The organism is Streptomyces sp. A5-4 (genome assembly GCF_051131715.1).
GTDB lineage: Bacteria > Actinomycetota > Actinomycetes > Streptomycetales > Streptomycetaceae > Streptomyces.
In genome coordinates this window covers 622,063-960,000 of the sequence record NZ_CP178591.1, presented here as the reverse complement: position 1 = coordinate 960,000, position 337,938 = coordinate 622,063, and the positions used below count along the sequence as shown (strand labels likewise).

The window sequence follows — 337,938 nt, the reverse complement described above, 5'->3', positions numbered from 1 at the left end:
CGCGGGAGCGGAGTGAAATAGTACCTGAAACCGTGTGCCTACAAGCCGTGGGAGCGTCGCTGTATGTGCTTGCACATACAGTCGTGACTGCGTGCCTTTTGAAGAATGAGCCTGCGAGTTTGCGGTGTGTTGCGAGGTTAACCCGTGTGGGGAAGCCGTAGCGAAAGCGAGTCCGAATAGGGCGGTTTAGTAGCGCGCTCAAGACCCGAAGCGGAGTGATCTAGCCATGGGCAGGTTGAAGCGGCTGTAAGAGGTCGTGGAGGACCGAACCCACCAGGGTTGAAAACCTGGGGGATGACCTGTGGTTAGGGGTGAAAGGCCAATCAAACTCCGTGATAGCTGGTTCTCCCCGAAATGCATTTAGGTGCAGCGTCGTGTGTTTCTTGCCGGAGGTAGAGCACTGGATAGGCGATGGGCCCTACCGGGTTACTGACCTTAGCCAAACTCCGAATGCCGGTAAGTGAGAGCACGGCAGTGAGACTGTGGGGGATAAGCTCCATGGTCGAGAGGGAAACAGCCCAGAGCATCGACTAAGGCCCCTAAGCGTACGCTAAGTGGGAAAGGATGTGGAGTCGCACAGACAACCAGGAGGTTGGCTTAGAAGCAGCCACCCTTGAAAGAGTGCGTAATAGCTCACTGGTCTAGTGATTCCGCGCCGACAATGTAGCGGGGCTCAAGCGTACCGCCGAAGTCGTGTCATTCGTACACATATCCCCAACGGGAGTGCGGATGGGTAGGGGAGCGTCGTGTGCCGGGTGAAGCCGCCGCGTAAGCGAGTGGTGGACGGTTCACGAGTGAGAATGCAGGCATGAGTAGCGATACACACGTGAGAAACGTGTGCGCCGATTGACTAAGGGTTCCTGGGTCAAGCTGATCTGCCCAGGGTAAGTCGGGACCTAAGGCGAGGCCGACAGGCGTAGTCGATGGACAACCGGTTGATATTCCGGTACCCGCTTTGAAACGCCCAGTACTGAACCCATTAATGCTAAGGCCGTGAAGCCGTCCTGGAGCCTTCGGGCAAAGGGAAGTGGTGGAGCCGCCGGTCCAAGGTGGTAGTAGGTAAGCGATGGGGTGACGCAGGAAGGTAGTCCAGCCCGGGCGGTGGTAGTCCCGGGGTAAGGGTGTAGGGCGTTGTCCAGGTAAATCCGGATGACATGTGCCTGAGACCTGATGCCGAGCCGATTGTGGTGAAGTGGATGATCCTATGCTGTCGAGAAAAGCCTCTAGCGAGTTTCATGGCGGCCCGTACCCTAAACCGACTCAGGTAGTCAGGTAGAGAATACCGAGGCGTTCGGGTGAACTATGGTTAAGGAACTCGGCAAAATGCCCCCGTAACTTCGGGAGAAGGGGGGCCATCACTAGTGATCGGACTTGCTCCGTGAGCTGGGGGTGGCCGCAGAGACCAGCGAGAAGCGACTGTTTACTAAAAACACAGGTCCGTGCGAAGCCGTAAGGCGATGTATACGGACTGACGCCTGCCCGGTGCTGGAACGTTAAGGGGACCGGTTAGTGCACCTTCGGGTGTGCGAGGCTGAGAACTTAAGCGCCAGTAAACGGCGGTGGTAACTATAACCATCCTAAGGTAGCGAAATTCCTTGTCGGGTAAGTTCCGACCTGCACGAATGGCGTAACGACTTCTCGACTGTCTCAACCATAGGCCCGGTGAAATTGCACTACGAGTAAAGATGCTCGTTTCGCGCAGAAGGACGGAAAGACCCCGGGACCTTTACTATAGTTTGATATTGGTGTTCGGTTCGGCTTGTGTAGGATAGGTGGGAGACGTTGAAGCATGCACGCCAGTGTGTGTGGAGTCAATCTTGAAATACCACTCTGGTCGTGCTGGATGTCTAACCTCGGTCCGTGATCCGGATCAGGGACAGTGTCTGATGGGTAGTTTAACTGGGGCGGTTGCCTCCTAAAGAGTAACGGAGGCGCCCAAAGGTTCCCTCAGCCTGGTTGGCAATCAGGTGTTGAGTGTAAGTGCACAAGGGAGCTTGACTGTGAGACCGACGGGTCGAGCAGGGACGAAAGTCGGGACTAGTGATCCGGCAGTGGCTTGTGGAAGCGCTGTCGCTCAACGGATAAAAGGTACCCCGGGGATAACAGGCTGATCTTCCCCAAGAGTCCATATCGACGGGATGGTTTGGCACCTCGATGTCGGCTCGTCGCATCCTGGGGCTGGAGTCGGTCCCAAGGGTTGGGCTGTTCGCCCATTAAAGCGGTACGCGAGCTGGGTTTAGAACGTCGTGAGACAGTTCGGTCCCTATCCTCTGCGCGCGTAGGAATATTGAGAAGGGCTGTCCCTAGTACGAGAGGACCGGGACGGACGAACCTCTGGTGTGCCAGTTGTCCTGCCAAGGGCACGGCTGGTTGGCTACGTTCGGAAAGGATAACCGCTGAAAGCATCTAAGCGGGAAGCCTGCTTCGAGATGAGTATTCCCACCACCTTGAGTGGTTAAGGCTCCCAGTAGACGACTGGGTTGATAGGCCAGATGTGGAAGCCCGGTAACGGGTGGAGCTGACTGGTACTAATAGGCCGAGGGCTTGTCCTCAGTTGCTCGCGTCCACTGTGTTAGTTCTGAAGTAACGAACTGTGCATACACCGGTTTGGTTAACTTCATAGAGTTTCGGTGGTCATAGCGTTAGGGAAACGCCCGGTTACATTTCGAACCCGGAAGCTAAGCCTTTCAGCGCCGATGGTACTGCAGGGGGGACCCTGTGGGAGAGTAGGACGCCGCCGAACAATTATTGTGGGAAAGCCCCGCACCTTATGGTGCGGGGCTTTTCTGCGTTCCCGACCTGGTCTGGCCCCGCCACCCCTGTGCGCCTGCCGGTGGTGGCTGAGGGTAGGCTCAGGGAGCATCATTGACACGTTCCCACAGGAGGCCCCCGGGTGGAGGTCCAGGAGACTCGCGTTCAGACGGACCGGGTCCTCACCATCCCGAACATGCTCAGCATGGCTCGCCTCGTCGGCGTGCCCGTGTTCCTGTGGCTGATCCTTCTCCCTGTGTTCGGTGAGCCAAATCGCGACGGCTGGGCGTTGCTGGTGCTGATGCTCAGCGGTATCAGCGACTATCTCGACGGGAAGCTCGCCCGGCGTTGGAACCAGATCAGCAGTCTCGGCCGGCTGCTGGACCCCGCGGCGGACCGGCTCTACATCCTTTCCACCCTGATCGGCCTCACCTGGCGGGAGATCCTGCCCCTCTGGCTCACAGCGGCCCTATTGGCCCGTGAGCTGATGCTTCTGGTGATGGTGGGTATCCTCCGCCGGCACGGTTATCCGCCACCCCAGGTGAACTTCCTCGGCAAGGCCGCGACGTTCAACCTGATGTACGCCTTCCCGTTGTTGCTTCTCAGTGACGGAACCGGATGGCTCTCATCACTGGCTGCTATTTTCGGATGGGCGTTCGCCGGATGGGGTACAACTCTGTATTGGTGGGCAGGGATCCTCTATGTGGTTCAGGTCCGCCGGCTGGTGAAGGCGGACACAGCGGCCGACTGAGCCTGCCGATAGTGGCGCACTGCAGCGCCTGGTTGCCCGCGCGCGATGTCTGCGGGTCAGCCCCGGCTGGGTGAGGTCGGCCAGACCGTTGTCTCTTCAAGGAGGATCCTTCCGACATGAAGGCCGTTGTGATGGCTGGTGGCGAAGGTACACGCCTTCGCCCCATGACCTCGAGCATGCCCAAGCCCCTGCTCCCCGTGGCCAATCGGCCGATCATGGAGCATGTGCTGCGGCTGCTCAAGCGGCATGGGCTCAGTGAAACCGTCGTGACCGTGCAGTTTCTTGCCTCGTTGGTCAAGAACTATTTCGGTGACGGCGAAGAGCTCGGAATGGAGCTGACCTATGCCAACGAGGAGAAGCCACTCGGCACCGCAGGCAGTGTAAAGAATGCTGAAGCGGCGCTGAAGGATGACACGTTTCTTGTTATCTCTGGCGATGCCCTCACCGACTTCGACCTGACCGACCTGATCCGTTTCCACAAGGAAAAGGGCGCGATGGTCACGGTGTGCCTGGCCCGGGTGCCGAATCCTCTTGAATTCGGTATCACGATCGTGGACGAAGAGGGCAAGGTCGAGCGCTTCCTCGAGAAGCCCACCTGGGGCCAGGTCTTCTCCGACACCGTCAATACGGGCATCTACGTCATGGAGCCCGAAGTCTTCGACTACGTCGAGGCAGACACCTCGGTGGACTGGTCCGGTGATGTCTTCCCTCAGCTGATGAAGGAAGGCAAGCCCATTTACGGCTATATCGCCGAGGGCTACTGGGAGGACGTAGGCACGCACGAGAGCTACGTCAAGGCACAGGCCGATGTCCTTGAGGGCAAGGTCAACGTCGACATCGACGGTTTCGAGATCTCCCCGGGGGTCTGGGTGGCCGAGGGTGCCGAAGTGCACCCGGACGCCGTCCTCCGCGGGCCGCTCTACATTGGCGACTACGCCAAGGTCGAGGCCGGCGTGGAGATCCGCGAGCACACGGTCGTGGGATCGAACGTCGTGGTGAAGAACGGAGCCTTCCTCCACCGGGCAGTTGTGCACGACAACGTCTACATCGGCCAGCACAGCAACCTCCGCGGCTGCGTGATCGGCAAGAACACCGACATCATGCGGGCGGCGCGTATCGAGGACGGCGCTGTCATCGGGGACGAGTGTCTGGTCGGCGAAGAATCGATCATTCAGGGCAATGTGCGGGTCTACCCGTTCAAGACCATCGAGGCCGGCGCCTTCGTCAACACCTCGGTGATCTGGGAGTCGCGTGGCCAGGCGCATCTCTTCGGTGCGCGCGGTGTGTCCGGCATCCTGAATGTGGAAATCACCCCTGAGCTGGCAGTACGGCTGGCCGGGGCGTACGCGACCACGCTCAAGAAGGGCGCCACGGTCACCACGGCGCGTGACCACTCGCGTGGCGCGCGGGCGCTGAAGCGCGCGGTGATCTCGGCGCTCCAGACGAGCGCGATCGACGTACGAGATCTGGAGAACGTGCCGCTGCCCGTGGCACGTCAGCAGACGGCGCGAGGCAGCGCCGGCGGCATCATGATCCGTACGACGCCGGGTGTGCCCGACTCCGTGGACATCATGTTCTTCGACGAGCGTGGTTCGGACCTCTCGCAGGCGGGTCAGCGGAAGCTGGACCGGGTCTTCGCGCGTCAGGAGTACCGGCGTGCGTTCCCCGGCGAGATCGGGGATCTGCATTTCCCGGCCAGCGTCTTCGACTCGTACACCGGATCCCTGCTGCGCAACCTGGACACCACGGGAATCGCGGAGGCCGGGCTGAAAGTGGTCGTCGACGCCTCGAACGGCAGTGCCGGTCTGGTGCTGCCTAGCCTGCTGGGACGGCTGGGTGTTGACGCGTTGACCATCAATCCGGGGCTCGACGAGTCCAGGCCGACGGAGACCGGCGACACCCGCCGGTCCGGCCTGGTGCGCCTTGGGGAGATCGTCGCGTCGGCTCGGGCGGCCTTCGGGGTGCGGTTCGACCCGGTGGGCGAGCGGTTGTCGCTCGTCGACGAGCGTGGGCGGATCATCGAGGACGACCGGGCACTCCTGGTGATGCTCGACCTCGTCGCGGCGGACCGGCGGAGTGGCCGGGTGGCTCTGCCCGTCACCACCACGAGGATTGCCGAGCAGGTGGCGGCGTACCACGGGACACAGGTGGAGTGGACGACCACTTCGCCCGACGACCTGACGCGAGTGGGCCGTGAGGACACGACCATCTTCGGTGGTGACGGCCGCGGTGGCTTCATCATTCCGGAGTCCAGCAGCGTCTTCGACGGCTCGGCCGCCTTTGTGCGGCTGATCGGGCTGGTGGCCAGGACGCAGCTCACTCTCAGTCAGATCGACGCGCGCATCCCGCGGGCCCATGTGCTGAAGCGCGACCTGGCGACGCCTTGGGCGGTCAAGGGGCTCGTCATGCGCAGTGTTGTCGAGGCGGCCGGCGAGCGGTCGGTGGACACGACCGATGGCGTGCGTGTGGTCGAGGCTGACGGTCGATGGGTGATGGTGCTGCCCGATCCCGCCGAGGCTGTCACTCATTTGTGGGCCGAAGGGCCGGACGACGAGTCGGCCCAGGCCCTGCTCGACGAGTGGTCCGCGGTCGTGGACGGTGCAGGTCACTGAGGCGTGACCGGTGTGCCGGACAGCGTCTTCACACGACGCCCGGCACACCGGTGGGGCCATTCGGTGGTAGGACCTTCGACGTGCGACGATGTGCGTCATGTCGCAGCAGCCCCCCGTGAGGAGCACCTCCTCCTCCCCACCACGGCGCCCGGACGCGTCCATGTCGCTGCTGACGAATGTGATGGACCACAGCCTCGACGACGGGTACGCGGAAGCGACCGCTCGAAGGCAGGCCGATGGCAGCGCGGGGATGCCGCGCACCCTTCGCGCGAAGCTCGGGCTTGCCGCAGGGCTCGTGCTGGCCGCGCTGGTCGTCACTGTCGGTGCGGCGCAGGCGCGTATAGCGGCCCCCGTGGTCGCCAAGGAGCGCGAGGAGCTCATCGACCGGATCGAGGCGGAGACCTCGGCGGCCGACGGGCTCGAGGGCGATGTGGACAAGCTCAGGGCCGAGGTGGGGGAGCGTCAGCGTAAGGCGCTGCAGGAACACGGCGGAGAGCAGGGTCAGTTGGTCGCTCTGCTGTCCGGTGCGACGGCGGTGCGAGGTCCGGGCGTGAAGCTCATGGTGGACGATGCCAAGGACACCGAGGAGGGTGGCGGCGGGCCGCGCGAGAGCACGAGCTTCTCCGACACCGGCCGGGTACGGGACCGTGACATGCAGCGGGTCGTCAACGGGCTGTGGTCGTCCGGCGCCGAAGCCGTCGCCATCAACGGACAGCGGCTCACGGCCCTGTCGGCGATCCGAGCCGCGGGCGACGCGATACTGGTCGACAACAAGCCACTGGTGCCCCCGTACACGGTGCTTGCCGTCGGGGACGGGCGCCAGCTGAGCACGGACTTCCAGGACAGTGCCGATGGTCAGTACTTGCATGTGTTGCAGCAGAACTACGGCATCAGGACGAGCATTTCCGATCAGGGAGAGGTTCGGCTGCCGGCCGCGCCGAGTCTGATCGTACGTACAGCAGAACCGCTGGTCACGGGCGCCGGGAAAGACGTGGCCAACACAGGGAAAGGCACATCGTGATCGCCGTACTGGGCCTCGTCGTGGGAGTCGTGGTCGGACTGTTCGTTCGCCCCGAAGTGCCGGCGGTGGTCGAGCCGTATCTGCCGATTGCCGTCGTCGCCGCGCTCGACGCGGTGTTCGGGGGACTGCGGGCCATGCTCGACGGCATCTTTGTCGACAAGGTCTTCGTTGTCTCCTTCCTCTCCAACGTCGTGGTGGCCGCGCTGATCGTGTTCCTGGGTGACAAGTTGGGCGTCGGCGCGCAGTTGTCCACGGGTGTGGTCGTGGTGTTCGGCATCCGTATCTTCTCCAACGCTGCGGCGATTCGCCGGCACGTTTTCCGGGCGTGAGGCCGATGAATACGGAAGAGAACCCGCAGGGCGACAACCCGCAGCAGGGCCCGGATGCGCCGGAACCGCAAGAACCGGTCGCGCGGCAGGCGGCGACAGGGCGTCAGCGGCTGATCGCCGGCCTCTGGCCGCCGCGTGTCACGCGGGCCCAGCTCATCGTGGCGCTGCTGCTCTTCGTGCTGGGGCTCGGGCTGGCCATCCAGGTCCGATCGACGAGCGACGACAGTGCGCTGCGCGGGGCCCGCCAGGAGGACCTGGTGCGGATCCTCGACGAGCTGGACGGTCGTACGCAGCGACTGGAGGACGAGAAGCAGCAGTTGGACGATCAGCGCACCGAGCTGGAAACCAGTTCGGACCAGGCGGAAGAGGCGCGTAAGCAGACGCTGGAGAAGGAGCGCCAGCTCGGTGTCCTGGCCGGCACAGTGGCGGCGCAAGGGCCCGGGATCAAGCTGACCATCAGCGACCCGACTTCCGCGGTCGAGGCTGACATGCTGCTCGACGCGATCCAGGAGCTGCGGGCGGCGGGCGCGGAGGCGATCGAGATCAATGACGTCCGCGTGGTCGCCAACACCTACTTCTCCGACGGGGACGGCGGCATCCGGGTGGACAAGCAGAAGATCGGCGCGCCCTACCGCTTCGAAGTGATCGGCAAGCCGCAGGATCTGGAGCCCGCGCTGAATATCCCGGGTGGTGTTGTGCAGACTCTGGAGAAGGAGCAGGCCACCGTCACGGTGACCAGGGCCGAGAAGGTCGTCGTGGATGCCTTGCGACCGGCGAAGCGGCCTGACTACGCTCGGTCGTCATCGCAGTGAGACGGGGGTGCATGGGGGCCGTGGGACACGGGCATGAGGTTGCGGGGGGTCGGCGCATCGAAGGCTCGGTGCGTGGTGGAAACTGTTTGGCGGATACGGACGTTGTGAAGATGTCCGAGTCGGCAGGTGTGTTCATTCAGGGTTCGTCCTGCCCCACGGGCGGGTCTGTTTCGGTCAAGGGGAATCGCCCGTGAAGTTGTTTGCGAAGTTGTTCGGCAAGAGCACACGCGAGGACGGCGCCGCCCGGCATCGTGCCCCGCGCCATGGAGATGCCGAGGAGCAGAGCGGGGAACGCCCGCTGTTCCGTGACGAGGTCGCTGGTCCGGGTGGTGACATCTCGGGTGGACAGGGCGCGTCGTCTGTTGACCCTGCCGGTCCCGGCCGCATAGGTTTCGGGGAATCGTCAGCCTCAAGTACTGGTGGAGGGTTTACCTCCGACCCCTATGCAACCAACGCCTCTGCGGGGCAGCCGCGGCAGGAGGAACCGTCCATGTCGGCCTTGCCGGTTTGTACGAGGTGTGGGCACCGCAATGCCGAGGCCAGCCGCTTCTGCTCCAACTGCGGAGCGCCGCTGCGTGCCGGGGCGTCGCCCGAGCGCCCGTCGGAGACCACGTCGACCATCTCCATCTCCGGGCTCGAGGCGTACGAGGCGGAGGCGACGGGACAGACCGCTGCCCCCTCGCTGTCGCCGGAGGCGCAGGCGGCCGTCGACGCCCTGCCGCTCGGTGCCGCGCTGCTGGTGGTGCGCCGCGGTCCGAATTCGGGCAGCCGCTTCCTCCTGGACGGTGAGCTGACCACCGCCGGGCGCCACCCGCAGAGCGACATCTTCCTCGACGACGTGACTGTCTCGCGTCGGCATGTGGAGTTCCGCCGCGGTGCGGACGGCGGGTTCACCGTCTCTGACGTCGGCAGCCTGAACGGCACGTACGTCAACCGTGAGCGGATCGACGCGCTCCTCCTGTCCAACGGTGACGAGGTGCAGATCGGTAAGTACCGGCTGGTGTTCTACGCGAGCCAGCGGGCCATGTGACGCCTACGGGAAGACCCATGCTGCGAACAGCGTCAGGCGGTGCCGGAAGCGGCACCGCCACCGCGGATGACCGCCTGGTGAGTATCGGCACGGTGCTCAGCCTGCTGCGTGAGGAGTTCCCCGAGGTCACGGTCTCCAAGATTCGCTTCCTGGAGACCGAGGGACTGGTCGAGCCGCAGCGCACGGCGTCCGGCTACCGGAAATTCAGCCCCGAGGACGTCGAGCGGCTCGCTCAGGTGCTGCGGATGCAGCGGGACCATTACCTGCCGCTGAAGGTCATCCGTGAGCACCTGGACGCACTGGAGCGCGGTGAGCAGGTCCAGCTGCCTGCCTCCGTCGGCCCGTGCGACGCGTTCAACGGTTCACCGGCCGACATCGGTGGCCCGACCGCGGTCCGGATCGGTCGGCGCGAGCTCCTCGCGGCGGCGGAGGCCGGCGAGGACGAGCTCGACGCGTGGGAGTCGTACGGCCTGATCTCGCCGATGGCGGGTGGCGGTTACGACGCGCAGGCCGTCACGGTCGCCAGGCTCGTCGCGGATCTGGGGCGTTTCGGCCTGGAGCCGCGGCATCTGCGAGCCGTGAAAGCCGCCGCGGATCGCGAGGCCGGCCTGATCGAGCAGGTGGTCGCTCCCCTGCGTCGGCACCCGAACCCGCAGACCAGGGCACATGCGGAGGAGACCGCGAAGGAGCTCGCGGAGGTGTCCGTCCGGCTCCACGCCGCGCTCATTCAGACGGCCCTCGGGGTGCGGCTGGACTGAGCTTGGAGGAGCCCGACTACCCAAACCTGCCAGGCACGTCCTAGGGTTGCTGTGTGAACGAGCTCGACGTCGTAGGTGTCCGGGTGGAAATGCCCTCCAACCAGCCGATCGTGCTCCTGCGTGAAGTGGGAGGCGACCGGTACCTTCCCATCTGGATCGGGCCGGGAGAAGCGACCGCGATCGCTTTTGCCCAGCAGGGGATGGCCCCTGCCAGGCCGCTGACCCATGACCTCTTCAAGGACGTACTCGAAGCGGTCGGCCAGGAGCTCACGGAAGTGCGCATTACCGACCTGCGGGAAGGGGTCTTCTACGCCGAGCTGGTCTTCGCCAGCGGAGTCGAGGTGAGTGCGAGGCCCTCGGACGCCATAGCGCTGGCGTTGCGCACCGGAACGCCGATCTACGGAAGTGACGGTGTCCTCGATGACGCCGGGATCGCGATCCCGGACGAGCAGGAGGACGAAGTGGAGAAGTTCCGCGAGTTCCTCGACCAGATCTCCCCCGAGGACTTCGGGACCAACAGCCAGTGACCTTCGCGTCGGGACATTCGAGGAGCCGTTCCCGAAAGAGGCACCCGGGAAACCACTCTTAGGGTGATTATCACTCGGCGCGGCGAGCGCGGCGATCGTTGACGCACCCCAAGCGACTGCCTACCGTCGACAAGGGCAGGTCAAGGACGGAGGTCGGCGTGAGAAGCAGCGGCGACGGTACGGTGGCGGGCGGGCCGTATCCGCTTTACGGCAATGCGGTAGAACCCACCGCGAGGCAGCAGGCCGTAGCGTCGGCCACGGGTGAGGCAGCACCGACCGAGAGCGTCGGATACCGGGGGCCGACCGCGTGTGCGGCTGCGGGGATCACGTACCGGCAGCTCGACTACTGGGCCCGCACCGGGCTGGTCGAGCCGAGCGTCAGACCCGCCTACGGGTCGGGCACACAGCGTCTGTACAGCTTCCGGGACGTCGTGGTCCTCAAGATCGTGAAGCGATTCCTGGACACCGGTGTCGCGCTGCAGAACATCCGGACGGCGGTGCAGCACCTTCGGGCCCGCGGGTTCAAGGATCTCGACCGGATGACGCTGATGAGCGACGGCGCGACGGTGCACGAGTGCTCCTCGCCCGATGAGGTCGTCGAGCTTCTCCAGGGCGGCCAGGGAGTGTTCGGGATCGCTGTGGGCGTGGTGTGGCGGGACGTGGAGAGCGCCCTGTCCCAGCTGCACGGCGAGCGGGTCGACACCGGCGAGACCCTCGTCGGGAGCAACCCCGCCGACGAGCTCGCGCGACGCCGCAACAAGGCTGTCTGACCACCTCTTCGCGCTGCCGGCGGCCGATTGTCAGTGCCGTACGGCAGCATCGGTGATGTGAGACCCGTACCGACCATCCTGCATCTGGACATGGATGCCTTCTACGCCGCCGCGGAGCAGGCGTCGAAGCCGAGCCTGCGCGGAAAGCCGGTGGTCGTCGGGGGGATCGGGACGCGGGGGGTCGTCGCCACCGCGTCGTACGAGGCGAGACGATTCGGGGTGCACTCGGCGATGCCGGTCGCGCAGGCCCGGCGCCTGTGCCCGAACGCCGCGTATCTCAATCCGCGTTTCGCCCTGTACCGGGCGGTGAGCGACCAGGTCATGGAGCTGCTCGGGCGGCTGTCGCCGCTGGTGGAGCCGCTGAGCCTGGACGAGGCCTTCGTGGACCTGGAGGCGGGTGGCGTGGCCGACGACGCCGCCTCCGCCCGGACGGCCGGAGAGCGCTTGCGAACGGACATCAAGGCCGTCACCGGGCTCACCGGGTCGGTGGGGCTCGCGGGCTCCAAAATGCTGGCGAAGATCGCCTCGGAGCAGGCGAAGCCCGACGGGCTGGTGCTCATAGAGCCGGGCACCGAGCGGGAGCTGCTGGCGCCGATGCCGGTGCGGATTCTGCCCGGGGTCGGGCCGGCCACCGGGGAGCATCTGCGGCGTGCCGGGATGACGACGGTCGTGGACCTGGCCGGGGCGGGCGAGGACGAGCTCGTACGGCTGCTGGGGAAGGCGCACGGGGCCTCGCTTTTCCGGATGGCCTCCGGGTACGACGACCGGCCCGTCGTCCCCGAGCGGGACGCGAAGTCCGTGTCCGTCGAGGACACCTTCGAGGTGGACCTGCACGATCGGGTCAGGATCAGGGCCGAGGTGGGGCGGCTGGCCGACCGGTGCGTGGTGCGACTGCGGGCGGCCGGTCGGTCGGGCCGGACAGTTGTGCTGAAGGTGCGGCGGTACGACTTCTCGACTCTGACGCGCTCCGAGACCCTGCGCGGTCCCACCGACGATCCCGCCGTGGTGCGGGAGGCCGCGGGGCGGCTGCTGGAGTCGGTGGACACCACGGGTGGGGTGCGGCTGCTCGGCGTAGGGGTCACCGGGCTCGCGGACTACACCCAGGAGGATCTCTTCGCCCAGGTGGCGACGGAGCGGGCGGAGACCGAGAGGGCGGAGACGCAGAAGGCGGCGACAGAGAAGGCAGCGACGGAGGAGGCGGCGGGTGAGGAGGCGGGGGCCGAGGAAGGAAAGACGGGGGAGGGGGAGCCGTACGGGGGCAGAGCGGCGGTGGAGCGGGCGCCGGAGCCGCCGCCGGAGCGGCGGTGGCACGCGGGACACGATGTGCGCCATGCCGAGCATGGAGCGGGCTGGGTGCAGGGCAGTGGTCTCGGGCGGGTCACGGTGCGCTTCGAGGAGCCGACCTCCAGGCCCGGGTGGGTACGGACCTTCAAGGTGGACGATCCGGACCTGGAGCCCTCCGAGCCGCTCCCGTTGGTGCGGGCGGCGCAGGAGCAGGCGGAGCCGGGGGATTCGGCGGGCCGAGAGGATCAGGTGGTGTCCTCGCCCGCCAGCCGGCCGAAGTCGCCGTCGGGCGCGGGCGGCGAGATTTCTAGCCCGTAGTGGTGGTAGAGCTGCAGTTCCTGTTCCGGGGAGAGGTGGCGGCCCACGCCGAAGTCAGGGGCGTCCTTGATGAGTGCCCGCTCGAAGGGGACGCGCAGCGAATCTTCCACGACCTCGCTCGGCTCCAGGGGCACGAAGGCGTCGCGGCTGAAGAGCCCGGTGCGTACGGCCGCCCACTCGGGGACTCCCGTGGCGTCGTCGAGGTACACCTCGTCCACCGTTCCGATCTTGGTGCCATTGCGGTCGTACGCCTTGCGGCCGATCAGGCTGCGCGGATCGATGTCGGTCTGCACGGTCCCTCCAACTGATCGCAACTGCTCCGTAAACACTACGAAAGTGCACATTGGGGACTACGGCCACTTGAGGGATGGGCGACGGGGCTCGCTGGTAGGCTGGCTGACGGCTGCTGACCCCGTGCGGGAGAGTCCTCCGGCGAACGTGAACGTGCCGGAGGCGCCGAAGGAGCAAATCCTCCCCGGAATCTCTCAGGCCCCCGTACCGCATGGACGAGGTCACTCTGGAAAGCAGGGTGGGAGTCGCACGGGCATGTCTCTGCACAGAGCACCGCCCGGACGGAGCCTTCCCTCACCGACGGTGAAAGTCGGAGCGTGTTTTTCGCGCCCCGGTGAAGCTCTCAGGTTGAGATGACAGAGGGGGAGGCCGTCCGGGGTACCCGCAATGGTGCCCCTCGCAGGTCGCGTCAGACCAGGAGGCCTTCCGCAGATGACCGCTAACCGCATTCCGCTCTCACAGCTCGAGCGTGGCATCCCCTTCGAGCAGCGCCACATCGGCCCCGATGCCGCAGCGCAGGCCAAGATGCTCGCCCAGGTCGGCTACGGCTCCCTCGACGAGCTGACCGCGGCCGCGGTGCCGGATGTCATCAAGAGCACCGAGGCGCTGGCCCTGCCGGACGCGCGCACCGAGGCCGAGGTACAGGCCGAGCTGCGCACGCTCGCGGACCGCAACCAGGTGCTCGCCCCGATGATCGGGCTCGGCTACTACGGCACCTTCACCCCGCCGGTGATCCTGCGCAACGTGCTGGAGAGCCCCTCCTGGTACACGGCGTACACGCCCTATCAGCCGGAGATCTCGCAGGGCCGGCTGGAGGCGCTGCTCAACTTCCAGACGATGGTTGCCGAGCTGACCGGGCTGCCCACCTCCGGCGCCTCGCTGCTCGACGAGGGCACCGCCGCCGCCGAGGCGATGGCACTCTCCCGCCGGGTCGGCAAGGTCAAGAAGGGCGTCTACCTGATCGACTCGGACGCCTTCCCGCAGACCGTCGCGGTGATCCAGACCCGCGCCGAGCCGACCGGTGTCGAGGTCGTCGTCGCCGATCTGCGCGACGGGATCCCGGCCGAGGTCGCCGAGCGCGGCGTCTTCGGTGTGCTGCTGCAGTACCCGGGCGCCTCCGGCGTCGTACGCGACATCAAGCCCGTCGTCGAGCAGGCGCACGAGCTCGGTGCGATCGTCACCGTCGCCGCCGACCTGCTGGCCCTAACGCTCCTCACCTCGCCCGGCGAGCTGGGCGCGGACATCGCGGTGGGCACCACCCAGCGCTTCGGTGTACCGATGGGCTTCGGCGGCCCGCACGCCGGCTTCATGGCCGTACGCGAGAAGTTCGCCCGCAGCCTGCCCGGCCGGCTCGTCGGTGTGTCCGTCGACGCCGACGGCAACAAGGCCTACCGGCTGGCGCTGCAGACGCGTGAGCAGCACATCCGCCGGGAGAAGGCCACCAGCAACATCTGCACCGCGCAGGTGCTGCTCGCGGTGATGGCCGGGATGTACGCCGTCTACCACGGCCCGGACGGGCTGCGCTCCATCGCCGGCCGCACGCACCGGTACGCCGTGCTGCTCGCCGAGGGCCTGCGGACGGGCGGCGTGGAGATCGTGCACGGCTCGTACTTCGACACTCTCACCGCGCGCGTCCCCGGCAAGGCCGCCGAGATCCTCGCCGCGGCGCGTGAGGGCGGGGTCAACCTGCGCCTGGTCGACGCCGACACCCTCTCCATCGCCTGCGACGAGACGACGGCCCGCGCCGAGATCGCCGCGGTCTGGTCGGCCTTCGGTGTCGAGGGCGACCTGGAGGCGCTGGACGTGTCGACGGCCGAGACGCTGCCCGCGGAGCTGCTGCGCACCGACGACTACCTGGCCCACCCGGTCTTCCACCAGCACCGCTCCGAGACCGCGATGCTGCGCTACCTGCGCAAGCTCGCCGACCGGGACTACGCGCTCGACCGCGGCATGATCCCGCTCGGCTCCTGCACCATGAAGCTGAACGCGACCACGGAGATGGAGCCGGTCACCTGGCCCGAGTTCGGGCAGATCCACCCCTTCGCACCGGTCGAGCAGGCACAGGGCTACCTGACGCTCATCCGTGAGCTGGAGGAACGTCTCGCCGAGGTCACCGGGTACGACGCGGTGTCCATCCAGCCCAACGCCGGATCGCAGGGTGAGCTCGCCGGCCTGCTCGCCGTACGCGCCTACCACCGGGCCAACGGGGACACGCAGCGCACGGTGTGTCTCATCCCGTCGTCCGCGCACGGCACCAACGCGGCGAGCGCGGTGATGGCCGGGATGAAGGTCGTCGTCGTCAAGACGCGCGACGACGGCGACGTCGACGTCGAGGACCTGCACACGAAGATCGAGCAGCACGGCAATGAGCTCGCGGTGCTCATGGTCACCTACCCGTCCACGCACGGTGTGTTCGAGGAGCACATCAGCGACATCTGCGCGGCCGTGCACGACGCGGGCGGCCAGGTGTATGTGGACGGCGCGAACCTCAACGCACTGGTGGGCCTCGCCAAGCCGGGCAAGTTCGGCTCGGACGTCTCCCATCTGAACCTGCACAAGACCTTCTGCATCCCGCACGGCGGCGGCGGCCCCGGTGTCGGTCCGGTCGGCGTGCGGGCGCACCTCGCGCCGTACCTGCCGAACCACCCGCTCCAGCCGACGGCCGGACCGCGGACGGGCGTCGGCCCGATCTCGGCCGCTCCGTGGGGCTCGGCCGGCATCCTGCCGATCTCCTGGGCGTACGTACGCCTCATGGGCGGCGAGGGCCTCAAGCGCGCGACGCAGGTCGCCGTGCTCGCGGCGAACTACATCGCCAAGCGGCTGGAGCCGCACTTCCCGGTCCTCTACGCCGGCCCAAACGGGCTGGTGGCGCACGAGTGCATCGTCGATCTGCGGCCGCTGTCGAAGTCGACGGGCGTGAGCGTCGACGACATCGCCAAGCGCCTCATCGACTATGGCTTCCACGCGCCGACGATGTCGTTCCCGGTGGCCGGCACGCTGATGATCGAGCCCACCGAGAGCGAGGACCTGTCGGAGATTGACCGGTTCTGCGATGCGCTGATCGCGATCCGTGGCGAGATCGAGAAGGTCGCTTCGGGCGAGTGGCCCGCGGACGACAACCCGCTGTGCAACGCGCCGCACACCGCGGCCGCGCTGGGCGGGGAGTGGGAGCACGCGTACAGCCGTGAAGAGGCGGTCTTCCCGGCCGGAGTCTCGGCCGCGGACAAGTACTGGCCGCCGGTGCGTCGTATCGACGGTGCGTACGGCGACCGCAACCTTGTCTGCTCGTGCCCGCCGCTGGACGAGTACGACAACTGACGTGCTCGCGGCCACTGGGCCGCAGAGGACGGGCGCGGACACGCGTCGGGGCCGGTTCGGAGGATTCTCCGGGCCGGCCCCTCGTTGTACTGCCCGGTGCTACGCGGCGGTCACCACGTCCAGCGGGCGGTGCGGAGCGATGATCTGCCCGTCCGGCAGCAGCTCACCGGTGTCCTCGAACAGGAGGACTCCGTTGCACAGCAGGCTCCAGCCCTGCTCAGGGTGGTGCGCCGTGAGATGGGCGGCCTCCCGATCGGCGGATTCGGCTGATGGGCAGGCTGGCTGGTGCTGACACATGGAAGGGTTCTTTCGCTGCGTTGTAGTGAGTGTCCTGTGGTTCGATGCGGTGTTCATAACCGCCCCCGTATCAATCGGTCCGTTCCCAGTGTTGCCCTACGGACGTCTTTCCGCAGGGATTTCACGGCAGCTCTCGTTACTGATTGATGACGCATCACTCGTGCGGACGGTTCAGCTCAACTGGGGTGTCTCTTTGGGTGGTTCGGGGGGGCCGGTACGGGCTACTCCTTTCGGGGCAGGACTGTGCCCCGTGACCAGTACCGGTCACGGGGCACGAAGAGGTCCGGCGCCGCGGTCAGGCGGGCTGGCCGAGGAGGGGCGCGGGGTTCAGCCGGTTGGTCAGTACGGTCAGCAGGTCGGCGACCGGGTGCGGATGGTGCGACGCGATGCCGGGCGGGGCCGGCGCGAGGGGCACCAGCACATCGGTCGGGAGAGGCATGTCGTCGGAGGCGTCCGCCTCCGGCTCACCATGCAGCCACAGATTGAGCATGTAGAGCTCGGGCACGGACAGGAGCCTTGGCTGGTAGCGGCCGTTCATGGTCTCGGCCTGGCGCAGGGCTCGCTCGCTGGACGCGATGTAGGGGCCCTCGCAGAAGTGCGAGAAGGCCCAGCCGTCGGGGGTGAGCATGGTGTCGGCGGCGGCCACCGTGCGGTCGCCGCTGCGGATGAGGAATCGCCAGCCCGTGAGCCGCGTGCGCGGCGGCCGGCCGGTCGGGACCATGCGGTCCAATACGTGCAGGGGCAGGGCGAGTTCGGGGCTCAGCGGACCCTGGGCGGAACGGAGGGCCGGGGTACGGGCCTCGCGTACTGCGGTGGGGGAACCGAGAGCCGCGAGGACACTGCGCAGAGCCGGCGCGGGAGCCGGGGGGACAAGCAGCGGCATGATGGTGGGTCGCCTCTCACTTGGGAGACACGGTGATGCGTGGGCAGTGCGGACGGCGCTGTCTGCGTGCGGGGCCAGAGGGGGTCGTGGATGGTGGCCGGACGCCAACTCTCTGCCTCGTTTGCGGAGTTTATACGACACGTGTTCACGTGGTGTTTCTGCTAGCCGCCCCGGGTATTACGGGCAAGGCTGTATTCGGCTCTTCTTCTGCGGAGAATCTCCCGTTTCTTCGGGAGCGCAGGGCTGTGGCCTCGAATTATCCCGCAAGAGCGGTAGGCCGAAAATCGTCGGCTTTTTTCACCAGCAGTCACGGGCCCGGAACTGCTTTCTGCCGCATGCCTAGCGAATGTGCCACTGGGAGCCTGCGTCGAGGGTACTCGCCGCGCGGCCGGCCGCGGGGCGTTATTGATCAGACTCTCTGGGCATCATCGATCGTGACGCGAGCGCCCCGTGCTGCGGGACGCCCACCCGAGGAAGGATGATTCGATGGGGGAGAAGGTGGTGGCCGGCGGGTTCGATCTGTCCGATCGGCAGAAGTACCGGCGCAAACTCCAGCTGTGCCTCCAAGGGCTCGATCAGCTGTTGGCCGAGAAGCGGTTCGACCGCCCGAAGAACCTCATGGGTGTCGAGATCGAGCTCAATCTCGCCGGGGCCGACGGCATGCCGAGGATGATGAACGCGGAGGTCCTGGAGCGGATCTCCAGCCATGATTTCCAGACCGAGCTCGGAATGTTCAATCTGGAAGTGAATATTGTTCCGCACCGGCTGGAGGGCCGGGTATTCGATCAGCTCTCGGAAGAACTGCGTACCGGTCTCGCGTATGCCCACCGAAAAGCGGTGGAGGTCGACGCGGGGATCGTGATGATCGGAATTCTGCCGACGCTCGGGCGTGCGGATCTGGTTTCGGCGAATCTCTCCGACGTGGACCGGTACGTCATGCTCAACGACCAGATCGTCGCGGCGCGCGGGGAGGACTTCGAGCTGGACATCGAGGGGGTGGAGCGCCTCACCTGTACCTCCGCGTCCATTACGCCCGAGGCGGCCTGCACGTCCGTGCAGTTGCATCTCCAGGTCACGCCGGCCCGCTTCGCGGAGGTGTGGAACGCCGCGCAGGCAGTGGCCGCCGTACAGATCGTCGTGGGTGCCAACTCGCCGTTCCTCTTCGGCCGTGAGCTGTGGCGCGAGTCCAGGCCGCCGCTGTTCCTGCAGGCCACCGATACCCGGCCGCCCGAGCTGCAGGCCCAGGGCGTGCGGCCCAGAACGTGGTTCGGCGAGAAGTGGATCGACTCGGCGTACGAACTCTTCGAGGAGAACCTGCGCTACTTCCCCGCCCTCCTGCCGATCTGCGACGAGGAGGACCCGCTGCTCGTGCTCGCCGATGGCGGGGTGCCCCGGCTCCAGGAACTGGTGCTGCACAACGGGACGGTGTACCGCTGGAACCGGCCCGTCTACGGGCTGGCAGACGGGGTGCCGCATCTGCGGGTGGAGAACAGGGTGCTGCCGGCCGGCCCCACGGTGACGGACGTGATCGCCAACGCCGCCTTCTACTACGGGCTGGTCCGGGCGCTGGCCGAGGACACGCGTCCCGTGTGGAAGAGGCTGCCCTTCGACGCGGCGGCCGAGAACTTCGACGTCGCGTGCCGCCAGGGCATCGACGCCGAGCTGACCTGGCCGAAGCCCGGCCGCGCGGCCGGCACGAGGAGGGTGTCGGGTGTCTCGCTCGTGCTCGACGAGCTGCTGCCGCTGGCCGCGGCCGGGCTCGACGCCTGGGGCGTCGAGCCCGCGGACCGCGACTTCTACCTGGGTGTCATCGAGCAGCGCTGCAAGCTGCGCGTCAACGGGGCCTCCTGGCAGGTGGACACCTTCCACCGCGCCCTGGACGCCGGGCTGGAGCGCGAGGCCGCGCTGTCCGCGACCACGCGCCGCTACAGCGAGCTGATGCACGAGGGTGAGCCGGTGCACACCTGGGAGGTGGGCTTCCCGGCGCCGAAGTGAGGTGTCCCGGCGGGCTGCGGTGCGGGCGGGCCGTGTCGGCGGGTGGCCGGTGCGGGCGCCGGGGCCGGTGTGGTGGCCGGACGCGCCTGGTGCCGGTGTGATGGTCGGCGGCAGGTGGCTGGGGTGTGCCCGATGTTCAGTTGGCTGGTGCGATCGGATCGCCGCTGCTCGGGTGTGGGCGCCGGCGGTGGTGCTCAGGTGCCGGTCGTGGATGTCAGGCGCCCTGGCCCGCCTCCATGATCGCCTTGAGGATGACGGCGTGGATGTCGGCCGGGTCGGTCACCTGGTACCCGCCGCCGCCGGTGACCGAGGCGATCTGCTCGACCTCCTCGCTGTCGGCGTCCGGGCCGACCGCGATGCCGATCAGCGGGACCGGTCGCTCGGGGTCCACGAGCTGCTTCAGTTCGGCGATCAGGCCGCTGCGGGAGATGCCGTCGGTGTCCTGGTTCGAGCCGTCGGTGAGGATGACGACGGCGTTGAACCTGCCGCTCGCGTAGTCGGCCCGCGCGTCCTTGTAGGCCGCCAGTGTGGTGTCGTACAGCCCGGTCGCCCCACCGGGCACCGGGGCGAGGGCGGAGAAGGCAGCGGAGAGCTTTTCGCGGTGGGTGCGGCCGCCGGGCGCGGGGTCGCCGAGCCGGGTGGTCGCCACCTTCCTGCGGTAGTCGCGCGGACCGTCGAGGTTCGTCGCGAAGTCCCACAGGCCGACCTCGTCGTCCGGGGTGAACTGCGCGAGGGCCTGGCTCAGTGACGCCTTGGTGACATCCATCCGGGTCTGATCGCCGCGGCCCGGCACCAGGGTGGCCATCGAGCCCGAGGCGTCGACGACCGTCGTCAGCCGGGCGCTCTGCACGGTGATGGTCCACATGCCGAGCGTTTCCTGGATGTCCTTCTGGGAGGGCGCCTTTCCGAGGGCCGAGGTGAAGGGCTGGGGCGCGCGGCCGCCCGCCGTCCGTACGACGGCGGGGGAGGCGGGTTCGTCCGGCGTACGGAAGCCGCGCTCCGCCAGGATGCGGCGGCTCTCCCGCTCGTCGAGCAGCGTCATGAAGCGCAGGGCCGCGCGGCTCTCGTCGGTCGACAGCCTGCCCTCGTCGACCAGGGCGTACGGGTAGTCGAGCTGAGTGGCGCCGTCCTTCGGGTAGAAGAGTTCGAGCCCCGGTGTGCCGTCCTCGCTGTTGTGGGCGAAGGCTGCCTGCTCGGAGAGGAGCACGGCCTGATTGCGGCGGGGGTTGCCCTTCTCCGTGCCGGATTCGTCCTGGGCGAGGGTCTGTGTCACCTGCTGGTCGCTGTCCGACATACGTTGTGAGAGCAGCTTCGCGACGGCGGCGACCTTGGTGTCGGCGTCGGGGCCCTCGCTGTGCGTGGACCGGGCGATGCCGGTGAGCCCGAGCAGGCCGGTGGCGCTGCGGGCGGGGTCCGCGGCGCCGAGGCGCAGCGTGCCCTTCTCGGTCGCGGCCTCGGAGAGCTGGGCCCAGGTGTACGTCTTCTCGGGCCAGCCGAGCGACTTGGCGGCGGCGGGCACCGTGGCCAGGGCGACCGGGGAGGTGGCGATATTGCCGACCGGGGTGAGCCGGACGCCGTCGCCGGAACTCTGGGCCCGCTGGACCCACAGGTCGGAGTCGGGGATCCAGATCTGGTAGTCGGGCTCGGCCTTGCCCGTGCTGAGGGTGTCGGCGACCTTGTACGCGTCACGGGCCACGACGTCCACGTCGAGGCACTGCCCGTCGGAGGTGATTTGCTGTTCGCGAGCCAGAGCGGCGACCTCGCGGACGGCGGGGGCGACGTCGGGGGACGCGACCACCTTCAGCTGGACGGCGGAGTCGGCGCACGATCCGGCGAAGGACAGAAATCCCCCCTCCACCGCGACCGCGGCGCCCCCGGCCACACCCAGGACGAGCAGGGTGGCGATGGCGACGGTACGACGGCGTACCGGTGAGCGGGACCTGGCGTCGTCCCTCGTGCCCTCGTCGGGCAAGCTGTGACGTCCCATGGCGGTAGAGCCCCTCCTTGAATCGTGAACAAGGAAAAAGGGGGACTCCGCCGCCGCAATGGCGCTCGTCCCCCGGCCTGTCGCGTGCGATCTTCGCACCTGCATTCGAGACCCTAGCGGGGTGGAGTTGGGGATGAGGCGGGATTGATGAAGTGGAGGCAGGTGTGCAGGCGGAGGCGGGGCAGGTGGCCGATTCTCATCCCGGACACGGGGTGACACGACGGATTTTCCGGACCGAAGTCCTGATCGTGCTCGCGATCTCGCTCGGTGCGAGCGGAGTGTCCTCCCTGATCAGATTCATCGGAGCGCTGACGAAACCCGGCGGTCTCAAGGATCAGGCGGCGAACCTGAACGGGTCGCAGGCGCCGGGGCGGCCGTGGCTGGATCTGGCCTGGCAGCTGTTCGGCATCACCTCGTCGCTGGTGCCTGTGGCGCTGGTGGCGTACCTGCTGACGCGGGAAGGGACGGGGCTGCGCGCGATCGGTTTCGACCGGACGAAGCCATGGCCGGACCTGGGGCGGGGAACATTGGTCGCCGCGGGCATCGGCAGCGCCGGACTCGCCTTCTACCTGGTCGCCATCGAGGCGGGATTCAATCTCACCGTGGTGCCGGAATCGTTGCCCGAGGTCTGGTGGAAGTTCCCCGTACTGATTCTCTCCGCGGTGCAGAACTCCGTCCTGGAGGAAGTCATCGTCGTCGGGTATCTGCTGCGCAGACTCGGGCAGTTGGGGTGGACGCCGATGGCCGCGCTGGTGGCGAGTTCGGTGCTGCGCGGCTCGTACCACCTCTACCAGGGGATCGGCGGCTTCATCGGCAACATGGTGATGGGCGCCGTCTTCGTGCTGCTGTACCGGCGGTGGGGGCGGATCGGGCCGCTCGTCGTGGCCCATGCGCTGCTCGACATCGGGGCGTTCGTCGGATACGCGCTGCTGGCCGGCAACGTGGGGTGGCTGCCGACGGCTTGAGCGCGCGGGAAGGGGGCGTACGGATGTGTCCGTACGCCCCCTTCCCGTGTTCCTCCGCCGACTCGGGCCGGTCCTCAGGGGGAGCTGAGCAGCTCGCCGTCGATGACGGTGACGGCCCGCCCGGTCAGCAGGGTGCGGTCGCCGCACAGCGAGGTACGTACGAGACCGGAGCGGGCCGAGGCCTGCAGGCCCGTCAGTTCGGCGCGGCCCAGCCGGGCCGACCAGAACGGCGCGAGGGCGGTGTGCGCGCTGCCGGTCACGGGGTCCTCGTTGATGCCGACCTGGGGGAAGAAGCCGCGCGAGACGAAGTCGTAGCCGCGCGAGGCGTCCTCGGCGGCGGCCGTGGCGATGATCCCGCGCCGGGAGTGCGCCACGAGCGCGGCGAAGTCGGGTGCGAGGGCCCGTACGGCCTTCTCGTCGGCCAGTTCCACCAGTAGATCCCCGATGTGCGGACCTGTGTCGTGGGCCGAGAGGACCCGCCCGCCCAGCGCCTCACCGACACCGTCGGGGACCGGGACCTCGGTGAGCGGCGCGGTCGGGAAGTCGAGCGTGAGCGATCCGTCCGGGTGCGCGGTCGCGGTGAGGACGCCACAGCGTGCCGAGAAGCGCACGGTGCCGGTCGAGACGCCCATGGTGTGCAGGACGTGTGCGGTGGCCAGGGTGGCGTGGCCGCACATGGCCACCTCAGCGGCCGGGGTGAACCAGCGCAGCGCCCAGTCGGCCTCGCCGCCCGCCGGGAGCGGGTGGGCGTACGCGGTCTCGGAGAGGTTCACCTCGGCGGCGACCCGCTGGAGCCAGTCGTCGTCGGGGAAGGAGTCGGTGTCCAGCAGCAGGACTCCGGCCGGATTGCCGGTGAAGGCGCGGTTGGTGAAGGCGTCGACGATTCGAATCCGCATGACACCGAACGTAGGGGCGGGCAAAGCCGCAGGCCACGGCCAATTTCTGGGGACTGGCCCCTTTTGCTGCCGGGCCGGCGCGTGCCCGATGTGCGCCCGGTGTGTGTTCGGTGCTTGCCGAGCGACCTGTTCCGATATATCGTTGACGCATCGCGACAGATCAATGATGGAAGGAGCGTAGTGATGCGTTCACATGGACATGGGGAATGGGGACCCGGCCATCACGGTCGGGGTGACTCCGAGGGCCGTCGTGCGGCGTTCGGTCCCTTCGGACCGCCTTTCGGTGGGCCGTGGGGCGGCCGGGGCGGACCCCGCGGCAGGGCGCGGCGCGGCGACGTCCGCGCGTCGATCCTGGCGCTGCTGGTGGACCGGCCGATGCACGGCTACGAGATGATTCAGGAGATCGGCGAGCGCAGCGGCGGAGCCTGGCGGCCCAGCCCCGGCTCGGTCTATCCGACTCTCCAGCTGCTTGAGGACGAAGGTCTGATCACCAGCGAGAGCGAGGGCGGCAAGAAGCTGTTCACGCTCACCGACGCCGGTCGCACCGAGGCCGAAGCGGGGCCGCAGGCCCCGTGGGAGGAAGCGGGACGCGGCGTCGACTGGGAGACGATGAACGAGATCCGGCAGGCCGGCTTCGGTCTGATGGAGGCGTTCAGCCAGGTTTGGAAGACCGGCTCCGCCGATCAGCGGCAGAAGGCTCTGGCCGTCATCAACGAGTCCCGCAAGAAGCTCTACCTGATCCTCGCCGACCAGGACTGACACGTCCCGATCGAGCACGGCGGCGCCCCGCGGTCATCCGCGGGGCGCCGCCGTCGTTTCGCCGGGTTGTCGGGTGGGTGGCGAGGCTGCCGGGTGATGGGGGCGTCGGCTGATGGCGGCGCCGCGTCGTCAGGTGACGAGGCCGTCGAGCTTGCGCAGCGACTCGCTCAGTGCCGCGCCCGCCGAGTCCTTGAGCTTGCCCGCCATCATTGAGACCGCGGCGCCGGTGAACTCGCCCTCGATGCGGACGAGAGTGGCCTCGCCCTCGGGCGCGAGCGAGTAGCGCATGGCGAGGTTGACGCCCATGGGCCCCTTTCCCGTGGTCACCAGCAGGCGGTCCGGCTCCAGTTCCTCGACCTTCCAGGTCACCTCGGCGGGGAAGCCCATGAGCTTCAGGTTCTCCGCGTACGTCGCCGATACCTCAAGCGTCGCGGGGCCGCCCTTGGGGAAGTTGGTGTGAGTCGCGTTCCACTGGTCCCAGGACGTGAAGTCCGTCAGCTGCGCCCAGATCTTCTCGGCCGGTGCCTCGATGCGTGCCTCCGCGCTGGCTTCCGCCATGCGACCACCCCTTCTCGTCGGCTCTGTGTCGCGGAACGTAGCTGCGCGGGGCGGAACATTCAATACTGATGAACAGTCAGAAATTGCTGTCCGGAGCGCCCGAAGCGCCGTTGCCGGGGGAGTCGCGTCAGAACTGCCAGATCTCGGCCAAGTCGAAGGCGTCGGACGCCCGCGGGTGCGGCCCCTCGTCGTGGCAGTGGAAGGCCGCCCAGAAGACGTCCGCGAGCAGTGCGTCGTAGGGCGCGTACACCCGGTAGACGTACTGGCGCCCGTCCAGGGCGAGGAGGGCGACCATCCAGCGCATGGACATGGGTGTTCTCGCTCCTCTCCCGGCTTTCCGGTGGCCCGCGTGGCGTTCGTGTCCGTGGGACGAGCTTCGGGAGGGCCGCGGTTGCGCACGGGGCGCGGGGCGGGGCGGCGCGCGCCCCTGGGGGGAAAGTCCCTGCTCTCATCCGTAAGGAGGAGAGTCCGGGCAGGTGTGCCCAACTCCGGTGGGAGGGGCGAATGCTTCCCGGCGGGGATGTTCCCGTCGCCCTCCACTGATGGGGTGGAGAAGTGCAGAGTCGTACTCCCCGGGTGCCCCAGCAGCCCGCTCCCTACCGCCCGGACATCGAAGCCGAGCTCACCGCAGAGCTCGCCTCGGTGGTGGCGGGCGCGCGCAGGCGAGCCCTGAGGGACGGCGACCGGCAGATCGACACCGCCCATCTGCTGCACTCGGTGATCGAGTCCGATCCGGCTGTCAGGGCTGTGTTCGACGGCGGGCCGCAGGTCGCCAGAGTGCTCGGCTATCTCGTCCAGCGCAGCATCGGCTACGGCCTGCGCTGGCAGGGCGTAGTGGAGGACTCCGGCGCCCTGCCCGTGGTGGGGGAGGTGGATGTGGCGGGCTGGTCACCGGGCGCCGCCGCCGCCATGCGGCTCGCCCTGACCCGCGCCGCGGCGCGCGGTGACCGGCGGGCCGGCGGGCCCGATCTGCTCGCGGCTCTCGCGGCGGACCAGGGATGCAGGGCCGTCGAGGTGCTCGTACGGGCCGGGGTGGACACCGATGCGCTGGCCGGGCGGCTTCGCGAGGACTTCCGCCAGGTGTGACAGGTGTGACAGGTGTGACAGGTGTAACAGGGGTGACGCTCCTGACGTCAGCTGGCATGATGTGCCGATGCACGCGTCTCAGGGGAGGAGCGTCGGCCTGGGACTTGCCCTGGTGTCGGCGTTCGCATTCGGTGGTTCAGGGGTCGCGGCCAAGCCGCTGATCGAAGCGGGGCTCGACCCGCTGCATGTGGTGTGGTTGCGGGTGGCGGGCGCCGCCCTGATCATGCTGCCCGTGGCCTGGCGCCACCGGGCGCTGGTCCTGCGCCGGCCCGCGCTGCTCGCCGGCTTCGGCCTGCTCGCGGTCGCCGGTGTGCAGGCCTTCTACTTCGCCTCGCTCTCCCGCATCCCCGTCGGTGTCGCGCTCCTGGTCGAGTACCTGGCTCCCGCGCTCGTCCTGGGCTGGGTCCGCTTCGTGCAACACAGGCCGGTGACGCGCGCCGCCGCCGTCGGCGTGGTCCTGGCCGTGGGTGGCCTCGCCTGCGTCGTGGAGATCTGGGCCGGGCTGAGCTTCGACGCCCTCGGCCTGCTGTTCGCGCTCGGTGCGGCCTGCTGCCAGGTCGGCTACTTCGTCCTGTCCGACCAGGGCAGCACCGGTGAGGACGCCGCCGACCCGCTCGGGGTCATCGCGTACGGCCTGCTCATCGGCACCGCGGTGCTGACCGTTGTCGCACGGCCGTGGGGCATGGACTGGTCACTGCTCGCGGGCAGCGCGGACATGGGTGGGAGCCGGGTGCCCGCCGTGCTGCTGCTCGGCTGGATCGTGCTGCTCGCCACCGTCGTCGCGTACGTCACCGGTGTGCTCTCGGTGCGCAAGCTCTCGCCGCAGGTGGCGGGCGTGGTCGCGTGTCTGGAGGCGGTCATCGCGACCGTGCTGGCCTGGGTGCTGCTGCGGGAGCACCTGTCCGCCCCGCAGATCATCGGCGGAGCCGTGGTGCTGATCGGTGCGTTCATCGCCCAGTCCTCGACGCCCAAGGCCCCGACCGGGCCCGTGGCGGGCGGCCCGCCGGACACCGGTCTCCACGATGCGGACCAAGAGTTGTCCGCCGGACGCACCGCGCCCTAGGATGTCGATCATGCTGCTGACTGTTCTTCCGCCTCCCGCCGTGTGACGCGGGCGGCTCTCCCCTGACGAAGACCGGGCTCGGGCAGTCCCCGAGCGGTTCGTCGCTGCCCGCGTGCGGAGTCGAGTGACCACCAGTCCCGTCTTCACGCGGAGAAGTCACATGCGCAGCTCTTCCTCCCTGTCCATCGGTCTGCCCGCAGGTCTGCCCACCGGGCGCGGCCTGCTCTACCTGATCTTCGCCGGTGTCGCCTGGGGCACCGCGGGGGCAGCCGCATCCCTGGTCTTCCTCCTCAGCGACCTCGGGCCGCTCGCCCTGTCCTTCTGGCGCTGCGTCGGGGGCCTCCTGTTCCTGCTGCCCGCCTGCCTGCTGCGCTCCCGAGTGCGCCGGGCAGCCGCGCACACCGAGCCGCGCGGGCGGCGCGTGACGCGCATCCTCGTCACCGGACTCGGGCTCGCGGTGTTCCAGAGCGCCTACTTCGCCGCTGTACAGGCGACCGGTCTGGCGGTCGGCACCGTCGTCACCCTGGGCGCGGGCCCCGTGCTGATCGCACTGGGTGCCCGGCTGACCCTGGGGGAGCGACTGGGGCGCGGCGGGATCATCACGATCGTCGGCGCGCTCGTCGGGCTCGCCGTGCTGGTGCTCGGCAACGACGGCGGCACGGTGCGCCCGGTTGGTGTGGCCCTCGCGGTGCTGTCGGCCGCCGGGTACGCGGCCATCACGTTGCTGACGCGCCGGCTCGGACGTGACGGGGGCGGGGCCGATCCGGTCGTGACGACGGCCTGGGCCTTCGTGATCGGGTCGCTCACCCTGCTGCCGCTCGCGGCGGCGGAGGGCCTGCTGCCGCACGGGGCGGAACTCGCGCGGGTGGTCTGGCTGATGGCGTACGTCGCCGCGGTGCCGACGGCCCTCGCATACGTCCTGTACTTCGCCGGAGCGGCCGTCGTGCGGTCCGCCACCGTCTCGGTGATCATGCTCCTCGAACCGGTGAGCGCGGCCGTGATCGCGGTTGTCCTGCTGGGGGAGCGACTGACCTGGGCCACCGCGGTGGGAACGCTGCTGCTGCTCTCGGCGGTGGCGGGACTCGCGGTCGCGGAGGCGAGGACCGCCGCCGCGACACGTCGGGCCGCGGTCCCCGTACGGGTCTCCGGAAGCGACCTCAGGATCTGACGGTCCGCCCCCGGCGGCCGGATTCTCGGGCGCTACGCGCGCGTGGGGCCCGAAGTGCGGCGGCGCAGATGATGGGCGTACGCCGCCGAATCGTGCGCCCCCGCCCGCTCGGCCAGACCGGCGGCCGTCCGCTCCTGGACGTCCTGCGGTTTGTGGCTGCCGTACTTGAACTTGGCCCGCACCCCGGTCACTTCGAGCCGCAGCCCTCGGATGCCCGAGAGCATCCGGCCGTACGGCGCCGCACCGACGGTCGCCGGCGCCGAGCCGCCCTCCGGCTGGAAGTGGCCGACCTGGAGGTTCAGCAGATCGGCCTTCCGCGCGGGGTCGTCGACGAGGTGGGCGGTGCAGCGCAGTTGGACGGCGGCGTAGAAGCTGGTGGGCACCCCGTGCTCGGGCGGGGTGCCCACCGGTGCCTGCCAGGGGCCGGGGACGAAGGTGTAGTCGTCCACGACGCTCAGCAGGACGTGCGGATCGGCCTCGACGGCCTTCCACAGCGGGTTCGGGCGGGCCAGGTGGGCGATGATCTCGCCGTGCGTGCCCGGCTCCGGGTCGTACACGAAATGCATCGGCTGGACGTACGGGGCCTCGCCCGGCAGTCCGTTGACGGCCAGTTGTCCGAAGTCATGGGTGGCGAGCCACCGCTGCCACTCGTCGTCGTCGAGCGGTGTGTCCCACGGGTGGATCAGCACGTCAACTCCTCACAGGGTGGTCAGGTAGTCGGGCAGTTGGACCGCCGGGTCGAGATCGGCGGCGGGAATAGGCGCACCGTAACCGCGGACCAGTGGGACGACGCCCGTCCAGTGCGGGAGCGACGTGTCCTCCGGCTCGTCGTTGGGGCCGCCGGTACGCACCTTGGCGGAGACCTCGTTCAGGTCCAGGGAGAGCACGGCGGTGGCAGCGAGCTCCTTGCCATTGGCGGGCCGCGAGTCGTAGGAGCGGCCGGGGACGACATGGTCGACGAGCGCGTCGAGCGCGGTTCGCCGCTCCCCCTCGTCCCGCACCTGGTGGGCGATGCCGTGGACCACGACGGAGCGGTAGTTGATGGAGTGGTGGAAGGCGGAGCGGGCCAGCACCAGGCCGTCGACATGCGTCACGGTGAGGCACACGGCGAGACCGGGATCGGCCTGGCCGGCCATGCGAAGCGGGCGCGAGCCGCTGGATCCGTGCACATAGAGGCGCTCACCGACCCGGCCGTAGAGCGTGGGAAGGACCACGGGTGCGCCGTCCCGGACAAAGCCGAGATGGCAGACGTAACCCTCGTCGAGTATCGCGTACACCAGATCCTGGTCGTACGAAGCGCGCTCCTTGGCCCGGGTGGGTACGGTGCGCCCGGTAGGCGGGTAGGAGATGGTCTCCGGCATTGCGTTCTCCATTGCACTAGTACATAATATTGATTGTGCTAGGAGAATATAGGATCAGCGGGCGGCGCGCATCGGAGATTGCCGCGAGTGTGGAGCGCGCGGTGGGTTCGGGGGAGCTCTCGCCCGGCCAATCGCTGCCGCCCATGCGGGAGTTGGCCGGCGATCTGGGGGTGAATCCCAATACGGTCGCGGCCGCGTACCGCACCCTGCGCGAGCGCGGGGTGATCGAGACCTCGGGCCGCCGGGGCAGCCGGGTCCGCCCCCGGCCCGCGAGCACGGCCCGTGAGTCCATCCGGGTCGACGTCCCGCCGGGGGTGCGCGACCTGGGCAAGGGCAACCCGGACCCCGCCCTACTGCCGCCTCTGCGTGAAGCGCTCGCGGCTGCGGCCGGGCACAACGAGGGTCGGCCCGGCCTGTACGGACAGGAGCCCGTCGACCTGGAGTTCGCCCGGCTCGCCCGGGACGCGTTCGACGCCGACGGAGTGCCGGACGGTCCCGTCGCCGTCACCTCGGGGGCGCTGGACGCCATCGAGCGCGTACTGGCCGCGCACCTGAAGCCGGGTGACGCGGTCGCCGTGGAGGATCCCGGGTGGGGCAGTCTGCTCGACCTCATCCCGGCCCTCGGGCTGCGGGCCGTCCCTGTCGCGCTCGACGACGACGGGCCGCTGCCCGGCGAGGTCGAGCGGGCCCTGCGCGCGGGAGCGCGGGCGGTCGTGGTCACCGACCGGGCGCAGAATCCGACCGGCGCCGTGGTGGGCGCGGCGCGCGCCGCCGAGCTGCGCACCGTGCTGGCCGCGCACCCCGGGGTCCTGCTGGTCGAGGACGACCACGGGCACGGCATCGTCGACGAGCCGCTGAGTCCGCTCGCCGGGGTGACGGACAGCTGGGTGTTCGTACGCTCCGTCGCCAAGGCGTACGGCCCCGATCTGCGGATCGCCATGGTCACCGGAGACGCGGTCACGCTGGACCGGGTGATGGGCCGCCAACGTCTCGGTCCCGGCTGGGTCAGCAGGCTGCTGCAGCGGACCGTCGTGCACCTGTGGGCCTCCGGGGCGGTGGACGCGGCGGCGGTCGCGCGAGCATACGGGCTGCGGCGCGACGCCCTGGTGGCGGCCCTGGAGGAGCGGGGGATTGAGGCGTACGGGCGCAGCGGAATGAATGTGTGGGTGCCCGTGCCGGACGAGACCGGCGCGGTGGCGCGGCTGCTGCACGCCGGCTGGGCCGTCGCGCCGGGGGCGCGCTTCCGGATGGCCGCGCCCCCCGGCGTACGGCTCACGGTGTCGACCCTGGCCCCGGAGGACATCGCTCCGCTCGCGGACGCGGTGGCATCGGCGACCGGTCCCGCGCCGCCCGGTCGGCGCTACGACTGACGGGCGCGCGGGCCGCGACCGGACGTGCTCGCTACGGTCGACGGGCGCCGGGGAGGCCGCGGTCGCGCGGTCGGCCCCGGCTCTGGGTGAGGGCGGCGCCCGCCAGCACGATGACGGCCCCGACGGGTGTGTTCCACCCCAGGTGTTCGCCGAGGACCGCGACGCCCGCGACCGTGGCGATGACCGGGATGAAGTAGGTGACCATCTGTGCGGTCGTCGGGCCGATCTCGGCGACCAGGCCGTACTGGAGAAGCACCGCGAGGCCGGTCCCCAGGGCGCCGAGCCCCACCACGGCCAGCAGCGGAACCATGGGGAACGAGGTCGGCAGGGTGGTGAAAAGCGGTGTCACCAGGGCCAGTTGAAGCGTGGCGCTGAAGAGCTGCGCACCGGTCATCGAGAGGTTGGAGTCCTTGCTGCCCGCCAGGGTGCGGCGGACGTAGATCCAGCCGATCGGATAGCTGAGAGACGCGAGCAGTGCCATCGCCGTGCCGCCGAAGTCCAGCCCGGAGAAGCCCTGCCAGGCTCCCAGGACGGTCAGCACGCCGATGAACCCCAGGCCGAGCCCCGCGACACGGCGGCGGGTCGGCCGGTCCTCGGACAGCGCGACCATCGACAGGGCCATGCCCCACAGGGGGGATGTGGCGTTGCAGATGCCCGCCAGGGTCGAGGGGATCGTCAGCTCGGAGTAGGCGAACAGCGAGAACGGCAAGGCGTTGAGGAAGAACGCGGCCACGGTGAGATGGGCCCAGGTGCGGGCTGAGCGTGGCAGCCGCTCTCGCTTCACGGCCATCGCCACGGCGAGCATCGCCGTACCGAACAGCAGCCGTCCGAACGTGACTTGGAAGGGTGCGTAGGCCTCGGTGCCGACCTTGATCAGCAGGAAGCTGAAGCCCCAGATCAGCGAGAGCACCCCGAAACGGATGCGCCAGTCCACCACCGGACGCCGGGTGGGGGCGGTGGGAGCGGAGGCGGAGGTGTCCGGCTGGGTTCTGGGCGAGGTCGTGGAGCTCATGGGGTCAACCTTCGCGTGGGCCATCTCTTAGCACAAGCAAGATTATTTTGGCGGCATCGCTTAGCATTGCTTACATGTTGAATCTGGAGCGCCTACGCACCCTGGACGCCCTGGCCCGCCACGGCTCGGTCAGTGGAGCGGCCGAGGGGCTGCATGTGACGACGTCCGCCGTTTCGCAACAGCTGGCGAAGCTGGAGCGCGAGGTCGGTCAGCCGCTGCTGGCCAAGAACGGCCGCGGCGTCCGGCTCACCGACGCCGGACGCTTGCTCGCCGACCATGCCGAACGCATCCTCTCGCAGGTCGAACTGGCCCAGTCGGACATCGAGGCCCAGCGCGGCCGGGCCGTCGGTGAGCTCCAGATCGGCGCGTTTCCCACGGCCGCCCGCGGGCTCTTCCCCGCGGCGCTCGCCGCCCTGCGTGCCGGTCACCCGCAACTGGACGTCAGGTCGAGGGAGATGGAGCCCGCGGAGGCGGTACGCCGTGTCGTGCGAGGAGACCTCGACCTGGCGGTCGTGCTCGACTGGTACAACAAGCCGCTGCCGATGCCCGACGGCCTGGCCAAGCGGGCCCTCCTCGACGACCCCGCCGACGTGGCCATGCCCGCGGACCACCCGCTCGCGGACCGCGCCGAGGTGAACCTCGAAGACTTCGCGGACGACGAGTGGATCACCTGGCCCGAGGGGGAGTTCTGCTGCGACTGGCTGCTGTTCACCCTGCGGGGCAAGGGGGTCGAGCCCCGCGTCGCGCACGTCGCCGAGGAGCACGCCACGCAACTGGCCCTGATCGCTTTCGGGCTGGGGGTGTCCGTGACGCCGAGGCTGGGGCGTGGCCCGGTGCCGCCCGGGGTGCGGGTCGTACCCGTGCGGCACGCGATGAGCCGGCATGTGTACGCCGTCTGGCGCGCCGACGCCGACCGGCGGCCGTCGATCCGTGCGGCGGTGGACGCGCTGGCCGAGGCCGCGGCGACGCTCTCCGACTGAGCGCCGCCGGCCCGCCCACCGCTCGCCGGCCCGCCCGACTGTCGGTCCGCGTGCTTGTGTGCTCGCCCGTCAGGCGTCGCCGAGCTTGCGGAAGTCCCACGAGGCGATCGCGTCCGGAGTCAGCCGCAGCCAGGCGTGCCGGCCGTCGTGCGGCATGACCTCCATTCCGAAGTACTTCCGGGTGAACAGGTCCTCGGGCACGCCGAGTTCCGGGCAGGCCTCGCCGGTGCGCGGGGCCTCGCCCACGAAGACGGCGTCGCCGGAGAGCTCGACGCCGCGCAGGTCGCCGTACTCCACACCGTCGTCGACGACCACGGCGAGCCGTGGGTCCTGGGTCAGTTGAGCCCAGCGGCGGCTGCGGGTGATGGAGTAGAGCCACAGCGAACCGCCGTCCCACACGAACCACAGGGCCCCGATGTGCGGTCGTCCGTCGGCGGACACGGTGGCCACCCGGCAGGTGCGCTGATCGGCGAGGTAGGTGTCCCGCTCCGCCTCGGTCATCATGATGCGGCGGCCTCGGCGCTGTGTGGCGACCATGCGTCGTCCCTCCCATAGCTGACTGTGTGTCAGGAGGAGGATGCGGTCTCTTCCTTCACGACGCAATGGCGGTTAGCCTCACGCGCCCGGTCCGGTCCGACCCGAGGGGGAGCCTTGCCGTCCTACGAACAGCTCGTGGAGCAACTCGACCCGGCGACAACCGTGTTGCTCACCGTCGAATGTCAGCAGGGTGTCGTGGGCCAGGACAGCGCACTGCCCGAACTCGCCAAGGAGGCCAGGTCGTCGGGCGCGCTCCAGAACGTCGCGCGGCTGGTGGCGGGGGCTCACGAGACCCGCGTGCAGGTCCTGCACGCGGTGGCGGAGAGGCGCCCGGACGGGCGTGGGGCCAATCACAACGCGCGACTCTTCCGCGCCGCCGCGCGCCTGCCCGTTCAGCAGCTCTCCGGTACCAAGGCGGTGCGGGTCGCGGAGCCGGTCGAGGTCTGGGACGAGGACTTCGTCGTACGCCGGCTCCATGGGCTCTCGCCGCTCGCCGGTACGGACGTCGACGCCCTGCTGCGCAACCTCGGTTGCCGGAACCTGCTGGTCACGGGAGTCTCGGCCAATATCGCCATTCCCAATGCCGTCTTCGACGCGGTCAACCGCGGCTACACGGCCGTCGTGCCGTCGGACGCCATCGCCGGGGTCCCCTCGGACTACACCCCCGCGATGGTCCGCAACACGCTCGCCCTCGTCGCCACGATCACCACGACGGACGCGGTCCTCGGCTGCTGGAAGGGGCCGCGTCGGGGCGCGAGCGCCTGATCGGACCCTCGGGACCGCTCGCCCGTCAGGCGAGGGTGATCGAGTCGCCCTCCACCTTGATCTGCACGGCGGGCAGCGGCTTGGTGGCCGGGTCGTGGGTGACACTGCCGTCCGCCACGGCGAACTGACTGCCGTGACACGGGCAGTTGATCATACCGTTCTTGATCGTCGTCACGGCGCAGCCCTGGTGGGTGCACTTGGACGAGAAGGCCTTGAACTGGCCCGCTGTCGGCTGCGTGACGACGACGCCCTGATCCGCGAAGATCTTCCCGCCGCCCTCCGGGATGTCGGCGGTCTTGGCGAGTACCTCGCCCGCGTCGGCGCCGTCCTTGCCCGGCACCGGTTTCTCGACCGCGGTGTCCGAGGCGTTGTCCGAGTTTCCGCACGCGGTCAGTGCGGTGGCGAGCCCAACGGCGCCCACCGCGGTGACGATCGTGCGGCGCCCAAGCATTCGGCCGGACTCCTGAGATGTGGTCATGTCGGCATTCCCCTTCCACTGCTGGCTATGTGATGTTGTACGCGCGCCAAGGGCATCGTGTTCAGAGGCCGAGCGACTTTTTGAGGAAATCGAGCTCCAGTAGCAGGAACGTGTCGGCCACTCCCTCCCCGGCGACCATATGCCCCGTCCCGGAAAGCGGCAGCACGGTGTGCGGCCGGCCGGCGGCGAGCAACGCCCGGGACAGGCGCAGCGTGTGCGCGGGAAACACGTTGTCGTCCGCGAGCCCGTGCACCAGCATCAACGGCCGGGTCAGCCGGCCCGCGTACGGGAGGAGCGAGGAGCGCTCGTAGTTCTCGGGCTGGACGTCCGGGTGCCCCAGGAAGCGCTCCTCCCAGTACGTGTCGTACAGCCGGCGGTCGCTCGGCGCGGCGCCCGCGACCGCGGCGTGGAAGACATCGGGCCGGTGCAGCACCGCGCCCGCCGCCAGATAGCCGCTGAACGACCAGCCACGGATGGCCACCCGCTCCAGGTCCAGGACGTCGTAACGCCCGGCCGCCGCGTGCAGCGCGTCGATCTGGTCGTCCAGTACGGGGCCCAACCGGTCGCCCAGGATGGCCCGCTGCCAGTCCACGCCGCGCCCCGGCGTGCCGCGCCCGTCCGTGACCAGAACGGCGAAGCCCTGCTCGGCGAACCACTGGCACACCGCCGTGTGCCACGTCCTGGCCCTGGTCACCACCTGCATGCCCGGTCCGGCGTACGGGCTGAGGAGCACCGGCAACCGGCCCGAACCCGTCTCGTACCAGGACGGCAGGTGGAGCCGGGCGCGCAGTTCCCGTGCACCAAGGGTGAGGTGGAGTGGGCGGGGCGCGACCAGCGGTTCCTCGGTGAGCACCGCGATCCGGCCGACGGCGGCGCCGTCCCGCAGGACGGTCACCTGCCGGCCCTCGGGCATCCTGCTGTCGACCACGACCGTGCCGCCCCCGGCCGCGGCGGTGTGCACCCCCGGTTCGTCCGTCAGCCTGACGAAGCCGCCGCGCGGATCGTGCGACCAGACATGGACCTCGGTCGGCTCCTCGCTCGCGGTGAACCACACCCGTTCGCCCACCGCGCCGAGCACCTCGCGGACCTGCAGTCCGGCCGGGCTGTGGGCGTCGCCGATCCGGATTCCCCGCGCGTCACCGCGCGGCGAGGGCTCCACCCGGAGCCCCGACGCGGTGTGCAGCGGTGTGCCCGGCGGGAACTCCACCCACCCGGGGTCGGTCAGTCGCGACAGTGGCTCGAAGGCGCCGGTCAGCGGGTCGATGCTGCCTGTCCAGGCCGTGCGCTGGTCCCGGCTCTGGAGGCTCGCGACGGGACCGTGGCCCTCCCAGGAGGCGGCGACGACGTACTCGAATGCGGGGGCGTTCCAGACGCCCGGCGGGGCCTCCTCCTGCGGCGCTTCGGGCGGCAGCCGGACGGGAGTGCGCGAGCCTTCGACCGTGACGAGGTGCAGCGAGGTCTGTGCGTTGGCCGTGCCCGCCGCCGGGTAGCGGACCGCGCGGGGAGCCGTCGCCGGGTTCGCCGGGTCGGCGACGTACCAGCGGCCGACCATCGATGTATCGACACGGCCGACGAGCAGCGCGTCGCTCCCGGGGGACCACCAGTAACCGCGTGACCTGCCGATGGATTCGGCCGCGACATGATCCGGCAGGCCGTACGTCACATCCGGGCCCTCCGGCTCCGTCAGCGGCCGGTCGTCCGTCCCGTCGGCGTGTACGACGCGCAGGGCGCCCCGGGCGACGTACGCGATCAAGGCGCCGTCCGGTGAGGGGCGCGGGTCCACGACGGGGCGCGCCGTGGGAATGAGGCGGGGGGCGCTCACGTCCGTCCGCACGCCCCAGAGCTCACCACCGGTCGCGTACACGGCGAAGCGCGCCGCGCGGTCCGTCGCGTACGCCGCGACACCCGGACCGGTGAGGGCCCGTTCCTGCCCGGCCTCGTACAGCCAGAGCCTGCTCGCCGCGTCCGTGCCGCTGTCCGTACGGACGAACAGCACGCGTTCGCCGTCGGGCGAGACCGTGAAGCTGTGCGGCGCGCCGAGCGAGAAGCGGCGGGTGCGCGCGAACTGGGGCGGGAAGCCGTGGAGATCCATGGGACACCCTAACGACCTCGGGGGCGCCGGAAGCCCGCGCGCTATTGCCCACGAGGCCGTAAGGGCTGTCCGGCAATCCCGGGCGGGCGCAGGGTGACAGCTATGGCACATCACTGCGTTGTCGGAACGACCGAGTACGCCCAGTACGAGGGTGCTCCTCCGCCTTGCGACGCACCGCACCTGTCGCCGCACGCTGATCCACCAAGGATCACGGGACAGCCCTTGGACAGGCGAAATGGACTGAGCGAAAAGGTCGCTGGGCCGTCGGCTCGGCCTTCGGGTGCCGCGTCTGGTGACGATGCAGCTCGATGCAGCCATCGGCCTCGGCGAGCCCGACCAGGAGGTCCAAGAGCTGCTCAAGGCGAGAGGCACCTGACCCGCTCAACTCGACCGCAGATCAGGGAAGGAGAGCGCCGCACCACCATCCGGAGCCGCGGAACCTAGACGCAGCCGCAGTGACACGCGAGGACCCCACCCGACACCGGGAACGAAAGGGTGAAGCAGACGCCCCACGCGGCGGCAAACTCCACTGATGAGTCGACGTTAGCCCGCGTCATAGACGAAGAGGCTCCGCGCGAATTCGTCGAATTCGTCGATGTTCGCCGTGATCCAGCCGATGTCCTCGCCGATGGTCCGTACGATCACATCGCTGCGCCAGGCGTAGTTGATCGAGCAGCACCGAGTCCGTCGCTCACGGCGTTCAGGGTGTCGTTGTCGCCGAGCGCCTTGTCTCCGCAGTCCGCCGCCGTACCGCCGTACGCCGCGCCCATGGCGGTGTAGTAGGCGGCGTCACCGCCGACCTTCGTCCCGGTCGAGACGCCTTCCCCGAAGAGCCTCTTGTTCTGGTTGCGAGTCGGCAGCCGAAACTCCCCAGATCCTCCCCCGACTTGAAGGCAGGAGTGTTCGCCTCCTGGGAGTTCGGGAGCGCCCCTTGGATCACAAGGTGCCCGTGCCCTATAGCCTGGCGAAATGCTCACCGAAGTCACAGCGACCCGCTACGTCACGCCCCTGCGTGAGGGCGGCTCGCTCCCGGGGATCGTCGAGGCGGACGATCTCGGTACGTACGTCATGAAGTTCACCGGGGCGGGGCAGGGCCGCAAGACCCTGGTCGCGGAAGTTGTCTGCGGTGAACTGGGCCGTCGGCTCGGCCTTCGGGTGCCGCGTCTGGTGACGATGCAGCTCGACCCGGTCATCGGCCTCGGCGAGCCCGACCAGGAGGTCCAGGAGCTGCTCAAGGCGAGCGGCGGGCTGAACCTCGGGATGGACTACCTGCCGGGCTCGATCGGGTTCGACCCGCTCGCGTACGAGGTGGACGCGGCCGAGGCCGGCCGGGTGGTCTGGTTCGACGCTCTGATCAACAATGTCGACCGCTCCTGGCGCAACCCCAACATGCTCGTCTGGCACAAGGACCTGTGGCTCATCGACCATGGCGCCACCATGATCTGGCACCACAACTGGCCGGGCGCGCAGGCCTCGGCCGCCAAGCCGTACAACGCGTCGGACCACGTACTCGCGCCGTTCCGCCCGGACATCGCCGCGGCTGCCGCCGAACTGGCGCCGTTGGTCACCGAGGCGCTGCTGACCGAGGTGGCCGCCGATGTGCCCGACGAGTGGCTGGTCGACGAGCCCGGCTTCGACACCACCGACGCGCTGCGCCGCGCGTACGTCGAGGCGCTGCTCTCGCGTGCCGCGACGATTCATGAACGGATCTCGCTCGACGCGCCCGCCGAGGACCGGCCCTCGCAGGCGCCGGGCTGGCTGACCGAGCACCTCGCGCCGTGGCCGCACCCGACGAAGAAGCACAAGGACGGCGACAAGTGACCCAGCGGCGCGATGTTTTCGAGTACGCGCTGCTGCGCGTGGTGCCACGCGTGGAGCGCGGCGAGATGTTCAACGCGGGAGTGCTGGTCTACTGCCGGGCCAAGTCGTTCGTGGCGGCCAGGACCCATTTGGACGAGGCGAAGCTGAAGGTACTGGACCCGCGGGCAGACGTCACGGGCGTACGGGCCGCGCTGCGCGCCGTCGAAGGCGTCTGCGGGGGCGGTGACGTGGCCGGGCAGGCGGCGGGTGACGACGCGGGCCGGCGCTTCCGCTGGCTGATCGCGCCGCGCAGCACCGTCGTGCAGCCGGGGCCTGTACACACCGGGCTCACGGCCGATCCGCAGGCCGAGATCGACCGCCTGCTTGAGCTGCTCGTGCGCTGATCGGGTGCCGTGCGGCGGCGCCGGGCCATTGTGACGTGCGCTGCTGATTCCTCGGGCCGTTGACACCGGGTGCCATGGCTTCTAGCGTCACGTCTGCTGAAGACTAAGCGGTTGCTCAGCGATCGGGGTGTCCCGGTCGCTTCGGCTGAGCCGCACCCAAGGGCGAGGAGAACCAGCATGTCCACCACCGAGCAGCGCGTCGCGATCGTGACCGGGGCGGCGCGCGGCATTGGCGCCGCCACCGCGGTACGTCTCGCGGCGGAGGGCCGCGCCGTCGCCGTACTCGACCTCGACGAGGCGGCCTGCAAGGCCACCGTCGAGAAGATCACCGCGGCGGGCGGCACCGCCATCGCCGTCGGCTGCGACGTCTCCGACAGCGCCCAGGTGGAGGCCGCCGTGGCGCGCGTCGCCACGGAGCTCGGCGCACCGACGATCCTCGTGAACAACGCGGGTGTGCTCCGCGACAACCTGCTCTTCAAGATGAGCGAGCTGGACTGGGACACCGTGATGAACGTGCACCTCAAGGGCGCGTTCCTGATGGCGAAGGCCTGTCAGAAGCACATGGTGGACGCCAAGTTCGGCCGGATCGTCAGCCTGTCCTCCAGCTCGGCGCTGGGCAACCGCGGCCAGGCGAACTACTCCGCGGTCAAGGCCGGTCTCCAGGGCTTCACCAAGACGCTCGCCAAGGAGCTCGGCAAGTTCGGCGTCACCGCGAACGCCGTCGCCCCCGGGTTCATCGTCACGGAGATGACCGCCCAGACCGCCGAGCGCGTGGGCATGGGCTTCGAGGACTTCCAGGCCGCTGCCGCGACCCAGATCCCGGTGCAGCGCGTCGGCACTCCGGACGACATCGCGAATGCCATCGCCTTCTTCGCCGGCGACGCCGCGGGCTTTGTGTCCGGCCAGGTCATGTACGTGGCCGGCGGCCCGCTCAACTGACCCGCGAGACCGATGAGGCGAGAGACCGATGACGCGAGGGACTGAATCATGACCACTGAGGCAACCGGGGCTCCCGAGGTCCAGGACAGCGGGAAGGTCGCGCTGATCACGGGTGCGAGCCGCGGAATCGGATACGGTATCGCGGCGGCGCTCGTCGCCCGCGGCGACCGGGTGTGCATCACCGGGCGCAACGAGGACACGCTCAAGGAGGCCGTGGACAAGCTCGGCGCAGACCGGGTGATCGGCGTTCCGGGCAAGGCCCACGACGAGGCGCATCAGGCGTACGCCGTCGAGCGCGCCATGGAGGCATTCGGCCGCGTCGACTTCCTGATCAACAACGCCGGTACGAATCCGGTCTTCGGGCCGATGGCGGAGCTCGACCTGAATGTCGCCCGCAAGGTCTACGAGACCAACGTCATTTCGGCGCTCGGATTCGCGCAGCAGACCTGGCGGGCCTGGCAGAAGGACAATGGCGGGGCGATCGTCAATATCGCCTCGGTCGCCGCGGTCTCCGCCTCGCCCTTCATCGGCGCGTACGGCATGAGCAAGGCGGCCATGGTCAATCTGACTCTTCAGCTGGCGCACGAGTTCGCGCCGGGCGTCCGGGTCAACGCGATCGCGCCCGCAGTGGTCAAGACCAAATTCGCCGAGGCGCTTTATGAGGGTCGTGAGGCGGAGGCAGCCGCCGCTTATCCGCTGGGGCGGCTCGGCGTTCCCGAGGACATCGGCGGGGCCGCCGCCTTCCTCACTTCGGACCAGTCGGACTGGATCACCGGGCAGACGCTCGTCGTCGACGGCGGCATTTTCCTCAATGCGGGTGTGGGCTGAGTAAATTTAATCCGGAGTTACGCCGGATTTGAGTCGGAATTGCGCTGGATAAACCTAAGTGCCCTGTCGGATCTGTCCGTTGACCCGGCAGGGCGTTGCGGTATGGTCTGCCGACCCATGGCTGATCGAGGAGCGTGCACGTGTTCAACCGGACCAGATGTCTGCAGTCACTCGCAGCCCTTGCGTCCATATCCCTGCTGAGCGGATGCGGGGTGCTTTCGAGTGACAAGTCCGATTCGGGGCAAAAGCTTGCCGTCGGCACGACGAGCACACCGAGCACCCTCGACCCGGCCGGCGCATGGGACGGCTCCTGGGAGCTCTACCGGAACGTCTTCCAGACGCTGGTGAGCTACCCGAACGGCAGCGCCACGCCGGAGCCCGACGCGGCGGAGAAGTGTGTCTTCGCGGACAGCTCGAACAAGGTCTACACGTGCACACTCCGTGGCGGCCTGACCTTCTCCGACGGCACCAAGCTCGACGCCGCGGCCGTCAAGTACTCGATCGACCGCATCCTCGCGATCGATGCGACGGGAGGCCCGGCGGGGCTTCTGACCAGCCTGGACAAGGTGGAGACCAGCGGCGATCGCAAGGTCACCTTCCGGCTGAACAAGCCCGACGCGACCTTCCCGTTCGTCCTCGCCACGCCCGCGATGTCCCTGGTGAGCCCCGCGGACTATCCGAAGGGCAAACTCCGCCAGGGCAACGCGCTGACCGGTTCGGGGCCGTACAACCTGGAGGCGTACTCGCCGGACTCCGCCGCCGAGCTGGTGAAGAACACGCAGTACAAGGGCTTCGCCGAGCGCAAGAACGACGCCGTCACCATCCGGTACTTCAAGGACTCCGACGCGATGGTGACCGCCCTGAAGACGGGGGAGATCGACGCGACGTTCCGCGGTCTCACCGCGGAGCAGATCGTCGACCTGGAGGGGCAGCCCAAGGAGAAGGAACTCCAGGTCGTCGAGGCGGTCGGCGCCGAGATCCGCTACCTGGTGTTCAACCCCAAGGACCAGGCCGCCCGGAATCCCGCCGTCCGGCAGGCCGTCGCGCAGGTCGTCGACCGCGGCGCACTGGTCGACAAGGTCTACAAGGGCACCGCCGAGCCCCTCTACTCGATGGTTCCGAGCGGCGTCGCCGGGCACACCACCAGCTTCTTCGACGCCTATGGCGAGCCGAGTGTGCCCAAGGCGCAGGACATTCTCGAAGACGCGGGAATCACCGAACCCGTCCCGCTGACCTTCTGGTTCACGTCGGACCGGTACGGATCCTCCACCGCGAAGGAATTCGCCGAGCTGAAGCGGCAGCTGGACGCGTCCGGGCTGTTCCGGATCACGCTCAAGGACCGGCCCTGGAATTCGTTCCAGACGGGCTACCAGAAGGGCGAGTTCCCGGTCTTCGGCCGTGGCTGGGCGCCCGACTTCCCGGACCCCGACAACTTCGTCGCACCCTTCGTCGGTGAGAAGAACGCCGTCGGGACGCCGTACAACACCCCCGAGATCACGGCCAGCCTGCTGCCGCAGTCGCGCCGTGAGAGCGACCGCGCGGCGGTGGCCAAGCAGTTCGAACGGGCCCAGGAGATCCTGCTCAAGGACGTCCGGCTGCTGCCGCTGTGGCAGGGCAAGCTGTACGTCGCCGCCTCCGACGACATCGCGGGCACCGAGCGTGCCCTGGACCCGCAGACGATCATGCAGGTGTGGCAGCTGCACCGGAAGACCAGCTGGTAGCTGCGAGCGGCTGGTGCGGCGGGTGCCGGTCGGTGGGGCGGAGCGGTCGGCCGCGGTCGCTGTCAGTGGCCGCGGGTAGGTTCGTGGTCGAGAACTGATCACTTACCGGAGGTTGTTGAAGTGACCGACACCGACATGCTGCCCGAGTCCTGGCGCGGCGTCCTCGGCGAAGAGCTGCGGAAGCCCTACTTCGAGCAGCTCACCGACTTCGTCGAGGAGGAGCGGGGGCGCGGGCCGGTGTACCCGCCGCGCGAGGAGGTCTTCGCCGCGCTCGACGCCACGCCCTACGACCGGGTGAAGGTGCTGGTCCTCGGGCAGGATCCGTACCACGGCGAGGGGCAGGGGCACGGGCTGTGCTTCTCGGTGCGGCCGGGTGTCAAGGTGCCGCCGTCCCTGCGGAACATCTACAAGGAGATGCACGCGGAGCTGGACACCCCGATCCCGGACAACGGCTATCTGATGCCGTGGGCCGAGCAGGGCGTCCTGCTGCTCAACGCCGTGCTGACGGTGCGGTCCGGCGAAGCCAACTCGCACAAGGGCAAGGGGTGGGAGAAGGTCACGGACGCGGTGATCCGCGCCGTGGCCTCGCGCCCCGACCCGGCGGTGTTCGTGCTGTGGGGGAACTATGCGCAGAAGAAGCTGCCCCTGATCGACGAGGAGCGGCACATCGTGGTGAAGGGCGCGCATCCCTCGCCGCTGTCCGCGAAGAAGTTCTTCGGGTCGCGCCCGTTCACGCAGATCAACGAGGCGGTCGCGGCGCAGGGTCACCGGCCGATCGACTGGACCGTCCCGAACCTGGGCCGGTCCTGAGCCGGATTGTCAGTGGTGGGGTCTAGCGTCGTGATCATCGGAGTAGGCCTTGCGCGATGTGCGGTGACAGGAGAACGCGGCGATGGAGCAGCAGGAAACGTCGGAAGACGCCACGATGACGCGGATCGGCCAGGCGGTCATGCTTCTTCACGCCGGGGACCGCGAGGAGGCCCGCAATCGCTTCGGGGTGCTGTGGGCGGAGATGGGCGAGAACGGCGATGCCTTCCACCGGTGCACGCTCGCGCACTACATGGCGGACACCCAGGACGATCCCGGCGATGAACTGGCCTGGGACCTCAGGGCGCTGGCCGCCGCCGACGGCCTGAGCGACGAGCGGGTCGCCCGGCACGACCCCTCGGTCGCGGTGCGCGGTTTCTATCCCTCGCTCCATCTCAACCTGGCGGCCGACTATCTGAAGCTGCACCGCCCCGAAGCCGCGCGCACCCATCTCGACCGGGCACGGGCGGCGTCCGACGCCCTGGGTGACGACGGATACGGGGACGGGGTCCGGGCCGCGATCGAGCGACTGGGCCGAAGGCTCGTGGACGGGGAGTGAGGCGGGCGCCGGGCGGGGCACTCCGGGGATGCCCCGATCGGATCCCGGGGCGGTATGCCGTCCAAGGAGGCGCCCGGCCCACGCCGGTCGGCGTCCAGGTCAATGCCCGTACGTCTCGCGGCAGATACGGGCCTGGGGGCTGCCGGGCCGCCAGCCTCCGTAGCCCTCACCGAGCGCGCACACGCCCGTCCCCAAGCCGGCCGCCGCACCGGTGGGAACGGGGACGGGCAGGGCCGGCAGGACCCGCGGCGGGCGATCGGCGGCCCTCGGGGGCGCCGCCGGCCCGGTGGGCGCCTGCCGGGGCGGAGCGGGCGCCGGCCGCGCCACGACGGCCCGGCGCGGTGCCTCGTGCTCGGCGCCACCGCCCGGCGGCGTGGGCGACGGCGGGAGCGCGGCGTCCAGTGCCTCCCGGGCCGGCGCCTGCACGACCTGCGGCTGGACGTCCCGGGAGAGCCGCGGCAGCTCCGTCGGCGGTGTGTGGGCGGGCCGCGGCTGGACCGCCACACAACCGGAGACGGCCGAGACCACCACGCCCATCAGGATCAGCGCTGAGGTTTTCGTTCGGTGCATCCGCGCAACTTTGCTGGGCGGGGCGCTGTTTGGGGAGATCGCGGGCGGATTATGGCCCGCACGAGTGACGCCGTCACTCGCCCGTCATGCCGTCGACGCGCTGCCGGATGAGGTCGGCGTGGCCGTTGTGCCGCGCGTACTCCTCGATCATGTGGGTGTAGATCCAGCGGAGGTTGAAGGTCTCCCCGCTGCGGTGCTTCCCCTCCGCGAGGTCGTCGAGCGAGCGGTCCGCCACGACTTCGCGGGCGTGTGCGATCTCGGCCTGCCAGTGGGTGTTCGCCTCCTCCCAGGTGTCTGCCTCGGTGAGATGGAAATCGGCGTCGGGGTCCTCGTCGGTGCAGAAGAGCGCGGGCGCCTCCTCGCCGGCCAGCGTCCGGCGGAACCAGCCGCGCTCGACCTCCGCCATGTGCCGTACGAGACCGAGCAGCGAGAGCTCGGAGGGCGGGACCGCCACCTGGCGCAGCTGTGCGTCGTCGAGTCCGGAACACTTCCAGGCGAGGGTTTCGCGGTGATGGTCGAGCCAGCCGTCCAGCATGCCGCGCTCGTCGGCGGTGGTGGAGGGCTCGGTGCGTTCGGGTGTCTTCATGGCGGCCATCCTCACGTACCGATCATGGACGCGCCACGGCTTATCGGCCCAGGCCCGGTCATCGGCCGAGCATGCCGCGCATCAGTTCACCGAAGCCGACGCGCAACTCCTCGCGGCTGGGCACCGCCGAGTGGTACGAGCCCGCGGCGCAGGAGAACATCAGCCCTTCGCACCAGGCCACCAGCGACAGGGCGTGGCGCTCCGGTTCCCGCGAACCGGCCGCGGCCATCATCGCGATCATCGGCTCACGGAACCGGTCCCTGCCCGTCGCGTCGTAGAACTTCCGCAGCTCCGGCCGCCGGGTGGCTTCGAGCCCCAACTCGTACCGGGCCACGAGAAGTCCGCGGTGGCCGCTCAAGTGCAGGTGCAGGGCCAGTGCGAGGGCGTCGACCAGGGCGTCGATGCCCTCCGACGGGCCGGGCATCGCCTCCAGGGTCAGGACCCGGGCCTCGCGCTCCGCCAGCCTCCGCACCGTGGCCTCCAGCAGCGCCAGCCGGGTGCGGGCGTAGTTCGACGTCGAGCCCTGGGGCAGCCCGGCGAGTTCGTCCACCGCGCGGTGGGTGAGGCCGCGCATGCCGCGCTCGACGAGGAGGGCCAGCGCGGTGTCGGCGATGAGCTCGGCGCGAGGGACCGGAGCGGTGGTGGGAGCGGTCATGAGGCCAACCTACCGGGGCGACTACATCTGTAGTACTTTCACGCCTGTCACTACAACTGTAGTTTCCAAGGGGGAGACAGTCATGCCCAAGTCGCGTGCCGTCGTCGTGGGAAGCGGAATAGGCGGGCTGACCGCGGCCGTCGCCCTGCACCAGCGCGGCTGGCAGGTCACCGTCCTGGAACGCGCGCCCGCACTGGAGGCGCTGGGAGCCGGCATCGGCCTCACCCCCAACGGGCAGCGCGCCCTCGACGTCATCGGCCTCGGCGCCGAGATCAGGGAGCTGGCCGCCTGGCAGGGTGACGGAGGCATCCGTACCCCGAGCGGACGCTGGCTCGCCCGGACGAGCAGCGAAGCCGCCGCCGAGCGCTTCGGCGGACCGCTCGTCCTGGTCCACCGCGCCACCCTGATCGACCGACTCGCGTCCCGGCTGCCCGATGGCGTCGTGCGGACCGGAGCCGCGGCCTCGCTCGCCGACCCCGGAGTCGCGGACGGCCGCCCCGCCGTGGTCACCACCCCCGACGGCGACATCGAGGCCGACCTCGTCGTCGGCGCCGACGGCATCGGCTCCGCCGTACGCCGCGCGCTCCACCCCGAGCACCCCGACCCGGCGTACTCGGGACTGACCACCTGGCGAGTGGTCGTGCCCGCCCCCGATCACCCCTTCGCACCCCACGAGACCTGGGGGCGCGGCGCCCTGTGGGGCACGCAGCCGCTCAAGGACGGCCGCGTCTACGCGTACGCCGCGGCGGCCGTCCCCGCCGGAGGCCGCGCACCCGACGGGGAGAAGGCCGAACTGCTGCGTCGCTTCGGCGACTGGCACGACCCGGTCCCCGGGATCATCGCCGCCGCCGAACCCGACCGGATCCTGCGGCACGACGTGCACCACATGACAACCCCGCTGCCCGCCTTCCACCGGGGCAGGACCGTGCTCATCGGCGACGCGGCACACCCCATGGCGCCCACCATGGGCCAGGGCGGCAACCAGGCCATCGAGGACGGCATCGTCCTCGCCCACCACGCCCCGCCCCACGGTGGACTCGGGGCAGGGCTCGCGGCGTACTCGACCGCGCGGCTGCCACGCACCACGGGCGTCGTCCGCAAGTCCGCGCGCGTCGTCCGCCTGGTCACTCTCGGCGGCGCCCCGGCCGTCGCGCTGCGCGACGGCCTGATGTCCCTCTCCCGTTTCGCCCCCGGCCTGGCCCTGCTCACCCTGGACGGCATCGCCGACTGGCGCCCGCCGCAGCGCACGTATGCTGCCCGGACATGGGACCGCCAGGTCCAGGACCCACACATACAGCGATAGGGAGGCCCCTGTGAAGGTAGGCGTCATCGGGCTCGGGGACATCGCGCAGAAGGCATATCTGCCCGTACTGGCCACCCGGCCGGGGCTCGAACTGCATCTGCAGACCCGCACCCCCGCCACCCTGCACAGGATCGCCGAGACCCATCGCATCCCGGACGGGCAGTGCCACACCGACCTGGACGCGCTGCTCGCCCGGGGCCTGGACGCCGCGTTCGTGCACGCGCCGACCGCCGTGCATCCCGAGATCGTGACCCGGCTCCTGGAAGCGGGCGTACCGACGTACGTCGACAAGCCGCTCGCGTACGAACTCGACGAGTCGCAGCGGCTGGTGCGCCTGGCCGACGAGCGCGGCGTCAGCCTGGCCGTCGGATTCAACCGCCGTCTGGCGCCCGGCTACGCGCAGTGCGCCGAGCATCCCCGCGAGCTGATCCTGATGCAGAAGAACCGGGTCGGCCTGCCCGAGGACCCGCGCACCCTCGTCCTCGACGACTTCATCCATGTCGTCGACACCCTGCGCTTCCTGGTCCCCGGCGAGATCGACCACGTCGACGTGCGGGCCCGGATCATCGACGGCCTCATGCACCACGTCGTGCTCCAGCTCTCCGGCGACGGCTTCACCGCCATCGGCACCATGAACCGGATGAACGGCTCCACCGAGGAGATCCTCGAAGTCTCCGGTCAGGACACCAAGCGTCAGGTCCTCAACCTCGCGGAGATCGTGGACCACAAGGGCCAGCCCAGCGTCCGCCGCCGCGGCGACTGGGTGCCCGTCGCCCGGCAGCGCGGGATCGAGCAGTCCGTCGTGTCCTTCCTGGACGCCGTACGGGCCGGAAAGCTGCTCAGCGCCCAGGACGCGCTGCTGACCCATGAGCTGTGCGAGCGTGTGGTCCGCGAGGCCGCCGAGCAGGCTGCCTGAACAAGCGCGTGCCCTCGGCGGCGCACAGCAGGGCGAGCACGGCCAGCGCGCCGTGGACGGCCCAGTCACCGGCCCTGACGTACCAGGTGCTCCCGCGTGTCAGCGGTACGTCGTACACCGCGGCCTCACTGCGGTCCGTCCCCAGCGGTGAGCCGATGCGCTCACCCTCGGGCCCGTACACCGCGCTCACGCCGGTGAGGGTCGCGTGCGCCACCGGGCGGCCGTTCTCGGCGGCCCGCAGTGCCGCGAGCGACGCGTGCTGCTCGGGCGCCCAACTGCGCTGGAACGTCGAGGTCGCCGACTGGGTGACCAGCAGCTGGGCGCCGCCCCTGGTGAGCTTGCGGCTCATGTCGGGGAAGGCCGACTCGAAGCACACCAGGGGGCCGACGCGCAGGCCGTCCGCGGCGTCGTCGGGCAGCACCATCACCACCGGCCTCGTGCCGCGCATGCGGTCCTCGCTCGCCGCCTTGCCCACCGACGTCGCCCAGCCGAGCAGCGAACGTGCGGGGACGTACTCACCGAAGGGCACCAGCCGCATCTTGTCGTAGCGGTAGCCGGTCGGGCCGCGCGGGCCGACCAGCACAGAGCTCTTGAAGATGCCGGGCCGGTCGGAGCGCCGCGCGTCCACATTGACCAGTACGTCGGCGCCGACCCGCCGGGACAGGGCGGCCAGCCGGTCCGCCAGATCGGGGCGGCGCGCCAGGTCCTCGCCGACACTGCTCTCGCCCCAGATCACCAGATCGAGGTCCTGCCCGGCCAGTTCGCGGGTCAGCGTCTCACTGCGGGCGAAGCGCCGCTCGGCGCCGTCGGCCCCGTCGATGATGCCGGGCTGGACCACCGCGATCCGCGCCCGGCCCGTTTGCTCCGGGCGCGGGGCCCACACCCAGGCCGCCGCCGCCAGCAGCGTGCAGGCCAGCACGCCCGCCGCCGCCGGGGTACGGGCCGTGGGCACCGCCACCAGCACGGTGACGCCGGTGTTCACCGCGACCACCAGCAGGCTCACCAGCCACACGCCGCCGACCGACGCCACCCGCAGCGCCGGAGCGACCTGCCACTGGCTCGACCCGAGCAGCCCCCACGGGCCGCCCAACCCCTCCCAGGACCTGACCAGTTCGACCATCAGCCAGCCCGAGGGGAGCGCCGCGAGCGCCGCTGTCGCACGGGCGGCCGACGGCGCGCCGCCGAGCATCGACCGGACCAGCCAGCCCCACGGCAGCCAGAGCAGGGCGAGCAGCGCGGCCAGCACCACGATGAACACATGCAGGCTCGGCATCAGCCAGTGATGTGCGGCGACCATGAAGCCCGTACCGCCGAGCCAGCCGTCCAGCGCCGCCCGCCGGCCTGTCGGCGCCGAGCGGATCAACAGCATCCACGGGACGAGGGCGACGTACGCGAACCACCACAGGGAGGGCGCCGGGAACGCGAGCGCGGGCAGCGCGCCGAGCACCACCGCGGTCGCACCGCGCCACCAGGGCGACGAAAGCCGCTCCCACCGGCCGACCGGAATCCGCATGCGGTCGCCTCCCGTCGTGCCCCGTGAGAAGTCTCTGCCCCCAGTGTGGGGGAGCGTGACGATCGCGGACAGTGGGCCGCTCCGGGCGTGCGGCCGGGGCTGAGGGGGCGGGCGCGTCAGCGGGCGCCGGGCGCCCCCGTCGTACGCCGCCACTTCTCCTCGACGACCACGGCGAGCAGCCGCCATCCACCCTCCGTCCGGCGCAAGCTGAATGTGTACCGGCCGCCGGACTCGAAGTTGGGGGCCGTCGGCTGTTCGGCCCCCTTGGCGCTGTCGGGGTCGGTTTCGAGGCGCATCGGGTTCAGATAGTCGGCCTGGAGTTCGGCGCGGTCCCCGGTGTCACCGTTGAGGTTCTCCAGCCGCAGGCGCCTGTTGACGATGAAGTGCTGGCGTACCGGGAAGAGGCGCATCGTCTCCGCCAGCCATCCCGCGACCTCGCCGGCCGGGCCCTCGATACCGCCCGCCGTCCGGTAGTCGGCCCGGCCGTCGGTGGTGAACAGGGCCCGGTAGTCGAGCCAGTTGCCGTCGTCCACCGCCACCGCGTAACCGGTGATCACCGAGTCGATGGCAAGTCGGTCCATTACGGTCGAGAGCTCCACACGCTGCGTCATCGGGTCAGTCTCTGGCAGCGGGGGCCGCGCGCCAAGAGCATGACCGCCGGTATCTGACGGAGTCGTGCGGCATCCGACGGACCGGGCCGGGCGCGGCGGTCAGTGCGTGAAGACCTCGCGGAGCCTCGCCTCGGCCTCGCCGTCCAGGTTGCTGTGGAGGAGCTCGGCATGCCCGTCCGGGAACGCCTGCCGTACCCGGTCGGTCACCCCGTCCTGGCAGAGCAGGAACAGCGCCGAAGTGCCCGGGGTCACCCTGGCCTTGACCCGCTCGATGAATTCGTCGTCGATCCCGACGCCGGTGAGCGCGCCGCCGAGCGCGCCGGCGGCGGCGCCGATCGCGGCGCCGAGCAGCGGAATGAAGAAGATCAGGCCGAGGAGCATCCCCCAGAAGGTGCCGGACAGGGCTCCGGTGGTGGCCCGATGGTTGAGCTGTTTGGTGCTGGGCCTGTTCTCGCCCTCGGCCCAGCTCACCACCGCCGCGTCGCTGATCCTGATCAGCTGTTCCTTCTGCAGCGAAAGCAGCGTGGTCTCGGCCCGCTCGGCGGCATCGGGGGAGTCGAACTTCCATACGGTGAAGACGGCCATGGAACCTCCGGAGCTCGGTGGCGGGACACCGTCCACACCTACCCGGACGGCTACTTCTGGTGAGCGACCGCGGGCTGGTAGGAGCACAGTGCCCAGATCACCGCGGCATCCGTCGCGATCATCACGAGTGCCCAGAACGGCTCGTACGGCAGGAAGAGGAACTGTGTGATCAGGCTCAGGCTGGCCAGCAGCACACCGGTCGCGCGGGCCCAGCTCGCGCCCTTGAGCACGCCGTAGCCGGTCACGGCCACCACGAGGCCCAGGGCGAGGTGGATCCAGCCCCAGGTGGAGAGGTTGAACCGGTAGACGTAGTCACCGATCTCGTTCCAACTGCCGTCCTGCACGATGGCGGCGGCACCCTGGAGTATCGCCATCACCCCGGAGACGAGCAGCAGGACCCCGGCGAACAGGTAACTCCCCGACGCCCACCACTGTTGACGGTCGAGGTGGTGTCAGAGGGAGTGGTGTGCGGGGTGTCGGTGGGTGCGGTGTGGCTCATGTCGGCTCCGCTCGGAGAAGGGACGGGGGCGCGTGCGGGTCACGGGGTGGCGATCGGGAGGCCCTTCGGTGGGTCGGGCAGCGGATCGAAGAGACGGCCCGGGGGCTGTGGGTCGCCGCCCTGTCCGGTCCGGACCCCTGCCCGCGAGGGTGGCGAGGGGCTGCGGCTCGGTGGGAGGTGTCGTTGTCCCGGTCTTCCGTCCGCCGACGTGACGACCGCTGGGGGCCGGCCGCCCGGACAGCCACGCTCGGTGTTCTCGAAGCCCCTGGCGTCCGGGACGGGAAGATCACTCATGGAACTCAGTAGACCGTGCGTGGTAAAAAACCGCATTTCGGGAATTCAGGTATGTTTCACTGCTTTCCGGTCGCGTCTGGGGACACGCGGATGAGCATTTCCTGGCGCCTCGTGACCAGGAGCCAGGCAGGCAGCGCGGCGATGCACAGCACGGGTAGCAGACTCAGGTCCATCACCGTCGTCGCGGCCACGAACAGGCTCAGCCGGCCCTGGCGCGTGGTGGCCGGCAGGATGCCCAGTACGGCGCTGGTGATGGCCGGCGAGATCGGCACCGAGTCGACCAGTCGGTGCGCGAGCATACCGAGCGCCACACCGACGAAGACGGCGGGGAAGATCCGGCCCCCGCGGAAGCCGCTGGAGGCGCCACGATCAGCGCCGCCAGCATCACCACGGCCGGCATCAGCAGATTGGCGGCGCCGTGATCCTCCGGACGCAGCGCCAGTTCCTTCATCTCGTCGAGACTCTTGAACATCGTCAGATGCCCGCCGACGGCCCCGAGGACGCCGAGCGCCCACCGTCAGCATGACCAGCGGGCGCCGCGACCGGTGGAAGACGCCGTGCACATGGGGGAAGGCATAGCCGGCCACCGGCCCGACCAGCGCCGCCGCCGAACTGACGACCAGCGCCGACACCCCGTCGATCGGCCGGAATCCGGGATACGCGGCGACATCGACCGACAGCACCGGGTCGGCCACCACCAGGGTGGTGAGCGCCCCCGCCCCGGCAGCGACCAGCGGCGCGAACAGCCGGTCCCACAGGGGCCTGGGTCCTGCGCCACGACCGTCTCGGACAGGATGAGCGCCGCCGCGACGGGCGTCCCGAACAGCGCGCCGACGGTGCCCGCTGCCGCGAGCCCCCAGGCGGCCCCCGGAGTCTTCGGCGTCAGGGTGCGCCCGAGCATGTACGCCAGGGCGATGTTCGCCGCGGTGACGGGATTCTCGGGGCCGGGGCTGACACCGGCGGCCAGTGCGATGACCACGGTGAGCAGGATGCGGGGCAGAACGCGCACGGGCAGCGGCGGGTCGACCAGTCCCGTAGTCGCCGGGTCCGGCCCCGCGTGTCCGGGGAACTGCCACACCAACGCGCCCACCGCGATGCCCGCCACCGTCAGGACGAGCATTGTCCACCACGCCGACGTACCGGACAGGCCGAGCCGGTCGGGGAGCGTGTCCCACAGCAGGCCCTGGAGGCGGTCCGACGCGAAGCTGATGACGAGAAGGGCCAGGCTGGACCCGATGCCGACGAGCAGCGCGGGCAGGATCGTGGGCAGCGGCGCACGGCTGGGCAGGGCGGCGGCAGGGGGGTCTCAGTCGCCATCGTCGTGCTCCGATCGCGTGTCGTGCGGGGTGTGGGGGGCCCGCGGCGCGATCCAACGGTGTTCGCCCGCCGGCGCCGCTCCACGGGGTCGAACGCTGGGGCCTGCGCCGGTACGATCCCGCCCTCGCCGGGCCGGACATCGATGCCCGAGAGCACCCCGTGCGCGCCTCTGATGCCCGGCAACATGCTGTCCGGGTAAGGCAGTTCGGCGAGGGGACGCATGCTCGCGCAGGGGAGGACGGTCACTTCGTGGGGGCGGTGGCACCGCGTCGGCGGGGGTGGGCCTGCCGAGCCGGGGAAGGAACCCCCAGTGACTCCCGGCCCGCCGGGCAGCCGCTTTTCTGACCCCGTAGTCGTGCGCCCCTCCGGATCCGCCGCACCGTCACTGGTGCGGCTACCGACCACCGTGGGTCGGGGGATCGTGGAGTCCCAGCTGTTGTTGGGCTGTACGGGTGGCGGCCCTCAGGCGGCTTCGATGACCTCGCCGCGTACCGCGGCGGCCCACTTCAGCAGCAGCATTTCGTACTCCTCGGCAGGCCATTCCGACCCGTCCGCGCGCGAGTCGACCAGCGCGCGGATTGCCTCGTTCGCCTCGGTCAGGGACCGCACGGAACCAGACGGCGGGGGAGAGGGGTACATGCGATAAGAGTACGGGCAGATACGCACAGTAGGCACCAGGTCGGCGGTGAGTTTCCTTGGAGATGCTGCCTGACCAGGACCTGTCTGCCAAAAAGGGTCAGTGTGCCATGTCGCTGCAAAGCCCCGCACCCCCGAAAACGCCACTTTGCGTGACGACGGTCCCGTGCGGCGGCGGAAGCGGATCTCCCTGCGTACCGTGCACGGGGTGCTCACGTTACTCAAGTTGCACGCGCTCATGGCACGTGCCCGTCAGGAGTTGACCGTACCGGGCGGCGCGCGGGGCCCTCCGTCCGTTGGGGACAATGGGAGTCGACCAGGGCACGCGACGAGCGGTGCTCACCACGTAACAGGAGATCTTCCACCGTGTCCGAGAACCGCGATCATACGGAACCTGCGGCCGACCGGGACCCTCTCGGCCTGCGAGCCGATTGCGAGAGTTGCTTCGGCCTTTGCTGTGTCGCGCTGACCCTCACGGTCTCGGCCGACTTCGCCATCAACAAGGACGCCGGGGACCCCTGCCCGAATCTGCGGTCGGACTACCGCTGCGGCATTCACAACCGCCTGCGGCCGCAAGGCTTTCAGGGCTGCACCGTCTATGACTGCTTCGGCGCGGGACAGAAGGTCTCCCAGGTCACCTTCGAAGGAAAGAGCTGGCGCGAAGCCCCGGACACCGCGCAGCAGATGTTCGCCATTCTCCCGATCATGCGCCAGCTCCACGAGTTGCTCTGGTATCTGAGCGAAGCGCTGACACTGCGACAGGCCCGCCCGCTCCACAATGAGATCGGCCGCGTACTCGACCGGACCGAACGTCTCACTCACTCCACTCCCGACGCCCTGATGGAACTGGATGTGGCGGCGCACCGGGGTGAGGTCAATACGCTGCTGCTGCGTACCAGCGAACTCGTACGCGGAGGGGCCCGGCGGCAGAAGAAGAAGGAACGCCGAGGAGCCGACCTGATGGGGGCCGACCTCAGGAACGCCGACCTCAGCAGCGCCAACCTGCGCGGTGCCTACCTCATCGGCGCCGACCTCAGGGGCGCCGACCTGAGAGAAGCCGACCTCATCGGGGTCGACTTCAGGGACGCCGACCTCGGCGGCGCCGATCTCACCGGGAGCCTCTTCCTCACCCAGGCCCAGATCAACGCGGCGAAAGGCGACTCCGGCACGAAGCTACCGCCCAAACTCACCCGCCCGACGCACTGGTAGCGCGCCGAGCCGCACTGAGCCGCACTGAGCCGCTCCGAACCGCGCCGGGCTTCGCTCGCGCGCGGGTGACTGCCACCGAGCGCCTCCCGGGACTCGCGGTGTCCGACCGGTATGCAAGTCCTGTCCCCCGAAGAACCTTTGGACAGGAGTCCCCCTTGCCCACCATCCCCGTACGGCGCTCGGCCCGCGCCGTCATGTCCGCCTTCGCCGCGGCCACGCTCATGGCCGCGATGTCCCTGGTCACCGCCGGCCCGGCGGTCGCCGCGGGTGACACCGCCCCCGCGTGCGTCGCCCGTGACGTCATCAAGCAGGAGAAGAAGGCCTGGACGACCAACAACTGCGGCCGCCGGATGCACATCCAGCTCGTCATCAAGCACGGGCCCGACGGCCGGTGCTGGTCCACTTCCCCCGGCGAACGCCTCGAATGGAAGTGGTCGAGGGGCTCCTACGGGCGCATCGCCCTCTGCTGACAGAACACGGGAGAGTGGAGTAGAGGGCGAATGGGATGGTTGAGGGCAGTTGGTGACAGTCCGTATGCCTTGCGCCCTCTACGCTTACGCCGGTGATTGAGACCATCGTCTTCGATGTCGGCGAAACCCTTGTCCGCGACGACCGTTACTGGGCGTCGTGGGCCGACTGGCTCGGCATTCCGCGACACACCGTGTCGGCGCTCGTCGGCGCCGTCACCGCGCAGAGCCGTGACAACGCCGACGCCCTGCGCCTCATCAAGCCCGGCATGGACGTGCGCGAGGCGTACCGGGCGCGGGAGGCCGCCGGACGCGGTGAACACCTCGACGAGACCGACCTGTACCCGGATGTGCGCCCTGCCCTCGGCAGCCTGCGCGACCTGGGGGTACGGGTCGTAGTGGCGGGAAACCAGACGGACCGGGCCGGTGAACTGCTGCGTGGCCTCGACCTTCCGGTGGATCTGGTCGTGACGTCGGCCGAGTGGGGCGTGGCGAAGCCGTCGGACGAGTTCTTCACCCGGGTCCTGGAGGCGGCGGGCGCCGACCCACAGGCGACCGTGTACGTCGGCGACCACCCGGCGAACGACCTCTACCCGGCGAAGAAGGCCGGCCTGCGGGCCGCGCACATCCGCCGCGGGCCGTGGGGCTATCTGTGGGCGGACGACCCGGATGTCGTCGCCGCGGCGGACTGGCGCATCGACTCCCTCACCGAGCTCACCTCGATCGTCACCGGCTGAGCCGCCACGGACCGGACACCGTCCGGCGGCTTTTCAACTCACCTGCCGAACCTGCGGGTTACGGTCCGAGCTCTTCGCGCCGGAATCAGTGTCAACGGGTACGGATGGGTATCACAACCTCGGGGCGTCCACCCGCCTCCGCCCCGGCCCACAACGGGGCCTCCCCAACCCGGAGGAGGACGCATGACCTGGTATCCGGGCGCCACGAAGTACGAGTTACAGCCAGGAGCCGGACGTGGCCGACTACTGGGCAGCGTGTCGCTCCAGGTACGCGGCTGCGGCACGCAGGAGTTCCGGGCTGTCCCGGAACTTCCCGAGGCCGTGGTTGCACGCGCTGCACAGCAAGCTGCGCACGCATTCGCCGCAGGAGTCCGCGGAGTCCGGACAGCAGGCGTGGTCATGATCAATGGACAAGGTGAGCCCGGTGGCCTCAGTCCGCTTGCAGATGGCGCACACCCCCCCTTGGCTTGCCAGCATCTCCGCGTAGCGCCCGCGAGGCATCCGGTAGAGCGCCTTGCGCTGGGCGTCCCGCCCACAGCCTCGGCAGTGGCCTTGCATACCGTCAGGTGCGCCGGCGTTCCGGTTGAACATGTCCACATGGAGCCAGCCGAGGCAGGTGCGGCACTGCTTCTCGCCCCGTTCGTTCCGGTCGGTCGGTTTGGCTTCCCGCCGGTCCGGCAGCGGAGTCAGTTCGCGCCCCGTGTTCCGTTGCCAGTTGTGGGTCGCGCACAGCCCCTTGCTGATGTAAGGCCGCGTGCAATCCGGGAACTCGCATCGCCGGGTCTCAGTCGCCGTGCCGGCGTGCACACGGTGCGCGGTTCCGGGGCCTGTATTTCCGTGGCGCTGCCACCGCGCGTAGCGCATGGAGCACAGGCCTCGGGAGCGCACGCGCACAGGGCGGTCGCATCCGTTGACCGTACAGGGGGGCACGTCCATGCCCATGTCCCTTCGGGGGAGAGGAAGGAGGCACCCTGATGGCTTGGTGCCCGTTCGCGCAGAAGCTGGAGCTTCAGCCCGAGAGCAACCAACAACCCGCTATCCGGCCAACGCAGTTCATCATGCACAGCATTGCCGCTCCGTGGAGCGTGCAGCGGCTCTTCGAGTATTGGAAGTCCAGCTCACTCGAGAGCCACTTCGGTCTCGCCTACGACGGTTCCCTCGGCCAGTACATCGGAACGGAGACGCGCGCGGACGCGAACGCCTCGGCGAACCGCAGGCCCGATGGCACAGGCGCCGTGTCCATCGAAACCGCGTCCAATCTGCAGAGCTCCGACCCGTGGACGGCTGCCCAGGTCGAGAAGCTCATCGAGCTCGGCGTCTGGCTGCACCGCGCGCACGGCATTCCGCTGCGCGTCTGCCGTTCCGCGTCTGATCCGGGCTTCGGCTACCACCGGCTGCACCCGGCCTGGGCCGTGGCCGGCACGGCCTGCCCCGGCAACGCACGGGTGAAGCAGTTCAAGGAGAAGGTCTTCCCCGCCATCGTCGCCCGCGCAACCAACCAGGAGGACGACATGCCCGAGACGCTCGGCCGCTACGACGACACCGAGAGGGCCCTGGTGCCCCGCCAGTGGAAGAACGTCACCATCAGCGGCGTCGACCTGCTCACCGGCGCGAAGTCGTACACCGCGTCGGTGTGGGTCAACCTCACCGCGCCGACGGGCGCCACCGTGCAGGGCCGCTTCTACCACTACCGGACCGACGGCTCCCGCTGGACGGCCGGGATCACCGAGCGCCTCGCCAGCGACGGTGGCAGCTTCCTCGACTTCCACAATTCGGGGTCCATCGCGTCCAACGAGAAGCTGCGCTTCGAGGTTGTCTACTACCCGCTTCACGGCTCCGACGATCAGCCGGCCACGATCAGCTCCACCCGGGCCCGCGGCCTGTACTGGAAGTAGGCGCGGCAGGGCTCCGGGCTTCGTCGGAGGGGACGGATCAGAAGGGGATGGTGCCGCTGCCGGAGATCCGCAGCCGTCCGCTGCCGATGGCGGTGGGCGTCGCCACGACCGGGCACTCCTCGCCGCCGGGCAGCAGGAGGGACACGTCGACGTCCTTCATCGCGGTGTAGAAGTCCTCCGTGGTCTCGCGGGTCTGTACGCTGCCGCCCCACTGGCTGAGCGCACCGGAAGGGCCGGAGCTCAGTGTGGCTTCGACTTCGATCTTCGAGTCGCCGGCGATGAGGGTCGCGGGGCCCTGATAGTTACTCATGGCCCCAGTGTGCGCCTGTCAGATGCCCGGCCTTACCCAACTGGCCCGCACCGCGGTCGCGCAGCCCGGAAATGAGGTGCTCGCCAACGGCCGGCCGACTATCGTGCAAGGGTCCGGGAGCGAAGCCCCGGACGTCGGACAGAGGCCCCTCGCCCACGGGGGATATCGGGCGAGGGGCTTCGTCGTGCTCTGTGGCTGCCGCCTACTTGTCGTCGCGGCGCATGGAGTCCTTCATGCCATCGGCGCGCTCGCGGACCTCGTTCGCGGCGTCCTTGGCCCGGCCCTTGGCCTGGTCCGTCTTGCCTTCGGTTTCCTGACGACGGTCACCCGTCATCTTGCCCATGGCTTCCTTGGCCTTGCCCTTGAACTTGTCCTTGGCGCTTTCGTCAGTCACGGCTACTCCTAGAGCGGTACGGTTGCTTACCGTCCCAAAATAGGACATAACGCCTAAACGTGCCCGGGTGCTGCCGCCGTTCGGTAGAAGCGGTCCCCGGTCAGCCCGCCGACTCGCCCGCGTGCGGGCTGAGCACACCCATGCCGACCAGGATGAACAGCACGATGCCGAGGACGATCCGGTAGATCACGAACGGCATGAAGCTCTTGGTCGTAATGAACTTCATGAACCAGGCGATGACCGCGTAGCCGACCACGAAAGCGATGATCGTCGCGAAGATCGTCGGTGCCCAGGACACATGGCCGCCCTCGCTCGCGTCCTTCAGCTCGAAGACCCCGGATGCCAGGACCGCCGGGATGGCGAGGAGGAAGGAGTAGCGGGCCGCCGCTTCGCGGGTGTAGCCCATCAGGAGCCCACCACTGATGGTCGCGCCCGACCGGGAGACGCCGGGGATCAGCGCCATCGCCTGGCAGAACCCGAAAATCAGCCCGTCCTTGACGCTCAGTTCCTTGAGGGTCTTGCGCTCCTTGATCGCACGGTGCTTGCCGCCGCTCTCGTCGCGGGCCGCGAGCCGGTCGGCGATGCCGAGGACGATGCCCATGACGATCAAGGTGGTGGCGATCAGGCGCAGATCGCGGAACGGGCCCTCGATCTGGTCCTTGAACGTGACGCCGAGTACGCCGATGGGGATCGAGCCGATGATGACGAGCCAGCCCATCTGGGCATCGTGGTCACCACGCATCGACCGGTCGGTGAGTGAGCGGCACCACGCCGAGATGATCCGGGCGATGTCCTTGCGGAAGTAGATGAGAACGGCCGCCTCGGTGCCGATCTGGGTGATCGCGGTGAAGGCCGCGCCCGGATCGTGCCAGCCGGCGAAGGCCGCTGTGAGCCGCAGATGGGCGCTCGACGAGATCGGCAGAAACTCGGTGAGCCCCTGGACGAGTCCGAGGATGAACGATTCGAACCAACTCATGGGGCTTGTGCCGTCCCGGATGTGATTGTGCAGCAGCATGCAGGTGCAGCGTGCGATGCAGTCAGGTCAGTTCCGGGCAGCGTATCGTTCGCGGCCTTCACCGCTGCGGGAAGGTCCCGTCTTACGCGTCGGAAGGGTGTCCCGAGTGCGCCTCGCCGTCGCGCAGATGGTGACGCTTGCGCCAGGCGACCACCAGCGCGCCGAGACCCGTCAGCGCGATGAACCCCATCGCGATCAGGAAGGTCGGCGATGTCGGGGAGGCGGCGCTGCTGCCCGCGACGACGTACGCCGCCGTGTTCGGGATGGATCCGAGCCCTGTCGCCAGCAGGAACGGCAGCCAGCCCATGCGCGAGACGGCCGCACAGTAGTTGGCGGCGGCGAACGGCACCCCGGGGAAGAGTCTGATGGCCAGCATCGTGCGGAATCCGTGCCGGCTCAACTGCCCGTCGGCCGCAAGCAGGGCCCGCCCACGCAGCAGTGGCCGCAGCGCGTCCTGGCCCAGCACCCGGCCGAGCCCGAAGGCGATCCCGGCGCCCAGCACCGTGCCCGCGACGGCGGAGGCGAGTCCGGCCTGCGTGCCGAACAGGGCGCCCGCCGCGAGATTGAGGATCGGTCGCGGTACGAACGCGGCCGTGCAGAGCCCGTACGCGACACCGAACAGCACGACGGCCACACCACCGCTCAGCTGTGGTGGCCAGCCCGCTCTGAGCAGCTGCTGCGGCTCGAAGATCAGCACTGTCGTCGCGGCCGCTGCGAGCACCACCACGAGAAGTGAGAGCCGCGACCAGGGGGAGAGCAGCACCCTGGTGCAGCGAAGAGTGAATCCGGCAGGCCGTGTGACGGGGTCGAGCATCGGGGGAGCGTAACCGACAACGGGATGTGATCGCCGTAATGTGCGTCGCACGGCCGCCGCGGGACCTGGCAGGTGAAACGCCCGTACCCCGTCCGAGCAGCGAACACTGCGGTCCCCCCCCGCTCCCGATGTGACACGTGACGCACAGGCCCCGGTGCGCCACGGCCCTGGGCCGCCCGCGGTGCGCGGCTCTGTGGCGGGCGGCGGGCAACTCCCTTGCCGCGGCGCGAAAACCATTCGACGCGCCCCCTCCCGTAGGCCATGATCGGCGCTATGAACAGGTACGCCTTCCTCGCAGCGAGGTCCGCAGTCGCGGACTCGCCGAAGGCTGCCGCATTCCCCGCAGCGGCCGCAGTCGCCGCTGCCGCGGCGTCGCTCGACGGCGCCCGAAGCTGACCCTTCCCGGATCGTCCGGCGGACCCCACAGGGGGAGGGTCGGCGAGGCCCAGGGGTCCCCATCACGCTTCGACCTTCCGAGGAAGATCACCATGCCCAAGACGGCATACGTGCGCACCAAGCCGCACCTGAACATCGGCACCATGGGCCACGTCGACCACGGCAAGACCACCCTGACCGCCGCCATCACCAAGGTCCTGAGCGAGCGCGGGAGCGGCACGTTCGTGCCCTTCGACCGCATCGACCGGGCTCCCGAGGAGGCGCTGCGCGGCATCACCATCAACATCGCGCACGTCGAGTACGAGACCGACACCCGGCACTACGCGCACGTCGACATGCCGGGCCACGCCGACTACGTCAAGAACATGGTCACCGGCGCCGCACAGCTCGACGGGGCGATCCTCGTCGTGTCCGCGCTCGACGGGATCATGCCGCAGACGGCCGAGCACGTCCTGCTCGCCCGCCAGGTCGGCGTGAACCACATCGTCGTCGCCCTCAACAAAGCCGACGCCGGTGACGACGAGCTGATCGACCTGATCGAGCTCGAAGTGCGTGAGCTGCTGTCGGCGCACGGCTACGGAGGAGACTCCGTTCCCGTGGTCAGGGTCTCCGGGCTCAGGGCGCTGGAGGGCGACCCGCGCTGGAGCGCCGCGATCGAGGCGTTGCTGGACGCGGTGGACACGTACGTACCGATGCCGGTGCGCTACATCGACGCGCCGTTCCTCATGCCCGTCGAGAACGTCCTCACCATCACCGGGCGCGGCACCGTCGTCACCGGCGCCGTGGAGCGCGGCGCCGTGCGCGTCGGCGACCGGGTGGAAGTGCTGGGCGCGGACACGGAGACGGTCGTCACCGGCCTGGAGACCTTCGGCAAGCCGATGGACTCCGCCGAGGCCGGCGACAACGTCGCGCTGCTGCTGCGCGGTATCCCGCGCGACGCGGTCCGCCGCGGGCACGTGGTGGCGCAGCCGGGCAGCGTCACGCCCAGTCGGCGCTTCACCGCGCAGGTGTACGTCCTGTCGGCGCGGGAGGGCGGTCGCACGACGCCCGTCGCGACCGGCTACCGGCCGCAGTTCTACATCCGCACCGCGGACGTCGTCGGAGACATCGACCTCGGGGACGCGGCCGTCGCGCGCCCCGGCGACACGGTCGCCCTGACCGTCGAGCTGGGCCGCGACACGCCGCTGGAGCCGGGACTCGGCTTCGCGATCCGCGAAGGCGGTCGCACGGTCGGGGCCGGTACGGTGACGGCGCTGCTCGACTGACCGGCGCGCGGCCACGCGAGCCGTCCCAAGACCCGGCGCCCGCTTCCCCCAAGTACCCCTGGGGAGGCGGGCGCAGGGCCGTACGCGAGACTGCTCGTATGACGGACACGGCACTGGTACTCGGCGGCGGCGGGCTCACCGGCATCGGCTGGGAGGCGGGCATCGTGCACGGTCTCGCCGAGGCGGGTGTGGACCTGTCCGACGCCGATGTGGTCGTGGGCTCGTCCGCAGGCTCGGTTCTCGGTGCCCAGCTCACCTCGGGGCGGCTGACCCTCCCCGAGCTGTACGAGCGCCAGCTCGCCGACCCGACGGGTGAGACACCCGCACACATCGGAGCCGGTACGTTCCTGCGTTTCGCACGGGCGATGCTGACCGCCCGCACCGCCGAGGCGTACGGCGAGAAGCTGGGTCGATACGCGCTCGACGCCGACACCCCGGACGAGGCGGAGCGGCGCGCGGTGATCGCCCGCAGGCTCGTCTCCCACGACTGGCCCGAGCGTTCCCTGCGCGTCACCGCCGTCGACGCGCTCACCGGCGCGCTGCGGATCTTCGACAAGGACAGCGGCGTTCCGGTCGTGGACGCGGTCGCCGCGAGCTGCGCGGTCCCCGGCGTCTGGCCGCCCGTGACCATCGGGGGGCGCAAATGGATCGACGGCGCGGTGCACTCCCCGGCCAACGCCCACCTCGCCGCCGGATACGGGCGCGTCGTCGTCCTCGCGCCGGTCGTGTCGGGCGCCAGGGCGGTCCTCACCCCGCGCACCCAGGCGGCGCTGCTCGCCGCGGACGGGGCGCGCGTCGAGGTCATATCGCCGGACGCCGCCGCGCGGAAGGCCTTCGGCCACAACACGCTGGATCCCGCACGCCGGGCGGCAGCCGCCCGAGCGGGCCTCGCCCAGGCCGCCGCGCACGCCGAAGCCGTCGCCGCGGTCTGGGGCAGGTGATCCGGCGGCGCACAATGGTCGGGTGGACGAGCCGATACCCGTGATCCGGGACGTGGACTGGGGCACCGCCAGGCTGATGCCGGACGTGGACCGGGAGCGGGCCTGGCTCCTCACCGTCGACGGTGCGCCCCAGTCGTACGTCGACCTGGACGAGCCGACCCACCTGGAATTCGAGTACGCGCGCCGGCTCGCCCACGTCGTCGACTGCGCGGCGCCCGAAGGCGACCCCCTCGACGTACTGCACCTGGGCGGCGGCGGGCTCTCGCTGCCCCGCTACACGGCCGCGACCAGGCCGGGCTCCCGCCAGGACGTGGTGGAGGCGGACCGGGGGCTGCTCACGCTCGTCGCCGAGCACCTGCCGGTGCCGGACGGATCGGGGATACGGGTGCACGGCGCCGACGCGCGCCAGTGGCTCGCCGGCGCCCCGGCCGATTCCGCCGACGTACTGATCGCGGACGTGTTCGGCGGCTCCCGGGTGCCCGCGCACCTCACCTCCGTCGAGTACGCGCAACTGGCCGAGCGGGCCCTTCGGCCCACCGGGATCTACGCCGCCAACCTGGCCGACGGCGCGCCCTTCGCCTTCCTCCGCTCCCAACTGGCCACCTTCGCCGCGGTCTTCGCGCAGAGCGCGCTCATCGCCGAGCCGGGCGTGCTGCGCGGCAGACGCTTCGGCAATGTGGTGCTGCTGGCCTCGCACGAACCGCTCGACCTAGCGGGCCTCGCCCGCCGGACCGCCGCCGATGTCTTCCCCGCGCGCGTGGAGCACGGCCCGGCGCTGCGGCGTCTCGTCGGTGACGCGCGGGTGGTGCGGGACGGGGACGCGGTGGAGTCACCCGAGCCGCCCGACGGCGCCTTCAGCATCGGCTGAACCGGGCACGTCCGCCGTGCGCCCCTCGGCCTTCGCCGCCGGCCCGGAGAACCGCGAACGCCGCCGCGATCGGCGCGCCCTGGCCGCCCAGGTTCGTCACGACGGCGGCGGCGGTCAGCAGGGTGCGGTTGCGGCCGGCCCGGTCGGGGCGGCGGACGCGTAGGGGGGCGGCGGCAGCGGATGTCACTTCCGGACTGTCGCTGCCGCCGTCCCCGTTGCCAAATCGGTTGAGCGACCCGGCCGCTCAGGCTCCGGGCAGCCGTACCGTCGCGAGGATCTTCTGGATCGTCGCGTCCGGCAGCTCGTCGGGCACGCCCTTGGCGGTGTACAGGTTCCACACGGCGAAGTCGCCATCGGCGTTCTTGAAGGCGAAGGCGATCGACTTGCCGTCGCTGCTGCACTTGGTCTTCTTGTCGACACCGGTGACCGTGGCGGTGGAGTAGCTGCCCTTGAGTCCGGACGTGGTGGTGAACGGCTTGGCCTTCTCGACCTTCACCTTGCCGGTCTTCTTCTGGTCGTAAGGGCTGAAGACCCACCAACCGGCCACGTTCTGGGCCTCGACCCCGGCGTTCGAGGCGCCGTTCGCACCTCGGGTACCGGCCGCGGCGAGCCTGTTGTCCTCCGAGTCGCCGTCCTTGTCCGAGTCCTCCGTGCACCACTTGCTCTTGTAGTACGCGGGGGCCGACATCGAGATCAGCGGCTTGTCCATCGGGTCCTTTTCGTCCGTGAAGCCGATGGTCATGCCGGGCTTGTCCACCTCCCACTCCGGCGGTACGTCGAAGAGGGTTCCGTACTTCGGGTTGGTGACGGCCTTCCAGCCGGGAATCGACGGCTTGGCCTCCTTGACCGACCCACCGCGCGGATTCTCCGCGGGGGAGGCGGACTCCTCGGGCGGTGTGGGCTGCTCGGTCGACGGGGACGTCTTCTTCTTGTCCTTGCCGTCCGAGGCCTGGGTGGTCTTCTTGCCACCCTCGTCGTCCTTGCCCATCACCACGACACCGGTGATCACGGCCGCGGCGACGACCGCGGTGGCCGCGACGATCGCGATGACCGTGGTCTTCTTCCGGTTGCCCTCGGGCGGCCGAGGGCCGCCGGGCGGCATGGGGCCGCCGTACTGGGCCGGCTGCTGCTGGTACGGATTGGGCTGTTGATAGCCCGGCTGCTGATAGGGATTCGGCTGCTGGTACCCCGGCTGCTGGTACGGGTTCTGGTTCGGGTCCTGCGGGTTCTGCTCGCCCCCGGGCGGCTGCTGTCCTGGCCACATGCCGGGTAACGATAGAGGGGCCGCGTAACAGTCGTCACGCGCGCCCCCTCACAGGGGCGTGCGCCGGGGTGGGCGCGGGGGCCGGCGGGGGCGGTCCGGGGGATGGTCAAGTTGCCTACTGGTGGGTAACATTGCGTGGCATGAGCGCAGATCAGATGTCCGTCGGCGAGATGCTCGTCGCGACCGTCCCCATGGCCCGCACCCTCAACCTCGAATTCCTGGAGACCACCCCGGAGCGCGCCGTCGTACGGCTGCCGGACCAGGCCGCCTACCACAACCATGTGGGCGGCCCGCATGCCGGAGCGATGTTCACGCTGGCCGAGTCGGCGAGCGGCGCGATCGTCATCGCGGCCTTCGGGGACCAGCTGTCGCGTGCCGTGCCGCTCGCCGTCACGGCGGAGATCGGCTACAAGAAGCTCGCCATGGGTGTGGTGACCGCTACCGCGACACTCGGCCGCCCGGTGGCCGACGTGGTCGCGGAGCTCGACGCCAAGCAGCGCCCCGAGTTCCCCGTGCACATCTCCATCCAGCGCGAGGACGGTGCCGTGACGGGCGAGATGACCGTGGTCTGGACCCTGCGCCCCAACGCCTGACGTCGCGTCACGGCCGGTCGTGCCCGGTCGGGGGGAGCGGGTAGGCTGCCCGCCGTGCGCCACGGGGGCGCACGGCGGGCAGTTCTACTCGACGTTAGGAACCGGCGTTGCACATCCAGGAGTGGCTCGAGACCGTTCCCGCGGTCAGCATTTACCTCCTGGTGGGGGTGGTCATCGGGCTGGAGAGTCTCGGCATTCCGCTGCCGGGCGAGATCGTCCTCGTCAGTTCGGCGCTGCTCGCCTCCCAGCACGGCGACATCGATCCGTACGTCCTCGGCGCGTGCGCCTCGGCGGGCGCCATCATCGGTGACTCGATCGGCTACGCGATCGGGCGCAAGGGCGGCCGGCCACTGCTCGCGTGGCTGGACCGTAAGTTCCCCAAGCATTTCGGCGAGCAGAACATCGCCATGGCGGAGCGGTCGTTCGAGAAGTGGGGCATGTGGGCGGTCTTCTTCGGCCGCTTCGTCGCGCTGCTGCGGATCTTCGCGGGGCCGCTGGCCGGTGTGCTGCACATGCCGTACTGGAAGTTCCTCATCGCCAATGTCCTCGGCGGCATCCTGTGGGCGGGCGGCACCACGGCCGTCATCTACTCGGTGGGCGTCGTCGCGGAGGCGTGGCTCAAGCGTTTCTCCTGGCTGGGGCTGCTGCTCGCGGTGCTGTTCGGTGTCGTCTCGATGCTGGTCCTCAAGAGCCGCGCGAAGAAGGCCGCCGCGCAGGCGGAGGCGGAGCGTGCGACCGAGGGGGCGGACGGGGCGGATGCCTCGCCCGCGTCCGAGAAGGTCTCCGCGGTCACCGAATAGGCCCCTACCCGGCATGCGCCTCGCGGTGCGCCTTGGCCAGGTCCAGGTACACCGCGGCGTTCAGCCTGATGCCCTCGCGCTCCTCCTCTGTCAGCTCCCGCCGCACCTTCGCGGGCACTCCGGCCACCAGGGAGCCCGGGGGCACGCGCATGCCCTGAGGCACGAGCGCCTGCGCCGCGACCAGTGATCCGGCGCCGATGTGCGCGCCGTTGAGCACCGTGGCGCCCATGCCGATCAGTACGTCGTCCTCGACGGTGCAGCCGTGCAGGACGGCGTTGTGGCCGACGGAGACCCGCTCGCCCACGGTGACCGGGAAGCCGGGGTCGACATGCACGGTGCAGTTGTCCTGGATGTTGGTGTCGGCGCCGAGGACGATCGGCCCGCAGTCGGCGCGCAGCACGGTCTGGTACCAGACGCTGGCGCCGGCGTGGATCGTGACGTCGCCCATCACGACGGAGGTCGGCGCGGCGAAGGCGCTGGGATCGATCTCCGGCTCCTGGCCGCCCACGCCCGCGATGAGTGCCTGCTGTGTCATGACCGTCTCCCTGTTGCCTTGGTCCGCGCGCTCAACCGCACCGTAAGGGGCGGTGCGGAGCGCGGCGCCCCGGTGGGGCGAAGATCACAGGCCGGCCCGCGCGCCCCGATCGGCCCGGCCGACTACCGTGTGCGCGTGCCGAAGAACAGAAACACGTTCTCATCGCTGTCTGCCTGGCGTCGCCGTCTGGTGACCCGCGCCGTGCACGGCGGGTGGCGGTGGCTGCGGCAGGCCGGAGCGGTCAGCGCGGAGCGACCGGGCCCGCTGCGCTTCGGGGCGATCGGTTTCGGCACGAAGCTCGCGTTCCCGCAGGGCACGGTGTTCGGGGAGGAATGGATCCACCTCGGCGACCACTGCGTCATCGGCGAGCAGGTCACCCTGACGGCCGGCATGATGCCGGGACTCGACCTCGGCCCCGACCCGATCCTGACCCTCGGCAACGGTGTGGTGCTGGGTCGCGGCAGTCACGTCATCGCCGACACCCGGATCTCCATCGGCGACGACGTGTACTTCGGCCCGAACACCTACGTGACCTCCACCAACCACAGTTACGACGACCCGGGCACCCCCGTGGGCAAGCAGTGGCCGCGCATGGACCCGGTGGAGATCGGCCCCGGCTGCTGGATCGGCACCGGCGCGGTGATCCTCCCCGGCGCGCGGCTTGGCCGCAACGTGGTGGTCGCGGCGGGCGCGGTCGTCAGGGGAGAGGTGCCCGACCACGCGGTGGTGGCGGGGGCGCCCGCGCGGGTGGTGCGGAGCTGGGACGCGGAGAAGGGCTGGCAGCCGCCGCTGCGGACGCCGGCGCCGGTGCCGATCCCGGAGGGCGTCACCCCGGAACAGCTGCTGGCGCTGGCGGAGCTGGACCCGGAGGCGGTGGAGTAGGCGGGGCGGTGGGGTGCGGGTGCGTAGGCCGGGGCGGGTTGCCCGCGGCGCGAGTCCCCTGACCCGCCCCTTCCCGAAACCGGGGCCGGCCCCGGACCCCTGGACGCTCTTCGGGCGTGTCCTCGAACGCCGGACGGGCTGGATTTCCCAGCCCGTCCGGCGCTTGAGGACTTCGGGAAGGGGCGGGTCGGGGAACAAAGCCCCGCGCAGCGGCACCCGCCTCACCCCGCCGCCAGCAGCACCGACCCCACCAGCGCGATCCCCGCCCCCGCCGCCTGCACCCCGCGCAGTCGTTCCTTGAGGATCACTACCGCCGCGACCGCCGTGACCACGGGATAGAGGTTGGCGAGGACCGCGGCCACGGTCACCGGACCGTTCTGCGCGGCGATGGAGTACGTACCGTTCGCCGCCACGTCGGCGAGACCGACGAAGGCCAGCGCCGGCAGCGAGGAGCAGAGCGCACGTATACCGGCGCCTCCTGGCAGCGCGGGCGAGCCGCGCTGCACCGACACGTACAACGCCGCCCCGCCGACGGCCACATTGGTCACGCGCTGCACGAACAGCGCGAGGAAGAGCCCGAGGAGCGTCGTGGACGCCTCGGCGATCAGCGCCAGCACCGCGCCGAAGCCGACCGCGGCGATCAGCGTCAGCACGATCGCCTGCCGCTGCACCGGCGCTCCGCGCAGCTGCGGCCCGCTCGCCAGCACCACGCCGGCCACGGCCACCGCGATCCCGGCGAACTGCAGCAGGCCGGGGCGCTCGCCGAGGACGAGCCCGACGGTCACCGGCACCGCGACGCCCAGCGAGCCGATGGGGGAGACCACGCCCATCGGGCCCAGCGCGAGGGCCTTGTAGAAGCTGAGCATCGCGACGGGTCCGATCGCACCCGCGGCGACCGCGAACCACAGCTGCGGTCCGGCCTCGTTCCACGCCCCGGTGGCGACGACGATCGCGCCGAGCACCACCACGGCGATCGACTGGGACGCGACGACCACGGTCAACGCGGGCGTGCGCCGGGTGAGCAGCCCGCCGCCGAAGTCGGCCAGCCCCCACAGCAGGCTGGTGGCCAGGGCGAACAGTGCGGTCATGACAGGCCTCGCAGTACAGTGTGGTGAACGATCCAGTACAGCGGACCATAGTTCACTATGATGCACCCTGTCATTCAAAATATTGGATGGAATGTGTCGGACCTCGACCAGCTCACGCAGTCGCTCGCCCGCAACCTCAAGCGTTGGCGCGGCGATCGCGGCTTCACCCTCGACGCACTGGCCGCCCGTGCGGGAGTCAGCCGAGGCATGATCATCCAGATCGAGCAGGCCCGTACGAACCCGAGTGTGGGCACCACGGTGAAGCTCGCGGACGCGCTGGGCATCAGCATCACCACGCTGCTCGACTTCGAGCAGGGGCCGCAGGTCAGGGTCGTGCCCCAGGACCAGGCGGTACGTATGTGGTCCACGGAGGCGGGCAGTCACACCAAGCTGCTCGTCGGCACCGAGGCCCGCGGCCCGCTCGAACTGTGGTCCTGGCGGCTGATGCCCGGCGAGGCCAGCGCGTCGGACCCGCACCCGGAGGGCACCACCGAGCTGCTCCACGTCAGCGCGGGCGAGCTCACCCTCCTGGTGGACGGCGAGCCGCACACCGTCGCGGCTGGGGCGTCCGCGACCTTCGAGGCGAATGTTCCGCACGGTTACCGCAACGACGGCTCCGAGACGGTCGAAATGGTGATGGCCGTGTCCATTCCGCCCGCCCGTTGAGACACTCAACACGGCCGACCGGGGCGGCTGTTAGCGTGCCTGCATGCGCGCTCCCATCGGTGACTTCGACGACGCCCGACCCGCCCCCGACTGCCTGGAGCTGCTTGTCGCGCCCGTGGCGGACGCCCTGCGCGCGTGGAGCGGCGACGTACCTGCCGAGCAGCTGATCTACGTCGACACCGATCCGGAGATCGCCGACACCGCGGCCTTCGTCGAGCACTACGGCGCGGAGCTGCTCGACGCCTCGGCCAACTGCGTGGTCGTCGTCGGCAAGCGGGGCGGCGAGAGCACTTTGGCCGCCTGTGTGGTCCTCTCCAGTACCCGCGTCGATGTCAACGGCGTGGTCCGGGGACAGCTGGGCGCACGCAAGGCGTCGTTCGCCCCCAGGGACACCGCTGTCCGGGATTCGGGCATGGAGTACGGCGGCATCACCCCGATCGGCCTGCCCGGCGGCTGGCCGCTGCTCGTGGACGCCGCGGTCGTCGACGCAGACTGGGTCCTGATCGGCAGTGGCAGTCGCCGGGGCAAGCTCATCGTGCCCGGCAAGGCCTTCGCGGGCCTGCCGGGGGCCGTGGTGCTGGACGGCCTCGGGATCTGAGCCGGCCCCGTGGTCCGGGGCCGGCGAAGAGCCGGATCAGCCGAGCCGGGGGATCTCGATCGCCGGGCAGCGGTCCATGACCATGTCGAGGCCCGCCGCACGGGTCCGTTCGTACGCCGCCTCGTCGATCACTCCGAGCTGGAGCCAGACGGCCTTCGCGCCGATCGCCACCGCCTCGTCGGCGACACCGCCCGCGAGCTCACTGTTGACGAAGACATCCACCACATCGACGTCGAAGGGGATGTCCGCCAGCGAGGCGTAGCCCCGCTCCCCGTGGACCGTCTCGGCCTTGGGGTGCACGGGCACGACGCGCTTGCCGAAACGCTGCAGCACTTCGGCGACGCCGTACGCCGCCCGTGACTGGTTGCCGGACAGGCCCACCACCGCCCAGGTGTCGCCGCGTTCCGTCAGGATCCTGCGGATCGTCGCCGGGTCGCCATACATGTGCTGCCTCCAGCAGGTCGGGGTGCTCGCGCAGTGCAACGAACGGCGGCGGCCGACGATTCCCGCCCGCCCGCCGCTCCCGATCCGCTAGAAGAACACCCCGCAGCGCAGCAGGACGTTCGCGTAGGGCCGGGCCTCGCCCGTCCGCACCACGAGCCGGGCACCGGCCGACAGTGTTTTGAGCTCCTCGTGCGGGACCAGGTCCAGGCCCGGGAGCCGGACGTCGAGCAGCCGGGCCGCCGTCTGATTGGCCTCCCGTACCTCGCGCGCGGCCGTCGCGCCCTCCACCACCAGCTCGGCCAGCAGCCCGTCGAGCACTTCCGCGAACGACGGGGTGCCCGCCCGGAAGGCCAGGTCGACGACGCGCGGGCCCGCCGGTATGGGCATGCCCACATCGCAGACCAGAACCCCGTCGCCATGACCCAACTCGGCCAGCGCTCCGGCCAGATGACGGTTGAGAATGCCTGACCTCTTCACGCGGCGCCCAGCTCCTCGATCGTCGGGAAGGACTGCTGTGCGCCCTTCCCGGTGACGGCGGCGGCGCCGACCCGGACGGCGAACCCGGCGGCCGTCGTGAGGTCGTCGCCGAGGCTGAGCCGCCAGCCCAGAGCGGCGGTGAAGGCGTCACCCGCTCCGGTGGTGTCCACGGCGTCGACCCGCGGGCTCGGGACCCGTGCGCAGGTGTCCGTGCGGTCGTCGGCGACGAGCGCGCCCGCCGCGCCCAGTGTGATCACCACCGACCGCGGCCCGAGCCGGAGCAGTCCGCGCGCCCAGTCCTGCGGATCCTGCCCCGCCGACCCGCCGAGCATGAACCGGGCCTCGTGCTCGTTGACGACCAGCGGGTCACAGGCGGCGAGCACCTGCGCGGGGAGCGGCGCGGGCGGCGAGGGATTGAGCACGAGCCGGGTGCCCGCCGGCAGCGTACGCACCACCTCGGCCACGGTCTCCAGCGGGATTTCCAGCTGCACCGACACCACCCGGGCGGCGCCGAGCAGATCCCGGGCGGCCCGGATGTCCTCGGGGGTCAGCCGGGCGTTCGCGCCGGGGGAGACCACGATGCTGTTGTCGCCCGAGGGGTCCACCGTGATCAGCGCGACCCCGGTGGGCGCGCCGCCGACGAGGATCCCGTCGGTGTCCACCCCGGCCGCACGCTGGGACTCCAGCAACAGCCGCCCGTGGGCATCGTCGCCGACCCTGGCCAGCAGGGCCGTACGGGCGCCGAGCCGGGCGGCGGCGACCGCCTGGTTGGCTCCCTTGCCGCCCGGGTGGACGGCCAGGTCGGAGCCGAGCACCGTCTCACCGGGCGCCGGGCGGCGCTCGACACCGATCACCAGGTCGGCGTTGGCCGACCCTACGACCAGCAGGTCGTGGTGCTGCATGCGCGGTCTTCTTTCGCTGGAGTTCGTTGGAGTTCGTTGGATTCGCGCTGAGGGACGGAGGCGGTGCGGATCAGGAGAAGTCGGCGACGTTCTTCTTGGTGACGATCTTGACCGGCACCTTCACCGTGCTGTCGACCTTCTTGCCCTGGGCGGCCTTGACCGCGTTCCGGACGGCGATCCTGCCGAGTTCCTTCGGCTGCTGGGCCACGGACGCGTAGAGCGTGCCCGCCCCGACCGCCTTCAGACCGTCGGGGGTGCCGTCGAAACCGACCACGGACACCGGGCCGCCCGCCTTCTTGCCCAGCGCCTTGACCGCGCCGAGAGCCATCTCGTCGTTCTCGGCGAAGACGCCGGTGATGTCGGGATTGGTCTGCAGCAGATTGGTCATGACGTCCAGGCCCTTGGTGCGGTCGAAGTCCGCGGGCTGGGTGGCGACGACCTTGATACCCGGGTACGCCTTCAGGCCGTCGGCGAAGCCCTTGCCCCGCTCGCGGCTGGCGGAGGTGCCCGCGGTGCCCTGCAGAGTGACGATCTCGCCCTTGCCGCCGAGCTTCTCGGCCAGTGTCTTCGCGGCGAGCCGGCCGCCGGCCACATTGTCGGAGGCGACGAGGGTCGCGGTGTCGGCCTTGTTGACGCCGCGGTCGGCGGCGATCACCGGGATGTCCGACTTGTTGGCGGCCTGTACGGAGGGCCCCACCGCGTCGGAGTCCACCGGGTTGACGATGATCGACTTCATTCCTTCGCCGGTGAAGTTCTGAATCTGGTTGGCCTGCTGGGACGCGTCGTTCTGCGCGTCGGTGACGGTCAGGTCGACCCCCGCGGCGCCCGCCTCGGCCTGTGCGCCCTCCTTCATCTGTACGAAGAAGGGGTTGTTGAGCGTGGAGAGCGACATGCCCACCTTGGTGCTCGTACCGGAGGAGCCGGAGTTGAGGAAGGACACGCCTGCCACGACGGCCGCCACACACACCGCGGCGATGCCGAGTTTCGCCGCGTTCCGGCGCCCGGATCCGGACCCGGGCCCCGACGCGCCCGCGGCGGCGGGCGCCGATCCGCCGCCCGCGCGGCGGCGCAGGGTGTCGAGCAGGACGGCGAGCGCGATGACCACACCGATGACGACCTGCTGCCAGAAGGCGGACACGGACAGCAGGTTGAGGCCGTTGCGCAGCACGGCGAGGATCAGCGCGCCGATGAGGGTGCCGGACGCCTTGCCGACACCGCCCGCGAGGCTGGCGCCGCCGATGACGACCGCGGCGATCGCGTCCAGCTCGTACCCCTGCGCGGCCTGCGGCTGCGCGGAGACCAGACGCGATGCGAGCACGATGCCGGCGACGGCGGCGAAGAGACCGGACAGCGCGTAGATGACGAGCTTCTGCCGCTTCACGCGCAGACCGGAGAGCCTGGCCGCCTCCTCGTTGCCGCCGATCGCGTACATCGAACGGCCGATGTAGGTACGGGCCAGGATCAGGGCTGTGATCAGCCCCGTCGCGATCATCACCAGGACGGGTACCGGCAGCCAGCCGCCGAGGGTGTCGCCCAGTACGGAGACCGAGTCGGGGAAGGCGATCGGGCTGCCCTGCGAGATCACGAGCGACAGGCCGCGGGCGATCGAAAGCATGGCGAGGGTGGCTATGAACGGCGGCAGTTTGCCGTAACTCACGAGGGCGCCGTTGACGAAGCCGCAGGCGATGCCGTTGGCGACGGCGAGGATGACGGCCAGCCACACCGGCACCCCCGCGGACGTCGCCGACCAGGCCAGGACGGTCGCGGAGAGCGCGGCCACCGAGCCGACCGACAGGTCGATGCCCGCCGAGACGATGACGAAGGTGACGCCGAACGCGAGGATCGCGGTGACGGCCGCCTGCACCCCCACGTTGAGCAGGTTCTGGGTGGTCAGGAAGTCGCCGGAGAGCAGCGACATCGCCACCACCAGGACCGCGAGCGCGCTCAGCGCGCCGTTTTCGAGCAGGAAGCGGCGGACCGCCGAGGCGCCACCGGCGTCCGTGTTCTTCTTTTTCAGCGTGTCAGTGGCCACGGGGGCCCTCCACTTCGTTCACTGCGGGAGTCGTTACGGGGGCCGCGCTGACGGCGAGTGCCATCACCGCGTCCTGGGTCGCGCTCTCGGCGGGCAGTTCGCCCGCGATGCGGCCCTGCGCCATGACCAGCACGCGGTCGCTCATGCCCAGCACTTCGGGCAGGTCGCTGGAGATCATCAGGACCGCGTGCCCGGAGGCCGTCAGCTCATTGATGAGCTGGTAGATCTCGACCTTGGCGCCGACGTCGATGCCCCGGGTCGGCTCGTCGAGGATCAGCACCTTGGTGTCGGCCAGCAGCCATTTGCCGATGACGACCTTCTGCTGGTTGCCGCCGGACAGGGTGCGGACATGCTGGCCGAGGCCGGCCATCCGTACCCCCAGCTGCTCGGCGATCCGGGCGGCGGCGGTGCGCTGGCCCTTGAGGTCCACGAGCCCGCCGCGGCTCGCCGAGCGCAGCGTGACCAGGCCGAGGTTCTCCTGCACGGAGGCGTCGAGCAGCAGGCCCTGGCCCTTGCGGTCCTCGGGCACCAGGCCGATCCCGGCGCCCATCGCGGCGTTCACGTCGTGTCCGGGGAGCGGCTCGCCCTGGACCTCGATGCTGCCGGTGTCGTAGCGGTCGGCGCCGAAGACGGCGCGGGCCACCTCGGTGCGCCCGGCGCCGACGAGGCCCGCGAGGCCGACGACCTCACCGGCGCGCAGCTCGAAGCTGACGTCGTGGAAGACGCCGCCCCTGGTCAGGCCGCGTACCGAGAGCAACGGCTGCCCGGCGTCCGGGCGTTCGCGGGGGTACTGCTGCTCGATGCTGCGCCCCACCATCAGGCGTACCAGCTCGTCCTCGGGCGTGGACGCGGGGACCTGGCCGATGCTGCGCCCGTCGCGCAGCACGGTGACCCGGTCGCCGAGCGCGGCGATCTCTTCGAGGTGGTGGGTGATGAAGACGATTCCCACGCCGTCGTCGCGCAGTGTGCGCACGATGCCGAAGAGCTTGTCCACCTCCTCGGAGGTGAGGACGGCCGTCGGTTCGTCCATGATCAGGACGCGCGCGTCGAGGCTGAGCGCCTTGGCGATCTCCACCATCTGCAGCCGGGCGATGCCCAGTTCGCGCACTCTGGTGCGGGGGGAGACCCGCACGCCGACGCGGCGCAGCAGCTCCTCGGCGTCCGACTCCATCCGCCCGCGGTCGATCAGCCCGAAGCGGCGCGGCTGGCGGCCCAGGAAGATGTTCTCGGCGACCGTCAGATCGGGCACCAGGTTGAACTCCTGGTAGATGGTGGCGATGCCCAGCCGCTCGGCGTCCTGGGCGCCGTGGATGCGGACCTCGTGGCCCTCGGCGAGGATGCGCCCGCTGTCCGGGCGGTAGGCGCCGGAGAGCATCTTGATGAGGGTGCTCTTGCCCGCGCCGTTCTCACCGAGGAGCACGTGCACCTCGCCGCGGCGCAGGTCGAAGTCGACGGAGTCGAGCGCGACGACGCCGGGGAAGGTCTTGCGGACGCCTTCGATGCGCAGCAACTCGTCCGGGCTGCTCACAGGGTGCTCCTCTGGTCCGAAGCGGGCTCGCCGCAGGAACGGCGTACGACGAGGCGGGCGGGAAGGGTGACCGACTGCGGGGGACGGCCCTCGATGAGGTCGATCAGCGCCTGCACGGCGGCCCGGCCGAGGTCACCGGTCGGCTGGGCGATCGCGGTGATCGGTGGATCGGTGTGCACGAACCACGGAATGTCGTCGAAGGCGGCGAGCCCCATGTCGTGCGGGACGCGCAGGCCGTGCGAGCGGATCGCGTCCAGCGCGCCGAGCGCCATCAGGTTGTCCGCGGCGAAGACGACCTCGGGCGGCTCGTCGAGGGTGAGGAACCGCTCGGTGGCGCGCCGGCCGCTGTCGGCCTGGAAGTCGCCCTGGCCGATGTAGGCGTCGGGCAGCGGCAGCCCGTGCGCGCGCAGGGCGTCACGGAAGGCCTCGACGCGCTCGCTGCCGGTGGTGGTCGCCGCCGGGCCCGCGATGATGGCGAGCCTGCGGTGGCCCAGGCCGTACAGATGGGCGACCAGGTCTCGTACCGCGGGGCAGCCGTCGGCGCGTACGACGGGCACGTCGACGCCGGGGATCCAGCGGTCTACGAAGACCATCGGGGTGGCGCCGCGCGCGGCGTCCAGCATCAGCGGGGACGCCCCGTCGGTGGGGGAGACGAGCAGGCCGTCGATGCGGCGGTCGAGCAGGGTACGCACATGGTGGTCCTGCAGCTCGGGCCGCTCGTCGGCGTTGCCGATGATGACGCTGTAGCCGAGCGCGCGGGCCGCTTCCTCGACGGAGCGGGCCAGCTCGGTGAAGTACGGGTTGAGTACGTCGCTGATGACCAGGCCGAGGGTGCGCGTCCGGTCGGTGCGCAGTGACCGGGCGACGGCGTTGGGGCGGTAGCCGAGAACGTCGACCGCCCCGAGGACCCGGGCGCGTGCCTCGGGGCTGACGGAGGGATGGCTGTTGAGGACGCGCGAGACCGTGGCGACTGATACTCCCGCCTCGGCCGCGACATCCTTGATGCTCGCCATCGCCGGACCACCTCCTTGTGGAATCCGTGCGGCTCGATTCCAGGACCGCGTGGTCATGGAATCGATTACATCGACGATTGGAATCGATTACACGGATGCGGGCAAGACCCTGGCCGCAGAGCGAGACCGGATCGTGACGTGGTGGCGCTCAGATGAGCGCGTCGAGGGGTGTTCGGAATCCGGCCGCTTTCCGGACGTACCGGAGGCTTTGTTGTTCACGGTTGTACCGCTGTGTATCGTCCTGACTGGTGGCTTGAAGTTTCAAGTAACTGGCCACCAGCACCCCCCCCGGGCGGCCCCGCGCCCGGGTCCCGACACAGGAGAGAGCCCCTCACATGACTCCCCCCACCACGCTGCTCAGCCCGGTCACCACCGGAACGCCCCGGCGTCAGGACCCCTCCGCGCACGCCCACGATGTCGGTCTGCTCGTGCTGCGCCTGGCCCTCGGACTGGCCATGGCCGCCCACGGCTCGCAGAAGCTCTTCGGCTGGTTCGGCGGCGGCGGACTCGACGGCACCGCCCAGTTCTTCACCGCGAGCGGTTACCCCGCGGGCAAGGCGATGGCCGTCGTGGCCGGTCTCACCGAGACGTTCGGCGGGCTCGGGCTCGCCATCGGCCTGCTCACCCCGCTGGCCGGCGCGGCCGTCGTCGGCACCATGATCAACGCACTCGCCGTGTCGTGGAGCGGGAAGTTCTTCGCCCCCGAGGGAGTGGAGTACGAGGTCCTCATCATCGCCGCCGCCGCGGCCCTCACCCTGACCGGCCCCGGCGCACTCGCCGTCGACCGCTTCGTGCCGGGCCTGCGCGTCCAGCGGTTCCCGTACGGGGTCGCGGCCCTGGGGCTCGGTGTGGTGCTCGCGGGTCTGACCCTGCTGCTCCGGAAGTAGCGGCAGGAGCGTCGCCCGGGCCCCGGCGGCCCGGTGGGAACCTGCCTGGACCTGGGGCTTTCCCGCCGGGCCGCATAGGGTGGGCCGAATGCAGGAGCAGTACCGGACCGTCGCCCACCCGGGCACGCACGAAGCTGAGATCAACAGATCGCGCTTCCTGTGCTCACTCGCCCCCGCCGCGACCGAGCGTGAGGCGCAGGACTTCGTCGCCCGCGTCCGCAAGGAACACCCGACGGCCTCCCACAACTGCTTCGCGTACGTCATCGGCGCGGACGCCTCCGTGCAGAAGGCGAGCGACGACGGCGAGCCGGGCGGCACCGCGGGCGTGCCCATGCTCCAGATGCTCATGCGCCGCGAGATCCGCTACACCGTCGCCGTCGTCACCCGCTACTTCGGCGGCGTGAAACTCGGCGCGGGCGGGCTCATCAGGGCATACGGCGGAGTCGTCGGCGAGGCCCTCGACGCGCTCGGCACCCTCACCAGGCAGCGTTTCCGGCTGGCCACCGTCACCGTCGACCACCAGCGCGCGGGCAGGCTGGAGAACGACCTGCGGACGACCGGGCGGGCGGTGCGCGACGTGCGCTACGGAGCCGCCGTCACGATCGAGGTCGGCCTGCCGGAGGCGGACGTGGCACCCTTCCGTGCCTGGCTCGCCGACGCCACGGCGGGCACCGCCCTGTTCGAGCTGGGCGGAGAGGCGTACGGCGACGCGTGAGGACACGTGCGGCGGCCCGGGACCGGGCGGGCGCCGTACGCGGCCCGGCCGTGACGCGGGTGGGCGCCGTCGACGGGTCGATCGGCGTGGGGCCTCCTAGGCTGGGCACTCGGGCACGCACTGGTGGTTCCGTCGATGTGTTGGAGGACCCATGGCCGTTCGGCATCAGCTGATCCGTAGCACTCCCGAAGCCGTGTGGGAGGTCCTGGCCGACGGTTCGCGTTACGCGGACTGGGTGGTCGCCACCTCGCACACCCGGCCCAAGGGGAGCGACTGGCCGCAGGTCGGCGCCTCGATCGAGTACACGGTGCGCCTCGGGCCGTGGAAGGCGAAGGGGGAGACGACCGTCCGCCTCAGCGAACGGCCCCGGGTGCTCGAACTGGAGGCCGACAGCGGACCGCTGGGCACCGCCAGGATCGCCATCGAGATCCGCCCCTGGGGAGAGCACACCCTGGTCATCGTCGACGAGCACCCGTTGCGCGGACTGGGCGGCGCGCTGCACAACTCGGCGGTGGACGCCATGCTGCAACTGCGCCACCGCAGCATGCTCGCGCGCCTCGCCAAGGTCGTCGAGAACTCCCCACGGCGGCAGGCGGGGCTGCCGTCCTGAGACCCGCGGACGTCCTGGGGGCTTGCCCCGACCCCCCGGGGCAGCCGCCCCGCGCGACCCCGGGCGCCCCCCGGCCGCGGCAGTGACCTCTCCGCCCTCTCTTCACGCCCCGCCGGCCACCGCCTCCCCGGCGCTGCCGCCCGGCGAAGATTGAGGTCTGTGGTGGATGAGGTGCCGCGCGGCGATAGCGTGGTCCGTGGTGACAACCGGGCCCCGAGCCGATCTACTGCGGGCCCCAGGGGTGGAGAAGGGGAAACATGCAGGTCGGAGCCGTATCTTGAGGATTTTGCACACATCCGACTGGCATCTGGGACGGTCCTTCCACCGAGTGGGTCTGCTGGACGCCCAGTCCGCGTTCCTCGACCACCTGGTGACGACGGTGCGCGAGCGGGACGTCGACGCCGTGCTGGTCGCGGGGGACGTGTACGACCGGGCCGTGCCGCCGCTCTCCGCCGTCGCACTCTTCGACCGGGCGCTGCACCGGCTCGCCGACGCGGGTGTACCGACCGTCATGATCTCCGGGAACCACGACTCGGCACGCAGGCTCGGCGTCGGCGCCGGCCTCATCCAACGGGCCGGAATCCACCTGCTCACCGACCCGGCCGCCTGCGCCACCCCCGTCGTGCTCGGCGACGCGCACGGCGAAGTGGCCTTCTACGGGCTGCCGTACCTGGAACCGGCCCTGGTGCGCGAGGAATTCAAGGCCGCCAAGGCGGGGCACGAAGCCGTGATCGGGGCGGCCATGGAGCGCGTGCGCACCGACCTCGCCGGGCGCCCCGACGGCACCAGGTCCGTCGTCCTCGCCCATGCCTTCGTCGCGGGCGGCGAGCCGAGCGACAGCGAGCGGGACATCACCATCGGTGGCGTCGCCGCCGTCCCCGCCGGAGTGTTCGACGGCGTCGACTACGTCGCCCTGGGCCACCTGCACGGCGCGCAGGCCGTCACCGACCGGGTGCGTTACTCGGGCTCACCGCTCGCCTACTCCTTCTCCGAAGCCACCCACCGCAAGACGATGTGGCTGATCGACCTCGGACCCGGAGGGGAGATCGGCGCGGAGCGCATCGACTGTCCGGTGCCCAGGCCCGTCGCCCGGATCCGTGGCCGCGTCGAGGAACTGCTGGCCGACCCGGCGCTGGAGCGGCACGAGGACTCCTGGATCGAGGCGACACTGACCGACCCCGCCCGCCCCGCCGATCCCATGGCTCGGCTCTGCGCCCGCTTCCCGCACACCATCAGCCTCGTCTTCGATCCCGAGCGGGCCGCCGACGACCCCTCCGCCTCCTACGCCCAGCGGCTCAAGGGGCGCACCGATCAGCAGATCGCGGACGACTTCGTCGCCCATGTGCGCGGCGGCACCGGCCCCGACGAACGGGAGCGCACCGTCCTGCACGACGCCTTCGACGACGTACGGGTGGACACCGCGCTCACCCAGGACCTGGCGCACGAGGTGGCTCGGTGAGACTGCACCAGCTGCGCATCACGGCCTTCGGCCCCTTCGGCGCCACCCAGCAGGTCGACTTCGACGCGCTCAGCTCCGCCGGCCTCTTCCTGCTGCACGGCCCGACCGGGGCGGGGAAGACCTCCGTCCTCGACGCGGTCTGCTACGCGCTGTACGGCGCGGTCCCCGGCGCCCGGCAGAGCCCGGGGGCCGCACTGCGCAGCGACCACGCCGAGTCGGGAGTGGCCACCGAGGTGTGCCTCGAACTGACCGTCGGCGGGCGGCGGTTGGAGATCACCCGACGCCCCGCCCAGGACCGGCCCAAGAAGGGCGGGCGCGCGGGCACGACGACCGACAAGGCGCAGAGCTGGCTGCGCGAGTACGACACCGCCACCGGCTGGCAGGCGCTGAGCCGCTCCCACCAGGAGATCGGCGAGGAGATCGGGCAGCTCCTCGGCATGAACAGGGAGCAGTTCTGCCAGGTGGTGCTGTTGCCCCAGGGCGACTTCGCCCGCTTCCTGCGGGCCGACGCGGAGGCCCGCGGCAAGTTGCTCGGCCGACTCTTCGACACCCGCCGCTTCGCCGCCGTCGAAGACCGGCTGGCCGAGCAGCGGCGCTCCGCCGAGCAGCAGGTGCGCACCGGCGACGAGCGGCTGCTCGCCCTCGCCCAGCGCATGGCGCAGGCCGCCGGAGACAGCGCCGACGCGCGCGACCGGCCGCTGCCCGCGCCGCAGCCCGGCGCCCCCGGGCTCGCCGAGGCCGTGCGGGAATGGGCCGCCGTCGCACGCTGCGGCGCCTTCGAGCGCCTCGACATCGCGGAGTCGGCGGTGGCCGGCGCCGAGAGCCGCCGGGCCGCCGCCCGCCTGGCACTGGAGGAAGAGCGCGAACTGGCCGCCCTCCAGCAGCGGTACGCCGACGCGTACCGGCGCGCCGACCTCCTCGAAGCCGGGCGCCCCGACCACGAGCGGCTGCGCGCCCGCCGGGACCGGGCGGGCAAGGCCGACCGGGTCGCCCCCGCCCTGGCGCTGCGCGACGACTCCGAGCGCGAGCACCACACGGCGAGCGCGACCCGTGAGCGCTCCAGGAACGCCCTCCCGCCGGACCTCGCGGACGCCGGGGCCGAACAGCTCGCCGGACTCGAACGCAAGCTGCGCCAAGACCTCGGCGCCCTCGAAGCCGCCCGCAGGGCCGAGCGGCGCAGCGAGGAGATCGGCCGGGAGCGCACCGACCTGGAGCGGCACGCGCGCGCCGACGAGGACCTGCTCAGGGACGCCGCGGACTGGCTGGCCGGCTGGGCCGTGACCCGGCAGCGCGGTCAGGAGCGCATCGAGGCGGCCCAGGACGCCGTGACCCGCGCCGAGCACCTCGCGGGCCGGCTCGAACCGGCCCGCCACCGGCTCGACGCGGCCCGCGAGCGCGACGCGCTCGACAAGAAGGTGGTCACCGCCGAGGACCGGCTGCGCGCGGCCCGCGAACGGGCGGCCGGCGCGCACGAAACCTGGCTCGACCTCAAGGAGCGCCGACTGCGCGGTATCGCGGCCGAGTTGGCGGCCGGACTGCGGGACGGCGAACCCTGCGCGGTCTGCGGCGCGGCCGAGCACCCCGCGCCCGCCAGGGCCGGGGCCGGCCACGTGGACCGTACCGCGGAGGAGGCGGCGTACACGGAGCACACCCGCTGTGAGGGTGCGCGCGCCGATGCGGAGCGCGCGCTCGCCGTCGTCCGGGAGGAGTGCGCGGCAGCCAGGGCCGAGGCCGGCGGCTCCACGGTGCACGAACTGACCCTGATCGCCGATGAGTTGACGCGGGAGCACGGAGCGGCCCATGCGCTCGCCGCGGACACGCACGCGGCGCGTGAGGCGCTGGTGCGCGCCGAGCGTGAGCACGCGGGGCGCGTCGACGCCCAGCAGCAGGCCGAGCGGCGCACCGCCGCCCGCACCTCGCAGCGCGAAGCACTCGACCGCGAACAGGTATCCCTGGAAGCCGAGTTGACCCGGGCCCGCGGTGGGACGGGCAGCGTCGCCGAACACGCCGCCCTGCTGGAGCGCCGGGTCCGGCTGCTCGGCGAAGCGGCGGAGGCCGTGCGGGGGGTCGAAGCCACCGCGCGGCGCCTCAAGGAGGCCGACGACCGGCTCGCCGACGCCGCGTTCAGGGCCGGGTTCGACACCCCGCGCGCCGCCGCCGACGCGCTGCTCGACGACGCGGCGCTGCGCGACCTCCAGCACCGGATCGACACCTGGCAGAACGAACAGGCAGCGGTGGCCGACCGGCTGGCCGAGCCGCGGACCGCCGCCGCCGCCGAGCGGCCCGAGGCCGCGCCGCAGCGGGCCCAGGTGGTCTTCGACGCCGTCGAGCGCGGGCTGCTCGACGCCACATCGGCCCTCGACGCCGCCCGGGAGCGCCGCACGGCACTCACCTCGCTCTCCCTGCAGGTCGCGGAAGAGACCCGCGGGATCGGCCCGCTGCGCGAGCGGTACGAGCGGGTCGCGCGGCTCGCCTCGCTCACCGCGGGCACCTCGACGGACAACGAACGCAGGATGCGGCTGGAGTCGTACGTCCTGGCGGCCCGCCTGGAGCAGGTAGCGGCAGCCGCGACCGAGCGGCTGCGGCGCATGTCGTCGGGCCGCTACACCCTGGTCCACTCCGACGCCAGAGCGGGCGGGCGCGGCCGGTCCGGGCTGGGCCTGCACGTCGTCGACGCGTGGACGGGCAGCGAGCGCGACACCGCGACGCTCTCCGGCGGCGAGACCTTCTTCGCCTCCCTCGCCCTCGCGCTCGGCCTCGCCGACGTGGTCACCGACGAGGCCGGCGGCGTACGCCTGGACACCCTCTTCATCGACGAGGGCTTCGGCAGCCTCGACGAGCAGACCCTGGACGAGGTGCTCGACGTACTGGACTCGCTGCGGGAGCGGGACCGTGCCGTCGGCATCGTCAGCCACGTGGCCGATCTGCGGCGTCGCGTCACCACACAGCTGGAGGTCGTCAAGGACCGGCACGGATCGGTGGTGCTGCACCACGCGGCGGGGTCAGCGGCTGACCGCGCGCCGGGGCAGCGGTGAGGAGTACACCACGCTCGTGGTGACCGAGCCGAGTGCGCCGAACCGGCCGGACACCTGCTCCAGGTGCCGCATCGAACGGGTCGCGACCTTGACGACGAAGCAGTCGTCGCCCGTGACGTGATGCGCTTCGAGTACCTCGGGTGTCGACTCCAGCAGGTCGTGGAACGGCTTGTAGTTGCCGTGCGGATACCGCAGCTGTACGAACGCCAGGATGGGCAGCCCGAGCCGGTCGTGGTCGACGATGGCCGTATATCCCGATATCACCCCGGCCTCCTCCAGCCGCCGCACCCGCTCGGTCACGGCGCTCGCGGACATGGAGACGGCGCGGGCCAGCTCGGCGAAGCTGGCCCTGCCCTCGGCCTGCAGGGCTTCCAGGATGCGCCAGTCGGTGGCGTCCGGTGAATATCCGGTCATGCCCGAAGACAACAGGGAATTCAACGGCAGATCAAGAGAAGGTCCGGGAGATCTCACTTCACCGGGATGATCGCTGGACGTAAATTTCGGGCCATGAAGACGACACAGCCGACCGGCTCCCGTGCCCCGCTCTCCACCAACGCCGTGCTCCGCGTGCCGCCGGCCTCCTCGGCCGCCGCCGCGTACTTCGGCGCCGCCCTCGCCTTCCACGCCGATGTGTCGGACGTCGCCGCGGTCCTCGTCGGCGGCGGGGCCCCCGGCTTCGTCGTGGTCGACTCCCGCTCCACCGAGTCCTGGGCCCAGGGACACGTGCCCGGCGCCCTCCACTTGCCGACGGCGCTGATCCCCGAGCAGGCGGAGAAGCTCCTGGACAAGGCCGTCCCGGTCGTCACGTACTGCTGGGGGCCCGGCTGCAACGGCGGCGCCCGCGCCGCGCTGGCCCTCGCCGAACTCGGCTACCAGGTAAAGGAGATGCTCGGCGGCATCGAGTACTGGATACGCGAGGGCTTCGAGGTCGAGACGCAGGAGGGCCGCGAGCGCCGCGACGCCGACCCGCTGACGGCGACCATCGGCGCCGACAACTGCGGCTGCTGAGAAGGCGGTTGGCGTACGACGAACCGGTCCGGCCCAGCGCGCGGTCGGCGGCGGACGAGGCCGGCCGGGCAATCAGCTCCGAGTACGGTCGCCGGCCCGCGTGAGCGCGTCGAAGAGGAGGGTGGCGTCCGCCCCGGCGGGCAGGCCGCTCACCGAGCCGTCCCCCACCTCCACCACCCGCCACCTGCCGTCCTCACGCAGCGCGAGATCCGTCGTCACCCAGCGGCAGCCCAGCGCCCGCACGGCGGGGCGTATCGCCGTGAGGTCCGGGACGGGCACCCGGCCGGGAGTGTCGGGGTGGGCGGTGGTCAGGACGGGCTCGCCGTCGACCCACCAGACGCGGGCCTCCCCGCCCGGCACGAACGACTCGTACGCCCGGATCACCAGGCCGCCCGCGAGCGAGTCCTCCTGCAACTCGAAGAAGCGCCGCACCACTGCCGTGAGCCGGGCCGCATCACCGAGCGAGGGCACGAAGCAGGCCTCGTCCCACTCGTGCTTGCGGGACTTCACGAAGTCCTTGACGACGGCCGGACCCGCGCCCAGCGGAGCGGCCATCCTGACGAGTTCGGCGGTGGACGGGGCCGCGCCGGGCGCCAGTGCGCGCCACACGCTGAGCGGAGTGAGATCCGCGAAGAGCCCGTACCAGCCGGGGAGTTCATGGGCGCGGCCGAACAGGTCCGGAGCGGTGAGCAGGGCGCAGCCGCGCTCCCGCAGCCCACTGGCCAGCGCCTCGTATCCGAGTACCGGGACCATCCAGCCCCGATACCAGTACGGGCCCGAGTCGCGCGGCACCCGGCGGAGCGCCAGTGCGGTGTCACCCGCGATGAGCGCGTCATGATCGACCAGCGTGACGTCCGCACCGGACCGTCTCGCGCCGGCCGCCTCATCGGCGAACGCCGGATCGGTCCGGCTCGGCCTGAGCGGATCGGAGGAGAAGAGATAACCGACAGCCAAGAGGTGCCCCCGTAGAAAAGTCGTGGTCGGTGCGGAGCGCGGCCCTGCCTGGCCGGTGGTACCGCGCGGCCTCGGTCGGCCGTCGCACTACACCGGCGGCAGCAGCGGTCCGCAGTCCCACGCCTGGAAGATCAACCTGGTTTCCACCCGGGCGACCTCGCGCTGCGAGGTGAACTCGTCCAGCACCAGCCGCTGCAGATCCGCGGCGTCCGCCACCGCGACATGGACCAGATAGTCGTCGGGGCCGGTGAGATGGAAGAGCGAGCGCGACTCGGGCAGCGCCGTGATGCGCTCCACGAAGGGGCCGATCAGCTCGCGTCGGTGCGGTCGGACCTGGACCGACAGCAGCGCTTCGAGGCCCCGGCCCAGCTTGGCCGGATCGAGTCGGAGCTGATGCCCCAGGATCACACCGGTGCGGCGCAGTCGGGTCACCCGGTCCAGGCAGGTCGACGGCGCCACGCCGACCTCCGCCGCCAGGTCACGGTTAGTGGTCCGGGAATCGTTCTGCAGGAGACGCAAAATGTGCAGATCGACCGGGTCGAGTACGACAGATCCTGCCATGAGCCGAACGTAGCACGGGCAACACCCGCTACTCCCCGGTAAATGTTCAGAGTGCTGACATGAACACGGACGCCTCGACCACACCCAGGGCCCTGGCCACGGAAGCAGTGCACGCCGGCCGCGACGACCTCGCGGGCCTGGGCCTGCACGCCGCGCCGATCGACCTTTCGACGACCTACCCGTCGTACGACAGCAGGGCGGAGGCCGCCAGGATCGACGCGTTCGCCACGACGGGCGCCCAGCTCCAGGGGCCGCCGGTCTACGGCCGGCTCGACAACCCGACCACCGCGCGTTTCGAGACGGCACTCGCCCGGCTCGAAGGGACCGGGAGCGCTGTCGCCTTCGCCAGTGGCATGGCGGCGCTCACCGCGGTCCTTCTCGTACGGTCGAGCATGGGCCTGCGCCATGTGGTGGCCGTGCGCCCGCTGTACGGATGCAGTGACCATCTGCTGAACGCCGGCCTGCTGGGCACCGAGGTGACCTGGGTCGAGCCGGCGGACATCGCCACGGCGATCCGGCCGGACACCGGTCTGGTGATGCTGGAGACCCCCGCCAATCCGACTCTCGCCGAGGCCGACATCCGGGCGATCTCCGACCTGTGCGGGTCGGTCCCGCTGCTCGTCGACAACACCTTCGCCACGCCGGTGCTCCAGCGTCCGGTGGAGCACGGGGCCCGGCTCGTCCTGCACAGCGCGACCAAGTACCTGGGCGGGCACGGGGACGTCATGGGCGGAGTGGTGGCGTGCGACGAGGAGTTCGCACGGTCTCTGCGCCAGGTGCGGTTCGCCACCGGCGGTGTGCTGCATCCGCTGGCCGGCTATCTGCTGCTGCGCGGGCTCGCCACCCTGCCCGTACGCGTCAGGGCGGCATCGGCGACCGCCGCCGAGCTGGTCAGGCGACTGACCGCCGATCCACGGGTGGCGCGGGTGCACTACCCGAAGCTGGGCGGCGCGATGATCGCCTTCGAGGTGTACGGCGACCCGCACGAGGTGATCGCGGGCGTACGCCTCATCACGCCCGCCGTCAGCCTCGGCAGTGTGGACTCGCTCATCCAGCACCCGGCCTCCATCAGCCACCGCATCGTGGCGGAAGGAGACCGGCGGTCCTCGGGAGTGAGCGACCGGCTGCTGCGGATGTCCGTGGGTCTTGAGGACGTGGAGGATCTGTGGCGCGACCTGTGCGAGGCGCTCAGTGCCGGTCGGCCTGTCCATACCGTTCGGTCAGCCGGTCGGGCAGTGCCGACGGTTCGCCCAGGTCGAGCGGGGAGTGCGGCCGCTCCGACGGGGCATCGAGCCGCGCGGTGACGACCAGGGTGCCTTCCTCGATCTGGTAGTCGAGGGGCAGCCCGAGGCCGCGCATGGCCGCGACCATGCCGGTGTTGGACGACTGGGTGACGGCGTAGACGCTTTCGCACCGCGCCTCACCGGCGAGCGCCACCAGGCGGCCCAGCAGCTCGGAACCGATGCCGCGGCGCTGCCAGGCATCCTCGACGAGCAGCGCGACCTCCGTCTCGTCGCCGTCCCACAGGAGGTGGCCGAGGGCGACGAGACGGCCCGACGCCGTCTGGACGGCGAGGGTGCGGCCGAAGCGCGGGCTCAGCAGATGGCTGAGGTAGCGGCCCGCGTCGCCCACCGGCCCGTGATAACGCAGGCTCAGGGTGCGGTCGGTGCAGCGCTCGTGCATGGCGCGGGCGGCTTCGAGATCCGCGGGACCGGCCCTGCGGACGGTGATCTCGTTGCCCTCGGGGAGGGTGAGGACGTGCTGGCTGCGGGGGATGCGGGGGCCCAGGCGGGCATCGAGCTCGACGAGCGCGCGGGCCCGGGCGAACTCGGTCGGGGTGAAGGGGAGATAGGGGCGCTCGATGGTGATCGTCCCGCCGGACGGGTCCCGCAGCTTCATCACCGGGCCGTCGAGCGCACCTTCCACCGGGGCGCTCTCGGCCGACGGCCGGCCGGTGAGGGTGGTCGCGGGCCGCGAGTGGATGGTGCAGCGGCCGAGCAACTGGCGCAGGGCCAGCGGAAGTTCGGCCGCGTCCAGCGCGGTGCGGGTGGCGAGACCGAGCACCCGGGTGGGGCCGTCCACCAGGTCGTGGGCGTCGGCGCGTTCCAGCCAGGTGTCGTTGCCGCCCGCGGCCGACACCTCGCGGGAGAGCTGCGGGGCCTGGAGGGCGGTGGGGGCGCGCAGCAGGAACTCGTCGACGGTGCCCTCGGGCAGCGGATGGGTCTGCAGGGTGAGGATGTCCACCCGGTGCCGGGCCAGTGCGCCGCAGAGCGCCGCCAGGCTGCCGGGCCGGTCCTGGACAGTGGTGCGCATCCGCCACAGCGCGGTGTCCGCGCCGGGCGCGGTGACGTCGCTGTCGGCGCCGGTGCCGGGACCGGCGCCGGTATCGGTGCCGCCGGGGGTCGGCGGCGGTGCGTGGCTGTGCCTCCGTGCCCACCAGGTGTGGAACGCGACTGTGGCGCTCAGCGCCACCGCCGAGGCCACCAGCAGGTATGGCCCGTCCGGGCCGTGCGCGATCGTGTTCGCGATGGCGTCGGCGACGGCCACGGCGGTGAACAGGGCGGCCAGTTCGACGAGGTCCCGCCGCCAGTGGTGCGGGCGGCGGGCGCTCTTCGCGGATTTCGTATGCGTCATGTCCGTCATGGCATCACTGTGACCCAGCGGTGTTGCGTGATCACGAACGTTTTGTGACTGACGGGTTAAGTGTGCTTCTGGATGCTTAGCGACCGGTTTTCAACCAATACCTTCGCGTCGGGATCCCTGCTTCTGTTCGGTTCTGTCGGGGAGCGACGCTTACTGACCGACGCGCCCCGGCTGCAGCGTCTTGCTGAACAGCACCGTGTCGCCCTCGGCCCGCAGGCGCACCGTCAGCTCGCCGCTCCCGCCGTCGATCTCGACCTCGCCGAAGTACTGGGGCGACTCCATCGGCGACACATTGGCCCGCGCCGGCGCCTTCACGAAGACCTGGTCGGGACCGAAGGTCGCGTCGAGTCCCGTCGCCGGGAAGCCTCCGGCGGCCAGCGGTCCCGAGACGAACTCCCAGAAGGGGGCGAAGTCCTTGAAGGCCGCTCGGGACGGGTGGTAGTGCTGGGCCGAGGTGTAGTGCACATCGGCGGTGAGCCACAGCGTGCCGGTGATCCGCGCGTGCTTGATGAACCGCAGCAGCTCGGCGATCTGGAGCTCCCGGCCGAGCGGCGCGCCCGGATCGCCCTGTGCGACCGCCTCGAAGTCGGTCGCCCCGTCCGGTACGACGATGCCCAGCGGCATGTCGGACGCGATCACCTTCCACACCGCGCGCGAGCGCGCCAACTCACGCTTCAGCCAGGCGAGTTGCTCGGCTCCTAGGATGCCGGTCGCGTCGGCCGGCTGCCGGCCGGGGGAGTTGGCGTTGCGGAAGGTGCGCATGTCGAGGACGAAGACGTCGAGCAGCGGCCCCTGCCGAACCACCCGGTGGATCCGGCCGTTGCCCCGGCCGCGTGGGGACAGGGTCGGAATCGGGAAGTACTCACTGAACGCGCGCGTCGAGCGGGCCGCCAGCACATCGACGTTCTTCTCCGTGTAGCGGACGTCGTCGAGGATCTGGCCCGGGTACCAGTTGTTGCGTACCTCGTGGTCGTCCCACTGGACGACGGACGGCACCTGGGCGTTGAACCGGCGCAGATGCGTATCGAGCAGGTTGTAGCGGAAGTTGCCCCGGAACTCCGCCAGCGTCTGGGCGACCCGTGACTTCTCGGGTGTGGTGATGTTCCGCCAGACCCGCCCGTCCGGCAGCGTGACGCTCGGGTTGATCACCCCATCGGCATAGATGTTGTCGCCGCTGCACAGGAAGAAGTCCGGGTCGAGGCGGCGCATCTCCTCGTACACGCGGTAGCCCCCGAGGTCCGGGTTGATGCCCCAGCCCTGCCCGGCGATGTCCCCCGACCACAGGAAGCGCGCGCCGTCGCGCCGTCGTGCGGATGCCGTACGGAACGTGCCGTACACCGGCTCCCCGGTACGGCGGGGGTCGTCGGGGTCGGAGAGGACGACCCGGTAGTGCACCTGCTCGCCCGCGGGCAGGCCCCGCAGCGCCGTCGTCCCGGTGAAGTCCGTGCCGGGGCCGAGCAGCGGCCCCGGCCAGCTGCGCGAGCGGCGGAAGGACTCGGTCGCGGACGTCTCCACCGTCATCCGGGCCGGGCGGTCCGAGCGCACCCACACCAGCCCCGAGGACGCGGTGACATCACCGGTCTGCACGCCCCAGCCGGCGCGCGGCCGGCCGCCGAGCGCCTGGGCGGGCGCCGCGGCGGCGCCGACGGGCAGGGCCAGTGCGGCCGAAGCGGCGAGAGAGCCGCGCAGGAGGGTGCGGCGGTCGTGGGACGGGACGTGCGTGCGGTGCGACATCGATGCGCCTTCCAGGGAACGGGTCGGACGGTCCGGGGTGCGGCAGGCGCCGGGCATAGAGGTGCGCGCGAGGCGCCCGTCGCGTCAGCTCGTCACGCCATGCCTAGTGCCCGGCCGCGGCGAGCACACGAACCCCAAGTGAACAACCGGCCCCGGGCGGCGGGGAACCGGTCCGGCGCCGTCCGTATACGGCCGCCGTACCGCTTCCCCCGCCTCAGCCCCCGGCCGCCCGGCGGCCGGTGTCCAGGACGACGCGGGCCACCAGCGCGGGGTCGTCGTTCATCGGGACATGTCCGCAGCCGGGCAGCCGTACCAGCCGGGCGCCGGGAATGGTGTGCTTGGCCCGGACGCCCTGGCGGCGCGGCAGCAGCCGGTCCCGGCTGCCCCAGGCGACGGTGACCGGGATGCCGGGCACGTCGTCGGTGAACCGCAGGCCGAGGCCCGCGGCGAGGGTCGGGGCGAAACCGGGCGCGTCACGCAGCGCCACCGTCTCCGCGACGACGGCCTCCGGTGAACGCCTGGCGGGCTTGGCGTAGATGCTGCTGGTGAGCGCCGCCCGGCCGGCCGCCGTCCGCGACATCCGCTCGATGACCGGCAACGGCAGCGACTTGGCGCCCAGCCGCATTCCGCGCAGCGTTCCGAAGGCGTAGCGGCGCTCACCCTCCGTCCAGAAGCCCGCGGGGGAGAGCGCCGTGACCGACCGGACGCGCCCCGCGCGGCCCAACTCCAGGGCGAGCAGGCCCCCGAGGGAGTTGCCCGCGACATGCGGGTGCTCGATGCCCAGTGCCGCGCACATCGAGTCGAGCACCGGGACCACCGTCGCCAGGTCGTACGGCGAGCCTTCGGGCAGCGCGGGCGACTCGCCGAATCCGGGCAGATCCACCGCGATCACCTCGCGCTCGGCGGCCAGCGCCGATATCACCGGGTCCCAGGCCTGCCGGTGGTGGCCCACGCCGTGCAGCAGCAGGAGCGGTTCGCCGGCGCCCGTCCGCTCGTACGCTACGGAGACCGTGCGATTCCCCCGGGTGGAGTCGATCGTGAAGGAGACCTTTTCGGCCATGCTGCTGCTCCCTGTGGTCGGGGTGGTCGGAGGGGCTGGTCGAGGGGAGAGTGCTTAGACACCGCGTCAGTAACAATTACCGCTGAGTAGCTTCGAGTTCAAGGGGCTGCGCGGCAGCGGCTCCGCCCGCCAGGTGTGCCGCGTGACGCACCCATGCCGCCTGGACAGGGCGGGAGGCGTCGGCTGGGATGGTGAGGTGACTGCCGACACTGTGACCGACGTCTTCGAAGCGCACCGTCCCGTCCTGACCGGCGTGGCCTACCGGATGCTGGGCCGGGTGGCCGACGCGGAGGACGTCGTACAGGACGCGTGGCTGCGCTGGTCCGCCCAGGAGCGCGATGACGTGCGCGAACCCCGCGCCTTCCTGGTGCGCGTCACCACCCGGCTCGCCATCGACCGACTGCGCCACGCGCAGTCGCGCCGAGAGGCGTACGTCGGCCCGTGGCTGCCCGAGCCGATCGTGACCGACTTCGGTTCGGCGGTTCCCGACACCGCCGAGCGTGCCGTACTCGCCGATTCCGTCTCGCTCGCGGTCCTCGTCGTTCTTGAATCGCTCTCTCCGCTGGAGCGTGCGGTATTCGTGCTGCGGGAGGCCTTCGGATTCCCGTTCGCGGAGATCGCCACCGCGCTCGACCGCTCGGAATCAGCCGTCCGGCAGCTGGCGGGACGGGCGCGCCGGCACGTCGACGAACGCAGGACGCGCTACGACGTGGACCCGGCCGAACAGCGCGACCTCACCGAGCGCTTCCTCGCCGCCGCGTCGGGAGGCGACATCGACGCCCTGCTCGCCCTGCTCGCGCCCGACGCCCGGCTCATCGGCGACAGCGGCGGCAAGTCCAAGGCGCCGCTGCGTGTGCTGCGGAGCGCGGACAAGGTGGGCCGCTTCCTGTTCGCCGTGGCCAAGCAGCCCGTCCCCGACAGCGAGTTCCGCTTCATGGAGCTCAACGGCGGCCCCGCCCTGCTCGTCCTGTCCGGTGGTAAGCCCGACACCGTCTTCCAGCTGGACGTGGTGGACGGACTCATCCAATGCGTCTATATCTTGCGAAACCCGGACAAGCTGTCCGCGCTCGCTCCGTGAACAACGCGTGACAGGAGCGTCCGTCTCCCGGGTATTGGTCTTGACCAAGGGGAGGGTCGGACTTACTCTCGCAGAGTTAGTGCAGGAACCTTTAATAAACAAGGGCGCGAAAATCCGCCGGACACACGGCGATTGCGGAGGATCAGGGTGGGGACCACGCAGCTCGACACGGTGCCGGAGCCCAAGTACTGGCATCTCAAGACCGTGCTCAGCGAGGCACTCGACTCCGACTTCGCGGTCGGCGAGGTCCTCCCCAACGAGCGGGACCTCGCCTCGCGCTTCGGCGTCGCCCGTGCCACGCTCCGCCAGGCGCTCGAACAGCTTGAGCTGGAAGGCCGGCTCCAGCGCCGCCGCGGCGTCGGCACCACAGTCGCCCCGCCCCGCGTGGGTGTGGACGTCGGCGCCTCGCAGCACGGCTGGCCGGGCGCGGTCGGCGACGCCTGGCAGCCCGTCGACTGCGTGACGTCGGTTCCGCCGGCGGCAGCCGCCCGGCTGCTCGACGCGGAGGCCGAGGAAGAGGTCCACACGGTCCGCCGGATCCGGATGTCGCACGGCCAGTCGGTCGCCGCCGAGCTGCTGTACGTACCGGTCGGATCGGTGCCGGACCTCCCCGGCATCGAGGCCCCCTCCGGGCCGGCCCGCGCCCGCAGCGTGCTGCGCGAGCTGCAGCGCCTCGGCATGGACGGTCAGGACCGTGCGGTCGAGCTCGGCTCGGCGCGCGCCGACGACGCGAAGGAACTGGACCGGCTGCCCGGTGCGCCCGTCCTCGTCGTCACCACCCGCTACTTCGCCGCGGGCAGGACCGCCGCGGTATCGGTTGCCACCTACCGGGCGGACACCTGCAAGCTCACCTTCGGCGACCAGGGTGACATGCGGATCAGCCACCACGCGCAGGAGCGCAAGGCCTCCTGAACCGCACCCGTATCGCTCTTCGCGGCCCGTCACTCACTCAGTGGCGGGCCGTCACCGTTCCCTCGACGGCGAAGAGCTGCTCCTCGACATGGTCGAGGGCCAGGCGCAGAGCGCCGGTCGCCACGGCCGCCTCGCCGAGCAGCGAAAGCGCGACCCGGGGCGGCCGCAGGCAGTAGCGTGCCAGCTCGCCGCGCAGCGGCTCCAGTACGCCGTCGAGGCCGGCCGCCCAGCCACCGACCACCACCAGCTCGGGGTCGAGCGCGAGCACCAGCGCCGCGACATCGTGCACGAGCCGCTGAATGAACCTCTCCACGGCCTCCCCGGCCCGTACGTCACCCTGCTTGGCCTGCCGGAACACGGCGGCCACCGCCTGCTCGTCCAGCGCGTGCAGCGGTTCGTCCGTCGTGGAGAGCAGGGTCTCCGGGGTGACCTCGCGGCCCAGCAGATGCAGCGCGCCGATCTCGCCGGCCGCCCCGCCGTAGCCGCGGTGCAGCCGTCCGCCGATCAGCGAGCCCGCGCCCGGGCTCAGCCCGGCCATGACGAAGACGATGTCGTCGGAGTCGGTCGCCGCGCCCTTCCAGTGCTCGGCGACCGCCGCGGTGTTGGCGTCGTTCTCCACCAGGACGGGACAGCGGAAGGACCGGCGCAGCCGCTCGCCCAGCGCCAGCCCGGTCCAGCCGGGGAGCGCGGTGCCCAGCCGCACGGTCCCGTCGGCCTCCACGATGCCGGGGCTGCCCACGCCGACGGCCCGCAGGGAACTGCGCGCGACCCCGGACCGGCGCAGCACATCGGCGACCACGGTGCGTACCCGCTCCAGCCGCTCGTCGGCGCACGCGGTCTCGGACACCTCGCGCGATCCCGCGCCCATGACACGGCCGTCGAGGCCGGAGAGCAGGGCGGCGACCCGGTGCGGGCCGATCTCGATGCCCAGCAGATGGCCCGCCTCGGCCCGGAACCGGAACCGGCGCGCGGGGCGGCCCTGGCGACGCGTCTCGATGTCCTCGGGCGGTGCCTCGACTACCAGGCCGGTCTCCATGAGCCCTTCGATCACGCCCTCGACCGTCGGCCGGGAAAGCCCGGTGACGCGGGTCAGATCGGTCAGCGTGGGGGAGTCCGCCGCACGCAGCGCGTGCAGCACCACGGCGGAGTTGATCCGCCGCAACAGAGAGGGGTCTCCGCCGGTCAGCCTCCCCAACGTGTGTCCTCCCAGCTCGTACGCGTGTCAGGCCGGATCGTACTCGCTGGACCGGGGCGCGGCGAGCGTGGCCCGTGCCGCGCGGCAACGGCCGGGGGGGCGGTCTGCCCGGGCCCGGACATCGCACGGTCGTCTCGTACGCAGGCTCGAAGCCCGTAGGGCTCAGGGGGCGGAACTCACACTCGGTGGTCATCGGTAGAATGGTGTGTGAAAATCACGGGGTTCTGGCATCGTAGATGTGAACGAAATTTCGATTGAGCGGGTTGTCCACAAGGGAGAGCGATGCCGACACGTGATCATGCCGCGACGACGACCGCTGCCGCAGAGGTCGCCTCCCTTCGTGAGGAAGTGAAGCAGCTGAAGCAGGCCGTGACCTCGCACGCCGACGTCGATCAGGCGATAGGCGTCATCTGCGCGGTCGGTCAGCTGACCCCGGACCAGGCCTGGGAGGTCCTGGTCGAGGTCTCGCAGCACACGAACACCAAGGTCAGAAGCGTCGCCGACCGGCTGGTCGAATGGACCTGCGATGGCAGCCTGCCGCCGGACATCGACGTGGCCCTGAAGGCGAGCATGGCCCGGCAGACGCCCTGCGACGAAGCCGACTGAGCCCGCCGCGGCCGCCCCCGGCTGGACCCGCCGCTCGCACAGCGGCACGTCCACCCGGGGGCGGACTCTCAGCGGCCGGTGCGCTCGCAGTTCAGCGCCTTGAGATCGACTGAGTCGGCCATGGCCTGCATGCCCTTGTCGTTGGGATGCGGATGGTCACCGCCGTCGAAGGTGGGCAGCATCCGCTGCGCGTCGTAGGGACTCCTGATGACCTCGTCGAAGTCCGCGACCGCGTCGACCGCCCCGCCGCCGCGGATGAACGCGTTCACCTCCGTACGCACGGCCTCCTCCTCCGCCGTCCACTCGTACCAGCCCTTGTGGGGCAGCACGGTGGCGCCGACCATACACAGGCCCGCCGCGTGTGTCCGGTCGATGACCTTCCGGTATCCGTCCTTCAGATCGTCGGCCGTGACACCGCTGTGCGACGTGATGTCGTTGATCCCCTCGAAGAGAACCACCGTGCGCACCCCCGGCTGGGACAGCACGTCACGCTCCAGCCGTGTCAGGGCGCGCTGCCCCGCGCCGTCCGCCAGCACCTTGTTCCCGGAGATCCCCGCGTTCGCGACGCCCCGGACCCCGCTGCCCGGAGTGTGGTGCAGCCGCCGGGCCAGGTAGTCGGGCCAGCGGCGGTTCTTGTCGGTCGAGCGCTGCCAGCCGTCCGTGATGGAGTCGCCCAGCGTGGCCACCGCCCCGCTCCGTTCCCGGGGTCCACGCTGACAGCGCCGAGGTAGAACCACGACCCGGTCTGCTCGGTGAACGCGTCGGCCACCTCCTCCGAGACATGGTCCCCGCCGGTGGCGTACGACGTCTGGAGCGCCATGCCGTGCCCGGTCGCGGGGTCGCCCGCGCTCCGCACGTACAGGCTGACCACCACATTGCTCTGCGCCGCGACCCGGCCGGGCAGCGGATCGCTGTACCTGGACTCGCCCGGTGCCAGCGTCAGGGACCGGGTCCCGCCGAAGGTCAGCTTCCGGTTGCTGCCGCGCGCGAGCTCGGCGCCGCGCTCCTGCCGGCCGGCGTAGGCGCCGCCGAACTCCAGCGGACGGTCACCGAAGGCGTTGGTGACGCGGACGCGCAGCGCCTTGCCGCCCACGCTGGTACGCACCACGAGCCGGTAGCTGCGGTCGGCGCCCGCCTCGCCCATCCGGTCGTGGCTCGCCGCCCAGGTCACCACCGACCGGTCGGCCCGCTCCGGGCGGTCGGCGGAAGTGGCAGCCACCGCGGACGCGCCGCGGCCGGGAACGCCGGCCGAGGAGCAGGCCGATGACGGCCATCCCCGACTTCTTGGCCAGCAGCGACTGCGCGGCGTCCTGCCACGACCGGCCGCCGGCCCCCTGCTGGTAGTACGGGCTCAGCTCGCGCCACAGGTCGAGTGCGGCGCGTACCCGGCGGTCGGTCCAGCTGACGTCGCCGCGCATCAGCGACATGTGGAAGTCGTAGCCGTTGGCCCGCAGATTCAGGTAGTCGAACGCCCCGAGGATGCTCCAGCTGTCGCCGCCGCCGTATCCGGCGGCGATCGGCGACAGGCCGTCCTTCTTCATCTGCTTGGCCAGGGCGACGAATTCGCTCCAGTTGACCGGGGTTTTATAGCCGCGCTCCTTGAAAACACTCTGCGCGGTAGAAGACGGCCCACGGGTAGTTGTACAGCGGCACGAAGTAGTACTTGCCGTCCTCACCGCGGGAGAGCTGTGTGGCGGCAGCGGCGGCGGACGCGTCGACCTGGGCATACTGGCGCGCACCGACCAGGTGTGGACCTCCGACAACACGGATTCGGCGGACCGCATCGGCATCCAGCACGGCTACGGCCAGCTCTACCCGGCGCGCACCATGGCCGCCTGGGTCACCGACGTCCCCAACCAGCTCACGGCCCGCTCGGTGCCGCTGCGCTTCCGCTTCCATGTGGCGATGGCCGGTGTCCTGGCCGTCGGCGGCGACCTCACCCGCTGGTCCGACGACGAACTCGCCGAGGCCGCCGGGTTCGTGGCGACGTACAAGGAGGTCCGCCACCTCGTGCAGCACGGTGTCCAGCACCGGCTCCGCGGGCCCGTCGACGACGGACCGACCGTCGTGCAGTACACCGCGGCCGACCGCGGGGAGGCCGTGGTGCTCGCCTGGCAGCGGGCCCCGCACGGCGGCCGGCCCCGGCTGCTGGTGCGCCTCGCCGGGCTCGAACCGGGCGCGGTGTACCGCGACGCCGGCACCGGGACGTGCCACCACGCGACGGTGCTGACGGACCACGGACTCCCGCTCGAACTGCCGCCGGGCGACTGGGCGAGCACAGCGATCCACCTGGTACGACGCTGACGGGGGCTGGGCCGGCGTCGTACCAGGTGAAGTCCGGTCGGGTCGCGCCGTCGTGCCGCGCCGGGCGCCGGGTCAGTTCACCGTGAAGGACCTGCTGGTCCCGGTGAACGCGGTGATCTTGCCGAGGAGGGTCTTGGAGTCGCCGTGATGGACGATCCGGTAGGTGCCCGCCGGGGTCCCGGCGGCGACCTTCCAGGTGATGACCGCCTTCGAGGTGCCCGTCACCCCGTTGATCCGGACCCACCGGTACTTGGTGTCCCAGTCACCGTCGTCCTGGTGGCGCACCCACTGGCCGTCCACCAGCCGCTGCACCTCCAGGAACGTGCCTTCCCGGCGCAGGTTGTTCTTCGGGTGCCCCGTCACGAACTCCACCGTGGCGGTGGCGTTCGGCGCGTAGGACTGCGCGGGTTCGGTCAGTACGTCACCGAACGACCTGCCCGCCGGGGGACTGTCCAGCACCACGCCGGTCTGCAGGGTGACCTGACGGCCCGACTGGTCGGGCGGCGTCGGGCCGCGATCGATCGCCGTACCGGACTTCAGGGAGGCGGCGAGCGCACCGAACTCCTGCTGGTACGCGGGGAGTGTGTGCCTGCCGTAGAGCGTCGAGCCGCCCTCGTACTGCTGCTGGTCGTACTCCTCGGGCGTCGTCACGTACTGGCTGTACGCGTTGGCGTAGCCCTGCATCAGCACGTTCCCGATCGGCACACCCAGCTCGGCGGCGACCGTGCGGCGGATGCGCAGGCCCGAGACGACTGTGAACTCGCCCGGCCCCGCCACCAGGTAGAACTGGCCGATCTTGACGATCTGCAGGGGCAGGATCTTCGGGGTGGCGGGCACCGCCTCGGAGATCAGACCGGTCGGCACCAGATTGGCCTTGGGGTACTGGCAGCCGACCAGCCACTCGGGCGGATCGATGTGGAACGGCTCCAGGAGCTTCGCCACGGGGCTGTTCATGCCCTCGGTGAAGCCGGGGATGGCGGGCCCGTCCTCCACGCTGCCGGCCAGGGTGGACGCACCGACCATGGCGGGGCAGGTGCGGTGCTCCTTGCCGTCGGGGGTGTACTTCCCGGCGACGGTGACCTCTTCCATGTTCACGAACCGCATCCGGGAGTCTACGCTGCCGCTCACCGGGGTGCCCGGCTCGCTGTAGATCTCCTGGGCCTTCTTGAACTGGCGGTCGCCGATGATCCTGGTGTTCTCGAACTCGTCCTCGGTCGGCCCCGAGCCGGGCTTCAGATTGAGGTTCGGCGACATGTCACCGGCGTTGGTGTTGGGGAACGCCGCGACAAAGCCCTTCTTGTCGTCGAGGTAGCGCACCCCCTTCGCGCCGTGCTCCCACTCGTACGCCGCGTACCCCTTGTTGTCCGGGCTGAGCAGCGTGTTCTTGTTCGTCAGCGAGGTGTTGTGGGTGGCGAACCAGTTGATCGCACCGATGTCCTCGGAGCCCTGCCGGAAGCGCAGCACGGTCATCGCCGGGTCGATCGCGCCGGGGAAGGCGGCCTTGTCGCTCGCCGGGTTCTTGTCGAACGCCACCTTGGACCGGTTGACGCTGGCGTTGGTCAGCTCACCTCTGCCGAGGGTGATGGTGCCGGGCTTGAGGTCCTCGTGCGCCTCGACGACCGACTCGACGATGCCGTCGACGATCGCGTTGTACGTGTCCTTCTGGAATCCCAGGGAGGCCAGGTTGTATGCGAGATGGTGGGAGTGGCCGCCCGAGCCGGCGTGTGTGTGGGTGGCGGACAGAAGTACGTTCTGCTCGCTGTAGAGCGATCCGTACCGCTGCTTGAGCTTGCCGATCACGCCCTGCTGGACAGACTGGAAGATCATGCCCAGATCGGCGTTGACGTACGCGACCCGGCTGCCGCTGTCCCGGTCGGCCACCACGAACGCGCGGGAGCGTTGGCGCTGATGGATCCCCGTCGCCTTCTGGTCGAAGCTCGAATAGCCCATCATGCCGACTTCGGCGGCCTCCCCGGTGACGTCGGCGATGCCACGGCCGACCAGGTACGTCGTGGGCTCGGCAGCCGCGGCGGCGGCGGTTGGTTCGGTGCCGGGCGCGGCGACGGCTGCGGAGGACAGCGCGGCGAGCACTCCGGCGAGCGACAGGGAGAGCGCTCTGCTCTTCGTACCGGCGAACCTCATGCCTTCTCCCTCGTGTTGATGAACTGCGTGGGGGGTGACCTGCACCACACCTGGGTCAGGTGTGTCGACGGTACGGCGCCGGGGGCGCGATGGAGAGGACCCAACCGGCCAGTAACGGGACTTCAGCGGCCACGCGCACTGTCCGGCCGCTGCCCTGGTGCATACAGTGGCGGCCCGGAGGTGACGTCCAAGGTGCCGCGTATCGCGTTGCGTCCCCAGCCGTCCGCCGGTCAGCACGCCGACCCGCGCTTCGGCTCGGCGACGATCACACCCCACCTGCTGCGCTACCTCACACTCGTGGCCGCCGAGCGGGGACATGACCTCGGACCGGCCCTCCAGCGGGCCGGACTCAGCGTCGCGGCCCTCAACTCCGTGGAACAGCGGGTGTCCTACCGGCAGGGCAGCCGGGTGATCAGCGACGCCCTGCGAGAACTCGGCGACCCCGCCCTGGGTCTGGCAGTCGGGCGCAGACAGCGCGTGACCGCCTGGGGTCTGGTGGGGCTCGGGCTGCTGGCCAGCCCCACGCTGTACGACGCGCTGCGCCTGGGCGTGCGCTATCACGGCATCACCGGCTCCATGCTCGACTACCGCATGGAGCCGGTGCCCGGCGGAGCCGCGATCCTGGCGACGGCCCGCTACGCCGGATCCGAGCTGCAGACCTTCCTCCTGGAGGAGTCGTTCAGCAGCATCGTGGCCCTGATCAGGGACGCCCTGCACGAGGACTTCGCCCCGCACGCGGTGTTCGTACGCCACGCGCGCCCGCCGTACGGAGACGAGTACGCGCGCTACTTCCGCTGTCCGGTGGTCTTCGGCGCCCCGGACGACCGGCTGGTGTTCGCCGCGCCATGGCTGGAACACGCCCTGCCGGGCGCCGACGCGTACACCCTCGCCCAGGTCCTGGAGCTGCTCGGCTCGGCCCGGACACTGGGCCGCGAACGGCAGGACCTGGTGGAGGGCCTTGAGGTGTCCATCGCCCGCCGACTGCCCCAGGTGCCGCCGCTCACTCAGCAGGCACGGGCGCGGGGGATGAGCGAACGCACCCTGCGCCGGCGCCTCGCGGAGTGCGGCACCACGTACGAGGCGCTCGTCGACTATGTACGCCTGGTCCGCGCCGAGGAGTTGCTGACCACCAGGGACCTGCCCCTGCACGCCATCGCCGCCCTGCTCGGCTTCAGCGACGCACGCACCCTGCGCCGCGCGGTGACCCGCTGGTTCGGCAAGAGCCCCTCGGAGATGCGCAGATCCGAACCGCCGCCGCACGCTTCGTGACGTCGCGAGGTCGCGGGGTCGGAGTCAGTCCTCCGCCGCGGCCCGCAGCCGGGCGTACTCCTCGGCCATGGTCTGCGCGGTCCAATGGGCGTTGAGGCCACTGGGGTTGGGCAGCGCCCAGATCCGGGTCGCGCCGATTGTTCGCTCCTGCGGTCCGATCATGGCCTCCTTCTCGCCGAAGGCCGTGCGGTATGCGGTGATCCCCACGACCGCGAGCCACCGGGGCCGCAGCCGCCCGACCCTGGCGGTCAGGAGCCGGCCGCCCTCGCGGAACTCCTCGTCGCTGATCTCGTCGGCCCGCGCACTGGCCCGCGCCACCACATTGGTGATGCCGAGGCCGTACGACGTCAACTCGCCCTGCTCGGAGGGGATCAGCTGCCGGGGGGTGAAGCCCGAGAGGTGCAGTACCGGCCAGAAGCGGTTGCCGGGACGGGCGAAGTGATGCCCCGTCGCGGCCGACATCAGCCCCGGGTTGATCCCGCAGAACAGCACCCGCAGCCCGTCCGCGACCACATCGGGAATGAGGTGGTCGCGGGCGGCCTGGAGCTCTTCCGGCGTCATACCGACATCAACCCGTCCGGTCCGTGCGCGTCAGAGGATCGAACCGGGGGTGTACCCGGCGGCCTCGGGGTGCTGCTTGGTGATCTCCTCGATGCGGGAGATCACGGTCGCGACCTGCTGCTCGGCCGCGCCGGTGAACGACAGCTTGTCCGCCATCAGTTCGTCCAACTGCGCGCGGTCCAGCGGGATCCGCCCGTCGGCAGCCAGCTTGTCGAGCAGCTCGTTGCGCTCGGTGCCCTGCTCGCGCATGGCCAGCGCCGACGCCACCGCGTTCTCCTTGATGGCCTCGTGCGCGACCTCGCGGCCGACTCCGGCCCGTACCGACGCCATCAGCACCTTGGTGGTGGCGAGGAACGGCAGGTAGCGGTCCAGCTCGCGGGCGACGACCGCGGGGAACGCGCCGAACTCGTCGAGGACGGTCAGGAAGGTCTCCAGGAGACCGTCGAAGGCGAAGAACGCGTCCGGCAGCGCGACCCGGCGCACCACCGAGCAGGAGACGTCGCCCTCGTTCCACTGGTCGCCCGCCAGCTCACCCGTCATCGAGGCGTAGCCGCGCAGGATCACCATCAGGCCGTTGACGCGCTCGCAGGAGCGGGTGTTCATCTTGTGCGGCATCGCGGACGAGCCGACCTGGCCGGGCTTGAAGCCCTCCGTCACCAGCTCGTGGCCGGCCATCAGCCGGATCGTCTTGGCCAGCGAGGACGGACCGCCCGCCAGCTGCACGAGTGCGGTGACGACCTCGTAGTCCAGCGAGCGCGGGTAGACCTGCCCCACCGAGGTGAAGGCCTGCGAGAAGCCGAGGTGCGCGGCGATCCGCTGCTCCAGGTCCTCCAGCTTCGCCGCGTCGCCGCCGAGCAGGTCCAGCATGTCCTGCGCCGTGCCGACCGGGCCCTTGATGCCGCGCAGCGGGTAGCGGCCGAGCAGCTCCTCCAGGCGGCCGTAGGCCACCAGAAGCTCGTCGGCCACCGTCGCGAAACGCTTGCCGAGGGTCGTCGCCTGGGCCGCCACGTTGTGCGAGCGGCCGGCCATGACCAGCTCCGCGTACTCACCGGACAGCCTGCCGAGCCGCGCGAGGACGGCGACCGTGCGGTCGCGCATCAGCTCCAGCGACAGCCGGATCTGCAGCTGCTCGACGTTCTCGGTGAGGTCACGGGACGTCATGCCCTTGTGGACCTGCTCATGACCCGCGAGCGCGTTGAACTCCTCGATCCGCGCCTTCACGTCATGGCGCGTGACCTTCTCGCGCTCGGCGATCGACGCCAGGTCGACCTGGTCGAGAACACGCTCGTAGTCGGCGAGGGCGCTGTCGGGAACCTCGATGCCGAGGTCCTTCTGAGCATGGAGCACGGCGAGCCACAGCCGACGCTCCAGCTTCACCTTCTGCTCGGGGGACCACAGGACGGCCAGCTGCGCGGAGGCGTAGCGGCCGGCCAGGACATTGGGGATGCGGGGCTTCGCAGGAGCAGCAGTCACGTGGAGAGATTCTACTGGCGGTTCACGCAGGCCGACGCCCCGGTCCCGTTTGTGGCTTGCTACGAGAGGGACTACGGAGTGTGCGGGTCGTCGTACGGCAGCAGCTCGGGCCGCTTGGCCGGCCGGCCGTCGCCCGAGGAGCGCCCCGTGACCCGTCGCCCGATCCACGGCGCCAGATGCTCGCGCGCGAACCGCAGATCACTGCCGCGCCGCGCCGCCCAGCCCGGCAGCGCGCCCGGAGCCAGCGGCGTCCGCCAGTCGTCCTCGGCCGCCCGGCCCAGGGCCTGCCACACGGCCTCGGCGACCCGTCGGTGCCCCTCGTCCGTCAGGTGCAGTCGGTCGGCGTGCCACATCCGTGGATCGCCGAGCGCGGGCGTCCCGTACAGGTCGACGACCAGGGCGCCGTGCTTCGCGGCCAGGGTGTCGATGAAGTCGAACAGCTCCTCCATGCGCGGCCGGAACCGCTGCATCACGGGGCCGTCGCGTCCGGGGCTGCGCATCAGCACCAGCTGCTCGCAGGACGGCGCGAGCCGTTCCACCGCCTCTTCCAGGTATCCACGCACCCTGCCCATGTCGCACTTGGGCCGCAGGGTGTCGTTGAGCCCGCCGACGAGGGTCACGACGTCCGCCCGCATGGCGACCGCGACGTCGACCTGCTCCTCGACGATCTGCGCGATGAGCTTTCCGCGTACGGCGAGATTCGTGTACCGGAAGCCGGGCGTATTCGCGGCGAGCCGCGCGGCGAGCAGGTCGGCCCAGCCGCGGTACGAGCCGTCGGGCAGTGCGTCCGACATGCCCTCGGTGAAGGAGTCACCGAGCGCGACGAGACTGGTGTAGTTGGCATTCATTTCCATGGCGATGCGATCGTAACCCGGCGGCGCGAGACATGCGCCGGGGGTCTGTCCACCGGTGCCCGCGCGCGGTATCCCACATACAGGAGTCCGCGAGGAGAGAGCGAGCGAGCCATGTTCACAGCCGCATTCTGGAAGGCCACCGGGGAGCGGGCACTCCGCACCTTCGCGCAGTCGCTCGTCGCGGTACTCGCCGCCGGGGCGACGAACCTCATCGATGTCAACTGGCTCGCCGCCCTCTCGACCGCGGGCTTCGCCACCGTGCTCGCCGTCCTCACGGCGATCGGCGCGTCCGGGGTGGGCGGCGGGCACGGCCCGGGTCTCACCGAGACCACGGACCGCGCCCCCACCCCCGTCGCCTAGGCCTGCCGCTGGTCCGGCTGCCGGCCCGGGCGGCCCACCAGCTCGCGCAGCACGTCCTCCATCGTGACGAGCCCCACGGGGTCGCCGTCCTCGCCCAGCACCGCCGCCAGGTGCGTGCGGCTGCGCCGCATCGCCGTCAGGACGTCGTCGAGCGGCGCGTCCGCCCGTACCCGGGCGATCGGGCGCAGCGCAGACACCGGGAACGGGACGTCGCGCGGAGTGGCGTCCAGGGCGTCCTTCACATGCAGATAGCCGAGGATCCGCAGCCCCTCCAGGACGGGGAAGCGGGAGAAGCCCGCCTGGGCCGCCAGCTGTTCCAGCTCCTCCGGTGTGGTGCCGGCCTGGGCGAACACCACCCGCTCCACCGGCATGATCACGTCACGCACCGGGCGGCGGCCCAGCTCAAGGGCGTCGTGCAGCCGCTCGGCGGCCCGGCCGTCGAGCAGGCCCGCATGGCCCGCGTCCGTGACCAGCCGAGCCAGCTCGTCGTCCGAGAACGTCGCCGACACCTCGTCCTTGGTCTCCACTCGCATCAGCTTCAGCAGGGCGTTGGCGAAGGCGTTGATCGCGAAGATCACCGGGCGCAGCCCACGGGCCAGCCCCACCAGTGGCGGACCGAGCAGCAGCGCGGTCCGCACCGGCTCGGCCAGCGCGATGTTCTTCGGCACCATCTCGCCGAAGAGCATGTGCAGATACGTCGCCGCGGCGAGCGCGATGACGAAGGAGATCGGGTGGGTCAGCCCGTCCGGCACACCCACCGCGTGGAAGACCGGTTCCAGCAGATGCGCGATGGCGGGCTCGGCGACCACACCGAGCACCAGGGTGCACAGCGTGATGCCCAGCTGCGCGGCGGCCAGCAGCGCCGAGATGTGCTCAAGACCCCACAGGACGCTGCGCGCCCGCCGGTTGCCCTGCTCGGCCTCCGGCTCGATCTGACTGCGGCGTACCGAGATCAGCGCGAACTCCGCGCCGACGAAGAACGCGTTGACGACCAGCGTGAGCAGGCCGATGAGCAATTGGATCGCGGTCATCGCCGGGCCTCCTCGTCCTCGGTGGAGTCACTGGGCAGCGGCGCGTGCAGCAGCACCCGGGCCGCTCGGCGGCCCGTCGCGTCCACCACGTCCAGTTGCCAGCCGGCCAGCTCGATGTGGTCGCCCACCACCGGGATGCGTCCCAGCTCGGTGGCGAGCAGACCGGCGAGCGTCTCGTAGGGGCCCTCGGGCACCCGCAGTCCGACCCGCTCCAGCTGGTCGGTCCTGGCCGCGCCGTCGGCGGACCACAGAGTGTGTCCGTCGGCGTCCTCGCCCGCCGGGGCGAGGTCGGGCGTCTCGTGCGGGTCGTGCTCGTCGCGCACTTCGCCGACGACCTCCTCGACGATGTCCTCCAGCGTCACGACGCCCGCCGTGCCGCCGTACTCGTCGATCACGACGGCCATGGTGTGCTTGCTCGAAAGCCGGTCGAGCAGCCGGTCGACGGTGAGCGTCTCCGGGACGAGCAGCGGCTCGCGCAGCAGCCCCGAGACGGCGTAGGTCGCCCTGCGGTCCGCCGGCACGGTCAGCACGTCCTTGATGTGCGCGATGCCGACCACGGAGTCGAGGCTGCCCCGGTACACGGGGAAGCGGGACAGGCCGGTCGCGCGGGTGGCGTTCGCGACGTCCTCCGCGGTCGCCTGCAGGTCGAGGGCGCTGACCTGGACGCGCGGGGTCATCACGTTCTCCGCGGTCAGTTCGGCCAGATTGAGGGTCCGTACGAACAGCTCGGCGGTGTCCGCCTCCAGCGCCCCCTCCTTGGCGGAGTGGCGCGCCAGCGCGACCAGCTCCTGGGGGCTGCGGGCGGAGGCCAGTTCCTCGGCGGGCTCCATGCCGAAGCGCCGCACGATGCGGTTGGCCGTGTTGTTGAGGTGGCTGATGAGCGGGCGGAAGGCCGCGCTGAACATCCGCTGCGGGGTGGCGACGACCTTCGCCACGGCCAGCGGCGATGAGATCGCCCAGTTCTTGGGGACCAGCTCACCGACGACCATCAGGACGATGGTGGACAGGCCCGTGCCGATGACCAGGGCCACGGTCGACGCCGTCGCGGGGGACAGGCCGAGTCCCTCCATCGGTCCGCGGATCAGCTTGCCGATGGAGGGCTCGGCGAGCATGCCCACGAGGAGGTTGGTGACGGTGATGCCGAGCTGGGCGCCGGAGAGCTGGAACGTCAGGCTGCGTACGGCCTTCAGGGCACTTGCCGCGCCCCGGTCGCCGCGCTCCACGGCCCGCTGCAGGTCGCCGCGCTCGATGGTCGTCAGCGAGAATTCCGCCGCGACGAAGGCTCCGCAGGCGAGCGAGAGCAGCACGGCCACGACGAGCAGAAGCACTTCGGTCATCGGTTCACCTCCGTCCCATGATCGGGCAGGGCGGGGAGGAACGCGCGATGTCGACTACTGGGAGGCTCGCCCATGGACGGACGCTCACACCTTTCGGAAGTGGGTGATCAATGCTCCGCCCATGGTAAAGGATGGGCAAAGCGCGCCGGGGGCCCGGCCGCCGTCAGTGGGCCAGCGGCTTGACCCACCGGGACCACTGGGGCTCAGGAGCGTAGCCTGCGGCGCCCCACGCGCGGTGGGCGCGCTCGTTGTCGTCCAGGACCATCGCGTCGCCGCGCCGCCCGCCCAGCGCGAGGAACCGCTGCTCGGCCGCCGCGAGCAGCGCGGAGCCGATGCCCTGACGCCGCCGGTCCGGGTGCACCGCGAGCCGGTACAGATGGCAGCGCCAGCCGTCGAAGCCCGCGATGACGGTGCCGACGAGCTCGGCGCCGCGCAAGGCGAGGATCAGCGCTTCCGGATCCCGGGCGACCAGCCGCTCGATTCCAGCACGGTCGTCGCTGATGCTGATCCCCTCGGCGGCCTCCTTCCAGAAGGCCAGTACCGCGTCGAGGTCGGCAGGGCCCGCGGCCCGTATTCGAAGATCATTCATGCCGGCATCCCACCACCGCGCGCGTGTGGCCGTCGACCGGATTCCACCATGTGGTCGGGGCGGCCGGGCGCTGCGTCAGGTGCCGCTGAGCTTCTGGATGACCGGGCCGAGCGCCTCCAGGTACGGGTCGAGCACCACGATGTACGAGATGCCGTACCGCTCGCGCCGCTCACGCAGCTGCCCGGCGATCTGCTCGACCGTGCCGACCAGCAGGCTCGGCAGCTCAAGTACCTGCTTCTCGGTCAGGTACGGCACGTGCTGCAGCATCCCCCGCACGCCCTGTGCGCGGTCGGAGGTGACGGCGACGAAGTGGACGAGCATGTTCAGTTCGGGAGGCGTCCGCCGTCCTTCGGCGAACCTCCGGCAGGCCTCGACGCGCTCGTCCATTTCCACCGCCGACAGCACCCGGAACTGCCCGTCGGGATCTCCCGGCACCTCCCGGGCCCCGCTGAATGCCACGGTCTCCGCCCGCTCGGCCGCCAAGCCGCAGCATCCGGTCCCCGTTGCCTCCCAGGAGCAGCGGCGGCCGTGGCCGCTGGATGCCCTGCGGTAGGTGCTCCTTGTCGGCCAGCAGCCCGTCCAGCTCGTCGATGGTGTGCCGCAGATGGTCGATGCGTCCGCCCGGCGAGCGCCACTCCAGCCCGGCCTCCTCGTGCTCCGCCTGTACATAGCCGGCGCCGAGGCCCACCTCCAGGCGTCCGCCGGTCAGCGCGTCGGTGGTGGCGATCTCACGGGCCAGGAGCACCGGATTCCAGAACGCCGCGTTGAGGACGAAGGTGCCGACCCTCGGCCGCTCCGTCGCCTCGGCCGCGGCGATCAGGGCGGGGAACGGGGCGGGCATGCCCAAATGGTCCGGGAGCAGGATGACGTCGTAACCCAGCTCCTCCGCCCTGCGGCACCGCTTGCGCCATTCGTCACCCGCCGCCGGCGTGATCATGTTCACGCCGAACCGGAACGGCCTTGTCATGAGCTCGCCCCACTCGTGTCGAGCGACCCGCCTCACTCGTGCGCGATCGCAGCCAGGACGTTCATCCGCGAGGCACGCAGCGCCGGAAGCAGCGCGGCCACCAGCCCGACCACGACTGAACCCACCACCACCGCCGCCACCGTGCTCCACGGCACGGCGAACGCGGCCAGGCCCTCCAGCGCGAGAACCTGATGGATGGCCACTCCCCACACCAGCCCCAGCGCAAGCCCCAACACCGCCCCGAACACCGCGATCACCACGGACTCCAGCCGGATCATCCGCCTCAGCTGGACCCGGGAGAGTCCGATCGCGCGCAGCAGCCCGATCTCACGGGTGCGCTCCACCACCGACAGCGCCAGGGTGTTGACCACTCCGAGCACCGCGATGACGATCGCCAGGCCGAGCAGCGCGTACACCAGGTAGAGCATCACCGCGATCTGCTCGCGGATCAGCTCCTTGTAGTCGGCCTGGTCCCTGACCTGGACCTGCGGATACGGTTCGAGAGCCTTCTCCAGGCCCGCGCGCAGCTGCCGGACGTCGCCCTCGGTCGCGTTGACGAACACCGCGCCCTCCTGACCGTCCGGCAGATACTTCTCCACCGTGGCGAGCCCCAGGAAGAGCCCGCCCACCATCCCGGGCCCGCCCGACTGGTCCATGTCGCTGAACGCGGCGACCTTCAGCTCCGCCTTCCGGCCACCGGGGAAGTCGACCGGCAGCACCGCGCCGATCCGCACTCCGTGCTCCCGGGCGTACTCCACGTCCATGGCCAGGCTGCCCGGCGCCAGCGCGGCGGCCGTGTCACCGCTCGCGTAGGTGACGCGCGCGACCTCGTCCAGCCGCGCGTCGTACGCGACGGCCGTCGTCTCGACGCGCCGGCCGTCCGGCAACCGCACGGCCAGCGGCGCGAAGCGCTGACGCACCAGGGTGGCGACGGCCGGCTCCGCGCGGACCTTCTCGGTGACCTCGCGCGGGAACGGCATGAACGAGCCGTTCTGTACGACGAAGTCGGCGCCCAGCGTCTTGTCGATCTGGCTGTCGAAGGACTTGGTGATCGAGGCGCTCGCCACCGACAGCCCGGCCACCAGGGCGAGGCCGACCATCAGCGCCGCCGCGGTGGCGCCCGTACGCCGGGGATTGCGCAGGGCGTTGCGCTGGCTCATGCGGCCCACGGGCCCGTACAGGCGAGGGAACGCGCCGCCGAGCACCCGGATCACCGGCCGCACCAGCAGCGGGCCCGCCACGACGGTGGCGATCAGGGTGAGCACGATGCCGAGGCCGAGCAGCGAGGACGCCGTCGCGGTCTCCTCGCTCGCGGCGGTCCCGCCGAGCGCGCAGGCGCCGGCCGCGCCGAGCAGTGCGCCCACCACGGCCCGGACCTTCAACGGGCGCCCGACGCCCGCCACTTCGACGTCGGCGAGCGCGGCCATCGGCGAAACCCGGGCCGCCCTGCGCGCGGGCAGATAGGCCGCGACGAAGGTGACACCGACCCCGACGACGTACGCGGCGACCGGTGTACCCCAGCCGATCACCATCTCGGCGGCGCTGAGGTTCATGCCGAACGTGCCCATCAGCGCGATGAGTCCGGCCGCCAGGCCGACCCCGGAGGCCAGCCCCAGCGTGGAGCCGACGAGGCCCAGCAGCAGTGCCTCGGTGAGGACGGAGCGCCGCACCTGGCGGCGGTCCGCGCCGAGCGCCCGTAGCAGCCCGAGCTCACGGGTGCGCTGCGCGATCAGCATGGAGAAGGTGTTGACGATCAGGAAGACGCCGACCAGGACCGCGACACCGGCGAACCCCAGCATCACGTACTTGATCACATCGATGAAGCCGCCCAGCTCGGAGGCGGCGGACTCGGCCTGCTCGGCGGCGGTGTCCAGCTCGTACCCGGAGCCCAGCTCGGCGGCGATCCGCTGTTTGAGTGTGGTGTCGTCGACGCCCCTGGCCGCCTCGACCGAGATGGCGCTGGCCGCGTCGGCCCGGCCGAGCAGCCTGCTCTGGGCGGTCGGGGTGTCCAGGAAGACCAGGGCCGCGCCGGGGTTGGTGGTGGTGAAGGTGGCGATGCCCACGATCTCCACCTCGAAGGAGCCCGGCCGGGCCAGGACCGTGAGCGGGTCGCCGATGGCGACGTCCTTCTTGTCGGCGGTGTCCTTGTCCAGCAGCGCCTCGCGCGGGCCGCGCGGCTCACGGCCGCTGGTCAGCTTCACCGGACTGCGGTCGGTGACGTACCAGTTGGTCGCGATGGTCGGGGCGCCGCTCGTCGGCCCCACCGATTCGTTGTCACGGTCGACGACGGTGATGTTCTCGGCGGAGACGTCGATCCAGGCGCGGGCGACACCGTCGACCTTGCCGACACGATCCGCGAGGGACGCGGGGACGTTCTGCGCCATCCCCGACGGCACACTTTCGCTGATCTCCTTCTTGGCCGTGACCGTGACATCCGCCGAGGTGGAGGCGAAGAGCCGGTCGAAGGTACGGGCCACCGTGTCCGAGAAGATCAGGCTGCCCGCCACGAAGGCCACGGACAGGATGACGGCCAGCGCGGACAGCAGCAGCCGCCCCTTGTGCGCGAAGAAACTCCGCAGTGTCGCCTTCAGCATGGAGGCCCCCCGTATCTCAGGTCTTGCGGACACCGTCGAAACGCTTCAGACGCTCCAGCACCGCCTCGGCGCTGGGCGAGGGCATGTCGTCGACGATCCGGCCGTCCCCGAGGAAGAGCACCAGGTCGGCATGGGCGGCGGCGACCGGGTCGTGCGTCACCATCACGACCGTCTGCGCCAGCTCGTCGACGGCCTCGCGCAGGAAGGACAGCACCTCGGCGCCCGCCCGCGAGTCGAGATTGCCGGTCGGTTCGTCGGCGAAGATCAGCTCGGGCCGGGAGGCGAGCGCGCGGGCGCAGGCCACTCGCTGCTGCTGGCCGCCGGACAGCTGGGCGGGGCGGTGGCCCAGGCGGTCGCGCAGCCCCAGGGTGTCGATCACCCGCGCAAGCCACTCCTGGTCGGGCTTGCGGCCCGCGATGTCCATCGGGAGCGTGATGTTCTCGGCGGCCGAGAGGGTGGGCAGCAGATTGAACGACTGGAACATGAAGCCGATCTTGTCCCGGCGCAGCCGGGTCAGCTCGCGCTCCTTGAGGCCCGTCAGCTCGGTGTCGCCGAGCCACACCTGCCCCGCGGAGACGGTGTCGAGCCCGGCCAGGCAGTGCATCAGGGTCGACTTCCCGGAGCCGGACGGGCCCATGACCGCGGTGAAGCGACCGCGCGCGATGTCGACGTCGACGGAGTCCAGGGCGATCACGGCCGTCTCGCCCGTGCCGTACGCCTTCGTGAGCCCCCGCGCGCGGGCCGCGTCCTTGGCATCGCGCGGCGCCGGTTCCTCGGCGCGTGCGGTTGTGTGTGTGGACAAGGCGGCCTCCCGGGGTCGCGACCGAGTCAACTCCCGTACAGCTGCTGAGAGTAGAGGGCGTAAGGCGCCATGGACATCCGTCGTGAGGTCGGTGCGGCCCCGGTTCGTGTAAGGGCCAACAGGGCATTCGGCGCCCGGACCCACTTGCCGGTGCTAGCACTGTCGCGCTAGCGTGGTGGGGTGGCGAAGACACAGCTGAACGTACGGGTGGACGAGACCACCGCCGAGGCCGCGCGACAGCGCGCCCTCCAACGCGGGATGAGCGTGAACCGTTACATCGAGGAGCTCGTCAAGCAGGACGCCGGGGAGGTGGGGCGCACCTTCGTCGAGGCCGCGTCCGACTTCATGAAGCAGTACGAATCGGTGTTCGCCGAGGAGTTCGGCACGGAGCACGAAGGCAAGCGTTGACTCTGAAGATCGATCTCGCCTGGCTCCTCATGATCGCCGAGCACAAGACACCCGGCGACCCGCAGGTCATCGACTGGGGTGCGCTGGTCGCCGCCGTCGCCCGGCACGACTCGGAGATATTCGGCATCCCGGTCTACAGCGACCCGCATGCCCGCGCCGCCGCGCTGCTCCAACTGCTCCTCCACGTACCGGCCCTGGAGCGCTCCAACGCGATGTTCGCGTCGGCCGTCGCCTACGGCTACCTCGTCGCCTGCGGCCTCAAGGTCGTCACCTCGCCCGAGCAGGTGAGGGACTTGGCCAGACTGGTGAAGGAAGGCAAGGCGGACGTGCACACCATCGCCGAGGAGCTGCGCCAGTGGAGCCTCTAGAAAGTGCCGGGCTTGCGCGCGACCCCCAGCACACAGGGTGACGACGGCAGCCTGAGGCCCTTCTTCGGTACGGACAACCGCCGGTGCCGCTCGATCCCGAAGCCCGCCGCCGCGATCGCGGCCAGTGGGTCGCGTGCGGTGTGGCAGCCGCCGAAGAGCAGCGGCCACACGGTGCGGTCCAGTGCGCGCTGGGTCACCACCAGGGACCGGCTCTCACCGATGCCGTGCTCGAAGAAGCGCAGCTCCCCACCGGGCCGCAGGACGCGCGAGATCTCGGCGAGGGCGCGCGGCAGATTCCGTACGGAGCACAGCACCAGTGACACCACGGCCGCGTCGTACGCCTCGCCCTTGACCGGCAGGGCCTCCGCCGCCCCCGGCACCACGTCCACCGGGACATCCGCGTCGAGAGCCGCCTGTGCGGCCAGCCGGCGCAGGCTGCGCTCCGGCTCGATCGCCACCACCTCGGAGACGGCCGACGGGTAGTGGGCGAAGTTCAGCCCGTTGCCCGCGCCGATCTCGATGACCCGTCCCGAGAGCCCGGCGAGCAGCTCCTCGCGGTACGCGGCGACCCCGCCCCTGAGGTCGGCCGCCACGCTGAGCCGGGCGTAGACCCGGGCGAAGAGCGGGTGGTGGACGGCGTCCCGGGGAAATTTGCTGCGGCGCAGCGCCATCGCGCACTCCTGAGGCTGTCGTGGTCGCGTCACCCGATTCTGCCCCCGTACCGGCCGGTCAGCCGCTCACGAAGCAGAACTCGTTGCCTTCGGGATCCAGCAGCACCTGGAAATCCCCGTTCTCGTCGGTGACGACGGGGCCCGACAGGGTCGCGCCGAGCCGCACCGCCTCGGCGCTCGCCGTGTCGATGTCGCCCGCCTGCAGGTCCAGATGGAGCCGGTTCTTGGCGGCCTTGCCCTCCGGCACGCGCTGGAAGGCGATCCGGGTGAACCCCGGAGGATCGATGAAGGACCAGTCCGCGCCGCGGTCCGCCGGATCGCCGCCCAGCAGGGCGGCCCAGAACCGCACCAGGGCGGCCGGCGCCGCGCAGTCGAAGACGATTTCATCGACACGAGCTCGCATGGAGACCACTTTACGGGCGCCAGGTGCCGCCGAGCCGGGGCGCGAGCCAATCGGTGGCGCGCCCCTGGAACACATCGGGTGCCAGCGCCCCCGCGCCCTGCGGAACCACACCGAGCAGCGGGGCGCCCGCGGCCTCCGGCAGGTCTGTCAGATTGCAGCGCTCGGCCAGATCGGGCCGCTGTGGCCAGCTGCCGACCACGACGCCGAGGAGTTCCAGCTGCCGGGCCCGCAGGGCCTCGGCGGTCAGGGCCGTCGCGTTGAGCGTGCCGAGGCCCGCGGGGACGACCACGAGGACCGGCGCGTCGAGCAGCCGGGCGACGTCGGCGAGTGTGGCGCCCGCGTCGTCGAAGCGCACGAGCAGGCCGCCCGCGCCCTCGATCAGCACCAGATCGTGCTCGGCCGCCAGCTTCTCGGCGGCCTCCGCCGCGTCCCGCGGAAGCACTGGGCGCATTCCGGCGCGCCTGGCGGCGGTCGCGGGGGCCAACGGCTCGGGGTACCTGGCGAGTTCGACGCCCCGCACACCGTCACCCGCGAGCCGCACGGCATCGTCGGCGTCGCCCGGCTCACCGGGGGCAAGCCCGGTCTGCGCGGGCTTGAGCACGGCGACCGTGCGGCCCTGCGCGCGCGCCGCCGCGGCGAGGGCCGCGGTGACGACGGTCTTGCCGATGCCGGTCCCGGTGCCTGTGACGACGATGACGGCCATGCGTGCTCCTTGCGGGGGATGTCGCGGGGGAAAAAGAAGAGCCTCTACGCCGCCGACGCGGCCGCGCACACCGCCCGGGTGATGCGGGCCAGGTCCTCGTCGCCCGTCACGTAGGGCGGCATCGTGTAGATGAGGTCGCGGAAGGGCCGCAGCCACACGCCCTCGCGGACCGCGGCCCGTGTCGCCGCCGTCATGTCCACGTCGTGGTCCAGCTGTACGACGCCGATCGCGCCGAGCACCCGTACCTCGCGCACCCCCGGCAGCTCCGCCGCCCGGACCAGCCCCTCGCGCAGGCCGGACTCCAGCCGCTTGACCTCCACCTGCCAGTCCTGGCCGAGCAGCAGGTCGATCGAGGCGCAGGCGACCGCGGCGGCCAGCGGATTGCCCATGAACGTCGGGCCGTGCGCGAGCACAGGGACCTCACCGCGCGAGATGCCGTCGGCCACCCGCGAGGTGCACAGCGTCGCCGCCATGGTGAGATAGCCGCCGGTCAGCGCCTTGCCGACGCACAGTACATCGGGTGAGACCCCCGCGTGCTCGGATGCGAAGAGCGTGCCCGTACGGCCGAAGCCGGTCGCGATCTCATCGAAGATCAGCAACACGTCGTGCGCGTCGCACGCCTCGCGCAGCACCCGCAGATACGCGGGGGAGTGGAACCGCATCCCGCCCGCGCCCTGCACCACCGGCTCCACGATCACGGCGGCCAGTTCGTCCGCGTGGCGGGCGATCAGGTCACCGAGACGCGCCGCGTACGTCTCGTCGTACTCGGCCGGCGGCGCGTCCGCGAAGATCTGACGCGGCAGCGCCCCCTGCCACAGCTCGTGCATCCCGCCCTCGGGGTCGCACACCGACATGGGCTGCCAGGTGTCCCCGTGGTAGCCGCCCCGCCAGGTAAGCAGCCGCTGCTTCGCGGGCCGGCCGACCGAGCGCCAGTGCTGCAGGCACATCTTGACCGCGACCTCGACGGAGACCGAACCGGAGTCGGCGAGGAAGACGTGCCGGAGCGGCTCGGGAGTGATCTCCACCAGCTTGGCGGCGAGCCGCACGGCGGGCTCATGGGTGAGCCCGCCGAACATCACATGGCTCATCCTGTCGAGCTGGCCGCGCGCCGCCTCGTTGAGCGCCGGGTGGTTGTAGCCGTGGATCGCCGACCACCAGGACGACATGCCGTCGATCAGCTCGCTCCGCCCGTGAGCGGGTTCGGCGAGGCGCAGCCGCACCCCCGAGGCGGACTCCACCAGCAGTGGCTCCGCCCGGCCCGGCATCGGACCGTACGGGTGCCACACGTGCTCGCGGTCGAGGCGCAGCAGTTCGGCGGGGGTGAGCGGCTCAGGCATTGGGCGCGAGGTCCGTTCCGGCGCCCCGGCGGCGTACCGACACCAGGTCCGTACGGGCGGCCGGCACCTCCGGAGCGGCCTCTGTCTCGGCCGGCGCGTCGCCGCACGCCGTCGCGCAGCCGCCGCCGCCACGGTGCTGCGGCAGCGTCGTGGTGTCCGTGCCCTCCACCTCGAAGCCGGCGTCCGCGATCATCTCCAGGTCGGACTGGCCCGCCTGGCCCTCACTGGTGAGGTAGTCGCCGAGGAAGATCGAGTTGACCAGGTGCAGCGCGAGCGGCTGCATCGTGCGCAGATGCACCTCGCGCCCGCCCGCGAGCCTGACCTCGACGTCCGGGCAGACGAACCGGACCATCGCCAGGATGCGCAGCGCCCGCTGGGGGGTGAGGTTCCACTCCTCGGCGAGCGGTGTCCCCTCGAAGGGGATCAGGAAGTTGACCGGCACCGAGTCCGGGTCCAGGTCGCGCAGCGCGAAGACCACGTCGATGAGGTCCTCGTCGCTCTCGCCCATGCCCGCGATCAGCCCGGAGCAGGCGGACAGACCCGCGGCCTGGGCCTGCTGGACGGTGTCCACCCGGTCGGCGTAGGTGTGGGTGCTGGTGATCTTCCCGTACGTCGACTCGGACGTATTGAGGTTGTGGTTGTACGCGTCGGCGCCGGCCGCCCGGAGCTTCTCCGCCTGTCCGCCGGACAGCAGACCGAGGCAGGCGCACACCTCGACCTCTTCGTTCTGGTCCTTGATCGCCTCGATGGTCTTCGAGACCCGGTCGACGTCACGGTCCGTCGGCCCACGCCCGCTCGCGACCAGGCACACCCGCTTCGCGCCGCCCGCCACCCCCGCGGCCGCCGCCTTCGACGCCTCGTCGGGCTTCAGCCAGGTGTACTTGAGAATCTCGGCCTTGGAGCCGAGCCGCTGCGAGCAGTACGAGCAGTCCTCGGGGCACAGGCCGGACTTGAGATTGACGAGGTAGTTGAGTTTCACCCGCCGCCCGAACCACTGGCGGCGTACTTTTCCGGCCGCGGCCACCACATCGAGCAGATCGTCGTCGGAAGTCGCCAGTACGGCGAGGGCTTCTTCGCGGGTCGGCAGCTCGCGCCGCAGTCCCTTGTCCACCAGCGTGTTCAGCAGATCCATGGCGTTGATCCTGACGCACGGCACCGCCCCTGGCCAAGGTGGAATCACACAAGAGCACGGTCTTGAGGTGTGGGTATTGCCACACCCTGCCCTCACGTGCCCACCGCTAGTGTCTGTGGGCTGCCTACAAAAGGGACTCACCGATGCCGCAGGGACCGTACGCACCGTTCGGCTGGATCGACGAGCAGGCGCGGCTGCGCGCGGCGGCCGGGCTCGTCAGGACCCTGCGTCCGCGGCCCGCCGAGAGCGCCCTGCTCGACCTCGCGAGCAACGACTACCTCGGTCTCACCCACCGCCCGGAGGTCACCTCCGCGGCGGCCGCGGCCGCCCGCCGCTGGGGCGCGGGCGCCACCGGATCACGGCTGGTCACCGGCAGTACCGAGCTGCACGCCGAGCTGGAGCGGGAACTCGCCGAATTCTGCGGCTTCGAGGCCGCCCTCGTCCTGTCCTCCGGTTACGCCGCCAACCTCGCCGCCCTCACCGCGCTCAGCGGCCATGGCTCACTGATCGTCTCCGACGCCCTGAACCACGCGTCGATCGTCGACGGCTGCCGGCTCTCGCGCGCCGAGACCGCGGTCGTGCCGCACGCCGACCCCGACGCCGTGCGCAAGACGCTCGACGCGCACGACGGCCGCGCGCTGGCCGTCACCGACTCGGTGTTCTCGGTGGACGGTGACGCGGCGCCCCTGGCGGAGCTGGCCGAGGCCTGCCGCGCGTACGGGGCGGCGCTCGTCGTCGACGACGCGCACGGCCTCGGAGTGCTGGGCGACGGGGGCCGGGGCGCCCTGGACGCGGCCCGGATCGCCGGCGCGGACGGTGTTGTGGCGACCCTCACCCTGTCGAAGTCCCTGGGCAGCCAGGGCGGGGCGGTCCTCGGCCCGGCCAAGGTCATCGACCACCTGGTCAACACGGCCCGGACGTTCATCTTCGACACGGGTCTCGCCCCGGCCGCCGCCGGTGCGGCCCTCGCGAGCGTGCGGCTGCTGCGCCGGGAACCCGAACTGGCCGCGCGCGCCCGGGCAGTGGCCATCGCCCTGCACCGCGGGCTGACCGACGCGGGCCTGACCGCGGTACGCCCCGACGCCGCCGTGGTGTCGGTCCTGGCGCCCTCTCCGGAGGCGGCGGTGCGCTGGGCGGCCGACTGCCGTGCGGCCGGGCTCGTGGTGGGCTGCTTCCGTCCGCCGTCGGTGCCCGACGGGATCTCCCGCCTCAGGCTCACGGCGCGCGCCGACCTGACCGACCAGCAGATCGAAGAGGCGGTGGGCACGATCCGCCGGACCGCGCCCACCGGGTGACTCTCAATACCGCTGGCCGATGGTCCGATTTCGTATGGCCGAAAGAAAGCAGGTCCATGCGTCCGTCGCGAAGAGCAGCGCGGGGCGCGCGACGTTCTTGGAATCGCGTACGGCCAGCAGACCGCCGGTCAAACGGGCAGCCTCTACGCAGTTGTTCATACCGGTACTGCGGCTGCTGCGCAGCCACTTGGCTCTGTGCGGAAAAGTGCTGGAAGGAACGTTCGCAAGAGGTGCGGACATGGGGCCTCCCTAGGCGTCGTGCCTGATCCCCCTGATGAGATGCAACGAGTCCTCAGGTGAATGGGCCTGGGCTTGGAGCGTGCCGAATGCGGCGCTGTACGCCCTGAGGTCTTCTTTCCGTTCGAGGTAGAGGCTACTCGTCAAGTGGTCGATAACAACCACATCCAGATCGGCAATGTTCGGAAAGGAGAAAATAACGAAAGGACCGGTGAGGCCGATGTGCTCACCGGCAGCGAAAGGCACGACTTGTAAGCAGACATGGGGAAGTACTGCCATCTCCAGCAACTGCCGCAACTGCCGTGTCATGGTCCCCCCGCCGCCCACCTGTCGCCGCAGTACCGCCTCGTCCAGGACCGCGCTCAACTTCAGCGGGTCATCGGCCCGCAGTACCTCCTGGCGGGCGAGGCGTACCTCCACCAGGGAGTTCACCTTCTCCGCCGGCAGGTCGTACAGCGCGGCCCGGGTCACCGCCCGTGCGTAGTCCGGCGTCTGCAGGAGCCCCGGGACCACGGTGTTCTCCAGCGTGCGCGCCGAACTCGCCTGCGACTCCAGGCTGATGAAGTCCCGGTACTGCGGCGGCAACAGTCCCCGATAGGCGTGCCACCAACGGTTTCCCGCGTCGTTCACGGAACCGGCCAACGCCTCAAGCAACGCCCGGAGCTGCGGATCGCACACTTCGTACACATTCAGCAATCGGGCCACGTCGGTCGCCTTGACCGCGCTGCGGCCCGTCTCGATCCTGCTCACCTTCGACTGGTGCCACCCGACGAGACATGCTGCTTCCGGGCTGGTCAGCCCGGCGCGATCGCGCAGCCTGCGCAGCTCTTGCCCCAGCTTGCGTCGCCGCACCGCGGGACCGTTCCGCATATCGACTCCCTCCGCCCCGCGCCGATGCGCCATTCTGCAACCCAAATACGCTCTCGCGTAGCAGAGTTCACCGCTTCGAGCGACAGATATATGCATATCTTGGATGATCGCCACCTATCACGGCACCATGAGTGTCACTCTGGCGCAGAGCACAATACGGGGCCGCCCTCGAAGTTGAATCCGCTACGAGTCGGAGTCCGGCCCCGGTGGGAAAGGGACAGCGTCGCCATGGCAGACCAGCAGGAATCATCCGTCACTCTGCCGAGCGATCCAGCCTCGGTCTCCGCGGCGCGGAGATACGTCGCGGAGATTCTCGGCGGCTGGGGCATGCCGCCGGATTCTGATGCCGCCGATATGGTCCGGCTGATCGTCTCGGAGCTTGCCACCAACGCGGTGCAGCACACACTCGGACGGTCGCCCACCTTCACCGTGGACGTACAGCTGGAGCGGGACGACCAGTTGCGCATCGGCGTCACCGACAGCCACCCGCGGTGGCCGAAGCGGCTGCCCGCCGCCGTCCAGCAGGACAACGGACGCGGCATGGTGATCATCCGCTGTCTCACCGCGGAGTTCGGCGGACGGCTGTCCGTCACGCCCACGGCCGAGGGCGGCAAGACGGTCTGGATCGCGCTGCCGTGGACCGCCCCGGTCCGCGCCCCTGTCCAGACACCCGTCCAGGCGTAGGCCCGACCAGCCGGCCCGTGCCCGAACAGCACTGATTTCAGGGCGCTTTGACGGGCCGGGGCAGTCCCCGTCGCGGGCCCGGCTCAGCCGGTACCGCCGCCTCGGCCGGTACCGGCGGCCCGCCCGAACGCGCCGCGCAGCAGGGCCCGCAGAGTGTCCGCGGCCGGGCTCCGTTCACCGGTCCTGTGCACCACCGAGATGGTGCGCCGCAGTCCGGCGTCCGCCAGCGCCCGCGATCCCACGGGGGTCGTCGCCATCGCGGCGACCATCTCGGGCACCACGGCCACGCCGAGCCCCGCACTGACCAGCGCGCACACCAGCGCGTACCCGGGCGACTCGCACACCACCGCCGGAGTCGCCCCCGCCGCGGCCAGCGCCGCCTCCACGCCCTGGCGGGGCGGATGGGTCGGCGCACTGCTGATCAGCGGCTGTCCGGCCAGGTCCGCCAGGCGCAGCCGCTCCGAGCCCCCGGCCAGCGCATGGCCGGGCGCCGTCACCAGCACCAGCTCCTCGACCAGCAGCCGCTCCGCCGCCACCCCGGAGGGCGGGGGCGCGGTCGGCGCGGGCTCGTAACTGTGGGTCAGAGCGAGGTCCGCCTCGCCGGCCGCCACCGCGGTGACCCCGTCCGGCGGCTCGTAGTCGGCGACCACCAGCTCCACATCGGGATGCGCCCGGCGGAACGCGCTGAGCACCGGCGGCAGCAGATGGATGCCGGCCGTCGTGAACGTGCCGACCCGGAGCCGGCCGCCGGACAGGCCCGCCAGCTGCGCCAGTTCGTGCCGAGCCAGGTCCAGCTCGCCGAGCACCCGCCGGGCCCGGACCGCCAGCAGTTCGCCCGCGGCCGTCAGCCTGGCCCCGCGATGGTGGCGCACCAGCAAAGTGGCGCCCGTCTCGCGTTCCAGCTTGGCGAGCTGCTGCGACAGTGCGGGCGCGGTGTAGCCGAGGCGCGTGGCTGCGCGTGTGATGGAACCGGCCTCGGCGACCGCGACCAACGCCGCCAGCCTCGTCGGGTCGTACATGCTGAGCTCCCCGGGGGCGGGCCGACCCCCAACAGTTCCTTTAGGCAGACCATGAAGATTGCAAGTACATGCTAAAGCCCCGGCCGGTCCAGGATGGGGAGCATGGACGCACAACTGATCGCCTTCACCGGCGTCGCCGCGGGCATGGTCGCCATGCCCGGCGCGGATTTCACGGTCGTCGTACGCAACGCACTGGCGTCCCGTCGCTCGGGGGTGGCGAGCGCGGTGGGCGTCGCGGGCGGACTGCTCGTGCACACCGCACTGGCCGTCGCGGGGCTCGCCGCCGTACTGGTCGCCGTACCGGCTCTGTTCCGTGCGATCCAGCTGCTCGGTGGCGCCTACATTCTCTACCTGGGCTGCCGTGCGCTGCTGTCGGTGCGTGCTTCCGCGCCCGAGGGTCGGCCGGACGCGGAGCGCGAGAAGAAGGCGGTGGGCGGTGTCGGACGCAGCCTTCGGCAGGGTTTCCTCACCAACGCGCTCAACCCCAAGGCGCCGGTTCTCTTCCTCAGCCTGCTGCCCCAGTTCGTGCCCGAGGGCCGGCCGCCGCTTCCCAGGACGCTGTTGCTCGCCATGATCGTCGTCGTACTGGCCCTGCTCTGGTTCCCCGCGGTCGCGCTCCTGGTGGACCGGCTGGGCCCCTGGCTGCGGCGCCCGCGCGCGGCCCGCACCGTCGAGGCGGTCAGCGGCGGCGCGCTCGCCGTGCTGGGGCTGATCCTGCTGGCCGGGCCGCTGGGGGCGGTGTGACCGCGCCGCCGGGGGAATCGGGAGGGGCTGCGACGGGCGGGCGGTCGGGGTGACGGCGGACCACACCGTCGCCCCGACCGCCCCGGCCGTCACCGGGGTGCGGCCGAGGCCGGTCAGCGCACCCTGCCGTACCAGACGCTCCTGGACCAGATCCTCTCCAGTCGCACCACGGACCCACGCTTGGGGGAGTGCCAGATCTTGCCACTGCCGGCGTAGATGCCCACGTGGTAGACGTTCCGGCCGGAGTGGAAGAAGACCAGGTCGCCCCGGACTCTGCTGGAGGAGGAGATGCGGCGGGTCTTGTTGTACTGGGACTGGGCGGTGCGCGGCAGGCGCTTGCCCGCCTTCTTGAACGAGTAGAGCGTCAGCCCCGAGCAGTCGAACCGGTTGGGACCCGCTGCCCCGTACCCGTACGGGGCCCCCTTCTTCGACGCGGCCACTTTCAGTGCCTTCGTCGAGTGCGCCGGGGCGGCCTGCGCCTCACTCGCTGCTCCTGGCGCCAGCATCGAGGCACCCAGCACGGCAAGGGTGAGGGCCGAAGCCGCTCCGGTTCTGGTCATCAGCGACGGAACATTCATCTGCGCGGTCATACGCGACCCTTCGTCAGCCGCCTGTGAAGGATGACCTGTCGGGTTCGGACAGGCGAAGATGTCCGGCCGCGTCAAGCGGCTTCACCCCAAGGGACGGCCGTGCGAACAGGCCACCCCGACGCGCTTGGGTCTTCCACTCCTGCCGTTGCACTCTGTCGACCAGGCATCCGGGAAGCGGCAGGACTCAGCGTCCACCCGGACCGCCCCGCCGTGTGGCAGGGGCTTGTCGTCCCAGGGATCTTGACCCATGACCCGTCTGTTTTCCGAGCTGAAACGACGTTATGTGAGGCTCCTCACCACTGACCCGTTCGGGTGGACAAGGGCGTTCGCGTCCCCCGCCGTCGGTGCGTGGCGACGGCTGTACCAGCGGCGGAGTGGCTCATTCCGGGCGGTGCGTAGCTGGGATGTGCAAGTCGAGCGGTACCGCTGACCACCCGTTCGCTACGCCATTCGAGGGAGCGCGTGTCGTACTGCGACCGGCTCGCGGGCCGAGCCGCGCGCCGTCAACTCGATGAGAACGGTGGCACGGTGACCCGGCCCGAGCGCCGCTCCCCGTCGAGGACACGCAGCGCCCGCGCCGGCGCGGCGGCGTGTACCCGGGCTTCGTCCCGCTGGTGCATCAGGGTGAGGGCGTCCCGCAGCGCGGGAGCCTTCGATGCGGGGGCCTGCGCGGCGCGCACTGCCCCATAGGTGTCCGTGGCGCGCACCGGGTTGATCCGTCCCAGCAGATCGACCACTTCGAGATAGCGGACGACGAACTCACCCTCGGCGCGGGTCAGTGCGGGCAGTGGCGGCAGTTCGGGCGGCGGCATCGCGGCTCACCTCGGTTGGCAGGCGGGGGTGTCCTTGCGGCTCTGCACGATGTGATCGACCAGGCCGTACGCCTCGGCGGCGCCGGCGTCGAAGATCTTGTCGCGCTGGATGTCCGTACCGATGCGCTCAAGGCTCTGCCCGGTGTGGAGAGCCAGCATCCCGGCGAGTGTCTCGCGCATGCGCAGCAGTTCCCGCGCCTCGATCTCCAGATCCGACGGCTGGCCCCGCACGGGCTCGTCGATGGAGGGCTGGCTCAGGAGCACCCGGGCGCCCGGCAGGGCGAGTCGCTTTCCCGGGGCGCCGGCCGCGAGCAGCACGGCGGCCGACGACGCGGCCTGGCCCAGACAGATCGTCTCCACGTCGCAGGTGACGAACTGGATCGTGTCGTAGATCGCGGACATGGCGGTGAACGAGCCGCCGGGGGAGTTGATGTAGAGCGAGATGTCCCGGTCGGGGGCGGCGTGTTCGAGGTACATGAACTGCGCCATCACGTCGTTGGCCGCGGTGTCGTCGACGGCCGTTCCGAGAAAGACGATGCGCTCCTCCAACAGCCTGGAGTACGGGTCCATGGTCCGGGTCCCGGTGCTGGTGCGCTCGGTGAACTCGGGAAGTACATAGCGGGCGGAGGCGGCGGAAGTGCGGTGCATGGCAGTGGCTCTCCTCATGCTGCTCGGGCCCAGTCTCTGTAAAAAATGTACAGGACGTACAAGCCGTAATATGGCGAGCATGGCCTACGAGATTCCGGTGACGCAAGCCCGAGCAGAGCTCGCCGAGCTGATCAACCGTGTGGTGTACGGCGGGGAGCGGGTGGTCGTGACACGTCACGGGAAGCCGCTCGTGGCGCTGGTTTCCGCCGCTGACCTGCAGCGACTCGAAAGCGATGCGGGGGCGGCCGAGGAGCAGGTGATCAGCTCCGTCTCCACCATCGGCTCGCGCGCGTCCGCTCCGGGCGAACGCCGCCGCTTCGGTATCGCCGCTGAGCATCGTGGTGAGCACGGCAGCGAGCGTGGCGACGGCCGCCGCGAGAGCTGAGCGCGGACGAAAAGGCCGTGTGCCCCGTCCGCTGCGGCGGGGACACGGCCGTCCTTGAGTGGGCGTCGTACCGGTACGACGTCGTGCGTGTCAGCCCACCGGGGCCGGCCGCGGCGCGTCGGCGGCGGCCTCTGCCGGAGCGTCGGCCGCCCTGCGCCGCCCGCCCACCAGCACCGCCGTCAGGCCGAGTGCGGTCCACAGGCCGAGCACGAGCAGCGGCATCGATGCGGCGCTCCCGTCGAAGAAGGCGACCGACCGCAGCAGTGATCCGCCCGCGCCCGGCGGCAGCCACTGGCCGATGGCCCCGGCCGGCTCCGGCAGCAGCTGCGGCGCGCTCGTGACACCAGAGAACGGGTTGCCGATCAGTACCATCAGCAGCGATCCGAGCCCGATTCCCGCACGCCCGACGAGCGCCGCGCACCCCGCCACGGTCGCGCCGATGGCCAGCACGGTCAGCCCCACCACGCCCGCTTCGGCCCACCAGCCGCCGGTGACGATGCCCAGCCAGCTGTCGGCGATGGCCGTGACGGTGACACCCACCAGCGTGCCTGCGCCGAGCAGGGCGACCACTGAGCGTGTCCCGCCCAGGCCCAGCAGGCTCACGAGCGCTCCGGCCGCGACCCCCGCCAGGGCCATGGGCAGCACACTCGCGCCGATCGCGCTGCCGCGCGGGTCCCCGGCGGGGGCGGCGACGACATCGGTGACCCGCACCGGTGTGCCGGGCGGGGCCTGTGCGGTCGCCGCCTCGCGCAGCAGCTGGGCCACCACGGGGCTCGCGGCGGAGGCGGTCAGCAGCTCGGGGCCCTTCGGGGTGACGACCAGCGCGCCGTATACGACCCGGTCCTCGATGGCGGTGCGGGCCGCCGCCCGGTCCTGGTAGCGGTGGACGTCGAACGCGCCCTCCCGCTGTTCGAACCCCTGCTGGACCTGGGCCGCCGCGGCGGCCGGGCCCGCGACCCCGACGGGGAGGTCGCGCGGTGCGATGCGGGCGGCCGGCCAGGCGAAGGCCCACAGGGCCAGTGCCACGACGACGGGGACCAGGACGATCACCGCGACCAGGCGGCGGGTGGGTGCGGCGGACATGGTGCGCCTCGATTCAGGGAGAAGGGTCACTCGGGAGGGTGATTCAAAGGGAAGAACCAAAGAGAAGGATCGTTCGTTTTACGCCGACTTCACTGTCCCGCCGGACCCGCTCCTTGTCAAGAAGGAATGTTCGTTTTAGATTGGGGGCATGGCTCGCGTATCCCAGGAACACCTCGACGCACGCCGCCGTCAGATCCTCGACGGCGCCGCACGCTGCTTCGCCCTCAACGGCTTCCACGCCACCTCGATGCAGGACATCCTGCGTGAGGCGGGCCTGTCGGCAGGCGCGGTCTACCGCTACTTCGGCAGCAAGGAGGAGCTGATCGCGGCCATCGCCGGCGAGGCGTTCGCCGAGATCCGCGCGGCGTTCGACGCCGCGGCGGGCAGTGTTCCGCCACCCACCCCCGACGTGCTGCTCGGCCGGGTGCTGCGCCGCATGCTGGAGGAGCGGGTGCTGGGCGTCGACCGCGGATCGTTCGCCAGGCTGGTCGTTCAGGTGTGGACCGAGACTCTGCGCAACGAGCAGCTCGCCGCCGTTCTGGACGAGGGGTACAGCGGACTGCGCGTCTCCTGGGCCGGGCTGGTGGACGCCTACCGGGACAGCGGGCTGATGGCCGCGGACGTCCCGGCCGACCATGTCGCCCGCACGCTCATCGCCACCGCCCAGGGTTTCATCGTCCAACAGGCGCTCTTCGGCGACGTGGAGGTCGGCGTGCTGGAGGACGGTCTGCGGGGTCTGATGTCCATGCAACAACCCAAGATCAGTTAACGCGCCGGAAAAACTTCGCCCCTAACGTTCAATCCCAGGCCGTGAGGTCCTCAAGCGCAGGTCAACAGAGTGTTGAAGTGGGCTAGGGTCCCGCTGCGCCCCTACGGTCCGGGCGGGACAACTATGAGGTGGACACGTGCAACTGACTCCGCACGAGCAGGAACGACTGCTCATTCATGTGGCCGCCGATGTGGCGGAGAAGCGCCGGGCGCGCGGGGTGAAGCTCAACCACCCCGAGGCGATCGCGCTCATCACCGCGCACATCCTCGAAGGAGCCAGGGACGGCCGCACCGTCGCCGAACTCATGTCGTCCGGCCGCGAGGTGCTCCGCCGCGACGACGTCATGGGGGGCATTCCCGAGATCATTCACGACGTACAGGTGGAGGCGACCTTCCCGGACGGGACCAAGCTCGTCACCGTCCATGAACCGATCGTCTGACGGGGCGTCGGCGATGATCCCCGGAGAGATCCTGTACGCCGACGGGCCGGTGCGCATCAACGAGGGCCGCCCCGTCACCCGCCTCACCGTCCTCAACGCCGCCGACCGGCCCGTCCAGGTCGGCTCCCACTACCACTTCGCCGAGGCCAACCCCGGCCTCGACTTCGACCGCACCGCCGCCCATGGTCTGCGGCTCAACATCGCCGCGGGCACCGCCGTGCGCTTCGAGCCCGGCATCCCCGTCGGCGTCGAACTCGTCCCCATCGCCGGCCTGCGCATCGTCGCGGGCCTGCGGGGGGAGACCGGAGGGTCCCTCGATGCCTGAGCTCCATCGCGCGGTGTACGCCGACCTGTTCGGCCCCACCACCGGCGACCGCATCCGGCTCGCCGACACCGACCTGCTGATCGAGATCGAGGAGGACCGCTCCGGCGGCCCCGGGCGCGCCGGGGACGAGGCGGTCTTCGGCGGCGGCAAAGTGATCCGCGAGTCGATGGGTCAGGCCAGGACCACCCGCGCCGAAGGTGCCCCCGACACGGTCATCACCGGCGTGGTCGTCCTCGACCACTGGGGCATCGTCAAGGCCGACGTCGGCATCAGGGACGGCCGGATCACCGGCATCGGCAAGGCCGGCAACCCCGACACCATGGACGGCGTGCACCCCGAGCTGATCATCGGGCCCGAGACCGAGATCATCGCGGGCAACGGCAAGATCCTCACCGCCGGGACTATCGACGCCCATGTCCACTTCATCTCACCGACCGTGGTCGACCAGGCCCTCTCCTCGGGCACCACCACCCTCGTCGGCGGCGGCACCGGGCCCGCCGAGGGCACCAAGGCCACCACCGTCACCCCGGGCCCCTGGCACCTGGCCCGGATGTTCGAGGCGCTGGAGCACTACCCGGTCAACATCGGCATGCTCGGCAAGGGCAACACGATGTCCCGCGAGGCGATGCGTTCCCAACTGCGGGGCGGCGCCGTCGGATTCAAGATCCACGAGGACTGGGGTGCCACCCCCGCCGTCATCGACGCCTGTCTGAGCGTCTGCGACGAGACCGGCGCGCAGCTCGCCATCCACACCGACACCCTGAACGAGGCCGGGTTCGTCGGCGACACCCTCGCGGCCATCGCTGGGCGCTCCATCCACGCGTACCACACCGAAGGCGCGGGCGGCGGGCACGCGCCCGACATCATCACGGTCGTCTCCGAGCCCTACGTACTGCCCAGCTCGACCAATCCGACCCGGCCGCACACCGTCAACACCATCGAGGAACACCTCGACATGCTGATGGTCTGTCACCACCTCAACCCGGCCGTGCCGGAGGACCTGGCCTTCGCCGAGTCCCGGATCAGGCCGAGCACCATCGCGGCCGAGGACATCCTGCACGACCTCGGCGCCATCTCGATCATCTCCTCGGACTCGCAGGCGATGGGCCGCATCGGGGAGGTCGCGATGCGCACCTGGCAGACCGCGCACGTGATGAAGAAGCGCCGCGGCCCGCTGCCCGGCGACGGCCGGGCCGACAACCATCGCGCCCGTCGCTATGTCGCCAAATACACCATCAATCCGGCGGTCGCCCAGGGCGTGGACCGCGAGATCGGCTCCGTCGAGAGCGGCAAGCTCGCCGACCTGGTGCTGTGGGACCCGGTCTTCTTCGGTGTGAAGCCGCAGCTGGTCATCAAGGGCGGCCAGATCGCGTACGCACAGATGGGTGACGCCAACGCCTCCATCCCGACCCCGCAACCGGTGCTGCCCCGGCCGATGTTCGGTGCGCTCGGCAGAGCCCCGGCGGGCAACTCCGTCAACTTCGTGACCGGTGCGGCGATCGAGGACGGCCTGGCGGAGCGGCTCGGCCTCGGCAAGCAGTTCGTGCCGATCAGCAGCACCCGTGGGCTCACCAAGGCCGACATGCGGGAGAACGACGCGCTCCCGCGCGTCGAGGTCGACCCCGACACCTTCACCGTGACCATCGACGGCGACCCGGTCGACCCCGCACCCGCCGCCGAACTCCCGCTCGCCCAGCGTTACTTCCTGTTCTGATGAGACTCCGATGAGCCGCGCCGCCCTGCTCGTACTCGCCGACGGCCGCTTCCCCGCCGGCGGCCACGCCCACTCCGGTGGGGCGGAGGCGGCCGTCAAGGCGGGCCGCATCCGCAGCGCCCCGGACCTCGCGGCCTTCTGCCGGGGGCGACTGCACACCGCCGGACTCACCGCGGCGGCGCTCGCCGCTGCCGCTGCCGCCGGGATCGACCCGCTCGACCTCGACGAGGCCGCCGACGCCCGTACGCCCTCACCCGCCCTGCGGGCCACGGCGCGCAAGCTCGGCCGGCAGCTGATGCGCGCGGCCCGCGCCACCTGGCCGTGCGCCGAGCTCGACGCACTCGCAGCGGCGCGCCCGCGCGGCGCCCACCAGCCCGTGGTGCTCGGCCTGACCGCCCGCGCGGCGGGGCTGGGTCCCGAGGACGCCGCACACTGCGCCGCGTACGAATGCGTCAGCGGCCCCACGACCGCGACCGTGCGCCTGCTCGGCCTGGACCCCTTCGAGGCCACCGCGGTCCTCGCCCGCCTCGCACCCGAGCTCGACCAGGTCGCGCGCCGAGCCGCCGAGGCCGCGCGGCACGCACTCGACGAAGGCACCGGCGCGCTGCCCGCCGCCTCCGCTCCGCTGCTCGACATCACGGCCCAGGCGCACGCGGCCTGGCCCGTACGCCTCTTCGCGTCGTAACACTCCTTAGGAGAGCCGCACCATGCACCTCGACCACGCGCACACCGGCCCCGCCGCAGTCAGCGCCGACGCCGTACGCCCCGACGGCCGGCGGCGCGCGCTGCGCATCGGCCTCGGCGGGCCGGTCGGCTCCGGCAAGACCGCGACCGTCGCCGCCCTCTGCCGAGCCCTGCGCACGGAGCTGTCCATCGCCGTCGTCACCAACGACATCTACACGCGCGAGGACGCCGAATTCCTGCTGCGCAACGCGGTGTTGCCGCCCGAGCGCATCCAGGCCGTGGAGACGGGGGCCTGTCCGCACACCGCCATCCGCGACGACATCTCGGCCAACCTCGAAGCGGTCGAGGATCTGGAGGACTCGGTGGGGCCGCTCGATCTGATCCTGGTGGAGTCCGGCGGCGACAACCTCACCGCGACCTTCTCCAAGGGGCTGGTCGACGCACAGGTCTTCGTCATCGATGTGGCGGGCGGCGACGACATCCCGCGCAAGGGCGGGCCCGGCGTCACCACTGCCGACCTGCTGGTCGTCAACAAGACCGACCTCGCGCCCTACGTCGGCTCCGACCTCGGCCGGATGGCCCGCGACGCCAAGGAGCAGCGCGGTGAACTCCCGGTGGTCTTCACCTCGTTGACCTCGGCCGAAGGCGTGCGGCCGATCACCGACTGGGTCCGCGCGCAGCTCGCGGCCTGGTCCGCGTGACGCCGCTGAACCTCGCGCCGGCGATCACGGCCGCAGCAGCCGGGGCGAGGACCACCGTCGCCCCGGCCCGCGTCGGGCCGACAGGTGTCGCCGCGAGGGCCCGCATCACCGCCGCCCTCGACGGCCGGGGCGAAACGAGCCTGCCGGTGCTGGAGAGCGACGGGCCGCTCGCCCTGCGCCGCACCCGGGCCACCGGGCCGTACGCCCGGGTCACCGTCGTCGGTGCGATGAGCGCACCACTGGGCGGCGACCGGCTGGCGGTCGAGGCGGACGTGCGGGCCGGCGCGATGCTGCGCGTGGACTCCGCGGCGGCGACCGTCGCGCTTCCCGGGCGGACCACCGGCCACGCCTGTTACGACGTACGCCTGGCGGTGGGGGAGGGCGCCCGGCTGGACTGGCTGCCGGAACAGCTCATCTCCGCGCACGGCAGCGATCTGCGGATGACCACCCGGGTCGAGCTCGCCGTATCCGCTCGACTGGTGCTGCGCGAGGAGCAGATCCTCGGCCGCCACGGCGAGGCCCCCGGTACCCTCACCACCCGACTGACCGTACGCCGGGCGGGCCGGCCGCTCCTGGACCAGGAGCTTTCCTACGGACCCGGGGCGCCCGGCGGCTGGGACGGGGGAGCGGTGCTCGGCGGTGCGCGGGCGACCGGCCAGCTGCTCGTGGTGGACCCGAGGTTCGCCTCCGAGCCTCCCGAAGCGCGGCTGCTGGGGGACGCTGCGGTGCTCACTGGGCTCGCGGGACCCGCGGTACTGGTCACGGCGGTGGCGTCCGACGCGCTGCTGCTGCGGCGCGTCCTGGACGAAGCAGCCCAAATCGTCGTTCCCCGGTAGCTTCCGCCTGCACCGCTCACCGGGACACGGCTCACCGGTTATGGGATTGGTAAAGAAACGCCGGTCCGGCCTGTTGCCCGGGGCACTTGAGACGACAGGATTCAGCCGTACACCGACTGATTGACCACTTGCGTCACACGTGACACAAATGAAACAGGGGGAGGCACCACTTGAGGCGTACGGCAGTGCTCGGCTCGGCCGGCACTCTGATTGCGGGAACGCTGATGGCCGGCGCGATAATCGCGCCGTCGGCCAGCGCCGACGGCAAGCGCCACAGCACGTCGGAGGGCCGGGGGACGCAGATCGCCGCGGACCGCGCGGCGAAGGCGGGCATCGACTGGACCGACTGCCCGGCCGACTGGGGGATCGCGAAGCCCATCCAGTGCGGCTACGTCAGCGTTCCGGTCGACTACGCGAAGCCGAACGGCCGCAAGATCAAGATCGCGGTCGACCGCATCGGCAACACCGGCTCCAAGAAGGACCGTCAGGGCGCCCTGCTCTACAACCCCGGCGGTCCCGGCGGCTCGGGTCTGCGGTTCCCGACCCGGGTCACCACCAAGAACCCGATCTACACGAAGGCCGCCAAGGCGTACGACTTCGTGGGCTTCGACCCGCGCGGCGTCGGCCACTCCTCGCCGATCTCCTGCGTCGACCCGCAGGAGTTCGTCAAGGCGCCGAAGCTCGACCCGGTGCCCGACAGCGAGGCCGACAAGCGCGCCCAGCGCAAGCTCGCCGCCGAGTACGCGGACGGCTGCCAGGAGCGCAGCGGCTGGCTGCTGCCGCACATGACCACGCCGAACACCGCACGCGACCTGGACGTCGTCCGCGCCGCGCTCGGTGAGAAGAAGCTGAACTTCCTCGGCGTCTCCTACGGCACCTACCTCGGCGCGGTCTACGGGACGCTGTTCCCGAACCACGTCCGTCGCATGGTCGTCGACAGCGTGGTCAACCCGTCGAAGGAGAAGGTCTGGTACCAGGCCAACCTGGACCAGGACGTCGCCTTCCAGATGCGCTGGAACGACTGGAAGAAGTGGGTCGCGGCCAACGACGCCACCTTCCACATCGGCAACACCCCCGAGAAGGTCGAGCAGCAGTGGGTCAAGCTGCGCGCCAAGGCCAAGAAGGCGCCGCTCGGCGGCATTGTCGGCCCCGCCGAACTGACCGGGTTCTTCCAGAGCGCGCCGTACTACGACTCCGCCTGGGTGCCCACCGCCCAGACCTGGAGCAAGTACGTCGCGGGTGACACCCAGGCACTCGTCGACGCCATCGCGCCCGACATGTCGGACACCAAGGGCAACGCGGCCTCGGAGAACGGCAACGCCGTCTACACGGCCGTCGAGTGCACGGACGCCAAGTGGCCGACCAGCTGGAAGAAGTGGGACCGGGACAACACCAAGCTGCACAAGACCCACCCGTTCATGACGTGGGCCAACGCCTGGATGAACCTGCCCTGCGCCACCTGGTCCAGCAAGCAGCAGACCCCGCTGAACGTGAAGTCCGGCAAGGGACTGCCGCCGGTACTGATCGTCCAGTCCGAACGCGACGCAGCCACTCCGTACGAGGGCGCCGTCGAGCTGCACAAGCGGTTCAAGGGCTCGCGCCTGATCACCGAGGAGGGCGCCGGCTCGCACGGCGTCACCGGGATCGCCAACCCGTGCGTCAACGACCGGGTCGACACCTACCTGCTCACCGGGAAGACCGACCGCCGCGACGTGACGTGCGCACCGCACGCCACGCCGAAACCGTAACGGTTCACGACAGGCAAGAAGGCGACTAGGCAAGAAGGGGCGGCCGGGCATCCGGCCGCCCCTTCTCCGTAGGGCCCCTTCTCCGGGGCCCTTTCGCCGTCCCGCTACTTCCGCTGTGCCAGCCAGGCGTCCTCTTCGGCGTAGTTGAAGAGATCACCGTCGCGCTGCGCCATCTTGGCGAAGGCGTCCGTCCACTGGCTGCCCCGTAGTTCCCGCACCAGCCAGTCGACCGTCGCCGGCAGTGACTCGTCGTACCCGGTGACGGCCCGGTAGCCGAGCTCGCGCTCGGCGGCGCTCATGTCGAACAGGACGGGATGCTCGATCGCCCAGGGGCTCAGCCCGACGTCCCCGACCGGAGCCGGGCCCTCCACCAGGACGGTCTCGGTCTCCACGCCCATGACCGGGTCGATCGCGGTGGCGATCTCGGCGACGGTCGGGGCCGTCGGATCCCCCGAGTTGAGGACCCGCGAGCCGGGCCGCAGCGCGGCCAGCCGGATCATCTCGGCGACATTGGAGACATGCACCGGGTGGAACCGGCTCTTCCCGCCGAACGCCAGCACCCGGACCTTGCGACCGTCCAGTGCGCGCTTCACGAAGAACAGTTCACGCGGCGTCCGGCAGTACGGCCCGTGCACCGCGCCCGCCCGCAGCAGCGTCGTCGGCAGTGTGCTCGCCAGCAACTCCTGTTCCAGGGCGGCCTTGCAGGTGCTGTACGTCGTGTCTCCCGGCGCCACGGTCGGCTGGCTCTCCAGGATCGGCACCGGGTACCGGGGAAAGCCGCCCGGCTCGTTCTGGGTGTCGAAACTGCGGCCCCGGTCGTCCGCGTAGACCGCGCCGCTGGAGATGACCACCGCGGATCCGATCCGGTCCGCGAGTGCGATCAGCTGCCGGGCGTGGTCCCGGCCAAAGGCGACCATGTCGACCAGCACGTCGCAGCCGTCGCCGAGCGCGGCGGCCAGCGCCCCCTCCTCGGCCCGGTCGACCCGGACGGTCCTCACATCCTCCGGCCAGGAGTCGTCCCGGCCGCCGCCGCGCGAGGCGGCCCGCACGTCCCAGCCGGCCGCGGCGAGAGCCCTTACGGCTGGCCGCCCGATCTGTCCTGTCGCTCCGAGTACGAACGCGGTTCCTCTGCTCATGACCGAAACGCTACGGGGCGAAGGTCCTGCGGGGGCAGGGTCGTTCGCCGTGCGCCGATTCGCGGTCAGCGAAGCAGGCGGGGGAACTTCTTGACCTGCTCGGCCTTCACTTCGGCCGCGTACCGGTCCACGTACTCCTGCCCGGACAGGCCGAGGATCGCGTACATGATCTCGTCGGTGACCGCACGCAGCGCCGCCTTCTCGTTCTCCATGCCCGCGTAGCGCGAGAAGTCCATCGGCTCGCCGAAGCGGACGGTGACGCGCTTGATGCGGGGCACCTTCTGACCGGGCGGCTGGATCTCGAACGTACCGACCATCGCGCACGGCACCACCGGCACCTGCCCCTTGATCGCCATGGCGGCCACCCCGACCTTGCCCTTGTAGAGGCGGCCGTCGTGCGAGCGGGTGCCCTCCGGATAGATCCCGAGCAGCTCGCCCTTGCTCAGGACACCGAGCCCCTCGCGAATGGCGTTCTTCCCCGCCTCCTTGCCCGATCTGTCGACCGGGATCTGCCCGGCGCTGCGAAAGAACGCGGCGGTCAGGCGGCCTTTGACGCCGGGGCCGGTGAAGTACTCGGCCTTGGCGAGGAAGGTGATGCGCCGCTTGATGATCGCGGGCATGAGGAAGTGGTCGGAGAACGAAAGGTGGTTGCCCGCGACGATCGCGGCCCCGTCCTCGGGGATGTGGTCGAGTCCTTCGATGCTGGGCCGGAAGAGCAGCCTCAGCAAGGGGCCGAGAAGCACGTACTTGAGCACGTGGTAGAACATCGGGCTGCTCCTCGTGCTGCCAGGTCAATGGGCATCTCGGGGGAGTCAGTGTAGGGGCAGGGGCCGCCGCGCGTAACTGTGCCCGCGGGGCACCGCCGCACCCCGCGTGCCGCCGTACGGCCCCGGGTCGCACCGGCCGCCACGAGAGGCGGCCACATTACTGACATGGCATCAAATGCTGTCAAGTCCCCATACAGCAACCTCTGCTGAATTTCCGTCAGATACCCAAAGAGAGAGAAATCTGCTTGATCACCACCCCATCGAGTGATGGTAAGGTCATCAACGCTTGCCAGGCGGCGGGGGAGCCGCTATGGCGCGAAACGTACCGCGTCGGCCCAGGATTCTGCCACCCCGGGAGAGCTATGCCATCAGCCGGGCCTATTGAGGCAGTCGGGCAGGAGAGGACGCGCGGCGGCCGATCCTGGAGCCCCGAGAGCGTGAGCGCACCCGGACGCATTCCCCGGACATTCCGCGGACGGCGGCCCAGCCACTCAAAGAGAGCCTTATGAATCAATACTTCCAGGACCCAGCGCTGTGGGCATTGATTGCTGGCACCCCTGTCGCCGCGACCGCGCTGGTCGGCGGCAGGAAAACCATCAAGGGACTGCGCAAGGAAAAGCTGGAACTCGCCTCACACTACGCCACTCTCGAAGAGCATTACGCGGAGTCGGTGCGAGAGGCGAAGGAGCGCGCCGAGGACGACACGAAGACCGCGCTGAAGTCGGCGATGCGTACGCTTCAGGGTCTCGCCAGCGAACAGCAGCTCGCCATCAGCAAGTTGCAGGGCAAGTACGGCGATCAGCAGATTCTTCAGGACCTGCTGGACATCGACCACATGAACTCGCAGTTCGCGCGGCGCGCCCAGTCCATCGCCGTGCTGTGCGACGGCTGGCTCGGGCGCCAGAGGTCGGCCGCGTCACTGTACGACGTGGTGCGCAGCGCCAAGGGCCGGATCCGCCACTTCGCCCGCGTCGAGATCCGCACACAGAGCAATTTCGCCATCGTCAGCAAGGCCGTGGAACCGGTCGCGCTCACCCTCGCGGAACTGCTCGACAACGCCACGAGTTACTCGGCGCCCGAAACGATGATCGAGATCAACATCCGGCCGGTGCCCAAGGGCGTCTGCATCATTGTCGACGACGCCGGTGTGGGAATGAACGAGGAGGAGAAGAGCCGCGCGGCGAAGCTCCTTTCGAGCGAGCGCTCGCCCGGCGTCTCGGGACTCGGAAACCCGCCGCAGTTCGGCTTCACCGTGATCGGTGTACTGGCCGCGCGGTACGGATTCAGCGTCTCCGTCGACTCGACCTCGCCCTATGGAGGAGTGCGCGCCGTGGTGCTTCTGCCCGATGAACTCCTCACCGCCATGCCGGAATCCGATCGCAGGCCCGAAGCACCCGTACGCAAACGCGAGGTGAAGGAGAATCCCCCCGTGGGTGAATTTTCCTCTGCGCCGCTCGAATCCGAAGAGATTCAGGTGGCTCCTTCAACCACATTCGGCGGCCTGCCGAAACGTCGGCGCAGGGGCGCGATTTCGATCGTGCCCGCGGCCGAGACGGATGCCGCACCGGCACGATCGACCGAACAGATCGCCTCTGTCATGGGGGCATTTCAGCGGGGGACGCACTCAGGACGACGTTCGACAAGCTCAAGTAGCGAAGGGCATGAGGCTCAGTGAATTACGACCTGTCGTGGATGCTTGACAGTGCTCTGGAAGTGCCCGAGGCACGCCACGCGATTCTCGTCTCCGCGGACGGCCTGCTCATGGCCCGCTCGAAGGACGTCGGCAAGGACCACGCCGACACCGTCGCCGCGGCGATGAGCGGCATGCAGTCTCTCTCCCGAACGGTGGCCGACTTCTGCGGCAGACCACCGAGCGACCGCCCGACCTGGCGCCAGACCCTCGTCGAATTCGAGCACGGCTGGGTCTTTCTCATATCCGCGGGCGAAGGTGCCTACCTCGCCGTATCGGCCTCCCCCGAGGTCGACATGGCCGAGATCACCTTCCGTATGCAGCAGCTCGTCGGTCAACTCGGCAAGGCCCTGACCAGCCCCCCTCGCGAGATTGCTGATACCAAGGCATGACGACACCGGACGATCCCGAGCAGGGACCCGAAGCGCCTCAATTAGTGCGGCCGTATGTGATCACCAACGGCCGTAGTCTCCTCGACTACGACGAGCTGTCGCTGATCACTCTGATCACCGTGGCCGACGAGGCCCCGAGGTCGGATCATCTCGATCCGGAGAAGCGCCGTCTCGTCGAGCTCTGTTCCGGCGGGTATCTCGCGGTCGCGGAGATCGCCGGACACACGCAGCTGCCCGTCGGCATCGTCAGGCTGCTGCTGTCCGACCTCAAGGCCGCGGGATACCTGTTCACGCGCACCCCCATCCCACGCGCCGAGCCCGTTGAGCGGCGGATACTCGAGGAGGTGCTCAATGGCCTCCAAGCTCGCTTTGGATGACCGCACTTACTTGCGCGATTCGGTACAGACCGCGGCGAAGATTCTCGTGGTCGGGCACTTCGCCGTCGGCAAGACCACGCTCATCGGAACGCTCTCCGAGATCCCGCCGCTGCGTACCGAAGAGGTCATGACGCGGGCCGGCGAGAAGATCGACGATCTCAAGGGCGCACCCGGCAAGACCACCACCACGGTGGCCATGGACTTCGGCCGGCTGACGCTCAGCGAGAACCTGGTCCTCTATCTCTTCGGGACACCGGGACAGCAGCGTTTCGTCCAGGTCTGGGAAGACATGTCCCGCGGCGCCCTCGGGGCCCTGGTGCTGGTCGACCCCGAGCGGCTCGAAGAGTCCTTTCCGGTCATGGACCTGGTCGAGCAGTACGGGATTCCGTACACCATCGCCGTCAACCGGTTCGACGACACCCCGACGCACGTGGACGACGAAATACGGGAGGCCCTCGACCTCCTGCCCGAGACGCCACTCGTCAATTGCGACGCGCGCGACGAACGTTCTTCGGCGAACGCCCTCATCGCGCTCGTCCGTTACCTCCAGTCGCGCCTTTCCTAGGAGTTCGGCATGCAATACCCCCCGGAAGCCCAGGCACCGCCGCCCGGCTGCCCGGCCCACAACAGTGGTGCGAGTGTCCCCCTGCACGGACCCGAGTTCGCCGCCGACCCGCAGGGCTTCTACGAGCACCTGCGCGGTTACGGACCGGTCGGCCCCGTCGAGCTCGCCCCCGGAGTGGAGGCCATGCTGGTCACCGACTACACGGCGGCCTTGCATGTGCTGCAGAACCCCGACGTCTTCGCCCGGCACTCGCGCCACTGGCGCGCCCTGAGCGAGGGACGGGTGCAGCTGGACAGCCCCGTTCTCCCCATGATGGCGTACCGCCCGAACTGCCTGTTCACCGACGGCGCCCAGCATTTGAGGCTCCGTCAGGCAGTCACGGACTCGCTGGCCCGGATCGACACGCACCGGATGAGCCGGCACGTGGACCGCGTCGCCGCCTACCTCATCGACCAGTTCAACGGCCACGGCGAGGCCGACCTGATCGCCGACTACGCGCAGCTGCTGCCTCTGCTCGTCTTCAACGACCTCTTCGGCTGTCCCGCAGAGATCGGCGACCGGCTGCTCCACGGCTTCTCCGGCATCTTCGACGGGGTGGATGTGGAGCGGGCCAACGAGATCCTCACCCAGTCCCTCTTCGAGCTGGTGTCGCTCAAGCGGGCACAGCCCGGCGAGGACATCACCTCGTGGCTCATGCAGCACGAGGCGGGGCTCACCGACGAGGAGATGATCCATCAGCTCGTGATGCTCATCGGGGCGGGCACCGAGCCCACCCAGAACCTCATCGCCAACGCGCTGCGGCTGCTGCTCTCCGACGACAAGTACTCCGGCGGCCGGCACACGGCCGGTCTGCTGGTCGAGGACGCGATCAACGACGTGCTGTGGAACAGCCCGCCGATCGCCAACTACGCCGCGCACTACCCGGTGTACGACGTGGACCTCGGCGAAGTCGCGGTGGCCGCGGGCACCCCCGTGGTCATCAGCTTCGCCGCGGCCAACTCCGACCCCGCGCTGACCTCGAACTCCGCGGGCGGGCAGCTGCTCAGCAAGCGGGCCCACCTCGCCTGGGGCGCGGGAACGCACGCCTGCCCGGCGAAGGACCCCGCGCTGCTGATCGCCGTACTGGCGATAGAGAAGCTTCTCAACAGCCTGCCGGACATCGACCTGGCCGTTCCCGTCGACATGCTCGCGTGGCGGCCGGGGCCCTTCCACCGTGCGCTGAAGGCCCTTCCCGCCCGCTTCACCCCGGAGCGCAAGGAGCGAAGGGCGCCCGCTCCTCATGGCGTCGGCGCCCCGGGGCCCGGGAACAGCCGGCCGCAGGACACGCGGAGCGCTCCGCAGCGGGGCAAGTGGTGGAGCGGATTCCTGACCTGGTGGAAGGTGTGAGGTCCGCGACCTGAAGTTCCACTTTCCGGCGCCCGTTCGGTCCTGCGTTGAGCAGGCACCCGAGCGGGCGCTTCTGTGACCGGCCGCCCTCTGTGAACGGGTACCTCCAGTGAATCTGCACACCGAATACGCAGGCGGCGCACTCCCTGGTACGGACCTGGCGCGCGTCCTGCCCGATCCGGGCGCCGCCGAAGATCTTTGGTGCGGGAATGTCCAGTTCACCGTCGAGAACGCGCCGGGCGTGCGGAAGCCACACCTCCGGTTATGTGAAGGAGCTGCCACCAATTCATGGACGCATGTGCACGTCAGGTAATTCGGCGCAGGCATTCGAAGCGTCCGGGCAGTTGTCCGATTGGCGGCGCAACACGCCCACGTGCTTTGATCGTTCACGTCGCAGCCGGGCCTCTTGACGGGGCCGGTCGCGGTTATTTCGAGATATCCATGTGTGAAGGGAAGCTCATCATGAACTCCGTCCCCCAGGTTGCGACCCAGGAAATCTCCGACGCCGACCTGGACAACGTGTCCGGCGGTCTGCTCGGCGGTGTGGTCGGCACGGCCACCAACACCGTGGACACCACCGTCGGCACGGTCACCGGCCTCGCCGACTCGGCCACCGGCCTCAACACCACCGGTGTCACGGGCCTGGCCACGGGCCTGGCCGCCGGTATTTGAGCCGACTGTGTGCCGCTCGGCGGCACATGAACAACGGTGACAACCGGCCTGTCGGCGCCCCCTCCTTGCCGACCGGCCGCGTGTGCCCCGGATCCTCCCCCCGGCTCCGGGGCACACGGCCGTTCCCTTGCCCTCCGAATTTTCACACCCGCCAGACCATTGTGGTTGAGGGAAGAATGCCGTGCAATTCCGCCAACAGGCCCTTTCCAAGCTGCAATCACCCGAAGAAATTGATTTGCCGGTGCGCTTTGCCCGGCCGCAGGGCCTTCTCGTCCTGACTGTCACCGTCTTCGTCATGATTGCCGCCGCAGTGTGGGCGGTGACCGGCGTGGTGTCCTCCACGCTCACAGCACCCGGAATTCTCACCCACGCCCAGGGCAGTTATGTCCTGCAGAGCCCCGTCGCGGGACAGGTCACCGGCGTACTCGCCAAGGAAGGCGACCGGGTCTCCGCCAATGCCCCCCTGGTGAAGGTCCGTACCGCCCAGGGCAGCGCCCTCGTCCGCACGATCGCCGCGGGCAGGCTGACCACCCTGGTCGCCACGATCGGCTCCGTGGTCACCACCGGAGCGGATGTGGCGGCCGTCGAGCAGACCAAGAGCGCCGACGACCCGCTGATGGCGATGGTGTACGTCCCCGCGGCCGAGGGAGCGACGGTACCCGTGGGCGCGCCCGTGGACCTCACCGTCCAGTCCGTGCCCACCCAGCAGTACGGCGTCCTGCGTGGGCGCGTGAAGGCGGTCGGGCGGACCGCGCAGACCCGGCAGCGGATCACCGCGTTCCTCGGCAGCAGTCAGCTCGGCGAACAGTTCTCCCGGCGGGGGCAGCCCGTGGCGGTCCTGATCCGACTGGACCGGTCGCCGCGCACCACCTCCGGCTACGCCTGGTCCTCCTCCGACGGGCCACCGTTCGCGGTCGACTCCCTGACCCTGGCCGAGGGCTCCATCCACCTGGCCGAGCAGCATCCGATCGATTGGCTGCTTCCATGACCGCACAGCAGCAACTGCCGGCGGGCCGCGGACGCCATCGCCCCGGCAACGCGCCGACCCCGGCTCCGGCCCCGCGCCGCGGCACGCGCCGCGCCCCTTCGGGCAAGCAGCCCGGCGGCAGGAAGCGCCGGGCCGTCCGCACTCCCACCGTCCTCCAGATGGAGGCACTGGAGTGCGGCGCCGCCTCGCTGGCCATGGTGCTCGCCCACTACGGGCGCCATGTGCCGCTGGAGGAGCTGCGCATCGCCTGCGGCGTGTCCCGCGACGGCTCGCGCGCCAGCAACCTCCTGAAGGCCGCCCGGAGTTACGGCCTCCAGGCCAAGGGCATGCAGATGGAGGCCGCGGCGCTCGCCGAGGTCCAGGCGCCGGCCGTCCTGTTCTGGGAGTTCAACCACTACGTCGTCTACGACGGCGCCGGACGCCGCCTCGGCCGCCGCGGCGTGCACATCAACGACCCCGACAAGGGCCGGCGCTTCGTCACGACCGAGGACTTCGACACCAGCTTCACCGGTGTCGTCCTGGTCTTCGAGCCCACCGCGTCCTTTCGCCGGGGCGGTCGCAAACCGGGGATCATGGGCGCCGTACCCGCCCGGCTGAGGGGCACGACGGGCACCCTGCTGGCAGCCCTGCTCGCCAGTCTCCTGCTGGTCGTGGTCGGCGCGGCCGGGCCCGCGCTGAGCCGCACCTACATCGACATGTTCCTGATAGGCGATCAGACCTCGCTGCTCGGGCCCCTCTTCGCCTCGATGGCCGTGCTGGTGGCGCTCACCGCGGCGCTGACCGCACTGCAACAGGCGAACCTGCTGCGCGGGCGCATCATCTCCTCCACCCTCAGCAGCGCCCGCTTCCTGCGGCACCTGCTGAGGCTGCCGGTCACCTTCTACGCCCAGCGCAGCCCGGCCGACCTGGTGCAGCGTCTGCAGTCCAACGACGCGGTGGCCGAAACCCTCGCGCGGGACCTCGCCGCCGCGGGCGTCGACGGAATCGTGGTGATCCTGTACGCCCTCCTGCTGTGGACGTACGACCCCCAGCTCACCGTCATCGGAGTGCTGATCGCCCTGCTCAACGTGGTGGCGATGCGGATCGTGATCCGGCTGCGCGCCACCCACACCCAGAAGCTGCGCGCGGACAGCGCCCGGCTGACCAACACGTCGTACACCGGTCTCCAGCTGATCGAGACGATGAAGGCCACCGGCGGGGAGAACGGATACTTCCGCCGCTGGGCCGGCCAGCACGCGACCACCCTGGAGGACCAGCAGCGGCTCGGTGTGCCGAGCGCCGCGCTGGCCGTCGTCGCCCCCACCCTCGCGACGCTCAACAGTGCGCTGATCCTGTGGATCGGCGGCCTGCGCGCGGTGGATGGAGCCATCTCCATCGGTCTGCTGGTCGCCTTCCAGGCACTGGTGGTGCGCTTCACCGCGCCCATCACCCGGCTCAACGGGGTCGCGGGCCGGATCCAGGACTTCGCCGCGGACATGGCCCGGCTGAAGGATGTGGAGAGCTTCCCGGTCGACCCGCTGTACTCGCGCCGCGAGCCGGCCGCGAGCACCCGCAGGCTCAAGGGCCAGGTGACGCTGGAGAACGTCACCTTTGGCTACAGCCCGCTCGACAAGCCCCTGCTCAGCGGCTTCTCGCTGGAGGTCGGCCCCGGCCGCCAGGTCGCGCTCGTTGGGGGGTCCGGCAGCGGCAAGTCCACGGTCTCCCGGCTGATCTCCGGCCTCTACAGCCCCTGGGAGGGGACGATCCGCATCGACGGACAGCGCCTTGAGGACATCTCGCGCAGCGCGCTGGCCGCCTCGGTGTCCTTTGTGGACCAGGACGTCTTCCTCTTCGAAGGCACGGTCCGCGACAACGTGGCGCTGTGGGACCCGTCCATCACGGACGAGGCCGTCGTCACCGCCCTGCGGGACGCCGCGATCCACGACGATGTGATCGTGCGGCGGCCCGGCGGGATCCACTGCCGGGTCGAGCAGGACGGCCGCAACTTCTCCGGCGGGCAGCGGCAGCGGCTGGAGATCGCCCGCGCCCTGGTCCGGCGGCCGAGCGTGCTGGTCCTCGACGAGGTGACGAGCGCACTGGACGCCAGGACCGAGCAGCTCATCATCGACAATCTGCGGCGGCGCGGCTGTGCGTGCGTCGTCATCGCCCACCGGCTGAGCACCGTGCGCGACAGCGACGAGATCGTGGTCCTCGACCACGGCACGGTCGTCGAACGCGGTCGGCACGAGGAACTGGTCGCGGCCGGCGGACCGTACGCCGAGCTGGTCAAGGAGCACTGAGATGACCACGGCCCCGACCACCGCCGGCGAGCACGACGCGGTGACGCACGCGCTCGGCGGCCTGGGCGCGCCCGTCGACTGCACCGGGCTGCGCAGCCTGCCGCTGGAGGGTCCGCACGTGCTGTGGCTCGTCCTGGGCGGCGCCCTGGACCTCTTCGCGGTCGACACCGCCCAGCAGGGCCACTGGCACTTCCTCGGCCGCGTCGAGAGGGGAACGCTGCTCCTGGGACCTGTCGACGGCCCACTGCACACCCTGCTCGGCAGACCCTCCCAGGACTGTCTGCTGCGCCGCATTCCGCTGCGGGAGCTCTACCGCCCGGAGTACGGCGAGCACGGGGCGTACGACGCGTATCCCCACGACGCGTACCCCTCCTACAACGCGCCCCCGTCGTACGAGGACGGCGGCCCCGCCCCGACACCGCTGGAGCACGCCTTCGCGCTCGGCGTCGGCCGCAGCCTGGGCGTCCTGTTCGAGGCCCCGCTGGACGGCCGGCCCTCCCACGAGGAGGCCGTGGCCGACGACGACATCCTCTGGATGCCGGTCGCCCCCGGCAGCGTGCGGTACGGCGCCGCGTACGGCGCTGAAGCGGCCGACGCGCTGCTGGTCGAAGGCGCGATGTGGCAGCAGATGATCAACCAGCAGTACCGACTGCTGTCCGCGGTGGACCGCTGGATCGAACGGCTGGAGCGTGCCCACGAGGACCGGACGGCCGCCGGTATCAAGGCGGGCGAGACCGTCCGGGCCCGCGCCGACCAGGCGTTGCTGGCCTCCATGGGACGGCCGGAGCGGACCGGACGAGCAGCGGGCGCGGCCGGCCGGGCGGGCGACGACGCCACCTTCGCCGTCTGCCGCCGGGTCGCGGAAGCGGTGGGGATCACGCTCACCGAGCCGTCCAAGGCAGGCTCGCCGAACGACGGCGACCGCGTCACCCCGGTCGAGCGCATCGCGGTCGGCTCACGGATCCGCACCCGCTCGGTCAGGCTCGACGGACGCTGGTGGCGTACGAACTCCGGCCCCCTGGTCGGCCATTGGGCCAAGTCCGGAGCTCCGGTCGCCCTGCTCTGGCGCCGCGGCCGGTACGAGGCGGTGAACCCGGCGTCGGGGCTGCGCAGGCGCATCGGGGCGGACAGCGCACCGGAACTCGAAGCGCGCGCCGTGATGTTCTACCGCCCGCTTCCCGAACACCCCCTGACCACCTGGCGGCTGCTGCGCTTCGGCCTGCGCGGCGCGGGCATGGACCTGCGCACGCTGCTTCTCGGCGTGCTGGTGACGGTCGGACTCGGCGCGCTCGTGCCGATCGCGACCGGACAGGTACTCGGTGTCTACGTACCCACGGCCCGCACCGGTCTCATCGTCCAGGTCTCACTCGCCGTAGTGATCGCGGCCATTGTGTCCGCGGCGTTCCTGCTGCTGCAGAACCTCACGGTCCTGCGGATCGAGGGACGCATCGAGAGCGCCCTGCAACCGGCCGTGTGGGACCGGCTGTTGCGGCTGCCGACCCGGTTCTTCACCGAGCGCTCCACCGGAGAGCTCGCGAGTGCGGCGATGGGGGTCAACGCCATCCGCAGGCTGGCGTCCGGCATCGGACCGGTCGTCGTGCAGTCGAGCACGGTCGGTGCGATGAACATCGCCCTGCTCCTCTGGTACAGCGTGCCGCTGGCGCTGGCGGCCATCGCCATGCTGCTCGCCATCGGAGCGGTGTTCCTCGGGATGGGGCTGTGGCAGCTGCGGTGGCAGCGCCGGCTGGTGGAGCTGGGCAACAAGCTCAACAACCAGGCCTTCCAGACCCTGCGCGGCCTGCCGAAGCTGCGGGTCGCGGCGGCGGAGAGTTTCGCGTACGCCGCCTGGGCCCGCGAGTTCGCCCGCTCCCGCGAATTGCAGCAGCGGGCGGGGCGCGTCAAGAACCTCACCACGGTCCTCGACGCGGTCTATCTGCCGCTGAGCTCGCTCACCATGTTCATCCTGCTCGCGGGTCCGGCCCGCGGCAGCATGTCGGCCGGGGAGTTCCTGACCTTCAACACGTCCGTGACGATGCTGCTGACCTCGGTCACCCAGCTCACCGGGGCGCTGGTGTCCGCCGCCGCGGTCCAGCCCATGTTCGAGCAGCTCAAGCCGGTTCTGGACGAGGCACCCGAGGCCGGCGACGCCAGCGCGCAACCCGGCGAGCTGTCCGGCGGGATCGAAGCCAGGGATCTCTCCTTCCGCTACACCGAGGAGGGCCCGCTGGTCCTCGACGGGGTGTCCCTGACCGTGCGGCCGGGCGAGTTCGTGGCGGTCGTCGGCCCCAGCGGGTGCGGCAAGTCGACACTGCTGCGGCTGCTGATCGGATTCGACCGACCGGTCTCGGGCAGTGTGCTGTACGACGGTCAGGATCTGGCCGCCCTCGACCGGGCGGCCGTACGCCGTCAGTGCGGGGTCGTCCTGCAGAACGCGCAGCCGCTCAGCGGATCGATCCTGGACTGCATCTGCGGCACCGAGGCCTTCAGCCAGGAAGAGGCCTGGGAGGCCGCCGAAATGGCCGGGCTCGCCGAGGACATCAGGGGCATGCCGATGGGGATGCACACGATGATCTCCGACGGTGGCGCCATCTCCGGTGGGCAGCGACAGCGCCTGATGATCGCCCAGGCGCTCGTCCGGCGCCCCCGCATCCTGTTCTTCGACGAGGCGACCAGCGCACTGGACAACGAGACCCAGCGGGTCGTGACCGAGAGTACCCGCCGACTGAGCGCCAGCCGCCTGGTGATCGCCCACCGGCTGTCCACCGTCATGGACGCCGACCAGGTGATCGTCATGGCGGACGGCCGGATCGTCGAACAGGGCCCGCCGGGCGAGCTGCTCGCCGCCGACGGGCACCTCCGCCGGCTGGTGCGGCGTCAGATGACATGACCCGGTCCGACCCTGCTCTCCCGGCGGCTCCTAGGAGACGCCCCCGGGGGCCGCCGAGCCGGACTGCGGGGAAGGCGGCGCCGGGGAATCCTCCGCCGGGGACGCGGGGGGCGGCTGAGATGTCGGCGGTTCGGAGGACGGCGGCGGTACGGGCGGCGAGGACGGCGGCGCCGAGGACGGCGGCGCCGAGGACGGCGGCGCCGAGGACGGGGGACAGCTTCCTGTGGTCCCGCCGGTCTCCGGAGACGTGGCCCCGCCGACGGACGGCGGCGGGCACGGGGACGTGGGCGGCGACGACGTGCCGGTGGGCGGCGAGGGGTCGGTCACCGGCGGCGGGGTCTTCTTGTCGCCGCCGCCCGTGTCGCCCGCGCCGCGCGAGAACCACTGCTCGTTCCGCGGATCGAACATGATGAACACGTTCACCACCTGGACCGCGGGCGCCACCACCACGACCTTCGACGGCTGGTAGGCGGGCCAGTTGTCACCCGTCCGCCGGGGCGTGCCCTGTACGGCGACCGGCGCCAGCAGCGGATTCCCGCAGGCGCAGCGCACCCGCGGCACACCGCGGTCGTCGACCAGGACGGCCGTGCCCGTCTGCAGCACGGCCTGATAGCTGGTGGGTGAGCCGCTGCGGTAGCCGTGGTTGGTCACCCGGGTGTCCATGCGCAGCTGGACGGGCGTCAGTTTCCGCAGATACGCGGGTACGCCGGCGGGCTTGATGCTCAGGACCGAGGCGAATGCCTTGTTCTTGGCCGGTTCGGCGGTGAGCGCGGTGATCTGCTTCTCCACGTCGCAGGTGGCGATGTTGCGTGTGCCGCCGTACAGACCAGGTGCGGACCCGCGCACGCCGCGGGTGACGGTGGACTGGTCCGTCGAATCGGACCGGGGCGTGGACGCTGACGCGCTCGGCGGCGCCGTCTCGGCGGAGCTCTTGCGCGCGGTCGATCCGGTGTACGGATCGGGCCCGGACGAGCCCGCCGCCTGGAGGAAGACCTCGCCGCCCGCGACCGGGCCGCCGTCGGGCCGGGTGAGGACGACGGTCAGCACGACCGCGGCCACCAGGGCGCAGGCGGTCGCCGCCACCCGGGGCACGGACCGCCACCAGGGGCGGCCGGGTTCCTCCCCAGGCCCCTTTGACGCGCCGCCCGGACCAACAGGGCCACCGGAGCCTCCGCCGCTCGGCGGTTCGGTGGGCGGACCGGTCGGCGGCGTGGGCACTTGTTGGGTCGGACCCGGCTGCGAGGGGCCCGAAAGAGGGCCGGACGGGGGCCCTGTGGGGCGGCCTGACGAAGGTGGTGGGGTACTCACGGGCTCTGCTTCCCAACGTAGGGATTCATCCCAATTTAGTACGTACAGTCCCCATTCTGTGCCGGGTACCCGGCAGATCCGCAAGCCGGCAGATCCACAGGCCGAGCAGTCGGCCGCTCGACGGGCGCGGAGCCGAACCCCTGCTTAGCGTTGACAGCGTGAGCCGACAAGAATCCGTCGCGGGAAGCGCCGCACCGCGTCCACAGCTGTGGCGCGACGCCCTGGTGGCGGTGCTCGCCGGGCTGACGGCGATGGTGGTCACGGCGGCCCTCGGCCTGTGGGCCGCCGGTGCGACCGGTCTGCCCGGGGGCGCGTTCCCCGCGGTGGTCGCGGCCGTTGTCGTCATGGCGGCCGGCGGCTGTGTCGGGCTTTCGGGAGACGCCGGGGCGATCGCCGAGACGAGCGCCAGCCTCACGGTGATGCCCCTCTCGGTGACGCTCGTCGGCGCCCTGACGATCGCCGCGGGGTTCCTGCGCCCGCTGCGTCACCGAGCCGTGGCAAGTACCCGCGAACTCGTCGGCCGGGCCGCCCGGCCCGCGGCGCTGTGGCTGCTGACGCTCATCGGCCTCTCGGCCCTGGCCCGCCACAGCTTCACGGTCCCGGTCGAGGACCCGACGGGCGGTGTCATCGGCGACGTACTGGACGATTCCCCCGAGGTCGGGTTCGAGGTCGACATCCCCGCCACCCTCTTCTTCGGCCCGCTGTGGCTCGTGGGCGTCCTCGTCCTCGCCCTCCTGGTGTCACGCAGAGCCCCGCTGCCCGCCCGCCTGGTGCGCTTCCAGGAGACGGTGCGCCCCGCCGCCCACGCCATGGTGGTGCTGCTCCTCGGGTACGTCGCCCTGGGACTGGTGGTCGGACTCGTCGTCGTGCTGACGCGCGGCCACCCCGCCGAGACGGCCGCAGTGATCCTTCTCGGACTGCCGAACCTCGTCTGGCTCGCCCTCACGCTCGGGCTCGGCGCCTCCTGGGAGGGCAAGGTGGACGGCCCCTTCGGGCTGCCGATGCCGCAGGCGCTGGACTCCGTACTCCGTACGCCGGACAATTCCACCCTGAGCGTGCGCACGCTCGCCGAATACGACGGACGCATCTGGTGGCTGGTCGCCGTCGCCGGTGTCGCCCTCCTGGCCGCCGCGTTCCTCATGGCCGTCAGCTCGCCCGCCCGGATGCGGCCGTGGAAGCACGCCGCGCACATGGCGGTGGCACTCACTCTCACGGTGCTGATCGTCTGCCTGGTCGCCCGGATCTCCGCGCACTACGGCCTGTCGCTGCTGGGTGTCGGAGACCTCGGCGGCGGCCTCGGCGGAGAGGTGGCGCTCCGGCCGCGCCTGTGGACCGCGCTCGGTGTGGCAGTGGCCTGGGGGCTGGTCACCGGCTTCCTCGGCGGCCTCCTCGCGTCGCGGGTGCACCGTCGGGGCGAGGAGGAGCCGCCGACCCGCTGAGGTCCGCCGACGTCTACGTCAGGAGGCCGGGAAAGACCGCCCGCGCCCAGCGGGGCGGCGCGGGCGGCGGCCCGGCCACCGGCGTCCGGGCACCGGTGCCCGGGTCCACCCGCGTCCGCGCGTGCCCCCCGCCGACCGGACCGCCGCCCACGGCGACGGCGCGCAGCGCGGCCACGAACTGGAGGCAGGAGTCGTACCGGTCGTCCGGGCTCTTGGCGAGGGCCTTCGCCAGGACACCGTCGACGCCGGCCGGAAGATCGGGGCGCAGCCCGGTCAGGGCGGGCGGCGGGTCGAACTGATGGGCCCACAGCAGCGCCATGTCGTCGTCGCGCTGGAACGGCGGCGCCCCGGCCATGGTTTCGTGGACGACGCAGGCCAGGCTGTAGACATCGCACCTGCCGTCCACCGGGCGCCCCGAAATCTGCTCGGGCGCCACATAGTCGAGCGTTCCGACGAACTGGCCCACGCTGGTGAACCCGGTCAGCGAGAGCGACTTCTTCGTCAGCCCGAAGTCGGTGAGATACACATGCTCGGGGTGATCGCTGTCGGTGCCCTCCGCGACCAGGATGTTGCCGGGTTTGACGTCCCGGTGCACCAGGTCGTGGTCGTGGGCCGCATCGAGTGCGGACGCCACCTGCGCGGCGATGCGGGTCGCCGCTCCGATCGACAACGGCCCCTGCCGGTCCAGCAGGGCGCGCAAATCCTGTCCGGCGACGTAGCGCATCGCGATGTAGAGAACGCCGTCGGTCTCGCCGGCCTCGAAGACCGGGACGATGTGCGGGTGGTCGATCGCAGCGGCCACCCGCGACTCATGGGTGAACCGCCTGCGGAAGGTGTCGTTGCGGGCGAGCTCGGGGGCGAGCAGCTTGAGGGCGACCGTACGGTCCAGCCGCAGGTCCTTGGCGCGGTAGACGACCGCCATGCCGCCGCGGCCGATCTCGCACTCCACCAGGTAGCTCGCGATCTGTTTCCCGATGAGGCCGGACGCGGCGCCCGCGGGCAGGTCCGGTTCGTGCGGGGAATGGCCCATCACCGGTCACCGGCCCTGGTGGGCGGATGTCCGTCCGGCCCTTGGGCGCCTTCGGCGCCGCCGAAGGGTTTCACCAGGCGCGTCGCACCGCTGTCGGCCGCGTCGGCCGGGCCGTGTTCGGCCACCCGGGCCGGGTCCACCACCTGCGTGGGCTCCGGGCCCGCCGCGTCCCGCGGGGCTTGGTCCGCCCCCTCCTGTACGTCCACCCGGGTCGGCTCCGGCCCTGCCGTACTCGAGGGTCGCGGCGCGTCCGTCCGGCGGTGCGCGGGTGCGTTGCCCGAGCCGGGTCCCCCGGAGGCCGCGTACGTGGTGAGCCGCGTCCCGTCGCAGAACACCCAGCGCTCGTGCTCGGCGTCGTACAGCCACACCGACTCGCCGTCGACGACCATCCCGACCCGCAGCCCCCGGGTTCGGCGCCTGAAGCTCTCCTCGTCACCGCGCCCGTCGGCCAGGTCCTGCGCCGCGCGCCGGTACTGGCCGAGCGACTCCTCGACGCGGGCCAGCAGTGGCCGCGGGTCGGCCGTGCGGGCGAGCGGCTGCCCGGCCGATGGCGGTGCCTGGGGCACCGGGACCAGCAGCCTGCCGTCGACCCACGCGGACCAGCCGTTGGCGCACGCGATCTGCCCCCAGTCCCCGCGCCGGTCGAGCAGTTGGACGGGAAGCAGCGGGTCGAGCGGGTCGGTGGGCCGGGACGCGTCCGGTGCCTCCCAGGCGGGCAGGCCGTCCCGGGGGACGACATGGGTCGGGTGGAACTCCGGGGTCGCCATGGGCCCGCCCCTACTTCCGCATGATCGCGGGTTCGTGCCGGCGCAGCAGCTTCGCGACGACGTATCCGAAGACGACGCAGAGCACCACCAGCATCCCCATGTTGACCAGCCACACTCCCGCGGAGTGTTCGAACAGCGGATCCGCAGTCAGCTTGCCGGGAACGATCCGGGCCAGTCCGATCGTCCCCGCCATCGCGCCCACCGCCCACCGGGAGGGAACGAGCCACGACAACTGCTCGACCCCCACCACTCCGTTCAGCTTCAACAGCGCTCCGCAGAAGACGACTTGGATGATGGCCAGGAGGACCAGCAGCGGCATGGTGACCTCCTCCTTGCGCACCAGCGCCGACACGAGGAGACCGAGCATCATCGCGGTGAACGACAGCAACGCGACGGCGAGGGTGATTTCGGCCAGCGGCGGCATGAACACCCCTTCACCGCCCGGTGCGTTCAGATCGACGCCGACCAGACCGACCAGGGTCAGGACGACGGCCTGCAGCACTGTGATGGTGCCGAGCACCACGACCTTGGACATCAGATACGCGGATCTGGACAGCCCGACGGCACGCTCCCGCTGATAGATCACCCGCTCCTTGACCAACTCGCGCACGGCGTTGGCAGCGCCTGTCAGCACACCACCCACACAGAGGATGAGGAGGGCGTTCATCGCCGTTTCCTGGGTCAGCTTCGAGCCCGCCAGAGCGCGGGCCATCGCGCCCATGACGAACGGCAGGGCGATCATGATGGCCAGGAAGGTCCGGTCGGCGCTCAGCGCGGCCGCGTACCGCCGCACCAGGGTCCGCAGTTGCGCACCCCAGCTCCGCGTCCTCGGCGGGGCGGCGGACGCCGGGGCGGGGGCCTGGGGCAGGGCCGGCCGCACCATCGAGTTCGCGATGTACTGCTGGTGGAACGGCGACTGGCGGTACTGCTCCGCCCAGTCGCGCCCGTGGTCGTTCTCGAAGGCCTCGAACGCCTCCGGCCACTGCTCGAACCCGAAGAAGGCGAGTGCGTCCTCGGGTGGCCCGTAGTACGCGATCCGGCCGCCCGGGGCGAGCATCAGCAGCCGGTCGCAGACATCCAGGCTGAGCACGCTGTGCGTGACGACGACGACGGTGCGGCCGTCGTCGGCCAGCCCGCGGAGCATGTGCATGACCGAACGGTCCATGCCCGGATCGAGCCCGGAGGTCGGTTCGTCGAGGAAGAGGAGCGACGGTTTGGTCATCAGCTCCAGGGCGACGCTGACCCGCTTGCGCTGGCCACCGGAGAGGCTGTGGATCGGCTGGTCGGCCCGCTGTTCCAGGCCCAGCTCGCGGATCACCTCGGTGACCCGGGCCTGGCGTTCGGCCTTCGCGGTGTCGTGGGGGAAGCGCAGCTCGGCGGCGTATCCGAGGGCCCGGCGCACGGTCAGCTGGGAATGCAGGATGTCGTCCTGCGGCACGAGCCCGATGCGCTGGCGCAGCTCCGCGTAGTCGCGGTAGAGGTCACGGCCGTCGTACAGGACAGTGCCCCGGTCCGCGGGGCGCAGTCCTGTCAGCGCGTTGAGGAGGGTGGACTTTCCGGCGCCGCTGGGACCCACCACGGCGAGCAGGCACTTCGCGCCCACGGGGAAGGAGACGTGGTCGAGGAGTGTCTTGCGGCCCTTGTCGACCGTGACCGCCAGGTCCTGGACATCGAGCGAGACCTCGCCGGTGTCGACGAACTCCTGCAGTGTGTCGCCGGCCAGGCAGAACGCCGAGTGGCCGATGCCGACGATGTCCCCCGCGGAGACGGGGGCGCTTGCGATCGGCCGGCCGTTGAGGAAGGTGCCGTTGTGGCTGCCGAGGTCGACGATCTCGTACGTACCGTCCGGGTGCGCTCGCAGTTCGGCGTGCCGGCGCGAGACGGTCAGGTCGTCGACGACCAGGTCGCTGTCGCCGCCGCGGCCGATGCGCACGGTGCGGACCGGCAGTGGCCGCACGGTGGTCGGCTGCCGGAAGGTACCGGTGGCCGCGGGCATGGACACGGAGGACGGGCGGTCCGGTGGGCGTGGGGCGTCAGGCGGTGGAGCACGGCCCAGCAGAACGGCGCGCGGTCCGTCGGTGGCGTTGCCGAACCGGACGACACTGCCGGGGCCCACGGTGGACTCGTGGATCCGCCGGCCCTCGGTGTAGGTGCCGTTGGTGCTGTCCTCGTCCTCAACGGTCCAATGGTCGTCCACGGCCCGGATCACCGCGTGGTGCCAGGACACCCGGGCATCGTCGATGGCGATGTCGCTCAACGGGTCCCGCCCGACGTGATAGTCCCGGCTCGGGCTCATCACCGTAGAACCTGCGTCGGTTTCGAGGACGAGTTCGGGGGCACTAGGGGTCACAGCACGCTGTCCCATGTCTGAATTCTAGCTATTCACCCGGGAATGCGCTTGATTGGGCGCCGAGATCGAAGTGGGTCGGCGGGCCGACCGGCCTGCGATTGCCGGGCCGGGGACTGTCGGTGATTGGCTGAATCCGGTGAGTGGCCCGAGGAATCTTTCGGTGGTCTAGACCCTACGAGTGCGCCGGTCGGCGCGGTAAACGCTTTCGATGTCGTGAGCTGTGGCGCAGGCCCGGTGACTGCCCGGTTGGCGCGTGGGGCAGGGGTGCTGGGGGAGTCGATCGGCCGGATTTGGTTATAGGTGAGACGGGTGTGTTTCGCGCCAGGTTTCACGATGCCCTCACAAGACCTCCATTGCGCCCCTCAGTATGTGATCCGACAGAGCGGGACAGGGGGGCGGCTTCGAGAGCGTCCATCCCGCTGGGGGGTGGGGGCATGCCGGCTGTGTATCCGGCATGCCCCTTCCGGGGAGGATCCATACACATGAGCCGTACGGCCAGACTTGCCGCCTTGTCCACGCTGTCCGCAGCCACATTGATGCTGACACTCGTCGCACCGGCCTCCGGCGCCGCCGCGGCGCCGGATCCGCGTATCGACCTGAAAGTCCTGGTGGTGAGCGACGGTGGTCCGGCCACCGCCGCGATCGCCGCCGAACTCGACGGCGCGGGCACGCCGTACACCACCGTCGATCTGTCCCGCCAGGACCGACCGGTGATCAACGGAAGCTTCCTCGCCGACACCGTCGACGGGCGCCCGCGGGCCAAGTACCAGGCCGTGGTGCTGCCCAACGACAATCCCTTCCCCGTGGACTCCGCGGAGATGACGGCGCTCGTCTCGTACGAGAAGGCCTTCGCCGTGCCACAGGTCGACGCCTACACGTACGCCAGGCCGGAGGTCGGGCTCAACTACCCCGCCAACGGCGGCTACAGCGGCTCCCTGGACGGCGTGAGCGCGGGGGTGACCGCCGCGGGCAAGGCCGGGCCCTTCGGCTATCTCGACGGAGCGGTCCCCTTCGAGAACAACTCGCCGACGGTGGGCGAGAGTTACGCCCATGTTGCCAAGCCCCTGCCGGGGACGGCCTTCACCAGTTACGTGGACGCACCGATCCCGGGCACCCAGGAGCGCGGCTCGATCGTCGGCGAGTACCGCCACGACGGCCGCCGCGAACTGGTCGTCGGCTTCGTCTACAACCAGTATCAGAACCAGTTCCGGCTGCTGGCCCGGGGCATCGTCGACTGGCTCACCCAGGGCGTGCGGATCGGCGCCTCCCACAACTACTTCGCGGTCCACGTCGACGACGTCTTCGCCGCCGACGACCGCTGGGACACCGAGCTCAACTGCACCCCGGGCGATGTGGACTGCGCCCCCGGCCAGGGCGGCGAGCCCGACCCGATCCGGATGACGGCAGCCGACGCGCAGTACGCGACGCAGTGGTCCGCGGCCAAGGGATTCACCCTGGACATGGCGTACAACGGTGGTGGCAGCGAGCTCTACAAGGAAGAGCACGCCGGCGCCGACCCGCTGGCGCAGCAGCTCACCGCGGACAAGAACGCCTACCGCTGGATCAACCACACCTACAACCACCCCTTCCTCGGCTGCGTCCAGAACGTCACGGTCGTCCCGTGGATCTGCGCCAAGAACCCCGACGGAAGCACCAAGTACGTCACCCGGGCCGAGATCTCCGCCCAGATCAGCGACAACCGCGCCTGGGGCGAGCGCGCCGGACTCCCGCAGCAGAACGGCGAGTTGATCACCGGTGAGCACTCGGGGCTGAAGATCCTGCCGCAGCAGCCGAACGACAACCCCAACCTCGCGCCCTCGCTCGCCGACAACAACATCACCTCGCTCGGCTCCGACAACTCCCGCGACCGCGTGCAGCGGCAAGTCGGCCCGGCGCTCACCGTGCCCCGCTACCCCATGAACGTGTTCTACAACGCGGGCCGCGTCACCGAGCAGATCGACGAGTACAACTGGATCTACTCCAGTGCGGCCCAGGGCGGCAGCGGCGTCTGCGAGACCGCGCCGGGCACCACCTGCCTGAGCGAGCCCCTCGACACGGTCACCGGATACGCCGACTACATCGTGCCCCTGGAAGTACGCATCGGGCTCAGCCATGTCCTCGCCAACGACCCGAGGCCGCACTTCATCCACCAGTCCAACCTGGCCGAGGACCGGATCGCCTACCCGGTGCTCGACCGCATCATCAACGACTACAGGGCGCTGTACGCCGACAACACCCCGCTGGTCAATCTGCGCCAGCAGCAGATCGGCGAGGAACTGCGCGAGCGGGCCGCCTGGGACACCGCCGTCAAGGCCGGCCAGGTGACGGCCTACCGAATCGGCAACGCCGTCACGGTGCGCGCCCCCAGCGGCATCCGGGCCATCGCCACACTGCCCACCGGCACCCGGCAGAATCTGCTGCTCGGCAGCCAGGCGTTCGGCAGCCCCTACGCCGGATCGCTCTCCGGGCGGGCCACCCCCGGGCTGCTCCAGGACCGGGTGACGCTCACGCTGCCCGCCGGCACGGTCCCGCCGTCCGTGAACAAGGTGAGCCAGCCGGGCAACGCGCAGCCCATGCAGCGCAGCGCCCCCCGTCTGCCGGTGCCCGCCGGAGTCCTCAAGCGGATCCTCTACGGCGTCACGGGCTGACCCGCACGACCGGCGTACCACGCGCCACCCGCATCCCTGTCACCGCACGCATCTCCCGGGGGATCAGCTCGTCATGCCCGATCTACTCCGCCCGCTCTCATCCGGCGCGGCCCGGGTCACTCTCCTCACCGAAGGCACCTATCCGCACAGCCACGGCGGCGTGAGCGTGTGGTGCGACCAACTCGTCAACGGCATGCCCGACTTCGACTTCCGCGTCATAGCGGTGACCGGAACCGGACAGGAGCCGCTCGCCTGGGAGCTGCCCGGCCATGTCGCACCACCCGTCACCGTCCCCATGTGGGGACCCGACCCGGTCGGCGCCCGGCCGCGCGGCCGGCGCAAGCGGCAAGTGATGGCCGCGTACGAGCGTTTCCTCACCGCACTCCTGGACCCCGCGGCGGAGGACCAGTTCGGGCCCGCACTGCATCAACTGGCCCACGCGGCCAGGGACGGCGTGCTCGCGCCCGCCCTGCGTACCGACCAGGCCGTCCGCGTCCTGGCGGCCGTCTGGAACCGCCCGGACCTGGCGGTGCACGCCGCCAGGCCGTCCCTGCACGACGCCCTGACCGCCACCGATCTGCTGGAGCACGCCCTGCGCCCGCTCGCCGCCACGCCGCCCGAGCGCGGGGTGTCGCACGCGGTCAGCGGCGGCCTCGCGGTGCTGCCCGGTCTCATCGGGCAACAGCTGCACGGCGTACCGCTGTTGCTCACGGAGCACGGCGTCTATCTGCGGGAGCGCTACCTCGGCTACCGCACCGGCCCCTACCGGTGGCCGGTCAAGGCACTGCTGCTCGGCTTCTTCCGGCTGCTGGCCGAGGAGACGTACCGCACCGCGGCCCTGATCACCCCGGGCAACCGCTACAACCGGCTCTGGGAGGAACAGGGCGGCGCGGCACCGCACTTGATACGTACCGTCTACAACGGCGTCGACCCTGCGGCCTTCCCGGCCGCCGGGCCCGAACCGGACGTCCCCACCCTCAGCTGGGCGGGCCGCGTCGACCCGATCAAGGACCTGGAGACCCTCATCAGGGCCTTCGCCCTGGTCAGGGCCGAGATACCGGACGCCCGACTGCGGCTCTTCGGCGGCACACCGCGCGGCGGCGAGTCCTACCGGGAGCGCTGCGAGGCGCTCGCCGCGGAGCTCGGGCACGCGGACGCCGTCGCCTTCGAAGGGCGTGTGGAGGACATCCGCGACGCCTACGCTGCAGGCAACGTCGTGATGCTCTCCAGCATCAGCGAAGGCTTCCCCTTCACTCTGATAGAAGCCATGTCCTGCGGACGCGCCACCGTCTCCACGGACGTCGGCGGAGTGCGCGAGGCAGTCGGCGAGACCGGTCTCGTGGTGCCGCCCCGCGAGCCCCAGGCCATGGCCCGCGCGGCCCTGGAATTGCTCCGCGACCCGGTGCGCCGGTCCGCCATGGGAGAGGCCGCGCGGCTGCGCGTCATCGAACAGTTCACCCTCCGCCAGACCATCGACACCTTCCGCGCGATCTACACCGAACTCGCGCGGGGCACCGAGGACACCGCCGTCGACACCGGCGCCACCGCATGGCGCGAGGACCGGCACGCGGAAGCCATCGGATGAGCGGCCCACTGCGCCTGGTGCCGGGGGAGGGCGGAAGCCTGCCCGCCCTGCCCCGTCCCCGGTCCGGGACCAGGGGCCGGCCCAGCTGGGCCGAAGACCCCATCGACGAGCTCGCCGACCGCCTGATCGAGCCCGTCGCCGCGGCCGTCCACCCGTACGAGGTCGCCGCGCTCCTGGAGTCCGACGGCATGACGGGTGATCAGATCAGCGCCCGCTACGCACGACCCGACCTGTTCACACTCGCCGAGGACCTGTACGCCCGGGTCCCCAGGCACTACCCCGAACCACCGCCCACCGCCGACCCCTGGCGCCCCGACCACCTGCGCTGCGCACTCCGCGGAATCGTCTTCGCGCTCCCCGGCCTCGCCTACGTGCTCGGCGCCGGCCTGTGGGCCGGACCGGCCGCCGCCAACGGGCTCATCGCCGCCGGTCTCGCGGCCTGGGCCTGGAACCAGGCACTCAGCCACCGCGCCTTCCTGCGCCTCGGCACCGGAGGAGCGTCCGCCGCGGCCCGCGCCCTGCGGCTCGGCGCCCCGGTCGGGGCCCTGCTCGCCAGTGTGGTCGCGCTGCTCATCGCCGGGCCGGGCCCGGCAGCGGTCTTCGCCGCCGGACAGTCCTGCTACCTCGGCGCGGCGACCGTACTCCTGGTCCTCGGCCGCGAACGGGCCCTGCTGCTCGCGCTGCTGCCCATCACCGCGGGCGCGGTCGCCACCCTGGTGTGGCAGCCGCCGACCGCGGTGGTCCTGGTCCTGCTGTTCGCCACCATGGCGCTGACCGTGCTGGCGGCCGGCCACGGCATACGGGCCGGTCTGCTCTCGGGCCCGGCCCCCACCGCCCCGGCGCCCGGCCTGCGGCGCTCCTTGCCGTATGGGCTGTTCGGCCTGGCGGCCGGGGTGCTGGCGGTGCTCACCGGCGCCGACGACCCGCACGCCGTGCTGCTCCTCACCCTGAGCATGGGCTTCGCCGAATGGCTGCTCTACCGCTACCGCGGCCTCGCGGTGGCGGCCCTGCGCGCCAGCACCGAACCGCGCGGCTTCACCCTGCGCGCCGCCCGCGCCCTCGGACTGTGCCTGGGCGCCTACCTTGCGCTGCTCGCCGTCGGAGCCGTGCTCGCCGGAACCGCACCGGCCGCACTGCTCGGTCTCGGGGCCGTGCTCTGGACCGCCCTGCTGCTGCAGGCGTTCGGGGTGGCCTGGCCGCCCGCGGCCGTGTGTCTCACGGCGGCGGCGGGCGAAGCCGCCGCCGCGGCCACCGGGCTGCCCACCGGCCCCGCCCAACTGCTCTGTCGCTTCATCGCGGCCGTTGCCCTTCTCGTCCTTGCCTGTCGCTTTCTCGGCCGGCCCACAGCGCACCGCTGATCCCCGCATCCGTATTCGGAGGAGCACCCCGTGACCGCATCCGCACCCGCGTCCCCGCTCGTCGCCGTCACCGGCGCCGAGGGCTTCATCGGCTCCCACCTCACCGAGACCCTGGTCGCCGCCGGCTTCCGGGTCCGCGCGATGGCCCAGTACAACTCGTTCTCGTCCTACGGCTGGCTGGAGACCCTCTCCGCCCAGACCCTGGACCAGGTCGAGATAGTCCTCGGCGACGTCCGCGACCCCGGTTCGGTCAACCAGCTGGTCGAAGGCGCCGAGGCCGTCTACCACCTCGCCGCCCTCATCGCGATCCCGTACTCCTACCAGGCCCCGCACAGCTACGTGGACACCAACGTCACGGGCACCCTCAACGTCCTCGAAGCCGTGCGCAGACACGAGACGCCCCGCCTGGTGCACACCTCGACCAGCGAGACGTACGGCACCGCGCAGACCGTGCCGATCACCGAGGACCACCCCATCAACACGCAGTCCCCGTACGCCGCCTCGAAGGCGGGCGGTGACCGGCTGGCCGACAGCTACCACGCGAGCTTCGCCACCCCGGTCGTCACCCTGCGCCCCTTCAACACCTTCGGCCCGCGCCAGTCGATGAGGGCGGTCATCCCGACCGTCATCGGCCAGGTCGCGGCGGGGGAGCGGACCATCACCCTCGGGGACCTGCGGCCCACCCGCGACTTCCTGTACGTCAAGGACACCGCCCGCGCCTTCCTCGCGGCCGGCACCGCGCCCGCCGCCGCCGTCGTGGGACGCACCTTCAACGCCGGTACCGGCGGCGAGATCTCGGTGGGGGACCTCACCCATCTCATCGGCAAGCTGATGGACACCGACCTCGACGTGCGCGAGGACGAACAGCGCATCAGGCCCGCGGCATCCGAGGTGATGCGCCTGGTCGCCGACGCGTCCCGGCTGCGCGCCGCCACCGGCTGGCAGCCCGAACTCAATCTGGAGCAGGGGCTGACGCACACCATCGAGTTCTTCCGCGACCCGGCGAACCTGTCGCGCTACAAGACCGGCATCTACAACATCTGACCCGGCCGGCGCCCACGACGTACGCAGACACGAAATTCCGGCACAAGGCTCACCCGCACACGACGTACAGGGGACTTCGATGCATGCAGTGATCCTCGCCGGTGGCAAGGGCGTCCGGCTGCGGCCGTACACGACCGCGCTGCCCAAGCCGCTCGTACCCATCGGCGACCAGCACGCCATCCTGGAGATCGTGCTCCGCCAGCTCGCCTCGTGCGGCTTCACCACCTGCACGATCGCCATCGGCCACCTCGGCCACATCATCCGCGCCTACGTCGGCAACGGCTCCCAGTGGGGGCTGCGCGTCGGCTACTCCACCGAGGACAGCCCGCTCGGCACCATGGGCCCGCTCCTCACCATGATGGACCGGCTGCCCGACAACTTCCTGGTGATGAACGGCGACATCCTGACCGACCTCGACTACGGGGACGTACTCAAGCAACACCAAGCGTCCGAAGCCCCGTTGACCGTCTCCACGTACGCCCGCAAGGTGTCCATCGACTTCGGCGTCCTGACGACCGAGTCCGGCAAGGTCGTGGGCTTCAAGGAGAAGCCGAGCATCGACTACCGCGTCTCCATGGGTGTGTACGGACTCACCCGCGACACGCTCGCCCACTACACCCCGGGGCTGCCGCTCGGCTTCGACGAGCTGGTCCTGGACCTGCTCGCCGCCGAAACGCCGCCGCACGCCTACGAGTTCGACGGCTACTGGCTCGACATAGGGCGACCGGACGACTACGACCGGGCCAACGCGGAGTTCACCACCCACCGCGGCCTGCTGCTCAAGGGGGCGTGAGCGGGTCATGCGCATTCTCGTCCTGGGCTCCACCGGATTCCTGGGCGGGCACATCGCCGAGCACTTGCGCGCCCTGCCGGGCGTGCGGCTGCTCGTCGGTGGCCGGTCCCCGGCCGCCGATGTGCCGCTCGATCTGACCGCCGACCCCGACGTCCTCGCGGACGCGCTGCATGTCGTCGCACCCGCCGTCGTCGTCAACTGCGCGGGCCTGGTGACCGGCAGCTCCGTCCGGCTCACCGACGTCAACGCCCGCGGGCCCGCCGCGCTGTGCGAAGCGCTTCGCAGGGTGGCGCCCACCGCCCGCCTCGTCCACCTCGGTTCGGCCGCCGAGTACGGGCCGACCCCACCCGGCGAAACCGTCGCGGAGGACGCCGCGACCCGCCCACAGGGCCCGTACGGCGCCACCAAACTCGCCGGCACCACGGCTGTCACCGCCGCCGGTCTCGACGCGGTGGTGCTGCGCGTCTTCAACCCGGTGGGCCCCGGGGCGCCCGCCGCCGGACTGCCCGGACGGCTCGCCGGTGAGCTGCGCCTGGCCGGCCCGTCGGGGACCGTGCGGGTCGGCGACCTCTCGGCGTACCGGGACTTCGTCGACGTACGGGACGTGGCGCACGCGGCGGCCCTCGCGGCGACCGCTCCCGGACCGCTGCCGCCGGTACTCAACATCGGCAGCGGACACGCCACCGTGGCCCGTGACCTCGCCGACGGGCTGGTCGGGGCCGCCGGGTTCGACGGCAGCATCGAGGAGACCAGCCAGGGATCGGCCCGCTCGTCCGCCGTCTCCTGGCAGTGCGCGGACATCACGGCCGCCCGGTCCGCACTGGGCTGGCAGCCGAGGCGCACGCTCGCACAGTCACTGACCGACCTGTGGCAGTCGCTGCCCCCGGTCGCTGTCCCGGCAGCCCGGTGAGCGCGCCGCCGCAAACGGCCCCAGGGCCGCAAGCACTCCCGGGGCCGCCGACCAGGCTCCTCGTCCCCATGTACGTCCACCCCGCCGTCGACCCCGAGGCCTGGTGGACGCTCGTCGACTCCGCGCCGCTGCTGTATGGCGTGGTGCTCAACATCGCGGACGGTCCGGGCACCGCGCCCGAGCCGTCGTTCACCGCCGCCGCCCGCGCTCTGCGGGCGGCGGGGGTGCGTCTCCTCGGATACGCCGACACCGACTATGGCCACCGGTCGCTGCGGTCCATCACCGCCGACTTCGACCGCTACCGCGACTGGTACGCCACCGACGGCTTCTTCCTGGACCAGGCCGCGTCCGAACCGGCCGCGGTACGCCGCTACCGGCGCATCACCCGGGCCGCGCGCTCCCGCGGCGGCCGAACCGTCGTCCTCAACCCGGGGACCTATCCGGCACCCGGCTACGCGGCGTTCGTCGACCTGCTCGTCACCTTCGAAGGCGACTGGACCGCGTACTCCGCCGCGCCCGCAGCGCCCTCCTGGACCGCCTCCCACCCGCCGGAGCGCTTCTGCCATCTGATCCACGGCGTACCGCCCGGCCTGTGCGGTCTCGCCGCCCGCACGGCGGCACTGCGCCGCGCCGCCGTGCACTGCGCGGTCCCGGGCCACGGCCCCAACCCCTGGTCGCTCCTGCCGCCCGCCCTGCACCGGAAGGTTCCATGACCCGCCCGCACGCCCTGTACCCGCTGGTCCTGCTCAGCTGCCTCGCCCTGCTCGCCGCCTGCTCGACGCCCGCGCCCCGCCCCGCACCCGCGCCGCCCCATCACCGGGTGTGGCGCCCTTCGGTGGGCACGGCCTGGCAGTGGCAGCTCGACGGCCGCGTCGACCGCCGGGTCGATGTCCCCGTCTACGACATCGACGGATTCGAGAACGACGCCGCCGCCGTCGACCGCCTGCACGGGGACGGCCGCAAGGTGATCTGCTACATCAACGCGGGTGCCTGGGAGTCCTTCCGCCCCGACCACCGGGACTTCCCGGCTGCCCTCCGGGGGCGCAGCAATGGCTGGGCCGGTGAACGGTGGCTCGACATCCGGCAGTTGGACGTCCTGCGCCCGCTGATGGCCAAGCGCTTCGACATGTGCCGTGAGCGGGGGTTCGACGCGGTGGAGCCCGACCTGATGGACGCCTACCTCAACGACACCGGCTTCCCGCTGACGGCCGCCCACCAGCTCGCGTACAACCGCATGCTGTCCTCTCTCGTCCGCTCGCGCGGCATGTCCGTCGGCCTGAAGAACGACCTGCCGCAGATCCCGCAGCTGGTGGGGGACTTCGACTTCGCGGTGAACGAGGAGTGTGCGCAGTACGACGACTGCGCGGCGCTCGCCCCCTTCGTGAAGGCGGGCAAGGCGGTGCTGCACGTGGAGTACGCGGTGCCGGTCGGTGATTTCTGCGAACGCTCCAGGAAGCTGGGCCTCAGCTCGATGCGCAAGAAGCTGAACCTTGGGGCGTGGCGCCAGCCGTGCTGAGGGCGGGGGCGCCCGTGGCGGGCCCGTCCCCTACCGGCCCCTCCCGAGACCGGGAGCCGGGGTCCGGATCGGAGATCGGGTTTCGGGAGGGGCGGGCGGGGGAGGAGCGCCGCAGGTACGCAACGCATCCCACCCCGCCCTTCCTTTTCGATTGCCCCTCTTGGACACTCGGCATGCTCACGTTTCCCCCCACCCCAAGAGGTCCCCGCACTCATGCCTGAAATCAATCGCCGCCGCTTCCTCCAGATCGCCGGCGCGTCGGCCGGGGCCGCCGCCCTGGCCGGCAGCATCGGCCGGGCCGCGGCCATCCCGGCCAACCGCCGCTCGGGCACCATCGACGATGTCGAGCACATCGTCGTCCTGATGCAGGAGAACCGGTCCTTCGACCACTACTTCGGCGCGCTGAAGGGCGTCCGCGGGTTCGGCGACCCGCGCCCGGTTCAGCTGCCCAGCGGCAAGCCCGTCTGGTACCAGTCGGACGGCGTGAAGGACGTACTGCCCTACCACCCGGGCGCCGACAACCTCGGGATGCAGTTCATCGCGGGTCTCAACCACGACTGGGCGGGCGGCCACAAGGCGTGGAACCGGGGCAAGTACGACAACTGGATCCCCGCGAAGTCGCCGGGCACGATGGCGTACCTGACCCGCGAGGACATCCCGTTCCACTACGCGCTGGCCGACGCGTTCACCGTCTGCGACGCCTATCACAGCTCGTTCATGGGAGCCACTGACCCCAACCGCTACTACATGTTCTCGGGCCACACCGGCAATGACGGCAAGAACGGCGGCCCGGTCCTCGGCAACGACGAGCTCGGCTACGACTGGACGACGTACCCGGAGCGGCTGGAGCAGGCCGAGGTCTCCTGGAAGGTCTACCAGGACATAGGCGACGGTCTGAACGCCGCGGGCAATTGGGGCTGGGGCGAGGACGCGTACCGCGGCAACTACGGCGACAACTCGCTGCTGTACTTCAACAAGTACCGCAACGCCAAGCCCGGAAACCCGCTCTACGACAAGGCCCGCACCGGCACGGACGTCAAGAAGGGCGGAGGTTTCTTCGACCTCCTCAAGGCCGATGTCGCCGCCGACAAGCTCCCGCAGATCTCCTGGATCGCCGCCCCGGAGGCCTTCACCGAGCACCCCAACTTCCCGTCGAACTACGGTGCCTGGTACATCTCGCAGGTGTTGGACGCGCTCACCTCCAACCCGGAGGTGTGGGCCAAGACGGCCCTGTTCATCACCTACGACGAGAACGACGGCTACTTCGACCACGTCCCGCCGCCCCACCCGCCGGCCTCCGCCGCCCAGGGCCTGTCCACCGTGGACACCACGCTGGACAACTTCGCCGGCAACGCCAGCTATGCGGCCGGCCCCTACGGCCTCGGTCAGCGCGTGCCCATGCTTGTCGTGTCCCCCTGGAGCACCGGCGGCTTCGTCTGCTCGGAGGTCTTCGACCACACCTCCATCATCCGGTTCATGGAAAGCCGCTTCGGCGTCGGCGAGCCCAACATCTCGCCCTGGCGTCGCGCGATCTGCGGAGACCTCACCTCGGCCTTCGACTTCGGCTTCCAGGACAACGCCCCCGCCGCGCTCCCGGACACCGACGGATACACCCCGCCGGACAAGGAGCGGCACGACAGCTACGTGCCCAGGCCGCCCGCCAGCCCCGTCCTGCCCAAACAGGAGAAGGGGGCGAGGCCGGCCAGGCCGCTGCCGTACGCGCCCCTGGTGGACGGCTCGGCGTCGCCGTCCACGGGCAAGTTCACCCTGACGTTCAGCGCGGGCGGGCAGGCCGGGGCGTGTTTCTCCGTCAGGTCGGCGAACCGCACGGACGGGCCCTGGACCTACACCACGGGGGCCGGCAAGAAGCTCTCCGACACCTGGGACTCGAAGTACTCCAAGGGTGCGTACGACCTCTCCGTGTACGGCCCGAACGGCTTCCTGCGCACGTTCAAGGGCCCCGGCACCACGGCCGGTCCGGAGGTGAGCGCCCGCCACGACGCCGCCAGTGGCCGCATTGTGCTGACGCTGACGAATGCGACGGGCGCCGACATCCACCTCACGCTCACGAACGCGTACGGCGGGAAGAAGGAGACATTCGCGGTGCGGGCGGGCGGCAAGGTGGTGCACCCGGTGGACCTGCGGGGGAGCAGGCGCTGGTACGACCTGTCCGTGGTGTCCGACAAGGACGCCTCGTTCCTGCGCCGGTTCGCCGGGCACGTGGAGACGGGTGAGCCCGGTGTGAGCGACCCGGCGATCATCACCGGCTAGTCCCACGGCGCCGTTGACGCGCCTCGCGGCGGGGGAGGGGCGCCGGGCCGAGTGGCCGCGCCGGCCCGGTCGACCTGTCGACATCCGGTGCACCCGCCGCTGGTGGTGTCCCGGCCCCCCGAGGAGAGTCGGGGGCCGGGACGTCTGAGGGGAAGGGGGGCCGACGGCTCAGCGGGGCAGCGTGGTCGAGTCCACGAAGGCCGGCACGGCCGCCTGCGGCTGGTTGCGCGCGGGGCCGTCCGGCGGGTCCCAGGCGTTGGTGTGCCAGACGTTCCGCATGAATGCCGAGGGCTTCTTGGGGATCCGGTCGGCCGGTCCGCGGTAGTCCCACAGGACGTTCTTGTTGCCGTTGTCGTCGTAGCTCCAGAAGGTCACCGACCCGGGCTGCCAGTCGAACATGAAGGTGCGGTACTGGGTGGAGGAGTTGAACCCGGGCACCGGGGTGACGCTCGCTGGGCTGCCCGGGGGAGCAGGGGCCGCCGAGCTGCGTGGCGTAGCAGTTGCAGAGGACCCGGCCGGTTGCTGGCGATCTCCACCGAGCTGCCCGGGCCCACACCGGGCCGGGCGTTGAGAAGCAGCCGCAGCGCCTTGCCGTCGGTGGCTCCGGAATCGTTGACGATATCGGCGGGGCCACCGGGGGCCGAGGTCTTCGAGAAGTACGGCGAGGGGCCCGTCCACTGTTCGGTTATCGGTGCGGCGACAGCCTGGGACGTTCCCAGGGCGAAGGCCATGGTGGCCGCCGAGACGGTGGTGAGCCGGCGGGTCCGCCGGGCCCTCCTGGCCGCCTGCGCCGGTGAACGTGTGTGCTTCATGCATGTCTCTCCCTCATGCATGCCGTGCATGCACCTGCCGGTGACGCTGCTCCGAGAACGTCCTTGAGAGCGCTCTCACCGTGCCCCCGGAGTGGCGCCGCGTGGCGTACATGTCAGTGGTCTAGACGAGGCGCGGGGCTCTTGCGGGAGAGACGCGGGCCGTGCGCCCGTACGGGGGACAGTGCGGCGTGGCCGCTTGCGGGCCGCTGTCGCGCCGGATGGCCTGGGCTCTCCCCGCCGCCGAGCCCCCAGGAGTTCCGGATGACACCCCGAGCCGCCCTCTTCGCCGCCGCGCTGCTCACCTTCGCGGCGGCTGCCCCGGCCGTCGCGGTGCAGCCGGCCGAGGGGTCCGCCCCGACCCGCGGTCTGTACCTCGCCCTCTCCGGGGCCGAGCGCACCTGGAGCCGCAGCGTCATCCTCGTCTGCCCGCCCGGCGCCGAACCGCCGCACCCCCATGCCCGCGCCGCCTGCGACGCCATCACCTGGGCGCGCGGCGACCTCGACGCGCTGCGGGGCGAACCGCACGCCTGCACCATGGAGCTCGACCCGGTGACGGTGAGCGCCACGGGTCGCGGGCAGAGCAGGCCCAAGGCCTGGCGCAAGACCTACACCAACGCCTGCGTGATGGACGCGGCCACCGGCCCGGTCTTCCGCTTCTGACCCGCGGCACGCCCGCGTCGCGCGGTGCGGAGACGTTTCAGCTGCTGCGCGACGCGACCATCCCGAGTGTCACCAGACCGAGCACCACCCAGCCGAACCACAGCCAGCCGTTGCTGCCGAGTGCCGCCGTGTACGCCGTGATGACCACCAGCGTCCCGACAGTGAGCACTCCCATGGACTTCGTGGAACCGGGCATGCGCGCCCCCTCCTTCGGAGTGGAGGCCCATCGTCACCCGTGGAACGCTCCGGCGCTACTGTGCCTACCGGATGCGCACGTCCGAAAACCGCTGGAGGGCTACCTGCCCCGCGCGTTCAGCGAGGCCAGGTAGGCGTTGTACGCCACCAGCTCCTTGTCGCCGTCGCGGTCGGCGGCGCGGTCCGAACGCCGCGCCACCCGCTGCTCGGACCGGTACCACTGGAAGACCAGCGCGATCAGGACCAGCACGGACGGGATCTCGCTGAACGCCCAGGCGATGCCGCCCGCCGCGTTCTGGTCGGTCAGCGCGTCGATGCCGAGAGACGCGGGCGGGTTCTCGTACGTGCTGATCATGGGCTGGGTCGCCATCATCAGGGCGATGCCGAAGAACGCGTGGAAGGGCATCCCGGCGAACAGCTCCAGCATCCGCATCACATAGCCGGGGCGGTGCGGGCCCGGGTCGATGCCCATGATCGGCCAGAAGAAGACCAGGCCGACGGCGAGGAAGTGCACCATCATCGCGAGGTGCCCCGGCTTGCTCTCCATCAGGAAGTCGAAGAGCGGCGTGAAGTAGAGCCCGTACAGGCTCGCGATGAACAGCGGGATGGTGAACGCCGGGTGCGTGACGATCTTCATGTAGCGGCTGTGCAGCAGCATCAGCAGGATCTCGCGCGGGCCCTTGCGGTTGCCGCGTCCCGCCACCGGCAGTGCGCGCAGCGCCAGGGTGACCGGGGCGCCGAGCAGCAGCAGGATCGGGGTCAGCATGCTGATGATCATGTGCTGCACCATGTGCACGCTGAACATGACCATGCCGTAGTCATTGAGCTTGGTGCACATCACCAGCGCGATGCTCAGCACGCCGATCACAAAGAAGATCATCCGGCCGGCCGGCCAGCTGTCGCCCCGCCGGCGCAGCCGCGCCACACCCCACCCGTAGAGACCCAGCGCCAGCACACAGCTGATCAGGAAGAAGGGGTCCGGGGAGAACTCCAGGCCCCGTCCCAGCGTGAACGGCGGCAGATCCACGTTCATGCCGTGCCCGCTGTGATCCATCTGTCTCTCCCGAGGGGGTTACCCATTTCGTGCCGGTTGTCCGCTCCAGACTAGAACCGCCCCCGGCCACAGTTGCGGCCGGGGGCGGTCGGTGGAACGGGCAGCGAGATCAGAGCACGCACTCGGCCTCGGCGTACCGCTCGCTCGGTACGGTCTTCAGCGTTTCCACGGCCTCGGCCAGCGGAACCATCGTGATGTCCGTGCCGCGCAGCGCCGTCATCATGCCGAACTCACCGCGGTGCGCCGCCTCCACCGCGTGCCAGCCGAAGCGGGTCGCCAGCACCCGGTCGTACGCCGTCGGTGTCCCGCCGCGCTGGACGTGGCCGAGGATGACCGGTCGGGCCTCCTTGCCGAGGCGCTCCTCCAGCTCGACGGACAGCTGCGTGGCCACGCCGGTGAAGCGCTCGTGGCCGTAGACGTCCTTGACGCCGACGTCGAACTCCATGGAGCCCGCGCGCGGCTTGGCACCCTCCGCGACCACGACGATCGCGAACCGCTTGCCCGCCGAGAAGCGCTTGCCGACCAGCGCGGTCAGCTCGTCGATGTCGAAGGGCCGCTCGGGGACGACGATGGCGTGCGCTCCGGCCGCCATGCCCGAGTGCAGTGCGATCCAGCCGGTGTGCCGCCCCATGACCTCGACGATCAGCACCCGCTGGTGCGACTCGGCGGTGGTCTTGAGCCGGTCCAGGGCCTCGGTAGCCACTCCGACGGCCGTGTCGAAACCGAAGGTGACATCGGTCGACGAGATGTCGTTGTCGATGGTCTTGGGTACGCCGACGATCGGCAGCCCGGCCTCGGCGAGCAGGTTCGCCGCCTTCAGCGTGCCCTCGCCGCCGATCGGGATGATCGCGTCGAGGCCCAGGTCCCTGACATGACCGCGCGCCTGCTCGACGCCGCCGCGCAGCTGCGCGGGCTGCACCCGCGAGGAGCCGAGGATTGTTCCGCCGCGGGCCAGGATGCCGCCGACCGCGTCCAGGTCGAGCTTGCGGTAGTCGCACTCGAGGAGGCCCTTCCACCCGTCGTGGAAGCCGATGACCTCGTCACCGTGGTCGACGACGGCGCGGTGCACGACCGACCGGATGACGGCGTTCAGGCCGGGGCAGTCGCCGCCGGAAGTGAGTACACCAATTCGCATGCCCATAAGACCTTTGCAACGTGGGCCGAAGACCGGACCACGTCGTCCGGGTTGGATCCCGTCACCCTACTCGCGCAGGGTGACGGGACCGAACCGGACGTCCGACTGCTGGACACCGCAAATTCTGTATGAACCCACCAAAGGCCCGCCGGTGGGTCGGGCGGCGGGTCGGGCGCCGGCTCAGGCGGGCTGCGTCGCTGCGCCGATGCGCTCGGCGCGCAGCGCCTCGTACCACCGGTCGTCGGCGGGCGGCAGCGCGTTGACGTCCAGGGCCAGCTTCAGCAGCAGGTCCGCGATGAGCGGGTTGCGCGCCAGCACCGGGCCGTGCATGTACGTACCGAAGACGGTGTCGTTGTACGCGCCCTCCGTGCCGTCGCCCGTTCCGTTGCCCTTGCCGATCTGCACCCGGGCGAACGGCCGCGCCGTCGGGCCGAGATGGGTGATGCCCTGGTGGTTCTCGAAGCCGGTCAGCTGCGGGAGGTTCAGCCGGTCGTCGATGTCGCCGAGGACGTCGCCGACGCACCGCTCGCCCTCACCGCGGGTGCTGACCACGTCGAGCAGCCCGAGGCCCTGCTCGCGCTCGCCGAGGTCGTTGACGAACTCGTGGCCGAGGATCTGGTATCCGGCGCAGACCGAGAAGACGATCGCGCCGTTGGACACCGCGCGGCTCAGACCGCCGTCACGGCGCAGCCGCTCGGAGGCGAGTCGCTGCGGCCGGTCCTCGCCGCCACCGATCAGATAGATGTCGCCCGAGGTGGGGATCGGCTGGTCGCTGCGTACGTCCACACGCTGCACGTCGAGGCCGCGCTGACGGGCCCGGCGCTCCACGACCAGGGCATTGCCCTGGTCGCCGTACGTGCTCAGCAGGTCCGGGTAGATCCACACCAGGCGCAGGCTGCTGTCGCTCATGCTTGCTTGTCCATTTCTTCCGGTGTACGCGGCCTGGTCCTAGTTGCCGACGCGGCGGCGCAGGTCCTGGAAGGCGGTGTAGTTGGCGATCGTCTCGATCCGCCCGGGGGGCGCGAGCTGCACGGCCTCGTCGAGGGTCTCGCAGACCCGGAAGTCCAGGTTCGCGACCTCCAGGCGCACGGCCAGGTCCAGCTTGCGGTCGCCGAGCACGAAGATCGGGTGACCGGCGAGCCGGGTGTAGTCGACGTCCCACAGCCACGAGGTGTCCGTGCCGTCCGCGCCTCGCGCGTTGACGGCCAGGATCACCGGGGTGGGCGGCGGGTCGATCAGGGAAAACGTTTCGAGCCAGCCCGCCGGGTTCTTCGCGAGGAGCAGTCGCAGGTCGCGGTTCTGGAACTGCACCACGTCGTAGCGCCCCGCCACCGCCTGCACCTGGTACATGCGCTCCAGCGCCACCTGTGGCGGCACACCGAAGGTGGCGGCGACCGCGGCCGAGGTGGCGGCGTTCGCCTTGTTGGCGCGGCCCGGCAGCTGAAGATGGATCGGCCAGGCCGAGCCGTGCGGGTCCAGGACGTGATCGCCGCTCAGCACCCAGCTGGGGGTGGGACGGCGGAAGCCGCAGTCGCCGCAGTACCAGTCGTCGCCGGGGCGCTGCATCACACCGCCGCAGGACGGGCAGGACCAGGCGTCGTCCTTCCACTCCTGGCCGGCCGCCACCCACACCACATTGGGGGAGGACGAGGCGGCCCAGACGATCAGCGGGTCGTCCGCGTTCGCGATGACCACGGCCTTGTTGCCCGACAGCCCCTCGCGCCAGTGCTCGGCGAGCATCCGCGTCTCGGCGGCCCGGTCGAGCTGGTCGCGGGAGAGGTTGAGCAGGGCGATCGCCTTGGGCGTCACATCGCGTGCGACACCGGCGAGGTACTTCTCGTCGACCTCGATCACGCCGTACTTCGCGTCCGAGCCGCCGGCCAGAGCGGAGGTGATGCCCGCCGGCATGTTGGCGCCCAGCGCGTTGGAGACCACCGGGCCGCTGGCCCGCAGCGCCTCGGCGATCAGCCGGGTCGTCGTCGTCTTGCCGTTCGTCGCAGAGACAAGCACGACGTCGAGATGCTGGGCGAGCCGCCCGAGCAGATCGGGGTCGAGCCTGAGCGCCACCTTGCCGCCGATCACGGATCCGCTGCCGCGTCCCGCGGCGCGGGACACCGCCGCCGCCGCCTTGCCTGCCGTCACGGCCAGCTTGGCCCGCGGCGACAACGGCTCCGTGTTGCCTGCCATCGTCACTGATCCTCCTTGCATCCGGCGCCGCACTTGCCCCAGGTCCACCGGTCAACAGTCCGGGCTCAGCCTATCGAGATCCGGCCGTGGCCCCGAACCGCGGCACCGCCCGAGAGCTGTGGTATCTGGCGGAACGTAGGCTTACGGCCATGCGACATCGCCCAATTCCCGGCAGTTCCGGGCTCGTACGACCCATGACCATGCTGGGTGATCCGGTGCTGCATGCCACCTGTGAAGCCGTGACCGAATTCGGCCCCCCGCTCGCCGGTCTTGTCGAGGACATGTTCGCGACGATGTACGCGGCCGACGGGGTCGGCCTCGCGGCGAACCAGATCGGCCTGCCGCTGCGCGTCTTCGTATACGACTGTCCGGACGACGAGGACGTCCGCCACGTGGGACACATCGTCAACCCACGCCTGATCGAGGCGGAGGCCGACGCCATCACCGTACGCGGTCCCGAGGGCTGTCTGTCGCTGCCGGGCGTGGAAGCGGGCACCGAACGCTTCGACCACACCATCGTCGAAGGGGTGTTGGTCACGGGCGAACCGGTACGGATCGACGCCACCGGCTTCTTCGCCCGCTGCCTCCAGCACGAGTGCGACCACCTGGAGGGCCTGGTCTATACGGACCGGCTCACCGGGTGGCGCCGGGTGCGGGCGCTGCGGGCCGCGCGGCGGACGGGCCGGGGTGCGGCGCCGAAGGGCTGAGCGGGGCTCAGAAGCCGGGGCCGCCCGCGCGGTCGCCCGCGGCGGCCAGCCTGCCCCACAGCAGGTCCGCGAGGCTGGACACCAACTGGGCGCGGGAGCAAGGCCGTTCGCCCAGCCACCAGTCGCCGGCCGCGTGCATCATGCCGACGATTCCATGTCCCCACACCCGGGCGAGCTGCTCACTGCCGGGGCCCAGGTCCACCCGCTCGGCGATGACTTTCGCCAGCTCCTCGCCGAGCCTGCGCAGCAGTGGCGCCGAGTGCCGGCCGACGTCGAAGCCCTGCTCGGGCTGGTACGCCTCCTCGGAGGGGTGCATCAGGAACCGGTAGACCTGCGGGCGGGCCTCGATCGCCGCGAGGTAGGTGTCGAGCGTCGCCTCCACCCGCTCGCGCCGCTCGGCCGGCGCGTCGAGCGCCGCCCGCAGTGCGTCGAGCAGGGCGTCGGTGTGGCGCTTGGCCAGGGCGCGGTAGAGACCGCCCTTGTCGCCGAAGTGCCGGTAGAGAATGGGCTTGGTGATCCCGGCCTCGGCGGCTATGGCGTTCATGGAGGCCTGTGGGCCGTCCCGGAGAACCACGCGGTCGGCCGCTTCGAGCAGTTCCCGCCGTCGCCGTGCGGCCGCGGAGCGCTGCTGCGCATCCTGCTGTGTGGTGTCCATGGTGTGTCTCCCCGCCCAAGCGATTCCGTAACGCCCCGAAAACGTAACACTGTGGCCAAGGCCCATGCCGATCCGCCCGGCAGTGGTTGACAGGGCCTACTTGCCAGTAACAGACTCGGGTTACCGTAAGTAACGTTTGATTTTGAACGCAGTGCTGGAGGGGACATGGCCGAGTTCACGCTCGAACTCAACGATGACCAGAAGCAGGTCCGCGACTGGATCCACGGATTCGCCGCCGATGTGATGCGCCCGGCCGCCGCCGAGTGGGACGAGCGTGAGGAGACTCCCTGGCCCGTCATCCAGGAGGCGGCCAAACTCGGCATCTACTCCCTCGACTTCTACGCCCAGCAGTTCTTCGACCCGACGGGCCTCGGCATCCCGATGGCGATGGAGGAGCTCTTCTGGGGCGACGCGGGCATCGGTCTGTCCATCGTCGGTACGGGCCTGGCCGCCGTCGGCGTCCTCGCCAACGGCACCGAGGAGCAGATCGGCACCTGGATCCCGCAGATGTACGGCGACGCGGCCGACGTCAAGGTCGCCGCCTTCTGCTCCTCGGAGCCCGACGCGGGCTCCGACGTGTCCGCGATGCGGACCCGAGCCGTGTACGACGAGGCCAAGGACGAGTGGGTGCTCAACGGCACCAAGACCTGGGCGACCAACGGCGGCATCGCCAATGTCCATGTCGTGGTGGCCCTCGTCGACCCCGAGCTCGGCACCAAGGGCCACGCGTCGTTCATCGTCCCGCCCAACACCCCCGGCCTGTCCCAGGGGCAGAAGTTCAAGAAGCACGGCATCCGGGCCTCGCACACCGCCGAGGTCGTCCTGGAGGACGTACGCGTTCCCGGACACTGCCTGCTCGGCGGCAAGGAGAAGCTCGACGAGCGCCTCGCCCGTTCCCGTGAGCGTGCCAAGAAGGGCGGCGAACGCGTGAAGAACGCGGCGATGGCCACCTTCGAGGCGTCCCGCCCGGCGGTCGGCGCGATGGCCGTGGGCACCGCCCGCGCCGCGTACGAGGTCGCACTCGACTACGCCAAGACCCGTGAGCAGTTCGGCCGTCCGATCATCGACAACCAGGGCATCGCCTTCCAGCTCGCCGACATGCGCACCCAGATCGACGCGGCGCGGCTGCTGGTGTGGCGGGCGTCCTGGATGGCGTCGGCGGGCAAGCCGTTCACCTCGGCCGAGGGCTCCATGTCCAAGCTGTTCGCCAGCGAGACGGCCAAGACGGTCACCGCGCAGGCCGTGCAGATCCTCGGTGGCAACGGCTACACCCGGGAGTACCCGGTGGAGCGCATGCACCGGGACGCGGCGATCTACACCATCTTCGAAGGCACCAGCGAGATCCAGCGCCTGGTGATCGCCCGCACCCTGTCGGGCATGCCGATCCGCTGAGCCACGCCCGAGAGTACGAAAACGCCGCCCCCGCCTCATCTTGAGTTCTAACGGTCGTCGCAACACCCGACTTCGGGAACGCGATGGACTTCGAGATCCGCAAGATCCGCTCATCTCAGGGACGCAAGAAGCTGACCCGGGAACGGGAGGCATACTCCCTGCTCATGCAGCAGGGAGTCAGCAGCCGCGAGGCATGCGAGATCGTCGGGATCAACCGGCGGACCGGCATGCGCTGGCGCAACGGATCGGCACCAACGAAAATGAGACCCGGCTTGCCCGCACACAGAGTGCGGGCAAGCCGGGTCGATTCGTTGTCTCGGTACCTGACACAGGACGAACGCCTCTACATCGCCGACGCGGTCCGGGAGAAGACGACGGTCCGCAAGATCGCAGCGAACCTGAAGCGGAGTCCCTCGACCATCAGTCGCGAGATACGGCGCAACCAGCACCCGGCCAACGGCCAGTACAGGCCCTACGCCGCTCAGGCCCGTGCCGAGGCCCGGCTGCCCCGTCCGAAGCCCGCGAAGATAGCCCAGAACGCCGAGCTGCGTGACTACATCCAGGACCGCCTGGGCAGGCGCTGGAGCCCGGAGCAGATCGTTCACCTGCTCCGCAGGGACTTCCCCGACCGCCCGGAGATGCACGTGGTCCACGAGACGATCTACCAGGCCCTCTACGTCCAGGCCCGAGGCGAGATCCGCAGAGACCTCGCCCGCGCCCTCCGCACGGGACGGGCCCGCCGCAAGCCGCACCGCCAGTCCAACAAGCGACAGCCCCGGTTCTCCACACCCATGGTGATGATCAGCGAACGGCCGGCCGAAGCCGCAGACCGAGCCGTCCCGGGCCACTGGGAAGGCGACTGCATCGTCGGCCCCAGTCACCGATCCGCCATTGGCACCCTTGTCGAACGCAGCACTCGCTACGTGATGCTGGTGCACCTGTCATACGGGCACAGAGCCGAGCACTTCCACGTCGCCCTGGCGAACACGGTGAAGTCGCTTCCGCCGCAGCTGAAGAGGTCCCTGACCTGGGACCAGGGCAACGAGATGGCACGCCACCACGTCTTCTCCACCGCGGCCGACATGCCGGTCTACTTCTGTGAACCGGGCAGCCCCTGGCAGCGAGGCTCGAACGAGAACACCAACGGCCTGCTCCGGCAGTACTTCCCCAAGGGCACCGACCTCTCTGCCCACACCCGCGAGGAGCTGGACATCGTGGCCGCTGAGCTCAACAGCCGCCCACGCAAAACGCTCGGCTGGGAAACCCCAGCCGAGCGTCTGTCTAAACTGCTCGCGCCCGCCTCACTCTGACCCCGTGTTGCGTCGATCGCTGGAATTCAAGCATCGGCGGGGGCGGCGTTTTCACACGGTGCGGCGTCAGGTCGGCAGGTGCGCCTCGATGGTGGCGACGACCTCGGGGGCGTCGGGCTCGGTGCGCGGGCGGAAGCGCCCGACGACCTCACCCTGGGCGGAGATGACGAACTTCTCGAAGTTCCACTGAATGTCGCCGGCCTCGCCGTCCGCGTCCTTGACCTGCGTGAGCGCCTGGTACAGCGGGTGACGGTGGTCGCCGTTCACCTCGATCTTCTCCAGCAGCGGGAACGTCACGCCATAGCTCGCCGAGCAGAACGTCCGGATCTCCTCCGCACTGCCCGGCTCCTGACCCGCGAACTGGTTGCACGGCACCCCGAGCACCGTGAAGCCGCGGTCCGCGTAGCTCTTCTGGAGTTGCTCCAGGCCCGCGTACTGCGGCGTCAGGCCGCACTTGGACGCCACGTTCACCACCAGCACCGCCTTGCCCCGGTACGCCTCCAGGGTCACGGGCTCGCCGGTCAGGGTGTTCAGCGGGATGTCGTACAGGCTCATCGCCGTCTCCTCGTGTGCGGGTCGGTACAGGTCGGGCAGTGGTACGTACTGTTCCAGAGGGCCGCCGACACGAAGTCGACGGGCCCGGGTCCGGCGAGTGGTTGCCCGTCGCCCTGTCAGGCGTCGAGCGCGCGGAAGAGCCCCTCCTGGACCACGGAGACGAGCAGATTGCCCGCACGGTCGTAGATCCGGCCGCGCGCCAGCCCCCGCGCGCCGGTGGCGATCGGCGACTCCTGGTCGTAGAGGAACCACTCGTCCGCCCGGAACGGCCGGTGGAACCACATCGCGTGGTCCAGCGACGCGATGTCGAAGCTGCGCGGACCCCAGAGCGGCTCGACCGGGATCCGGACGGCGTCGAGCAGCGTCATGTCGCTCGCGTACGCCAACGCGCAGGTGTGGACGAGCTGATCGTCGCCCAGCGGCCCGACCGCGCGCATCCACACCGCGCTGCGCGGGTCCGCGCCCTTGATCTCCTCCGACGTCCAGCGCAGCCGGTCGACGTAGCGGATCTCGAAGGGCTGGCGCCGCGCCATGCGCTCCAGCGACTCCGGGAGGCCGCCCAGGTGCTCACGGACCTCCTCGGCCACCGTCGGAAGCGACTCGGGGTCCGGCACCTCGCGGGCCGGCGGCAGCTGGTGCTCGAAGGTGCCCTCCTCCGGCTTGTGGAAGGAGGCCGTCAGGTTGAAGATCGTGCGGCCCTGCTGGATCGCGGTGACCCGGCGCGTGGTGAAGGAACGCCCGTCCCTGACCCGCTCGACCTGGTAGACGATCGGCACCCCGGGGCGGCCGGGCCGCAGGAAGTACGCGTGCAGCGAGTGGACCGGCCGGTCGCCGTCCGTGGTGCGGCCCGCCGCGACGAGCGCCTGGCCGGCGACCTGCCCGCCGAAGACCCGTTGCAGGGACTCCTCGGGGCTGCGCCCGCGGAAGATGTTGACCTCGATCCGCTCCAGGTCGAGCAGGTCCACCAGATGCTCGGCGGGGGTCGGCGTGTGCGTCATCGCGGGTCTCTCCACTCTCACAGCCGGCCGACGTCGGTGACCCGGACGACGGCACGGCCCTCCTCGTCGGAGGCCGCGAGATCGACCTCCGCGCTGATACCCCAGTCATGGTCGCCGTTCGGGTCGGCGAAGGCCTGGCGGACGCGCCACAGGTCGTGCTCGGCGTCCTCCTCGATCATCAGAAGCTTGGGGCCGCGCGCGTCGGGCCCCGTTCCCAGGTCCTCGTACTCGTCCCAGTAGCCGTCCATCGCCTTGCCCCAGGCCTCTTCGTCCCAGCCCGACTCGGCGTCCATCTCGCCCAGCTCCCGCACCCGGTCCAGGGCGGCCATCTCCACCCGGCGGAACATCGCGTTGCGTACGAGCACCCGGAAGGCACGTGCGTTCGCGGTGACCGGCTTGACCTGGTCGGCGCGGTCCTGTGCCTGCTCGGCCGTCTCCACCTCGGGGTTGGCCAGCTGCTCCCACTCGTCGAGGAGGCTGGAGTCGACCTGGCGGACCAGCTCGCCGAGCCAGGCCGTGAGGTCTTCCAGGTCCTCGGACTTGAGGTCGTCCGGGATGGTGTGCTCCAGGGCCTTGTACGCACCCGCCAGGTACCGCAGGACGATGCCCTCGGTGCGGGCCAGCTCGTAGAAGGACGTGAACTCGGTGAAGATCATGGCCCGCTCGTACATGTCGCGGATCACGGACTTCGGGGACACCGGGTGGTCACTGACCCACGGGTGGCTCTGGCGGTACACGTTGTACGCGTGCGCCAGCAGTTCCTCCAGCGGCTTCGGGTACATGATGTCCTGGAGCCGCTCCATGCGCTCCTCGTACTCGATGCCGTCCGCCTTCATCTGGCCGATCGCCTCACCGCGCGCCTTGTTCTGCTGGGCGGCCAGGATCTGGCGCGGATCGTCCAGGGTGGACTCCACGACGGAGACCATGTCCAGAGCGTACGAGGGGGAGTCGGGGTCGAGCAGCTCGAACGAGGCCAGCGCGAACGTCGACAGCGGCTGGTTCAGTGCGAAGTTCTGCTGGAGATCGACCGTCAGCCGCACGATCCGGCCCTCGGCGTCCGGGGTGTCCAGACGCTCCACGACACCGCCGTCGAGCAGTGAACGGTAGATGGCGATGGCGCGCCGGATGTGGCGCAACTGCGCCTTGCGCGGCTCGTGGTTGTCCTCCAGGAGGTGACGCATCGCCTCGAAGGCGTTGCCCGGCCTGGCGATGACCGAGAGCAGCATGGTGTGCGTCACCTTGAAGCGCGAAGTCAGCGGCTCCGGTGCGGAGTTGATGAGCTTCTCGAAGGTGGCGTCGGACCAGGCGATGAAGCCCTCGGGGGCCTTCTTGCGGACCACCTTGCGGCGCTTCTTGGGGTCGTCGCCCGCCTTGGCGAGCGCCTTCTCGTTCTCGACGACGTGCTCGGGCGCCTGGGCGATGACATAGCCCGCCGTGTCGAAGCCGGCCCGCCCGGCACGGCCCGCGATCTGGTGGAACTCGCGTGCGCGCAGCGTGCGCACACGGGTGCCGTCGTACTTCGACAGAGCCGTGAACAGCACGGTGCGGATGGGCACGTTGACACCGACGCCCAGGGTGTCCGTACCGCAGATGACCTTGAGCAGACCGGCCTGCGCGAGCTTCTCCACCAGGCGGCGGTACTTGGGGAGCATGCCGGCGTGGTGGACGCCGATCCCGTGGCGCACGTAGCGCGACAGGTTGCGGCCGAACTTGGTGGTGAAGCGGAAGTTGCCGATGAGCTCGGCGATCTGGTCCTTCTCGGTGCGCGAGCACATGTTGATGCTCATCAGCGACTGCGCGCGCTCGACGGCCGAGGCCTGCGTGAAGTGCACGATGTAGACCGGCGCCTGCTTGGTCTCCAGGAGCTCGGTCAGCGTCTCGGTGATCGGCGTCTTGCGGTACTCGTACGACAGCGGGACCGGCCGGGTCGCCGAGTGCACGACGGAGGTGGGCCGGCCCGTGCGGCGCGTCAGGTCCTCCTCGAACATCGAGACGTCGCCGAGGGTCGCCGACATCAGGATGAACTGAGCCTGCGGCAGCTCCAGGATCGGGATCTGCCAGGCCCAGCCGCGGTCCGGTTCGGCGTAGAAATGGAACTCGTCCATCACCACCTGTCCGATGTCCGCGTTCTTGCCGTCACGCAGCGCGATGGAGGCCAGTACCTCGGCGGTGCAGCAGATGACCGGGGCGTCGCTGTTGACGGACGCGTCGCCCGTCAGCATGCCGACGTTCTCCGTACCGAAGATCTTGCACAGGTCGAAGAACTTCTCCGAGACCAGCGCCTTGATGGGCGCGGTGTAGAAGGTGACCTTGTCCTGGGCCAGTGCGGTGAAGTGCGCACCCGCCGCGACCAGGCTCTTTCCGGAGCCGGTGGGGGTGGACAGGATCACGTTCGCGCCGGAGACCACCTCGATCAGCGCCTCTTCCTGGGCGGGGTAGAGGGTGATGCCCCGGTCCTCGGCCCATGACGAGAAAGCCTCGAAGAGGGCATCGGGGTCGGCGGTCGGAGGCATCTGATCGATAAGGGTCACACCCCCCATCTTGCCTGCCTTCCGCCCGGATGAGGGAACCGGACGACGGCGCGAAGATCACGAGCGCTACGCTGCCTTCTCGGCGGGGCGTCGACAGGGCGTCAACTCGGCCTCGGCCGAGGCACGTACGAGAGCAACGGGGCGGAACGACCATGATGGGACCGGCGCACTCACTGTCAGGGGCAGCGGCCTGGCTGGGGGTGGGAGCCGCCGCGGCGGCGGCCGGCCACCCGATGCCCTGGCCCGTCCTGGCCGTCGGAGCCCTGATCTGCGCGGGCGCGGCCCTCGCTCCCGACCTCGACCACAAGTCCGCGACCATCTCGCGCGCCTTCGGCCCCGTCTCGAAGGGCCTGTGCGAGATCGTCGACAAGCTGTCGTACGCCGTCTACAAGGCGACCAGGAAGCAGGGCGATCCTCGCAGGACCGGCGGCCACCGCACGCTCACCCACACCTGGCTGTGGGCGGTCATGATCGGCGCGGGAGCGTCGGCGGCGGCGGTCACCGGCGGTCGCTGGGCGGTCCTCGCGCTGCTCTTCGTGCACCTGGTCCTGGCCGTGGAAGGCCTGCTGTGGAGGGCCGCCCGGGTCTCCAGTGACGTCCTGGTCTGGCTGCTCGGCGCGACGAGCGCCTGGATCCTCGCCGGCGTACTGGACAAACCGGGCAACGGCGCGGACTGGCTGTTCGCGGCGCCGGGCCAGGAGTACCTGTGGCTCGGCCTGCCGATCGTCCTGGGCGCCCTGGTGCACGACATCGGCGACGCGCTCACCGTCTCAGGCTGCCCGATCCTGTGGCCGATCCCGATCGGCCGCAAGCGGTGGTATCCGATCGGACCGCCGAAGCTGATGCGGTTCCGGGCCGGCAGCTGGGTGGAGCTGAAGGTGCTGATGCCCGTGTTCATGTTGCTCGGGGGAGTGGGCGGGGCAGCCGCGCTGAACTTCATCTGATCCCGCTCTCCCCGCGGGATCCGGCGACCGCGTCCTAGTACTACAGGGCTAGATCTGTGTCATCTGGAGTCGCATGCGGCGGCGGAAGTGGCCGCGTCGTGCGTCAACTTGGTGCTGTCGGCGGAACGTTGACCAGTGCAGAGCGTGGTGGATCTCGTTGAGCGGGCGGCGGGTCTCGGCGAGGGTCACTGGTCGGCGCCGCATGCGGGCCTGGGTGGGCTGTTCATCCGGTTTTGACCGATGTGTTTCATCCAGGTCCGGAAGTTTTCCACAGGTCGAGGTTCCCCTTTTGAAGCATCTGGCGCATCACGGCCAGGACGCAGAGGGCGAGCATGGACAGGGTGATGTGTCGGTACCAGGCGTCGTAGCGGCGGACCTGGTACTGGTCCAGGCCTGCCTCCTGCTTCGCGGCCTCGAAGCACTCTTCCACCGGCCACCTCGCGCCGGCGGCGCGCACAAGCTCACCGATGGGTTCACGGCGGGGGTTGAAGCAGTGGAAGTAGGCCCTCTCGCTCCCGTCCATGCTGCGGCGCACGAGGAACTGATGCTCTGCATCAGTGGTGTTGACCAGTGCCCAGTCGTAGGTGCGAAAGCCCTTGGTGCCGATCCCGCAGGCGCGCCGGGTGAAGGCGCGTTCGGGCAGAGCCTCCACCAGGACATCGATCCGGCCGGCGCCTCCCGCCGCGTCGGTGACCTCGGTGTTCTTGGGCACCGCCATCACGTAGGCGACCCGCTCGCCCTCCAGCCAGGAACGCAGGGCGGGGTTCTGCCCGAACTCCTCATCAGCCAGGAACCAGGCGAAGGGAATCTTCGCCGCCAGGGCCCGCTCGACCATCAGCCGCGCCTGCTGCGGCCGGGTCTGGAAGACCACCTCATCGGGGACACCGGCCTCACGGCAGCGCTCGCGGTCCTCGGCCCAGGAATGCTCGGGCAGGTACAACTCCCGGTCCAGCAGAACACGGTGGCCATCCGGCGTCGCGTACGCCAGGAACGTGCCGATCTGGCAATTGTCGATCCTCCCGAGCGTTCCGGAGTACTGCCGCTGCACCCCGGCCGATTTGCGGCCCTTCTTCGCGAACCCGGTCGGGTCCGCGATCAGCACCGCCCGCTCATCGGCGAAATGCTCCATCGCGTACCCGACCAGCACCTCACGCAACTGGCCCGCATCCCACGGGGTCAGGTTCAAGAACCGCTGCACCCGCTTGGGTTCCGGCGCCCCGGCATACTCCGCGATCGTCCAGGCGTTCTTCTTCTGCAACGGTGCCAGCAGCCCACGCAGATACCCCCGCGCATGCGCCCGCGACTCCGGACGGTAGAACAACGGCTCCATCCGGGCGTAAACCGCCTCAAACTCGCCATCCAGGATCTCGAGATCCTCCGCAGCCATCTCGCCCTCGCCCTGAACCCGACCTCGCATGCTCACGGCAGACCATCATGCCGCACGCACCGATCAAGATCTATCCCTGTAGTGCTAGAGGTGGGACGGGGTGCCGGTCAGCGGCAGTTTGTGCACGAACGCGCGGCGCAGTGCGTGGTACGGCGCGTCCGGATCGTTGAAAGTGCGGGCCATCCGCGCCAGCTCGTCCTCCCGGTACGCGGCCAGCGGCCTGACCGCCTCCTCGCGGTCCAGTTCCGCCTTCTTGGCCGCGGCCCGCGACTGCGCACCGGAGGACAACGCGAGGAGCGTCGCCAGCCGGGCGACCGCGGCCGGGAAGTCCTGCGGCCCGCACTCGACGATCCGGTCCACCAGACCGATGCGCTGCCCGGCAGCCGCGCTGACCGGCAGGGCCCGCCGCATCAGCTCCCCGGCGGCATCCGCACCTGCTCGGCGCGGCAGCGTGCGGGTCCAGTACTCGGATCCGTACAGCCCCATCAGCCGGTAGTGCGGATTCAGCACCGAGCCCGCCCTGCACCAGACCTCGTCGGCGGCCAGCGCCAGCATCGCTCCTCCCGCGGCGGCGTTGCCGCCCACGGCGGAGACCACCAGCCGGTCGGCAGTCGTCAGCACCGCCTCCACCAGGTCGTCCATGGCGCTGATATTGGCCCAGGACTCCGCCGCCGGATCCGCGGCCGCCTCGATCACATGGAGATGGATGCCATTGCTGAAGAAGTCCCGGCCGCCGCCCAGCACCAGGACCGAGGTGGGCCGGGCGAGGGCCTTCCGGTACGCGGCCAGCAGCCGCCCGCACTGGGCTGTGCTCATCGCGCCGCCCGGGAAGGAGAACGTCAGGAACCCCGCCTGCCCCACCTCCCGGTAGCGGATGTCGGTCCAGGTACGGCGTTCCCCGTCCGGCTCCAGGGGCGCGTACAGCTCGGGCAGTTCCGGGAGCCGGACGCCGAGTGCGCTGACCGCGGGCAGTTTGTACGTGGGCGGCTCCCCGGGCCTGCGCCGGGGCCGCAGCTCCGGGATCCACACGGCCCCGTCGGCCGTCGCCCGGCAGACGGCGCCGGCCCGGGTGGCCAGCAGCTCTCCCGGCCAGCCGCGCAGCTCGTCCTCCGGATGGCCGCCGTGCAGGAACCACTCGCCGCCGAGCAGTTCGTCCAGCACCCCGGGGTTCGAATCGGCAGCGCGGAGCTTACGGACCACTGTCCCGGTGGAGTCCGCCCGCCAGTCGATGCGCCGCTGCTCCTGTCGGAGATACGGCCGGGTGCGGAAGCGCCCCTGCTGTGGTTGCTGAGCCTGTGGTTGCTGTGGTTGCTGTGGTTGCTGTGGTTCGGGGGAGTACGTTCCTGACGCGAAGCGCTCGACGGCCAGCAGCACCGCCCGCAGCGCGGCGTCGGAGATCTCGTTGCGGTACAGGTCGCTCTTGCCGACCGGAGGTACCGGGCAGTCGGCGGTGGCCCAGACAGCGCCGGCGTCCATGACCGCGTCGGCCTGCAGGACGGTGACTCCCCAAGACGACACACCCTCGTGGATCGCCCAGTCCAGCGAGGAAGGGCCCCGGTCGCCGACGGGTCCCGGATGCACGATGAGGCAGGTGTGTGCCGTCCAGATGTCCTGGGGGACGGCGGTCTTCAGCAGAGGGGCCACGATCAGCTCGGGCTCGTGGCGGCGGACGGCCTCCCGGAGAGCCGCGTCGTGCAGGGCGGGGTCGGGCAGCGCGAGTGCGACGGCCACCGTGTGACCGTGATCTCTCAGCTCCGCGTGCACACGCTGCGTCAGGCTGTTGAAGGCACTCGCGACGAGCAGGATGTGCACGGCGGTCTCCCAGTGGTCAGGCGGTCCACGGCCGGGGTGGGGCCAGCCGCCTGTGATCGTGGGGCATACGGACGGCGCAAGGTGGACGCCGGGCTGCGGCGTCGCCCGAAAGCGGAGCGCTCTGGGCCGTCTGCGGTGCGCCGGACAGCCGTTGCGCCGCCGGGAATGGCCCGGTCCGCGCGCATGTTGACCAGGTGCGCAGGAGGCCTCCTGCGCCGTACGACCCCTGGAGAGATGAAGAACATACGCGTCGAGATCTGGAGCGACATCGCCTGGCCTTGAACCAACGGAACCCTGTACTACAGGGCTAGATCTGTGTCATCTGGAGTCGCATGCTCACGGCAGACCATCATGCCGCACGCATCGATTAAGATCTATCCCTGTAGTACTAGACGAACCGTCACCGCCCGAACCGTCACCGAATGACGTCACCGCCTGAACTGTCACCTGCTGAACCGTCATCTGCTGAGGGGAACGAGAAGTGACCACGGAACGTCCGGCCCCACCGCTCACCGGCGGCGAACGCGAGATGCTGCGCGGCTTCCTCGACCACCATCGCGCGACGCTCGCCATGAAGTGCGACGGACTCGGCGACGAGGACCTGCGGCGCCGGTCCATGCCCCCGTCGACGCTGTCCCTGCTCGGCCTGGTCCGGCACATGGCCGAGGTGGAGCGGGTCTGGTTCCGGTTGGTCATCGACAAGCAGGACGTCGGGCGTGTCTGGACGGACGACGGCGACTTCCAGGTGGCGTACGACGCGAGTGCGTCGACCCGTGCGGAGGCGTTCGACGCCTGGCAGGCCGAGGTCGCGCACGCGCGCCGGATCGAGGAGAGCGCCCCCTCGCTCGATGTGACGGGCTTCCACGCCAGGATGGGCGGGGAAGTGTCGCTGCGCCTGGTGATGCTGCACCTGATCCACGAGTATGCCCGGCACAACGGCCACGCCGACTTCCTGCGCGAGGGAATCGACGGGACCGTCGGGTTCTGACGAGGCGCGTCCCGGCGTACCGGGCGAGTCGGGGGGCAGCCCTCGGTGGATGGTGCGCGGCTGCCGTCGAGGGCCTGGGTCAGGCCCGGCGTGCGGCCCACACGGTGCGTTCCGTGCGAAGGGCGAGGTCGCCGCGGCGCAGGATGCTCAGGGGGCTGTTGGTGTCCAGCAACTGGTCGAGGACGGTGAGGTCCTCGGCGCTGAGCGCGTGGGCCGCGCCGGCGCGCAGGCGCTTCAGGCCGGTGAGCGCGTAGGGGCCGACCGCCTTGCTGCGGGAGCTGTCGACGTTCACGGTGATCGTGCGTTCGCCCTCGACGCTGAACCCGGCGGCCGCCAGCATGGGACCCCAATCGGCCCCGCGGTGCGGCAGGTTCTCCGCGGCGTGGTGGGCGAGGGCCGCGTGGCAGCGCTCCTCAAGGCCGGGCCGCTCCTCGGGAGCGTCGCCGGGCAGGAAGCGCGGGAAGCCGGCCAGCTCGACGACGGTGAACAGGCCGCCGGGCGCGAGCAGTTCGTGGACCTTGCGCAGGGTGCGGTCGGGGTCGGCCATGTGGTGCATCGACGCGGACGCCCACACCAACTCGGGTCGGCCGAGCTCGGGCCAGTCCGCGTCGAGGTCGGCGGACACCGTGCGCACCCGGTCGGCCACACCGAGCGCCTCCGCCCTTTCCCGTAGGCGTTGCAGATGGCCGGCCGACGCGTCGACGGCGGTCACTTCCGCCTCGGGGAAGCGCGTGAGCAGGGCGAAGGTGCCGGCCCCGGTCCCGCATCCCAGGTCCACGATGTGGCGCGGGTCCCTCTCGACGGGCAGCCCCGCGGTGATGGACGCGATGTGCTCGGCGAGCACGTCCGCGTCCAGGTCGAGGATCTCCGCCTGGACCTCGGAGTCCGGGGTGTGCTGGGGCGCGGGGTGCGCGCCGTGGTGTGCCGCGTGCGGGGAAGAGTGGGTCATGTCGGCCACGCTAGGAGGACCATGCCGTCGCGGCACCATGGTTCCCGGGATGCGCAAGACGATGGCCGGTTGAGCTGCCGTACGCGCAAGCTGCTGCCGCGGGTAGGCGCGCGGCGCGTGCTACACCGGCGCCCTTCGGCGTGATCGGGCGGGGCGCCCGCCGACGGCTTGCTCGGCCGGCGCCTCAGGCGTCGTCACCGCGCGGGTGGCCGCGGCGGGCGTCGCGGTCGAAGATGCCCATGATCTCGCAGGGTCCGCCCTCCGCGCCAATGGCGTGCGGCAGCATCGTGGGGAACTCCGCCGCCTGGTTCGTCTCCACGCGGATGCGCCGGTTGCCCAGCAGCAGGATCGCGGTGCCGGACAGGACGACGAGCCATTCGCGGCCCGGATGGGCGCGCATGCGTGCGGGGCTGTCGGGCGGCGGGTTCGTCATGCGCCGGCGTACGACGCTCATGCCCGGGTCCGCCCTGATGGGCCAGCGCATGAGCCCATGGGCTCCGTCGATCGTCGGGCTGGTGATGACGTCGTCGGTGGCCGTCTCGACGAGCTGGTCCAGGGAGGTGTCCAGGGCCCGGGCGAGGGTGACGAGCTGGTCCAGGGCCAGTCGGCGCGGGCCGTTCTCGATGCGGCTGAGCGTGGACTGGCTGACCTGGGCGCGGGTGGCCAGTTCCTCCAGGGACCAGCCCTGTGCCACCCGCAGGGCGCGGATCCGTTTGCGTACCAGGCTGTCCAGATCGTCATTGTCTTGCGTCATAGGCAACATTGTATGCCCTCGGCGCAACACGTGCTTATGGTCGTGACCGTGGCCCCCGGACGGACCGGGGGCCCGCGAAGAAGAGGGTGGCGACGCCATGTCTGTGACCACTGCCGCGTGTCCGACCGACGAACTGCCTGGTGAGACCGTCGATGCCGTGGTGATCGGCGGCGGCGCGGCGGGCTTGAACGGGGCGCTGATGCTCGCCCGGTCCCGCCGCTCGGTCGTCGTGATCGACAGCGGCACCCCGCGCAACGCACCCGCCGAGGGCGTGCACGGCCTGCTGGGCCTGGACGGCATCCCGCCGGCCGAGCTGCTGCGAAGGGGCCACGAGGAGGTGCGCCGCTACGGCGGCCTGGTCGTGGCGGGGGAAGTGGCCTCCGCCACCCCCGCTGCCACCGGTGACCCGCGCTTCACGGTCGCGCTGACCGACGGCGGCATCCTTCGGGCGCGCCGGCTGCTCGTCGCCACCGGACTGCGCGACGTGCTGCCCGAGGTGCGCGGGCTTGCCGAGCACTGGGGGCACGGTGTGGTGCACTGCCCGTACTGCCATGGCTGGGAGGTGCGCGACGAGCCCATCGGGATCCTGGCCGTGGGCCCGGCCTCGATTCATCACGCCCTGCTGTTCCGCCAGTTGACCGAAGACCTCGTATTCTTCACCTGCGACGCCGATCTCGACGAGGACACCCGCGCGCGCTTCGCCGCCCGCGGCATTCAGGTCGTCGACACCCCGGTGGGCGAGGTCGTGGCGGGTGAGGACGGCGGCATCACGGGCGTGCGCCTCGGGGACGGGCGCCTCGTGTCCCGCCGGGTTCTCGCGGTCGCGACGGCCATGCAGGCGCGCACCGAGGGCCTGGACGGCCTGGGGCTGCCGATGGAGGACCTTCCCGCCGGAATGGGCCGCCGCTTCGCGTCCGGCGCGGCCGGCGCCACCGAGGTGCCCGGGGTGTGGGTGGCCGGTAACGCCACCGACCCGACCGCCAAGGTCGGAGCCTCCGCAGCGGCAGGCGCCCTGGCCGGCGCCCGTATGAACGCCGACCTGGTCACCGCCGACACCGAGGCGGCCCTCGCCGCCGCACAGCGCGGCGCGGCCCCGTCCCCGCCTGACGCCCGCACGCTCACGGGCCCCCGCAGCCCGCCGCGCCAGGCCATGTGGGCGGGTGACGCCGTCCTGGTCGTCCTGTTCCGCCACGTCCTCAGCCGAGGGCCGCCGCGCTCCACGCGCTCACCGGCGGACCGGGCGGAAGTCGCCGACCCGGCGCCTTGTGACGCGGCGGCGAGGCGCCGGGGGCAGCAGCACGCGCTGTCCCCGGCGCCTGTCGCGCGCGCCTACCCGTGCCAGGAACGCCAGAGCGCCGCGTACGCCCCGTCCGCGGCCACCAGTTCGTCGTGGCTGCCCAGCTCGCTGATCCGGCCCTCCTCGACCACCGCGATGACATCCGCGTCGTGCGCGGTGTGCAGCCGGTGCGCGATGGCCACGACGGTGCGGCCGTCGAGCACCCGCGCCAGCGAGCGCTCCAGATGCCGGGCCGCCCGCGGGTCGAGCAGGGACGTCGCCTCGTCCAGGACGAGGGTGTGCGGATCGGCGAGCACCAGCCGGGCCAGCGCGATCTGCTGGGCCTGCGCCGGGGTCAGTACGTGCCCGCCCGAGCCGACCTCGGTGTCCAGGCCCTCGCTCAGGGCCCGCGCCCAGTCCTGCGCGTCGACCGCGCCCAGCGCCGCCCACAGCTGCGCGTCGTCGGCGTTCATCCTGGCCAGCAGCAGATTGTCACGCAGGGACCCCACGAAAACGTGGTGTTCCTGGTTGACCAGCGCCACATGCTCACGCACCCGCTCGGCCGGCATCCGCGACAACTCGGCCTTGCCCAGGGTTACTTCACCGGTCCGCGGCGCGTAGATCCCGGCCAGCAGCCGCCCCAGCGTGGACTTGCCGGCGCCCGAGGGCCCGACCAGCGCGAGTCGGGTCCCGGGTGCGACGTCCAGCGTCACCCGGTGGAGCACGTCGACGCCCTCGCGGTAGCCGAAGTGCACCGCGTCGGCCCGCACCGCGCGGCCGTCGGGCTTCACCAGCGCGTCGCCCGCGTCCGGCTCGATCTCCCGGACGCCGACCAGTCGGGCCAACGACACTTGGGCGACCTGGAGTTCGTCGTACCAGCGCAGGATGAGGTTGACCGGGTCGACCAGCATCTGGGCGAGCAGGGCGCCCGTCGTGAGCTGGCCGACGTTGATCCATCCCTGGAGGACGAAGATGCCGCCGAGGAGGATCGTCGAGCCCAGGATCGTCATGTGCGTGACGCTGATGACGGGGAAGAGCACGGACCGCAGCCACAGTGTGTACCGCTCCCAGGCCGTCCACTCTTTGATCCGCTGCTCGGACAGGGAAACCCGGCGGTCACCGAGGCGGTGCACCTCGATGGTCCGGCCCGCGTCCACCGTCTCGGCGAGCATCGCCGCGACCGCCGCGTACCCGGCCGCCTCGGAGCGGTAGGCCGACGGGGCCCGCCTGAAGTACCAGCGGCACCCGACGATCAGCACCGGCAGGGCCACCAGCACGGCCAGCGCCAACGGCGGCGCGGTCACCGTGAGTCCGCCGATCAGCAGGCCGGCCCAGACCACGCCGATCGCGAGTTGTGGCACCGCCTCGCGCATCGCGTTCGCCAGCCTGTCGATGTCGGTGGTGATGCGCGACAGCAGATCACCGGTGCCCGCCCGCTCCAGCACACCGGGCGGCAGGCCGACCGACCGTACGAGGAAGTCCTCGCGCAGGTCGGCCAGCATCTCCTCGCCGAGCATCGCGGCCCGCAGCCGCATCTGCCGGGTGAAGAGAGTCTGGACGACCAGCGCGATCCCGAACACCGTGGCGACCCGCCCCAGATGCAGCTCGCGCACCCCGTTCGCCAGGTCCTCGACGAGCGAGCCCAGCAGATAGGGGCCCGCCATCGAGGCGAGTACCGCGAGCGCGTTGAACACCACGAGCACGGTGAACGCCCGCCGGTGACGCCTCATCAGCTCGCGTACATAGATCCGTACCGTCGCCGGACTGCCGACGGGCAGCGTCGTCGACGACTCCGGTGCTGCCGGGTCGTACTCCGGAGGTGCCACGCCGATCATGCCGATTCCTCGATCTCTTCCCGTACGGACCGCTCCTGCACGGCCTTCTCCTGCGCCCGCGCGATTTCGATCTCGACCTCGGTCTCGCGTGTGACGACCGCGCGGTAGCGCGGTTCGGTGCGCAGCAGCTCGCGGTGCACACCCACCGCGGCCACCTCGCCCTCGTGCACGAACACCACCCGGTCGGCGTGGTCGAGCAGCAGCGGCGACGACGCGAACACGATGGTCGTACGTCCCGTCCGCAGCCCTTTCACGCCCGCCGCGACCCGCGACTCGGTGTGCGAGTCGACGGCGGAGGTCGGCTCGTCGAGGATGAGGACCTGCGGGTCGGTCACCAGTGAGCGGGCCAGTGCCAGACGCTGGCGCTGACCGCCGGAGAGCGAGCGCCCGCGCTCGGTGATCCGGGTGAGCATGGGGTCGTCGCTGTTGTCGGGCGAGGCCTGGGCGAGCGCGGCGAGCACATCGGCGCACTGCGCCGCGGTCAGCGCGTCCTCGGCGCTCACCTCGCCGGACGCCGGTACGTCGAGCAGCTCGCTGAGCGTGCCGGACAGCAGCACCGGATCCTTGTCCTGGACCAGGACGGCTTCGCGTGCCGCGCCGAGCGGCAGATCGTCGAGCGCGATCCCGCCGAGCAGCGCCGAAGGAACGGTCCTTCGCGCCGGTCCGGCCGTGGTGTCCGGGGCGCCCTGTGCGTCGCCGTCGGTCGTGGCGTGGCCGCCGAGGCGCTCCGCGAGCCGTCCCGCCACATCCGGGTCGCCGCACACCACGGCGGTGAACCGGCCCGCCGGAGCGAGCAGTCCGGTCGCCGGGTCGTACAGGTCGCCGGAGGGGGGCTCCCCGCCGGAGTCCGCCGTACCGTCCATCGTGTACGCCGAGCGCTCCAGCGCCAGCACCCGGGCCGCCCGCACGGCGGACGGCCGTGAGAAGGAGTACGCCATGGCGATCTCCTCGACGTGGCGCAGCGGGTAGAGCAGCAGGGTCACCGCGCTGTACACGGTGACCAGTTCGCCCACCGTGATCCGGCCGTCCAGGGTGAGCCGCGCGCCGTACAGGACGACGGCGATCAGCAGCAGCCCCGGCAGCAGCACCTGGATCGCGGAGATCAGCGCCCACATACGGGCGCTGCGCACGGCGGCTTCGCGCACCTCCTGGGAGGCGCGCCGGTAGCGGCCGAGGAACAGCTCCTCGCCGCCGATGCCGCGCAGCACCCGCAGCCCCGCGACGGTGTCGGAGGCCAGCTCGGTGGCCCGGCCGGCCTTGTCGCGCTGGATGTCGGCCCGCCGTGTCGCCCTGGGCAGCAACGGCAGTACGGCCAGGGCCAGTACGGGCACGCCGATGGCGACCACTATGCCGAGGTCGGGCTGGTAGAAGAACAGCCCGACACAGACGATCACGAGCGTCAGGGCGGCGGCGGCGAAGCGCGAGAGCGCCTCGACGAACCAGCCGATCTTCTCGACGTCACCGGTGGAGACCGCGACGACCTCGCCCGCGGCGACCCTGCGGGTCAGCGCCGAGCCCAGCTCCGCCGTCTTGCGGGCCAGCAGCTGCTGCACCCGTGCGGCGGCGGTGATCCAGTTACTGACGGCGGTCCTGTGCAGCATGGTGTCGCCGAGCGCGACGGCCACGCCGAGCAGCGCGATCAGCCCGGCGGCGACCGCGAGGCCACCGCCCGAGCGGTCCACCACGGCCTGCACGGCGAGACCCACTCCCAGCGGGAGGGCGGCGACACCGCACTGGTGCAGCAGCCCCCAGGCGAGCGCCTTCAGCTGCCCACCGAGCTGATTGCGCCCGAGCCACAGCAGGAATCGGGGCCCCGACCGGACGTCGGGGACGCCTGGATCGGAGTACGGAAGATCGCGAATCTGCATGACGTCCCACGGCTCGGTTGCTCGGTGTACTGGTGTATTCGGGTGGCTCAAACCGTGCAAGGTTCGCCTTTCGGCACCCCCGAAGGCAATCGATTTACGGGCCGGGAGCACCAGATCCAGCCACCTCGGGGCAGCTCGCTCTGGTGCTCCCGGCCCGTCCCGCGCTTCACTCCGGTCGCATGGGACAACAGAGAGTCATGTGCATGATCGCGGGCCTGGTTCTGGCGGCGGGAACGCTGCTCGGCGCGGGACCGGCAGCCGCTGCCACCGGGCAGCCGCCGCCCGCGGAGTTCGGCTCCGACTGGCACGATCCGGTCACCGTCGAGCAGCCCGTCGAGAGGCCGGACACCCGCTCCTGCCGGGTGACGCTCGCCGCGGCGCAGTTCCGTGACTTCACGCCGTACAGGGGCGGTTACCGGCCGCCCGAAGGGTGCGGCAAGCGGTGGAGCAAGGTGGTGCTCGAACTGGAGGGCAAGGTCGCCGGCCGGCAGTACGACCGGCTCGGCTACCTGCACGTCGGTGGCGTCGAAGTACTCCGCACCTCCACCCCGCAGCCCTCGCCCGACGGCATCAGCTGGTCGGTGAAGAAGGACGTCACGCGCTACAGCGACACGCTGCGCCGCGAGCAGCCCGTCGAAATGCTCATCGGCAATGTCGTCAATGAGACATACACCGGCGTCATCGACGTCAAGGCGACCCTGACGTTCTACGCCGCCGATGGCCGCACCGCGCCCGCCGCCGCACCGGACCGGGTGCTCACCCTCGACGGCGACGCGCTGACCACCCCGCGCAACTCCGAGCGCATCGTCGCCGAGGTGTACGCGACGGGCTCCGGAGGAGGCTGCGAGGAGTACTGGTACCTGGCCGTGCCCCAGGAGGCGCCGTACTCGTGCAAGGCGGCGGGCGGCCCGTACCGCGAGGTGCAGATCAAGGTCGACGGCCAACTCGCCGGTATCGCTGCGCCGTTCCCCACGGTCTGGACCGGCGGCTGGTCCAACCCCTTCCTCTGGTACGTGGTCCCCGGGCCGCGCGCCTTCGACGTGAAGCCGATCCAGTACGACCTGACCCCCTTCGCGGGCCGCCTCAACGACGGCCGCCCGCACCGTGTCGAGGTGTCGGTCGTCGGCGTCCCCGAAGGGCGGAGCGGGTGGAGCACCCCCGTCAATGTGCTCGTCTGGCAGGACAAGGGCCGGGAGGTCGTCACCGGCGGGCCCGCCCGGCACTTGGAGGGCGCGCCGGTCAACTCGACGACGTACACCGCGGGTACCGAGCACCGCCTCGACACCCGCGGCGGCCACCGGCTGACCGTCTCCGGCTGGGTCGACACCTCGCACGGGCGGGTCGCCACCACCGTCAGCCGCTCGCTCGCCAACACCTCCGTGCACCGATGGACCGAAGGTGAGAGCACGGACGCGCTCAAGGGGACGTGGACGGACGACGCGACGGTCACCACCGACGGCCGCGGACCGGCGCGTGTCGCCTCGGAGCGCCGTACGTACACGATGGACGGCACGACGACGCTCGGTGCGGGCGACCGGCTGCGTACGGTCCTCACGCTCGGGGACCGCGCGGACGGCGAGGTGGCGCACACCGGCAGGCGCAGCGTGTGGTCGCGGTCGGACAACGTGTACCGGGGCGACGCGACGTACACGGCGAACGTCCCGCGCGAGGACCGGCACGCGGTCGCCACCACGAGTGCGCGCCACCGGGTGCGCGGATCTGCCGGCTGCTACGACCGGAGCCTGGAGACGGTCCAGGGAGCAGTGACGAAGGACCGGCGCCGCTGCTGATCCACCCGGCCCTTGGAGCAAGATCCAAGATTTGCATCGGATGGTCATGGGCTCTTTCACCGGAGTGCGGCATTCCGCCATAGTGGCGCATCGCGGATTCGATATTCCGTATGGCAGAAGTCCAACTGGGGGAGTGCCCGTGCCGCACGCCGTCCCATCCCTCGCCCGCCGCGCAGCCCGTCTGCTGCGGTGTCGCGCTCCTCTTCCTGCTGTTCCTCGCCGGTGCGCTCAAGCCGGTCACCGGGCTCAGCCTGTGGAAGTTCATCCGCTACACCCGCGAAGAGATGGTGCTCGCGCTCGGCACGGCCTCCAGTGAGGCCGTGATGCCCCGGATGACGCAGAAGCTGCGGGCGGCCGGCTGCCGGGACGACGCGGTTGGCCTGGTTCTGGCGACGGGCTACTCCTTCAACCTCGACGGGGCGTCCATCTATCTGTCCGTCGGCACGCTCTTCATCGCCCAGGCGGTGGGTGTGGATCTGACGCCTGGGACAGCAGATCACCGTCGTGCTGGTCCTGATGCTGACCAGCAAGGGCATGGCGGGCGTGCCGGGGTCGGCGTTCCTCGCGCTGTCGGCGACGGCCTCGGCCCTCGGGGTGATCCCGGCGGGCGCGGTGGCCCTGCTGCTCGGTGTCGACCGGATCATGGACGTGATGCGGGTGGCGACGAATCTGCTGGGCAACTGCGTGGCCGTCTTCGCGGTGTCCCGCTGGGAGGGCGCGCTGGACAAGGAGAAGGCGCGGAAGATGCTGTCCGTGGAGATCGCCTTCGTACCGGAGGAGGCCGAGCCGGTGCCGGTGGTGCCGCTGTCCGGGGCCGACGCCGATCCTGATCCGCTCGCCAAGAGGCTTCCCACACAGACGGGTTGAGCGACGGGGCCCGGCCCGCTCGGCCGGGCCCCGCGGTCCGCTACTCCTTGGGCTTCTCGGAGTCCATGCCGGGGCGCGACTTCTTCCACTCGCCGCGGGTGAAGTCCGGGATCTGCTGAGGCATCCCCTTCGCCTTGATCGACAGGTGGCTGAGCGGCACCGGCGCCGTCCACGTCGCCGCGTCGTACACGTCGAAGTCCGGCACCAGACCGAGCCGCATGCACTGCATCGTCCGGTAGACCAGCATGTAGTCCATGCCACCGTGGCCACCGGGCGGGTTGGCGTGCTCCTTCCAGAGCCAGTGGTCGAACTCGGCGGCGTACTGCCCGAAGTCGCCCCACTCGTCGTTCTGCTGGTCCGGCTCGATGTAGATCCGCTCGGGATAGTCCTCGAAGACGCCGCGCGTGCCGCCCAGGCTGTTGATCCTGCTGTACGGGTGCGGGGTCGAGACATCGTGCTCAAGCCGGATCACCCGGCCCTTGGCCGTCTGGACGAGGCTGATCGTGCGGTCGCTCTCTATGTACGACTCCTTGAAGCTCGGGTCGCCCGGCGGCATGTGCTCCGCGCGGTACTGGGCGAGACCGAGTGCGGGGGAGCCGACGCTGGTGATGCTCACGGCGCGGTCACCACGGTTGAGGTCCATGTAGTTGGCGACCGGGCCGAAGCCGTGGTTGGGGTAGAGGTCGCCGCGCAGCCGGGTGTGCCATAGCCGGCGCCAGGGGCCCTCGTAGTAGTCCGGGTCGAACATCAGGCCGCGCAGATCGTGGTTGTACGCGCCGGCGCCGTGCAGCAGATCACCGAACTTGCCCGCGTGGGCCATGCGCAGCACGCGCATCTCGTTCTTGCCGTAACAGCAGTTCTCCAACTGCATACAGTGGCGCCTGGTCCGCTCCGAGAGGTCGACGAGCTCCCAGAGCTGGCCCAGTTGGAGCGCGACCGGACACTCCACGCCGACGTGCTTGCCGTTCAGCATGGCCGTCTTGGCCATCTCGAAATGGAAGTCCCAGGGCGTCGCGACGTACACGAAGTCGATGTCGCCGCGCTTGCACAGATTCTTGTAGTCGTCCTCGCCCTTGGTGTAGACGGCGGGTGCGGGCTGCCCGGCCTTGACGACCTTGGCGGACGCCGCCTCCGTCTTCGACTTCACCGGGTCACAGATCGCGACGACCTTGACCCCCGGCACCGCCAGGAAGAGGTCGATCATGCTGCCGCCGCGGTTGCCCAGACCGACGATGCCCACCCGGACCGTGCTGCGCCGTTCGAAGGGGACACCGACCATGGTGCGGCCGTGGCGCTCGGGCGCGGCGGCCTCCGCTCCCGCTCCCGCCTCAGCGGCCGTTACGGACGGTTCCGCGGCAGATGCGCTGCCCGCCGTACCGAGCGCGCCGAGTCCGATTCCGGCGCCTGCCGCGCCCGCGGTCCACAGGACCGATCGGCGGCTCGGCGGGTTGTGGTCGCTGCCTTCGTTGCTGTCGTTGCTGTCGCTGCCGTCGTGCTGCGGGGTCTGCGCTGCTGCGTCGTTCATCGAGCCTCCAGGGGAACTGGCGGTGCGCCTGCCGGGACGTGGGCATCGGTGACTTGAGAGGGCATGACGTGAGATTCGGCGCACCATGTTCGTGTCGCGAACCTCGGTAAGGACCCTGGTAGTTGTGGCTGCTGATGCGCAAGAGCGGCAATTGGACTCTTGGAACGGGCTCATGGACTCTTGTCGCCGAGCCCCGACGCACCGGGTGCCCGTGACGTCCACGTCACGGGCACCCGGTGCGCATCGCCTCAGAAATCAGCAGTTCAAACGGGACCGTCCGGCCGTGTCACACGCTCCAGCTCCAGCAGCACCGAGCGGTAGTGGCGGCCCGTCGCACGGTCCATGCCGACCTCGCACATCCGGTTCGCCGAGAGATACGCGTCGTACTCCGTGGCGGCGACCTCGGCCGCCTCCCGCGCCGTCGCCGAATCCGTCAGCTCCTTGTGCAGCATGCCCCGGTCGCCCGCGAAGGCGCAGCAGCGCACATCGTCCGGTACGACGACCTCCTCCGCGCACGCCTCGGCGACCGCGCGCAGCTGCTCCTCGTCGCCCAAGTGCCGCATCGAGCAGGTGGGGTGGAGCACGGCGGTGCCGATCCTGCGTCCCGTCGGCAGCTGGGGGAGCAGCTCCTCGGCGGCCCAGACGACGGAGTCGACGACAGTCAGCTCCGCGTGCAGCGCCCGGTTGTCGTCGGTGAGATACGGCACCACCTCCTGCGCCAGGCCCAGCGTGCACGAGGAGGCGTCGACGACCAGGGGCAGGACGCCGCCCGCCGTCCAGCCCCAGGCGGCCTCGACGATGCGGTTGGCCATGACGGCATTGCCCGCGTCGTACCCCTTGGAATGCCAGATCGTCGCGCAGCAGGTGCCCGCGACGTCCTTGGGGATCCACACCGGCTTTCCGGCGCGCGCCGACACGGCGACGACCGCCTGCGCGAGCGAAGGCCCCCAGTACCCCTCGGGCTCACCGAAGATCCGGTTCACACAGGCCGGGTAGTAGACGGCGCGGGCGCCCACCCGTACGGTGCGCGGCAGTCGGCGGGCGGCGGCGCCGGGGATCTCCGGCAGCCACTCGGGCACCAGATCCGGCCGCACGGCCCGGCGGGCCAGCCCGGTGACCCGGGTCAGCAGCCGGTCGCCGAGGAGGTCGGCGGCGGCCACCGCGAGCCGCGCGGAGGCCTCGACCGCCTTGAAGTTCTTCGCGGCCAGCGCGGCGACGCGCTCCTCGCGCGCCGAGTGCCGCCGATGGCGGAAGTCCTTCATCAGGGCGCCGGTGTCGATGCCGACGGGGCAGGCGATCCGGCAGGTCGAGTCGCCCGCGCAGGTGTCCACGGCGTCATACCCGTACGCCTCCACCAGGCCGTCCTGGACCGGCGAGCCGTCCGGCTGACGCATCATCTCCCGCCGCAGCACGATGCGTTGGCGCGGAGTCGTCGTCAGGTCACCGCTGGGGCACGTCGGCTCACAGAAGCCGCACTCGATGCACGGATCGGCGATCAGCTCGACCTTGGGGATCGTCTTGAGGCCGCGCAGATGCGCCATCGGGTCGCGGTCCAGGACGATGCGCGGCGCCAGCACCCCGTCCGGGTCGATGAGCTGCTTCGTACGCCACATCAGCCCGGTCGCCCTCGGCCCCCACTCCAGCTCCAGGAAGGGCGCGATATTGCGGCCGGTGGCGTGCTCCGCCTTGAGCGAGCCGTCGAAACGCTCGACCGTCAGCCGGCAGAAGGCGTCCATGAAGGCGGCGTAGCGCGTCACGTCCGCTGCCTCGGCGGCGTCGAAGGCGAGCAGGAAATGCAGATTGCCGTGCGCCGCGTGGCCCGCGACGGCGGCGTCGAAACCATGCTCCGCCTGCAGCAGCAGGAGCGCCTCGCAGGCCTCGGCGAGCCTCGAAGGCGGGACGGCGAAATCCTCGGTGATCAGCGTCGTACCGGCGGGCCGGGCGCCGCCGACCGCCGTGACGAACGCCTTGCGGGCTTTCCAGTACCCGGCGATGGTCTTCGCGTCACGGGTGAACCTATTGGTCACAGAGGCGACGGGCGCGACCAGGTCGAGCCCCGCCAGGGTCTCGGCGGCCACCCGCTCGTACGCGTCCTGCCCGGCCTCGTCCGGCGCCCGGAACTCCACCAGCAGCGCCGCCGTCTCCCTGGGCAGCTCGGCCCAGTCGGCCGGCACCCCCGCGACACTCACCGAGGCGCGCAGCGTATTGCCGTCCATCAGCTCCACGGCGACGGCCCTGGCCTCGTTGAACAGGGGGACCGCGGCGGCAGCGGCGGACAGCGTGGGAAAGAAGAGCAGCGCGGTGGAGAGCCTGCGGTCCAGCGGCAGGGTGTCGAAGACGACCTCGGAGATGAAGCCGAAGGTGCCTTCGGAGCCGACCATCAGGCCGCGCAGGATCCGGACGGGCGTGGCGCCGTCCAGGTAGGCGTCCAGCCGGTAGCCGTTGGTGTTCTTGATCTCGTACTTGGCGCGGATCCGGGCGGTGAGCCCGGCGTCCGCCTCGATCTCCGCCTTGATCGCCAGCAGCCCCGCACACAGCGCCGGCTCGGCGTGCGCCAGTTCCTCGTCGGCGGCCGGGTCCCCGGTGTCCACGACCGTGCCGCTCGGCAGCACGAAGGTGAGGGAGGAGACTGTGCGGTAGGAGTTGCGGGTGGTGCCCGCCGTCATGCCCGACGCGTTGTTGGCGACGACGCCGCCGATGGTGCAGGCGATCGCGCTCGCCGGGTCCGGCCCGAGCACCCTGCCGTACCGTGCGAGCGACGCATTGGCCCGGACCACCGTGGTGCCGGGGCCGATACGGGCCCGCGCACCGCCGTCGAGGACCTCCACCCCCGCCCAGTGACGGCGCACGTCGACGAGGATGTCCTCGCCCTGCGCCTGGCCGTTGAGCGAGGTCCCGGCCGCCCGGAACACCACTTCGCGGCCCTTGCCGTGGGCGTACGAGAGCACCGCCGAGATGTCGTCGATGTCCTCGGCGACCACCACGGCGCGGGGAACGAAGCGGTACGGGCTGGCGTCGGACGCGTACCGCACGAGGTCCGAGACCTTCCACAGCACCTTGTCGGCGCCGAGCAGCGCGATCAGCTCGCCGCGCAACGGCTCGGGGGTGCCGCCGGCCTGCGCGTCCGGCACCCGGTCGGGCGCCGACGCCCGCGGGCCGGTGGGACGCAGCGCTCCGGACTTCGGCTCCAGCAGAGGCATCTCGCGGTCCTCTCGGTGGCGATGGCGGTGGCGGTGGACGGGCGCCGGGCTCCACTCAGCAGCCGCGCTCCGGCATCCCGTCGACCAGCGTGGACATCAGGCCGCCGAGCACCTCGCGCTGCGCGACGGTCAATGGGGCAAGGATCTCCTCCGCGGCGTCGCGGCGCGCGCTGCGCAGCGACCCGAGAGTGGTCCGGCCGGTGTCGGTGAGCTCGATCCTTATCACCCGTCGGTTGGTGGGATCGGGCACCCGGCGCACCCGGCCGCTCGCCTCCAGGCCGTCGACCAGGGTGGTCACGGCGCGCGGAACCACGTCCAGGCGCCGGGCGAGATCGGCCATCCGCGGCGACTCGTCGTGGTGCTGGTAGTGGTTCGAAACGGTGCGCAGCAGCCGGGACTGCGCGGGGGTGATGCCGATCGGCTCCATCTGCCGGCGCTGGATGCGATGGAGTCTGCGCGTCAGTCGCAGCAGCTGCTCGGCCAACAGGCCGTCGGCGTCGGACGTGACGTCGGAGGTGCTCATACCGGGAACAATATCAGGACCCTGTGCATTGTGAGTATAGGTAACAATGAGCTAAGCTCTTGAAATCCCGCTTTCTCATCCTGAAGGAGCCCATGAACCCCGATCGATCCTCCTGGACGCCCCCAGCCCGTGACCCCGCGCAGCCGGAAGAGCCCGCGCAGGTGCGTCGTATCCTCCGGCTCTTCCGCCCCTACCGCGGGCGCCTGCTGATTGTCGGCGTGCTCGTCGCGGCCTCGTCGCTCGTCGCCGTCGCCTCACCGTTCCTGCTCCGCGAGATCCTCGACACGGCGATCCCGCAGGGCCGCACCGGGCTGCTCAGCCTGCTCGCCCTCGGCATGATCCTGACGGCCGTGGTGACGAGTGTCTTCGGCGTGCTGCAGACCCTGATATCCACCACGGTCGGCCAGCGCGTCATGCACGACCTGCGCACCGCCGTCTACACCCAGCTCCAGCGGATGCCGCTGGCCTTCTTCACCAGGACCCGCACCGGCGAGGTGCAGTCCCGCATCGCCAATGACATCGGTGGCATGCAGGCGACGGTGACCTCCACCGCGACGTCCCTGGTCTCCAACCTGACCGCGGTCCTGGCCTCGGTCGTCGCGATGCTGGCCCTCGACTGGCGGCTGACCGTCGTCTCGCTGCTCCTGCTGCCGATTTTCGTCTGGATCAGTCGCCGGGTCGGCCGTGAGCGCAAGCGGATCACGACGCACCGGCAGAAGCAGATGGCATCGATGGCGGCCACCGTCACCGAGTCGCTGTCCGTCAGCGGCATCCTGCTCGGCCGGACCATGGGCCGCTCCGACTCGCTCACCAAGGCGTTCTCCGAGGAGTCCGAGCGGCTCGTCGATCTCGAAGTGCGCTCCAACATGGCCGGGCGCTGGCGGATGTCCACCATCGGCATCGTCATGGCCGCCATGCCCGCCGTCATCTACTGGGCCGCGGGCCTGACCATGCAATCCGGCGGGGCGGCCGTCTCCCTCGGCACGCTCGTCGCCTTCGTCACGCTCCAGCAGGGCCTCTTCCGGCCCGCAGTGAGCCTGCTGTCGACCGGCGTGCAGATGCAGACCTCACTCGCGCTCTTCCAGCGGATCTTCGAGTACCTGGACCTTCCGGTGGACATCACCGAGGTCGACAGGCCGGTCCGGCTGGAGAAGATCCGCGGCGAAGTGCGTTTCGACAACGTCGACTTCGCCTACGACCAGAAGAACGGCGACACGCTCAGCGGTATCGACGTCACGGTGCCCGCGGGCACCAGCCTCGCCGTCGTGGGGCCCACCGGCTCCGGCAAGAGCACCCTGAGCTATCTGGTGCCCCGGCTGTACGACGTCACCGGCGGGCGGGTCACCCTGGACGGCATCGACGTGCGCGACCTGGACTTCGACACCCTCGCCCGCGCAGTGGGCGTGGTCTCCCAGGAGACGTACCTCTTCCACTCCTCCGTCGCCGAGAACCTGCGCTTCGCCAAGCCGGACGCGACCGACGACGAGCTGCGCGCCGCGGCCGAGGCGGCCCAGATCCACGACCACATCGCCTCCCTGCCCGACGGGTACGACACCCTGGTCGGCGAGCGGGGGTACCGCTTCTCCGGCGGCGAGAAGCAGCGCCTGGCGATCGCCAGGACCATCCTGCGCGACCCGCCCGTCCTGATCCTCGACGAGGCGACGAGCGCCCTCGACACCCGCACGGAACACGCCGTGCAGCAGGCCATCGACGCGCTCTCAGCAGGCCGTACGACCATCACCATCGCGCACCGCCTGTCCACCATCAGGGACGCCGACCAGATCGTCGTCCTCGACGACGGACGGACCGCCGAGCGCGGCAGTCACCAGGAGCTGCTGGCGAAGGACGGCCGGTACGCCGGGCTGGTCCGCAGAGACACCGAGCTGGCCCCCACCGCGTCCTGACGGGGCGGGTGCACCCCGGCCGCCGGAAGCCCCCGCGGCTACGGAATGATCGCTGCCCATGAGAGCACTGCATGGGGTGGAACTGCCGGGCCACCGGCCCGTGGACGAGGATGTGTGGGCGAGTGACGCGGGCGATCTGCTGTCGCTGCACTACTTCGGGCTGCCGCCGGATCTCCCGGCAGCCCTGGACGACGGACCCTCGCTGAGAGCAGGGCTCACCGGCTACGTCGCGGAAGCCGGGGGAGGGCTGATCGAAGCCTCGGTGAAACGCTCGGAGAGCTCCCCGCCGTACGCCAGATACTCAAGCTGCCGCTGCCGGGACAACCCAGCGGCCAGGTCTTCATCGGAAGCTTCACCGTGCCGCGCGTCGGCTGCTCCGCCGTCGTCAAGGTCCAGGCGCCCGAGCGCGGCATGACAGGGGTGCGGGAAGCCGTGGTGCTGGCGAAGGTCGGCCCCGAGCAGTACTTCAGGCCCCACCCCTACGCCCCTGACGTCCGGGGCGGGCTGCCCTTCCATGCCGCTGACCACGCCCGCTGGGACGCCGAGTTCCCCGACCACCCGTTGACGCGGGTGCGGCGCACCCTCGACCAGTTGGTGGAGTCGGTGCGGGCCGATCCGGAATTCGCGGCGCTGCCGCCCTTCGAGGGCCCGCAGTACAAGGCCTGAACGCGGCGGCGCCGCCACCCCCTGGGACGGGGGACGGCGGCGCCGGGTGAGACCTCGGTCAGACCAGCCAGCCCAGGAAGTGGAAGGCGCCGGCGAGAAGGTCGGTGATGAGGTTCATGAGCTTGGGTTCTCCTTGTGCTTCGTTCTTCTGCGGGACTGTGCAACAACGGTCTGCAGCCCGTCACTTGCACCCCGTAAGCATCATGCGCGGCACCGCCGTCGAGCAACGAAAACGACCACGACCACGCGTTCGAGCGAACACCCGATCCCCTGTTCGCGTGTTCCCGCGTTTGTGTCGGCGTTCCCGGCTCCCGGAAACGGCGCACCGCGCGGGTTAGCGTGCCCCATGAATAACGAAAACTCGACAAAACCGCCCAAACGCAAGCCCCGTCTGACCCGCCGCGGCCGACTGCTGCTGGTGGCGGGCACGACGGTCGTGGTGGCAGCGGCCGTCCTGGTGCCGATGCTGCTGCTCGGGGACGACGAAGCGCGCGCGCAGAGCCTGCTGGTTCCGGAGGGGTGGCGCGCCCCGCAGGTGTACGCCGCCGTCGACAAGGCGCTGGAAGCCGCGTCCGGCACCACGGAGAAGGCCGTCGCGAAGGCGGGGCTGTCGCTTCCGGGGGAGGCGGGGGCCAATCCGGAAGGGTTCCTCTTCCCGGCCACCTATCCGGTCGACGAGAAGACGACGCCCGCGAGCCTGCTCACGTTCATGGTCAATACCGCCGACAAGAAGTTCGGCACGGCGCCGACGGTCTACCGGACCGTCACCATCGCCAGCATCGTCCAGGCCGAGGCCGACACCCCCGAGGACATGGGGAAGGTGGCAAGGGTCGTCGACAACCGGCTGCTCCACGGCATGCCGCTGCAGATGGACTCGACCCTCAACTACGCGCTCAATCGAAGCACCCTCGACACCACCCACGAGGACACCAGGATCAACCACCCCTACAACACCTACGAGCGCACCGGCCTGCCGCCGACACCGATCGGCAACCCGGGGCAGGAGGCGATGGACGCGGTGCGCAATCCGCCGCCCGGGAACTGGCTCTATTTCGTCACCGTCGGCCCGGGGGACACCCGCTTCACCGACAACTACGCCGAGCAGCAGAAGAACGTGCAGGAGTTCAACAGGAACCGCAGCGACGGCGCCTGACGGTCAATCAGCCGCTGTCATCACGGACGACGCAGTCACCGGCCCGGGTCGGCGCTCCAGCAGCCGGGTGATCGCCCGCACGGCGGCCCGCCCGGCCCGGTTGGCGCCGATGGTGCTGGCCGAAGGCCCGTACCCGACCAGATGGACGCGCTCGTCGCGCCAGGCGCGCGTGCCGTCCACCCGTATGCCGCCGCCCGGCTCGCGCAGCCTCAGCGGCGCCAGGTGGTCGATCACGGGGCGGAACCCGGTGGCCCAGAGGATCACGTCCGCCTCGACCGTGCGCCCGTCGTCCCAGGCCACGCCCTGGGGGGTGATGCGGTCGAACATCGACAGCCGATCCAGGATGCCGTCCGCGCGGGCCCGCGCGACGGCCTCGGTCACCGGCAGACCGGTCACCGACACGACGCTCTGCGGCGGCAGCCCGCGCCGCACCCGCTCGTCCACGAGGGCGACCGCCGCGCGCCCCTGGTCCTCGCCGAACGGGCCTTTCCGGAAGAGCGGTGCGCGCCGCGTCACCCAGGTGATCCCGGCGGCGGTCTGGGCCACCTCCATCAGATGCTGCACGCCGGAGGTCCCGCCGCCCACGACGATCACGCGCTGCCCGGCGAACTCCTGCGGCCCCGGGTAGTTCGCCGTGTGCAGCTGCCGTCCGCGAAAGGTCTCCTGGCCCGGGTAGCGGGGCCAGAAGGGCCGGTCCCAGGTGCCCGTCGCGTTGATCAGCGCGCGCGCCGACCAGCTGCCCCGGGACGTCTCGACGAGCAGTCGCCCGTTCTCGCCCTCGCGCACCGCCCGCACATCCACCGGCCGGTGGACCCGCAGCCCGAAGATCTGCTCGTACCTCTCGAAGTACTCCCCAATGACCTCGGAGGAGGGCCGGCTCGGGTCGGCGCCGGTCAGTTCCATCCCGGGCAGCGCGTGCATGCCGTGCACCTTCCCGTACGTCAGGGACGGCCACCGGAACTGCCAGGCGCCGCCCGCGCGCGGCGCGTGGTCGAGCACCACGAAGTCCCGGTCGGGGTCGAGACCGGCGCGCCGCAGATGGTAGGCGCTGGACAGGCCGGCCTGCCCGGCGCCGATCACGACGACGTCCACGTCTGCGACTGACACCCCGATGTTGTTCACGTTTCTACCAACAGTGCGGGGCCGGTGGATCTTCCCGCCGCCAGGTACTTTCCCGCGATGTGGGTACGGTGCCGGAATGACCACCGTCGAATACGTGTACCGGGTGGACGCACCCGCCGGAAGCGTCGGCTGGCGTCCGCTGGGTGAGCGCTACCGGGGCACCGTCCTGACCGACACCCTGCCTGAGGACGCCGAGTTCGTCGCGGCGGGGGTGGTGCGGGACCTTGCCACGGAGTGGGACCACAGCGGCACGGGCGTCCACCACGTCCGGATCTGCGTGTGGCGCGACGCGGAGGGCGTGGGGCCCGAGGACGCGGAATGCACGGTGGAGGTCCAGCCCGACCTCGACCAGCTGCCCGACGTCTGACCCGCGGCGCCGCGGCCGGGCGGGGTCCGGTGCGCCGGACCCCGCCCGTGTCGGGCGGCCCCGTCCGCCCGTACGGCCTACCGCCCGCCGCCGAGCAGTAACGGCGCGCCGCCGGGAGCCGACGCCGGCCGCCCGTTCGCCGCGGGCACCCCGCTCAGCGGTGACGTGAGCGGGTGCGGCAGCAGCCCGCGGCGCGCCAGCTCCGGCGTGACGCCTTCGCCGAACCAGTACGCCTCCTCCAGATGGGGGTAGCCGGACAGCACGAAGTGCTCGACGCCCAGTGCGTGGTACTCCTCGATCCGGTCGGCGACGTCCTCATGGCTGCCCACCAGCGCCGTGCCCGCCCCGCCCCGCACCAGTCCGACCCCCGCCCACAGGTTCGGCGAGATCTCCAGGCTCTCCCGCGAGCCGCCGTGCAGCGCCAGCATTCGCTGCTGGCCCACCGACTCGCTCCTGCCCAGCGCCTGTTGGGCCGCCGCGATCGTGGCCGGATCGAGGTCGCCGAGCAGCCGGTCCGCGGTCGCCCACGCCTCGCGCGCGGAGTCCCGCGAGATGGAGTGCAGCCGGATGCCGAAGCGGACGGTACGGCCCCGCTCCTCGGCGAGCCCACGTATCCAGTCGATCTTCTCCTTCACCTGGGCTGGCGGCTCGCCCCAAGTCAGATACACATCGGCGTGTTCCGCCGCGACCGGCCCCGCGGCGGCCGACGAACCGCCGAAGAAGATCTCCGGCAGCGGGTCCGGCGGCAGCGCGGTCAGCCCGCCCTCCACCTGGTAGTGCTCACCGTCGAAGTCGTACGGCACCCCGCCCCACGCCCCGCGCACCACTGAGAGGAACTCGGCCGTCCGGGCATAGCGGCGGTCGTGGTCCAGGTGGTCGCCGAACCGTCGCTGCTCGGTGGAGTCCCCGCCCGTCACCACATTCAGGAGCAGCCGCCCACGGGTGATGCGCTGGTACGTGGCGGCCATCTGCGCGGCGAGTACCGGTGAGATCACCCCGGGCCTGAACGCCACCAGGAACTTCAGCCGCTCGGTGTGCTGGGCCAGCGCGACCGTGGTCAACCAGGCGTCCTCGCACCAGGTGCCGGTCGGCGTCAGCACCGCCTCGAAGCCGAGCTGTTCGGCTGCCTTGGCGATCTGGGCCAGATATTCGATGTCGGGCGCGCGCACCCCGCTCACCGGCGTGATCTTCGAGCGCTTGATTCCGCCGTCGGTATAGGCGTGCCGGTCGACGAGGGTCCTGCTGTCACCGCCGGTGGGGAGGAACCAGTGCAGGTGGACGGTCATCAGGAGGTGGCCTTTCCATAGCGGCGCGGAGCGGTGGTGGACGCCGGGAGATCACGGTTGAAGCGGGTGTCGACGTAGTCCTTGAAGGCGAACCGGCGTGGAATCAGCTTCAGTTCGGCGAAGGTGTCGGCGATCCGCTGTTCGGAGGCGATGGCGTCGCTGTCCACGGCGACCGGCACGCGCGTGGCGTTGCTGCGCTTCACGGAGTCCAGTGCCACCTCGTACGGCAGCCCGGTCTCCTTCGCCCAGACCTTCGCCCATGCCTCGGGGTGCTCGAAGACCCATTTCTGCGCCCGGTTGAGGCGTTGCAGATAGTCGCCGACGGCCCGGGACTTCTCCTTGTCCTTGAGCGCGGTGGGCGAGGCGATCTGAAAGCTCAGTCCGTTGACGACGCCCTCGCCGTCGGTCAGTACGCGCGCCTTCGCAGTGCGCAGGACCTGCGAGGTGTACGGGTCCCAGATCGCCCAGGCGTCGACCTTGCCGCGGCTGAACGCGGCCAGTGCGTCGGCCGGTTGGAGGTATTTGAGCTGCACGTCCGCGATGGTGAGGCCGGCCTTCTTCAGCGAGGCGATCAGCTGGTAGTGCGCGGAGCTGCCCTGGGCGACCGCCACCGACTTGTCCTTGAGTTCGGCGGGCTTCTTCAGCGGGGAGTTCTCGGGGACCACGATGGTCTCGCCCGCGGAGGAGCCGTGCGAGGCGCCCACCACGGTGATTTTCGAGTCGGAGCCCGCCGCGAAGACCGGTGGGGTGTTGCCGACGCCACCGATGTCCACGGCCTTGGCGTTGACGGCTTCGAGCAGCGGGGGACCCGAGGTGAAGGTGGACCACTTGATGGTGTATTCCAGGTCGTCGAGCTCACCGGCGGCCCGCAGGATTGCCTCCGAACCACCCTTCTGGTCACCGACGTTGAGCGTGGTACTGCCGGATCCGTCGGTGTCGTCGCCGGGCCCGCCCGAGGTGTTCGTGGAGGACGCCCCGCCGCACGCGGTCAGCAGCAGGGAGAGGGGGAGGAGCAGGACGGGCAGCAGGGTGTGCCGTTTCATGGCTGATCGGTTCTCTCTGTGGTGGAGCCGGGGGAGTGGGGGTCAGGCGACGTGCTCGTGAGTGGCGTTCTCCTGGTGGCTCGTGTGTCGCGGCTCCGGGCGGGTCTCCCGCGGGGGCGTCGACTCGTCGACGCCCAGTTCGGCCAGCAGCCGGGAGCGCTGTGCGGCGAACCCCGGGGTGCCGACGGAGCGGGGGCGGTCCAGGGCGATCCGGGTGTCGTACGCGATGAGGCCGTCGCGCATGACCAGCACCCGGTCGGCGAGCAGCAGCGCCTCGTCGACGTCGTGGGTGACCAGGAGCACCGCGCAGCCCCGCCGCTGCCACAACTCGGCGACCAGCCGTTGCGCGGTGAGCCGGGTCAGTGCGTCCAGCGCGCCGAACGGTTCGTCGAGCAGCAGGAGATCCGGTTCCCGTACGAGCGCACGGGCCAGCGACGCGCGCTGCGCCTCGCCGCCGGACAGGGTCTTGGGCCAGGCGCCGGACCGGTGCCCGAGCCCCACCTCCTCCAACGCGCGCTCCGCGACCGCCCGGTCGGGCTTGCCCGGCAGCCCGAGCAGCACATTGCGCCACACCCGCTTCCATGGCATCAGCCGCGGCGCCTGGAAGGCGACGGCCCGGCGCTTCGGCACGAGTACGGTGCCGTCGATCTCCCGGTCCAGGCCGGCCAGGACGCGCAGGAGGGTGGACTTGCCGCAGCCGCTGCGGCCGAGCAGCACGGTGAACTCACTGGCGCGCAGGGTCAGATCGAGGCCGTCGATGACCGGCCGCCCGTCGAAGGCGCGGGTCAGGCCCTTGACCCGTACGGCATCACTGCGTACGGCGTCGTCGTGTGCGTCGGTGTCGGCGGCCGGACTCGCGGTCGCCGTCTCCGCGGTCACTGGCCGGTGAAGTTCGGTCGCCATTGCAGCAGCAGCCTTTCGAGGGAGCGGACGATGACATCGGCGGTCAGACCGAGGAAGGCGTAGACGACCAGGCAGACGACGATCACGTCGGTACGGAAGAACTCGCGGGCCTGGTTCATCAGGAAGCCGATACCGGCGTCGGCGTTGATGGACTCGCCGAAGACCAGTGCCAGCCAGGCGGTCGCCAGCGAGTAGCGCAGCCCGGTCATCGCACCGGGAAGGGCCCCGGGCAGTACGACGTGCCGGATCAGACCCCAGCGGCCGAGGCCCAACGCATGGCCCGCCTCGATGAGTTGCTCGTCGACGCCGCGGATCCCGGCATACACGTTGAGGTAGAGGTGGAAGGCGACGCCGAGCGCGATGAGGGCGACCTTTGGGGCCTCGCCGATGCCGAACCAAATGATGAACAGCGGGATCAGACCGACCCAGGGGACGGTGCGCAGCATCTGCACGCTGGCGTCCACCAGGTCCTCGCCGAGCCGCGAAAGCCCCGAGGCCAGCGCCAGCGCGGTGCCGATCACGACGCCGATGAGCAGTCCCACGGCGACGCGTTGGAGCGAGACGCCCATGGCGTGCGGCAGTGTGCCGTCGGCGATCAGGTCGGCGCCGGCCCGGGCGATGGTGCCGGGCGAGGCGAGGCTGTCGGGGTGCAGGACACCTGTCGCGCTGAGTACCTGCCACAGGGCGAGCAGGGTCAGCGGTCCAACGGTGCGGCGGAGCCAGCGGGGTACCGAGCGGCGTCGGCTGCCGGGGGAGGTGCGGGGTGTGACGGGTTCGAGGGCGGGTGCGGCAGGCGGCGATTGCCGCGGTGAGCCGGATTTAGCGCATATGTCCGGCGGGGCGTGGCCGAGGCTCATTGCGGGCTCCACGGGCAGGAGGCGGCGCGCCTCGGCTGCCGTGCGCGGCGTTACGGCACGGGGTCAACGAGGCGGGGCGCAGGGGGGAGAACTGGCGAGAGGCCAGTGGCGCGGCTGGCGCGCGAAGGAGTGAGAGGGCGTCAGCAGCCGCGGCGACACGCGGCGGAGGCCACTCGCAGCAGGTCGATGTGACCGCGCGTAGTGAGTACTACTGAACGCAACATGCGCCAGAAGGTAGCGAGGGGGCCGGGCCGTGGTCAATGCCGTCTCGACACGCGGACACACGTTCTTGAGGCATGGACAGCCCGGTCCGATGCGCGAGGATGGCGGGATGTCCGATGTCTTCACCACCCGCATCCTGCGCGTCACGACCGGTTCAGACGAGACCGTGAGCGACCTGACGCGCGACATTCAGCTCTTCCTCGACGAGGCGGCGCACGGCAGGAACGGCCTGCTCAATGTGTTCGTACCGCACGCGACCGCCGGAATCGCGGTCATCGAGACCGGCGCGGGCAGCGACGACGACCTGCTCGCCACGCTGCACACCCTGCTCCCGGCCGACGACCGCTGGCAGCACCGTCACGGCAGCCGGGGCCACGGCAGGGACCATGTCCTGCCCGCCCTCGTGCCGCCGCACGCGACGCTGCCCGTCGTCGGCGGCCGGCTGGAGCTGGGCACCTGGCAGTCGGTCTGCCTCGTCGACACCAACAAGGACAACCCCGACCGTCAGGTGCGGCTGAGCTTCCTAGGCTGACGCCGCCGGCTCGGTGGCGCGCCGCCCGCGGTAGTCGTCGGCGCGTCGCACGAAGATCTCGTGCAGGTCGTGCGCCGCTCCCGGGAGCAGTCATCACCTGGTGACCCGGTCCCTCTCCCTGCTCCGGCGCCCGGAATTCCTCCATCTGTACGGCGGAATTCTGTGTACCGCGGATCTCGCCAATGATCCGATCGGTGTTTATGAGGCGCTGCTGCAGGAATCGCCGCCGCGGCTGGAGGGCCACGACCGGCGCGGTGAGGCGATCACCTTGACCGAACTGGCCGCCCTGGCACTGGACGTCGGTCTGACCGACCGGGCGTACGAGGAGTACTGACAGGCGCTGGCCGGAGCACGGGAAACGACCGACCTGCACACCGAGGCGAAATCCCTGCACGGACTCGGCGACGTCTGCCGGACCACCGGCGAGGTCGACGAGGCCATCGACCGGTACCAGCAGGCGGTCGACGTGCGGCGCCGGATCGGCGACCTGCTCGGCCTCGCGTGCTCACTCTTCGAAGGCGGGAAACTGCTCGCCACCGTCGGCCGAACCGACCTGGCACAGACGGCCCTTGCCGAGGCCGTCGTGATCTTCGACAACCTGCAGGACGCCACGGCCGACGAGGTCCGCGGCCACTTGGCCGAGCACCGTGGCGGCGGGACGGACCGCCCGCCCGGCGGCTGAGCCGCTGGATATGCTCACGTGGTTCTGCACGCGACCCTGTTCGGAGGCCGTACGACCATGGCTGATCAGCGAGTTGTCATCGTGACCGGTGGAGGCACAGGCATCGGCGCCGCTACTGCCAGACTGCTCCGCGAGGCCGGGCACCAGGTGGTGATCTCGGGGCGGCGCCCCGAGCCGCTGCGCGTGCTCGCCGAGGAGACCGGAGCCCTGGCGCACCCCTCCGACGCCGCCGACCCCGATGCCGTGGTCGACCTCGTCGATGCGGCCGTGTCCGCCTACGGGCGGCTCGACGGGCTCGTGCTCAACGCGGGGATCGGGCGCAGCGGGGCGGTCGGTGAGCTGTCGGTCGACGACTGGGAGAGCGTCATGCGCACCAACGTCACCGGGCCCTTCCTGCTCCTGCGCGCCGCGCTCCCGCACCTGCTGGCCGCGCGCGGCTCGGTGGTCGCGGTCGCCTCGGTGGCCGCGTTGCGCAACGGCGTCGGCAACGCGGCGTACGCGACCTCCAAGGCGGCCCTGCTCCAGCTCTGCCGGTCGCTGGCCGTCGACTACGGGCCGCAGGGCCTGCGGGCCAACACCGTGTGCCCCAGCTGGGTGCGTACGGAGATGGCCGACCGGCGGATGGCACGGTTCGCACAGGAGGCGGAGCTGGGGGACGGCCGTGCGGAAGCGGGTTACGAGGCGGCGACCCGGCTGATTCCCGCGCGGCGCCCCGGTGAGCCGCGTGAAGTCGCCGAAGCCGTCGGATGGTTGCTCTCGCCCGCGGCGTCCTTCGTCAACGGGGCCGTCCTCACGGTCGACGGCGGGGTCACGGCGCTCGACCCGGGGACCGCCGCGTTCGACTTCCGGATCGAATCGCGTGGTGCGGACGGGAGTTAGGGCTCCGGGGGCGCGGCGCGCGGGGCGGGGGATTCCGGACAGCTTTCGAATGTGAGCGCAGCCACGTCAGTTCGGGTGCGGCAGGAGATTCTTCACGGGATCGCCATATCTTCCGCAAGAAGTCCTGATGCGGCGCCGTTTCGCCACCAGGACAGAAAGATCAACTTCGTTCAATTCTGCACTTCGTATCCCGGTCTGTCCGTATAGCGGTGAACCGACCCGCTGCGACTACTGCCCACCGGACGTATGGCTGTAGGCATATGCCAAGACGGCCCACCGGGCTGCGCAGGCCCTGACCGAGCCGCACGCGCCGCCGGTGACGCGCCGTCAATGACGACGAATCCGAGGCCAGTTGCCTACGGGTTCACCGCATCGCAGTCATATCTGGGGGCTTTTCCATGTCACAACTCACCCGCCGTCGCGCCCTGGGCGCCGCAGCGACCGCCCTGACCGGCCTCGCTCTGACGGGCTTCGTGCGGACGGCCGGCGCGTCCGACCCGCGGACCGCCGGCCAGCATCCCGAGGACCACCCGGGGCACTCCGGACACGAAGGGCCGCAGCCGTTCAGCGAGACCTTCCAGGGGCGCCGCATAGAGGGCGCGCCGTCGGCCGGCGGAGGCCATCACGGGGGGCACGGTGGCGGCTACTCCGTGCGGATCGACGGCGAGGAACTGCACGTCATGCGGAACGCGGACGGCACGTGGATCAGCGTCGTCAACCACTACGAGACGTTCGCCACCCCGCGCGCGGTGACCCGGGCCGCGGTGATGGAGCTCCAGGGCGCCGTACTCGTTCCCCTGGCCTGATCCCGTGACGCGCGATTCCGCCGACCATTTCCTGAACCGGGGAGCACCTCATGACCGTACGCAAGAACCAGGCGAACCTCACCACGGCCGAGAAGCGGGCCTTCGTCGACGCGCTGCTCGAACTCAAGCGCAGCGGCCGGTACGACACGTTCATCACCACGCACAACGCCTTCATCATGAGCGACACCGACAACGGGGACCGGGTGGGCCACCGGTCACCCTCCTTCCTGCCCTGGCACCGCAGATTTCTCATACAGTTCGAGCAGGCGCTGCAGGCCGTCGACCCGACCGTCGCGCTGCCCTACTGGGACTGGACGGCGGACCGCACCGCCGCGTCCTCCTTGTGGGCCCCGGACTTCCTCGGGGGCACTGGCCGCAGCAGGGACGGGCAGGTCACCGAAGGGGCGTTCGCCTTCGGGGGCGGCAGATGGCCGGTCACGGTAAGGGTCGACGGGCGCGGCTTTCTCCGCCGGGCGCTCGGGTCGGGTGTGCCGCAACTGCCGACGCGCGCGGAGGTCGACTCCGTGCTCGCCATGCCCACGTACGACACCGCGCCCTGGAATAGCGCGTCGGACGGATTCCGCAACCATCTGGAGGGCTGGCGCGGCGTCAACCTCCATAACCGGGTGCACGTCTGGGTCGGCGGTCAGATGGCCACCGGCGTCTCGCCCAACGATCCTGTGTTCTGGCTGCACCACGCGTTCATCGACCGGCTCTGGGCCCAGTGGCAGGCACGTCACCCCAACTCCGCCTACCTGCCGGCCGCGGGGACGGCCAACGTCGTGGACCTCCATGACATCATGCGCCCCTGGAACGACGTGACGCCGGCCGACATGCTGGACCACACCAAGCACTACACCTTCGACACCGCCGCATAGCTAGGGAGTTGACAGGACGGGCGCCGGCCGGCGGAGCCAGTCGTACGCCGCCTGCGCGGTGAACTCGCTCTGCCCGCCGGGGAAGAGCAATTCGGCCGCGGTGAACGCCGGGTCGCTCTCGGTGCCGCGCACATAGGGGACGGCGATGCAGCGCATCCCCGCCGCACGGGCCGCCACCGCGCCGGGCGCCGCGTCCTCCAGGACCACACAGTCCGCGGGCTCGGCCCCGATCCGGCGAGCGGCCTCCAGGAAGATGTCGGGGGCGGGCTTGCCGTACGGGACTTCCTCGGCGGAGACCACGGTGGTGATCAGCGCGTCGAGGCTGGTGCCGGTGAGCACCGCCTCGATCGCGGCGAGGGAGGAACCGGACGCCACGATCATGGGGACGCCGTCGGCGTGCAGCCGCCGGACGAACGTGAGCATCTGGGGGAAGACCTCGGTGGACAGGCCGGCCAGCTCCAGGTAGAGCCGGTTCTTCCGCGCCAGCATCTCCTCCAACGGCGCCTCGATCCCGTACTGCTCACGCAGGACCTCCAGGGTCTCGCGGGTGCTGATGCCGATGAAACGGCTGTGCGCCTCCCAGCTGAAGTCCGCGACCCCGTACTGGGCGAGCAGCCGTTTGCCCGCCTCGTAGTAGTTCGGTTCGCTGTCCACGAGAGTGCCGTCGAGATCGAAGATGACCGAGATGCCGCGCGGGGTGCTCATGCCCCCCAGCATGCCAATCCGGTGATCAACGTGGCGTACCGGCCGCCCTGCCCACCGCCTCGACCAGCGGAAGCAGCCGGTGCGCGACGCGCTCGCGCAGCGCCACCTCGGTGCGGGTGCGCACCACGCCCGGCAGCTGGATCAGGTGCTGGATGATGTCCTCCAGGTGCCCGTTGTCGCGCGCCGCCACCCGCGTCAGCAGGTCACCGCCGCCGGTGATGGAGAACGCCTCGATGATCTCGGGAACGGCCGCCAGGGCGTCACCCACCTCGTCAAGATGCCCCTGGGTCACCTCGACGTGGACGAAGGCCAGCACCGGGTGGCCGAGTGCGGCGGGGGACAGGGACGGGCCGGTTCCGGTGATCACGCCGTCCCGCTCCAGCCGGTCCAGCCTGGCCTGAAGGGTGCCTCGGGCAATGCCGAGGACGCGGGCGTACTCGCGCACGCTGCTGCGCGGCTGCTCGATGAGCAACCGCAGGATGCGCGTGTCGAGCTCGTCCACTGCCATGATCCGTTGGTCTCCCTGTGGCTCGACTGTCGCGGCATTGACTGTACCAATGGTCCAGTCCCAGGGAGCTGAGTTGAGCCACCGACCCTCTAGATGCTTTCCTCTGACTAGCGATGGCGCCGTGCAGCGCCGGGACGGCGACGAAGCCGCTTCCCGGACCCGCGGCGCCTTTGCCATGCCTGCGGGAACACCCACTGGAACAAGGGGGGCGGCGGACCGTCGTGAAGAGGATGTTTATGGCTCCGGACCCGGGGCGTCTGCGACTGCGCGTCTCCACCCGCGCCGTCGTCGGCGTGGGCCTCTCGGTGGCCGCCGCCGAGCTGGTCGGCCTGTCCCTGACCGCCTCCATCACGGCGGGCCTCGCCGCGCTGCTCGCGCTCTTCACGGTCCAGGACCCGACCGTGCGCCGCCAGGCGGTCACCACCGCGCTGCTGCCCGCCGTCGGATTGCCCGTACTGGCCCTGGCGACGGCCCTGCACGGCCTGCCGCACGTACGTGACCTGGCGTTCCTCGCCGTGGTCCTCTGTGGTGCCTACGCCAGGCGCTGGGGGCCGCGCGGCCACGCGCTCGGCATCTTCGCGTTCATGCAGTTCTTCGCCACTCAGTTCCTGCACGCCGAACCCGGGCAGTTGCCCGGGCTGTACGCCGCGGTCACGCTGGCCGTCGCGGTCAGCGCGACCGTGCGCTTCGCCCTGTGGCCCATCGAGCGCCGGACCCCACCGCCGGCCGCGCCCGCCCCGCTGACCGGACGCGGCATCACCCGTCCCACCACCCGCCAGGCCTTCCAGGTGACGGCCGCCTGCGCGTTCGCCCTCGCCATGGGGCAGCTGCTCTCCCACGAGCGCTGGTACTGGGCCGTCGGCACCGCCTGGTGGATCTTCGTCAACACCACCACGCGCGGCGAGACCCTGGTCCGGGGCTTTCGCCGGGTCGTCGGCACGGTCGTGGGCATCGGCGCCGGACTGCTCGTCGCGATCCCGCTCGCCGGTGCGCCCACGCCGACCGCCGCCCTGGTCGCCGTCTGCGTCTTCGGGATCTTCTACACCGCCGCCCCCTCGTACAGCTGGATGATGTTCTTCGTGACGGTCATGGCCGGCCTGCTGTACGGGCTCCTCGGCGTCCTGCACCCCGGACTGCTCCTGCTGCGCTTCCAGGAGACCGCCGTCGGCGCGCTCGGCGCCGCCCTCGCTGTCGGCCTCGTGCTGCCCGTCACCACCCACGCGACCACCGACGCCTGGATCCGGCGCGCGCTGCACAGCGTCCGCGCCTGCACGGCCCACGCCGCGCGACGCCTGGCCGGGGACGGTGACGCCGACCCGGCCCCGCACGCGGCCGAACTGGAACAGCTCCTCGCCCGGGTACGGATGACCCTCGCCCCCCTGGTGCACCCGCTGAGCCCCCTGCGCGCCCGCAAGGCCCGCGCCCGGCAGGTCATCACGCTGCTCGACGACTGCGCCCGCCTGGTGCGCTCCCTGGCCGCCGTCGCGGCCCACCCCGACGCCTCCCACGACGCCCGCCTCGCCGCCGCCTGCGCGCGGGTGGAGGCCGCGGTGGAGGCACTGGTGTCACCGGCCGGGGCGGTACCCACCGGACAGCGGCCCGTGCCCGCACAGGCGCCCGCCCAGCACCCCGGGGCCGAGGCGGCGCTCCGGCACCTCCATGAGCTCGAAAGGGCGCTCGGCGAGCTCGCAGCGCCCCTGCGCGCGCCCTCGCGCGGGCCTCTCGTAAGCGCCTGAGCTGCGGCCTGGACAGCAGGCCATCGAATGATGCGCGTGTACCCGGCATCCGCAGGGTGGATCAGCGCACCCAGGGGGTAACCCGGCGGCATCGCAGGGGTGACCGGCGCGGGTCGCGCGGGAGCGGTCCGTATCCCCTTCAGCCCGGGGGTGCACGCCATGTGGAAGTACCGTCGTCGATCCGTGGGTCAGGACGAGGTGCCGATTCCTCCCACGCCGCACACCGAGCGGCCCGACAGGCCGTCCGCCGCGCCGGACGGGCACCTGGGATGCCCGGCGGGCCACCAGGGCCCGGACCACGCGCCTGGTGCGCTGAACCGGCAGGCCGAGGAATTCATCCTGCTCCACCACCGCGAGGAGTGCGCCGCAGCCGACCCGGGCGCCGCGGAGCGTCGGCTCGCTGTCGTACGGGCCGAGATCGCCGCCACCGGAACGTATCGGCACAGCGCCGCGGAGCTCGTCTTCGGGGCGCGTGTCGCCTGGCGCAACAGCAACCGGTGCATCGGCCGCCTCTACTGGCGTTCCCTGCGCGTCCGCGACCGCAGAGACCTCGGCGAAGCCCCGGACATCGCCCGGGAGTCCGCGGCCCATCTGCGGGAGGCCGGCAACGGCGGTCGGATCCGCCCGCTGATCACCGTGTTCGCTCCGGACACCCCGAGCCGCCGAGCCCCGCGCATCTGGAACGAACAGCTCGTGCGGTACGCGGGCTACGCCACGACCGACGGCCGCGTCGTCGGCGACCCGCGCAACACCGGGATCACCGACCTCGCGCTGCGGCTGGGCTGGCCGGGCGGCCCCGGCACGCCCTTCGACGTACTGCCCCTGATCGTCCAGGGCGGCGACGGGACGCCGCACTGGTACGTGCTGCCGGACGACGCGGTGCTCGAAGTCGAATTGCGCCATCCGGACGGCAGCTGGGGCGCCGAATGGGGACTGCGCTGGCACGCCGTACCGGCCATCTCCTGCATGTGCCTGGAGATCGGCGGCATCTGTTACCCGTCGGCGCCCTTCAACGGCTGGTACATGGGCACCGAGATCGGCGCCCGCAACCTCGCCGACACCGACCGCTACAACCTGCTGCCGCTCGTCGCCGAACGGCTCGGACTCGACACGTCGAGCGACCGTTCGCTGTGGAAGGACCGCGCGCTCGTCGAGCTCAACCGCGCCGTGCTGCACTCCTTCGACCGCGCGGGCATCACCATGTCCGACCACCACACCGAGTCGTCGCGCTTCCTCACCCATCTCGACCGGGAGGAGGCGAAGGGCCGCGGAGTGGGGGCGGACTGGTCGTGGATCGTGCCGCCGATCTCCGGTGCGGCCACCCCCGTCTTCCACCGGACGTACGACACCACCGAGCGGCGGCCCGCCTATGTGCACCACCCGGAGGCGTCGGCAAACACCCGTGGAGAGTATTTGGTCTAGACCGCTCCGTGCCCTGCTAGCGTCGGCCCCGCAGCACGATCAACTGGCGGAAAGGGGCTCCACGGTGAGCAGCAGCAACGCGGACGGGCGCGCATTCATAGGGTCGTTCACCTCGGCAGGAGGGCACGGAATCATCGCCGCGGCCGTGGACGGGGAAACGGGCGCGCTGACCCGGCTCGGAGCGACGGACACGGTCCAGGACCCGTCTTTCCTGGCGATCGCGCCCGGCTCCACGGTCCTGTACGCCGTCAGCGAGACCGAGGACGGGGCGGCAGCGGCATTCGACGTGACCGGCGACGTGCCCCGGCCGCTCGGCGACGCGGTGCCGGTGGGCGGTGCGTCGCCCACCCACCTCGCCCTCGCCGCCGGACACCTGGTGACCGCCAACTACGGCTCGGGGAGCGTCACCGTGCTCCCCGTGCGGGCGGACGGCGCACTGGATGCCGCCACCTGCGTCCTGCACCATCGCGGCAACGGCCCGCGCGAAGACCGCCAGGAGGGGCCGCACGCGCACCAGGTGCTGGCCGACCCCGGCGGGCGATGGGTGCTCAGCGTCGACCTCGGCACCGACTCCGTGCGCGTCGGCGAGCTCACCGCCGCCACCGGCACCCTGCGCGTGCACGCCGAGACCCCGCTGCGGCCGGGCACCGGCCCGCGCCACATGGCCTTCCATCCGGACGGCGGCCACGCGTACGTCCTGAACGAGCTGGAGCCCACCCTCATCGTCTGCCGGTGGGACGCGGAATCCGGCCTTCTCGTACCGCTCGACGAGACCTCCGTGGTGGAGGCCGGTACCGAGGGGGAGGTGTACCCCTCCGAGGTGGTCGCCTCGCACGACGGACGGTTCCTGTGGGCGGCCAACCGCGGTCACGACAGCATCGCCGTCCTCGCACTCGACGCGACCGGCGCCAAGGCGGAGCTGGTCACGGCGGTGCCGTGCGGCGGTCACTGGCCCCGCGACCTGACGCTCGACCCGACGGGACGTCGGCTGTACGTCTCCAACGAGCGCTCCGGGGACGTGTCCTGGTTCGACATCGACCAGGAAACGGGCATCCCGCACCGCACGGGCTCCATCGAGGCGCCCGCCGCCTCCTGTGTCGTCTTCGGTTGACGGACCGCGGCCGACGCGTCGCGCGCCACGGCGCGGGCCCGCGCGGGCCGGGCGTCATCAGCAATGTGAAGGGCCCGCGTCCGGTGGACCCTTCAGCGGCTCCCGGCGGTCAGCGGACCGGCGCCCCCTGGGTGGGCTGCTGCGGGGCGATGCCCAGCGCCGTCGAATAGTGCGACAGCACGAGCTTGCCGATCGCGGGGTACGCGCCCAGCGGCTCGGCCGTCGCGCAGTCGGCCTCCTTGACGGCGGCTTCGAGCAGACTGTCCGGCACCTCGGGGCCGATCGCGTACGGCGCGAGAGCCAGCTGGGCCGAACCCGAACCACGCAGCTCCGCGGCGGCGGCGGCGATCGAGCCCTCCTGGTCGAGCGCGGCGGCCAGTACCGGCACGGCGAGCCGCGCGGCCAGCAGCATGCCGGTGATGCCCGCGGCCTGCACGGCCTCGTCGCCCCCCACGGTGGCCAGGATGATGCCGTCGGCCGCCGTGGTGACCGTGAACAGCCTGGCGCGGTCGGCGCGGGCCAGGCCGGCCTCGGAGAGGCGTACGTGCAGCGCCTCGGCGAGCAGCGGGTGCGGACCGAGGACGTCGGTCAGCTCGGCCGCGGCACGGCTGTCCATGACGGCCTGACGTATCCGGCGCATCAGGGCGTTCTCCGGGCCCGCCAGCAGCGGCACCACGACGGCGACGACGCCCTGTGGCTCGGTGGCCTCGCGGCCCGCGGCGAGTGCCTGCTCGTAGCGGGCGGTGCGCTCGGTGGCGGCGTGCGCGAGGACGCTGCCGAGCGAGGGGTATTCGCCGTCGTCGCCGTCGAGGTAGCCGATTCTGGCGTCAAGACCGGGCAGCTCGGAGCGGGCGATGCTGATGACTTCTTCCGCCAGGCCGCGCGGAGCGCTGCCCGGGGCGCCGGGGACGGCGAGGACGAGCGCGGGCGCGCCCTCGGGCGCCACCGCGGGTTCCGGGCGGCGGTGCCGTCCGGACTGGCGGGGTCGCGGCATTCGTACAGGCAGGCCGGATGCTGGCCCAGTGGAGGAGCTCATGGCGCCGCATGCTACTGGCTTTGGGTACCCGGCCGTTCGGGGAGGGCCCAATCAAGCGGTATCTGTCCCCATTTATCCCGTGAGTCGCTTTGAGTTCAACTGCCCTGCTCTGTCGGTACGTGCAGCAGGCGCTCATCCAGCGGTAGGCGCAGGTCCCCGGTGGCCAACGCCGTCGCGATGAGCACCGCCCCGTCGAGCGGGTCACCTGCGGCCGGCACCGTCCGGGCCTGCGGCAATCGCGCGGCGAGCTCGCCCTGCAGGGGCACGAGCAGGGGGTCGCCCAACTTGAACAGCCCACCGGCGAGGCCGACTTCGCACTCCCCGGACGGCGGGCACACGGCGACCGCGGCGTCGGCGATGTGCCGGGCGGCCTCCCGCAGGATCCCGGCGGCGACCGGATCGGCCGACTCGGCGGTGGCGCAGCGGGCCACTTCCGGCGCGAAGGAGGCGAGCACCGCGGGCCGGTCGCCGCGCGGGTAGAGCAGCGCGGGCAATTCGGGAGCGGGACCGAAAACCGCTTCCACCCGGGCCAGCAGCGCGGGGGAACCGCCGCGCCTGCCGTCGTGGGCGCGCATCGCCGCGTCGAGTCCGGCCCGCCCGATCCAGGCGCCCCCGCCGCAGTCGCCCAGCAGGTGACCCCAGCCGTCCGCCCTGCGCCAGCCGGTCAGATCGGTACCCAGCGCGATCATCCCGGTACCGGCGGCGACCACAGCTCCGGGCCGCTGGCCGAGCGCTCCCGCGTACGCCGTGACGGCGTCGCCCGCCAGCGCGAGCCGCCGGACACCGAGCGACCGCGCCAGCGCCCCGGGCAGCTCGGCGCGCAGGTCGGCGCCGAGCGTCGCCATTCCGGCGGCGCCGATCGCGACGGCCGACACGGCGTCGGCCCCGGCCCGATCCAGCAAGACCCGTACCATGGGCAGTAGTTGGTCCAGCAGATGCGCGGCGTCGATTCCGGCGGGCCCGGTGCGCACGGGCACCCGGGACGCGGCGCTCCGCACCGGCCCGACGCCGTCTCCGAGGCCGTCGGGGATTCCCGCGCCGATACTGTCCACGGCGCCCACGCCGTTTCCGGCGGACGGGCCGCTCCCGTCGTCCGGGCCGTTCCCGGCGTCCGCCAGGGCCACCCGCAGCCCCGAGCCGCCCGAGTCCACCCCCAGCACCCAGGGGCCCGTACCGCCGCGGGGCGCCGCCCCGGTGGCCGCCGTCACGGCAGCCGCCAGTCGACCGGCTGCGCGCCCTGGCCGACCAGCAGTTCATTGGTCCGGCTGAACGGGCGTGAGCCGAAGAAGCCACGGTCGGCGGACATCGGCGAGGGGTGCGAGGACTCGACGGCCGGCAGGTCGCCGAGCAGGGGACGCAGATTGCGGGCATCCCGCCCCCACAGCACGGACACCAGCGGCCCGCCGCGCGCGACCAGCGCCCGGATGGCCTGCTCGGTCACCACTTCCCAGCCCTTGCCCCGGTGCGCCGCGGGCGCGCGCGGGGCCGTGGTGAGGGCCCGGTTGAGCAGCAGCACCCCCTGGCGCGTCCAGGGCGTCAGGTCGCCGTTCGACGGGCGGGGCGCACCCACGTCGGTGTGCATCTCACGGTAGATGTTCTCCAGGCTGCCCGGCAACGGCCGCACCTCCGGCGCCACCGAGAAGCTCAGCCCCACGGCGTGCCCCGGAGTGGGGTACGGGTCCTGGCCGACGATCAGGACCCGCACCTCGGCGAACGGCTGCTGAAACGCCCGCAGTACATTCGCCCCGGCCGGCAGGTAGGTACGTCCCGCGGCGATCTCCGCACGCAGGAAGTCGCCCATCGCGGCGACCTGTTCGGCCACGGGCTCCAGAGCGTCCGCCCAGCCCGGCTCGACGATTTCTTTCAACGGTCTCGCTGCCACGGGCGTCACTCTACTGGCGCAGCCCCCGCCCTCATCAACCGATGGCCGCCGCCCGCACGCTCAGTACGTCCGGCAGGTGCGAGGCGAGGAGCTGCCAGCTGTCCCCGTCGTCCGCGCTCGCGAAGAGCTCACCGTTGCGATTGCCGAAGTACACGCCTGCCGGGTCCGCGTCGTCCGTGCAGAGGGCGTCGCGCAGCACCGTCCCGTAGTGCGCTTCGGCGGGCAGTCCGGCCGACAGGGGCTCCCAGTTCTTGCCCGCGTCGCTCGTCCGGTAGACCCGGCACTTGTTGTCCGCGGGCACCCGGTCGGAGTCGGCGGTGATGGGGAAGAGATACACCGTGTCCGCGCGGTGAGGGTGCGTGGCGGCGGCGAAGCCGAAAGTGGAGGGGAGTCCCGCCCCGATGTCGTGCCACTGCGCCCCCGCGTCGTCACTGCGGAAGACACCCCAGTGGTTCTGGAGGTACAGCCGGTCCGGATCGACCGAATCCTGCGCGACCTTGTGCACGCACTGGCCGAACTCCGGGTCGGGGTCCGGCAGGAAGACGGCGGAGACGCCCTTGTTGGACGGCGCCCAGCTCTCGCCGCCGTCCGTCGAGCGGAACACTCCGGCGGTCGACACCGCGACCGTCACGGCCCGCGCGTCGCGCGGATCGGTGACGATCGTGTGCAGCCCCTCACCGCCACCGCCCGGCACCCACTGGGAGCGGGTCGGGTGCTCCCACAGCGAGCGCACGAGCTCGAAGGACTCCCCGCCGTCCGTGGAGCGGAACAGCGCGGCCGGCTCCGTGCCCGCGTACACCACGTCGGGCGCGGCGGGCCCGGCCGGATGCAGCTGCCAGACCCGCTCCAGCGAAGCCCCGGTGAACTGCGGGAACTTCACCGCAGGCTGCTGCGGCTCGACCCAGGTCGCGCCGAGGTCGTCGGAGTGGAAGACTGACGGCCCCCAGTGCGCGCTGTCCCCGCCGGCCAGCAGCCTGGGCACCGCCCGGCGGGTGTCGATGGCCGTCGAGTACACCGCCTGCGCGTTGAAATGCGGCCCGTCGAACTCCCACTCCCCGCCGCGCCTGCGGCCGATGAAGAGTCCTTTGCGGGTACCTACCGTGAGCAGTACGTCGGTCATTGCCGACACCTCCAGGACGCCGATGTCTCAGATACGGGCCAGTGTGCACCCGCCCACTGACAGTGGCCCCTGGAGCAGACGTTGCCCCAGGTCAGGGCGGTCTGTCGCGGCTGAGGACAGGACGGTCCGTCGGTGGCCGGGCCGGGCCGGTCCGCCCCAGGACCCGGGCCGGGGCACCCGCAGCCGCCCGGCCGGGACGCTCTGTCCGGTGCCGGGCCCGTTCGGCCGAGGGCAGGACGGCCCGCGGCCGGGTGCCGCGGCGGCCGTGCGGGCGCCGAGCCGCGCCGGCATCGGCGCACTGGTCGGGGCGCGCCGAGGGCGACCGGGGGCGCGGCTCAGGCCGTGCGGTCCGGGGTGGTCGACGCCGACAGCAGCAGAGGCAGGAACCGGCGGGCGAGCGTCCCGGGCGCCAGCCGCTCCGGTTCGACGTAGCTCTGGCCGAGCGCCCCCTCGCGCATCGCGATGACGATCCGCACCAAGTCGTCCGGATCGACGGTGAGGCGCAGCCCGGCCCGTGCGAAGAGCTCACGCAGCAGCCGGACCGCCTCGGCGCGCAGTCGGGCGTCATGATCGGCGAGCATCCGCGCGGCCCGCGGGTCCCTGATGGCGTGCAGCGTGAATTCGGTGGTCACCAGGAACCAGGTGCGCTCGTCCGGTTCGATGTACGCCAGCAACTCGGCGATCCGGCCGACGGTGAGCTCGGTGTCACCGATCTCCGCGGCCGTGCGGGCGATGCGCGCGAGTTCCCGGTCGGCGTGCGCGTCGAAGAGCGCGAAGAACAGCTCCTCCTTGGTCCGGAAGTTGGAGTAGAAGGCGCCCCGGGTGAAGCCGGCCCGGCGGCAGATGTCCTCGATCCCGGCGCCCCGGAAGCCGGACTCGGCGAACACCTCGCGCGCCGCGTCCAGCAGCCGTGCCAGCGTCTGCGGCCGCCGTTTGGTCGGTCCCTTGGGCATCGTGCACCTCCCGGAAGTCCGCGGATCCTCCCGGTTCTCCCCGGGCCCTTGACAGTCCGTACGACCTCGGAAAGCATCCCGACCCGTATCGGATACGCGAATGTATCCGATGCGTACGACGTATCCGATGGACGAGGAGGCAACCATGACCGCCGCGACGCCGCCCACGATGTCCCAAGTCATCGCCGCAGCCGTAGGCCCGATGCCTGAGGGGGTCTCGGTCCCGACACCTCCGGTCTTCGACTCCGTCGACGCCGAACGGCGCTATCGCAAGGAACAACTCGCCGCCGGATTCCGGCTGTTCGGCAAGTTCGGCTTCTCCGAGGGGGTCGCCGGGCACATCACCGTCCGCGATCCGGAGAATCCGGAGTGGTTCTGGGTGAACCCCTTCGGCATGAGCTTCGGCCAGATCAAGGCCTCCGACCTGATCCTGGTCGACCACGAGGGCAAGCTGCTGCACGGCGCCCGTCCCGTGAACCGGGCCGCCTTCGTCATCCACTCCGAGGTGCACAAGGCCCGCCCCGACGCGCTGGCCGCCGCACACTCCCACTCGCTGCACGGCAAGGCCTTCTCCAGCCTTGGTATTCCGCTCGACCCGATCACCCAGGACGCCTGCGCGTTCTTCGAGGACCACGGCCTCTACAGCGACTTCACCGGAGTGGTCAGCGACGCCGAGGAGGGCAAGCGCATCGGTGCGGCGCTCGGCCCGCACAAGGCCGTCATCCTCCAGAACCACGGCCTGCTGACGGTCGGCAGGTCCGTCGCCGAGGCCGTCTGGTGGTTCATCACGATGGAACGCTCCTGCCAGGCCCAACTGCTGGCGATGGCCGCCGGCACGCCCAAGCACATCGACCGCGACACCGCGCTGCACACCCGCGGCCAGGTCGGCGGTCACTTCGCGGGCTGGTTCCAGGCCCAGCCGCTGTGGGACCAGATCACCGCCTCCGACCCCGACCTCTTCGACTGACCACGCCCGCCCAACTCCCGCGAAGGAGTACGCACATGACTGCCCACACGAGCTACCTGGCCGGGCGTGGCATCGCGGACATCACGGGGGAGGCGGCGAGCTGCGGAATGCTCGGCTACGGCAAGGCCGAGCAGCAGTCGACGGGCATCCACACCCGGCTGCACGCGAGGGCGTTCGCCCTCTGCGACGGGGAGGGGCGGCGGATCCTGCTGGTCGTCTGCGAGCTGCCGCTGATGTCCGCGGGCGTCGTCAGGGACGTCCTGCGGCGACTGCCCGACGTTTACACCGAGTCCAACGTGATGATCACCGCCACCCACACCCACAGCGGCCCCGGCGGCTACTTCCACCACGAGCTCTACAACAGCAACACCGGCGGCTTCCGCGAGCAGACATACGGGGCGATCGTCGACGGCATCGTCGAGGCCGCCCGAGCCGCCCACGCCGACCTCGCCCCGTCCGTGCTGCGATTGGCCCACGGCGAATTGCTGGGCGCCAGCGTCAACCGCTCACGCCGCGCCTTCGACCGCAACCCCGCCGCCGACCGGGCCCACTTCCCGCACGCGGTGGACCCGCAGACCACCGTGCTGCGCATCGAACGGGGCGGGCAACTCGCGGGCGTCGTCAACTGGTTCGCCACTCACAACACCAGCATGACCAACACCAACACGCTCATCAGCGCCGACAACAAGGGCTACGCCGCGTCCCGTTGGGAGCGGCACGCCAAGGGCGCGGGCCTGGTGAGCGCGTTCGCACAGACCAACGCCGGTGACATGTCGCCCAATCTGCACCTCCGGCCGGGTTGTGGCCCCACCGACGACGAGTTCGAGAACACCCGCGTCATCGGCAGCCGCCAGTACGAGGCGGCCCTCGCCCTGGACGGCGACACGCTGACCGGACGCCTCGACGCGCGGCTCACCCATGTCGACCTCTCCAAGGTGACGGTACGGCCCGAATTCACCGGAGACGGCCGTACGCACCGCACTTCGGGCCCGGTCGCGGGCGCGTCCGCCTTCGCCGGCGCCTGGGCGGACGGACCGGGCTTCAGGGGCTTCAGGCCCGGCCGCAACCTGCTCTGGGACACCCTTTCGCAGCAGGTGATCTACCCCCTGGCGCCCGGACTCCGGGACGCCCAGTCGCCCAAGGGGCTGTGCCTGCCCGCCGGTCCCGTCAACCGGCTGAGGCCCATGGTCCAGGAGCGGATCCCGGTCCAACTGCTGCGGATCGGGCCGCTGTACCTCATCGGCCTGCCCGCGGAGGTCACCATCGTGGCGGGGCTCCGGTTGCGCCGTACGGTCGCGCACATCGTCGGCGCGGATCTGGAACAGGTGCTCGTCGCCGGGTACAGCAACGCGTACGCGCACTACGTGACCACCCCCGAGGAGTACGACGCCCAGGAGTACGAGGGCGGCAGCACCCTCTTCGGGCGCTGGGAACTGCCCGCCCTGTGCCAGAGCGCGGCAGGTCTCGCGGAAGCGATGCGGGACGGCGCACCGGCACGGCGCGGCACGCCGGAGCGCCTGCGCCCACCGCGCAGGCGCCACCGGCGGCAGGGGAGCGACAGACCCCATCCCGGCCGGGACTTCGGCGACGTGCTGTCCTTCGGACGCGACGGGGCCGTGGTCACCGCCCGGTTCGTCGGCGCGCACCCGGGCAACGACCTGCGCCGGGGCGGCACCTATCTGGCGGTGGAGCGGCTCCGCGCGGACAGGGGCGACGGCGGCGAGGGCGACTGGATCCGGACCGCCGACGACGGCGACTGGTCCACCACCTTCCGCTGGGCCGCGGCCGGGGGATCGGCCTCCACCGTCACGGTGACCTGGCACGTCCCGGCGGACACGGCGCCCGGCAGCTATCGCCTGCGCTACTTCGGCGATACGGAGTCGGGCCCGTTCACCGGCGCGACCGGTCCCTTCGATGTGCATTGAGGGCAGGGGGAACCGGCAGGTGCGGAAGAGGCGTTGTACCTGCGGAAGCGTAAGCGAGCTGAGGGGAGTGCGCCGGTGACCATCGGGTCGGTGCGGATCGACGGGGACAGCCTGCTACTGCCGGGCGGGGTGCGGGTGGGGTTCGTACGCACGCTGCGGCTGCCCGAGCAGGGGACGCACGCGCTGCCGCCGGGCCTGGGCTCCTTCCCGCTGCGCAGGATCGAGGACTACCCGGACACGGCTCCGGCGCAGTGGCTGGAGAGGGGCGGGGTGATGCTCCCGGTATATCTGCGGGAGGCGATGTGGCTTAGCTTCTCCGGGACCGTGGAGCCGGCCGCCCTCCAGGTGGGCGTGGGCAAGGTGTGCGCGGTGTCCGGGAAGCCATGGAGCAGCCGGCTCGCGCGCGACCCGCAGAACTATCTGGCGCTGCCGCGCCAGCCGTGGCTCGACGGCATCAACTCGGGCAAGGGCACGGTGCGGCAGTTCGTGGCCGTGCCGCTGGGCATGGGCGCGACGGTGGAGGGCCAGGTCACCGGCGAGGAGACCTGGGGCGGGGTGCAGCTCCAGTCCTTCCCCCTGGCGGACGGGCCCCTGGCGGCGTGGCGCGAGGAGCAGCGGCTGCTCGCGGAGCGCAGGGCGGCGTACCCGCCGCCCCCGCCCGCTGTCGCCTTCGGGGCGCCGCCCACGCCCGGTGGCGGCTACGGCGCGCAGATGGCCGCCGCCCCGGCCGAATATCGGGGCGCGCCCCGGGCGCCGGCGGCCATGGGGCTCGGCGTCGGCGGCTCCATGCACCAGGAGGTCTACCAGGACGATCGTCCCGCGGCGGACTGGGCCAAGGCTACGTCGGGGCGGGTGTTCGTCCACCTGGTGACACCCCCGGAGTGGCGGCGGATCACCGGCGAGGAGCCCCCGCCGTCCCCGGTGGACCGGGCCGCGTACACCAGCGCCGGGCTGCCCTGGTTCGACTACTACTACGACGCCGACGGGGAGGACCTCGCGCCCACGGACACGCTGGGCGGGGTGAAGCCCGCCGGCGAGTGGCTGGGCGACGACCACACGCCGTGGCAGGAGCCGTCGCCGCACCAGGTCAAGCCGCTGAAGGACGCGCCAGGGAAACCGGTGTCCGACGGGGACTGGTGACATCGGTACGGTCACGGTGGGCGCCCGCGCCCCGCAGCGAGCCGCCGGTCCGTAGGCGTAATTCCGTCGGCGTACGAGTCGGCGCACGAGGAGACAGCGATGCCCGAGATCCGTATGCACACCGTGGACGATTCGGCGGGCCGGGTGGAGGTGGCCGCCGGGCCGGCCGGGAAGGCGGGCGTCGGGCAGGTCCACATCGGTGCGTGGGGCGGCGCGTACGTCGGGCTGCTCGCCACGCCCGAGCAGGCCCGGGAGCTGGCGGCCGTTCTCGTGCGTGCGGCCGAGGAGGCGGACAGCGCCCGGCAGACGGAGCCGGTGACCGTCAAGGCGGGGGAGTTGCGCCGGGGAGACGTGCGCAGCGGCGACCGGACGATCACGGTCGAGCGCGTGAAGGTCGACGGGTCCACGGCGCAGATCACCTGGACGTCCGGCCCCGGCCGCCAGTGGACCCAGGGCTATGCCACGGACACGGACATCAGCCTCCGGCGGCGGGCCTGACACCGGCCCGTTTGTTCCTGTCCTCGGACGGGGGCAGGCGGGCCGGCCGCGATCAGACCGACCGGTGGTACTGGTCGGGGACGTGGATGTCGCCACCGAGTTCGCGGGCGGCGTGCCGCGCGAAGGACGGGTTGCGGAGCAGCTCGCGGCCCAGCAGGACGGCGTCCGCCTCACCATTGGCGAGGATCTTCTCGGCCTGCGCCGCGTCGGTGATCATCCCTACCGCGGAGACCGGCAGTTCGGTCTCGGCCTTGACGCGCGCGGCGAACGGCACCTGGTAGCCCGGGCCGGTCGGGATGCGGACGCCGGAGGCGTTGCCGCCCGTGGAGACGTCGAGCAGGTCGACGCCGTGCTCCTTGAGGAGACCGGCGAGGCGGACGGTGTCGTCCGGGGCCCAGCCGTTCTCCTCCAGCCAGTCGGTCGCGGAGACGCGGAAGAACAGCGGCTTGTCCTCGGGCCACACCGCCCGTACGGCGTCCACGACTTCGAGTGCGAAGCGGACCCGGTTCTCGAAGGAGCCGCCGTAGGAGTCGGTGCGGTGGTTGGAGTGCGGGGAGAGGAACTCGCCGATCAAGTAACCGTGCGCGCCGTGCAGTTCGACGACCTCGAAGCCGGCGGTCAGGGCGCGCCGGGCCGCCGCGGTGAACTGCCCGACGATGTGCTGGATCTGTCTGGTCGTCAGCTCGTCCGGTACGGGATGCCCCTCCTCGAACGGGACCGGGCTCGGGGCCGAGGGCTGCCAGCCGCCCGCGTCCACGGCGACCGGCCCGCCGTCCACCCAGGGGCGGCCGGTTGATGCCTTGCGTCCCGCGTGGGCGATCTGAATGCCGGGGACCGTGCCCTGGCTCTTGAGGAAGCGGGTGATCCGGGCGAGGGCCTCGACCTGGGTGTCGTTCCAGATGCCGAGGTCGTACGGGCTGATCCGGCCCTCGGGGCTCACGCTGGTCGCCTCGACGAGGATCAGGCCGGTGCCACCGGCCGCGCGGGCCGCGTAATGGGCGAAGTGCCAGTCGTGGGCGACTCCCGCCTCCGGTCCGGTCGGCTGCGCCGAGTACTGGCACATGGGCGCCATCCAGACCCTGTTCGGGATGGTCAGGGATCGCAGAGTGTAGGGCTCGAACAGGCTGCTCACGGCGGACTCCATTCACAAGGGGCCGAATACGCCTCGTACGATACACATCGTAGTACGGGGAATGTCAAACTACGGCGCCTCTCGTACAATGGAGTCCGGAGATCCCGGGGATGAGGACCAGGAATGATGAAGACCGGGAATCAGGACAGAGCCGCAAGCCGAAGATCCAGGACGAGAGTGGAGTCGCCGTGACCGCCGCCACGACCAGTCGAGAACTCGCACACCCCGCGCGCGACGAAATCCGCCTCGAAGGGGTGCTGCACGCGCTCTCCGACCCCATCAGGATGCGCATCGTCCGCGAGATGGCGGTCGTCGACGCCGCGCTCCCCTGTTCGTACTTCACCCTGCCCGTCACCAAGTCCACGACCACCCATCACTTCCGGGTGCTGCGCGAGAGCGGTGTGATCCAGCAGGTCTACCGGGGCACGGCCAAGATGAACGGCCTTCGCCGCGACGACCTGAACGCACTCTTCCCCGGCCTGTTCGACAGCCTGCTGGCCGCCGCGGACGGGCAGGCGGACCGGTTGGAGTAGGCCGCTGTCCGACCCGCCGGGGCCGGGCGGGCACGCCGACCCGGCGGAGCGGGCGCCCGGTTCAGTCCGTCCTGCGGGCCGCCGACAGCAGCTCCGCCCAGTCGTGGAGCTTCACGGAGCCGCGGCCCAGCGAAACCCCCAGCGCCGCCTCCGCCGCCACGATCGCCTGCCACTGCGGCCACTCCACCGGCCGGAGCCCCGATGCGCGCAGTACGTCGACGGGGTCGTCCGGGAGCGGACGCCCGGCCAGCGCGGGCGCGTCCGCGAGCAGCGAGGTCACGGTCTCCTTGGCGCACGGCCGGTTGGTGCCGATCACGCCGGTCGGACCCCGCTTGATCCAGCCCGCCACGTACTCCCCGGGTGACGGGACGCCGTCCCGCAGCACCCGCCCGGCGGCGTGCGGCACCGTGCCGCGCGCCGGGTCGAAGGGCAGCCCGGCGAGCGGCGTCCCCCGGTAGCCGACCGACCTCAGGACCAGCTGGGCCTCGATGTCCTCGTACGTTCCGGTGCCGCGTACGCCGCCGGAGCCGTCCGGCACGGTGCGCTCGAACCGGACCCCCGCCGCCCGCCCGTCCTCCCCGAGGATCGCGACGGGCCGCAGGAAGAATCGCAGGTGGACGCGGCGCTCCCGGTCCTCGGTGGCGCTGTCCGCCCAGCCCCGCAGCACCTCGACGTTGCGCCGGTTCACGGCGGGCAGGGCCGCGGGCCGGGCGTAGTCGGGATCCAGGGCGAGCTCGTCGGGCCGGACCACCACCCGGGCGTCGGGCAGCGTGCCCAGCTCCCGCAGCTCCTTGGTGGTGAACTTCGCCTGCGAAGGACCGCGCCGCCCCACCATGTGCACATCCCGCACCAGGCTGTCGGCCAGAACGCCGAGCGCCGGCTGCGGCACATCGGTGTGACGCAGCTCCTGGGCGCCGCGGGCAAGGATCCGGGCCACGTCCACCGCCACGTTGCCCACGCCGATGACGACAGCCGAACGGGCGCCCAGCGCGAAGGCGTTGGGGGCCGCGTCCGGGTGCGCGCTGTACCAGGAGACGAAGTCGGTCGCGGAACAACTGCCCGGCAGATCCTCGCCCGGGACGCCGAGCCGACGGTCCGTCGCCGCCCCGACGCAGTACACCACCGCGTGGAAGAGCTCCAGGAGCCGGGTGGACGGAAGCGCGGGTGATCCCACCTCGATGTTGCCAGCGAAGGTGACCCGCTCGTGCTCCAGGACTGTCCGCAGATTGTTCTGCAGCGACTTGATCTTCTCGTGGTCCGGCGCGACGCCGTACCGCACAAGACCGTAGGGGCAGGGGAGCCGGTCCAGTACGTGCACCCGCACGTCGGGCACCGTCTCCTGCTGCACCAGGGCCTGCGCGGCATAGACCCCGCTCGGGCCTGAACCGATGACTGCGACGCGAAGCACGGCGGGGGCTCCTTCCCGCAGGATGACTCCAGCATCGCACCGAAGTGCGGTCCTGCGGGAGATGGGCCGCGGTGTCTTCGTGGCGCGGGGCCGTGGCGGCGGGTCGCTTCGAGGGCCTGCGCGCCCGCCTGCCGCCGCTTTTCGACGGCGGCGCGGTGCGCGGCGGCGTGATCGGGGGACGGCCGGTGAAGGCCTGCCGGTGCTGGCGCCCGGCGCGCGACGGGCGTCGTCAGCCCTTCGGTGCGCGGGGCTCACTTCATGTCGCGCATCCTGCCGACCTCGACGGTCTGCTGGGCGACGACATCGCTCGCCATCTCCTCGATCAGGATGTTGTTCCCCTGTGCGCGGACGTCGGTGGCCATCGCGATGGCGCCCTCGTGGTGAGTGGTCATCAGCTTCAGGAAGAGCCCGTCGAAGGCCTCGCCCTTCGCCCCGCGCAACTGCGCGAGTTGCTTCTCGGAGGCCATTCCCGCCATCGCCTCGTGCTCGTGCCCGCCCTTGTGCTTCGCCCCGTCGTTGTTGTCGAGCCAGCCCTGCATGGCGCCGATCTCCGGGCCCTGGGAGCCCGCGATCCGCTCGGCCAGCCGCTTCACCTGGGTCGAATGAGCCTGTTTCGGGGCCAGTTGCGCCATGACCAGCGCCTGGCGGTGGTGCTTGATCATCATGTGTGTGTAACCGAAGTCGGCCGAGTTCGGCGAGTCGTCGGTGCCCGCCTCCGCGGCCTCGTCCGCCGACAGGGTCCTCGCGGGTTCGCCCGGTTTGCCCGGCGCCACCACCGAGGGCCCCGCGGCGGCCTTCGGCTGCGACGCGCCCCGGTCGTCGTTGCCCGCATCACACGCACCCAGGCCGAACGCAAGGAGTGCGACCGACGTCGCCGTGAGGGCGAGCGGTCGAAAGCGTGCGGACCTGCGACGGAACGACATGGTGACTCCTTGGGACACAACGGGCAGTTGGAGGCCGACTTCTATTACGTCTTCGTTGCCATCTGTTGAGATGTGCATGCAAAGGAAGATACTGCCGAGGTCCGCGAACCGTTCAACCATGAACGGACACAAGGGAGGACGCAGTGACCTCGTTGCACAACACCACAGTGCGGCGCAGACGTCTGGGCGTGGCAGTAGCCGCGGCCGGTCTCTTTGCCACCCTGCTGACGGCAGGCACCGCAGCCGCGACGCCCGACCCGGGAGACGCGCCTGCGAAGAAGAAGGGCGTCACCACCTCGCAGCAGGCCGAAGCGCGGGCTGCCATCGAGAGCGGCGAGATACCCGGCGTGGACGAGATCGTCCACAGCAAGAACATCAAGCACCTCGCGAACATCCCCAAGGACGCGCTCAAGGGCACCAACTCGGACCTGGCCTTCCAGGGCGAGTACGCCTTCTCCGGGAACTACGACGGCTTCCGGATCTTCGACATCAGCAACCCGAAGGTTCCCAGGACCGTCGCGCAGGTTCTGTGTCCCGGTTCGCAGAACGACATCTCCGTCTCCGGAGACCTGCTCTTCCTCTCCACCGACTCCTCGCGCAGCGACGACTCCTGCACCAGCACCACGCAGCCCGCGACGGAGAAGTCCTCCTGGGAGGGCATGAAGATCTTCGACATCAGCGACAAGAGCAACCCGAAGTACGTCGCCGCTGTCGAGACGGCGTGCGGATCGCACACGCACACGCTCGTTCCCGAGCGGCGCAACGTCTACGTCTACGTCTCCTCGTACTCGCCGAGCGACACGTTCCCGGACTGCAAGCCGCCGCACGACGGCATCTCCATCATCAAGGTGCCGCGCAGTGCCCCCGAGGAGTCCGCGATCGTCGACTTCCCGGTGCTCTTCCCGGACGGCGGAAACCCGGGCGCGCCCACCAACCCGGGCGTCTCCAAGACCACCGGCTGTCACGACATCACCGTGCTGCCCTCGAAGGACCTGGCCGCCGGTGCCTGCATGGGTGACGGCATCATCTTCGACATCGAGGACCCGGAGAAGCCGAGGGTCATCGACCGCGTCCAGGACAACGTCAACTTCGCGTTCTGGCACTCGGCGACCTTCAACCAGAAGGCCGACAAGGTCGTCTTCACCGACGAGCTCGGCGGCGGCGGCGCGGCCACCTGCAACGCCGCCATCGGCCCGAACCGCGGCGCCGACGGCATCTACGACATCACCGGCAAGGGCGACAAGCGCAAGCTGGTCTTCCAGAGCTACTACAAGATCGACCGCCACCAGGCGGACACCGAGAACTGCGTCGCCCACAACGGCTCGCTGATCCCGGTCAAGGGCAAGGACATCATGGTCCAGGCCTGGTACCAGGGCGGCATCTCCGTCTGGGACTTCACCAACTCCGCCAAGCCCAAGGAGATCGCCTACTTCGAGCGCGGTCCCCTCAGCACCGACACCCTGGTGACCGGCGGCTCCTGGTCGGCGTACTACTACAACGGCTACATCTACTCCAACGACATCGCGAAGGGCTTCGACGTCCTGAAGCTCAGTGACAAGCGCACCGACGGCGCGAAGAGGGTGCGGCTGGACGAGCTCAACGTCCAGACCCAGCCCGACTACCGCCGCTGATCCGACGCGGAGGTACGTGTGCCGCCGGGCGGTTCCCCGCCCGGCGGCACACCGCGTTCCCAGTCCAGCCCGTACCGCTGGAACAGCTCGGCCCGCAGCAGGGTCGCCGGCATCGGGGCGCCGGGCAGCAGCACGGCGAACACCGCGCCCATCAGCAGGGCGCGCAGCAGCGGATAGTCGACGTCCACCTCGGGCGAGCCGTAGTGCACCACCGTGTCGCGGAGCAACTGCGCGAGCCGCTGCTGCTCCGGACACCGCACGAAGCCGTCGGCCTGCAAAATGCCCGCCATGTGTGTGCGCATCAGGCGGGGCTGTTCGCGCGCCAGGCCCAGGATGGCGTCGATGGCGCGGGCAAGAAGCTCGTCCCCGTCCTCCGTGCGGGGCTCACGCTCCAGCGCGGCCTGCAGCGTCATGTGCATCAGCCGATGCACGGCCGACTGCAGCAGCTGCCGTTTCCCGGGGAAGTAGTACGACACCAGCCCCCGGGCCGCGCCGGCCCGGTCGGCGATGTCTCCGAGCTTCGTCGCCTCGTATCCGTACTCCCCGACGAGCTCCACGGTCGCCTGCAGCAGCCGCTCCCTTGAACGTCGTCGCAACTCTTCATTGACCGATGCGCTACGCGGGGACATGCTGTACTCCTGCGTTGACTGGCTCTGAGCCAATATACTCAGTTGTCCCACGACCGACCCCGTCCGGGGTTCGTATCGTGGGCTTGCCATTCGTATCCGGCGGCGCGGGGGACTGCCGGATACGAATGGCGTTTTTCATCGGGGGAGCCGAGCGGCTCAGCCCTGCCAGGCGAAGACGTGGGAGCGGCCGACGGCCGTGAAACCGCGGCGCGCGTACCAGCGCTGCGGCCAGCCCTCGGGGTCGGACACCAGGAAGAGCAGGGCCGAGTCCCCGGCGTGGTGCACGGCGGTCGACAGGATCGCGTTCGCGTAGCCGCGCCCGGAGTGGTGGTCGGCGGTGATGAGGCCTTCCAGCTGGGCGATGCCCTGATCCGGTTCGAGATAGACGTCGGCCCAGGCGCTGATGGTGCCGTTCTCGTCGCGTACGGCGAAGAAGTCGACCCGTTCGGCGCCGCCGAGCCTGGCCGCGCGGGAGTCGGCGAGCTGGCTGATGACCCCGTCGTCGGCGTCCGGCAGCCAGCTGCGGAACTGCCGGACGGTGGCCGGCCGCAGCTCGTTCAGGGACACCGTGCGCACCCGCGGGTCGGGGGCGGCGGCCTTGCCGGAGCGCACCATGACGAGCTCGGTCGCGTGGGTGTACCCGGCGGCCGTGAGCGCCGGTGCGACGGCGGCCCCCACGGCGTCGTCCAGCACGGTGATCCGGCGGTGGGCCAGGTGCCCGAGCACGGAGTCCGCGAGGGCGGGGAGCCGGGCGGGCGGCGCCGTGTCGTCGATGACGATCTGGTTGTGTTCGGGGGAGTGCGCGTACTCGGGGGTTAGCACCGCCACGCCACCGGGCACCTCGGTGGTCTCGGCGGCCTGGCGCCTGGCGAAGGACGCACGGAAGGCCGCGATGCGTTCAAGATCCGTGGCTGGCATGCGGTCACTGTATCGACGGGCCGCCCGGACTCGGCGGCTGCACGGATTCCCGCGCGAGGCGGATCAACCGACGAGGTCGAGCACCGGGCGCAGCCCCGCGGGCCGCTCCTGGGCGGGCACATGGTCAACGAACCGCACCGCGCAGCCCAGTTCGGCCGCGCCGCCGTCCGCGTGCCGGTCGTCGCCGACCATCAGGACCTCCAGCGGGTCGTGCCCGAGAGCCGCGCAGGCCGCGGCGAAAAGCCGTGGGTCCGGTTTCTGGATGCCGTGCTCGTACGACAAGGTGTACGCGTCCACCAGCGCGTCCAGCCCGTGCGCGCGGAACACCGGCCGCAGGTCCCAGCCGATGTTGCTGACCACCGCCACTGCGATGCCTCGGCGGCGCAGCTCGCCGAGCACCTCGGCGGTGTCGGGGTACGGCCGCCAGGCGGCCGGCGACATGTGACGCTCGTAGAGGGCGTCGTACAGGCGTACGTCCGGGAGCTCCACCTGGCGGGCGAGGCCCGTGTACGCGGCGCGGTGGCGTTCCGCGCTCTCGTCGCGGGTGGCCCACAGGTCCGCGAGATGCGGCGGCACCCGCAGGGGAGAGGCCCCGCCCGGCAGCGCCCCCGCTTCCTCCAGCTGCCGCGTGTACCGGGTGAACGCTTCGGGCGGCACGCCGAGACCCAGCTCGTCGATGACGGCGCGGAGCCACGCGCCGGCCGGCTCGATCCTCGCGAGCGTGCCGGAGAAGTCGAAGAGGACGGCCTTGATCGTCATGCGGACGCTCCTGGCCGGGAGGCGGGCCGACGACCGTACGCCACGACGGAGAGGGCCACGAGTGCCACCCCCAGCAGCCATCCGCCGAGCACATCGGTCGGCCAGTGCACGCCGAGATACATCCGGGTCAGGCCGACGCCGACGACCGACACCACGCCCACCACGAGGACGGCGGCGCGCAGCCGGGGGTCCGCGCCGCGCAGGGCGAGCAGCCACACCAGCAGTCCGAAGGTGACCGTGGCCGTCATCGCGTGGCCGGACGGCCAGGCCGCGAAGTGCGCGGAGTCGACCGGGTCGGGCCACTGGGGCCTTTCGCGTCCCAGCGCGGCCTTGAGGCCCTGCTGCAGCAGGGTCCCCGCCGCGCTGGTCGCGACGGCCCAGAGGGGCAGCAGCCGCTCTCCCCGCCACAGCAGCCAGCCGACGGCGACGGCCATCAGGAGGCGCATCGTCCATGGGTCCCACACCCAGTCGGACAGGATCCGGTTGGTCTTCGTGATCCCGGGGTGGTCGACCGCCGAGCTGTGCAGGCCGTTGGCGACCGTCCGGTCGAACGCCATCAGGGGCCCCCACTCGAACGCGACCAGCAGCAGCAGCACGCCCGACAGGGCGGTGAAGGTGATACCGGTGCGTACGGCGGCCGGGGGTGCGGGGCGGGCCGGCGAAGCCAGGTGTGGGGGGTGCATGGAAAGATCCTCACCCACGACCGGCGGTGGAAACTATCCCAGGGCGCGCAGCCCCGGCACGAAAGCCACCAGCAGCGGCACCACCGGGACGAACGAGGCGGCGGCCGTCAGCCGGAGTCGGCGGCCCGCGGTGAGGCGGGGGGCCGCCGAGAGCAGCCGGTGCACGCGTCGCGGAAGCTCCCCGTCCTGCGTCGCGCAGGGGCCGAACACGCCGCGGTCCTCGTTGAGTTCGACCAGGGCCAGCGCGATCGTGAGGCGGCCGAACCGCCGCGAGGCGACATCGTCGGCGGCCAGCTCCACCAGCCGGTGCATCTCGTCACGGAACGCCGCGAACACCGGGATCTGCGGAAAGCCGATGGCCAGCGCGGACGCGCAGTGCAGCAGCCAGTCGTGCTTGGCCCGCGCGTGTCCCTGCTCGTGCGCCAGCACGGCGTCGAGCTGGCGGCCCTTCAGGCGCCGCAATGCCGCCGTCGTGATGACCAGTTGGGGCGCCGCGCCGGGCAGCCACCAGGCGTCGGGCCGCTCGCCCTCCAGTACGACGAGCCGGTCGCTGCCGGGCTCCTCGCCGGGCAGCAGCGGGGAGCGTACGAGCAGTTCCGCGCGCCGCTGCCTGCGGCCCACGTGCGCCCGGCGGATCTCCCGGGCCAGCATCGCCGCGGTCCAGGCGCCTCCGCACGCCAGCAGCACCGCGATGACGGCCGACCAAGGGCCGTACGCGGCAAGGGCGTACGCCTCCATCACGCCGTGCGGCGCGGAGGCGAACACCTGGCCCCGTACGGCCTGCCAGGCGGCGGCCGCGCTGAACGTCATCGACAGCGCGAAGCACAGCAGCACGGCGGCCACCACGCACTGCCACACCCACAGCGCCACCACGGGCTCGCGATCCCGCCAGTCGGCGCGCGACATGAGCCGCGGGGCCGCGACGGCAGCAAGGGCGCCGAGCAGCAGAAGCGCGAGGGAGACCGTCATGGGGTCAGCCTATGAGGCGGTGCTACCTGGCGGTACGGCCTCGCGCGGCAAGTGACGCAGGCCACGGTTTCGCCGAGGACCGGGGAGGGGAGAAAAGCCGCCCCGGTAGGAGAAAACGTGGCGTTCTCACAGGGTGACCAGCATCGCGATCATGCCGATGCCCATGGACAGCCGGCAGGCCAGCGCCAGCTCCGGCCGCGCCCCCCAGCCGACCGCCGCGCCGCTGTCCGGGCCCGCCGCCACCACGGCCTCGGGCATCAGCCGTACCCCCGACCGCAGGACGTACCCGGCGTAGTAGAGCAGCAGGGCGCCGGTCAGCAACGGGATCCCGCCCGCGCCGTACCCGGTAGCGTGCCCCGTGTGCGCGGCACCTCCGGCGTTGGGCGCCATCACCAGCGCCATGTAGACCATCGCGGCCGATCCGATCACATGGTGCAGGTGGTGCGCGCTCCCGCGGGACTGGCCCAGGGCCCGCAGCGCCGCGGCGCCGAACACGGCGGCGTACGGCGCCCATCCCCACACCGGCGGCGCGACCGCCGCCGCGGGCAAAGCCATCGTCGCCATGCCGAATCCCATCAGGGCCTCGCTGCCCGCCCCCGTGCGGTGGTCCCCCGCGCCACTGCTCATGCGCAGCAGGCAGTACGCGCCGGTCGCCGCGCACAGCGCCACGAGCAACCAGCCGGACATCGTCTCTCCGTGCACGGCGAACCTCCCCGTTCGACGGACGGTGTCGTCCCGTCGATGCCCAGGGCCGTTGCGTCGTATGCGAGCGCACGGGGGTACATGGGGGGCTCACCGGGGGTGTTCGAGTCCGCCCCCACCCCTGCGAGCCGTGGCGGGAAAGGCCGGGGGCCGGCCCCGACTACCGCTCGCCGAGCTCCACGGTGAGGGCGCCGCCGAGCAGTTCGCGGGCCCGCTCCAGGGTGAGCGAGCCGCTGAGCCGCCGCTCGCTGATCCCCTCGACCAGCGCCGCGAGGCGCTCCGCGGCGGCCTCGGGTTCGGCCCCGGGCGCGGCCGAACCGGCGCTCTGTGCGGCGCGGATCATCTCGGCGACATCACTCACCCAGGACCGGGTGTACTGCGCCAGGGTCTCGCGCAGGTCGGTCTCGAAGATGGTGCTGGTGCGCAACTCGCCCCGAGCCGTGCTGTTCTCGCGGACCCGGTGGTGTCCTGGAAAAATTCTCACGGCCGTTCCTGGCCGAAATCCTTGACCGCAGTTTCAGCCGGATGGTCGGCCAGGAGGGCGGAGCGAGCACGATGGGTACACGGATGCCGGCCGAGTGGGCCGAACACGAGGCATGCCTGATGGCATGGCCGACCCGGCAGGAACTCGGGGCCCGGCCTACGACTGGGCGCTGGGGAGTGCGCGGCGGTGGCGCGTGCCAGCTCCGCCTTCGAGCCGGTGATCATGATCGCCGGGCCGGGCCGGGGCGGGGCGCGGGGGCACGTAGCGCCTGCGGGGAGCAGATCGAGGTCATCGAGCTGCCGACCGACGATTCCTGGCTGCGTGACTCGGGCCCGATCTTCGCGTTCACGCAGGACGGCGAGCGCGTCGGAGTGGACTTCCGCTTCGACGTCGTACGGGCGACGACCGATGAGGCCGTGGTGATGCGGGCCGGCCGGATCGTCGAACGGGGCCCGACCGAAAGGCTCCTGGCCGACCCCCGGCACGCCTGCACGCGGCTCCTGCTGGAGTCGGTGCCGCGCCCCGGCTGGAATCCGCACCGCATCGCCGCCGCCCGCCGGGCGCTGGACCAATGACGGGCGGCGGCCCGGCTCACGGCCGGTGGCGCAGCGGATGCTCCTCGGGCACTTCGACGACCGCGATGCGTACGCCGTCGGGGTCCGCGATCCACATCTCGACGAGCCCCCAGGGTTCCTTCACCGGCGGGCGCAGCACCTCGACGCCGTTCGCCGTCAGCTCCTCGTGCGCGGCGTTCGCGTCCGCGACCTGGAGCCACAGCTGGAGGCCGGGGGAGGGCGGGGTGTCGGAGCGCCCGGAGACCTCCAGGAAGCCGCCGCCGAGGAAGTACACCGTGCCGCGCTCGGGGCCCGTGCCGAACTCGCGATACACGGCGAGACCCAGCGCGTCGCCGTAGAAGGCGCGGGACCGGTCGGGGTCGGTGGGGTGCAGGAGCGTCCTGCTGCTCAGTACGTGGACCATGCGTCCGGACCTTAGGGGATCCGCGATCCCGGGGCGAGGCCGGGAGCGCCCGTGTCCCGGGCACCCCCACGGCTTCGCGCCACCGCCCCACCGCGCCGCTCAGCCGATCGGCGTCGGCATCCGGACCACGTCGTAGGCGAGCGGGATCACATCTCCGGTGCCCGGGTCGCTCAGCTCCACGCGCCAGCGCTCGGCGAACTGGTCCACGCCCTCGGCCATCGGGATGGTGCCCGAGATCAGCACCGTGCCGGGAATCAGGTCGCCGCGCCCACGCAGCACGTCGGCCCAGTACCCCGGGGTGAGCAGCTCGGCCAGGGTGCCGTCCTGGATCAGTGTCTCGGCGCCGCCGTGGGTCACCCAGGCCCGCAGGGTCAGCTCGTCGAGCCGCTCCGTCACGTCGGACAGCGGCCAGGCGCGGCGGGCGAGCACATCGGGCCCGGCGTTCTTGCTCCATGCCACCCCGTGCACCTCCAGCTCACGGTCGGTGTGGTCGCAGGCCGCCGTCAGCAGCAGCTCCCCGTCACCGGCCACCACCAGCGCCCATTCGGCCTCGCCCGAGGTCGCGCCGTGCTGGACACTGACCAGGTCGGTCTGCTGCGCGAGGTAGGGCGAGACCGGGTAGAGCGCGGGGGTCGCGGACGGGGCGGGCACGCCCAGCGCGGCGAGCTCCGCGACGTGCGCCGCCACGTCGTCCTGGCTGCGTCCGGCGTATCCGGCGTTCAGCACCTGGACGACATCGACGTCCCTGGTGGAGCCGTCGGGGAGTTCGAAGGTCAGCAGCGCCATGGAAAATCTCCACATCAGTCGCGGTATCGGAGCGGTTAACCTTGCGCGGAGGGCTTGCGCATACGACCTGTATACAAGAAGTATGCCGAAAGGTCGACGTCACGCCCTCGCACAAGGACGGAAAACGTGAAGCGCACCAGCACGAGCACCGACAAGCCCCTGGCCGGCAAGGCCGCGGTCCGCCGCGCGTTCTTCGCCAGCCTCACCGGAACCGCCCTGGAGTGGTACGACTTCGCGATCTACTCCGCGGCCGCCGCGCTGGTCTTCGGGGACCTCTTCTTCCCCTCCGAGGACCCCACGACCGGCACCCTGCTCGCCTTCTCCACCTACGCGGTCGGCTATGTGTCCCGGCCGCTGGGCGGCTTCGTCTTCGGCCGTCTCGGGGACGTGATCGGCCGGAAGAAGGTCCTGATCGCGACCCTGGTGCTGATCGGCGTCGCGACCTTCCTGATCGGTCTGCTGCCCACCTACGCCACCATCGGCGTCGCGGCCCCGATCATGCTGGTGCTGCTCCGCTTCGCCCAGGGCGTCGGAGTCGGCGGCGAGTGGGGCGGGGCCGTACTGCTCTCCAGCGAGTTCGGCGATCCGCGCCGTCGCGGCTTCTACGCCTCCGCCGCACAGATCGGCCCGCCGGCCGGCAACCTCCTGGCCAACGGTGTGCTCGCGACCCTCGGCGTGCTGCTCACCGAGGACCAGTTCCTGTCCTGGGGCTGGCGGGTGGCGTTCCTGCTCTCCGGCGTCCTGGTGGGCTTCGGCCTGTGGATCCGCGCCAAGCTGGAGGAAACCCCGGTCTTCAAGGCCATGGCCGCCGAGGAGACCCGCCCCGAGGCGCCGATCCGCGAGGTCTTCGCCACCCATCGCCGCGCGCTGGCCGCCGCGATCCTCAGCCGGGTCGCCCCCGATGTGCTGTACGCCCTGTTCACCGTCTTCGTGCTGACGTACGCGACGGGCGAGCTGGAGATGAGCCGCGGTTCGGCGCTCGCCGCCGTCCTCATCGGCTCGTCCCTGCAGGTCTTCCTCATCCCGCTGGCCGGCGCCCTGTCCGACCGGATCAACCGCCGCCTGCTGTACGGCGTCTCCGCGGTGGCCGCCGGAATCTGGCCCTTCCTGTTCTTCCTCATGGTCGGCGGCGGCAGCTGGCCGCTGCTCACCCTCGGCGTCGTGGTGGCGCTCGCGATCCACTCGCTGATGTACGGGCCCCAGGCCGCCTTCATCGCCGAGCAGTTCGCCCCGCGCCTGCGCTACACCGGCTCCTCGCTCGCCTACACACTGGCCGGAGTCATCGGCGGAGCCATCGCGCCCCTGCTGTTCACGGCGCTGCTGGGCGCCTACGACAGCTGGCTCCCGCTGGCCCTGTACCTCGCGGTCACCGCGGCCGTCACGATCACCGGAATCTGCCTGGGCCGGGACGCGGACAGCTCCGAGGACGAGCCGGGGAAGGGAAAGGCGCAACAGCCGTCCGCCCCCGCACCGACCGCCACCACCGGCTGACCCCACCCCGGAAGGAACCACCCCATGCGCATCGCCCTGAGCCAGATCACCACCGGCCCCGTCCCCGAGCACAACCTGGGGCTGCTGCGGGAACAAACCCGCCGGGCAGCGGAGTCCGGCGCCCGCGTCGTCGTCTTCCCCGAGGCCGCGATGGCCTGCTTCGGCACCCCGCTCGCACCGCTCGCCGAACCCCTGGACGGCCCCTGGGCGACGGAAGTCCGCCGGATCGCCGCCGACAGCGGCCTGGTCGTGGTGGCCGGCATGTTCACTCCCGCGCCCGGCGGCAAGGTGACCAACACACTGCTCGCCACCGGGCCCGGCGTCGAAGCGGCCTACGACAAGATCCATCTGTACGACGCCTTCGGCTTCGCCGAGTCCGACACCGTCGCGCCCGGCGCGAAGGTCGTCACCATCGACGTCGACGGCATCCGCATCGGCCTCGCCACCTGCTACGACGTGCGCTTCCCCGAGCTGTTCCGCGCCCATGCCGACGCCGGAGCGGTCCTCACGCTGCTGCCCGCGTCCTGGGGAGCGGGCCCCGGCAAGCGCGAGCAGTGGGACCTGCTCATCCGCGCCCGCGCGCTCGACGCCACCCTGTGGCTGGCCGCCGTCGACCAGGCCGACCCGGCGGCCTCCGGCACGCCGACGACCTCGAAGGCCCCCACCGGAATCGGCCGCAGCGCGCTCGTCGGCCCGGACGGGACCGTGCGCCGGCAGCTCGACGAGGGACCGGGGCTGCTGGTGGCCGACGTGGACATCGACGAGGTCGACGCGGTCCGCCGCGCCGTGCCGGTGCTGGCCAACCGCAGGCTGTAGGGGAGCGCCTCAGCCGGCCAGGAGCACCTTGAGGGTCGTCTGCAGGTGACCGTCGATCGCGGCGCACGCCGCCGGCGCGTCACCGGCGGCGATCGCGGACAGGATCGCCCGGTGCTCGGCGAGGACCGACTCCTGCCGGCCGTGCTGGTTGTACAGCGCCACCACCCCGGCCCGGATCTGCCTGCTGCGCAGCCCGTCGTAGTGCCGGTCGAGCAGCGCGTTGCCCACGCAGGACACCATCGTCGCGTGGAAGAGGTGATCCACCGCGATGAACTCCTTGGCCGATTCCGGTCCGCTCAGGGTGCTTTGACGCTCCAGCAGCTCGGTCAGCTCCCGCACCGGGGCCCGGTCACCCGCGATGAGCCGCTCGGCGGCGTACCGCTCGACCATGCCGCGCAGCTCCATCAGCTCGGTGATCTCCCGCCCCGTCAGCGGCACGATCTGCGCGCCGCGCTTGGGCACCAGCCGGACCAGGTCCTCGGCCGCGAGCAGCAGCAGCGCTTCGCGGATGGGGGTGCGCGAGACCCCGATACGGTCCGCGATCTCCTGCTCGGACAGGAATGTGCCCTGCAGCTCCGGATCGGTGAGGACGTTCTCCTTGAGAAACGCGTACGCCTTGTCCCGGCCCGAGACCACAGCCACCCCAACAGATTGCATACAACAAGTATACTGAAATAATGCCCAAGGCGCACCCGCCCGGCGCGCGTTACCCTCGGTGCTCCCGTGCAGCAGCAGAGATCTTGGAGCGCCTTTCATGGACACCACCCCGCGTCCGGCCGCCGGTGAACTCGTCTTCAGGGACGCCGAACCCGCCGACGCCGACGCACTGGTCTCGCTGATCGAGTCGGCGTACCGGGGGGACTCCAGCCGGACCGGCTGGACCACGGAGGCGGACATCCTCGAAGGACAGCGCACCGACCCCGACGGTGTCCTCGATGTCATCAAGTCGGCCGACGGCAGGCTGCTGATCGTCGAGCGGGACGGCGCCCTGGTCGCCTGCTGCCAGCTCGAATCCCGGAGTGACGCCGCCTACTTCGGCATGTTCGCCGTCCGGCCCGACCTGCAGGGTGCCGGCCTCGGCAAGGTGATCATCGCCGAGGCGGAGCGGGCCGCCCGCGAGAGCTGGGGCGCGAGTGAGATGCACATGACTGTGATCTCGGTGCGCGACGATCTCATCGCCTGGTACGAGCGCCGCGGCTACCGCCGTACGGGAAAGATGACGCCCTTCCCGTACGGCGACGAGCGCTTCGGCGTTCCGCAGCGCGCCGACCTTCAGTTCGAGCTGCTGGTCAAGGCGCTGGCGTAAACGATTCTCCGGGTCGGCGTCACGCGGGGCCGACCGGGCTCAGGCCGTGAAGCGGCCGGTGCGGCGGATCTCCGGATAGTCGGTCGTCGCGCCGTCCAGCTCCAGCGCGCGCGCCAGCCGCAGCTGGTCCTGGGTATTCACCACCCAGCCGATGATCTTCAGCCCCGCCGCGTGCGCCTGCTCGACCGTCTCCAGGGTCAGCCTGCGGATGTTCAGCGCGAGAGTCGCGGCGCCGACCGCCTTGGCGCGGTCCACCACATCGGTGCCGTAGCGACTGGCGATGAGCACCGTGCGTACGCCCGGCACGAGCGACGCGATCTCCGCGACCGCCTCGTCGTGGAACGACGACACCTCCACACGGCCCGCCAGATCACGCCGGAGCATCACCTCGGCGAGCGCCCGCGCCGCCGCCGCGTCCTTGATTTCCGCCTGGAGCGGCGACTTCACCAGGTCGAGCACCTCCTCGAAGAGGGGGACGCGCTCACCCCTCCCCGCGTCGAGCTCCCGCAGTTCGGCGAGGGTCATGTCGGCGATCCTGCCCTTGCCGTCGGTCGTACGGTCCACCTCGGCGTCATGCATGATCACAAGCGCGCCGTCCTTGCTCAGATGCAGATCCAGCTCGATGACGTCCATGCCGGCCTGTTCGGCACGTACGAAGGAGCGCAGGGTGTTCTCCGGCTCGACACCCATGACCCCACGGTGACCAATGGTGAGGAAACTCAAGGCAATCTCGCTTCCGTCGACAGCGGCTCCAGCGCAGCCTAACGGCCCGCCTGCGAGAGGGAACCTGCCCCGCGCGGGGAAGCGGAATGCTCCGACCTGGCGCTCGCGATCCCGAGGACCAGGCCGGTGATGAGGGCGGCGACAAGGACGGCACGGATACTCACGCGCCGCGGCTCCCGGAGGTACGGACGAGGTGTGGAATCCGTCCGTACTACCCCCGCGGCACGGCCCGTGGCGAGTTGTGTCACTCGTGGGTGCGAGTCCTGCGGGCCTTGACGCCGGGGCGGCGGCGCTCCGCGCGGTCCGGCGCGGCTGACGACACCAGCACTGCGCCCAAAGCCTTCGCGATGGATGGCGTGGACGGGATCATGTGCCTGATCCATCGCCTGGTCCAGCCGATTCAAGGAGTGAGCGATGACACCGCGTACCGACCGACTGACGCCCGCGGCACGGCCGTTGGTCGATCTCATGGCCGGCGCCTTCCCGGATCTGGGCGGCGCCGTGACCGACGCCGCCGAGCTCCGCCGACTCCTCGCCGCGATGCCGGCGATGCCCGTGGAACCGCCGCGGGTCGGCTCGGTGGAGGACCGCACCGTGCCCGGACCACAGGACGCTCCGGGCATACCGGTGCGGATCTACCGACCGGACCCGGTCGAGGCGCCGGGTCCCCGGCCGACCGTCGTCTTCTTCCACGGGGGCGGCTGGGTGATCGGCGGCCTGGACACCCATGACGTCGTCGTCCGCAACCTGTGCCGCGCCGCGGGCGCCGTACTGGTGTCCGTCGACTACCGGCTCGCCCCCGAGGCCCGCTTCCCCGCGGCCGTCGACGACGCGTACGCCGCCCTGCTGTGGGCCGCCGGGCACATCGGCGAGCTGGGCGGCGACCAGGAGGCGCTGGTGGTCGCGGGCGACAGCGCGGGCGGCACCCTGGCGGCCGTGGTCGCACTCGTCGCCAAGGAGCGGGGCGGGCCCCGGCCGGCCCTCCAGGCGCTCGTTTATCCGGCGACCGACGCGGGGCAGGACAGCGACTCGTACCGGACGAACGCCACCGGATATTTCATGGAGGCCACCGCGCTGCGCTGGTTCTGGGAGCAGTACCTGGGTCCGGAGGGTGACGTCGGACACCCTTACGCCTCTCCGCTGCGGGCCGGTGACCTGTCGGGTCTGCCTCCGGCGCTCATCGTCACGGCGGGCTGTGATCCGCTGTGCGACGAGGGGCAGGCGTACGCCCAGAAGCTGCGGGATGCCGGAGTGACCGTGGTGGAGCGGCGTTATCCCGGGATGTTCCACGGCTTTTTCACCTTCGGTGAGCACCTCGACGATGCCCGGGACGCGGTGACCGTGGTGGCAGAAGCGATCGCAGGAACGGCCAAGGACAGGAAGAACGGCGGCGAGTCAGGGGGCTCGGCAGGATAATTTACTGAGCTTCCTCTTGAGCGGGAGAACCGAACACCGATACGGTGTCTTGACGCGAGGTTCTCCCGTGAAGGAAGTGACATGACGGAAATTCTTGTGCAGGACGTAGCCGCCGACGGCATATCCGGTGACCGGCGCGTGGTCGAGCACCCCGCCTGGCCCGAGCTCAAGAATGCCGTGGAGCAGATCCGGCCGTGGCAGTCGAAGGACGGATCCATCGACTTCGATGCCGAGGGCGCCCCCACACACGCCGTCGCGCAGGCCGCCATCGACCGCGTCATCGACGCGATCGAGACGCTCGCCCCGCTCCTCGCGCACAATGCCGCGTATCACCGGGCCCTCGTCGTCGATCTCCGCAAGTGGTCCGACGGCGCCTTCGGCGTGCCGGACTTCCTGGACTCGCTGCTCGCCTTCCAGCCCGCCCAGCAGCGCGCGGACGGCCTCCAGCACCTGGTCGTCTTCCCGATGTACACACAGAACGGCAACCCCGACCGCAATCTTGAAGCGGTCGTGCTGCGCATGGTGTGGCCCGAGTGGCTCGCGGAGCTGGAGCGCACGCGCTACGACAACGCGCTCTTCCTCGGCATCACCTTCGAGGACTTCACCGCCGGTTACGACACCAACTCGGCGGTGCTCTTCCCGGAGACGATCGCGGTGCGCGAGGCCCCCGAGCGCTTCACCTGGGGCGGCATCTTCTGCGACCGCGAGGCGGCCCGTTTCCGCCGGGTCACCGAGGCCGCCGTCGAGATCCTCGGCGTCGAACTGCCCGACGGCATCCGGGAGATGATCGGCGACCAGGACCGCTGCCAGCAGGCCTTCGTGCTGTGGGACATGGTCCACGACCGCACCCACAGCCACGGCGACCTGCCCTTCGACCCCTTCATGATCAAGCAGCGCCAGCCGTTCTGGATGTACGGCCTGGAGGAGCTGCGCTGCGACCTCACCGCCTTCAAGGAGGCCGTGAAGCTGGAGGCCGACGGTTTCGGCCAGGGCCGCGACGTCCAGTACGCCGTGCTCTTCGACCGGATGTTCCGCTTCCCGGTCACCGGTGAGCGCGTACGCAACTACGACGGTCTCGGCGGCCAGCTGCTCTTCGCGTACCTCCACAAGCACGATGTGCTGCGCTGGACCGACAACACGCTGAAGATCGACTGGGAGCGGGCACCGCAGGTCACCAACCAGCTCTGCTCCGAGATCGAGAAGCTGTATCGCGACGGCATCGACCGGCCCAAGCTGGTGCACTGGTTCGCCGCGTACGACCTGGTCTCGACCTATCTCGCGCCGCACCCGGGCTCCCGCTGGGCCAAGGGCCCCGACGCCCTGGACCTGTCGCTGCCGCCCCGCAAACTCGTCGACGAGGTGCTTCCGGACGAGTTTCCGCTGAGCATGTTCTATGAGGCGCTTTCCAAGAAGCTGAAAAATGTGATCGCCTCCACCAAGGGGATCACCGCGGCGAGCGCAGAGCGGGTGGCCGCATGAGCCCTCGTGCCCAGGAGGCGACGACCATGAACGTGCAGACCGATGCCAAGGCGAACGGGAGCGGTGCGCTGGAAGGCGCTGTGGTCGCGGTGGCCGGAGCGGGCGGGCCCGCGGGCCGCGCCACCCTGCTCAGGCTCGCCGAGGCGGGCGCCACGGTGGTCGGCTCGGACGCCGATGCCGCGCGCCTCGCGGAGGCCGTGGACGCCGCCAGGTACGCCCACGGCGGGGCCACCGTCACCGGCGACACCGTGGACCTCCTCGACCTGGAGGCCACCCGGGCCTGGGCGGACCGCACCGAGAAGGAATTCGGCCGGATCGACGGCATGGTCCACCTCGTCGGCGGCTGGCGCGGCAGCGCGACCTTCGCCGACACCGACCTCGCGGACTGGGACCTGCTGGAGAAGCTGCTCATCCGCACCGTCCAGCACACCTCGCTCGCCTTCCAGGCGCCGCTGCTGCGCAGCGACCGCGGTCGCTACCTCCTGATCAGCGCGGCCGGCGCGTCCAAGCCCACCGCGGGCAACGCCGCGTACGCCGCGTCCAAGGCCGCGGCCGAGGCGTGGACCCTCGCGCTGGCCGACGACTTCCGCAAAGCGGGGGGCGAGGACGGGCCGCGCACCGCTGCTGCCATCCTGGTCATCAAGGCGCTGGTGCACGACGCTATGCGCGCCGAACGCCCGAACGCGAAGTTCGCGGGCTTCACGGACGTCAAGGAACTGGCCGAGGCCATCGCCGGAGTCTGGGACCGGCCCGCCCCGGAAGTGAATGGACAGCGCCTGTGGCTGACCCCCAAGCCGTGAACGCGGCGAAGACCGACGCCCGACGTCACCACGACCCCCGGGTGCGCGGCTTCGCCAGTGACAACTACGCGGGCGCGCACCCCGAGGTGCTCGCCGCCCTGGCCCTCGCCAACGAGGGGCACCAGGTCGCCTATGGCGAGGACGACTACACCGAGCACTTGCAGCGGATCGTGCACAGCCACTTCGGCGGGCTCGCGGAGGCGTTCCCCGTCTTCAACGGGACCGGCGCCAACGTCGTCGCGCTGCAGGCGCTCACCGACCGCTGGGGCGCGGTCATCGCCGCCGAGTCCGCGCACATCAACGTGGACGAGTGCGGCGCCCCCGAGCGGGTCGGCGGGCTCAAGCTGCTGACCGTGCCGACGCCGGACGGCAAGCTCACGCCCGAGCTCATCGACCGGCAGGCGTACGGCTGGGACGACGAGCACCGTGCCATGCCGCAGGTCGTGTCGATCACCCAGAACACCGAGCTGGGCACGGTCTACACCCCGGACGAGATCCGGGCCATCTGCGCGCACGCCCATGAGCGCGGCATGAAGGTGCACCTCGACGGCGCGCGGGTATCCAACGCGGCCGCTTCCCTCGACGTACCGATGCGGACCTTCACCAACACGGTCGGCGTGGACATCATGTCCTTCGGCGGCACGAAGAACGGCATGCTCTTCGGCGAGGCCGTGATCGTCCTCAACCCGGACGCCGTGCGCGCCATGAAGCACCTGCGCAAGCTGTCGATGCAGCTCGCCTCCAAGATGCGCTTCGTGTCGGTGCAGCTCGAAGCGATGCTCGCCCGCGACCTGTGGCTGCGCAACGCGCGCCACGCCAACACCATGGCGCAGCGGCTCGCCGCGGGCGTCCGTGGGGTGGGCGGTGTGGAGATCCTCTATCCCGTGCAGGCCAACGCGGTCTTCGCGCGGCTGCCGCACGACGTCAGTGAGCGGCTGCAGAAGCACTACCGCTTCTACTTCTGGGACGAGTCCGCGGGTGACGTCCGCTGGATGTGCTCCTTCGACACCACCGAGGACGACGTGGACGGTTTCGTGCAGGCGCTCAAGGAAGAGATGGCCAAGTAGCGCCTGCTGAATGGATATGCGGCCGACTGGAAAGTCATTGACTGCCGGTCGGCCGCTTCCTTATGCTCGCCGACCATGAAGCTGACCCAGGAGACACTCGAAACTTCCGCATATCTGGCTGCCGATGAGGTCGTCGACCACGAGAATCCGCTCGTGCGGGAGGCCGCCACCCGCCTGCGTGCCGAAGCGGTCAACGCATATGCATACGCCGAAGCGGCCTTCGTGTTCGTACGCGACGAGATTCCGCACTCCAGTGACGTCGGCGACCCGAGAGTCACCTGGCGGGCCTCCGACGTCATCGCGCGGCGCACCGGAATCTGTTACGCCAAGGCGCACGCCCTGGTCGCACTGCTGCGCGCCGAGGGGATTCCGGCCGGCTTCTGCTATCAGCGGCTGGCGAACGACGACGGCTCGGCCCCGGTCGTCCATGGGCTGGTCGCGGTGAAGCTGCCGGAGAGCGACGGGTGGGCCCGGCAGGATCCGCGCGGCAACAAGCGCGGCGTCGACGCCCGGTTCTCGCTCGACGGCGAACGGCTGGCGTACATCACGCGTCCGGAGTGCAGTGAAGTGGACTACGAAGTGCTGTATGCTGCACCACATCCGGCAGTTCTGCATGCCCTGCGCACCGCTCAGGACTGCTCGCAGCTGCGCCGCACACTCCCCACCGCACTGTGAGAAGGAAGTTCATGACGCTCACGCTCACCGTCACCGACGAGGTGCGCGCCCTCGCGCCCGGCTTCACCCACCTCGCCGTCGAGGCCCACGGCCTGGTCAACGGGCCCAGTAACGAAGCGAGTTCGGCCCTCCTGGACGCGGCCGCCCGCCGCCTCGCCGAGCGCCTGGACGGCCGGGCCCCGCACGAGGACCCGCACATCGCCGCCTGGCGCGAGGCGTACACCGCCTTCGGCAGCAAGCCGTCGCGCACCCGCAACTCGGCGGAGGCGCTGGCCAAGCGGGCCCTGACCGAGGCGGGACTGCCGCGGATCAACCTGCTCGTCGACCTCTACAACGCGATCAGCGTCGCGCATCTGGTCCCGGTCGGCGGCGAGGACCTGGACCGCGTCAAGGGCGCCATGCGGCTCGTGCGGGCCACCGGCGACGAACTGTTCGCCACGGCCGCGGCGGGCGAGGACGCCATGGAGCACCCGGACGCCGGTGAGGTCGTCTGGTGCGACGAGGAAGGCGTCACCTGCCGGCGCTGGAACTGGCGCCAGGGTGTCCGCACCCGCCTGACCGAGGAGTCGGTGAACGCGGTGTTCCTGCTGGAGTCCATGGCCCCCATGACACTCGGCGAGCTCGAAGCCGCAGGGGCCGAACTCGCCGAGTCGCTGGAGAAGCTGAGCCCCGGGGCGCGGATCACCGTCCACCCCCCGGCGCCGCGCCGCGCGTAGCGCGGCCTCGCGGCGGCGGGTCAGCCCGCCTCGCGCACCTGCCCGGGAAGCGGCGCGGTACCGCCGAGGTGCGCCGGGATCCACCAGGTGTCATCGGGGTTCTTCGGGCGTACGGGATAAGCGCGCTGGGCCGCCTCCAGGAGCTCCTGAACCCGCTCGCGCAGCCGCCGGGTGATCGCGCCCGCGAACTCGTCCGCCGGAGCGTCCATCGGCTCGCCGACCCGGATCGTCACGGGGATGTGATTACGGCCGAAATTGCGCGGCTTCCCCTTGGTCCACAGCCGCTGGGTACCCCACAGCGCCATTGGGATCAGCGGAACGCCGGCCTCCTGGGCGAGCCGGGCCGCACCCGACTTGAAGCTCTTGAGGGTGAAGGACTCGGAGATCGTCGCCTCCGGGAAGACCCCGATGATCTCGCCGGACCGCAAGGCGTCGAGGGCGTGCGCATACGCCGCCTCGCCCTTGTTGCGATCCACGGGGATGTGTTTCATGCCGCGCATCAGCGGCCCGGAAATCTTGTGCCGGAAGACCGAGTCCTTGGCCATGAAGCGCACCAGACGCTTCTGCGGCAGCGTTCCCAGCCCCGAGAAGATGAAGTCGAGGTAGCTGATGTGGTTACTCACCAGCACGGCGCCACCGGTGCGGGGGACGTTTTCAGAACCCTGCGTGTCGATCTTCAGGTCGAGCGCCTTGAACAGGGTACGTGCGGCACCAATGACCGGCCGATAGACGAGTTCTGCCATGTCGGAGGACCCCTTCTGTGCCCGGGGAGGCTCTCCCGGCGGAAGTTACGGAGCCGTAGGTTAAGCGGCTTTGGGCAGATCGTGCCCCATGAGCGGCCCAGTAGCCAGTCCTGCTGTCTTTCGGGCGCGAGATTCTCGTCACTTGGAGAAACCTGGGGAATCCTCCCGATCCCATGAACGCTGAAAGGATGAGCGGAAGAGAGCGTCCGCGAGAACGGATCGCATGAACGCGAGGGGGCCGAAGGTGCGCGGGCACGAAAGCGGTACGGGTGGCGACACGACGGCCGGCGCGGGAACCCGCACCAGTCTCGGCGCGGCCGAACTCGGCGAGGAACCGGGGGGACGCGCGACGCTGGTCCAGTTCTCCAGCGCCTTCTGCCGGCCCTGCTGGGCGACCCGGAGGACCCTTGCCGAAGTGGCGGCCATGGTCGCAGGCGTTGCCCATGTGGAGATCGACGCGGAGGAACGGCTCGACCTCGTACGGGAGCTCGGCATCCTCAAGACACCCACCGTGCTCGTGCTCGACGCGGCGGGCCGGATCGTGCGCCGGGCGGCGGGGCAGCCGCGCCGGGCCGACGTCATCGCGGCCCTCGGCGAGGCCGTGTGAACGCGAACGCGGTGACGCATCTCCCATATTCCGGCCGCGGCTTGACGGTCCGTGCCGCGAATCGACAACCTGGCGGGGTGCCGCCAGAACTCCTTCTCCACGGACGGGCCCATGTCGACCTGGCCCGCGACGCGGGTGCGCGCTGTCCGGGTGCCTGAGCACCCACGGACTCGTATGCACCCTCCGCAGAAGGAAACGAAGGACAATCCGATGACGGCCTCCTCGCTCGATTCCCCCCGCCAGGCCCTGCAGGGCTCTCCCGACCTGCTCCGCTCGGTCTTCCGGCAGCACGCGGCCGGCGTCGCGGTGATCACCGCGCGGGGCCCGGCGCCCGTCGGGTTCACCGCCACCTCGCTGAACTCGGTGGCCGCGGACCCGCCCCTGATCTCCTTCGGCGTGGGCACCGGCTCGTCCAGCTGGCCCGTCCTGGCCGAGGCCGAGCACATCGGCGTCCACATACTCGCCGAGGGCCAGCAGGAGCTGGCGGCCACCTTCGCGCGCAGTGGCGCGGACCGTTTCGCGCCACCCACCCGGTGGCGTACGGGGCCGGAAGGCGTGCCCCTGCTCGACGGCGTACTGGCGTGGCTGGTGTGCCGAGTCGTGGCGCGGGTGCCGGCGGCGGATCATCGCATTGTGCTCGGCCAGGTCGTCGCGGGCGACCCTGCCGGGACGGGCCGGCCGCTGCTCTATCACCAAGGACGCTTCAACGCGCTGAGGGACTGAGAGTTCCTGGTGGACCGGGATGCCCCACCGTTGGGAAGGTCACAGTTCAAAGCGCTTGCTTACGGGGAATGTACTGGGTGTACTGACGAGTAATATTCCAGTCGGAGCGCGGTCCGCCCCGACCGGGATCCGCCCCTTCAGGCGCCTATGCTGCCTGCAACGAGGCACCAAAAAGTAGACGATGCAGTAGGAGAGCCGGCGTGAGCCTGAGGATCGTTGTCTGTGTGAAGTACGTGCCCGACGCCACCGGTGATCGGCACTTCGCCGATGACCTGACTGTCGACCGCGACGACGTCGACGGCCTGCTGTCGGAGCTGGACGAATATGCCGTCGAGCAGGCGCTGCAGATCGCCGGCGAGGCGGACGACGCGGAGATCACCGTGCTGACCGTCGGCCCCGAGGACGCCAAGGACGCGCTGCGCAAGGCGCTGTCCATGGGCGCGGACAAGGCCGTCCACGTCGAGGACGGCGATCTGCACGGCACCGACGTGATGGGCACCTCGCTGGTGCTCGCCAAGGCCGTCGAGAAGACCGGTTACGACCTGGTCATCTGCGGCATGGCGTCGACCGACGGCACCATGGGTGTCCTGCCGGCGATCCTGGCCGAGCGCCTGGGCGTCCCGCAGGTCACCCTGCTCTCCGAGGTCTCCGTCGACGGGGGCGTCGTCAAGGGCCGTCGTGACGGCGACAGCGCGAGCGAGCAGCTCGAGGCGTCCCTGCCGGCCGTCGTGTCCGTGACGGACCAGTCGGGCGAGGCCCGCTACCCGTCCTTCAAGGGCATCATGGCGGCCAAGAAGAAGCCGGTCGAGTCCCTGGACCTGGGTGACCTGGACATCGACGCCGACGAAGTCGGCCTCGCGGGCTCCTGGACCAAGGTCGAATCCGCCACGGAGCGCCCCGCCCGTACGGCCGGCACGATCGTCAAGGACGAGGGCGAGGGCGGCAAGCAGCTGGCCGAGTTCCTCGCGGGCCAGAAGTTCATCTAGGCCCGCGTGCCACCAGTTGCCCCAGATTCTTCGCACTCGCCACTCGCAGGAGAGCAATCCCATGGCTGAAGTTCTCGTCTATGTCGACCACGTGGACGGCGCCGTCCGCAAGCCCACCCTTGAGCTGCTGACGCTCGCCCGTCGGATCGGCGACCCCGTCGCCCTCTCGCTCGGCGCAGGCGCCGAGGCCACCGCCGCCGTGCTCGCCGCACACGGCGCCGTGAAGGTCCTCACCGTCGACGCTCCCGAGCTCACCGACTACCTCGTCGTGCCGAAGGTGGACGCGCTCCAGGCCGCGTACGAGGCCGTTTCGCCGGTCGCCGTGCTCGTGCCGTCCTCCGCCGAGGGCAAGGAGATCGCGGCCCGCCTCGCGGTCCGCATCGGCTCCGGCATCATCACCGACGCCGTCGACGTCGAGGCCGGTGACGAGGGCCCGGTGGCCACGCAGGCCGTGTTCGCCGCGTCGTACACCACCAAGTCCCGCATCTCCAAGGGCACGCCCGTCATCACGGTCAAGCCGAACTCCGCGCCGGTCGAGGCCGCCGCGGCGGCGGGCACCGTCGAGGCGCTCGCCGTGTCCTTCTCCGAGCTGTCCACCGGCACCAAGGTGGTCTCCCGCACCCCGCGCGAGTCCAGCGGCCGTCCCGAGCTGACCGAGGCCCCGATCGTGGTCTCCGGCGGCCGTGGCGTCAACGGTGCCGAGAACTTCTCGGTCATCGAGGCCCTCGCCGACTCGCTCGGTGCTGCCGTGGGCGCCTCGCGCGCCGCGGTCGACGCCGGCTGGTACCCGCACTCCAACCAGGTCGGCCAGACCGGCAAGTCGGTCTCCCCGCAGCTGTACATCGCGTCCGGCATCTCCGGCGCGATCCAGCACCGGGCCGGCATGCAGACCTCGAAGACCATCGTGGCCATCAACAAGGACGCCGAGGCCCCGATCTTCGACCTGGTCGACTACGGCGTGGTCGGCGACCTCTTCGCGGTCGTCCCGCAGCTGACCGAAGAGGTCCAGGCCCGTAAGGGCTGACCTGCGGAAGTCTATTGGGCCGGGGCCGTGCGGTGATCTTCACCGCGCGGCCCCGCGCTGTTTCCGGCAACCATTGACGCAGACAGCGGGCGCCTATTAACTTCACTATGCGGATTATTGATTCCGTGAAGCGGAAACTTGGAGGGTGTGGGAATGGGTCAGCAGGAGACGGTGGCAACGAGCCTCGCGGGCGCGATCAGCGAGGGAATCAGCGCTTCCCTCGCGCCGGTGGACGCGGACCTCGCCCGCCGCTACCCGGGGGACCCGGGCACCCGCCAGCCCGTCCACACCGTCTACGTCCCCGCTGACGTCTTCGCCGCCGGCACCGTGCGCGCGTGGGGCGACCAGGCACTCGCCGCCCTCGACGAGCACGCACCGGACGCCGCCGCCCTCGCGGGCGTCCTCGGCATCCCGGACGAGCACGCCGAGTCGGTCCACGCGCGCGTGCGGGCCAAGCTGGAGCGCGAGCCCGTGGAAGACCTGCGGATCGACTTCGAGGACGGCTACGGCCCGCGCCCCGACGCGGAGGAGGACGCGGCGGCCGCCCGCGCGGCCCGCCTGATCGCCGAGGCGTACGACAACGGCACCGCGGCCCCGTTCATGGGCATCCGCATGAAGTGCATGGAGGCGGCGGTACGCGACCGGGGCATTCGCACACTCGACATCTTCCTCACCGGGCTGATGGACGCCGGCGGCCTGCCCGACGGCCTCGTCCTGACGCTGCCCAAGGTGACGTACGCCGAGCAGGTCACCGCGATGGTGCGGCTCGTCGAGGAGTTCGAGAAGGCGCGGAGCCTGGAACCGGGACGGATCAGCTTCGAGATCCAGATCGAGACCACCCAGTCGATCCTCGGCGCCGACGGCCGAGCCACCGTCTCGCGCATGATCGAGGCCGCCGACGGCCGGGCCACCTCGCTGCACTACGGCACCTTCGACTACAGCGCCTCCTGCGGTGTCTCGGCGGCCCACCAGTCGCTGGACCACCCGGCCGCCGACCACGCCAAGGCCGTCATGCAGGTCGCGGCGGCCGGCACCGGTGTGCGGCTGTCCGACGGCTCGACGAACGTCCTGCCGGTCGGTGCGACCACGCAGGTCCACGACGCGTGGCGACTGCACCACGGTCTGGTACGCCGCTCGCTGGCCCGTGCGTACTACCAGGGCTGGGACATGCACCCGGGCCACCTGCCCACCCGCTACGCCGCGGTGTACACCTTCTACCGCGAGGGACTTGAGCAGGCGGCTGCCCGGCTCACCGCGTACGTGAGCCGCGCGGGCGGCGACGTGATGGACGAACCCGCGACCGCCAAGGCGCTCAGCGGTTATCTGCTGCGTGGCCTCGACTGCGGGGCCGTGGATGTCGCGGAGGTCGCCCGGCTCACCGGCATGACCCGTGCCGACCTCGACGCGCTTGCGGGCCGCCCGGTCGTCGTCAAGTAGCAGGCACAGCTGTCACTGCTGCCCCGTACTCTGTACCCGACCACAGTCGGACCACAGGAACGGGGCAGTGGTGTCAACGGGGGAGAACGAGCGGCTCGCCGGCCGCTATCGAGTGATCGAGCAGCTGGGCCGGGGCGGAATGGGCGTGGTGTGGCGCGCCGTCGACGAGGTGCTCGGCCGTGAGGTCGCCGTCAAGGAACTGCGGACGTACAACGACTCGTCGGCGCCCGAACTGGCCGATCTGCGGGTGCGGATGCAGCGTGAGGCACGGGCCGCCGCGCGAGTGCGGCACCCCGGAGTCATCGCCGTGCACGACGTCACCGACCACAACGGGCGCCCGGTCATCGTCATGGAGCTCGTCGACGGGCCTTCGCTGGACGACATCCTGACCGAGCGCGGAGTCCTGGACCCGCGCGAAGCGGCGTCCATCGGCGCCGAAGTGCTGCGGGCGCTGGGCGCCGCGCACCGCGTCGGGGTGCTGCACCGTGACGTGAAGCCGGGCAACATCCTGCTGGACCGCAGCGGCCGGGTGGTCCTCACCGACTTCGGTATCGCCGCGATGGACGACCCGGGGGACGGCTCGACCACACACCTCACGCGCAGTGGTGAACTGGTCGGATCCCTCGACTACTTGGCGCCCGAGCGCGCCCAGGGCAACGACCCGGGCCCGGCGTCCGACGTCTGGGCGCTCGGCGCGACGCTGTACGCGGCGGTGGAGGGCTCCTCGCCGTTCCGCCGCACCTCGACCTGGTCGACGCTGACGGCGATTGTCGTGGATCCGCTGCCGCAAGCGCGGCGCGCGGGCCCGCTGGGGCCCGTACTCCAGCTGCTGATGCACAAGGACCCCGCGCAGCGTCCCGACGCGGACACGGCGGCCGGGCTGCTCGCGGCGGTCGCGGCCGGGGAGGACACCGCGGTCACCACGACGCTGGGCGGCGACGTCCGCGGCGCAATACCCGGGGGAATCGCGGACCGGGGCCCACAGGATGTTCCGAGCGGCCCGCCGCTCGTCGCGCCGCGCGGGGTGACCGAGCGCGATGTGCTGCCGCACCGGCCCGAGGGTTTCGGACCTGCGGTGAGCCCGATGCCGATGCCCGCGCAGCCGGGTCCCGGCCCCGGTCCGGCGCCGGGCCCGGCGACCGCCGGGACTCCTCTCCCGAAGCGGCGGTCCGGGCGCGGGAAGGTCCTGGTGGCGGTGGGCGTGGTGGCCGTTCTGCTGGCCGGGGGCGGTGTGACGTACGCGCTCACCGACCATGCGGAGACGTCGTCCGGCGGTCTGGCCAAGGGCACGGAGAAGAGCGAGTCTCCCGGCGGCAGCGAGCAGATCCCCACCGGCGGCAAGCCCTCCGGGGCGAAGAAGCCGGCCGGCCCCGAGCCCACAGGGCAGGGCGGCGAGAAGACCCCGAAGGCCGACGCGAAGAAGCCGCCCGCCAAGGGCGACGGCGACAAGGAGGCCGGTGGATCCGGCGGTTCCGGTGACTCGGGCGGCTCCGACGGCGGGACCTCGGGCTCCTCCGGAGGCGCGGACGGGGGAAGCACATCGGGCGGCTCCGGCGGTAAGACGACCGGGTCCGCCGGAGGCGGTTCCACGTCCGCGACCGGCGGCGGGGGCGACCCCGGCACCTCGGAGCCTGCCCCCGTCTGCGACGGCGTCGGCGGCGGAAAGTACAACTGCAATGTCTGGCGCAGCGCGAAGTCCTACACGGCGGGCGGCGCCGAAGCGGGGGTGCTGAACGCCGGCATCAACTACTTCTTCTGCCAGCAGAACCTCGGGCGCCGCGAGACGCACGGCCAGTGGACGAACGTCTGGTGGGCCAAGACCGACGACGACAGCGGCAACACCGGAGTCTTCGTCAGCACCGTCTACCTCAAGGGCGGCGACAACGACACGCCGCTGCCCGGCCTGCCGGTCTGCTGAGGCGCCGCCGTGTTCCCCGCATGCTCAGCACGCCCGGTTCCAGGGCCTGATCTCGCCCGAGCCACGGGCGATGAGGCGGGTCGGGAGCTCCACACGCGCCGGGGCGTCGTCCGAGCCGTCCAGGCGCCGGAAGAGCCGGTCGGCCGCGGTGCGGCCCAGCGTGGCGGCGTCCTGGGCGATGACGGTGAGTCCCGGCTGCAGCAGGTCGGCGAGTTCGATGTCGTCGAACCCGACCAGGGCGATCGGGTGCTTCCGGCCGGCCAGCACGCGTACGGCCGTCACGGTCACCCGGTTGTTGGCCGCGAATATCGCCGTTACGGGCTCGGGGGCGTCCAGCATCGCGGTCGTCGCGTCCCCCACCCGCTCGGGGGCGGTGCTGCCGAGCGACACCCAGGAGTCGTCGACCCGCAGCCCGGCGCCCTCCATCGCGGCGTGATAGCCGCGCAGCCGCTCGATGGCGGTGTGGATGCGCGGCTGGTCGCCGATGAAGCCGATACGGCGGTGCCCGTGGGCGATCAGATGGGCGACGCCTTCACGCGCACCGCCGAAGCTGTCGGAGAGCACCACGTCCGCGTCGATCATCCCGGCGGGGCGGTCCACGAAGACGGTGGCGATGCCCGCCGCGATCTCCGGCTCCAGATAGCGGTGGTCGTCCCCGGCGGGGATCACTATCAGACCGTCGACCCGCCGGGCGCACAGAGCGAGCACCAGTTCCTGCTCCCGGGCGGGGTCCTCGGCGCTCGATCCGTTGATGAGGAGGGCGCCGTGGGCGCGGGCCACTTCCTCGACGGCGCGGGCCAGCGGCCCGTAGAAGGGGTCGGCGAGGTCTTCGAGGACCAGGCCGATGCTGGCGGTACGGCCCTTGCGCAGCACTCGGGCGCTGTCGTTCCGGCGGAAGCCCAGGGCGTCGATGGCCTCCTGGACACGCCGTTCGGTGTCGGGCGTGACGCCCGCCTCGCCGTTCACCACCCGGGAGACCGTCTTGAGGCCCACCCCGGCGCGCGAGGCGACATCCTTCATGGTCGGCCGGGTGCCGTAACGGGGCTCGGGTCGGCTCGTGGTCTCGGCCACAGTGCGCTGTCCTGTCGTTGTCGAATGTGTCAAAGGGTGTGGCGTCGAGCATAGAGCCTGGACAACGTTGTCAGCTGAATAGAGACTGGTCCCTGACCTGCCACCATCCTGCCCACCTGGAGACCCGACACCGATGTACACCGACCTCGTCGCCGCCCTGGACATCGGCGGTACCAAGATCGCCGGAGCTTTGGTGGACGGCAGCGGGCGGATTCTCCTGCGGGCACAGCGGCCCACGCCCGCACGCGAGGACGGCGAAACGGTGATGCGCGCCGCCGAAGCGGTCCTCGCCGAGCTGACCTCCTCGCCGCTCTGGGAGCGTGCCGGCGCCGTCGGTATCGGCAGCGCGGGTCCGGTCGACGCCTCCGCCGGTACGGTCAGTCCGGTCAATGTCCCCGGCTGGCGCGGCTTTCCGCTGGTCGACCGGGTGCGGACGGCGACCGGCGGACTGCCGGTGTCCCTGGTCGGCGACGGCGTCGCGATGACGGCGGCCGAGCACTGGCAGGGCGCGGCCCGCGGTTACGACAACGCGCTGTGCCTGGTCGTCTCGACCGGAGTGGGCGGCGGGCTCGTCCTCGACGGGAAGCTGCACACCGGGCCGACGGGCAACGCGGGCCACATCGGCCACATCAGCGTCGACCTGGACGGCGATCTGTGCCCGTGCGGAGCGCGCGGCTGTGTGGAACGCATCGCCAGCGGGCCCAACATCGCGCGCAGGGCCCTCGACAACGGCTGGCAGCCGGGACCGGACGGCGATGCCACCGCCGCGGCCGTGGCATCGGCGGCCAGGGCCGGGGACCCGATCGCCGTAGCCTCCTTCGAGCGGGCCGCCCAGGCCCTGGCCGCCGGCATCGCCGCCACCGCGACGCTCGTCGAGATCGAGATCGCGGTCGTCGGCGGGGGAGTCGCGGGCGCGGGCGATGTGCTCTTCACGCCCCTGCGTCGTGCGCTGCGCGACTACGCCACGCTCTCGTTCGTCCAGGGCCTGACCGTCGCCCCGGCGCTGACCGGCACCGACGCGGGTCTGGTGGGTGCGGCGGCGGCCACGCTCGGCGGAAGGCCGGGCGAGACGGCCGCGGCCGCGATCGGCTGACCGCCGAACAGCCGCACGCCAGGGTCACGGCAGAGAGCTGCCGACCGGGACCCACCCCCGCCCGGGACCGCTGCCCGGTTGAACGTACGGCCGGCCCAACCACGCTGTCAGTGCCCGCCGTTAGGCTGGCCCGAACAATCCCCTACCCAGGGTGTTGCTGCTGCTGTGGTGCCCCGCCCGTGATGCAGGCGGGGCACTGCTACGTCGGGGGGACGTCCAACGGGCCGGGAGGGTCGGCCGTTTCCAGGGGTTTGCCGGTCGCGCCGACTCGTGCCGGCGTGGGCCGACATGAACGATGATCGCGAACGGGACGCGGCGCTGTCGCAGGCCGTACGACTGCGCGAGCAGGGGCAGATCCAGCAGGCGCGCGAGGAGTTGGTGGCGCTCGCACAGCGCCATCCGCAGGACACCGAAATCGCGTACCAGGCCGGGTGGGCGCATGACGTGCTCGGTCTTGAGGCCGAGGCAGTCCCGTTCTACGAACGGGCCCTGAGCGGCCCCGGCCTCGCGGCGGAGGACCGGCACGGCGTCTTCCTGGGCCTGGGAAGTACCTACCGGGTGCTTGGTCGCCACGAGCTGTCGCTGCGGACCCTGCGTGGCGGCCTCGCGGAGATTCCGCGGGACCCGGCGCTGCAGGCCTTCCTGGCCATGGCGCTGTACAACGCGGGTCAGGGCCGCGAGGCGGTGCGGACCCTGCTCAAGACCCTGACAGCCACCAGCGCCGATCCCCGCGTGCGGAGTTACCGCCGTGCGATCGACCATTACGCCGACGACCTCGACGCCATGGAGTAGGGCGCGGGAGCGCCGGCCCGCCCGGTCGGGCGTCAGCCCGTCGCGCAGGTCCCCACCCGCCGCGACCGCTGCTCCACGATCACCAGGAAGGCGTCCGACTCCAGGTCCATCACGACCTCGGCCGGGCAGCCCTCGGCGCGCCGTGCGTGGGCGAATTCCTCCGCCGGCCAACTGCCCCGCGGACCCCCGGCCGGGAACTGCTCCAACACCGTGCGGCTCATGCTGTGCCCCGTTTCCGTGCGTGCTCGCGTACGTGCTTGCTTTCGTGGTCACCGGACTCGTGCTCGTGTGCCCCAACGAGACGGCGTACGCATGCGTCACGGTTCCCCCGTCCCACCAGGGCGCTTCTCATACGGTTCGACGCCGCACGGGGGCGGGAACGTTGCTTCCTGTCGGCAACAGCATCGGCACGGTTGTGTGCCCGAACGGTCGCAGGCACCATGCCGCGACCCCGGGTTTCCGTGGCAGGGTGTTGCGGGCAAGCCACTGGGGGCAACGGAGAAAAGGGGGAACCGTGATCGTCTGGATCAACGGTGCGTTCAGTGCGGGCAAAACCAGCGCCGCACGCGAACTGATCGATCTGATCCCGAACAGCACTTTCTACGACCCGGAGTTGATCGGCGCGGGACTGCGGCAGCTGCTGCCGCACAAGAGGCTGGCCGAGGTCGACGACTACCAGGATCTGCCGATCTGGCGCCGCCTGGTCGTCGACACCGCCGCTGCCCTGCTGGCCGAGGTGGGCGGCATTCTGGTGGTGCCGATGACGCTGCTGCGCCAGGAGTACCGCGACGAGATCTTCGGCGGGCTCGCCTCCTGCCGGATCCCGGTGTGTCATGTGCTGCTGTCGACAGGCGAAACGATCCTGCGCGGGCGCATCGCCGCCCGTGAGGAGCTGCCGGACGACCCGGAGGGCAATGAGCGCGTCCGGCAGTGGGCGTCCGCGCACATCGAGCCCTACCGGGCGGCCCTGCCCTGGCTCAGCGCCGACGCGTACGTCGTCGACACCGACGGGCTCACCCCCGCCCAGACGGCGCTGCGCATAGCCGACGCGGTACGGACCGGGGCCGTCGAGAGCTGCGAGATCGTACAGACTCCCGCACCGATCGCCGAGACCGTCGCCGCGGGGGTCCTGCTCTTCGACGAGGCGGACCGGGTGCTGCTCGTCGACCCCACGTACAAGCCCGGCTGGGAATTCCCCGGTGGTGTGGTGGAGCCCGGCGAGGCGCCCGCGCGCGCGGGCGTGCGCGAGGTCGCGGAAGAAATAGGGATAGAACTCGCCCGTGTACCCACGCTGTTGGTGGTCGACTGGGAGCCGCCACGGTCACCCGCGTACGGCGGGCTGCGGCTGATCTTCGACGGCGGGCGGCTGGAGAGCACGCAGGCCGAACACCTGCTGCTGCCGGGCGCCGAGCTGCGCGACTGGCGCTTCGTCACCGAGAAGGAGGCGGCCGGACTGCTGCCCCCCAACCGATTCGAGCGGCTGCGCTGGGCGCTGCGGGCCCGCGAGCGGTCAGTCGTGCTCAACCTGGAGGCCGGAATCCCGGTCGGCTGAGGCCCGCAGGACCGCCGCCGCGTCGTCCGTCAGCGGGTCGCCGTGACCGAAGCACACGGTGCTGGGGGCGAGCGCCGCCAGTCGGCGGAACGAGGCCAGGGCCCGCTTCCGGTCCGTGTTGAACACGCCCAGCATGACCTCGCCCACGGCCGCGACACAGTCGCCCGTGAACAGCACGCCGTGCCGCGGCAGATGGATGCCGATGCTGCCGTCCGTGTGGCCGGGGGAGTGCACCACGCGTGCGCCGCCGCCGAACTCCAGCACGTCACCGTCCTCGGCCTCCCGGTCCACCCGGGTGGGCGGGGCGGGCGGCACGGTCAGCCCGTGCGCGTACAACGGGCGCTCCCAATCGAGCAGTACGGGCTCGGGCACCGGCTGCTCGCCCCGGACGACGGGTGCGTCGAGCCGGTGCGCCACGATCTCGGCGCCGTACCGCTCGGCCAGTCTTTGCGCGGCGCCGACATGGTCACGGTGGCAGTGGGTCAGCACGATCCGGCGAAGACCGGACGGATCGAGTCCTAGGCCGCGTATCGCCGCCTCGATCGGGGCCGCGGCGTTCCTGTCGCCCGCGTCGACGAGGGTCAGTTCGGCGCCGTCGCGCCACAGGTAGGCCTGGCCGATCGGGAAGCGGAACATGTGCAGACGCTGCGGAACGACTTCGACGAGATCCATGCGGCGAACGTAGGCACGGGGGCCGTCCGCCGCACGGATCTTCGCTGTCGGCGACTTCGCCGTCAGCGGAGTCCGGTTGTGTGCCGGGCCGCTCAGACCTGCTTGGACCGCGCGTAGTTGACCAGGAACAGCGCCTCGGTGACCGACAGCCTCTCCAGCTCCTCGGGCGAGACGCTCTCGTTCACCGCGTGGATCTGCGCCTCCGGCTCGCTCAGCCCGATGAGCAGGATCTCCGCCTCGGGGTAGAGCGAGGAAAGCGTGTTGCACAGCGGGATCGAGCCGCCCATGCCGGACGCCTGCATCTCCTCGCCCGGGTACGCCACGCTCATCGCGTCCGCCATCGAGGTGTACGCCGGGCTGGTGATGTCGGCCTTGAAGGGCTGGCCCTGGCCCACCTGCTCCACCGAGACCCGCGCGCCCCACGGCGTATGCGATTCGAGGTGCGCGGTCAGCAGCTTGGTGGCGTCGGCCGCGTCCTGGCCCGGCGGAACCCGCAGGCTGATCTGCGCGCGGGCACTGGCCTGCAGCGACGGAGTGGCGCCCACCACCGGCGGGCAGTCGATGCCGACGACGGTCACCGCGGGGCGGGCCCAGATGCGGTCGGCGACGCTGCCGTCACTGATCAGCCCGACGCCGTCGAGCACCCTGGCGTCCTTGCGGAACTCCGCCTCGGGGTACTCCAGGCCGTCCCAGGAGGCGTCCGCGGTCAGCCCGTCCACGGTCGTCGTGCCGTCCTCGTCGCGCAGCGAGGCCAACAGCTGGATGAGCGCGGCGAGCGCGTCCGGGGCGGCGCCTCCGAACTGGCCCGAGTGCAGGTTCCCTTCGAGGGTGTCGATGCGTACCCGCAGCATGGTCATGCCGCGCAGGGTCGCGGTCACCGTCGGCAGGCCCACCCGGAAGTTGCCGGTGTCGCCGATGACGATGGTGTCCGCGGCCAGCAGATCGGGATGCGCCTCGGCGTACCGCTCCAGGCCACCGGTGCCCTGCTCCTCCGAACCCTCCGCGATCACCTTCACCGAGACCGGGACGCCACCGTTGGCCTTGAGGGCGCGCAGCGCGAGCAGGTGCATGATGAAGCCGCCCTTGCAGTCCGCCGCGCCACGCCCGTACCAGCGGCCGTCGCGGTCGGTCAGTTCGAATGGCGGGGAGAGCCAGGCGTCCTCGTCGAGCGGCGGCTGCACGTCGTAGTGCGCGTACAGCAGGACGGTCGGTGCGTCCGCCGGGCCGGGCAGGAATCCGTAGACGGACTGGGTGCCGTCGGGGGTGTCCAGGAGTGCGACGTCCTGGAAGCCCTCGGAGCGCAGCGCGTCGGCCACCCAGTTCGCGGCGGCCTCGCACTCGCTCTTCGGGAACTGGGCCGGGTCCGCCACCGACTGGAAGGCCACCAGCTCGGTCAGCTCCGTTTTGGCGCGGGGCATCAGTGAGGCGATGGTCTCGGCGATCGGATGGACGGTCATGGGCACGCTCCTCGTGGGTGCGACGTTGAGATACGTGTACGTGTTCGTATGGCACGTACGGGGGCGATCCTCCCACAGGGAGACCGGTCGGCCCCGAGCCGTAGGATGCGGTCAGCAGTACGGGACACCGGGCGGATCAGGAGCAGAAGCACATCGTGAGCAGCGAGAACGCAGACGCCGGACGTGGACACGAACAACCGGTGTGGGACGTCGTAGTGGTCGGCGCCGGGCCCGCGGGGGCCTCGGCGGCCTATGCGGCCGGGGTCGCGGGACGGCGCGTACTCCTGTTGGAGAAGGCGTCGCTCCCGCGCTACAAGACATGTGGGGGCGGCATCATCGGGCCGTCGCGCGACGCGCTGCCGCCGGGCTTCGAACTGGCCTTCAGGGACCGCGTGCACGCCGTGACGTTCTCGTTGGACGGGAAGCTGACACGGACACGCCGCTCGAAGCAGATGCTCTTCGGCCTCATTAACCGGCCGGAGTTCGACGCCGGTCTGGTGGCGGAGGCGCAGAAGGTCGGTGCCGTCCTGCGCACCGGCACGACGGTGGCGCGCGTCGAGCAGCACGGCGCGGCCGTGCCGGACCGGCGCACGGTGGCGGTCGTCCTGTCGGACGGCGAGACGGTGCTGGCCCGTGCGGTGGTCGGCGCCGACGGCAGCGCCAGCCGGATAGGAGCGCATGTCGGGGTGAAGCTCGACCAGGTGGACCTCGGCCTGGAGGCGGAGATCCCGGTGCCTGCGACGGTCGCCGAGGACTGGGCGGGGCGGGTGCTCATCGACTGGGGCCCGATGCCCGGCAGTTACGGCTGGGTGTTCCCGAAGGGAGAGACCTTGACGGTCGGGGTGATCTCGGAGCGCGGCGAGGGCGCGGATACCAAGCGGTATCTGGAGGACTTCATCGCCCGGCTCGGGCTCGCCGGGTTCGAGCCCGCACTGTCCTCCGGACACCTGACGCGGTGCCGCAGCGACGACTCGCCGCTGTCGCGCGGCCGGGTGCTGGTGTGCGGGGACGCGGCCGGACTGCTGGAGCCGTGGACGCGCGAGGGGATCTCCTTCGCGCTGCGCTCCGGGCGGCTCGCGGGTGAGTGGGCCGTGCGGATCGCGGAGACGCAGGACGCCGTGGACGCCCGCCGCCAGGCGCTGAACTACGCCTTCGCGATCAAGGCGGGGCTCGGCGTGGAGATGGGCGTCGGGCGGCGGATGCGCACGCTCTTCGAGAAGCGGCCGGGAATGCTGCACGCGGCACTCACCGGATTCCGCCCCGCGTGGAAGGCGTTCGCGGGGATCGCCCGCGGTTCGACCACGATGGCGGAGATGGTGCGTTCGCACCCGATGGCGCAGCGTGCGCTGAGCGCGCTGGACCGCAGGTCGTTGGCCGCCAACCCGGCGTCGGACAGCCCGGCGTCGGACAAGCCGGCGTCCGGCAAGCCGGCGTCCGGCAAGGAGTGACCGTCAGACGGTGACGGTGATGCGGAAGACGGGGTGGTCGGGGGCGATGCGGCGCAGCTCCTCGGTGGAGGAGTCCGGTCCGACGCCGCCGAAGAAGACCCCGACCTCCGCCTTCCAGCGCTTGAGGTAGGCGCGGAGGAGCTCGGGCTTCTCGTCGTCGGTCACCTCGGTGGCGGTGAACACCTCGGTCGTCCTGCCGAGGTGCAGTTCACCGCCGCCGGCGGCCCGCATGTTGTGCGTCCACTGGACGTGTCCGCGCGGCGCCACGAGGTATTTGTCGCCCTCCACGGTCAGTAGATTGACCGGGGTGCGGCGCCACTCACCGCTCTTGCGACCACGGACCGCCAGCACCCGGGAGCCCCAGACGCTGAGCCCGCGGCGGGTGAGCCAGGCGATGGTGCGGTTGAGGACGTTCACTGTGAACCAGCCGGGCTTTTGCACGTGCGTGGACATCGTGTACCCCTATGTTTGTGAGCACTGCTCTCGCTTGAGAGCAGTGTGCACGAGTTCCGTGATCCAGAGCAAGAGCAGTGCTCTCGTTATTGGTCGGCGCTCTCCGGCGTGCCAGACTGCTCCTATGAGCGCCATGCGTGGAGCCAGGGAACGAGCCCGCATCGAAGTCACCGCGGCGATCAAGGAAGAGGCCCGCAGACAGCTTGCCGCCGAAGGCGCGGCAAAGCTCTCGCTGCGCGCCGTCGCGCGCGAACTCGGCATGGTCTCCTCGGCGCTCTATCGCTACTTCCCGAGCCGCGACGACCTCCTGACCGCCTTGATCGTCGACGCGTACGACGCCGTGGGCGCCGCCGCCGAGGCCGCCCTCGCCCAACAGTCCGCCCGCGCCGCGCATCCGGGGCGCTGGGGCGCGGTCTGTCTGGCCGTACGCACCTGGGCGCTCGCCCATCCCCACGAATATGCCCTGATCTTCGGCTCGCCGGTCCCCGGCTACACGGCCCCGATGGCGACGGTCGGCCCCGCCTCCCGCGTCGGCCAGGCCCTCATCTCCGTCCTGCGCGACGCCCACCGCACGAACGGTCTCGCCGTCCCGCGCCTCACGGCCGGACTGCGCCCCGAGGCGGAGCGGCTGGCCGCCGATGTGGCGCCGGACCTGCCCCCACCGGTCGTCGCCGCCCTGATCGCCGCCTGGGCCCAGCTCTTCGGCCTCATCTCCTTCGAGGTATTCGGTCAGTTCAACCGGATCGTGGAGGACCGCGACGCGTTCTTCGCGCACTCCGCCGCCGGCCTCGCCCACTCCGTGGGTCTGATCGGCGGACGGATGGCAGGGCCCGGCAGCCGGGCCGCCCCCGCTGGTGACGCGGCGCCCTGACCCGCCACCCGCACGACGGCGTGCGCGGGCCGAACGGCATGAACAGCCCCCCATGCCGTGGCCGGGTACTGCACAGGGAGTACGCGTGATCACCTCGTCCGGCTGACGCCCGGGCCGCCGCCGCCGGTCTAGCGTGGCCGGTATGAAAGCGCAGCGGGAACGTGGCCTCGGTGGTTTCCCCCGAGAACGGGGCGGATCGCCGCCGTGGCGTGCCTGGACGCCCCGGCCGCCGGGCGGCGGGCTGCCCTGGGTCTCCACGCTCGTACTGGCCGTGTTCGTGCAGGTGGGTTCGACGTTCGCGGCGCACGGCCAGCTCGGCGAGCGTGAGCCGCTCGACCTCTTCGCCCGGTTGCTGCTGGCCGCGGGGCCTGCCGCACTCCTGGCGCGCCAACGCTTCCCGGTACCGGCCGTGTTCGGCGCGTCGGCGACCGTGATGATCTATCTGGGTGCCGGATACCCCTACGGGCCGGTCTTCGTGACCGCCGCCGTGGGCTGCTTCAGCGCCATCGTCACCGGGCACCGGAAGGCGGCCTGGTGGTCGCTCGGGATGCTCTGGCTGGGGCATCTGGCCCTCGCGCACGGCCTCTACCGGTGGCTGCCGCCCGACGGGGGGCAGGCGGCGCCCTGGTCCCAGGAACTGGCGGTCGCCGCCTGGGTGGTGGCCATCGCGGCCGCCGCGGAGCTCGTGCGGGTACGCCAGGAGCAGTGGGCCCGCGAGCGCGTCGAGCGTGCGGAGGCCGAGAAGCGCCGCGCCGACGAGGAGCGGCTCCGTATCGCCCGTGAGCTGCACGACGTACTCGCCCACAGCATCTCGGTCATCAACGTTCAGGCAGGCGTCGGCCTGGCCCTGCTGGACTCCGACCCGGAACAGGCGCGTTCCGCCCTGGCCACCATCAAGGCCGCGAGCAAGGAGGCGCTGGGCGAGGTGCGGCAGGTGCTCGACACGCTGCGAACGCCCGGCGACGCCCCGCGCGCACCGGCGCCCGGACTCGACCGCCTCGGCGAACTCGTGGAACAGGCCTCGGCTGCGGGTCTCACTGTCGAGGTCGAGACCGACGGCGTACGTGCCGCACTCCCGCCCGGCGCCGACCTGGCTGCCTTCCGCATCATCCAGGAGGCCCTCACCAATGTGGTCAGACACTCCGGATCGCGCGGCGCCCGGGTCAGGCTCGGCTACGCCCCCGGCCGCTTGGACCTGCGGATCGACGACGAAGGGCCGGCCACCACCGGCGGCGACGCGGGCGGCAGCGGCAACGGACTGGTGGGAATGCGGGAGCGCGCGGCGTCTCTCGGTGGCACCATTGAGGCCGGTCCGCGCCCGGACGGCGGCTTCCGGGTGGAGGCCACCTTGCCCTTCTCGGCCGCACCGAAGGAGAACTCGTGATCCGCGTACTGCTCGCCGACGACCAGGCGCTGGTGCGGGCGGGCTTCCGTGCCCTGTTGACCGCGCAACCCGACATCGAGGTGGCCGGTGAGGCGGCGGACGGTGAGGAGGCGGTTCGCCTGGTGCGCGAACTGCGCCCCGACGTCGTCCTGATGGACATCCGCATGCCGCTCCTCGACGGCCTCGCCGCCACCCGTGGCATCACCGACACCCCCGCGCTCGACGGCGTGAAGGTCATCATGCTGACCACCTTCGAGCTCGACGAGTACGTCTTCGAGGCGATCCGCTCCGGGGCCTCGGGCTTCCTCGTGAAGGACACCGAGCCGGAGGAACTGCTGCGCGCGGTAAGGGCGGTGGTGGAGGGGGACGCACTGCTCTCGCCCGGAGTGACGCGAAGGCTGATCGCGGAGTTCGCGGCCCGTTCCAAGGAGCCGGCCCACGCCGAGGTGCTGAACCAACTCACCGAGCGGGAGCGGGAAGTGATGGCCCTGGTCGGCATCGGGCTCTCCAATGACGAGATCGCCCGCAGGCTCGTCGTCAGCCCGCTCACCGCCAAGACGCACGTCAGCCGCACCATGGTGAAGCTCGGCGCCCGTGACCGGGCCCAACTGGTCGTGCTCGCCTACGAGTCGGGGCTGGTGCGGCCGGGCTGGCTGGGCTGAGTGCCGGGTGCGCCCTTGTAGCGCCACAGGACGTGGACGACTCGTAGGACGTAGACGGCGCCGGCCAGCGAGCAGCCGGCCATCAGCATGACCCTGTTCACGGCCGGTGAGGAGACCAGGAGATACACGGGCGCGGTGACCGCGGCGAAGGCAACACCTGCCAGGACGGCCGCACTGAGTAGCGCGTAACCGATCTCGACGGTTATCGCGTCACGCTGGGCCCGCGTCCTTGTCGCCATGACGTCAAGTTTCACAGGGTGCCCGGCCGGCGGGCAAGTGGACGCCGCTCGCGACCGGATGATGCCCGGCCTCTCGCGCCACAGCGCGGTGAGTGCGGCGCGTCGCCCGGCGGTGGTGAACCGTGCCGGTGTGCCGCAGCGGATCCCGCCCCGGCAGGCCGGGGCAGATGGGCACCTCGGCGCCGGGGCCCGCGCGCTACGCGGCTGCGGCCAGGCAACCGGCCTTCCCCGTCGGGCGGTTGAGGTGTGCGGCGATCTCCATGCCGCGCACCGGGCCCGCGGAACAGGCGGGTCAGGCGCGCTGGGGGCGAGCCGGGCTCGCGGCGCCGCGCAGCAGGCGGACGAACAGGCCGAGCGCGAGCGACTGGATCAGGACGGAGAGCACCAGGGCGATGTACAGGAACGCGCCGGACCCGGTCACGGCCTCCCCGAACATCGAGCCGCCGATGAAGAAGGCGAAGATCGTCGGTGCGGCGAGGAGCAGCAGCCATACACCGGCGAGCGAGGCGTCCTCATGGGTGACGAAGAGCGTGTCGATCGCGACGAACACCGCGGTCGCGGCGACCACGCTCAGGTAGACGAGCGAGGCGCGGTTGCGGAACGTCAGTCGCACGAGGTCGTGCAGGCGTTGCCGGGAGCTCATGGTCTTCTCCTCCTGCGGGCGGTTGAACGGATGCCCTCATGGTGCGCCGGGCGTGCCGCTTTCGCCTGAGTACGCCTACTCACTCCTACTCATCGTCGGCCGGGCCGGGCGGGCGATGCGTTGCGTGCGGAGAACCCCAGCAGGGCGGCAGCGGCGGCGAGCAGTGCCACCGTGGTCAGCGCGACGGGCAGGGAGAACCAGTCGGCGAGGAAGCCGATGGCGGGCGGGCCCACCAGCATGCCGCCGTACCCGAGCGTGGACGCCGCCGCGACACCGCTCGGCCCGGCCAGCGCCCCGGCCCTGCCGACCGCCACGGGAAAGATGTTCGCCAGGCCGAGTCCGGTCACGGCGAAGCCGAGCAGGGTGAGCCAGGCGGTGGGGGCGAGCGCGCCGAGCAGCATGCCGCCGGCCGCGAGCAGGCCGCCCCCGACGAGGGTGCGGGTCTGGCCGAGCCGTTCCATCAGGGTGGTTCCGCTGAGCCTGCCCACCGCCATGGCCAGCGCGAACAGCGAGTACCCGGTCGCTGCCACGCCCGGCCGGGCCTGGAGGTCCTGCTGGAGGTGGAGCGTTCCCCACTCGGCGAGCGCCCCTTCGCCGTACGCCGTGCACAGCGCGATGACGCCGAAGAGCGCGACGACCTTGCGGGTCCTGCCGTCCATCGGCCGGGGTCCCGCTGTCGCTTCCGTGCGCTCGGGGGTGGGCGCCGGGTGGCGCAGCAGGGTGGGGCCGGTGACGGCCGTGACCACGAGTCCGATACCGGTCAGCGCCAGCAGATGGGTGGTGGGGGAGAGGCTGCCCGCCACCAGACCGCCGAGACCGGCGCCTGCCATGCCGCCGAAGCTGAACGCGGCGTGGAAACTCGACATCACCGGGCGCCGCATGGCCGCGACCAGGTCGACCGCCGCGCTGTTCATGGCGACATTCGCGCCGCCGTACGCGGCGCCGAACATCAGCAGCACGAGGCCGAGGGCGAGCGTCGAGTGCGTCCGGGTCGGCAGCGCGATGCTCAGCGACAGGAGCACCCCGCAGACCACGGTCACCGTATGGCTCCCGAAGCGTCGGCAGAGACGTCCGGTGAGCATCATCGTGATCACCGCGCCTCCGGACACCCCGAGGAGGGCGAGTCCGAGATCGCTCGCGGAGGATCCGGTCTGCTCCTTGATGGCGGGGATGCGGACCACCCAGCCGGCGAAGAGGAAACCGTCGAGGGCGAAGAACACGGTCAGGGCGGCACGGAGGGCGGGCAGGGAGGTCGCTGCGGGGTTCGCGCCCTCGTTCCCGGGGGCGGCCGACCGTAGTTTGTTTAGTAGCGGCACTAAATGAGCATAGGGGCCGGACCCCGATCCGGACAAGACGCGTGGTGAGACTGGGGTCAACGCGCCGAGAGAGCCCCGGGACAAGGGGAGCCGGACCCGGACGATCTTCTGGAACATGGGAGACTCGCCCCCATGAACGGCAAGGCGAGCACCATCAGGACACGGCTGGAGAGAGGCCGGAGCGCGCTCGGGCCTGCGCTGGAACTGGTGCACACGGGCCGCGCGCCCACCCGTGCCGTGCTCACCGCCGAGCTCGGCGTCACCCGGGCCACCGCGGGCGCGGTCGCCGCCGAACTGGAGGCGCTCGGGCTGATCCAGGTCGACTCCAGGCCGGGCGCCGCGGCCGGCTCACAGGGCCGCCCCTCGCACCGGCTGACCGTCAACGACTCGGGCCCCGTCGTCCTCGCAGCCCAGGTCCACGCCGACGGTTTCCGGGCGGCGCTCGTCGGCCTCGGCGGCCGGATCGTGGCCACCGCACCCGGCTGCGAGGCGGTGTCGGCCGACCCGGCCCAAGTCCTCGGATCGGTGGTCGAGGCAGGCGCCGCGCTGCTGCGCGACACCGGGCTGCGCTGCGTCGGCGCGGGCCTCGCCGTACCGTCCGCGGTGGCCGAACCGGAGGGCACGGCGCTCAATCCGCTGCACCTCGCATGGCCCGCCGGCGCGCCGGTCTGCGACATCTTCGCCGAGCAGGTGCGCGCGGCGGGCATCGAAGGCCCCGCCTTCACCGGCAACGACGTCAACCTCGCGGCCCTGGCCGAGCATCGCCACGGCGCGGGCCGCGGCGCCGAGCACCTGCTCTGCGTCGCCACCGGACACCGCGGCGTGGGCGGGGCGCTGGTGCTCGACGGCCGCCTGCACACCGGCAGTTCGGGCCTCGCCCTGGAGGTCGGCCACCTCACGGTCAACCCCGAGGGCCGCCCCTGCTACTGCGGCAGTCGCGGCTGCCTCGACGTCGAGGCCGACCCGCTCGCCTTCCTCACCGCCGCGGGCCGCGCCCCGGGGCCCGAGGTCTCGCTGCTCCAGCAGTCCCGCGACCTGCTGCGCGGCGAGTACGACGACCCGACGGTACGGGCGGCGGCCGAGGAGATCGTCGACCGCCTCGGCCAGGGGCTGGCCGGCCTCGTCAACATCCTCAACCCGGACCGCATCATCCTCGGCGGCCTGCACCGCGAGCTGCTCGACGCCGACCCGGAGCGGCTGCGCGCCGTCGTGGCCGACCGCAGCCTGTGGGGGCGCAGCGGCGGCGTACCCATCCTGCCGTGCACCCTCGACCACAACAGCCTCGTCGGGGCGGCCGAGTTGGCCTGGCAGCCGGTGCTCGACGACCCGCTGACCGCGCTTGCGGGCGCCGGGCGGATCACGTAGCTTTCTCCGCCGCACCGGGCGCACCCGCAACCGAAGGGGACCATGACATGGCCGAGCTCTACCCGCCCGTCGAGCCGTACGACGAGGGCATGCTCGATGTCGGTGACGGCAACCTGGTCCACTGGGAGGTCAGCGGCAACCCGAAGGGCAAGCCCGCGGCCTTCGTCCATGGCGGCCCCGGCTCCGGCTGCAAGCCCCGCCTGCGCCAGTACTTCGACCCCGCGCGCTACCGCATCGTGCTCTTCGACCAGCGGGGCTGCGGCCGCAGTACGCCGCACGCCGCCGACCCGGCCACCGACATGAGCCACAACACGACCCACCATCTGATCCGTGACATGGAGCAGTTGAGGGAGCATCTGGGGATCGACAGCTGGCTGCTCTTCGGCGGCTCCTGGGGCTCCACGCTGATCCTCGCGTACGCCGAGCGGTATGCGCGGCGGGTGTCGGAGATCGTCATCTGCGGTGTCACGATGAGCAGGCGCTCGGAGATCGACTGGCTCTACCGGGGTGTCGCGCGGTTCTTCCCCCAGGCCTGGGACCGGTTCAGGGCTGGCGTCCCCGAGACCGACCGTGACGGTGATCTCCTCGCGGCGTACGCGCGACTGGTGTCGGACCCCGATCCGGGCGTGCGGGCGAAGGCCACCGCCGACTGGTGTGCGTGGGAGGACGCGGTGCTCTCCCTCGAACCGCACGGCAGCGCCAACCCGTACGGCGACCGCCCGACGGCGGACCGTGTCTCCCTAGTCCGTATCGCCTCCCACTACTTCTCCCACGGCGCCTGGCTGGAGGAGGGGGAAATCCTGCGCGACGCGGGCCGGTTGGCCGAGATTCCAGGCGTCCTGCTGCACGGCCGCCACGACCTGAGCAGCCCGCACGGCAGCGCCTGGGAACTCGCCCGCGCGTGGCCCGCCGCGGAGCTCGTGGTGGTCGACGACTCGGGCCACAAGGGCAGCCCGTCCATGCGGGACCTGGAGCTCGGGGTGCTCGACCGGTTCGCGAAGCAGTGAGTACGTACGCTCGCTGACGGTGAATCAGAGCCGGCCGCCCGCCCGCGCCCGGGGGCGCGTTCGCGGTGCGGGTCCGTGCCGTGGCGAGGTCACCTGGCGCCGCCGGCGAGCTCCGCACGGTGCGGAGCCGACATGTGCAGCACCTCGAAGCGCTCACCGGGCGCGTCGGGGGAGTCGTGGTCCCACAACGTGAGGTGCACGAACTCCCAGCTCCGGGGATCGAGTGCGAGGGCGGCGCACACCACGGCGTCCAGCCCGGCCAGCCGCCGGGTCTCCTTCGCCGCTTCCTCGCTCACCGCCGCGAGGGACGCCGCCGCCCCCGGTATCCGCTGCCGACGGCGCACCGCGGTGCGGGGGGTGGCCCCGGTCGCGGGGCCCTCCTCGCACACCAGCCCCGTCCAGTGGCGCACCTCGGGGCGGCCGAAGTCATCGACGACGCCCTGGAATCCGGGCCCCAGGAGGAACGCGGCCATAGCGTCTGGGGCCGTCCACAGATAGAACGGCGCGTACTGGTTCACGAGCGAGTGCGTCCCGCGCTCGCGCATCAGATAGGCCTTGAGACCGAGCCCCGGGAGTCCGTCGAGCAGATGCCCCCTGGTGGCGACGCGCTCGCGGACGATCCCCATGTCGTAGTCGGCGGGCAGGGTGATCTCGTACTGCATGGCATACACGGAAGTGAACTCCCTTACACGGAAACGGAGATGGTGGCGAAAGCCAGCAGGGCGAGCAGCCCCCGGACCGCCGTGTCGAAGGCGGCTGGCGAGCCCGAGGCCCGCGCCAGCACATAGCCGCCCTGGACCGTCGCGACTATCGCCGCCGCGATCTCGGCCGGGACCAGATACGCGCTGAACTCGCCCCGGGCCAAGCCCTCTTCGACGATCAGCGCGAGCCGCCCGCGCAGCCAGTCGAGCGTCTCGTCGACCGGCGCCCGCAGCGCGTCGTCGGTGATGATGTCGGGGTCCATCGTGAGACGCCCGACCGGACAGCCGCGCAGCACGTCGCGCTCGCGCAGCAGGTACGCCGCGATGCGCTCGTACGCCGACCCGTCCCCGCCGAGAACCGCTTCGGCCGTGGCGCGCATCTCGTCGGCGGTGCGCCGGATCGCGGCCAGCGCCAAGTCGGGCTTGCCCGCGAAGTGGTGGTACATGCTGCCCTGGCCGGCGCCCGCCCGCCGCTGGATCGCCTTGGGGCTGGTGCCCACGTAACCGCGCTCCCACAGGAGATCCCGGGTGGCTTCGATGAGGCGCTCAGGGGTGCTCATGAAACCCACTGTACATACCAGTAGGTACAAAATCGACGCGGGCCGCGAGTAGTCGCGCAGGCCCCTGTCTGCTCCCGAGGTGGTACGCGCACAGCCGCCGGCCGTACGACGACCGGGACCCCCTCCCACGGCCAGTCTCGGTAGTGACAAGGAAACAGATCGCACCGAGGAGTTGACCCGAGATGCACACCCTGGCTCACGAGGGACCCGGCCCGTGGATCCTCTTCTTCCCGCTGCTGTGGGCGGTCGCCGTCATCGGCGTCGTCACCCTGCTGCGCCGCACCGGGTGGCGCGGTCGCCGCGGCCCTCGGCAGGCCGACCGGAGCTTCGGGCACGCCCCGCACGGCGACAACTCGCCGATCGCGATGCTCGGCCGACGCTTCGCCGCCGGCGAGATCGACGAGGACGAGTACTGGCGCAGGCTGTCCGTGCTCGACGAGCAGTTCGGCCACCAGACGAAGGGCGGTGCGGCATGACCGCCACCACCGTAGGGACCGCCACCGCCGCCCGCGTCGTCGACGCCGTGAAGATCTACGGCAGGGGCGACACCCAAGTGCGGGCCCTGGACGGGGTGAGCGTCGACTTCCCGGCCGGCCGCTTCACCGCGATCATGGGGCCCTCGGGCTCCGGCAAGTCCACGCTCATGCACTGCGCCGCCGGACTCGACACCCTCACCTCGGGAGCCGCCTTCATCGGCGGTACGAACCTGAGCACCCTGGACGACCGCAGACTCACCCTGCTCCGCCGTGAGCGCATCGGCTTCGTCTTCCAGGCCTTCAATCTGATCCCCACCCTGACCGTCGCCGAGAACATCTCGCTGCCCATGGACCTCGCGGGCACCGACGGCGACCAGGAGTGGACCGATGCCCTGATCGACGCCGTCGGCCTGCGCGACCGGCTGCACCACCGGCCCAGCGAGCTCTCCGGCGGCCAGCAGCAACGCGTCGCCGTCGCCCGCGCCTTCGCCGGCCGCCCCGATGTGGTCTTCGCCGACGAACCGACCGGCAACCTCGACTCGCGCTCCGGCGGCGAGGTGCTGCGGCTGCTCGGCCGGACGGTACGGGGGAGCGACCGCACGGTCGTGATGGTCACCCACGACCCGGTGGCCGCCGCCCACGCCGACGAGGTGGTCTTCCTCGCGGACGGCCGACTCGTCGACCGGATGCAAGCGCCCACCGCCGAGCGCGTCCTGGACCGGCTCAAGGCCTTCGACAGCAGGCTCGGCACCACCGAGGGAGTGGCGACATGAGTTCCGCCCGTACGTCCGTACGCCTCAGCATGGCCTCCCTGCGAGGCCACAAGCGGCGCTTCGCCGGCACCTTCACCGCGGTACTGCTCGGCGTCGCCTTCCTCGCCGGGACCCTCGTCATGGGCGACACCCTGCGGGCGAGCTTCGACACGATGTTCGGCAACGCCACCAGCGGCACCGACGTGGTCGTACGCAGCGCCGTCGTCGTCGGCGAGGGACAGGGCGCCCGGCAGCCCGTCGACACCGCGCTGGTCGAGAAGGTCGAGAAGGCCCCCGGCGTCGCGGCCGCCGTGCCCAGCATCCAGGGTGCGGGCCAGCTCCTCGCCGCCGACGGGAAGCCCATCGGCGGCGACGGCCCGCCCACCACCGCGGCCAACTGGATCGAGGACCCGCGGCTCAACCCCTACCGGCTCGCCGAGGGGCGCGCCCCGAGCGCGAGCGGCGAAGTCGTCGTCAACCGCGGCGCGGCGAAGGACGGCGGCCTGAAGATCGGCGACAGCACCGTGCTGCGCACCCCCGACCCGGTGCGGGTACGGATCGTCGGCCTGGCCACCTTCGGCGGCGAAGACGGCATGGCCCAGGTCACCTACACCGGGATGACCCGGCCCGATGCGGAGAAGTACCTCACCCCCGAGCCGGGCGAGGCGTCGAGCATCCAGGTGCGGGCCGGGCCCGGCACCAGCCAGCAGGAGCTGGTGGACGCGCTGGAACCCGTACTGCCCAAGGGAATCGAGGCCATCACCGGGCAGGCTTCGGCCGAAGAGAGCCAGGACGCGATCTCAGGTCAGTTCCTGAGCCTCTTCACCACCCTGCTCCTGGTCTTCTCCGGCATCGTCCTGCTGGTCGCGACCTTCACCATCCACAACACCTTCGCGATCGTCGTCGCCCAGCGCACCCGCGAGAACGCCCTGCTGCGCGCCCTGGGCGCCTCCCGCCGCCAGGTCGTCGGCTCGACGCTGGCCGAGGCCACCGTCGTCGCGCTCATCGCGTCGGCGGCCGGGCTGCTCGGCGGCATCGGTATCGCCGCGGGGCTGCAGGCACTCTTCCCCGTCATCGGATTCCCCTTCCCCGAGGGCGACCTGGTGGTCGGCGCCGTCTCGATGCTGCTGCCGCTGCTCGTCGGCGTCGTGGTGTGCCTCGGCTCCGCGCTGCTGCCGGCCGTCCGGGCCGGGCGCACCGCCCCGCTGGCCGCACTGCGTGAGACGGCGGTCGACGACTCCGGCGCGTCCGGGAGGCGCGCCCTGACCGGCACGGTCCTCGGCGTGGCCGGCGTCGGCATCATCCTCGCCGGGGTGCTGGTGAGCCCGTCCGTGTGGCTGGCCGGGCTGGGCGCGGTACTGGCGCTGGTCGCCTTCGTGGTCCTCGGCCCGGTCGCGTCCTCCTACGCCGTACGGGCCCTGGGGACCCCCCTGGAGCGGCTGCGGGGCGTCAACGGGGGCCTGGCCAAGCGCAACGCGCTGCGCAGCCCCAAGCGCACCGCGGCCACGGCCACCGCCCTGATGATCGGGGTTGCCGTGGTGTCCCTGTTCACCGTCTTCGGCGCCTCGCTGAAGGCGACCATGGACAAGACGGTGTCGGAGTCGTTCGCGGGTGACGTCGCGGTCAGCGCACCGGCCATGGGCGCGGGCGGCAGCGGGCTCAGCCCCGCTCTCGGCCCGGCCCTCGCGGAGCTGCCCGAGGTCGCCACCTCGGTCGCGCTCGGCCGGGGCCCGGCGGACGTGGACGGCCGGGGGCGGCAGCTGACCGTCACCGATCCGGTCGCGCTCGCCAGGGGATTCGACCTCGGCACGGTGAACGGCCGACTCGACGGGCTCGGTACGAGCGGCGTCGCCGTATCGGAGCCGGAGGCCGACAAGCGGGGCTGGCAGCCCGGCAGCAGCACCGAACTCACCTTCACGGACGGCAGGAAGCAGACCTTCACGGTCCGCGCCGTCTTCGAGAACGCGGAGCTCGCGGGTGACTACGTCATCACCCGCGAGGCCTGGGCCCCGCACCGGGGCCAGGACGCCGACACCCTCGTCGCCGTCACCTTCAAGGACTCGGTGACCGACGCGCAGGGCGCCGCGGCGGTGAAGAAGGCAGCGGTGGCGTACGGCGAACCCGAAGTGCAGACCCGTGAGGAGTACGCCCAGTCCGCTGCCGGGGCCGTCGACATGATGCTGACGCTGGTCTACGCGCTGCTGGCCCTCGCGGTCCTGATCGCGCTGCTCGGCATCGCCAACACCCTGACCCTGGCGATCCACGAACGGACCAGGGAACTGGGCCTGCTGCGCGCGGTCGGCCAGACCAGGGCGCAACTGCGTGCGGTGGTCCGCTGGGAATCGGTTCTCGTCGCGGCGTTCGGCACGGTGGGCGGGGTGGCCCTCGGCGGGCTCCTCGGCTGGGTGCTCGTCAAGGCGTCCGAGAGCGCGGGCGACACCGCCTTCGCCTTCGCGGTGCCTCCGGTGCAGCTCACCGTGGTCGCGCTGGTCGGCCTCGCCGCCGGTGCGCTGGCGGCCCTGCGGCCGGCCCGCAGGGCGGCGCGCCTGGACGTACTGCGCGCCATCGCCACGGACTGACGGTGTGCGGGAACACGGCACCTGTGCCCGGTCAGCCCACCGCGGCCGACCGGGCGACGGTGCGCCCGTGCGGTGCGATCGCCGCGTACACCGGGTTCGCGGGCAGCGTCGCGGCGAGCGGCGGTGTGGGCAGCGTGAACCACACGGCCTTGCCCGCGTCGCCCTGCGGGCGTACGCCCCAGCTTTCGCTGACGGCCTCTATCAGCGCGAGACCGCGACCGCCGGTGTCGTACTCCTCGGCGGCGCACACCGTGGGGATGCGCGGATCGTGGTCGTGGACCGACACCGTGAGGTGTTCGAGCAACTGCTCGATCTCCACGACGCACATCTTGTCCGGCTCCGCGTGCCGGTGGACGTTGGTCAGCAGCTCGGTGACGCCGAGCGCTGCCGGGTCGATCAAAGCATCCAAATGCCAGTAGCGCAGTTGCGCCGAGATGATTCTGCGGACCTGGCCGATCCGCGACGGCAGAGCTTGAAGTTCCACCGTGCAGTGCTTGCTTGACTGACTGATCACGGCTGCGACTCCCCGAATGAGGTCCGGAAGAAGACGAAGAACGGATCCAGCAGTGGCTGCCTGCTGATTGGTCCGGCGGTGTAAATCCGAGCGTTACCACCGGTGCACCCTGAGTAACGTCCAACCAGAGTCGCCCAAGGGCCGCCCGTCCGCAACTCGCGTCGCGTCAATCCCTCGCCCCCTGCGTGTTCCGGGAGGTCCGTGCGCCGCGGATCGCCTCCAGGAACCGGTAGGACAGTTCCGCCCCGTCGGGCTTGCGTCCGCGATGGCCCATGGTGAGCCGGTAGCGGGTGCCGTTGACCGTCGCCACCGTGCTGTCGTCCCCGGCGAACCAGGCCTTGCTCGCGTGCACGGAGCCGAGCGGCGCACTGTCGATCTCCCGCCCGTTACTCGTGAGCAGGACCAGCCTGCCGTCCTTGACCAGCACCTGGCCGGCCTTGGTGAGTGAGCGGGGCCAACGCTCTATCCGTACGCCCGTAGCACTGAATTCGGGCTCCGCCATTCCACTTCGCCCCCTTCGCACACGCATGTGTCCTGTTGGGCAGTCTGCCCAAGCCTGGGCGTGCGCACCAGGGGCCCTGAGTGGTCGAATGCAGAAGGACGGGCCCGTGCCCCACTCCCGTCCCTCACGTCCCACAAGTGATTGCTATGGAAGCCCAAAGTGAATGTTTGTGCAGGTGAGAAGCTTAAAGTGGCAGGCGGGAGACAGGAGTCCCGCTGGTGGAAGCACCTGCCGCAGGGACGCCACGACGAGGAGTGCCCCGCATGAGCAGCAGCACTGACCAAGGCCCCGGCGGCGTCGCCACGGCGACCATCGATGTGGACCGGAGCGATCCGGCGTACCGGGCCTGGCTCAAAGAAGCGGTCCGCAAGGTCCACGCTGACGCCAATCGCTCCGCGGACACCCATCTGCTGCGTTTTCCGCTGCCCGAGGAGTGGGGGATCGACCTGTACCTCAAGGACGAGTCCACCCACCCGACCGGCAGCCTCAAGCACCGGCTGGCCCGCTCGCTCTTCCTCTACGGCCTGTGCAATGGCTGGATCAGGCCGGGCAAGCCGGTCATCGAGGCGTCCAGTGGCTCGACCGCGGTCTCCGAGGCGTACTTCGCGAAGCTGATCGGGGTGCCGTTCATCGCGGTGATGCCCCGCACGACCAGCCCCGAGAAGTGCCGCCTGATCGAATCCCACGGCGGTCAGTGCCACTTCGTGGACGACTCACGGAAGATGTACGAGCAGTCGGCCGCGCTCGCCGCCGAGTCCGGCGGTCACTACATGGACCAGTTCACCTACGCGGAGCGGGCCACCGACTGGCGCGGCAACAACAACATCGCCGAATCGATCTACCAGCAGCTGAAGTTGGAGCGCTACCCGGAACCGGCCTGGATCGTCGCGACCGCCGGCACCGGCGGCACCTCGGCGACCATCGCGCGCTACGTCCACTACATGCAGCACGACACCCGCATCTGTGTCCCCGACCCGGAGAACTCCTGTTTCTTCGACGGCTGGACCCGTCACGACATGCTCGCCACCAGCGACTGCGGCTCGCGCATCGAAGGCATCGGCAGGCCCCGGATGGAGCCGAGCTTCGTGCCCGGCGCCATCGATCGGATGATGAAGGTCCCGGACGCGGCGAGCGTCGCGGCCGTACGCGCGCTGGAGCTGGCCATCGGCCGCAAGGCGGGCGGCTCCACCGGCACCGGCCTGTGGAGCGCGCTGAAAATCGTCGCGGAGATGGTCGCCGAGGGGAGTACGGGCAGCGTGGTCACGCTGATCTGCGATCCCGGTGACCGCTACCTCGACAAGTACTACTCCGACACCTGGCTGGCGCAGCAGGGCCTGGACATCGCGCCGTACACCGAGGTCATCAACTCGCTGCTGGCCACCGGCGTCTGGCCGGAGCTGCCGCAGGGCATGCCCGGCACGCCCTAAGGGGTGTCCGACGGCTGCCCGGCCGGACTGGCGAGCCGCCGGTCCAGGCTGCGCATCGCGTCGCGGAAGGATCGGCCGAGGCCCGGCCTGGCCAGCCGCAGGAGGACTCGCAGCGGCGCCGGGCCGGCCATCGCGAAGGTCCACCGGACACGGGTGCCGGTGCCGGACGGGCTGAGGCGCCAGTCCTCCAACAGGGCTCGCAGCGCCGGGGCGTTGGTCTCGTCGATGCGGTACGCGTACCGTTCGGCGGGCTCCGCCGCCATGACCGTCTCCCGGAAGCGAGTGCCGCCCTTGAGCCCGATCTCGCGGCCCGCGCCGCCGTCCGTGGGCCGGGCGTGGGTCATCGCGCCGAACCAGCTGGGCCAGGCCTCGACATCCTCGGCGAGCGCACGGTAGACGGCCTCGGGCGGGGCGGACACCTGGGCCGTGAAGACCAGGCGCACGGGCGCGGAATCGACGAAATCGAGCTGCACAGGGCGGAGTCGGCGTGCCATGGACCTGCACCCCCAACGGGTTCGGTGGCGGACCGGGCCCGCACATAGTAACTGGCGGGCCGTCAGATGTCTTCGGGGCCCTGCTCGTCGCGGGAGGGACGGGACTCGCCGTCGCCCTGGGAGGCACGGGACCCGCCCGCCACTACCAGCCCCGGCAGCAGCTCCTCGATCTCCGCCCGGTCGTGCGCCGGCATCCCGCCGTCCGTCACCAGTGTGTCGACCTCGTCGAGCGTCGCGAACGAACTCAGGCCCACCGTCCCCCACTTGGTGTGGTCCGCGACCACGACGACCCGCCGCGCCGCGTGCACCAGCCGGCGGTTCGTCTCCGCCTCCGCCAAGTTCGGGGTGGAGAGCCCCGCCTCGACCGAGATGCCGTGCACGCCGAGGAAGAGGACATCGAAGTGGAGTGAGCGGATCGCCCGGTCGGCGACCGGCCCCACCAGCGAGTCCGACGGAGTCCGTACGCCGCCGGTGAGGACCACGGTGGCCGTCCCGGGCCGTTGCCCGTTCCCGCCACCCGCGCGCTGGGCGGTGTGGAAGACATCGGCGACCCGGACCGAGTTGGTGACCACCGTCAGGTCGGGCACCTCCAGGAGGTGCTGGGCCAGCGCGTACGTCGTCGTTCCGCCGGACAGTGCGATCGCGCTGCCGGGCACGGCCATCGCCGCCGCCGCCCGTGCGATGTCCTCCTTGGCGGTCAGCTCCAGGTTCGACTTGGCCTCGAAGCCGGGTTCGTGCGTGCTGGTCTCGACCACCGGCACCGCGCCACCGTGCACCTTCTCCACCACGCCCTGGCGGGCGAGGGCGTCCAGGTCGCGGCGGACGGTCATGTCCGAGACGCTGAGCTTCCTGGTGAGCTCGTTGACCCGGACACCGCCACGCCGCCTGACCTCGTCGAGGATCAGGGCGCGACGCTGCTCGGCGAGCAGGTTCTGATTCTCGGTCACGGGCGTGCCGGTCCTTTCGTGCGGTCGAAACGGGCGGTCCCACGGGCGATCGAGCCGGGACGAATCGCCGTGCCGTGCGAACCGGAGTCCGTACGGTCCGCGGGCGATTGCTCATCCTCCCACGCGCCCAGGTCCGCCGGACCTCGGGGAGATTCGGTGAGAACCGTTGGGCGGCCGCCCGCCGCCCGGGATCCTGGGAGACCGCGCCGGGCACCGCCCGCGCGGACCACGATCTTCCCGACGCAGCACGCCAACCAGAGAGCGAGACACAGAGTGCCCCGAGTCACACCGTCCCCCGACGACGGCGGGCCCGCGCTCGGACTGCTGGTGCACGGGGTCGGTGGAACCACCCCCCAGGAAATGCTCGGCGATCCGCGAACGGTCCGGATCACCGGCGACGAGACCGCCGCCATGTACCGCCGCGCCGACGACATCGAAGCTGACCTTCCTCCCGCGGACCCGGACGACCCCGAGGGCTACGCGGGCTCCGAGGACACCCAGGAGCCCCGTGAGCGGCCGGTCCCCGAGGCGTACGTCTGGTGCAACCTCACCTCCGGCAATGGCGCACGCGCCCTGTGGCTGCTCCTGCTGCCCTTCATGGTCGCCAACCTCGCCCACTGGATGCAGCCCAACACCCGAGGCCTCGGGAAGACCGTGCGCATCTACGGGGTGCTGGTGCGGCTCGTCGCCCTCAGCCTCACCGTGCTGCTCGTCGCCGCCGCCTGCGAGGTCGCTCTCGACCTGACCGCCTGGCAGTGCGCCGGCTCGGCCGACTGCTCCCGCGACAAGTCCTGGCTCGGCTTCGTCTCGGCCGCCCAGGACGGCTGGTGGGCGCAGCCAGGACGCCGACTCGCCCTCGCCGCCCTCGTGCCCGCCGCGCTGACCGGCCTGCTTTGGTACTTGTCCAACCGCACCTGGAGCGCCTACGAGTCGCAGCGACCGCTGCCGCCGGGCGCGGAGCCCGACCCGGACGAGCCGACCGAACGGCCCGCCCTCGGCCTGCCCGGCTTCTGGTACGGCCGCAGGCTCGTCTCCCGACTGCGCGCCGCCCACACCGCCGCCGGATTCCTCACCGTCGCCGCGGCGCTCGCCGGCGCGGGGGCCCGCTACGACCGGCATGCCTCCGGCCCGCTCCTGGAGACCTTCGGCTGGGCCATCGAGGCGTCGCTGGCCGCGGGCGCCGCCGTGGTCGTCTGGGTGGTCTGCCGCCGGGGCCGCAGCGAGACGCGCCTCGACCTGAAGCTCGACGGGGCCGTTGTCACCCTGCTGCCCGGATCGGCGCTCGCCCTGCTCGCCCTGTCGATGCTCTACGCCGCCTGGTCGCGCCCCGGCTGGGAGTCCGGTGGCAGGCTTCCCGGCGACTTCACGTTCGGGGTGATCGCACTCGCGCAGGGCGCGCTGGTCGTCGGCCTCGCCGTGGTCGTGCCCGCCATGTACCGGCGGGCACCCGACGCGCGTACGGCGATGCGCGGGTTCGGCGGGCCGGCCGTGGCGATGCTCGCCTGCGCGCTCGGCGGCGTCATGACCGGGGGAGTGGCCCAGCGCGTCGGCGACTGGCTGGACGGGCCGGGCACCCCGGGTGAGCGGGGAGGCAGCATCGAGGGGCCGCCGGTGCTGCTCAGCTGGCAGGCGTCGGTCATCCCGCCCCTGCTGCTCGTCCTGCTCGCGGTCGGCGCCGTCCTCGCCGTACGCACCTGGCGGGCCGGGCGGGCGCTGACCGCCCACGTCGAGGCGGACTACCCGGGCGAGGACCCCGACTGGGTACGCACCCGGCGGATCGCGCGCACCCGCGCCAGGGCCGCGCTCACCGACTCCGCCCCGTCGATCCTCGGCCTCACCTCCGCCGCGACCCTGCTGCTCGGCGCCGCCGCGCTGGCGGGCGCCCGGACGACCGGGGAGGTGCCGGGCAGGGCCGCCGCGGAGGCGCCCGCCTACATCGCCTCGATGGCCCAGACCGCACAGGCACTCGGCTCCTGGATGATCGGCTTCGGCTTCATACTGTTCGTCACCTGGGGCCGCCGCGCCTACCGTGATCCCGTGGCCCGCCGCACCATCGGCATCCTGTGGGACGTCGGCACGTTCTGGCCGCGCGCGGCGCACCCCTTCGCGCCCCCCTGCTACGCCGAGCGCGCCGTCCCCGACCTCACCTGGCGCATGGCCACCTGGACCGACCGCACCGGGGGGCGTCTCGTCATCTCGGGCCACTCACAGGGCAGCGTGCTGGCGGCCGCCGCCGTCTGGCAGCTGCCGCTGCGCACCCGGCGCCGCGTCGCGCTGCTCACCTACGGGTCACCGCTGGAGCGGCTGTACGGGCGCTGGTTCCCGCAGTACTTCGGACCCGCGTGCCTGGACGGACTGCGCCAGGAGGTGCACTGCTGGCGCAATCTGTGGCGCCTGACCGACCCGATCGGTGGCCCGGTGCGCGTCACGAGCGCCACGCAGCCCGCAGTGGACCGGGCCGCGCTCAAGGACCCGCTCGCCTACGGCCGCACCCGTGAACAGCCGCTGCCCGCACCTGTTCTGGGGCACTCCGAGTACCAGGCCGACCCGGCCTTCGACCAGGAGCGGACCGCTTTGCTCGACCGGCTGCCGCCGTCCGTGCTGCCCCGCCAGCGGCCCGAAGCCGTCCGGCCTCAGGGCAGTTCGGGCAGGTCGTCCGGGTAGAGGAGGGTCAGGTCGTCCTTGTCCATCTCGGCGAGCTGGGCGACCCGGCCCGCGTGCCGCTCCACCATCGACTCGAAGGTCTGGCGCGCGGTCCGGCCGTTGCCGAAGGCGGGCCCCTTGGGCAGCGCCGTGAAGTACTTCAGCAGCGCTTCGGCGGTGCCTTCGGCGATCCGGTACTCGTGGTCCTCCGCCTGCTGCTCCACGATCCGCAGCAGCTCGTCGGGTGCGTAGTCGGAGAAGGTGATGGTCCGTGAGAAGCGGGACGCCACACCGGGGTTGGTGGTCAGGAAGCGGGCCATCTCCGCCGTGTAACCGGCGACGATCACCACCACCGCCTCCCGGTGGTCCTCCATCAGCTTCACCAGGGTGTCGATGGCCTCGCGGCCGAAGTCGCGCCCCGAGTCCTCGGGGGACAGCGCGTACGCCTCGTCGATGAACAGCACCCCGCCGCGCGCCCGGTCGAAGGCCTCCTGGGTACGGATGGCTGTCGAGCCGATGTGCTCGCCGACCAGGTCGACCCGGGACACCTCGACGAGATGGCCGCGCTCCAGTACCCCGAGCGAGGCCAGGATCTCGCCGTACAGCCGCGCCACCGTCGTCTTGCCGGTGCCGGGGGAGCCGGTGAAGACCAGATGGCGGCGGACCGAGGCGGCCTTGAGGCCCGCCTCCAGGCGACGCCGGCCGACCTCGATCATGTCGGTGAGCGCGCGCACCTCGCGCTTGACGCTCTCCAGGCCCACCAGGGTGTCGAGTTCACCGAGGACCGCCTTGGACGACCGGGCCGGTTCGGTAGCCGGATCGGGTCCGGTCACGCCCTCCACGGGACGCTGGACCGGGATCGCGCTGAGCTGCCCGGGGGTCTGGGTCGCGGTCAGTACGACAGGGGCTCCCTGGGCCGGCGCCCGTACGCCGCTCTCGTCGCTGGTACAGTCCTCCACCAGCTGGCCGTCCTCGGCGAACTCGTAACCACCGCGCGCGCAGCGCTCGGTGCGGCAGCGTGTCAGGATCGAACGGCAGCCGTCGATCACGTGGAAGCCGTAGCCGCTGCTGCCCGTGACCCGGCAGCCGTCGAACGTGCCGCGCCCTTCCGCGGAGACGTAGAACCCCGCCTCCGCGGGCGCGGTGACGGTGCACCGCTCGATGCGTGGGTCGGCGCCCTTGGTGACGATGACGCCGGTCTGCGCGCCGTCGATGGTGCAGCCGGAGAGGGTGCCGCCGCTGCCGTGGTCACGGAACCAGGCGCCCGTGGACACCTCGCGGATCCGGCAGTCGTCGAGCTGCGCGGTCGCTCCGTCGCTCACCGAGACGGCCGTATTGCGCACCTGGGACAGGTCGCTGTCGACGACATCGGCGCGCGAGCCGCGGTCGAGGACGAAGAGGGCGTCGGGCACGTCGTGCACCCGGCAGGAGTCGAGCACGGCGGTCGCGCCGTCGCTAATCCACACGGCCGGGTAGTCGCCCGTACTGTCGTGGATCTCGCACTGGTTGGCGTCCACCCGGGTGCCCGGGTCCCAGACCGACAGGCCGTTGCGGCCGAAGCGGCGCACGGTGGAGCGGGTCAGGGTGAGGACCGACCGTGAGCGCAGATCGATCGCGTTCTCGGGGATGTCGTGGATGTCGCAGTCGCAGAGCGTCAGCACGGCGTCGGTGTCCAGAGTGATGCCGTCGGCCGAAGTGCGGTGCACGGTGCAGTCGGTGAGGTGGGCGGTGCCGCGCGCGGTGATCTGCACACCGGTGCCGTTGACCTCGTACACCTCGCAGCCGATGGCCTCCAGGCCGCTGCCCTCGCCGGTGACGGTGAGTCCGGCGCCCGAGGTGTGGTGGATCCGGCAGCGCTCCAGGCGCGGGTGCGCGCCGCCGCGGACCGAGACGCCCGACTGGCCGGCCGCGACCACCTCGCACTCCTCGAAGACCCCGCCCGCGCCCTCCAGGACAGCGATGCCGATGCCCGCCGGATTGTCGATCGTGCAGCGGCGCACGGTGGGCCGGGCGGCGCCGCGTACCTCGATGCCGACCGCGGAGCGGGTCACGATCCGCAGGTCGCTGAGCTCGGGGGTGCCGTCCTCGACGAGCAGGGCGGGAGCGGCCGAGTCCTGCCCTTCGATGTGCAGGTCCTGGACCACGGCCGAGGCGCGGACGGTCAGCGCCACGCCGTCGACGGGGGCGATACGGACCGAGCCGAGGGTGCCCTCGGGGCCGCGCAGAGTCACGGCGCGCTGGACGACGAGGTTCTCCCGGTACGTGCCGGGAGCGACGGTGAGAACGTCACCGTCTCCCGCGGCCTCCAGGGCTGCGGCGAGAGAGGCGTATTCGCCTGTGCGGCGGCGCCACCGCGATGTGCCGGTGTGCGTCACCTGGACCGTGCCCTGTGCCATGGCGTTGCTGTGCCCCCACCTTGTGCCGACGATCTGGCCGCTCCACCGTAGCGCGCGCGGGGGCGGGGAGTTGACCGGTCGGCCGTGCCCGGTGGCCCCGCTCAGCTGCCCGCGTCCGTCCGCCCCCAGTCGGGTCCGGCCCTGGCCCAGTCCTGGTCGAGACGGGCGTACCGCCGCTGCATGAGGCGCCATACGACCAGGCGCCTGCCCCCTTCGATGATCGCCACACTCGCCACTCCCGCCCCGATGCCCGCGACGGCGGCGTGGGTGCCCGCCGTGCTGCTGTCCATCGGGCGATCGACGACCCGGCCCCGCCCGTCCGTCCACATCCGGAACCGGTCGCCCGGCCGCACACCCCGCTGGGTGGTGGTCACCGCGCCCGTGTGCCGACTGCCGTCGGACGCCGTCCAGTCGGCGACGACTTGTACGCGCGCGGCGCGCTCCGAAGGCACCTCGGGGTCCGGGACCGAGGCCGGTCCCGGCGCCGTGCGCACGACGACGGCTGTCGTGAGGTGGCGCTGCTGGTGCTGCACGCGCACCGATTCCTGAAGCGCCGCGTTGGCCAGCGCGCCGCACACCCAGCCCGTTGCAGGTGCGGCGACGGCGATCAGCAGGGTGGCGGCGAGCATCGCCCATGCCTCGACGAGATCGGTCGTACGGCGCAGCGGATTGTGCCGCCAACGCCAGACTCCCGTTGCTGTGTGCACAGTCCGTCACCCCCTTTCCGCGACCGTACGAGTTCCCACGGGGGTGGGGTCCTATTCGAGGATCTCCACCGGATCACCGACACGGAGTGTCCCGGTGCGCTCCGGCACCAGGTTCTGCCCGAAGATCAGCTGGTCACCGGTGCGCCGGTGACGGGCAAGCGTACGCAGTGGCTCCTTGCCGCGCTCCGCCGTCCGCTGGTCGGTGGTGGTGACGACACACCGGCCGCAGGGTTTGGCGACCCGGAAGGTGACTTCGCCGATCGCGATCCGCTTCCAGTCGTCCTCCGCCCAGGGGGCGGCGCCGTCCACGACGACGTTCGGCCGGAAACGGTTCATGGGCAGTGGGCCCTCGTCGGGATGATCACCCTGGGCTATGAGCGAGTTGAGTGCGTCGAGGGAGGCCAGCGTGGTGGCCAGCAGAGGGTATCCGTCGGCGAAACTCACCATTTCGCCGGGTAGCGCGAACGCCGGGTCGACCGGACGGCGGTGCGCCGGCTCGTCGAGATGGACCAGGCGTACCTCGCAGCCCAGGTGCTCGCTCAGCCAGGCGTGCGCCCGTGCGTCCGCTTCGACCGCTTCGACCTTGTCCTTCCAGATCTCCACCCGAGTGGTGCAGGCGGGCTCCGGCACCGCGACGGTCAGCGTCTCCAGACCGGGTGCGGACAGTCTGATCCCGCCGTCGGGCAGGGGCTCGGCGCGCGCCAGTGCCAGCCGCGGACGCGGACGCTGGGTGACCACCTTGCCGACCGGGTCGACCAGCATCCACCTGCGGTCCCCGCTGAGTCCCCACGGCTCGACCCCCGCCTCGCCGGGCGCGCACCCGGCCAGTGACTTGACCGGGTAGACGTGGACCGCATGGAGAACTGGGTTCGGCATGAGTTCATCCTGCCAGCCGGGTCGGACACCGGGTCGAGCCGGTCAGTATCCCCCGCCCTGGTACTGGCGGTTGTACGGGTCGTCGTACGGCGAGGGAGCGGGCGCCGGGCGCGGCGCGGCCGGGCGCATCGCCTCGTACCCGGTGGCCGACCCGGGGCGCTGCTGGGGCTGCTGGGCGCCGGGGTAGCCGCGGGGGCTCGCCGCCTGCTGCGGGATGTAGGGCGCGGGGATGTACTGCGCGGGGGCGGCGTGCTGCAGCGGCATGGGCTGCTGCGCGGCCTGTGGGTAGCCGTACGCGGGCTGCTGCTGGTAGTGGGACTGGGCGGGACCGAGCGCGGGCAGCGCCGCCGGAAGGGCCGGCAAATAGCTGTTTCCGGTGTCGTATGCGGAGGGGACCCGGATGGGCGCGATCTGGGGTGTACCCCGCTCTGCGACGAGGGAGTCGTAGATCGGAGTGTCCGGGAAGGCCGGGGCGGAGTAGTAGCCGCCGCCGTAGGTGGAGCGGGGGGAGGTCATGGCACATAAGTTAAGCCGAAGATGTTCTGGTTGGGGAGCCCGATAAGAGGGTTGTTTTGCGTGTTGCGAGTGATGACGGATCCCTAATCCGAGCGAACTTGGGAAAATCGGTCGCCGTGACGTGTTGGGATCGTGTAAAGACCGTCCCTGGCCACGGGTTACCCGCGGTCCGCGCGTGATCTTCAGCCGGTCGTCGTGAACCGCGACGGCCGCAGAGGAATAGGTTTGGCCGTGCGGTATTTTCAGACACCCGGACTCGTGATGGGGGCGAGCATGTCCATGCTTAAGGGAACCAATGTTCCGGTGCCGGCAGCGGCCGTGCGCGTCGAATTGGGCTGGCGTTCGGCGCCCGGCGTGCCGGACGTCGACGCCTCGGCCCTGCTGCTGGTGGCGGGAAAGGTTCGCTCGGACGCGGACTTCGTCTTTTACAACCAGCCCACGCACGGATCGGGCGCGGTCAGGCACGACGGGAAGACTCCCGGCGGGGAGACCGTGACGGACGTACTGACCGTCGACCTCGCGCGCGTGGAGCCCGCCGTCGAGACCGTCGTGGTGGCCGCCTCCGCCGACGGCGGGAACTTCGGGCAGGTGCCGGGCCTCTACGTCCGGGTGCTCGACGCGGCCAACGGCACCGAGATCGCGCGCTTCGAGAGCCAGGACGCGAGCGTCGAGACGGCCTTCGTCCTCGGTGAGCTCTACCGGCGCCAGGGCGCCTGGAAGTTCCGGGCGGTCGGGCAGGGCTACAGCAGCGGCCTGGAGGGTCTCGCCAGGGACTTCGGCATCAGCGTCGACGAACCCCAGCAGGCCGCCCCCGCCCCCGTGCTGACCCCCGCGCCGGCCGCCGTACGGGCTCCCGCGCCGGTGCAGGCACCGCCGCCGCCCCCTGCGCCGCCGACCGCGCCGCCCGCCGCCCCGGTCCGGCTGACGAAGATCACGCTTACCAAGGAGGCCCCGACCGTCTCCCTGTCCAAGCAGGGCGGCACCACGGGCACGATGCGCGTGAACCTCAACTGGGAGGTGCGCAAGCAGTTCAAGGGGTGGGGCGCCAAGCTCGGCCGGGCCGTCGCCATGCACGGCGACCTCGACCTCGACCTGTGCGCCCTGTACGAACTGGCCGACGGCCGCAAGGGCGTCGTCCAGGCGCTCGGCAATGCCTTCGGTGCGCTCAACCAGCCGCCGTACATTCACCTCGACGGGGACGACCGGACGGGCGCCGTGAGCACCGGCGAGAACCTGACGGTCAGTCTGGACCACAAGGATCAGATCCGCCGCGTCCTGATCTTCGTCGCCGTTTATGAAGGCGCCCGCTCATTCGCGGATCTGCACGCCACGGTCACGCTCACACCACAGCACGGCGCGCCCATCGACTTCTCCCTCGACGAGTGCACCGTGCCTTCGACCGTCGCCGCACTGGCCCTCATCACCAATGAGGGCGGCGACCTGACGGTGCGCCGAGAGGCCCGCTATCTCGTACCGGAACGCGGAGTCAGCCCGCAGCGCACCATCGACTACGCCTATGGCTGGGGCATGAACTGGACCCCCGGCAGGAAATGACCGACGAGCGATCACCGGCCGGCCGGCCGGTGATCCAGCGGTCGATCACGCGGACGGTGACGCGGTTGTCCGGCGCGGCGCCCGCTTTGCGGTTCGGCCGCGAGAGCCATTCACCGGCTCAGTGGTCCGGCGCGGTCTCGGGACGGGCGTACGTGCGCCCCTTCCAGGCCGCGCCGCGCCCCCGGTAGTGCTGCACGGCCGAATCGACCGTCATCAGCAGATAGAGCACCGCGGTGAACGGCAGCGACAGCGCGAGCCACAGAGGCTGCCCGTAGTGCCGGAGCATCGGCAGGAACGTCCCGGTCATCACCGCCCACGCCACACCGCCCGCCCACGCGGCAGCCGCGTCGCCCGACAGCAGACCGGCGGACAGCGCGACCGGCGGCGCGAGATACACCAACGCGAGCCCCGCCACCGTCCCCGCGAGCAGCAGCGGACTGTGCCGCAGCTGGGCGTACGCACTGCGCGACACCATCCGCCACAGGTCGCCGAGCAGCGGGTACGGGCGCACACTGTCGACCCGCTCCGCGAGCCCCAGCCAGATCCTGCCACCGGCCCGCCGCACCGCCCTGGCCAGCGACACATCGTCGATCACCGCGCCGCGGATCGAGTCGGGCACACGCGCGTGCACCGCGGTCTCGGTCCGCAGCAGCACACAACCGCCCGCGGCGGCCGTCGTCCTCGCACCGGCCCGGTTCACCCGGCGGAACGGATAGAGCTGCGCGAAGAAGTACACGAAGGCCGGCACGACGAGCCGCTCCCACACACTGACGACCCGCAGCCGCGCCATTTGGGACACCAGGTCGAGATCGTTCGAGCACGCGGCGGCGACCAACTCGCGCAGGCTGTCCGGATCATGCGCGATGTCGGCGTCCGTCAGCAGCAGGAACTCCGGCTCCCGGACACGGGCCAGCGCGATGCCGTGCCGCAGCGCCCAGAGCTTGCCGGTCCAGCCGGGCTCCGGTTCGCCGGGAGAGGCCACTGTCAGCGGCAGCCCGCCGTGCCGGACCGCCAACGTCCGGGCCAGCTCACCCGTACCGTCCGTGCTCCCGTCGTCGATCAGGAAGACCTCGGCCCTCCCGGGGTAGTCCTGCGCCAGCAGCGACGGCAGGCTCGAAGACAGCACCTCGGCCTCGTCGCGCGCCGGGACGACGACGGCGACATCCGGCCAGTGCGCCGGGGCCTCGCGCCGGGGCAGCCTTATGTCCGTACGCCAGAAGAAGCCCTGACCCAGCAGCAGCCACATCCACGTGAGCAGTGATCCCACGGCAATCCAGGCAAGGGCACTCATCCGCCGAAGTCTGCCCCACCCCGAAGGGCGCGCAGGGGCGGTCGACTATGGTGACCGGGTGAAGATCGCGCTGATGGACTCGGGAATCGGCCTGCTGGCTGCGGCCGCCGCGGTACGACGACTTCGGCCGGACGCCGCACTCGTGCTGTCCTCCGACCCGGACTCGATGCCGTGGGGACCGAGAACCCCCGAGGACGTCACCGCGCACGCGCTCGCCGTGGCGAGGGCCGCGGCGGCGCACCGTCCCGACGCGCTGATCGTCGCCTGCAACACGGCGTCCGTGCACGCGCTGCCCGCGCTGCGCGCGGAGCTGGAGCCCGGCATCCCCGTCATCGGCACGGTCCCGGCCATCAAACCGGCCGCGGCGAGCGGCGGACCCATCGCCATCTGGGCCACGCCCGCCACCACCGGCAGCCCCTATCAGCGCGGACTCATCCGTGACTTCGCCGGCGGCGTCACCGTCACCGAAGTGCCCTGCCCCGGGCTCGCCGACGCGGTGCAGCACGGCGACGAGGAAGGCATCGACGTGGCCGTTGCCGCCGCCGCCGCTCTCACCCCGAACGATGTAAGGGCCGTCGTCCTGGGCTGCACCCATTACGAACTGGTCGCCGAGCGCATCCGGGCCGCCGTCCAGCCAAGGGACCGGCCGCCCGTGGTGCTCCATGCATCCGCCGAGGCCGTGGCCGCCCAGGCGCTGCGCCGCATCGGTACGCAGCCCGCCCCCGCGGCCACCCCGGACCACGGGCTCACCGTGCTGCTCGGTGGCCGTGACAGCCCACTGCCCCGGCAGGCACTCGGGTACGCGGAAGGGCGTCTGCTGGGCGCCGTCAGCACCGCCCGCTGACCGGCGCCCGCCGCAGAGGTACCCGACGCGGCGCTGCCCCGAACGCGGAACGTGAGTAGTCTGCTACGCATGAGGGACCACCCCCACGGCGAGGGGCGCAGCTCCGAGCCCATTCCCCAGACCTGGACAGGCCGCGCGACCAACCGCGGACAGTGGCTGCTCGCCGCTGCCGGAGCGGGATGTCTGGCGCTCGGCATCGAGCTCGCGGTCGACTCCGCATGGACGTCCGGCCTCGCCCCGCTGGTGATGTCGGTCGTCGGCTGCCTGGCGGCTGGCCTGCTGATCCTCTACGGCACACTCGCCTTCGTGCATGTGGCGGTCAAGGTCGACCGTGATGCGCTCGAAGTGCGCTGCGGCTACATGGGGTTGCCCCGCTGCCGCATCCCGCTCGCCCATGTGGTGGGCGCCGAGTTCGCGCCGAGACTCACACCGCACCAGTGGGGCGGCTGGGGATACCGCTGGCGCCCCGAGAAGGGGACGGCCGTGATCGTCCGCAGGGGCGAGGGCATTGTCCTCAAGCTCGGCGACGGCAGGACCTTCACCGTGACGGTGGACGACGCGGAGGCCGCGGTGCGCGTCATCCACGACCTGCTGAGCCGCGCCATCCCGGGCAGGCCCGCCGAGGCCTGAGCAGACCGGCGCGCAGGACCATGTACGACGCCCCGGTGCTCGGCTCCGCGTGCGACGTCCTACCGGTGGCGGCTGTGCGGCAGTCGAGCCGAGGGCCCCGGGACCGCGGCATCCACTTCACCTGGTCCCGGTCGCCGCGCGGTGGCCAGCCCGGCGAGGAGCCCGGCGCCCGCCGTCACCGGCGTGAAGCTCAGCGCGTTGCCGATGCACGCCAGGGCGGCCAGCGCGGTGAGCGCCGCCGCGGCCGTCAGGGCTGTCGGGGTGTCGCGGGGCGAGCGCCACAGCCCGTACAGCACCCAGCCGTAGGCGCCCCCGAGCAGGGCGACCCCGGGGATGCCCTGTTCCGAGGCCTGTTGCAGCAGCGCCGAGTGGGGCTTGCCGTCCGCGTCCCGGGTCCGTTGCGCGGTCGGGCTCAGCTCACCGAACCGGTCGGGGCCCGCGCCCCGCCCCGGGTACTCCTTGGCGAGGCCGATCGCGTCCTGCCACAGCAGCACCCGGTTCACACTCAGCTGGCCCTCCAGGGAGGCGGTCAGCCCGCCGGGCAACGCGTCCTCGGCGACGGCCCAGGAGCCCGCGGCCACCAGCGCCGTGGCGAGGACCAGCCCGGCGAGCGCGGCCGTCCTGCGGCGCGTCCGTGCCGCGGCGAGGGAGCAGAGCAGCACCCCCAGGGCCGCCGCGAACCCGGCCAGGGAGCCGAGCAGCAGCGCCGTGACGGCGATGAGGAGGGCGAGCAACCGCAGCGCGAGCCGCAGGGACGACGCCCGCGCCGCCCAGGCCGCGCAGCAAGCCGCGCCCGAAGCCAGCGCCAGCAGGGCCGCGATCGCGCCCGTGTGCCCGGGTGCCGGGACGGCGGTCGCCCCGGGGATGCCCCCGCCGGGTCGCGCGGCCACGGCCAGACCGAGTGCGGCGATGGCCGCGGCGCACGCGGCGGCGACCGGCACCAGCGAGCCACAGATCCGGCCGCACGCGTAACCGCCGGTGAGCGCCAGCACGGCGAGCAGTACACCCTCGGGCCTGGCATCCCGGCCCGTCGCGGCGATCAGCGACCAGACGGCGCAGCCGCCGAGCACCACGACACCGGCGGCCTCGGTGAGACCACCGCGTTCCTCCGTGGTGGACAGCCCGGCCGGTGCAGTCATCCCGTCGACCCCCCGACATCTGACGAGCCCCGCCCGCGACGGCCGACGAGGCCCGGCGGCAGGGACTGGCGCATACGGTAACGGCAGGGACGGGGGTTTGTGTACAGAATGCGCAGAAACGTTGCATCGGCTGTCGGACCGGCCTGCGGGGCGCCCCGCCGGTCACCGTAGACTCCGCCGGGTGAGCACCACCACCGCCGTAGGCGAGCCGGAACGGCTGAATCCGCAGTCCGATGCCACCTCGCGCGGGAGAAGAGTGCTGCGGCGGCTCGTGGCGCCGTCGGCCGCCGTGGTCTCCGGCCTGCTCCTGTATGCGAGCTTCCCGCCCCGCCCCCTGTGGTGGCTGGTGCTGCCCGGCTTCGCCCTCCTCGGCGGGTGTCTGTACGGGCGACGGCCGCGCGCCGCGTTCGGCCTCGGCCTCCTGGCGGGGCTCGGCTTCCTGCTGCCGCTGCTCAGCTGGACCGGCGAGGAGGTCGGCCCGGTGCCGTGGCTGGCCCTCGTCGTCTTCGAGTCCCTCTTCGTCGCCCTGTGCAGCGTCGGGATCGCCCTGGTGACCCGGCTGCCGCTGTGGCCCCTGTGGGGCGCGGCCATGTGGATCCTGGGCGAGGCGGTCCGCGCGCGCGTGCCGTTCGGCGGATTCCCCTGGGGGAAGATCGCCTTCGGTCAGGCGGACGGCGTCTTCCTGCCGCTCGCCGCACTCGGCGGCACCCCGGTGCTCGGATTCGCGGTGGCGCTGTGCGGCTTCGGCCTGTACGAAGCCGTCCGCCGGTTCCGTACCTACCGCGAGAGTGGCCAGGTGCCGCGCCGGGGCGCCGCCGTCGCGGCTCTGGCCGTCGTCGTACCGGTCACCGCGGCGCTCGCCGCGGCGCCGCTCCTGGACAACACGGCCGAGGACGGCACCGCGACCGTCGCCGCGATCCAGGGCAACGTGCCGAGACTGGGGCTCGACTTCAACGCCCAGCGCCGCGCCGTCCTCGACAACCACGCACGGCGCACGGAAGAACTCGCCGACGACGTCAAGGCCGGGAAGGAGCCACAGCCCGACTTCGTGCTGTGGCCGGAGAACTCCTCCGACCTCGACCCGTACCGCAACGACGACGCCCGCCGGGTCATCGACGGGGCCGTGAAGGCGATCGACGCCCCGACCGTGATCGGAGCGGTACTCACGCCCGACGAGGGCAAGCTCCGCAACACCCTCATCGAGTGGGACCCGCAGCGCGGCCCCGTCGCCACGTACGACAAGCGGCACGTCCAGCCGTTCGGCGAGTACATCCCGATGCGGTCCTTCGTGCGGATCTTCAGCTCGGACGTCGACCGGGTGCGCCGGGACTTCGGGCCGGGCAACAAGGTCGGCGTCTTCGACCTGGCGGGCACCAAGGTGGGACTCGCCACCTGCTACGAGGCGGCCTTCGACTGGGCGGTCCGGGACACCGTCACCGGCGGGGCCCAGCTCATCACCGTCCCCAGCAACAACGCGACCTTCGGGCGCAGCGAGATGACGTACCAGCAGCTGGCGATGTCACGGGTACGGGCCGTCGAGCACAGCCGCTCCGTCGTCGTCCCCGTCACCAGCGGGGTCAGCGCCGTCATCCGACCGGACGGCAAGGTCGTGCGCAAGAGCGGGATGTTCACCCCGGCCGCACTGGTCGAGGAAGTACCGCTGCGCTCCTCGCTGACGCCCGCGACCCGGCTCGGGACGATCCCCGAGGGAGCGCTCGCGCTGCTCGCCGCCGCCGGTCTCGGGTGGGTCGCGGCGCGCGGCGTACGGGCCCGCCGCCGTACCCCCGGCAGTGCGCCGGAGTGATCTCGCCGGGCCGTTAGGGTCGAGTTATGGCAACTCCCGACTTCATCCGCGAAATCCGGGCCACCGCAGGCCACCAGCTCCTCCTCCTGCCGGGCGTCAGTGCGATCGTCTTCGACGACGCGGGGCGGGTGCTCCTCGGCCGGCGCTCCGACACCGGCAAGTGGTCGATCGTCGGCGGGATTCCGGAGCCGGGGGAGGAGCCGGCGGCGACGGCCGTGCGCGAGGTGTACGAGGAGACGGCCGTGGTGTGCGAGCCGGAGCGGGTCGTCCTCGTCCAGGCCCTCAAGCCGGCGGAGTATTCCAACGGCGACCGGTGCCAGTACATGGACATCACCTTCCGGTGCCGGGCCGTCGGCGGTGAGGCGCGTGTCAACGACGACGAGTCGCTGGAGGTGGGCTGGTTCTCCGTGGACGCGCTCCCCGAGCTCAATGAATTCGCGCTGTTGAGGATCAAGCAGTCGCTCACCGACGCCCCCACCTGGTTCGAGCCCACCACCCAGCTCTGAAGTACGGGCGGCGGCCACATCGGTCACACGACGGTCGCTGCCTAGGGTCGTGACCATGACCGCGCCCACCACACCTCCACCGCGCGCCGCCGCACTCGACCTGGGCGGCCGCAGAGCGCTCGTCACCGGCGCCGCGGGCGGCATCGGCCGGGCTTGCGTACTGCGGCTCGCGGCGGCCGGTGCCAAGGTCCGCCGTGGACCGGGACCCTGAAGGACTCGACGCGCTGCTCTCCCTGGTGGGCCGCGTGGAGCGGGACCGTGGCCTCTGCGGCGCCGTCGAGCCGCTCACCCTGGACCTGACCGACCTCGACGCGGCGGAGTCGGCGGCGGCGGGCACGGACATCCTGGTCAACAACGCCGGGCTGCAACTGGTGCGCCCCATCGAGGACTTCCCGCCGGACGTCTTCCACACCGTTCTCACCTGATGCTCGAAGCGCCGTTCCGGTTGATCAGGGGCGCGCTGCCGCACATGTACGGCCAGGGGTGGGGACGTATCGTCAACATCTCCTCCGTGCACGGGCTGCGCGCCTCCGCGTTCAAGTCCGCCTATGTCTGCGCCAAGCACGGGCTCGAAGGCCTCTCCAAGACGGCCGCGCTCGAAGGCGCGGAGCACGGTGTCACATCGAACTGCGTCAGCCCCGGCTATGTCCGCACCCCGCTGGTCGTGCGGCAGATCGCCGACCAGGCGGTCGCCCACGGGCTCCCCGAGGAGCGGGTGCTCACCGATATCCCGCTCAAGGACTCCGCCGTCAAGCGCCTCATCGAGCCGGACGAGGTCGCGGAGGCCGTCGCCTGTCTGTGCGGCCCGCAGGCGTCGTTCATCACCGGCGCCTCGCTTCCCCTCGACGTCGGCTGGACCGCGCACTGGGAACACACATCGCGTCTGTTACTTTATGTCGCGAATTGCCTACTTTTTATTACTGAGGGGGAGTGTGTGTGAAGGTCGTCTGCGTCGGCGGCGGGCCCGCCGGTCTGTACTTCTCGATCCTCATGAAGCGGCAGGACCCGTCCCACGACATCACCGTCTACGAGCGCAACCCGGCCGGTTCGACATACGGCTGGGGAGTGACGTACTGGGGCGGCATGCTCGACAAGCTCGCCGGCAACGACCCCGAGTCCGCGGCGGCCATCAGCGGGAGCTCGGTCCGCTGGAGCGGCGGCACCGCGCACATCCGCGAGCGCACCACCACGCACCAGGGTGACCAGGGCTTCGGCATCAGCCGTCGCACACTGCTCGCGGTCCTCACCGAGCGGGCCGAATCCCTCGGGGTGCGCGTCGAGTTCGACCATTCGGTGGCCGCCGGGGCCGAGCTGCCCGACGCCGACCTGGTCGTCGCCGGCGACGGTGTCAACAGCGAGCTGCGCGAGCGGCACGCCGACCACTTCGGCACCGATGTCGCGGTCGGACACAACACCTACATCTGGCTCGGCACCACCAAGCCCTTCGACTCCTTCACGTTCGCCTTCGTGGAGACCGCGCACGGCTGGATCTGGTGCTACGCCTACGGATTCAGCGCGGACCACAGCACCTTCATCGTCGAGTGCTCCCCGGCGACCCGGACGGGCCTCGGGCTCGACCGGGCGAGCGAGGCCGACAGCCTGGCCCTGCTGGAGCGGCTCTTCGCCGAACCGCTGGACGGGCACCGCCTCATCGGCCGGGCGAACGCCGACGGCACCGCGCAGTGGCTGAACTTCCGCACCCTCACCAACCGGACGTGGCACCGCGGCAACCTCGTCCTGCTCGGCGACGCCGCACACACCACGCACTACTCCATCGGCGCGGGCACCACGCTCGCCCTGGAGGACGCCATCGCCCTGGCCGGCGCACTGCGCGGGCAGCCGGAACTGGGCACCGCCCTCGCCCGTTACGAACGGGAACGCAGATCGGCCCTGCTGTCCGTCCAGAGCGCGGCCCGCTACAGCGCCCAGTGGTACGAGAACCTCCCGCGCTACCTCCACCTCGCACCACCGAAGGTGTTCGCGCTGCTCGGCCAGCGGCACTCCCCGCTGCTCCCGCACATCCCGCCGCAGCTGTACTACCGGATCGACCGGGCGGTCGAGCGTCTGGAAGCGCTGCGCAGACTCAAGCGCTGGCTGGGCCCGCGGATCGCGCGGACCCTGCACGCCCGCCCGTGGGCGGCCGACAGACAGCCGTCGGCCGAACGTCCGGCCCCCGCGGAGAGAACCCCCGCCGACCGGCCGACCTGACACCCTCCGACTGCTTGAGTGTGCCCATGTCTCAGGAACACCCTCGGCCCGGCAACGAGGCTCCCTACCTGGAGCTCCTCGCGCGCGGCGCCGCGCCGGACGCCTACGAGCGGCCTGTACTGCTCGCCCGCGCGGACGGCGCGAGCCCCGAAGCGCTCGCCGCCCTGGAAACGGCGCAGCTCCACGCGCTTCGGGTGCGCGCGGAGCTGGAGGGGCGCCGGCGTCGCGAGGCCGAGCTGTCCGCGCTCTTCGAGACCGCGCACGACCTGGCGGGGCTGCGGGACCTGGACACCGTGCTGCAGGCGATCGTGCGGCGGGCGCGCTCACTGCTCGGCACGGAAGTCGCGTACCTGAGCCTGAAGGACCCGGCGGCGGGTGACACGTACATGCGGGTCACCGAGGGCTCGGTTTCGGCGCGCGCTTCCAGCATCTGCGGCTGGGCATGGGGGAGGGGCTCGGCGGGCTCGTCGCCCAGAGCACCCGGCCGTACGCGACCGAGAGCTACTTCGACGACGCCCGCTTCCGGCACACCTGGACGATCGACTCGGGTGTACGGGACGAAGGTCTGGTCGCGATCCTCGGCGTGCCGCTGACCCTCGGCAGCCAGGTGATCGGCGTGCTGTTCGCCGCCGACCGCCGCGCCCGGGTCTTCGAGCGCGAACAGATAGCCCTGCTCGGCTCGTTCGCCGCGCATGCCGCCGTCGCGATCGACACCGCGAACCTGCTGGCCGAGACGCGCTCGGCGCTCGCCGAACTCGAAGCGGCCAACGAGATCATCCGGGACCGCAGCGGCGTCATCGAGCGGGCGTCCGAGGTGCACGACCGGCTCACCGAACTGGTCCTGCGCGGCGGCGGCGTCCATGACGTCGCCAGCGCCGCGTCCGAAGTGCTCGACGGGACGGTCGAGTTCACCGACTCGGACTCGGGTGCCGGTCCGGAACCGGCGGGCGCCGACGGCCGCGCGGTGTGGCGCGGCGAGGACTGGATGGTGACCGTATCGGCGGGCGGCGAGATCCTCGGTGCGCTCGTCCTGCACGGCCACCCCGACCTCGACCCGGTCGACCCCGCACCCTCGAACGGGCCGCCCTGGTCACCTCGTTGCCGCTGCTGGCCCGGCGCTCGGCGGGCGAGGCCGAACAGCGGGTGCGCGGCGACCTGCTCGACGACCTGCTCGACGTACCCGACCGCGATCCGCGCATGCCGCGTGAACGCGCCGCCCGGCTGGTGCCCGAAGACCAGGGCGCCCAGGGGCCGGGCGGCGAAGCCGACCGCGTACGTGAGGAAGGACTACAGGGTGCCGACGAGCGGGTCGGAGCCGGGGAAGAACAGCTTGTTGAAGACCAGCGCGGCGGCTGATCCGTAGAGGAAGAAGTCGTACCACTCGACGGTGGTGCCGATCAGGCTCGCGGCGACGATGCGGCGGAGGTTCAAAGGTGCGGGCGGAGCGGATGCCGAGGCAGCCGTGGACACCACTTCCGGATGTGGGTGGGGACGATTCAGTGTTGCCACACCGTAGGAACACGCAGGTCAGACCCACATGTGGCGGGACACCATACTTCCGGGAGGCGCTGTGCGCGGGGCCACCATGACGGACTTCGGACGCACTTGGTGGCGGCTGCCGTCCCCGTTCTCCCTGTGGGGCCGGGGGATGCTCATGTGTCCCACGCGCCACGCGGGTTAAGCTTGCACTGCTGCCTGGCTTAAGGCGCGTTCTGCAACTCCGCTCTGCTCGGGAGACAGGGGCGCAGGGGAAACGCCACAGAGCGACCGACCGATGAATGAGGGCGCCACCCATGAGGCGGACAACAAATGCCCGACCGGGCACGCTTGCAGTCCGTTGAATGAGGGAGCCACCCCATGAGGCGGGCGGCAAATGCCCGACCGGGCGCGCTTGCGGTCGGCTGCACGAAGAAGCTCCCGAGGTCTCGGGTCACCGCGGCGAGAATTCTGCCCAATCCCCGTACGTGCTCCACGTATTGTCCGTCTGTTCCACGCGGTGCCATTGCAGCTCTGTTGAGGTTCTGCTGAGGTTTGGGCTGTCGGGAAAGGGGTGTTCATATCCCGGAGGGCCCTGTCGAAACGATTCGCGGGCCTCTATTCTCGGCTTTGGGTGGTGTGTCGGTGGTCTTCGCCGGGCCCGACATATTACGACGATGTAAAACTTCGACCCAGGGAGCGACGAGTTGATGGCGGACAGTGCGGCGGGTATACGTGCCGAACGGCACGCTGCCCGCACGGAGAGCCTCTGCACCCGAGGGGCGCGCTATGTGACCGGCTCGGACATCGCCCGCGTCTCGAGCGCTCTCGCCCTTGAGCCGTGGTACCTGACGGCGACGGCCCCCGCCTCCGCGGGCGACCCAACCGGAATCGTCACGGACGGCGGTCGGCGCCGGGTGAACCTGAGGCTGGCCAACGGCCCGGACGGCTGCCTCTTCCTGCTGCGGACCGCCGGCGCGCTGGGCCACTGCGGGCTCGGCGAACTCGCCCCCGTCTCCTGCCGGGTGTTTCCCGCGCACCTGGGAGACGGCGCCGAACCGGTCGCCGAAAAACCCGGGAAAAAGCGGCAGTTATCCGAGGCGGACCTCGATCAGGAGATGCTGACGGAGGCGAAGCGCGGCTGGACCGCCGACCGCGACCACTGGTTCGAGGTCGTCAAGCGGTGGAACGCACTGCGCGCCGAGGACTCCAAGTCCGACGACGAGCCCGGTATCCGCGACTTCCAGCGCTATCTGCTGGAGACCCACGCCGCCCGCGAGGCCGGCATCGCATGGCCCGGGGAGGCCGCCAAGTGAACGGAAGCGGAGTCAATGTCGCCGGCTGCGCGGGTTGCACGGGGGACTGCTGCCGGAAGTACAAGGTCGGAGTCACCACCGGCGACATGCGCAGGCTCGCGGAGGGGACCGCGCTGCACCCCGAGGAGTTCATCACCCTGCTTGAGGACGATTCGGGCTTCCGCCTTGAGCCCGACGGGCCGACCCTCGACCTGTATCTCGTCCGCAGGAAGGAAACCGGCGGTTGCGGCTTCCTGATGGAGATCGCCTTGGGAAAGGCCCGATGCGGCGTCTACGCCCATCGGCCACTGGTGTGCAGCAACTTCCCGACAACCCTCGAACGGGGTGCGGTGGGAATTCGTCAGGACACCGTCTGCGGACCGGACTCCTGGAACCTCGCCGCGATGGAACTGACCACATACCGGCGGGATCTGGAGAGCAACCGAGTGGCATGGGCCGATCACCGGCACCTCGTGCGGAAGTGGAACGCGGCTGTCAAAGCCGACAAGCAGGAGAGAAGTCCTCGCGAACTCTACGATTTCTTGCTCGATCCGACCGGAACGGGCTGATGAGACCGCAGCGGGACGACAGCAGCGAATACGAGTACGCCGAGGCTTCCCTCGCACCCATCGACAAGCTCCTTGCCGCTTCCGTCGCCAGGCGCTTCTACCTCGCCAACCAGTCGAAGGTGGATATCGCCAAGGAATTCGACATCAGCCGGTTCAAGGTCGCCCGCCTCCTCGACGCCGCGGTCGCACACAACATCGTGCGGATCGACATCACGGTCCCGGCCGAGATCGACACCGCGCTCTCGCGGGCCTTGACGGAGCGCTTCGGGCTGCGGCATGCCATCGTTGTCAATCTGACCCGGAGCGAGGGCGGCGTGTCCGTGCCCTGGGACACCCGCCAGGCCAGCCGCTGGCTCGGTACGGCGGCGGCGCAACTGATCTCGGAGATCGCCGAGGAGGGAGACGTCCTCGGCCTGGACGGCAACCGTTCGGTGGAGGCGTTCAGTGAGGCGGTCAGTCGGCTGCCTCCGTGCGAGGTGGTCCAGTTGAGCGGGGTGCACGGGCAGGACCTGGCCAACGACCCCACGGTCGACGCGGTCCGCCGTACCGCCGCGTTCGGCGGGGGCCGGGCCTTTCCCCTCTACACGCCGTTCATCCTGCCGGACGCGCAGACGGCCGCCATTCTCAGAAGCCAGCCGGCCACCGCCGAGACGCTGAACCGCTTCGACCGGGTGACCAAGGCCGTTGTCGGCATCTGCGCGTGGGAAGCGACGCACTCGCCGCTGTACGACGCGCTGACGGAGCAGGAGCGCGAAACCTATCGGGCGTCGGGGGCCTGCGCGGAAGTCGTCGGCCATGTCTTCGATCCGGCCGGCAGGATGATTCCCTCGGAGCCGGACGCCCGCATGATCTCGATGAGCGCCGCACAACTACGCGGTGTTCCGGAGCTGATCGGTGTCTCGGGTGGTGTGCGGAACGCCGAGGCCATCCGTACCGTTCTCAAGAGCGGCCTCCTCACCGGGGTCGTCACGGACGCGACGACCGCACGCCGACTCCTCTGGTGCGACGGCCCGGACGATACGACGCGAACCAGGGACGCGTACGCGGTGGAAACGGCGACGTGAGATCGACCTGCTCGCGCATTCGGGTTTCCTTCACCGGCCCCCTCCAGGGTGTCCTGCCCGGCCGTGCCCGAACTGCCCTTCGCGCGGATGCGCCGAGTTGACACCCGTTGTTTCAGTCGTTCCGTTGGATTTTGACTTCGCCGCACAAGACATGGGGCCTCGCGTGACCGACCAGCCACCGATCCACCGAACGAGGACAGCGATGACCCAGCAGTGCGCCGGGACGGCCGTGACCGAGCGGAACCGGACGGCAGTGGTGCGCGGGGGCGGAGCGGTCGACATGTCCGACCACGGCCGGACACGGGGGACCACCGCGTGAGCCGTTGGTCTCTCCTCTTCTCCCGCCGGAGCCGCAGGTCTTCCGGTACGACGCGCAGTCCCGGCCGCCAGGCCGCCGAGCCGAGGGGCGTGCGTCGGACCGCCGTCGGCGCCCCACCCGTCGAGGACATCGACGGGGTTCTGCTGGTGCGCTCGGTCGAGGACGACTCCTTCCCGATGGCCGCCCTGGCCGAAGTGGCGGGCGCGCTCAGCGTGGACGAGGACATCGTCACGGTGATGGTCGGATCGGGCGAAGGGGGAGGCCCCGACGCCGACCTCTGGTTCCGGCTCGGTGCTCTTCTGGACTCCCTCCGCGCCAAGGGCGCCGGCCGGGTACGGCTCGTCCTGTCCGGGGCCGGTGACGACCAGCCGGGCCGCCCCTGCGTGGCCCGCAGGATCGCCGACGCCTGGGAGCTGGAAGTGATCGCCCCGGACGGGGCCGTCCTGATCGCCCCCGGGGGCGTGCTCTTCGTCCAAGGGGGGTCCGGGGGCGGATGGTGGCGCTTCGCGCCCGGTGAGGCACCCCGGAAGCTGGGTCCGCGGGCCCCGGCGCCCGCTTGGCAGGAGGCGGTGGGCCGAGTGCCGGTACGCACCGAGGGCGGCTGTGTGGTGGACCAGATACCGGCGGGCGTGGTCATACGTCCGGCCGAGGCCCCCGAGCCGGACCCCGACGACCTGTGCTTCGCGGTGCCCGTCGACCACGGGCGTCCCACCGTGCTGGTGGGCGCGCTCCACGCGGAGGACGTCGCGGCCGACGAAGTGGCCGCCGTACTCGCGGCGTTGCCGGTGGCACAGCGGTCCCGCGTCCGGCTCGCCCCGGGAGGCCGCCGCGATCTGCTGCGGCTCGGCCACTCGGTCGCCGACATGCTGGGCAGCGAGTTGGAGGTCCTCACGGGCCTGCCACTGCTCGCCGACCAGGCTCCTTTCGGAACCGGCCCCCGCCCGACCTTGTTGGACGTCGAGGGGAAGCCGAGCTGGCAGCCGTTCGTGTCGTCCGTGACCTGCCGGCCCGCCGATGCGCAGGGGAGGGTTCCCGCGCCCCGGCTGGTGGGGAGCCATCCACCCGCCTGGCTCCCCGGAGGTACGGAACCGGGGACCGTGCGCCTGACGGACCGCTGGCAGGCCACGGTGACGCGGGCCGGGCTCGCACTGTGGGAGCGGGACGGCCCCCGCCCGCCGCTGGCGGGGGCGGCCGTGAACCCGGACGCCTGCGCCATCGAACTGGGCATACCGGGGCAGCCGTTGGACGCCTCCGTGCTGCCCGCGCTGTCCCAGCTCCTGGTCGGCCTCGGGGCCGCGACCCGGGCCAGGACCACCCTGTTGGTACGTGGCAGGCTCACATCCGGGGAAGGCGAACTGCGCCGGATGGCGGCCGAGCACGGCGTGCCGAGCATTCGCTATGTCACGGCGGCCCGGCCCGGGACTCCGGGGCCCCCGTGGCCGCCGGCCCGCCGAGCCGGCACCGGGGCAGCCCCGGCCGCGGGTACGGCCGCGGCGTCGCAGCGCGCGGTCACGGCCGGATCGCAGCCCGCCGAACCGCGGGTGCCTGTTCCGGACGAGGAGTCCGCCGAGGCGGGGGTGACCGCCGGGTCCGCCACCGCGTCGGGCGAGCGCGGGACCGTGCCGGGGCCCGCCGCACCTCCCGTGCGGAGCACGACCTCGTCCGGGCCGACGGGATCCATTGGCACGACCAGCAGCGCCTCGACGGCTGTCGCGCCGCCTGTGCGTCGTCCCGCCGCCACGGCGTCGGCGTCGACAGCGGGGTCGGACGCGGGCGTCGGCGCGGAGCCGGACGGTGAAATCGGTGGAGGCGGAGCGACGGCCGCCGGCAGGTCGACGCATACGTCCGGGGCTTCTGCGTCCGCCGCCTCCTCGGCCGCTGTTGGTACGTCGCTCGGCGCTCCGTCGCGCGGCGGCGCGGGTGTTTCCCGCGCGCCTGAAGCCCGTACGGCCACGGGTGCGGGGCGCGGCGGCGACGAGCCCGCGACGCCCGGCGGGGGCGACTCCACCGGGGCCGCCGAGCGGCCGGACCGAGCGGCGGCCGAGCCGTCGTCCGGGGGCGCGACCGGCAGGGGAGAGGGCGCGAGGAGGGCGCAGCACGCCCCCGGTGTTACGTCGCTCGGAGCCCCCGCCTCGCGGGGCGGTGCAGGGCCGACCGGAGGTCGTCACCCGGCTTCGGAAGCCGGTACGGCCACGGTCGGGCCGTCGGAGGAGGAGCCCCTCACTGGCGGCGAAGCGGTTGCCGTGGTGCCGGACGAGCCGGATCGGGCGGGCCAAGTGCCGGTGCCCGAGGGGGTGTTGGCTCCGGGGGCGGCAGAACCAGCACCGGCTCCGGGGCCCGTCCAGGCTCGGGAACCCATGGCGGAACCAGCTCCGGCACCGGTACGGGCACGCACACCCGACCCCGAGCCGGCACCCGAACCCGTACGGGCACCGGCACCGGCACCTGCTCCGGCGCCGCGACCCGCACCCGCACCTGCCCCCGCACGGGCACCGGCGCCCCGGGCCGCGCCCCTGCCGTTCGTGCAGGGCCATGTCAGCGGGGCTGCCGAACGCGCGGCGTTCCGTGAGCTGGCCGCGGCCGTCTGGGAGCGGCACGCTACCGCCGTCTCCCGGGTGCTCACGTGGATGCCCGCGCTGCGCGGACACGAACTGGAGGCGGCGCGGATCGACCTCATCGCCGCGCACGCCTATCTGACCACCGAGGAAGGCCCGCTGCACCACCGGGAGTTGATCCGCGACATACGCACGGGCGAGGGGCGCCTGCTGCCCTACGCCGGGTGCCTGGCCTCGGCTCTGCGGCGGCTGCCCTCCTACCGCGGTGTGGCGCTGCGCGGCGGGGACGCGGTCGGGCCCGAGCCCGAAGTCGGCACCCTGTTGCAGGATCCGGCGCCGGTCAGCGCTCTGGTGCGGCCGACGGCGCTTCCTGCCGGCGCCTCCGTGCGCTATGCGATCTGGTCCGCCACCGGGCGCAAGGTGCGTCAACTGCTCGGCCAGTCGGCCGGATCCCCGGATGCGTACGACGAGATCGTCTTCGTGCCGGGGACCGCGTTCCGGGTGCTGGGAGTGCGGACAGCGCCCGCCGGTTCCTCGGTGGTGCTGCTGCGTGAGCTTCCCGGGAACGCGGCCACCTACATGGACGGGGAGCAGGAACCGACCCCGCAGGACCTCAAGGCGCTCACCCATCTCGAAGAGGCGCTTGCCAAGGAACTCCCCACCGGCGAGGCCGGGGACTGGCCGGAGCGCTGCTCCGGGCCCGTGGGCCACGCCGGGTAGCCGGGAACGAACTCCGGGATCACTCCCGGGCAACGGGGGACCGCATCACCGTTCACCTACCAGGCCAAAGGAGAATGATGACGAGTAGTCAGAATCGATCATCCCCAGGGGGCACGGATCCATCCGTTGCCACGGGCGGGACGCCGGTTCGCAGGGCGGTCGCGCTGGGGTCGGTAGGAGCGGATCCGGGCCAGATATTGGCGCCGGCCGTTCCTCCGTCCGGCGTCGCGGCACGTGCTGAGGGCGAGGCGGCGGCGCAGCCGCAGTCCAACGCCTCGTCGACCGGAGCGTCGTCCGCGTCCGCCGCCGCCACCGCCACGGGCGTGACGACCGAGGAGGCGGAGGCAGGCGCTACGCCGGGCTCGCGACAGCAGGCGGAGCCGGAGGCGGTCGGCAGCGGGCGCACGCGCGCGCAGACCGCATCGGCTGCGGCCCCGGACGCCGCGGCTGCGGCAGGGATGGGCGGAGCCTCCGGTGAAGGAGCCGGGCGCGGGGGCGACGAACCGCCCTCCGGGAACCCGAAGAAGCCGTTCCTCGCGGCCGCGGGAATCGCGGGCGTGGTCCTCCTCGCGGTGCCATTGCTGATCTGGGTGACGGGCGACTCGGAGAAGAAGGACAAGGTGTCGGTGGTTGCCAAGTCCGACACCATCCTGAAGGACGAGCCCATGGGCGCGCCGCAGGGCGACTACGCCGCCGACAAGCCCAAGGCGGTGCCCAAGCCGAAGGTGAAGCCCAAGGCCGAGCCCAAGGTCCAAGCCAAGCCCGCCCTGCCGAACCTGGCTCCGGCGGTCCCGCCGTCGTCGCCCCCGGCGAAGGAGAAGTCCGCCCCCAAGAAGGCCGGTGAGCCGAAGAAGGCCAACCGTTCATTGAAGGCGGAGGAGGCCCCCAAGGCCCCGGTGAACACCGCGGCATCCGCTGTCCAGCAGCTGGCCACCCAGAGCCCGGGGCGGCACATCTGCTACCGGGCCTACGTGGCGAACAGCGGCTGGCAGCGTGCCGTCTGCGACGGCGCCACGGCAGGCACGGAGGGGAAGGGGATCCCCATCAAGGCCCTCGACATCTCCGTGGCGGGCACCAACGGAACATCCGCCACCGCGTACTACCACGGGGCCGGCTGGAAGAATCCGTGGAAGACCGTGGCCAACGGCACCGACCTCTACCTCGGCAGTGCCAGCGACTCGGCAGTGAGCCTCTCCGGGTTCGCCATCAGCGTGCGTGAAGGCAACATCTGCCAGAACACGCACGTCAGCGAGTCGGGATGGCTGGGTCTTGGCTGTGACACGCCTCAGACCTCCAACAACTACATCTTCGGCGGCGCCGTGGAAAAGAAGCGCACGCTCGAAGCCGTGCGGTTCACCGTGTGACACGGCCCGCGTTGATCGATGTTGATCGACCGTAACAAGAACGCCCGCCGGATCGACTTCCGGCGGGCGTTCCTGTTCGCGGGGTTACAGGGCGGCTTCGTGCCGTGCGGGTGGCAGATCCTCGGGCAGCAGCGTCGTGAGGTCGGCGAGGCTCGGCGACCGAAGCCCGCCCAGCCGTCTGGCCTGGCTGGTCATCATGGCTTCCAGCAGCTGACGGGCGAGCCTGGCGTTGCCGAAGAAGCGGTCCCTGGGGATCGCGTCCACATGGTCGCGCAGGCTCGCCAGCGTGTCGCTGCCGCACTCGTAACCGGACGAGGCGGCGTGCCGGGAGACGATCGTGACCAGTTCGTCCGTGCTGTAGTCCTCGAACTGCACGTACTTGGAGAACCGGGAGGACAGCCCGGGGTTGGAGGCGAGGAAGCGCTCCATTTCCTCGGTGTATCCGGCGACGATGACCACCACCTCGTCGCGGTGGTCCTCCATCAGTTTCAGGAGGGTGTCGACGGCCTCGCGTCCGAAGTCGTTGGACGAGCCCTCGGGGGTGAGGGTGTAGGCCTCGTCGATGAACAGCACGCCTCCCAGCGCACTGTTGAAGACCTCCTTGGTGCGCTGCGCGGTGTGCCCGATGTACTGGCCCACCAAGTCGGCCCGGGCCACCTCGACCAACGCGGGGCGGGGCAGCACTCCCAGCGAGTGCAGGAGTTTGGCGTACAGCCGGGCCACGGTGGTCTTTCCGGTGCCGGGCGGCCCGGTGAAGACCAGATGGTTGCTGATCTTCGCGGTGGGCAGACCCGCCGCGAGCCGGTGCCGGGCGTTCGACAGCAGGTTCACCAGATCGGTGACCTCCCGCTTCACAGCCCCGAGGCCCACCATCGCCGTGAGATCGGCCATGGGATCGTCCGCGTCTTCGGTGTTCTGCGGCGATCCGTCGACGGCCGCCGCCTCGGTGTCCCCGACGTCCTGCGGCAGCAGCAGGGTCAGATCGCTCTCGACCGGGTCCGGCATGGACGCCAGCCGGAACGCCTGCCGGTCCACCATGTCCTCGAAGACCCCGCGCGCAGCACGGCCGTTGCCGAAGGACGCGTCGCGTTTCATCCCCTCGAAGCGTACGGCCAGGGCCTCCCGGGTCAGCGGCCCGAGCTCGAACCGGTGCTGGCCGCACATGCCCTCGGTGATGGTCACCAGCTCGTCCACGGCATAGTTGCCGAACTCGATGGTGCGGGTGAAACGTGAGGCGAGACCGGGGTTGGCGGACACAAACGAATCCATCTGCTCGGAGTAGCCGGCCGCCACCACCACCACGTCCTCGCGGTGGTCCTCCATCAGTTTCAGGAGGGTGTCGACGGCCTCGCGTCCGAAGTCGTTGGATGAGCCTTCGGGGGTGAGGGTGTACGCCTCGTCGATGAACAGCACGCCTCCCAGCGCGCTGTTGAAGGCCTCGGTGGTCTTGATGGCTGTACCACCGATGATCTGGGCCACCAGATCGGCGCGCGCGACCTCGACCAGATGCCCGCTGCGCAGCACGCCCAGGTCCGCCAGGATGCTCCCGTACAGCCGGGCGACGGTGGTCTTGCCGGTGCCGGGCGGCCCGGCGAAGATCAGGTGCCGGCTCATCGACGGAACGGGCATGCCGAGGCGGCGGCGGTGCTCCGCCAGCTGGTTGAGGTTGACCAGGGTGGTGACCTGGTGCTTGACGTTCTCCAGGCCGATGAGCGACTCCAGTGCCGCCATGGGGCCCTCCGGTTCGGCCCCCTTCGCGGACTGGCCGGGCCCTCCGATCCCGCCCGCCGACTCGACGCTCTCGCCCCAGCTGTCCAGGGCGCCATTGCCCGCGCTGGTCAGGAAGTCGACCGAGAGCCGGTCGCCGACGAGGCTCTGCCGCAGTCCCGCCCCCCGGTTGTCGCGTACCACGCACCGGGTGACGGAGACGGGCTCGGTGCTGTCGATCCGTACGCCGTCGCCCGTGCTGCCGGTGATCTCGCAGGCGCTGAGTGCGGCCCGGCCGCCGTGCGCCACCTGGATGCCGTGGGCCTTCGAGCCGTTCACTCTGACCCGGTCCAGTGCGACTTCGCCGCCGTCCTGGACGCTCACACCCGCGTCGGCGCTGTCCCTGATCTCGCAGTCCCGCAGGGTGCCCCGTCCGCGCTCGCTGATGACGACGCCGGACCGGGCGGAGGAGCTGATCACGGTGTCGCTGATCTCGGGGTCGGCGTCGTCGCCGATGCTGAGCGCGCAGCCGCCGGCCGACTCGATCTCGCAGTGCTCCAGGCGCCCGCGCCCGCCGTCGCCGATCTCGATGCCGTGGCCGCCCGCGCCGACGACCTTGGCGTGGCGCAGCAGCGGGTTGGCGGAGGAGGTGATGGAGATGCCGACCCCGGCCGCGTCCAGGACGTCCAGGCGCTCGAACTCGGCCGTGGAGTCGTCCGCGATCAGCACTGCCCCCGAGGTGTTGGCGCAGTCACGCACCAGCGTGTCCCGCAGCAGCGGGGAGCTGCCCTCGACGATCCGGATGGCGGGCTGGGCCGCGCTGTGGAACTCGCAGCCCTCCAGCGTCCCGCGTGAGCGGTCGAGTACGAGCAGTCCGCTCTGCTTGGTGCGCCGGGTGACGCAGCGCCGCAGCAGGGGGTCGGCGCCGCCGGAGATGACGATGGCGCTCTGGGTGATGGAGTCGAACGAGGTCTCCTCGACCTCCGGACGGGAGACGCTGCTCATCAGCAGCCCCACGGAGGTGTGGTGGACGGTGCACTGCACCACCCGGGTCGAGCTGTGGCCCTCCAGTGCGATGGCGGGCTTGTCGGTGCCGGAGATGTCACAGCCTTCGACGGTGCCTCCGGCCTCGCCGCTGGCGAGAATGCCGTTGGCCCGCGCGCCGCGTATCTTGCAGTCGCGGACGAGGGGCCTGGCCGTCTCACCGATGACCACGGCGGAGCTGCCGAAGTTCTCGAATGTGCAGTCCTCGATGACGCTTTCGGTCTCCGAGGAGTCGACGATCCCGGCGCCGCCGGGGTTGCTGATCCGGCAGCCGCGGGCGGCCAGCGAGCCCTTGCCGCGGACCAGCACGGCCGTCCAGCCCGAGCCGATGACGGAGCATCCGTCGAGGGCGGCCTGGCCGGCCGGGATGTCCACGACCGCGAGTTCCTTGTCGCGTCCGCGCAGGGTCAGACCGCTGAGCATGACGGCGTCGGCCATCAGGCTGATGGCCGTGCCGGACCGCGGGCAGATCTCGACGGCACCCGGCTCGCCCTCGGCGACGATCGTCACCCGGTTCTTGATGATGAGATTCTCGGCGTAGCGCCCGGGTCGCACCCGGATCACCGCCCCGGTGCGCGCCTGGGCCAGGGCCTCACCGATCGTCTGGAAGCTGTCCGTCCGTTCCGGGCAGACCGTGAGTATTTGCCGTGCCACGCGCCTCGAACCTCCTCGTGTTTCTGGTCTTTGGCTCTGCCCTGTGCGACTGCCTGAGTATCGCACGCGTATATCATGCATATAATGTGAACTTCCATGAAATACAGGTATGTTGGCCTCGCTCTGGCTGCCGCCGTGATCCTGCCGGTCGCCGCCGTGCCCGCCTCCGTCGCGGGAGCCGACGACCGCCCCGGCGCCGTATTGCTGCCTCCGCTGCCGGTGCGCCTCGGCAAGGACAGTCCCTGCACCGAGGCCTCCAAGGAGACGGCCACCGGAGCCGCGTGGTCCCAGGCGGCTCTCGGGCTGCCGCGGGCCCAGCGGATCTCCCGGGGGGCCGAGGTGAGCGTCGCGGTGGTCGACACCGGTGTCTTCTCCGGCGCGCCCAGCCTGGCCGGGCGGGTGACGGCTCTCGACGGGGCCGGTGAGGACTGCGTGGGGCACGGCACCTTCGCCGCCGGTCTCATCGCCGCCGCCCCGGAGAGAGGCAGCGGTATCAGCGGCGTCGCCCCACAGGCCGAGATCATCGCCCTGCGAGCGACGGACGACCGCGGTGTGCCGTCGCCGCAGCTCGTCGCCGCCGGCATCCGCGAGGCCGCCGACCGGGGCGCGCAGGTCATCTACGTCGGCCACGCGCTGCGTACCGGCAGGGCCGAGATCACCGCGGCTGTCGCCTACGCCACGCAGCACAAGGCACTCGTCGTCGCCCCCGCCGCCCCGGACGCCCTGCCCCGCGAGGAGCAAGGGCCCAATGGCGAGATGCCGCGGGGGCCGTACTGGCCGGCCGCCGCGCCCGGAGTGCTGTCCGTCGTGGACTTCGGGCCCACCGGCGCACGGCAGGAGAACGCCCCGTCCGCCTACGAGCCGGACCTGTCGGCGCCCGGCAGCTCCATGGTCAGCGTCGGGCCGAAGGGTTCCGGCCACTACATCGGCTCCGGCGCCTCGCTGGCCGCGGCGGGTGTCGCGGGGGCCGCCGCGCTCGTACGGGCATACCGGCCCGAGATGAGCGCCGCGGAGGTCTCCGCACAACTCCGCGCGACCACCTATCCGTCGGACACCCCCCGACTCGACCCGTACGCCGCCCTTTCCGTCGTTCCTGAAAAGGGCGAGCCTGCCCCCGCGCAGCCTGCCCCCGCGCACCTTCCGGCCGCCGCCGACCTCGGCCCCCGCAACCGCGCCCTGGCGATCGCCGGGGTGGGACTGACGGTGGTCCTGCTGATCGGAGGCGCGGCCGCGGTCATCCCCCGTGGCCGCGCCAGGAGCTGGCTGCCGCCCGGCCGCCAGTCGTAGGGCGCCGCCCGTAGCCAGTGGCCCCCGCGCGGACGATCCCGTCGGCCGCGCGGTGTCCGACGCACCCGCTCGTCGTACGGTCGCCGTCGCGAGGGCGCACATCGCGCGAGGGCGGCCCTGCCCGCCCGCGGCCGGGAGTCCGGCGCAGGTGGGGTAGTCGGCCCCGCACGATGTGCGGCACATCAGCGTTCGACCTCCAGCAGCGCGGTCTGTATCTGGAGCGTCTTGCGCCGGGCGATGCGCACCGCCCGGCCGGGGATCAGCTCTCGGCCCTTCACACTGCCGAAGAGGTATCCCTCGCTCGGCGGGCAGGACATCAGCAGGCCGGGTGTGTTGACCTCCTGGAGCCTGCGCAGCAGTGACTCGTTGAGGCCGCGCCCGGCTCCTGCGGAGGAGCGGGCCACGATCAGGTGCAGGCCGACCTCGTGCCCGAGCGCCAGATGGTCGAGCAGCGGGGCGAACGGCTGCGCCATGGGACCGCTGCCGATCATGTCGTAGTCGTCGACCAGGATGAACAGCCGCGGCCCCTGCCACCAGTCGCACAGCCTCATGCGTGACGGGGCGATGTCCTCGCCGGGAACCCGCTGCTTGACCGCCCTGGCAGCGCCGTCCACGAGATCCTTCAGCATGTCCAGCGAGACGGCGTGCCCGAGCCGGTAGGCCTCGGGGACGGCTTCCACCAGCTCCCGCCGGTAGTCCACCGTCATGATGCGGGCCTCGGCTGGTGTGTACCGATCAGTGATGCCCTTGGCGATCACCCGCAACAGGTTGGTCTTGCCGGACTCGCTGTCGCCCACCACGATCATGTGCGGGTTCTCGGAGAAGTCGTGCCACACCGGGGCGAGTTCGTTCTCGTCCAGGCCGATCGCGATCCGCAGTCCGCCTTCGCCCTCCGCCGGAGGAAGGTCACTGACGGGCAGGCTGGTCGGCAGCATCCGCACCCGGGGCGCGCTCGGTCCCGTCCAGTTCTCGCTGATCGCCGCGACGAGGCCGGCGACGCCGTCGGCGAGGTCGTCGGCGTCCTCGACCCCGTCGACGCGCGGCAGCGCCGACAGATAGTGCAGCTTCTCGGAGGTCAGACCGCGGCCGGGGCTGCGCGGAATCGCCGCCGCCTTGCGGGAGTCGATCTGGGAGTCCATCGGGTCACCCATGCGCAACTCCATGCGGGTGCCGGTCTGGTCGCGTACGGAGGACGACAGCTCCACCCAGCGGGCCGTGGTGATCACCAGGTGGACGCCGTAGTTGAGTCCGCGGGCGGCGAGCGCGTTGAAGGTGGGGATGTGCCGGTCGAAGTCCTGACGCACCGTCGACCAGCCGTCGATGACCAGGAAGACGTCGCCGTGCGGCTCGTCGGGGAACTCACCGGCCGCGCGCCGCTTGCGGTACGTGGGCATCGAGTCGATGCCCTGCTCCAGGAAGAACCGCTCCCGCTTGCTGAGCAGCGTACTGACCTCGGCGATGACACGTCCCACCCGCTCGGAGTCGACGCGGGCCGCCACCCCGCTCATGTGGGGCAGTTCGTCGAGGGCGGCGAGTGTGCCGCCGCCGAAGTCGAGGCAGTAGAATTGCACTTCGCGCGGGGTGTGGGTGAGGGCGAGCGTGGTGATGAGGGTCCTCAGCAGGGTGCTCTTGCCGCTCTGCGGGCCGCCGGCGATCGCCACATGGCCACCTGCCCCCGACAGATCCACCGTCAGCAGATCACGGAGCTGGTCGAACGGCCGGTCCACGATGCCCACCGGCACAGTGAGTTTGCCCCGCAGCGGCCAGTCGGCCGTGGTGAGGCCGAAGCGCGGATCGGGTGTCAGCGGCGGCAGGATCTGGTCCAGGGTGGACGGCGTCTCCAGCGGCGGCAGCCACACCTGGTGCGCGGGCGGGCCCGAGTGCCGCAGCCGGTCGATCGCCACCGACAACAGGGTCTCGCCGCTCTCCTCGTCGGCGCCCTCGGCCTCCGGCTCCTCCTCGGCCTCGCCGGTCAGGTCCGGGTCGGCGGGCGCACGCGGCACCACCCACTGCGCCGTCCACGGCACCACCTGACGTGCCACCTGCGCCTGGATGACGTTGCGGCGACGCTCGTACGGGCCCGAGACGTACGCGGCACGGAAGCGGGTCAGCGCGTCGACACCGCTCTTGAGGAAACCGGCACCTGGCTGCGCGGGCAGTTCGTAGGCATCCGGCACACCGAGCACACCGCGGCTCTCCATCGCGGAGAAGGTACGCAGGCCGATCCGGTACGACAGATGGCTCTCCAACTGGTGCATGCGGCCTTCGTCGAGCCGCTGCGACGCGAGCAGCAGATGCACTCCGAGCGAGCGCCCGAGGCGCCCGATCATCACGAACAGCTCCATGAAGTCCCGATGCGCGGACAGCAGTTCGCTGAACTCGTCGACCACGACGAACAGGCTGGGCAGTGGCTGCAACGGCACCCCGGAGGCTCGCGCCTTCTCGTACTCCAGGGCGGAGGTGTAGTTACCGGCGGCGCGCAGCAACTCCTGACGACGTATCAACTCGCCGTGCAGGGCGTCCTGCATGCGGGAGACCAGCGCCACCTCGTCGGCGAGGTTGGTGATGACGGCGGAGGTGTGCGGCAGTTCGTCGAGGCCGAGGAAGGTCGCGCCGCCCTTGAAGTCGACGAGGATGAAGTTCAGCGTCTCGGAGGAGTTGGTGAGGGCCAGGCCCAGCACCAGGGTGCGCAGCAGCTCGCTCTTGCCGGAGCCGGTGGCCCCGATGAGCATGCCGTGCGGACCCGTACCGCCCTGCGCGGACTCCTTGATGTCCAGCTCCACGGGCCGGCCCTCGCCGCTCACCGCGATGGGCACCCGGAGCCGTGCACTGCCGGTGTACCGCTGCCACAGCGTGGCGGGCTCGTGCCGGTGCAGATCGGGAATGTTCAACAGCGCGGTCAGCTCGACATCGTTGGAGAACGGCTTGGAGTCGTCACTGCCCATGCTCATCCGGTAGGGCGCGAGCAACCGGGCGAGCGCCAGCGCTCCCACCGGGCCGAACCGGTCCGGCCTGCCGAGCGGCGTCGACTGCTCCTTGCGTTCGCGGTCGGTGCGGACCAGCGCGATGCTCTCCTCCTCCACCTCCAGACGCAAGGTGGTACGGCCGGGCTTCCAGGCCAGGGCCCCGGTGATGTCGAGCACCACCGCGTTGCGGAACCCGTGGCCGTCGAAGCGGTGGCCCGCGGGAAGAGTGCAGCCGTCGATCACGATGACCGTGTACGGCTCCTCACGCCCCGGGGCCGCATCGGGGTCGGCGCCCGGACGCTCGTGGAACTCGGTACCGAGCAGGTTCTCCAGCTCGTTGAAGGCCGAGGTGACCATGCGGACCGGTCCCGCACCGTCCTCCTCGTACCGGTGGAGGGTGTGCGGGAGCCACTTCGCCCACTCCCACTCGGCGCGCCGCTCGTCCGACACACACAGCGCGATCCACAGGTCGTCGGGGGAGTGGAAGACCGCCAACTGCCCGAGCAGACCGCGCACCAGAGCACGTATCTCCTCCTCGTCGCCGCGGAAGAGGACCTTCGACCAGGCACGGAGGTAGATGGCGATGGGCTGGTCGCTCACGGTCGAATAGGCCCGGGTGAAGCTCCGCAGGGCGTGCGCGGACAGCGGTTCGAGGTCCTCGACGGGCTTGGTGGACAACGGGGTCAGCTTCATCGCGATGCGCTGGTCACCGACGCCCATCCGGACCTCCGCGAAGTCCTCGTCGGACGCGCGGCGTTCCCACAGGCGGGTGGTGCGCACGAAGGACGACAGTGCGTCGGGAGCGGGGTGGCGCCAGGAGAGGGCCTGCTGCTGATCGACGATGGTGCCGCGCACCTTGCGGCGCGTCTGCCGCAGGTAGCGCAGGTAGTCGCGGCGTTCGCCCTTCATCCGCTCTTTGCGTTCGGCGTTGCGCTTCATGACCTGGCCGATCATCATCGCCGCCGAGGCCACCACCATCATGCCGAGCGCGATATAGATGAATCCGCCGCTGGACTTGGCCATACCGGGCCGCATGAACATCATCATCATGGAGACGGACATCAGCGCCATCGGCAAGTATGTCCATATCGCGGAACTGTCCGGCGTGACTTCGGGAAGCGTCGGCGGTTCCTGAAGACTCAGGTCGCCCGACGGCAATTCCGGACCTTTGCGGCGAGCCGGCCTGCGGAACAGGATCACGCTCAACGAATGGCTCCTCGATGATGTCGGAAAATTTCCGTGCCAACGCCGGTGCGTCAGCCGGTCTTTACCGGAATCGGCGGCGATATCCGGTTTCCCGTATGGGCGATGGGGTCGGCGCAGCGAAAGCGAGATGTCTCGCATTGCGGATGAAGTAGGGTCTCGCGCCGAGCCGCAGATTTTCCGAATGGACTCTGCGGAACGCAGTATGGGACGTTGTATTCTTCAGCGGTGTAGCGAACACGGCCGGCCGACAACTCGTCCGGCGCGTAACACGCCCGACTTACCGTCACCTTCAGTGACCTACCAGCGTGCCGCTTCCCACCTTCCAGCCACCGCGCATCCCGCAGTCCGCCAGAAAGCGTGAACCCGAAGCCCATGACTGAGATTCAGGCGGCAAGCCTGTGCCGCGTCACCGTACGTGCTCCGGCCAGGACCGTCGACCTGGCCGTTCCCTCCGATGTCTCCGTTGCCGATCTGCTGCCCACTGTGATCAGTTACGGAGGCGACGACCTGGAGGAAACCGGCCTGGAGCACGGTGGTTGGATACTGCAACGCCTCGGCGGCCCACCGCTCGACCCCGAGAGTACCTTGGACTCCCTCGGCCTGCGCGACGGCGAGGTCCTCGCTCTGCGACCACGCGCCGAGGCGCTCCCCGAGGTGCACCTCGACGACCTGGTGGACGGCATATCCGACACCATGCGGCAGCGTCCGCACAGTTGGAGCGCGGAAGCCGGCCGTCGTCTGCTGCACGCCATGGCCATCGCCACACTCACCCTGGGCATGGTGTTCCTGGCCCTGCCCGGCTCGCCAGGCTGGCTGCGGGCGCTCGCGGCCTCGGCCGCCGGACTGCTGCTGATAGCCGGGGCGGGCTCAGCCACCCGCGCCGTCGGCGACTCCGGGGCGGGCTCGATGCTCGGCATCATGGCGGCCCCCTACTTCGCACTGGCGGGCTGGCTGCTGCCCGGCGGGGAGTTGGGCGGCGCCGGGGGTGACGCCGTACTGGGAGCAAGGCTGTTGGCGGCCTCCGCCGCCGGCGGTGGCGCGGCGGTGCTCGCGCTGGCCGCGGTCGGTATGTACCCGGCGCTGTTCCTCGGCACGGCATCGGTCGCCGTGGCGGGGGCACTCGGAGCCTCGCTGATCATCCTGGATCTGGCGCCGGAGCACGCGGCCGGCCTGGTCGCGGTCGTGGTGGTGCTGTTCGGCGGCTTCGTGCCCTCGCTGTCGTTCAGGCTCTCCGGGATGCGGATGCCACCGCTGCCGACCAACGTCCAGCAGCTGCAGGAGGGGATCGACCCGTATCCCGCCTCGGACGTCGAAGCCCGCGCCATGCTGGCGGACGGCTGGATGACCGCCTTCTACACGGTCATCGGCCTGATCTGCCTGCCCTGCCTCGCGATGCTCATGGTCGAGCCGGATCTCTCCCGTGTCCTCACCGTCGTAGCCCTGTCGCTCCTGCTGCTGTTGCACAGCCGGGGACTTGGCAACGTCCTGCAGCGGATCGCGCTGACCACCGCCGGGGCCTGGGGCGTGGCACTGCTGCTGTTCGAGGCGGCACTGGCCTTCGACGCGACGGACCGGCTGACCCTGACGGCCGGCCTGCTGGCTCTGGCGGCCGTGATCACGATCGCCTCATGGACCGTGCCGGGGCGCCGCCTGCTGCCGTACTGGGGACGGGCGGCCGAGCTGCTGCACTCGCTCGCCGCCATCAGCATGCTGCCACTGACGCTCTGGTCGATGGGCGTCTACGGCGCTCTCCGCGGTATCAACGGCTGATCCGGGGGACCGACCGTGCACAGCAAGCGAGACCAAGTACAGGCTCATCTCTTCGTCATGGGGCGACTGGCATCGGCCATGCTGCGGGCCGAGCCCGACGACCCGGAGAGCCCCCTGGGCAGAACCAACCGCGGCGCCGCGATAGGTGTGCTCATCGCGGTCCTGGTGTGCGTCGGGGCCTTCGTCTTCGGGCTCATCAAACCGGGCGGGAACGATTCCTGGCGCACCTCGCAGGACCTCATCGTCGACAAACAGACAGGCGCGCGGTATCTGTTCCTGGACGGACGGCTGCGCCCCGTGCGCAACTACGCATCGGCCCAGTTGATAACCGGCGGCCCCGTCGGTGTCACGACGGTGGGCACGTCCTCGCTCGCCGACACACCGCACGGGTCGCCCGTCGGCATCGCGGACGGGCCCGAGTCCCTGCCGGGCCCGGGTGACTTGGACAGCAAGCCGTGGCTGGTGTGTTCCGGCGTCCTGCCGAGGACGACGGGTGTCGTCATGGCCACCACGACGCTGGCCCTCGGCATGGAGGAGCCCCAGAAGGTTCCGGGCGGACGGAGGCTGGGGGAGGCCGACGGCCTGCTGGTCGCCGGGCCCGGCGACACCACGTATCTCCTGTGGCAGGGCAGCAGGCTGCCCCTGGACGAGCGGGCCAACGCGGCCGAGGCCCTCGGGTACGGGAATGTCACCCCGCGCCCCGTCGCGGCCGCGTTTCTCAATGCCTTCCCGCAAGGTCCCGACCTGGCCCCTGCGGAGGTGCCGGGCCGAGGCAGGGACGGACCCGCGCTGGCGGGCCGGAGCACAAAAATCGGGCAGATCTTCCGCGTCGACGTACCCGGCTCGGCGCCCCGGTACCACGTGCTGCAGAAGGATGGCCTGGTCCCGCTGACGGCCACCGGGGCGGCTCTGCTTCTGGGCGATCCGGAGACCCGGGACAAGGCATACGGGGGAGCCGCCGCGACCGTGGCGACGCTCCAGGCCGACGCGCTGACCGAGCACCTCGCGCCGCGCGGCGAGGACGGCGCGGCGAACTCCGCGAGGCTGCCCGAGAAGCCGCCGAAGGCGGTTGATGTCGCCGGCGGTTCCGTCGCGTGCGCGGACGTCGACACCGATAAGAGCGGAGTGCGGGTGGGTGCGTCCGTACTGCCGGCGAGCGCCCTGCCCGAGGCCGTGCAGCCACCGGCCCCCGAGGTCGAACCGGGCTGTCTGAAGGTCGACGCCATTGCTGTACGAGCCGGCAGGGGCGCGCTGGTCAGGGCGTTGAGCGCGGGCGGCAGCCCGCTGGGCGACACCATGTATCTGGTGACCGACGAGGGCGTGAAGTACCGGGTGCTGTCCCAGGAAGGCGCGAAGGCGTTGGGATACGGGGGTGTTGAGGAGCGGGCGATGCCTTCGCCGATGCTGGCCATGCTGCCGAGCGGCCCGGACCTCAGCCCCGAGGCGGCCTCGTCGGGGGAGGCGCGAGTGACACTGCGGTGTGCGGAGAAATAGCAAGGACATAGGAGAAATCGCCCGGCGGTGAATCCGCGGGTTGTGAATTTTTCCGAGGTCTCACGTTCACTTGGTGTTGAGTGCAGGTGCCCGGCTGTGAAGGCGGGAAGGGATGTAATGCCCGATCTGTCTGGATGACATGGCGTCACCGCTCAAGTGAGCAAGGCTAATTCGGAGTCGTTGCTCAATCGAGCGTTCGCGGGCGTGAGTTGGGCTGCGGTTACCGCTCGGTGGTCAATTGCCAAACAAGTTGCAGCCTGCTTAGCATCTGGTTACCCCATGTCCCGGTGAACCGATGTGTGTTCGCAGGAGTCACCTTGTCTGCCCACGGGTGTGATGGGCCCACTGGTCGGTGATTTTCGCCGGAAGGAAGTTCTCTCATGGTCATGCAGCAGTCCGAAGAGCATGCGACCCGCAACGGAATCATGGCGCTGGAGCAGGCGTTCAGCGGCGTCCAGGCGTGTCAGCGGGACGTCCAGACCACCTCGCAGAATCTCGCCGCCAATTACGGTGGCTCCGACGGTGGCAAGTACAAGAAGCTGCTGGAGCAGTGGGACGGGCATGTCGACACCATCTTGATCAGCCTGGACCGGATGGTCGACGAGCTCAACACCACCCTCACGGAGCACGGGAAGGTGCAGGGCTCTTCGAGCGAAACGATCGACGCCGAGTATTCAAGGTCCACGACTGTGTTCGACGAGCTCAACGGCACCAGCACTTCCTCCTGACCATAGGCACTCCGCCGGGGCGTTGGCTCGGCATCGTGTTCAGGAATCACCGTTCTGCAGCCACGGTCTCGCCCACTGACCGTCACTGCGCCCGTAGTCGTGGCGAATCGAGGATTTTCATGGACTTCACCGACGGTTACATCTACGTCGACTACAACCATGCGGAGGGTGCGGCCGATGACATGGTCGCCCAGTCGCAGGCCGTAATGAGCATCATCGAGAACCTGGAAATGGAGCTGTCCGAGCTCAGGAACAGCTGGATCGGTGACGACCGCGACGTCTACAGCGAGGTCCAGGCGAAGTGGGACGGCGCGGTCACGAACATCAAGACCCTGCTCGCCAACCACTCGGGCCTGCTCACCGAAATTTCCTCCGGCTACCGGTACACGGAACAGAACCTCTCGCAGCGGTGGGGGGACATCCGGATCGGCAGCCGCTGACCGTGTGAAACGGCCGTCCCCCGCCTTCCCCCGTGCACGACGCGAGGGGAAGGCGGGGACGGCTGGAGAACGATCGGGCGCCGTCGGCCCCAGTGGTTCCGGTGCCGTACCTCGCCCGGAACAACGGGAACCGGCGGCGCCCGACGCGTCGCCCAAGACGTCTCAGGAACCCTGCGCGCGGGACCGCCCCGGTCTCCGGCGCCGTACGGAAGGGGAACGACGTGACCAAAGTCACGGTCCTTGACAGCGCATTTCTGAAGTCGTTCATCGCGAACCACATCGAGGAATTCACAGCGACGCTGCAGAATCTCGCCAAGCCCGACAAAGACGCCGGCCCGGCCATTTCGTCCGTCGCCGACATCGAGAAGATAAATACCACGATCGACGCCACGAAGCCTCTCATCATCGGAGGCATGGCCGGCACGGGAGACCTGGTCGGCGGCGCCGCCCTGAACAAGGTCGTACAGGATTCGGCAAAAGAGATCCTGCGCATCGTCACGGACCAGACAGTGCTCTTCGAGGACCTCGAAGCAGCATTGCAGGACACCGTCGATCTGCTGGTCAAAGATCAGAGTAAAAACATGGAGAGCATCACTCCGGACGATTTCATCGACATCTTCGAAGACGTCGACAGCGACCTCGGCAACACCGGCGGCGACGAGAAGAAGGAGGACTGAGGAGGCCCGAGGCGGCATCGACAGTCCCTTTTCTTACGAGTTTCTACGAGCCCGCGGAGCACGGTGATGGCCCCCAAAGATGTCAAGGACAACAACAACGACAAATGGAGTCAGGCGATCCAGATGCTCACCGGCTATCCGGTGCCGCCCCGGGAGGGGCTGTTCGAGAACTTGAAAGGGAATGAAGACATTCCGCTGATGCATGTTCGGCTGGATGAGGTGGATAAAGGGGGGTACTCGTCCGGTTTTATTGGCTCGGGCGGCTGGCGGACGTTCAACACTGACTACACCATTCCGTTCTACGGCGCGGCCGACGTTTCGCAGCATGAGGTGTCCGAGGGGAGGATGCTCTACAGCTACCGGGCGCACATCTCCTTCCTGGGTGTCGCCGCCTCGGGAAGCCCGCCGAGCGGCAGCGACGTGCTCACCGGCATTGCGTTCGAGAGCAAGGTCCTGAAGAACGAGGGGGGCTGGAACAAGGACGGGGAAAAGCTCAAGTGGGACAACAGGCCTCTGATCCAGTACGTGCATGGGCCGCTGGCAGCCCTGCGGAAACTGTCGACGCCGCCCTACCACACCCATGGATTTTCGAGCAACGGCCTCCCCGTGAACGACGAGAGCTACGTCGACCTGGGGTCCTTCACGGACGTCGCCAAATCGTTCGACCGCGTCGTCAAGTTCTTCGAGGACAGCGCCGTCACGGTCGGGAAATGGGACACCGAGGACATCGGTGAGGGCAGCAAGTCCTGGGACGGCACGTCGGCGGCCATATTTAAAGCGCTGATCCATAAACTGGCAAGAAACTACGAGGGATACGCCGACCAGCTCACCGACGGCGGCAACACCCTCGGCAACCCCACGACTCTTGACAACACGGTGGTGACTTCCCGGCCCGCCCAGGCCCTGGCCGCCCTCCAGGCGACGCTCTACAACCAGGTGATCGCGCTGGAGAACGCGTGGGCGGCGTGGAAGGCGGAGAGCAATCCGCATCGCTGGCTGTACGACATGCTGCAGGACGCCAGGCTGACTCTCTTTGACACGCAGTACGACAGGACCGACATTCAAACCTCCAGCGGAGGAATGTACGGCAGCTATCGCAACTATGTCGTGGCACTGCCTGACTTTGCGTTCGACATCCAGATCGAGGGCAAATCCTACGGCCCGCCCACCGAAATGGACACCTGGAAGAAGATAGGCGCGGAGGCCGTGCGCCGGTGGGGCCAGTCCGTGAAGGACTGGCTCGGCGCGGCCGGCTCCGACGCCATTGTTGCGATGGATGCGGCCTTCGGCGACGCCGAGAAGGCTTTTGACACCAGCATCACCGACAAGGACAAGAAATCCCTCTCGGAAATCGCGACCAAGGAGCAGGGGGACAAGGACAAGATCGACACGAAGGCGGCGGCTGACGCGGCCGCGGCGGCGGCGGCGAAGGACAGGGCCGACGCCAAGGCGCAGGCGGCCGCGGACCGGTTGCTGTTGGAGAAGGAGAAGGAGGAGACCAAGGCGCTGGCGGCCGCGGACCGGTTGCTGTTGGAGAAGGACAGGGCCGACGCCAAGGCGCAGGCGGCCGCGGACCGGGCGCAGGCGGCGAAGGACAAGGTCGACGCCAAGGCCGAGGCCGAGGCCGAGAAGGCTGAGGCCAGGGCGGAGGCCGCCGGGGAGAAGGCTGAGGCCAAGGCGGAACAGGCCGCGGCGAAGGCCGAGGCCGACAAGGAGAAGGCCGCCGCGAAGGCCGAGGCCGACAAGGAGAAGACGGAGGCGAAGGCGGAGCAGGGCGCCGAGAAGGCGGCGGCCGCCGGGGAGAAGGCGGAGGCCAAGGCGGAACAGGAGGCGGCGAAGGCCGAGTCCAAGAAGGAGCAGGACGAGGCCAAGGCCGAGCAGAAGGCGGAGAAGCAGGAAGCGAAAGCCGAGGGCGACGCGCAGCGGGCATTCGCGCTCCGTCAGGCCGACCAGCAGCGGGCCGAGGCCAAGAAGACTCAGGACGAGGCCAAGAAGGAGCAGGACGCGGAGAAGGACGCCGCGAAGGCGGAGCACGACGCCGAGAAGGCGGCGGCCGACGTGGAGAAGGAGGAGGCCAAGGAGGAGCAGAAGGCGGAGAAGGACGCCGCGAAGGCGGAACAGGCCGCGGCGAAGGAGGAGGCGGAGAAGGCTCAGGAGGAGGCCAAGGCAGCGGCCGAAGGGGAGAAGAAGGAGGTCAAGGAGGAGCAGAAGGCGGAGAAGGCCGAGGCCGCGAAGGAGAGGGAGGCGGCACTCGCCCGGAACGAGCAGGACCGGGCCGAGGCCAAGCAGCAGCAGGAAGAGGCCAGGAGCGGGGTCGGCGACGAGCAGGAGAAGGCCCGGCGCGAGGCCGTACAGGAGAAGCAGCAGGCCCGGCTGGAGGCCGAACAGGCCAAGGCCGGCGCGCAGTCGGACTACGAGCAGAAGCAGGCCGACGCGCGGGCGGAGCGCGACAGCGCCGTGCAGGACGCCGACCGCCAGGAGTCGGCGGCGAAGCAGGAGTACGAGCGCGAGAAGGGCACGGCTCAGGAGCAGCGGGACCAGGCGCAGGACCAGGCCAAGGAGGACCGTGCGGAAGCACGGCAGGAGTACGACCGTGAGATAGCCGGCGGCGGCGACGAGCAGAAGGCCCAGGAGGACTACGACCGCCGGATCGCCGAGATCGACGGCACCGAGCGGGACTCCGTTCAACAGGCCGACGCCGCCGAGGCGAAGGCCAAGGGCGAGTACAACGACCAGAAGGCGGCCTCCCAGGAGGAACGGGAGCAGGCCCGTACGGACGCGCAGCAGGCCCGGCGGGACGCCAGGGCCGAGTACAACCAGCGCATGGGCGAGATCCAGGCCGAGAGCGACCGGGCCGGGTCCGGCGGCAAGGACATCGACGAGCAGATCCGCCAGCGCATCGCCGACCTGCCACAGCCTCCCGACCTCTCGTCGTTCGACCCGTCGGGCGGCGGTTCGGCCTACTCCTCCGCGTTCAGCGACAACCTCTACAACCGGGACGACCTGACGTCCGCGCTGGGGCGCCCCGAGGGCGGGGGCGCGGCTGCTGCCTCCGCAGGGGGTTCCGGCGGAGGAGCGGGCTCGCCCGGGGGGATGCCGCCGCCGCAGATGCGGGGCGGCGGCGGCGGCGAGGGCGGGGCGTCCGGCGAGCGGGTGCGGAACGTCATCGAGCCCGGCGGCGGCCGCTCCGGCAGGATGGCCAACGCCTCCTCGACCATCGAGGGACAGGAACACGGCGTGACCACGAGGGGCACGCAACAGGCCACCAGCAACTCGCCCTTCATGCCACCGATGGGCGGAGGCGGCGGCGGGGCGGGAGGCGGCGGGCAGCAGACGGAGAGCAGCGACCGGGAGCGGACCACCTGGCTGCCGGAGGACGAGGACGTCTGGGGCACCGACGACGGTGGCGCACCGATGGCCCTGGGCCGCTGACCGTATGACGAGCCGTCACGTTCGACGGGACGCGATCGTGCGTGTTTAATGATCAATTGACCAGTGAGGGGTTCGGTTTGAGTCAGTCGATGGAAGACCGTGTGGCCCAGGCGACGGCACACCTGAAGGCGACTGAAGAGGCCGTGGCCGGGGCGCGGGGCGAGCTGGACGCGGCGTCGGTGACCGCGCGTTCGGCGGACCGGTCGGTGCGGGTGGCAGTCGGGTCCAAGGGGGAACTGACGAGCCTGGAGTTCCTCGACGGCAAGTACCGGAACATGGCGGCCCCGCAGCTCTCCGCGTCGGTGCTGGAAGCCGCGAACACGGCCCGCGCCGAGATGGCGCGTCAGGTGGTCGCCGTGCTCGACCCGCTCACCAGGATGTCGGCCCGGGGGCCCGTCCCGGAGCGGATGGGCGTCGACTGGGGATCGATCTTCGGGTCGTTGCTCAGTGAGACCTCCGTGGCGCAGGAGCCGACGGCGATGAGCCGGCTCCGCGACGAGATCCACGAGGACGAGGACGAGCCGCCGGCCGCCCCGCCCGCCGACCGCGGCACCGCGGGCAAGCGACAGGGGGGTGCGTAGCCATGGCTGGTAATTACTCGGCCGACATCCAGGCGATCCTGGCCGGTTCGAAGAGCATTGCCGACGCCGTCCGGTACAGCGAGGCACTGGTGCCCAACTTCGAGCGCGACAGCGGCGAGTACTCCGGCTGGTGGGGTGAGGAGGGCGGCGACGACCTCTTCGCCAACCAGGTCGGTGACCAGGTCCGGAAGGAACAGGAACAGGTCATCCTGACGGCGGACGCCATCACCAACGGATTCATGGCACTGGTCGACGCGGTCGCCGCGGAGGCAGGCAACGTACAGCGGCCGCAGGCTCTGGCGGTCGAGGACATCCAGTCGCAGAGCGCGGAAAGCGAATCGCGGCGGTAGATGGCGATCATGTTCTCTCCCGCTCTGCGGGAGTTCATCGAGGTGTGGGTGGGCGCCAGCGTCGCCACCGGTAACGAGGACAGGGGCTTCGACAGCCGCAATCCTTACAACCGGCTGGCCGACGACGTCGGCGCTCTCTCCGACGCGATGAAGGCTGCGATCTCCACAGCCGGAAAATCACTTCCGCCGGAGATCGGCAGGGAGTTCATCGCCGCGATGAAGACCTTCGTCGACGACGCGGGCCAGAACCATCTTCAGGAATTCTCCACGGAGCTCCGCGACATAGGCCGCCGCCAGGTGGACCGCTCGATGAAGCTCTCGGAGAGCAAGTACCAGATCCTCCTTGAGTTCATTCTCATGAACCTCGAACTCGCTCTGATCGCCGCACTCGCCATCTTCACCGGTGGTACTTCCCTCACCGAGATAGCCCTGGTCAGGGCGCGCACCGGGCTCTCCATGCTGTTGCTTCTGCAGCGGCTGGGGCACGCCGTACCGACGCCGATATCGGCACTGCTCGAAGCGATCCAGGAAGCGTTCATCACGTTCGCCGCCCAGGTCATCTCGATGTCCGCGGCGGATGAGGACAGGCGGCGCAAGGAATTCGACTGGAAGGACATCGGGCAGTCGGCGGTCATGGGACTGCTGGCGGGGGCCTTCGGCGGCGCCTTCTCCCAGATGACCGCGCCGTTCCTGAAGAACTTCTTCAAGAAGAACCCGGGGTGGAAGGAGCTTTACGAACTTCCCCACACCTTCATCAACGAGGGTCAGGCCGAGACCTTCGCGGAGACATTCACCAATCTCTTCTTCCTGGGCACGTTCGCCATCAACCCCGCCACGTTCACGAGCGCCGGACTCAGTGGGGTCCTGTTCGAGAGTGCTTCCGATATCGCGGGGGGCGGCGGAAAATGGCTGAACAAGACGTTCTTCCCGAATCTCAACCTCGGCCAGAACAACCTCAACTACCTTCCGGGCGGCGGGAGCGGGAGCGGCGCCGACCACCGCGCGCCGCAGCCTCCTCCTCTTCGGAGCCCCGGTGGTTACGGTCCCGATCGGAACGCCGGCGTCTACGGTCCTCCGACTGCCTACCGTGCCGACTCGCCGCCCCGTCCCTTCACGGCGTCCGCCACCGGCGGCTGGGACGCTCCCGACCCCAACAGCCCCGCCATCAGGGCCGTCGACGACGGAGGGAACGACCCCCTCTCCACGGTGAACGGAAATGGGACCAGCACCTATGGCCCGCCGTACCGGCCCGACACGGACAACTCCGCGTCGTACGTCAGCGACGTCTCGTCCGATACGGACACCGACTACGGCTTCGACAGCGACGCCTCGTCCGTCACGGACACCGACTACGGCTTCGACAGCGATACCTCGTCCGTCACGGACTACGACCCCGACGACTTCAACGCGTACCAGCAGCAGGCGCCGCTGCCCGACGGGAGCACGGGTGTGTCCCCGGCCGCGGTGACCGGAACCGGCGTCGGGGGTGCGGTCAAGTACCCCTCCAGCCCCTCGTACATCGACGGGGAGGACACGGCCCCGGAGCCCGGCATCGGCGAGGACGCTCTGCCGCTGCCGGACGAGTCGAGCAGCGAGTCCGTCCTCTCCACGCTCAACCCGCCGGAATCGGCGGCCGCCGACAACGGCTCGTCCGCCGAGGCGTCGGCGAACATGCCCCACACCGGGGGCTCTTCAGCCTCCGCACCGCCGCCCACCCAGAGCACCGGGCAGCCGTCCGGCACCTCCGAGTACCAGGACACCGACAGCCTGCTCGCCGACGACGAGGACCTCGTCGATCCGGAGGGCGCTTCGTCCGCCGACCAGCAGTCGGCTTCGCCGGACAAGGGCACCGCCGGGTCGGGCGCAGGCCGGCCGGGTGCCAACGGTTCCGACGCGGGGGAGTCCGTACGCGAGCGGACGGCGGACGACGCGATCCTCCCGCCGGTCGCCGACGACTCGGACGAGGACGCGAACGAGGGTGCGGGCGAGGGCGCGGGCTACAACAACGCCGCCGCGCACGTGAGCCCCGACGCCCGCCAGCCCGCGAGCACGGGCCCGCAGGGCACGGCCGGCTCCCAGAGCAGGCCCCTCGCGGTCAGCAACTCCCCGCAGTCGGCGGCAGATCCGGACACCCTCCCTGCCGGCCGCGGCAGTGCCGACAACGCGGCCCCGGCACCGGGTACGGAGCCGAGGGTAGTCGCGATGGACCAGGACCGGACCGACCAGGTGGACGAGTCCGTCCCGGCTCCGGGGGGGACGGACCCGGCCCCCGTCGTGGTGGGCCCGTCGGGGCCCGTGCCGGCGGCGGACCTCCCGTCCGCCTCCGCCGCGCCCCGCTCCGCTCCGGGCGCGCAGCAGCCGGCGCCCGGTCCTGGCAGCATGTCCGAGAGGGGTACGGTCCCGGGCGACGCCTCGTACGTCCCCCGCTCGTCGACGCAGTCGGCCACACCGCCGGGCGACGCACAGGCCGCCGCACCGGTCGCACCGAGGCAGCGGCCGCAGGCCGCTTCCGGCGAGGCCGATGTCCCGTCGCGGCCCCGGCCGGAGACGCCGCCGCCCTTCCGGCCCTTGCGGACCGCGTCCGAAGAGCTGCCGACCCTCCCGGCCGACGAGGCCGTGGCGAAGGCGGAGCGGCCCGGATCCGACCAGGAGACGACCCCCGACACGGTCGTGCGGCGGGTCACCAGCGCTCCCGTTTCGGATCCGGAGCAGTCGTCGGACGAGTCGGACGGGTTGTCGGACGCGTCGGATTCCGGTCCGGGGCCGGTGCCCGCGCCGGTTGCCGGGCTGAGGCTCGGGGTCGGCCGACAGGGTCTCGGGGCCGGTCTCGGGAGCAGCCGGGTGTGGCGTTCGCCGGCGTCGGTCGCCCTGGGGGCCGCGCACGTTCCCGGTCCGGCTGTCGGGACGGGCCCGGTGCTGCCGGAGCTGACGCGGGTCGCCTTCGAGGACGGGGCGAGTGACCTGTCCGGCATGGAGCGGGCGGCGGTCGCCCGCCTGGTGGTCCGGACGGCCACGGTGGCCGTGCGGAACCATCGGGGCGGACTGCCGCCACTCGCGATGGTGGTCACGGGGTACGGCGACGGGGCGCGGGAGCTGGGCCAACGGCGCGCGGAAGCACTGAGGGACGCATTCAGCCACGACCTGGATCCGGTGCTCGCCCGACTCCAGGTGGACCTGCCGCCGGCGGAGCGACTGACCGCTCGCGATCTGACGGTGCATGTGATGGGCCTGGACCGGGAGACCGGCCAGGACGCACTGACCGGCGACGAGCTCCGGCGACGCGCGAAGGTGGAATTCCTCGTACCGGGCGCGGCCGCCTCGGCCGCCCTGGAGGCGTTGGACGCGCTACGGCTGCGGGACCCGCGCTTCGCCGACGGCCCGTTGGACGTGGCTGCTCTCGCCCGCCGGATCCTGCATCTGACGCCCAGCATGCCTGTGGATCCGGCGGTGCGTGACGAGCTGTTGGCTCTGGTGCCGGACGCGATCGCCGCGGGCCGCGCGTCCAGCCTGGTGGCGCTGGGCGCGTACCACCTCCGGACGGCGGGCGGGAGCGCCGCCTCCGACCGTTTCACCGTCAACGGCGAGGTGAGCTATCCGAGCCTGAATCTGACGGGCGCGCCCGTCGAGGTGGACACGAGCGAGGTCCGGACGGTCAGCGCCGCAGTGCCTTTGGGCCGCCCCGAGCCGGCGCCCTGGCACGTGGAAGGTGACGCCGCGCCCTATCTCGTGGGAGGGCTCACGGGAGGACACGACCATGTGATGGTGCCGTGGCCGGACGGGACACAGCGCCGGGAGAGCTACGAGGAACTCGCCGAGCGGCTCGCGAACGACCCGGACATCCCCGAGGGCGCGCCCATCGTTCTGGCGTTCCCGTACTCCGGGAGCAGGGGGCTCGACCTGCCGCGCCTCGTCGCGCAGCGGACCGGCAGGGTCGTCTGGTCGTTCAGCGGTCACGCGAGGATGAGTCCCCTCGGTGGCAAGCGTCATGCCATCGCGATGATGGTGTTCCCGGGCAGGCCCTTCGGCGACTGGATACGCAGCGTGCCGGGCGAGTGGCGTGCCGCGGAGTCGGTGCTGCCGGAGTGGGAGCGCCGCTGGGTGACACACAGCATCGTCAGCAGTGACCACAAGCAGCTCGGACGGTCCTCGGTCCAGCCCAAGGACCTGGCAGGGGACCGCGAGGAGATACTCCGTCACCTGAACGACATGGACCACCTGGGGCACTACAACCCCGTCACCAAGCAGTGGGAGGGCAAACCCGAGGCTCTGCCGGACCCGTTGCCGGACTACACGTACTCCGGCCACGGCGGGCCCGGCTTCCAGGACGTGGCGCAGGACGACGGCACGTACGCGCTGATCCCCGGTCCCGAGTTCGCGCGCGGACTCGCACGGCGTCCCAGTGTGAGCAACCTGCGCGAGGACGCCACGATCTACGCGGGGCCCTGCTGGGGCGGTGCCGCCTCCGACCGGTCACCCGATCGCGCGGACGCCCAGGAAGGCGCCCCCGATCCCTTCGTCGCCGACCCGTTGGAGAACATGCCTCCTGGCCAGCACGTGGCCAACGAGACCAACCGGCGCGTCGTCGCAGGCGACCGGATCACCGCCATGACCATGGCGCGCAGGGGCAGTTCCACGCGGTACATCCATGAGCTGCTCACCGATGTACGTGGCCGGCGCGGGCGGCGGTTGTACTTCCGGCCGGAGCCGAAGGCCGGGGCGCTCGACGAGCGCGCCAGGATCGCGGGTCTGCACTCGGGTACCGGCGAGGCCTCGGACGAGGTGCGGCAGCGGACACTGCGCCTGGTGCGCGCGCTGCGGCTGGCCTTCGGCTCCGCTGTGGACCACGACCCCGAGAACGAGCGGTACCAGGCTCTGCTGCGTGGTATCGGTGCGTTGGAGGGGATGTGGCGCGCCGACACCGCGCTCTCCTCCGACGCCCCGTTGTTCACGATGGACCTGTTCGAGCGGGTCGCCCGCAGGAAGTCCGGTGTGGGCGATGCCGGGCCGGTCACTGCCAAGGCATACCGCGACATGCTGGCCGACGCGGCGAAGGCCTGGGAGCGGAAGCCCGGGCGTGCCCTGTCCGGGTTCAGTAAGCCCCCGCAGCTGGCGAAGGTCGCCGACCAACTGGGTGCGCTCGATGATCCGGAGGGTACGACTCGCCGGGTGCTCGGCCTGCCCGACGGCGCACCGGTGGGCGAGGCCGAGTACACCAAGCTGTTCTGGTCGATGGTCAAGGCCCGGGAGGCGTTCGCCGGGGTGTCCGACCTGGACGCGTTCGGCGCCCGTGTGCTGCATCTGGACAAGCCGGACCGGGGGCGGCGCGGCGAGCTGTTCTACGCGGTGGCCGCGGCGGCGGCCGTGGGGCGCAAGGTGTCCGACGTGGACGCGGTGGCCGCGTTCCAGCTCGAACACGACTTCCTGCCCCGGCAGGCTCCTGTCGGCGGGAAGCCGTTCGTCCGCAACTGGGCGGGCCTGGACATGCCCGGTGGGCTGGACACGAACAGGATCACGCTGTCGGGCTCGGTCACTGCCGCCCCGTGGCAGGTCAAGGGCGGCCCCCAGCCCGTAGTCGTCGCCGTCGAGCCACTGGGAGACGGACGCCTCGCGCTGACGAACACGGCCGGGGAACGCCGGGTGGTGACCGAGGACGAGCTGGGTGAGCTGCTGGCCCACGACCGTTCCGTATACGTGCACGACCTGAATACTCCCCTCGTCCTGGCGGCCTCCGAGCTCGGCCGGCACAACCCCGGCCTGCCGGACAAGCTCAAGGCCCGCCTCGGCAGGACCATTTGGTACACCGACGACTCGATCGACTGGTCCGGCCTCGGCACCCAGGACCCCGCCGTGATCGGCCACACGGGCGACCCCGCGGCGAAGGGCAACTGGCACGTCGCCCGCCCCATCGCCGCGCAGAGCTCCACCGGCAGCCGCGTCACCTCGGCGCCTACGCCCAGTGCGGGCCCGCGCTGGGTACCCGCCGATCCGGTGCTGCCGTCCCTGACGCGCAGGGAGTTCGCGGACGGGGTGGAGACGGTCAGCCCCGGTCAGCGCAAGCGGATCCGCGTGCTGGTGAGCAGTGTGGTGGAAGCCGGCGCGCGCAACATCCGGGCGGGCATCCCGGCCCCCCGGGTCGTCGTGACCGGGTACGACGACGACGGCGAGGCCTCGGACGCGGGCGCCACGGGGCGGCGCGCGAACGCGGTCGCGGAGGTGTTCCGCGCCGGGCTCAAGCAGCCGGGCGCGGCGGACGCGTTCACGGTCACCACGTCCGGCGCACCACGGCCGGACGACGCCGACGACGGTGTCCCGCGGCAGGTGACGGTCGGGATCGAGCTGTGGTCCCACTCCGCGGCGGTCGAGCGGCTGGACGCGCTGCGGCAGACCGATCCGGCTCTGGGGAAGGCGCCGTTCGATCCGGTTCCGTTGGCCCGCCGGATCCTGCACCTGGGTGCGTCGGACCCGGTGGACGCCGCCGTGCGTGACGAGTTGTACACACTGGTGGGCGAGGCGATGGCGGCCGGGCGGGCCGCCAACCTGGCGGCGCTGGGAGCGTTCCACCTGGCCCAGCACACCGGTGTGCTGTCCGACAAGACGTTGATGGTTACTCCCGACGGCACAGTGGTGGGCCGTAGTTTCTCCCGCGCGCCGGCCACCGCGAGCGTGTCCAGGAAGGACATGTCCGGCAGCCCCGCCGCCTACCTGGTGGAGGCCGAGGGCGGGCGCGAGCACATCGAGGTGCCGTGGCCGGACGGTACGTCACGTAGGGTGCCGGCCGACGAGTTCACGGAACTCCTGGCGATGGACGAGGAATTGGCCAAGCGCCCTCCCAACGCTCTCGTCATGCTGGTGGTGCCGCACGCGGGCGACGGCGACCTGGAGATGCCGCGACGCGTCTCCGCGGGGATCGCGCGGGGCGTGGTGGCGCACAGCGGGACCCCGGAGCTTGTCTGGGACACATCGCTCGCGCGGGGATACCGGATCGGGACGGTCAACCGGCTGGCGCACGGAGCGCCCTTGGGCAAGTGGGTTGCCAGTCGCCCGGAAGACCTGGGCCGGGGCGGCGCCGACAGCGGCGACGGATTCCTGATCCTGGCCGACGGCTCCGAGCTCGCGGACCGGAAGGTCAAGAGCGTCACCATCACCGACCCCCGGACCATGCGGCCGATCGGCCGCGCGGTGTTCAACGACGCCGATCTGATCGACCGCGAGGAGAGGCTGAAGGACCTGGCGCACGCGGACTATGCCCACTTCGACCCGGTCACCAACCAGCTTCTTACGACTTCGCTGGCGGTGCCATGGGCCGGGCGGAACGTCTACCACTTCATGCTGCACGGCACCCCGGGCAGTTTCTTCATGATGGATGAGGAAGCCGCCGCACAGAACGGTGACGGCGTAGCCACGTCCGGGGATCAGGTCGGGGGGTTCCTGAAACGGCGTCCGAGCGTGCAGCGGCTCGCTCCGGAGGACCCGATCGTGGTCGAGGGGTGCTGGGCGGGCACGGCCGCGGAGCCCGGTGTTCCCTCCCCTGTGAATGCGGGCAGTGCGGCGCCTTTTGTGGCCGACCCGTTGCGGAACATCACGGAGGCCCAGAAGGCGGCCAACAAGGTCGAGCGCACGCTGTTCGTGGTCAACCGGGTGCACGCCGTGGCGACGGTGGCCGATGCGACGGTGGCCGGTGTGACGCTTCAGGGCATCATGGCCACGGCCCGCGGTGAGCTGGGCTCCTGGGCAGAGGTACGGCCGGAGCCCGAGGCGGAGGTGCTCGACCGTCTCGCGCGGGTGGCGGGGGTGCACGAGGGCGGGGAATCGGACCCTGTGTCGGCGGAGGACCGCGAGGACACTCTGATACTGGTCCGGGCACTGCGTCACGTCTTCGGCCACGGGGTCGAGAGCGACAGAGACGACCCCGCGGGCAACTACCAGGAACTGCTGCTTGGCATCGGGGCGTTGGACTGGATACGGCGCGTCGATCCGGGACTGGGCGAGGCCGGTGGGTTCACGCTGGACCTGCTGGACATGGTGGTCCGCGCCCGGCTGGAGAAGGAAGGGACGCCGAAGCCGCGCCCGGTTCCGTTCGCGAACGCCGATGAGCTCCAGGAGAGCGTCCGGCGGGTACTGAAGGCGGCGACGGCACACGCTTCGTCCGGCCCCGTCAACCTGCACGACTTCGTCGCGCTTCCCTTCCTGGACCTGGCCGCGAAGACGGTCGGCAACCTCCCCCCGCAGATCGCCGGCTTCCTGGGGCTGCCTGCTCCCCCGCCTCCCGGAGACCCCATACGGGTGCGGGTGTTCTGGGCCGTGGCCCACGCCATGCAGGCGCTGAGGGCCCAGCCCGACGCGGACGCCTTCGCGACCAGGATCCTGCACCTGGGGGGTGCGACGCGTCCGCCGGGTGTCGCCCAGCGCGAGGCCCTGTGGCTCATGACGGCCGCCGCGATGATCGGCCGCGACGTGTACGACCCGGTCGACCTGGCCGCGTACCACCTCCAGCGCAAGGGCCTGCTCTCCGCGGGCACCGCGATCACCTCACCTATGGGGATGGCGGGCCGCAACCTCACCGGCAAGCCCATCCAGGGTGCGTTGGCCACGGACGTCTACCGGGTGTCGCCGGACGGTACGACTGGGAACGGCGAGGTCCGCCCCGGCCCGGAAGCCAAGGCCTATGTATTGGTGGCCGACGGTGACCAGACCCACGTCGAGGTGCCGTGGACCGGCGGGACAACCCTTCGGGTGCCGCACGAGGAGATCGTCGCGCTCCTCGCGCACGACCCGTTCCTGAGCGCACGCACCCTGGATCATGCGCTGGTGGTGGCCGGGACGGCCGCGGAGGGTCTCGACCTGGCGAACGCGCTGGCCGCCCGGGACGGGACCGCCAGGAGCGTGCTGACGGCCGCGCGCCCCGCGAAGGTGGTGTACGACAGCGCCACGGACCGCAGCGTGATCGTGCTGACGGCGGACCCGGCGCAGTCGAGCGCCGAGGACGACTGGGCACGGACCACTCCTCCGAACCTGACGACGGCACCGCCCGTCACACACGTCGTCACGCAGGAGGGCAAGGACGGGCCGTCCGGGACAGTGCCGGAGACCGCTCCCGTCGAGGCGGATGCGACGCGGAGTGCTGCTCCGGTCACCGAGGAGAAACTCGCCGACGGGAAGCTGCGCCGTCTGGTGAACATGCCGGATTCCGAACGGAGTTCGTTGCCCGCCTCCTCCGACATGTCGGACGACGATATGTCGGACGACGATATGTCGGACGCGCCGGATCCGGATGCCGAGACCGCCGCGCCGAGCGCGTTCATGTCCGCCGAGTCGTTGCCGTCGACGATGGCGATCGCCTTCCGGGACGGATCCGAGGCGGTCGACACCCGGCACCGCGACCAGATCAAGGCGATAGCGCACTACACGGCCGAGGTGAACGAGCGGCATGTACGGGCGGGGCTCGCGGCGACGCGGATCACCGTCTCCTGGTCCTCCGCCGGTGGTGAGGGGCAGCGTTCGCCCGCTGACCTGCGGGCGGCCCATGTCAGCCAGCGCCGGGCACTCGCGGTGGCGCGGGTGTTCCGTGACGAGCTGCGCCGCCAGGGTCCCGGGCCGGTGGCCGACGTAACGGTCGTGGTGCACGAGGTGAGGGCGCAGAGCGGGGCGAACGCGTCCGCCGCGCGGCCCGTGATGGTCGGGATCAGTGCCCCGCCGCCCGCTTCGCCGGCGGTCGAGACGCTGGAGATGTTGCGGCAGGCGGATCCGGAGTTGAGCGGTGGGCCGTTCGATCCGGTCCCGCTGGCGCGTCGGATTCTGCATCTGCGTGCGTCGGACCCGGTGGACGCGGCCGTGCGCGACGAGCTGTACGCGCTGGTGGGCGAGGCGATGGCGGCGGGACGCGCCACCAGCCTGGCGGCCCTGGGAGCGTTCCATCTGGTCGAGCGGGGCGGGGTGTTGTCCGCCGCGCGGCGGATCACCGATGCCGGCGGGAGGATCGCGGGCCTCGACTGGCTGGGCGGCCCCGCCATCCGCGGGGACGTCGAGCCGGAGTTCGGAACACGGGTAGAGGGTGAGGAGCAGGCCTGGCTGCGTCAGGGGCCGTTGTGGATGCGGCCGGGCGGCGACGCCCGCGCCTATCTGGTGGCCGCCGAGGGCGGGCGTGGCCATGTCATGGCACCGTGGCCGGATGGTTCCTGGCATCGGGCGACGATGGCCGAGTTCGCCGAAGTCATGGCGATGGACGCGGAGTTGGCCGACATCCCCGGCGAGGTTCCCGTGCTGATGGTGGTGCCGCACGCGGGTGACTTCGGGCTGGAGATGCCGCGGGCCGCAGCTGCCCGGACGGGGCGGACGTTCTGGTCGCACAGTGGCACCGTCGAGCTGACCAAGACCGGCCCCAGGCGGTACCGGGTCGATGTGATGGACTGGCGGGTCGCCGCGGGGGAGCCGCTGGGGTCCTGGCTGCCCAGTCGTCCGGACGATGTGGGACCGGACGGTCCGCGCAGTGACGTGTGGGGCGGCGTGGTGCGTCTGACGGACGGTTCGACCCGTCGCGACGGCGAGATCAAGAGCGTCAGTGTCGCCACCCGCACCGGCAAACTGTTCGGCCGCGTCATGTTCAACGACCCCGATCTGCTTGTCCGGGAGGACGATTACCAGGATCTTCTGGACTCGGAGTGGGGCCACCTCGACCCGGTCACCTTTGCGTTGCTCGAACCCACCCGGCCGGGGCTGTGGGCGGGGCGGAACATGTACTACTTCGGGCTGCACGGGGGGCGGGGCCACCTGTACATGGTGGACGGTACCGAAGGACCGCAGTTCGGCAAGAAGGTCGACGCCGACGGGGACGAGATCGGGAGATTCCTGAAGCGGCGTCCGAGTGTGCAGCGGCTCGCCCCCGGCGACCCGATCGTGATCGGGGGGTGCTGGGCCCGCGCGTCCGCCGGGATCTCCGCCTCGGCCAACCTGCCCAGTGCGTTGCCTTTCGTGGCCGATCGCCTGCGGAACATCTCGGCGTCCCAGAAGGTGTGCAACGGGGTCGGACGACCGGTGATCGCCGCCAACCGGACGCACATCGCGGGGGACCTCGACGGCGTGACGATCCAGGGGATCGTCGCCAGTCTCCGGGGTGTGCGGGGTGCGTGGGAGGAGTTGCGGCCGGAGCCCGGGCCGGACGTGCTCGACCGGCTGGCGCGGGTGGCGGGGGTGTTCGACGGGCCGGCGTCGGCGGTGGTGCCGGAGGAGGCCCGGGCGGACACGCTGATCCTGGTGCGGGCGCTGCGTGAGGTCTTCGGCCATGACATCGAGGACAGCCGGGACGACCCTTCGGGTGCGTACCAGGGCCTGTTGCGTGGGATCGGCGCACTGGACCGGATGCGCCGGGACGATCCGAAGCCGGCGGAGGCCGGCGGGTTCACACTGGATCTGCTGGACACTGTGGTGCGTTCCCAGCTGAAGCTGGAGGGGGACCCGAAACGACGTCCGGTTCCG

The 337,938-nt window shown here is 70.9% G+C and carries 304 protein-coding genes, 2 rRNA genes, 11 pseudogenes and 3 riboswitches (2 of these 320 cut by a window edge); of the genes and pseudogenes, 171 read left to right on the top strand and 146 right to left on the bottom strand.

Annotation, left to right across the window (positions count from 1 at the left end):
• The 12 genes from ACLLJJ_RS04390 to ACLLJJ_RS04335 all read left to right on the top strand — a co-directional run.
• Positions 1–2,552, top strand: a 23S ribosomal RNA gene (locus tag ACLLJJ_RS04390) (it extends 571 nt beyond the left edge of the window).
• Positions 2,553–2,626: 74 nt separating this feature from the next.
• A 5S ribosomal RNA gene (rrf, locus tag ACLLJJ_RS04385) occupies positions 2,627–2,743 on the top strand.
• 150 nt (positions 2,744–2,893) lie between these two features.
• Positions 2,894–3,502 carry a CDP-alcohol phosphatidyltransferase family protein gene (locus ACLLJJ_RS04380; RefSeq protein ID WP_434587936.1) on the top strand — a complete coding sequence of 203 codons (609 nt, stop codon included), beginning with the start codon at positions 2,894–2,896 and terminating at the stop codon, positions 3,500–3,502.
• Positions 3,503–3,618: 116 nt separating this feature from the next.
• Positions 3,619–6,114, top strand: a complete 2,496-nt coding sequence (locus ACLLJJ_RS04375; protein WP_434587935.1) for a sugar phosphate nucleotidyltransferase — start codon at positions 3,619–3,621, stop codon at positions 6,112–6,114.
• 88 nt (positions 6,115–6,202) lie between these two features.
• Positions 6,203–7,135: a DUF881 domain-containing protein gene (locus tag ACLLJJ_RS04370; protein ID WP_434587934.1), complete on the top strand. Its 933-nt coding sequence runs from the start codon at positions 6,203–6,205 to the stop codon at positions 7,133–7,135.
• A complete protein-coding gene (locus tag ACLLJJ_RS04365; RefSeq protein WP_206964811.1) occupies positions 7,132–7,464 on the top strand; it encodes a small basic family protein in 333 nt (110 codons plus the stop codon). The genes ACLLJJ_RS04370 and ACLLJJ_RS04365 overlap by 4 nt, the downstream gene beginning before the upstream one ends.
• Before the next feature lie 5 nt (positions 7,465–7,469).
• A complete protein-coding gene (locus ACLLJJ_RS04360) occupies positions 7,470–8,276 on the top strand; it encodes a DUF881 domain-containing protein (protein WP_434587933.1) in 807 nt (268 codons plus the stop codon).
• Positions 8,277–8,358: 82 nt separating this feature from the next.
• The gene (locus tag ACLLJJ_RS04355) at positions 8,359–9,306 is read left to right on the top strand and encodes an FHA domain-containing protein (protein ID WP_434600298.1); all 948 of its coding nucleotides are present in this window, start codon (positions 8,359–8,361) and stop codon (positions 9,304–9,306) included.
• A 17-nt stretch (positions 9,307–9,323) separates the two neighbouring features.
• Entirely contained in the window at positions 9,324–10,064 is a 741-nt protein-coding gene (gene ftsR, locus ACLLJJ_RS04350) for a transcriptional regulator FtsR (protein ID WP_434587932.1), read from the top strand.
• Positions 10,065–10,117: 53 nt separating this feature from the next.
• Complete coding sequence (locus ACLLJJ_RS04345) at positions 10,118–10,591, top strand: bifunctional nuclease family protein (protein WP_006123076.1); 474 nt, start codon at positions 10,118–10,120, stop codon at positions 10,589–10,591.
• Between the two features lie 158 nt (positions 10,592–10,749).
• A complete protein-coding gene (locus tag ACLLJJ_RS04340; protein WP_283521392.1) occupies positions 10,750–11,361 on the top strand; it encodes a MerR family transcriptional regulator in 612 nt (203 codons plus the stop codon).
• A gap of 57 nt (positions 11,362–11,418) precedes the next feature.
• Complete coding sequence (locus ACLLJJ_RS04335; RefSeq protein WP_434587931.1) at positions 11,419–12,963, top strand: DNA polymerase IV; 1,545 nt, start codon at positions 11,419–11,421, stop codon at positions 12,961–12,963.
• Here the strand turns inward: ACLLJJ_RS04335 and ACLLJJ_RS04330 are convergent.
• Positions 12,891–13,256, bottom strand: a complete 366-nt coding sequence (locus ACLLJJ_RS04330) for a PRC-barrel domain-containing protein (RefSeq protein ID WP_434587930.1) — start codon at positions 13,254–13,256, stop codon at positions 12,891–12,893. The genes ACLLJJ_RS04335 and ACLLJJ_RS04330 overlap by 73 nt on opposite strands.
• 114 nt (positions 13,257–13,370) lie before the next feature.
• Positions 13,371–13,474, top strand: a riboswitch (glycine riboswitch).
• Between the two features lies 1 nt (position 13,475).
• Positions 13,476–13,621: riboswitch (glycine riboswitch) on the top strand.
• A 65-nt stretch (positions 13,622–13,686) separates the two neighbouring features.
• On the opposite strand from ACLLJJ_RS04330, the gene gcvP reads away from it, so the two are divergent.
• A complete protein-coding gene (gene gcvP / locus ACLLJJ_RS04325; RefSeq protein WP_434587929.1) occupies positions 13,687–16,572 on the top strand; it encodes an aminomethyl-transferring glycine dehydrogenase in 2,886 nt (961 codons plus the stop codon).
• 99 nt (positions 16,573–16,671) lie between these two features.
• Here gcvP and ACLLJJ_RS04320 read toward each other — a convergent pair whose 3' ends face one another.
• Both ACLLJJ_RS04320 and ACLLJJ_RS04315 read right to left on the bottom strand, forming a co-directional pair.
• Entirely contained in the window at positions 16,672–16,869 is a 198-nt protein-coding gene (locus tag ACLLJJ_RS04320) for a DUF5999 family protein (RefSeq protein WP_283521388.1), read from the bottom strand.
• 295 nt (positions 16,870–17,164) lie between these two features.
• A complete protein-coding gene (locus ACLLJJ_RS04315; RefSeq protein ID WP_434587928.1) occupies positions 17,165–17,752 on the bottom strand; it encodes a hypothetical protein in 588 nt (195 codons plus the stop codon).
• A 486-nt stretch (positions 17,753–18,238) separates the two neighbouring features.
• Here ACLLJJ_RS04315 and ACLLJJ_RS04310 point away from each other — a divergent pair, with 486 nt between their 5' ends.
• The gene (locus ACLLJJ_RS04310) at positions 18,239–19,747 is read left to right on the top strand and encodes a glutamate--cysteine ligase (protein WP_434587927.1); all 1,509 of its coding nucleotides are present in this window, start codon (positions 18,239–18,241) and stop codon (positions 19,745–19,747) included.
• A 214-nt stretch (positions 19,748–19,961) separates the two neighbouring features.
• On the opposite strand, the gene ACLLJJ_RS04305 is transcribed toward ACLLJJ_RS04310, so the two are convergent.
• A complete protein-coding gene (locus tag ACLLJJ_RS04305) occupies positions 19,962–21,734 on the bottom strand; it encodes a substrate-binding domain-containing protein (protein ID WP_434587926.1) in 1,773 nt (590 codons plus the stop codon).
• Between the two features lie 164 nt (positions 21,735–21,898).
• Here ACLLJJ_RS04305 and ACLLJJ_RS04300 point away from each other — a divergent pair, with 164 nt between their 5' ends.
• A complete protein-coding gene (locus ACLLJJ_RS04300; protein ID WP_434600297.1) occupies positions 21,899–22,699 on the top strand; it encodes a CPBP family intramembrane glutamic endopeptidase in 801 nt (266 codons plus the stop codon).
• A 74-nt stretch (positions 22,700–22,773) separates the two neighbouring features.
• On the opposite strand, the gene ACLLJJ_RS04295 is transcribed toward ACLLJJ_RS04300, so the two are convergent.
• Positions 22,774–23,595 (bottom strand): PhzF family phenazine biosynthesis protein, encoded by an 822-nt coding sequence (locus ACLLJJ_RS04295; protein WP_434587925.1) that lies wholly within the window; start codon positions 23,593–23,595, stop codon positions 22,774–22,776.
• A 183-nt stretch (positions 23,596–23,778) separates the two neighbouring features.
• Between ACLLJJ_RS04295 and ACLLJJ_RS04290 the strand changes: the two genes are divergently transcribed.
• Positions 23,779–24,354, top strand: a complete 576-nt coding sequence (locus ACLLJJ_RS04290; protein WP_434587924.1) for a PadR family transcriptional regulator — start codon at positions 23,779–23,781, stop codon at positions 24,352–24,354.
• A gap of 129 nt (positions 24,355–24,483) precedes the next feature.
• On the opposite strand, the gene ACLLJJ_RS04285 is transcribed toward ACLLJJ_RS04290, so the two are convergent.
• Together ACLLJJ_RS04285 and ACLLJJ_RS04280 are read right to left on the bottom strand one after the other, a co-directional pair.
• Positions 24,484–24,912 carry a type II toxin-antitoxin system Rv0910 family toxin gene (locus tag ACLLJJ_RS04285; protein ID WP_434587923.1) on the bottom strand — a complete coding sequence of 143 codons (429 nt, stop codon included), beginning with the start codon at positions 24,910–24,912 and terminating at the stop codon, positions 24,484–24,486.
• A gap of 127 nt (positions 24,913–25,039) precedes the next feature.
• Entirely contained in the window at positions 25,040–25,222 is a 183-nt protein-coding gene (locus ACLLJJ_RS04280; protein ID WP_434600684.1) for a hypothetical protein, read from the bottom strand.
• Positions 25,223–25,467: 245 nt separating this feature from the next.
• On the opposite strand from ACLLJJ_RS04280, the gene ACLLJJ_RS04275 reads away from it, so the two are divergent.
• From ACLLJJ_RS04275 to ACLLJJ_RS04265, 3 genes are all read left to right on the top strand, one after another.
• Positions 25,468–25,998 (top strand): Clp protease N-terminal domain-containing protein, encoded by a 531-nt coding sequence (locus ACLLJJ_RS04275; RefSeq protein ID WP_434587922.1) that lies wholly within the window; start codon positions 25,468–25,470, stop codon positions 25,996–25,998.
• Between the two features lie 67 nt (positions 25,999–26,065).
• Positions 26,066–27,061 (top strand): EamA family transporter, encoded by a 996-nt coding sequence (locus ACLLJJ_RS04270; protein ID WP_434587921.1) that lies wholly within the window; start codon positions 26,066–26,068, stop codon positions 27,059–27,061.
• Positions 27,062–27,221: 160 nt separating this feature from the next.
• Positions 27,222–28,229, top strand: a complete 1,008-nt coding sequence (locus ACLLJJ_RS04265) for a DMT family transporter (protein ID WP_434587920.1) — start codon at positions 27,222–27,224, stop codon at positions 28,227–28,229.
• Positions 28,230–28,261: 32 nt separating this feature from the next.
• Here the strand turns inward: ACLLJJ_RS04265 and ACLLJJ_RS04260 are convergent, their stop codons facing one another.
• Both ACLLJJ_RS04260 and ACLLJJ_RS04255 read right to left on the bottom strand, forming a co-directional pair.
• Positions 28,262–28,918, bottom strand: a complete 657-nt coding sequence (locus tag ACLLJJ_RS04260; protein ID WP_434587919.1) for an FMN-binding negative transcriptional regulator — start codon at positions 28,916–28,918, stop codon at positions 28,262–28,264.
• A 9-nt stretch (positions 28,919–28,927) separates the two neighbouring features.
• A complete protein-coding gene (locus ACLLJJ_RS04255; RefSeq protein WP_434587918.1) occupies positions 28,928–29,590 on the bottom strand; it encodes a pyridoxamine 5'-phosphate oxidase family protein in 663 nt (220 codons plus the stop codon).
• Between the two features lie 35 nt (positions 29,591–29,625).
• Between ACLLJJ_RS04255 and ACLLJJ_RS04250 the strand changes: the two genes are divergently transcribed.
• The gene (locus ACLLJJ_RS04250) at positions 29,626–30,960 is read left to right on the top strand and encodes an aminotransferase class I/II-fold pyridoxal phosphate-dependent enzyme (RefSeq protein ID WP_434587917.1); all 1,335 of its coding nucleotides are present in this window, start codon (positions 29,626–29,628) and stop codon (positions 30,958–30,960) included.
• 31 nt (positions 30,961–30,991) lie between these two features.
• Here ACLLJJ_RS04250 and ACLLJJ_RS04245 read toward each other — a convergent pair whose 3' ends face one another.
• Positions 30,992–31,972, bottom strand: a complete 981-nt coding sequence (locus tag ACLLJJ_RS04245) for a DMT family transporter (RefSeq protein WP_434587916.1) — start codon at positions 31,970–31,972, stop codon at positions 30,992–30,994.
• Positions 31,973–32,046: 74 nt separating this feature from the next.
• Between ACLLJJ_RS04245 and ACLLJJ_RS04240 the strand changes: the two genes are divergently transcribed.
• On the top strand, positions 32,047–32,952 hold the full coding sequence (locus tag ACLLJJ_RS04240; RefSeq protein ID WP_434587915.1) for a LysR family transcriptional regulator: 906 nt from the start codon (positions 32,047–32,049) through the stop codon (positions 32,950–32,952).
• Between the two features lie 69 nt (positions 32,953–33,021).
• Here the strand turns inward: ACLLJJ_RS04240 and ACLLJJ_RS04235 are convergent, their stop codons facing one another.
• Positions 33,022–33,489 carry a pyridoxamine 5'-phosphate oxidase family protein gene (locus ACLLJJ_RS04235; RefSeq protein ID WP_434587914.1) on the bottom strand — a complete coding sequence of 156 codons (468 nt, stop codon included), beginning with the start codon at positions 33,487–33,489 and terminating at the stop codon, positions 33,022–33,024.
• A 114-nt stretch (positions 33,490–33,603) separates the two neighbouring features.
• Between ACLLJJ_RS04235 and ACLLJJ_RS04230 the strand changes: the two genes are divergently transcribed.
• Positions 33,604–34,254, top strand: coding sequence for an isochorismatase family protein (locus ACLLJJ_RS04230; RefSeq protein WP_434587913.1), 651 nt, complete (start codon positions 33,604–33,606; stop codon positions 34,252–34,254).
• A gap of 25 nt (positions 34,255–34,279) precedes the next feature.
• Here ACLLJJ_RS04230 and ACLLJJ_RS04225 read toward each other — a convergent pair whose 3' ends face one another.
• Both ACLLJJ_RS04225 and ACLLJJ_RS04220 read right to left on the bottom strand, forming a co-directional pair.
• Entirely contained in the window at positions 34,280–34,732 is a 453-nt protein-coding gene (locus tag ACLLJJ_RS04225; RefSeq protein WP_434587912.1) for a Rieske 2Fe-2S domain-containing protein, read from the bottom strand.
• Between the two features lie 61 nt (positions 34,733–34,793).
• On the bottom strand, positions 34,794–36,824 hold the full coding sequence (locus ACLLJJ_RS04220; protein ID WP_434587911.1) for a prolyl oligopeptidase family serine peptidase: 2,031 nt from the start codon (positions 36,822–36,824) through the stop codon (positions 34,794–34,796).
• A gap of 256 nt (positions 36,825–37,080) precedes the next feature.
• Here ACLLJJ_RS04220 and ACLLJJ_RS04215 point away from each other — a divergent pair.
• The 8 genes and pseudogenes from ACLLJJ_RS04215 to ACLLJJ_RS04180 all read left to right on the top strand — a co-directional run.
• Positions 37,081–37,194 (top strand): annotated as a pseudogene (locus tag ACLLJJ_RS04215) (HipA family kinase); the annotation flags it as partial.
• A 599-nt stretch (positions 37,195–37,793) separates the two neighbouring features.
• Complete coding sequence (locus tag ACLLJJ_RS04210; RefSeq protein ID WP_434587910.1) at positions 37,794–38,645, top strand: HipA family kinase; 852 nt, start codon at positions 37,794–37,796, stop codon at positions 38,643–38,645.
• Positions 38,642–39,028: a DUF3037 domain-containing protein gene (locus ACLLJJ_RS04205; protein ID WP_434587909.1), complete on the top strand. Its 387-nt coding sequence runs from the start codon at positions 38,642–38,644 to the stop codon at positions 39,026–39,028. Before ACLLJJ_RS04210 ends, ACLLJJ_RS04205 begins: the two co-directional genes overlap by 4 nt.
• Positions 39,029–39,205: 177 nt before the next feature.
• Complete coding sequence (gene fabG / locus ACLLJJ_RS04200) at positions 39,206–39,967, top strand: 3-oxoacyl-ACP reductase FabG (RefSeq protein ID WP_434587908.1); 762 nt, start codon at positions 39,206–39,208, stop codon at positions 39,965–39,967.
• Positions 39,968–40,015: 48 nt separating this feature from the next.
• The gene (locus ACLLJJ_RS04195; RefSeq protein ID WP_434587907.1) at positions 40,016–40,795 is read left to right on the top strand and encodes an SDR family oxidoreductase; all 780 of its coding nucleotides are present in this window, start codon (positions 40,016–40,018) and stop codon (positions 40,793–40,795) included.
• A gap of 140 nt (positions 40,796–40,935) precedes the next feature.
• Entirely contained in the window at positions 40,936–42,516 is a 1,581-nt protein-coding gene (locus ACLLJJ_RS04190; RefSeq protein ID WP_434587906.1) for an ABC transporter substrate-binding protein, read from the top strand.
• A gap of 120 nt (positions 42,517–42,636) precedes the next feature.
• The gene (locus ACLLJJ_RS04185; protein WP_434587905.1) at positions 42,637–43,326 is read left to right on the top strand and encodes a uracil-DNA glycosylase; all 690 of its coding nucleotides are present in this window, start codon (positions 42,637–42,639) and stop codon (positions 43,324–43,326) included.
• Positions 43,327–43,408: 82 nt separating this feature from the next.
• Positions 43,409–43,882: a hypothetical protein gene (locus ACLLJJ_RS04180; RefSeq protein WP_434587904.1), complete on the top strand. Its 474-nt coding sequence runs from the start codon at positions 43,409–43,411 to the stop codon at positions 43,880–43,882.
• A 99-nt stretch (positions 43,883–43,981) separates the two neighbouring features.
• Here ACLLJJ_RS04180 and ACLLJJ_RS04175 read toward each other — a convergent pair whose 3' ends face one another.
• The 3 genes from ACLLJJ_RS04175 to ACLLJJ_RS04165 all read right to left on the bottom strand — a co-directional run bounded on the left by ACLLJJ_RS04175 (position 43,982) and on the right by ACLLJJ_RS04165 (position 45,693).
• On the bottom strand, positions 43,982–44,452 hold the full coding sequence (locus ACLLJJ_RS04175) for a hypothetical protein (RefSeq protein ID WP_434587903.1): 471 nt from the start codon (positions 44,450–44,452) through the stop codon (positions 43,982–43,984).
• 73 nt (positions 44,453–44,525) lie between these two features.
• Positions 44,526–45,038: a DinB family protein gene (locus ACLLJJ_RS04170; RefSeq protein WP_434587902.1), complete on the bottom strand. Its 513-nt coding sequence runs from the start codon at positions 45,036–45,038 to the stop codon at positions 44,526–44,528.
• A 58-nt stretch (positions 45,039–45,096) separates the two neighbouring features.
• Entirely contained in the window at positions 45,097–45,693 is a 597-nt protein-coding gene (locus tag ACLLJJ_RS04165) for a TetR/AcrR family transcriptional regulator (protein WP_434587901.1), read from the bottom strand.
• A gap of 82 nt (positions 45,694–45,775) precedes the next feature.
• On the opposite strand from ACLLJJ_RS04165, the gene ACLLJJ_RS04160 reads away from it, so the two are divergent.
• Together ACLLJJ_RS04160 and ACLLJJ_RS04155 are read left to right on the top strand one after the other, a co-directional pair.
• On the top strand, positions 45,776–46,996 hold the full coding sequence (locus ACLLJJ_RS04160) for an FAD-dependent monooxygenase (RefSeq protein WP_434587900.1): 1,221 nt from the start codon (positions 45,776–45,778) through the stop codon (positions 46,994–46,996).
• Between the two features lie 10 nt (positions 46,997–47,006).
• Complete coding sequence (locus tag ACLLJJ_RS04155; RefSeq protein WP_434587899.1) at positions 47,007–47,912, top strand: Gfo/Idh/MocA family protein; 906 nt, start codon at positions 47,007–47,009, stop codon at positions 47,910–47,912.
• Here the strand turns inward: ACLLJJ_RS04155 and lnt (ACLLJJ_RS04150) are convergent.
• The 6 genes and pseudogenes from lnt (ACLLJJ_RS04150) to ACLLJJ_RS04125 form a co-directional block, all read right to left on the bottom strand.
• A complete protein-coding gene (gene lnt, locus ACLLJJ_RS04150; protein ID WP_434587898.1) occupies positions 47,836–49,425 on the bottom strand; it encodes an apolipoprotein N-acyltransferase in 1,590 nt (529 codons plus the stop codon). The genes ACLLJJ_RS04155 and lnt (ACLLJJ_RS04150) overlap by 77 nt on opposite strands.
• 116 nt (positions 49,426–49,541) lie before the next feature.
• Complete coding sequence (locus ACLLJJ_RS04145) at positions 49,542–50,036, bottom strand: nuclear transport factor 2 family protein (RefSeq protein ID WP_434587897.1); 495 nt, start codon at positions 50,034–50,036, stop codon at positions 49,542–49,544.
• Between the two features lie 99 nt (positions 50,037–50,135).
• Positions 50,136–50,621 carry a DUF1269 domain-containing protein gene (locus ACLLJJ_RS04140; protein WP_434587896.1) on the bottom strand — a complete coding sequence of 162 codons (486 nt, stop codon included), beginning with the start codon at positions 50,619–50,621 and terminating at the stop codon, positions 50,136–50,138.
• A gap of 50 nt (positions 50,622–50,671) precedes the next feature.
• Positions 50,672–51,031 carry a DUF7144 family membrane protein gene (locus ACLLJJ_RS04135; protein ID WP_434600296.1) on the bottom strand — a complete coding sequence of 120 codons (360 nt, stop codon included), beginning with the start codon at positions 51,029–51,031 and terminating at the stop codon, positions 50,672–50,674.
• 439 nt (positions 51,032–51,470) lie between these two features.
• Positions 51,471–52,675 (bottom strand): annotated as a pseudogene (locus tag ACLLJJ_RS04130) (ion channel protein).
• A gap of 518 nt (positions 52,676–53,193) precedes the next feature.
• The gene (locus tag ACLLJJ_RS04125) at positions 53,194–53,370 is read right to left on the bottom strand and encodes a hypothetical protein (protein ID WP_434587895.1); all 177 of its coding nucleotides are present in this window, start codon (positions 53,368–53,370) and stop codon (positions 53,194–53,196) included.
• A gap of 363 nt (positions 53,371–53,733) precedes the next feature.
• On the opposite strand from ACLLJJ_RS04125, the gene ACLLJJ_RS04120 reads away from it, so the two are divergent.
• From ACLLJJ_RS04120 to ACLLJJ_RS04110, 3 genes are all read left to right on the top strand, one after another.
• On the top strand, positions 53,734–54,576 hold the full coding sequence (locus tag ACLLJJ_RS04120) for a pentapeptide repeat-containing protein (RefSeq protein ID WP_434587894.1): 843 nt from the start codon (positions 53,734–53,736) through the stop codon (positions 54,574–54,576).
• Positions 54,577–54,731: 155 nt separating this feature from the next.
• Complete coding sequence (locus ACLLJJ_RS04115) at positions 54,732–55,046, top strand: hypothetical protein (protein WP_434587893.1); 315 nt, start codon at positions 54,732–54,734, stop codon at positions 55,044–55,046.
• 95 nt (positions 55,047–55,141) lie between these two features.
• Complete coding sequence (locus ACLLJJ_RS04110) at positions 55,142–55,780, top strand: HAD family hydrolase (protein WP_434600295.1); 639 nt, start codon at positions 55,142–55,144, stop codon at positions 55,778–55,780.
• Between the two features lie 243 nt (positions 55,781–56,023).
• On the opposite strand, the gene ACLLJJ_RS04105 is transcribed toward ACLLJJ_RS04110, so the two are convergent.
• On the bottom strand, positions 56,024–56,338 hold the full coding sequence (locus tag ACLLJJ_RS04105) for an endonuclease VII domain-containing protein (RefSeq protein ID WP_434600294.1): 315 nt from the start codon (positions 56,336–56,338) through the stop codon (positions 56,024–56,026).
• 416 nt (positions 56,339–56,754) lie between these two features.
• Between ACLLJJ_RS04105 and ACLLJJ_RS04100 the strand changes: the two genes are divergently transcribed.
• On the top strand, positions 56,755–57,675 hold the full coding sequence (locus ACLLJJ_RS04100; protein ID WP_434587892.1) for a peptidoglycan recognition protein family protein: 921 nt from the start codon (positions 56,755–56,757) through the stop codon (positions 57,673–57,675).
• A gap of 37 nt (positions 57,676–57,712) precedes the next feature.
• Here ACLLJJ_RS04100 and ACLLJJ_RS04095 read toward each other — a convergent pair whose 3' ends face one another.
• From ACLLJJ_RS04095 to ACLLJJ_RS04080, 4 genes are all read right to left on the bottom strand, one after another.
• Positions 57,713–57,985 (bottom strand): DUF4873 domain-containing protein, encoded by a 273-nt coding sequence (locus ACLLJJ_RS04095; protein WP_434587891.1) that lies wholly within the window; start codon positions 57,983–57,985, stop codon positions 57,713–57,715.
• A gap of 202 nt (positions 57,986–58,187) precedes the next feature.
• Positions 58,188–58,379, bottom strand: coding sequence for a CsbD family protein (locus ACLLJJ_RS04090; protein ID WP_434587890.1), 192 nt, complete (start codon positions 58,377–58,379; stop codon positions 58,188–58,190).
• A 100-nt stretch (positions 58,380–58,479) separates the two neighbouring features.
• Complete coding sequence (locus tag ACLLJJ_RS04085) at positions 58,480–59,355, bottom strand: undecaprenyl-diphosphate phosphatase (protein WP_434600293.1); 876 nt, start codon at positions 59,353–59,355, stop codon at positions 58,480–58,482.
• A gap of 121 nt (positions 59,356–59,476) precedes the next feature.
• Positions 59,477–60,208 carry a TVP38/TMEM64 family protein gene (locus ACLLJJ_RS04080; protein WP_434587889.1) on the bottom strand — a complete coding sequence of 244 codons (732 nt, stop codon included), beginning with the start codon at positions 60,206–60,208 and terminating at the stop codon, positions 59,477–59,479.
• A gap of 488 nt (positions 60,209–60,696) precedes the next feature.
• Between ACLLJJ_RS04080 and tuf the strand changes: the two genes are divergently transcribed.
• From tuf to ACLLJJ_RS04065, 3 genes are all read left to right on the top strand, one after another.
• Positions 60,697–61,869, top strand: coding sequence for an elongation factor Tu (gene tuf / locus ACLLJJ_RS04075; protein ID WP_434587888.1), 1,173 nt, complete (start codon positions 60,697–60,699; stop codon positions 61,867–61,869).
• Positions 61,870–61,967: 98 nt separating this feature from the next.
• Positions 61,968–62,810 carry a patatin-like phospholipase family protein gene (locus ACLLJJ_RS04070; protein WP_434587886.1) on the top strand — a complete coding sequence of 281 codons (843 nt, stop codon included), beginning with the start codon at positions 61,968–61,970 and terminating at the stop codon, positions 62,808–62,810.
• 22 nt (positions 62,811–62,832) lie between these two features.
• Positions 62,833–63,678 (top strand): spermidine synthase, encoded by an 846-nt coding sequence (locus tag ACLLJJ_RS04065; RefSeq protein WP_434587884.1) that lies wholly within the window; start codon positions 62,833–62,835, stop codon positions 63,676–63,678.
• Here ACLLJJ_RS04065 and ACLLJJ_RS04060 read toward each other — a convergent pair.
• Positions 63,665–63,865, bottom strand: a complete 201-nt coding sequence (locus ACLLJJ_RS04060; protein WP_434587883.1) for a hypothetical protein — start codon at positions 63,863–63,865, stop codon at positions 63,665–63,667. The genes ACLLJJ_RS04065 and ACLLJJ_RS04060 overlap by 14 nt on opposite strands.
• 57 nt (positions 63,866–63,922) lie before the next feature.
• Positions 63,923–64,942 carry a hypothetical protein gene (locus ACLLJJ_RS04055; RefSeq protein ID WP_434587882.1) on the bottom strand — a complete coding sequence of 340 codons (1,020 nt, stop codon included), beginning with the start codon at positions 64,940–64,942 and terminating at the stop codon, positions 63,923–63,925.
• A gap of 155 nt (positions 64,943–65,097) precedes the next feature.
• Between ACLLJJ_RS04055 and ACLLJJ_RS04050 the strand changes: the two genes are divergently transcribed.
• Both ACLLJJ_RS04050 and ACLLJJ_RS04045 read left to right on the top strand, forming a co-directional pair.
• Positions 65,098–65,535 carry a DUF4442 domain-containing protein gene (locus ACLLJJ_RS04050; RefSeq protein WP_434600292.1) on the top strand — a complete coding sequence of 146 codons (438 nt, stop codon included), beginning with the start codon at positions 65,098–65,100 and terminating at the stop codon, positions 65,533–65,535.
• Between the two features lie 107 nt (positions 65,536–65,642).
• Complete coding sequence (locus ACLLJJ_RS04045; protein WP_434587881.1) at positions 65,643–66,335, top strand: DedA family protein; 693 nt, start codon at positions 65,643–65,645, stop codon at positions 66,333–66,335.
• A gap of 4 nt (positions 66,336–66,339) precedes the next feature.
• Here the strand turns inward: ACLLJJ_RS04045 and ACLLJJ_RS04040 are convergent, their stop codons facing one another.
• Positions 66,340–66,870 (bottom strand): gamma carbonic anhydrase family protein, encoded by a 531-nt coding sequence (locus ACLLJJ_RS04040; RefSeq protein WP_434587880.1) that lies wholly within the window; start codon positions 66,868–66,870, stop codon positions 66,340–66,342.
• A 135-nt stretch (positions 66,871–67,005) separates the two neighbouring features.
• Here ACLLJJ_RS04040 and ACLLJJ_RS04035 point away from each other — a divergent pair, with 135 nt between their 5' ends.
• The gene (locus ACLLJJ_RS04035) at positions 67,006–67,752 is read left to right on the top strand and encodes an acyltransferase (RefSeq protein WP_434587879.1); all 747 of its coding nucleotides are present in this window, start codon (positions 67,006–67,008) and stop codon (positions 67,750–67,752) included.
• A gap of 221 nt (positions 67,753–67,973) precedes the next feature.
• Here the strand turns inward: ACLLJJ_RS04035 and ACLLJJ_RS04030 are convergent, their stop codons facing one another.
• Positions 67,974–68,840: an EamA family transporter gene (locus ACLLJJ_RS04030; protein ID WP_434587878.1), complete on the bottom strand. Its 867-nt coding sequence runs from the start codon at positions 68,838–68,840 to the stop codon at positions 67,974–67,976.
• Positions 68,841–68,933: 93 nt separating this feature from the next.
• Here ACLLJJ_RS04030 and ACLLJJ_RS04025 point away from each other — a divergent pair, with 93 nt between their 5' ends.
• Both ACLLJJ_RS04025 and ACLLJJ_RS04020 read left to right on the top strand, forming a co-directional pair.
• Positions 68,934–69,506 carry a helix-turn-helix domain-containing protein gene (locus ACLLJJ_RS04025; RefSeq protein ID WP_434587877.1) on the top strand — a complete coding sequence of 191 codons (573 nt, stop codon included), beginning with the start codon at positions 68,934–68,936 and terminating at the stop codon, positions 69,504–69,506.
• A gap of 43 nt (positions 69,507–69,549) precedes the next feature.
• Entirely contained in the window at positions 69,550–70,104 is a 555-nt protein-coding gene (locus ACLLJJ_RS04020; RefSeq protein ID WP_434587876.1) for a YbaK/EbsC family protein, read from the top strand.
• Positions 70,105–70,140: 36 nt separating this feature from the next.
• Here the strand turns inward: ACLLJJ_RS04020 and ACLLJJ_RS04015 are convergent, their stop codons facing one another.
• The 6 genes from ACLLJJ_RS04015 to ACLLJJ_RS03990 all read right to left on the bottom strand — a co-directional run bounded on the left by ACLLJJ_RS04015 (position 70,141) and on the right by ACLLJJ_RS03990 (position 76,500).
• On the bottom strand, positions 70,141–70,548 hold the full coding sequence (locus tag ACLLJJ_RS04015) for a CoA-binding protein (protein WP_434587875.1): 408 nt from the start codon (positions 70,546–70,548) through the stop codon (positions 70,141–70,143).
• A gap of 87 nt (positions 70,549–70,635) precedes the next feature.
• Entirely contained in the window at positions 70,636–71,025 is a 390-nt protein-coding gene (gene rbsD, locus ACLLJJ_RS04010; protein WP_434587874.1) for a D-ribose pyranase, read from the bottom strand.
• A complete protein-coding gene (locus tag ACLLJJ_RS04005) occupies positions 71,022–71,927 on the bottom strand; it encodes a ribokinase (RefSeq protein ID WP_434587873.1) in 906 nt (301 codons plus the stop codon). Before ACLLJJ_RS04005 ends, rbsD begins: the two co-directional genes overlap by 4 nt.
• A gap of 70 nt (positions 71,928–71,997) precedes the next feature.
• The gene (locus tag ACLLJJ_RS04000; RefSeq protein WP_434587872.1) at positions 71,998–73,959 is read right to left on the bottom strand and encodes an ABC transporter permease/substrate-binding protein; all 1,962 of its coding nucleotides are present in this window, start codon (positions 73,957–73,959) and stop codon (positions 71,998–72,000) included.
• Entirely contained in the window at positions 73,949–75,487 is a 1,539-nt protein-coding gene (locus ACLLJJ_RS03995) for a sugar ABC transporter ATP-binding protein (RefSeq protein WP_434587871.1), read from the bottom strand. The genes ACLLJJ_RS04000 and ACLLJJ_RS03995 overlap by 11 nt, the downstream gene beginning before the upstream one ends.
• Positions 75,484–76,500 (bottom strand): LacI family DNA-binding transcriptional regulator, encoded by a 1,017-nt coding sequence (locus ACLLJJ_RS03990; RefSeq protein ID WP_434587870.1) that lies wholly within the window; start codon positions 76,498–76,500, stop codon positions 75,484–75,486. The genes ACLLJJ_RS03995 and ACLLJJ_RS03990 overlap by 4 nt, the downstream gene beginning before the upstream one ends.
• Before the next feature lie 335 nt (positions 76,501–76,835).
• Between ACLLJJ_RS03990 and ACLLJJ_RS03985 the strand changes: the two genes are divergently transcribed.
• From ACLLJJ_RS03985 to ACLLJJ_RS03965, 5 genes are all read left to right on the top strand, one after another.
• A complete protein-coding gene (locus ACLLJJ_RS03985; protein ID WP_434587869.1) occupies positions 76,836–77,387 on the top strand; it encodes a DoxX family protein in 552 nt (183 codons plus the stop codon).
• A gap of 88 nt (positions 77,388–77,475) precedes the next feature.
• Positions 77,476–78,102 carry a YigZ family protein gene (locus ACLLJJ_RS03980; RefSeq protein WP_434587868.1) on the top strand — a complete coding sequence of 209 codons (627 nt, stop codon included), beginning with the start codon at positions 77,476–77,478 and terminating at the stop codon, positions 78,100–78,102.
• A gap of 151 nt (positions 78,103–78,253) precedes the next feature.
• Positions 78,254–78,712, top strand: coding sequence for an SRPBCC family protein (locus ACLLJJ_RS03975; protein ID WP_434587867.1), 459 nt, complete (start codon positions 78,254–78,256; stop codon positions 78,710–78,712).
• Positions 78,713–78,989: 277 nt separating this feature from the next.
• Positions 78,990–80,171: an exonuclease SbcCD subunit D gene (locus ACLLJJ_RS03970; RefSeq protein ID WP_434587866.1), complete on the top strand. Its 1,182-nt coding sequence runs from the start codon at positions 78,990–78,992 to the stop codon at positions 80,169–80,171.
• On the top strand, positions 80,168–83,206 hold the full coding sequence (locus ACLLJJ_RS03965) for an AAA family ATPase (protein WP_434587865.1): 3,039 nt from the start codon (positions 80,168–80,170) through the stop codon (positions 83,204–83,206). Before ACLLJJ_RS03970 ends, ACLLJJ_RS03965 begins: the two co-directional genes overlap by 4 nt.
• On the opposite strand, the gene ACLLJJ_RS03960 is transcribed toward ACLLJJ_RS03965, so the two are convergent.
• Entirely contained in the window at positions 83,174–83,620 is a 447-nt protein-coding gene (locus ACLLJJ_RS03960) for an Lrp/AsnC family transcriptional regulator (RefSeq protein WP_434587864.1), read from the bottom strand. The two genes, ACLLJJ_RS03965 and ACLLJJ_RS03960, sit on opposite strands and share 33 nt — an antisense overlap.
• A 93-nt stretch (positions 83,621–83,713) precedes the next feature.
• On the opposite strand from ACLLJJ_RS03960, the gene ACLLJJ_RS03955 reads away from it, so the two are divergent.
• Complete coding sequence (locus ACLLJJ_RS03955) at positions 83,714–84,214, top strand: rhodanese-like domain-containing protein (protein WP_434587863.1); 501 nt, start codon at positions 83,714–83,716, stop codon at positions 84,212–84,214.
• 72 nt (positions 84,215–84,286) lie between these two features.
• Here the strand turns inward: ACLLJJ_RS03955 and ACLLJJ_RS03950 are convergent, their stop codons facing one another.
• Together ACLLJJ_RS03950 and ACLLJJ_RS03945 are read right to left on the bottom strand one after the other, a co-directional pair.
• On the bottom strand, positions 84,287–85,168 hold the full coding sequence (locus tag ACLLJJ_RS03950; RefSeq protein ID WP_434587862.1) for an ATP-grasp domain-containing protein: 882 nt from the start codon (positions 85,166–85,168) through the stop codon (positions 84,287–84,289).
• A gap of 87 nt (positions 85,169–85,255) precedes the next feature.
• The gene (locus ACLLJJ_RS03945; RefSeq protein ID WP_434587861.1) at positions 85,256–85,729 is read right to left on the bottom strand and encodes an Lrp/AsnC family transcriptional regulator; all 474 of its coding nucleotides are present in this window, start codon (positions 85,727–85,729) and stop codon (positions 85,256–85,258) included.
• Between the two features lie 59 nt (positions 85,730–85,788).
• Between ACLLJJ_RS03945 and ACLLJJ_RS03940 the strand changes: the two genes are divergently transcribed.
• Entirely contained in the window at positions 85,789–87,033 is a 1,245-nt protein-coding gene (locus tag ACLLJJ_RS03940) for a trans-sulfuration enzyme family protein (RefSeq protein ID WP_434587860.1), read from the top strand.
• Here ACLLJJ_RS03940 and ACLLJJ_RS03935 read toward each other — a convergent pair.
• The 3 genes from ACLLJJ_RS03935 to ACLLJJ_RS03925 all read right to left on the bottom strand — a co-directional run bounded on the left by ACLLJJ_RS03935 (position 86,918) and on the right by ACLLJJ_RS03925 (position 91,166).
• Positions 86,918–88,363: a GNAT family N-acetyltransferase gene (locus ACLLJJ_RS03935; protein ID WP_434600291.1), complete on the bottom strand. Its 1,446-nt coding sequence runs from the start codon at positions 88,361–88,363 to the stop codon at positions 86,918–86,920. The two genes, ACLLJJ_RS03940 and ACLLJJ_RS03935, sit on opposite strands and share 116 nt — an antisense overlap.
• A gap of 159 nt (positions 88,364–88,522) precedes the next feature.
• Complete coding sequence (locus tag ACLLJJ_RS03930) at positions 88,523–90,106, bottom strand: alkaline phosphatase D family protein (protein WP_434587859.1); 1,584 nt, start codon at positions 90,104–90,106, stop codon at positions 88,523–88,525.
• A gap of 214 nt (positions 90,107–90,320) precedes the next feature.
• Positions 90,321–91,166, bottom strand: coding sequence for an alpha/beta fold hydrolase (locus ACLLJJ_RS03925; RefSeq protein ID WP_434587858.1), 846 nt, complete (start codon positions 91,164–91,166; stop codon positions 90,321–90,323).
• 196 nt (positions 91,167–91,362) lie between these two features.
• On the opposite strand from ACLLJJ_RS03925, the gene sigJ reads away from it, so the two are divergent.
• Positions 91,363–92,244 (top strand): RNA polymerase sigma factor SigJ, encoded by an 882-nt coding sequence (sigJ, locus tag ACLLJJ_RS03920; protein ID WP_434587857.1) that lies wholly within the window; start codon positions 91,363–91,365, stop codon positions 92,242–92,244.
• Positions 92,245–92,391: 147 nt separating this feature from the next.
• Positions 92,392–93,156, top strand: a complete 765-nt coding sequence (locus ACLLJJ_RS03915; protein WP_434587855.1) for a GntR family transcriptional regulator — start codon at positions 92,392–92,394, stop codon at positions 93,154–93,156.
• Positions 93,157–93,193: 37 nt separating this feature from the next.
• On the opposite strand, the gene ACLLJJ_RS03910 is transcribed toward ACLLJJ_RS03915, so the two are convergent.
• Positions 93,194–94,351 (bottom strand): ROK family transcriptional regulator, encoded by a 1,158-nt coding sequence (locus ACLLJJ_RS03910; RefSeq protein ID WP_434587854.1) that lies wholly within the window; start codon positions 94,349–94,351, stop codon positions 93,194–93,196.
• Between the two features lie 282 nt (positions 94,352–94,633).
• Between ACLLJJ_RS03910 and ACLLJJ_RS03905 the strand changes: the two genes are divergently transcribed.
• Complete coding sequence (locus tag ACLLJJ_RS03905; protein ID WP_434587852.1) at positions 94,634–94,957, top strand: ANTAR domain-containing protein; 324 nt, start codon at positions 94,634–94,636, stop codon at positions 94,955–94,957.
• Between the two features lie 68 nt (positions 94,958–95,025).
• Here the strand turns inward: ACLLJJ_RS03905 and ACLLJJ_RS03900 are convergent.
• Positions 95,026–96,176: pseudogene (locus ACLLJJ_RS03900) on the bottom strand (SGNH/GDSL hydrolase family protein).
• Between the two features lie 27 nt (positions 96,177–96,203).
• A pseudogene (locus ACLLJJ_RS03895) lies at positions 96,204–96,655 on the bottom strand (ABC transporter substrate-binding protein); the annotation flags it as partial.
• Between the two features lie 48 nt (positions 96,656–96,703).
• On the opposite strand from ACLLJJ_RS03895, the gene ACLLJJ_RS03890 reads away from it, so the two are divergent.
• Complete coding sequence (locus ACLLJJ_RS03890) at positions 96,704–97,261, top strand: alpha-galactosidase (RefSeq protein WP_434587851.1); 558 nt, start codon at positions 96,704–96,706, stop codon at positions 97,259–97,261.
• Between the two features lie 72 nt (positions 97,262–97,333).
• Here the strand turns inward: ACLLJJ_RS03890 and ACLLJJ_RS03885 are convergent, their stop codons facing one another.
• Positions 97,334–99,403 (bottom strand): neutral/alkaline ceramidase, encoded by a 2,070-nt coding sequence (locus ACLLJJ_RS03885; RefSeq protein WP_434587850.1) that lies wholly within the window; start codon positions 99,401–99,403, stop codon positions 97,334–97,336.
• A gap of 180 nt (positions 99,404–99,583) precedes the next feature.
• Between ACLLJJ_RS03885 and ACLLJJ_RS03880 the strand changes: the two genes are divergently transcribed.
• On the top strand, positions 99,584–100,672 hold the full coding sequence (locus ACLLJJ_RS03880) for an AraC family transcriptional regulator (protein ID WP_434587849.1): 1,089 nt from the start codon (positions 99,584–99,586) through the stop codon (positions 100,670–100,672).
• Between the two features lie 24 nt (positions 100,673–100,696).
• Here the strand turns inward: ACLLJJ_RS03880 and mug are convergent, their stop codons facing one another.
• The 3 genes from mug to ACLLJJ_RS03865 all read right to left on the bottom strand — a co-directional run bounded on the left by mug (position 100,697) and on the right by ACLLJJ_RS03865 (position 103,560).
• Entirely contained in the window at positions 100,697–101,233 is a 537-nt protein-coding gene (gene mug / locus ACLLJJ_RS03875) for a G/U mismatch-specific DNA glycosylase (protein ID WP_434587848.1), read from the bottom strand.
• 30 nt (positions 101,234–101,263) lie between these two features.
• On the bottom strand, positions 101,264–102,706 hold the full coding sequence (gene purB, locus ACLLJJ_RS03870; protein ID WP_434587847.1) for an adenylosuccinate lyase: 1,443 nt from the start codon (positions 102,704–102,706) through the stop codon (positions 101,264–101,266).
• Positions 102,707–102,777: 71 nt separating this feature from the next.
• Positions 102,778–103,560, bottom strand: coding sequence for an SGNH/GDSL hydrolase family protein (locus ACLLJJ_RS03865; RefSeq protein WP_434587846.1), 783 nt, complete (start codon positions 103,558–103,560; stop codon positions 102,778–102,780).
• A 111-nt stretch (positions 103,561–103,671) separates the two neighbouring features.
• Here ACLLJJ_RS03865 and ACLLJJ_RS03860 point away from each other — a divergent pair, with 111 nt between their 5' ends.
• Positions 103,672–103,920, top strand: a complete 249-nt coding sequence (locus ACLLJJ_RS03860) for a holin (protein WP_434587845.1) — start codon at positions 103,672–103,674, stop codon at positions 103,918–103,920.
• Here the strand turns inward: ACLLJJ_RS03860 and ACLLJJ_RS03855 are convergent.
• From ACLLJJ_RS03855 to ACLLJJ_RS03830, 6 genes and pseudogenes are all read right to left on the bottom strand, one after another.
• Positions 103,917–104,951: a hemolysin family protein gene (locus tag ACLLJJ_RS03855; protein ID WP_434587844.1), complete on the bottom strand. Its 1,035-nt coding sequence runs from the start codon at positions 104,949–104,951 to the stop codon at positions 103,917–103,919. The genes ACLLJJ_RS03860 and ACLLJJ_RS03855 overlap by 4 nt on opposite strands.
• Complete coding sequence (locus ACLLJJ_RS03850; RefSeq protein WP_434587843.1) at positions 104,948–106,288, bottom strand: hemolysin family protein; 1,341 nt, start codon at positions 106,286–106,288, stop codon at positions 104,948–104,950. The genes ACLLJJ_RS03855 and ACLLJJ_RS03850 overlap by 4 nt, the downstream gene beginning before the upstream one ends.
• Positions 106,289–106,451: 163 nt before the next feature.
• The gene (locus ACLLJJ_RS03845; protein WP_434587842.1) at positions 106,452–106,877 is read right to left on the bottom strand and encodes a GNAT family N-acetyltransferase; all 426 of its coding nucleotides are present in this window, start codon (positions 106,875–106,877) and stop codon (positions 106,452–106,454) included.
• Positions 106,878–106,952: 75 nt separating this feature from the next.
• A pseudogene (locus ACLLJJ_RS03840) lies at positions 106,953–107,844 on the bottom strand (LLM class F420-dependent oxidoreductase).
• Positions 107,845–107,876: 32 nt separating this feature from the next.
• The gene (locus tag ACLLJJ_RS03835; protein ID WP_434587841.1) at positions 107,877–110,438 is read right to left on the bottom strand and encodes an ABC transporter permease; all 2,562 of its coding nucleotides are present in this window, start codon (positions 110,436–110,438) and stop codon (positions 107,877–107,879) included.
• Between the two features lie 16 nt (positions 110,439–110,454).
• Complete coding sequence (locus ACLLJJ_RS03830) at positions 110,455–111,240, bottom strand: ABC transporter ATP-binding protein (protein WP_434587840.1); 786 nt, start codon at positions 111,238–111,240, stop codon at positions 110,455–110,457.
• A 180-nt stretch (positions 111,241–111,420) separates the two neighbouring features.
• On the opposite strand from ACLLJJ_RS03830, the gene ACLLJJ_RS03825 reads away from it, so the two are divergent.
• Entirely contained in the window at positions 111,421–111,648 is a 228-nt protein-coding gene (locus ACLLJJ_RS03825) for an antitoxin (protein ID WP_434587839.1), read from the top strand.
• Entirely contained in the window at positions 111,645–112,016 is a 372-nt protein-coding gene (locus tag ACLLJJ_RS03820) for a fic family toxin-antitoxin system, toxin component (protein WP_283517621.1), read from the top strand. Before ACLLJJ_RS03825 ends, ACLLJJ_RS03820 begins: the two co-directional genes overlap by 4 nt.
• On the opposite strand, the gene ACLLJJ_RS03815 is transcribed toward ACLLJJ_RS03820, so the two are convergent.
• Genes ACLLJJ_RS03815 through bioB form a run of 5 tightly spaced genes read right to left on the bottom strand, consistent with a single transcriptional unit; the run spans position 112,013 to position 116,262 of the window.
• On the bottom strand, positions 112,013–112,687 hold the full coding sequence (locus ACLLJJ_RS03815) for a class I SAM-dependent methyltransferase (RefSeq protein WP_434587838.1): 675 nt from the start codon (positions 112,685–112,687) through the stop codon (positions 112,013–112,015). The genes ACLLJJ_RS03820 and ACLLJJ_RS03815 overlap by 4 nt on opposite strands.
• 58 nt (positions 112,688–112,745) lie before the next feature.
• The gene (locus tag ACLLJJ_RS03810) at positions 112,746–113,090 is read right to left on the bottom strand and encodes a VOC family protein (protein ID WP_434587837.1); all 345 of its coding nucleotides are present in this window, start codon (positions 113,088–113,090) and stop codon (positions 112,746–112,748) included.
• Positions 113,091–113,100: 10 nt separating this feature from the next.
• The gene (gene bioD / locus ACLLJJ_RS03805; RefSeq protein ID WP_434587836.1) at positions 113,101–113,793 is read right to left on the bottom strand and encodes a dethiobiotin synthase; all 693 of its coding nucleotides are present in this window, start codon (positions 113,791–113,793) and stop codon (positions 113,101–113,103) included.
• A 44-nt stretch (positions 113,794–113,837) separates the two neighbouring features.
• Positions 113,838–115,130 carry an adenosylmethionine--8-amino-7-oxononanoate transaminase gene (locus ACLLJJ_RS03800; RefSeq protein WP_434587835.1) on the bottom strand — a complete coding sequence of 431 codons (1,293 nt, stop codon included), beginning with the start codon at positions 115,128–115,130 and terminating at the stop codon, positions 113,838–113,840.
• Positions 115,123–116,262 carry a biotin synthase BioB gene (gene bioB, locus ACLLJJ_RS03795; RefSeq protein ID WP_434587834.1) on the bottom strand — a complete coding sequence of 380 codons (1,140 nt, stop codon included), beginning with the start codon at positions 116,260–116,262 and terminating at the stop codon, positions 115,123–115,125. The genes ACLLJJ_RS03800 and bioB overlap by 8 nt, the downstream gene beginning before the upstream one ends.
• 143 nt (positions 116,263–116,405) lie before the next feature.
• Here bioB and ACLLJJ_RS03790 point away from each other — a divergent pair, with 143 nt between their 5' ends.
• The gene (locus ACLLJJ_RS03790) at positions 116,406–117,557 is read left to right on the top strand and encodes an 8-amino-7-oxononanoate synthase (RefSeq protein WP_434587833.1); all 1,152 of its coding nucleotides are present in this window, start codon (positions 116,406–116,408) and stop codon (positions 117,555–117,557) included.
• A gap of 3 nt (positions 117,558–117,560) precedes the next feature.
• Here the strand turns inward: ACLLJJ_RS03790 and ACLLJJ_RS03785 are convergent, their stop codons facing one another.
• Together ACLLJJ_RS03785 and ACLLJJ_RS03780 are read right to left on the bottom strand one after the other, a co-directional pair.
• A complete protein-coding gene (locus ACLLJJ_RS03785; protein WP_434587832.1) occupies positions 117,561–117,797 on the bottom strand; it encodes a DUF397 domain-containing protein in 237 nt (78 codons plus the stop codon).
• Positions 117,798–117,806: 9 nt separating this feature from the next.
• A complete protein-coding gene (locus ACLLJJ_RS03780) occupies positions 117,807–118,664 on the bottom strand; it encodes a helix-turn-helix domain-containing protein (protein WP_434587831.1) in 858 nt (285 codons plus the stop codon).
• Between the two features lie 228 nt (positions 118,665–118,892).
• Here ACLLJJ_RS03780 and ACLLJJ_RS03775 point away from each other — a divergent pair, with 228 nt between their 5' ends.
• On the top strand, positions 118,893–119,348 hold the full coding sequence (locus ACLLJJ_RS03775; protein WP_434587830.1) for an ATP-binding protein: 456 nt from the start codon (positions 118,893–118,895) through the stop codon (positions 119,346–119,348).
• Positions 119,349–119,431: 83 nt separating this feature from the next.
• Here the strand turns inward: ACLLJJ_RS03775 and ACLLJJ_RS03770 are convergent, their stop codons facing one another.
• On the bottom strand, positions 119,432–120,367 hold the full coding sequence (locus tag ACLLJJ_RS03770) for a LysR family transcriptional regulator (RefSeq protein WP_434587829.1): 936 nt from the start codon (positions 120,365–120,367) through the stop codon (positions 119,432–119,434).
• 102 nt (positions 120,368–120,469) lie between these two features.
• Here ACLLJJ_RS03770 and ACLLJJ_RS03765 point away from each other — a divergent pair, with 102 nt between their 5' ends.
• Entirely contained in the window at positions 120,470–121,111 is a 642-nt protein-coding gene (locus tag ACLLJJ_RS03765) for a LysE family translocator (RefSeq protein ID WP_434587828.1), read from the top strand.
• 113 nt (positions 121,112–121,224) lie between these two features.
• On the opposite strand, the gene ACLLJJ_RS03760 is transcribed toward ACLLJJ_RS03765, so the two are convergent.
• From ACLLJJ_RS03760 to ACLLJJ_RS03750, 3 genes are all read right to left on the bottom strand, one after another.
• Positions 121,225–121,701, bottom strand: coding sequence for a C40 family peptidase (locus tag ACLLJJ_RS03760; protein ID WP_434587827.1), 477 nt, complete (start codon positions 121,699–121,701; stop codon positions 121,225–121,227).
• Between the two features lie 3 nt (positions 121,702–121,704).
• A riboswitch (cyclic di-AMP (ydaO/yuaA leader) is annotated at positions 121,705–121,877 on the bottom strand.
• Between the two features lie 327 nt (positions 121,878–122,204).
• Positions 122,205–122,513, bottom strand: coding sequence for a hypothetical protein (locus ACLLJJ_RS03755; protein WP_434587826.1), 309 nt, complete (start codon positions 122,511–122,513; stop codon positions 122,205–122,207).
• A 6-nt stretch (positions 122,514–122,519) separates the two neighbouring features.
• On the bottom strand, positions 122,520–123,161 hold the full coding sequence (locus ACLLJJ_RS03750) for an ATP-dependent Clp protease proteolytic subunit (protein WP_434587825.1): 642 nt from the start codon (positions 123,159–123,161) through the stop codon (positions 122,520–122,522).
• A 79-nt stretch (positions 123,162–123,240) separates the two neighbouring features.
• Here ACLLJJ_RS03750 and ACLLJJ_RS03745 point away from each other — a divergent pair, with 79 nt between their 5' ends.
• Positions 123,241–123,546, top strand: a complete 306-nt coding sequence (locus ACLLJJ_RS03745) for a type II toxin-antitoxin system Phd/YefM family antitoxin (RefSeq protein WP_434587824.1) — start codon at positions 123,241–123,243, stop codon at positions 123,544–123,546.
• 90 nt (positions 123,547–123,636) lie between these two features.
• Here the strand turns inward: ACLLJJ_RS03745 and ACLLJJ_RS03740 are convergent, their stop codons facing one another.
• Positions 123,637–124,629 (bottom strand): ABC transporter permease, encoded by a 993-nt coding sequence (locus ACLLJJ_RS03740; protein WP_434587823.1) that lies wholly within the window; start codon positions 124,627–124,629, stop codon positions 123,637–123,639.
• A 148-nt stretch (positions 124,630–124,777) separates the two neighbouring features.
• Between ACLLJJ_RS03740 and ACLLJJ_RS03735 the strand changes: the two genes are divergently transcribed.
• The 8 genes from ACLLJJ_RS03735 to ACLLJJ_RS03700 all read left to right on the top strand — a co-directional run bounded on the left by ACLLJJ_RS03735 (position 124,778) and on the right by ACLLJJ_RS03700 (position 131,845).
• The gene (locus ACLLJJ_RS03735; protein WP_434587822.1) at positions 124,778–125,398 is read left to right on the top strand and encodes a TetR/AcrR family transcriptional regulator; all 621 of its coding nucleotides are present in this window, start codon (positions 124,778–124,780) and stop codon (positions 125,396–125,398) included.
• Positions 125,399–125,534: 136 nt separating this feature from the next.
• Positions 125,535–125,837, top strand: a complete 303-nt coding sequence (locus tag ACLLJJ_RS03730; RefSeq protein ID WP_434587821.1) for an urease subunit gamma — start codon at positions 125,535–125,537, stop codon at positions 125,835–125,837.
• 13 nt (positions 125,838–125,850) lie between these two features.
• On the top strand, positions 125,851–126,162 hold the full coding sequence (locus tag ACLLJJ_RS03725; RefSeq protein ID WP_434600290.1) for an urease subunit beta: 312 nt from the start codon (positions 125,851–125,853) through the stop codon (positions 126,160–126,162).
• On the top strand, positions 126,155–127,876 hold the full coding sequence (locus ACLLJJ_RS03720; protein WP_434587820.1) for an urease subunit alpha: 1,722 nt from the start codon (positions 126,155–126,157) through the stop codon (positions 127,874–127,876). The genes ACLLJJ_RS03725 and ACLLJJ_RS03720 overlap by 8 nt, the downstream gene beginning before the upstream one ends.
• Positions 127,877–127,886: 10 nt before the next feature.
• The gene (locus tag ACLLJJ_RS03715; protein ID WP_434587819.1) at positions 127,887–128,561 is read left to right on the top strand and encodes an urease accessory protein UreF; all 675 of its coding nucleotides are present in this window, start codon (positions 127,887–127,889) and stop codon (positions 128,559–128,561) included.
• Between the two features lie 22 nt (positions 128,562–128,583).
• Positions 128,584–129,261, top strand: coding sequence for an urease accessory protein UreG (gene ureG, locus ACLLJJ_RS03710; RefSeq protein ID WP_434587818.1), 678 nt, complete (start codon positions 128,584–128,586; stop codon positions 129,259–129,261).
• 104 nt (positions 129,262–129,365) lie between these two features.
• A complete protein-coding gene (locus tag ACLLJJ_RS03705) occupies positions 129,366–130,097 on the top strand; it encodes an urease accessory protein UreD (protein WP_434600289.1) in 732 nt (243 codons plus the stop codon).
• A 224-nt stretch (positions 130,098–130,321) separates the two neighbouring features.
• Positions 130,322–131,845: an alpha/beta hydrolase gene (locus tag ACLLJJ_RS03700; RefSeq protein ID WP_434587817.1), complete on the top strand. Its 1,524-nt coding sequence runs from the start codon at positions 130,322–130,324 to the stop codon at positions 131,843–131,845.
• Positions 131,846–131,949: 104 nt separating this feature from the next.
• Here ACLLJJ_RS03700 and ACLLJJ_RS03695 read toward each other — a convergent pair whose 3' ends face one another.
• A complete protein-coding gene (locus tag ACLLJJ_RS03695) occupies positions 131,950–132,981 on the bottom strand; it encodes an NAD-dependent epimerase/dehydratase family protein (protein WP_434587816.1) in 1,032 nt (343 codons plus the stop codon).
• Positions 132,982–133,046: 65 nt separating this feature from the next.
• Entirely contained in the window at positions 133,047–133,748 is a 702-nt protein-coding gene (locus ACLLJJ_RS03690; protein ID WP_434587815.1) for a lysophospholipid acyltransferase family protein, read from the bottom strand.
• A 505-nt stretch (positions 133,749–134,253) separates the two neighbouring features.
• Between ACLLJJ_RS03690 and ACLLJJ_RS03685 the strand changes: the two genes are divergently transcribed.
• The 9 genes from ACLLJJ_RS03685 to ACLLJJ_RS03645 all read left to right on the top strand — a co-directional run bounded on the left by ACLLJJ_RS03685 (position 134,254) and on the right by ACLLJJ_RS03645 (position 144,984).
• Positions 134,254–135,423, top strand: a complete 1,170-nt coding sequence (locus tag ACLLJJ_RS03685) for an ATP-binding protein (RefSeq protein WP_434587814.1) — start codon at positions 134,254–134,256, stop codon at positions 135,421–135,423.
• Positions 135,420–135,830 (top strand): roadblock/LC7 domain-containing protein, encoded by a 411-nt coding sequence (locus ACLLJJ_RS03680; protein ID WP_398954279.1) that lies wholly within the window; start codon positions 135,420–135,422, stop codon positions 135,828–135,830. The genes ACLLJJ_RS03685 and ACLLJJ_RS03680 overlap by 4 nt, the downstream gene beginning before the upstream one ends.
• Positions 135,827–136,207 (top strand): DUF742 domain-containing protein, encoded by a 381-nt coding sequence (locus tag ACLLJJ_RS03675; RefSeq protein WP_434587813.1) that lies wholly within the window; start codon positions 135,827–135,829, stop codon positions 136,205–136,207. Before ACLLJJ_RS03680 ends, ACLLJJ_RS03675 begins: the two co-directional genes overlap by 4 nt.
• On the top strand, positions 136,182–136,772 hold the full coding sequence (locus ACLLJJ_RS03670; protein ID WP_434587812.1) for a GTP-binding protein: 591 nt from the start codon (positions 136,182–136,184) through the stop codon (positions 136,770–136,772). The genes ACLLJJ_RS03675 and ACLLJJ_RS03670 overlap by 26 nt, the downstream gene beginning before the upstream one ends.
• Positions 136,773–136,781: 9 nt before the next feature.
• Positions 136,782–138,158, top strand: a complete 1,377-nt coding sequence (locus ACLLJJ_RS03665) for a cytochrome P450 (protein ID WP_434587811.1) — start codon at positions 136,782–136,784, stop codon at positions 138,156–138,158.
• Between the two features lie 462 nt (positions 138,159–138,620).
• Positions 138,621–138,830 carry a type A2 lantipeptide gene (locus ACLLJJ_RS03660; RefSeq protein WP_434587810.1) on the top strand — a complete coding sequence of 70 codons (210 nt, stop codon included), beginning with the start codon at positions 138,621–138,623 and terminating at the stop codon, positions 138,828–138,830.
• A 181-nt stretch (positions 138,831–139,011) separates the two neighbouring features.
• On the top strand, positions 139,012–139,818 hold the full coding sequence (locus tag ACLLJJ_RS03655) for an HlyD family efflux transporter periplasmic adaptor subunit (protein ID WP_434587809.1): 807 nt from the start codon (positions 139,012–139,014) through the stop codon (positions 139,816–139,818).
• A complete protein-coding gene (locus ACLLJJ_RS03650; protein ID WP_434587808.1) occupies positions 139,815–142,097 on the top strand; it encodes an NHLP family bacteriocin export ABC transporter peptidase/permease/ATPase subunit in 2,283 nt (760 codons plus the stop codon). Before ACLLJJ_RS03655 ends, ACLLJJ_RS03650 begins: the two co-directional genes overlap by 4 nt.
• A 1-nt stretch (position 142,098) precedes the next feature.
• A complete protein-coding gene (locus tag ACLLJJ_RS03645; protein ID WP_434587807.1) occupies positions 142,099–144,984 on the top strand; it encodes an NHLP bacteriocin export ABC transporter permease/ATPase subunit in 2,886 nt (961 codons plus the stop codon).
• Between the two features lie 30 nt (positions 144,985–145,014).
• On the opposite strand, the gene ACLLJJ_RS03640 is transcribed toward ACLLJJ_RS03645, so the two are convergent.
• A complete protein-coding gene (locus tag ACLLJJ_RS03640; RefSeq protein WP_434587806.1) occupies positions 145,015–146,292 on the bottom strand; it encodes a DUF6777 domain-containing protein in 1,278 nt (425 codons plus the stop codon).
• A 158-nt stretch (positions 146,293–146,450) separates the two neighbouring features.
• On the opposite strand from ACLLJJ_RS03640, the gene ACLLJJ_RS03635 reads away from it, so the two are divergent.
• Positions 146,451–147,731 (top strand): streptophobe family protein, encoded by a 1,281-nt coding sequence (locus ACLLJJ_RS03635; RefSeq protein WP_434587805.1) that lies wholly within the window; start codon positions 146,451–146,453, stop codon positions 147,729–147,731.
• Positions 147,732–147,744: 13 nt separating this feature from the next.
• Here ACLLJJ_RS03635 and ACLLJJ_RS03630 read toward each other — a convergent pair whose 3' ends face one another.
• Genes ACLLJJ_RS03630 through ACLLJJ_RS03620 form a run of 3 tightly spaced genes read right to left on the bottom strand, consistent with a single transcriptional unit; the run spans position 147,745 to position 151,893 of the window.
• Entirely contained in the window at positions 147,745–148,761 is a 1,017-nt protein-coding gene (locus ACLLJJ_RS03630) for a serine/threonine-protein kinase (RefSeq protein ID WP_434587804.1), read from the bottom strand.
• Positions 148,761–149,528 (bottom strand): hypothetical protein, encoded by a 768-nt coding sequence (locus ACLLJJ_RS03625; RefSeq protein WP_434587803.1) that lies wholly within the window; start codon positions 149,526–149,528, stop codon positions 148,761–148,763. Before ACLLJJ_RS03625 ends, ACLLJJ_RS03630 begins: the two co-directional genes overlap by 1 nt.
• A gap of 10 nt (positions 149,529–149,538) precedes the next feature.
• A complete protein-coding gene (locus ACLLJJ_RS03620) occupies positions 149,539–151,893 on the bottom strand; it encodes an FHA domain-containing protein (RefSeq protein WP_434587802.1) in 2,355 nt (784 codons plus the stop codon).
• Positions 151,894–152,360: 467 nt separating this feature from the next.
• On the opposite strand from ACLLJJ_RS03620, the gene ACLLJJ_RS03615 reads away from it, so the two are divergent.
• The 9 genes from ACLLJJ_RS03615 to ACLLJJ_RS03575 all read left to right on the top strand — a co-directional run bounded on the left by ACLLJJ_RS03615 (position 152,361) and on the right by ACLLJJ_RS03575 (position 164,003).
• The gene (locus ACLLJJ_RS03615) at positions 152,361–154,526 is read left to right on the top strand and encodes a hypothetical protein (RefSeq protein ID WP_434587801.1); all 2,166 of its coding nucleotides are present in this window, start codon (positions 152,361–152,363) and stop codon (positions 154,524–154,526) included.
• Positions 154,527–154,599: 73 nt separating this feature from the next.
• Positions 154,600–156,111, top strand: a complete 1,512-nt coding sequence (gene pelF / locus ACLLJJ_RS03610) for a GT4 family glycosyltransferase PelF (RefSeq protein ID WP_434587800.1) — start codon at positions 154,600–154,602, stop codon at positions 156,109–156,111.
• Entirely contained in the window at positions 156,108–157,469 is a 1,362-nt protein-coding gene (locus ACLLJJ_RS03605; RefSeq protein ID WP_434587799.1) for a hypothetical protein, read from the top strand. Before pelF ends, ACLLJJ_RS03605 begins: the two co-directional genes overlap by 4 nt.
• Positions 157,470–157,499: 30 nt before the next feature.
• Positions 157,500–158,513 carry an SDR family NAD(P)-dependent oxidoreductase gene (locus ACLLJJ_RS03600; protein ID WP_434587798.1) on the top strand — a complete coding sequence of 338 codons (1,014 nt, stop codon included), beginning with the start codon at positions 157,500–157,502 and terminating at the stop codon, positions 158,511–158,513.
• A 79-nt stretch (positions 158,514–158,592) separates the two neighbouring features.
• Complete coding sequence (locus tag ACLLJJ_RS03595; RefSeq protein ID WP_434587797.1) at positions 158,593–159,306, top strand: nucleotidyltransferase family protein; 714 nt, start codon at positions 158,593–158,595, stop codon at positions 159,304–159,306.
• A 7-nt stretch (positions 159,307–159,313) separates the two neighbouring features.
• Positions 159,314–160,216, top strand: coding sequence for an NAD-dependent epimerase/dehydratase family protein (locus ACLLJJ_RS03590; protein WP_434587796.1), 903 nt, complete (start codon positions 159,314–159,316; stop codon positions 160,214–160,216).
• Positions 160,217–160,284: 68 nt separating this feature from the next.
• Positions 160,285–160,929: a spherulation-specific family 4 protein gene (locus ACLLJJ_RS03585; protein WP_434587795.1), complete on the top strand. Its 645-nt coding sequence runs from the start codon at positions 160,285–160,287 to the stop codon at positions 160,927–160,929.
• The gene (locus ACLLJJ_RS03580) at positions 160,926–161,732 is read left to right on the top strand and encodes an endo alpha-1,4 polygalactosaminidase (RefSeq protein ID WP_434587794.1); all 807 of its coding nucleotides are present in this window, start codon (positions 160,926–160,928) and stop codon (positions 161,730–161,732) included. Before ACLLJJ_RS03585 ends, ACLLJJ_RS03580 begins: the two co-directional genes overlap by 4 nt.
• 213 nt (positions 161,733–161,945) lie before the next feature.
• On the top strand, positions 161,946–164,003 hold the full coding sequence (locus ACLLJJ_RS03575) for a phosphocholine-specific phospholipase C (RefSeq protein ID WP_434587793.1): 2,058 nt from the start codon (positions 161,946–161,948) through the stop codon (positions 164,001–164,003).
• 168 nt (positions 164,004–164,171) lie between these two features.
• On the opposite strand, the gene ACLLJJ_RS03570 is transcribed toward ACLLJJ_RS03575, so the two are convergent.
• Positions 164,172–164,441 (bottom strand): hypothetical protein, encoded by a 270-nt coding sequence (locus ACLLJJ_RS03570; protein WP_434587792.1) that lies wholly within the window; start codon positions 164,439–164,441, stop codon positions 164,172–164,174.
• 635 nt (positions 164,442–165,076) lie between these two features.
• Between ACLLJJ_RS03570 and ACLLJJ_RS03565 the strand changes: the two genes are divergently transcribed.
• Positions 165,077–165,475, top strand: coding sequence for an SSI family serine proteinase inhibitor (locus ACLLJJ_RS03565; protein WP_434587791.1), 399 nt, complete (start codon positions 165,077–165,079; stop codon positions 165,473–165,475).
• A 37-nt stretch (positions 165,476–165,512) separates the two neighbouring features.
• On the opposite strand, the gene ACLLJJ_RS03560 is transcribed toward ACLLJJ_RS03565, so the two are convergent.
• From ACLLJJ_RS03560 to ACLLJJ_RS03540, 5 genes are all read right to left on the bottom strand, one after another.
• A complete protein-coding gene (locus ACLLJJ_RS03560) occupies positions 165,513–165,671 on the bottom strand; it encodes a hypothetical protein (protein WP_434587790.1) in 159 nt (52 codons plus the stop codon).
• 99 nt (positions 165,672–165,770) lie between these two features.
• Complete coding sequence (locus tag ACLLJJ_RS03555) at positions 165,771–166,724, bottom strand: cytochrome c oxidase assembly protein (protein WP_434587789.1); 954 nt, start codon at positions 166,722–166,724, stop codon at positions 165,771–165,773.
• Between the two features lie 109 nt (positions 166,725–166,833).
• The gene (locus ACLLJJ_RS03550; RefSeq protein WP_434587788.1) at positions 166,834–167,859 is read right to left on the bottom strand and encodes a 6-phosphofructokinase; all 1,026 of its coding nucleotides are present in this window, start codon (positions 167,857–167,859) and stop codon (positions 166,834–166,836) included.
• A 180-nt stretch (positions 167,860–168,039) separates the two neighbouring features.
• Positions 168,040–168,768 (bottom strand): type 1 glutamine amidotransferase, encoded by a 729-nt coding sequence (locus tag ACLLJJ_RS03545; protein WP_283519534.1) that lies wholly within the window; start codon positions 168,766–168,768, stop codon positions 168,040–168,042.
• Between the two features lie 39 nt (positions 168,769–168,807).
• Positions 168,808–170,046, bottom strand: coding sequence for a MurT ligase domain-containing protein (locus ACLLJJ_RS03540; RefSeq protein WP_283519535.1), 1,239 nt, complete (start codon positions 170,044–170,046; stop codon positions 168,808–168,810).
• Between the two features lie 149 nt (positions 170,047–170,195).
• On the opposite strand from ACLLJJ_RS03540, the gene def reads away from it, so the two are divergent.
• Positions 170,196–170,753 (top strand): peptide deformylase, encoded by a 558-nt coding sequence (gene def, locus ACLLJJ_RS03535; protein ID WP_434587787.1) that lies wholly within the window; start codon positions 170,196–170,198, stop codon positions 170,751–170,753.
• Between the two features lie 7 nt (positions 170,754–170,760).
• On the opposite strand, the gene ACLLJJ_RS03530 is transcribed toward def, so the two are convergent.
• Positions 170,761–171,408: a TetR family transcriptional regulator gene (locus ACLLJJ_RS03530; protein ID WP_434587786.1), complete on the bottom strand. Its 648-nt coding sequence runs from the start codon at positions 171,406–171,408 to the stop codon at positions 170,761–170,763.
• A 165-nt stretch (positions 171,409–171,573) separates the two neighbouring features.
• Here ACLLJJ_RS03530 and ACLLJJ_RS03525 point away from each other — a divergent pair, with 165 nt between their 5' ends.
• Both ACLLJJ_RS03525 and ACLLJJ_RS03520 read left to right on the top strand, forming a co-directional pair.
• Positions 171,574–172,800: an acyl-CoA dehydrogenase family protein gene (locus ACLLJJ_RS03525; protein WP_434587785.1), complete on the top strand. Its 1,227-nt coding sequence runs from the start codon at positions 171,574–171,576 to the stop codon at positions 172,798–172,800.
• An 83-nt stretch (positions 172,801–172,883) separates the two neighbouring features.
• On the top strand, positions 172,884–174,110 hold the full coding sequence (locus tag ACLLJJ_RS03520; protein WP_434587784.1) for an IS30 family transposase: 1,227 nt from the start codon (positions 172,884–172,886) through the stop codon (positions 174,108–174,110).
• Positions 174,111–174,176: 66 nt separating this feature from the next.
• On the opposite strand, the gene ACLLJJ_RS03515 is transcribed toward ACLLJJ_RS03520, so the two are convergent.
• From ACLLJJ_RS03515 to ACLLJJ_RS03505, 3 genes are all read right to left on the bottom strand, one after another.
• Positions 174,177–174,665, bottom strand: coding sequence for a glutathione peroxidase (locus ACLLJJ_RS03515; protein WP_434587783.1), 489 nt, complete (start codon positions 174,663–174,665; stop codon positions 174,177–174,179).
• 116 nt (positions 174,666–174,781) lie between these two features.
• Complete coding sequence (locus ACLLJJ_RS03510) at positions 174,782–175,663, bottom strand: acyl-CoA thioesterase (protein ID WP_434587782.1); 882 nt, start codon at positions 175,661–175,663, stop codon at positions 174,782–174,784.
• Between the two features lie 17 nt (positions 175,664–175,680).
• Entirely contained in the window at positions 175,681–178,194 is a 2,514-nt protein-coding gene (locus ACLLJJ_RS03505) for a DEAD/DEAH box helicase (protein ID WP_434587781.1), read from the bottom strand.
• A 152-nt stretch (positions 178,195–178,346) separates the two neighbouring features.
• On the opposite strand from ACLLJJ_RS03505, the gene ACLLJJ_RS03500 reads away from it, so the two are divergent.
• The gene (locus ACLLJJ_RS03500; RefSeq protein WP_434587780.1) at positions 178,347–179,138 is read left to right on the top strand and encodes a metal-dependent hydrolase; all 792 of its coding nucleotides are present in this window, start codon (positions 178,347–178,349) and stop codon (positions 179,136–179,138) included.
• Between the two features lie 247 nt (positions 179,139–179,385).
• On the opposite strand, the gene ACLLJJ_RS03495 is transcribed toward ACLLJJ_RS03500, so the two are convergent.
• Together ACLLJJ_RS03495 and ACLLJJ_RS03490 are read right to left on the bottom strand one after the other, a co-directional pair.
• On the bottom strand, positions 179,386–180,525 hold the full coding sequence (locus ACLLJJ_RS03495) for an IS701 family transposase (protein WP_434600288.1): 1,140 nt from the start codon (positions 180,523–180,525) through the stop codon (positions 179,386–179,388).
• A gap of 84 nt (positions 180,526–180,609) precedes the next feature.
• Positions 180,610–182,337: an enoyl-CoA hydratase-related protein gene (locus ACLLJJ_RS03490; RefSeq protein WP_434587779.1), complete on the bottom strand. Its 1,728-nt coding sequence runs from the start codon at positions 182,335–182,337 to the stop codon at positions 180,610–180,612.
• Between the two features lie 481 nt (positions 182,338–182,818).
• Between ACLLJJ_RS03490 and ACLLJJ_RS03485 the strand changes: the two genes are divergently transcribed.
• Positions 182,819–183,325: a DinB family protein gene (locus tag ACLLJJ_RS03485; RefSeq protein WP_434587778.1), complete on the top strand. Its 507-nt coding sequence runs from the start codon at positions 182,819–182,821 to the stop codon at positions 183,323–183,325.
• A gap of 79 nt (positions 183,326–183,404) precedes the next feature.
• On the opposite strand, the gene ACLLJJ_RS03480 is transcribed toward ACLLJJ_RS03485, so the two are convergent.
• Positions 183,405–184,274: a class I SAM-dependent methyltransferase gene (locus ACLLJJ_RS03480; protein ID WP_434587777.1), complete on the bottom strand. Its 870-nt coding sequence runs from the start codon at positions 184,272–184,274 to the stop codon at positions 183,405–183,407.
• Between the two features lie 184 nt (positions 184,275–184,458).
• Complete coding sequence (locus tag ACLLJJ_RS03475) at positions 184,459–185,028, bottom strand: helix-turn-helix domain-containing protein (RefSeq protein WP_434587776.1); 570 nt, start codon at positions 185,026–185,028, stop codon at positions 184,459–184,461.
• Positions 185,029–185,125: 97 nt separating this feature from the next.
• Here ACLLJJ_RS03475 and ACLLJJ_RS03470 point away from each other — a divergent pair.
• Positions 185,126–186,121: pseudogene (locus ACLLJJ_RS03470) on the top strand (NAD(P)/FAD-dependent oxidoreductase); the annotation flags it as partial.
• A gap of 236 nt (positions 186,122–186,357) precedes the next feature.
• On the opposite strand, the gene ACLLJJ_RS03465 reads toward ACLLJJ_RS03470, so the two are convergent.
• Both ACLLJJ_RS03465 and ACLLJJ_RS03460 read right to left on the bottom strand, forming a co-directional pair.
• Positions 186,358–188,139, bottom strand: a complete 1,782-nt coding sequence (locus ACLLJJ_RS03465) for an ABC transporter ATP-binding protein (protein ID WP_434587775.1) — start codon at positions 188,137–188,139, stop codon at positions 186,358–186,360.
• Positions 188,136–190,007, bottom strand: a complete 1,872-nt coding sequence (locus ACLLJJ_RS03460) for an ABC transporter transmembrane domain-containing protein (protein ID WP_434587774.1) — start codon at positions 190,005–190,007, stop codon at positions 188,136–188,138. Before ACLLJJ_RS03460 ends, ACLLJJ_RS03465 begins: the two co-directional genes overlap by 4 nt.
• 179 nt (positions 190,008–190,186) lie before the next feature.
• On the opposite strand from ACLLJJ_RS03460, the gene ACLLJJ_RS03455 reads away from it, so the two are divergent.
• A complete protein-coding gene (locus tag ACLLJJ_RS03455) occupies positions 190,187–191,797 on the top strand; it encodes a peptide-N4-asparagine amidase (RefSeq protein ID WP_434587773.1) in 1,611 nt (536 codons plus the stop codon).
• Positions 191,798–191,976: 179 nt separating this feature from the next.
• Positions 191,977–192,664, top strand: a pseudogene (locus tag ACLLJJ_RS03450) (cation:dicarboxylate symporter family transporter); the annotation flags it as partial.
• Between the two features lie 40 nt (positions 192,665–192,704).
• Here ACLLJJ_RS03450 and ACLLJJ_RS03445 read toward each other — a convergent pair.
• The 3 genes from ACLLJJ_RS03445 to ACLLJJ_RS03435 form a co-directional block, all read right to left on the bottom strand.
• Positions 192,705–194,189: a Gfo/Idh/MocA family protein gene (locus ACLLJJ_RS03445; protein WP_434587772.1), complete on the bottom strand. Its 1,485-nt coding sequence runs from the start codon at positions 194,187–194,189 to the stop codon at positions 192,705–192,707.
• 263 nt (positions 194,190–194,452) lie between these two features.
• Positions 194,453–197,389 (bottom strand): FAD-binding and (Fe-S)-binding domain-containing protein, encoded by a 2,937-nt coding sequence (locus ACLLJJ_RS03440; RefSeq protein ID WP_434587771.1) that lies wholly within the window; start codon positions 197,387–197,389, stop codon positions 194,453–194,455.
• 55 nt (positions 197,390–197,444) lie between these two features.
• Complete coding sequence (locus ACLLJJ_RS03435; RefSeq protein WP_434587769.1) at positions 197,445–197,912, bottom strand: MarR family winged helix-turn-helix transcriptional regulator; 468 nt, start codon at positions 197,910–197,912, stop codon at positions 197,445–197,447.
• Between the two features lie 92 nt (positions 197,913–198,004).
• Between ACLLJJ_RS03435 and ACLLJJ_RS03430 the strand changes: the two genes are divergently transcribed.
• The 3 genes and pseudogenes from ACLLJJ_RS03430 (at position 198,005) to mltG (ending at position 201,635) form a co-directional block, all read left to right on the top strand.
• Positions 198,005–199,816, top strand: coding sequence for an ABC transporter ATP-binding protein (locus tag ACLLJJ_RS03430; RefSeq protein ID WP_434587768.1), 1,812 nt, complete (start codon positions 198,005–198,007; stop codon positions 199,814–199,816).
• A 58-nt stretch (positions 199,817–199,874) separates the two neighbouring features.
• A pseudogene (locus ACLLJJ_RS03425) lies at positions 199,875–200,482 on the top strand (hypothetical protein).
• Positions 200,483–200,828: 346 nt separating this feature from the next.
• On the top strand, positions 200,829–201,635 hold the full coding sequence (gene mltG / locus ACLLJJ_RS03420; protein WP_434587767.1) for an endolytic transglycosylase MltG: 807 nt from the start codon (positions 200,829–200,831) through the stop codon (positions 201,633–201,635).
• A gap of 3 nt (positions 201,636–201,638) precedes the next feature.
• Here the strand turns inward: mltG and ACLLJJ_RS03415 are convergent, their stop codons facing one another.
• Positions 201,639–202,742 (bottom strand): NAD(P)-binding domain-containing protein, encoded by a 1,104-nt coding sequence (locus tag ACLLJJ_RS03415; RefSeq protein ID WP_434587766.1) that lies wholly within the window; start codon positions 202,740–202,742, stop codon positions 201,639–201,641.
• Positions 202,743–202,833: 91 nt separating this feature from the next.
• Between ACLLJJ_RS03415 and ACLLJJ_RS03410 the strand changes: the two genes are divergently transcribed.
• A complete protein-coding gene (locus ACLLJJ_RS03410; protein ID WP_434587765.1) occupies positions 202,834–203,124 on the top strand; it encodes a hypothetical protein in 291 nt (96 codons plus the stop codon).
• 77 nt (positions 203,125–203,201) lie between these two features.
• Here ACLLJJ_RS03410 and ACLLJJ_RS03405 read toward each other — a convergent pair whose 3' ends face one another.
• The 5 genes from ACLLJJ_RS03405 to ACLLJJ_RS03385 all read right to left on the bottom strand — a co-directional run bounded on the left by ACLLJJ_RS03405 (position 203,202) and on the right by ACLLJJ_RS03385 (position 207,437).
• Positions 203,202–204,410, bottom strand: a complete 1,209-nt coding sequence (locus ACLLJJ_RS03405; protein WP_434587764.1) for an LLM class flavin-dependent oxidoreductase — start codon at positions 204,408–204,410, stop codon at positions 203,202–203,204.
• Positions 204,410–205,453 (bottom strand): ABC transporter substrate-binding protein, encoded by a 1,044-nt coding sequence (locus ACLLJJ_RS03400; protein WP_434587763.1) that lies wholly within the window; start codon positions 205,451–205,453, stop codon positions 204,410–204,412. The genes ACLLJJ_RS03405 and ACLLJJ_RS03400 overlap by 1 nt, the downstream gene beginning before the upstream one ends.
• Positions 205,454–205,495: 42 nt before the next feature.
• Entirely contained in the window at positions 205,496–206,356 is an 861-nt protein-coding gene (locus ACLLJJ_RS03395) for an ABC transporter ATP-binding protein (RefSeq protein WP_434587762.1), read from the bottom strand.
• Positions 206,329–207,213, bottom strand: coding sequence for an ABC transporter permease (locus ACLLJJ_RS03390; protein ID WP_434587761.1), 885 nt, complete (start codon positions 207,211–207,213; stop codon positions 206,329–206,331). Before ACLLJJ_RS03390 ends, ACLLJJ_RS03395 begins: the two co-directional genes overlap by 28 nt.
• Before the next feature lie 140 nt (positions 207,214–207,353).
• Positions 207,354–207,437, bottom strand: coding sequence for a putative leader peptide (locus tag ACLLJJ_RS03385; protein WP_434600287.1), 84 nt, complete (start codon positions 207,435–207,437; stop codon positions 207,354–207,356).
• Between the two features lie 107 nt (positions 207,438–207,544).
• Here ACLLJJ_RS03385 and ACLLJJ_RS03380 point away from each other — a divergent pair, with 107 nt between their 5' ends.
• The 6 genes from ACLLJJ_RS03380 to melC2 all read left to right on the top strand — a co-directional run bounded on the left by ACLLJJ_RS03380 (position 207,545) and on the right by melC2 (position 211,212).
• On the top strand, positions 207,545–207,967 hold the full coding sequence (locus tag ACLLJJ_RS03380; protein ID WP_434587760.1) for a secondary thiamine-phosphate synthase enzyme YjbQ: 423 nt from the start codon (positions 207,545–207,547) through the stop codon (positions 207,965–207,967).
• Between the two features lie 100 nt (positions 207,968–208,067).
• Entirely contained in the window at positions 208,068–208,301 is a 234-nt protein-coding gene (locus ACLLJJ_RS03375; RefSeq protein WP_434587759.1) for a hypothetical protein, read from the top strand.
• Between the two features lie 6 nt (positions 208,302–208,307).
• Positions 208,308–208,649, top strand: coding sequence for a tetratricopeptide repeat protein (locus ACLLJJ_RS03370; protein WP_434600286.1), 342 nt, complete (start codon positions 208,308–208,310; stop codon positions 208,647–208,649).
• Between the two features lie 57 nt (positions 208,650–208,706).
• Positions 208,707–209,528, top strand: a complete 822-nt coding sequence (locus ACLLJJ_RS03365) for an SDR family NAD(P)-dependent oxidoreductase (protein ID WP_434587758.1) — start codon at positions 208,707–208,709, stop codon at positions 209,526–209,528.
• A gap of 398 nt (positions 209,529–209,926) precedes the next feature.
• A complete protein-coding gene (melC1, locus tag ACLLJJ_RS03360) occupies positions 209,927–210,334 on the top strand; it encodes an apotyrosinase chaperone MelC1 (protein ID WP_434587757.1) in 408 nt (135 codons plus the stop codon).
• A gap of 50 nt (positions 210,335–210,384) precedes the next feature.
• A complete protein-coding gene (gene melC2 / locus ACLLJJ_RS03355) occupies positions 210,385–211,212 on the top strand; it encodes a tyrosinase MelC2 (RefSeq protein ID WP_434587756.1) in 828 nt (275 codons plus the stop codon).
• Here melC2 and ACLLJJ_RS03350 read toward each other — a convergent pair whose 3' ends face one another.
• Both ACLLJJ_RS03350 and ACLLJJ_RS03345 read right to left on the bottom strand, forming a co-directional pair.
• On the bottom strand, positions 211,213–211,917 hold the full coding sequence (locus ACLLJJ_RS03350; protein WP_434587755.1) for an HAD family hydrolase: 705 nt from the start codon (positions 211,915–211,917) through the stop codon (positions 211,213–211,215).
• A gap of 25 nt (positions 211,918–211,942) precedes the next feature.
• On the bottom strand, positions 211,943–212,425 hold the full coding sequence (locus ACLLJJ_RS03345; RefSeq protein WP_434587754.1) for an Lrp/AsnC family transcriptional regulator: 483 nt from the start codon (positions 212,423–212,425) through the stop codon (positions 211,943–211,945).
• A 230-nt stretch (positions 212,426–212,655) separates the two neighbouring features.
• Here ACLLJJ_RS03345 and ACLLJJ_RS03340 point away from each other — a divergent pair, with 230 nt between their 5' ends.
• The 3 genes from ACLLJJ_RS03340 to ACLLJJ_RS03330 all read left to right on the top strand — a co-directional run bounded on the left by ACLLJJ_RS03340 (position 212,656) and on the right by ACLLJJ_RS03330 (position 216,694).
• Entirely contained in the window at positions 212,656–214,161 is a 1,506-nt protein-coding gene (locus ACLLJJ_RS03340) for an FUSC family protein (protein WP_434600285.1), read from the top strand.
• 264 nt (positions 214,162–214,425) lie between these two features.
• Positions 214,426–215,583, top strand: a complete 1,158-nt coding sequence (locus ACLLJJ_RS03335) for a nitric oxide synthase oxygenase (RefSeq protein ID WP_434600284.1) — start codon at positions 214,426–214,428, stop codon at positions 215,581–215,583.
• Between the two features lie 64 nt (positions 215,584–215,647).
• Positions 215,648–216,694, top strand: coding sequence for a lactonase family protein (locus tag ACLLJJ_RS03330; protein WP_434587753.1), 1,047 nt, complete (start codon positions 215,648–215,650; stop codon positions 216,692–216,694).
• Between the two features lie 109 nt (positions 216,695–216,803).
• On the opposite strand, the gene ACLLJJ_RS03325 is transcribed toward ACLLJJ_RS03330, so the two are convergent.
• The 5 genes from ACLLJJ_RS03325 to ACLLJJ_RS03305 all read right to left on the bottom strand — a co-directional run bounded on the left by ACLLJJ_RS03325 (position 216,804) and on the right by ACLLJJ_RS03305 (position 221,685).
• Positions 216,804–217,730, bottom strand: a complete 927-nt coding sequence (locus tag ACLLJJ_RS03325; RefSeq protein WP_434587752.1) for a sirohydrochlorin chelatase — start codon at positions 217,728–217,730, stop codon at positions 216,804–216,806.
• Between the two features lie 95 nt (positions 217,731–217,825).
• Positions 217,826–218,938, bottom strand: a complete 1,113-nt coding sequence (locus tag ACLLJJ_RS03320) for an N-acetylglucosamine kinase (protein WP_434587751.1) — start codon at positions 218,936–218,938, stop codon at positions 217,826–217,828.
• Positions 218,935–219,612, bottom strand: a complete 678-nt coding sequence (locus tag ACLLJJ_RS03315) for a uracil-DNA glycosylase (protein WP_434587750.1) — start codon at positions 219,610–219,612, stop codon at positions 218,935–218,937. Before ACLLJJ_RS03315 ends, ACLLJJ_RS03320 begins: the two co-directional genes overlap by 4 nt.
• 34 nt (positions 219,613–219,646) lie before the next feature.
• Entirely contained in the window at positions 219,647–220,732 is a 1,086-nt protein-coding gene (locus tag ACLLJJ_RS03310) for a WD40/YVTN/BNR-like repeat-containing protein (protein WP_434587749.1), read from the bottom strand.
• 335 nt (positions 220,733–221,067) lie between these two features.
• A complete protein-coding gene (locus ACLLJJ_RS03305) occupies positions 221,068–221,685 on the bottom strand; it encodes a TetR/AcrR family transcriptional regulator (protein ID WP_434587748.1) in 618 nt (205 codons plus the stop codon).
• Between the two features lie 145 nt (positions 221,686–221,830).
• On the opposite strand from ACLLJJ_RS03305, the gene ACLLJJ_RS03300 reads away from it, so the two are divergent.
• The 4 genes from ACLLJJ_RS03300 to ACLLJJ_RS03285 all read left to right on the top strand — a co-directional run bounded on the left by ACLLJJ_RS03300 (position 221,831) and on the right by ACLLJJ_RS03285 (position 226,215).
• Positions 221,831–222,652, top strand: a complete 822-nt coding sequence (locus ACLLJJ_RS03300) for a class II aldolase/adducin family protein (RefSeq protein WP_434587747.1) — start codon at positions 221,831–221,833, stop codon at positions 222,650–222,652.
• Positions 222,653–222,687: 35 nt separating this feature from the next.
• Complete coding sequence (locus ACLLJJ_RS03295; protein WP_434587746.1) at positions 222,688–224,577, top strand: neutral/alkaline non-lysosomal ceramidase N-terminal domain-containing protein; 1,890 nt, start codon at positions 222,688–222,690, stop codon at positions 224,575–224,577.
• A gap of 75 nt (positions 224,578–224,652) precedes the next feature.
• Complete coding sequence (locus ACLLJJ_RS03290) at positions 224,653–225,717, top strand: hypothetical protein (protein ID WP_434587745.1); 1,065 nt, start codon at positions 224,653–224,655, stop codon at positions 225,715–225,717.
• Positions 225,718–225,816: 99 nt separating this feature from the next.
• A complete protein-coding gene (locus ACLLJJ_RS03285; protein WP_434587744.1) occupies positions 225,817–226,215 on the top strand; it encodes a hypothetical protein in 399 nt (132 codons plus the stop codon).
• Between the two features lie 52 nt (positions 226,216–226,267).
• Here the strand turns inward: ACLLJJ_RS03285 and ACLLJJ_RS03280 are convergent, their stop codons facing one another.
• Complete coding sequence (locus ACLLJJ_RS03280) at positions 226,268–227,347, bottom strand: NADH:flavin oxidoreductase/NADH oxidase (protein WP_434587742.1); 1,080 nt, start codon at positions 227,345–227,347, stop codon at positions 226,268–226,270.
• Between the two features lie 110 nt (positions 227,348–227,457).
• On the opposite strand from ACLLJJ_RS03280, the gene ACLLJJ_RS03275 reads away from it, so the two are divergent.
• Entirely contained in the window at positions 227,458–227,880 is a 423-nt protein-coding gene (locus ACLLJJ_RS03275; RefSeq protein ID WP_434587741.1) for an ArsR/SmtB family transcription factor, read from the top strand.
• Positions 227,881–227,941: 61 nt separating this feature from the next.
• On the opposite strand, the gene ACLLJJ_RS03270 is transcribed toward ACLLJJ_RS03275, so the two are convergent.
• Both ACLLJJ_RS03270 and ACLLJJ_RS03265 read right to left on the bottom strand, forming a co-directional pair.
• Positions 227,942–229,288, bottom strand: a complete 1,347-nt coding sequence (locus tag ACLLJJ_RS03270) for an FAD-dependent oxidoreductase (RefSeq protein WP_434587740.1) — start codon at positions 229,286–229,288, stop codon at positions 227,942–227,944.
• A 251-nt stretch (positions 229,289–229,539) separates the two neighbouring features.
• Entirely contained in the window at positions 229,540–230,211 is a 672-nt protein-coding gene (locus tag ACLLJJ_RS03265) for a DUF305 domain-containing protein (protein WP_434587739.1), read from the bottom strand.
• Positions 230,212–230,354: 143 nt separating this feature from the next.
• On the opposite strand from ACLLJJ_RS03265, the gene ACLLJJ_RS03260 reads away from it, so the two are divergent.
• Positions 230,355–231,842, top strand: coding sequence for an LVIVD repeat-containing protein (locus ACLLJJ_RS03260; protein ID WP_434587738.1), 1,488 nt, complete (start codon positions 230,355–230,357; stop codon positions 231,840–231,842).
• On the opposite strand, the gene ACLLJJ_RS03255 is transcribed toward ACLLJJ_RS03260, so the two are convergent.
• The 7 genes from ACLLJJ_RS03255 to ACLLJJ_RS03225 form a co-directional block, all read right to left on the bottom strand.
• Positions 231,830–232,471, bottom strand: a complete 642-nt coding sequence (locus ACLLJJ_RS03255; protein WP_434587737.1) for a TetR/AcrR family transcriptional regulator — start codon at positions 232,469–232,471, stop codon at positions 231,830–231,832. The two genes, ACLLJJ_RS03260 and ACLLJJ_RS03255, sit on opposite strands and share 13 nt — an antisense overlap.
• A 156-nt stretch (positions 232,472–232,627) precedes the next feature.
• Positions 232,628–233,389 (bottom strand): GNAT family N-acetyltransferase, encoded by a 762-nt coding sequence (locus ACLLJJ_RS03250; RefSeq protein ID WP_434587736.1) that lies wholly within the window; start codon positions 233,387–233,389, stop codon positions 232,628–232,630.
• A gap of 63 nt (positions 233,390–233,452) precedes the next feature.
• The gene (locus ACLLJJ_RS03245; protein WP_434587735.1) at positions 233,453–234,148 is read right to left on the bottom strand and encodes an HAD family hydrolase; all 696 of its coding nucleotides are present in this window, start codon (positions 234,146–234,148) and stop codon (positions 233,453–233,455) included.
• Complete coding sequence (locus tag ACLLJJ_RS03240; protein WP_434587734.1) at positions 234,145–234,831, bottom strand: phosphatase PAP2 family protein; 687 nt, start codon at positions 234,829–234,831, stop codon at positions 234,145–234,147. Before ACLLJJ_RS03240 ends, ACLLJJ_RS03245 begins: the two co-directional genes overlap by 4 nt.
• Positions 234,832–234,864: 33 nt before the next feature.
• Complete coding sequence (locus ACLLJJ_RS03235) at positions 234,865–235,800, bottom strand: M48 family metalloprotease (protein ID WP_434587732.1); 936 nt, start codon at positions 235,798–235,800, stop codon at positions 234,865–234,867.
• A 126-nt stretch (positions 235,801–235,926) separates the two neighbouring features.
• Positions 235,927–236,502 carry a DUF5134 domain-containing protein gene (locus ACLLJJ_RS03230; protein WP_434587731.1) on the bottom strand — a complete coding sequence of 192 codons (576 nt, stop codon included), beginning with the start codon at positions 236,500–236,502 and terminating at the stop codon, positions 235,927–235,929.
• A 160-nt stretch (positions 236,503–236,662) separates the two neighbouring features.
• On the bottom strand, positions 236,663–236,986 hold the full coding sequence (locus tag ACLLJJ_RS03225; protein ID WP_434587730.1) for a TetR family transcriptional regulator C-terminal domain-containing protein: 324 nt from the start codon (positions 236,984–236,986) through the stop codon (positions 236,663–236,665).
• Between the two features lie 71 nt (positions 236,987–237,057).
• On the opposite strand from ACLLJJ_RS03225, the gene ACLLJJ_RS03220 reads away from it, so the two are divergent.
• On the top strand, positions 237,058–237,561 hold the full coding sequence (locus tag ACLLJJ_RS03220; RefSeq protein WP_434587729.1) for an agmatine deiminase family protein: 504 nt from the start codon (positions 237,058–237,060) through the stop codon (positions 237,559–237,561).
• Between the two features lie 16 nt (positions 237,562–237,577).
• Here the strand turns inward: ACLLJJ_RS03220 and ACLLJJ_RS03215 are convergent, their stop codons facing one another.
• Entirely contained in the window at positions 237,578–237,964 is a 387-nt protein-coding gene (locus tag ACLLJJ_RS03215; protein ID WP_434587728.1) for a VOC family protein, read from the bottom strand.
• A gap of 99 nt (positions 237,965–238,063) precedes the next feature.
• A complete protein-coding gene (locus ACLLJJ_RS03210) occupies positions 238,064–238,750 on the bottom strand; it encodes a DUF2848 domain-containing protein (RefSeq protein WP_434587727.1) in 687 nt (228 codons plus the stop codon).
• A gap of 126 nt (positions 238,751–238,876) precedes the next feature.
• Here ACLLJJ_RS03210 and ACLLJJ_RS03205 point away from each other — a divergent pair, with 126 nt between their 5' ends.
• On the top strand, positions 238,877–240,241 hold the full coding sequence (locus tag ACLLJJ_RS03205; protein WP_434587726.1) for an MFS transporter: 1,365 nt from the start codon (positions 238,877–238,879) through the stop codon (positions 240,239–240,241).
• A gap of 24 nt (positions 240,242–240,265) precedes the next feature.
• Complete coding sequence (locus ACLLJJ_RS03200) at positions 240,266–241,057, top strand: carbon-nitrogen hydrolase family protein (RefSeq protein ID WP_434587725.1); 792 nt, start codon at positions 240,266–240,268, stop codon at positions 241,055–241,057.
• A gap of 9 nt (positions 241,058–241,066) precedes the next feature.
• On the opposite strand, the gene ACLLJJ_RS03195 is transcribed toward ACLLJJ_RS03200, so the two are convergent.
• A complete protein-coding gene (locus ACLLJJ_RS03195) occupies positions 241,067–241,714 on the bottom strand; it encodes a GntR family transcriptional regulator (RefSeq protein ID WP_434587724.1) in 648 nt (215 codons plus the stop codon).
• Positions 241,715–241,811: 97 nt separating this feature from the next.
• Between ACLLJJ_RS03195 and ACLLJJ_RS03190 the strand changes: the two genes are divergently transcribed.
• Complete coding sequence (locus ACLLJJ_RS03190) at positions 241,812–242,363, top strand: GNAT family N-acetyltransferase (RefSeq protein WP_434587723.1); 552 nt, start codon at positions 241,812–241,814, stop codon at positions 242,361–242,363.
• A gap of 39 nt (positions 242,364–242,402) precedes the next feature.
• Here the strand turns inward: ACLLJJ_RS03190 and ACLLJJ_RS03185 are convergent, their stop codons facing one another.
• The 3 genes from ACLLJJ_RS03185 to ACLLJJ_RS03175 form a co-directional block, all read right to left on the bottom strand.
• Positions 242,403–243,086, bottom strand: a complete 684-nt coding sequence (locus ACLLJJ_RS03185) for a glycerophosphodiester phosphodiesterase (protein ID WP_434587722.1) — start codon at positions 243,084–243,086, stop codon at positions 242,403–242,405.
• A gap of 38 nt (positions 243,087–243,124) precedes the next feature.
• Positions 243,125–243,250: a hypothetical protein gene (locus ACLLJJ_RS03180; RefSeq protein WP_434587721.1), complete on the bottom strand. Its 126-nt coding sequence runs from the start codon at positions 243,248–243,250 to the stop codon at positions 243,125–243,127.
• Between the two features lie 80 nt (positions 243,251–243,330).
• Entirely contained in the window at positions 243,331–243,456 is a 126-nt protein-coding gene (locus ACLLJJ_RS03175; protein WP_434587720.1) for a hypothetical protein, read from the bottom strand.
• A gap of 44 nt (positions 243,457–243,500) precedes the next feature.
• Here ACLLJJ_RS03175 and ACLLJJ_RS03170 point away from each other — a divergent pair, with 44 nt between their 5' ends.
• The 6 genes from ACLLJJ_RS03170 to ACLLJJ_RS03145 all read left to right on the top strand — a co-directional run bounded on the left by ACLLJJ_RS03170 (position 243,501) and on the right by ACLLJJ_RS03145 (position 249,239).
• A complete protein-coding gene (locus ACLLJJ_RS03170) occupies positions 243,501–244,502 on the top strand; it encodes an alpha/beta hydrolase (protein ID WP_434587719.1) in 1,002 nt (333 codons plus the stop codon).
• A gap of 81 nt (positions 244,503–244,583) precedes the next feature.
• Entirely contained in the window at positions 244,584–245,981 is a 1,398-nt protein-coding gene (locus ACLLJJ_RS03165) for a DUF6421 family protein (protein WP_434587718.1), read from the top strand.
• Between the two features lie 26 nt (positions 245,982–246,007).
• Positions 246,008–246,781, top strand: coding sequence for an SDR family NAD(P)-dependent oxidoreductase (locus ACLLJJ_RS03160; RefSeq protein ID WP_434587717.1), 774 nt, complete (start codon positions 246,008–246,010; stop codon positions 246,779–246,781).
• Positions 246,778–247,848: a threonine aldolase family protein gene (locus ACLLJJ_RS03155; protein ID WP_434600283.1), complete on the top strand. Its 1,071-nt coding sequence runs from the start codon at positions 246,778–246,780 to the stop codon at positions 247,846–247,848. The genes ACLLJJ_RS03160 and ACLLJJ_RS03155 overlap by 4 nt, the downstream gene beginning before the upstream one ends.
• 75 nt (positions 247,849–247,923) lie before the next feature.
• Complete coding sequence (locus tag ACLLJJ_RS03150) at positions 247,924–248,523, top strand: transglutaminase-like domain-containing protein (protein WP_434587716.1); 600 nt, start codon at positions 247,924–247,926, stop codon at positions 248,521–248,523.
• 11 nt (positions 248,524–248,534) lie between these two features.
• Positions 248,535–249,239, top strand: a complete 705-nt coding sequence (locus ACLLJJ_RS03145; protein WP_434587715.1) for a B3/B4 domain-containing protein — start codon at positions 248,535–248,537, stop codon at positions 249,237–249,239.
• 20 nt (positions 249,240–249,259) lie between these two features.
• Here ACLLJJ_RS03145 and ACLLJJ_RS03140 read toward each other — a convergent pair whose 3' ends face one another.
• Complete coding sequence (locus ACLLJJ_RS03140) at positions 249,260–249,982, bottom strand: lysophospholipid acyltransferase family protein (protein ID WP_434587714.1); 723 nt, start codon at positions 249,980–249,982, stop codon at positions 249,260–249,262.
• A 244-nt stretch (positions 249,983–250,226) separates the two neighbouring features.
• On the opposite strand from ACLLJJ_RS03140, the gene ACLLJJ_RS03135 reads away from it, so the two are divergent.
• The 6 genes from ACLLJJ_RS03135 to ACLLJJ_RS03110 all read left to right on the top strand — a co-directional run bounded on the left by ACLLJJ_RS03135 (position 250,227) and on the right by ACLLJJ_RS03110 (position 256,677).
• Positions 250,227–250,589, top strand: a complete 363-nt coding sequence (locus ACLLJJ_RS03135; RefSeq protein WP_434587713.1) for a TlpA family protein disulfide reductase — start codon at positions 250,227–250,229, stop codon at positions 250,587–250,589.
• A gap of 210 nt (positions 250,590–250,799) precedes the next feature.
• Entirely contained in the window at positions 250,800–251,312 is a 513-nt protein-coding gene (locus ACLLJJ_RS03130) for a flavin reductase family protein (protein ID WP_434587712.1), read from the top strand.
• 200 nt (positions 251,313–251,512) lie between these two features.
• On the top strand, positions 251,513–252,298 hold the full coding sequence (locus ACLLJJ_RS03125; protein ID WP_434587711.1) for an electron transfer flavoprotein subunit beta/FixA family protein: 786 nt from the start codon (positions 251,513–251,515) through the stop codon (positions 252,296–252,298).
• A gap of 61 nt (positions 252,299–252,359) precedes the next feature.
• Complete coding sequence (locus ACLLJJ_RS03120; RefSeq protein ID WP_434587710.1) at positions 252,360–253,322, top strand: electron transfer flavoprotein subunit alpha/FixB family protein; 963 nt, start codon at positions 252,360–252,362, stop codon at positions 253,320–253,322.
• A gap of 153 nt (positions 253,323–253,475) precedes the next feature.
• On the top strand, positions 253,476–254,759 hold the full coding sequence (locus ACLLJJ_RS03115) for a DUF6986 family protein (protein ID WP_434587709.1): 1,284 nt from the start codon (positions 253,476–253,478) through the stop codon (positions 254,757–254,759).
• Positions 254,760–254,829: 70 nt separating this feature from the next.
• The gene (locus ACLLJJ_RS03110; RefSeq protein WP_434600282.1) at positions 254,830–256,677 is read left to right on the top strand and encodes a serine/threonine-protein kinase; all 1,848 of its coding nucleotides are present in this window, start codon (positions 254,830–254,832) and stop codon (positions 256,675–256,677) included.
• A gap of 24 nt (positions 256,678–256,701) precedes the next feature.
• Here the strand turns inward: ACLLJJ_RS03110 and ACLLJJ_RS03105 are convergent, their stop codons facing one another.
• Positions 256,702–257,697 carry a LacI family DNA-binding transcriptional regulator gene (locus ACLLJJ_RS03105; protein ID WP_434600281.1) on the bottom strand — a complete coding sequence of 332 codons (996 nt, stop codon included), beginning with the start codon at positions 257,695–257,697 and terminating at the stop codon, positions 256,702–256,704.
• A 184-nt stretch (positions 257,698–257,881) separates the two neighbouring features.
• Between ACLLJJ_RS03105 and ACLLJJ_RS03100 the strand changes: the two genes are divergently transcribed.
• A complete protein-coding gene (locus tag ACLLJJ_RS03100) occupies positions 257,882–258,841 on the top strand; it encodes an ROK family protein (protein ID WP_434587708.1) in 960 nt (319 codons plus the stop codon).
• A 288-nt stretch (positions 258,842–259,129) separates the two neighbouring features.
• Positions 259,130–259,633 (top strand): tetratricopeptide repeat protein, encoded by a 504-nt coding sequence (locus tag ACLLJJ_RS03095; protein ID WP_434587707.1) that lies wholly within the window; start codon positions 259,130–259,132, stop codon positions 259,631–259,633.
• Positions 259,634–259,665: 32 nt separating this feature from the next.
• On the opposite strand, the gene ACLLJJ_RS03090 is transcribed toward ACLLJJ_RS03095, so the two are convergent.
• A complete protein-coding gene (locus ACLLJJ_RS03090; protein ID WP_434587706.1) occupies positions 259,666–259,854 on the bottom strand; it encodes a hypothetical protein in 189 nt (62 codons plus the stop codon).
• A gap of 293 nt (positions 259,855–260,147) precedes the next feature.
• On the opposite strand from ACLLJJ_RS03090, the gene ACLLJJ_RS03085 reads away from it, so the two are divergent.
• Positions 260,148–261,185, top strand: a complete 1,038-nt coding sequence (locus ACLLJJ_RS03085; protein WP_434587705.1) for an NUDIX domain-containing protein — start codon at positions 260,148–260,150, stop codon at positions 261,183–261,185.
• On the opposite strand, the gene ACLLJJ_RS03080 is transcribed toward ACLLJJ_RS03085, so the two are convergent.
• Together ACLLJJ_RS03080 and ACLLJJ_RS03075 are read right to left on the bottom strand one after the other, a co-directional pair.
• Positions 261,144–261,857, bottom strand: a complete 714-nt coding sequence (locus ACLLJJ_RS03080) for an MBL fold metallo-hydrolase (protein ID WP_434587704.1) — start codon at positions 261,855–261,857, stop codon at positions 261,144–261,146. The two genes, ACLLJJ_RS03085 and ACLLJJ_RS03080, sit on opposite strands and share 42 nt — an antisense overlap.
• A 92-nt stretch (positions 261,858–261,949) precedes the next feature.
• Entirely contained in the window at positions 261,950–263,314 is a 1,365-nt protein-coding gene (locus tag ACLLJJ_RS03075; RefSeq protein WP_434587703.1) for a dipeptidase, read from the bottom strand.
• Between the two features lie 155 nt (positions 263,315–263,469).
• On the opposite strand from ACLLJJ_RS03075, the gene ACLLJJ_RS03070 reads away from it, so the two are divergent.
• A complete protein-coding gene (locus ACLLJJ_RS03070; protein ID WP_434587702.1) occupies positions 263,470–264,762 on the top strand; it encodes a geranylgeranyl reductase family protein in 1,293 nt (430 codons plus the stop codon).
• A gap of 3 nt (positions 264,763–264,765) precedes the next feature.
• Here ACLLJJ_RS03070 and ACLLJJ_RS03065 read toward each other — a convergent pair whose 3' ends face one another.
• The gene (locus tag ACLLJJ_RS03065) at positions 264,766–265,215 is read right to left on the bottom strand and encodes a nitroreductase family deazaflavin-dependent oxidoreductase (protein WP_434587701.1); all 450 of its coding nucleotides are present in this window, start codon (positions 265,213–265,215) and stop codon (positions 264,766–264,768) included.
• Between the two features lie 124 nt (positions 265,216–265,339).
• Between ACLLJJ_RS03065 and ACLLJJ_RS03060 the strand changes: the two genes are divergently transcribed.
• The 3 genes from ACLLJJ_RS03060 (at position 265,340) to ACLLJJ_RS03050 (ending at position 268,132) form a co-directional block, all read left to right on the top strand.
• Entirely contained in the window at positions 265,340–266,086 is a 747-nt protein-coding gene (locus ACLLJJ_RS03060) for a TetR/AcrR family transcriptional regulator (protein ID WP_434587700.1), read from the top strand.
• Positions 266,087–266,228: 142 nt separating this feature from the next.
• On the top strand, positions 266,229–267,470 hold the full coding sequence (locus ACLLJJ_RS03055) for a sensor histidine kinase (RefSeq protein WP_434587699.1): 1,242 nt from the start codon (positions 266,229–266,231) through the stop codon (positions 267,468–267,470).
• Positions 267,467–268,132 carry a response regulator gene (locus ACLLJJ_RS03050; protein WP_434587698.1) on the top strand — a complete coding sequence of 222 codons (666 nt, stop codon included), beginning with the start codon at positions 267,467–267,469 and terminating at the stop codon, positions 268,130–268,132. Before ACLLJJ_RS03055 ends, ACLLJJ_RS03050 begins: the two co-directional genes overlap by 4 nt.
• Here the strand turns inward: ACLLJJ_RS03050 and ACLLJJ_RS03045 are convergent.
• From ACLLJJ_RS03045 to ACLLJJ_RS03035, 3 genes are all read right to left on the bottom strand, one after another.
• Positions 268,093–268,371, bottom strand: a complete 279-nt coding sequence (locus tag ACLLJJ_RS03045; RefSeq protein ID WP_434587697.1) for a DUF6332 family protein — start codon at positions 268,369–268,371, stop codon at positions 268,093–268,095. The two genes, ACLLJJ_RS03050 and ACLLJJ_RS03045, sit on opposite strands and share 40 nt — an antisense overlap.
• A 292-nt stretch (positions 268,372–268,663) precedes the next feature.
• Positions 268,664–269,014: an SCO4225 family membrane protein gene (locus tag ACLLJJ_RS03040; protein WP_434587696.1), complete on the bottom strand. Its 351-nt coding sequence runs from the start codon at positions 269,012–269,014 to the stop codon at positions 268,664–268,666.
• Positions 269,015–269,103: 89 nt separating this feature from the next.
• Positions 269,104–270,330 carry an MFS transporter gene (locus tag ACLLJJ_RS03035; protein ID WP_434587695.1) on the bottom strand — a complete coding sequence of 409 codons (1,227 nt, stop codon included), beginning with the start codon at positions 270,328–270,330 and terminating at the stop codon, positions 269,104–269,106.
• 132 nt (positions 270,331–270,462) lie between these two features.
• On the opposite strand from ACLLJJ_RS03035, the gene ACLLJJ_RS03030 reads away from it, so the two are divergent.
• Together ACLLJJ_RS03030 and pip are read left to right on the top strand one after the other, a co-directional pair.
• Positions 270,463–271,695, top strand: a complete 1,233-nt coding sequence (locus ACLLJJ_RS03030) for an ROK family protein (protein ID WP_434587694.1) — start codon at positions 270,463–270,465, stop codon at positions 271,693–271,695.
• Between the two features lie 47 nt (positions 271,696–271,742).
• Positions 271,743–272,702, top strand: a complete 960-nt coding sequence (gene pip, locus ACLLJJ_RS03025; protein WP_434587693.1) for a prolyl aminopeptidase — start codon at positions 271,743–271,745, stop codon at positions 272,700–272,702.
• Between the two features lie 89 nt (positions 272,703–272,791).
• Here pip and ACLLJJ_RS03020 read toward each other — a convergent pair whose 3' ends face one another.
• On the bottom strand, positions 272,792–273,373 hold the full coding sequence (locus tag ACLLJJ_RS03020) for a DUF4865 family protein (protein ID WP_434587692.1): 582 nt from the start codon (positions 273,371–273,373) through the stop codon (positions 272,792–272,794).
• Between the two features lie 14 nt (positions 273,374–273,387).
• Positions 273,388–273,963, bottom strand: coding sequence for a TetR/AcrR family transcriptional regulator (locus tag ACLLJJ_RS03015; RefSeq protein WP_434587691.1), 576 nt, complete (start codon positions 273,961–273,963; stop codon positions 273,388–273,390).
• 182 nt (positions 273,964–274,145) lie between these two features.
• Between ACLLJJ_RS03015 and ACLLJJ_RS03010 the strand changes: the two genes are divergently transcribed.
• From ACLLJJ_RS03010 to ACLLJJ_RS03000, 3 genes are read left to right on the top strand one after another with little or no spacing between them, the layout of a single operon-like run.
• On the top strand, positions 274,146–274,439 hold the full coding sequence (locus ACLLJJ_RS03010; RefSeq protein ID WP_434587690.1) for an SHOCT domain-containing protein: 294 nt from the start codon (positions 274,146–274,148) through the stop codon (positions 274,437–274,439).
• Complete coding sequence (locus tag ACLLJJ_RS03005) at positions 274,436–275,212, top strand: ABC transporter ATP-binding protein (protein WP_434587689.1); 777 nt, start codon at positions 274,436–274,438, stop codon at positions 275,210–275,212. The genes ACLLJJ_RS03010 and ACLLJJ_RS03005 overlap by 4 nt, the downstream gene beginning before the upstream one ends.
• The gene (locus tag ACLLJJ_RS03000; RefSeq protein WP_434587688.1) at positions 275,209–277,770 is read left to right on the top strand and encodes an ABC transporter permease; all 2,562 of its coding nucleotides are present in this window, start codon (positions 275,209–275,211) and stop codon (positions 277,768–277,770) included. The genes ACLLJJ_RS03005 and ACLLJJ_RS03000 overlap by 4 nt, the downstream gene beginning before the upstream one ends.
• 31 nt (positions 277,771–277,801) lie before the next feature.
• Here ACLLJJ_RS03000 and ACLLJJ_RS02995 read toward each other — a convergent pair whose 3' ends face one another.
• On the bottom strand, positions 277,802–278,284 hold the full coding sequence (locus ACLLJJ_RS02995) for an ATP-binding protein (protein ID WP_434587687.1): 483 nt from the start codon (positions 278,282–278,284) through the stop codon (positions 277,802–277,804).
• Between the two features lie 166 nt (positions 278,285–278,450).
• Positions 278,451–278,786 (bottom strand): hypothetical protein, encoded by a 336-nt coding sequence (locus tag ACLLJJ_RS02990; RefSeq protein WP_434587686.1) that lies wholly within the window; start codon positions 278,784–278,786, stop codon positions 278,451–278,453.
• 263 nt (positions 278,787–279,049) lie between these two features.
• On the opposite strand from ACLLJJ_RS02990, the gene ACLLJJ_RS02985 reads away from it, so the two are divergent.
• Entirely contained in the window at positions 279,050–280,213 is a 1,164-nt protein-coding gene (locus tag ACLLJJ_RS02985; protein WP_434587685.1) for a PLP-dependent cysteine synthase family protein, read from the top strand.
• Here the strand turns inward: ACLLJJ_RS02985 and ACLLJJ_RS02980 are convergent.
• Positions 280,210–280,707, bottom strand: a complete 498-nt coding sequence (locus ACLLJJ_RS02980; RefSeq protein ID WP_434587684.1) for an SRPBCC family protein — start codon at positions 280,705–280,707, stop codon at positions 280,210–280,212. The two genes, ACLLJJ_RS02985 and ACLLJJ_RS02980, sit on opposite strands and share 4 nt — an antisense overlap.
• 62 nt (positions 280,708–280,769) lie before the next feature.
• Positions 280,770–281,654, bottom strand: coding sequence for a DeoR/GlpR family DNA-binding transcription regulator (locus ACLLJJ_RS02975; RefSeq protein WP_434587682.1), 885 nt, complete (start codon positions 281,652–281,654; stop codon positions 280,770–280,772).
• 273 nt (positions 281,655–281,927) lie between these two features.
• Here ACLLJJ_RS02975 and ACLLJJ_RS02970 point away from each other — a divergent pair, with 273 nt between their 5' ends.
• Positions 281,928–284,318 carry a hypothetical protein gene (locus tag ACLLJJ_RS02970; RefSeq protein WP_434587681.1) on the top strand — a complete coding sequence of 797 codons (2,391 nt, stop codon included), beginning with the start codon at positions 281,928–281,930 and terminating at the stop codon, positions 284,316–284,318.
• On the opposite strand, the gene ACLLJJ_RS02965 is transcribed toward ACLLJJ_RS02970, so the two are convergent.
• From ACLLJJ_RS02965 to ACLLJJ_RS02950, 4 genes are all read right to left on the bottom strand, one after another.
• Positions 284,288–286,693, bottom strand: a complete 2,406-nt coding sequence (locus tag ACLLJJ_RS02965; RefSeq protein WP_434587680.1) for a right-handed parallel beta-helix repeat-containing protein — start codon at positions 286,691–286,693, stop codon at positions 284,288–284,290. The genes ACLLJJ_RS02970 and ACLLJJ_RS02965 overlap by 31 nt on opposite strands.
• A 101-nt stretch (positions 286,694–286,794) precedes the next feature.
• Positions 286,795–287,400: an Rv1733c family protein gene (locus ACLLJJ_RS02960; RefSeq protein ID WP_434587679.1), complete on the bottom strand. Its 606-nt coding sequence runs from the start codon at positions 287,398–287,400 to the stop codon at positions 286,795–286,797.
• Between the two features lie 51 nt (positions 287,401–287,451).
• A complete protein-coding gene (locus ACLLJJ_RS02955; RefSeq protein WP_434587678.1) occupies positions 287,452–288,276 on the bottom strand; it encodes an MOSC domain-containing protein in 825 nt (274 codons plus the stop codon).
• Positions 288,277–288,318: 42 nt separating this feature from the next.
• Positions 288,319–288,792: a DUF6643 family protein gene (locus ACLLJJ_RS02950; protein WP_434587677.1), complete on the bottom strand. Its 474-nt coding sequence runs from the start codon at positions 288,790–288,792 to the stop codon at positions 288,319–288,321.
• A gap of 261 nt (positions 288,793–289,053) precedes the next feature.
• Between ACLLJJ_RS02950 and ACLLJJ_RS02945 the strand changes: the two genes are divergently transcribed.
• Positions 289,054–290,346 (top strand): TerD family protein, encoded by a 1,293-nt coding sequence (locus tag ACLLJJ_RS02945; protein WP_434600280.1) that lies wholly within the window; start codon positions 289,054–289,056, stop codon positions 290,344–290,346.
• A 118-nt stretch (positions 290,347–290,464) separates the two neighbouring features.
• Here ACLLJJ_RS02945 and ACLLJJ_RS02940 read toward each other — a convergent pair whose 3' ends face one another.
• Complete coding sequence (locus ACLLJJ_RS02940; RefSeq protein ID WP_434587676.1) at positions 290,465–291,637, bottom strand: glycosyltransferase; 1,173 nt, start codon at positions 291,635–291,637, stop codon at positions 290,465–290,467.
• Between the two features lie 58 nt (positions 291,638–291,695).
• Here ACLLJJ_RS02940 and ACLLJJ_RS02935 point away from each other — a divergent pair, with 58 nt between their 5' ends.
• Both ACLLJJ_RS02935 and ACLLJJ_RS02930 read left to right on the top strand, forming a co-directional pair.
• Positions 291,696–292,481, top strand: a complete 786-nt coding sequence (locus ACLLJJ_RS02935) for a glutamate racemase (RefSeq protein ID WP_434587675.1) — start codon at positions 291,696–291,698, stop codon at positions 292,479–292,481.
• A gap of 69 nt (positions 292,482–292,550) precedes the next feature.
• Complete coding sequence (locus ACLLJJ_RS02930; protein ID WP_434587674.1) at positions 292,551–293,111, top strand: hypothetical protein; 561 nt, start codon at positions 292,551–292,553, stop codon at positions 293,109–293,111.
• Between the two features lie 59 nt (positions 293,112–293,170).
• Here ACLLJJ_RS02930 and ACLLJJ_RS02925 read toward each other — a convergent pair whose 3' ends face one another.
• The gene (locus tag ACLLJJ_RS02925) at positions 293,171–294,250 is read right to left on the bottom strand and encodes an O-antigen ligase family protein (protein ID WP_434587673.1); all 1,080 of its coding nucleotides are present in this window, start codon (positions 294,248–294,250) and stop codon (positions 293,171–293,173) included.
• Positions 294,251–294,431: 181 nt separating this feature from the next.
• On the opposite strand from ACLLJJ_RS02925, the gene lnt (ACLLJJ_RS02920) reads away from it, so the two are divergent.
• The 5 genes and pseudogenes from lnt (ACLLJJ_RS02920) to ACLLJJ_RS02900 form a co-directional block, all read left to right on the top strand.
• Positions 294,432–296,054, top strand: a complete 1,623-nt coding sequence (gene lnt / locus ACLLJJ_RS02920; protein ID WP_434587672.1) for an apolipoprotein N-acyltransferase — start codon at positions 294,432–294,434, stop codon at positions 296,052–296,054.
• 26 nt (positions 296,055–296,080) lie between these two features.
• The gene (locus ACLLJJ_RS02915; protein ID WP_434587671.1) at positions 296,081–296,560 is read left to right on the top strand and encodes an NUDIX hydrolase; all 480 of its coding nucleotides are present in this window, start codon (positions 296,081–296,083) and stop codon (positions 296,558–296,560) included.
• A 55-nt stretch (positions 296,561–296,615) separates the two neighbouring features.
• Positions 296,616–297,425: pseudogene (locus tag ACLLJJ_RS02910) on the top strand (SDR family NAD(P)-dependent oxidoreductase); the annotation flags it as partial.
• A gap of 71 nt (positions 297,426–297,496) precedes the next feature.
• A complete protein-coding gene (locus ACLLJJ_RS02905; RefSeq protein ID WP_434587670.1) occupies positions 297,497–298,768 on the top strand; it encodes an FAD-dependent monooxygenase in 1,272 nt (423 codons plus the stop codon).
• 26 nt (positions 298,769–298,794) lie between these two features.
• Positions 298,795–299,992: pseudogene (locus ACLLJJ_RS02900) on the top strand (GAF domain-containing protein); the annotation flags it as partial.
• Here the strand turns inward: ACLLJJ_RS02900 and ACLLJJ_RS02895 are convergent.
• Positions 299,993–300,238, bottom strand: a pseudogene (locus tag ACLLJJ_RS02895) (MFS transporter); the annotation flags it as partial.
• Positions 300,239–300,954: 716 nt separating this feature from the next.
• Here ACLLJJ_RS02895 and ACLLJJ_RS02890 point away from each other — a divergent pair.
• The 5 genes from ACLLJJ_RS02890 to ACLLJJ_RS02870 all read left to right on the top strand — a co-directional run bounded on the left by ACLLJJ_RS02890 (position 300,955) and on the right by ACLLJJ_RS02870 (position 308,130).
• Positions 300,955–301,560 carry a hypothetical protein gene (locus ACLLJJ_RS02890; protein WP_434587669.1) on the top strand — a complete coding sequence of 202 codons (606 nt, stop codon included), beginning with the start codon at positions 300,955–300,957 and terminating at the stop codon, positions 301,558–301,560.
• Complete coding sequence (locus ACLLJJ_RS02885; RefSeq protein WP_434587668.1) at positions 301,536–302,108, top strand: YkgJ family cysteine cluster protein; 573 nt, start codon at positions 301,536–301,538, stop codon at positions 302,106–302,108. Before ACLLJJ_RS02890 ends, ACLLJJ_RS02885 begins: the two co-directional genes overlap by 25 nt.
• The gene (locus tag ACLLJJ_RS02880; RefSeq protein ID WP_434587667.1) at positions 302,108–303,172 is read left to right on the top strand and encodes a sugar-binding transcriptional regulator; all 1,065 of its coding nucleotides are present in this window, start codon (positions 302,108–302,110) and stop codon (positions 303,170–303,172) included. The genes ACLLJJ_RS02885 and ACLLJJ_RS02880 overlap by 1 nt, the downstream gene beginning before the upstream one ends.
• A gap of 315 nt (positions 303,173–303,487) precedes the next feature.
• On the top strand, positions 303,488–306,766 hold the full coding sequence (locus ACLLJJ_RS02875) for a hypothetical protein (protein ID WP_434587666.1): 3,279 nt from the start codon (positions 303,488–303,490) through the stop codon (positions 306,764–306,766).
• Positions 306,767–307,089: 323 nt separating this feature from the next.
• Complete coding sequence (locus ACLLJJ_RS02870; RefSeq protein WP_434587665.1) at positions 307,090–308,130, top strand: hypothetical protein; 1,041 nt, start codon at positions 307,090–307,092, stop codon at positions 308,128–308,130.
• Positions 308,131–308,214: 84 nt separating this feature from the next.
• Here ACLLJJ_RS02870 and ACLLJJ_RS02865 read toward each other — a convergent pair whose 3' ends face one another.
• Positions 308,215–311,535, bottom strand: coding sequence for a right-handed parallel beta-helix repeat-containing protein (locus ACLLJJ_RS02865; RefSeq protein ID WP_434587664.1), 3,321 nt, complete (start codon positions 311,533–311,535; stop codon positions 308,215–308,217).
• 96 nt (positions 311,536–311,631) lie between these two features.
• Here ACLLJJ_RS02865 and ACLLJJ_RS02860 point away from each other — a divergent pair, with 96 nt between their 5' ends.
• Positions 311,632–312,822: a S8 family serine peptidase gene (locus ACLLJJ_RS02860; RefSeq protein WP_434587663.1), complete on the top strand. Its 1,191-nt coding sequence runs from the start codon at positions 311,632–311,634 to the stop codon at positions 312,820–312,822.
• 182 nt (positions 312,823–313,004) lie between these two features.
• On the opposite strand, the gene eccCa is transcribed toward ACLLJJ_RS02860, so the two are convergent.
• Positions 313,005–316,988: a type VII secretion protein EccCa gene (eccCa, locus tag ACLLJJ_RS02855; RefSeq protein ID WP_434600279.1), complete on the bottom strand. Its 3,984-nt coding sequence runs from the start codon at positions 316,986–316,988 to the stop codon at positions 313,005–313,007.
• A gap of 378 nt (positions 316,989–317,366) precedes the next feature.
• On the opposite strand from eccCa, the gene eccD reads away from it, so the two are divergent.
• The 9 genes from eccD to ACLLJJ_RS02810 all read left to right on the top strand — a co-directional run.
• A complete protein-coding gene (eccD, locus tag ACLLJJ_RS02850) occupies positions 317,367–318,764 on the top strand; it encodes a type VII secretion integral membrane protein EccD (protein WP_434587662.1) in 1,398 nt (465 codons plus the stop codon).
• Positions 318,765–318,779: 15 nt separating this feature from the next.
• A complete protein-coding gene (eccB, locus tag ACLLJJ_RS02845) occupies positions 318,780–320,258 on the top strand; it encodes a type VII secretion protein EccB (protein WP_434587661.1) in 1,479 nt (492 codons plus the stop codon).
• 380 nt (positions 320,259–320,638) lie between these two features.
• Complete coding sequence (locus ACLLJJ_RS02840; protein ID WP_434587660.1) at positions 320,639–320,986, top strand: hypothetical protein; 348 nt, start codon at positions 320,639–320,641, stop codon at positions 320,984–320,986.
• Positions 320,987–321,105: 119 nt separating this feature from the next.
• Complete coding sequence (locus tag ACLLJJ_RS02835; protein WP_434587659.1) at positions 321,106–321,426, top strand: WXG100 family type VII secretion target; 321 nt, start codon at positions 321,106–321,108, stop codon at positions 321,424–321,426.
• A 221-nt stretch (positions 321,427–321,647) separates the two neighbouring features.
• Positions 321,648–322,103: a type VII secretion system-associated protein gene (locus ACLLJJ_RS02830; RefSeq protein ID WP_434587657.1), complete on the top strand. Its 456-nt coding sequence runs from the start codon at positions 321,648–321,650 to the stop codon at positions 322,101–322,103.
• A gap of 66 nt (positions 322,104–322,169) precedes the next feature.
• Positions 322,170–325,535, top strand: a complete 3,366-nt coding sequence (locus tag ACLLJJ_RS02825; RefSeq protein ID WP_434587656.1) for an AAWKG family protein — start codon at positions 322,170–322,172, stop codon at positions 325,533–325,535.
• 89 nt (positions 325,536–325,624) lie between these two features.
• Entirely contained in the window at positions 325,625–326,116 is a 492-nt protein-coding gene (locus tag ACLLJJ_RS02820) for a YbaB/EbfC family nucleoid-associated protein (protein ID WP_434587655.1), read from the top strand.
• Positions 326,117–326,118: 2 nt separating this feature from the next.
• Complete coding sequence (locus ACLLJJ_RS02815; RefSeq protein ID WP_434587654.1) at positions 326,119–326,466, top strand: hypothetical protein; 348 nt, start codon at positions 326,119–326,121, stop codon at positions 326,464–326,466.
• 9 nt (positions 326,467–326,475) lie between these two features.
• Positions 326,476–337,938: the 5' end (the start) of a lonely Cys domain-containing protein gene (locus tag ACLLJJ_RS02810; protein ID WP_434587653.1), read on the top strand. Its footprint extends 29,412 nt past the window's final position; only the first 11,463 of its 40,875 coding nucleotides appear in the window; it begins with the start codon at positions 326,476–326,478; its stop codon lies off the right edge, out of view.

What these genes read in the sequence shown, in the direction of transcription:
- ACLLJJ_RS04375 (WP_434587935.1), top strand. Translation starts at nt 3,619, where the DNA reads ATGAAGGCCGTTGTGATGGCTGGTGGCGAAGGTACACGCCTTCGCCCC.
- ACLLJJ_RS04370 (WP_434587934.1), top strand. Translation starts at nt 6,203, where the DNA reads ATGTGCGTCATGTCGCAGCAGCCCCCCGTGAGGAGCACCTCCTCCTCC.
- ACLLJJ_RS04360 (WP_434587933.1), top strand. Translation starts at nt 7,470, where the DNA reads ATGAATACGGAAGAGAACCCGCAGGGCGACAACCCGCAGCAGGGCCCG.
- ftsR (WP_434587932.1), top strand. Translation starts at nt 9,324, where the DNA reads ATGCTGCGAACAGCGTCAGGCGGTGCCGGAAGCGGCACCGCCACCGCG.
- gcvP (WP_434587929.1), top strand. Translation starts at nt 13,687, where the DNA reads ATGACCGCTAACCGCATTCCGCTCTCACAGCTCGAGCGTGGCATCCCC.
- ACLLJJ_RS04320 (WP_283521388.1), bottom strand. Translation starts at nt 16,869, where the DNA reads ATGTGTCAGCACCAGCCAGCCTGCCCATCAGCCGAATCCGCCGATCGG.
- ACLLJJ_RS04315 (WP_434587928.1), bottom strand. Translation starts at nt 17,752, where the DNA reads ATGCCGCTGCTTGTCCCCCCGGCTCCCGCGCCGGCTCTGCGCAGTGTC.
- ACLLJJ_RS04310 (WP_434587927.1), top strand. Translation starts at nt 18,239, where the DNA reads ATGGGGGAGAAGGTGGTGGCCGGCGGGTTCGATCTGTCCGATCGGCAG.
- ACLLJJ_RS04305 (WP_434587926.1), bottom strand. Translation starts at nt 21,734, where the DNA reads ATGGGACGTCACAGCTTGCCCGACGAGGGCACGAGGGACGACGCCAGG.
- ACLLJJ_RS04295 (WP_434587925.1), bottom strand. Translation starts at nt 23,595, where the DNA reads ATGCGGATTCGAATCGTCGACGCCTTCACCAACCGCGCCTTCACCGGC.
- ACLLJJ_RS04290 (WP_434587924.1), top strand. Translation starts at nt 23,779, where the DNA reads ATGCGTTCACATGGACATGGGGAATGGGGACCCGGCCATCACGGTCGG.
- ACLLJJ_RS04285 (WP_434587923.1), bottom strand. Translation starts at nt 24,912, where the DNA reads ATGGCGGAAGCCAGCGCGGAGGCACGCATCGAGGCACCGGCCGAGAAG.
- ACLLJJ_RS04280 (WP_434600684.1), bottom strand. Translation starts at nt 25,222, where the DNA reads ATGTCCATGCGCTGGATGGTCGCCCTCCTCGCCCTGGACGGGCGCCAG.
- ACLLJJ_RS04270 (WP_434587921.1), top strand. Translation starts at nt 26,066, where the DNA reads ATGCACGCGTCTCAGGGGAGGAGCGTCGGCCTGGGACTTGCCCTGGTG.
- ACLLJJ_RS04265 (WP_434587920.1), top strand. Translation starts at nt 27,222, where the DNA reads ATGCGCAGCTCTTCCTCCCTGTCCATCGGTCTGCCCGCAGGTCTGCCC.
- ACLLJJ_RS04255 (WP_434587918.1), bottom strand. Translation starts at nt 29,590, where the DNA reads ATGCCGGAGACCATCTCCTACCCGCCTACCGGGCGCACCGTACCCACC.
- ACLLJJ_RS04245 (WP_434587916.1), bottom strand. Translation starts at nt 31,972, where the DNA reads ATGAGCTCCACGACCTCGCCCAGAACCCAGCCGGACACCTCCGCCTCC.
- ACLLJJ_RS04240 (WP_434587915.1), top strand. Translation starts at nt 32,047, where the DNA reads ATGTTGAATCTGGAGCGCCTACGCACCCTGGACGCCCTGGCCCGCCAC.
- ACLLJJ_RS04235 (WP_434587914.1), bottom strand. Translation starts at nt 33,489, where the DNA reads ATGGTCGCCACACAGCGCCGAGGCCGCCGCATCATGATGACCGAGGCG.
- ACLLJJ_RS04225 (WP_434587912.1), bottom strand. Translation starts at nt 34,732, where the DNA reads ATGACCACATCTCAGGAGTCCGGCCGAATGCTTGGGCGCCGCACGATC.
- ACLLJJ_RS04220 (WP_434587911.1), bottom strand. Translation starts at nt 36,824, where the DNA reads ATGGATCTCCACGGCTTCCCGCCCCAGTTCGCGCGCACCCGCCGCTTC.
- ACLLJJ_RS04210 (WP_434587910.1), top strand. Translation starts at nt 37,794, where the DNA reads ATGCTCACCGAAGTCACAGCGACCCGCTACGTCACGCCCCTGCGTGAG.
- fabG (WP_434587908.1), top strand. Translation starts at nt 39,206, where the DNA reads ATGTCCACCACCGAGCAGCGCGTCGCGATCGTGACCGGGGCGGCGCGC.
- ACLLJJ_RS04195 (WP_434587907.1), top strand. Translation starts at nt 40,016, where the DNA reads ATGACCACTGAGGCAACCGGGGCTCCCGAGGTCCAGGACAGCGGGAAG.
- ACLLJJ_RS04180 (WP_434587904.1), top strand. Translation starts at nt 43,409, where the DNA reads ATGGAGCAGCAGGAAACGTCGGAAGACGCCACGATGACGCGGATCGGC.
- ACLLJJ_RS04175 (WP_434587903.1), bottom strand. Translation starts at nt 44,452, where the DNA reads ATGCACCGAACGAAAACCTCAGCGCTGATCCTGATGGGCGTGGTGGTC.
- ACLLJJ_RS04170 (WP_434587902.1), bottom strand. Translation starts at nt 45,038, where the DNA reads ATGAAGACACCCGAACGCACCGAGCCCTCCACCACCGCCGACGAGCGC.
- ACLLJJ_RS04165 (WP_434587901.1), bottom strand. Translation starts at nt 45,693, where the DNA reads ATGACCGCTCCCACCACCGCTCCGGTCCCTCGCGCCGAGCTCATCGCC.
- ACLLJJ_RS04160 (WP_434587900.1), top strand. Translation starts at nt 45,776, where the DNA reads ATGCCCAAGTCGCGTGCCGTCGTCGTGGGAAGCGGAATAGGCGGGCTG.
- lnt (WP_434587898.1), bottom strand. Translation starts at nt 49,425, where the DNA reads ATGCGGATTCCGGTCGGCCGGTGGGAGCGGCTTTCGTCGCCCTGGTGG.
- ACLLJJ_RS04145 (WP_434587897.1), bottom strand. Translation starts at nt 50,036, where the DNA reads ATGACGCAGCGTGTGGAGCTCTCGACCGTAATGGACCGACTTGCCATC.
- ACLLJJ_RS04140 (WP_434587896.1), bottom strand. Translation starts at nt 50,621, where the DNA reads ATGGCCGTCTTCACCGTATGGAAGTTCGACTCCCCCGATGCCGCCGAG.
- ACLLJJ_RS04125 (WP_434587895.1), bottom strand. Translation starts at nt 53,370, where the DNA reads ATGTACCCCTCTCCCCCGCCGTCTGGTTCCGTGCGGTCCCTGACCGAG.
- ACLLJJ_RS04105 (WP_434600294.1), bottom strand. Translation starts at nt 56,338, where the DNA reads ATGCAAGGCCACTGCCGAGGCTGTGGGCGGGACGCCCAGCGCAAGGCG.
- ACLLJJ_RS04100 (WP_434587892.1), top strand. Translation starts at nt 56,755, where the DNA reads ATGGCTTGGTGCCCGTTCGCGCAGAAGCTGGAGCTTCAGCCCGAGAGC.
- ACLLJJ_RS04095 (WP_434587891.1), bottom strand. Translation starts at nt 57,985, where the DNA reads ATGAGTAACTATCAGGGCCCCGCGACCCTCATCGCCGGCGACTCGAAG.
- ACLLJJ_RS04085 (WP_434600293.1), bottom strand. Translation starts at nt 59,355, where the DNA reads ATGAGTTGGTTCGAATCGTTCATCCTCGGACTCGTCCAGGGGCTCACC.
- ACLLJJ_RS04080 (WP_434587889.1), bottom strand. Translation starts at nt 60,208, where the DNA reads ATGCTCGACCCCGTCACACGGCCTGCCGGATTCACTCTTCGCTGCACC.
- tuf (WP_434587888.1), top strand. Translation starts at nt 60,697, where the DNA reads ATGCCCAAGACGGCATACGTGCGCACCAAGCCGCACCTGAACATCGGC.
- ACLLJJ_RS04070 (WP_434587886.1), top strand. Translation starts at nt 61,968, where the DNA reads ATGACGGACACGGCACTGGTACTCGGCGGCGGCGGGCTCACCGGCATC.
- ACLLJJ_RS04055 (WP_434587882.1), bottom strand. Translation starts at nt 64,942, where the DNA reads ATGTGGCCAGGACAGCAGCCGCCCGGGGGCGAGCAGAACCCGCAGGAC.
- ACLLJJ_RS04050 (WP_434600292.1), top strand. Translation starts at nt 65,098, where the DNA reads ATGTCCGTCGGCGAGATGCTCGTCGCGACCGTCCCCATGGCCCGCACC.
- ACLLJJ_RS04040 (WP_434587880.1), bottom strand. Translation starts at nt 66,870, where the DNA reads ATGACACAGCAGGCACTCATCGCGGGCGTGGGCGGCCAGGAGCCGGAG.
- ACLLJJ_RS04030 (WP_434587878.1), bottom strand. Translation starts at nt 68,840, where the DNA reads ATGACCGCACTGTTCGCCCTGGCCACCAGCCTGCTGTGGGGGCTGGCC.
- ACLLJJ_RS04020 (WP_434587876.1), top strand. Translation starts at nt 69,550, where the DNA reads ATGCGCGCTCCCATCGGTGACTTCGACGACGCCCGACCCGCCCCCGAC.
- ACLLJJ_RS04015 (WP_434587875.1), bottom strand. Translation starts at nt 70,548, where the DNA reads ATGTATGGCGACCCGGCGACGATCCGCAGGATCCTGACGGAACGCGGC.
- ACLLJJ_RS04005 (WP_434587873.1), bottom strand. Translation starts at nt 71,927, where the DNA reads ATGCAGCACCACGACCTGCTGGTCGTAGGGTCGGCCAACGCCGACCTG.
- ACLLJJ_RS03990 (WP_434587870.1), bottom strand. Translation starts at nt 76,500, where the DNA reads ATGGCGAGCATCAAGGATGTCGCGGCCGAGGCGGGAGTATCAGTCGCC.
- ACLLJJ_RS03985 (WP_434587869.1), top strand. Translation starts at nt 76,836, where the DNA reads ATGACTCCCCCCACCACGCTGCTCAGCCCGGTCACCACCGGAACGCCC.
- ACLLJJ_RS03980 (WP_434587868.1), top strand. Translation starts at nt 77,476, where the DNA reads ATGCAGGAGCAGTACCGGACCGTCGCCCACCCGGGCACGCACGAAGCT.
- ACLLJJ_RS03975 (WP_434587867.1), top strand. Translation starts at nt 78,254, where the DNA reads ATGGCCGTTCGGCATCAGCTGATCCGTAGCACTCCCGAAGCCGTGTGG.
- ACLLJJ_RS03960 (WP_434587864.1), bottom strand. Translation starts at nt 83,620, where the DNA reads ATGACCGGATATTCACCGGACGCCACCGACTGGCGCATCCTGGAAGCC.
- ACLLJJ_RS03955 (WP_434587863.1), top strand. Translation starts at nt 83,714, where the DNA reads ATGAAGACGACACAGCCGACCGGCTCCCGTGCCCCGCTCTCCACCAAC.
- ACLLJJ_RS03945 (WP_434587861.1), bottom strand. Translation starts at nt 85,729, where the DNA reads ATGGCAGGATCTGTCGTACTCGACCCGGTCGATCTGCACATTTTGCGT.
- ACLLJJ_RS03940 (WP_434587860.1), top strand. Translation starts at nt 85,789, where the DNA reads ATGAACACGGACGCCTCGACCACACCCAGGGCCCTGGCCACGGAAGCA.
- ACLLJJ_RS03935 (WP_434600291.1), bottom strand. Translation starts at nt 88,363, where the DNA reads ATGACGCATACGAAATCCGCGAAGAGCGCCCGCCGCCCGCACCACTGG.
- ACLLJJ_RS03930 (WP_434587859.1), bottom strand. Translation starts at nt 90,106, where the DNA reads ATGTCGCACCGCACGCACGTCCCGTCCCACGACCGCCGCACCCTCCTG.
- ACLLJJ_RS03925 (WP_434587858.1), bottom strand. Translation starts at nt 91,166, where the DNA reads ATGGCCGAAAAGGTCTCCTTCACGATCGACTCCACCCGGGGGAATCGC.
- ACLLJJ_RS03905 (WP_434587852.1), top strand. Translation starts at nt 94,634, where the DNA reads ATGCCGACACGTGATCATGCCGCGACGACGACCGCTGCCGCAGAGGTC.
- ACLLJJ_RS03885 (WP_434587850.1), bottom strand. Translation starts at nt 99,403, where the DNA reads ATGAGGTTCGCCGGTACGAAGAGCAGAGCGCTCTCCCTGTCGCTCGCC.
- mug (WP_434587848.1), bottom strand. Translation starts at nt 101,233, where the DNA reads ATGACGCCGGAAGAGCTCCAGGCCGCCCGCGACCACCTCATTCCCGAT.
- ACLLJJ_RS03865 (WP_434587846.1), bottom strand. Translation starts at nt 103,560, where the DNA reads ATGGAAATGAATGCCAACTACACCAGTCTCGTCGCGCTCGGTGACTCC.
- ACLLJJ_RS03860 (WP_434587845.1), top strand. Translation starts at nt 103,672, where the DNA reads ATGTTCACAGCCGCATTCTGGAAGGCCACCGGGGAGCGGGCACTCCGC.
- ACLLJJ_RS03855 (WP_434587844.1), bottom strand. Translation starts at nt 104,951, where the DNA reads ATGACCGCGATCCAATTGCTCATCGGCCTGCTCACGCTGGTCGTCAAC.
- ACLLJJ_RS03850 (WP_434587843.1), bottom strand. Translation starts at nt 106,288, where the DNA reads ATGACCGAAGTGCTTCTGCTCGTCGTGGCCGTGCTGCTCTCGCTCGCC.
- ACLLJJ_RS03845 (WP_434587842.1), bottom strand. Translation starts at nt 106,877, where the DNA reads ATGAATGATCTTCGAATACGGGCCGCGGGCCCTGCCGACCTCGACGCG.
- ACLLJJ_RS03835 (WP_434587841.1), bottom strand. Translation starts at nt 110,438, where the DNA reads ATGCTGAAGGCGACACTGCGGAGTTTCTTCGCGCACAAGGGGCGGCTG.
- ACLLJJ_RS03815 (WP_434587838.1), bottom strand. Translation starts at nt 112,687, where the DNA reads ATGGCGCTGCGCCGCAGCAAATTTCCCCGGGACGCCGTCCACCACCCG.
- ACLLJJ_RS03810 (WP_434587837.1), bottom strand. Translation starts at nt 113,090, where the DNA reads ATGCGAGCTCGTGTCGATGAAATCGTCTTCGACTGCGCGGCGCCGGCC.
- bioD (WP_434587836.1), bottom strand. Translation starts at nt 113,793, where the DNA reads ATGGCCGTCATCGTCGTCACAGGCACCGGGACCGGCATCGGCAAGACC.
- ACLLJJ_RS03800 (WP_434587835.1), bottom strand. Translation starts at nt 115,130, where the DNA reads ATGCCTGAGCCGCTCACCCCCGCCGAACTGCTGCGCCTCGACCGCGAG.
- bioB (WP_434587834.1), bottom strand. Translation starts at nt 116,262, where the DNA reads ATGGATCTGCTGAACACGCTGGTGGACAAGGGACTGCGGCGCGAGCTG.
- ACLLJJ_RS03790 (WP_434587833.1), top strand. Translation starts at nt 116,406, where the DNA reads ATGCCGCAGGGACCGTACGCACCGTTCGGCTGGATCGACGAGCAGGCG.
- ACLLJJ_RS03785 (WP_434587832.1), bottom strand. Translation starts at nt 117,797, where the DNA reads ATGTCCGCACCTCTTGCGAACGTTCCTTCCAGCACTTTTCCGCACAGA.
- ACLLJJ_RS03780 (WP_434587831.1), bottom strand. Translation starts at nt 118,664, where the DNA reads ATGCGGAACGGTCCCGCGGTGCGGCGACGCAAGCTGGGGCAAGAGCTG.
- ACLLJJ_RS03775 (WP_434587830.1), top strand. Translation starts at nt 118,893, where the DNA reads ATGGCAGACCAGCAGGAATCATCCGTCACTCTGCCGAGCGATCCAGCC.
- ACLLJJ_RS03770 (WP_434587829.1), bottom strand. Translation starts at nt 120,367, where the DNA reads ATGTACGACCCGACGAGGCTGGCGGCGTTGGTCGCGGTCGCCGAGGCC.
- ACLLJJ_RS03765 (WP_434587828.1), top strand. Translation starts at nt 120,470, where the DNA reads ATGGACGCACAACTGATCGCCTTCACCGGCGTCGCCGCGGGCATGGTC.
- ACLLJJ_RS03760 (WP_434587827.1), bottom strand. Translation starts at nt 121,701, where the DNA reads ATGACCGCGCAGATGAATGTTCCGTCGCTGATGACCAGAACCGGAGCG.
- ACLLJJ_RS03755 (WP_434587826.1), bottom strand. Translation starts at nt 122,513, where the DNA reads ATGCCGCCGCCCGAACTGCCGCCACTGCCCGCACTGACCCGCGCCGAG.
- ACLLJJ_RS03750 (WP_434587825.1), bottom strand. Translation starts at nt 123,161, where the DNA reads ATGCACCGCACTTCCGCCGCCTCCGCCCGCTATGTACTTCCCGAGTTC.
- ACLLJJ_RS03745 (WP_434587824.1), top strand. Translation starts at nt 123,241, where the DNA reads ATGGCCTACGAGATTCCGGTGACGCAAGCCCGAGCAGAGCTCGCCGAG.
- ACLLJJ_RS03740 (WP_434587823.1), bottom strand. Translation starts at nt 124,629, where the DNA reads ATGTCCGCCGCACCCACCCGCCGCCTGGTCGCGGTGATCGTCCTGGTC.
- ACLLJJ_RS03735 (WP_434587822.1), top strand. Translation starts at nt 124,778, where the DNA reads ATGGCTCGCGTATCCCAGGAACACCTCGACGCACGCCGCCGTCAGATC.
- ACLLJJ_RS03725 (WP_434600290.1), top strand. Translation starts at nt 125,851, where the DNA reads ATGATCCCCGGAGAGATCCTGTACGCCGACGGGCCGGTGCGCATCAAC.
- ACLLJJ_RS03720 (WP_434587820.1), top strand. Translation starts at nt 126,155, where the DNA reads ATGCCTGAGCTCCATCGCGCGGTGTACGCCGACCTGTTCGGCCCCACC.
- ACLLJJ_RS03715 (WP_434587819.1), top strand. Translation starts at nt 127,887, where the DNA reads ATGAGCCGCGCCGCCCTGCTCGTACTCGCCGACGGCCGCTTCCCCGCC.
- ureG (WP_434587818.1), top strand. Translation starts at nt 128,584, where the DNA reads ATGCACCTCGACCACGCGCACACCGGCCCCGCCGCAGTCAGCGCCGAC.
- ACLLJJ_RS03700 (WP_434587817.1), top strand. Translation starts at nt 130,322, where the DNA reads ATGGCCGGCGCGATAATCGCGCCGTCGGCCAGCGCCGACGGCAAGCGC.
- ACLLJJ_RS03695 (WP_434587816.1), bottom strand. Translation starts at nt 132,981, where the DNA reads ATGAGCAGAGGAACCGCGTTCGTACTCGGAGCGACAGGACAGATCGGG.
- ACLLJJ_RS03690 (WP_434587815.1), bottom strand. Translation starts at nt 133,748, where the DNA reads ATGTTCTACCACGTGCTCAAGTACGTGCTTCTCGGCCCCTTGCTGAGG.
- ACLLJJ_RS03685 (WP_434587814.1), top strand. Translation starts at nt 134,254, where the DNA reads ATGAATCAATACTTCCAGGACCCAGCGCTGTGGGCATTGATTGCTGGC.
- ACLLJJ_RS03675 (WP_434587813.1), top strand. Translation starts at nt 135,827, where the DNA reads ATGACGACACCGGACGATCCCGAGCAGGGACCCGAAGCGCCTCAATTA.
- ACLLJJ_RS03670 (WP_434587812.1), top strand. Translation starts at nt 136,182, where the DNA reads ATGGCCTCCAAGCTCGCTTTGGATGACCGCACTTACTTGCGCGATTCG.
- ACLLJJ_RS03665 (WP_434587811.1), top strand. Translation starts at nt 136,782, where the DNA reads ATGCAATACCCCCCGGAAGCCCAGGCACCGCCGCCCGGCTGCCCGGCC.
- ACLLJJ_RS03660 (WP_434587810.1), top strand. Translation starts at nt 138,621, where the DNA reads ATGAACTCCGTCCCCCAGGTTGCGACCCAGGAAATCTCCGACGCCGAC.
- ACLLJJ_RS03650 (WP_434587808.1), top strand. Translation starts at nt 139,815, where the DNA reads ATGACCGCACAGCAGCAACTGCCGGCGGGCCGCGGACGCCATCGCCCC.
- ACLLJJ_RS03645 (WP_434587807.1), top strand. Translation starts at nt 142,099, where the DNA reads ATGACCACGGCCCCGACCACCGCCGGCGAGCACGACGCGGTGACGCAC.
- ACLLJJ_RS03630 (WP_434587804.1), bottom strand. Translation starts at nt 148,761, where the DNA reads ATGGGCCATTCCCCGCACGAACCGGACCTGCCCGCGGGCGCCGCGTCC.
- ACLLJJ_RS03625 (WP_434587803.1), bottom strand. Translation starts at nt 149,528, where the DNA reads ATGGCGACCCCGGAGTTCCACCCGACCCATGTCGTCCCCCGGGACGGC.
- ACLLJJ_RS03620 (WP_434587802.1), bottom strand. Translation starts at nt 151,893, where the DNA reads ATGGGACAGCGTGCTGTGACCCCTAGTGCCCCCGAACTCGTCCTCGAA.
- ACLLJJ_RS03615 (WP_434587801.1), top strand. Translation starts at nt 152,361, where the DNA reads ATGAGCCGTACGGCCAGACTTGCCGCCTTGTCCACGCTGTCCGCAGCC.
- pelF (WP_434587800.1), top strand. Translation starts at nt 154,600, where the DNA reads ATGCCCGATCTACTCCGCCCGCTCTCATCCGGCGCGGCCCGGGTCACT.
- ACLLJJ_RS03605 (WP_434587799.1), top strand. Translation starts at nt 156,108, where the DNA reads ATGAGCGGCCCACTGCGCCTGGTGCCGGGGGAGGGCGGAAGCCTGCCC.
- ACLLJJ_RS03595 (WP_434587797.1), top strand. Translation starts at nt 158,593, where the DNA reads ATGCATGCAGTGATCCTCGCCGGTGGCAAGGGCGTCCGGCTGCGGCCG.
- ACLLJJ_RS03590 (WP_434587796.1), top strand. Translation starts at nt 159,314, where the DNA reads ATGCGCATTCTCGTCCTGGGCTCCACCGGATTCCTGGGCGGGCACATC.
- ACLLJJ_RS03585 (WP_434587795.1), top strand. Translation starts at nt 160,285, where the DNA reads ATGTACGTCCACCCCGCCGTCGACCCCGAGGCCTGGTGGACGCTCGTC.
- ACLLJJ_RS03580 (WP_434587794.1), top strand. Translation starts at nt 160,926, where the DNA reads ATGACCCGCCCGCACGCCCTGTACCCGCTGGTCCTGCTCAGCTGCCTC.
- ACLLJJ_RS03575 (WP_434587793.1), top strand. Translation starts at nt 161,946, where the DNA reads ATGCCTGAAATCAATCGCCGCCGCTTCCTCCAGATCGCCGGCGCGTCG.
- ACLLJJ_RS03565 (WP_434587791.1), top strand. Translation starts at nt 165,077, where the DNA reads ATGACACCCCGAGCCGCCCTCTTCGCCGCCGCGCTGCTCACCTTCGCG.
- ACLLJJ_RS03560 (WP_434587790.1), bottom strand. Translation starts at nt 165,671, where the DNA reads ATGCCCGGTTCCACGAAGTCCATGGGAGTGCTCACTGTCGGGACGCTG.
- ACLLJJ_RS03555 (WP_434587789.1), bottom strand. Translation starts at nt 166,724, where the DNA reads ATGGATCACAGCGGGCACGGCATGAACGTGGATCTGCCGCCGTTCACG.
- ACLLJJ_RS03550 (WP_434587788.1), bottom strand. Translation starts at nt 167,859, where the DNA reads ATGCGAATTGGTGTACTCACTTCCGGCGGCGACTGCCCCGGCCTGAAC.
- ACLLJJ_RS03545 (WP_283519534.1), bottom strand. Translation starts at nt 168,768, where the DNA reads ATGAGCGACAGCAGCCTGCGCCTGGTGTGGATCTACCCGGACCTGCTG.
- ACLLJJ_RS03540 (WP_283519535.1), bottom strand. Translation starts at nt 170,046, where the DNA reads ATGGCAGGCAACACGGAGCCGTTGTCGCCGCGGGCCAAGCTGGCCGTG.
- def (WP_434587787.1), top strand. Translation starts at nt 170,196, where the DNA reads ATGCGACATCGCCCAATTCCCGGCAGTTCCGGGCTCGTACGACCCATG.
- ACLLJJ_RS03530 (WP_434587786.1), bottom strand. Translation starts at nt 171,408, where the DNA reads ATGGACACCACACAGCAGGATGCGCAGCAGCGCTCCGCGGCCGCACGG.
- ACLLJJ_RS03525 (WP_434587785.1), top strand. Translation starts at nt 171,574, where the DNA reads ATGGCCGAGTTCACGCTCGAACTCAACGATGACCAGAAGCAGGTCCGC.
- ACLLJJ_RS03520 (WP_434587784.1), top strand. Translation starts at nt 172,884, where the DNA reads ATGGACTTCGAGATCCGCAAGATCCGCTCATCTCAGGGACGCAAGAAG.
- ACLLJJ_RS03515 (WP_434587783.1), bottom strand. Translation starts at nt 174,665, where the DNA reads ATGAGCCTGTACGACATCCCGCTGAACACCCTGACCGGCGAGCCCGTG.
- ACLLJJ_RS03510 (WP_434587782.1), bottom strand. Translation starts at nt 175,663, where the DNA reads ATGACGCACACGCCGACCCCCGCCGAGCATCTGGTGGACCTGCTCGAC.
- ACLLJJ_RS03500 (WP_434587780.1), top strand. Translation starts at nt 178,347, where the DNA reads ATGATGGGACCGGCGCACTCACTGTCAGGGGCAGCGGCCTGGCTGGGG.
- ACLLJJ_RS03495 (WP_434600288.1), bottom strand. Translation starts at nt 180,525, where the DNA reads ATGGCTGCGGAGGATCTCGAGATCCTGGATGGCGAGTTTGAGGCGGTT.
- ACLLJJ_RS03480 (WP_434587777.1), bottom strand. Translation starts at nt 184,274, where the DNA reads ATGACCCACTCTTCCCCGCACGCGGCACACCACGGCGCGCACCCCGCG.
- ACLLJJ_RS03475 (WP_434587776.1), bottom strand. Translation starts at nt 185,028, where the DNA reads ATGACGCAAGACAATGACGATCTGGACAGCCTGGTACGCAAACGGATC.
- ACLLJJ_RS03465 (WP_434587775.1), bottom strand. Translation starts at nt 188,139, where the DNA reads ATGATCGGCGTGGCACCTCCGGAGTACGACCCGGCAGCACCGGAGTCG.
- ACLLJJ_RS03460 (WP_434587774.1), bottom strand. Translation starts at nt 190,007, where the DNA reads ATGCAGATTCGCGATCTTCCGTACTCCGATCCAGGCGTCCCCGACGTC.
- ACLLJJ_RS03455 (WP_434587773.1), top strand. Translation starts at nt 190,187, where the DNA reads ATGGGACAACAGAGAGTCATGTGCATGATCGCGGGCCTGGTTCTGGCG.
- ACLLJJ_RS03445 (WP_434587772.1), bottom strand. Translation starts at nt 194,189, where the DNA reads ATGAACGACGCAGCAGCGCAGACCCCGCAGCACGACGGCAGCGACAGC.
- ACLLJJ_RS03440 (WP_434587771.1), bottom strand. Translation starts at nt 197,389, where the DNA reads ATGCCTCTGCTGGAGCCGAAGTCCGGAGCGCTGCGTCCCACCGGCCCG.
- ACLLJJ_RS03435 (WP_434587769.1), bottom strand. Translation starts at nt 197,912, where the DNA reads ATGAGCACCTCCGACGTCACGTCCGACGCCGACGGCCTGTTGGCCGAG.
- ACLLJJ_RS03430 (WP_434587768.1), top strand. Translation starts at nt 198,005, where the DNA reads ATGAACCCCGATCGATCCTCCTGGACGCCCCCAGCCCGTGACCCCGCG.
- mltG (WP_434587767.1), top strand. Translation starts at nt 200,829, where the DNA reads ATGAATAACGAAAACTCGACAAAACCGCCCAAACGCAAGCCCCGTCTG.
- ACLLJJ_RS03410 (WP_434587765.1), top strand. Translation starts at nt 202,834, where the DNA reads ATGACCACCGTCGAATACGTGTACCGGGTGGACGCACCCGCCGGAAGC.
- ACLLJJ_RS03405 (WP_434587764.1), bottom strand. Translation starts at nt 204,410, where the DNA reads ATGACCGTCCACCTGCACTGGTTCCTCCCCACCGGCGGTGACAGCAGG.
- ACLLJJ_RS03400 (WP_434587763.1), bottom strand. Translation starts at nt 205,453, where the DNA reads ATGAAACGGCACACCCTGCTGCCCGTCCTGCTCCTCCCCCTCTCCCTG.
- ACLLJJ_RS03395 (WP_434587762.1), bottom strand. Translation starts at nt 206,356, where the DNA reads ATGGCGACCGAACTTCACCGGCCAGTGACCGCGGAGACGGCGACCGCG.
- ACLLJJ_RS03390 (WP_434587761.1), bottom strand. Translation starts at nt 207,213, where the DNA reads ATGAGCCTCGGCCACGCCCCGCCGGACATATGCGCTAAATCCGGCTCA.
- ACLLJJ_RS03385 (WP_434600287.1), bottom strand. Translation starts at nt 207,437, where the DNA reads ATGTTGCGTTCAGTAGTACTCACTACGCGCGGTCACATCGACCTGCTG.
- ACLLJJ_RS03380 (WP_434587760.1), top strand. Translation starts at nt 207,545, where the DNA reads ATGTCCGATGTCTTCACCACCCGCATCCTGCGCGTCACGACCGGTTCA.
- ACLLJJ_RS03365 (WP_434587758.1), top strand. Translation starts at nt 208,707, where the DNA reads ATGGCTGATCAGCGAGTTGTCATCGTGACCGGTGGAGGCACAGGCATC.
- melC1 (WP_434587757.1), top strand. Translation starts at nt 209,927, where the DNA reads ATGTCACAACTCACCCGCCGTCGCGCCCTGGGCGCCGCAGCGACCGCC.
- melC2 (WP_434587756.1), top strand. Translation starts at nt 210,385, where the DNA reads ATGACCGTACGCAAGAACCAGGCGAACCTCACCACGGCCGAGAAGCGG.
- ACLLJJ_RS03350 (WP_434587755.1), bottom strand. Translation starts at nt 211,917, where the DNA reads ATGAGCACCCCGCGCGGCATCTCGGTCATCTTCGATCTCGACGGCACT.
- ACLLJJ_RS03345 (WP_434587754.1), bottom strand. Translation starts at nt 212,425, where the DNA reads ATGGCAGTGGACGAGCTCGACACGCGCATCCTGCGGTTGCTCATCGAG.
- ACLLJJ_RS03340 (WP_434600285.1), top strand. Translation starts at nt 212,656, where the DNA reads ATGTTTATGGCTCCGGACCCGGGGCGTCTGCGACTGCGCGTCTCCACC.
- ACLLJJ_RS03325 (WP_434587752.1), bottom strand. Translation starts at nt 217,730, where the DNA reads ATGAGCTCCTCCACTGGGCCAGCATCCGGCCTGCCTGTACGAATGCCG.
- ACLLJJ_RS03310 (WP_434587749.1), bottom strand. Translation starts at nt 220,732, where the DNA reads ATGACCGACGTACTGCTCACGGTAGGTACCCGCAAAGGACTCTTCATC.
- ACLLJJ_RS03305 (WP_434587748.1), bottom strand. Translation starts at nt 221,685, where the DNA reads ATGCCCAAGGGACCGACCAAACGGCGGCCGCAGACGCTGGCACGGCTG.
- ACLLJJ_RS03300 (WP_434587747.1), top strand. Translation starts at nt 221,831, where the DNA reads ATGACCGCCGCGACGCCGCCCACGATGTCCCAAGTCATCGCCGCAGCC.
- ACLLJJ_RS03295 (WP_434587746.1), top strand. Translation starts at nt 222,688, where the DNA reads ATGACTGCCCACACGAGCTACCTGGCCGGGCGTGGCATCGCGGACATC.
- ACLLJJ_RS03285 (WP_434587744.1), top strand. Translation starts at nt 225,817, where the DNA reads ATGCCCGAGATCCGTATGCACACCGTGGACGATTCGGCGGGCCGGGTG.
- ACLLJJ_RS03275 (WP_434587741.1), top strand. Translation starts at nt 227,458, where the DNA reads ATGAGGACCAGGAATGATGAAGACCGGGAATCAGGACAGAGCCGCAAG.
- ACLLJJ_RS03265 (WP_434587739.1), bottom strand. Translation starts at nt 230,211, where the DNA reads ATGTCGTTCCGTCGCAGGTCCGCACGCTTTCGACCGCTCGCCCTCACG.
- ACLLJJ_RS03255 (WP_434587737.1), bottom strand. Translation starts at nt 232,471, where the DNA reads ATGTCCCCGCGTAGCGCATCGGTCAATGAAGAGTTGCGACGACGTTCA.
- ACLLJJ_RS03250 (WP_434587736.1), bottom strand. Translation starts at nt 233,389, where the DNA reads ATGCCAGCCACGGATCTTGAACGCATCGCGGCCTTCCGTGCGTCCTTC.
- ACLLJJ_RS03245 (WP_434587735.1), bottom strand. Translation starts at nt 234,148, where the DNA reads ATGACGATCAAGGCCGTCCTCTTCGACTTCTCCGGCACGCTCGCGAGG.
- ACLLJJ_RS03240 (WP_434587734.1), bottom strand. Translation starts at nt 234,831, where the DNA reads ATGCACCCCCCACACCTGGCTTCGCCGGCCCGCCCCGCACCCCCGGCC.
- ACLLJJ_RS03235 (WP_434587732.1), bottom strand. Translation starts at nt 235,800, where the DNA reads ATGACGGTCTCCCTCGCGCTTCTGCTGCTCGGCGCCCTTGCTGCCGTC.
- ACLLJJ_RS03220 (WP_434587729.1), top strand. Translation starts at nt 237,058, where the DNA reads ATGGGTACACGGATGCCGGCCGAGTGGGCCGAACACGAGGCATGCCTG.
- ACLLJJ_RS03215 (WP_434587728.1), bottom strand. Translation starts at nt 237,964, where the DNA reads ATGGTCCACGTACTGAGCAGCAGGACGCTCCTGCACCCCACCGACCCC.
- ACLLJJ_RS03210 (WP_434587727.1), bottom strand. Translation starts at nt 238,750, where the DNA reads ATGGCGCTGCTGACCTTCGAACTCCCCGACGGCTCCACCAGGGACGTC.
- ACLLJJ_RS03200 (WP_434587725.1), top strand. Translation starts at nt 240,266, where the DNA reads ATGCGCATCGCCCTGAGCCAGATCACCACCGGCCCCGTCCCCGAGCAC.
- ACLLJJ_RS03195 (WP_434587724.1), bottom strand. Translation starts at nt 241,714, where the DNA reads ATGCAATCTGTTGGGGTGGCTGTGGTCTCGGGCCGGGACAAGGCGTAC.
- ACLLJJ_RS03190 (WP_434587723.1), top strand. Translation starts at nt 241,812, where the DNA reads ATGGACACCACCCCGCGTCCGGCCGCCGGTGAACTCGTCTTCAGGGAC.
- ACLLJJ_RS03175 (WP_434587720.1), bottom strand. Translation starts at nt 243,456, where the DNA reads ATGATCCCGTCCACGCCATCCATCGCGAAGGCTTTGGGCGCAGTGCTG.
- ACLLJJ_RS03170 (WP_434587719.1), top strand. Translation starts at nt 243,501, where the DNA reads ATGACACCGCGTACCGACCGACTGACGCCCGCGGCACGGCCGTTGGTC.
- ACLLJJ_RS03165 (WP_434587718.1), top strand. Translation starts at nt 244,584, where the DNA reads ATGACGGAAATTCTTGTGCAGGACGTAGCCGCCGACGGCATATCCGGT.
- ACLLJJ_RS03160 (WP_434587717.1), top strand. Translation starts at nt 246,008, where the DNA reads ATGAACGTGCAGACCGATGCCAAGGCGAACGGGAGCGGTGCGCTGGAA.
- ACLLJJ_RS03150 (WP_434587716.1), top strand. Translation starts at nt 247,924, where the DNA reads ATGAAGCTGACCCAGGAGACACTCGAAACTTCCGCATATCTGGCTGCC.
- ACLLJJ_RS03145 (WP_434587715.1), top strand. Translation starts at nt 248,535, where the DNA reads ATGACGCTCACGCTCACCGTCACCGACGAGGTGCGCGCCCTCGCGCCC.
- ACLLJJ_RS03140 (WP_434587714.1), bottom strand. Translation starts at nt 249,982, where the DNA reads ATGGCAGAACTCGTCTATCGGCCGGTCATTGGTGCCGCACGTACCCTG.
- ACLLJJ_RS03130 (WP_434587712.1), top strand. Translation starts at nt 250,800, where the DNA reads ATGACGGCCTCCTCGCTCGATTCCCCCCGCCAGGCCCTGCAGGGCTCT.
- ACLLJJ_RS03120 (WP_434587710.1), top strand. Translation starts at nt 252,360, where the DNA reads ATGGCTGAAGTTCTCGTCTATGTCGACCACGTGGACGGCGCCGTCCGC.
- ACLLJJ_RS03115 (WP_434587709.1), top strand. Translation starts at nt 253,476, where the DNA reads ATGGGTCAGCAGGAGACGGTGGCAACGAGCCTCGCGGGCGCGATCAGC.
- ACLLJJ_RS03105 (WP_434600281.1), bottom strand. Translation starts at nt 257,697, where the DNA reads ATGAAGGATGTCGCCTCGCGCGCCGGGGTGGGCCTCAAGACGGTCTCC.
- ACLLJJ_RS03100 (WP_434587708.1), top strand. Translation starts at nt 257,882, where the DNA reads ATGTACACCGACCTCGTCGCCGCCCTGGACATCGGCGGTACCAAGATC.
- ACLLJJ_RS03095 (WP_434587707.1), top strand. Translation starts at nt 259,130, where the DNA reads ATGAACGATGATCGCGAACGGGACGCGGCGCTGTCGCAGGCCGTACGA.
- ACLLJJ_RS03090 (WP_434587706.1), bottom strand. Translation starts at nt 259,854, where the DNA reads ATGAGCCGCACGGTGTTGGAGCAGTTCCCGGCCGGGGGTCCGCGGGGC.
- ACLLJJ_RS03080 (WP_434587704.1), bottom strand. Translation starts at nt 261,857, where the DNA reads ATGGATCTCGTCGAAGTCGTTCCGCAGCGTCTGCACATGTTCCGCTTC.
- ACLLJJ_RS03075 (WP_434587703.1), bottom strand. Translation starts at nt 263,314, where the DNA reads ATGACCGTCCATCCGATCGCCGAGACCATCGCCTCACTGATGCCCCGC.
- ACLLJJ_RS03065 (WP_434587701.1), bottom strand. Translation starts at nt 265,215, where the DNA reads ATGTCCACGCACGTGCAAAAGCCCGGCTGGTTCACAGTGAACGTCCTC.
- ACLLJJ_RS03060 (WP_434587700.1), top strand. Translation starts at nt 265,340, where the DNA reads ATGAGCGCCATGCGTGGAGCCAGGGAACGAGCCCGCATCGAAGTCACC.
- ACLLJJ_RS03055 (WP_434587699.1), top strand. Translation starts at nt 266,229, where the DNA reads ATGAAAGCGCAGCGGGAACGTGGCCTCGGTGGTTTCCCCCGAGAACGG.
- ACLLJJ_RS03045 (WP_434587697.1), bottom strand. Translation starts at nt 268,371, where the DNA reads ATGGCGACAAGGACGCGGGCCCAGCGTGACGCGATAACCGTCGAGATC.
- ACLLJJ_RS03040 (WP_434587696.1), bottom strand. Translation starts at nt 269,014, where the DNA reads ATGAGCTCCCGGCAACGCCTGCACGACCTCGTGCGACTGACGTTCCGC.
- ACLLJJ_RS03030 (WP_434587694.1), top strand. Translation starts at nt 270,463, where the DNA reads ATGAACGGCAAGGCGAGCACCATCAGGACACGGCTGGAGAGAGGCCGG.
- pip (WP_434587693.1), top strand. Translation starts at nt 271,743, where the DNA reads ATGGCCGAGCTCTACCCGCCCGTCGAGCCGTACGACGAGGGCATGCTC.
- ACLLJJ_RS03015 (WP_434587691.1), bottom strand. Translation starts at nt 273,963, where the DNA reads ATGAGCACCCCTGAGCGCCTCATCGAAGCCACCCGGGATCTCCTGTGG.
- ACLLJJ_RS03010 (WP_434587690.1), top strand. Translation starts at nt 274,146, where the DNA reads ATGCACACCCTGGCTCACGAGGGACCCGGCCCGTGGATCCTCTTCTTC.
- ACLLJJ_RS03005 (WP_434587689.1), top strand. Translation starts at nt 274,436, where the DNA reads ATGACCGCCACCACCGTAGGGACCGCCACCGCCGCCCGCGTCGTCGAC.
- ACLLJJ_RS03000 (WP_434587688.1), top strand. Translation starts at nt 275,209, where the DNA reads ATGAGTTCCGCCCGTACGTCCGTACGCCTCAGCATGGCCTCCCTGCGA.
- ACLLJJ_RS02990 (WP_434587686.1), bottom strand. Translation starts at nt 278,786, where the DNA reads ATGGCGGAGCCCGAATTCAGTGCTACGGGCGTACGGATAGAGCGTTGG.
- ACLLJJ_RS02985 (WP_434587685.1), top strand. Translation starts at nt 279,050, where the DNA reads ATGAGCAGCAGCACTGACCAAGGCCCCGGCGGCGTCGCCACGGCGACC.
- ACLLJJ_RS02980 (WP_434587684.1), bottom strand. Translation starts at nt 280,707, where the DNA reads ATGGCACGCCGACTCCGCCCTGTGCAGCTCGATTTCGTCGATTCCGCG.
- ACLLJJ_RS02965 (WP_434587680.1), bottom strand. Translation starts at nt 286,693, where the DNA reads ATGGCACAGGGCACGGTCCAGGTGACGCACACCGGCACATCGCGGTGG.
- ACLLJJ_RS02955 (WP_434587678.1), bottom strand. Translation starts at nt 288,276, where the DNA reads ATGCCGAACCCAGTTCTCCATGCGGTCCACGTCTACCCGGTCAAGTCA.
- ACLLJJ_RS02950 (WP_434587677.1), bottom strand. Translation starts at nt 288,792, where the DNA reads ATGACCTCCCCCCGCTCCACCTACGGCGGCGGCTACTACTCCGCCCCG.
- ACLLJJ_RS02945 (WP_434600280.1), top strand. Translation starts at nt 289,054, where the DNA reads ATGGGGGCGAGCATGTCCATGCTTAAGGGAACCAATGTTCCGGTGCCG.
- ACLLJJ_RS02940 (WP_434587676.1), bottom strand. Translation starts at nt 291,637, where the DNA reads ATGAGTGCCCTTGCCTGGATTGCCGTGGGATCACTGCTCACGTGGATG.
- ACLLJJ_RS02930 (WP_434587674.1), top strand. Translation starts at nt 292,551, where the DNA reads ATGAGGGACCACCCCCACGGCGAGGGGCGCAGCTCCGAGCCCATTCCC.
- ACLLJJ_RS02925 (WP_434587673.1), bottom strand. Translation starts at nt 294,250, where the DNA reads ATGACTGCACCGGCCGGGCTGTCCACCACGGAGGAACGCGGTGGTCTC.
- ACLLJJ_RS02915 (WP_434587671.1), top strand. Translation starts at nt 296,081, where the DNA reads ATGGCAACTCCCGACTTCATCCGCGAAATCCGGGCCACCGCAGGCCAC.
- ACLLJJ_RS02890 (WP_434587669.1), top strand. Translation starts at nt 300,955, where the DNA reads ATGGCGGACAGTGCGGCGGGTATACGTGCCGAACGGCACGCTGCCCGC.
- ACLLJJ_RS02885 (WP_434587668.1), top strand. Translation starts at nt 301,536, where the DNA reads ATGGCCCGGGGAGGCCGCCAAGTGAACGGAAGCGGAGTCAATGTCGCC.
- ACLLJJ_RS02880 (WP_434587667.1), top strand. Translation starts at nt 302,108, where the DNA reads ATGAGACCGCAGCGGGACGACAGCAGCGAATACGAGTACGCCGAGGCT.
- ACLLJJ_RS02860 (WP_434587663.1), top strand. Translation starts at nt 311,632, where the DNA reads ATGAAATACAGGTATGTTGGCCTCGCTCTGGCTGCCGCCGTGATCCTG.
- eccD (WP_434587662.1), top strand. Translation starts at nt 317,367, where the DNA reads ATGACTGAGATTCAGGCGGCAAGCCTGTGCCGCGTCACCGTACGTGCT.
- ACLLJJ_RS02840 (WP_434587660.1), top strand. Translation starts at nt 320,639, where the DNA reads ATGGTCATGCAGCAGTCCGAAGAGCATGCGACCCGCAACGGAATCATG.
- ACLLJJ_RS02835 (WP_434587659.1), top strand. Translation starts at nt 321,106, where the DNA reads ATGGACTTCACCGACGGTTACATCTACGTCGACTACAACCATGCGGAG.
- ACLLJJ_RS02825 (WP_434587656.1), top strand. Translation starts at nt 322,170, where the DNA reads ATGGCCCCCAAAGATGTCAAGGACAACAACAACGACAAATGGAGTCAG.
- ACLLJJ_RS02820 (WP_434587655.1), top strand. Translation starts at nt 325,625, where the DNA reads ATGGAAGACCGTGTGGCCCAGGCGACGGCACACCTGAAGGCGACTGAA.
- ACLLJJ_RS02815 (WP_434587654.1), top strand. Translation starts at nt 326,119, where the DNA reads ATGGCTGGTAATTACTCGGCCGACATCCAGGCGATCCTGGCCGGTTCG.